The sequence below is a fragment of the Flavobacterium sp. N1736 genome, from assembly GCF_025947065.1.
Classification (GTDB): domain Bacteria; phylum Bacteroidota; class Bacteroidia; order Flavobacteriales; family Flavobacteriaceae; genus Flavobacterium.
In genome coordinates, this window is sequence record NZ_CP109994.1 from 3114257 (window position 1) to 3575629 (window position 461373).

A 461373-nucleotide genomic window follows, 5' to 3' on the forward strand; every position below is an offset into this window, starting at 1 on the left:
ACCACACATTTGTAGTTAAAATTTTATCTCTGCTTACCCAATTAGCATACACATCAACCAGAGAATTAATTGCAGCTTCTCCTTCAGGCGTTGTATCGCCACCAATTAAAATCCTGTCCGGGTTTAATAAATCGGAAACTGCAGTTCCTTCTGCTAAAAATTCAGGATTCGATAAAATCTGAAACTGAACTCCATTTCCGGTATTATCTAAAATACTTTTTATTGCTTCGGCTGTTCTAACTGGCAAAGTAGATTTCTCAACTACTATTTTATTTTGTTTGGCAACCTTCGCTATCTGTCTCGCACACAATTCAATATATTTAAGATCCGCAGCCATTCCTTTTCCTTTTCCGTAGGTTTTGGTTGGCGTATTTACAGAAATAAAAATGACTTCTGCTTCATCAATTGCTTTTTCAACTTCGGTCGAAAAGAAAAGATTTCTTCCTCTTGCTTCAGCTACAATTGCCGAAAGCCCTGGTTCGTAAATAGGAATATTTTCTGTATTGGGATCGTTCCAATCTTTGATTCTTTGTTCGTTTAAATCGACAACGGTCACCTGAATATCTGGACATTTTTGTGCAATCACTGCCATAGTCGGACCACCAACATAACCCGCGCCAATGCAACAAATTTTTGTAATTTTCATTTAATTTCTTATTATCTTAATCTTTGATTTTTATTTCAAATTATTCCAATACCAGCTTACCGCTTCTTTTAATCCTTCCTGTAAAGAATATTTCGGATTGTAGCCTAATACTTTTTTTGCCTTATCAATACTTGCCAATGAGTGTGGTATATCACCCGCTCTGTTTACTCCATAAACAATTTGAATATCTGCTATTTCTGAATCAAATTCAGTTAGATATTTTTTTAAATAACCAACTAAATCATTCAATGTGTTTTGATCACCAAATGCTGTATTATAGACTGTATTTATTGCTTCCGGATTTTGACTTAACATAGCTAACTCATTCATCTGAATTACATTATCAATATAAGTAAAATCACGCGAATAATTTCCATCGCCATTAATAACCGGACTTTCGTGATTCATTAATTGCATTACAAATTTTGGAATCACTGCTGCATAAGCACCATTTGGATCTTGTTTTCTTCCAAAAACATTAAAATAACGTAATCCAATCGTTTCTAAACCGTATGTTTTACTAAAAATTTCAGCATATAACTCGTTTACATATTTTGTAATAGCGTATGGCGACAAGGGTTTTCCGATCACATCTTCTACTTTTGGTAATCCTTGAGAATCTCCATAAGTTGAAGAACTGGCAGCATATATAAAACGTTTTACTTTTGCATCACGTGAAGCTACCAACATATTAAGAAATCCGGAAACATTCACATCATTCGTAGTTACAGGATCATTTATCGATCTGGGAACAGAACCCAAAGCGGCCTGATGCAAAACATAATCTACATCTTCAACAGCTAAAACACAATCTGCAATATTTCGAATATCTCCTTCAATTAATTTAAAATGAGGATGGTCTATAATATCTTTTAAATTATGACGATGACCTGTCGAAAAATTATCTAAACAAATTACTTTATGATTTAATTTTAGAAAATACTCACATAAATTTGAGCCAATAAAACCAGCTCCACCAGTAATTAAAATTTTATACTGAGTTGATATTTCCATATTCTTCAATTTATTTTTTATTGAATTTGTTAAAAACAGACTTTATAAATCCTGGTTTTACTTCTTCTTCATGATATCCGTTAGAGTATACGCCATACCCATATCCATAAGCACTTCCATATTTTGCCTTATTTTCATATCCATTTAAAACAATACTTGTATTGTTTAATTCACCCCTTTTAATTCTTGTATTCAGCAATGTGATCATGTCTTTTTTGGTATAATTTTGCCTAACAATATACAAAGTTACATCCGCATACTGAACTAATTCTAAAGCATCTGACACTAAACCAACCGGAGGTGTATCTAAGATAATATAATCATACTTGAGTTTAAGCTCTTCCATTAATTCTTTCATTGCCTCACTGATAATTAGCTCAGATGGATTTGGCGGAATTGGTCCGGAAAGTATTACATCAAGATTTGGTATTTGTGTTGAATTTGTAATCTCGCTAAGGCTTTTTTGCTTAATTAAATAATTTACAACCCCAACCTGATTGGTCAAATTAAACTCATCAGCCAATCTTGGTTTTCTCAAATCTAAACCAATAATAACTGTTTTCTTTTCGCTTAAAGCAAAAATAGTAGCAATATTTATTGAACAAAATGTTTTTCCTTCACCACTTATAGATGAAGTAATCATTAACGTTTTTGCGCCGCTAACCTGTTGCTTTTTATATAAAAATTGCAATGATGAACGAATAGCCCTAAACGACTCAGAAAGTGCAGATTTTGGCTTATCAAATACAGCCAAATTAACATTATCTTTATTTACACCAACTACTCCGATAAGTGGAATCTGAGTTAGTTTACTAATATCATCAGTATTTTGAATTGAATTATTAATGAAGAAAATTCCAAAAACAAACAATAAAGGAACCAGAATACCCAAAAACAAAGCTAATACGTAATTCACCGAAGTTTTTGGCCCAATTAAACCCCCGCCAATATCTTTGGCCGGATCAATAAAATGGATATCTGATAAATTAGATGCTTTTACAATTTCAGCTTCATTACGTTTTTGAAGAAATTCTGTATAAATATTATCATTTAAATCATATTTTCTTTTAATCTTCAACAATTCCTGTTGCTCTTCCGGAAGCTTTTTTACGGTACTTTCAGCTTCACCAATTTTTGCATTTATCATTGACAAATCATACAATAATGATGATTTTGCAGTTGCGATATTTTCTAATAAAACATCTTTAACAGCACGCATTTGGTTGTCAAAATCTTTAAAAATTTTATCGCTTTTTACGGCATAAGCCATCTCTGATCTTTGAGTAGAAAGTGCAATTATTCTTGATACATTAGTAACAACATTAGGATCTTCAATTCCTGCTACTGATGGCGCTGGAAGTCTTGAGTAATCAACACTATTATTCAGATAGGTTTTTAATGAATTATAATAAGCGATTTTTCTCGAAATCTCATCTTTCTCTACATCAAAATCCATTATCTTTTCAGAAATTCTGGCGCCTCCTGCTTCAATATTATATACATTTTTATCCTTTCTGAAAGTTTTTAATTCATTGCCGGTTTGTTTCAATTGAGATTCCATAGCAACAAGAGTACTGTCTATAAATCGTATGGTATTGTTTGCAAATTGATTTTTACCGTCAAGCTGAATTTTTATCAGCATTCTTACAGTGGCATTTAGATATTCCACCATTCTGGCTTTGTTTGTACCCTGCATTCCTAAAGTCAATATTGATCCTCCTTTATCGTCAGAATCAATATTTATACCTTTATATTTAGATACTGTACCGTTAAAATCATTGAACTTAACAAAATATTCATTGCCTTTATAAAAACCGGGATTATCATTTATTTGTAACTTCCAATTTAAAAAGGCAGTACAACTTGTTCGCCAACTTTGTATTTTTTTACAAATTCGACAGGCTGAACATTTGTATTTGAGTAAGTATTTGTAGTATAATCAACTACTGAAACCGAACTATTTTCAAAAGGAATTCGAATTTCATATTCATTCTCACTTAAAAATTTAATCTTTATTAAAGTATTTGCAATTTGTCCTTTTGATTTATCAATAGTAACATAAAAAGGAACTGCTCCATAGGCATCAATTAAATTGTATTTTCCCTGACGTAAATAATCAATATAAAACTGCAATTTACTAACAACTAGCTCGTTATGAGACCTTGATTGCAAAATAGTTGAAATTCCATTTACCTGATCTGATATTCCTCCCCAGTTAAAGACCAAACTTGTATTTGAAGTAAAAAAAGGATTACTTTCTTCTTTAATAGAGATCATTGTCTGCATTGCATAAATTTTCTCTTTTCGAATATTTATCTGATATGCAATTGTAAATGCAATTATTAAACTAGCAAGAAACCATTTCCAATAACTGGCAATTTTTAATAAAAATCCTTTAAAATCAAAATTTGAATGATTTTCAAAAATCGAAAAATCTTTTATATCTAGCATCTTTTGAATTTAGTTTAATTTTTTAGAAGTAAATAAACCGTAGTTGCTAATGACAACAAAGTTATAATTGTACCTATTGATTGAATTCCTGTTTGTCCGGTTCCCCATGTTTTTTGTCTTAATGGTTTTACATAGACATAATCATTAGGCTGTAAATAATAATATGGTGATTTCATCACATTAACATCTGTAAGATCAAGATCATTCATTTGAACTCCCGTTGGTGTCTGACGAATTACGGTTACAGCTTTTCTATCTCCTACTGTTGTAATATCACCGGCATTTGCAATTGCTTCCATGATATTCACATGTTCCTGAAATAATGTTTTTGTTCCGGTGCTTCCTACTTCGCCATTAATCGTATATCGAAAACCTGCTAATTTTACAGTCACAAAAATATTTGCTTCACTCTTAAAATATTCTTCAAGCAGCTTTTTTTCAATTTTAACTCTTGCTTCTTCCAGTGTATATCCGATAACATTTATCTCTCCTAAAATTGGCATTCGAATATTTCCATGATCATCAACTGTAAAACCATTGAAATATAATGAAGATTCTGATTTTGCGGCAGTACCGGAAGAACTTTCAGTAGTATTAAAAATACTAACAAGTTTAGGGTCTATTGCTTTTATATCTACACTTAGAACATCATTAACTTGCAATCTATAAGGTTTAGACTCAACTGCAGCAACTGTACTTTGTTCTTCTGAAGTTTTTTTATCCTGCAAATACACCAAGTCTTTTATTGGAATACAAGATGTAAAAAGTGAGCTAATTAATAGCAATATATAAAAGCTGTTTCTTGTCATTATTTAAAATTTATTCGCAAATATAACTTTTCCTTTAATCTTCAGAAAATCTAACTTTGCGTGGTTTTATTTAGTTGTTTTTAAATGTTTTTTCAAATGGAACACGATGCAAAATACTTCTTCCAAGTGTAATTTCATCAGCATATTCTAATTCGTCACCAACGGATATCCCTCTTGCAATTGTAGAAATAATAATTTCTGATTCTGCAATTTGTTTATAGATATAAAAATTTGTTGTATCTCCTTCCATTGTAGAGCTTAACGCAAAAATAATCTCAATTACTTTTCCGGCTTTCACTTTTTCGACTAAACTTGTGATATTTAACTGTCCGGGACCAACACCTTCAATTGGAGAAATCTTTCCGCCCAGTACGTGATATATTCCTTTATATTGTCCTGTATTTTCAATTGCCATTACATCTCTTATATCTTCAACTACACAAATTGTTTGATGGTTTCTGGCTGAATTTGCGCAGATTTCACAAACTTTTGTATCAGAAATATTATGGCAGCTTGTACAAAATTTAATATCTTCCCGCATGTTTAATAATGCTTGAGATAAAAAACCGGTCTGTTCTTTGGGTTGTTTTAGTAAATGCAAAACCAATCGCAATGCCGTACGCTTACCAATTCCTGGTAATTGTGACATTTCGTTAACTGCTTTTTCTATTAACTTTGATGAAAATTCCATAACGACAAAAGTAATACTTTTAATGGTTTAGTAGACTTGGGGACGACTAAATTCAAGATGTTTTAAAAGCGCAAATATACTATAAGAGTAATTTAAGTGTGAAGGAAAGTATCTTTATTTACTTGTATGGACAAATAAAATAAAGACACAACTTTAAACTAATTACTTCTAAAATTAATATTGATTTGTGGCTAATAGAACCAAAGTACAGGCGACTTCTGCCTTAATATTATTTAATTCAAGTAATTGATATAATTCCGGATTTTCAGTTCCCGGATTAAAAACCACTCTTTTTGGCTGAGCTTCGATAATATAATTATAATAATCGCGCTGGCGTGTAGGGTTTAAATATAAAGTTACTGTATCAATGTTTTTAACGGGAATGGCTTTTGTTTGAATTTTTACACCGGCTACTTCACCTGTATTTTGACCAATTGCTAAAACAGTATGCCCTTTTTCAACCAGCATGTTTATAGCTCTGTAAGCATATCGATCTTGTTTTGTAGTAGCTCCCAGAACTAACGTTTTCTTGTTTTTCATCGTTTTTAAAATATTGTACAAAAGTAGTTAAAAAGAATGAGCTTGATTCAGCAATTTTTATTGGCTACAATATTTAAGAAAAAAGAAATATTATTGATAAAAAAAGCCAAACATGGAGTTTGGCTTTTAATTTATTGAACTAATCTATCTTATTTTATTAGTTTGACATAGGGTTCTTTAACAAAATCTGCATTTTGCCAAACTACCACACCATTAAGCCAAATCTTTTTATTTCTAATTGAATATTTATTTTTATAAAAAGTGGACTCAATAGTATCTCTATCTGTTTCATTCCATTGAATATAAGTTATCGTTTTCTCTGACTTATCATGATCATTTAAAGATACTCCTATTCGATATTCACTTTCGCCTTCATTTTCATATTTAAAAATTCTAAAATTTCCAGGGTTATCCAATAAATGTGAGTCAAAAAATTCCTGAGTCACTCCGTCAATTACATATAATATTTTTATTTTGGAAACATCTAAGTGCTTAGGATTTTCAGGATTTAACAAATCTTCATTATCAGCATTAAATACAGAGAATTCCATACTTGCCCCCCAATGAACATTATCATCTTTATTATCATCAGCATGACAGGCAAATAAAGTAATTGTAGTTAAAAAAATCAATATCTTTTTCATAGTATTATAGTTTAATGTTATAGTTGTTTTAGACTTTTTAGTTTTGCACTAGTAATAATTATTTTATCACTTTAAAGTAGGCTTGATCTATACCAAAAGTAAACTCCCAAACTAGTTTTTTATTAAACCAAATTTTACCAGGCTTATACAAATTATAAGCTCTTTTAAAACTTGATTCAATCATATCTCGATCTGTTTCACTCCATTGAATATACATTACTGTCTTCTCTGACTTGTCAAAGTCATTTAAAAGTATTCTTATTCGGTATTCATTCTCATGTTTAACAATTCTTAGAACACTTGAATCATCTACGTTTAAATTTTGAAATTCATGACTCACTCCATCAATAACATAAAATAATCTTATTTTCGAAATATCTAAATGATTTGGATTTTCAGGATTCAGTAAATCTTCATTCTGATCATTAAATACTGAAAATTCTGCGCCTGTATCATCGGTAAGACCTAAAATATCTTTCTCACCTGCATTATCACAGGAGAAAAAAGTAATCATTGTTAAAAAAACTAGTATCTTTTTCATAGTGTTATGGTTTAATGTTATGAATCATCTTTAAATCTGTGGTGAAATTATGAACACCAGGGTTAAAATTATTATATGCATAATAGCCATTATTATTTCTAGATGGATCCCATCCCCAATTCATATGGAGATAAAGTGTACTCAGTCCTGTGCAGTCGTCGAAATAATAATTGGTTAATTGATATCCATCACAAACCCACATATGTCCACCAGTACCAAATCCTTCTAACAATACCGGTCTTCCGGATGCTAAATTATTTTTTACAACTTGATAATTATAGTTGGAATAATCAGCAGAAGAGTACTTAAACTGCTTCTTTAAAACTTGTCCTATATCCGTATATCTTGATACACCTGTAGCATTACAGGCATAGGAGAGTACATCCGGATAAACGGAACGAATAGCATTATGAATATCTAATATAAAATTTGCGGTTGTAACACTAGGATTATTCATTGGCATTGCTGACCAATTATAATTAGTAGGATATTGATAATACCGCATAACTTACGCCATCGCTATAGGCACACAGCCAGCATAAACATGCTCAGTTAGACCATCACAAGTCTTATCTGGCAGAGCATCATTATAACCTCCTAACTGCCACCACGTTGATTTTAAATAAGGTCCTTTTGTTTCTGTGGTAGTGCGCTCAACACATTGATCCAGTGGTACTTTTGCAAACATTCCTTGATTCGCAAGTGTATTCTTAACTTGTCTCCAGGCTAACTTTTCTTTTTCAGTTTGTTTAATTGTAGATTTTTGAATAGCGGTAATTTGCGTTTCAGCATCTTTCATCCAGGATTTCAAGCCTTCAGAATAATCTTTTTCATCAACTATAAATTTGCCCTCATCAGAAAAAGCAATTATGGGCTGCATTCTATTATCCGCAGATAAAATGATATAGCCGCCATGAATATAGTTTATTACATAAAAAACAGTAATCCCTTTTTCATTTTTGATTTCATTAATGTCTTCTATATTCTTTTTTATAATTCCGGCAGCAGTTTTACCAGTTACGGAATTGTTTTTAAAAGACATTCCTGATCCAATTTCTTTTGCCAAAGAAAGCTGGACAAAATTTTCTTGAGATACTGTGTTTGAATCTCCTAACTCACTATCTTTTGAACAGGAAAACATGGCAAGTAAAGCCAAAATAAAAAACCAGTGGTAAATTTTTAATTGCTTCATAATTATCGGTTTAATTAGTTATATACCAAAATTGGCTTATACAACTAACTAATCTAACCCCGATAAGCTATAAAAATATCATTAAAAGCTTTACTTTATTTAAGGTTTTTATCGCTTAAAACACTAATTGCTAAAATAAATTAAAACCAGTATTGAATTTATAATAAAAATCTTTCACTTTCTGAAAAATAGAATCAGACAAAAACTTTCAAATCTTAAAAATTAACTACTTTTACTTCATTAACTAAACACTATGGATTTATTCATTTACTTATTTGCTGCTCTTTTTTCGGTTTTAAACCCAATTGGCACTGTCCCAATTTTTGTTGGACTTACACAGGACGATTCTCAAAAAGAACGCTCAAGAATTTCACTCTGGACAGCGATAAACGTTTTTATAATTTTAATGGTTTCTTATTTTATTGGACAATACGTTTTAACCTTTTTTGGAATTAGTATTGATGCTCTTAGAATTGCAGGTGGAATTGTGATTGTAAATTCAGGTTTTTCTTTACTCTCCGGAAAATTCAATAAAAAACGAGGAATCAACAAAAAAATAGAACATGACGCACAGCATCGAAATGACATTGCCTTAACACCATTAGCAATACCAATGCTTGCAGGTCCGGGTTCAATGTCTCTATTAATTGCTTTTTATCAGGAACATCACCAAATGAACGAAATAATTATTTCGAGTTTGGCAATTCTGGCTATTGCAATTGCCATTTTTGCTATTCTTAAAAGTGCACATTATTTAGCCCGAATACTTGGTGCTTCGGGAATTGTTGCTATTTCAAGAATTGTTGGGTTTATTGTAATTTCTATCGGAATTCAATATATCGTAAGTTCAATAGTTAACATTATAAAAGGAAACCTGATGTAGATGTCTTTTTATTTCATTATCTGACAAAAGAATATTTACAGGAACTTTTTTTATCTTTGAAAGCATAATTTTTAATCCAAATGGCGTTATCTTTAAGCCTCAAGGAAATTTATATTAAATAATGGAACAGAAAATACATCAGGGAAGAAACGTAAAGCGTTTCAGAGAAATGCTCGGTATCAAACAAGAGTCATTGGCTTTTGATTTGGGAAACGAATGGAATCAAAAGAAAATCTCTATGCTGGAGCAAAAAGATGTAATTGAAGATGACATACTTGATCAAATCTCACATATTTTAAAAATTCCTGTGGAAGCTTTTCAGAACTTTGATGAGGAACAAGCAATAAATATTATTTCTAATACATTTAATATTGAAAAAGAGGCTTATATAGGAAACTCTAAACCTGTATTCAACATCAATCCATTCGACGAATTAAAAAAACTTCACGAAGAAAAGATAGCTTTGTATGAAAGAATGTTGAAAGAAAAAGATGAAATGATGGCAAAGTTTGAAAAATTAATTAATAAATAATTTAGCAATTCTCATTCATAAAAAAGGCTCAACCAAATAGTTGAGCCTTTTTTATATCAAATTTTATTATTCTGTTTTCAATTGTATATCTCAAAATCAAAAACGAACCTTAACTTCTTGGCAAAAATACTTCTGCCATCATACATCTGGCACTTCCGCCGCCGCAAGCTTCAATTGTATCAAGACTAGAACTTAAAATTTCAGCATGATTTTCTAATTGTGCAATTTGCTTCGGAGTTAAACTCTGATGTGCTGATGCACTCATTACAATATATTTTTTATCATTTGTGCCTAGAACTTCTAACATATTACCGGCAAAATTATTTACCTGAGCTTCTGTTATCAGAATAACTTCTTTTTTATCAGCTTTTAGATTTTCGAGAACCATTTTACGCTCTTTTTTGTCATCAATACAATCTGCACAGATAACTGCAAAAGTTTCACCCAAACACATCATTACGTTGGTGTGATAGATTAATTTGCGTTCTCCATCTACGGTTTGAAAAGCTTCAAAAATAACAGGCGCATAATCAAAATCTTCACAGAATTCAATAAATAGTTCTTCATCAGCACGAGGAGATAAAGCGCAATATGCTTTTCCATTAGTTCTGTCTAAAAGTAAACTCCCAGTTCCTTCAAGAAAAAAACCATCTTCTTCTGCCGATGTATAATCCATTATATTAGAAATCTCAAAACCTTTGTTTTCAAGTGTATCTAAAATATCTTCGCGACGCTCGTGACGACGGTTTTCAGCAAACATTGGATATAATGCCACATCTCCATTTTCGTGAAATGAAACCCAATTGTTTGGAAAAATACTATCCGGAGTATCGGTTTCTAAATTATCTTCTATAACTGTAACATCAACTCCAACGGCTCGCAATTTTTCTACAAAAGCATCAAATTCTTGCTGTGCTTTGGCATTTACTGTACTTGGTAAAAGTCCGTCTAATACTTTTTGATAATAATTATTTACAGCTGTTTGCTCATTCATTCTAAAAGCAACTGGCCGAATCATTACGATTGCATTTGTTGTTTGTTTCATTTTAATATTTTTTTTGTTTCAAGTTTCATGTTTCAAGTTTTTCAAAGCTGAAACATAAAACTTGAAACTATTTTTTAATCTCTAATTAAAGGAAGTGTCGAACATCTCAACAATCCTTCTTGTTTTGCAATTTCGGCATAAGGAATTTCTTCAACAGTAAAGCCATTTGCACGTAACCAATTGTTTAATCTGGTAAAATTCTTTTCTGAAACAACCACATTCTCATCAATAGAAAATACGTTCGAAAACATATGATACATTTCATTTCTTTCGATATGAAACAAATTTTCTTTCCCAAAAAGATTCACTAAATACATATAATCAGCTTCTTCGCGAAAGCCTCTTTTATAAATAATCCCTTTGTTTTTTCCAACGGGTTGAAAACAACAATCAAGATGTAAGGCATTATCTCTGGCTTCAATTTTAGACTTAACCAAATCGAATTCTTTCACAATTTTATTTGGGAATAATTCTTTGATGAAGTTTACACCATGCATATTTGTTCTTGCTGTGATATAATCTTTATAGTCACTTCCTTTATATGTACCAATAAAAATATAATCATTCCAAAGCATAACATCGCCACCTTCAATATGAACTTCTTCTGGCGGGCGAACCACTTTTAAAGGATCCATTTGATCGATAACATATTGAATTGCGTCTAATTCACGTTCTCTATCCGGTAAAATATTTGATTTTACAAAAGCATTATCAATAACAAAACCAATATCCCTTGCAAAGATCTGATTGTAGTTCTCAATCATTTCAGGGCGATAAACTTTTACATCATATTTTTGAAAAATAGCATTAAAAGCATCCATTTCAGCAACCATATCTTTTTCGATAGGATATGTTCCTGCTTTAATATGTTCCAATGATTTAGGATCGTAGGCTTCATCTAAAGATGGAGTTGGCCCATTATGAACGGCTGAACCCAAAACTACAGCACGCAATCTTGACGTTTCGTTCTTTACATTTAATTGCAACATAATAGTATTATATTTTGAGCAAATATAAAAAAAGCTTCACAGTTAAGTGAAGCTTTAAAGTTTTTTATTTGTTAGACTTAAACTCTCTCAGTGGATGTCCTGTGTAAATCTGTCTTGGTCTTCCAATTGGTTCTTTGTTTTCACGCATTTCTTTCCATTGTGCGATCCAGCCTGGTAATCTACCAATAGCAAACATTACTGTAAACATATCTGTTGGAATTCCTAATGCTCTGTAAATAATTCCAGAATAAAAATCAACATTAGGATATAAGTTTCTTGATTTGAAATAATCATCTTCAAGAGCTGCTGCTTCTAATTTTTTAGCGATTTCCAAAATAGGATCTTCAACTCCTAAAGTTTCTAATACTTCTTTAGCCGCTTTTTTAATAATTTTTGCTCTTGGATCAAAGTTTTTATAAACTCTGTGTCCAAATCCCATTAAACGGAAAGGATCATTTTTGTCTTTTGCTTTCGCCAAAAATTTATCGGTATCACCGCCATCTTTATTAATTTCTTCAAGCATTTCAAGAACTGCCTGGTTTGCACCACCATGAAGTGGCCCCCAAAGTGCAGAAACTCCCGCAGAGATTGAAGCGAATAAACCAGCATGAGATGAACCAACCATTCTTACGGTTGAAGTAGAACAGTTTTGTTCGTGATCTGCATGAAGAATAAATAATTTATCTAATGCATCTACAATAACTGGGTTTGCTGAATAAGGTCCTGTAGGCAATTTAAACATCAATTGCATAAAATTATCTACATAACCTGTTGTGTTATCATAATAATTCAATGGATAACCCATAGATTTTCTATATGTCCATGTAGCAATTACTAGAAATTTACCCATTGTTTTACAAATGGCCTCATACATTTCTTTTTCATTCTCAACATTTACTGCTTTTGGATTAAATGCTGTTAAAGCACTTGTTAAAGCAGATAGCACCCCCATTGGGTGAGCTGTTTTGGGAAAACCATCAATGATATTTTTCATCTCTTCGTTTACCAAAGTATGTTTTTTAATACCATTTTCAAACTGCTCTAATTCCTGAGCTGTTGGCAATTCACCAAAAATTAAAAGATATGAAACTTCTAGAAAATTAGCTTTTTCAGCTAAATCTTCAATTGAATATCCTCTGTAACGCAAAATTCCTAATTCTCCGTCTAAGAATGTGATTTCACTTTTACAAGATCCTGAATTTTTATATCCCGGGTCAATTGTAATAATACCAGTTAAATCACGTAATTTGTTAATATCGATAGCTGATTCATTTTCGCTTCCTGTGATTACCGGAAGTTCAATTTTTTGACCATCTACTTCTAATGTAGCTATTTTTGACATAATATATCGGAAATAAATCTTTAAAATAATAATTTATCAAATCTAAGGAATTTAAGACTAATTAAAAAAAGAATACTGCTATGAATTTGTTAAAACTCCAAAAAAAAACCACCCATTAAGAAATGGATGGTTTAAATCTATATATAACCTTACAATTATTTAATCTTAAAAGCATTTAATCCAGGAAAATAAGCAGTACTTCCTAACTCTTCCTCAATTCTTAATAATTGATTGTATTTTGCCATACGATCAGAACGAGAAGCAGAACCTGTTTTAATTTGACCACAGTTTAAAGCTACAGCTAAATCAGCAATAGTATTATCTTCTGTTTCTCCGGAACGGTGGGACATTACTGATGTATAACCTGCGTTTTTTGCCATATTTACAGCTGCAATAGTTTCAGTTAAAGTACCGATTTGGTTTACTTTTACTAAAATTGAATTTGCAATTCCTTTTTCAATTCCAGTTGACAAACGCTCAACATTAGTAACAAATAAATCATCACCTACTAATTGTACTTTATGTCCAATTTTTTCAGTTAAATATTTCCATCCATCCCAATCATCTTCGTACATACCATCTTCTATAGAAATAATTGGATATTTAGCAGCAAGTTCAGCTAAATAATCAGCTTGCTCTTCAGAAGTTCTGATTTTTCCTGTTTCTCCTTCAAATTTAGTATAATCGTATTTACCGTTTACATAAAACTCAGAAGCAGCACAGTCAAGAGCAATCATAATTTCGTCACCGAAAGTATATCCAGCTTTTTCAACTGCAAGTTTAATTGTATCCAAAGCATCTTCAGTACCTCCGGCTAAGTTTGGTGCAAAACCACCTTCGTCACCTACAGCAGTACTTAAACCTCTGTCATGTAATACTTTTTTCAAGCTATGGAAAATTTCAGTTCCCATTTGCATAGCATGTGTAAATGAAGTTGCTTTTACTGGGAAAATCATGAATTCCTGAAATGCGATAGGCGCATCAGAGTGAGAACCACCGTTGATGATATTCATCATTGGAACAGGTAAAGTATTAGCAGAAACTCCACCAACGTATCTGTATAATGGCAAACCTAATTCATTAGCAGCAGCTTTTGCAGCAGCCAAAGAAACTCCTAAAATAGCGTTAGCTCCTAATTTAGATTTATTTGGAGTCCCGTCTAAATCAATCATTAACTGATCAATTGTATTTTGTTCGAAAACAGAAGTTCCAACTAATTCTTCAGCAATAACAGTATTTACATTATTCACTGCATTTAAAACACCTTTTCCTAAGAAAGCTTTTCCTCCGTCACGTAATTCAACAGCCTCATGCTCTCCAGTTGAAGCTCCAGATGGAACTGCTGCTCTTCCTAATACTCCATTTTCAGTTACTACATCAACTTCAATAGTAGGATTACCTCTGGAATCAAAAATTTGTCTTGCGTGAACTTTAATTATAATACTCATTATTTCTATTTTTTATTAATAAATTATATTTTTTTTTCGAAATTATAAAAATATTTAATAGTAAAAACGTATTCTTATTATTAAACATCTTTATTTATTAACTACATCGTTTTAGCGGTAGCTTGTTTTATATTCTCAACAAATTGATCAAATAAATAGGACGAATCGTGTGGTCCGGGACTAGCTTCCGGATGGTATTGAACTGAAAAACAATTTTTATTTTTCATCCTCATACCGGCAACTGTATCATCATTTAAATGAACATGTGTAATTTCTAATTCAGGATGACCATCTAAAGCTTCTCTTTTTACTGCAAAGCCATGATTTTGGGAAGTAATTTCGCCTTTACCAGTGATAATGTTTTTTACCGGATGATTAATTCCACGATGACCTCCAAACATTTTATAAGTCTTAACTCCATTTGCCAAAGCTATAATCTGATGACCTAAACAAATTCCGAATAGTGGTTTATCATCTGCTATAATTTCTTTAGCAACCTGAATAGCGCCAAACAAAGGATCTGGATCCCCAGGCCCATTTGACAAGAAATAACCATCTGGATTAAAGTCCGTTAAATCTTTATACGTTGAATTATAAGGAAAAACTTTAATGTAACAATCTCTTTTTGCAAGGTTTCTCAAGATATTCTTTTTAATCCCAAGATCTAAAGCAGATATTTTATAAGTAGCATTTTCGTCACCAAAAAAATAAGGCTCAGTAGTTGAAACTTTTGACGCCAACTCTAAACCTTCCATGTTTGGCACGTTAGCCAATTCTTTTTTCAATTCTTCTACTGAAGTTCCATCTGTACAAATAACGGCATTCATTGCACCATTATCACGAATATAACTTACAAGAGCTCTTGTATCAACATCAGAAATACAAATTAAATTTTGTTTAGTAAAATAATCTTCTAAACTTCCAGATGCATCTTCTCTCGAATAATTAAAGCTAAAGTTTTTACAAACTAAACCGGCAATTTTAACACTATCAGATTCGATTTCCTGATTATTAACACCGTAGTTTCCAATGTGAGCATTTGTAGCCACCAATATTTGACCAAAGTAAGAAGGATCAGTAAAAATCTCCTGATATCCCGTCATTCCAGTATTAAAACAAACTTCACCAAAAGTTTTACCGCTAATACCGATAGATTTTCCATGAAAAATAGTTCCGTCGCTTAGTAATAAAATGGCGCTTTGTCGTGTAGTGTATTTCATTCTATAATTTGTGTTGTTGTTTTTTAATTGTCATATGAAACTCGCCATGCTCATTTCACTTGTAATTATAAGTTTTGCAAATTTACTTCTTTAAAAGAGTGTGTCCAAGATTTTTTAAAAAATTCATTCAGAAAAATAAAACCTAAGAATTGAAATAAGTTAAATTCCTCACTTAATTTTAAAAAAAATCAAAAAAAAAAAGGATAAACTAAAAATTAGCTTATCCTTGATTTCTATAGAATCATTACTTTCATAATTATTCAGAAGCTTCAGTAGTCGATTCTGACTCAGCAGCTGGAGCTTCAGTAGTTTCCTCAGCTTTTTTTGCTTTACCACCACGACGGCTTTTTGCTTTTTTAACTTCTTTTTTACCTCCATTGTAAAGTTCATTGAAATCTACAAGCTCGATCATTGCCATATCAGCATTATCTCCCAAACGATTTCCAACTTTAATGATACGAGTGTATCCACCTGGACGGTCACCAACTTTAGCAGCTACGTCTCTGAACAAGTCAGTTACAGCATATTTACTACGTAAGTAAGCAAAAACGATACGACGATTATGAGTAGTATCTTCTTTTGATTTTGTGATTAAAGGCTCAACGAATTGTTTAAGCGCTTTAGCCTTAGCAACAGTAGTGTTAATACGTTTGTGCTCAATAAGAGAACAAGCCATATTAGCTAACATAGCTTTTCTATGTCCAGTCTGTCTGCTTAAGTGATTGAATTTTTTTCCGTGTCTCATTGCTATTTTAAATTTAATCCGCCATGGCGGATTGAATTATTCTTTATCTAATTTGTATTTAGCTAAGTCCATTCCGAAAGTTAAATTTTTAACAGCTACAAGTTCATCTAGCTCAGTTAAAGATTTTTTACCAAAATTACGGAATTTCATTAGGTCATTTTTATTGAACGATACTAAATCACCAAGTGTATCAACTTCAGCCGCTTTCAAGCAATTTAATGCTCTCACAGATAAATCCATATCAACAAGCTTAGTTTTAAGCAATTGTCTCATATGCAATGACTCTTCATCATACGATTCTGTTTGTGCAATTTCGTCAGCCTCGAGTGTAATTCTTTCGTCAGAAAATAACATGAAGTGGTGAATTAAAACTTTAGCAGCTTCTGTAAGAGCATCTTTTGGATTAATAGATCCATCAGTTTTAATTTCAAAAACTAATTTTTCATAATCTGTTTTTTGTTCTACACGGAAGTTTTCAATTGCATATTTTACATTTTTTACCGGAGTAAAAATAGAATCTGTAAAAATGGTTCCAATTGCAGCGTTCTGTTTTTTGTTCTCCTCAGCAGGAACATATCCTCTACCTTTTTCGATTGTTAAATCGAAGTTCAATTTGATTTTAGAATCTAAATTACAGATAACAAGGTCTGGATTCAGAACTTGAAAACCTGATATAAATTTTTGAAAATCACCTGCTGTTAATTGATCTTTACCAGAAACAGAAATTGTAACTGCTTCATTATCGATATCTTCGATTTGACGTTTGAAACGTACTTGTTTTAGATTAAGGATAATTTCGGTAACATCTTCAACAACACCTGAAATAGTAGAAAACTCATGATCTACACCTTCGATACGAACAGATGTAATTGCATAACCTTCTAATGCTGAAAGCAAAACTCTTCTAAGTGCATTACCAACTGTCAATCCATAACCAGGTTCTAAAGGTCTAAATTCGAATTTACCTTCAAAATCGGTTGAATCGATCATGATAACTTTATCGGGCTTTTGAAAATTAAATATTGCCATAAATTTCGACTAAGTCAATTATTATTTGTTGTACAACTCTACGATTAATTGTTCTTTAATGTTTTCTGGAATTTGAAGTCTTGCAGGTACAGAAACAAAAGTTCCTTCTTTAAGATCATTGTTCCAAGTAATCCATTCATAAACATGACTTGAATTTGATAAAGAACGTTCGATAGCTTCTAAAGATTTAGATTTTTCACGAACTGCAACTTTATCACCAGGCTTAAGGTGGTAAGAAGGAATATTTACAACTTCTCCGTTTACAGTAATGTGTCTGTGAGATACTATTTGACGAGCACCTCTTCTAGATGGAGCAATTCCCATTCTAAAAACAACATTATCTAATCTTGCTTCACATAATTGTAATAAAACTTCACCAGTTACTCCTTTAGTTGCTGATGCTTTTTCGAATAAATTTCTGAATTGTTTTTCTAAAATTCCATAAGAATATTTAGCTTTTTGCTTTTCCATTAACTGAACAGCATACTCAGATTTTTTTCCTCTTTTTTTAGCCATCCCGTGTTGTCCAGGTGGGTAATTTCTTTTTTCGAAAGATTTATCATCTCCGAAGATTGCTTCGCCAAACTTACGAGCGATTCTTGTACTAGGACCAGTATATCTTGCCATTTTAAATTGTTTAAGATTGAGATTATGAATTCAGGTCTTATCCTTCGATAATCTATGTTCAATCTAGGTTATACTATAAATTTTGAGTATTAAACTCTACGTCTTTTAGGAGGACGACATCCGTTGTGAGGCATTGGAGTAACATCGATAATCTCTGTAACTTCAATTCCACCGTTATGAATAGAACGGATAGCAGACTCACGCCCGTTACCTGGTCCTTTTACATAAACTTTAACTTTTTTAAGTCCTGCCTCAAGAGCTACTTTACTACAATCTTCTGCTGCCATTTGAGCTGCATACGGAGTGTTCTTTTTAGAACCTCTGAAACCCATTTTACCAGCTGAAGACCAAGAAATAACTTCACCTTTCTTATTTGTCAAAGAAATAATGATGTTGTTGAAAGTGGCAGAAATATGAGCTTCACCCGTTGATTCAACGATAACTTTACGTTTTTTTGCAGTTGCTTTAGCCATATTACTTATTATTTAGTTGCTTTTTTCTTGTTAGCAACAGTTTTTCTTTTACCTTTTCTTGTTCTAGAGTTGTTTTTAGTTCTTTGTCCTCTTAAAGGAAGACCAGATCTATGACGGATACCTCTGTAACAACCAATATCCATTAAACGTTTGATGTTCAAAGAAACTTCTGAACGTAATTCTCCTTCAATTTTGTAAAATGAAACAGCATCACGAATCGCTCCGATCTCATCATCATTCCAATCTTGAACTTTTTTGTCTTGGCTAACTTGAGCTTTTTCTAAAATCTCAATAGCTCTACTTCTTCCTAATCCAAAGATATAGGTAAGTGCTATAACACCTCTTTTATTTTTTGGGATATCTACCCCTGCTATTCTTGCCATAATTATCCTTGTCTTTGTTTAAATCTAGGATTCTTTTTGTTTATTACGTACAATCTCCCTTTTCTACGCACAATGATGCACTCGGGACTTCTCTTTTTTACTGATGCTCTAACTTTCATAGTGAATATCCTTTAATATCGATAAGTAATTCTTGCTTTTGACAAATCATAAGGACTCATTTCTAGTTTCACTTTATCACCAGGTAATAACTTGATATAATGCATACGCATTTTTCCAGAAATATGAGCAATTACAATATGTCCATTTTCTAACTCTACACGGAACATCGCATTTGACAATGCTTCGATGATTGATCCGTCTTGTTCTATTGCTGATTGTTTTGCCATAAATATATTAAGCTACCGCTTTTCTATTTTTACCAGTCTTCATTAAACCATCATAATGTTTGTTTAACAAGTATGAATTGATTTGCTGAATAGTATCTATCGCAACTCCAACCATAATTATTAATGAGGTACCTCCAAAAAACATTGCCCAAGATTGTTGTACATCCATAATACTTACAACAATAGCTGGGAACACAGCAATCAAAGCAAGGAATAAAGATCCTGGGAAAGTTATTAAAGACATCACTTTATCAAGGAAGTCTGAAGTTTCAGCTCCAGGACGAACGCCCGGAATAAAACCACCACTTCTTTTTAAATCATCAGCCATTTTATTAGTAGGAACTGTGATCGCAGTATAGAAAAATGTAAATACAATAATTAAAGTTGCAAAAACAAAATTATACCAAAATCCGAAGATATTACTAAATGCACCAACAATAGATTGTGATGTGTCTGACTTAGACAATCCAGCTACAGCAGCAGGAATAAACATAATTGCCTGCGCAAAAATGATTGGCATAACCCCAGAAGCATTAAGCTTTAAAGGAATCCATTGTCTATTACCACCTGCTAAATCTTGCTCATAATCTCCAGTTGTTGTACGACGAGCGTATTGAACCGGAATTCTACGTACTGCCATTGTAAGCAATACACAAGCAATGATTACTAATAACCACACAATAATTTCAATAACTAACAACATTGGACCTCCATTGTTATTGGTAACTCTGGTTGTAAATTCTTGTATAAAAGCTTGCGGTAAGCGCGCTAAGATACCAACCATAATCAATAATGAAATTCCATTTCCAATACCTTTATCAGTAATTTTTTCTCCAAGCCACATAGCAAAAATAGTACCAGTAACTAAGATAATAACAGAAGAGAACAAAAATTCAGGAGAATTAAAGCCTAATAAGAATGCCTTACCAGGCAATGTTCTGTATAAATTATAGATATAAGTTGGACCTTGAACCAGTGTAATAGCTATAGTCAACCAACGAGTGATTTGATTAATCTTTTTTCTACCACTCTCTCCATCGTTTTGAAGTTTTTGTAAATAAGGAATCGCAATTCCCATTAACTGAACAACAATAGATGCAGAAATATAAGGCATAATACCTAAAGCAAAAACTGAAGCTTTAGAGAAAGCACCCCCTGTAAACATGTCTAGGATAGATCCTAAACCATTTTTAGTTTGTCCCGCTAAACCTGTTAACTCATTTGCATCAATTCCAGGAAGCGTTACGTGTGCACCAAAACGATATACTAAAAGCAATCCTAATGTAATTAAGATTCTATTTTTCAGTTCTTCGATTTTCCAAACATTACTTATTGATTCAATAAATTTCTTCATCTTAATAGATAAGTTATATAGTTACAGCTTCTCCTCCAGCAGCTTCAATAGCAGCTTTTGCAGTAGCAGTAAATTTGTGGGCAGTTACTTTTAATTTTGCTTTCAATTCTCCTCTACCTAAAATCTTAACGATTTCATTTTTGGTAGCTAGACGATTTGCTACGAAATCTGTCATAGAAACAGAATCAGTAATCACACCATTGTCTACTAATAATTGAAGCGTATCTAAATTAACACCTTCGTATTCTTTACGATTGATGTTTGTGAAACCAAACTTAGGCACACGTCTTTGAAGTGGCATTTGCCCTCCCTCAAAACCAATCTTTTTAGAATAACCAGAACGAGATTTTGCTCCTTTGTGACCTCTTGCAGAAGTACCACCTTTTCCTGAACCTTCTCCTCTACCTAATCTTTTATTTTGATTGTGTGTTGACCCTTCAGCTGGTTGTAAGTTACTTAAATTCATAACAGTATTTGTTATTTAGCTTCTTCGACAGAAACTAAGTGTTTAACTTTGTTTATCATCCCAAGGATTGCAGGATTTGAATCATGCTCTACAACTTGTCCCATTTTACGTAGACCTAAAGCTTCCAAACCTCTTTTTTGAGAAAGAGGGCAGTTGATTTTGCTTCTTACTTGTTTTACTAATAATTTAGCCATAATTTCCTTGAATTAACCTTTAAAAACTTTTTCTAAAGAAACACCTCTTTGTTTTGCAACAGTGTAAGCGCTTCTCATTTGTAATAAAGCATCAAAAGTTGCTTTCACTACGTTATGAGGATTTGATGATCCTTGAGATTTAGATAATACATCATGAATACCTACTGATTCAAGAACTGAACGAACAGCTCCACCAGCAATAACTCCTGTACCATGAGAGGCAGGAATTAAGTATACGCGTGCACCACCAAATTTACCTTTTTGTTCGTGAGGAACAGATTGTCCGTTCAAAGGAATTTTTACTAAATTTTTCTTAGCATCTTCTACTGCTTTCGCAATTGCTTCAGAAACATCTTTAGATTTTCCTAGTCCATGACCAACTACTCCGTTTTCATCACCTACAACTACAATAGCAGAAAAACCGAAAGCTCTACCACCTTTTGTAACTTTAGTAACACGATTAACACTTACCAGACGATCTTTAAGTTCAAGACCACTTGGTTTTACCAATTCTACATTTTTGTATTTAGACATAATATATTAGAATTTAAGTCCAGCCGCTCTTGCGCCTTCTGCTAATGATTTAATACGACCGTGATATAAATATCCACCTCTGTCAAAAGTGATGGTTTCGATCCCAGCTTTTAACGCTTTCTCTGCAACTAATTTTCCAACAGCAGCAGCGATTTCAACGTTAGTACCTTTTCCTATTTCTTTTTCTCTTGAAGATGCAGCTAAAATAGTAACCCCATTTACGTCATCAATAAGTTGAGCATAAATTTCTTTGTTACTTCTAAATACAGATAGTCTTGGGTTAGTAGCAGTACCACTAATCGATTTTCTAATTCTGAATCTAATTCTCTGTCTTCTATCAGATTTTGTTAATGACATAATCTTATTTTTTAAGCTGATTTACCTGCTTTTCTTCTTAATACTTCACCCACAAATTTAACACCTTTTCCTTTGTATGGCTCTGGCTTACGGAAACCTCTGATTTTCGCAGCAACTTGACCTAAAAGTTGTTTATCAAATGATGTTAATTTTACGATAGGGTTTTTACCTTTTTCAGATATTGTTTCTAGAGCTACTTCAGGAGCAATTTCTAAAACAATATTGTGAGAATATCCAAGAGCTAAATCTAACTTTTGACCTTGGTTTGAAGCTCTATAACCAACTCCAACTAATTCAAGTTCTTTTGTAAAACCTTCAGATACACCAATTATCATGTTGTTGATTAATGATCTGTATAATCCGTGTTTTGCTCTTTGGTCTTTATGATCAGACGATCTTTCTAATAGAACCTGATCGCCTTCAACTTTTACAGTAATGTCCGAAAACTCCTGAGTTAGTTGACCTTTTTTTCCTTTTACCGTAACGATACCGTCTTTAACTTCTACAGTTACTCCAGCAGCGATTACAATTGGGCTTTTACCTATTCTTGACATCTTATTTAGTCTTTAAAATTAGTATACGTAACAAATTACTTCACCACCTACATTTAATTGTTTCGCTTGTTTTCCAGTCATAAGACCTTTTGAAGTTGAAACAATAGCAATTCCTAATCCGTTAAGGATTCTTGGTAATTTGGCAGCACCTGCATATTTACGTAAACCAGGTTTACTAATTCTTTGGATATCTTTAATTACAGGCTCTTTAGTATCTTTATCATACTTCAAAGCGATTTTGATTGAACCCTGTACAGAGTTGTCTTCAAATTTGTAACTCAAGATATAACCTTGATCAAATAAGATCTTAGTTATTTCTTTTTTTAGATTAGATGCCGGAATTTCAACAACTTTGTGGTTTGCAGCCACAGCGTTACGAACTCTAGTCAAATAATCTGCAATAGGATCTGTATACATATGTATTTGATTGCGACTATGGTTTTCGGGAGGCACTCGCCTCCCGAACCTTTAATCAATTAAAATTATTTTTTGGTTTGCAAAAGTAGTAACTTATTGCGAGATTACCAAGATGCTTTTTTAACTCCAGGAATTAATCCATTATTAGCCATCTCACGGAAAGTTACACGTGAAATACCAAATTGACGAATATAACCTCTTGGTCTACCTGTTAATTTACAACGATTATGCAAACGAACTGGTGAAGCATTTTTAGGTAATTTTTGTAAACCTTCAAAATCTCCAGCTTCTTTCAAAGCTTTTCTTTTCTCAGCATACTTAGCTACCGTTTTCTCTCTTTTCACCTCACGGGCTTTCATTGATTCTTTAGCCATGTCTTAATTCTTTTTAAAAGGTAATCCTAATTCAGCCAATAATGACTTTGCTTCCTTGTCTGTTTTTGCAGTAGTAACAAATGTAATATCCATTCCTGAAATTTTGTTTACTTTGTCAATATCAATTTCCGGGAAAATGATTTGCTCTAAAACTCCAAGGTTGTAATTACCTCTTCCGTCGAAACCAGTAGCTTTGATACCACTAAAATCTCTAACGCGTGGTAAAGCAGAAGTTACAAGTCTATCTAAAAACTCATACATTCTTTCACCACGTAAAGTAACTTTTGCTCCAATAGGCATCCCTTTTCTCAATTTGAATGACGCAACGTCTTTCTTTGAAATTGTAGATACTGCTTTTTGTCCAGTGATCTTTGTTAACTCATCAACCGCATAGTCAATAAGTTTTTTATCAGATACAGCTGCACCAACTCCACGGCTCAAAACGATTTTTTCAAGTTTTGGAACTTGCATCACGTTTGTATATCCGAATTCCTCTTTAAGAGCAGAGATTACTCTACTCTTATATTCTTCTTTTAGTCTAGGTGTATATGCCATTACTATAGTACTTGATTAGATTTTTTTGAAAATCTTACTTTCTTATCTCCTTCTACTCTAATACCAACTCTAGTTGTTTCCTTAGTTTTAGGATCAATTAGTGAAATGTTAGATATTTGTATAGAAGCTTCTTTCTTAACGATACCACCTTGAGGGTTTTTAGCACTTGGTTTTGTATGTTTCGAAACCATGTTTACACCTTCAACTATCGCTTTATTTTTCTCACGGTAAACACGTAAAACTTTACCTTCAGCACCTTTATGGTCTCCAGCAATAACTCTTACGATATCTCCTGATTTTATTTTTAGCTTTATCATCTTAAAACGAATTAAAGCACTTCTGGTGCTAATGATACAATTTTCATGAATTGTTTTTCACGAAGTTCTCTTGCTACCGGACCAAAAACACGTGTTCCTCTCATTTCCCCTGCAGCGTTCAAAAGAACACATGCATTATCATCGAAACGAATATAAGAACCATCAGCTCTTCTCACTTCTTTTTTGGTACGTACAACAACTGCAGTTGAAACAGCTCCTTTTTTAACGTTACCGTTAGGAGTTGCATCTTTAATAGATACTACAATCTTGTCACCAACAGAGGCATACCTTCTTTTGGTACCTCCTAAAACACGGATAGTTAAAACTTCTTTTGCTCCCGTGTTATCTGCTACTTTTAGTCTTGATTCCTGTTGTACCATAATTATTTAGCTCTTTCTAAGATTTCAACTAATCTCCAACATTTTGTTTTACTTAAAGGACGCGTTTCGCTAATTCTTACAGTATCTCCAATGTTACAGTCGTTTGTTTCGTCGTGTGCAACGTATTTCTTTGTTTTCAACACGAACTTACCGTATAATGGGTGTTTTACTTTTCTTACTTCAGCAATAACAATAGATTTATCCATTTTATTTGAAGTAACAACACCTATTCTTTCTTTTCTTAAATTTCTTTTTTCTTCCATCTTTCAGCAGAATACAATTATTGTAACTCTCTTTTAGTTAACTCTGTAGCCAATCTTGCAACTGTTCTTCTTACACTTCTAATTTGAAGTGGGTTCTCAATTGGAGAAATAGCGTGAGCCATTTTTAGGTCAGCATATATTTTCTTAGTTTGACTAAGTTTTTCTTGCAACTCCGCTGCAGAAAGATCTTTTATTTCTGATTGTTTCATAATATAAATTTAATTATGCTTCGAAATCTCTAGCAACGACGAATTTAGTTTTTACTGGAAGCTTTTGAGCTGCAAGACGTAAAGCCTCTTTTGCAACTGATAAAGGAACTCCTCCAACTTCAAACATAATTCTTCCGGGTTTAACAACGGCAGCCCAATATTCAACGGCACCTTTACCTTTACCCATACGTACCTCAAGAGGCTTCTTAGTAATTGGTTTGTCTGGAAATATTTTGATCCATAATTGTCCTTCTCTCTTCATGAAACGAGTTGCAGCAATACGTGCAGCTTCGATTTGACGAGAAGTTAAGAACATTCCATCTTCATGTACAGATTTAATACCAAACATTCCATTAGAAAGTTCATGCCCTCTTTGAGAGTTACCTTTCATTTTACCCTTTTGTACCTTACGGTATTTTGTTCTTTTAGGCTGTAACATTTTTCTTTAGTTTAAAAATTTACTTTCTTTTACGAGCGTCTGGTTTTCCACCTTTATTAAAGTTAGATTTACCTCTAGGGGCATCTCCACCTTTACCACCACCAGTTCCAGATTGTTTTTTATCCATTCCTGCAAGCGGAGAAAGATCTCTCTTTCCATAAACTTCACCTTTCATGATCCATACTTTGATACCCATTCTACCATAAGTAGTGTGAGCTTCAGCCAAAGCATAATCAATATCAGCTCTGAAAGTTGATAGAGGAATTCTACCTTCTTTGAAACCTTCTGAACGTGCCATCTCAGCACCATTTAAACGACCAGAAATCAAAACTTTGATACCTTCAGCGTTCATACGCATAGAAGCAGCAATAGCCATTTTGATTGCACGTCTGTAAGAAATACGGCTTTCGATTTGACGAGCGATGCTTGTCGCCACAAGATAAGCATCTAATTCAGGTCTTTTAATTTCAAAGATGTTGATTTGAACCTCTTTGTCAGTAACTTTCTTAAGTTCCTCTTTCAACTTGTCTACCTCTTGTCCACCTTTTCCGATAATGATACCAGGTCTGGCAGTAGTGATAGTAACGGTTACAAGTTTCAAAGTTCTCTCGATGATTACTTTAGATACACTAGCTTTTGATAAACGAGCGTGGATATACTTTCTGATTTTGTGATCTTCGGCAAGTTTATCACCGTAATCATTTCCACCATACCAGTTTGAGTCCCACCCTCTGATGATACCAAGTCTATTTCCAATTGGATTTGTCTTTTGTCCCATGCTGCTTAAGAATTGCTTTGTGTGTTATTGATAGCTCCAAGCACGATTGTTACGTGATTAGAACGTTTTCTTATTCTGTGTGCACGACCTTGTGGAGCTGGACGAAGTCTTTTCAACATCATTCCACCATCTACTCTGATCTCTTTAACAAATAATCCAGCTTCTTCTAAATTACCTTCACTATTTTTTTGCTCCCAGTTGTTGATTGCAGATAATAATAGTTTTTCTAATTTTCTTGAAGCTTCTTTAGAACTGAATCTTAAGATGTTAAGTGCTCTTTCTACCTTCTGACCTCTTACCAAGTCCGCTACTAAGCGCATTTTTCTAGGTGAAGTAGGGCAGTTATTCAATTTTGCGAAAGCAATAGACTTATTAGCCTCTTTTCTCGCATCTGCTGTTTCTCTTTTACGAACTCCCATTGCTTCTTATTTTTTACCTTTATTTTTTGCTCCAGCATGACCTCTAAAAGATCTAGTTGGTGAAAATTCTCCTAATTTGTGACCTACCATGTTTTCTGTTACGTAAACTGGTACAAATTGACGACCGTTATGAACTGCGATAGTTTGTCCAACGAAATCTGGAGTAATCATAGAAGCTCTAGACCAAGTCTTTACTACACTATTTTTACCACTTTCTACGTTTTCCTGAACTTTCTTGTCTAACTTATAATGAACGAAAGGTCCTTTTTTTAATGAACGTGCCATATCTTATTATTTCTTTCTACGTTCTACGATATACTTGTTACTCGGGTTTTTCTTAGAACGAGTTCTATAACCTTTTGCTGGTATTCCATTTCTTGAACGTGGATGTCCACCAGAAGAACGTCCTTCTCCACCACCCATTGGGTGATCAACAGGGTTCATTGCAACAGGTCTTGTTCTAGGTCTTCTTCCTAACCATCTTGTTCTACCAGCTTTTCCTGATACAACTAATTGGTGGTCTGAATTAGAAACAGCTCCAATTGTAGCCGAACAAGTTAACAAGATTAATCTTGTTTCACCAGATGGCATTTTAATTGTAGCATATTTTCCATCTCTTGCCATTAATTGAGCAAATGTTCCAGCTGAACGAGCGATTACCGCTCCTTGACCTGGACGTAACTCAATACAAGAGATTACAGTTCCTAAAGGAATTCTGCTTAAAGGCAATGTATTACCAATTTCAGGTTGAGATTCTGGACCAGAAACTAGTTTCTGACCAACTTTCAATCCGTTTTGAGCAATAACGTATGTTTTCTCTCCATCAGCATAAGCTAATAAAGCGATAAATGCAGTACGATTTGGATCATACTCAATTGATTTCACTGTAGCTGGAATTCCTTCTTTTGTACGTTTGAAATCAATAATACGATATCTCTGCTTGTGACCACCACCCGTATAACGCATGGTCATCTTTCCTTGACTATTTCTACCTCCAGAGTTTTTTATCGGCGCTATCAAAGAGCGTTCCGGCTTATCAGTTGTAATGGCGTCATAACCATTCACAACTCTAAATCGCTGACCTGGGGTAATAGGTTTTAATTTTCTTACTGACATTTTTCTATCTTAGATATTGTTGTAAAAATCAATTGTTTCTCCTTCTTGTACTTGAACAATCGCTTTCTTAATTGCATTTGTCTTTCCACTGATCAAACCACTTTTAGTGTATTTTGTAGTTCTATCCGGTCTTACGTTCATCGTGTTAACTGAAACGATAGTTACTCCATAAGCAGCTTCAACAGCTTTCTTAATTTGAACTTTGTTTGCTTTTTTGTCAACAACGAATCCGAAGCGGTTTAAAACTTCACTTTCTTTGGTTACTTTTTCTGTTACTATAGGTCTAATTATGATACTCATACTCCTATTATTTGCTTAAATTTTCTTCAATTAACTCCAAAGAACCTTCTAAAAGCACTAAATTATTAGTGTTTAAAATAGCGTAAGTGCTTAATTCTGAGCTAGTTACGACATTAGAAGCCTTTAAATTGCGTGAGGACAAATATACATTTTTATTCGACTCTCCCAACACAAATAGAGATTTTTTATTATCTAACCCTAAAGCTTTCAAAACGTTAATGAAATTTTTAGTGTTTGGAGTTTCAAAATTAAAGTCCTCAAGAACGATAATATTCGACTCTTTTGCTTTGATTGAGAAAGCTGATTTTCTTGCCAATCTTTTCAAGCTTTTATTCAATTTAAATGAATAACTTCTTGGTCTTGGCCCGAAAATTGTTCCACCACCTTTAAACAATGGATTTTTGATACTTCCCGCACGAGCTGTACCTGTTCCTTTTTGTTTTTTAATCTTACGTGTACTTCCCGTCACTTCAGCTCTTTCTTTAGCTTTGTGAGTCCCTTGTCTTTGATTAGCAAGATATTGCTTAACATCAAGGTATACAGCGTGATTGTTTGGTTCAATTGCGAATACTGAATCAGAAAGTTGAACTTTTCTCCCAGTATCTTTTCCGTTGAAATCTAATACTTTTACTTCCATTACTTCTGAATGATTACATAAGAGTTTTTATGTCCAGGAACACATCCTTTAATAACAAGTAGATTCTTTTCAGCAACTACTTTTAAAACTCTAAGGTTTTGAACTTTTACATTGTCTCCTCCCATTCTTCCAGCCATACGCATTCCTTTGAATACTCTAGATGGATATGAAGAAGCTCCTACAGAACCTGGCGCTCTTAAACGGTTGTGTTGACCGTGAGTTGCTTGTCCAACACCACCAAATCCGTGACGTTTAACAACCCCTTGAAAACCTTTACCTTTAGATACACCTTGTACATCTACAAATTCTCCTTCAGCAAAAATAGAAACATCAATAAGATCTCCTAATTTTTGTTCAGTTGCAAAATCTTGAAATTCAACGACTTTTTTCTTAGCAACAGTTCCAGCTTTTTTAAAGTGACCTAAAGCCGCTTTAGTGGAATGTTTCTCGTTTTTGTCATCGAAACCAAGTTGCAACGCTTCGTACCCGTCAACACCTTTGGTTCTGACTTGGGTAACAACACACGGCCCAGCCTCGATTACTGTACAAGGAATGTTTTTCCCGTTTTCGTCGAAAATACTAGTCATGCCGATTTTTTTACCAATTAACCCAGACATAAATATTAATTATTAATTACTAAAATTCCCTTCAATTTGAAAATAACAGAAATTTCCAAACAGGGAGTGCAAAAGTATACATTAAAATTGAATATACCAAACAGTTAGAAAAATTAAATAGCTCATAATCAAAATCAAAGCTTCAGTCCAACCACTTCAAGCAATTTATTTATCACAAAAATTATTTTCTACTATTTTAACCTGCAACAACAACTACCTTAACAATTACTTAATCTTCCAAACAAAAAAATCTCGTAACTACCTAAATCAAAGACATCTCTGTTAAAAACAAGAAAAAATTAAACACAAAAGCATTTCCAAAAATAATTACTAAGTAAACTTTTAATCATAAAAAAAGCGAGACATTTCTGTCTCGCTTTTCTATATAAAATATAATAAAAAATTACACTTTTATTTCTACTTCAACTCCACTTGGCAATTCAAGTTTCATTAAAGCATCAATAGTTTTAGATGAAGATGAATAAATATCAATCAATCTCTTGTATGACATTACTTCAAATTGCTCTCTCGCTTTTTTGTTAACGTGCGGAGAACGTAGTACAGTGAAAAGTTTTTTGTGAGTTGGCAACGGAATTGGACCTGTTACAACTGCTCCAGTAGTTTTTACTGTTTTTACGATCTTTTCAGCAGACTTGTCTACCAACATGTGATCGTAAGATTTTAGTTTTATTCTGATTTTTTGACTCATTTTCTTAAGAATTAAGCGTTACCTTTTGCTTTTTTAATTACAGCTTCTGAAATATTAGAAGGTGTTTCTGCATAGTGAGAAAACTCCATTGTTGAAGTAGCTCTACCAGAAGACAATGTTCTTAATGTTGTTACATATCCAAACATTTCTGATAAAGGCACATCAGCTTTAATAGTTTTAGCACCGTTTCTATCACCCATGTCATTGACCTGACCTCTACGACGGTTGATATCACCTACGATATCCCCCATGTTTTCTTCAGGAGTAATAACTTCCATTTTCATGATTGGCTCAAGAATAATTGCTCCAGCAGCCTTAGCTACTTCTCTATAACCCATTCTCGCAGCTAATTCAAAAGAAAGAGCATCAGAATCGACAGGGTGGAAAGATCCGTCTGTCAAAGTTACTTTCAAACTATCCACTTGATAACCAGCCAAAGGACCAGTTTTCATAGCTTCACGGAAACCTTTTTCTACAGATGGAATATATTCTTTAGGAACGTTACCACCTTTTACTGCATTAATAAATTGCAATCCAACAGGAACTTTACCATCAACTTCGTCAGCTGGCTCAAGTGTAAATACGATATCACCGAATTTACCACGACCTCCTGATTGTTTCTTGTAAGTCTCTCTATGTGTTGCAGTTCTTGTAAACGCTTCTTTATATTCGACTTGAGGCTCACCTTGGTTCACTTCAACTTTAAATTCACGTTTCATACGATCTACCAAGATATCTAAGTGAAGCTCACCCATACCTGAGATAATAGTTTGCCCTGAAGCCTCATCTGTTCTAACAGTAAATGTTGGATCCTCTTCAGCTAATTTAGCCAAAGCCATACCCATTTTATCAACGTCGGCTTTAGTTTTAGGTTCAATTGCAATACCAATTACCGGTGCAGGGAATTTCATTGACTCAAGAATAATTGGGTGTTTTTCATCACACAATGTATCTCCAGTTTTAATATCTTTAAATCCAACAGCAGCTCCAATATCTCCAGCCTCAATATATTCGATTGGATTTTGTTTGTTAGCGTGCATTTGGTAGATACGAGAAATTCTTTCTTTGTTTCCTGAACGAGTGTTCAAAACATAAGAACCAGCATCTAAACGACCAGAGTAAGCACGGAAGAAAGCTAAACGACCTACGAATGGGTCAGTAGCAATTTTAAATGCCAAAGCAGCGAACGGCTCTTTTACATCTGGCTTACGCAAGATTTTAGTTTGATCTTCTTCTAATAATTCAGCATCATCAGGATGAATCCCTTCGATACCTTCTTTATCCATTGGAGAAGGTAAATATTTACATACTGCATCTAACATGAATTGAACTCCTTTGTTTTTAAAAGAAGAACCAGCGATCATAGGAATGATAGCCATATCCATAGTAGCAGCCCTTAAAGCATTGTTGATTTCTTCCTCTGTAATAGAGTTTTCATCTTCCATGAATTTCTCTAAAAGATTTTCATCGTAGTCAGCAACTGCTTCAATAAGGATAGATCTGTACTCTTTAACCTCTGCAACCATATCAGCAGGAATTTCAACAATATCAAAAGTCGCCCCTTGAGTTGCATCATGCCAAATAATAGCTTGGTTTTTTACTAAATCTACAACACCTTTGAAATCATTTTCTTCACCAATTGGCAAAGTGATCGCAACAGCATTTGATTTTAACATATCACGAACTTGTTGACAAACTGCCAAAAAGTTAGATCCTTGACGGTCCATTTTATTTACGAATCCCATACGTGGAACTCTGTACTGATCTGCAAGTCTCCAGTTAGTTTCTGATTGTGGTTCAACACCGTCAACAGCACTAAACAAGAAAACTAATCCATCAAGTACACGTAAAGAACGGTTTACCTCTACAGTAAAATCAACGTGTCCGGGAGTATCAATAATATTAAAGTGGTATGGCAAAGATTCAGGCAAAATTTTACCTTGTTCAGTTGGAAAATTCCACTCACAAGTTGTTGCAGCTGAAGTAATTGTAATACCTCTTTCTTGCTCTTGAGCCATCCAGTCCATTGTTGCAGCACCATCATGTACTTCACCAATTTTATGTGACTTTCCAGTATAAAAAAGGATACGCTCCGTTGTTGTTGTTTTACCAGCATCAATGTGAGCAGCAATTCCGATATTTCTTGTATATTTTAAATCTCTAGCCATTTCTTACGAATTAAAATCTAAAGTGAGAGAAAGCTTTGTTAGCTTCTGCCATCTTGTGAGTATCCATTCTTTTCTTAACCGCAGCACCTTCTTCTTTAGCAGCAGCTAAACATTCTGACGCTAGACGTTGTGCCATAGATTTTTCATTTCTTCTTCTAGAATAAAGTATTAACCACTTCATTGCCATAGAAATTTTTCTGTCTGGTCTAATTTGCATTGGAATTTGAAATGTAGCTCCACCTACTCTACGACTACGTACTTCTACGTGAGGCATAACGTTTGTTAAAGCATCTTTCCAAATTTCTAATGAAGATTTTTCTGAATCCTGCTTTTTAGACTCAATGATGTCAATTGCATCATAAAATACTTTGAAAGCTGTAGATTTCTTACCGTCCCACATTAAGTTGTTCACAAAACGCGTTACCAATTGGTCGTTAAACCTCGGATCTGGTAAAAGTGGTCTTTTCTTTGCCGCTCTTTTTCTCATGTCTTTTTCTTAAAAGTTTTAAATTACTTTTTTGCTTCTTTTGGGCGTTTAGCACCGTACTTAGATCTTCTTTGCGTTCTTCCTGCAACTCCTGACGTGTCAAGCGCTCCACGAACGATATGATATCTAACACCTGGTAAATCTTTTACCCTTCCGCCTCTAACTAATACTATCGAGTGCTCTTGTAAATTGTGTCCTTCTCCAGGGATGTAAGCATTCACTTCATTACCATTTGTCAAACGTACACGCGCAACTTTACGCATTGCAGAGTTTGGTTTTTTTGGTGTAGTAGTGTAAACACGCGTACAAACCCCTCTTCTTTGAGGACAAGAATCTAAAGCAACCGATTTACTCTTCTTAGTTATCTGAGTTCTTCCTGTTCTTACTAATTGTTGAATTGTTGGCATAATTAATACTAAAAATTTATTATGTATATTAAATTCCCGCTTTTTACGGGGTTGCAAATGTATAAAATATTTTTCACTATACAAACGTTAATCTATTAATTTTCAAGAACATTATTTAAGCTTATGATTTTACAAACAAACAATAGATATTTGCAATACTTTTAATAAATGAAACAATTGCACTTGAAACAGTTATCCTTTATATTCCTTTTTTTCTTTATAAGCATTTCTTTCTATGCGCAAAATTTTAATTTAAAGATATATGGCACGAATAAAGATGAAAACAAAATCATAGATTCTTTAAATTATTCTACCAAACATTCAAATATAAAATCACTTTTTAATGAACTAAAAATCACTTCAGAAAAACTTTCAAAAAAGGGTTTTTTAGACAATAAAGTGCTGGAAACAAAAAGAATAAATGACAGTTCATATGCATCAATAATTAAGCTGAAACAAAGAATAAAAAAAATACATATATATATAGGTATAAATAATCTTTTTTCTGATTCTGAAAAAACAGAAAACGACACTATAATTCTACCTTATGAAGAAGTAGAAAACTACCTTAACCAGAAAATAAACGACGCTGAAAAAACCGGTTACGCACTAACAAAAATTAATCTTAAAAATATTCAAAGAAGGAATTCAATAATTTATGCCGACTTAAATTTTAAATCCGAAAAAAAACGAACACTAAATTCCATTATTCTAAATTACTCCGACAACAATACCAAAAAAGAAATTTTCCCAAAAGGCCATTTAAAACAGCTTAATAAAAAATACATCAACAGAACTTTTAACCGCGAAGCCATCAAAGAGCTTTACAACGATATTAACAACTATGAATTTGTGAGTCAAACAAAATATCCGGAAATATTATTTACCAGAGACTCAACCAAAATTTATGCTTACATACAAAAAAGAAAAACAAATACGTTTGATGGGTATATTGGATTTTCAAATGATGAGAACAAAAAACTAAACCTGAACGGATATTTGGACATAACTTTACAGAACATACTTCACTCAGGAGAAGAATTCTCCCTTTACTGGAAAAGCGATGGCAATGACCAAAAAACATTCAACACTAAAATAGAAATACCTTATATTTTTAATTCATCACTAGGAATAAAAGCACAATTAAACATATTTAAACAAGACAGTACTTTTCAAAATACAAAAACTGCAATTGACTTAGGTTATTACTTAAACTATAATTCAAGAATATATCTGGGATACCAGTCTACTGAATCAAGCGATATTCAAAATGCAAATAATGCAACAATTAGCGATTATAAAAATTCATACATTACCACGTCATTCGATTATAAAAAAATCGACGCTTTAAATAATCTATTCCCTAAAAAAGCATTTATTAATTTCATATTGGGTTACGGAAAAAGAAACACAAACAACAATCCGGAAACAGCAGAATCAAGCAAACAATTTTACACAAACATAAACTTGTCATTCAATTTTGAGCTAAACGAGAGGAATTATATTAACATAAATTCACAAAATTTTTATCTTAACAGTAAAAATTACATTTCGAACGAATTATTTCGTTTTGGCGGAATGAACTCAATTAGGGGATTTTTAGAAAATAGTCTGCAAGCCAATTTCAATTCTCTAATTCTTACAGAATACAGATATCTTGTCTCAAAAAACTTATATATCAATTCAATTCTCGATTATGGGTTATATCAAGACTTAACAAGCAATATGAATCAAAATAAAATAAAAAAATTAATAGGAATTGGCGCGGGAACAGGAATACAAACCACAAACGGTTTATTGAAAATTACTCTTACAAATGGTGCCGAAAAAACAAAGGAACTACAATTATATAACACTATCATAAACATATGTTATAATGTTAAATTTTAATGTTTAACAAAAAAAGATTTTTATTTATTAGGAAAGTTAACAAATTATTAAGAGTTTTGCGATACTAATTCAAAATATTTAAAAATGAAACTAAAGTTCAATGGATTCTTAGTGCTTTTATTAGTACTAGTGGCGCAACTAACTTTTGCGCAAGAAAGAGCTGTTTCAGGAATTGTAACTGACAATTCAGGTATGCCTTTGCCAGGTGTAAGTGTATTGTTAAAAGGGACAAAATCTGGAACGCAAACTGATTTTGATGGTAAATTCTCTATCAAAGCATCAACAAGCCAAATTTTGGTATTTAGCTACATTGGGATGAAAACTCAAGAAGTAGCTGCAACTTCATCAACAGTTAATGTAAAATTAGCAGGAGATGCACAAGAACTTGAAGGTGTTGTAGTAACAACAGCTTTAGGTATTAAAAGAGAGAAAAAATCTCTTGGTTATGCTACTCAAGAAGTTAAAGGAGGAGATTTAAGAAACGGTACATCTAGTGGAAACTTCTTAAATGAACTTTCTGGAAAAGTTGCAGGTGTTAACATTACAAGAAACTCTAACTTTGGAGGTTCTACAAGTGCAATTTCTCGTGGTATCAAATCTATTTCTCAAACTAATGAAATGCTTATTGTAATTGACGGTATGCCAATTAACAACGCAAACACTTCTACTGATGGTTTGACATCTCAATCTACAGGTAGACAAGGTTATGATTACGGTAACACTGGTATGGATATTAACCCAGAAGACATCGAAAGCATCAACGTATTAAAAGGTGCTGCTGCATCTGCTCTATACGGATACTTAGCTGGTAATGGGGTTTTAATGATTACTACTAAAAAAGGAAAAGCTAAAAAAGGGCTTGGAATCACTGTTTCTTCTGAAGTAGTAAGCGGCTCTCCTGACAAAAGCACTTTCGTAAAATACCAAAAAAATTACGGTGCTGGTTACGGTGGTTCATTTGACACATCTGCTGACATTGATGGCGATGGTATAAAGGACAGAGTTGTGTATATGGGAGATGATGCTTCTGCTGGAAACAGATTTGATCCAAATCTTAACGTATACCAATGGGATGCTTTTTCTGCATATCCTGGTAATGCAAACTATGGTAAAGCTACTCCTTGGACAGCTGCTAAAAATGATCCAAATTCATTCTTTAAAAACTCACTGTCATTAGTAAACAGTATTGCATTTGAAGATGGAAATGAAAAAACAAACGTAGTATTCAATTTCACGAATACAAATCAAACTGGTATTTTACCAAATAGTGAGATTAAGAAAAACAACTTCAGTTTAAAATTAAACCACCAATTTACTGACAGATTATCGCTTAGTGCTTTTGCTAATTTCGCTAATCAAAATGCAGTTGGTAGAAATATGACTGGATATAGCGATAACTTTATTTCTGGTTTCCGTCAATGGTGGCAAACTAACGTTGACATCAAACAACTAGAGCAAGCTTATAATGCTTCAGGTGGACAAAATATTACTTGGAACAGAAAAACTGCTGACGATGGAGCTCCAAACTTCTGGAATAACCCATATTTTGAGCGTTACCAAAACTATCAAAATGATTCAAGAAATCGTTTTGTAGGTTATGCAAACTTCACATACAAAATTGCTGACTGGGTTTCTGCAACTGCAAAAATATCTACAGATACTTACGATGAAATTCGTGAAGAAAGAGTAGCTGTTGGTTCAGTAGCTAAAACTTTTGGAATCAATGGATTTGACGAAACTTCTGGATACCAACGTTACAACGGAAACTTCTCAGAACAGAATTACGATTTACTTTTTACATTTAAAAAGAATTTTGGAGAGAATTTCAACTTAACCGGAGTAGCTGGGGGAACAATAAAAAGAAATGTTTTCAACACAATCACTGCTTCAACTCAAGGAGGTTTAATTGTTCCTGAATTATACAGTTTATCTAACTCAAGAGTAAACCCTCCAGCTCCTTATGAAAGAGCTACTAAATTAGGAGTAAACAGTTACTATGCTTCTGCGTCTCTTGGTTATTTAGATACTTTCTTTATCGATGCTACTGCACGTAGAGATGCTTTCTCTAGCTTACCTGCAGAAGATAACGTTCAAAACAGTTATTCAGCTTCTGGAAGCTGGGTTTTCTCTAAAAACGTAAACGCAAGCTGGTTAACTTTTGGTAAATTAAGAGGTGGATATTCTGAAAGCCCACTTGGAACTCCAGGACAAGCTTTAATTGATACTTACTCTAAAATTGATGCTTTTAACGGACAACAACAATACTCTGTTAACAGTACGAAAAACAACCCATTCTTAGAGCCAATTAAAACTGAAACAACTGAGATAGGTCTTGAGATGCAATTTTTAAACAGAAGAATAGGATTTGATGTGAGTGCTTACAAAAACATCAATAACGGAGAAGCAATTCTTGTTCCTTATTCAACTTCTACTGGTAACACAAACCGTTATATCAATGCTGCTAATATTCAAAATAAAGGTATTGAGGTTCAATTTAACGTTACACCAATTAAAACTACAAACTTTGCTTGGGACATTAACGTAAACTGGTCTAAAAACGAAAACGAAGTTACTAAGTTAGCTGATGGAATTGAAAACTTACAAATTAGTTCTTTCCCTGGTACAGTAACATTGAACGCTGTAGTTGGACAACCTTTTGGAGTATTAAAAGGTACTGATTACACTTATACTGCTGATGGCCAAAAAGTTGTAAACCCTACAACAGGTAGATATGTAATTAATTCTTCTACGAATAACATTATTGGTAATGTTAATCCAGACTGGATTGGTGGTATCCGTAACAAATTCTCATACAAAAGTTTATCATTCAGTTTCTTAATTGATGCTAAACATGGTGGAGATGTATTCTCAACTGACTTATGGTACGGTGTAGGATCTGGTTTATCAGACGAAACTGGAGCTAATAATGAATTAGGTAACCCAAAAAGAAGCGCAGTTACTACTGGAGCTGATAGTGGTGGTGTAATCCTTCCAGGTGTATATGCTGACGGAACACCAAACACTACAAGAACAGCTTATGTAGTAGGTGGAGTTGTTACTAACGCTTACACTACTGCACCAAGAAGTGAATATGTTTATGATGCTGGTTTCATCAAATTAAGAGAAGTAAACATCACTTATACATTACCAACTTCTTTAGTACAAAAATTAAAATTAGTTGACGCTAAAATCTCTCTTATTGGATCTAACTTATGGATAATTCAAAAAAACCTTCCAGATGCTGACCCAGAAAGTGGATTAGGATCAAATGCAGGTTCTCTAGGACTATCTATCGGATCTACACCAACAACCAGAAATATCGGTTGTAACTTAACAATAAAATTCTAAGCTATGAAAAGTAGACTTCTTATATTAATACCAATTTTATCCTTGTTTGCATCATGCAGTGATGACATTACAGGATTAAATGCAGACACTAAACGTCCAACAACCACTCAGCCTCAATATTTGTTTACAAATGCTGAACATGCGTTAATGGACCAAGTAACAAGTACATCGGTAAACGTTAACGTTTTTAGATTGTATGCACAACAATGGACAGAAACTTTATACCCACAAGAAAGTCAATACGATCTTACAGGGCGTAAAATTCCTGATACACACTGGGCTGTTTTATATCGTGATGTATTAAGAGACTTTAAAGAATCTAAAAACCTATTATTAACTGAAAAAGCAAATTTTGTAGGATCTCCTGCTGATGCAAAAGTTTTAGATAATAAAATTGCGGTAATAGATATTCTAAGTGCTTATGCTTACGGAATTTTGGTTGATACTTTTGGTGATGTACCTTATACTGAATCATTAGATATTATTGGACATCCACTACCAAAATACGATGACGCTCAAACTATTTACAAAGATCTTATTGGTAAATTAGCTGCAGCTTCTGCATCATTAGATCAAACTAATGATAGTTTTGGTGATGCTGACCTTGTTTACGGTGGAGATACTGCAAAATGGGCTAAATTTGCTAATTCACTTCGTTTTAGAATGGCAATAAACATGGCTGATGCAGATCCTGCATATGCAAGTACTCAAGCATTAGCTGCTGTAAGCGCTGGTATATTTACACAAAATTCTGATGGAGCGTATTTACAATATGCAGAGGTTCAACCAAATGCTAACCCATTATATGTTGACTTAGTTGCTTCTGGACGTGATGACTTTTTGCCAGCAGATACTTTTGTTAACAAATTAAATGCACTTGCTGACCCAAGAAGACCTAAGTTCTTCACAGATTTCCCTGACGGATCAGGATCAGGAGTTTATACTGGTGGTGTTTACGGAGCTCTTAATACCTATGGAAATTACTCTCACATTACTGAGACTATTCAAGATCCAGAATATCCAGGAGTATTGTTAACTTATTCTGAAATTGAATTCTTGTTAGCTGAAGCTGCAGAAAGAGGTATTGCTGTTAGTGGAACTGCTGCTACGCATTACAATGCTGCAATTACTGCATCTATGCAAGATTGGGGTGTAGCACCAGCTGCTATTACAACTTACTTGGCTAGAACAGATGTTGCATACGCAACTGCTACTGGAACATGGAAACAAAAAATTGGAGAACAATCTTGGATCGCTCTTTACAACAGAGGATTTGAAGCATGGACTTCTTACAGAAGATTAGATTTCCCGGTTCTTGCTGCTCCAACTATTACATTTAATGAGCTAAAAGAAGTTCCTAAGCGTTACACGTATCCAGGAATTGAGCAAACATTAAACAAAACTAGTTACCAGGCTGCTGCTACTAAAATTGGTGGTGATACAGCTATAACAAAATTATTCTGGGATAAATTCTAATTTATTCTCAAATAAATATATTAAACCACTCTGTTCATTCAGAGTGGTTTTTTTTTATATAAACATTATACCTATATTTGCTGCATGGAAAAAGAACATCAAATATTTGGAATTAGAGCAATTATAGAAGCAATTCAGGCAGGAAAAGAAGTAGACAAAGTATTCATCCAAAAAGAAATTTCTGGAGAATTAATGAAAGATTTAATGAAAGTGATGAAACGCGCTAATATTAATTTTTCATATGTACCTGTAGAAAAACTAAATCGCTTAACACCAAATAACCATCAAGGTGCCGTTGCAACAATCTCTCCTATTGGATTTATTGATTTAGAACATCTTGTTGAGTCAACGATACAATCTGGTTCAAAACCATTATTTTTAATACTAGATCAAATTTCTGATGCACGTAATTTTGGTGCAATTATCAGAACGGCGGAATGTACCGGTGTAAACGGAATTATTGTTCAAAAAGCAGGATCAGCGCCAGTTAATGGTGACACAGTTAAAACATCTGCCGGAGCAGTTTTTAACGTGCCAATTTGCAAAGTAGAACATATTAAAGATGCAATCTTCTATTTACAAGGATCAGGAATCAAAACTGTTGCTGCAACTGAAAAAACCGATTCAAATATTTACGATCTCTCATTAAACGAACCCGTAGCAATTATTATGGGATCTGAAGACAGAGGTATAAACCCTTCAGTTTTAAAAATTGTTGATGAAAAAGCCAAATTACCAATGTTTGGAACAATTGGATCACTAAACGTTTCTGTTGCTTGTGGTGCATTTTTATACGAAGCTGTACGTCAAAGAAGTTAAATACATACTGTTGAGAATTTAAGATGGCAAAATAAATATTTAAATTATTAATTGATGTCTTCCAAATTTGTTCAAAGCATATCAATAAAAAAACTTTGCTGCATATTTGCGACATTTTTTTTTATGCGAATTGGTTATTGTCAAACAAAAACGTATGGCCAGTCCTGGAATGAAATACAATTCAACAATACAATAAATGAAAAATGGTCGACTGAGCTGGATTTAGCAAATTCCTATAGCAGTACTGAATCTTCTTCAAATATTTTTCAAAACAACATTCAAAGATCATTTAGAGGTTGGGGACATTATTATTTGTCTCCTCGTTGGAAATTATCTACATTTCTGGCTTATTACGACAATAAAGATGTTCCTGAAATTGGACAATTTAAATCCCCCGAATGGAGGTTTGCACTACAAGGCATCTATTATTTTCATAAAACAGGATATACTTTAAGCACAAGAGCTCGAATAGAACTCAGACACATGCGAAATGGAGATGACGACTATGAAAATGTTCTTAGATACCGCCAACAAATTAAATATATAAAACCTCTTAACAGTAAGATTCTTCGGGAAGGTGTTTTTTATGCCATAGCTTCTGATGAAATATTTTTTAAATCGGGCACAAAAGTAACGGGATTAAGTTTCTTTGATCGCAACAGATTTAACTTAGGCGGCGGTTATTTATTTACTGATGACATTCAACTGGAACTAACTTATGCAAATGAATATTTGCCACGAGATAATGAAAATCAAATTGTAAATGCAGCAGCGCTCACATTAACATTCAATAATCTTCTTGAAAATTTAAACAAAAAAATACATCACAAGCCCGAATCAAACGCAAACGAAGACTAAAATTATTACCTATTGCTTTTCTTCTTCTTTTTTCAAAAAACAATTTAATTGCTGTATTATCGCATCTTTGTGTAGTTTGAAATTATAATCCCTCACAAATTCAGTTCCTTTCATATTAATTTCTGCAACCACAGCTTCAAACTTAGAAAAGGCTTCTACATCTTTATCTTCCATTAAATATAAAACCTGCATAATAGAATCATTATGTCTGTATTGAGTATCATAATGCGATAACTTATATTCTTTATTATCTGATAAATGAATAATTAAATCGTCTTTGATATTTTTTCCTTCTTTTTTAGACGGAAACGGAAAAGGCTGCAATGCTATAAAAAAATGTTCTTTATCTGTTACAATATTAATTTTTAAGGACTTTGATTTTGTAATATAAAAATCCGCAGGTTCAAAATAGTACATCATTGTTCCATCTCCCAAAACCCTGTTTTTTACCTCACACTGTGCTATCAATTTTGTACTTATCAAAACAAATAAAAATATGACTATTAAGTTTAGCTTTTTCATAATTTGGCAAATGAAATTAAAAACAACCTATACAAAAATAGTTATTTAATCTCAATCAAATCTTTCGCACTACAACTTATCGTCTAGTTCTGATTTAGTTATTGTATAATTCACAAAAACGTCTGAATTATAATAAGTAGAAAAAGTTTCAAATTCATCTTCAGGTTTCTCAGTATTAACAAAATTTCCATTCTCATCAAAATGTTTCATAAAGGCATCATCATCCGGATTAAAATCTGGTTTTTGCCATTCGTAAACAATTGGTTTTGTATATTCTGGTGCTTTATAAAGTAACGTTAATGCAAATCCTGTAATAAATCCTGCCAAATGGCCTTCCCACGAAATAGAAGCATCGACATCTGGAAAAACATACCAAATCATACCTCCATAAAGTAAAACTACTGCAAAAGAAAGGGCAACTAATCGATAATATTTTGTCTGGATGCCTTTAAAAAAAATAAAAGTTACCAAAACATAAATCAATCCACTGGCACCAATATGATAATTTGAACGACCAATAATCCAGGTAATCAAACCTGAAAACAAAATTCCATATCCAATTACTGCAAAAGATTGCTTTGGATAAAAAAATTGCAAAGCAGCAAGTAATACAAAAAGCGGAATTGAGTTATTATATAAATGACTTAAATTTTCATGAATAAAAGGACTAAACAAAATACCTTGTAAACCTGAAATATCACGCGGATAAATTCCATGTTGATAAAAATCGAAGTCAAACCGAATCTGAACCCAATAAATAATCCATAGAAAAAGCACAAAAAGAACAGGTAGACCAACAACAGCGGTAGAAAATTTAAAATGATTGTCTTTCATATATTCAACAATTGGATTCACATGGTAATATCAAAAAACTATCCAAATACAATTTACTGATAATTTGTCAGCTAAAACGTCAATATGCTTTGTTATGATTTGTAACCCTTTAAACTATAAAATTAAAATTGAAAATAGTAATTTTACAAAATGGAAGCACCTTTAGCCGAACGCATTCGCCCACAAAAACTGGAAGATTATATTAGTCAGAGTCATTTGGTTGGGCCAAACGGATCATTGACGCAACAAATTTCAAAAGGAATTATTCCGTCATTAATATTTTGGGGACCTCCCGGAACAGGGAAAACGACCTTAGCACAAATTATTGCGCAAGAGTCAAAACGTCCGTTTTACATTTTAAGTGCCATTAATTCCGGCGTAAAAGATATTCGCGATGTAATTGAAAAAGCAAAGCAAAGCGGCGGGTTATTTACTGCCAAAAATCCAATTTTATTTATTGATGAGATTCATCGATTTAGCAAATCTCAACAAGATTCTCTTTTGGCAGCAGTCGAAAAAGGCTGGATTACACTTATTGGTGCCACAACCGAAAACCCAAGTTTTGAGATAATTCCCGCATTATTATCACGTTGTCAGGTATATATTCTAAACGCTTTTACAAAACAGGATTTAGAAGCTTTATTGCATCGTGCGATGAAAACAGATGCCGAATTAGTTTCAAAAAATATCATTTTGAAAGAAACCGAAGCTTTACTCCGTCTTTCCGGTGGTGACGGAAGAAAACTGTTGAATATTTTTGAACTTGTGGTGAATGCTTCTGCAATTGATGAAATCATTATAACAAATGACCGTGTTTTAGAATTAGTGCAGCAAAATACTGTTTTGTATGACAAAACGGGAGAACAGCATTATGACATAGTTTCCGCCTTTATTAAATCTATTCGGGGAAGCGATCCTAATGGAGCCGTTTATTGGTTAGCACGAATGATTGAAGGCGGCGAAGATGTAAAATTTATTGCCAGAAGAATGCTTATTCTATCCAGTGAAGATATTGGAAATGCAAATCCAACTGCATTTATAATGGCAAATAATACTTTTCAGGCTGTTTCGACAATTGGTTATCCGGAAAGCCGAATCATTTTAAGCCAATGTGCTATTTATTTAGCAACTTCTCCTAAAAGCAACGCATCGTATATGGCTATTGGAAATGCGCAGCAATTGGTAAAACAAACCGGAGATTTACCCGTTCCAATTCATTTGCGTAATGCTCCAACAAAGCTAATGAAAGAATTAGGTTATGGAGAAGATTATAAATACTCACATGATTATGCCAATAATTTTGCTGAGCAGGAATTTTTGCCAGATGCTATAAAAGAAACGGTTCTTTACAATCCGGGAAGCAATTCAAGAGAGAATAGCAACCGCGAATTTTTAAAGAACCGTTGGAAAGATAAATATGGTTATTAAACCAAATTTTATATTTTAGAATTTAACTGAAACTTTTTCAGACACTAATTTATCATTTTGATAATATTCAAAATACCATTGATTGTCTTTGGCGTTTAAACTTCCTTGTATACCATCTTTTATTGCAATAAAAGAATCCGGTCTTGACGTTTTTAGCAGCTTCATTACCACTTTTGGCGTTTTATCAATTAATTGAAAACCATTTTCTGTTGGTTGAGCATACAGCAAATTCGGATCAGAAGTATCTGCAACAGGCGTTGTCGCTACTGCAACGGTTTCCATTGGAATTGCTGCAACATTTGGTGTAATTTTAGAAGAACTTGCAATTGCTTTACCGCTATATTTATAATGTAATTTTTGTACCGATACAAAAGCTAAATCAAGACTTTCCTTATAAGCTACATCATATTCTTTTTCTTTACTTTTTCCAATTTCTGATGTATAAATTACTTTTCCGTAGCAATCTTTAAACTCTAAAAAAAGTTTGGTTACCAAAAATCCGCTTTCTTTTTTTACATCAATGTATAAAAGCTGACAACGATCAGCGTATTCAGCAGGAATTTCTTCATTTGTATAAAACGCAGGAAAACCGGCTTTAATCAAATTAGACTTCGTTATTGTTGACAATCTGTATTGATTTTCTGTTTTAGTAAAATCATATTTCAACGGAATAATAACAGCTTTGTAATCATTTATCGATTGCGAAAATCCAACAACCGAAATTAATAAGGCAACCAGTAAAAATTTAATTTTCATAGTTATAAATATTTTTTTAGTTCTAGTAAGTGATTTATTTGTTTAATATTTTGTGGAGCTTCTATTTTTTTATCATTAAAAAAAATAGCGTCCAAGCCTGCATTTAATGCTCCGTTAACATCGGCATCAAGGCAATCTCCAATCATAATGCAATTTTCTTTTGAAGCCTGCGCTACATTAACTGCATAATCAAAGATAATACTATTTGGCTTTTTTACACCAGCCAGTTCTGAATTTGTAATTGTTGCAAAATAACCCGACAACAATGCATTATTTATTTTTTTATCCTGAACATTTGCAAAACCATTCGTAATAATGTGCAATTTATATTTCGGTTTCAAATATTCCAGAACTTCGATTGCACCGTCAAATAAGTGATTATTATCTGTAAGAGTTTCTATATAATCATTTGCAATCTGATCAATATCTTCATCTGAAATCTCAATATCTAAAGCATCAAACGAAAACTTTAATCTATTGTAACGAAGTTCCTGATGTGTAATTTTATCATGTTGATATAATTTCCAGCAAGCCTGATTTATGGGCATATATTTTTCAATAAAGTCCTCAATTTTCACACTTGGAAATCTTTCTTTAAAAATTCGATCAAAGGCAAGTTCAGAGTTTTTATCAAAATCCCAAAGTGTATGATCTAAATCAAAAAAAATGTCGGTTATATGCGTATTCATAATTTAAAAAATTCCTTCATCTACAAAACTATAATATTTTGTTTCAGTAATAATCAAATGATCTAAAACTTTAACATCTAAACTATCTCCTGCTAACTTTAGTTTCTTTGTAATTTCTTTGTCGGCTTCGCTTGGTTTTAAATTTCCCGAAGGATGATTATGACACAAAATCAAGCCTGTAGCACCATTTTCCATAGCTAATTTAAAAACAAGACGCGCATCAACAATTGTTCCTGTAATACCACCTTTGCTTAACTGCGATTTAGAAATTATTTTATTTGAATTATTCAGAAAAATTACCCAAAATTCTTCATGGGATAATTCTCCAATTAGAGGTTGCATAATTTCAAAAACTACTTTACTGGAAGTGATTTTCACCAAGTCGACAATTTCTTCAACTCTACGGCGTCGGCCCAATTCTAAAGCAGAAATAATCGTAATTGCTTTCACCTCTCCTATTCCTTTAAAATTCATTAATTGAGAAATAGATAATTTTGTTAAAGAATTTAGATTATGATCTACACTTGCCAGAATGCGCTTGCTTAAAGCAACTGCCGATTCGTTACGACTTCCGGAGCCAATTAGAATTGCCATTAATTCTGCATTAGTCAAAGCTTCTTTGCCTTTCTGCATTAATTTTTCGCGTGGACGATCTTCTTCTGACCAATCTGAAATTGGAATATAAGTAATTTCCATTTATTGCCCGGAATTAATCGATTTGCTCATGCAAATACTATTTGTTAATCCCACATAAGGTTCGTAGTTCTGCACAATTTTAAAACCTACTTTTTGATATAAACCAATAGCTTCAACTTGTTTATATAAAGTTTCTAAAATCATGTTTTCAAAGCCTTGATTTTTTGCCTCAAATTCCAGTTCTCTAATTATTAACTGCGCCAAACCCAAACCTCTGGCTTTTGGCGAAACGAACATCCGTTTTAATTCAACTGAATTTGCATTATACTTTTTAAAACAGCCGCAAGCAACAGGCTCATCTTCAAGATAAACAATGAAAACATTCGAATTAAATTCAATTAAATTATTTCCCCAATATTCTTTCTTCAACTCCGGATATCGCTCCCATAAAAAGGTATCGAATGTTTCAATCAAAAATAAAAAATCAGGATTTTCGCTGGTTGTTTTCACAACTCTTATACTTGGCTTCATCTATAAAAATCTTTAAAGGCTAATATATAAAAAATAAGAAAAATCACTCAATAAATTTTGAGAAAATAAAAAAGAGAAATCGCAGCTTTTCTATTTGCAGTGATTTCTCTTTAAAAATTAGATATATTTCGTTTATTCAATTAATGTTTTGACTTCATCAAAGTTCAATCCGCCGTAATTACCGGAACTCATCAATAGCAATGCAGAATTATCAAGATTTAAATGGAATAGATATTCTTTAAACTCAGTTGGATTCGTGTAAATAATTAAATCTTTTCTATTAAAAGAAGTCGCAATTTGCTCGTAAGTTACTTCTTCCAATTGTTTAATTTTTACAGCATCAGGAGAATAAAATACTACAGCAACATCAGCATATTCAAGTGCGCCTTCATATTCTTTCAAAAATTCAGCATTTAAACTGCTATACGTATGCAATTCTAAACAAGCCACTAATGTTCTGTTTGGATATTGTTCTTTAACGGCTTTAGTTGTTGCAGCAACTTTACTTGGCGAATGCGCAAAATCTTTATAGGCCACTTTTCCTTTTCCTTCAGCAATTTTTTCAAGTCGTTTTGAAGCACCTTTAAAACTCGCAATTGCTTCATAAAAATCGGATTCGTCAACGCCCATGTTTTGACAAATCCATTTTGCTCCGGCAAGATTATTTAAATTATGTGCGCCAAAAACTTCAATTGGCATATCTCCTTCTGGCGTTTTTAGCAAAGTTACACCGTCACTAACTGTATATTCAGGAGTATGATATGCTAATTTACGAATTGGATTTACAGCAGCCTCAGAAACACGTTTTACTTCCGGGTCATTTTCGTTATAAACCAATATTCCGCCATTTGTTATTTTACCAATAAAAATTTCAAATTGCTCCACATAGTTTTCATACGTTGGAAAAACATTAATATGATCCCACGCAATTCCAGAAATTAAAGCAATATTGGGCTGATATAAATGAAATTTTGGACGTCTGTCTATTGGAGAAGATAAATATTCATCACCTTCAAGAACCATAAAATCATTTTCTTCCGTAAGATGAACCATTGTATTGAAACCCTCTAATTGAGCTCCCACCATATAATCAACTTCAATATTATGATAATGCATAACGTGTAAAATCATCGAAGTAATGGTTGTTTTTCCGTGAGAACCACCAATTACAACACGCGTTTTATTTTTAGACTGCTCGTACAAAAATTCAGGATACGAATAAATCTTCAACCCCAATTCCTGCGCTTTTAGCAATTCCGGATTATCAGCTTTTGCATGCATTCCTAAAATAATAGCATCAATATCAGCCGTGATTTTTTCAGGAAACCAGCCCATTTCAGCAGGTAAAATTCCTTTTTTTTCCAATCTTGATTTTGACGGCTCAAAAATAGCATCATCGCTACCTGTTACCTGATATCCTTTGTTATGCAATGCTAATGCCAGATTGTGCATGGCACTTCCGCCAATGGCGATGAAATGTGTTCTCATTTAAAATTCCAATTTTTAAGTTCCAAATTCCAATTTGTTGAAATTTAGTCTTTGAGATTTAATTATTATGACTCAAACTTTTGTTTTAATTCCCTCGCCTTTTTAGGGTCTTTTAATTTATTCAAATATAAATTATATAATTTTTGAAATGTGATTTTTGATTTACCAATTTCATGCGCTTTAATATAATTTTTTTCTGCCAAAGTATATCGCTCAAAATAAACGTCAATTCTTCCTCGTGACAAATAACCATCAACCGAAGATAATTGTGCTAATTGATTTGAATATGAAATTGCTTTTGATTCGCTTCCGCCTAAAATTCCCGGCAATTGCAAATATATTTCGATCAGCGCCCATCTTGCCGGAATATGTTTGGGATCCAGAATAATGGCTTTTTCAAATGATTCTTTCATTTCACCAACCATTCCCAAGGCTTTCAATCTGTTTACTTCTACGGCTCTCATTGCTAAACAGCCGCCATATTTATAAAAATAATCAGCTGTTGTAGGTCTTAATTCTTTCAATTTTTTGAAATATTCAGCCGCTTTCACCCACGATTTTTGATGCGCTTCGATTTCGCCCAAATAATCCATCGTTTTTATATCTAAAGGTTTAGATTTTAAAACTTCTTCAAAAAGAGGCTGTGCTTCCTGATATTTTTTGGCCTGAAATAATTTTTCTGCCTTATCAAAATTCGATTGTGACCATATTAAAATGGGCATCAATAAAAAAAAGAATAGCAGTTTTTTCATGTCTCAAAAATAATGAAATATAAGAAGTATCATTTAGTTTTATGTAATAAAATAATGTGCATAAAAAACCCGACAAGTTTCAGAAACCTGTCGGGTATAATTTTAGAAATCAATAAAACTATTTTACAATAGTCAATTCATCAATAATATTTTTAGCTCCAGCATATTTGTCGATAATCCAAAGAACATAACGAATATCTACGTTAATAGTTCTTTGCAATTTAGGATCAAAAATAACATCACCCGCCATAGCTTCGATATTTCCGTCAAAAGCAATTCCAATTAATTCTCCTTTTCCATTAAGAACCGGAGAACCGGAATTTCCACCTGTAATATCATTATCTGTTAAAAAGTTTACTGGCATATAACCTGCTTTATCAGCATACTGACCAAAATCTTTTGCTTTGTTCAACTCTAATAAACGTGCCGGTAAATCAAATTCCTGATCTCCTGCTTTATACTTTTTCACCATACTTTCCATAGTAGTATAATTATTTATTTTAGCATCATTACGTGGATCTGCAGGCAAAGCGCGAACTTTTCCGTAAGTCAGTCTTAAAGTAGAGTTTGCGTCAGGATATTGAATCGCATTTAATTTAGACTCTCTTAAACCTTCAACCAATTCACGGTAAGCAATTGCAAAACCATCGTCAGCTTTTGCCTGATCATCCGTTTTAGTACGGTATTTTGTCAACAAATCATTAGAAATAATATACAAAGGATCGTGTACAATTGCCAAAGGTTTTGGATCAGCCATAAAAGCCAATACTTTCTCCTTAGTCGTAAAATAACTCACTTCGGTTGCTTTTGTTACATCTGCAGTAAAATCACCATTATTCTCTGTTTTCATTTTAGCGATTTGTGTTGCTAAACCATATTCACCAGCTTTAGAAGCATATAAGTTCAATTGCGCAGTTAACAAATCTTTTTCAAGCGGTGCATAAAACTCTCCGTAAATATTATCGATCATTGTATTAATCTTCGGTAACATTTCTGCTTTTTTAGCATCATTTTCAGCATAATAAGCAATCAAAGCATTTCCTAAATTTGCAGGTCCGGCTGCATAACCAGAAGTACGCAAAAGCTGCATTAAGTAATTATCGTGACGCGCTTTTAAATTCGTTTCTCTGTAATAATCATTAATAGTTGGAATTACATTCTCATATTTTTGACTATTTGCAGGTTTAGTTGCCCACTCATAAAATTTATCTTCCTGTGCCGTTTTAGCATCTACAGTTCCCGCTTTTGTTAAAGCGTCGATCATTCCCTGACGGTTTTTCCAGTAGTTTGCTGTCGAGGCATATTTAGATGCGTACTGCAAACGAACTGTTGCATCTTTATCCATATACTTTTTCATTTGGTCCATTCCGGTTTTTGCACCTTCAACCCATGCAGGATAAGCAAATTTTATGTTTTGCTCAATTCCGCCAGCAGGCATCCAACGATTTGTTCTTCCCGGATATCCAAGAATCATGGCAAAATCATTTTCTTTTACACCTTTAATACTTACAGGTAAATAATGTTTAGGTTTTAAAGCCACATTTTCTTTAGAATAAGCTGCAGGATTTCCGTCTTTATCAGCATAAACTCTGAACATAGAGAAATCTCCCGTTTGACGAGGCCACTCCCAGTTGTCAGTATCTCCACCAAATTTACCAACACTTTCAGGAGGCGTTCCTACTAAACGAACATCTGTATAATCCTGGTAAACAAAATAGTAATATTCATTTCCCTGAAAGAAAGGACGAACAGAAACGGTATATTTTCCGCCTTCATTATTCTCTTTTTCGATCAAAGCAATTTCTTGCTGAATGATTTTGTTTCTTTCCGTTTCAGACATTGTATCATTTACTTTTGATAAAATTCTTTTAGAAACATCGTCCATACGTACGAAGAAACGAACGTATAATGATTTAGGTTTCATTTCGGCACTTCTTTCCTTTGCCCAGAAACCATCTTTCAAATAGTTTTGTTCTGCCGAAGATAATTCTGCAATTGCATTATATCCACAATGATGATTTGTTAAAACCAATCCGTCTTTAGACACGATTTCAGCAGTACAACCACCATTAAACTGTACAATCGCATCTTTTAAACTATGGTGATTAATACTATAAATTTCTTCGGACGTTAATTGCAAGCCCATTTTTTCCATATCTCTATGGTTCAATCTTTCGATAAACATCAAAAACCACATTCCTTCATCAGCTCTTACCGGAAAAGCCATCAAACACATGGTCAAGAATAAAATTATTTTTTTCATATTATTTTGTTTAAGTCATGCGAATATAACTCATTTTCGCAACAATACATAATACTATCCATCAAATACAAAAGATAATAAAATTATATCGCCTCCATTTTACGAAATTCATAATTTATCAAAATCGGATATAAAATCCCTCTTCTGATTATTAATAATTACAAACCTTATTAAAATCTAATGAAAAGAATAATTAAATTTTTAAAATTCAAAATATATTATAAAAATTAACTTTCAAATTAAAATAAATAAAATAAATCATTTCTTACAATTTTCTTTGTATAAATTTGCTTCAACTAAAAAACAAACAAAATGAAAAAATTATTATTAGCAGTTGCATTACTAGTTGTTACAATAGCTAGCGCACAAAAAGGTTCAATGTTATTAGGAGGAAATGTTGGATTTACATCTGAAAAAATTGACGATTTAAAAACCGAAAATTTCGAATTTTCGCCAAAAGTAGGATATCAATTTGCTGACAAATGGACTGCAGGAGTTGAAGGTTCGATTATGACTTTGAAAACTACAGGATTTGAAAAATCAGAAAAATACACAATTGGAGGATTCTTACGTTATGCAACTCCGCTTTCTGAATTATTTTCTGTTTATGCAGATTTAGGAGCAGGTTATCAAAACACTTCTTTAAATAATGCAAAAGGAATGTACGCAAGTCTTACGCCGGCATTATTTATTAATATGAAAAGAGGATTTGGTTTAAACTTCTCTATTGGAGGTCTTAGATACGATAATCTTGATGGTAAAAATGATCCAAGACAAGAGCGTATAGGTTTTGATTTTGGAAAAACATTTAACATCGGAATATCTAAAAACTTCGGATTATAATCTTTTTTCTTTCCATAAAAAAGAATACCCGAATGCTTTTGTTTTTTTCGCTAAAAAACGAAAACCCGACAATAAATTGTCGGGTTTTTTATTTTATAAAGATGAAGATATTATTCGTTCAGCATTTTCCAAAGTTTATCTTTTAAATCTGTTAAACCTTGCTGTGCAACAGATGAAATAAACATATAAGGAATATCCTTAAAAGCAACATCTAATTCTGTTTTTAATTCAGCTTTAAGTTCGTCATCCAGCATATCGCATTTAGAAATTACCAAAAGACGTTCTTTGTCCAGCATTTCAGGATTATATTTCGTTAACTCATTAACCAAAATATCGTATTCACCTTTAATATCCGGCGTATCAACAGGAACCAAAAACAACAATGTTGAATTACGTTCAATATGACGCAGAAAATAATGTCCTAACCCTTTTCCTTCGGCAGCACCTTCAATAATTCCGGGAATATCAGCAATTACAAAAGACTGATAATCTCTGTAAGCAACAATTCCTAAATTTGGTTTTAAAGTTGTAAAAGGATAATCGGCAATTTTTGGTTTTGCAGAAGTTAATACAGACAATAAAGTTGATTTTCCAGCATTAGGAAATCCTACCAAACCAACATCAGCCAAAACTTTAAGTTCTAAAATCACATCCATTTCTACACCCGGTAAACCAGGCTGTGCATATCGTGGCGTTTGATTTGTTGAACTTCTAAAATGCCAGTTTCCTAAACCGCCTTTTCCGCCTTTTGAAAGAATTCTTTTTTCGCCATCTTCCGTAATTTCAAATAAAGTTTCTCCGGTTTCCTTGTCTTTTACAACAGTTCCTAAAGGCACTTCGATAAATTTATCTTCTCCATCTGCACCCGTACTACGATCTCCCCCTCCGTCTCCACCGTGTCCGGCTTTGATATGACGAGCAAATTTTAAGTGAAATAATGTCCACAAACCTTTATTACCAACCAAATATACGTGTCCACCGCGACCACCATCACCACCGTCCGGGCCTCCTTTTTCAATAAATTTCTCCCTATGTAAATGTGTAGATCCTTTTCCTCCCTTTCCGGAAGAAACATATATCTTAACATAATCTACAAAATTTCCTTCTGTCATTTTCTTTAATTTCAGATCTTAGATTTTAGATCTTAGATTGCTCTAAATCGTATTACTAACTTCTATTGTTTTTAGTATTCTCAGCTTCGTTTTCAGTGCAAACTGCGACTGAATACTGTGACTGAAAACTATTTTTATTATCTCTACTCTTTAAGTGCTTTTACCAACACCTTATCAATCTTTACGCCATCCATATCTAACACTTCAAGCACAAATTTTTGCCAATATAATTTTTCACCTTCTTTTGGAATATGTGAAAGCTCCGTCATAATCATTCCGCTTACCGTGTTTACTTCGTAATCGTTTGTCAATTCGTCTAACTCAAAATAAGTTAGAAAATCGTGCAGCGAATAATGTCCGTCAACCAGCCATGAACCATCTTCTCTTTCTATTAACTGAAATTCATCTTTATAAAATTCAGATGCATCGCCAACTAAAGCTTCCAGAATATCATTCAAAGTAATAATTCCCTGAAAAACACCATATTCATCAGAAACCAAAGCATAATGAACTCCGGTTCTTTTAAAATTCTCCAACGCTTTATAAGCCGTTGTCTGCTCCATTAAATAAGGAGGATCTGTCATTATTGCCGATAAATCGAAATGTTCTGTTTCGATGCTGGCAAATATATTTTTCAGCGTTACAATCCCTACAATATCATCGTAGTTGTCACTATAAATAGGATAAACAGTATGTAAATCCAATAAAACCAATTCCTTAATTTTGGCTTTATCAGCATTTAATGGCAGCATATCAACTGATTTGCGATGTGTCATTAACGAATTTACCTTTCTGTCGCCAATATGAAAAACACGTTCTACAATATCCTGTTCAATTTCCTGAACCTCTCCAACCTCAGTTCCTTCTTTTATTATGGCTTTAATTTCTTCTTCCGTAACTTTTCCGTCAGCAGTGGGTTTTATCTGAAAAACATTCAGTAAAAAATCTGTCGACGAAGTTAATAACCAAATAAACGGTGCCGTAATAATCGAAACTACTTTCATTGGCATCGCCACCATTTTAGCAATCGATTCGGGATAATTTAAACCAATACGTTTTGGAAGTAATTCTCCTAAAACCAATGAGAAAAAAGTTAAAACTACAACTACAATTCCTACCGCAACTGAATGTGCGTAGGGTTTTAAAGCTGCAAATCCGCTTACAAAAACCTCAACATCCATTGTGATTTTATCACCGCTGTAAATACCCGTCAAAATACCAATTAAAGTAATTCCTATTTGTACCGTTGATAAAAACTTGTTTGGCGAATTGGCCAGATCCAGGGCAGTTTTGGCACTTTTATTTCCTTTTTTAGCGGCTGTTTCCAGTCTGCTTTTTCTTGCTGAAATAAGTGCAATTTCAGACATGGAGAAAACTCCGTTTAATAGTATTAGAAAAAATATTATTAGTATTTCCATTTTTGAGTTTAAAGTTTAAAAGTTTAAAGTTAAATGTTTTCCGAAAACTTATCTAAAATTTCCTTCTAAACATTTAACTTTAAACTTCAAACAGATTTTATTACAAATTATCTATAACTGATGTTAATCGCTCTGTAATTTCTTCAATAGTTCCTATACCGTTTACGGCATGAAACTTATTTTGTGCTTTATAATAACCAATTAATGGCGCTGTTTTTTCGTTGTATTCCTGATATCTTACACGAATTTTTTCTTCGTCCTGATCATCCGGTCTTCCGCTTGTTTTTCCTCTTTCTAATAAACGCGCTACCAAAATTTCATCATCAGCTTCTAAAGCAATTGTTGCTGTAACACTTGAACCAATAGTTGGTAAAAATTTATCTAAAGCTTCTGCCTGTTCTAATGTTCTTGGATATCCGTCGAATAAAAAACCATCTGAATCTAAATGTTTATTTACTTCATCGATTAACATTGCTGTAGTAACTTCACAAGGAACCAATTCGCCACTGTCCATGAAAACTCTTGCTTTTTTTCCTAATTCGGTATCATTTTTTAAATTAAAACGAAATATATCTCCTGTAGAAAGATGTGTTAATTTGTATTTTTCTTTTAAAAATTCTGCCTGAGTCCCTTTTCCTGCTCCAGGCTTTCCAAATAAAACGATGTTAATCATAATGTTAGTTTTTCTTTACTTCCTGATGTTAATCGAAGAAGTTTAAAATGAATATATAGTTGTGTTTTGTTTAAAATTATTCGGCTAATTTGTATACCTCAGGTAGATTGCGCCCCAAACCATCATAATCCAAACCGTAGCCTACAATGAATTTATTTGGAATTCTGATTCCAACGTAATCAATCTTGATATCTTTTTTATACGCATCCGGTTTAAAAAACAGAGTAGCGATTTTAAAGTGCTTCACGTTTTGCGCTTTAAATAAATGTTTTAACTCCTCGATCGTATTTCCTGTATCGATAATATCCTCGATAATAACAACCGTTCTTCCGGACAAATCCTGATTAATACCAATTAATTGTTTTACATCATTGGTACTTTCTGTTCCTTCATAAGAAGCCATTTTAATAAATGAAACTTCACACGGACTTTTATATTTTTTCAGAAAATCAGAAACAACCATAAATGCGCCATTTAAAACACCAATAAAAATTGGGGTATCATCTGCAAAATCATCTTCAACCTGGGCAACTATTTTTGTTAAAGCAAAATCAATTTCTTTAGCCGAAATAAACGGAACAAATTGTTTATCGTGAAGTTGTATCATTATTTTGTATGTTTAAAACAAGGGACAAAGATACAGAATTAGAACTAAAATCTAAGTATCAAAATAGTAGCTTGATTTATTTTTTTATGAATGTTAAATATCAGTTAATAATTACAAAATGTACCCTCTGAGTATTTTTAATTTTATTAAATTGTTGCTATATAAATATTTAACCCCAAAACACAATGAAAACAACCATACAATTATTTTCGGTTTCATTATTGACGTTAATGACTGCCTGCAACGGACAAGTTAAGAAAGAAGAAAAAGAAGCCTTGGCAAAACAACCCGCCAACATTGTAAAAACTGCTATTGGTGATATTACTTTACCACCGCCATTTGCAACAGAATCTAAAACAAATAACAGCAAAGTTATAGGCTGGCCAGAAGGAAAAACGCCAGTTGCGCCGCAAGGTTTTACGGTTACGAAATTTGCTGATGGATTCGAAAATCCGCGTTGGACTTATATTGCACCAAACAATGATATTTTTGTTGTAGAAAGCGGTACAAGAACCAGTAAAAATCAGATTACGGTATTACGTGATAAAGATAAAGACGGCAAATTTGAAACGCGCGAAGTTTTTATATCCGATTTAAACAAACCTTTTGGAATGCTTGTTCTAAAAGATTTTTTCTACATCGCCAATACAGATGGTTTATATAAATATCCATACAAAAACAATCCTTTGAAACTTGAAACTAAAGGTGTTAAAATTCTTGAACTTCCGGCGGGAGGTTATAATAATCACTGGACAAGAAATTTACTTGCCAATACTGACGGAACAAAAATCTATGTTTCGGTTGGATCAGGAAGTAATGTTGGTGAAAACGGAATGGACAAAGAAGTGCGTCGAGCAGATATCTTAGAAATTAATCCTGACGGAACGGGCGAAAAAATCTACGCATCGGGACTTAGAAACCCGGTTGGTATGGACTGGAATCCTGTAAACAAGGAACTTTGGACGGCTGTTAATGAACGTGATGAATTGGGCGATGATTTGGTTCCGGATTATATTACAAGTGTAAAAAAAGATGGTTTTTATGGCTGGCCGTATTCTTATTATGGCAATATTTTAGATCCAAGAATGAAAGGCCAGCGCAAAGATTTAGCTGCAAAAGCAATTGTACCTGATGTTCCGGTTGGTGCTCACACAGCATCATTAGGATTGGCATTTTATAGTAAAGATGCTTTTCCTGCAAAATACAAAAACGGAGCTTTTGTTGGACAGCATGGTTCTTGGAATCGCGCAAAAATTTCTGGCTATAAAGTAATTTTTGTTCCTTTTGAAAACGGAAAACCTTCCGGAAAACCAGAGGATTTCTTAACCGGTTTTATTTCTGATGAGGCAAAAGCAGAAGTTTACGGTCGTCCCGTTGCGGTTACCCTTATGAATGACGGATCGCTTTTGGTAAATGATGATAGTGGAAATACAATTTGGAAAGTTACAGCAAATAAATAAATTCTAATATTATCAAAGAATCCTCAATTTAAGCCTTTTCTTGTCATTTCGACGGAGGAGAAATCACACTAGAAACTCCACAATCAAAATCGCCAATCTTTGTCGAATCCCGAGTGTGATTTCTCCTCCGTCGAAATGACACGATTGTGTTTAAAAGTTACGCCAACCAAATTAATTATAAACCTTCTTATGATCCCAAAAAAATATTGCTTTTTTGTTTTTACGCTTTTTGTTTCTCTAAACACTTTTGCGCAAGAACAAAAAAGCAAAACTATTGATTCTGTTAAAACAGAAAAACTCAAAGAAATTGTAATCAGCCCGCTTCATATCAACAATAGTTTATTAGATACGCCGGCTTCCATTGGAATTTTATCCAAAAGTGAACTTCTGCAAAATAATTCTACAGATATAACAACGGTAATCAATACAGTTCCGGGTGTATTTATGCAGTCCTCTAATTTTACAACAAGTCGAATTTCGATTCGCGGAATTGGAGCAAGAACTACTTACGGAACCAATAAAATCAGGGCTTTTTATGGCAGCATTCCGCTAACGTCAGGAAACAGCGAAACGGTAATTGATGATATTGATCTTGAAAACCTCAACCAAATTGAAATCATAAAAGGACCACTTTCCAGTATTTACGGAGCAGGTTTGGGCGGTGCAATTTTAATTTCACCTCAACTTTCAAAAACAAACGGACAAAGTGCCGGCATAAGTTCTGTTTTTGGCTCTTACGGTTTATTAAAAAATAGTTTAAATTATAGTTTGAACGAAAACGAAGGCAGTTTAAACATTAGTTATCATAATTTAAAAACCGATGGCTGGCGCGAAAACAGCGCGTATAATCGGGAAGGAATTACACTTGCCGGAGAATTGTTTCGAAAACAAAACAGCAAACTGAGCTATTTTACCAATTATACTTATTTAAAAGCCTTTATTCCGAGTTCTATCAATAAAGATGCTTTTGAAAATAATCCACAATCCGGAGCTGCAACATGGGTTGCTTCAAAAGGATACAAAGAATATAAATCGACTTTGAGCGGATTGGCTTATGATTTTAAAATCAGTGACAACGTAAACAATTCAACTTCGGTTTTTATCAATTATAAAGACAGTAACGAGCCCAGACCTTTTGACATTTTGCGTCAATATACTTTTGCAACGGGAGCGAGAACGCAATTTTCGGGCAATTTTAAAATTAAAGAAACCGGAATAGATTTCATTGCAGGTGTCGAATATTTTACAGACACTTACAGCGGAAATACTTTCGAAAATTTATACCAGCAAAATAACGGTCAGGGAAGTCTGCAGGGAAATCAACTTACAGAAACAGATCAGAAAAGACATTTCTACAATATATTCTCGCAGCTTAAAGCTTCACTTTCAAAATATTTTGAAGTTCAGGCAGGAATAAATTACAATAAAACAAGATTTGAACTTACCAATTATACCGAAAATTCAGATCAGGAATATAGTTATGACGGTATCTTTTCGCCACAATTATCGTTGCTTTTCAAACCAAATAAAGAACAGACCGTTTACTTTTCTGTAAGTCGCGGATTTTCATTGCCCGCTACAGAAGAAACCTTAACAAGCGAAGGCACAATTAATACAGATATAAAACCTGAAAACGGTTATAATTTTGAACTTGGCGGAAAATTTTATTTTTTCAACAAAAAACTTTACACTGAAATTTCTGTATACCGAATGGAAATCAAGGATTTATTGGTTGCAAAAAGAGTTGGAGACGATCAATATGTTGGTGCAAACGCCGGAAAAACATTTCACGAAGGAATTGAGATTACCTTAAATCACAATTGGCAAATAAACAGATTTTTTGTTTTGAATTCTTATTTAGGAGCTTCTTTAGGGAAATATGAATTTAAAGAATTTGTTGACAGTGGAAATGATTATTCAGGAAATAAATTAACGGGCGTTCCTGCTAATAAAGTCAATGTGGGTTTGAGTTTGAATACCCGTTTAGGAATTTACTTTAATGCCGATTATCAGTTTGTCGATGCAGTTCCGATGAACGATGCAAATACTGCTTTTTCAGACTCCTATAATATTATCAATCTAAAAACAGGTTATCGATTTGAAATTCTGCCCAATTTAACTTCTCATTTAGCGGCAGGAATAAACAATGTAACCAATGAAAAATATGCTTCGCTAATTTTACCAAATGCCGTTGCTGTCGGAAATGCAAGTCCGCGATATTACTATCCCGGTTTACCCGTAAATTATTACGGTACTATTTCATTAAATTACTTATTTTAGATGCATTATACCAAACCAACCCCAACCAAAATGCTATCTGAATTGCACAAAAAACTTGATTATGTTAATGCCTACAGAGAAAACCGACTAAAAGTTGCGAATGAAATTTTAGAAAATCAGTATTTATTTAATGATTTGGTTTCGATTTGTTTTTCTCCATCAGACAAAAACAACCATAAAGCCTGCTGGATTCTGGAATTTGTATCGTATGAAGAATTGATCTGGCTGCAGCCGCATCTTGATTTTTTCTGTTCTAATTTAAAGCATCTTAAAGATGAAAGTGCCATTCGCCCAATTGCAAAAGTGGTTCAGCTTTTAATAAAATCGCATTATAAAAAAAACGAAAACAGCATTTTACTATCCGAAGAAAATCTTCAAAACTGCATTGAAATTTCTTTTGACTGGCTGATAAACGATGTAAAAGTCGCCACAAAAGCCTATTCTATAAGAACATTATATGTTTTAGGAAATTATTACGACTGGATTCATCCTGAACTTCAAATTATTTTAAACAAAGATTTTGGAGATCATTCGGCGGCATATAAAGCTGTTGCAAAGGAAGTTTTGAAGAAAATAGAATAAAAAAAAATAATCTCATTGCATACATCATGAAATTCATGAAATTCGTGGCAAAAAAAAGATTAAAAAGTATCTTTGCAAAAACACAACTACAATGAATTATTTTTCTTCTGATTTTAAATTAGGAATATTAGGTGGCGGACAATTAGGCAAAATGCTGTTGTCTGACACTCGAAAATTTGACATACAAACTTATGTTTTAGATCCAAGCGACGAAGCGCCAAGTAAAATTGCCTGCAACAAATTCTTTAAAGGCGATTTGATGGATTATGAAACGGTTTACAATTTTGGAAAACAAGTCGACGTTTTAACTTTTGAAATTGAACTTGTAAATCTTGATGCTTTAACGCAATTAGAAAACGAAGGCGTAAAAGTATATCCGTCTCCAAAAACATTAAAAGGAATTCAGAATAAAGGAATTCAAAAAGCTTTTTATACCGAAAGTAATATTCCAACCGCAGCTTATTTGCGATTTGATTCTCCGGAACATTTGCAGAAATCAGTTGGAAATAACGAAATAACAATTCCGTTTGTATGGAAATGTACCGAGTTTGGTTACGATGGAAATGGCGTAAAGGTAATTCGTCAGATTTCTGATATGGATGATTTACCAAATGTAGAATGTATTGCTGAAACTATGGTTCCATTCAAAAATGAATTGGCTGTTATTGTAGTAAGAAATCCATCGGGAGAAATTAAAACATATCCCGTTGTCGAAATGGAATTTCATCCCGAAGCAAATCAGGTAGAATACGTAATTTGTCCGGCAAGAATCGACGAAAAAGTTGCCGAAAAAGCCAGAGCAATTGCTTTGAATGTTTCCGAAAAATTCAATCACGTCGGGCTTTTAGCAGTTGAAATGTTTCAAACCAACGAAGATGAAATCCTGGTAAACGAAGTTGCTCCCCGCCCGCACAATTCGGGTCATTATTCTATCGAAGCAAGTTATACATCACAATTCGAAAATCATTTACGCGCTATTTTAGATCTTCCGTTAGGAAATACAGACAGTAAAGTTGCCGGAGTTATGGTAAATTTAGTGGGTGCCGAAGGTTTCTCCGGAGATGTAGTTTACGAAAATATCGAAACTATTTTAGGCTGGGATGGCGTTACGCCGCATATTTACGGTAAAAAACAAACAAGACCTTTCAGAAAAATGGGTCACGTTACAATCGTAAATGAAGATATGAACGAAGCAAGACGAATTGCAGAACAAGTTAAGAATACAATTAAGGTAATTTCGGAATAATTAAAAAATTTAAAGATTGAATGATTTAAAGATCATCATAGTCATCTTTAAATCATTCAATCATTTAATCTTTAAATAATAATAAAAAATGAGCAAAGTAGCCATTATAATGGGAAGCATCTCCGACATGCCAGTCATGCAGGATGCTATCGATATATTAAAACAATTTAATATTGAAGTTGAAGTAGATATTGTTTCGGCACACAGAACGCCGGAAAAATTATTCGATTTCAGTAAAAATGCACACACTCGCGGAATTTTGGTAATTATTGCCGGAGCCGGAGGTGCAGCACATTTACCTGGAATGGTCGCTTCAATGTCGCCGCTTCCTGTAATTGGAGTTCCTGTAAAATCAAGCAATTCTATCGATGGCTGGGATTCGGTTTTATCGATTCTGCAAATGCCGGGCGGAGTTCCTGTTGCAACTGTAGCTTTAAACGGAGCAAAAAATGCCGGTATTTTAGCAGCCCAAATCATTGGAAGTCATGATAAAAAAGTCCTTGATACAATTATTGCATACAAAGAAGAACTAAAAGCAGCAGTTAATAAAGCAGCCGAAGGCTTGAAATAGTTTTCAGTTTTTCAGTCGCAGTTTATACTGAAAACTGCGACTGAAAAACTGAAAACTAAAATTACACTTCCTCTTCAATATCCTCAAGAACAGACTCAAATTCATATTCTGTTATATCTTCTTTATTTATCCAGTTTTCTGAAGTTACCAAGATATAATTTACATCATCTTCTGTTTTCAACTCCCAAATAATGTCTTTGGCTTCCGGAAACGGAATATTTTGAGACATCTGATTTTCAAACAATCTTTTAATAAGATTTCTGTCTGACAAACCATTATTCAATAATTTCAGCACATTTTCGGCAGTTAACTTTTGAACTCCACCATCGGCTGGTTCCATTGAAAAATAAACAACAGAAGCTTTTGCATTTGGAAATTTTCCGTTGTAGGCTTTAAAAAGCAATTGATTGGTATGAAACAAAGTACCTTGCATATCTATTTCCGGATATTCCTCGCAAACCTTATCAATTAACATATTGTGCGATATTTGCTCAATTTGTCCGTCGCTTAATCTATCAGGAAATTTGTATTTCAAGACGATTTCAGCAGCTTCATTAGGTTCGTAATCAGAAATTGCCATTTCTAATAATTCCGGCAAACTCGCTTTCTCTGCTGTTGCACCATCGGGATAATTGAATTTTTCTAATAATTGAATTAAATCTCCATCTGACCAATATCCTTCTACTTCATTAACCGTATCGATATTCTTTATTGCAATTTGATAATTCATGTTTTTTATTTTAATTATGATTAGCATTTTATACCTCTAATCCTATTTTTTACAATTTAAGCTTTTAAAACCACCTTCAGCAATAAATAACATATCTATAACACAATATACTTTATGCTTTTATAACGAGAATCAATCTTGTTTAAGTCGCTGGATTTTTATAAATTGCTATCTTTGGAATTCAAAAATTTCGACTTCAATTAATAAAACAATTACATACATAATGAACGTTTTACTTTCAAAATTTATTACAAAACATAATACTGCTCCTTTTTCACAAATTAAAATAGAAGACTATTTCCCGGCTTTTCAGGAAGGAATTACTTTGGCTAAAGCCGAAATTGATGCTATCGTAAACAATCCTGAAACTCCAACTTTTGAAAATACTGTTGTGGCAATGGATTATGCAGGAGATATTTTAGACCGTCTTTCAAGTGTTTTCTTCAATTTGAATTCGGCAGAAACAAATGACGAAATGCAAAAAATCGCTCAGGAAGTTTCGCCTTTATTATCTGAATTTGGAAATGACATTACACTAAACGCTGCATTATTTGCTAAAATAAAAACGGTTTATGAGCAAAAAGAAAATCTGAATTTAACTCCGGAGCAAACAACGCTTTTAGATAAAAAGTATAAAAGCTTTTCGAGAAACGGAGCGAATCTACCCGAAGATAAAAAAGATAAACTTAGAGAGATCGACAAAGAATTATCGAAACTGAGTTTACAATTTGGCGAAAATGTTTTGGCAGAAACCAATGCTTTTGAATTGCATTTAACAGATTACAACCATTTAGCCGGATTACCGGAAGGAACTATTGAAGCTGCAAGATTATTGGCAAAAAGTCAGGAAAAAGAAGGCTGGATTTTCACTTTAGATCATCCAAGTTATGTTCCGTTTTTAACTTATGCGGATAATCGTGAATTGCGCAAAAAAATGGCGATTGCTTTTGGAGCAAGATCTTTTCAGAATAACGAATTTGACAATCAGGAAAATGTTTTGAAAATTGCCAAATTACGTTTTGAAAGAGCGAATTTGTTAGGATATAAAACACACGCACATTTTGTTCTGGAAGAAAGAATGGCGCAAAGTCCGGAGAAAGTTTTTACATTTCTGAATGATTTATTAGCAAAAGCAAAACCTGCGGCTCAAAAAGAATTTGCTGAATTAACAGCTTTCGCCAAAGAACTGGACGGAATCGAACAATTAGAAAAATGGGACGGCGCTTATTATTCTGAAAAATTAAAACAACAGCTTTTTAATTTAGATGATGAAAAACTGAAACCTTATTTTCAATTAGAAAAAGTATTAAACGGTGCTTTTACGGTTGCCAAAAAGTTATACGGATTAACGTTTACCGAAGTTTTTGACATCGATAAATACCACCAAGAAGTAACTACATACGAAGTAACAGATACTGATGGTAATTTAGTTTCGATTTTCTATGCGGATTTCTTCCCAAGAAAAGGAAAACGAAATGGTGCCTGGATGACTTCATTTAAATCGCAATATAGAAAAGACGGCTTAAACGAAAGACCTCATATTTCGAATGTATGTAATTTTACAAAACCAACAGAAACGAAACCTTCTTTATTGACTTTTAATGAGGTTACGACTTTATTCCACGAATTTGGTCACGGTCTACACGGAATGTTGGCAAACACAACATATCCAAGTTTATCAGGAACTTCTGTTTATTGGGATTTTGTAGAATTACCAAGTCAGATTATGGAAAACTGGTGTTACGAACCGGAAGCTTTGGCTTTGTTTGCGAATCATTACGAAACGGGAGAAATTATCCCGATTGAATATGTGCAAAAAATCAAAGAAAGTGCAAGTTTTCAGGAAGGTCTGGCAACTTTACGACAATTAAGTTTTGGACTTTTAGATATGGCGTGGCATGGACAAGATCCAACTTCTATTACTGATCTGAAAACTTTCGAAACAGAACAATTTGCCAACACACAATTATATCCTGATGTAAAAGAAAATGCAATGAGTACGGCTTTTTCGCATATTTTTCAAGGTGGGTATTCTTCCGGATATTACAGTTACAAATGGGCTGAAGTTCTGGACGCTGATGCTTTTGAATATTTTCAGGAAAACGGTATTTTCAATCATGAAGTTGCAACAAAATTTAAAGATAATGTACTTTCAAAAGGAGGAACAGAACATCCGATGATTCTATACAAGCGTTTTAGAGGTCAGGAACCAAAACCGGAAGCTTTATTGAAAAGAGCGGGACTTTTATAGATCTTTAGATTAATTAGACTTCTTAGATTGTTAGATTAAAAACCGAAGTAGAAATGCTTCGGTTTTTTAATTTGATTTTGACTGTAAACAAATGTTATTTATCTTCACCGTTTTTTAAATATTAATCTTACAAAAATCATTTTGAAAAAATATTCAAAACCATTCATTTGCCTTATAATTTTTGGATTAATCGCCATAATTTCAGTGAACTTATACGTGAAATCTTCAACCAAAAAGCATATTTCTTATTCATTGAAAAGATTTCCAAAAAATGATATTGGAATTATTTTTGGTGCCGGAATTAACGGAAATCAGCCAAGTAAATATTTAAAAGACAGACTTGATGCGGGTATTTTATTATACAAAGCAAAACGAATAAACAAAATTTTACTTTCGGGAGATAATGGTCGTGAAGGTTATGATGAACTGACGGTAATGAAAAACTACTGTTTCAATCACGGAGTTGATACAACAAAAATATTTATTGATTATGCCGGATTTGATACTTATTCTACCATGTATCGTGCCAAGCATATTTTTAAAATCAAAAAGGCAACTTTAATTTCTCAGGAATATCATTTAAACCGCGCCATTTATATTGGACAAAAACTTGGGATAAAATCAGTTGGTTATTCTGCCAATTCAGGAGAATATCACGGGTATAACTATGTTTGTTTTAGAGAATACTTTTCTGTTTTTAAATCTTTTTTAGATGTATTACGAAATCGGGAACCTCGTTTTTTAGGAAATGAAATCAATATCAATGGTGTTTCAAATTATTCGAAAGAAGATAAACGATAAAAAATCAAAAAGCCGTCACTTAAAAAAATAAGTTCCGGCTTTTTTCAATTAACAATGATCTAATTATTATTATTTTAGTATTCTCTTATTGTTTGCCGGCAACGATATAATGTCTTCAAAAACGTGGCTCAAATCAGTTGGTTTTACGCCATTATTATCACTATGACACGAAAAGCACGAAATCGCATTACTTTCTGTCGATGCAGATGATGGTGGCTGAACATAAGTTTCCATCGTACTATTTGATAATTGTGCTGTACCAATTGCATCTCCGGCAGGAATCGAGTCATTAACTGCGCCATAAGGATACACATTTCCGTTTGGTCCCGCACCGCCAAAAGTCCAGGTTGCTCCTATCAGCAAATAATTCTTTCTAATATCCTTACCAACCAGCATTTTTCGTATTGCATTGTTTATCGAAATAATTTCGCTGTTTGAAGCTGCAGGCGTTGTATCTTCTCCGTTAGGAACTGTATTTGACGCAACTCCCCAAGCCATAATTCGTCTTGCTGTAGGACTTGCAAGTGAAGTATCTTTAATTAGAATACTATCTCCGCTTACAGTCATATTCTGAATATTTTGAGATCCTATTGTATCATTCGCATTTGCATTAAAAAGCCAGCCTTTTCCTGTATCTGCTTTAACTTGTTTGATTTTATCATCTTTATCAAGATATGAATAAGCGCTGTTTGGAGAATTTTTTTCATGCTCAAAAGTTGCCCAGATCATTTCAGGATGTCCTGCTACACTTCCAACAATATGCATTCCTACCAAAGCCAATTTTGTAGTTGTCTGACCATTTTCGACCCATTTATTTGGATTTGATTTGTCATAAGTAGGTATTATTGCTTTAATAGTAACATAACTATCCGCATTTGGTAAATCTTTTGCTTCAACCCATGATGTTTTTAACTCAATTGCCAAAGCATCAGCATCAGGCGGAGTTACCCATCCTTTTGTTTTCGCGTAAGCAACGATACTATCGCGTGCGCCGGCAGTAGTTGGAAATTGATTTCCGTTTAGTTTACCTTCATTTACGCCGGTTAAAAAATAAGCATACACATCGTTTACCATTGTTATATAATATACGAGTGATTTATTTTCTCCCATTAAAGCGCCATGAGAACCTGCTTGCCCTTGTTCTGACTCCACTTCATTTCCTTTTGAATCCAGATATATTGATTTGTTTCCTACTTTAAATTCCTGTACAACATCTGACGGATTAATTTCGCTTTCAATAACAGGTTTCGGGTTTTTGATTTCTTTTCCTTTAGCATCAAAAAAAGAATGTAAACCATTGGCATTTGCCACAACTCGTTTTACCTGCACTAATTTATTTGCATCATCTTTAACTTTCTCGTCGCTTTTTTGAGCTTCAATTTCAAACATTTTTCCAGATTCGTCTATTAAAACAGGCAGTCTGTTTGGTCCGCTTTGATTAATGTTGCTCACTGCGCTTAACAAAGCGTTTGGTTTATGCGCTTCCAAAGTTCGTTTTCCTGTAACCGGATCTTGTGGCGAAACGTTATAAAAAACAGGCGATTCCATTACCGTTTTACCCGATGTTGGAGAAGTAATCCATAAAAACATTTGTTCTGACCATTTATAAAAGTCACAATTGTTATTGTGTGGAAATGCGACACTATTTGCCGGTTCAACCAATCCGTTTTCAGTAGCTTTTCCTGTTTTAAACCAGGAATTAAAATCAGATTCTGATACCGTACAGGATTCTTTTACATCTTGTGGAAGATATTCGTATTCAGAATCGGCTTTAGCCAGAATATCATTCTTTTTGCATCCCAGAAAAAGGATTATTAAAACCGCTGCAAACATAGCTGTTGTTTTTATATTTGTTTTCTTCATGATTTTGGGTTTTAGTGGGTTTGTTTATTTTATTTCTTTTGATTTGGATTAACTACTTCTGCATGAAAATTCACTGAAACAAAAAGATCGCCCACCCGGCGATCTTTTAAGTAAAAAATTATAATCGAGTCAGGAATATTCATGCAGATTTTCAATATTCCCGTATTAATTGTTTTCAGAGAATTTTATCTCTATGCCAATTCCTCTTTCAATTTTTTTGCTGCCGCTACCGGTACATCTTCAATATTATGTTGGTAATATGAGAAACCTCCAGTTCCGTTCCATGCATTATCGATCGCTAAGTGAGCATCGAAATTTGCCAAAAAAGAACCAATTGCAGGAGGAGGAACAGAGTGAACATATTGTCCTTGTAAACTAACTACCTGAGTAACTTTACCAATTCCGGTTGCATATATTCTTCCGGTTACCGGAACAACAATGTGACTATCAGGACCACTAATTGCCTGAGTAATTACTACTGTACCTGAAACTGTATGTTGTGATGGTACAACTACTAAACTAAATGAAGCGATTGGAGCACCTGGTTTTCCAACATTTCCTATTGTGCCTTTTGCTAAATAAGCACCTGCTAATAAATCTGACATAACTTTTTTAATTTAAGTTTTCCTACTCATAAGGCTTTTCGGTACCGCCTCGTTTATTTTAGTGGTTTCTGCTCCACTTATTTGATTTGTTTTGTATTCTATATTTCGGGGCAACGGGGAACTATGTAATTGATTTTCTTTCTTTTATATCCCAAAACTATATCAGATAAAGGAGAAGATTTTAAAAAATGTCATGAGATGGGAATTCTTAGTCGCAAGTGAGATAAAAAATGACACAAGAGTGTTTTGGATTAATTTTCGAAAATTCTTAAATAAACTTTCATTTATTTTTGAAACTTTAAAAACTTTTACTTACATTTGATCTATGGAATTCAAAGAAGCAAAAAATAAGTTCGTACAAACCTGGGGAGCATTAGGTTCTCAATGGGGAATTAATAAAACTATGGCACAAATTCATGCTTTATTAATGGTCTCGAACGAACCTGTTTCTATGGAAGATATTATGGAAGAATTGCAAATTTCCCGCGGAAATACCAGCATGAATCTAAAAGCTTTGATGGATTGGGGAATTGTTTATAAAGAATATAAAGCCGGAGAAAGAAGAGAATTTTTTACTGCTGAAAAAGACTTAGACGAACTAGCCGTAAAAATTTCAAGAGAAAGAAGTAAAAGAGAAATCAAGCCCGCTCTTAAAATTTTAAAAGAAGTTTCGACAATTGAAGCAAACAATTCTGAAGAGGAAAAACACTTTATCGAGCAAACTTCTAAACTATATGATTTTGTTTTAAAAGCAGATAATATGTTAGACAAAATAACAGAATTCAACGAAAACTGGCTAGGACGTCTGGTTCTGAAAATTATGAAGTAAAACATCAAACTAAAAAAATTTAATTAAAACTTTCATTTTTTTCTGAAAGTTTAAAAATTTAAAAATAAATATTATGAACCTCAACATCATTGGGTATTTTATTTACCTCAGCATTACGATTTTCATCATTTTAAAAGTTGGAAAAATATGTTACAGAAACGGAAATATTTATGTCGCAGAACTAATCCCGAATCATGCAGATATTTGTCAAAAAATCAATCAGGTTTTGCTTTTGGGCTATTATCTTTTAAATATTGGTTATTGTGCGATGACACTTATTTCGTGGCAAAAAATCAGTTCATCCACTCAATTAATTGAAACTATCGGCATAAAAACTTCCATCATCATTTTTATTATTTCAATATTACATTATCTCAACATCATCATTTTAACCAAGTACATTCACAAATTAATTAAATAACATTTTAAATTAAATATCATGGAAACTACAAAAATCTTAATCGGTTACGGAATCTATTTACCAATCGCTTTATTGCTTACCTATTATGTTTCTAAAACACTCTTCAAAAACGGAAAAATCTTCATGCTGGATATTTTTAAAGGCCGCGAGGATATTGCACAAGCAACCAATAAACTTTTTGAAACCGGATTTTATCTTTTAAACATTGGTTTTGCTTTAATGATTCTCGAAATGCAATTAAGCAACAACAGTTATCAGGAATTAATTGAAAGACTGAGCTACAAAATTGGCGGATTTTCTATTTATCTTGGAGTAATGTTATTCTTCAATTTATATTTCTTTTTTAGAGGAAAAAGAAAAGCCAAAGAAGCACAACAAGAAGAAAGATTGGTTTTTAAAGCATAAATCTTATCACAAAACCCGACAGGTTTTAAAATCATGTCGGGTTTAACAATTTTAAACTAATGACAATAATAAACCTTACAACGAAAATAAAAGCACCTCAAAAAAAAGTTTTTGATGCTTCAAGAAATATCGATATTCATCAGCAATCTACAAGTAAAACAAACGAAAAAGCAATTGCCGGCGTAACATCAGGATTAATAAATTTGAATGAAACCGTAACTTTTCGCGGTAAACATTTCGGGTTTTACCTTACTCATAAAAGCCGAATTACTGCAATGAATTTTAATGATTATTTTGTTGATGAAATGGAAAGCGGTAAATTCAAATATTTTAAACACGAACATTTTTTTGAAGAACAAAATGGTGTTACAATCATGAAAGATAAATTACAATACGAAACTCCGTTTGGAATTTTAGGTGAACTTTTCGATATTTTATTTCTCGAAAAACACCTTATAAACTTTCTTTTAGAAAGAAATAAAACACTAAAAGAAGTGTCAGAAAAAAGAGATTTAAAATAAATTTCTTACTTTTAAGAAAAGTATAGAATTTAAAACTAATCTTATGACAATCAAAACTAAAATTTTATCGATAGCATTTTTCGCAATTTCTTTTATTGGATTCGCACAAAGTAATTGTACAACTTTAAAAGGCTGTGAAAGAAAATTATGCGAATTAAACGTGAAACTTACTGCAGCTAAAAAAGCAGGCAATCAAAATCAGATTAAAGGAGTTGAGGATGCAATTGCTAAAACCAAGAAAAACTGTACTACAAAAACAGTAAACAATGATCTTGACAAAAAAGTAAAAGAGAAACAACAAAAAGTTAACGAAAGAACAGCCGATTTAAACGAAGCTATTAAAGACAAAGAAAGCAAAGAAAAAATCGACAAGAAAAGAAAGAAACTTGATGAAGCAAAAGCCGATTTGAATAAAGCTTTGGCAGAGCAAAAAACAAAATAGATTATTTAGTTTTTTTCTCGCAGATTTTGCAGATTCAGCAGATTTATTAATCTCTTTTTGAAAAATAAATTTTCTCTTTTTACGGTTTGCGTGAGGATAAAAGCAGAAAACTAAAGAAAAATCATCATTAACCACCAAAATATCGGAACGCTTTCGACCCAGAAAGAAGTGTAATATTTAGATCTGTTTGTATTTGCAAATAGAATAAATAACATCAGCATAATCACCATAATAAGGTTTATGATGAGGTCATGAAGTGTAAAAGACAAAATTCCAACTATCCAAAAGGGAACCATAAGAGAGAATCCTAAAATTTTAGTTCGCTTTACGCCTATTGTTTGCGGAACGGTTTTTAAATGCGGATCATCATTCGCCAAATCTAAAATTTCGAAAACCAGAATCAGCACAAAAACCAATACAAAACGCTGAATACATTTTATAAAAAAATTAGGCGTAAACGGAACTTCGGCATTTATATAAGGCAAAACCAAACTCGCGCCAACCCAGCAAAGTGCCACAATATATATTTTTACGCCCGCCCAATTTCGGGCATTTTTTCTGTTTGGAAAAAACGGAAGTGTGTAAAGTGCCGTGATAGCAAAAATTCCAACAGATACAATCTGAGTTATTCGCTTTAAATGGAAAAAATAATAGCCAACCAAAATGAGCGAAACAAAACTTAAAACAGCAATAATTTTTAATTGGTTTCCTATTGGTTTTTGCTGTACCCGAACCAGAGCGTCATATTTAACAAAATTATACCCAACAATTGTCCCAAAAAAAACGAACAAAGCCATTGGTTCATTATACTGAATATGAAACACATGAAACGTAACGCGAACTAATGCATAACACGATAAAGCCACATGAATACTGCTATTGAGGTAAAAATCGAATATCTGTTTTAATATCTTCATTTCTTAAATCTAATCAATTATTAACAAATCAACTCTTTAGTTGTAAATTTCATAAAAATTGAAGTTAAAAATACCTATTAAATTATTAATAATACTTAATTTTGCGCCACAAAAAAACAACACATTTACTATAAAATGTAATAAACCTTGTGTAACACCTGATTAACTCAAAGATTACACCTTGCTAATTACATTGATTTTTAAAAACTAGATAGCTACAAATGAAAACAGATGCTTTTGCTTTAAGACACATTGGCCCAAGAGAAACAGATCTTCAACACATGTTACAAACTATTGGAGTTGAATCGATCGAACAACTTGTTTACGAAACCCTTCCGGATGACATTCGTTTAAAAGCACCTTTGAATTTGGATCCTGCCATGACAGAATACGAATTCGCAAATCATATTCAGGAATTAGGAAAGAAAAACAAAGTATTCAAATCGTATATTGGTTTAGGCTATCATCCAACTATCGTTCCGGCACCAATTCAAAGAAATATCTTCGAAAATCCGGGATGGTATACTGCTTATACACCTTATCAGGCAGAAATTGCTCAAGGTCGTCTTGAGGCAATTTTAAATTTCCAAACTACTGTTATCGAATTAACAGGAATGGAAATTGCAAACGCTTCTTTATTAGATGAAGGAACTGCTGCTGCCGAAGCAATGGCTTTATTATTTGATGTTCGCACACGTGACCAAAAGAAAAACAATACAAACAAATTCTTCGTTTCTGAAGAAATTTTACCACAAACTTTATCAATCCTGCAAACGCGTTCAACTCCTATTGGAATTGAATTAGTTGTTGGGAACCACGAAAACTTTGATTTTTCTAATGAGTTTTTTGGAGCCATTTTACAATATCCGGGAAAATACGGGCAGGTAAACGATTATAATGCTTTTGTTGCCAAAGCAAAAGAAAATGAAATAAAAGTAGCCTTTGCTGCTGATATTTTATCATTAGCTGCTTTAACTTCTCCGGGAGAAATGGGAGCTGCAGTTGTTGTTGGAACTACACAGCGATTTGGTATACCAATGGGTTATGGTGGTCCTCACGCTGCTTTTTTTGCCACTAAAGACGAATACAAGCGATCTATGCCAGGTCGTATTATTGGAGTTTCTATTGATGTAAACGGAAATCGCGCTTTACGTATGGCATTAGGAACTCGTGAGCAGCACATTAAACGTGAAAAAGCAACTTCAAATATTTGTACCGCTCAGGTTTTATTAGCGGTTATGGCAGGAATGTATGCGGTTTACCACGGACCAAAAGGATTACAATACATTGCAAATAAAGTTCACGCATCGGCAGTTACTACTGCTGAAGCTTTAAATAAACTAGGCGTTTTTCAAACCAATACAGCTTACTTTGATACTATTTTAGTAAAAGCAGATGCTCAAAAAGTAAAAGCAATTGCTGAGAAAAACGAAGTAAACTTTTACTATGTTGATGCCGATACGATTTCTATTTCGTTCAACGAAACAACTTCAATTAAAGACATCAACCAAATTATTGCCATTTTTGCTGAGGCTTTAGGAAAAGAAACTTTTACTGTTGCTGAATTAGCAACTGCAAGTCAATTACCTGCTTCATTAGAAAGAACGTCATCTTTCTTAACGCATGATGTATTCAACAACCATCATTCAGAAAGTCAGATAATGCGTTACATCAAAAAATTAGAACGTAAAGATTTATCGTTGAATCATTCCATGATTTCATTAGGTTCTTGTACGATGAAATTAAACGCAGCTTCGGAAATGTTGCCTTTATCAATGCCAAACTGGAACAGCATTCACCCTTTTGCACCAGTAGAACAAGCAGAAGGTTATATCACAATGCTTAAAAAATTAGAGCAGCAATTAAACGTAATTACAGGATTTGCCGGAACTACATTACAGCCTAATTCAGGAGCTCAGGGAGAATATGCAGGTTTAATGGCTATTCGTGCTTACCATTTATCGAGAAACGAAAGTCACCGTAATGTATGTTTAATTCCTTCATCGGCTCACGGAACAAATCCTGCTTCTGCAGCGATGGCCGGAATGAAAATTATTGTTACTAAAACGACTCCGGAAGGAAACATTGATGTAGAAGATTTGAGAGAAAAAGCGATTGAACACAAAGATGATTTATCTTGTTTAATGGTAACGTATCCTTCTACACACGGAGTTTTCGAATCTTCGATTATTGAAATCACTAAATTAATCCACGACAATGGCGGATTAGTATATATGGATGGTGCAAACATGAACGCGCAAGTTGGATTAACAAATCCTGCTACAATTGGTGCTGATGTTTGTCACTTAAACTTACACAAAACATTCGCTATTCCTCACGGTGGTGGCGGACCTGGTGTTGGACCTATTTGTGTGAACGAAAAACTGGTTCCGTTTTTACCAACAAACCCAATCTTAAAAGTTGGCGGCGAACAAGCTATTACAGCTATTTCATCTGCACCTTACGGATCAGCTTTAGTATGTTTAATTTCTTACGGTTACATCACAATGATGGGTGCCGAAGGATTAAAAAGTGCTACAGAGCATGCTATTTTGAACGCAAACTATATGAAATCCCGTTTCGAAGGACACTACCCAATTCTTTATACCGGAGAATGCGGAAGAGCGGCTCACGAAATGATTTTAGATTGTCGTTCGTTTAAAGAAAACGGAATTGAAGTTGGTGATATCGCAAAACGTTTAATGGATTACGGTTTTCACGCTCCTACAGTTTCTTTCCCTGTAGCAGGAACTTTAATGATTGAACCTACTGAATCTGAAGATTTAGCAGAGTTAGATCGTTTTTGTGATGCAATGATTTCTATCAGAAAAGAAATTGAAGCTGCAACAGCCGATGATAAAAATAATGTATTAAAAAATGCACCTCACACATTGGCAATGTTAACTACAGATACTTGGAATTTTCCTTATACCAGAGAAAAAGCGGCTTACCCATTAGAATACATCGCTGAAAATAAATTTTGGCCATCAGTTCGTCGTGTAGATGACGCTTACGGTGACAGAAACTTAGTTTGCAGCTGTGCTCCTATCGAAGCTTACATGGAAAACTAAGAAATAAATTTTCTTTTAAATACTATTCCAAACCCGACAGGTTTTAAAACCTGTCGGGTTTTTTATTTAATTGTTTTTTGTTTCAGGTTTCAAGTTTCATGTTCCAATATAACGTGAAACCTGAAACTTGAAACTTGAAACTTGAAACTTTTTTAAAACCTTCCACTTTTCATTTTCAACACTTTTCTAATCTTCCGTTTCATTTGTAACAAATCAAAAATGAATTTGAAAATTATGCAAAATAAAAATAAGTCCAAAAACAAATCGCAAACGTTTGAAATCTTGGTAAAATCATAAAATCATTAGAAAATAAACAATATATTCAGAAAAAAATTACTATTTGATAATTATATGCATGCATAGTATTTTTTATGATAGTTATCATAATTTTATTTATAATTTAGCCCTAAATTTATTGGATAATTAAGGAATAATGAAAATAAAAATTATAGGTATCGGGAGCTATATTCCTAATAAAGAAGTTAAGAATACTGACTTTGACAAGCATGTTTTTTTGAATGAAGACGGAACTCCTTTTGGTTATCCGAATGAAGTTGTCATTAATAAGTTCAAAGGTATAACCGGAATTGAAAATCGCCGTTATGCCGAAGATCACCATACATCATCGGATTTAGCCTATTTTGCAGCCGAAAAAGCACTTGAAAATGCTAATATCGACCGTGAAACTTTAGATTACATCATTTTTGCACACAATTTTGGTGATGTAAAAACTGGAACAAATCAATCAGATATTCTACCTAGTTTAGCAACACGTGTTAAAAATAAATTAGACATTAAAAATCCTAAATGTGTTGCTTACGATATTCTTTTTGGATGTCCGGGCTGGATTGAAGGTGTTTTGCAAGCCAATGCATTCATTAAATCCGGAATGGCAAAACGTGTTTTGGTAATTGGTGCCGAAACCTTATCAAGGGTTGTAGATGATCATGATCGTGATTCTATGATATATTCTGATGGAGCCGGAGCTTCAATTTTAGAAGCTTCTGATGATGAAGCCGGATTATTATCGTACGAAAGTGCTACTTTTGCCAATGATGAAGCCAACTTTTTATACTTCGGAAAATCATATAATCCAGATTTAGATCCGGATATTAAATACATTAAAATGTACGGCCGTAAAATCTACGAATTTGCTTTAAGCCAGGTTCCATGCGCCATGAAAAACTGTTTAGATAAAAGCGGAATCGGAATTGATGAGGTAAAAAAGATCTTAATTCATCAGGCAAACGAAAAAATGGACGAAGCAATTATCGCACGTTTCTACAAGCTTTACGACAAAACTGCACCGGAAAACATTATGCCAATGAGTATTCATGATTTAGGAAACTCAAGCGTTGCAACTGTACCAACTTTATACGATCTTTTGATACAGGGAAAACTGGAAAATCACGAAATTAACAAAGGCGATGTTGTTATTTTTGCCTCTGTAGGAGCAGGAATGAACGTTAACGCATTTGTATACAGATATTAGTTTTCAGTCGCAGTTCTCAGTTTAAAGTCGCAGTATTCAGTCGCAGTTCTATAGATTGTAAACTGATCACTGCGACTGAATACTGTAAACTAAAAAAAAAGTCCGCATTTTAAAATGCGGACTTTTTAGTATATTTGCGACCTAATTATAAAACCAAGAACGAGAGATTCTTTCGTTCCTCGCAACGACTATGTACGAAAAAACGTTTCCAAATAAAAGATTCAAACTTACATTAGAGTTTTTACAAAAACACGTTAATACATCAGAAACTATTTTTGATTTTGGTGTACCAAATCCATTTTCTAAAATAATGGAAGAAAACGGTTATACCGTAAAAAACACAAAAGGAGAAGATTTAGACAACGATCAAACGGCGCTACAAACCGAAGATTATACTGTTTTTACTGCGTTTGAAATTTTCGAACACTTGCTAAATCCGTACACAATTCTGGAAAACGTAAAATGTGATAAATTGCTAATTTCAATTCCGTTACGTTTATGGTTTTCGCCGGCATATCGTTCAAAAACAGATATGTGGGACAGACATTACCATGAATTTGAAGATTGGCAATTAGACTGGCTTTTAGAAAAAACAGGCTGGAAAATAACCGATCGTCAAAAATTTACACATCCGGTAAAAAAGTTTGGGTTCAGACCATTATTAAGATATTTCACTCCAAGATATTATATCGTTGTGGCAGAAAAAATTCATAATTAATAATTTACAATTAATAATTATTTTATGAAATATTACATCGTCATTCCCGCGCATAACGAACAGGATTTAATTGGTCTGACCTTACAGTCTTTAGTTTCACAAACAGTTTTACCTTCAAAAATTGTTGTTGTAAATGACAATTCAACAGATAAAACAGAAGAAATTGTGTTGGGTTTTGCAAAGGAAAATACGTTTATTTCAGTTGTAAATAAAACTTCAGACGCTATTCATATGCCTGGAAGCAAAGTGATTCAGGCTTTTCAGAAAGGTTTTGAAACTTTAGATGCTGAATATGATATTATTGTAAAAATAGACGGCGACTTAATTTTTCCACCAAATTATTTTGAAACAATCATATCTCATTTTCAATCTGATCCAAAAATTGGAATGGCAGGAGGATTTTGCTACATTGAAAAAAATGGCGATTGGGTTTTAGAAAACCTGACAGATAAAGATCATATTCGCGGTGCATTGAAAGCGTACAGAAAAGAAACTTTCCTGCAAATTGGAGGTTTAAAACCCGCAATGGGCTGGGATACTGTAGACGAATTGCTTTGTAAATATTACGACTGGAAAATAGTTACAGATGCTTCGTTACACGTAAAACATCTTAAACCAACTGGTGCAAATTATAACAAAACAGCGCGTTATAAACAAGGAGAAGCCTTTTATACTTTGGGCTACGGCTTTTTAATAACATCAATTGCATCGGCAAAGCTGGCGATGATGAAGAAAAAACCATTCTTATTTTTTGATTATATTAAAGGATTCTTGAAAGCTAAAAAAGCTAAAACTCCTTTATTGGTTACCCCCGAACAAGCTAAATTTATAAGAAATTATCGTTTACAAAAAATGAAAGAGAAGCTTTTCTAGTTTTTAAACTTAAAAAACTGCAAACTGAAACTGTAAACTGTAAACTAATCCTTAATTTAGCCAATATTTGTAAACTTATGATGCTAATACGTTACTTATCTCAAATAGGAAGATATTTTTTAATGCTGAAAGAAATTTTTAATAAACAGACCAAATGGCCTGTAATGAGAAATTTAATTTTCAAAGAAATCGATGATTTAATTATTGACTCACTTGGTATCGTTTGCTTTATCTCTTTCTTCGTAGGAGGAGTTGTTGCCATCCAGACGGCATTGAACTTAACTAATCCGTTAATTCCCAAATATTTAATTGGTTTTGCCACACGTCAATCTGTAATTTTGGAGTTTGCTCCTACTTTTATCTCGGTTATTATGGCGGGAAAAATGGGATCATTTATTACTTCAAGTATTGGTACAATGCGCGTTACAGAACAAATTGACGCCTTAGAAGTTATGGGTGTAAACTCACTTAACTACTTGGTTTTTCCTAAAATAATCGCATTACTTTTATATCCTTTTGTTATTGGAATCAGTATGTTTTTAGGGATTTTTGGAGGTTGGCTTGCCGGTGTTTACGGAGGTTTTACCACAAGTGTTGAATTCATAAATGGAGCACAAATGGAATTTATTCCGTTTCATATCGTATATGCTTTTATCAAAACTTTAATCTTCGCGATGTTATTGGCAACAATTCCGTCATTTCATGGTTATTATATGAAAGGCGGAGCTTTAGAAGTAGGAAAAGCAAGTACCGTATCGTTTGTTTGGACATCTGTTTCGATCATTCTTTTTAATTATATACTAACACAATTGTTACTGGGATCATGATAGAAGTAAAAAATTTAGAAAAATCATTTGGAGATAGTAAAGTTCTAAAAGGGATTTCGACAGTTTTTGAAACTGGAAAAACCAACTTAATTATTGGACAAAGTGGATCGGGAAAAACGGTTCTGTTAAAAAGTTTATTAGGTATTCATACGCCTGATGCAGGAACTATTGAATTTGACGGACGTGTATATTCTGACTTAAATCCGGATGAAAAAAGAGAATTAAGAACTGAAATTGGAATGGTTTTTCAAGGAAGTGCTTTATTTGATTCGATGACTGTTCAGGAAAATGTTGCTTTCCCTTTAAAGATGTTTACCAGCGACAATAAAGCTAAAATACAAGAACGTGTCGATTTTGTTCTAGAAAGGGTAAACTTGGTTGATGCGCATAAAAAATTACCATCAGAGATTTCAGGAGGTATGCAAAAACGTGTGGCAATTGCCCGCGCGATTGTAAATAATCCTAAATATTTATTTTGTGATGAACCTAACTCAGGTTTAGATCCAAATACCTCAACTTTGATTGATAACCTGATTAAGGAAATTACCGAAGAATACAATATTACAACTGTAATTAACACACACGATATGAACTCGGTAATGGAAATTGGTGAGAATATCGTATTCCTAAAAAAAGGACTAAAAGCGTGGCAGGGAACTAAAGAAGAAATTTTTAGAACCGACAATAAAGATATTGTAAAGTTTGTTTACTCTTCAAATCTGTTTAAAAAAGTAAGAGAAGCGTATTTGAGAGAAGGATAAAATTTTCTTGAAAATCTCATAAAAAAATCCAAATCCCAATACTTTTACAGTTGGAATTTGGATTTTTTATTTTTTGGCATTTTTATTTTTTATTCTAATATTCCTTAGAAAATCCAAACCCAATCGACAACCCTACTCCTATATAACTATTTTTAGAAATGTTGCCAAAAAGTTTTGCACCAATACTCGGTATCAAAGCATTGTAAATTAATTTAGATCGTTTTTTCTTGTAAAACCATTTATAATTAACCTCAAAAGGAACACCGTAAAAGGTTTCATAATTTTGGTTATAACCGTAAGTTTCTGCTTCCTCATCAACAAACCTTCTTCTTGAATCCAGATTATTACAACTTATTCCTGCAGAAATACTAACAGAACGTCGGTCAGACATCCATCTTCTGCCGTACAACAAAGCATATTCAGAATTATCTTCAGATATATAATAACTTGGAACTGGGAAAAAAGGATTAATGTCATTTGAGATATATCCCGTTGCATTAGCGTATCTTAAACTAAAAAGACTTTTTTTATATTGATAATTCAATTCGGCGCCACTCGAAAAACCAAAATGATTCATTTGCGAAAAACCTCCAAATAATTCGGCATAAATAATTGGATTTGGTTTTTTATGCAATTCTCCGTCCGTTTGTTGTCCGGAAATTGAATTTGAAAGTGCTAAAACAAAAATAATGTTAAGTAGTTTTTTTATCATAATGAATCTAATATCTATTAATGGAATACAAAGAAAAATCCAAATCCCAAATTGCTTAGCATTGGAATTTGGATTTTTGCTATTCAAATTTTTATTTTAATAATTCCCCGGTAAAAGTTCTACTTCGGCATTTGGATTAAAAAGATAGGTTCTTCCTGAACTTATTTCGATACATTCAAAACGCTTTGTTCTTACTGCAAGTTTCTTGAATATTTTACCGTTTTTAATTCTGAAAACACTTCCGTACGGAATCTCAAATATGTAGTTTTTATCGTTTTCCTTATCATATTGCTTTAAAGCCAAAGACAAAGTGGTATCGGTATCGCTGCTTGCGGTTGGGTTCTTAAAATGACGTGCTAGCAACGGCAATAATTGTCCCGGAAAAATCTCCGGACGAATAAAGGGAACCATCAAACGCTGGAACGTAAATTTCCATTCGTCACCGTGTGGTTTTATATTTCGACCAAACTTTTCAAAAGCGACCAAATGTGCAATTTCATGAATCAGCGTAATCAAAAAACGATATTTATTTAAACTCGAATTTACCGTGATTTCATGTTTACCGGTATGTCCCCTCCTGTAATCGCCATGACGCGTCTGGCGTTCATTAACAATTTTAAGATGAACCTGATTGGCAACAATCAATTCAAAAGCAGGCTTTACAGCATGTTCCGGTAAATATTTAGCTAACGTTTCGCTCAAGACTGTGTTCTTTAATTAATTCAAAAAAAATAAATTATTTACAAATTTAAATACTTCAGGTAATTGCTATTTACATCTTTTTTAACTTCTCCATTTGCATCAGCAAAAACATTTCTCTTTGCCTGTCTTTTTGTTACATCAGTCTCCATATACTTTAGTTTATTTTCCTGATAATCTAAAGCACGTGCTTTTTGAATATATTCTAAACTGCTTTTATAATTATTTAAAACCTCAAAACTTGAAGCAATATTTACATAACAAGCCCAGATAGCAGCTTTCTGCCCTTTATCATTCGCATCTAATTGTTTAGCATATCCATCCATTTTTAGAATAAAGTCGCATAGAATCTTTTTCTTGTTTTTAAAATTATTGTAGTTCTTTAAACCTGTTTCATCCTGAAAATCTTTTGAATTATCAGTAATTACCAAATTATTATTCTTTACAAATTCAGCATTGCTGTTTAAAAGTTCGTCATCCGTTACAGGACTAGATTTGCTTTTAGACCAACTTTCAATAGCATCTACATCTTGATTTAATTTTAGAAATAACGGATTTTTGTCCTCTTTGGAAATTCTTGAAAAATAATAACTATCCTCATAATAAGGAACACCAATCCAGGACATCACGCGGCTTTTCATGTTTTTCTGAATATTATCTATAAGTGCGTTATAAATTAAATTCTTATCAAGATTCGCAGTTAGATAAGTTATCGCTTCCGATTTTGTTTTAAAATTGGCCTGGTAACCTTCAAAACTTCCGGAACCAAGTAATCGCTCTTTAACTTTAAAAGTTTTCTCCATGATTACATTGTCGTTCAAACTATTTCTTAATTTATAAACAACATCAAACTTATAATAGGTTTCATACGAAAATGGTGTATCACTTTTACTCTCCGTTATCTCTCCCTCGTATGCTACATTATTAATGTAAACATCGACAATAAGATGATCTTCAGCTTTTAATTGCTGAGTTCTGTAATTTAAATCAGCAATACATGAAATATGAGTTCCCTGATAGTTTGACTCTGTTGATGTGCCCGCAAGAGGTCTGATTAAATATTCTTCTCTAAAAAATTCGTTGTAAGAAAGTCGCTCGCGAGTTCCTTTTTTTTCTCCATCGACCAATATTAGTATTGGATTCTCAGAAAGATTTATTTTAACGCCATACGTATTGTAACCCGCAGGAATATAATTTTCCGGAAAAACAAAATTGTAAAAACTTAACGTTTCTGATTTATAAGACTGAGCAGAAAGCTTTTGATTAGAAAAGACAGTAAAAAGTGCAACTACAAGAATTAAAATTCTTTTTTTCATAAATTCAGATTGATTAATTTGGGGTTAGTTTTTTAAGATAATTACGGATTTGTCGAAGAAACTTCCAATACTTTTCCGTTAAAGTATTTATTTCCGTTAAGCGTAAAATCATAAATATAAGTTGCCATTCCTTCTGCAGAAATTGGTGCCTGATATCCCGGAAAAGCTTCATTTAACATCTCTGTCTGAACAGAACCCAGAGCCAAAACATTAAACGAAATTCCCTGTTCTTTATATTCTTCTGCCAGTAATTCTGATAAAGTAATTACAGCGCCTTTACTAGAACTGTAAGCTGCTAATCCGGCAAATTTAAGACTTCCTCTTACACCGCCAATAGAACTTATTGTAACCACATGACTGCCTTTTTGAAGATACGGCAAACAAATTCTGGTAAGATTTGCCACTGCAAAAACATTGACTTTATAAATACTTTCAAAATCAGCCTGAGTAGTTTCTGCGAAAGGTTTTAATAACAAAGCGCCCGCATTATGAACTACGGCATCAACCTTTTTCCATGTTGAAGAAAGAAAATCATCTACAACTCCCAAAGCCGATTTATTTGCCAAATCAACTGAAAGACACGTTATATTTTGATGCTCTAAAAGTACTTTTGGTATATTTCTGGAAATGGCCAAAACCTGATGACCGGCATTTGCAAATTGCAACGCTAATTCGTAACCAATTCCTCTACTGGTTCCTGTAACAATAATATTTTTCATGAAGCAAAAATAAACAAATCCAACAAAAAGAACCGTTATTATTTCATCGTAATTTCTTGTGTTGGGGTATCTGTAATTTGAGTTACAGCCGGCAAAAATTCTTGTACAAAAGCAGTTATGTGCGGAATATCCATTACTTTAAATTCATCTGAAACGTGATGATAGAATTCAAAATTTTCAAAATCGAAAGTACTTATCGATTGACATGGTTTTTTGAAAGCTTCATAAAATGAATAATTATCAGATCTGTAAAACAATTTATATTCGGCTTCTTTTGGTAAAAACCCAATTGTATTTTTTCCTGTATACTGATTTATTTTCTCCGCCATGTTCGATTTATCAAAACCAGTTATATAAGCCAGATAATCACGTTTCATTGGCACACCAATCATTTCGATATTTAATTGCGCATATAAATTAAAGTCCTGCGCTTTAAGTTTCTGAACTAAACTTTTAGATCCTAATAATCCTTTTTCTTCTCCTGCAAAAAACACAATCAGAATACTTCTTTTATTCGATTTTGTTTCGCTAAAATATTTTGCCATTTGTGCAACCGCCGTCACGCCCGAAGCATCATCATTGGCACCATTATTAATAATATCGTCCTGCTTTTTTTTCTCTAAACCAATATGATCATAATGTGCACTTAAAACCACAAACTCTTTTTTAAGTACAGGATCTGTTCCTTCAATAACGCCAACGATATTAAAAGCCGGAGATTTAAAATTGGTTAATGTATCACGATATGTTTTAAAATAAGGTTTTACATTGTTCTTCTTTAAAAAGTCTTCTAAAAATTCAGCTGCTTTTTCAATTCCTTTAGTTCCGGTTTCACGGCCTTCCAGTTCATCTGAAGAAAGATATTTTAAGAAATCCGAAACTTCTGTTTCCTTCACTTTATAACTAATCTCTGCAGGTTTAAAATCTGATTTGGAAGATGTATTGCTTACTGTCGATGTATTCGATTTACATGCAAATAAAACAAATGGAAGAAAAAAGTATAGTTTTTTCATGGATGAAAGATATTTAGCTTTAGAGCCTAAATCCCTAAAGCAGATGATTTAAAATATTTTTTATACACTTTAAACACCTGAATACTTCCTAAAAAAACAAAAAATAACGGAATAAAAACAGGCATCAAATACTTTGAAAATGAATTTGTTTTCTCAAAAACGATTTGCAATGTTAGAATCAGGCTCAACATTCCTAAAAAAACACCTATCAAAGTTCCTGCAATATAATAATATTTTAGCTTTTTTTCGGTTGTAATATACTTTCCGTTAACTAAATATAGATTCCAACTCGTCCAGAATGGCAGCTGTAAAAAATTAAAACAATTTAAAATGACACCAATTACAAATGGCGAATACATTAAAAATTGATTGATATGACTATTTGAAGTCATTGAATGATTGGAGTTTGAATAAAATAAATACGCCAGAACGAACATAAAACCAACGGCAAAAAAATCAATAATCTTCATTAATTTTTTATTGTTTATAAGTCGTTGTGCAAAAAGTAACGTGAAATAAATAACGAAAGTTTCAACGGAAACAACACCAAACAAATAGAGAACTAAATTTTGCAGCCCTGATTTTGAATAAATTTCTAATCCTGCCAAATTTAAATATCCAAGCGGAATTGAACCAATGAAACTCACCAGAAAACCAACAGAGATATTTTTTATTCTCTTCATTTTCAAAAATTTATAATTTTATTATTCTGGGCGAGATGCAGTTTGTATTCCCGCATTCCAACTTTATAATCTAAGTACGGAACTCCCATTTTATGATTCACAACACTTATTTCATACATATATGTAATATGTCTGGCAAGTTCTTTCCAGGCAAACCAAACAGAATGTTTAGGGTCGTAGATATGTGTGGGTTCGCTGGCAGCGCCATTAAGTTCTACAATTAAAAAATTCTCGCCATTTTCTAATTCTTCAAAAGTATTATACATAATATCGAACCTTCCAAAATAGAATTCCGGAATCTGAACTGCAATTTCATTGATCATCGCCGTTAATTTTGGTGTAATTAAATCACTGCCATCCAGGAATTTTGCGCCACGGGCATGATTGCCAAACGGAACTAAATTTACACTTTCGTCTTTTTGCAAAATTCTGCCCAATTGATCTCCGTATTCCTCTTTTAATGTTTCAAATTGCAATTGAAATCTTGGCGTTTGATGAATCAGTTTTTCAATTGTTGAAATGCCATCGCCCTTTACAATCAAAAATTCTTTTGAGACAATTCCGGTAATTTTTCCGTTTTTTTGATGTGGATGACGTACATAAAAAACACCAACTTCGTTTTTAAACGGAATTAAATCCTGCAGTAAAAAATCAAAATTTGCTTTTTCTGCATATTCCTTTAATTCAGAAACTGTTTTGATTTTTTTTACACCGGAACCCCTTAAACCAATATCAGGTTTTGCTATTAATGGAAAATAAATTCCTTTTTCGACAACCGTTTCTACTATATTTTTCAGATCTGTATTTTCCCGAATCAAAATTGTTTTGGGATAATATTTTTTGGGAAGCAAATCGTAAATCTGTTTTTTGCTTTCCATCATAAAACCGCCGTTTTTAATTTTTGGATTTGATGCATTAAAGAAAAAAATAGATCGTGCTTTTATGGCATAATACGCCCACAAAAAATAGATAGGTATGTATAAAACCTGAAATGGCCAATACTCCCAATTTGTTATTTTATGAAAAAATAGTTTCATGATTCCCTTTCTTAAATACTAATAAATGCGGTTGAATACTCTTGTGTTTTTATCAAATCATAATAGCGCATAACACCTTTATTTTGTTCTATTGTAACTTGCGTAATACTCAATGTTTTTAAGGCATTTTCTCTGTTAATAATTAAACCGTTTTGAGTATCGTTTCCTTCTGTATTTCGATGAAAACCAAACATATCGGGAGCCGAAATTTTATCTTTATCCTTTAAAAAACAAGCAAACCAATCTGACCTTTTTTTCCTGATTTCATCGGAATACAATGTGACAGAAGACCAAATATGATTTTTTGTTTCATCTAATAGTATCGTTTTCTTTTCAGAACCATCCCAGACAAGTTCGTATAATTCTTTATTCTGATACAAAACCAACGTAAATGGTTCAATATTTTCAAGATTAATTTCAATCCAAAAATCCTTCGGAGAATCGGCATAAATAATTTCTAAAGCAATTAATCCGCGGCTTTTTCTATAAGACGGTTTTACTTCGTGTTTGACCAATCCTCCGTTTAAAAGCACCAAAACAGTTCCGTTTGCATCAACTGCAAACCACGTTCCTCCAGCTTTTGGATCTTTGGGATAAATAACATTTTTTCCGTTTTGATTGTAATTCTTTGGTGCAATCGCAGCCGGACGAATTACTTTTTCATCACGATTTGACGTCATAATTACAACCCCATTATTATTTATAAAACTTACTGTGCACATTGTTTTCTGTATTCGATTGTAGAGCGTGCAATACCAAAATTTTCATGAAGCAAAACATTTCCATATTGCAAAACTGCCACTTTTATTAACGCCTGATGATGAATGCAATGTTCCAGATTATAAAGCAATTCTCTATAATAGTTTGTTTGAATTCGCATTGTCAATCCGTCAATAAATTGTTCCAGATACATTATTTTATTCTCGCTTTTTAAATCTTCCTTTATTTCAAAAATGCATTGTTTTGCATAATGAGTTTCGGTTTGAATACGATTATTTCTCTCGCGATTGTCATAATTCAAAATTGCTGAATCATAACTTTTTTCAAGACATTGAAACATTTCAAGAATATGACGAGTATGTTCGCCTATAGTCGAACCGCTTAATGCGTCGCATGGTTTTGCATAATCCTGATCTGAAAGCTGACCTAATAAACTAATTAAGTCATCTAAACTGCGATGTATCGATTTTATCAACATAATTATTTTGCTTTTAAAAGGTTAAAAATCTTATTCCGATCCAGATTAATGAGTTCCAGACAGCATACTAATACAATTATTGCCAGAACAAAAAGTAATCCTCCGTCGCCTTGAACAGCTATTCCTAAAACAAACAAATGCGAAAAAACAGCACCAATCATTATTCCGCTTCCTAATACAGCGCCCATCCAGGTTGTTTTGGGCATTAAAATTAAAATAGCTGCAATCAACTCGGCAATTCCGGAACCAATTCTGCCGTAAGGTTCCATTCCTAATTTCGAAAAAATATAAATACTTTCTTCTGCTCCGCTAAATTTAAAAACCAGTGTCTGCAATAAAATAACGGCAGCAACTATTCGTAAAAGCCAAACTATTTTTTTCCTTTTCATACCAGTTTTCATTTATAGAATTTCTTCCAGTTCGTATTTGCTTTCGATTTTAAATTATTCTCGTCTTTATTCCAGCTTTTCAAAGTATTATTAAAATAAGCGTTGTAAAACAAATAGAGTTTTCCGTCAATAATTTTAAAAGTCTCTGGGTTTATCTCCACTTTTTCACCCGCGCTTCCCATTGCATAAGCACACCAGCCGCCATATTGAGGTTCGTATTTTGAAGGATTTTTTAAAAATGCCTCTTTATTTTCGTTCGATGAAAAATTATAAATCACGCCCTGATAAGACACCGATATTTCTTTTTTACCTTTTAAAGGTTTTCCCTGAATGAAATAAGCAACAGGATCGTAACCCAGAATGGCAATTTTATTTTCTAAATTATATTGAGCGATACGTTTTGAATCATTTTGAGCAAATGAAACTACTGAAACAAATAATAATACGAGTAATGTGAACTTTTTCATCTTAGTTTATTTTAAATTTTTTAATACAGCAATCAATAATTCAGATGAAATCCGATGTTTAAAATCAGGCGAAATATATTCGAACAAAATATCACTCTCAGCATTTACAACAAAAACAGAAGGAACAGGTAAAAAACTCCTATCCATTCCATTAGAATGTACGTTAATTACTGATTTATAGTTTTCCGGAGCTTCATAAGCAATTCCTGCTGCTTTTATCAAATCACCTTTTGAGTCAGAAAGCAATATGTATTTTACCTTATCTTTTTCTGCTGTAATTTTTAAATTTTCGGGAGTATCAGGACTTATGGCTATAATTTGATAACCCAAATCAAGAATTTGTTTTTCGGCTTCAGCCAAGGCTGCCAAATGCATATTGCAATACGGACACCAGCCGCCGCGATAAAAAACTAAAACAGTCTTTTTGTTTTTAAGTAAATCAGAGATTTTTGCATCTTTATTATCAGATGTCTTTAAAGTAATATCCGGAATTTTCTCTCCTATTAATAAAGGAGCAATGTCAGTCGCAGATTTAGGGAGTTCGGTTTGGGCATTTGCAGCAAAACTTAGTGTTGCAAAAAGCATAAAGAGTACTTTTTTCATAGTTTTAAATTTTATCATTTTGATAATGTAAAACTACTTCGCTATGAAAAAACAAAATGTCGGCTAATTTACACTTAGCCTAAAATAATTATAATTTGGTAATATCCTTAATAACAATCTCGCTTCTGCTGTAATGCAAAAGGTCATTATTTTCCATTTCATTTAGTAATTGAGTGGCGGTTTGTCTTGAAGTACAAATGATTTGGGCAATATCATTTTGAGTCAGATAATTTTCTATTGCCACCATATTTCCTTTTCTCACACCTTCATTTTCGGCCCAGTCTTTTAAAAATTGATACAATCTGGTTTTTGCATCTTTAGAAATTAAATTAGAATAACTGTTTTTAATACGCTTCATTTTCAAACCCACAAATTTGGTATAAGAAAGTGCTAATGATGGATTTCTTAACAATAAATCTTCAAAATCAGACATTAAAAAACTGCAGATTGCCACATCATCAGAAAGCACTTTAGCATATTCTTCGACTTTATCATCGGTTTCTAAAGTCAGTTCGCCAAACAAATCCCCTTTCTGAATAATATCTTTTATCGTTTCATTACCATCATCATCAATAGCAACGATTTTAATATTTCCTTTTTTAAGTAAAAATATACGGGGAACATCCGAAGAGGAGAAATAAATAATTTCGCCTTTTGATGCTTTTTTAAAACCGGTAATAATACACAATTGTTTAATTTGAGAAAAACTCAACGTTCTAAACAGTTTATGATCCCGCAAATACCAATATTTTAAATCTTCGTACATAAAAAAATGCTTTCTGTAAATGTAGCTAAATTTAAAAAACAAACAAAAAACCCTTTCGAAGCACTTGCCTGAAAGGGTTTTAATATTTTATTTTGAGAGAATTTATCCCGCAATTACGGATCTTGAAATTACGATTTTCTGAATTTCTGAAGTTCCTTCATAAATCTGAGTAATTTTTGCATCACGCATAAAACGCTCAACATGATATTCTTTTACGTAACCATTTCCACCGTGAATCTGAACCGCTTCAACAGCAGTATCCATAGCAACTTGCGAAGCAAATAATTTTGCCATTGCACCACTCACATCATAGTTTTTATTCTGGTCTTTATCCCATGCCGCTTTCATGCATAAATGACGTGCCGCTTCGATATTTACAGCCATATCTGCCAATTTAAACGCAATTGCCTGATGATTGCAGATTTCAGTTCCAAAAGCTTTTCTTTCTTTCGAATATTTCAAAGCTAATTCATAAGCTCCGGAAGCAATTCCTAAAGCCTGAGAAGCAATCCCAATACGACCGCCGGCAAGAGTTTTCATTGCAAACTTAAACCCGAAACCATCTTCTCCAATTCTGTTTTCTTTAGGAACCTTTACATCACTAAACATTAAAGAGTGTGTATCAGAACCACGAATTCCCATTTTTTGTTCTTTAGGACCAACAGAAAAACCAGGCATATCTTTCGTCATAATCAAAGCATTGATTCCTTTATGTTTCTTTTCAGGATGCGTTTGAGCGATTACCAAATAAACCGATGCTGTGTTTCCGTTCGTAATCCAGTTTTTTGTACCGTTTACCAAATAATGATCTCCCATATCAATAGCAGTCGTTTTTTGAGAAGTAGCATCACTTCCGGCTTCCGGCTCACTTAAACAAAATGCGCCGTGAATTTCACCGGATGCCAGACCCGGTAAATATTTTTGTTTTTGTTCCTCCGTTCCAAATTCCTGTAAACCCCAACAAACTAATGAGTTATTTACAGACATTACTACAGAAGCCGAAGCATCAACTTTAGAAATTTCCTCCATAGCAATCACGTACGAAATAGCATCTAAGCCGCTTCCGCCGTATTTAGGATCAACCATCATTCCCATGAAGCCTAGTTGTCCCATTTTTTTTACCTGTTCTGTTGGAAAAATTTGTTTTTCGTCGCGTTCGATAACACCCGGCAACAATTCGTTTTGGGCAAAATCTCTCGCAGCTTGTTGAATCATTAAATGTTCTTCGGTAAGATTGAAATCCATAGTTCTTTTATTTTTTGTTTTTGACAAACCAAATTTTCAAAATATTTGATTTAGGCAATGGTTTTTTGTGTTTTTTGAATTGCTTTTTGTGTACCCGAATAAAGGCTTCCAAAGATAATTTTTAAAGTCGAATTAACAATGCGTGCATATAATTTTAAGAAATTAGCAAGGATCACGATAACGTTTTCGTGATTATATTGAATAATACACTTGATAACATCAATTTTACAACATTTTCTTTAAAATTTAAGAATTAAGCTAGTGATAAAAAAACATTAATTCTAAAGCTTTACACAATAACAATTTCAAAAAAACCAAAAGCATCAAAACCACGTATATGTACGTAAAACAAGTCTTACTAATTTGATTATGAATACACTACAAAAGAAAAAATATTTTTAATGTGTTAAAAAATCAAAAAATTAACATTAATTTTGCCTAAAAAAAAATAAACAATCGATAGAGTATGAAAAAGATTTTACTATTATTTACATTCATTTTAAGCTTTCAATTTTCAACAGTTTCTGCACAAACTCACCTTGAGGTAAACGGCGTTACTGTACCAAGAAAAATTGAATTTCAAAACAAAACTTTACAACTTAACGGCGCCGGCGGAAGATCTAAAATGTGGTTAGAAGTTTATGTTCAGGCTTTATATTTATCTCAATTAAGCCAGGATCCGAAATTCATTATTGACAGCAATACTGAAATGGCGATTCGAATTGAAATCACATCATCTATGGTTTCTTCAAACAAATTAACGAAAGCAATGAATGCAGGTTTTGAAAAATCAGCGGGAAGTAATTTGGAAGAATTAAGACCGAGAATTGAAGATTTTAAAAAGTTATTAAGTGATCCTATCACAGAAAAAGATGTGTTTATTTTGGCATACAACCCTTTTGACCAAACGATCAACGTAATTAAAAATGATGTTCCAAAAGGAAAAATACCGGGATTTGATTTCAAAAAAGCATTATTCGGAATCTGGTTATCTGACAAACCGGTTGACGACACATTGAAAAAACATTTATTAGGACAATAAATTTCCTGATTTCCTTATACATTTTAAAGCCGAAAACTATTACGTTTTCGGCTTTATTTTTTTATTGAAGAAAATTGACGTAAAATACATTATTCGCATTATTCTATTTTATACTTTTACACAAAATAAACATATCTTAACAAAATGAAAGATTTATTACAGCAATTTGAAAATAAAGAACCTGAAATTGTTTTTAACTGGAAAGATTCTGAAACAGAAGCTGAAGGTTGGACAGTAATTAATTCACTTCGTGGAGGAGCCGCAGGAGGTGGAACAAGAATGAGAAAAGGCTTGGATATGAACGAAGTTTTATCATTGGCAAAAACAATGGAAGTAAAATTCTCCGTTTCAGGTCCTGCAATTGGCGGTGCTAAATCCGGAATTAATTTTGACCCGAATGATCCTCGTAAAAAAGGTGTTTTGCAACGTTGGTACAAAGCGGTTTCACCTTTATTAAAAAGTTATTACGGAACCGGTGGTGATTTAAATGTCGATGAAATTCACGAAGTTATCCCAATGACCGAAGAGTGTGGCGTTTGGCATCCGCAGGAAGGTGTTTTTAACGGACATTTTAAACCAACCGAAGCAGATAAAATCAATAGAATTGGACAATTACGTCAAGGTGTAATTAAGGTAATCGAAAATCCTAAATTTTCACCGGATGTAACCCGCAAATATACTGTTGCTGATATGATTACCGGTTACGGTGTTGCCGAAGCAGTTCGTCATTTCTATGCTACTTACGGCGGAGAAATTAAAGGCAAAAAAGCAATCGTTCAGGGATTTGGAAACGTAGGTTCTGCTGCTGCTTTTTATTTAGCAGAAATGGGTGCAAAAGTAATTGGAATTATTGATCGCGACGGAGGTTTGATTAAAGAAGAAGGTTTTTCATTTGAAGAAATCAGAACGTTGTTCTTAAATAAAGACGGAAATAAATTGGTTGCCGACAATATGATTCCGTTTGAGGAAATCAATTCAAAAATATGGACAATTGGTGCTGAAATTTTCACTCCTTGTGCCGCTTCAAGATTAGTACAACAAACTCAAATTGACAGTTTAATTTCAAACGGATTAGAAGTGATTTCATGCGGGGCGAATGTTCCTTTTGCAGACAAAGAAATTTTCTTCGGATCTATTATGGAAGAAGTAGATCATAAAGTAAGTTTGATTCCTGATTTTATTTCAAACTGCGGAATGGCGAGAGTTTTTGCTTATTTCATGGAGAAAAAAGTGCAAATGACAGATGAGGCAATCTTTAATGATACTTCAGAAACTATAAAAAATGCGATTGTAAAAGCCCACGCTTTAAATTCGTCAAAAACAAATATTAGTGCAACTGCTTTTGAGATTGCATTGAAACAATTAGTATAATTTTTTTATACTTTATTTCTAAGCGGGCTAAATTAATTTTTAGCTCGTTTTTTTTTGCCACAGATTATTGGATTAAGAGGATTTTAACTTTACCGTAAAAGTTTCCCGCAGATTTGGCAGATTGAGCAGATTTTTTTCTTTTTAATTTTTTAATTTAAATCTGCTCAATCTGCCAAATCTGCGAGCAAAAAACAATAGCTTACAAAATCAATACTAACCATTGTTTCTAAACAATTTTTACTACTTTTAAACGTTTTTATTAAATACATTTCAAAATTCAGAATCAAAATGAGTTCCACAGTTTCTTCAGATAAAAAGAAATCATTACTACTCACCACAGCGATATATGCGGTAATTATACTATTACTGTTTTTTATACGTTTTTGGCCGCCATATAATCCGGAAAATAACGTAGCTCTTGCAGAAGGCGGCGGTGGCGGTGGCGTGACCGTAAATTTTGGAGACAGCGATTTAGGATCCGGAGCGAATTATAAAAGTGAAGTTCTCGATGTTAAAAACGAAGCAAAGGCAACTCCTGCAAAAGCAACTCCCGACGAAGCGATAATTACTCAGGAAAATACAGCAGATGATGATAATGACGTCGTTATTCCTGTAAAGGAAAAACCTAAAAAACCGACTCCTGTCGAAAAACCGGAAACAAAACCAGTACCCCAAAAACCAAAAGTTTCGAATTCTACAAATGATGCTTTATCCAGCATTTTAAAAGGATCAAACAAAGGCGGAGACGGAGACGATAAAGCAGCAGGAAACAAAGGAAAGGCAAACGGAAGTCTGGGTTCTAACGGTTACTACGGAACCGGAGGTTCTGGTGGCGGAACTGGCGGAGGAAACGGAACAGGAAATGGTATTGGTACCGGAAGCGGTTACGGAGCCGGAAGCGGCGGAGGTTCCGGCGGCGGATCAGGATATTCGTTAGGAAACAGAAAAGCATTATCGAAACCTGCACCAAAATATACCTGTAACGAAGAAGGAAAAGTAGTTGTAGAAGTTACAGTCGATCAAAACGGAAAAACAATCAGCGCAACTCCAGGAATTAAAGGCACAACAAATACAGCAAGCTGTTTATTAGAACAAGCCAAAATTGCTGCCATGAATACAAAATGGTCTCCTGATGATAATGCAGCTGCAAAACAGGTTGGTAAAATTGTTTATAATTTCAGTTTGAATTAAACACGAATTTCACTGATTAACACAAATAAAAAAGGCTTTCTGAAATGTTTCAGAAAGCCTTTTTTATTTGTCCTTGTGAGGAACGAAGCAACCACATTCAGAGAGCGACGTACTTTATGGATTAAGCCCGCGAGATTCCTTCGTTCCTCGCAATGACATAAAATGCGGTTAATTACTTCGGGCTAGTAGCAATTACAAACTTTAGATTGTTCTTCACTCCTATTTGCAATACATCAACTAAATCCTGTACTTGCAAATTAAACGGAATTCTAACGACAACAGTTTGTTGTTTATCTGCTCCAATTTTTGCCATTAAACTTGTTTCCAGATTTTCGAAATCCACAGGTTCTTTGTCGATATAGAATTTTTTATCTTCTGTAACCGATAAACTGATTAATTGTTTATTGGTTTTTTCATTTGATTTCGCTTTTGGTAACGTCATTTTAATAACATTAGGATTTGCTAGCGTTGATATAATTAAGAAAAACAACAGCAAGAAAAACATAATATCACTTAGTGATGAAGTCGCCACTTCGGCATGAAATCTTCTTTTCCTTTTAATAGACATAACTTACGATCTTTGAATTATGTTTACAAATTCCAGTATTTGTTTTTGAATTTTCAAGGCAAAATCATCAATTTTTCCGTTCAGTAAATGGTAAGCACTATAGGCAATAATACCCACGATAAGTCCTGAACCAGAACTGATCATTTTTTCGTATAAACCTCCGGAGATATTACCAATACTAATATTCTCTGTAACCGAAATGCTATAGAAAATCTTAATAACTCCCGAAATTGTTCCAATAAAACCAAGAGTTGGTGCAATACCCGCAATAAGTCCAAGATGACCTAAACGTCTTTCCATTTCACCAATTTCAATATCGGCAGCGCGGTCCATATTTGATTCGATTTCAGCGATTGGTCTTCCAATAACTAAAACTCCTTCTTTCAAAATATTTCCTGCAGCTGTATTGCTTCTTTCTACAATCGTTCTCGCCAACTCAATATTTCCGGCATTTAGCTTATCACCAACATCCTGCATTAATCTTGCATCGATTCTCGAAGCTTTACTAATATATAAGTAACGTTCAAAAATCACATAAATCGTATAAAACAGTAAAATGGCAATTGGTATTAAGAAAAAACCTCCCTTTAAGATAAATCCTAAAACAGAGATTTCAGTATTTGGTGCAATTTTTTCGATAACTACGTTAGATGCGGCGTTTGCGATGGTATCTGTTTGTAATTGAATGAAGCTAAACATATTTTAATTCTTGTTTTTAATAATTAATTCTAAAAAATATTTCAATTTTGCATTAAAGATAATTTCACTGTAATATTAAACTAAAAAAACCGGAAATTATTTCAATTCACAACTATTTTATCCAAAAAATAATGAACTATCAGGAAACAACAAATTGGATGTTTAACCAATTGCCCATGTATCAGCTTCAGGGTGCTTCGGCTTACAAAGAAGATTTAACCAACATTAAGTTGCTTGCGGCGCATCTTGATAATCCACAAAATCAGTTAAAATGCATTCATGTTGCGGGAACTAATGGAAAAGGTTCTACATCGCATATGCTGGCTTCGGTTTTGCAGGAAGCGGGTTATAAAGTTGGCTTGTATACTTCGCCGCATTTAAAAGATTTCAGAGAAAGAATTAAAATCAATGGCGAAGATATTTCAGAAGATTTTGTTATTGAATTTGTAGCCAAACATAAAGACTTTTTTGAAGCAAATGACATGAGTTTTTTCGAAATGTCTGTTGGTTTGGCATTTGATTATTTTGCTGCAGAGAAAACAGATATTGCCATTATTGAAGTTGGTTTGGGCGGAAGATTAGACGCTACCAATATTATTACGCCCTTAATTTCGGTTATAACCAATATCGATCTGGATCATACACAGTTTTTAGGAAACACAACAACAGCAATTGCAGGTGAAAAAGCCGGAATTATTAAGCCAAATGTTCCCGTAGTAATTGGAGAATATACAGAAGAAACAGAAGCCGTATTTTTAGCTAAAGCCAAAGAAAATAATGCGCCAATTTATTTTGCTGCTGATTTAATCTCGGGTGTTTTCCCGTCTGATTTACTTGGTGATTATCAATTTCATAATAAAAAAACCGTTCAGCAAGTTGTTGTTGTTTTAAACTCACAAACTGATTTTAAAGTTTCTGTTGATAATCTAAAAAGCGGTTTGTTAAATACCATAAAAAATACCGGCTTACAAGGAAGATGGCAGCAGTTGGGTGAAAATCCGAAAATAATTTGTGACACGGCACACAACAAACACGGTTTAGCAGTGGTGATGAATCAAATTCAGAAAGAAAAATTTGAGAACTTACATATTGTTTTAGGAGTTGTAAATGACAAAGACCTGGATTCTATTTTACCGCTTTTTCCTAAAGAAGCAAAATATTATTTCTGCAGGCCCAATTCGTCACGTGGTTTAGCGACCGTAATATTAAAAGATGCAGCAAAAAAATACGATTTAATTGGCGAAAAATACAATTCTGTTGAAGATGCTTTCGCGGAAGCAAAGAAAAACGCATCCAAAAATGATTTTATTTATGTTGGCGGAAGCACTTTTGTTGTAGCCGAATTGCCTTTAAACTAAACCCGATTAAGATTATTTTAAAAAGTTTAAAAAATTCACTTTTATAATAAATTCAAAGCCAGCAAGATATAAGACTCAAGCAAAAAAGTTTGATTTTTTAATGAAATTTCTTTGCAGAACTCAAAAACTAGCGTATATTTGCACTCGCAATCACAAAATGATAGCAACCTAGTAAAATAGGGCGATTAGCTCAGCTGGTTCAGAGCACCTCGTTTACACCGAGGGGGTCGGGGGTTCGAACCCCTCATCGCCCACCAAAAAACTCCATTAGAAATAATGGAGTTTTTTTTATGTTTTATATTTTGCTTTAGTATCACATTCTTGTGGAATAAGTCAAATGGTGTAAAGTATAAAAAATTACCCGCAAACTTTGTCATTCCAAGGAATGACATACAGTAAAAAACACAATCTTGTCATTTCGACCGAAGGAGAAATCACATTCGAAATTCCACAATTAGAATCGTCAATCTTTGTAGAGTTACATGTGCGATTTCTCCTTTGTCGAAATGACAAAAACTCCTATTTCAAACCTCGCTCTTTTAAAAGATCTTCCAATTCCTTATTCTTGTATTTTGAATTATTGATCAATTTATAGGCAAAAAATAAAGGAATTAATGTCAAAAGTCCTAAGGCGCTTTTCAGGAAACTGTAAAATACAATTCCAATCAAAAACCCAATTAATAAAGCATTAATCACAGCAGCTGATTTCATTTTTTTGCTTCCTGCAACAATTCCTGATCTGTTAATTCTGATAGTTCTTTTTTTTCCATTGATTATCATTTTCAAAATTGTTTTGGTTCATCTTAATAGCAGTTTATTATCTGAAATCATATCTGTTTAAGGTTCCCAAAGTTCTATTTTATTACCTTCTTCATCCATAATATGGACAAATTTACCATAATCATAAGTCGAAATGTCGTCAAGAACCGTTACACCGTTTTCTTTAAGTTGTTTTACAAGACCTTCAATATTCTGAACACGGTAATTAATCATAAACTCTTTTTTTGATGGCAAAAAATATTCATCTCCATTTTTAAACGGACTCCATTGCAGCAATTCTACCTCTTCTGGATTCTGAATATTTCTGGATTCAAAAGTCGAACCCCATTCATTGACATCAAGTCCTAAATTTTTGGCATACCACTCTTTTGTATCTTTCGGATTGTCTGAAAAAAAGAAAATACCGCCAACTCCGGTTACTTTTGGTGTTTTTTCAGAACCTGAGTTGTCTGATTGATTTTTTGATTCTTCCATAATGTTTTGATTTTTTGGTTGTTTATATACAAATTTAAAAACTATTTCAATCGAAATTATGATTGCGTAAAACCTTTCCAAGATACAAATTTTCTTTGATTTGATCTGTAAAATTCACTTTGCGCAAAAAAACCAAAACCTCCAAAATCAGATGATTTGGAGGTTTTTTTATATATACGATTTAAGTTATTTACCCAACAACCCTTCTGTTTTAGTTAAAAATTCTACTGTAACATCTTCAATATCAATATTCATTCTTTGAGCCAAAACGGTAAGCCACCAAATAGATTCTCCTATTTTATGTTTTAGTTCTTCTTCTGTATTTGCTTTTGGCCATCTTCCTTGTTGCGACATTACGTTGCGGCCTACCAAACCTGCATCCGTTAAAAAAGCCAATGCATCTTCTTCAACAGTCCATTCGCAGCCGTGATGCGTTAACTCTAACTCGTGATACCGTTTTCTTATTTCTAAAGAACGTTCTTTTAGCTGTTCAAAATTTAGTGATGCCATAATTTAATTTTTATTGAATAATTCCTGAAACGCAATTGGACTAATATTCGTTTTTTTCTTAAAGAGTTTATTGAACGATTGCGGATGCTCAAAACCTAATTTATAAGCAATTTCAGAAACAGATAAAGTTCCTTTTGCAATATATTCTTTCGCCTTTTCGATCAATTTATCATGAATAAACTGTTGTGTGTTTTGTCCCGAAACACTACGCAGCAAATCGCTTAAATATCGTGATGATAATTGTAATTCATCTGCCACGAATTGTACGGTTGGCAAACCATTTTCCAGCGGCTTTTCGGTATTAAAGTAATCTTCGAGTAAGTTTTCCAATTTAGAAAGCACATCATTATTAACCGCTTTTCGGGTAATAAACTGGCGATTGTAAAAACGATTGCTGTAATTAAGCAAAAGTTCCAATTGCGAAATAATAACATCCTGACTAAAATGATCGATTCGCTGGTTTAATTCGTCCTGAATATTAGCAAAAACCGCCAAAATCGTTTCCTTTTCTTTATCTGATAAATACAAAGCTTCAGCAGCCGAATACGAAAAAAAACCATACTTTTTAATATTCGTACTTAAAGCATACGGACGAATAAAATCAGGATGAATATTTAGTGACATTCCGCTGTAATCCGCTTCCTCTTCCTGCATTTTTAAAATTTGTCCGGGCGCAACAAACGACATTCCGCCCTCTTCAAAATCATAAAAACCATGTCCGTAACGCAGTTTTCCGGAGAAATTAGTTTTAAAAGATATCTTGTAGAAATCTAAAATAATTCCCTGTTCAAAATCCTTCGGGTCAAAAATTGCTTCACCATAATCCAAAACACTTATAAGCGGATGCATTGGTTTTGCTTGTCCCATCGCTTTATGTAATTCTGATATAGACTGAAATATTCTAGGCTGATTTTTCATTTTTGAAGTACAATTGTTTCACAAATTTACGAAATGTTCCACTGACGCAATATTCCAGCTTACCGTACTTTGATCGATCATGTCGTGCACAACCGAATCACTAAGTTCTGACATTAGTTTATGCATGGCGTTTGTTCCGTCTTCTTCATTATCCCAAACGAGCATATCATAAACAACGTCTTTTTTTAATTCGAAAATAGTTCGGGAACAAAACCCTTTTTGACGCTTTAAAAAAGCATCAATTTCAGTATTAGCGTCAATAAATTGTTGCGTTGTAAAACCATTTAGCTTAAAAGTAGTCAATTCTATCGCTTTATTTTTCATCTGATTCTTAAATTAAAAAGTAAACATTGATTTGATATTTTGCACCTGTGTTTCGGCGCCTAAACTCAATCGTTCATTATATAAAGCATTAGCATCATTTCCGGCAATATATCGAAGCTGATTTTTATTATCAGTCGCAGCTTCATAAATAATTTGAGCTACATCTTCGGCTTTTGTATAACTCTCTAATTTTTCTGCGCTATATCCTTTGCTTACTTCCAGCGCTAATTTTTCGTAAGCTTCATGCTGACCAACTTCCATAGAGCGAATTGCAAAATCAGTTTGCATGCCGCCCGGTGCTACTACTTTTACCTGAATTCCAAATTGCGTTAATTCAGACGCCAGACTTTCAGAAAAACCGTCAACCGCAAATTTTGTAGCGCTGTAAATAGAACAAGTCGGAAAACCCATTAACCCAAAAGTCGAAGTAATATTGATAAAAGTACCGCTTTTTTTCTCTCGTAAATGAGCTATAAATGCCTTTGAAACCCTGATTACACCAAATAAATTCGTTATAATCTGGCGTTCGATTTGTTCATTTTCCAAAGATTCTAAAGCACCAATTAAACCATATCCGGCATTGTTTAACACCACATCAACCGAATATTTTTCAGTAACACTTTTAATCACAGAATCAATTTGTTCCTGATTTGTAACATCTAACGGAAGTACAATTACATTTTCTAATTGATTTAATTCTGTTTCTTTTTCAGGATTACGCATTGTCGCAATTACCTGCCATCCTTTGCTTTGAAATAATTTTGCTGTTGATTTTCCTAAACCTGTTGAAGCTCCTGTAATAAAAATTGTCTTTTGCATTTTTAATTGTTTTAAAATTATAATGCAAAGATCAGTCGAAGTATAAAGTTGTTTGTAGCCAGTTTGGCGTTTGCATTAGCCAAAATGACGCGCATAAAAAAACTCCAGTTTTATGGAGTTTATTTTACGTCAAATTTTGTAATGTAATCATAGCCCAATATTCCTTTTTGCAAAGTCAAAACTATTGCATTATCATCTTTAGTACCATCATACAATTCCTTATCAACATCTAATCGTTCGTTGCTGTCATATTTTGTTTTGATGAAAAAATTATAATCATAACCTCCTTTAGTCTTTTTTGTTGTGGTTTTGTAATTGATAATAAAGGCTTGTTTCCTTTCGGTTTCATTAGAAATATGTCTATTAATAAGTATTCCAATATTAGGAATAAACATAAACGAAAAAATGCAAATAGCTAATAAATTATAAAATCGAAATTCATTATTAAAATTAAAATACCTGCTTAGAATTACTGTAATTAAAACAGTAATAATCAAACTGAAAAAAACAAGTTTCCAAAACAAATTATAACCTCCAATCGTATCTTCAAAAGATCTTACAGCGAAAAAAAACGGAATGAAACAAATGAAAATAATAGTCTGGAATTTTTTGTGAAGTTCCCTATTTGGCTGGTGATTTTTACTTATAATTTTTAGAATCAGATCGCACAAATTATACGATAATATAATGAACGAAGGAATTGAAATAAACAAATATCCAAATTCATGAATTGTGCAAGAAAGGACAATACCGCATAAAGCAATTATGAAAATATTTTTTATCATTTGTTAGATATTTAAAATGAAATTCTCTTCTTATATTTTATTATTAATGCTAATATAAAAATAATTGCAGTACAAAAATCAGTTTGATAAATGCATAAAAAAACTCCTTAATTACGTAAGGAGTTTTCGTTTTTTAAACTAATCCACTTTTAAATCAAGAACAGAAACCGGAATTCCATTTCCTGTTGAAGCCTTCAACTGAATCTTCTCCCTCTTTCCATTCGACTGAATAATCGCTATACATTTTCCGTTAAATAATTTACAGGAATTCGCTTTAAAAGAATCCAGATTAGCCTGATATCCGTTATCAACACCAACTAATTTTCCGCCGCCAAGAACTTCAAAATTGATTAAATCAGTTGCGTTTGGCAATAAATTTCCATCCTTATCTACGATAGAAACCGTAACGTAAACCAAATCGTAAGTATCATTTTTGATTGTCGTTTTATCAGCTTTTAAATCTATTTTATAAGCTTCTCCGGCAGTATGAATTTCTTTTTCCAAAACTACTTTTCCGTTTTTTCTCGAAATTGCTTTTAATGTTCCCGGTTCAAATTTCACGCGCCACGAAATATGCAAATCGTCATTTTGTTTCGGTTTTTTGCCTAGAGATTTTCCGTTTAAGAATAGTTCAACTTCATCAGCATTATTGTAATAAGCCCAAACATCAACTTCCTGATCTTTTTTCCAATTCCAATGCGGAAAAATATGCAGTACAGGTTTCGTCGTCCATTCGCTTTGGTACATATAATAGACATCTTTTGGGAAACCCGCTAAATCTACAATTCCGAAATAAGAACTTCTAGCCGGATACGGATACGGATCCGGTTCACCAATATAATCGAATCCTGTCCAGATAAAAGTTCCTGCCATGAAATCCTGTTTCTTGATCGTTTTCCAATTTTCTTCGTGTGTCGCGCCCCAATACGATTTTACATTATCAAAAGCCGAAACCGTCCAATCTGCATTTCCGTCAAACGGCGCATTGTGTTTTGGAGGCCAGGCTTTAATTCCATCTGAAGGAAAATCATAATGTCCACGAGTTTCAAGAGCCGAAACACTTTCAGAAGCTATTATTTTTTGCCCTTTAAAACGCGTTGGAAAATCTTTATAATCTTCATGTTTATAATTGAAACCCAAAAGATCCAAAGCGCCGGATTGATAAATGAAATTTTTCTCAATAACATTTTCGGTCAAAGCCGAAGTTACGGGACGCGTTGTATCTAACGATTTTACAATTTGAGCCAATTCTCGCGTAATCGCAATTCCTGTACTGTCAAATTGTTCGCGAATTTCGTTACCAATACTCCACATCATAACCGATGGATGATTGCGGTCTCTTTTAATAAAATCTTCTAAATCTTTTTTGTGCCACGCGTCCCAATCTTTATTGTAATCGTTGGTTACTTTTTTCTTTTTCCAAACATCAAAAGCTTCATCCTGAACAATAAAACCCATTTCGTCGCACAATTGCATCATTTCTAACGAATGCGGATTATGAGACATTCTGATCGCATTTGTTCCCATTTCTTTTAAAATTGTCAATTTTCTTTTCAACGCATGAATATTTTCAACCGCGCCCAAAGCACCGTTATCATGATGTAAACAAACACCTAAAATTTTCATTGGTTTTCCGTTTAATGAAAATCCTTTTTCGGCATCAAAATTAAAATAACGAACTCCAAGCGGCGTTTCGTAATTATCAGCCAATTCACCTTTCTCATAAATTTTAGTGATAATTTTATAGAGATATGGATTTTCCGTATCCCAAAGTTTTGGCTTTTTTAAAGTAAAATCCTGACTCTTTTTTGAAGATGAATTTGCCGCAATTTCCCCTGTTGATTGTGCTTCGGCAACTTCATCATTATTTTTATCAAAAATGGTAGAAACCAATATAAATTCCTTTTCAGTATCAAAAGCATTCTTAACCTCAACTTCTAAATGAACCGAAGCTTTTTCTTTTGAAATTTCCGGCGTCGTTACAAAAGTTCCCCATTCGCCAACATGCAGTTGTTCGGTAACAATCAAACGCACATTTCTGTAAATTCCCGATCCCGTGTACCATCTTGAATTTGGCTGAGCATCATTATCGACCTTTACAGCAATGATATTTTGTCTGCCAAAATCTAAATATTGCGATACATCATACCCAAAAGAAATATAACCGTTTGGACGAATTCCTAAAGAATGTCCGTTAATAAAGACTTCACTATTTTTAAAAACCCCATCAAACTCAACAGAAACCACTTTGCTTTTCCAACTTGCAGGAACAGTAAAAACTTTACGATACCAGCCTTTTCCAGCCGGCAAAAAACCTTGCGCCTGTTTCGTTGTATTATCTTTATTAAAGTCTCCTTCAATACTCCAATCATGAGGTAATTGAAGCGATCTCCAATCTGTAACATTAAAATCAGACTGAATTGCGTTTGGATAATCACCTAATTTAAAATTCCAGTTTTTATTGAAATCTTCAATGATTCTTGCTTTTTTTCCTTGCGGAAAACAGGCGATAGAAAGCAATAATGCTAAGGTGATTGTTGTGTTTTGTAAAATCTTTTTATGTTTAATCATAAATATGTTTTTTAATCAATCCAATTTTATGTGTATTGTTTGTTATTGCTTATTGTTTTGTCATTCTGAGGAACGAAGAATCTCAGTAAGTGACTCCGTACATAAAAGCCGCCAATCTTTGTAGAGCTTTTGGTGGAGATTCTTCGTTCCTCAGAATGACAAAAATGGTGTTAATTACAAAACCGAGAAACCTTTGCTCCTTTGCTCCTTTCAACCTTTCAACCTTTGCACCTTTGCCCTTAGAAAAAAAACCTACTGAAACTCAAACGAATCCAACATCAACCCTTTCAAATCTTCTCCTTCCAATGTAATTTTATACGTTCCGGCATTAATATATCCGCCCGAAGTCGTATTCAAAATCTTCCATTTTTCTGGTGAAGGAAAAAATTCAATTGTATCGTTTCGCATTAAAATTCCGTATGCGTCTTCCATTTTAAATTTTACTTTTAATGGTGTTTCGTTTTGGTTCATGAATTTAAAACGCATTAGATAAATTCCGGCAACTCCGGGTTTTACTTCAAACTCAATGCTGTTATTTGTCTTTTTTGTAAACTCGATATAATCGGCTTTTTTGAAATTTCCCTTTACAATATCGGTTCCGGTTGTTTTGGCTTTTTCTGCTTCAAAAATAACGATTGGACGCGAATCATCTTTTTCGCCCATATCATAATTTGGAACTACGATAAAAGTATTTAGGATTTCTGAATTATCGAAAGATATTTTCTCTCCTTTTTTTACTTTTTTAGTAAAAATAGAAAACTCGACACCATCGCTGTTTTTGGCAATTTCTTCTATTTTTTTATAATCTGAATAATCCCCAAATGTTGCTTTTGATTGACTGTCGAACATTACATAAACATCTGAATCTTCTTTAACTGTAAAAGAACCGACAGCTTTTGATTTGGAAGAAAACTGCACATAATCTGCTCCAAAAACCTCAGAAAGCAATTGCGTAAAAACAACATCAGAATCTGAATATTGTTTTGAATTTATATCCAGCCATGAAGCTATTTTGTTCGCACTTTTATCATCAGCAGCCAAAACAAGATTTTGAATATTTTTAGAAGATTCATCTGCAGGTCTGGCATGTATATCTTTTGTACCAATCGCAATCGCCGAAATAATGGCTTGTCCTGATTTTACATTTGGAAATGAAATCGTAATTTTTCCTCCTTTACTTTTTACCACAAAAGTTTTTTTCAATGCTTTATCGTGTCCGGCTTCTGACCAAATATCAAAATCTTTTAAAACAATATTGTCATTTATGGCAACATCAAACAATCGCCAGCCTTTGCAATTTAAACCGCCGCCGGTTCCGTACCATGGTTCTGTAAAATACAATTCTACAAGATATTCTCCATCGGCAGCAGGAAATTCATAACTTAATTTATCCGTTCCGTATCTTGAACTTTGAAATAAAACGGGATCTTTTGTACCAGAAATTGGGTCGGAAGTACTGCGTTGACTCGCATAAAAATCAGGAAGTTTTTCGAATTTATCTGTCCAAGATAATGAGCCCCACGTATTTTGTCTGCTTTTATGTGTATCAGTAAGCCAGGAATTTCCATTAGAATCTGTTAGTTCTGAACCTCCGCAATTAACTCTGTAAATATAATTGTATCCTTTTTTTGCTTTTGTAATATCGGCCTGATCTGTATATAATGCGTTTAAATTTGGCGCTTTCGGAAGTGTGTTCAAAACAACATAATCTTTGGCAACAGCTTTTCCGTTTACATAACCAACCGCATATAAAACATTATACTGAATATTGACATTATTAAACTGAAAATGCTGACCCAATCCCGGATTTTTCAGTTTCCCTAATGATGATTTATTGACATCATTAAACAATTCTACTTCATCACAATTGGAATAAATATCGATTCCGTTTTTAATTCCTGCCGAATCCCAACGACTTGGCCATGAATGCGAAACAATATAAACCATCGGGTTTGTTTTGTTCGAAACATAATTGGCGCGATACATATAATACGCATCCAGAGGTTCGCCCCAAACGGTAAAAAGTCCTTTGTAATTTATGGGACCAACTTTATCAATATCTCTAAATCCTTCGCCGTTTTGAGAACGCCCCGGATTTTCGTGCGAAGCAAAAAGCCAGTTAAATTGTCCCGCTATTTTATCTTTTACCGATTCGGCTTCGCGGACTTTAATTTCCATTAATTGCGAAAATCGGTTTTCGCTCAAAATTCCTTTTTGGTCAAATTCGCCTTCGGTATGTAAATCTGCAGTTCGCCACGCGCCATATTCTCCGTTTAAGAGCTGCGTGCTCATTTCAAGATGATATTTTGAAGGATCACCGCCATAAGTTCCCGACCAGTTTTGTACTACATTCCAGTCAGTTCCTTCGCCGCCATTGCAAGTGGTTACAATTCTTTGAGAAGCGGATAACGGATCCATTTCGCGAATGATTTTGGTGCATTCTTCTGCAAATTCTTTCGGAATCGTACTTTCATTCTGCAATCCCCACATTACAACCGACGGACTGTTTCTGCGTTCCTTAATCCATTCTCGTAATAAGGTTTTAAAATTCTCCTTAAATTCCGGCGTATCGTACCAAATATGTGCCGAAAACTGACTCCAAAATAAGATTCCGTTTTGGTCTAATTCTTTTTGATATAATAAGTTATGAGGTTGATGCGCTTCTCGAAAAGCATTAAATCCAGCCGCTTTTATTTGCTCAATTCTGGCATGAATTTGTTCGTCTGAAAACGAATGACTGTTTCCAATCATATGTTCATATTCGCAAATTCCGTTTACAAATAGTGGTTCGTCATTAATATAAAAACGATTGTCTTTTCCGTCCCTGCTTATTGGCCAGCTTACCCAGCGAATTCCGTAAGGTGTTTTTAATTCGTCAATTTTTTTTCCGTTTTCATAAACCGAAGTTACCAATTGATACAAATACGGATTTGACGGCGACCATAATTTCGGATTTAAAATTTCAGGAAGTGTTAGAGCCACTTCTTTGCTTTCGCCAGAAATAGTTTTTAGTTCACTTTTTGCCGAAACAACTTCTTTTTTATCGGCATCAAAAAGTGTATTTATAATCGTTACATCACGATTTGATTTTCCGTAATTTTTAATTTCTGTTGTAGTATGAAGAATCGCTTTTTCTTTAGAAATAGATTTATCATTCCAGATATGAACGCCAAAAGGCTCAATGCGAACCTCATTTGTAACGATTAAAGAAACGGGTCTAAAAATACCAAGTGGCTGAGAACCTTCAGAAAATCCCCATTCGCCGGAACATCCGCCGCAAACCCACGGAAGATCTGCAATAAAAGAAGGATGATCGGCTTTGACCATTATCTTATTTTCGGTATCAAAAGAAACTGCGTTTGTAATATCGATTGTAAAAGTGGTTCTTCCGCCTTTATGCGCGCCAACTTTTTTTCCGTTAACCCAAACCTTCGCGTAAGAACCTACCCCTTCAAAATACAAAAAAAGGCGTTTGCCTTTGTCTTTTTTATCAACTTTAAATGTTTTATGATACCAGGCTGTTCCATGCAAATTGCCATGTTTCATTCTGCGGTAACCATAATATTGATCCCAGTTATGAGGCACATTTGTTTTTTGCCATTGCGAATCAATTTTAGGATTATTCACAAAGTTTTCATCCTGCTGCATGGGATTATTTAAGATAATAGTTTCCCAAGATGAATTCAGCGAAATTTCTTTACGTAATTTCGCTGATTCCTGTTTTATCTGGCTCTGAACAGAGCAAAAAACTAAAAAAAAATAAATAAAAAAAACTTTTTTCTTCATGCTTTCTACAGTCCTGCAAGGTTTTCAAAACCTTGTAGGTTTAATTTTTACGCCTTCTTATCTTACTTGAATACCTACAAGGTTTTGAAAACCTTGCAGGAAATCTTAAATAGACCTGACAGGTTAGGTCTTTCGTACAGCCCGATTCGCCGCGGCGAAACACGCCCAAATTATTAATAAAACAACCAGTCAATCGCGCCTTTTTCTCCGGCATCGATATAACCAACATCGCGTGGCGTTATGGTTTGGTTGGCGTCTATAAATCCTAAAATTAGCACTCTGCCTTTGCCTAAATCTAATTTATTGTCTCCCGGCTGAAACGTATACGTGTGAATATTTACACGCGGTAATTCTTTTAAATTCATGGCACTTGCCAAAATCACTTCGGCCTGACCGTAAGCATTTCCGGCAGCATCCGTTTCTAAACTTGGCGGAAATAAAAATCGCTTTTGGTCTGAATTAAAATAACCGACAACCAGTTTCACCGCTTTTGTATTTTTAAATTTCAAATGCGTTCCGTTCTCATTTTGCGACGTTTCATCGAATGCAATTCCTTTAAGGTTTTGCAATTCGGGAGCAATTTTTGTGAATTCAGAAATTGGCGTTCCGTATACTTTTGTTCCGTTTTTAACTTCATAAGTTCCTTTGCTTTCACTTAGCAAAGTTACCTCTGCAGGTTGCCATGGTTTTCCTTCTTTGATTACAATTTTACCGTCTTTTGATGCTTTTAATAATTCTAAATTTCTTTTAAAATTAACCAATTCGCGTTCGTAATGTGGCAATAATTCGATCCAGGTTTTATTGTTTCCGTCGTCACCGCCAATCGGAATTCGGCGTTGAGCGGTTTGCATACTATTGGCATACAAATAATTATCTTTTGTTAAATTTACTAATAACTGATAATATTCGATGCTTTTCTCTAAATGCGGAAGCGCTTTATCCAGATCTGAAATATCATTTGAATAACTGTATCTTAAAACTAATAATGCAGCTTCGACTTTTTCTGAAAAGAAATCGGCAAATGCTTTATAACAATGAACATCGTTTTTAAGGCGTAAAAATTCGTCTTTATTTTGTGTCACTTTAGGTTCTGCTTTATCAATCGCTTCAACGGCTAATTTACCGTGTTTTGTGATTTCGGCAATAATTTGAGTTGGAAGTTCGCCCGAATGCGGTTCGTGATTCCACTCTTTTTTTGCATATTCCAGAAGCAATTCTCCCGCTGGTCCGCACGATTCATGAAACCCCGGATAAACGCGCCATTTTGCGGGATTTACCAATTGGCTTTCGAACATTCCTAATAATAAAGTCTGACGATTTCCTTCGGTAATTCCGAAACGTCTTAATGTTTTTGGAGCGATTTCTCCTGTTTCTTCGTAAGCTTTTAGAATGTCATTTGCAGCTTCCTGATCAGTTCCGTATTTCGCAGCCAAATCTTTATCCCAAAATTTAACTTCTTCGTTTCTGTCTCTTTTACTGTCCCAGGCATATCTTGCCCAGGCTTTATACCAAATCCAGTCGCGATCCATTTCAAGAATTCGTTCGCCGGTTTTTGTTTTATCTGCCGAATATGGCCAGTCCCAATAGGATGCCTGCGGATATAAATGCAGTGCATTTGCACCGTGCGCGCTGTGCATTGCTTTAACGGTTTTCTGTATAAAATCTGGTGAACCGTATCTAAAAGGCTCTAAGTTTGCCAAAATATGGACATTTTCAATATGAATCGATTTTAAGGCACTAAGCTGTCTGTGGGTTTCTCCCCAAGGTCCGCCCGGCGTATAAGTCGTCAACGATTCTCCGGTATATTTGCTTTCTGTGTATAGATTTTTATACAACGGAAGCGATTTTTCCATTACCAAAGGTCCATCGGTATCATGCGAACGCAAAATAATTGGCGGTTCATCTGTTCTTCCCAACGCTTTTAAACCATCCTGAACTCCGGGAATAATCGTTTTGGTAAACCATTCTACGTCGTCGTCGATCGTATTTATGGCTTCTCCCAAACAAACTAACAAACCAACATTTGGATATTTTTCGATAAAAGCAGCGATAGATTTTCTCGTATAATCTGAAAGTAAAGGCGTAATTGGTCTTGAACGATCCTGCGTTTTTATGTTGTAATGTTCTGCAAAAGGTTTAGAAACTATAATATTATAAAACATCTGAATGACCCAAATTCCTCTTTTATTGGCTTCTTCGGTTAAGAATTTATAGATTTCTTCGTTCTTTTTAAAATCTTCATCGCTTACTTCTACAGCAAACGGATAATCTTTCAATTTTACCAAAGAGGCAAACGGATGTCCGTTCCATAAATACAACGAGTTCATTCTGTTATCGACCATCATATCGAGATACTTTATCCATAGTTTTTTATCGTAAAACCACGGAAAAGTTTCGGGCGTGTATGGATATTCATAAACATCTCTTCCGGGAAGATAAGTCGTTTTTTGCATTCCGATGCAAGCGCCTCTCAAAACCATTTCGGGACTGTCGTCGATATTAATTTCTAACGGAATTTCGCCTGAATTTTTAATACGATCTGTTAATTCCATTGCGCCGTATAAAGCGCCGGAAGCATCGGTTCCTTCAATATAAATAATATTTTTTTGAGTGCGAATTTGAAAGCCTTCTTTCTTGCTTAACTGACTATCGTCGATTTTAGCCGATTTCGAATTCTGTTTCCAGAAATCACTTCCTTTTTCGCCAATAACAATTACTTTATCTTTTGCGTTTTTAGCTATTTTATCCGAAGAAATTATTTTGAAACCTTTTCCTGATAAAGTTTTAGTTAATTTTTCGGCTCCAAACTGAACTCTCGGCGATTTTGAATCACTAACAATTGTGACGTTTTGCGCTGCCGCGAAAGTGGTATAAAAACCTAAAAAAAGTAAAGTAAAATATTTCATTGTATTGTAATTTTTTATTCTTTTTTGCCACAGATTAAAAGGATTAAAATGATTTTTTAAAAAATTTAATTAATAATCTGTGAAAATCTTTTTAATCTGTGGCAAAAAAATTTAATCCTGAAAAATCTTTTTCAAATAAGCGACATTTGCGCCGTAATTGACTTTTACATTATGAACCTGAGTTACATCTCTCGAACGTTCTACAATAAGCCAACCACTCCATTTCATTTCGTCGAGTGTTTTTTTGATTTCAGGCATATTGATCATCATGTCATTTTCAAGCCAGACTTTATCTGTGTTTGAAGCATGAATTTGTGCTAAATGTTTTTTGCCTAATATTTTTAATTCTGATGGAATATCTCTTCCGTTATCTGCGGCATTTGCAAAATTGAACGAACTTTTAATGTATTTAGAATCTATTTCTTCCAATAATTTTTTCTCTTCTGTTGCATTCAACGAAGTTTCGATTGCAATTACACCGCCTATTTTACCCACTTGTTTTCCCGCCCATTTTAATCTTTCGACAATTACAGGGCGTAATTCCGGATTTTTCACCAAATCGCTTTCAGTTCCTAACGGAAGATATGCCACTTTAACTTTCATGTCTTTCATTGTTTTTATACAATCTTCGATCATTGGTGCGATGTTTTCTCTTTTTGCAAAAGACTGCGCATAGAATCCGGACATGGCAATAGAACTGATTCCCACATGCAATTCTTTAGACTTATCAAGAAATTTTTGCCTTTCAACAGGATCACCTAATTTGCTATCAAAAGTTGGTCTATTTCCTAAACCACCCATGTCCAGTTCTATTCCGTCGGCTTTGATTTCGCTTGCCAAACCAAAAGCGCCTAATTTTTGTCTTTTTAAAATCATCCAGTCGCAAACTGCAACTTTATAACGCTCTTTATTTTTTGATGACTGAGCTGTTGCACAACTATTGAAAGTAGTCGCTAAAACAACAAGCATTGCAATAATTAAATTTTTCTGAATATAAGTTGACTTCATAATTATTTATTTTTTTGCCACAGATTAAAAAGATTTAATTGATTAAAAAAAAATCTGCTAAATCTGCTAAATCTGCGTGAAAAAATTTACTCTCGCAGATTTAGCAGATCTTGGAGATTAAATAAAATTAAAAATCATTCTAATCCTTTTAATCTGTGGCAAACTTTCTTTTTAAAATTACTCTTCTTCTGCCTTTACAGCAGTTACAGTTTTGTTTTCATCGCCAGGCCAGATTCCGTTTTTGATAGGAATTGCTTTTAGTTTACTTGGATCGATTTTTACGTATTTGATTTTTTCTCTTCTCCACGTATAAACAATATGCACCATTCCGTCAGAACTCTGAATCATTGATGGATATGAATATTGACTCACTTTAGAATCTTCTAAAACCAACGCCGCTTTCCAGTTAATTCCATCATCAGAAATAGAAACATTCAAAGGCGTTCTTGGTCCTTTTGCTTCTGTTCCCGGAGGTAAAACGTGATTGTAAACCAACAAATGTTTTCCGTTTTTAAGCGTTACGGCGTCCGTTCCTGAGTTGTTATTTGGCAAACCAATTAACTCAATATCCGACCATGTTTTTCCGTTATCTTTTGAGAAAGTGCTGAAAATTGCTCTGTTTCTGGTTCTTCCAATCGCCTGAATACTTCCATCTTTATGAAAAAGAATACTGGGCTGAATGGCGTTTATTTTATTTTTTCCTCTTGAAAGTGTATCGCCTAAAACCCATGTTTTGCCGAAATCAGGAGAAGTTTCCATACGAAGTCTCCAACCGTCGCCTTCAATACTTGACGGACATAATAAAGTGCCGTTGCTTAATAAAACAGGTTTGTTTTTGATTGGTCCAAGAAAATCTTTACTTGGCATATTTTTAGCCTCAGACCATGTTTTTCCGTTATCAGATGAAGTTCTGATTACGCCCCACCATTCAGATGGTTTTGGTCCTATTTTGTAAAAAAGCATCAAATCGCCACCCGGAATTTGATATAAAACCGGATTCCATGTTGGCAATCTGGGTCCTTCTTTCATCACGCCATCAGCAACCTGAACGCCTTGTGTCCATTTATCGCTGCCTTTTGGTTTAATACTTACATAAATACAAACGTCAGGATGTCTTTCGTGCGTTCCTCCAAACCATGAAGCGACCAAATCGCCGTTTGTAGCCTCGACAATTGTAGCGGCGTGACAAGACGGATAAGGTGCTTTATCGTATATAAATTCGTCGACTAAAATTCCTTCTTTCCACGTTTTTTTCTCTAATGCAGATTTACAGCTTCCTAAAAGGAAAAGTCCAAACAAGACAATTGCCAATTTTATGATCTTCATTCTTAATTTTATTTGAATTAAAATTTTGGATAATAAATACATTCCTAATATTTTTTTAGGCAAAAATATTTATTAAGTGTAAAAATAACACTAAAAATTTAACAATGTATCCTGTACTGTCCCGAATTGTCTAAAAAGTGTATTTACGTTAGAATAGTTGATTAAATAAAAACATTTCCAATGATTCAGCATCAGAATTTATTTCTTTAGAATATCTATGCATCAAAGAATTGTACATTTTGTAATGAGAAAATTTTGATGAAGGAGTAATTTCTACAATTTCAAAAATCTCTGGTAATGTTGTCAATTTTATTAATGATTTTGCTACGCGTATATCATAAATTAGGGCATATTCTTTATAGTCACAAGCCTTTGTAGCAAAGTATAAAACTTTGGAAATATAACTTATGTTGAGTCCTTTAATTAATTTTAAACTTTTATATGCTAATTCTAAATCATTGTTGTAAACTGCATCAAAAGATTTTTTAATATGCATTTGATTTATTTCTTCTGAAATGTAGTTATTAGTTCTAAAAGTTCCATATCCTGTATCAGCAAATCCCCAAATCATAGTTAATAAGAATGGTGTTTCCCAATTTAATTTTCCAGAATAAAAAAGCCGAAAGGAATCAATTATATCTTGTCTTGATATTTCTAAATTTTCATAATTAACAATAAAACTAGTGAATTGTGGATTTAATTTTCCCCATTTGGATGTGTTATATTTAAATTTAGAATTTACTAAAGGCTGTAAATTTTGTATTATTTCTTGGTATTTTGAAATGTCCATTTTTTTATAAATATAATTTTTATATTAGTCGAAATTACAAATATTCAAATAACTATTTCACACTCAAAAGATACGAACCCGATTTCAAAGTCAGGACAATATTTTTATTTTCAATTTTATACAAATCTGAAATTTTATCTAATTTATGTTTGTTGATTGAAACAGCCAAAACATTATTTGTTGGAAGATATACGATAGCAGACGTATTAGCTGGAATGGTAATATTCCAAACCAAAGCTTTTTTACTTTTTTTCCAATTACTTTTTATCAATCCATAAATAGATTCGTAAGATGCATTTACATAGGTTAATCCTACTTCAAAATCGGGTTTCATGATAATTTGTTTGAAACCAGGAGTTTCAGGATTACTCTTAATTCCGGCAATATTTTCGTAATACCAAATCAATAAATCACCCAAAAGCATGACATGATTTTGCGAATTCATTTTAGGATCGGCGGTATTTCCGTTCCATAATTCCCAAATAGTTGTGGCGCCATTTTTAGCCATATATCCCCAACTTGGGTAGGTATCGTTTGAGGCGAGTTTATAACTCAAATCCGGTCTTCCAAATTTAGATAAGGTTCGCATTAAAAACTGAGTTCCAATAACTCCCGTACTAATATGACCTTTGTACGTGACTTCGACTTCGTGAACAATGTTTTCAAATACCTTCTTTTCTAAGTTTTCAGGAACCATCCCAAATGTCAGCGGAAGCAAGTTTGCTGTTACAGTATTATTCGCGTAATTATTTTTTTCGGGATTAAAAAACTTGGCATTAAAGGCTGTTTTTACTCTTTCAGAAAGGGAATCGTAATATTTAATATCGTCTTGATTCGTTCCGTTAATTGTCGCAAACTTTTTCATTTTTTGTAATAAATGATAGTAAAAAGCGCTGGCAATTAATTCGCCATTTGTGGTTCGTGCTGAATCTTTCGAATGAATTAATTCTAAAGATTCCGGAGGAACGCACCAGTCTCCGTATTTGTCTTTGGTCATTAAATCCTTAACCAAATAATTCTGTTCCATATAAACCACCCATTTTTTCATGGACGGATAATGTTTTTCGATTACTTTTTTATCTCCAAATTGCTGGTATAACATATCGGCAACCGTAATATAAGTTCCCGGCCAGGTTACATTATCGCCGTAATAACGCCAAAATGCCGGCGCAACATCCGGAATTCCACCATCTGCCGTTTGTGCATTTTTAATATCGTCGAGCCATTTTGCATACAAAGTCTGATTATCGAATATAAAACTTTCGCCATACGCTCCGGTCGTTCTGTCGCCTAACCAAGGCTGGCGCTCATTTCGTTGCGGACAATCGATTGGCATTCCTTTATAATTTCCGCGAATTCCCCAATATGCATTTTTAAAAATTTGGTTCATTGTCGCGTCCGAAGATTCAAAAGTTCCCGTAGTTTTAATATTGTCGTAAACTACTTTTCCAACAAAATTATCTACAGTTGGTTTTGTTGGAAATCCTGAAACTTCTACAAAACGAAATCCGTGAAATATAAAACGTGGTTCCCAAATTTCTTCGCCTTCGCCTTTTAAAGTATAAACATCTGTTGTTCTCGCATCGCGCAAATTGTCAATATATAAAGATCCGTTTGCTTGCAAAGATTCGGCAAATTTCAAAGTGATTTTATCACCGCTTTTTCCTTTTACTTTCAATTGAAGCCAACCTACCATGTTTTGCCCCATATCGAGAATATAAGTTCCTTTTGGTGTTTGTTTAATGGAAACAGGTTTTACCTCGTCCATTATTTTCATGTTTGCCGACATTTGCGCTTCATAAAAACCGCCCGGTTCCTGAACATATTCTGCTGTAAACCACTTTTTATCATCAAAATTGGTCGTGTTCCAACTTTTCATTTCTTTACGTGCGTCGTATTCTTCGCCGTCATATTCATTGTTCGATAAAATGGGTCCGTTTGTGGTTACTTTCCAGGTATCATCGGTTCTGATAACTTCCTTAGTTCCATCGGTATATTCTACAAACAACTGCAAAGCCATTTTCGGGTAACCAAAAGTTTTAATTTTGTATGGTTTATAATCCTGACGCATCGTAAAAAAACGTCCGTTTCCTAAAATCGTTCCCAACATATTTTTGCCTTCTTTTAATTGAGAAGTCACATCAAAAACATTGTATTTTACATTCTTGGTATAATCCGTAGGAACGGGCGCCAAAACCTGATCGCCAATTTTATTTCCGTTAATATACAATTCATAAAGTCCCAAGCCCATAATGTAGACTTTGGCGCTTTTGACCTGCTTTTTTAAGTTGATTTCTTTTCGAAGATATCTCGCCGATAATTTCGAATATTGCGAAATACTATCACCCGGAGAAGCTTTTTCATAACCAATCCAGCGCGTTGATTTCCAGTCGGCATAATTTAAAATTCCCATGCTAAAATGGGCCGTTTCTTTCGACTGAATTTCTCCTTTATTTGTCCAGCTAATTACCTTCCAAAAAGCATTTTGTCTGTCGCCCAGTTTTTTACCGTTATAAATAATGTTGACAGAATCATCACTTTCAATTTTCCCGCTATCCCATAAATCAGCATTATTCACGTTTAGATTTTCTAAAGTCGAAGCCACAATAATTTGATAAGCCGTTTGTTTTACATCATTTATTTCTGCATTTATCTGCCAGCTCAATCTTGGCTGCACAACATCAATTCCTTCCGGATTGGTCAGCATTTCGCATTGCAAATTAGTAACACTGATTTTATTTTGGGCTTTCGCCGAAAGTGTAAAAAGTGAGATGATTATTATTAGATGTAAAAAAAACTTTTTCATGAGTTGTGTTTTTTAAGATGCTTTGCGGTGATTTTTGTTTCATGCAGATTTAAAAAGATTTGAGCAGATAAACGCAGATTTATTTTTTCTTTTGTGATTTCGATAGAATTCAAAGATTAAAAAAATCAAATTAAATCTGCCGAAATCTGTAAAATCTGCGTGAAATAATTTAAGCTTTATTCCGAAACCAATTTCTCCAATCTCTCAGAAACCGCAATTTCCTTACCGTTTTTAAAGATCCTGAAACCTTTTCCTTTATGATATTTCTCTCCGGTTTTATCCCAAAGAATCGTAATGATATTGCCGTGATACAAAACATTATCCAAACAAAACCAATCCCACTTTTCTTGCGGAATCAAGGGATTCACTTCTATTTTTTCATCAGCTCTTGGACGTAAACCAACCAAACCTGTAATCACCAAATCATTAAAAGTCGAATGATTGTAATAACGGCTGCGCTCTCTTTCGCCCATCAACCAATATCCTGTAGTTTCATCCAGATATTCTCCCAAATATGGTCTTCCGTGAAAATATTGCGATTCTACATACAAACTCATTTGTTTGAAATAATCCGTTTTAGCAACAAAATTCTGATTGTAATTATTCAAAACATTTGCCAAAGCGGTTAAGGTTTGCGAACTCGCAAATGGCCAAATCGCTCCGTCCCATTCACAAGTTCCCGTTCCGTGAGTTCTAAAACGCGGACTTCTTCGTTCTGCGGTTGTTAACCCAAACGGAGCCGAAAATCCTTTTTCATCCTTAATTTGTTCCCAGGCTTTTTCGAAACCTTTGTCTTTTTGCGGCAAATTAAAATACCATGGAATAAAACCAATCGCTTCTCTAACCTGCGCTAAAGTATCTTTTTCTGTAAACGTTTCAAAGAATTCACTTTTCGGATTCCACAGTTTTGTTTCTACCAATTTTTGAAGTGTATCAGCTTTAGCTTCAAAATAACTTTCCTGTTTTGCATCGCCTTTTAGCTTCGAAATTTTCGCCAAAGCTGTTGCGTTTCCAAACATATAACTATTAATGGTTGGGCGTGCATTTCTAAATTTTCTCGCACCGCTTAACGATTCTTCCATTCCGTCTTTCACGTCAAACTGCCAAAACAATCCGTCTTTGCGTTTTCTGTCGCCTTCCCAAGCCGAATATTCTGCAACCAAATCCGAATATATATCCAGTAAAAACTTATCATCTTTATTGACCAAATAACGATTGTACAAAGCATCTGCCGTCCAACTGCTAAACGTTCTGAGCTTTTTCATGGGCTTGCCGTCATTTCCTCTAAACCATAAATGCACATCCTGCTCCAAATATTCCGGATTATGAATCCATCTAAATTCATTAATATGATGTCCCAAAGCGCAACTAATCATATTGTATTTATCGGCATAAGAACGATCAACTAAAAATTCTGTAATGGCATAACCCTGAGGTGTTTTTTTGATATGTTTTCGCGCGCTCCACCATCTAAAATAATAAATCTCTTCAAAATTTTGCTGCGGACATTCAAATAACGGAATATTTTTTTCCATCCAGGTCCACGCAGAATCATTCGGAATCGCAAATTTTAAATTCTCGTCTTCCATCGTATTGAAATAATCAACATAATGTTTGAAGTTTTTTTCTTTTAAAACAGCCGCTTTTCCCTGATTTGATTGTCCTGCTCCGGATTTACAACTTGTATTTAAAGCCGAAATCAAGATTATGAATGCGATTATTTTGTATTTAAAATGATGTAACATATTCAAATTTATTATTTTAATTCTTATTATTTGGGCGTGTCCCTCCGGGTCGGGCTGTACGTTCCCGCTTTTTTTTGTTCGGCAGAAAAAGCCTCTCAAAAAAAGAGCTCCACTTCCATCCCTCACGCAAACACCAATTCGTGTTTTCATCTCCTAACAGGTTTTTAAAACCTGTTAGGTATTTTTACGGTCCATTTTATTCAACGTTTCATTTGTCAGAAATAACAAACTGGACTTAAAAACAATACCTAACAGTCCCGAAGCCTCGGGATTAAAAACCTGTTAGGAAATCCTAATTCCCATAAAAAGTATAAGTCTGCCCTGCTTTCATTGCAACATCATATTCATTATACTTTGGTAATACGACTTTCTTCAAATTCGCTTTTTCTGATATAATCGGTTTTTTAACTTCAACATCGTAAAATAACGGATTTGTATTTTTTCCTTTTACTTTTTTAATTGATGTTCCTTTGCCTGCGCTTAAACTATTTTCTAATTTCAATCGGCAGTTTCCTCCTAGTTTTGAATAAATTTTTAGTTCAGAAATTTTATTGTTTTTCCAGGTCATATCAATTACAAAACCGCCTCTGGCAACTAAACCTTTTATGCTTCCGTCTTTCCAAACCGTTGGCAAAGCCGGCAATAAATGAATCGCATCTTCCTGACTTTGCATCAGCATTTCGGCGATTCCGGCCGTGCATCCAAAGTTACCATCAATTTGAAATGGCTGATGCGCATCTAACATATTCGGATATGTTCCGCCGCCTTTTCTTTGTTCTGCCGTAACCAAATGCAATTGATCCTGTAATAATTTATAAGCGTGATTTCCGTCTAATAATCTTGCCCATAAATTTACTTTCCAACCCATTGACCAGCCTGTAGATTCGTCGCCTCTGTAATTTAAGGAGTTTTTAGCCGCTTCAAATAATTCAGGCGTTTTTATTGGCGAAATCTGATTACTCGGAAACAAGCCATACAAATGCGAAACGTGTCTGTGTTTATCTTCCGGATTATCCCAATCGGTTTGCCATTCCTGCAACTGACTGTATTTACCCACTTTCATTGGAGGCATTTTTGCCAAAGCTTCGCTTATTCTTTTAGTATAAACTTCATCTGGCGAAACAATTTTTGACGCTTTAATTACATTCGTAAAAAGATCAAAAACCAATTGATTATCCATCGTAGTTCCCGATGCAATTGTTGCTTTTCCGGTTCCGCCTGCGTGTGTATTTTCTGGAGAACTTGACGGTACAACAACCAAATAACCTGTATTTGGGTCGATAACCATAAAATCCAAAAAGAAATCGGCAGCGCCTTTTATCACCGGATAAATTTCTTTTAGGTAATTTTTATCGCCTGTATATAAATATCTTTCCCATAAATCCTGACTTACCCACGCGCCGCCTGTTGGCCACATTCCCGATGCTGCATAATCAACCGGAGCCGTTACGCGCCAAATATCGGTGTTGTGATGCAAAACCCAGCCATTTGCATTGTACATCATTTTTGCAGTTTCTGCACCCGTAACACTTAACTCTTTCGTCATTTGAATAAACGGCTCGTGCATTTCTGAAAGATTGGTTACTTCTGCCGGCCAGTAATTCATTTCGGCATTTATGTTTGTTGTGTATTTACTGTCCCAGGGCGGCGTTACCATATCGTTCCAAATTCCTTGTAAATTGGCAGGTTGTCCGCCCGGCTGAGAACTCGAAATTAAAAGATAACGTCCAAACTGAAAATATAAACTCGCCAATTGCGGATCAAATTGCTTCGAGAAATCCCTGATTCTTTCATTTGTTGGTTTCTTTCCAGCTTCGTTTGTTCCTAAATCAAAAGAAACTCTGTTGAAGAATTTTTGATAATAGGCAACATGATCTTTTTTGATGGTGGCGAAATCTTTTGTTTCGGCGTTAGCCAAATATCCTTTGCTTTTTGCTACTTCGTCTTCTGAAATATCCTGATAATTTTTAAAATTCGTTGCGATCGAAATATAAAGCGTTACTTCATCGGCCTTATTAATGCTGATAATTCCGTTGCTGGAAGAAACTTCACCACCTTTATTTTTAGCCGTTAATCTTCCCTGAAATTTGACTTTTCCTTTTACGCCTTCAAAATTACTTCCAATACCCGAAAGCAAAATTTGATCTCCATCTGAAGCTGAAACCGTTTTATCAATTGGGCTATTCATGAAAACATTGCACGTAATTTGTCCGGGCTGACTTGCCGAAAGCTTCACCACAATTACCTGATCTGAAAACGATGTCAATATTTCTCTGGTAAATTCTACACCGTTCACCGTGTATTTTACTTTTGCCGTAGCATTTTCAATATCTAAATCTCTGTAATAATTGATATATTTTTGATGTCCCGGAAACGAAATATACACGCTTCCAAAAGTTTGATACGGCATTCCGTCATTGGTTTGCGACATGATATCCTGCGTCGCTAATTCCTGGGCTTCATCAAATTTTCCATCAAAAATTAACTGACGTACAATTGGCAGAGCTTTTATCGATTTATTATGTGCATTGCTGTTTGGAGAACCTGCCCAAATGGTTTCTTCGTTCAATTGTAAACGCTCAACAGCCGGATCGCCAAAAACCATCGCACCCAAACGTCCGTTACCCAAAGGCAAAGCCTCGTTCCAGATTGCTGCTGGTTTATCGTACCAAAGTTTTAATTCAGCATTCTTTTGAGCGATTATATTTTGGGTTCCAAATAATATTAAACCAAAACAAATAAGTGATATTTTATTTCTTAACTTCATATACTTTGTCATTTTTAACACGAATTGCACGGATTAACACGAAATTAGAATGCTCTAATAATTTCACTGACATACTATACGTGCAGAATTTGTGTTAATTAGTGTAATCTGTGTTTATCTTTTCTTACTTCTTAACCTCATAAATCTTGTTATTCTTCTCTCCAAACATTTCATATAATTTGTTGATGTCTTTTAATGCATTTTTAGGCAGATTTTCAGCTTTATTCCCAAAAACATATAATTTATCATAAGGTTCAATTACACAAGTCGATTCGTCGATTTCTCCGTTTGCATTTTTGACTTTGTTTAAATCCAAACCTAAATATTTTGCCATAAAAGGATATAAAGCCATACGTTTTGAAATTCCAAAATCATGTCCTTCTTTTGCAAAATGAGCATTTTCTACCAAATCTTTTTTTCCGTATAATTCATACGTTCTTTGAATAAAAGGAAACTCTAATTCAGGAACTGCCAATGTCCAGTCTTTTCCATCAGAAACAATCAATTGTGGTTTTGGTGCCATCATTGCCGAGATTTCAGCATTATTTGTTCCGTTGCCGCAAAGGTGAATTCCGCGCCCGCTTTCGCACGGACAGCCTCCAGAAAAATGAGAAGAAACCATTACAACCGGAGCCGAAACTGTAATTCGGTCATCTAAAGCTGCCAAAAACATGGTGTGTGATCCTCCGCCAGAACCGCCTGTAACGCCAACGCGCGACATATCAACATTTTTTTGAGTCGATAAATAATCCAATAATCGTATTCCGCTTAAAACCTGAACGGTTGATGCAATACTATTTCTGTGTGTTTCTTCGGGAAATTGTAATAACGATTCTCCCCACGCAAACAAATCATAACTTACTACGATTGCACCCATTTTTGCCATAATTGCACAACGATATTGTTCGTCTTTTCTATATCTTCCGTCACCAAAATGTCCGTCCGGCGTTAAAATAACAGGCGCTTTTTTGTTTAACGGATAAGGTTTGTAAATCGAACCTGTTGCATAAACACCAGGCAAAATTTCCAATCCAATATTCTCAATACTGTAATCTTTATAAATTCTTTTTGGCGTTAAAATAGGTTTTGATTTTGGCATTAGCGGCGCTTTGTCCAAACCAAAAGACGTAATCATACACGCTTTTATTTCTTTTTTACGTGCTTCCCATTCGGTTACATTCGAATATAAAGTGGTTAAATAATCTAAACGCTCTTTTCCTTTATCAACAGAAACTTTATGGTTTTCATATTTTCTGATGATATAGGTTCCGTCCGGTTGTTTAAAATACATTAGTTCAAACGGAGCCAAAATATTGGTTAGCGAAATAGCCAGATTTCCTTGTTCGATTCTCCAATCGGCATAATCCAGTTCTTTTCCTTTTAATAAACCTCTGTCGTCATTAATAGTAACATGAAAAATAGTTTCAATTTTTTTTAATGTTTCCGAAACCGGTTTCCTGAAATTTTCATCAGAAGTTATTTGTGCATTTGAAATTGTCAATGCAAAAAGTGAGATTGCTATATATATGTGTTTTATTTTCATCATTTATTGTGTTTAAACTAGCTTAAAATTGAACGCGGATGACGCAGATTCGCTAAAGCGAAGACGCAGATAAAAACGGATTTTTTATTTTAATTATGGATAAAAACTATTAAAAAAATCCGTTTTTATCCGCGTTTTTACGAAGTAAATCCGTGTCATCCGCGTGCCATTAACTCGCATTCGATTGTATATTTTCCTGACCCTAATTTTAAATTTTTAGTTGCTTTTCCATTCACTTTTATTTCTGAATCTTTAGCAATTGGTAATTTTATTGTCGCCGATGTATTAGTCGGAATCTCCACTTTTAAAATTAATTTTCCGTCTTTTTTCTCCCAGCCCGAAGCAATATTTCCATAAATAGATTTATAAGTTGCTTTTACAAAAGTCATATCGCCAACAATTTCGGGCTGAATAAAGAAATGTTTGAATCCCGGATTTTCCGGATCACCAACAATTCCGGCTAAACTTTGGTAAAACCATTCTTCGATTTGTCCCATCATAAAATGATTCCACGAATTTCCTTTTCTTGGGTCCCATTGTTCGGTTAAAGTGGTTAAGCCAAATTTTATCTGAAATCCATAACCCGGCGCATCATAATGATTGTTCATTTTATACATCATTTCGTTTTCGCCATTTTGAGCCAAAGCCTGAAATAAATAACGATTTCCAACATCACCCGTTGTTAATCTGTCGCCTTTTGCCTTTATATCTGCCAATAAATTTTGCATTACAGCCGCTTTATATTGTGGTTCTACAAGATCCATATAAACCGGAACAGCGTTACTAAACTGGCTGCTTGTACCATATTGTTTGGTTTCGAGATTGAAAAATTCTTTATTAAAAGCACTTTTTATATCCGCCTTTAAGGTTTCGTATTTCGAAATATCTTCGGTTTTGTTCAATAATTTTGCTGCTTTTGCAACCAAACTTGCTCCATAAAAATAATGAGAAGTTGCCGAAAGCGCAATCGGACTATTTTTTGAATATCCTGCGGCATGCGTTCCGTAATCGTACCAATCTCCTAATCCATACGAAACAATATTATCTTTTGCTTTTGTACCTAAATAATCAACGTACTTTTTCATTACAGGATAATATTTCTCTAATAAAGAGGCATCGCCATAATATTCATAATACATCCAAGGCAGAATTACGCCGGTTACGCCCCATTCCGGTGAATCGGTAAAATCGCCTCCAAAAACTACATATTCAGGAACTATTGTCGGGATTAAACCATTTTCTCGTTGCGAATCTGAGATGTTTTGCATCATTGCTGGAATATAACTTTCGAGATTATAATTGAACATTAATCCAGGTCCGTTTAGGTGAACTTCTTCCAGCCAACCCAATTTTTCACGCTGCGGACAATCGGTAAAAACACTCTGAAAATTACTTTTTATCGAGTTATTTATCAGTTCGTGTGCTTTATTAAAAATTACGTTTGAAGATGTAAAAGTTCCTGCTTCGCCCGCCGAATTATAAATGAAATTTGATTTTAAATCTACCAATGTTGGCAAGTTTTTATCTTTGGTTTCTTTATAATTGATGTTCTCAATCTGAACATATTGAAATCCGTAATAACTAAATTTTGGCTGCCATTCTTCTACACCTTCACCTTTTAAAGTATAATCATAATAATAAGGTTTTCCGGATCTTCCCTGACCAACGGTTCCGTCGTCATTTAATCCTTCGCCAACCCAAACGCGAACTATTTGTCCTTTTTTTCCTTTGAGTTTTATGGTTGGAAATCCTGAAAGATTTTGTCCCATATTAAAAACAAAAAAGTTTGGTTTTAGCTCTTTTACTTCCTTAATATTATATTGTTTCTGAATCGTAATTGGCGGCGCTGTTTGTGCTCGTAAAATTCCTTTTGGTGCTTCCTGAACAATAACTTTTTTCCAATTCGAATCATTAAATCCTTTCAAATTCCAGCCTTTTTGTTCTAAATTGGCGTTGTAATCTTCGCCTCCAAAAATACTGTTATATATAATCGGACTTTTACTGTATTTCCAGCTTTCATCTGATTTTAAAATATCTTCGGAACCGTCTTTGTAAACCACTTTCATTTTAAAAAATAAAGTTGGCGGACCAAAACTCACAAAAAACTTGGTATATCTTTCGGCAAGTGTATTGTACATTCCGTTTCCTAAAAGTACGCCAATTACATTTTCGCCATTTTGCAATTCTTTACCCGATAATTCGTATGTATTATAATTAACGGTTTTATCGTAATCTGTCCATAAAGGTGCAAACTCGCTATTGCCAACTTTTTTTCCGTTAAGGGTTAATTCATAATGTCCTAATCCGGAAATATAAACTATGGCTTCTTTGATTTCTTTTGTAATTTGAAATGGTTTTCGAAGTATAATACTTCTGCGCGACAAAGAATCAGAAGCATTGATTATCGCATCTTTTTTCTCTCTTTTGTAAGTTGCCGAATGGTAATTTCTGCCTTCGGGTAAATGACTATCGGCTTTTGTAATCGCTCCAATCCACGTTGGGTTTAAGTCTGATTCATTTGGCGAAATTCTGAAAAAAGCGGTTTTACTCCATGAAGAAGATTTATCATTTTGATCCCAGATTTTTACTTTCCAGAAATATTTGGTTTCACTTTTTAGAGCGTTTCCGCTAAAGTTTATTTGAAGATTTTTATCTGAATTTACTTTTTTGCTATCCCAAATATCGGCTTCGTCTTTTTGAAGTTTTTGTTCTGATGAAGAAACTAAAATTTGATACGCTTTTTGAGAAACATTTGATTTATTAGAAACCAATTGCCATCCAAATCTTGGTCGATTTTGAATTACTGCCAATGGATTTTCTGTCATTTCGCAGGTTAAATGCACAGCAGAAATTTGTCCATTTGAAATGAAAGTTGCCAGAAGACAAAAGAGAAATAATATGTTTTTTAAATTCTTCATTTCTTTGTGTTGAGATTGGAACGCGGATGACGCGGGTTTACTTCGTAAAGACGCGGATTTTTTATTCTCATTTTTTGTCATCCTGACGGAGGAAGGATCACACTAGAAACTCCGCAAAGTTGATCGACAATCATTGTCGAGCTACTTGTGTGATCCTTCCTCCGTCAGGATGACAAGATTGTGGCTATTCTTTAATTCTTTTTCGTAATCAACGATTCAATATTAAAAACTGCTTCGGGAATTAATTTTCCTGTTTCGGGTAAATCAACAAAATCATCTACATCTGCCGGAGTATCTGTATTTGGTGTAAAACGCTGATCTCCGGTTCTGAACATAATTCGTTCAAAACCATCAACCGGTGCATAAAATATTTTTGTTGATTCTTTATCGTCGTTCACTTTTATAGTGTACGAACGGGTTTTAGTATTTAGTTTTACGGTGATTTTATAGTCTTTATTGGCTTCGTATTTTGCAATGTTATTGTAACGCGCTCCGGTTTTTGTTTTTAGATTTCCATCTGAATCAAAAATCAAACGAACGGCAGGCAATCCTTGTTTATTTTGGAATTCGATCTGCAATAAACCATGATTATTTTGTTCGGGTTTTACGGTAAAAGTCGCTTCCATTTTTTCTGCAAACGGAATTACGCGTTCGGCACGTGAATAATCGAAAAAGTCCTGATCTCTTAATGTCAGCCATTTTTTGCCATCTGTTTTCTTTTCTATTTTAGTTGAAGCCCACGATAAATCATACGTATTCCAAAGTTTCAATTCTTGTCCGTCAGGAAGTTCATTGAAAACATCTTTTACATCTTCATTTACAACAGAAGTTACAGGAACTGGAATCGACGCAACCCAAATATCTTCTTTGTTTACGCTGTAACTTACCCAAAGTTTTCCGTCAGGCGGAGTTCCATCGGTTTCGGGAATTCCGCGAACGTATTGTGGTCCGGCAGATTTGTAGTTTCCGCCATAGCGCATTGGAGAAATTTCGCCGTGAACCAGTAATAAATCTTTGTAATTCAGTCCGTCGTCACTTGTCGAAATCGCCAATGGCCAACGGTATTCTGACGGATTATAAACAGTTGCATATTTATTATCTGATGTTTTTTGTCCCCATATTTTGGCATTGCTATTTACAAAACCCGGCGCTCTTGTTGGATTGTATTCCCATGTTTTTCCTTCGTCTTTACTTATAGATGTTAAAGCAAATTTCCATAAACCAACTACGTTTCCGTTTGGTAAATGATAATAATTAAAAGCTTTAAATTGTTTTTTTAGCGGAATTAATTCGTCATCGCGATCAGCTTCTTCAACCCATTGCTGCATCAATAAAGGTTTAGAAAGCATTTCGTCACAAGCTTTTATAAATCCTTTGTCTTTGCTTTTTTTATAAAATGGAAATGAAGTCGATTTTTCATTCCATGCTTTATTATATCTGATAAAATAAATCGGACCTAAACTTCCGTTTTTATAAATTTCTCTTACGACGCGACCAATTCCTTTTCCGTCATTTGGATCGTCTTTTTCATCCATTGCAATTCCGTAGTAACCAACAGAAAGCAGTCTTTTATCTGAGGTAACATAAAATCCCATTCGCTGGTGCATTACGGCATCAAGATTTTTGGCAATTCCTTCTACACCTTCTTTTTTAAATCCGTCGGGAATACGATAAACAGGAAAAAGCACCGAAGGTTTTGTCCAAGTTACACCATCTTTTGAGGTCATCATGAAGGTTTGTCCCGGCGGAATATGTTCTCCGGTTGGATCGCTTAAATAATGCAGATAGAAAGTATTGTTCCAATAAGCAATCATCGGTTGATGATTGTATGTCCAGCCAAAACCATCTGCTTTTTCAGGATGTTCACGGCTTGCACGCATAATTTGTGTTGCATGAACTCCAACTGCTGGACTTAATTGTCCGTGATGATAATCGACGTTTGAAAGTGTTTTGCCAACATAACGCACGGTGTCGTTTTGTGCATTTACAGCTGCACAAAGCAATAGTATTGTGGCTGTAGTTATGATGTTGGTTTTTATATGTTGGAAAGTAATCATTGTTTATATTTTTTTATTTCACGCAGATTCTGCTGATTTTGGCTGATTCATGCAGATTAAAATTAAAAATCTTTTTGATCTGCCTAAATCTTTTTAAATCTGCGTGAAAAATTTACTCTCGCAGATTTAGCAGATTAGGCAGATTTTTTTATCTATTTCTTTTCAATTAATCCTTTTAAAACTTCTTCGGATATTGTTGTAATCGTTCCGTGTTTGTGTCCTTCTGGAAGACTTATTTTTGAAGAAACATCTTCAAAATGAACAAAATCTGAGGTGTTTAAAGCTTTATAGTTTTTTGATCCATAATTATCATAATACAGCAGCCAATTTTTGTCCACTTTTACAACTGTTGGTCCTTCTGATAAATATTCTGTCAATGGTTCTGAACTTTTACCGAATGGTCCTAAAGGCGATTTCCCAAATGCTACTTTTATATTTCGCATGGGTCTTGTGTTGTCTTTCAAAACCAAAACATAATCTTTTTTGCCTTTTTTCACAATCACACAATCGATCACGCTAAAACCCGGATCGTAATATAATTTTGTATCTGAAAATGTTTTAAAATCTTTGGTTGTTACATAATACATTCTGTGATTATTTTTCTCTTCTTCCACTCCTTTTTCAAATCGAAACGGAATTGTAGATGCCCAAATAATAATGTATTCTTTTTTGACATCATCATAAAAAATTTCCGGTGCCCAAACGTTTACTACTTCGGATTCGTTTTTCATCACGGGAATATATTGTTGTTGTGACCAATGAATTAAATCTTTAGAACTGGCGTATCCAAAACCATTTCCGCCTTTCCAATCGGTTGTCCAAACCAAGTGATATGTTCCGTCGGCTCCTTTTGTAATAGAGGGATCGCGCATGATTTTGCTGGCTCCTATTTCTGGTTTTAAAAATGATCCTTCAAGACCTTTCCAATTATAGCCATCTTCGCTGTAAGCCAGATACAAACCGTCGGTTGCGGGTTCCCGAAACGACGTGAAAAGATAAATTTCTTTCTTTTTCTGCGAATAGCTTATCGCAAAAAGGGAAAGAGTGATTATGATGAATATTTTTTTCATGTTGTGTTTTTCTTCTCCTGCAAGGTTTTGGAAACCTTGTAGGTATTTCGGTATGTCTATTCGTTGTAAATAATTAAACCTACAAGGTTTTGAAAACCTTGCAGGATCGTAACTTATTATTCTGTAATTGCTTTTTTATCTAAAGATGTTCCTCTTTTTATAATCGTTTTTACGTGATTGAAAACATTGTTTTTGAGGAAAATATCTTTTGTTGCTTTTCCGTCAGCTTCCAGAAAAACATCTGTTGCAAACATTGGAAAATTATTATTAATCATCATGTTCGAAACATTTGTCAGCTTAATAACCGGTGTGTTTGCTAATGGTTTTGCTGTTGAAACATTGTCTAATATCAGGTTTTGAGCATCTTCAATTTTGAAAGAAGCGCCAATTGTTGTGTTTATTTGTACATCGTGAAATTCGATATCTTTTGCCGTTTGAACCGAAAAACCTTCTTTAGCATCTATATTGATGTTTGAAAATGTAATGTTTTGAATTGGCATTTCAGAAATTCCGCGAATTACTCCTGCTTTATTTACATCGCCGGCGGTAACATTGCTAATATGTATGTTTCTAAAAATTGGCGTTTTCTCAGAAACAGGTTCTTCTTTACTCGATTTATCGTAGAATAAATCCATCACGATGGCTTCTTCTTTGATGTTTTTCATGACGATATTATCGATACGAATATCTTCGACAACGCCGCCTCTGCCACGAGCCGATTTTAATCGAATACCGCGATCTGTGCCTTCGAAAACACAGTTTGAAATGGTGATTTTCTTGATTCCGCCCGACATTTCACTTCCAATTACAACGCCGCCATGACCGCTTAACATGGTGCAATTTGTGATGGTAACATTTTCTGTTGGTCGGTTATATTTTCGACCGTCTTCGTCTCTGCCTGATTTTATCGTAATACAATCATCGCCAACACTAATATGGCAATTCGAAATATGAACATTTTTGCAGGAAGATGGATTTATTCCGTCTGTATTTGGCGAATGCGGATTAGAAATTGTGATTCCGGTAATGGTTACATTATCACAAAACTCAGGATTTACAGTCCAGAAAGGCGAATTTTGAAATGTAACGCCTTCGATTAAAATATTCTTGCAATTATAACTTTGAAAAAAAGAAGGTCTGAAAAATTTCTTGTCCATTGTTCTTTTATAATAATCTGAATATACAATACCTTGGTTCTGCTCGTCCCACATTTTTTGATATTTCGTAAGCGGAATTGGTTCTTTTGCTGTTTCAATTCGGTAAACTTCATTCCACCATGCTTTTCCTTGTCCGTCGATTACCCCTCTGCCTTTTATGGTAATATTCTCGGCATCTTTGGCATAGAATAATGGTGAGAAAGATTTCATTACCAAGCCTTCATAACGCATTTCTACAAAAGGCAAATAATCATCAAAATTGTCCGAAAATTTTAAAAGTGCTCCGGAATCTAAGTGAATCGTAATGTTACTTTTTAATTTTAAAGCGCCCGTTAAATATTCCCCGGAAGGGAAAAATATTGTTCCGCCACCATTTTTTGATGCTTTTTCAATAGCATTCTGAATGGCTTCGGTACATTTTATTCCTTTGTTGTTTCCTCCTTCGTTTAGGATATTCAACCAGCCGTCGTTTGCGAAAGCAGTGTTGAAGCCTAAAGTGAAGAAGAGTATGATTATGATGTTTTTCATTGTTGTTGTTTTTGGTTCACGCAGATCTGGCAGATTTTGCGGATTTTATTCTCTTTTTTTGTCATTGCGAGGGACGAACCAATCACATTTACAAGATCAAGCTTTGTGTCTTATTATTAGTGAGGTTGCTTCGTTCCTCGCAATGACGTACTTTTCGGTTACTTTGACCTTAAAATTAAAACCCAATCATTTCCATCTTTTTTATCTCCTGATGGCTGAAATTCTTTAGTTCCTTTATTCTCAATTATTCCAATTTTGGTTTCTTTTCCATTTTTGGGATTGTACCAACTTGCTGTAACTTTATCTCCGGCAATTTTGCCCATATTCAGCACCATTTTTCTTCCATTATAGGTATAAACTAAAGCGTACTTTTCGCCTTTTGTTGCTACAAGATAATCGTATTTTTCTCCTTGATTTGCGATTAATGACTGATCGGGAATTCTTTCTAAATATGGAAAACTCAGCATTAATTTTTTAATATAAATCATTTGTCCGGCTCCGGGCGCGTTGATGGCGTTTGTCCAAAGTTCTTTATTTCCGTAGGCTGGTTTGTCGCCTTTTCTAAACATTTGCATTACGGCATTATGTCCGTACGTATATCCTGCCGCGCCTGCAAAAACAGACCAATATCCGTATCTTCTCACGTCGTTGTCTGTCCATTTTGGCTGTAACGTATCGTGCAAACCATGCGGAATTCCTTCGTAAGATGGTTCTCCGTCAATTGTTGGTTTTGTTGGTTTTAAGGTTAAATCTCTTTGGACAAATTTGTAATTATCTTCTTTAAAGGAATCTTTCAATGTATCCTGATCGTATCGTCTGTGTCCGGATTGAAACATATTGAAATCCAACCAATTTGCATTATGATAATTCTCTGAGGAATCTGTTCTTCCAAATGGGTGAAATGTTACTAACTGGTTTGGATTGTTTGTTTTTAATGTGCTTCCAATCGCGTTCCAGATATCTGTAAATTCATTTCCGTGTGTATCGCCTCCGTTTAACCAGATAATATTGGTTCTGTTTTTATAGCGATTTGCTAAAAACTTAGCGTATTCTGTCGCTTGTTCTTTGCTTACTTTATTTCCTTTTGAAACGTTTGTTCCCCAAACTGGCACCATGGCAACGTAGATTCCATTTTTCTGAGCAACACCCAAAGTGTAATCTACGTGATCCCAATAATCGTATTCTTCCGGATTATTAAAATTATTCCCTGGTGTCGTTAAAGGTTTCGCGATATCTTCATTACTTAAAGCCATGTCGCCGTATATATTTTTCACATTCAAACTATGCAAAACCATTACTTGCACTACATTGAATCCTTTTTCTTTTCTGTCTTTAAAATATTTTTCTACTCCAGCTCGGTCCAGTTTTCCGAATGTTAACCAGCCTGTATCTCCTAACCAAAAGAATGGTTTTTGATCTTCGGTTACGAAATAATGTTGGTTTTTTGAAACTTTAATTTCCGGCAAAGAACCTTTTGTTTTTGTGGCAGATTGAGAATATCCGCTTTGCGCTATTAACAAAAAGCTTATACAAATGGTGTATAGATATTTTATTTTCAGATTCATTTTTGGTTTTATTTTGAATTGTGTGTGTTTTCTTTTGCCACAAATTGCACTAATTTTCTCGAATTTCCTCTCGTTGTGTTTTTTGTTTCACGCAGATTTCGCTGATTTTGGCTAATTTACGCAGATCAAAATTTTAAAAATCTGTTGAATCTGCTTTTATCTTTTTAAATCTGCGTGAAAATTTTTACTCTCGCAGATTTTGCTGATTAAGCAGATTTAAATTTAATTTGTGCTAATTAGTGCAATTAGTGGCGAACCTTTCTAATTATTTTTTAATTATAAAAAGTACTTTTTCTTTTATTTCAGATTGGGGAATTACTACTGTTTTTCCTCCTTTGATATTTGCTTTTTTAGTGAAATTTCCGGTTGCGGCGTTAATCGCGTACACTTCAAAATCTCCTTTGTAAGCAGAAAGATCGACTGAAACTTCTTTTTCATTTTTGATGTAGAAAAGGTAACTTTTTCCACTATTTTCTAATGTCCAGATATTGTCTGAAAACGTATTTCCGGCTACTAATTTCATTTCGCTTAAAGCGGAATAAAATTCCGGAAGCGCAATTTTTGGAATATTTGGCAACGAAGCTCCCGCCATTAAAGCCGGCCATCCAAATCTTGGAGACGCATCTGTAGAGTAAAGAATTACTTTTTCAGGATATTTTTCACGGTATTCACGAACGGCGCGATATACCTGATCGTCTGTTTCTTTTCCGGTTTTTAATTTTCTGGCGTGTTGTCTTGGCGCTAAATTTAAACCTCCTTGCGGTGCATAGGCAGATCCGTCTTCTTTATAATACCAATAACGAATGTCGATTGCGTCTACTGTTTTGGCTCTTTGCGCATCATTTAAAATAGCATCCTGAACATCTTTTGTAGCGCTTAAACCAATGATTCCGCTTTTATGGGTTTCGTCTTTCCATTTTTGAACTTCATCTATCCAAAATTCCATAAAATGAAGCGGTCCAGTATATTCCGCGCTTGTTAACTGAATTACGTTGCTGTTGTCCTGAAAGTTTTCTAACGATTTTCGGATGAAACCCTGATGTAATTTTCTTCTAACAGGATTCGTAATATCATAAAATTGTTCTGCCATAAAGATACGTTTGTCTCCTGCATACGGCGGTGGTTCCGGAAAACCTGTACTGTTTATATTGTTTGCCGAACGCCACGGTGAACTTGCCCAATGCGCTCCGGCTTCTATAATATTATGTTGAAAATATTGTTGATTGACTAACAATTGTCCTTTGGTTTCTGCCAAATCAGCAAAAAGTGCCAAACGATCCCAGTACCAATCGTTAAATTTTGTCAAATCGTATTTGCTTAATTGATCCCAGGCCAAATCCTGACCGCTTCTTGCAAATGGCTGTTCGTAAAATGGGGGCCAAACATCGGCATCAAAACGGCGAACGCGTTCGTGATCGTCCATTCTTCTTTCGTACCATAATCCGTAATTATGTTCTACAGCAACCATATTATTGGTACTTAAATAATCAACAACTTCGTTGATATTATCTGTAAATCCGGTTCCTGTTCTTCCCGGAACAAATCTCGTAATATCCGGCGATGATTTAGAAATATCACTATCTCTCAAACTTCCTCGCCACCACGGCACGTTTAATCTATTTCCTGCAATTACTTTATTGTCGTACGTAAGCCAACCATTTTTTGTAATTACTTTAGTATTGGAAGTTGTATTTTGTTCTGTATTTATTTTTAAATCATTCGCGTTTTTAAGACCTGAATTATTGGTGTCGATTGGATTCGATTTTGAAACTTCGCCAATCCATTCCAGTAAACTTTCTTTTGGGGCAACTGAATTTTTAGTTAATTCCTGTGCCACTTCAACTGCGGGACTTGATGAAGGTTCTGAACCCAAATCATAAATAAATGGTTTTACAGGAAGTTGCTGCAAACGATTTTCTAGTTGCGCATAAAACAAACTTCTCGGACTAATATGACCGTTTACATCTTTCCAATGACCATCGCCTGCCATGATTCCGCCCCAAACCCCAAAAGCCCAGTTTTGCGCCGTTGGCGGATTATAACATTCTATTTTAGATGCCGAAGTTTCCCAAATAACGCTATTTGCCGCTGTCCAGCCTGCGCCTCTTCCGTTTTGTTCTCTGTTGTTGTAACTTAGAGCGTGACCGTCGACATACGAAACATCAAATAAAACTCCTGTCGCCCAACTGCCAATGGCTCCGCTGTTATTGAAAGGCAAATACGATTGACATTGAATAAACACATTTGGACCTGTTGTTCCAAATCCGCCTACTGCAAAATCGTGATAGCCATATTCTGAGTAACAACGCTGAAATAGGGTCTGTTGCCCTTCTGTATAAAAAGTATGTCGTCTAAAACCTGCAATTTCAGAAATTGGTTCGGTTGCAATACAATCTTCAACTGTAATTTGTTGCGCTGATTTTAATAACGAAACTGCGCCTCCTGAAAAGTGTTTGAAATTAACTTGTTTTACCCAGGCATTTCTTGTGTTTTCGATGCTAATGCCTAACCATCTGTGTTCTTCGTCTTTTGGTTTCGACTGATCGTAAGTTGATTTCAACAGTATATTTTCAACTCCGATTTGCTCAATTCGTCCTGACCAGGAATAGGTTGTTACTTTTGCGGTTCCGTAAACATCATCCAAAGTCATTGTTAACGGAGCATTTAGTGTTACTTCGTTTCCGTTAATTTTGGTGATGATTCTGTTCCAGCTAATATCCCAATCGTCTTTTTTCCAGCCAATCCAACCGGTTTCTGCGCCAAAATCGTCCATCTTTAATTCTTTAATCCAGTTTACGGTTAAAGGTTTTGTGATGATTATTTCATCGGATGGTTTTAATTTTGAGGTATTTTTTAATTGAATTGTTTTTGTTCCGAGTGGTGTATAATTGGTGTTGAAATCAAAAGTTTCACCTGACTTTTTATCGTCAATTCCTAAAATTCTAATTACAGCTTCTCGCTTTAATCCGGTTCCTAAAAGAATGGTTCCGTTTTCACTGTTTCCGCTTCCGCGTAAAACAACACCTGATTTTCTGATGAATAATGTTCCGGCAATTTTAAATGTTCCTTTGTCTAAAAGTACAGCACCGCGAAAACCTGTTTTGTTTGGTTTTAGATTACTTACATAATCAATCGCTGCCTGAATTCTTTGTGTGGCATCTTCTTCTTGTTTTGGAACAAATATTTTATTCTCAACATTTGGAATTGCTTTTTCAGAAGCCATATATCCTGCATACGAAAAATCAGGAATTTGATTTCCTTTGTTATCGGCTGTAAAAGAAAGTTTTCCTTCTTTTGTTTTTATGATATCTGGGAAATTGGTTTGTGCAACGCTATTGTTTGTAATTAAAAACAAAGCGGAACAAAGCAAAAACAAATTGTTTTTATGAAGGGAGATTATATTTTTTAGTTGAGTAAAATTCATTTTTTGACTTTAGAATTTAAAACTTCTTAGATTATTATTTTAACCACAAACTTTGGGAGTATTCTTTATGTTTATTAAACCCGACAGGTTTTTAAAACCTGTCGGGTTTGTGTTGACGTTAAATTATATTCTTTTAATTGGAGACCTGACAGGTTTTAAAAACGTGTTAGGTCTGGCGAACTAATTTAAGACTTTATTGCAATAATACTTTCGATAATGTATCTGTATTATTTTCTGTTTTTGTCCAGTCTGTTTTAGATTTTGGATCTATACCGTTAAAATATTTTTCAATATTGGTATATCCGTCTCCGTTTGAATCTTTATTGGCATCTGATGCATCGTTTGGATTCAAGCCGTATTTCTTTTCCCAGGCATCAGAAATTCCGTCATTATCAGAATCTTTATAGGCTTTTCCTTTATAATCAGGATATCCGCCAACTTGATTTGGATTGGTAATAATTCCTCTTTTATAAGAGTCTGCCGGCAATCTTCTTTTAATGAATTCTTTTCCAATTGAATTTTCCAAACCATCTTTCGATTCAATTTTTCCTGTACGAACTTGTTTGATAATTCTTTCGTCAACTGCATCTCTTTTTGGCAAAGTTGCTCCAACATTATTCAATACAAATTCATAGGCTTCTTCTGCTTTCATAATTGTAATATGAGGCATCGAGAATGGTTTTGGCTGTTTGATTAATTCTAAATATTGTTTTGTTTCTTCAGCCGACTGATCTTCTAATTGTATACCGCCATTCCAGTTATCTGCTGTAACTTCCGGAGATCCAACGATATAATTTCCGTCAACATAAGCTCTTCCGTATGTTTTGGGTTTCATATAACCTGATTCCGGTTTTAGAATTCTGTAACGAATTGGCTGATCTGTTGGTGTTATTGGTCCCGGTTTGAAGTAATTATTGATGATGTTGAACATCGAACGATAATCTCCTCCGTCAAGGGAACGGTTCCACCAATTGAAAATCACATTATTCACAAAATTAAAATCGCCATACATTCCGATAGAAGCATTTCTTGAAATATTATCGGCCCATAAATTACGCATAAATGTACTGTTTAATCCGCCAATTGTACTTCCAAAAGCATGATTATAAGTATCTAAACCTTCTGAAGAAATGGTGTTTTGAATGGTGATATTACAAGCAGGTAATTTCTCCAGTTTCGATTTATCATTTGCTGCAAACTGATGTCTGTATAAGGAAATATTTTCGTCTAATCCCCAGCTTACTGAGCAGTGGTCTACAATTATATTTCCGATAGGATTTCCGCCAAGTGCGTCGTCTCTGCGTGTAACATCTGTTTCTCCTCTGCGGAAACGCATATGTCTGATAATTACGTCGTGTGTATCGATTTCTAAAGTTTCTCCTGCAATGCAAATTCCATCGCCCGGCGAAGTTTGTCCGGCAATTGTAACGTAAGGCGCACGCATACTGATACGTTTTTTTAAGTGGATTATTCCTGAAACGTTAAACACGATTATTCTGGCTCCAACGGCTTCGCATGCTTCTCTGAAAGTTCCTTTTCCACTGTCTTCTAAACTGGTTACTACAAATATTTTTCCGCCTCGACCTCCCGGTGTAAATGCTCCTCCGCCTTCAGCTCCCGGAAAAGCAGGAATATCGGCATGAACAAAATCTTTAGGATAGGAAGCCCAAGGTAAATATGGTCGTCCCAATTTTGCTTCGGCCTGAATTGTGCTGTAATTAGCGGTCCAGATTTCGGCTAATCTTTTTTCTTCATCGGCCAAAATCTGATCGGTTTTGTCCTGAAGTGGTTTTGGGATTTCGGGATATTGCGCGTACGCAGAAGAAAAGAAAGAACAAAATGAAATAATCATCATTGTTCTTTTCAGGGTGGTTTTTTGGAAATTGTTTTTCATGAGAGTTAGTCTGAAATTATAAGTTAGAGTAGTTTGACAGTATAATTCATAAAAGGTTTAATTTAAAAATGTTAAAATTACACTTATTAAAAATTATCTACTATTCCTTCTTTTTATTCTTTTCTCTTTCTTCAACACGTGCGTGCCAGTCAGCACTTTCTTTGTTTAAATCGTAACCTTGTTTTGATAAATAATTATTAATTCTTCCTTTGTATTTACCAAACCAGGCATGTTTTTCTTTAGATGAGCCACCGTCCATTGCATGTTCTCTGGCTTCTACTAAATTGGTGTAGATGTATTCTTTTTGTTCTTTGGTTAATGCCGGCAGCATATCCTGATATCCTGCGTATGTGATTTCGACAACTCCGTAAGTCATTCCGTCTTTAACGGCAATAATTTTATCTTCTGTTAATTGAGTTCCTAATTTTTTCAAATAGGCCTTGTGCAATTTTTCAATAGCTTTATCTGCTGTTGCTTTTAGCTTATCAATTTTTTCGTTTTGCTTTTCTTTTGCTAAACTTGCATCTTCTTTTACTTTTTTGATTTCAGCATCTCTCCCATCCTGAATTCCAGTCAGATCTCTAAATTGCTGTGCAACAATATCGGTTACTGTTTTTTCTTTTGCAGGGTTTGCCAACTCTAATTTTGCTACAATTTTTGAAGCTCTTTCGTTGGTTACTTTTATATATTCGGGATCTAAATTTTGTTGTGCTATTCCGTTAAAGAATGCGAAAAGCACCATCAAAACACTTATTTTTTTAATTGACTTCATTTTAATAACTTCTATGGGTTACTATGATTTTTTATAAATCTGCCTAATCTGTTAAATCTGTGAGCTAATTTTTTCTCGCAGATTTAGCAGATTTGGCAGATTATTTTTTTGTTATTCTTTAAGAATTACTCTTGTATAGACTTTGTTAGTGTTTCTTGATTATTGCTTAAATCTTTCCAGTCTACTTTTTTAGTTGGATCAATTCCGTTGATGTAATCTTCGATATTTGTATATCCGTCGTTGTTTGAATCTAATTTAGCATCTGAAGGATCATTTGGGTTTAAACCATGTTTTTTCTCCCATTTGTCCGGCATACCGTCCTTGTCTGTATCAACATAAGGTTTTCCTTTATATTCAGGATATCCGCCAACTTGTGAAACATCTGTAATAATTCCTTTTTTATAAGAATCCATTGGTAAACGTCTGTGTTCGAATTGGTAGAATTCTTTTTTCTCTAATCCTTTTGCATATTCAGGAACTCCTGTTTTTACTGTTCTTACGATTCTTTCGTCTACTTTATCTCTGATTGGCAATGTTGCGCCCGCATTTTTCAATACATATTCATACGCTTCATCAGCTTTCATAAATGGGTGAAACCAAGGCATTGGGTAAGGTTTGTCTGATTTCATTTTATCGAAATAACCTTTAGCTTCGTCATAAGACATTAGTTCTCCTTTTTTATTTTCGATCTGAACACCGCCATCCCAGTTGTCTTTTGAAACTTTATCGTTACCGGCAACTATATTTCCGCTTACGTATGCTCTGCCAAAAACCATATAAGGCAATTTACTTCTTCCTGATTCCGGTTTTAAGATTCTGTAGCTAATTGGCTCATTCAAATCAGTAACCGGTCCCGGTTTGTAGTAGTTGTTCATGATGTTGTAGATAGCGGTATAATCACCTCCGTCTGTTGATCTGTTGTACCAGTTGAAAATTACATTGTTTGCAAAGTTGAAAATACCATTCCATCCAATTGAAGGATTTCTACCGGCATTGTTTGCCCACATATTCCTGATAAAAGCGCAATTTTCTCCTCCTAAAGTACTTCCAAAAGCATGGTTGTAAGTATCCAATGCTTCTCCAAATAAACTGTTTTGGATTGTAATGTTTACTGTACCCACTTTTACATCCGGATAACCCGGACCCGGGCTATAAATATGTCTGTACATTGACATGTTTTCGTCTAATCCCCAAGTTGCAGAAACGTGATCGATCATAATATTTCCAACAGGATTTCCTCCAATTGCATCATCACGACGACCTACGAATGTTTCTCCTCTGCGAAAACGCATGTGTCTGATTACTACGTCGTGTGTGTTGATCCAAACTGATTCTCCTGCTACGCAAATACCATCTCCCGGAGCTGTTTGTCCTGCAATAGTAATATAAGGGGCACGAATAATTAACGGGCTTTTGATTTTGATAATTCCTGAAACATTGAAGACAATAATTCTGGCTCCTCCTTTTTCGCACGCTTCACGTAAAGTTCCTGGCCCGCTGTCTTCAAGACTTGTAACGGTGTAAACATTTCCGCCACGACCTCCAAAAGTGTACATTCCTCCACCTTCGGCACCAGGGAAAGAAGGGATATCTGCCTGTGGTAAATCGTTTGGTCTTGATGCCCACGGAATATAAGGTTTGCCATGTTTGGCTTCTTCCTCAATAATTACAAGTGCTTTTTCCCAAGCTTCGTCAGAACGTTTTTCTGCTTCATCCATAATGACTTTGGATTGTGCCTGAACTTCGGGACTGATTTTTGGATATTGGGCAAAACATTGGAAACTTCCTAAAAACAATAGGAAAAGAGCCGATAAAGTGAAATTTTTCATACTAATTTTTAATTATGGTAATTCTGTTTAAACAAATCACCTGTATTTTTTTAGAAATACAGGTGATCGGTTTTATAATTCTAAATAATCATTTTTGTGATTAAATTTTATTCTTGATAATTGTAAGTTCCGGCACCTCCGGTGGCATCGTTCCAACCTACTGTTTGCAATAACCAAGGATTAGAGGTTAAAGCAGTTGTATTAAGACCGCTTATATAATAATTTGGATTAAATTTAATTGAAACTGCAGCTCCACTAACATTATCCATAGGTGTAACTAAAGTTGCACGTACAAAATTAGTATTGTAAAATGTTGCCAAAGTTGCCAATTGTGTGTCGAAATTAGCCGCATCCGGATCTGCAACGATTCCTGCACGCAATGTTGCCAATGGATCAGCAGCTGTTGCAGTTGATTTGAATTGCAGGTAATTTCCTGTACGTTGTGTACCATTAATTGGTGCTAATCCTAATTTGCTAACTGTACCTCCACTAAGTCCAGGAAGTGCTGCATTATCATAAAGCATCCATCTTTGAACATCCCAAAAACGTTTTCCTTCGTAAGCTAATTCAACTCTGCGCTCATATAATACAGCTTCGATAGCAGCATATTTATCTACTAATGTTCCTATTCCGTAATTATTTGTTGAAGGAATACCAACACGTGCTCTAATTTTTCCTAAATAAGCTACAGCATTACCTGTTTGTCCTAATGCTGCATAACATTCTGCAATATTTAGTAATAACTCCGCATAACGGTATTCCATAATATCTGTTGGAGAATACTGATAATTAGTTGCATTAGTAGCTGTTGTATTTGTCATTTTACGAACAAATGCAGGACTTGTTGATGTTGTATTAAGGTCATTAAAATAAGCTTTATTGGCATTATCTACCCAACGGTAAGACCAAAGAACTGCGTTTGCATTTTCTTTATATGCCCATTTTTCTCCAGAGAAAGCAAATGTTCTGTAAAATCTTGGATCACGACCAACAAAGAAAGTAAAATCATTATATCCGTTTGCAGCAGTTGGTCTTGAACCATCTTTCATTGGAAATAAATCGATCATTTCTTTAGGAGCCGAAATACCGCCTGTTCCTCCCTGACTTGGTAAACGAATTCCTTTTTCCCAGTTATTGTTTACGTTTAACGTTACGTCAGCATTTGAATTTCCTAAAAGTTGAACAGTAATTGCTTCTCTACACTTCACATTATCAATTAAAAACATAGCATCCCAGTCTTTTATTGTACCTCCGTATAATCCAAAACCATCCGCTGTTAATTGTGTTTCTGCTGCCAGTCCGGCATCTAAAGCTGCTTGCCAGCGTTCATTAGAACCATCCCAATTTTTATTAAATAAAGGGCTTGCAAAGGTTAATAATACTCTTGATTTTTGAGCCAAAGCTGCACCTTTTGTAAAACGTCCGTAATTTGCAGCGTCCCAATTTCCAGGTAACAAACTGGCAGCCATATCTAAATCTGCTAATATTTGCGCTACTACTTCAGATACTTTTGCTCTTGGAAGTTTAATAGCCGGATCATCAACAGATGGGCTCATAACACTTGTAACAATAGGAACACCTCCATAAGTACGCATTAAATCAAAATATTGTATAGCACGCATATAGTACATTTGTCCTTTTGCCTGATCACGGAATGTTTTATCTAAACTTGCTCCTTTTACATCAATATCTGTAAGCAGGTTATTACATTCTCTAATTCTGGTGTAGGCATTATTAATAATACCAGTACCAATTTTAGCACCAAAATAATCTTTTGCTACATCCGGAGTATTAAGAAGTTTACCCGGATTAGTATAATCCTGAACTCCACCTTGTTCTTCTGTCAGTCTGGTATTTGCATCTGTATAAACTCCAATTACAGTTGATGTTGGCGATTTGTAAGCTGCAAAAAAATCAAAGTACTGATTATCAACATAAGCTTGTACGCGTTGCTGACTTTGATAGAATGAATCATCATACTGTCCGATAGGCTTAACCTCATCCAGGAAATTGTCACTGCATGACACACCTAAAACAAGTACAAGCGCTAAAGTTATATATATATTAAATTTTGTTTTCATAATTACAATCGAATTTAGATTAGAATGACATGTTGAAATTAAGTGACCATGATCTAAGTGTAGGATAACCTACAGATGAATTGTCGTACATGTTTCGATAATGATCAGGATAAGGATTATATAAATCCCAAAGGTTATTACCTGTTATACCTAATGATATGTTTTGCACTTTAGTATTAGCGAAAACTTTTTTAGGAATTTCATATGCCACAGTTAAATTTCTAATAAAACAACGGAAAGTGTTCAGCTGCCAAAAATCAGATGGGCTTAATACTCCTGTTTGAGCTAAATTAGGATATTTACCATTTGGATTATCAGCTCCGTACATATCATTCCAGAAAGTTTCACGTGCCCACATGTTATTAGCACTAGAAGTTCCCTGATTAACCAGGTCAACAAAATTTGCTCCTCCCCAAGAAGTTACTATTTGAGTTCTAAAAGAAAAACCGCTATACTTCATACCCAAGTTAGTATTAACAGTATATGTTCTGCTGCTATTTGCTAATTTAGCATAGTCATTTCCTGCAAGAACCTGACCGTTTGGTCCACCAAGAGTTCCATCTGCATTAAGTACACCTGCAAGATCCTGATAAGCTAATGAACCTTTCTGAATTTTAGTAGGGTCCGTTATTCCTAAATAACTTGGAGTACCACCAGCTGCCGTTGCATTTTGAGTTAAATAGTTCCAATAATTTGTAACGTCCTGATCAGTACGCAAGATACCATCTCCTGTCGAAGTTTCGTTCCATGTTTTGAATCCCCATACCGGTTGAAACCCATCTGAATATCCTTCTCTTTTTGTATTATTAGATGGAAGTAAATTTCCCTGATCCGGATATTTTACAATTTTGTTATCTCCATAACTAAAATTCACTCCTACATCATAACTTAATTTAGTATTTATTTTATCACTCCAGTTAACGCTAAGTTCAGATCCCCAAGCATCAACATGTGCATAATTTTGTTCTGCAAATGCTCCACCAACAGAAATTGGTACACCAGTTGCACTACCCATATCTGTTAACATATCTTTTGTTATGTCATAATAGAAATCTGTAGTAATTTGCAATCTGTTACGTAAAAAAGCCATATCTATACCAAAATTATGCTTTAACGTAGAATCCCATTTTGCATCTCTGTTCGGGCTTACTTTAGGAGTTAACCCTCCTACTAGCTGACCTCCATTTGGTCCAAATCCCCAACCTTTATTAACACTAACATCATAATATTGATACCATTTGAAAGGCTGAAGGTTATCTTTTCCTGTTTTACCAATAGAATATCTGAATTTAAGGAAATTTACTCCCGGAAGGGCTTTTTCAAACCATTCTTCTTTAGAAGCTACCCAACCCAATTGAAGTGAAGGAAAAGTTCCCCAATAATTTTCTGGCGCAAACTTAGTAGAAGCATCACTACGGATAAGAAATTGTACTAAATATTTCGATTGATAATTATAATTTAAAGTTCCAAAATACGAAAGTGTCGCATTGTTTCCTTTTAAAGCTGTTGAATTACCTGTATCTGGTTTTCCGGCAGTACGCCAATCTCCTAAGTAATCTTTTGGAGTGTCAAAAAAGGCAACACGGCTACTTTGCCACTCAGATTCAGCTCTTTCACCACCAACCATTGCACTAATTTGATGACTTCCAAAAGTTCTGTTATAATTGGCAAAGAAGTTTGCCTGAGTATTTTTAGAAAAGTTACTATTATAGTATACTCTTGAGTTTCTAACGTTAGTTTCGATAGCATAGTCAATAATACCACCTACTTCTGGATTTTTAATAGTACTACTTGGGTAAGCAGCGCTTGCAAGGTGATTATCCTGCAATTGATAATTTGTGATTCTTGCCAAATCATAAGGCAATTGAATTTGTTCTGAATAAGTAGAGTTTTTAGTTCTTGCAAAACTTGCTTTAAAAGACAAACCTTTAATTGCTTCTACTTTATAATTTAACGAAGCATTTACGTTAAAAGAACCATCATCTGTTGTTTGGTGTGAACCATTATCAAGGTTGGCAAAATAATTCCATCCTGCAATATTATTATTTGCATTTGCACTTCCGAAATTTTTATTTGTATTAGGAAATGGAGACATATAATATTGTTTACCATCAACAGTTGTTTCCCAAGGAATAAACTTTGGCATATGCACCAAGTATCCATAATCTGCCTGCTCACCACCAGCTGCAGATCCGTAACTACCGTCACTGATATTTGCTGATGCTTTTGTAAATGATTTATCAATAAATGCCGTTGTTCCGGAAATAGAAGCAGAAAAATCTAAATTTTTTGCAACTTTTGCATTAATTCCTGTACGATAATTCCACTTGTCATATTTTTGATAACCCATATTCGCATCTTGTGTTAAATAAGTAGCACCTGCAAAATAAGTAATATCTTCACTACCTCCGCTTACATTAAACGAATGTTTTTGTTGAATAGCCGGTTTCCAAGCCTCTTTTAGCCAGTCATAATTTAAACTTTTCATTTGTTCCAATTCTGAAGCAGAAAATAAACTTGCCGGAGCAATCGTTGGGTTTTGAGCCGTTAAATATCTGTTATTAAAAACCCCATATTCATAAGCGCTCATTGTTTTAGTATGACTAACAGCGTCATTAACCACAAATTGGCTGTTGTAACTAAACTTAGCTTTACCAACTTTTCCTCTTTTAGTTTTTACAACAATCGCACCTTGAGATGCACGAGAACCATAAATAGCTGCTGATGCATCTTTTAAAACTGTTATACTTTCAATCTCTGAAGGATCTAATCTGTTAAAAGCATCTAATGTAGCCAGACCAGATGCCGGATCAACCTGAACCATATCATCAATAATAACTAAAGGTATGGTGGAATTTCCATCTTTTGAATAACCAAAAGTCTGACGAATTTTGATAGAACCAGCATCTCCAGGACGCCCAGAACTTGGAGTAACCGTAACACCAGGAAGTAGTCCTTTTAAAGCGTCAGATAAATTAGTTACAGGCAAATCCATTAAATCATCCGGTTTAATAGTTGCAATAGCACCAGTAAGTTCTTTTTTCTTCTGAGTACCATAACCTACAACCACAATGTTGTCCAGCTGATTTGAATCTTCGGTCATTTTTGCATTAACAATTGTACGGCCATCTAAAGGCATCTCCACTTTTCTCATTCCAATGAAAGAAAAAACCAAGCTTCCTCCAGCTTTTACTTTAATAGAATACTTTCCGCTATAATCTGTTGTAACGGTATTTTTTGTAGATTTTTCTGTTACGTTTACACCCGGTATAAGACCTCCGAAGCTGTCAGTAACAGTTCCTGTTACAGTTACGTGGGTTGTAGTTTGAGCATAACTCACTATACTCATCAATGCAAACAAAAGAAAGCTACATCTTTTAATAAGTGCTTGTTTCATAAATGTTTTTGTTTTGGTTAGGTTATTAGATTTAGTCAGTTTTTAAATAAAAAAACATATCTGTATTATGATTGCTTTAACACTTCGTTTTTTAAATGTTAAAAATACATTTATTTATTTGAATCCAAAAATATAACGATTGCGTATTACAAGTGTCCTGCACTATCCTGTATCAATACCATTATCTAAAAAAAAAGTATTAAAAAAAACAATATTAATAAAAATACGAAAGAAAAAATGTAAGTAAAGAAAAAAATAAGGAAAAGGTTTGAACATTAGTAAATATTCAAACCTTTTTCTATAAAAAAATAAAAAATATTCAGAGAATTGATTTAGAAGCTATTTATTTTGTAAAATAGAGTATAGTTTACAATTGAATTTGAAGGAGTTAAACATGCAATTTTGAAATTAAATATTTAAATAAACATTATTAATCTGACTAAAAAACTTACAGGAATTAAAAATATTGTCAGAAGAACAAAATGTTAATTTTATTAAAAAAAAATTATCAAAATTCAGTTTTAAACGTAAATTCTTATTAATAGCATTTTGTAATCGTTTAGTTTTGCCTTTTAATGGGACATCCAAACTGTCATTTCCCCTTTTCCATGATTCCCCCAGGCAAAATATGGGATCAATTTCAGGTTATATACTGCACTTTTAACAGCAGATATTGGCTGATAAAGCTTTTTATCCCATCCAGTATCCTGATCAATGGATGAAGTTGCATTTATAGTCAGTAATTTTCGATTATTTAATTCCGTAAAACTCGTAGTAAATTGAGAATTAGCATTCAAAACAACATCATTAATACTTGTATTTGCAGGAAGCTGATCTGATTCTAAACAATAAACAATCGGGCCTCTTTTTACCGCTATCTGATTTTTAACTTCTTCTACTAATGGATTTGCCTGCATTAATTCGACCGGCATCGGAATATTCAATTCGATAACATCTCCTTTTTTCCATTTCTGGTTTATTTTAGAATAAGTGCCGGAAACAACAGCGTCATTTATTTTCTTATTATTGATTAAAATCTCCGCATTCTGGCTCCATCCCGGAATTCTTAAAAAGAATGCCTGCAGATCTTTTGGGGCTTTTACAATTTTTAGCAGAATCTTTCCATCCCACGGATAATTTGTCTGTTGTTCAATCTCAATTTTCTGACCGTCGGGCATGGTAGTTTTTAAAGAATTACTTCCGTATAAATTAACATATATACCTTCTTTTGAAAAACTGTAAGCATAATTACTAACCTCAGCAATGGTACGCGTAACATTTGGCGCACAACAGTTTGATAATGCAATATAACCTTCCCGCTCTTTACTCCATCTTTGTTTAAAAGGCAAATCTTTAGAAACATTTAAAGGATTATTATAGAAAAATTTTGTTCCTTCAAGACTAATTCCTGAAAGCACACTATTATATAATGCTAATTCAACAATATCGGCATATTTGGCTTCGCCGGTAATTTGCAGCATTCTCCAATTCCATAAAACGTTTCCAATATTGGCGCAGGTTTCTGTATGAGCCGTAGCATTTGGCAATTGAAAAGGGCGACCGTAAGCCTGATGAATTTTTTGAACTACAGTTGGATCATAAGAAGTTCCGTCTGGCGAAACGCCATCGTACAAAGATCCGCAAGCTCCGGTAATATACATTTTTCGATACGTAACATCATCCCAAATAGATTCAAGATTATCCAGTAATTTCTTTTCTCCCGTTTCTGCATATAAATCCGCAACTCCGGCATATAAATAATTCGCTCTTACGGCGTGACCCATTGCGGTGGTTTGCTGTCTAAACGGAATTCTGTCCTGATTATCATCGGTTCCGTCATTTGTGGTTCCTCTAATATCTATAAGATTATTGGCCAATTCTAAATATTTCGGATTTTTGGTGGTACGGTACATTTCGACAATTCCCATATAATGTGACGGACAAATTGCATTTCGAGCCAATTCCGGTGACGCTTTTTTATAGAAATCATACAAATAATCTGCTACGCCTTTTGCAATATCCAGAAAATTGGTTTTTCCGGTAACACGATAATGTATACAGGCAGCCGTCATTAAATGTCCCATATTATATTTCTCGAAACCCAATTGTTTTTTAACTTCTTCCGGACCTAAAGTTCCCCAGCGTTCATCAATTAAAACCGGTGTATGAATATAACCATCCTTACGCTGTACTTTTGCAAAAAGCGCAATCGCTTCGTCCATTTCGGCATCTAATTTCTTGTCTTTTGTTACGGCATAAGTGGCTGCCATTGCTTCAAAAATTTTATAAAAATCACCGTCATGAAAAGATGGTCCTTTAAAAGCTCCTTTTGAAAGACCTGCTGCAATTTCAAAATTTTTATAAGCATGTGAAATCGAATCATTATGATACAAATTCCACATATACGGTAAAGTGCTTTTGGTTTCAACATCAAATTGTTCTTTCCAGAAACCGTCTGTCCATTTTACATCTTCTAAATTCACGCTTTGTAATTTAGAATATGGGCTGTTTGAATTGGCAACCAAACCTTTATTCTGAGCAAAAAATGCTGTTGAAATTAAAAAGGCTGATATTATAATAATGCTCTTTTTCATTGTGCTAATTTTGTAATGATTTGTAACGCGGATGACGCGGATTGCTAAAGCAAAACGCGGATTAAAACGGATTTTTTTTATATGCTAAAATCTGCAAAATCTGCGTGATACTTATTTTTCACGCAGATTTTGCAGATTAGGCAGATTTTATTTTTTTTTTACTTCACAAAGAAATTTATTACTCTGCTCATCGAATCTCCATCTGCATCTTTAACCGTGATTACTACTGAAGCGAATCCTTTTTCTATTGCTGTGAATTGAATGTCTTTTCCTTTTAAAACAACTTGTCCATTTTTAAGATCAGAGAATGTGTAAACAGGCGTTTTCTCATATCCTTTAAAATAATCTGCTGCTGAAAGTTCTTTCTTTTCACCAGAATTGATAAAGAAATGTGGTTGTGCCATCCAGTCTAAATACTCGTCTAATTGTGTAAAACCATCTTTATCAGCATCTAAATTAGTGTCTGCAAAATCTCCGGCTTTCGAATTTTCATTTAATCCTCGTGCAGTTTCCCACCAATTTGGTAATCCGTCATGATCTGTATCCCAATTTTCAGGACGTTTTTCGCTTGCATAATCTCCTAAATCTCCTAAATCTTTTTCAGAATCGATCATTCCGCCTAAACCGCTTTTGTTTCCTTTATAAGTAAACGTTCCTTTTAAAGTTTCCTGAATAATTCTGTTATCATGTTTGTCAAAAAACGGTTCACTCGCTCCAACATCCGAAAGGACATTTTTATATGCAGCCGCTGCACTTTCTGTTTTTACATACGATTCAAAGAACGGTTTATCAACAAAAGTTTCATACTTAACAACTTCATTATGTGAAATTGTAGAAGTTCTTCCTTTCTCCTGGGTTTTCTCATCAAAATATCCCTGCATTATATTTCCATCAAAATAATAACGCTGCATTCCTTTTCCAACACCTTCATGCTGTGCGTTTAAAGCATAAAAATATTTAGTTGAAGCTCCCGGTTTGTAATAATTATTTACAAAATTAACTTCGTTTGCACCTCCGTCAGTTGTTCTTTGTCCCCAGTTATACACCACATTATTTCTAATATCCAATCTTCCTGTGTAATAACCGTCTCCGTTTAAACCACCGCCAATACTCCAGTTTCTTCCGTAATTGTGAGCCAGTAAATTATGGTGAAAACTACCAACATCGCCACCAATTGTAGCTGCGAAACCGTGCATTTTTCCAACTTCATATTTATCATGTCCGGCTACATTTAATGCTTCAGAAATTAAAGTACGCTGTAATGTAATATTATGTGCTCCGCGAGAACTGAAAGATTCATCAATTGTCCAGCTAATAGAACAGTGATCAATAATACTATGATTTGCACCTGTAAGACCCATTCCGTCATACGTTTTTCCGCCGCCAATTCTAACTTTCAAAAATCTTATAATCCCGTCATTTCCGGTTAAACCAACAGGCGCTCTGCTAATCGTAATTCCTTCACCCGGTGCCGTTTGTCCCGCAATCGTGATATATGGATTATTTACTACCAATCGGTCTGTTAATTTTATATTTCCCGAAACATTAAATACAATAGTTTTAGGACCGTTTCCTTCATTTACGGCAGCACGAAAACTACCCGGTCCGCTGTCATCTAAATTTGTAACCTCAACAACACTTCCGCCTCTTCCTCCTACGGCAAAACGTCCGTAACCTTCAGCTCCCCGAAAAGCCAATTGCGCAGGTTTAAATGACCAGACAGTTCCTAATGTTTTGTTTCCTTTTGCATCAACTTCATCAACACGCCAGTAATACGTCGTTAAACTATACAAATTAGAAACCGCATATTTCGTATCAGTCAGTTTTCCTTTAAATTCTGATGACTTTTCATTCGCCTCTGTAATAGTTTTTTTATCTGTTCCAAAGTAAAAATCATGTGCAACAGCATCTCCTGAACCTTTCCAATTCAACATAAATTTTTCTCCAAGAACAACATGTTCATCGCCATTTTCTGGTTTTGGAGAATTCGATTGTTTTTTAAGATTTGGCGTATCGATTTCAAATCCGTTGATGACCATTTGCTGAATTAAATCCGGAGCTTTCGAATCTAATTCAAAACGAATCACAACATTTTTACCTGCCTGAGCCTTAAATTCAATATAAGCTGTTGCTGCATCAATGGCAGAAGTTGCTCTATTACTTTGAACTACAGTTTCTACCAATTTATTGTCTACATAAATTTTTACCGGAGCAAATGTTTTTCCTTCAATTTTATCAAATGTATTATGAAAAGTAAGCAGCGAATGCTCACCTGCTTTTAATCCGCTAATTGCAAGTTCTAAAGTTTTATCAGTTGCCAGACCGTCACTTGTCAATCGACCGTAAAATGGTGCGTTCATCCCCACTTTAAACCATTTCGACGAAAAATTTCCCTTTAATTTGAATGTTACATTATTAAAAGATTTTTCAGCTTCCGTTTGTTCCGTTATTGGCCAGGAACTATAATGCGGGTCACTTACTTCTTCGGCTCTGCGTCCCGAAAAATCAAAATCGACTTTAACAATTTGCTTTTCAGTTGCTTTTCCAGCTGATTGTGCCTGTATGTTTGTTGCTAAAAGCATTGACAAAACTGCAGTACTTAATAATTTCTTGATCATTGTGATTGGTAATAATAGTTAGTTTAATTTTTTCTTTTCTTCTATTGAAATCCCTAACAGATTTATAATGTCTTTTTCTCTTTCCTGAGGAGTCACTTTAATAATTTTAGTCATTCCGTTTTCAAGCTCGGCTTCTATAGTGGTATTTTGAGATGCATGTAATTTAAAATGAACATTCCAGTCTTTTGGCCACGCCGGAAAAAGATAAATCTTGCCGTTTGCTTCCTGCAAAAGCATTTCCTGCATTCCAATCATTCCGGCTCCGCCCCAATTATGATCAGGAACCCAGTCGAAACCCGGACCCCAAAATGCCGAAAATCTTCTTTCAGAATTACTCATTTTTAAAAGATTATATTTTGCAGCTTCTTCGGTTAAACCTAATCTTGCGGCAAAAATATTATCTTGTTTCCAGCCAATATAACTTCTGAATTTTATTGCATCACTATCATATTTCCACGTATTCAAGGCCGTTTCTAAATCTGGTTTTCCAACTCCGTAAATTCCCCACGGAAAAACCGGATACAATTGCGGTACTTCAGAATTATTAATTCGTTCCCATGATTTTGCAGGAACTAATACTTTATGATTTTCAACTGTGCCAAAATTCAAAGGCGGAATTCTGGTTTGAAAACCTTTTAAATATTCCAATTCTTCTTTCGATAATTGTTCTGCTGAAAGGTTTAAAAGCTTTTCTGTAATAACCTGCAAAGCTGCAATCGTACTATTTGAATTATTGGTCATTTTATACGTTTCAGCACCTGAACCGGGAAATAAAATTAATTTTCCATTTCCATCCAATGCTTTTCTGCCTCTTTGTTTGGCGAGATATTGATAATGTTCATCAAAAAAGCGAAGACAGCTTATAATGAATGAATTGTATTTTTGAATATCTTCTTTCGCAAATTCGTTTTGCTGCAACATCATTTGGCAGAATTCAAAAACCGTATCCCATTCATATTCAAGCCAGGCATTATATTCCATTCCCGGATCGTAATCTGCGGGACGTTTCCATTCGTATTCTGCCGGATTTGGTAAACCAAAATTTTCCAGTTGTTCTGTAAAAGCAGCTCCGTTATGATTCCAATACACTTTGCTTCTTAATTCAGCATTTTTTTGTAGACTCAGATAATAATCCAATTGCGATTTCATCATATCAAAATCACCGCTTTTTACCATCGGAAAATAAACCAATCGCTGGTTTTGCGCCGTCATTGTTCCGCCGCCCCAATTTCTAAAATCAGGTGTGAAATTTAAATCGGGATTCGTAAAAACAGGGTCAACAGTAAAAAGTCCGCCGTTAAATTTTGTTGGATATTTTCCGTAAACGTTACATCCCAACATATATCGGAACAATTGATAATTTTGACCAATTTGATATACCGAATCTTTCTCAATCGATTGATTTTTTTGTGTGAAAATAAAACTGCGGTTCCAGAAATCATTCCACCATTTTACAGTGTTTTTTTCTGCTTGTTTTGAAGTATTTTTATTTGATGAAATTTGATTTTTTAAACCGTTTTCCCAAGTTTGAATATCAGATTGACTGGTAAATAAATGAATTTGAAGTTCCTGTTTTTTTGATGGTTTTATACTCGAAAGTGAATATCCCTTAAAATCAGTATTCTGATATTTTCCTTCATAAGTTCTGTCTGACTTCAAATTATTTCCGGACATAAAACCTCCAAAAGTTAAATTCGTCAAAGGATTCATCATTTGATCTTTTACCGATTCCATTTTTTGCTGTTTAACTGCAACATCAAAAACAGTATTCTGCCGATTTTTATGATAGAATTTTACGCCGTTATTTTCAAATGAAATGGAATCTTTATAGGTTATAATTTCGCCTTGCGGTGCCCATTTATGCGAATTGGCATTATTTGCTTTTCCTTTGGAAGGACGATTGATGTGACGCCAGCTTTCATAAGAAGCCGTCATTTTTAAAGCCGTTTTACTTTCTAAATCCAAATGAATTACCGGCTTAAAAACATCAACCCAAAGTTTGATTTGAGTATTATTTTGAGCAATCGAAATATAACCGTCTTTTAAAATCAATTCCTGATGAAAACCTTCATTATCCTTAAACGGATTTGGTGTTAAAGTAACTTTTACGCGGCCTAATTTTAGTAACGTATTATGTTCATCGAAAGTTCCGCTGCGGGAAAAATAGAAATATAAATCTCCTTTTTCGACCCAAACATTTAAACCAATATCTCCTCCGCCCAAAGGCATTGATTCTGACGCATTACTACTTTGCGTATTCCAAACCTGATTATAAGTTGAAAGCACAGGGATTTGCGCTCTTGTGAAAAGCGATATAAAGAGAGAAAATATAATTATTGTATTTTTCACACTTATTTGTTTGGACGTAAAATTACTTAAAAATGGAGAACCACTTTATATTAAAATTTTATAATCTTTTATGTTTAATTTTAATTTATCATTCACACGAAATAATAAACAATGCATTTTTTGTTTAGAAAAGACCTGACAGATATTATCCAAAGGCTTTGGCTGTCAGGTTTTATCCAACAAAATCTTATAACCAATATAAGTAATAACTTAAATGAACTGATTAGACTATATATTTTATAAAAGGTTTAATCGCCTACCATTCATCTGTTCTAAAAGATGAAACGGGCAAACCTCCTGCGCTAAATAATTCTGCTTTTACAAAATCTTTAAATAAATAACGTACCGCAACTGGCTTTGTCACTTTATCAGAGGTTAAAACTACTGATTTTCTGCGAACTACGGTTTTAGCCGGATAAAATATTTTATCTTCTCCCGCCAATTCAAAGCCTGTAACTTCCTTCTCATAAGATGTAATTCCGTTTGCAACATCATCAAAAGAAACCGTTACAGAACCATCTTTTATTTCCATCGATTTGTATTTCGGACTTTCAAATTCGAAACCTTCAATTCCGTATGTTCTTGCCAAAGCCTGAAACGCTAATCGGTTTCCGCCTTTTTCTTTATCCATTGGATGAATGTTATTTTCTTCTCCAATATCCATTAAAACTGCCATCGCCGAATTGGGAATTTCTTTTGTAGCTTTCAATTGCGCTTCTCTTAAATAAGCCGAATTGTATTTATCCAAATAATCTTTTGGATGAAATGAAGCATAATTAAACGGTGCAATCTGAGCATAATAAAAAGGGAAATCTCCCTGTTTCCATAAAGCTCTCCAACTGCTTACCATTTTTTTCATTAAATCTTTGTATTCCGAAGCTCTTTCGTAATTTGATTCGCCTTGATACCAAATACAGCCTTTTATTCCGTAACCAATTACAGGCGAAAGCATTCCGTTAAATAAAGTTGTCGGAACACGATTTGGATCTTTTGCCAATTCTTCTTTTGTCGTCGGGATTTTAGCGCTTGCAAAATCTTTTAGCATTTCCTGATTCATCCAGGCTTCCATGCTTGAACCTCCGTATGAAACGTGAATTAATCCCACCGGAACATCTAAAACTTCCTGTAAAATCGAGCCAAAATACCAAGCCGTCGCGCTAAAATTGGATGTCGATTTTGGCGAAGCAACTTCCCATTTTCCTTCAAAATCATCCAAAGGTTCTAAAACCGTTGCTCTTGGAATTGTAATTAATCGAATGTTTTTATTTGTTGATCTTACAATGATTTCGTTTCCGCTTTTTACGGGCTGACCCTGAAATCCTTTCAAAGGCATCTCCATATTTGATTGTCCGGAACAAAGCCAGACTTCGCCAATTAATACATTTTTTACGATTACTTTTTCTGTTCCCTCGGAAACTTCAATTGTAAAAGGTCCGCCAAAAGATGGTGTTTGCAATTCAACTTTCCATTTTCCTTGACTGTCTGCTTTTGCTTTATAGATTTTAGAATTCCATGACGTTTTTACAGTCAGATTTCCATTTTTCTCTGCCCAGCCCCACATTGGCGCGTTCGACTTTTGCTGCAGCATCATATTATCCGAAAACAACGCCGGTAATCTGATTTTTGCATTGATTTGGAAGCTTCCAAAAAGCAATGTCATTATTATGAAAGTGTGTTTAATATTCTTCATTTTCAATATTTTTTTCGCCACGAATTCATGAATTTTTCTTTAATCTTTTCCCACAATCATTCGTGAATTCGTGGCTATTTTTTCTATTTTTTTTTCTTTACTCTTTATTCTTTATTCTTAGCTCTTTTAAAACAGTAACCGGTCCCAATAATCCGGCTTTTAATAATATTCCTTCCTGCAATCTAAAAGGCGCAGTTGTCCAGGTTAATCGTTCTTCTTTTGGTAATTTCTCATCACCAATTAATCGGTTTGCCCATGTATTTGTGATTTTAATTTCTATCGTGTTTTTTCCTTTTTTCAAAGCTTCAGAAATATCTGTTTTGTATGGAAAAGTCCAAATTGTTCCGCAGTCTTTTCCGTTTATAGTTACCTCAGCAATATTGGCAATTGTACCTAAATCAAGCCAGAATTTTTCGTTGGTTTTTTCTTTCCAGATAAAATCCTTTTTATAAACTACAGTTCCTGAATAGTATTTAATTTGATCATTTGTAGAAGTGCTCCAATCAAAAAGTTTGTTAGTTTTTACGAGTTCTTTTGGTCCGTGAAATTCCGGATCAAATTGCAATTCCCAGTTTTCATCCAAAGTCTGAACTGTTTCTGTAGCTATATAATTTTGCTTTTTATTCGAAAGTACTTCTTTGGTATTTTCTCTAAAAATAATGAAACACGATTCGTTTTCTTCCAATACAATCGGAATACTAGTTCGTCCGTTTTCTATTTTCCATTCAGACAAAACAATGGTTTTATCTGTTACAGGATTATATAATTCCGGTATTTTTCCGCTTATGCGAAAGGAAGCTTCAAAACTTCTTTTTTGTTCTTTTTGATTCGAAAGAAAATAGATTTCCTCACTTTCAGATTTTCTGTGTGTCCAGGCAATAGTTTCAGAATCTGCTCTGTTTAATTTTGGAAAATATAAATCCTGTTCAATTCCAATTGAAGCAAAATCATTTCCTAAATACGGAAGTTTAATAATAGTTCCTTTTCCAATTTTCCATGAAGAAGTATTTGCGTTATTATTCCAAATTTCATCAATAACCTTTTTCCATTTTTCATGATTTGCTTCTGATTGCATTCCCGGTTGTAAATCCGGTTTTTCATCAACAAAAATAGTTGCTCCGTTTTTTACCAATTCCAATATTTTTTCGGCTGCAGCCAAAGAAATCATTTTGTTTGGTGCCATTTTATGACTTCCGGGAAACAATAAAGCTCCGTATTCAATGCCGCCGCCAAAAGATATTTTTCCGTTTTCTACTTTGGCATTATGAATTAAAACATCAGCATTAAACGAATCGTATTGATAACCATTTAACGGATTTATCCATTGCGATAAATCCGTAATATTTTTAGAATACGTAACTTCTTTGGGCATTTTTGTAGTGGGCTGATCTACATTTTCCAGACGTATTTTTTCACTTTCGAGTCTTTCCTTTCCAAAAACATTCGGAATAAAAGGCACTAAACGATCCGGAACAAAAGAACGCGAAGGAAAATCTTCGCCAATAAAAACCGCTAAATCAATAACAGGTTTTCCTTTTTGCAATTGAAACTGTACTTTTTGACAATAATCAAACCATGCTTTTCCGGGTTTCCACCAAGTTTGATCTCTTTGAAAAAAAGTTCCAATATCGTCTAAAGTCATTCCCGGTTTCCTGTCAGTCCACGGATTATGTACAAAAACGTGATAAAATAATCGGTTAATTCCTAAAGCGTAATTTCTGTCAGCCAGCGTTTTTAAATTTCCAGGATGTTCATCCCAATCCATTCGCAAAGCCGTAAACGATTCTGCCTGAATAATATCTTTTCCGTAAATATGTCCACCCGAAATGGCGTCAATCATATCAAAAGGTTTATCATGCGTTGGGCTTTTTAACCAAAATTCACCACTTGGATAATCTACATATTTAAAATGTAATAACGCATCGCTCGTTACGACAGGCGCAACGTTTTCTGCACTTAATTTTATGTTATTTTCTTTGGCAATTTGAGCCACCGTTCCAAAGAAATTATCTGCTGTTAATTCTGCAATTGTTTTACGAACATCATATAAAACTTTCTCTGAAACATCAGCACTTTCAATTGGAATTCCCGCCATTACAGGCAAATAATCTACCAGATTGTAACCGCGCCTTTTTTGAAATTCAGCCTGAAAAACCGAAGACCAGTTTTGGCTTCCACATTCCCAGCTATCAAAATGCAGGATTTCTAAAACCTTAGAGGTTAATTCTGTTCCATTTGTACGAACCATTTCACCAAACCAATGATCAAGTTGAAAACGAATTAATTCGGGATTAAATTTATCAACTTCCAAACCTTTTCCGGCACCGCCCGTAGCATTTTCATGTCCGGTAGACGTATGTCCCATTCGGATAATTTTCCAGTTTCCTTTTGGCGCTTTCCAATTCAAATTTCCGTTGGCATCAACTAAATTCGAAATATTGATAATTTCAGACTTTTTGAAAGCGTCATTATTCGGAATTTGTTTTGCAGAAGTTTCCGGACTCAATCGCCAAACTGCTCCTGATTTTCCTTCGTAATTATCAATCAATGACTGATTTGAAAGTGTTATTTTACTCACTTTCAGGTTTTGTTTCCATTTGGCAAAATCTAAATCTTCTGCGCCGGGTTCAGTTCCAACAGGATCATAAACAAATCTGAAATATTTTGCTGTTACGGGTGTAATTGTATGTGTGTGCAGAAAATCCATGTCTTGCCAGCCGTGACGCGGAGCAACCATTCTTTCATGAAATTTAAAATGAATTCCATCATCGCTAATCTCAACAATTAAACGCTGCGCCTGAAAATCTCTGCCTTTTGTTTCAATTACAATTGATTTACACGTAAATGGTTTTTCAAACCCATATTGAATCCAGCCTTTATCTGCAAACTTAAAATTATCATCTTTTTTAGGATCTGACAAAAACGAAGCATCCGTATTATTTGAAGTCGTAACTTTTGGTAATTGAATTTGCGAATTAGTTTGATATTCTTTTATCGGAATTGCAAAAGTCGCAATGTCTTTATAATAGTCTTTGTAATGTTCCGGAACCGGAAGTTTTGTAGTAATTAATTTTCCTCCTGCAATTTCAGTTGTAGACCAAACCACTTTTTGCATTGACATTTCGGGCATAATCCAGGGTCCGCCTGCAACGGCAAAACCATCAGCTCCGTGAAAAGCAATTTTCAGCTCCAATCTGTCGGCTTCCTTAAAAGCCCAATGAATCATATCCCAAAATTCAGGGCTCAACTGCAAAACCGGCGGATCAATTAACGGCGGATTTGCAGGACCTTTAATAGTCATTAAATATGCGCCTGCAATTCCGGCTTGTTTCATGGCTTCTAAATCGGCGGTGATTCCTGTTTTAGAATAAGCCGATTTCATCCAATACCAATATACCCAAGGTTTTGCGGAATTGATTGTGGGCTGAAATTCTGTTTTTTCTTTTTTATGGATTTCCTGCGCGGAAACGAATCCCGCGAAAAGTAACAATACAGTCGAAAGTTTGAAAGTCAAAAGTCGATAGTTAATTGTAAAAAGAAAAAATTGTTTTTTGTTAGGCATTATTATTATTTTTAGTTGTGTCATTTCGAGGGACGAGAAATCACATTACGTATTCACGTTCGTTGCTCTCTGGATGTGATCTCTCCTTCGTCGAGATGACAAAATCATAACTTTTTGTCAAACCGGACAGGTTTTAAAAACCTGTCCGGTTTAGTGGACATAACTAATATTTAAATTTCTTCAAGCTTTCTTCTAATCCATTTTTTGTTGCCGAAAAAGGAACTATATAAAAACTATATTGATAATCGCCAGACTTAATTTGATATTTTTCTAAAGGCTGAGCAACTGCTGTCCAACTATCATTTCCACCAACTCCCATCTGAATTAAATCAATATTTACGGTTAAAAATCCCGGATCTTTTAAATCGAAAGTATGTTTGGCGGCACTTAAATTTTCTTGTGTGTAAGGCCACGCGCTCATGCTTAACACTTTTGCATCATCAACAACCAATAAACCTTTATTTTTTTGCGGCGTTGTAAAAGCCATCCATCTTACTTCGGTTCTGTTTGCATTTTCCTGAGGTTTTACGTAATGTTCCAGAAAATCATTAATTGGTAATGAATATTTCCCTACGAAAGATCCAAAACTTCTGTCGATATAATTCTCTAATTCTCCTTTTCCATACCATGAAATTTGGTCAAACTTTCTCTGAACTCCCATTTGCATTCCGATTTTTGGAATGTTTGGTAATTTGTTTGTGGCTTTCAAACTATAGTCTACTTTAATAACGCCGTTTTCACTGATTTTATAAACGACTTGTACTTGCGCGCTGTCTTTTATAATTTCGTAATCGCTTGTAATTATCGCGCCATCAATAGACATTGCCATTTTGGTATTTATCAATTTTGGTTTTGCCAGATACCACGGTTTCAAAACTTTATTAGATTTCCATCCACGTTTGTCATTATCTGTAAGAGGTCGAACAAAATTAGGAAGTAATGGCGCAAAAACCTGTTCTTCGCCATTAAAAATATACGAATTCAACGCGCCGTTTGCTTTGCTGATGTTGATATCAAAATTTTTCCCTTTGATTTTAAAATCTGAATCTGTTTCTGTTGATTTATATGCTTTATCATCTTTTTTGAATTCAACAACAGCTTCTGATTTTTTCAATAAAAATTGATCTGTCGCAACAACATATCCTTTTGATGCCCAGGGTTTGTCTGCCGAAAGTTGAAAATCAATATTCAGAAAATATTCTGCATCTTTTTTCAATTTTGGTAAATACTGTTTTACATCTAAAATTATAGATTGTCCGGCTTCTAAATTAAAAGGTTTTAGAATTTGAGTTTTAATAATATTTCCGTTTTCTAATAGGGTTAAAACAGGAATATATTCTGCTAAAGATTTTACCGCCTGACGATTTTTAATTTCTAGTTGAAAGTTATCTTTTAATGTACTTGTTGCTGGCTGATAAATCCATTTATTTTCAAAAATCGATCCTTTTGGTTTTCCGTTTGAATCTACAATTCCTTTTGTATTAAAGTTTCCGTCGTGGTATTTTTCGCCAAAATCTCCGCCGTGAGCAAAAAATTCCTGACCCGTTGCATGATCTTTTTTCAATAATCCCTGATCTTTAAATTCCCAAATACAACCGCCAATAACTCTTGGAAGCGAACGGAATTCATCCCATAATTCTTTTAAATTTCCAACAGAATTACCCATGGCATGAGAATATTCGACAAAAATAATTGGTCGTGTATCTTTCTTTTGATCTACTAAAAATTTAGGGGTAAAAACTCCCGGATAAAAACGGCTAACCATATCAACATAAGGTTCATCCTGCGGATTTTCGAATCGATATGCATGATCGATTGTTTTAGGATATCTTGGATCAAGCGGATCGATATATCCGTCTAATCTTGGATTTCCCTGCGCCGGCTCATAATGTACGGGACGTGTAATATCAAAATCATGAACCCAACCGGACATAGCCGCGTGATTTGGTCCTTTTCCGCCTTCGTTTCCTAAACTCCAAAAAACAACTGATGGATGATTTTTATCTCGTTCGACCATTCTGGTCATACGCTCTAAATACGCATTTGTCCATTTTGGGTCGTTGCTTAATTTACCGCCAATTCCGTGTGTTTCCTGATCGGCTTCGTCCATAACCATGATTCCGTATTGATCGCATAAATCATAAAAATAAGGATCATTTGGATAATGGCTGGTTCTTATAAAATTGAAATTGAATTTTTTAATGGTCGTAATATCTTGTTTGATATCATCTCTATTTACGGCTTTTCCTTTTGTTGGATGCTGATCGTGACGGTTTACTCCATACACATATGTTTCTTTTCCGTTGATGAGCATTTTGCCATTTTCTTTTGAGAATTCGATCGATCTAAAACCAACTTTACAGCTTTTGGCTTCTGTAATATTTCCGTTTGCATCTTTTATCGACATTACCAAAGTATATAAATTTGGATCTTCTGAACTCCATTTTTTTGGATTGCTGATGTTTTCCTTAAACATTCCAAAACGCACATTATCCAAACGCGGATAACTTTCGTTGATCATATCGATAACGGGTTTTTGAAGCGGTTCTTTAAATAAAGCCACATTATTGGCATCGTATAATTGTGCCTGAAAAGTATAATCTTTTATTTTTTCGCCTGTCAGATTCTCTACTTTTGGTCGCAATTGAAAAGAAGCATCTTTGTATTCTTTGTCCAGTTTTGTTTGATAAAAGAAATCCTGAATGCGCAATTTTGGCTCAGCCATAATAAAAACCTCACGCTGGATTCCGCTTACGCGCCAATGATCCTGATCTTCCAGATATGAGCCATCTGTCCAGCGAATTACCTGTACCGAAACTACATTTTCTCCTTCTTTTAAATAAGGTGTAATATCAAATTCTGACGGTAAAAAACTGTCTTCTCCATAACCCAGAAATTCACCGTTTAACCAAACCTGAAAACCAGAGCTTACTGCACCAAAATGCAGTGTAATTGTCATGTTTTTCCAATTTTCAGGAACGGTAAAACTGCGTTGGTAAGAACCAACTCCATTATAATCTTTAGGAATAAAAGGTGGATTTATTGGTCTAAAAGGATAAACGGCACTTTTATAAATTGGAATATCATAACCTTTTAATTCCCAATTTGATGGCACTTCGATTTTATCCCAGCCTGAAACTTTTCCTTTATAGAAATCTTTAGAGGCTTCTTTTAAATTTGATGCGTATTTAAAATCCCAATCTCCGGTTAGCATTTGTAATCGGCTTTTGGTTCTGTCGCCTTTTAGTGCATCTTCAATATTAGTGTATGAATATGAAGTTGCTCTTGATGGCTGCCTGTTTATACTTGTTACCGTAGGATCTTCCCACGGAGCAAATTCATATTTTTTAGGTATTTCAGGAATTCCCGCAGGTTCGCCCGTAACGGACTGCCCTTGAATGTTAATTGTTAAAAGTAAGATGAAAAATGTAAATTGAAACTTGGAAAACAACTGAACTAAATTGATCATAATTCTTTATATAATTTTACTAAACTAAGACTGAAAACTGAGACTGAAAACTATTTCTTCTTCTCCGGCGGTGCAACAAAATTCATTTCACTTTTGCCTAAATCTTTAGAAGTTGCAATTGCAATTCCTCTTTGTTCTGCTTTATTTACGGCACAATAAAAGTGATACACTACGCCATTGTATTTTACAACAAATGATTTATGGGCAAACAAATCGTCGTAAGGTTCAGATGATTTGATAAGATCATCACCTTTCCAGTCGGTCCAGTTTACTAAATCATTCGAAACGGCAAAACGGTTAAATGCACCTTGATTCCAACCCGTCCAAAAAGCTCCAAAATAAAACATCACCCACGTATCATTAATACGTTGAATATAGGCATCTCCTGAGATTCCTTTATGATGATTGATTAACGGTTTATTTCCATAACGTTCCCAATGTTTCATATCATCCGATACTGCCATAGCAATACGCTCTGCGCCTTTAGCAGGATTTATACTATCTCCACGCGCATTGTAATACATTATAAAATTGTGTCCTGTCAATTTATCCTTATCACGAATCACACTATTTTTATACATCGTACTATTATCCCACCATCTGGCGTCTTTGTCTTTGGGAGTTAAAACCGGTTTTTCTAAACGCTCAAATTCGTGTGCTTTTGTTGGAGATTCTTTTGTATACGCCATTCCGATAGATAATATTCCGGCTTCGTAACCTTTGCTGTCTCCTCCAAAATAACTCATCCAATATTTATCATCGTATTTTTCCCATTCATAGCTTCCGCCCCAGGTTGGATCTTGTAACGAAATATATCCTGCTTTTTGATTAACATCCCAATGTTGCTCATTTTCAGAGAATGACATTACTTTTCCTAGATGTTTCCAATGTAATAAATCGTCGCTTTCGGCAAGCCAGGTTTCGTAACCTCTTCCGCCATAGATTAGATATGTCATGAACCATTTTCCGTCTTTCCTAAAAACACTTGGGCAATCCATTTTATAGGAGTTGTCTGTTGGCACCATTACCAAACCGTATTTATAAGGCGTTTTGATTTCGTTGTAAATCTCCTGCATTACGGTTTCGTTGATTTCTCTTTTCTTGTATTTTATTGTTGCGCAACTGCTTATGAAAAGTGCTGTAATTGCTAATACTAAATATTTGATTTTATTGTTCATTTTGTATTTTATAATTGTAACTAATTTGAACGCGGATTAAACGGATTTACTTCGTAAAAACGCGGATAAAAACTGATTTTTATTTTACTTTCTTTTTCTTTCTTTTTCTTCTCTTTAACTTTGAACATCTTTACCAAAGTTTAAAACTTTTACAAAGATTACGCGCGTTTAAAATAAAAAATCCGCGCAAATCTGCGTCTTTGCGAAGTAAATCCGTTTCATCCGCGTTCTATTTTTTACTTCATTTCCTTCAATCTGGATTCCATCACGTCTTTGTTTAATTTTACTTTTACCATTCCCATTGGGTGAAATCTCTTTTTCAAATCTATTGCGGCGTAAACAATTGTATAAACGTCATTTCCTTCGGGAATTAAACACAATGGCGTTCTCATAATATCCCACCATTTATCAACTTTTGTTTCTATTGGAAGATATCTCGCTTCGCTCCAATTTTTTCCATCTTTCGATAATGAATATGCCATCATATTAGGCAAATGATGTCCCCAACCGTCCGGACCTCCATCAAAAATAGCAATGTATAAACCGTTTGGCAACTGACTCACAATTGGGTTTTCTACAAAAAACGGATGCATTGTTTTAATCGGATTACTTCCGTCTTTTATTCTGCTCCACGGACCTTCTAAACTTTTTGATTCGGCTAAAGCCACAGACCAGCCTTTTCCAGTTTTCTTCGGATAATCTGCCCACGAATTAAATGGATATGCTCCGCTGTAAAAACCGAAGTATTTATCGCCGACTTTATACGGAAAAAAAGAAGCCACGCCTTGGCGTCCTTCCCACGGTTCAGAGTCTAAACCCGGTTCCATAATGATTCCCATATCTTTATACGGGCCTCCAATTCCGTCGATTCCGTCAACGGTTGATTCGCATCGCCAGATTCGACCAAAAGAATGATTCGGTTCTATAGTTTTACTAACTGTATAAGCCAAATAATAGCCGTACCATTTGTTTGCTTTTTCGTTAAAAACCGGCATATACGACCAAATTGCGGCACGGCGATCATTCATTGGGTTGTCGTCTTCGGTTACGGCATAAGTTCCGCTTGCCTGATATATTGTTGATTCTCTTTTCCAGTGAATCGCGTCTTTACTTGCCCAGTGTCCAATTCTCGTTTTTACACGATCATAATAATAATCAACTCCTTTTTCTCCCGCTCTTTCTGTTGGAAACATATGATAGGTATCGCCTACTTTTACCACACGTCCGCCTTCAAAACCTCCTTGAATTCCTTCTGTTCCGGGCATTCCTTCATCTACAACGGCTTTATTTTCTCCGCCAATAATTTCGAAAAGTGGTTTTTCATCTGAAAATCCTTCAACGATAAAAGTCGGATTCCAAAGTTTTCCGTCTGGAAGTGCCGCGTTTCTAAATGCTATTTTTTGACTACTTTTTACAACTCCTAAAACGGCAAATAATCCTTTTCCGAAATTTATAGTTTGAGTTCCTTTTGCATAAGAAACGGCATAAACATTTACCGGAGGCAAACCTGTGATTGTTAATCCATTTTCTAAAACTAATTTTGAATTTTGTAGTTTATTCGATTGAAGATATTCTGAATCATTGTCCTGAAAAACGCCAATTAAAACCTGAACATTTTCTTTAAATTTTAATTGTAATGGGGAATTTATTCCGTTTTTATAACTTTCTAAAGGAAGTTCAATTCCCGTTAATCCTTGTAATTCCGGAGCTAAACGAACCACATTATGTTTGCTTCCCGAAAATATATGTGCGTATTGTGTTGTTTTAAAGGTTTTGTAATTATTGACAATTTCAAAAGATGCAGGTTTCCATGCGGTGTTTTGTGCCATAACAGAAAACTGAAATAACAGTAAAAACAGTGTTAGAAAAACTGTGCTTGATTTAAAATTGTATTTTTTATTTTTTGAAAACATTGGTTTTTTATTTTTTTGAAAACTTACACTCAATCTGTCATTGCGAGGAACGAAGCAATCACATTTGCAAATTCAAGCTTTGTGTAATTGTTAGTGAGGTTGCTTCGTTCCTCGCAATGACATGCTGGATGAATAATTTAAATCGCTTTATAACTTACTTTATACTCTACATTAGGCTTAATAATCAACTGATATTTATTTTTAGCCAATTCCGTAATTGTTCCTGAATTTGTTTTTGGTTTGCTTGAACTTTCAAAAACCAATCTTCCTTCGCCTTCCGCGGCTTTTACTTTGATTTCTTTAGTGCTGCAGTATAATTCTACTTCACCGTTTGGTGTTGGCACTTTTCCTTGCATCCATTGTAAACCACCTAAATTTGGTTTGATTTCATATTCTGAATATCCCGGAGCAGTTGGTTTTACGCCTAAATAATATTTTCCTAGTAAATAAATTGGGCTGGAACCCCAAGCATGGCAAAGACTTTTTCCATAAGGGCGTCCATACATTGCTAAATGTTCTGTTCCTTTTTTGTTTGGATTGTACTCTTCCCAAAATGATGTTGCCCCTTCTTTTAGCATTCCGCCCCAATACTCTTTCATTTCTTTTAGAACGTAATCCTGTTCGCCAATAGCACACAATGCTTCTAACTCGTAAAAACGCATGTACGGTGTTGTGATTTTAAGAATATCATCATTAAGCAATACCTTCTTTTTTATACTTTGTTTTTGTTCTTCATTAAAATAATTAAAAAAAATACCGAACATATTAGCGTATCTGGTTACAATATTTTGCACTTTACCGTCTATACGCTGGTGCATCATAACGTTTTCCTTTTTATCCCAAAACACATCAAATAATTTTGTTTTTAAATCATCAGCTAATTTTTGATACTGTTTTTGGTCTTCATTTTCACCTGCAATTTTAGCACTAACTGCCATGGCTTCCAGACTTCTGGCTAAAAGCATTTGCTCAAAACTAACCTCTCCGGTTTTTGGTAATCCGTCTGCCCAATCAATAAAAACCCAATCGCCTTCTAATGGTTCCAGAAATCCGTTTGTGTTTCTTCTTTTTAAGCAGAATTCCATAAGTGATTTCATTCTTGGATAAAAAGTTTTTATAAATTTTGTATCGCCCGTATGTAAATAATAATCGTAAACACCTACAAACCAATACAGTGAATAATCCATTATGATATTAATATGAGCCGTTACAGGTTCTTTACCACGAAGCGCCAACAGCGTTCGTTCTACCGAAGCCGAATCAAAGAATAAATAATAATTCATTAAATAACTTTGATAAGCATCGCCAGACCAAACCCAACGGTCGCGTTTAATTCCGTCTATAAAAAATTCGCGGGTTGTTAAATGCATCGTGTAAGCCGAAACATCCCAGATTTGATTCAATTGTTCATCCGATGACTTGAATGCACCACGATAATCTAATGGCAAGTATTCATAAAGCATCGAAATAGAATCGTATTTTACCGTTGCATCTGCTTGTATCTGAACATAGCGGAATGCTTTGGATCCGTCATGTGTATAAGTTTCAGGCTGTTTTCCATCAAAAGATAAATGGTCTAAAGTTTCACATTTGGCAGAATCCAACGCTTCCTCACGAGATTCACCATAATAAAGGGCTATTTTACCTTTTCCTTTTAAACCGTGAATTTTAATATAACCAAAAGTTTCTTTACCAAAATCTACCAACTCACCAGCTCCTGTTTTTTCTGTTTTTTTTGCGCTCAAACGTTTGGTTGTTAGTTTAAATCCGGAAGGTTTATTCTCTGGTGAATAAAAATTCCAGGAACCAACAGGTACCCATGGTGTGCCTGATTGCTGTGCTTTTCCAGATTCATCAATCCAAAGTTTATCTTCATTAGTCACCTTCCATGATGCATCAGATTTAACATACTTACCATCAATATAAATAGCCGGCAATACTTCCTGATTATATACTTTAAAGGAAATTTTGTGTTTTCCAACAGGAATTTTTATTGATTTTGGCTGTCCGTAAACCTGAACACCATCTAAAAGTAATTGAAAAGATCCTTCTGAGTAGATTTTTGCCTCGTCTGGTTCCGGAATATCTACTTCTGTTTGAAAAGTTACTAAGGAATAAGGACTGTAATATTGCCAAAGTGGTGGAAATACTGCTTCGCGTTCTGTACGTCGTACTTGCATTTTATTGCTTAACCAAACCTCAAAATCACCTGGGTACCAGATCCATGTCGCTTCTTTTGGTTTTTCTTGTGCAAACAGAAAAACACAAGGATATAAAACAATACAAACAAACAGGAATCTTAAAATGGAAAATCGGCTTTGCATATATCTTTTTTTTGGAGCTAAAGATAAGTGTTATTTTTACATTTCACAACCTGTTCTGTCATGTTATTTAACCCTTTTTCTATACTGACGATAATTTAACTCTATTTTTTTTATTTAATTCATTAAATTTTGGTTGAATTTTGTTGAAATAGATAATGAGTTGTGAGATTTATCATTCATTGATTGAGGGAAATGTGACATAAAAAAAATGCTCCCAAAAATGGGAGTATTTTGAAATCAATATAAACATATTTTGTATTTATGTATTTAGCTTCTTTTTGCCGATTTTCTTTTTTGTTATTTTTTTCTTTTGAAAAAAATAACTCAAAGCTTTTTCTTCAGCTACTGTTAGAGAACTCAATCCACCAATAGTATCAATTTCTAATTCTATTTTTTTACTTTTCATAATTATTTATTTATTGAAATTCACACAACTTATATGCTCCTTTAATTGCCTTTATTTTTAAATAATAGTAGTTTCAACTCAGCTATGTATTCAGCTATATCACTTTCTAAAAGTTTATCATCATCAATTTTGTCAACGTTACTCCATTCAGCATTTTCATATTTTTCAATTATATCACGTAATTTAGTTCTTAAATTTTTAAAATAAAGATTTTCTTTTGCAAGAAGTCTTAGTCTTCTATCAGAAATAAGAGCTATTTCATAATCTAACTCATTTGTGATTATACCTTTTCTACTATTTTTTCTATGTCAAAATGTTTTCTCATTAACTACAATTCTTAGATACTAATAAGATAATAAACTCACTTTTTTATTACCTTTTCGATTTCTTTATTGGCGGTGATAATAATTTTATTTTTCTCATGCTGAACTGTTACAAATTTCCCATGAACAAAGCCAATATTCTGAAGCCATTTTCCACAAAGTCGGATTTCAGGAAATACAACATAACGCCTATATGACCTTGAAAAATACTTTCGATGGATTTTTAATTGTCGTTTTCCTGATTGCTTCATTTCATTTTTTTTGAAACAAAAATAGTAAATATTTTACTACAAATGATAAAAATTTCAAACTAAATTATAATTTTATAGCACTTTTAAGCAATTAAATTATACTTTTTATTATATTTAAAATACATCATATTTGCATAAAAAAGCAATAAATCAACATTATGTCGAAACTTAGGCTAAATAGAATAAAGGTTGTTTTAGTTGAAACTAATAGAAGTAATAAGGAATTAGCCAAACATTTAGGCAAAACTGTATCGACTGTTTCCCGTTGGTGTACTAATGAATATCAGCCTTCTATTGAAACACTTTATGAAATTTCTAAATATTTGAAGGTTGATATTAGAGAGTTGTTGGTTTCTACTGGGAAGTAAACCTACTTATTATATGATAACATCTATAATAGTTTCAAGCCTAATTACATAATGCAATTTTTAAATTCACTAAAGAAACTAGGTCTCTGGTTTTTCAAATCAACGAATACTGAATATGGATCTTTTGTCTTATAACTTTTTATTCCACGCTTTTTAAAATATTCAACAATTGCTATTGAAGAAGGTATAGCTATAGCGGGAAGAATAATTTTTGTAGGATCTATAATAGCTCCAATTGTTGCAGCACCTGTCAATGCCACTGCATTAGCTTTTTGTGCATCTGAAATAATTTTCATCCATTCTTCTTCTGATTTTTTTATTTCATAATTAAATTTATCACTAAAATTTAAAATTTTATCATCCGTAAGTTTATCTAATTCTGACTGTTCGAGGAATGAACTGAGTTCTCGGAATGATTTTCTAACACCTGAAATTCTGTCTTCTTCTCTTATATTTAGAGCAAAATTAGTATCTACATTATCTAAATATGTCATACTTAAACCAGAGTATAAAGTTCCAAATTTTGTCCAAAATGGATTTGTTCCCCGAGATTCCAATTGTTTTCGTATTATATTTTGCGTTGTATATGAATGCGCACCTGTTAATCGACACAAGGATTCTACCATTTCTATATTACCACCAGATCTATTTACGATTAATTCACCACTTGCATTATCATCAAACTCAACATATAAAGGTAGAGTTTTTCTATGTGCCTTCATTTCTATCGCAGTTTGTTTTATTTGATAAACACTGTAATGAGGAAAGGCACCTTTAATAGTTTTTTCAATAGCTTCAGATGGCAATCCAAGAATCGTAGTTCTTAACTTGTCATACATCATTTCTTCATGTTCTTTTTTAATTAAAGGATCATCATAGAAATCTTCTTCACTTTCATCAACTCTTTTACTCGCAACATTCCGAAACATTTCCGTTGTTTCAGGCTCAAAAGAATATGGATTCTCTATCAGATGTACCAAGCCCTTTTTTACCCATTTTTGAAGAACAATATAGAAATAGAGTGCGTTTACAAATTCACTTTTCCATAAATTAGGATTTGATATTGGACAATATTCTGGAGATATTGAATTTGGGTTTTGTAGTGGATGAAATACTATTATTTCATCTGAATACAATGAATAACGTGCAATATTATTTATTATACTTTTCCCATCCAATACTCCATGAAAAATTGAAGTTAATTTTTCTTTTGCATCATTTTTTGGAAGCAAAGAGTATCGATCCAAATTGTAAGGAAATATTTCTCCATATATTTTATATGTTTCAGAAATTTTTTCCAACGTTATTCGTTTTGCTAAGTCATCCCAAGTTTGATTCTTGTTAATGTTGAAAATTTGATTTAATGCATCATAAAATTGCAAATTAAGATCATTGAATGTCATTGTTTTTTTTATCATATTTTTTTTATTAATGATTCTACTTTTACTAAAATTTATTTATAAGCATGAAATATTCAAACTTATTCAATCTTGTGTAGGTAAGTGTAACAAACCTAGTATTTATTTTATTCAAATACATATAAATTTACTTACATTTTTAAAATCATTTGTCGTACGATTTAATACCAAACAAAAACGCTTCCTTAATAAAAGAAAGCGTTATTATTATAATATTAATTAAATATCTAATTCCCATTAAAAAACAAATACAAACTCAAAATCACCAATCCCAATAAAGCAAATAAAATCTTCACTTTCTTACTGGTTTTAGGAACATCAGTTTCACTAACAAAATTAGTTTCCGGAGATCTATCTACTAATGAAATAACAATAGCCGATACCAATAATGTAGCAAAAATGTAAAATGAAATCAATAAAAAATGAGGCCAAACGGGATATTTATCTGCAGGGAAAATCCACAAATATAAAACCCCAACAAATAAACTAAAAGCTGAACCCCAAGACAGTGTTGCATTTACAGCCTTTTTTGTAGTGCGTTTCCAGAAGATACTTAGCAAGAAAACTACAGATAATGAAGGCGCTAAAAAGCCTAAAACTGCCTGAAAAATATTAAATAGATTTTGTCCTTTTATATTATCGATTGCAATTGCGATAAGAATTGCAAATAAACAACCGGCAGCAATCGTGATTCTTCCAATTTTAATCTGATCTTTTATAGTAGCGGCTGGATTGATTTTCTTTACATAAATATCATTGGTAAAAACGGTACTCAAAGCATTTAAAGACGAACCAATTGTTCCGACTAAAACGGCAATCATAACGCAAATTACCAAACCGTTCATTCCGCTTGGGAATAAATTAGTCACCATTGTCATATATGCCAAGTCTGAATTTTTACCCAATTCAGGATATAAAGCGTAACAAAGAATTCCCGGTAAAATAAATAAAGGCAAAGCCATTACTTTTAACCAGCCAATGAAATTAACGCCGAGTTGCCCTTGTTCGAGATTCTTCGCTCCCAAAACACTCTGAACCATTGATTGATCTGTACAGAAAAAAGCAACTGCGGCAACCGGATATCCCAACAAAATAGCCGGCCACGGATAATGTGCGTCGTTTGCAGGCTGCACTAAATTCCAGAAATTAGAAGGTGTTTTTGCAATTAAAACATCGATTCCGCCCAATTTTTGTAAACCTAAATATGATAATGTAAGCGAAACAACAATCAATAAAATCATTTGAAAAACATTCACTTTTGCTATGGCTTTTAATCCTCCGGCGAAAGTAAAAATTCCTGAAAAAATTACTAAAACGGTAACACTTTGCCACATTGGGATTCCAAGAATCTGACGTACTAAAATGCCTCCGCTAAATAATCCTAACGATAACCAACTTACCAAAATTTTAACCAAAGCATACCAGGCCAAAATATTTTGAGTGCTATCGCCGTAACGTTTTCCCATATATTCCGGCATCGTGCTTACTTTACTCGCAATATATCTTGGTGCAAAAACCATCGCCAAAAGCAGTAGAAAAACAAATGCATACCATTCGAAATTTCCGGCTACAATTCCGGTTGCGTAACCAATACTCGCAAATGCCAATAATGACGACGGACCAACATTTGTTCCCCACATATTAAACCCAATGCTGTACCAATTAAGCGAATTTCCGGCGAGAAAAAGTGTTTCATTTTTCTTGCTTTGTTTTACGCTTACCACCCAACCAATAACTAATAATGCCACCAAATAAACGGCTACAATTACAAAATCAAGCGTTGTTAATTTATCGTAGATACTGTTCATAGTCCGTATTCGTTAAGAATATCAGCTATTTTTACTGGCATTCCGGTTTGTAATGATTTATCCATTGCCTGCAATAAAGCTACGGTTCCTATTCCTTCTTTCATGTCAGGATATGCGGTGAAATTTTGTTCGATACTATCTGTAAAATATTCAAGATAATTTTGATATTCTCCTGCGTGATGACTTTGTCCTTCAAAACGGAAATAATGTTTTAAGGTTGCATCGCCCCATGTTATTACTTTTTCTTCACCGGTTTTATCTGTAATAGCGTAACGCAATTCGTGATAATCGGCCTGACTTGCTCCTTCTGTCGCACGTAAAATCGTACTCATTCCGCTATCTCTTTGCGCAGGTTGTGTTGGCGAAGTATAAACGCCACTAACTCTTGCAATTCTTCCATCAGTCGCTTTGAAGATAAAATGCATCGTATCTTCGTTTTTTAATCCGGCTGCACTTCCGTTACTGCTGATCATTCCGTAACCCATTACTTCTTCGATATTGGGTAAATACCATCTGATGAAATCTACGGGATGACTTAAACCTCCGTAAAGCCATTTAAAAGATTGTAATAACGACCATTCTTTTTCCAGAAACCATCTGTGATCTGCGTGATATTGCGCTTCGATTGTAATTAAATCACCTATTAAACCTGCTTCAAAATCTGCTCTTTGTCTTTTTGCAGGTTCAAAAAATCGAGAACTCTGACCTATAAAAACTTTCTTTCCTGTTTTTTCGCTCAAAGCCAATAAATCTTTTGCATCTGCAAGATTATCGATAAAAGGTTTGGTGCAAACTACATGTTTTCCGTGAAGCAAAGCTTGCTTAACATGATCTGCATGTAAATGATCCGGTGTGTAAATTGCGATTATATCAATTTCAGTATCATTCAATAAATCTTCGTAATTGGTTGTATACGAGTGAAAATCAAATTCTCTTGCTCTTTGTTTACACAATTCTTCGTTTCTGTCACATACTTTTACGAGCTCTAATTTTGAGCTTTTTAAAGCTGCCGACATCGTGCTTCGACCTTCTCCGAGTCCTAAAATGGCGATTTTTAACATGAGGTTATTTATTTTAGATTGTTGATTTTAGATTTTGTCTGAAATCAATTTTACTTTGGGTTTATTTTTCTTGCCACAGATTAAAATGATTTTAAAGATTTTCTAATCTGTGTTAATCTTTTTAATCTGTGGCTAAATATTTTTCTCTCATCAGAAACCCGACAAGTTTTAAAAACCTGTCGGGTTTAACCGATACGTAATTATTTAGATTCTATTTTATTCAGGAATATCCAGGTTTCGTCTGGTTTTGCGCCTTCGATTCCGGTTTGGTATTTTTTCATTAAGGCGTTCCATTCGTCTACACGCGGATTATTTTCGGTTGTTTTTGGATTTAGTTTGTCCAGATTTTCTCCTTTCGGAATACTGATAATCAACATCAATTGTTTTTCATTTTTAAAAACCTGTAACTGCTGAAAATCGGCATTGCAGAATCCTTTTGCGATTTCGGGCCATTTTTCGAATTGTGTTGTGTGATAATCTACATATTCTTTTTGCATTTTTGAATCATCAACTAAATTGGCGGTTAAAACAATATTTTCCCATTCAAATACGGGTTTTGAGTCTTTGCATCTTTCAAAATTTTGGAAATCATAAATCGGGTTTTCGTAAATTTTTATTTGTGCCGATGGATAGGCTAAAGCCAACTTCTTTTTCGTTCTTTCCGGTTGATTCATTTTTCCGTAAATCACCAAATGATTTTTCCATTGGTATAAAGATTCACCAGCAATTCTGAAACCTTTTATCGTAGATTTTACTTTTTCTATATCAAAATCAGAACCTATCATTTCGATTACAACAGCTTTTGGTAATTCTTGTAAACCCCACTTTTCATCAATTACAACTTCTTTTGTCAAATCGATGTAAGGCGCTCTAATTCCGGCTGCCTCTTTTATTTTGGCACTTACGTATGGATTATTATTTTCCCAAATGTTTCCTTCCGGACCGTTATTATTTTTTAGAATTTTTTCTGTTGCAATCCAGTTATTTTTAATCGTAAATCCCTGACTTCCTTCATCTGTATACAAATACAACCACAAAAACGGATCGTGTGCATACGGACTATTGTATACTTTATCTATATAATTTTCTTCTATTCGGCTGTTTGGCTGAGACGAAAGTGTATAAATTCCGGAAACATCGTGCAGATGTTTGGCGTAATGATGAATTTTATTTCCGATTATTTTATTATTCTCCATCACATTTTTAGTGTGTGTCCAACCCCAACCCATCGAAATTCCGCTATAAGCAACATCCGAAATTTCGTTATGTTCTATCGTACCATTTTTTATAAAACCGGCTGCAATTCCTAAGCAACCCCAATCTTCATTGGCAACATTGGTAATTAAATTGTCGGCAATTACTTCATCAGAACAAATTTCTCTTTCGTCTTTGATGACTAATGGCAAATGCGCTTCGAAAGCTTCTTCAGAGAAAACACCAATATTGATAGCATTTCCGCCAATATCTTTAAATAAATTTCCTTTGATACTATTGTGATTTGTTCCTTTATTGAGATCTAATCCGGTTGATGATAAATGCTCAAAACGACACGATTCGAATTGATTGTTATGGGCATAATTTATTTCAACGGCTGCTCGTGGTCTTCCTACCCAGCCTTGATTTTCTAAATTTGCCTGATTTGGAGTTCCGGGATTTTTCAATTTATAAGCATCTAATAAATACATTCCCGCCTGCAACGGAACGTGACCTTGCTGCGAAGGACGAAGCCAATTGCTGTATTGAAATGAGATTCCTTTAAATCTGAAATGATGTACCGGAGAATCAATTGTTCCTTTAATTTCTATTAAATTTTCTAAAACCGGAACGGTTATTTTTGCAGCATTCAAATCTTCTCCTTCTCTCGGAATATAATAAATTTTAGCATTTTTTTTGTCCAAATACCATTCTCCGGGTTCGTTCAACATCGAGATTCCGTTGTTTAGAAAAAATGCAGAATTTCCGTTGTTTTTAGAAATCCACGGCGCTGGCCAGGGATGTTCACTTTGAATTCGGCTTTCCGGCTGTTCGAATGAAAGTCTGGCGCTGTCTTTTTGAACTTCAATATTTTTGATTCGAAGATTTGCAGTCGACCACCATTGAATAATAAACATTTCCATTCCCGGTTCGTACTTTATGGATTTATCTTTAAACGGAATCCAACAGGTTTCTGTTGCCGCATCCCACGAAAGAATTCTATCCATTTGGTTTCCAGATGTACTTTTTGCTCTAACGGCTTTTTTTCCATTAACCCACAATTGTCTGTAATTGATAATTTCACCCGCTTTTTGAGGCGCATCGGCTATCCAGACATTTGCTTTTTTTATTCCATTTATAACTGCACCTTTTTTCCAGTTTTTTATTTCAAATCCACCGCTAATTATTGGTCTTGCATTTGCATCGGCTTCAATTGTTGTTGGACTTTCCGGAGTTCCTGAATCTTCTGGTCTTATAAATAATGGTTCGTTTAAATAATAAGTTCCGTTTTGTACTATAATATGAATACCGTCTTTTATCGAAGGATCTTTTAAACGGCGCAATTCTCTTGCTTTTCTCACTGCCATTTGTACGGTTGCGAGCGGACTTGCTTTGGTGCCCTCATTTGTATCTTTTCCGGTTGTTGAAACCCAAATTTCAGCAGCCGAAACTGAAAATACAGAACAGATGATTAAAAAAACTGTAAATATTTTATGAAGAGTATTTAAACGCATTTTATGTTTTTAATTTTTATACTGCCTAAAAATAATTTAAACTATAAATTTTTACTACTAAAAACTTACACTCTCAACTATTTTAACATTTTTCCATTATCTGGCACCAATTTAAAGTAAGCCTAAAATATTAGCATCCTGTACCTCCCTGCAATTTACAAAAATAAGTGTAGTTTTTACACATTATATGTTTTTACCACAAATAATATCAAAATAAGGTATAAAAAATAACGTCCGACAATGCCGGACGCTAGATCACAAAAAACCACTTTTGCTTAAACAAACTTAAAAAAAACTATTTTTATCTATAAAAGCCCATTGCTACACCGCCGTCTACATTTAAGGCGTTTCCTGTTGATTTGCTCAACAATCCTCCTGTAAATGCAAAACATGCATTGGCAATATCATCAGGCAATATGATTTCATTTAATAAGGTGCGTTTGGCATAATATGCCGGTAATTCTTCTACCGTAACACCGTATGCTTTGGCTCTTCCTTCTGCCCAGCCTCCAGACCAAATATTTGAATCTGAGATCACGGCATCAGGATTTACCGTGTTTACACGAATTTTATCAGGTCCCAATTCTGCTGCCATAAGGCGTGTTAAATGTGCCTGAGCCGCTTTTGCTGATCCGTAACCCGGATTGTTTGGTCCTGCAACAACAGCGTTTTTTGATACGATGTTTACAATGTCTCCGCCAAATCCCTGTTTGCGCATTACTTCGATTCCCGCTTTTGACACTATGAATTGGCCTTTTACCAGAATATCGTATAATCTGTCCCATTCTTCGAGCGTATGTTCGGCGATTGATTTTGAGATGCTGATTCCGGCATTGTTGACCACGATATCAACTCCTCCAAAAGCAAGACAGGCTTCGTCTAATGCTTTTTCGGTGCTGTTTTCGTTTGTAACATTTAAAAGTGTGCTTGAAACGGCATCTTTTCCAAAGGTTTTTATGAAGTCTTTTGTGGCTTCTTCCAAACGTTCTTCGTTGATGTCGTTGATAATTACGCAAGCGCCTTCCTGTGCAAACTTTTTGGCAATTGCTTTTCCTATTCCTCCGGCTGATCCGGTAATTAAGGCAACTCTTCCTGAAAGTGCTTTTGGTTTTGGCATTCTTTGCAGTTTTGCTTCTTCCAATAACCAATACTCGATATCAAAAGCTTCCTGATGCGGAAGTGAGGTATATTCAGAAACGGCTTCTGCGCCTTTCATAACATTCACTGCATTCACATAATATTCTGATGCCAGTCTTGCCATGGTTTTATCTTTGGCAAAAGTGAACATTCCAACTCCGGGATATAAAATAACCACAGGATTTGGGTCACGCATTGCAGGCGAATTTGATTTTTTGCAGGTATTGTAATAATCCTTGTACATCGCTCTGTAGGCTTCAAAAGCAGGCTGTAGTTTTGCTTTGATGGCGTTTACATCTGATAAATCTTCGTTTGGGTCAAGTTCCAAAACAAGCGGACTGATTTTGGTTCTTAAAAAGTGGTCCGGACATGAAGTTCCAAGCGGAGCCAGTTTTTCAAGATCATTTGAATTGATGAATTCCAAAACTCTTTGATCATCGGTATAATGTCCAATCATCTGGCGTTCTGACGAGCAGAATCCTCTCAGGATTGGCGCTACTTTTGCTGCTTTTAGTTTTCTTGCTTCTTCCGGCAGACTTTGTATTTTTTGTCCTCCAAAAACAGGACGTTTTTTTCCGTAGTTATTCTCTAAATATGTCGCGCATTTCTCGATTACTTCAAGGGTGTTGATGTAACTTTCGTAGGCTGTGTCTCCCCAGGTAAAAAGTCCGTGGGAACCCAGCATGATGCCGCGTAGTTTTTTTCCTTTTTTCTCTGCTTCTTCCAGACAGCTTCTTAGCTGAAGTCCCAAGTCGAACCCCGGACGCTGCCAGCCTACCCAGCCAATTTCTCCGTCGAATAATTCTTCGGTAATTTTTGCCCCGTCTTTTGCCGCAGCGATTGCAATTGCCGCATCGGGATGCAAATGGTCGATATGTTTAAATGGCAAGAATCCGTGCAATGGCGTATCGATTGACGGTGCTTTTGAAGCAAGGTCAAAAATACAATGGTTGAAAAGTTCTACCATTTCATCTTCGAATTCAATACCTCTGTATACGTTTTCCAGATTACGAAGTCTTTCTAAATAAAGTGCCGCACAACCTGATTTTGTCAGCGTTCCAATATCCCCGCCTGATCCTTTGATCCACATTACTTCTGAGCTTTCTCCCGTTAAAGGGTCTTTGTCTGTAATTTTTACAGAAGTGTTTCCTCCTCCGTAATTGGTCAATCGTAAATCGGCGCCAAGTAAATTAGAACGATAAATGAAAAGCGCTACTTCATCTCCTGCCAGGGCTGCTGCTTTGGCTTCATCCCAAAGGTAGCTCACGTGCTTAAACTTCATATGTGTGGTATTTGTATTCGACATTGTATATTGTTTTTGGTTGTAATCTTGTTGTGTAAAATAAGAGAATGTAAAAAACATAACTATCCTGTACTATCCTTTATGAAAAAGAACGTATTTAACTGAATACTAAATATTAACAATTGAACCAAATACCAAAAGAGTGGAAAAATCCAAAAAAAGAATGTAACAAAAAACAGGCGTAATTACATGAAAATTAGACATAAACTGATAAATTTACAGGCAAGAAAGAAGGCAAATAGTATCGAAAAAAGTGCTTTTTAAAGTAATTTTTAAAATAGACTTAATCTATAGAAATTCTAAAAAATTAATAATATTGGCATTATTTTTTTTCAATTTGATTGAAAAATTAATTGGAATAATGAAGTCCGAAACTTCAAAATATCGATTCTTAAAACAAAAAAATGCTTCCAAATTTGATCAATTTGAAAGCACTTTTTCTCAAAAATTTATTGTTTTTGAACTAAAGTTTACCCAATGAGTCTAATTATTTTTAACACATAGAAACATAGAAATTTTTTTTGCATTACATCCAAGTGATTAAAGTTTGTAAAATGATATAGCATTTTCATACCAAATTTTATTTTGATCCTGAAGCGATAATTGTGACATATAATCTTCCAGCGTTTTTACAACTTCTGTATAATTTGAAGCTACATTCAAAACCGGCCAATCTGATCCGAACATGAGTTTATCTGTCGAAAAGTTTTCGAAAATAACATCTAAATATGGTTTTAAATCATCGGCTTTCCAGGTTTTCCAATTAGCTTCTGTAACCATTCCTGAAATTTTACACAACACATTTTTGGTTTTTGAAATTTCCTCAATTCCTTTTTTCCATGATGCAATATCTCCTGATTTTATATCGGGTTTAGCAATATGATCAATTACAAAAGGCTGATCCGGAAACTGATTTGCCAAATGTATTGCGGCTGATAACTGACGATGAAAAATAAGAATATCGTATGTATAATCGAATTGTTTTAGAGCTGAAATTCCGTTTTGAAAATCTTTTCTTAACATAAAATCATCTGGTTCACCCTGAACGACATGTCGAAATCCTTTAATTATTTTATTCGCAGAAAAATGATTTAATCGTTCTTCAATGTTTTTATCACGTAAATCTACCCAGCCAACAACTCCTTTTATAAAGCCATTTTTTGCTGCGAGTTCTGTTAAAAAATTAGTTTCTTCTTCTGATTGACTTGCCTGAACGGCTACACAACCTGAAAACTGATTTTCCTGAAGCAACGGCAAAAGATCTTCGGGCAAAAAATCTCTTTGAATTTCCTGCATCGTTTCATCAATCCAACTGTCTCTTACGGGATCGAATTTCCAAAAATGCTGATGTGCATCAATTCGGTTATTCATGTTGAATTAATTTACATCGTTGATTAAAGCGCGATCTAAGTGCACGTAACCGCCATCAACAAAAACAAATTGCCCGGTTGTGTGTGACGAACGATCTGAAATAATAAAAAGTGCGGTATCTGCAATTTCTTCTGTTTTGGTCATTCTGCCTTCAAACGGAATACTTTTGTTGATTTTTTTCAAAACGGTTTCGCCATCCGGTAATGTTTTAATCCAGTCTTCATATGCCGGAGTATAACTTTCAGCAATAATAATGGCGTTCGAACGAATTTCGAATTGAATTAAATCTACTGCCCATTCTCTGGTTAATCCTAAAACTCCACCTTTTGCAGCAGCGTAACCAGAAGTTCCGCCCTGACCTGTTAAAGCTACTTTTGAGCCAATATTCAAAATATTTCCTTTTGATTCTTTTAAATATGGAAGTGCATATTTTACCAATAAAAAATAGCTTACTACATTCAGTTTCAAAGAATTCATGAATTCTTCGTAACTTGAATCTAAACCTGCACCGTCATTTACACCAACGTTGTTAATTACGGCATCAATTCTTCCGTATTTTTCAACGATTTTTTTAACTGCGTTTTCAATTTCTATTGGATCAGTTACATCGGTCGGTACAAATAAAGAATCTATTCCTCTTTTTTGAAACGCTGCGGCATAATCTGCTCCTCTGCTGTTTCTGTCGACCAAAACCGGAATCGCACCCTCATCTGCAATTCGGTTAATGATAGTTTCTCCGATACTTCCCTGCTTTCCGGCAGAACCTGAAACAACAATAATTTTATTTCTTAAATTTAAATCCATTTTTTTATTATGTTAGAAGTAATTTTGTAAAATGTGAAATGTAGATTGCGATATGTGATTTTTAAGATGTAAAATGAATACTATATAACTTAGGTTTTACTTAAATTTTTCACAACAGAATTCACATTTTACATTTTACTAATAATTTTATTCTATTTCGATTAATGCTTTAATTACATTATTTTTCGGATCAATTAATTGTCCAAAATCAGTAATCATGTCTGAGAAACTGGTTCTGTGTGTAATGTATTTTTTCGGATCAATTTTACCTTCCTTCAAACATTTCATTACATATTCGAAATCTTCAATAGTTGCATTTCTGCTGCTCATTAAAGTTGATTCTCTTTTATGAAAATCGGGATGACTGAAACTCAATTCTCCTTTTTGAAGTCCGACTAAAACAAATCTTCCGCCATGCGAAATATAATTAAACGCACTATTCATCACATTTCTGTTTCCGGTTGCATCAATAACAACATTCGCCATATCGCCGTTTGTAAGTTCTGCCAGTTTTTGAGCAACGTCATCATGCAATGGATTTATGGTTTCATCAGCATTTAATTCGTCTTTACAAAAACCTAATCTGTATTCGTTAATATCCATTACGATCACTTTTGCTCCGGCTATTTTAGCAAACTGAATCAGTCCGATACCAATTGGTCCGGCGCCCATTACTAAAACAGTATCTGTCGATTTTACTGCAGCTCTCCTTACTCCGTGCGCCGCGATTGCAAGCGGTTCAACTAAAGCCAGTTCATCATAATCCAAACCTTGACCGTGTAATAAATATTGTTCTGGAATTGTTACATATTCTGCCATTCCGCCATCAATATGCACTCCGAAAACTTTAATATTTACACAGCAATTCGTTAAGCCGTTTCTGCAGGCAACACATTTTCCGCAATTGAAATACGGGATAAAAGTTACTTTATCGCCGGGTTCAAAACCTTTTGCATTTCCTTTTACATATTCTGCGGCAAGTTCATGTCCTAAAATTCTTGGATACTCAAAATACGGCTGGGTTCCTCCAAACGCATGAATATCGGTACCACAAATTCCTATTCTTTTTATTTTCAGTAAAACCTCTCCTTCTTTTGGTTCCGGAATTGGTTTTTCTTTCAAAAGAAATTCCTGTGGTTTTTCACATACTATAAATTTCATTTTTAGCTTTTTAAATTACTTTTTGTAAGCCACCGCAGTTTGTTTACTTGTACCCAAACCTTCAATTCCAAGCTCTACAACATCGCCCGGTTTTAGGTAAATTGGATCCGGTTTTATTCCTAGTCCAACTCCCGGAGGCGTTCCTGTACTAATGATATCGCCAGGAAGCAATGTCATAAACTGACTTAAATAATGCACTAAAAATGGAATTTTGAAAACTAAATTCAGTGTGTTACTGTCCTGATATTTTTTACCGTTTACAGTAAGCCACATTGATAAATTATCAACATCTTTTACTTCATCTTTTGTAGCCAAAAATGGTCCAAGTGGTGCAAATGTGTCGCATCCTTTACCTTTTGCCCATTGTCCGCCGCGTTCTATTTGAAATTCTCTTTCGCTGTAATCATTCAATAAAGCATAACCTGCAACATAATCTAAAGCTTCGGCTTCTTCAACATAACTTGCTTTTTTACCAACTACAAATGCCAGTTCTACTTCCCAATCTGTTTTTACACTGTTTTTAGGTATTACCACATCATCATCAGGACCACATAATGAAGTCGTTGATTTAAAAAAGATGATTGGCTCTGTTGGAATTGGTGCATTAGTTTCTAAACAATGGTCTACATAATTTAAACCAATACATATTATTTTTGAAGGTCTCGCAACCGGAGATCCTAAACGTACATTTGCGTCAACTTCTGGTAAAGTCGGATTACTTTCTAATGCTTTTTGCAATTTTTCCAAACCATTTTCTTCAAAAAAACTTTCATTAAAATCTGTTACAATTGCCGAAACATCAAATCTTTTTTCACCAATTAAAACTCCTGGTTTTTCTTTTCCGATTTCTCCAAAACGTATTAATTTCATTTCTCTTATTTTTTTAAGTTACTAAGTGGCTAAGGTTCTAAGTTGCTAAGTTTAGTTGGCTGAAAAACCTTAGTAACTCAGCAACTTAGAACCTTAGTATCTTTTTTTAATTATTTAATTTTATAAATCCTCCATCAATAGGGTAATCACAGCCTGTAATAAATCCGGCTTCGTCGCTGCATAAGTATAATGCCAAAGCTGCAATTTCATCCGGTTTTCCCATTCGCCCGATTGGTTGTGATTGTGATAATTTTTCGAACATTTCTGCCTCTTTACCAGCGTAGTTTTTCGAAATAAAACCATCAACAAATGGCGTATGAACTCTTGCCGGAGAAATAGAATTGCAACGAATATTTTCTCCTATATAATCTTTTGCTACAGATAATGTCATTGCCATAACTGCACCTTTTGCTGTAGAATAGGCAAATCGATCAGGTATACCAACCCATGCCGCAATTGATGCCATGTTGATAATTACACCGCCGTTTGAAAGTCTGAATTGTGGAATCGCAGCAAACAAACAGTTGTAAACTCCTTTTACATTTACATCCATAACGCGATCAAAATCAGATGCAGGCGTAGTATCTACTTTTCCAATATGAGCGATTCCGGCGTTATTTATTAGAATATTAATGTTACCTATTTTTTCGAATGTTGCTTTTACGTCTTCCTGATTTGCAACATTACAGGCATAAGAAAAAGCATTTCCTCCAGATTTTAAAATTTCGTCTAATGCATCCTGAGCGCTTTCGATTGTTAAATCTATAATATGAACTTCGGCACCTTGCTTGGCAAACAAGGTTGCAATCGCTCTTCCTATTCCGCTGCCTCCTCCGGTTATTACTGCTTTTTTATTTTTTAATGAAAACATGTTATTATTATTTAGTCATTTATGTATTTGATGTCGTTCAAACATTCATAATTCGTTTATAATTTAATAAATGTAAAAACCACAATTACAAAAGTATATTTTAATATTAATATTTGAGATATATTTTTATATGAATGTCTCAAAATGATTAAACTTTAATAAATTATAACATTTTTTACGCCGTTTGTAAAAAAAATACCCATAAGATCAACATACTTCAAAAAATGAGTGTTAATAAACTTATCAATCATTGCGCAATTCAATCTTATTTCTATTTTTGTAATTGTATTTTTTACATTTATTAATTTTCAAATAAAATCATCAATATAAATTTTACTAAAAATGACGATATTAAAAGGGATAACCTGGAATCATACAAGAGGTTTATTGCCAATGGTTGCTACAGCCCAGCGATTTACAGAACTAAATCCCGGAGTTGAAATTACCTGGGAGAAAAGAAGTTTACAAGAATTTGCAGATGCTTCTATCGAAGATTTAGCAAAAAGATTTGATTTGCTTGTAATCGATCACCCTTGGACAGGTTTTGGCGCACAAACAAAAGCCATCTTACCATTATCAGATTATTTATCATCAGAATATATAAAAGATCAGGAATTAAATACTGTTGGGCGTTCTTACGGAAGTTACGTTTTTAACGATAAATTATGGGCGCTGCCAATCGACGCGGCGACTCCGGTTGCTGCCGCTCGTTTGGATATTTTAGAAAAAGAAGGATTAAAAGTGCCACAAACATATGATGATTTATTGGTTTTGGCCAAAAGAGGACTGGTTGCTTTTGCAGGAATTCCAGTTGATGTTTTGATGAGCTTTTATATGTTTTGCTGTAGTTTGGGCGAAGCTCCTTTTCAATCTACAGAAAAAGTTATTTCTCCGGAAACAGGAAAAAAAGCGCTGCAAATGTTTCGGGAATTGGCACAATTAATTGATCCGGAAAACTTTAACAGAAACCCGATTCAGGTTTATGAAGCAATGGTAAATTCTGATGAAATTGCCTACTGCCCTTTTGCTTACGGATATTCTAATTATTCGAGAATGGGATATGGTAGAAAATTGCTTCATTTTTATGATTTAGTTCGTTTGAACGATCAACCGATGATTAGCTCATTGGGCGGAACGGGATTGGCTGTTTCTTCATTTAGCAAACATATTCCTGAAGCTATTAAATATGCTGAATTTACAGGTTCTTCTCATACACAACAAAATATTTTTGCTGACAATGGCGGACAACCCGGACATCTTCAGGCTTGGAAAAGTGATCGAATCAATTCGTTGACACACGATTATTTCAAAAATACTTTACCCGCTTTAGAAAGAGCTTTCCTGCGCCCAAGATATTCAGGACACATGTATTTTCAGGATCATGCGGGCGATGTAGTTCGTGATTATTTAATGAATGGTGGAAATGAAGATTTGGTTTTAGAAGTACTGAATTCGCTTTATACAAAGTCTTTAAATTTAATTACGGCATGAAACCATTAGAAGGATTAGTTGTATTAGAATTTTGCCAGTTTTTGGCAGGACCTTCTGCCGGATTAAAACTAGCAGATTTAGGCGCACGCGTAATTAAAATTGAACGCCCGATAAAAGGCGAAGCGTGCAGGCAGTTAAGTATTAAGGATCTTTTTGTTGATGACAGCAGTTTGCTATTTCATACGATTAACAGAAATAAAGAATCTTTTGCGGCCGATCTTAAAAATCCGGAAGATTTGATTCTGATCAAAAAATTAATTGCCAAAGCTGATATTATGACGCATAATTTCAGATCTGGCGTGATGGAAAAAATAGGATTGGATTTTAATGAAACCTTGAATATTAATCCAAAAATAATTTACGGAACAATTACGGGCTACGGAAATATTGGCCCGTGGGCAAAAAAACCCGGACAGGATTTGTTATTACAATCGCTTTCGGGATTAAGCTGGCTGAGCGGCAGAAAAAGTCAGGGTCCGGTTCCGTTTGGTTTGGCTGTAGCCGATTTAATGTGCGGAAATCATTTTGTTCAGGGAATTTTAGCGGCTTTATTGAAAAGAGCTAAAACCGGAAAAGGTGTTTTGGTTGAAGTAAGTTTACTGGAATCTGTTTTGGATGTTCAATTTGAAGCGATTACATCTTTCTTAAATGATGGCGGGCAATTGCCGGAAAGAGGCGATGTAAAAGGAAGTGCTCATGCTTTTTTAAGCGCTCCTTATGGCGTTTATCAAACACAAGACGGTTATATTTCGCTGGCAATGGGAGATTTACTTTTTATTGGAAATACTTTAGGTGTTGATTTAAATCATTATGCTGATAAACAAGACTGGTTTACTTTTAGAGATGAAATCAGAGAATTATTAGCTGAAAAAATAATAACTCAAACATCTGATTATTGGATGAATTTGCTTCAAAAAGAAGGAATTTGGTCTGGAAAAGTGCTAAATTATGAGGAATTAGATAAGCAGGCTTTTGTAAATGAATTGCAATTGAAACAAACAGTTCAAAATTCTGCCGGAGAAAATTTGGTGACAACAAGAAGTCCAATTCAGCTTGACGGAAAAATCTTAACAAGCACAAAAGCAGCTCCAAAAGTTGGAGAAGATAACTCAAGAATACACGAACAATTTTTAAGCGAATAGATGAAACCTTTAGAAGATTATTTAATAGTAGATTTTAGCCAGTTTCTTTCTGGTCCGTCAGCAAGTTTACGATTGGCTGATTTGGGCGCGCGCGTTATAAAAATTGAAAAACCGGGAACGGGAGATATTTGCAGAACTCTGTATACTTCTGATTTGATTATGAACGGAGAATCTTCCGTTTTTCATACGATCAACAGGAATAAAGAATCTTTTGCGATTGATTTTAAACAACCTGAGGAACTTGAAAAGTTAAAAAAATTATTGGCTAAAGCCGATGTTGTCATGCATAATTTCAGACCAGGCGTAATGGAACGCGTGGGATTGAGTTACGAAGAGGTTAAAGCTATAAATCCAAATGTAATTTATGGTTCGATTTCTGGTTTTGGTACTCATCCGGATTTAAAAGATTTACCGGGACAAGATTTATTATTACAGTCTTTAACGGCTTTAACCTGGTTGAGCGGAAATCAGGAAGATGGTCCTGTACCAATGGGATTGTCGATTGTAGATATGCTTGCCGGAGCGCATTTAGCTCAGGGAATTTTAGCGGCTTTGTATCGAAAAGCAACACATAATATTGGAGCTTCTGTTCAGGTAAGTATGTTAGAATCTGCTTTTGATTTTCAATTTGAAACGATTACTACTTTTTTTAATGATGGCGGCGAATTGCCTGTTCGTACCAAGACCAATAATGCGCACGCTTATTTAGGTGCTCCTTACGGAATTTATAAAACGAATAATGGCTTTTTAGCTTTGGCAATGGGCTCGATTCCTGTTTTGGCGTCACTTTTAAAATGTGATGGATTATTGCAATTTCCTGAAAATAAATTTCATTTAAGAGATGAAATAAAAAATATTCTGGCTGAACATTTACAAACTCAAAATACAGATTTTTGGCTGAATATTTTAGAACCGGCAGATATTTGGTGTGCCGGAGTTTTAAATTATCAACAGCTTTTCGAAGAAGAAGGTTTTAAAGTTTTAGATTTTACGCAGAAGGTTGAAATGTTAGATGGCTATTCGTACCAAACAACACGTTGTCCGATTAAAATTGATGGCGAATATTTAACTTCAGACAAAGGTTCTCCAAAATTGGGTCAGGATAACGAAAAGATTACTAAAGAATTTATAACTGTATAAATGAAAAAATTAAGAATTGCAGTTAGAAAATTTGATCCTTTTGAAAGTACGCTTCAAAAGTTATGGGATTTGTTTTGTCTTAAATATAATATTCAGATCGAAGCTGAAATGATTCCTCTTGAATTACATGATCTTTATGAAGAAACTATTACCAATAAAGGTTTAAAAAATGGCACTTGGGATATTGCTCACATTAATACTGATTGGATTTTTGATGCTGCAAATGAAAAAGTTGTTCTGGATTTAACCTCATTTATCAATCAAAATCCTCCGAAAGATTATCCGCAAGGATGGCATAAATCGTTGTTGAATTTACAGCAAATAAATAACGGAACTTACGGATTGCCTTTTCACGATGGTCCGGAATGTTTAATTTTTAGAAAAGATTTATTTGAAGATGAAATTGAAAAACAAAGCTTCAAAAATCAATTTGGTTATGAATTAAATCCTCCAAAAACTTGGCAAGAATTTGTTCAAATTGCTGAATTTTTTAATCGCCCGGAAGAAAATTTGTATGGTTGTGTTTTTGCCAATTATCCGGACGGGCATAATATGGTTTTTGATTTTTGCCTGCAATTATGGACACGTGGCGGATCGTTATTAGATCATCAGAATAAAATTAATATTAATCAGACTGTAGCAATAGAAGCGTTAGATTTTTATAGAGATATTGTAAATAATAAAAATGCGGTTCATCCAAAATCTAAAAATTTTGGTTCAGTTGAAGCTGGTTTGGCTTTCGCCGAAGGACAGGCAGCAATGGCAATTAACTGGTTTGGATTTGCCTCGATGTGTGAAGTAATTGAAGAATCGAAAGTAAAAGGCAAAGTTGACATTACAGAACTTCCCTTTGATCAAAATTACAAAACGGCTTCTTTGAATGTTTATTGGCTTTATACAATTGGCATTGGAAGTAAACATAAAGAACTTGCTTATGATTTTTTAAGATTTGCTACGTCTCCAAAAAGTGATAAATTATTGACAAATGAAGGAGGAATTGGCTGTAGAAAATCAACCTGGAATGATGAAGAAATCAATAAAATCATTCCGTTTTATCACAAACTCGAAATGCTGCACGAAAATGCTTTGACTTTACCGCAAACCCCGGTGTGGCCAAAAGTAGCAGAGTTAATCGATCAAATGGTTTTGAAGGCAATTGAAAGTGATATTTCATCAGAAAAATTATTAGAAGATACTCAGAACAATATTGAAAAAATAGCAAATTAATTGTGTTGCGACATCTTTGTCTAAGTTTAAAACTTTGACAAAGATTAAAAGTAACTCAAAAAACTTAGTAACTCAGTCCCGAGGCTTCGGGATAGATGCTTAGAACTTTAAACTAAAAATTATGAATATTCCATATAAACCTAAATTACCGGAAACCAACCAGCCTGTTATCATTATCGGCGCAAGCGGTATTGTAAAAGATGCACATTTACCTGCGTATGAAATGGCCGGTTTTACCGTTTTTGGCATTACAAACAGAACAATTTCTAAAGCGCATGATTTGGCAAAACAATTTAAAATAAATCATGTTTTTGAAACTGTTGCCGATGCTGTGCAGCATGCGCCTTCAAATGCGGTTTATGATATTACGGTTCTTCCTGATCAATACATTGAAATTTTAGAGCAGCTTCCGGATGGTGCAGCAGTACTGATTCAGAAACCAATGGGAAATGATCTGGCCCAAGCCCGGGAAATTGTTGCCGTTTGCGAAAGAAAAAAATTAGTTGCCGGAATTAATTTTCAACTTCGTTTTGCCTCTTTTGTAAGCGCAGCAAGGCATTTAATCAATGAAGGATTTATTGGTGATTTATATGATTTAGAATTTAAAGTTACCGTAAATACGCCTTGGGAATTGTTCCCACTGATTAAGGAACATCCCAGATTAGAAATTCTTTTTCATAGTGTTCACTATATCGATTGCATCCGATCTTTTTTAGGAAATCCGAAAAGTGTGATGGCAAAAACAGCGAAGCACCCATTAAAAAAATTATCATCGAGCCGATCGACTATTATTTTGGATTATGGGGAAGACAAACATGTGGTAATTAATACGAATCATGATCACCATTTTGGTCCAAAACACGAAGAAAGTTACATTAAATGGGAAGGAACAAAAGGCGCCATCAAAGCAAAAATGGGTTTACTAATGAATTATCCCGACGGTTTGCCTGATCAATTTGAATATGCTTTGGCAAACGAAAATGGAGAATATGAATGGAAAAAAATTGAATTGGAAGGTTCGTGGTTTCCGGAAGCTTTTATTGGAACCATGTCAAACTTAATGCGTTTTAAAGAAGGTTCTGATGCAAAACTATTAGCAAGTGTACAAGATGTTTTAGATACTATGAAAGTCGTTGAAGCCTGCTACATCAGTAACAAAAATGGAGGAATTTCATTAGCTGAATTATAAAATAAGTCCAAAGTTCAAAGTCATAAAGTCCAAAGTGATTGAGTTTATGACTTTTGACTTTATAACTTTCAAACTAAAAAAATATGTATTTCAAATCAACATTTTTTGACGATTATCAAATTGGCGACAAACGCGTCACTTTTGGAAGAACTATTACTGAAACTGATTTTGTGGTTCACGCAGGTCATACAGGAGATTTTTTTCCGCATCATATGGATGAAGAATGGTGTAAAACACAACCTTTCGGACAACGCATCGCACACGGAACTATGGTTTTCAGCATTGGCATCGGATTGACCGCATCAGAAATAAATCCTGAAGCCTTTTCTAAAGGATACGATCGTATGCGATTTGTAAAACCAGTTCATATTGGCGACACGATCCATTCTGAAATTACAATTTCTGAAAAAGGAGAAGCCAAAAAACCAGATATGGGAACTGTTACGGAACACGTAGAAATTATAAATCAAAGAGGTGAAGTCGTATTAGTTTGCGATCACCTTTTATTAGTAAAAAAGAAATAATTCTTTTGAGAGACAAAGGTTCAAAGACACAAAGGGACAGAGATCTGGACTTTTAGCCTTCTAAACCTCTGCCACTTTGAACCTCTGAAACTTTGAACCTTTAAAAAAACTAACTATGCAAATAACCAACCAAATTGGCGATCAACATGAAGTCGCTACAGAAAAAGGAACAGGAAATAAATATCTTTTGCCCTTTATTTTAATTACCAGCTTATTTTTCCTTTGGGGAATGGCACATAATCTGGATTCGATTTTAATTCCACATCTTAAAAAAGCGTGTGAATTAAACAATCGTCAGTCAACATTAATCGATACTTCTGTATTTTTCGCTTATTTTATAATGGCAATTCCGGCGGGAATGCTAATTAAAAGATTCGGATACAAAAACAGTATTATTACGGGGTTGCTAGTTTTCGCAACTGGAGCTTTTCTATTTGTTCCCGCTGCAAATACAAGAACTTATGAATTATTTTTATTTGCATTATTTGTAATTGGTTGCGGACTGACTATTTTAGAAACAAGTGCAAATCCGTACGCTGCGATCTTAGGACCTGCGGAATCATCTTCAAAAAGATTGAATTTAGCTGCTTCATTTAACGGTTTAGCAGCAATGGTTGCACCAATTGTTGGTTCATTATTTATTTTATCGGGAAAAACACATACACCAGCGCAAATGGCAGCAATGCCGGATGCGACAAAAGCAGCTTACTTATTAGAAGAAGCTTCTGCTGTCAAATTACCTTATATCATTTTAGGAAGTGTATTGGTTTTAGTAGCTGTATTATTTTACTTTATGCATTTGCCATCGATGAAACCACAACATACTGAAGTAGAAGTTAAGCCGGGTTTTTTCTCGGTTTTAAAATTCTCTCATTTAAGTTGGGCAGTTGTTGCACAGTTTTTTTATGTAGGTGCACAAGTTTGTATCACCAGTTTTTTTATCAGAATTGCACAACAAGGTGCAGGATTAGATGAAAAAACAGCAGGATATTATCTTGGTATTTATGGTTTCCTTTTTATGGCTGGCCGTTTTATTGGAACTTTCTTTTTGAAGTTTGTGAAAGATTATGTCTTACTTTCAATTTATTGTGTAATTAGTATCTTTCTTTGTTTGGTAGCAATTTACGGAACAGGAATTTATGTTATTTATGCGCTTGGCGGAATTGGATTTTTTATGTCAATTATGTTTCCAACTATTTTTTCATTAGGTCTCGTTGGATTAAAATCGAATACTGAAACCGGTTCATCATGGTTAGTAATGTCAATTGTAGGCGGAGCAATTTTACCATACGGAATGGGAACTTTGATTGATATGAATCACGATGATATTCAATCTGGGTACATTATTCCGCTATTATGTTTTATTATTATTCTTTCTTTTGGTGTATTTGGACACAAAGTAAAAAATAGAGTTTCTTAGTAATTAATTTTCATTTTATATAAATTCCCAAGTTAGATTAGCTTGGGAATTCTTTTTTTAATTATTAACTTTTACACAAAAATGAAAAAAGTAATTCAAGCTATTTATTTTCTTCTATTTGTTTTTAGCGGTACATTATTCGCTCAAAAAAATAGTTCTATTTATGATATTGTTGTCGCTAAAGATGGAAGCGGAAATTTCACAAAAGTACAAGATGCATTTAATGCTGTTCCTGATAATAGTTTAAAACATACCGTTATTTATATAAAATCCGGAATTTATAAAGAAAAATTAAAGCTTACATCCAACAAACAGAAAGTTACGTTGATCGGTGAATCCTATAAAAATACGATTCTTACTTATGACGATTATGCAGAAACTGCTGGTGGAACAAGCAAATCGTTTAGTACTCTTATTGAAGCCAATGACTTTTTTGCAGAAAATATCACTTTCGAAAATACCATCGACAGCAATTTACCTCAATATAAAAAAGGCGGTCAAGCAGTAGCATTAATGCTTAATGGTGACAGATCAATATTTCATAAATGCAAAATAAGCGGTTTTCAGGATACCTTTTATCTTAAAGCAAACAAAAGAACATACATTAAAGATTGCATCCTTGATGGCACTACAGATTTCATTTTCGGCTCTGGTATCGCTTTATTTGAAAATTGCTTTATTCAAAGTAAAAGAGATTCATATATCACAGCAAGCAATCAGGATGTTGGCAAAAATAAATATGGTTTTGTATTTAGAGATTGTATTATAATGGCATATCCAAAAAATGTTGCTACAAAAGTATCTTTAGGAAGACCATGGGGAGCTGGCGCAAATGTAGTTTTCATTCATTGTTTTGAAGAATCACATATTACCCCAGAAGGTTGGTCTGTATGGTCAAATGATCCAGAACATAAAGCATATAATAATTGGAAAACTGCCTTTTATGGCGAATATGATTGTTACGGACCAGGTTATAAATCAGATACTCGCATTTCATGGTCACATCAATTAAGCAAAACCGAAGCTTTAGAATATACCAAAGAAAAAATATTTGCTGTAAATAGCACAACTGCAAATAATCTTGAAGAGGATTGGAATCCAATAATAGAAAATGAAAATTGCCGTTCTATATTGCCTTCAAAAAAGGCTAAAAATGCAGATTCATTTTTCGAAAAAGGATTTTAAATAAATCTTTTAGTCACAAATAAAAGCAAAAAGCTTCTCACCTAAAGTTGAGAAGCTTTTTTGCTTAATTGATAAGAATATACATATAAAATTATAAATGCATTAGGACAACAGCTTGGTTCAAATAATAAGATTTGATTGTTATAAGAAACAGGAAAAGCGACTATTTTCAAAACCGATACAAAACAAAAAACCCCATTTCGTTAGAAACAGGGTTTTTCAAAAGAAAGGCGACGACATACTCTCCCACAAAACTGCAGTACCATCTGCGCAGGCGGGCTTAACTACTCTGTTCGGGATGGGAAGAGGTGAGCCCCGCCGCAATAACCACCTTAAGGTTGTTCGTCCAGAGTCCAAGGTCATAAAGTGGCAGGTCTTTCGACTTTCAACTTTAATCTTTCGACTTAAAGACTGCCCGCGACGGGCAAATATCTTAACATACTGAGATAAAGAAAGTATTTTAGTTTTAGAAAGTTTCTCCCTCCCGATTGCTCGGGAGGAAAAGGGTGTACATAAGCTTACGGATTATTAGTACTACTCGACTATGACATTACTGCCTTTACATCTATAGCCTATCAACGTGGTCATCTTCCACGATCCTTAAAAGAAATCTCATCTTGTGGTGGGTTTCGCGCTTATATGCTTTCAGCGCTTATCCCTTCCAAACGTAGCTACTCTGCGGTGCCCCTGGCGGGACAACAGATACACTAGAGGTTTGTCCAATTCGGTCCTCTCGTACTAGAATCAGATCCACTCAAATTTCTAACGCCCACAGTAGATAGAGACCGAACTGTCTCACGACGTTCTGAACCCAGCTCGCGTGCCACTTTAATGGGCGAACAGCCCAACCCTTGGGACCTTCTCCAGCCCCAGGATGTGACGAGCCGACATCGAGGTGCCAAACCCCCCCGTCGATATGAGCTCTTGGGGGAGATCAGCCTGTTATCCCCGGCGTACCTTTTATCCTTTGAGCGATGGCCCTTCCATGCGGAACCACCGGATCACTATGCTCTACTTTCGTACCTGATCGACCTGTATGTCTCTCAGTCAAGCTCCCTTATGCCATTGCACTCTACGCACGGTTACCAAGCGTACTGAGGGAACCTTTAGAAGCCTCCGTTACTCTTTTGGAGGCGACCACCCCAGTCAAACTACCCACCAAGCAATGTCCCCCACAATATGGGGTTAGGCCTCAGATAAACAAAGGGTTGTATTTCAACAATGACTCCACAACGCCTGGCGACGCCACTTCACAGTCTCCAACCTATCCTACACATCATTTATCCAAGGTCAATACTAAGCTATAGTAAAGGTGCACAGGGTCTTTTCGTCCCACTGCGGGTAAACGGCATCTTCACCGTTACTACAATTTCACCGAGCTCATGGCTGAGACAGTGTCCAGATCGTTACACCATTCGTGCAGGTCGGAACTTACCCGACAAGGAATTTCGCTACCTTAGGACCGTTATAGTTACGGCCGCCGTTTACTGGGGCTTCAATTCAATGCTTCTCCGAAGATAACATCTCCTCTTAACCTTCCAGCACCGGGCAGGTGTCAGGCCCTATACTTCATCTTACGATTTTGCAGAGCCCTGTGTTTTTGATAAACAGTCGCCTGGACCTCTTCACTGCGGCCCCCATTGCTGGGGGCGACCTTTCTCCCGAAGTTACAGGTCTATTTTGCCTAATTCCTTAGCCATGAATCTCTCGAGCACCTTAGGATTCTCTCCTCAACTACCTGTGTCGGTTTACGGTACTGGTACTAATTACCTGAAGTTTAGAGGTTTTTCTTGGAAGCCCTTAGGCGCACTATCTCTTTGTCCGAAGACTCCGAGTACTATCGTATTTCCCCAAGACGCGTGGATTTGCCTGCGCATCTTATAGGTAGGTACTTCAACGAACTATTCCGTCAGTTCGCGGCGCTTTCATCACTCCGTCACCCCATCACAGTAATTAGTAGTACGGGAATATTAACCCGTTAGCCATCGACTGTCCCTTTCGGGTTCGCCTTAGGACCAGACTAACCCACAGCTGATTAGCATAGCTGTGGAAACCTTAGTTTTTCGGTGTGCGGGTTTCTCGCCCGCATTATCGTTACTTATGCCTACATTTTCTTTTCTAACCAGTCCAGCATACCTGACGATACACCTTCAACCCTGTTAGAATGCTCCCCTACCACTTACAGTAAACTGTAAATCCATAGCTTCGGTAATACGCTTATGCCCGATTATTATCCATGCTCGTCCGCTCGACTAGTGAGCTGTTACGCACTCTTTAAATGAATGGCTGCTTCCAAGCCAACATCCTAGCTGTCTGGGCAGACAAACCTCGTTCTTTCAACTTAGCGTATATTTGGGGACCTTAGCTGATGGTCTGGGTTCTTTCCCTCTCGGACTTGGACCTTAGCACCCAAGCCCTCACTGCTGTGAAACATTATATAGCATTCGGAGTTTGTCAGGAATTGGTAGGCGGTGAAGCCCCCGCATCCAATCAGTAGCTCTACCTCTATATAACTTTATGCACAGCGCTGCACCTAAATGCATTTCGGGGAGTACGAGCTATTTCCGAGTTTGATTGGCCTTTCACCCCTACCCACAGGTCATCCGAAGACTTTTCAACGTCAACCGGTTCGGTCCTCCACTGTGTGTTACCACAGCTTCAACCTGCCCATGGGTAGATCACACGGTTTCGCGTCTAACACTACTGACTAAAGCGCCCTATTCAGACTCGCTTTCGCTACGGATCCGTGGCTTAACCACTTAACCTTGCCAGCAACGTTAACTCGTAGGCTCATTATGCAAAAGGCACGCCGTCACCCCACGAAAGGGCTCCGACCGCTTGTAAGCGTATGGTTTCAGGATCTATTTCACTCCGTTATTCACGGTTCTTTTCACCTTTCCCTCACGGTACTGGTTCACTATCGGTCTCTCAGGAGTATTTAGCCTTAGCGGATGGTCCCGCCAAATTCAGACAGGGTTTCACGTGCCCCGCCCTACTCAGGATACCACTATCTATTACACTTGTTACCCATACGGGACTATCACCCTCTATGGTGCCGCTTTCCAGCAACTTCCGGTTCCTTGTGCATAAAATGTCGTGGTCCTACAACCCCAGCATTGCCGTAACAACACTGGTTTGGGCTAATCCGCGTTCGCTCGCCACTACTTACGGAATCACTTTTGTTTTCTTCTCCTCCGCCTACTTAGATGTTTCAGTTCAGCGGGTTTGCCCACCTATCGGTGTACTATGTCTTCAACATAGTGGGTTGCCCCATTCAGGTATCTGCGGATCAATCGGTGTGTGCCCGTCCCCGCAGCTTTTCGCAGCTTATCACGCCTTTCATCGCCTCTGAGAGCCAAGGCATCCCCCATACGCCCTTATTTTGCTTATTGTACCAATCATAAAATCAATTATGACCGTTTTTTTTGTCTTTTACAATAAATTGTAAAAAACGCTTTCTACTTTTTATTATTTTCTTATCTCAATATGTCAATGAACTTTATTTAGTCGAAGCTCAAAAGTCAAAAGTCGTCAAGTGAATCACTTTGGACTTTATAACTTTAGACTTTATGACTAAAATCGTGGAGAATAACGGAGTCGAACCGTTGACCTCCTGCGTGCAAGGCAGGCGCTCTAGCCAGCTGAGCTAATCCCCCATTTTTCAATCTTAGATTGTAGAATTCAGATTTTAGATTTCTTGAGTTCTTCTCTAATTTCCTGTGGTGAATCCCAACTTCCAGAATTTCCTTTTTTAAGCTTAACTTTAAATCTAAAATCTATAATCTTAAATCTAAATTTTAGTAGTCCCGGGCAGACTCGAACTGCCGACCCCTACATTATCAGTGTAGTACTCTAACCAGCTGAGCTACGAGACTCTGTTTTACTTAAAATTTATTATTTGAACTAACAGCAAGAGTAAAATAGCCTTGAAATCAAAACCCATAAAGCTTCTTCTTTTTTCCCCAGCGTGTGTTTCCACTAACACTAAGGCTCTAGAAAGGAGGTGTTCCAGCCGCACCTTCCGGTACGGCTACCTTGTTACGACTTAGCCCTAGTTACCAGTTTTACCCTAGGCAGCTCCTTGCGGTCACCGACTTCAGGCACCCCCAGCTTCCATGGCTTGACGGGCGGTGTGTACAAGGCCCGGGAACGTATTCACCGGATCATGGCTGATATCCGATTACTAGCGATTCCAGCTTCACGGAGTCGAGTTGCAGACTCCGATCCGAACTGTGACCGGTTTTATAGATTCGCTCCTGGTCGCCCAGTGGCTGCTCTCTGTACCGGCCATTGTAGCACGTGTGTAGCCCAAGGCGTAAGGGCCGTGATGATTTGACGTCATCCCCACCTTCCTCACAGTTTGCACTGGCAGTCTTGTTAGAGTTCCCGACTTGACTCGCTGGCAACTAACAACAGGGGTTGCGCTCGTTATAGGACTTAACCTGACACCTCACGGCACGAGCTGACGACAACCATGCAGCACCTTGTAAATTGTCTTGCGAAAGTTCTGTTTCCAAAACGGTCAATCTACATTTAAGCCTTGGTAAGGTTCCTCGCGTATCATCGAATTAAACCACATGCTCCACCGCTTGTGCGGGCCCCCGTCAATTCCTTTGAGTTTCATTCTTGCGAACGTACTCCCCAGGTGGGATACTTATCACTTTCGCTTAGCCACTGAAATTGCTTCCAACAGCTAGTATCCATCGTTTACGGCGTGGACTACCAGGGTATCTAATCCTGTTCGCTACCCACGCTTTCGTCCATCAGCGTCAATCAATTAGTAGTAACCTGCCTTCGCAATTGGTATTCCATGTAATCTCTAAGCATTTCACCGCTACACTACATATTCTAGTTACTTCCTAATAATTCAAGTCTAACAGTATCAATGGCCGTTCCACCGTTGAGCGATGGGCTTTCACCACTGACTTATTAAACCGCCTACGGACCCTTTAAACCCAATGATTCCGGATAACGCTTGGATCCTCCGTATTACCGCGGCTGCTGGCACGGAGTTAGCCGATCCTTATTCTTACGATACCGTCAAGCTGCTTCACGAAGCAGTGTTTCTTCTCGTACAAAAGCAGTTTACAATCCATAGGACCGTCATCCTGCACGCGGCATGGCTGGATCAGGCTTGCGCCCATTGTCCAATATTCCTCACTGCTGCCTCCCGTAGGAGTCTGGTCCGTGTCTCAGTACCAGTGTGGGGGATCTCCCTCTCAGGACCCCTACCCATCGTTGCCTTGGTAAGCCGTTACCTTACCAACTAGCTAATGGGACGCATGCTCATCTTTTACCGTTGTGACTTTAATAGTTCAACCATGCGGCCGTACTATACTATGAGGTATTAATCCAAATTTCTCTGGGCTATCCCTCTGTAAAAGGTAGATTGCATACGCGTTACGCACCCGTGCGCCGGTCTCTAGTTCCGAAGAACTATACCCCTCGACTTGCATGTGTTAAGCCTGCCGCTAGCGTTCATCCTGAGCCAGGATCAAACTCTTCATCGTATATTGTTGATCTCAATTAATCAAGATCGTATTGTTATTCGAATCAGTCTCTATCGGTTCTTTTTAATCTCTCGATTATCTTACTCTTATTCTTTTGCTCTAACATCTCTGTTAAAGCGGCTGTCAATTCAATATGTCTACGAACGTGTATTTCTTTTTAGTCTCGCTTGTGTTTCAAAGCGGGTGCAAAAGTAGAAAACTTATTTCTTACTGGCAAATGTTTTTTGAAGTTTTTTTTGAGAAATTTTCATTCCCTTTTTCCTTCCCAAACCTTACCAATCTATCAATGAACTTTCCGTGTTTTGCGGGGTGCAAATGTAACATCTGTTTTCAAATCTCACAAGCTTTTTTTAATCTTTTTTGAAAATAAATTTTCCTTCCGATTGTATTTGCCTGCCAGTATTTCAGTGAACGCCCGTCGTTGTTGCGGGTGCAAAAGTAGCACCTTTATTTACATTTACAAGCCTTTTTTTTATATAATTTCAATCTTTTTTATAACTCGCTGGTATAACGTTTTTTACAACCCGAAGTTTTTTTATGGCTATCCTGCTTTTGACGGGGTTTGCCTGTTTTGGGTAGTTTGCTCGCAAAGGCGCTAAAACGCAAAGTTTGTTTTTTCCTGCTCTTTATACCGAATGTTTCTTCTCAAAACCGCTGCCCTGACCCCGATAGTCCCGAAGCTTCGGGATGAAAACCTGTCGGGTCGTGAAAATGATATTCAGTCTTGAAATGACTAATCGAATCGAATGGCTTTGACCGGAGAGATCTTGGTTATAATATAGGATGGAATTAATAGTACTACGAAACAAACTGTAATTGTCAATAAATTTAGCAATGCTACATAACCCCAATTTATATAAACCGGCGCCTGGTTAACGTAGTAGTTTTCGGGATTTAGCTGAACGACCCCAAACTGCTGCTGGATGAGCAATATCGAAATACCTATTATATTACCCCAAAAGAGTCCTCTTATAATAAGATAAAAAGCATTGTATAAAAATATTTTTCGAACCATCCAGTTATTAGCTCCTAATGCTTTTAGGATTCCGATCATTTGTGTGCGTTCTAAAATGAGTACTAATAAAGCAACTACCATATTAATGGTTGCTACTAAAATCATCACGGCCAAAATAACGATGATATTAAAATCGAAAAGTTGTAACCAATCAAAAATGTAACTGTATTTTTCAACTATAGTTTTGGTATCTAAACTTGATGACGTTTGTTCGTAGATTTGATCGCCCGTTTTTTTGATGTTATTAAAATCCTTTACAAAAACTTCAAAAGCTCCAATTTGATCCGGATTCCATTTATTGATTCGTTGAATGTGACGAATATCCCCTATTATATAAGTTGCATCGAAATCCTGAAAACCTGAATTAAAAATACCCGTGATTTTGAATCGGCGGCTATTTGGCATTTTTCCCTGTTCTTCCTTAATAAAAAAGGTATTGAAATTATCCCCTACTTTTAAATTTAGTCGATTGGCAAGGAATCTTGAAATTATAACATCTTCATTTAGTGATTTAGAAAAATCAGGTAATTTTCCTTCTACTAAGTATTCTTTTATATTATTCCAATCGTAATCTCCTCCAACTCCTTTGAAAATAATTCCTTCAAAAGCTTCTTCGGTTCTTATAATTCCGGCTTTGCTTGCGATTGCCTGAATATGACTTACTTCTGGAACTGATTTGAAATTGGGATAAAAATCTTGTTTTTTAGAAATTGGAACCAGGGTTACATCTGAATTATTATTGTCGTAATTCGAAATAATAATCTGACCATTGAATGCTGAAACTTTTTCACGTATTTTTTGCTGTAAGCCAATTCCCGTTGCTACTGAAACCAACATCATAATAATACCAATAGCGATAGCCGAAATGGCAATTTTAATAATAGGCGCCGAAATACTGCTTTTATAATCCTTGGCAGTAATAAGTTTTTTAGCTATAAAATATTCTAGATTCAATTTATGTGTGCTTATTGATTTATGAAGTGATTTTGTTTTGTTTAAGTCAAAAATACATTTAAAAAAGCAAAAATGAATTGTTCCTAAAAACAATTACAAAATATTTAAATTCTTAAAGCGGGAGTTTTTTCTTCATTTCTTCTACAATATTATATGCTGCCGGACAAATAGCAACATTTTTTAATGTGAGATCTGCAATTTGATGAAACTTTTTTCGATCTGTGTGCGGAAATTCTCTACATGCCTTTGGGCGAACATCATAAATCATGCAGTAATTTTCGTTATCAAGAAAAGTGCACGGAACACTTTTTAAAACATAATCTTTGTCTTCGTCAATTCGAAGATATTGGTCAATAAATTGCTGTGGTTTTTGTCTAAAAGATTTTGAAATTCTTTCAATATCGGCCAAAGTAAACAAAGGCCCGGTCGTTTTACAACAATTGGCACATTGTAAACAATCTGTTTTTTTAAATTCGGCATCATGCAAATCCTGCATAACGTAATCTAAATTTTTGGGTTGTTTCTTTTTCAGCTTATCAAAATACTTTTTGTTTTCGATATGCTTATCTTTGGCTAACTTATTTAAGTTATTTAAAATTTGTTTCAAGTTTACTATTTAAAGTTGATGTGCAAAATTAAACAACTTTAAACTTGAAACCTTAATCTTTGAACTAAATTACAATGAAAGATCTTTTTGGAAAAGCTATGTTTGATTTTCAGACTAATAATTCACCCGAAGATATTATTACTGAAACCTCCATTTCTGAAGAAGACGAAATGAGTGTAGATTATCTATTTCGTTCTTATAATGAAATGCCTAAAATCGAACAAAAAGCATTACAATTAGCAACCGGAAAAACATTAGATGTAGGCTGCGGAGCCGGAAGTCATAGTTTGTCATTACAAAATGATCGAAATTTAGACGTCACTTCTATAGATATTTCAGAAAAAGCAATAGAAACCTGTCAACTTCGAGGTGTGAAAAATGCCAAAGTTCAAAATATACTGGATTTTGAAGGCGAAAAATTTGATACGATAATTTTACTAATGAATGGCGTTGGCATTTTTGGCAAATTAGACCACTGCAATAAATATTTATCTAAATTGAAATCACTCTTAAATGAAGGCGGACAAATTTTATTAGATAGTTCCGATATTATTTATATGTTTGATGAAGATGAAGATGGCGGAAAATGGATTCCGTCGAATAATGATTATTATGGAGAACTTGTTTTTAATATTTCATACAAAGGTGAAAAAGAAGAACCATTTGATTGGTTGTATTTAGATTATAACACGCTTCAAAATGCTGCTATTGCAAATGGCTTAAAATGTGAACTAATTTTAGAAGGTGAACATTATGATTATTTAGCTAAACTTTCAATTTAGCATATAACTACTTTAAACAAATAAAAAAACTGGGAATAAATATTGTATACTTTTTACACACTGTATATTATTTACTATAAAACAAAAAACCTCTTCAGTTGAAGAGGTTTTTTGTTTATGGAATATTTAAATATTTATGTGTTTGCAATGAAACTCTCCATTTTGGATTGTTCATTACATAATCAACAATTAAAGGCGTCATTTCTTCTTTCTTACTCCATTCCGGCTGAAGAAATAAAATCGCATTATCATTTACGAGTTCTGCTTGCTCTTCAGCAAAAATAAAATCATGTTTGTTATAAATAATTACTTTTAACTCATGCGCATTGTCATATACTGTTTGAGTTGGTAATTTATTTTTTTTAGGAGAAAGACAAATCCAGTCCCAATATCCTGTAAGCGGATAAGCTCCGGAGGTTTCGATATGAACTTTTAGATTTTTATTTTTTAACTCCTGAGTTAATAAACTCATATCCCACGTTAATGGTTCTCCACCAGTTACTACAACAGTATCTGCGTAAGCTGCGGCATTTTTTACAATTAAATCAACACTTGTTGGCGGATGTAATTCTGCATTCCAGCTCTCTTTCACATCACACCAATGGCAACCTACATCGCAACCTCCAATTCGTATAAAGTAAGCAGCAGTTCCTGTATGAAAACCTTCTCCCTGAATGGTATAAAATTCTTCCATCAAAGGCAACATCGCTCCTTTATTTACTTCTAATTGTATTTCTTTTGATAACATTATTTTATTTTAAAGTGCAAAGATAGTCAATTAAATACGGAACAAAAAAAACCGATAGTTCAAAGAACTACCGGTTTATATTTTAATTAACAAAGCTTTTAATTATTTCAAAGCTTTAACTGACTGACTAGCATAGCTATTTGTTGGATCTAAAACTAAAGTTTTATTGAAGTATTCAATTGCTTTAGCTTTATCTGTATTAGCATAACTAGCACCAATGCTATTGTAAGCTTCTACGATTTTTTTAACTGTAGCAGGTTTCGCTAATTCCTCAGCTCCTTTTGCAGTTGTTTTAGTAACGTATTCTTCGTAGTTTTTGATAATCTGATCGTCTTTCTCTAACAAGTTATTGATTCTTCCTTTGTATAAGTAAGCTTCATCATAAGTAGGAGAAGCGACTAAAACTCTGTCAAAAGCAGCTTCTGCTTTCCCTAAAGCTTCTGCATTAGGAGCTCCGGCAGCTTTATTTGCATTTGCATAATAAAGTGAGATTCCATAATAAACGTTATCATCTAAATAATTTTTAGAATCTTTGTTAGCAGCTCCAAGTTCAAAAATAGTCGCAGCTTGTGCAAATTGTTTTTTACCGAATAAAGCTTTTCCAAAATCAGCAAGTTCTTCAACTACTAAAGGCTCTAGTTCAATTGCTTTTTTAATGTCAGCAACTCCTGCATCAAATGCAGCCTGGTCAACAATTCCTTCAGCGTTAGTTCCTTTTTTAATTTTAGCCTGGCCTAAGTATAAATAATCTCTGCCAATTACTTTGTTTGTTGGTACTTTAATATAATCTTCGATAGATTTAATTGCAACATCAACATTTCCATTCTCGTAAGCAGCATATCCTAAATATCTGTAAATTCTAGGATTAACTTTATCTTCAGCAATCATTTTGTTTGCTACTACCTCAAGGTTTTTATAATCTTTAACTAAGATCAAGAAATCTGCGTGACGCATTTTTGAGTCTAATGAATAATCTGTAAGACTTAAATATTTCTCGTAATTAGTAATTGCATTTTGCAAGTTAACTTTTGCTGTAGATGGTTTGTTTCTTCCCCATTTGTAATAAGTTTCAGCCAATTCTCTGTAAACAGGACCGTAATTAGCATTTAAAGCAATAACTTCATTGAAGGCTTTAATTGCTTCTTCATAAGATTTTGCTCCTTTCAACAAAACTCCTAATTGCATTTTAGCTCTTAAAAGTGTTGGATCTGCCGTAAATGCATCACGATATGCTTTGTATGCATCATTTTGGTTGTTTGCACCGTAATATGCATCTCCAATTGTTAAAAGTGCCTGAGCATTTTGTGGCTCAATTGCTAATGCCTTTTTTAAAGATGCAACAGCATTTGTATAATCAGGGTTTACAGAATTCATGTAAGCTTTTCCAATGTAAATATATTCATCTACATCTTTACGCTTCATATCTTTTGTTGCTAAACCAAAATTTGCAGTAGCCGAAGCAGTATTTTTGCTATCAAGATCTATTTGAGCTAATCCAATATAATTTAAGTTTTTTCTGTCTGATGCTTCTAATCCATTTAAGTAATAAATCTTAGCGGAATCAATAATTGATTGGTTTAGATAAACATTTCCTAAAACAAAGTTTGCTTCACCATCAGATGGTTTTGCTTTAATAATTGATTTTAGCAATGATTTTGCCTTTTGAAATTGCTCTGCGTCGATTGCTTTTTTAGCTTCTTTGATATCTTGCGCTTTTACTACAGAAGCTGAAGCAACTAAGGCAAGACTAAAAATTTTAAATTTATTCATCTTTATTGTAATTAATTTATTCTTTATCGTTATTAATTTGACTTCTAATTTGTAGTTTTCGTCCCGGAGTTCTCACAGGAAGCAATCCGGATTTTAAAACTATTCGTTGTCCAATGTCCCCGGCTATGAATGAAGCAAATCCCATTCCTAAACCAGAATACCCCTGACAATTTATAATAAACAAATCACGTGCCAAAGGATATTTTAATTCAGCCAGATCATTTTGTGTTGGACTATAGTATTTATCATCTTTTAGCCCTTTAACACTTAAAACATTAATTTTCTTTATTACTTCAAGCATATTTGGAGATGGCTGATACAACCAGTTTACACCAACTACACCAATCATTCCATCATTTTCTGCAACAAATTTAATCACTTCATCATTCGTTTTAAAGGAGAAAACACCAGTGGCAGGAATTTCGTTTACTTTAGCCAAATCCTTCATGTAACGTACTGTACTTGAATTTGGATTATCAAAAACCAATCCTTTAATTTTAGAATCTGATTTACCCTGCATAAAATCTATTACTGATTTTAACGCAATTAAAGTGTCATTATTACTCTTATTCGAAATTAAAGCAATTGCATCAGTTGCAAATGGAGTAACTCTTGGATTTATTTTATTTTTCTCAAATCGCTCTTTCTCTTCCTTAGTCAGGTTTCTGGTTGTAATTACAACTTTTGCTTTTTGATTTGTAAGATCATTTATCAGCTCCGCTTCCGATTTTGTTTTTATCGAAATCTTCGCATCATAAATACTTTCAAAAACAGCTACCTGATCTTCAACTATTGGTTTTATGGTTTCATCAACAGTAATATCTATAGTTCCTTTTAAAATTGATTCCTTATTAGATTCGCTTTTGCTTTTTTGGTTGCACATGGCAAACAAAAAGACAAAGGTTACTAAACCAAAAACTTTAGCATATTTAAACATAACTATTCTGTGTTTGAATTAATTAATCTCAAAAAACGTATACCTGAATATACTATTAACAGAATTCCAAAAGCATATCTGTACATTGGATCCATGTTTAATGGTAATTTTTTCCAAAACATAATCATTAAACCAAGCACAAGATATATTAAAAAAAAGAGTATTCCTAAAACAAGAAGAAATCGCTCTCTGAGCGATTTCTTCTGAATATTATTAAGCATATCTTTTAACATTATTCTGCAGATTGAATAGTAATAGGAAGAGAGTAAAGTACCCTAACTTTTTTACCATTTTGCTCGCCGGGAGTCCATTTTGGACATTTTTTAAGAACACGAATTGCTTCTGCTCCTGTACCGTAACCGATATCCCTTAAAACTTTAATGTCGGTTAATGAACCGTCTTTTTCAACTACAAAAGTAACGTAAACTTTACCTTTTAAACCTTCTTCTTCCGGAGTCTTGTAATTGTTTCCTACGAATTTGTAGAATTTTTCAATTCCTCCAGGGAAATCTGGTTTTACTTCGATACCAGCTGTGTTGTACACGTTGTTATCTTCTTCAACCACTTGAGATACTGGTCCGTTTCCTACTGGCTCATCCACAGTTAAAACTGCATCCGGATCTCCTTTGATAGTTTCTGAACCAATTTTTTTCTCTTTCAGATCCACAATTTTTGGTGGCTCTTCAGTGATTTCTTCTGTCTTAGCAACAACCGGTTTCACAAACTTCACCTGATCCACTTTTGGTGGCGGTGGCGGTGGTGGCGGCATGTTTGGCTTTACTTCCTGTTTTTTAGGAGGTAACTTTATCGTTGTAATCTTAATATCATTATTCTCTGCATCATCACCAGAATTTGGCAAAAAGCTAGCAATAAGTGGAGCAGCAACAGCAAGAGCAAAAATAACTGAACCAACAATAAGTGCTCTTACTGTAGTTTTCGTATTTGATTTTCTTAACTCATATGCACCATATATCTTATTACGTCCTTCGAATACGATATCAAGCCACTGATTTTTAATTATATCTAATTTCATTTTTCTTGATTATTAGGTTATTGTCAAAACAAGATTGCTCTTATTTTTTCTCTAACAATTCGGTTTCTTTAGGTGAGAAATCATTAACAATTGCATAAGTAGCAACTTCGGTGATAGCCATTTCATCTAAAATGTCTACCAGATTTTTGTACTTAGATTTCTTACCTGGCTTGATGATAACAATAATCCCTTTATCCTTAGATCCTGTATATTCAATTACTGATCTTTTACGAGACAATAATTCTTTACGGATACCATCTTTCCCATAAGCAATATCTTTAGGACCAGCAATAGGACTTTCTAATAATCCCATATAATAAATAAGCTTATTATTTTCTCCCATCATAACGGTCATAGTTCGTTTTTCATCAACTTTTATGTCCTTATTTTTGGTAATATCCTCATCTTTATCTGGCAAACCTAAACTCATCGATTGAGGTTTTGACAACGTAGTGGTTAACATAAAGAATGTGATCAATAAGAAAGCCAAATCCACCATCGCAGTTAAATCTACTTTAGAGTTTTGCTTTTTACTTCTTACTTTACCACCTTTTCCGCCACCACCGTCGCCGGTATTTAATTCAGCCATTTTAGTGTATATTTTTTAATTAAAAGTCTTTTCCTCTCATACCAGTAACTAAGTTAAAGGTATTGATTTTTTGATCTTGCAGGATATCCATAATCTTTTTGATTTGTGGGTATTCTTCTTTTGCATCTCCTTTTATAGCGATTTGCAATTCTTTATCATCAAGATCAATTGTAGCTCTTCTAGCAATCAAAAGCCAATCTTTTAATTGATTATCCAAAGAATCCATTGGAATTCCTCTTTGATCTGCTTTACTTCTGTCAGCCGCTTTCATGTTAATGATTTGTTTCAAACCTGCAACCGGAACACCGAAGTCATCCATTAATGCAAATTGATTTTTATCATCTTCAGAAAAAGTAACTCCGTATTTTTGACCCATTCCTTCAAGAGTTCTTTTACGAACTTCTCTACCTTTTATGTCAAAAAACACTTTACTTTTTCCATCTTTTCCTTTACCAACAATGATCGTAGCTAAATCCGTATCAGGTAATTTAGTTTGAACAGTAGATGAAGGCATATCTACAGGAAGTGCCTCAGGCACCTTAGCAGTAGCGGTCAAAATAAAGAACGTAAGCAAAAGGAACGCAACATCGCACATGGCAGTCATATCTGTCGATGTTGACTTTTTTTTCATTTTTATTTTAGCCATTCTCTTTTATTTTTATTTTGATATAATTAATTAAAATTATTAATATCAAAAATTAATTATTGTTTCAAACTTCCTCTGAATCTTCTGTAAGTATTCACGATTGTAGTACCTGCCTCATCGATAGAGTAAGTTAAATCATCAATTTTAGCAGTAAAGAAGTTGTAAGAAACGATAGCTAAGATAGAAGTAGAGATACCTGTTGCAGTGTTGATAAGTGCCTCAGAGATACCTGTTGCAAGAGCAGCCTGGTCTGGAGTTCCAGCAGAAGCTAACGCACCAAACGCTTTAATCATACCTGATACAGTTCCTAATAATCCTCCTAAAGTTCCTAATGATACTAAAGTAGAGATAATAGTCATATTTTTTTCTAACATTGGCATTTCTAATGAAGTTGCCTCTTCGATTTCTTTGTGAATTACTTCTGAAGCTTCTTCACTGTTGAAACCTTCTTTTTTAACATCTTGATATTTAATCAAAGCAGATTTAATTGCATTTGCAACTGAACCTTGTTGTTTGTCACATGAAGCGATAGCAGCCTCGATGTTTCCTTCTTTAATACTTCCTTGAACGCTTTTCATGAATTTATCTAAGTTAGCTTTTCCAGCCGCTTTTCCAATAACGATAAATCTTTCAATAGAAAACACAACAACCATTAAAAACATACCTAATAATACTGGTACGATAAATCCTCCTTTATATACTTGCCCTAATGTATTGATCGGGTGACCTGTTTCAGGATTACCACCTTCGAAGTTAGAAGCATCTCCCATGATTACTTTCCAAATAAACACCCCAACCAAAATACACGCTACAATAATGATTCCAGTGATCATTCCTCCCCCATTCGAAGTGCTTTCTTTTTTAACTTTAACGTTTGCCATTTTTTTAAATTTTAATAGTTTTAAATAATTTTTATTTTTTAGTTATATTTAACTTGTAGAGGAGCAAATTTATACGTTTAGTTTAAATAAAAAAACTTTTTTTAATTTTATTGAAGCAAATTTAACGTCAATTTAAAAAATATCTCATTAATTTGCCAACATTCTTTTTTCGATAAAACAAAAATAAGGACGATTTATGGGAAAATTACAACGTTTTAGTAAATATTCAAAGATTCCTTTGATATCTTCTTAAAAAGATGCGAAATTATTTTTTATTATATTTTTAACCCGAAAAAGCTTTTTCCTACTAAAAAAAAAGTAATCAAATTGTTAAAAAACAAAGCAATACTCTTATAATCATCTAAATTACAAACAAAAACATGAATAAAAAAGACAATTTCATTCAAGATATAAACAATGGATATTTATCTAAGGGAGACAGCATTATTCTAGGCGGAGCAATTCTTGACGGTGAACCTATTGCAGAGGTTCATGTAAAAATTCCATTAAAAACCTTAAACCGTCACGGCTTAATTGCCGGAGCAACCGGAACTGGAAAAACAAAAACCATTCAGGTATTTTCAGAGCAATTATCAAATGCCGGAATTCCTGTTTTAATGATGGATATAAAAGGTGATTTTAGCGGTATTGCAAAAGAAGGAAAAGAAGAAGGTTTTATTACCGAGCGTCACGCCAAAATAAACATACCTTATAATGTATCTTCATTTCCTGTTGAATTGATGTCTTTATCAAAACAAAACGGCGTTCGTCTGCGTGCAACCGTTTCTGAATTTGGCCCTGTATTGTTCTCACGAATTTTAGATTTAAATGATACTCAGGCCGGAGTTGTTTCCGTAATCTTTAAATATTGCGACGACAAGCAAATGCCTTTATTGGATTTGAAAGACATTAAAAAAGTCATTAATTATATTACCGAAGAAGGTAAAGACGAAATTACGGCCAGTTATGGTAAAATTTCGACCGCAACAACCGGAACGATTCTAAGAAAAATAATTGAATTGGAACAACAAGGCGGAGATATATTTTTTGGTGAATTATCTTTTGAAATTGATGATTTAATGCGAATCGACGAAAACGGAAAAGGTTACGTTAACATCATCCGCCTGACGGATATTCAGGATAAACCAAAGTTATTCTCAACTTTCATGCTGAGTTTATTAGCCGAAATCTACCAAAAAATGCCTGAAAAAGGAGATGCAGATCAACCTGAGTTAGTCATTTTTATTGATGAAGCGCATTTAATTTTTAACGAAGCCAGCAAAGCATTATTAGAACAAATTGAAACGATTGTAAAATTAATTCGTTCTAAAGGTATTGGTGTTTACTTTGTAACACAAAACCCAATGGATGTGCCAAGCGGCGTTTTAGCACAATTGGGTTTAAAAATTCAGCATGCGCTTAGGGCTTTTACAGCAAATGACAGACAAGCGATTAAAAAAACAGCCGATAATTATCCAACTTCTACCTATTATAAAACAGATGAATTGCTTACGAATTTAGGTATTGGAGAAGCGCTGGTAACTGCTCTAAACGAAAAAGGAGTTCCAACGCCACTTGTAGCCACAATGATGCGTGCGCCACAAAGCCGAATGGATGTTTTGACTGCTGATGAAATCGAAGCGATTAACAGCAAATCAAAATTAGTAAAGAAATACAGCGAAGAAATTGATCGCGAAAGCGCTTACGAAATACTAACCCAAAAAATTGAAGAGGCAACACAAGCTGCTGCAGAACAAGAAGAACAAGCACCAACCAGATCTTCAAAAGCAGAACCAAGCACGGCAAGTGTTGTGGGAAAATCTGTTTTGAAAGTTGTAACAAGCGCTACTTTTATCAGAGGTGTTTTTGGAGTTTTAACCAAAATCTTTAAAAAATAATCTAAACAACAAACCCGACAGATTTTAAAAACCTGTCGGGTTTACTATTGTCAAATTTTAAATTGAATTTTTTTGATATTGATTTTTGATATTACTTCTGCAGCAACTCCAAAATCTTATAATCTATTTCGGGAGTATTCCAGATATTTTCAATATTATCTATTTTTAGAATTTCTTCCATAATTCCGTTTTGAAAATCTCCAATTGCCAAAGCTTCGGCATAAGGACGATCGCTAAAAGTTACACGACTGTAAAGCGGAACCCATTTTTCAGGATATTTATCAGAGAATGCTTTTTCGATTTTCTTTTGTAATAAGAATTTCTCGTCGGCAGTTTTGGTACTCATTTCCATAAAATTACGATACGAAAGTTCAGCAATTGCATCGGCATTTGGTTTACGTGAAATTTGATATTCAGCAAAAATCTTTTTCCAGTCGTCTCCGTATTTCTCAATCATTTCGTTTAAAACCGTAATATCTTCAAAACCGGCATTCATTCCCTGTCCGTAAAACGGAACAATTGCATGACAGGCATCTCCAATTAATGCAATTTTATCTTCATATGTCCATGGAAAACATTTCATGGTTACCAAAGTACTTGTTGGGTTTTTAAAGAAATCTTCTGCTAATTTCGGAATCACTTCAATCGAATCCGGAAAGTTTTTCGTGAAGAAATCTTCTACCATTTTACGATCTGTAAGCGACGCAAACGAGTTTTCTCCCTCAAAAGGCATGAACAGCGTACATGTAAAACTTCCATCAAGATTAGGCAGTGCAATTAACATATATTCACCGCGAGGCCAAATATGAAACGAATTTCTATCCAGTTTGTGAGTAGCATCTGTATTGGCCGGAATATTCAATTCCTTGTAACCCATATTTAAAAATTCCTGCGAATAATTAAACATGCTTTGGCGCTGCATTCTGTGTCTGATTCTTGAAAAAGCACCATCGGCACCAAAAACCATATCGTATTTTTTCTCCTCCCACTCGCCTCTTTCCGTTTCTCCAATATGCAAAGTCGCATCGCTTAGCGTTACGTCCCAGATTTTTTGGTCAAATAGAAATTCAGCTCCGGCTTCTTCGGCAAGATCAATCATTTTCCTGTTCAGGGTTCCTCTCGAAATCGAATAAATCGACTCGCCTTCCTGTCCGTAATTTTGAAAATTGAGTTTATCAACCAAATGAATCGCACGTTTGTCCATCGGAATTGCGATTTCGCGTACCGAATCGCCAACACCAACGCCGTCAAGAGCTTTCCAGCCACGATTAGACATTGCCAGATTTATAGAACGACCCGAAAAATTAATTTTGCGAATATCAGGACTACGATCATAAACATGAACGGTGTGACCTGCTTTTTTGAGATAAATTGCCAATAATGATCCTACTAATCCAGAACCTACAACAGCAATTTTTAGTGAAGTTTGCATCAAGAAAAATCTAAATATAAGATCGTAAAAATAAGTAATAATTCTACAAGAGCTTAAAAATAAAGGAAATATTTATGATTTATACCGTTTCTATCTCTCAAACAACACTCATTTTCATAACAAAATCCTATTTTTAATGATTTATTAGAAATCCGAAAAAGATTACTTTGGCTAAAAAACAATGAAAAGCGAACTACTAAAATCAGACATCATATTAGAAAACGAACGAGTTTTACTACTTCCTTTTGAAGACAAAAGAAATATCGAACTCAAAGAAATTATTTTTGAAGATGAAATCTGGAAATACATGGGAATGTATGTGCGTACTGAAACCGATTTTGAAAACTATATCAAAAACACGCTACAACAAAAAGCCGACGGAATTTGTTATCCATTCCTTATTATAGACAAAGCCACCAACAAAATTGCAGGAAGCACGCGATACGGATATCTAAATCACGCAAGTCAAAAATGCGAAATTGGCTGGACTTGGTATGGAACGGAATTTCAGGGAACGGGTTTAAACAAAGCCTGCAAATTTGAATTATTGAAATTTGGTTTTGAAAACATTCAATTTAAAAGAATACAATTTAGCGCCGATCTCGAAAATATAAGATCACAAAAAGCTATTGAAAATTTAGGTGCTTTAAAAGAAGGAATCTTTAGAAATAATTATGTGGATTCTGCAGGAAAAAGCAAAGATGATGTTTATTATAGTGTGATTTTGGAGGAATGGGAGAATACTAAACGAGATTATTTTGGAGAATTTGTATAGAAACTGAAACAAAAAAAGAATTACGTCGTCTTATAATGATAGAAAATCATCAATCAAAAATCAAATGAAAAAGTCAATCATTCTGTTCGCAATATTCTTATTAAGTTTTGGGACGATTTCTGCGCAGACAGAAATCAAAATTCCGTACGGAAATAAGCCGGAAGCAGGACATTATAAAGAAATCAACGGTTTTAAAATGTATTATGAAGTTTACGGAACTGGCGAACCTCTGGTTTTACTTCATGGAAATGGCGGTTCTATTAAAGGTCACACGAGTTTCTTTACCGATCCATTTAAGAAAACATCAAGTGTAGAATTATTTACAGGAAAAAAATAAGCCGAAATTGATATTCAATAACATAATAATCCACAAATGAAATTATATTCAGAATATTATGTGAGTGAAAAATGCGAGCGGTTTGTTAATAAAATATGGTGTCTGGATAACAGTATCGGCGAAAGCCTGATCGAAAACAAACTCGTTTTACCAAACGGCTGTTTTAATCTTGCAATTGTAAGCGGAAACGCAATAGAAGTTCATACAAGCAAACAAAAATATGAAATGAACGAAAGTTTTTACTTTTGTTCGCAAATGACAAATAAAGTTTTGGTAAACATTCAGCCAAAAACTAAAGTCACGATTATACAATTGCATGCCTGGACGCTTTCGATGTTTCCCAATTATGATTTAAGCAATTTTACCGATTCTATTATCAAAATCAACCAAACTGAATTACCTTTTACAAATGAAATCGATTCGGGTTTAAACAGTAATATTTCGGCATTATTAAGCACAATTAATACTTATTTTGAAGATTTAAGCGCTTTACATTCCACTAAAAATACGATTGAAAAAATCTGCGAAATCATTAAAGTTCACAATGAAGAAATTACAGTTTCAGAAATTGGAAAAATTTTAAATGTTTCACAAAGATTATTGCAGATCAAGTTTAAAACCGCAACCGGACTTACGATTAAAAAGTACATTCAGATTTTGAAATTCAGAAAATCAGTAGATCAAATGGTAAACTCCGGTGTAGAAAAATTAAATCTCACCGATGTTGCGCTTTACAACAAATATTTTGACCAGTCGCATTTTATAAAACAGTTTAAAGATGTGACAAAAACAACTCCAAAAACCTTCAATTCAAGTTTGTATTTTCTTTCAAAAAAAAGATAAGATTTCGCATTTGTACAATTTTAAAAAGTATTATTGTACTAATATTGCAAATCATCAATCAATCAAATCAATTATAAAATGAAAATCAATCCATCTTTTTCCCGATTAAAAACAATTTTAATTGCGATATTACTTTTACAATTCCATTTTGGATTTTCTCAAGAGAAAAAAAACTCAGAACTATACAAAACTATAATGTCAAAAGACAGCCTTCTCTTTAACGTTGGCTTTAATACTTGCGACATTTCACAGTTTGAAAACCTGTTTAGTGACGATCTTGAATTTTACCACGACAAAGTCGGCGCTTCGGACAAGGCTTTATTTCTAAAAAATTTTAGAAAAGGTTTGTGTGGTTCAACAGGAACTTATCAATCCAGAAGATATTTAGTACCAAACACGACAGAAGTTTATCCATTATACGATAAAGGCGTTCTGTACGGTGCGATGCAAATGGGCATTCATCAATTTTATGAAAAATCAGCTGGTAAAAATGAATCTCTGGCAAACGCAAAAGAAAATTTTGCCAGCACGGCGAGATTTACACATGTCTGGATATTAACAAGTGGAGTTTGGAAATTGAGAAGATGTTTTAGCTATGATCATCAAACTGCAAAAAATTCTGAAACCGAAACAAAATAATAATATAAAAAGAAGCTATGATGCGTATGATAAACACATTAGCCTTTTTTATATTGTTTTTAAACAGAGAAGCAAAGGCTCAAACGAATACTGAAGTTTCAAAAATCGATCTTCTAAAAACCGAAATCAACAAAATGGACAGTTTGCTTTTTGATGTGGCATTTAATCAATGTGATGCCGGTCTTTTCAAAAAACTAATTGCTGATGACATTGAGTTTTACGACGATCGTTTCGGATTAAGTACTTCAAAAGGAAACGAAATAAAATCTTTAATAGAAAAATGTGCAAGTTCAGATAAACTTACACGCAAATTAACTTCCTGCACAATTGATAAACTGGGAGATTTTGGCGCTGTACAATTGGGAGAACATACCTTTCTCGTCAACGATATTCCCGTTGGAACAGGAAAATTTATTCATATTTGGGAGCAAAAAGATGAAAATTGGCAACTAAAAAGAATCGTTAGTTATGAACACAGACCTATTGAAAAATAGGTCTTTTTTTATAATTAAAATAAAAAAAAGGTCTGATCTTGAAACCTAATCAAAAATTAATCGTCTAAACCATATAGAACATTATAAAACTAAATTTCAATTATTTTTTATATAAAATTAACTAATGCTCTAAATATTAATATCATATTTAACTATATTAGCTCCATAAATAACAATATTATACTTATAAATTTATTTAAAAATAAGCTTAACAATTAACCTTTTATTTATGGCAGATGATAATTTAATCAATGAAGAATCAAGTAAAGAAACTAATAAAGACGTTATTACTGCAAAAATCAATTCAGTAAAAAAATCTATCGAATCTCAAATAAAATCACTGACAATAAAAGCAAGAATAAACAAATATGGTGCTGTGGCTGTGCAATCCTGCATTATTGTTTGTTCGGTTATCACTCCTATTTTAATTGGCTGGACACCAAAAGACGATATGCTAAATAATTATGCCTTAATATGCAGTGCCGTTACAGCAGGAGGAACTATGATTTATAACTTTTTTAGTTATAGAGATTTATGGGTTGAATATAAAATTTCAAGAAATGAGTTTATAACATTATTAGCAGAACTCGAATACCTGCAATCGTCAGGTCCTGAAAATATAGATGAAAAAAAAGTTGATGCGCTTTTTCAAAAATACATTCAAATTCGTAATGAAATAGGAAAAAATTATCGCAGAATTCGATCTGATAAAGATATTCCAAACCCTAATCCTAAATCTGATACTGCAATTGATTCATCAACAAAACAATCAATTGATCCATCAACAAAACAATCCAATTAAATCATTAATCATAATCAATCAAATACCATGAAAAAATCAATCAAACTCATCTCATTTTTTGTAATCCTTCATCTGTTTACATTAAGCACATTATTTGCACAGGACAAAGGCAAACAAATTGATCAATTACTGAGCAAATACAATGAATACGATCAATTTAACGGATCTGCGTTAGTGGCAGAAAACGGAAAAGTTATTCTGAAAAAAGGATATGGTTCTGCTAATATGGAATGGAATATTCCAAATCAGCCTGATACCAAATTCAGATTAGGTTCTATCACGAAACAATTTACGGCGCTTTTAATTGTGAAACTTGCCGAAGAAGGAAAAATAAAACTGGACGTTCCTATTACAACTTATTTGCCGGATTATCCGAAAGAAACAGGTGACAAAATCACGATTCATAATTTATTAACGCATACTTCAGGAATTCCGAATTATACAAGCGTACCTAATTTCCTAAAAGAAAAAGCCCGAAATCCATATTCTCCAGCAGATTTTGTAAAAACATTTTCGAATTTGCCTCTTGAATTTAAACCTGGTGAAAAATTCGTTTATAGCAATTCAGGTTATTTTTTATTAGGATATATTATTGAAAAAATTACCGGTAAAACGTATGAAGAGAATTTACAGGAAACTATTTTTACACCTTTAAAAATGGTTAATTCCGGTTATGATCACAGCGATGTCATTATAAAAAACAGAGCTGCAGGTTATGAAAGACAAGGCAAAAAGATCGTGAATGCTTCTTATCTTGACATGAGTATTCCGTATGCTGCAGGATCTTTATATTCAACTGCAGAAGATTTATATCTTTGGGATCAGGCACTTTACACGAGTAAATTACTTTCAGAAAAATCAATGGAATCTTTGTTCAAATCTTATATAACGCTTGGAGATGAAAGTTATGGATATGGATGGTTCCTTAGAGAAATAACTATCGGAACTAAAAAAGTAAAAATTGTTGAACATGGCGGCGGAATAAATGGTTTTAATACCAATATATCACGCATTCCATCAGACAAAATCCTGATCGTTTTATTGAATAATACCGGCAGAGCTGTTTTAGGTGAAATGACTGAAAATATTAGAAATATTTTATACAATCAGTCCATTAATGAGCCGAAAAGATCGATGGCGCTTGAATTGTTAGACGTATTCTCAGAGAAAGGTGTTAAAAGTGGAATAGAAACCTATGCTAAATTGAAGAAAGATCCAACTTATGGTATTAAAGAAGGCGACATGAATAATGCCGGATATCAATTATTGCAAACCGGAAAAAAGAAAGAAGCAATCGAAATGTTCAAAATTAATGTAGAGGCTTTTCCTAAAGTCGGAAATGTTTATGACAGTTTGGGAGAAGCTTATTTAGCCGATGGAGACAAAACTTTGGCAATTGCTAATTATAAAAAATCAATCGAACTGGATCCTTCAAATGAAAGCGGAAAAAAAGCTCTGGCAGAAATTTTGAAATAATATAATAATCAAAAACGGCGCATAAATTATCAACAAACAACAAAAAACGATATTCGTAACCGTAATCTTACTTAGTCCGATACTGCTTATTTCTAAAATTTGCAGTATCGGATTTTTTATTTAAAAGTCATTTTTTCAATTGAATATTTACAACAAAAAAGCTATTTTAGCCAAGCCCAAAAAATAATATTAAAATCCTAAATCAACCTGATTTACAGCTTAAAAAGCTGTATTAATTTAGAAATAAACCTATGAAAAAAAATTACTTTTTGTTTATCGTATTATTGATGTTTGTTCCTTTTGTATGTATTTCTCAAACTTCGGCTGTAAATGCGCCAATGCCAACGCAGCAAAATACTATTATTGTCAATAAAATTATCGACGTTACCAACTACAAAACGTACTTTGTTGATTATTGTTTGACTAAAATAAATGAAACGGCTTTTAAAGAGAATTGGAACGAGCAAAAAACAGTGAAAATTACAGAAACTATTAATTTTAAAAACTTTAGAGACGCTGTTTATAATATGTTTGCGTTTTATGACGAAGTTGAACTTGAAACGCTTTTAAAAACATATCAAAAAGATACCGTTTACCAAACCACAAACGTAATGACAACCAATAAGGTATTGCTTAACAATCTGGATATTTATGCTAAAGATGTTGTTACTGGGAAATATTTGATTTCGAAATAGGTTTTCTGGAGGTACAAAGGTTCTGAGGTGCAAAGGTACAAAGGTTTTGAAACCTGAAACCTGAAACTTGAAACCTGAAACCTGAAACCTGAAACTTGAAACTTGAAACTTGAAACTTGAAACTTGAAACTTGAAACTAATATTAAAAAAGACCTTTGTAAAACTTACGTTTTATAAAGGTCTTTTTTAATCTACATTTTTATTTTATTAATCTCACTTTAGGCGATTTTGGATTTTCTGTGCTGGAGATTTCATAAATAAACTTTTTATTTAAGCTGTCATTAATTGTAACTCTAAGCTTGTATCCTGAAATATCTTTTCCTTCGCCACGAAGAAAAACGGAGCCGTATTCAGCAAATCTCTTAGGAAGCATATTTAAATTCCAATTTATATTTTTATCATTTGATGCTACTGAAATTACCTCTGCCGGAATCCCTTTATTTTCCAGATATAATGACACTCCATTTGCATCAAAATTAGAATCTGAAATTTGCAGATTAGGCGAATGCAGCGCCAAAACATATTCAATATATTTACCTTTTAACTCCGGAATTGCAGCTATTCCTTCAAAGTTTATTTTATCACTTTCATTATAATCAGAAGATTGTTTAAAATCACTTAAAACCATTTTTTGCAAATCAGCCCTCTTGATTTTTACTTTCTTTAAAGTATCTTTTGATGTTTCGTAACCTTTCTCAACATTAAAACGCTGGTAACTTTCATTTTCCAAATTTAAAACTGAAAATTCAATAGTACTATTTGATACATTTTCTACTTTTAAAAATTTCGTTCTCGAACTGTAATCATCATTTTTTAATTGTAAAACTGTATTGGTATCAATTGTTTTTAAACCTTCTGTTATATTAGCGTTTTTTCCTTCAAAAGTTTTAATTGCACCTTCATAATACATGTCTTTTTCCTTTTTAACTTCCCACAAATGCATTCCATATAAAAAGACTGCTAATAATGGAATTATTAAAAAATAGTAACTTCCTTGAAGTCCGGTCTTTTTTTCTTTATAAACTTCTGTAAAAGAAAAAGAATCATGCCAGTCTGCTTTTAATAAAAACGAAACCGAATCAAAAGGAATACTTCTGGATAAAGTTCTTTTAAAAATAGTTCCCGCAGGGACTTTCAAACCTTCATCATTAACAACAAGGCTTTCTGTTAGAAATTTAGCCGGCGAAGCCTGAAAAAGAGTTTCGAAAGTAAAATAAAACAGCGTTCTAAAAACAACCACAAAAAGCGTAAAAATCAATTGAGGATTAAGCTGTGTTTGAAGTGTTTCAAAAAAACCATTAAACAATTCTGTTCGAATCAGGACATACAATATTTGAAATCCAAGTATTCCGAAAATGATCGTATCAAAAACAAAATGAAACAAACGCTGCCAGTTATTCGTTTTAAAATAAGCGATTTCTGTTGATTCTGTATAGACAAAAGTTTCATAATCTAAAGCTTTTGATTTATTCAGATATTCCATGCTTTTGTATAAAAAATAAGCGACAAAAAACATTAATGCCAATGATACAAAGCTTAAAGCGTAATCTTTTAAAGCGAACGACTTTATATGAGCAGAAATAAAATAAAGACGCAACGGCACAAAAACACAAATCTCTACAAATAAAGTGGAGAAAGCAAAACGTAAAATTCGGGTTTCTTTTTCTTTAGACTTATAAAAAGCAATGGCTCCAATAAATAATGTAACGCTAAAAATTACTCTTAGATAATTTCCGTTAATCCAAAAAATTTCCTGACCCGTAAATATATTATAACTAAAAAAGTCTAATACATTAAAAAGAATAGAGTTGTAATCTCTATAGAATCCTAATATGATTCCGATAATTGAAATAAATAATGCAAAAAGGGTAATTTTCTTATACATAAAAAAGGTTTAGATTTCAAAAATAGCAAAATTATTTTAACATTATTTTAAAAAAATAATTACTATTAAATCTTAGGTTTGAAAACCAATTTTTTCGAAGTTTTCACAATCTCTTCTTTATTCAATTTCATTTTTCTGAACTTTCCTGCAACAAACATTTCTGCCTGATCATCATAATGTTCGCTGAAAGGATTTCCGGATTGTCCGGTTGGTAAAATGCTCCAGCTGTTTTCAACATCCGAAAAATCAACAATCCTTCTGGTTGAAGGTCCGCCTTTTACATAATATTTCCCTTCTTCGTTAAATCCAAAAAACTGATTGTTTATCACTTCGTTCGATCCGGGATCTGCAAACGGACCAACATTAAATAATTTACGTAAAGCAGCAACTTTTCCCATTGGATGTTCGTGTTCAACCGTATGTACTTTTCCCCAATTCCAGTCAGGAACATTGTTTCCTAATTGTTTTTTAAGCGCTGTAATAGCTTCATGAAATGATTTTGAAACAATTTCATTTCGGGTTTCTTTTACATTTTTAGTTTTTACATTATCCCACCAAACCGAATTTTCATTTGCAATTTGTCTCGCAATAACTTGTTTTCCTAAACTAAGTCCCAGAAATAAATTAAAATTATCAGAACCCATTTCATCTTCAAACGTATTTTTCAAGTACAAATAAACCCACTTGTTGTAAATTGTTGGCGCAATATCTTCAAGATTATTAGTTCCTTTCCAGGATTTTAAAATTCCTATCGCCTGTTTTTCTTCTATCGAAAGAGAATTAGTATTTACATTAGAAATTAAATTTTGAGCAACTCCCGGCGAAACTTCAGATGTATTATCAAAAATCATTTTACTAATTTCTTCCTTATCCCAATTTGATTTTGCATCCATCAAACCGGAGATTCTTTTAGCACGATCTTCGGGCAAATAATAACCCGGATATAAGTAACCATCGATTGCTTCAGGCTGATTATTTGCAGAATAAACATAACCCCATTTCGGGTTTTCTGCCGACGGATTTTTAGAAAAATCCAGATATTCCTTAATATCATCTTTTCCGCTTGCGCCATCTAAAATAAAAAACGAATTCACTCCTTTATCATGTTTATAAAGCTTTCCGGTTGCCCACCAACCCACATTTCCTTTGGCATCGCCATACATTACATTTAATCCCGGCGCGGCAACTAACTGAACTGCTTTTTTAAAATCATCTTTACTTTTAGCGTGAGAAAGCCCGTAAACAGCATCCAGAATTTGTATCGGCTGCTGCGTATAAATCCACGACATTGCAATAGGATTTTTGCGATCCAATCGTTCCAGCAAATCATTCATGATTGGTCCGTGTCGGCTTGATTTTATCGTTAAAACAACATCCGAAGTATCTTTTACTTTTATTGTTTTTTTTCTCGATTCATATTTGACAAAACCTGTTGGCGTTTGATATTGACTTGAATCTCCTGCTTTATTTTTTTCCTGATAAAAATCGATGTCATCATTTTCAAACATTGTTAAACCATACGCATAATCGCGATTGTGCGCTAATAACGGAAACGGCGTTCCAGCAAGATAACAGCCATATAATTCATGTTCAGGCGTAACCAAATGCGCTTCATACCAAGTCGCAGGCTGCGAAAACCCAATATGCGGATCATTGGCAAAAATTACTTTTCCGCTTTTTGTTTTATCTGGTCCTGCAACCCAGCTATTACTGCCTACAAACGGCGGTATTGGAGATTTGTCCAGTAACGCTGCCACTGATTTTGCAATTGTTGTATATTCTTGAATATCTTCTTTGGAACTTTTGATTTTTGTGGTATTGAATTCTCCTTCAATTCCTAAATCTTTCAAATATTCGACACCATATTTATTTCGAATATCGGTTAATAAGGGATCTGTTTTTTGAGCCATTGCAAAACTGAAAGACATGTATCCGAAAATATTATAGACATCTTTTATCGTAAATTTTTCCTTTTTTACGCCAACCAAAGTAAACTCGATTGGGGTTACGCCTTCATCTAAATATTGATTAATTCCGTCTAAATACGCCATCGTTAATTGATAACTCTGACTGTTTTTATCTAATTTCGCAATGGCTTTCGCCGAAGCTTCTTCAATACCGATTCCGGAGAAAAACATATCATTTTTTAATGCTACAGAACCAAAAATTTCTGATAATTTTCCGGGTGCAATTCTGCGAAGCAATTCCATTTGCCACAATCTTTCCTGCGCGTGCACATATCCTAAAGCGGTCATGGCATCTTTTTCAGAACTTGCATAAATATGAGGAACACCAAAATCATCAAAATAAACAGTGGTTTCTTTCTGGAGATTTTTAAGCTGGACCTCGCCTTCGTATTTAGGTTTTAGATGAAAAATATAACCGCATAAACCAATTCCGAGAATCACAATCAACACTAATAAAACCAGCAGAATTTTTTTAATTTTTCTCATATTCAAAAAGATAAAAACAATAAATGATTTAGTAAAAATGTAACTTAAAGATTAAATCATATAAGAAACACGAATTTTAAAAGCCTAAATTTATGTATTTAAAACCAATACAATAAATGTCAATCTACAAAAAAATAGCAATCGGTGTAATTTCAGTCTTTCTTTTTGTCATTTTTATCAATATTGGTCTCAATTATTGGATAAAAAAACAATTGCCAAAAATTATTCACGAAAAAAACAAAACGGCTTATCATATAAATTATGAAAAAATCGAAGTGTCGCTTTTTTCCAGAAATATCTATGCTACAACTTTATTAGTGCATCCAAAAAGCCAGCCGAAAGATGGCAAAAACGGGCTTTATTCTAAAATAGAATCTATTACAATTACACATTTTAATATTTGGGATTTAGCTTTTCGCGATATTATTCAGGCTGAAAGTATTATCATTAATAAACCACGCGTTATTCTTTATAAAAAAAATGAAAAACTTTTGAATAGCAGTAAAAGTATTCAAACTGAAATTATTGATCCTTTCCGAAAAATAATTGCCGTTTCAAATATTTATCTCAATGACGGAAATGTAGACGTTGTTTCGTTAAAAACAGAAAAGCCAATTTTTAATGTTAAAAATATTATCCTGAAATTGGAAGGTATTTTAATTACCGACGCGACTTTAAAAGAAAAAATTCCGATGCATTATGAAAAATATGTATTGACTTGTGATAGTTTGTTTTACAGACCAAACGCTTTTTACCATATTAATATCGGAAAAATAAGTACTGAAAACAGCTTTTTAAGAATCAGGAATTTTTCATACTTACCACAATACAGCCGTCGTGAATTTGTTCGACAACTTGAAAAAGAGAAAGATATTTATTCGCTAAAATTAGATTCTGCAGACATTAACAAAATGGACTGGGGTTTTAAAAATGATCGTTTTTTCTTTAAGGCAAATTCAATTATAATGAATCATTTTGATGCCAATATTTATCGCGGAAAAATGCCAAAAGACGATTTAAGCAAAAAATATCTTTACAATCATTTATTACGAAATATTAAATTTCCACTTCAAATTGATACGCTGCAGGTTTTAAAATCAAAACTGGTTTACGAAGAAGAAATTGATTTCTCTAAAGGTCCGGGAGTTTTAAATTTTGATCATTTTAATTTGCAGGCAACTAATCTGCGAAGTGGTTTTGGGTTAAAAAAGAACGCTGACGTAAAAATTAAAATTAACTGCATTTTCATGAAAACATCGCCTTTAGATGTCAATTGGAATTTTAATGTTTTAGATAAAAACGATAGTTTTCATATTCAGGGCGTTATTTCAAATTTTGATGTTAGGGCGATGGGGCAATTTAGCAAACCTTATATGAACGCATCTTTTACAGGAGTTTTTAATAAATACCGTTTTAATTTCTACGGAAATGATAATATTTCAAAAGGAAACACTTCTTTAGATTATGACGATTTAAAAGTAAAATTATACAAAAAGAAACATCCTGAAAAAGAGGCCAAATTAAAATCAGCAATTGTCAATTTACTCGTCAAAAACGATTCAAAAGACAAAGCAAAAACCGCCGATGTTGAAATAGAAAGAATTCAGGAAAAATCATTCTACAACTTTTTATGGCGAAGCATTGCAGAATCTTTGAAGAAGATTTTGATTTGATTTTTTTTGCGCCATTTTTTTTGCCACGAATGGCACGAATCAGCACGAATTGAAAATTTTAAAATCCTCCATAAAAAATCTTTTTAATTCTTTTAATCTGTGGCAAAAACAACTCGCAAAAATTTGTGTAATTCGTGGCAAACCTAAACCTGATAATTATCAGCTTTATCCAGATTATTTTTCTTCACATTTGTTTTTATTTTAATTTGAAAACAAATGACAAAAAGGCCTTTACACACTTTTCATATTCCGGTAATGGGACTCGCTTATACGATCGACAGTCCAATTAAAGTGGCACAATATGGTATTTCATCTGTAATTTCAATAGCTGATGATGAATTAATTGAAAAGATGCGTAATTTTTACAGCACCAAATTCAATTTTCCATATGAAGAAATAACGCAGAAATTTTATGATTATCGTGCCGAAAGAATTACTTCTTACCTAAATTTAGTTGATAAAATCGTAAAACAAAAGTTTGAAAATTTTAAAACGGAACTCGCTGAAAGCAAAACTGCTTTAGAAAATTTCATCGCAACATTACCAAATACTTCTGACATTAAGAATGGTTTTCAAAACTTATTGGATGACGGAATTTCATTCAGGGAAAACATCAGAAATTATATCGAAGCCAATCTTTTTCCCGGAGAAATTGATGTTAATATTATGACAAAACTGGACAAAGATAATTTCATTAAAAATGAACAGCTTCCTATTGAGTTTAATGATGCACACGCAGCGCTAAGAGGTTTTGCCAAAAGTAATCTTGAATCTTCGGTCGTACTTTCGGCAGGAATGAATCCGAGACTTTACAGCTATTTTGAGAATTTTGCCGACTTTTTTCCAAATGAGAAAAACGAGCTTAAAAAGAAAATTACTCTAAAAGTAAGTGATTTTCGATCGGCAATGATTCAGGGAAATTTTTTAGCCAAAAAAGGAATATGGGTTTCTGAATATCGTATAGAATCTGGTTTAAATTGTGGCGGACATGCATTTGCCACTGACGGACTTTTATTGGGAACTATTCTGGAAGAATTTAAACAGAAAAAAGAACAATTAATTCAGTCTGCCCATGAATTGATGGTGAAAGCACTACAGCAAAAAAAACTGCATTTTCCGGAAAAACCTTTAGAATTAAAAATTACAGTTCAGGGCGGCGTAGGAACATCAGAAGAACATGAGTTTTTATTAGAGCAATATCAGGTAGATTCTGTTGGCTGGGGTTCTCCTTTTTTACTGGTTCCCGAGGCAACATCTGTAGATCAGACAACACGAAATTTATTGATAAATGCAAAAGAAAAAGATTTGTATTTAAGTCATATTTCGCCTTTAGGAGTTCCTTTTAATACTGTGAGAGGAACAACAAACGAAATTTTAAAACAAAAACGAATTCAGGAAAACAAAGCAGGAAGTTCGTGCCCGAAAAAATTCCTGGCGTTAAGCAAAGAATATGATCCACATGGAATTTGTACTGCTTCAAAAAAATATCAGGACATTAAACTGGACGAATTAGAAAACATGAAAAATGAGTTTACTTCTGACCTTTTTGAAAAAGCGAAAATTAAAATAACCGAAAAATCTTGTTTATGCGTTGGTTTGGCAAATGCCTCCTATTTAGAGAATAATATTAAAATACAAGGACAAGCGCAAGGTGTTGTTATTTGTCCCGGACCTAATATGGCGTATTTTGACCAAGAAGTTTCATTGAATGATATGATGCACCACATTTACGGAAATAAGTCTGTTTTAAGAGCTAATAATCGTCCAAACTTATTTGTAAAAGAATTAAAGATGTATATCGATTATTTCAGAAACGAGATCGAAGCTATTTCCGGTGAAGTAACCGCCAATCAACTTAAAAAATGGAATAGTTTTAAAACGAATCTTTTTGAAGGAATTGACTATTATCAGCATTTATTGGCATCTTCTTTCTATTTTAAAAAAGATGCAGAAAAAATCAAATATCAGTTTGATTTTTATAAACTGGAGTTAGAAGCAATAAAAATTCCAATTCCCCAATTGGTATAAACCAAAAACCCCGATTTAGAAATCTAAATCGGGGTTTTATTTTTATTACTGTTTTTAATCTATTCCTTTTTATTTTTGCTATCTATAACAGCACCTGTTCCAGTTCCTAAAGCGGCACCGGCCAAACCACCAATAATAGCACCTTCACCTTTTTTCTTACTCACAATTGCTCCTGTTGCAGCACCAACTCCGGCTCCAATTACGGCACCTTTAGCAGTAGCGCTCCAGCCTTTCTTTTTTGTTGTAGTTGTTGTAGTTGCAGTTCCATTAGCCTGCTGATGAACTACTACTACTTTTTGGGATTCTACTTTTTGCTGTTCTTTTATGTTAGCCATTTCAGTTTTCATTGAATCCATTACTTTTTGTTTTTCAATTTCAACTTTCATGGAATCTATACTTGCCTGTTTTGCTTTTTTCATATCCTGATTCGATTGATTCTGACAAGAAACAATGATTAAAGCTGCTAATACTATATATATAGTTTTCATGATTGTAGTTTTATGGTTTATACACTACAAAGTAAAGAAGATACTATTTGTTGATGTTACAAGATTTAAGTTAAAGGTTATAGAATTTGAAGAATCTTTATTGTGGCACCTATTGTTGCACGCTGATGAAGCGGATTGCTAAAGCAAAACGCGGATTAAAACGGATTTTTTTCTTTACTGAGTTATTTATTAAAAGCTTTCACGCAGATTTAAAAAGATTTAAGCAGATTATTTTAGGGATTTCACTGTAGAAAAAAAGAGACTTGTGAGTCTCTTTTTTGATATTTTTATAAAAGATATTGTTTATTTAGCCACCGATTAAAGGATTAAAACAATTAAATAATCTGCTTAAATCTTTTTAAATCTGCGTGAAACAAAAACTCTTCACCACTAATTTGCTTTAAACCCTAACCTAAAATTCCTTTTTTTAGAATTTGACCAAAATCATACATATCTTCATAAGAACAATATAACGGAACTGGTGCAAGACGAATTACGTTAGGTTCACGCCAATCTGTAATAACTCCGTTTTTCATTAAAAAGTCGAATAAACTTCTTCCTTCCCCATGTAAAAAAACAGATAATTGAGAAGCTCTTTCTTCAGGATTTGAAGGTGTGATAATTTCAAAATTACCTTTTACTTCTTTATCAATTTCATGTAAAATAAATTCTAAATACGATGTGATATGATCTCTTTTTGCGATCAAAGCATCCATTCCAACCTCAGCAAACATTTCTACAGAAGCTAAATAAGGCGCCAAAGAAAGAACCGGTAAATTACTAATTTGCCATCCTCCTGCTCCATGTACCGGATCAAAAGTTGGTTCCATTTTAAAACGACGTTCTTTATTATGTCCCCACCAACCGGCAAATCTTGGTAAATCAGGATCGTTATGATGTTTTTCGTGCACAAAACAGCCAGAAGCATTTCCCGGACCTGAGTTCATATACTTGTAACTGCACCATGCAGCAAAATCCACATTCCAATCATGCAATTCCAGTTTGATATTTCCGGCAGCGTGCGCCAAATCCCAACCTACTTTTGCACCTGCTTTATGTCCGGCAGCGGTGATTGTTTTAATATCAAAAACTTGTCCGGTATAATAGTTTACGCCGCCAATTAAAACCAAAGCCAATTCATCACCAACTTCTTCAATTTTAGCCAACACATCTTCAAGACGAATATTATGTTCGCCATCGCGACGTTTAATTTCTACAATAGCATCTTCTGGTTTATAGCCATGAAAATTAACCTGACTCTGAAACATATATTGATCTGAAGGAAAGGCTTTTTCTTCGCAGATAATTTTATAACGTTTGCCTTTTGGCTGATAAAAAGAAACCATCAACAAATGAAGATTCACCGTTAAAGTATTCATCACTGTAACTTCTGATGGCAAAGCGCCAACAATTTTACTTAGTGGTTCTGCAAATCTTTCCTGATAATCCCACCACGGTTTCCCAGCATAGAAATGACCTTCAACAGCTAATTCTGCCCAATCATTCATAACTTCATCAATGTATGCTTTGGTACGTTTTGGCTGTAATCCTAAAGAGTTTCCTGTAAAATAAATAACGCGTTTGTCATTTACTTTAGGAAATATAAATTGATCCTGATAATGGTTTAATGTGTCTTGCGAATCAAGCGCTCGCGCAAATTCGCGTGTATTTTGAAAAGTCATTGCGTTTTGTTTTGAGCCGTAAAAATAGGAAAATGTTCTGGAATGTTGTTTGTTTTGTTTCAGGTTTCAAGTTTCAGGTTTCAGGTTTTCTCAACATTGTGCAACTTGAAACCTGAAACAAAAAAAACTTGAAACCATTTTAAATAAAAAAACCCGTCATCACTGACAGGTTTTTATATTTATTTGTTTTGCGAATTATAGAATCAACATTGCATCTCCGTAAGAATAGAATTTATATCCTTCTTTGATTGCTTCTTCGTATGCTCTTTTCATTAAATCATGTCCACAGAAAGCAGAAATCATCATTAATAATGTTGATTTTGGCGTGTGGAAATTGGTAATCATACAGTTTGCAATACTAAAATCGTGTGGAGGAAAAATGAATTTATTTGTCCATCCTTCATAAGGATTTAAAGTATTTTGAGACGAAACTGAACTTTCAATAGCACGCATTGAAGTTGTTCCAACAGCGCAAATACGTTTTTTGTTTGCTTTTGCAGCATTTACAATATCGCAGGCTTCTTGTTTGATAATCAATTCTTCAGAATCCATTTTGTGTTTAGATAAATCTTCAACCTCAACCGGATTAAAAGTTCCTAAACCAACGTGAAGTGTTACTTCTGCAAAATTTACTCCTTTGATTTCTAATTTTTTCAAAAGGTGTTTTGAGAAGTGCAAACCAGCAGTTGGTGCCGCTACAGCTCCTTCTTCTTTTGCATAAATGGTTTGGTATCTTTCTGCATCTTCAGCAGTTACTTCTCTGTTGATGTATTTAGGAATTGGAGTTTCTCCAAGTTCTGTTAATTTATTTCTGAATTCTTCGTAAGAACCGTCATATAAAAAACGTAAAGTTCTACCACGAGAAGTAGTATTATCAATTACCTCAGCAACTAACGAATCGTCGTCGCCAAAATAAAGTTTGTTACCAATTCTGATTTTACGAGCCGGATCAACCAAAACGTCCCAAAGACGTTGCTCTGAATTTAATTCTCTTAATAAGAAAACTTCAATTCTTGCTCCTGTTTTTTCTTTGTTTCCGTACAAACGTGCCGGAAAAACTTTTGTATTGTTAAGAATCAAAACGTCTCCGTCATCAAAATAATTGATAACATCTTTGAACATTTTGTGCTCTATAGTTTGTTTTTGACGATCGATTACCATTAAACGAGATTCATCTCTGTTTTCTGCTGGAAATTCTGCTAAAAGTTCTTTTGGTAAATTAAATTGAAAATGTGATAATTTCATATTGACATTGCTGATTTTAGAGTGTAGATTTTAGATTTTTTATCTAAAATTATAAATCGTGTGCAAATATACGATTGTGAGATAGGCGTTGTCAAGTGTTTTGATGTTTATTTTCAAAAGTCGTTGATTTAGTGGTGTTTCCAGTTGGTGTTTTTAACCATTTAAGTGATATAAGTTCATTTAATTTTGGATTTCTTAATTTCAAAAACGAAAAAGGGCAATTATTTAAACCCGACAGGTTTTAAAAACCTGTCGGGTTTGTTGCGGGAATCTAACAAAAAAACCTCCAGTTAAAACTGGAGGCTATACATTTTTTACCAGGAATTCACGAATTTAAATTCTAAATAATAATTCGTGAATTTGTGGCGATTATTTTTTATTACAATTCTGAAACTTCAAAATTCAATGCTTTTAAATCATTCCAGAAATCAGGATATGATTTTGAAACTACTTCGGCATCTTCAATAATAATTGGAACTTTAAGAGCTAAGGGAGCAAATGCCATTGCCATTCGATGATCATTATAAGTCGCAATTTTTACGTTATGATTGATATTTTGCGAAGGCAGTAAAGTCAAGGAATCATTTGTAACAGAAATATTGGCTCCAAGTTTTGTAAGTTCAATTCGAAGCGCTTCAAGTCGGTCTGTTTCTTTAATTTTTAAAGTATGAAGTCCTGTTAAATGACATCCAATTCCAAGACCTAAACAAGTAACAACTATTGTTTGTGCAATATCCGGCGTATTGTTTAATTCAAAATTTACATCTTCAAACTTAAAATTTTCTTGTTTTACCAAAGTCATTTTGTTGTTTTCGAAAGTAGTCTGAACGCCTATTTTTTCATAAAGTGAAACCAGTTCTGAATCACCTTGCAAACTGTCTTTTTTATAACTGCTTAACGTCAGTGAAGCTGAATTTGCCAAAGCTACTAAACTAAAAAAGTAAGATGCCGAACTCCAATCAGATTCTACAACCATTTCTTTTGATGCAACTTCGGTTTTTGGATATACTTTGATTACGTTTCCTTCAAAACTGGTTTGAATATCTAAATCGTTCAGCAAAGCCAAAGTCATTTTAATGTACGGAATTGAAGTGATTTCTCCTTCTAAAGTTAATTCTAAACCATTATCTAATTTTGAAGCCACTAATAAAAGTGCCGAAATATACTGACTGCTCACATTTGCAGCCAAAGTTACTTTTGAAGCTGTAACTTTTTTTCCTTTGATTCGAATTGGCGGATAACCTTCTTCTTTTTCATAAGAGATTTCAACACCCAATTGCCCTAAAGCTTCTACTAAAATTTTTATCGGACGTTCCTGCATTCTGCCCGAACCTGTCATTACAACTTCTCGCCCTTCATTTACAGCAAAGTAAGCTGTTAAAAAACGCATTGCAGTTCCTGCATGATGAATATCTACAATTTCTTCATTTCCAATCAATGCTTTTTGCATTACTTCACTATCATCAGAATTTGAGGTATTAGCAAGTGTAATATTGGGAAATAATGCTTTAAGTAATAATAAACGATTGGTTTCGCTTTTTGATCCGGTTATATTTAACTGAGAATTATCAATGGTGAATGGTGAATTCGTGCTTAATTTTAAATTCATTTTGTTTATTGTAAGTGGTGAATTTGAATTATGATTGATTAGAAACGTAATTCAGGCATGCAATTTACCACTCCCCATTCATAATTCAAAATTCAAAACTCATAATTCAAAGTTTATAACTGATATTTCACAATTATTTCAATTTATCATTGTTTTTATGACGATCCTTGTCTCTTACCGATTTTAAATCCATTTTTTTATCGAAAGCAGCCTGTAAATCTATTCCGGTTTGATTTGCAAGACACAGCACTACAAAAACAACATCGGCAAGTTCTTCGCCTAAATCTTTATTTTTATCACTTTCTTTTTCTGATTGTTCGCCATAACGTCGCGCAATAATTCGGGCAACTTCACCTACTTCTTCAGTAAGTTGTGCCATATTGGTTAACTCGTTAAAATAGCGAACCCCATGTTCTTTTATCCAGGTATCAACGTCAAGTTGTGCATTTTTTAAATCCATGATTATATTTTTTTAAGAACAATTTTTTCATTTTGACTAACAATAATTTTCTGAAAAAATTCTTTCAGCATATCATAGTCTGATGCTGCAAAAATAGCTCTGTTTATTTCTTTTGTCACCTGAATTTGTATTTTATTTTCTTCTGCAGCCATATTCATCATATAAGCAGCATCTTTATTTTCTGTCATAATACGCAATGGTTTTGGCAAAGATTCAACTTCATAACCATCCGGAACTTCTAAAAAAATATTGTAAGTGTATTGATGCGGATATCCAAAATAAATTGGCATTTGCCTTTGTTCCTGAACAAATGGATTTCGGTTATCTGCAAAGAACAATAATGGTTTTAAAAATATTTTTCCATCTATAACATCATAAGGATTATTGAGCATAAAATTGAACTTTTCAACAACCGGCTGTGATAAATCGTCGCTTTTATTTTCAATTGTATAATCATTGATCTCGATTTTACTCAAATCATTTTCTAATTTTTCAAGATAGGAGTCTTCGCTTTTATCTGCATTTTCTTCTCTAAAACTAAATGCCGAATAATCTGCCCTTCTTATTCTTAATGATCCATCTATTTTTCTGAGATTTGGATTTATAGTTGCCATCAAAGTATAATTGTCTTTTGACGCAATTGCAGGAATCAGCTCAATTTCTTCTGAATCACCATCTTCTTTTATAAGTCTGCCTTTCCAGTTTAAAAGGTTTAATGGTAAAACATTTGGTGTTGTAAATTTATTTGTGGCGTCTAATAAAATTTTCTTTCCGTCAATTTCGGCAGCCGCAATAACACAATTAAAAACGGTTCTGTTTGGAAACACCGGAGTCCCATTTTCAATTGTACTTACTAAAATCGGGCTTACTTCAATTCCGGCACTTTTTAACATTGAAATCAGTATAAAATTTATCTCAGCAACATTTCCTGTTCTTGCCTCGTATGCTTTTTTAACTCCTTTATCTACATAATATCCTCTTTCCTTATTCCAGTTCATTTTATTTTGAACAAACTTAAAAATGGCATTCAATCGTTCTTTTGGATTACTTATATCTTGCAATAAAGCTTTTAAATCAACTGAAAAATAATCGTTAAGTTTAAGCTGATCTCCAAAATTTTCATTTTTATAGATCGTTTTGGTAACGCCTTCCCAGGTTTTTGTGAGATCTACAACGGGTTCATCAGGAAATCTCTTTCTCTCAAGTTCATTTTGTATTGCTCCTTTGTAATTATCTATATTGTCTACAAATTTCTCGTTCTTTAGTGCCGGAATATTTTGAGCAGTGTACAAACTATTTATTTGTTTGTAACCGCTTGCGTATAATTGCCCGCTTGCAACGACATCCAGTTTTGATTCAATTTTATGGTCACCAATCAGTAATGTTTTATAAATAAAGAATTCTGGTATTTCAGTTTTATATTCAAAGAAATTTACCGGAATATCATATTGAAAATCAAAATCCGGAAGCCGAACAAGATTTTCTGACTTTAAAATATACTTAAATTCTATAATCGAACCTACTTTTACATTTGGCAGCGTAATGGTTGCCTGATTCCAATATTTATTTATTTTGTTTTTGAAACTGCCTTCGCTATTTAATTTTGTTTTTACAATTGCGCCATTTTCAAGGTTGTACGTTACGGCATTTGAAAAATTGACAGTGTCATCTTTCAAATTTTCATATCCAACATAATAAGAAACAATATGATTTGCCCAGCTTAACCCTTCGGTTTTATAAATTTTTATTTTAAATTCATAAACATGCTGAGCTGTAAAACCGATACCGGAATTATAAGTAAAATAAGTTTTCCCTTTTTTAAACAAAATTGCGGCCGGAGCGCTGGTATCTTTTGCGTTTACTTTTTCCTGTAATTCCTCAATTGTTACTTTGTTTAATTCATAATTTTGAGCTTTAATCTTTGAAATGCCAAAAAGCAGAAAAATAACCAACACTACACTCTCAAACCTCATATTATATTCTTTTTAAAACTATTTTTTCGGTTTGTTTTGCAATCATTGCTTTATAATATTCTTTTAGCATTTCATATTTTTCAGAAGAAACAATTGCATCATTAATTTGATGTGCAACTACTAATTGTAAAACATTTCCGCTTACTGCAATATTATATTTAAAAGCCCCTAAATTATCTTCCATTGTCATTACTGCAGGTGCAGGCAATGTTTCAACGGCGAATCCTTCAGGAATTTGAATGGTAATATTATACTTGTCTGCAAAAGGAAAACCAAAATCTACCGGATATTCTCTAACTTCCTGTTTAAATGGATTTTTATCTTCGGTAAAAAACAGCATTGGATTTATATAAATTTTCCCCCCAATAAGCTCACATAAATTTGTTCCTGCAAAAGAGTATGTTTCTATGACAGGTAGTAAAAGATCTTTTTCATTTGTTTTAGAATACTCACTTATTTCGATTTTATTATTTCGATTTTCCAGTTTTTCAAGATATTCTTCTTCTTTTAGACCACTAATATTATCTCTGGTAATCATTGCATTATAGTCTGTATATTGCCTTCTTGTTTTTCCTGTAATCTTTCCTTCAGAATCTATGCTGTAATTCATAAAAATATTATCACCTGAAACTTTTTTCGGCATCAAATCAACTTCTTCAGATGTTCCGTCTTTTCTAATTAAACGTCCATTCCAGTTTAATGCTCGTAACGGTAAAGTATTTGGAGTTGAAAATTTATCAGTTGCATCAAGTAATATATTTCCGTTTGGAGTTTCTACTGCCGCAATTACATAATTAAAGGCAGTTCTATTAGGAAATAAAGGAATTCCGTTCGAACGTGTACTTACTAAAACCGGGTTTGCTGTTAATCCGGCATAACGCAACATTGCAGTAAGCATCAGGTTTATTTCGGCACAATTACCAACTTTTTCCTGATATGCTTTTTTCACACCTTTATCACAAGTATAACTTTGATATTCATCCCATTTTACTTTTGATTTAACATAATTCAAAATAGCAAAGATTTTTTCGTCAGAAGTATTTGCTCCGGCTAAAACAGCTTTTACATCCTCTTCAAAATAACCTGTTTTATTTAGTTCTGCCCCAAAATCATCATAGTTGTAAATTGTTTTTACAACAGAGCTCCAATCTGAAGAATACGCTTCTATTGGCTTGTTTGGCCACTTAATAACAGATAACTCATAAGATAAAGCTGATCTGTAATTATCAATATTATTTACAAAAGATTCTTCTTTTATCGCTGGTAAATTATCAATTACATACGTTGTTTTGTCTTCAAAATATTCTATTTTATCTTGAGAAAAAGAAGTTGCTCCACCAACACCTCTAGCGTCTGGTCTCTCCTTGCTCGTAAGAATAACCGCGGCTGTTTTTCTATCTGAAGTAACTTTTGGAAAAACATATCCTTTCTGCATTACATTATAAACATAATACTCTGGTATATAAGTTGTGAATTCTGAATGATTTACAGGAATATCATATTGAAATTTCCAATCACGCATCCATGAAACATAAGGGGCTTTAACCGTATATTTAAATTCAATTACCGAGCCTTCAGATATATTTGGCATTGTAATTTTTTTTCTTCCTAGAAACTTATTTACAAGCTCATCGAATATACCATCGCTTTTCAATTTTGTCTTTTCAATTTTTCCATTTACTAAATTAAAAGTATTTGCATCTGATATTTGAACATTTTCTTTTGAGCCACCTGAAATAGAATAACCTATTGTTTGGTTTGCATAATTGTAACCCTCTTTTTTATATATTTTTATACGGGTCTCAACTTCAGTCGTTAAAACAAATCCATCATTCTGATTATATTCCACTTTCGAATTGCCTTTTTTATACAGAATAGCCGCAACAGCTGATGTATCTTTTGAATGTCTTTTCTCTTTTAGTTCGTCGATAGACACTTTTCCTAATTTAAATTCCTGTGCTGTAATTTTCGAAACAAAAAATAAAAAAGCAAAAAGGGTAAAAAATTTAATAAATTTCATTGGTTTCCGGTTAGTTCTTGGTTAATATAATTTTAGCATTATCATTTCTTGATACTTGTTCTATAAAAAGGCGATATTCATCATATTCTTTATTCGAATATTTTCCTTTATTTAAAAACATTGAGCGTTTGTAAACGAGTTTGTTATTTTCTTTTTTAATGATTTCTGTTTTGTATTCTCCAAATTTCCCTTTCAATTCATAATTTGAAGGCAGAAATTCGATCGTAAAACCTGCCGGTAAATTGATTTCGATTTCATCAGAATCTAAATATCCACGCTGAATCTGAAATGGATTTTTTCTGTTTCTGATGCGTTTCACATTTCCTAAATTTTGATTGAAAGCATCAACCGGAAATATCAATTTGTTTGTTGAAATACTTCCATAATTTGAGGCACTCACCTGTATATTTTCGGTAAAACGAACATTTTCCTTATCGTTTAAAAAAGTAATCTTATCCAGTTTTAGATTATTGATACTTCCCCAATATTCTTTATAATGTTTTTCTTTCTCTGTAGGCTGAAAATGTTCTATTCTTGATTTTGAACTGTATTGTGAACCTTCTGAAACGATCGAAAGTGAACCCGAAAAATTTCCATTTTCGTCTATCGTATAACTTCCTTTATCGATTTGCGTATTACTTTTATCATCATAAATTTTAGTTCGTACAATTTCTCCGCCTTCCGGTTTAATCACCAAAACATCTCTGTCATCAGTAAAAGTTCCCTGATAACCAAAAGGATCATCCTGACTTGTGCATTCAAGCCATGTATAATGATTGCCGTTTGGAATTGATAAAATCATATGATTTCCCTGCATCGAAACAAAGTCAGATTCGATATTCGTTTTATAACTGTCTCCGTATAAAACCGTATTGTATGACGGAACATCAACCGCTTGCAAAAGTGCTTTTGTGTAATTTGTTAATGCTTTACAATCGCCATAACCCAATCGATCAACATCTGTTGCCAACATTGGTTTCCAGCCGCCAATTCCAACCTGAATACTCACATATCTTGATTTTTTCTGAACGAAGTCATAAACCAATTTTGCTTTCTTTATCGGATCCTTTTCATCGCCAACAACGGCTTTTATTTTTGCTTTTGTTTCTTCGGGCAAATCTGTTGTTCCGGATAATATTTTTTCAGAATACCACTTTCCAAAATCCACCCAATTGGTAGCAGTTCCATCAACACCTTCTAAGTGAAAATGCTCTAAACCCATCATTACTTTAGGAAATAAATCTCTGTATGACGGACTGTAATCTTCTTGTTTTTGAGCTAAAATATTGTTGGCCGTATACGAAAGCTGTGTATTAGTCTCCGTTACTTTTTTGACATTAAAATCTGAGAATTGAAATTCTTTCTTTTTAAAACCCAGATCTGCGGGATAAATAACGTTTAAAGAAGATTTCTCAATACTTGTATTAAAACTCCTTAAAGGCATCCATCTTGGAATAAAAGCTGTTGATGACGTTTGAACTTCACTATTAAATTCCACAGTAAAAGGATATGAAACAGGCGTGTAATCCAGAAAAAGATATCGGTTGTCAGAAAATAACGTTCCGCCACTAACAACACTTTGATCTTTAAAATCTTTTCTCTTTATTTTTTTGATTTCTTTTCCCGAAGCATCATAGATTATTGCTTCTATATTTTTAACCGAACTTGATTTATCGTAAAACTCATAAGCATCGATATCATCAAAACCTTTTTCATTAAAGACTGTTACAATACGATGACTTTTAGTATTCATCAGTCGCTGCGACAAAATAGTAATATCGGTTTGATCTAAACGAACTACCGTATTAGCATTTTGTTTAAGACTATCAGAAACTGTGAATACAGGATATTCGCTCTTTTGAGCAGAAGAAATAAGTGTAAAAAATAAAAAAAGTAACGTGAAAACGGGGTTTTTCATCAATCAGGAATTTCGCCAAATATATATTATTTTTAGAAATTCTTAACATTTGTTTATGAATTTTTACTCCTTGTTTTTACTGTCCATCACAATTGTAACGGGTCCGTCATTTAATAAGCTGACTTTCATATCAGCACCAAAAATTCCGGTTTGTATTTTCTTATTGAATTCCTTTTCTAAAGACTGAACAAAATTCTCGTACATCGGAATCGCAAATTCTGGTTTTGAAGCTTTTATATAAGATGGACGATTTCCTTTTTTTGTTGAAGCATGAAGTGTAAACTGACTTACAACAATTATTTCGCCATCAATATCCTGAACTGAGCAATTCATGACGTCATTTTCATCTCCAAAGATTCTCATTTTAATGATTTTCCCAACCAGCCAATCAATATCTTCCTTTGTATCTAAGTCTTCAATTCCAACTAAAACCAATAAACCTTTTTGAATATCGGCTGTTTTATTTCCATCAACAGTTACTGAAGCCGAAGAAACTCTTTGAAGAACAATTTTCATATTTAATGGTTGATTTATTATTTAGAGGAAATTACAATTGTTAAAAGCTTTGATTAGACCTTCACAATTAACCATTTACAATTCACAATTATTTCTGGTTTCTGGTTTCATCGCTAATTTTACGATCTTCATCGTATGTATCTGTACGATAATTTTCTTCATCTCCTTCAAGAATTTTCAAGTAACTATTGTAACGTGACCAGGCGATCTCGTCTTTTTCTAAAGCTGCTTTTATAGCACAATGCGGTTCTTCTTTATGTAAACAATTGTTAAACTTGCATTGGTCTTTTAGTCTGAAAAACTCAGGAAAATATCCGCTGATTTCTGACGGCTCCATATCTACAATTCCGAAACCTTTAATTCCCGGAGTATCAATAATTTTGGCATTAAAAGACAAATCATACATTTCTGCAAAAGTTGTTGTGTGCTGACCTTGTTTACTGGCTTCAGAAATTGTTTTGGTTTTAAGATGCAAAGAAGGTTCCATGGCGTTTACCAAAGTCGATTTTCCAACACCCGAATGTCCGGAGAACATACTTACTTTTCCAATCATCATTTCTTTTAATTCATCAATCCCTTTCATTTCAGTTGAAGAAACACGCAGGCATTTGTAACCAATTTGCTGATATACATATTGCATATACAATTGATCATCAAGTGTAGCTTCATCAAAAGTATCTATTTTATTAAAAACCAAAATTGTTTCGATATTGTAAGCTTCGGCAGTTACCAAAAAACGATCTATAAAGTTGAATGTAGTTGGTGGATTATTAATCGTAATCAACAAAAATACACGATCAATATTCGATGCAATGATATGCATTTGATGCGATAAATTAACCGATTTACGAACGATGTAATTCTTTCTTTCGTGAATATTAAAAATCGTTCCCGTTACAGCATCAGAAGTTTCTTCGAGTTCATAATCGACAATATCGCCTACAGCAATAGGATTTGTACTTTTTATACCTTTCATCCTAAACTTCCCTTTCATACGGCATTCAATAAAATCGCCTTTTTCCGATTTTACGGTGTACCAACTTCCTGTAGATTTATATACGAGTCCTGTCATTCAAATTTTAGATTTTAGATTTTAGATTTCTGAATAAGTCGAATCTTAAATCTTTGCAAAGATAAATGAATAATTTTAACCGTATAAGTTATATAAGGGAATATAAACAAGCTCGAATCTTTGATTCTGTTTAAAATAACAAAATCTCCAGGTTTCGCTTGAAACATGGAGATTTACTGGAAAATTATAATAAGTGATATAATAAAAATTAACTCATTATAAAAAAAAGACTTAAATTAACTTATATCACTTATAGTATTTAAAAAATATTATGCATTGAATATTTTTTCCTGGTGACCAATACTTTCCTGGTGAATTGCTTTGAACATTCTCAAAACAAACTCCTCAGTAAGACCTTTTTTCTCACCTTCCAAAATCATTTTTCCTAAAATTTCATTCCAACGATTGTTTTGAAGAATCGCTACGTTTGCATCTTTTTTCACCTGACCAATTTCGTCAGCTACTTTCATACGTTTTCCTAATAACTCTAATAAGTTAGCATCAAGAACGTCGATATTAGCTCTAAGTTTTTTCATTTTTTGGCTGTACTCATCTGTAGTATCATCAGTTTTTCTGATTGTCAAATCTTTAATGATTTGTTTCAAAGCGTCTGGAGTAACTTGTTGAGCAGCATCAGACCAAGCGTTGTCCGGATCGTAGTGCGTTTCGATAATCATACCATCGTAGTTCAAATCTAAAGCCTCTTGAGTTACTTCAAAAATCATTTTACGATCTCCTGTAATGTGAGATGGATCGATGATTAATGGTAAATCAGGGAATTTATTTTGCAATTCGATAGCAATTTGCCATTCCGGAATGTTTCTGTATTTTGTTTTTTCGTACGTAGAGAAACCTCTGTGAATAACTCCTAACTTCTCGATTCCAGCCATGTGTAAACGCTCAACACCACCTAACCATAAAGCTAAATCAGGGTTTACAGGGTTTTTAACCAAAACGATTTTATCAGTTCCTTTTAATGTATCAGCAATTTCCTGAACAGCAAAAGGGTTTGCAGTTGTACGAGCACCAACCCATAAAACGTCAATATCATGTTCTAAAGCCAGTTTACAGTGAGCTGCAGTCGCAACTTCAGTTCCCATTAATAAACCAGTTTCTTTCTTAGCTTTTTGCAACCATTTTAAACCAATTTCTCCAACACCTTCAAATCCTCCCGGACGCGTTCTTGGTTTCCATATTCCTGCTCTGAATACACTAACTTTTGAATCTTTCAATTCATGAGCAATTTTCAATACCTGATCTTCCGTTTCTGCACTACATGGTCCAGCTATCACAAGTGGGTGATTTAAATTGAAATCTTCTAACCACTTTCTCATTTCTTTCTTATTTTCCATCTTAATTTTAATTTATTTCTTAGTTGTTGTTAATCCGTTTAGTATCTCTTTTATTTTATTCGTGCTTTCCATTTCTTCAAAAATGGCGTTGTAATTTTCTTCTTTTAACAAATCCCTAAACCGACTGAGGTTTGAAATATATTCTTCTAATGTTTCAATAACATGTTCTTTGTTTTGTTTAAAAATCGGTGTCCACATTGCGGGAGAACTTTTTGCCAAACGAACCGTACTTTCAAATCCACTTCCCGCCATATCAAAAATATCCTGTTCGTCTTTTTCCTTGTTCATTACCGTTTTCCCGAGCATAAAAGAACTAATGTGCGACAAATGCGAAACGTAAGCAATGTGTTTGTCGTGCGAAGTCGGGTCCATATATCGAATTCTCATTCCAATTTCGCTGAAAAGTTTTAACGCCTTTTCCTGTAATTTAAAAGTGGTTTTTTCCACCTCGCAAATAATATTCGTTTTGCCTTGAAACAAACCTTTTATCGCTGCCGAAGGTCCTGAAAACTCCGTTCCTGCAATTGGATGCGTTGCAATAAAATTTCTTCTTTTTGCATGACCGGCAACCGCATCACAAATTGGTTTTTTAGTCGAACCTACTTCAAAAACAATCGTTTTATCACCAACCAAATCCAATACTTTAGGCAAAACTATCAGCGCCACATCAACCGGAACCGAAACAATTACAAAATCAGCTTCTGCCAAATCTTCAAAACTTCCTGCCTGATCGATAACGCCTAAATCAATTGCTTCCTGCAAATGCTTTTCGTTATTGTCAATTCCAAAAATAGTCGCGTCAGGATGTCTCTCTTTGATGTCTAACACCATCGAACCACCTATTAACCCTATTCCTATTACGTATACTTTCATATTTATTTTTATATTTTTGTCATTGTGAAAAATGAAGCAGTCGCGCTAACAATTGATTCAGCAATTGATATTGCTTCGTTCCTCGCAATGACATCTAAAATCGGTCTATCGCTTCTTGTACCTTTTCTTCTTTCACACACAACGAGAATCTAATATATCCTTCTCCATTACTTCCGAAGATAGTTCCCGGTGTGATAAAAATATGTTTCTCGTATAATATTTCGTCAATGAACTTCTCTGATGATGCTATTCCTTCCGGAAGTTTTGCCCAGACAAAAAGCCCAACTCCTGCTGCATAAACTTTGCAGCCTAGTTTTTCTGCTAGTTTTTCTGTTAATTCACGACGGCGTCTGTAAATTTTGTTTTGGTCTTCAAACCATGATTTATCACAATTCAAAGCGGCAACTGCGCCTTTTTGGATTCCGTAGAACATTCCGCTGTCCATGTTGCTTTTTACTTTTAGGACTGCATCGATAATTTCAGGCTTTCCCAAAACCATTCCCACTCTCCAGCCTGCCATGTTGAAGGTTTTACTTAATGAATTTAATTCTAAAGCCACCTCTTTTGCGCCTTCAACCTGCAATAAACTCATTGGGTTATCATTCAAAACAAAACTATACGGATTATCATTAACCAATAATATGTTGTGTTTTTTAGCAAAAGCAACCAATTTTTCAAATAACGCTAAACTTCCTCTTGCTCCTGTTGGCATGTGCGGATATCCCAGCCACATAATTTTCACTTTCGAAAGATCTAATTTTTCCAAAGCTTCAAAATCCGGTTCCCAGGCATTTGCTTCTTTCAGATCATAATAAACCGGAACCGCTCCAACTAAATTAGTTACCGAAGTATAAGTCGGATAACCCGGATTCGGAATTAAAACATGATCACCTTCATTTAAGAATGCTAACGAAATGTGCATAATTCCTTCTTTCGAACCCATCAAAGGCAAAATCTCATTATTCGGATTCAACTCAACACCAAACTGATTCTGATAAAAATCTGCCATCCCTTTTCTCAATTCCGGTAATCCCTGATAGCTCTGATAACCATGCCCGTTTTCATCCAGAATTGCTGCAGCGAATGCCTCAATTACTGCTTTCGACGGACTCAAATCAGGGCTTCCAATTCCCATATTGATGATAGATTTTCCTTCAGATTGTAGTTGACGAACTTCTCTCAATTTTGAGGAAAAGTAGTATTCTTCAACTGTATCTAATCTTTTTGCTGTTGTAATCATTTTTTTTTATTTTTTGCTTTAGACTTTGGGCGGTAAACTTTATGCTTTCTTCTAACTTTTTACAAATAACTTCTAACCGATATAAGGTTTCGTATTTTTATATTCTCCTAATACTTTAAAATATTCTGCCATTATATTTAATAACGTTTTGGCTTTTGCAAAATCTTCGTATTTCTCAAATGTTACATCTACGAAAAATGAATATTTCCAAGGTGTTTCAATTTTTGGAAGCGATTGAATCTTCGTTAAATTCAATTTGCAATCGCTCATTACATTCAAAACCGCTGCTAAACTTCCTCTTTTATGATCCAGTTCAAATTTGATAGAAGCTCTGTTGATTTCGTTTTCCGGTAAAAATGAATTTTGTTTTTTGATAATCACAAAACGAGTCATATTGTTTTTTATCGTTTGAATTTCTGGCGCGATAATATCAAGATCATACATTTCCGATGCCGTTTTGCTTGCAATTGCTGCGATTCCGGTTAATTGTTTTTCCTGAATTCTTCTGGCAGTTTCGGCCGTATCTTTATCTTCAACCAACTTAATATTTGGATATTGTTTTAAGAAATCCATACACTGCAATAATGCCATTGGATGCGAATGAACTTCTTTTATATCCCCAATTTTCTGCCCTTTTAAAGTCATTAAATTTTGGTGAATGCTTAAATAATGCTCTCCAATAATGTGTAAATTATTCTTATCAATCAAAGCATAATTCGGAATAATTGGTCCTGCAATCGAATTTTCAATTGCCATAACTGCCTGATCAGATTTTCCTGAAAGTAAGCTGTCGATCAATTCTTCAAAAGACAAACATTCATCAATTTCCACATTTTCAGAGAAATACTCCTTTACAACCTGATGATGAAAAGAACCTTTTATACCTTGTATTGCAATTTTAGTTGTCATATATTCAAAAAAAAATCCTGATTTTCATCAGGATTGTATATTAGTTTTATTTGTCTTTTAAATTTTCTCAAATAACCATAGCACAATCCTTACTTCTACTAAAGAAGAAATAAAAAGAGTTGCTAAAATAAAAACGGTTATTAGACATTTTGTTTGTGTTTTTCAATAAATTCTCTGCGAATGTATAAATTATTTTCACCGCACCAAAAAAAATATTGCATTTTATGAAACAAAAAAGGATTTCTTAACAAATTTATCAAGTTTTGTATGATAATATAAAAAAAGTGGCTTAAAATAGGTTTTAGACAATTGGTTTTTTAGAAAGCACTAAGATTTTGAGTGGCTAAGTTGCTAAGATTTTTGATAATTATAACCTGATAGATAGCTCTAAATGTCCACCTAATCCAATCTCAACAATTTTTTGAAGTGTAGAAAATCGGGCTTCTTTAACATTGTTTTCAATTTTCGAAATATAGGATTTCGTTGTCCCTGCTTTTTTTGCAAGCTGTTCCTGAGTCATTCCTTTTTGAAGCCTTGCTTCCTGTATCATTACTCCAATTTTAAAGTTTTCATAGCCTGCTTCTAATTCATCACGCTTCGGGGTTCCTATTTTGCCATAATGATTTTCTACGAATTCTTCCAAACTCATTAAGTTGCTATTTTTCGTTTTCATATTCTTTTTTAATTTTTAAAGCTTTTTCAATTTCTTTTTTTGGTGTTTTTTGAGTTTTCTTTTGAAATCCATTAGCCAAAACAACTAATTTTCGTTCATCAAAAAAGCAAAAAACTCTAAAAATATTGGTTCCCTGCTGAATTCTAATTTCAAAAAGTCCATCGGTATTTTCAATATGTTTCAAATATATTGATGGTATTTTGTCAACATATTCAATTACCCGTATAGTCCAAATTATTTTCGCCTTAACTTTCTCTTCTTGTTCGGCAAAAAACTTTTTAAAATAATCTTTAAAGAAAAAAAACAGATCTGAATTTTGGATCGTTACTCATTAGCAAATATATAAAAGTTGTTCTAAAGTGAAACTTTTTATAATTAAAAAAATCACTTATGAATTACAATTATACAAAAAAAGCTACAATTTTACTGTTTGGTTTCAATTTATTTTTAAAACAACCCAGAAACCGGCGAATTCCTAATCCCAATTTTAGAATAATCAAAATTCATTTTTTCCTGTAATAAAGAAGCATACACACTTCTAAAATCAATTTCATATTTTATATCACCATTATCCAAATCAGTTAAATTTGGATTATTTCCTAGAATTGTTCCCTTATTATTTCCTCCAATAATAAACATTGGCGCTGCAGTTCCGTGATCTGTACCGTTGCCGTTGTCTTTTACGCGTCTTCCAAATTCAGAAAAAACGACAACAGTAACATTTTGAAGTAACTGTGCTTGCTTTAAATCCTGATAAAAACTAAACAATGCATCATTCAAATCAGTCAGCTTTCTTTCATGAATTGCGAGTTGATTATCGTGCGTGTCAAATCCGCCGAGTGAAGTATAATATACTTTTGAATTTAAATTTCCTTTTATAAGTCGGCCAATCCATTCCAGATTTTTAGACAATCCGGTTTTTGGATAACTAATTTCTGTTTTGGATTTTGCCAATGCTTTCTGAATTTCATCTGAACCTTCTGTAACTGAATTAGCAATTTTTCGAACAAAATCTAATTGCGGATTATCAGATAATTTCATGTTTTCTTCCTTATCAGATTTTATCTTAAAGCGATTTGGATCTTTTACCGTAATAGAATTCGGCTCCATTCCTTTCAAAGCCAAATTATCAATAGAATCCAGATTAATTCCGGCTGTTGCCTGATGTCCGTTACATTGCAAATCTAAATATCTGCCTAACCAGCCTTCGTTTATATATTTATTAGAATCGGTTGCGGTTTGCCAAATTTCCTGACTGCGAAAATGGGAACGAATTGGTTCCGGATATCCCACATTTTGAATTACTGTTAAATCTCCGTTTTGCTGCATTAGAGCGAAATCTTTTAATGAAGGATGAAATGCCATTCCTTTATTTTTACCAACCACAGCATCTTTATTCAATGCTATTTTTGTTCTTAAATCATAATACAATGGATTATCGTACGGAATAAAAGTATTCAATCCGTCATTTCCACCGTTCAATTGTACAAACACAATACATTGCTCGCCTGTAACTAAACTGTTTTGTGAACCAAAAGCATGCAAAAAATCAGGAAGCACAAGTAATCCGCCTGTAAAAGTCCCTGTCAATGTTAGAAAATTTCTTCTGTTCATGATCTTACGTTTTTAAACAATTTGATATTCCGGCAATTTTGTGATGTAATTAAAAAGTCTTGTTACTGCAAAATTGGCGTGCGCGTCTTTTGGGTCAAAGTCGTATTTCAGTAAATTTTCCATGTCTTTTTGTATTGAATCGTTTACTTTAAATAATAACCTGTTCGATAATTCAGTGATAATAGTTTTGTTGTTTCCCCCAGTATCAAAATCAATTTTTATATCAATTTTTTCAAATTCAACTTTTGATTTATCATCGGCATTTGCCATAGAATTGAGGGCTTTTCTTGTAATACTTCTTCCGCTGCAAAGCAAATCGGAAGTATTATTACGCTGCAGATAAATTTGAGAAGTCAGCCAGGAATTTCCGCCGTCCCAGCCTTTTACATTAATCTGATTGTATAAATCCATTCCCTGCTGTTTCAGAAAAAACATGACGATGGCATTATCAAAATCTTTAATTTCTAATTCATCAATTAATTGTAAAATATAAACTAACGGATTTTTAATTTTAGTTCCTGAATCTTCTTTCTTGTATTCTTCGGTGAAAATCTTAGTCAATAGAGGCTGTATTTCAAACTTCACTTTTCTGAAATAATCGCCATAATACGTTACCAATTCTTCTGAGGGGTTATCATAAATAAACCATTTAAGAATTTTTCGGGTAATCAAATAAGGAATGTTTTTTTGTTCGAAAATAATATCAACCAAATCATCTGCTTTCCAGTTTCCGGTTTTCCCGAAGTATGTTTTATCACTATTATCTTCTGCAAATTTTCTGTACACCGCATTATTATCGCCGTAATTTAATCCTGCCAAAGCTCTTGCGCCTTCTTTGATATCGCTTTCAGAATAATTTCCAATTCCGATTGTGAATAATTCGAGTAATTCACGACTTAGATTTTCATTGTATTTGCCTTTTTTATTATCGACATTATCTAAATATTTCACCATTGCATTCGATTTTACAATTTGCTTTGTGAGTTCTTTAAAATTACCAAAAGCATGTTCGCGTAAAATCATATTGTGCTGATAAATCCAATAGTTGACTTTTACTTTTTGGGAAGTCGAAACGAAATGATTGTGCCAGAAACAAACCATATTTTCCCGAAGTGGAAATTCGTCGTTTCGCATTTTGTCAATCCACCATTTTTTTAATTCAACAGCCGAATAAATTTCTTTTTTGAGAATCTTCTTCTTTTCTTCAGAATCTGCTGTTTTTATCGCTTCTTTTAACTCTTTGAGTTCGATTAATGTTTTGGGATCATCGTTTAAAAAAGCAGGAAGCTGTGTGTCGAATTTTGAATCGTAAGAATGTTTTAGAAACTTTTCTAATCCTAGTTTTTCAATTTTATCGGATTCTTTTCCGGAAAAACCCAATCGTAACGACCAAAGATTGCTTTTTTTCATAACACAGAAATTTGTTTAGAATTAAGACTTTGTTTTTTATGAAAGGTTTAATTTGAGGAAGACTCTAAGTGCAAAGGTTCTAAGGTTTCCTTGTGCCTCTGAATACAAAGCTGTTCTATTCTAACTGCGTAGAATGGATTAAAATCCATGATTTATTTTGTAGCAACGGATTTTAATCCGTTAAGCGGAAAATAGCTCCTAAAACAAAAGCAGCTATCATTACAATAACTGCTTTTATAAATATCTTTTAAAAATCTGAAATCTCAGATCTGAAATTTAAAATAATTAAGACCCACACATTTCACAATCTTCAGGATCTGCGGCTTGTGCTTTTAGCAACATCGCTTTATAATCTTCAACGCTGATTGCTTCAGTTTCTGCAACTAATGTTGGAACTTCTTCTTTTTTATCGTTGTTTAAGGTAAATTTAATCGCATCAACTGCTGATTTTGTTCTCAAGTAATACATTCCTGTTTTTAAACCTGATTGCCAAGCGTAAAAGTGCATTGACGTTAGTTTAGAATAGTTTGCATCTTGCATAAACAAGTTCAACGATTGCGATTGGTCAATAAAATAACCTCTTTGACGTGACATATCGATAATGTCTTTCATAGACATTTCCCAAACTGTCTTGTATAGTTCTTTCAGGTCTTGCGGAATCACATCAATGTTTTGAACTGATCCGTTATGACGCATAATTTCTTGTTTCAATGTTTCGTTCCACAAACCTAGTTTTACTAAATCTTCCAGTAAATGTTTGTTTACTACAATAAATTCTCCAGACAATACACGACGTGTGTAAATGTTTGATGTATAGGGTTCGAAAGCTTCGTTGTTTCCTAAAATCTGAGAAGTTGAAGCTGTTGGCATTGGCGCAACTAACAATGAGTTACGAACTCCGTGTTCCATTACTTCTTTTCTTAATGAAGCCCAGTCCCAACGTCCTGATAATTCTTCATCTTTCATTCCCCACATATTGTATTGGAATTCTCCTTTAGACATTGGAGATCCCTCAAATGTAGAATATGGTCCTTCTTCTTTTGCCATTTCCATAGAAGCGGTTACGGCTGCAAAGTATAAAGTTTCGAAAATTTCCTGATTCAACGTTTTGGCTTCGTCACTTGTAAACGGCAGACGCAACATGATAAAAGCATCTGCCAAACCTTGTACTCCTAATCCTACCGGACGGTGACGCATGTTTGAGTTTTCAGCTTCTTTTACCGGATAATAGTTTCTGTCGATTACTTTGTTCAGGTTACGCGTTACACGTTTTGTAACATTGTAAAGTGCCTGGTGATCGAATTTTCCGTTTTCAATAAACATTGGCAACGAAATAGAAGCTAAGTTACATACCGCAATTTCATCTTTAGATGTGTATTCCATAATCTCAGTACACAAGTTAGATGAACGAATTGTTCCTAAATTCTTGTGGTTTGATTTACGGTTTGCCGCATCTTTGTACAACATATAAGGTGTTCCTGTTTCGATTTGCGATTCAAGGATTTTCTCCCATAATTCACGCGCACGAATGGTTTTTCTACCTTTTCCTCTAAATTCATAATCCGTATACATTGCTTCGAATTCTTCTCCGTAAACATCGTATAATCCCGGACATTCGTTAGGACACATTAAAGTCCATGTTGAATCTTCCTGAACACGTTTCATAAATAAATCAGATGTCCACATCGCGAAGAATAAATCTCTTGCACGCATTTCTTCTTTTCCTGTATTTTTCTTTAAATCCAAAAATTCGAAGATATCCGCATGCCATGTTTCGATATAAATCGCAAAACTTCCTTTACGCTTTCCTCCACCCTGATCTACGTAACGTGCTGTATCGTTGAAAACTCTCAACATTGGCACAATTCCGTTTGAGGTTCCGTTTGTACCACGAATGTAAGATCCTGTCGCACGAACGTTATGAATAGAAAGACCAATTCCTCCCGCTGATTGCGAGATTTTAGCCGTTTGTTTTAAGGTGTCATAAATACCATCAATACTATCATCCTGCATTGCCAAAAGGAAACAAGAAGACATTTGTGGTTTTGGAGTTCCGGCATTAAACAACGTTGGCGTTGCATGCGTGAAGAACTTTTTAGACATTAAATCGTACGTTTCGATTACTGATTTTAAATCATCTAAGTGAATACCAACCGAAACACGCATCAACATATGTTGCGGTCTTTCGACGATTTTTCCGTTGATTTTTAGCAAATACGAACGCTCTAAAGTTTTAAATCCGAAATAATCGTAATTAAAATCTCTAGTATAAATGATATGAGAATCTAAGAAAGCTGAGTTTTCCTGAATTACTTTAAATACTTCATCCGAAAGTAATGGCGCATCTTGTCCGTTTCTTGGATTTACATAGTTGTACATATCTTTCATCGTTTCTGAGAACGACTTTTTCGTATTTGAATGTAGGTTTGAAATTGCCACACGCGCTGCCAATTGTGCATAATCAGGATGCGCAATTGTCATAGAAGCCGCCGTTTCTGCTGCAAGATTATCAAGTTCAGAAGTAGAAACCCCATCATACAATCCTTCGATAACTCTCATCGCTACCTTCACAGGATCTACAAGCTCATTCAAGCCGTAACACAATTTTTTGATTCTTTCTGTAATCTTATCAAACATTACGGGCTCTTTGTGGCCATCTCTTTTTACTACATACATAAGCTTACTTTTTATTAGTTATTGAAAAAATGAAAGACACTAGAAAAACGAATTCCAGCACTTAAACATTGTGTGTTTTTAAATTATTTTTAGAGAATTATTAGATTCTCAATAGTTACCCGTTTCAAATTCGAAAATCAAATTTAAATACGTCGAAAATTGCTATTGAATCTACGATTTGGGAAAAGAGATTCAACCTAAAATGTTTTTGTAATCTTTTTTAACGCCTCTTGAAGAGCGGATCGCTAAAATTATTTTTGTTGTCTAAAAATCTGCATCAAATGAAATTTTCTGAGCATCACTATCTGTGTTCATCACACCGGATTTTTGATACTCTGCAACACGTTTTTCAAAGAAATTAGTTTTTCCCTGAAGAGAAATCATGTCCATGAAGTCAAACGGATTTGCTGATCCATAAACACGTTCGCAGCCTAATTCTACTAATAATCTGTCAGCAACAAATTCTAAGTATTGTGTCATTAATGCTGCATTCATACCAATTAAACTTACCGGCAGAGATTCTGTAACAAATTCTCTTTCGATATCTAAAGCATCAACAATGATTTCTTTAATTCTGTCTTTTGGCACTTTGTTAATCAAATGGTGATTGTGCAAGTGTACTGCAAAATCACAATGTACACCTTCGTCACGAGAAATTAACTCGTTAGAAAAAGTTAAACCTGGCATTAAACCACGTTTTTTCAACCAGTAAATTGAACAGAAAGCACCTGAAAAGAAAATTCCTTCAACAGCTGCAAAAGCAATTAGTCTTTCAGCAAATGAATCAGATTCGATCCACTTTAAAGCCCAGTCTGCTTTTTTCTTAATTGCAGGAAAAACTTCCAAAGCATTAAACAATTCCGCTTTCTCTGCTTCATCTTTCACATAAGTGTCAATTAATAAAGAGTATGTTTCGCTGTGAATGTTTTCCATCATGATTTGAAAACCGTAGAAAAACTTTGCTTCGGCATATTGAACTTCATTTACAAAGTTCTCAGCAAGGTTTTCATTCACGATTCCGTCAGAAGCTGCAAAAAACGCAAGAATGTGTTTAATGAAATATCTTTCATCATCACTCAGCTTATTATTCCAGTCTGTTAAGTCCTGGTGCAAATCGATTTCCTCTGCAGTCCAAAAACTAGCTTCCATCTTCTTATACCATTCCCAAATATCATGATGTTTGATAGGAAAAATAACGAAACGGTTCTTGTTTTCTTGTAAAATTGGTTCGACTTGCGACATGGCTTTTATGTTTAATTTTTTTACTGATTTTTTACTGATTCAGAGTAGTACAAAGATTGTCATTTGTTGCCAAAAATGAAAGCCAAACTTATTCACAATTTGACGTAGTTTTTAACAACGGACAAAAAGTAGCTTATTTTTCAGACAATAATTAAATTATTGTAAATGAGCAATTTAAAATCGTTATTTAGACCTTAGGTGCTGTAAAATATAGACTTTTTATAATAAAAAGCAAGAAAATTTTAATTGTTTTTAAAAGTTTTTTTTAGAGTTAAAACTTTAATTTATTGAGTTAAAAAACACCGTTTCAAAAACGTATTTTTTACAGTTATTTTTTAAGAATTTTTAAGTTCCTGAGCTACTTTTTCAAGCTCCATATACCAATCTTCGCCAAAGCGACGAATTAAAGCTTCTTTTACAAATTTATAGACCGGAACTTCTAACTCTTTACCTAAAGAACAGGCGTCGTCACAAATATCCCATTTGTCATAATTAACTGCGGCAAATTCTGTGAAGTCTTTTACACGAATTGGATATAAATGACAGGAAACAGGTTTTTTCCAATCAACAATTCCCTGATTGTATGCTTGCTCGATTCCGCAAAGTGCCGTTTTTCCGTCAAAAATAACGTAAGCACAATCCTTATTATCTATTAGCGGCGTTTCAAGATCGCCATCAGTTCCTTTTACCCAGGTTCCCTGCGCTTCTATAGCAGCAATTCCTTCTTTACGTAAAAAGGGTTTTACTTTAGGATAAATTTCCTCCATTATTTTTGTCTCAGCTTCGCTTAAAGGTGCACCGGCATCTCCGTCAACGCAGCAAGCTCCTTTACAAGCTGACAAGTTGCATACAAATTCTTTTTCAAGAATATCCTCTGAAATAATGGTTTTACCTAATTGAAACATGATACTAAAATACTGAAATTTATAAAGTGCAAAGATAGACAAAGAAAGCAGATGAAATGAGATTAAATTTACTGTGAAAATTCTACCACAGAGATGCACAAAGTTTTCCACAGAGACACACAAAGATCTATTAAACTTTGAGAAAGTTTAAAACCCAAAGATTTATAAACCTTAAAAACTAAAACTTTGCGAAACTCTGTGAAAAACTTTGTGCAGCTCTGTGGTAAAAAACAAACAAAACTTTGCGAATCTCTGCGGTAGAAACAATATTTTGTTACAAAAATCATTTTTTTAATCACCAATACGTGTTTTTATAACAAAAATATACCGGAATACATTCTATTAAAAAAACAACTACCTTTATTATCTACCTTTGCAAAAATTTTAAACGCTAAAAATCAAAGTAATATGTTAGAAATTGACCTTAAAGAAATTATTACTGTTGGAATGGTGCTTTTTGCCGTAATTGATATTGTGGGATCTATTCCGATTATTGTGAATTTAAGAGCAAAAGTTGGTCATATCGAATCTGAGAAAGCTTCGATTGTTGCCGGAATGATTATGATTGTTTTTCTTTTTGTTGGTGAAGGTTTACTTAATCTTATCGGTATCGATGTGCATTCGTTTGCTGTTGCGGGTTCGTTTGTATTATTTTTTCTTGCTTTAGAAATGATTTTAGGAATCAGGATTTATCGTGACGAAGAACCGGGATCTGCTTCTATCGTTCCATTAGCGTTTCCGTTAATTGCGGGAGCAGGAACAATGACTACTTTGCTTTCGCTTCGATCTCAATTTCACACTATAAATATTATAATTGCTATTTTACTAAATATCATCTTAGTCTATATTGTTTTGAAATCTTCAAAAAAAATCGAAAATTTATTAGGAGAAAACGGACTTGGCGTGGTTCGCAAGACTTTTGGAGTAATACTTTTGGCAATTGCTGTTAAATTATTCGCTGCTAATGTTAAAGGTTTGTTTGTCTAACATTTATTTTTATAAATTTACCCCCAATAAAATTTCTAAATATGACTTTAAGACAATTTAATGTCAACGGGTTTTACTTTAATTATTTTAGACAAACAAACGCCATATGAAAATTTTCACTTCCATCTTAGTACTTTTAGCATTAGCTTTAATCGTTTTTAATATTACGTTGCTAGATTTTAAGAATCCTTTTCAGGGTGATAGTGCTGTAGCTTTTATTGGAATCGCAGCTTCTTTTTGCGCCGTTTTAATTCTTTTGATTTTTAGAATTTCAAAAAGAATTGAAGAAAAAATGAACGGCAGATAATATGTTTGACGTTTTAATTATTGGCGGAGGAGTTTCGGGCATGTCTTGTGCACTCGTTTTAGGATCTGCCAAAAACAAAGCTTTTGTTACCGATAAAAAAATCGGAATTTTTACACATCAAAAAAATTCTTCGTTACAAGAAGCAATTTTCTACAACGCTTATGGCATAACGCCAGGAAAATTAGGTTCTGATTTGCTTATAGAAAGCACACAGGATTTGGCAATGACTTACCCTCATATTACTCAGATTGCAAATGAAAAAGTAATTAGAGTTAAAGGTTCTTATCCTGAATTTACTGTAGTTACCAATAAAAATGAATACAAAACCAAAAGTATCGTAATAGGAATTGGTTCTGCCAATACTTTTGATATTGAAGGTTTAATGCAATATATTGAACCGCACAAAAAAGCACTTCCCGAAAAACAACGTATTCAGCTTAAAAACGACGATCATAAAGTTGCTGATGGCATTTATGTTATTGGAACTCTTGCAGGCTGGAGAAGTCAACTGGCAATTGCAGCCGGAAGCGGCGCCGCTGTTGCAACAGATATTCTGACTTTATGGAATAACGGTGTGCAAACGCATTCTCACGATAGTATTCGATAAAACAAAAAATAAACCATTAAGACATTAAGTTATTAAGCGTTTGACTTAATTTTTCTTAATCTCTTAATGGTTTAAAAATTTGTATGTTTTGTTATTTATTTTACTGATACAATCTCTTGTACTTTCATGTGTTTTTCGTCGTCGGTTTTCCAGATTTCTCCTTTTAACGAAACCTGATCTCCAATTTTAACTTGCTTGTAATTTTGAGGCCCGCCAACATTTACAATGCTTATGGTAGCGAAATAAACTTCTTTTGTATCTGTGGTAATTTTAGCTGTATAACCGTCTTTTCCTGATTCTATCGAATCTACTTTTCCTGTAATTGTGTTATTACTGTTGTTTTTCATAGAGTTACAAGAAATTACAAAAGCCATTAAAATCAATAATGCGCTTATTCTTTTTAGATTTTTCATATTTTTATTTGTGTGTATTTAACTGCTAAGTTCGCTAAGTTTAAAGCGGAAAGTGTTACATTTTGCTTTAAAAAATTATTATTATTTATTGCAAAACAACGCAGCTTCCGGCAATTACTTTTAGGTTTTCGTCGAATTGTTTCCAAACCCTGATATAACGAAACGCTCCAACTAAAGGATTATTATCATACGTCCCTTTTAATGAAACTGTTACAGCGACAATCGCAGTATCATCTATTATATTAATAATTTGATCTGAAGCTTCCAGCATTTCAATTTGCATTTTCCCTAAACGATACGATTCTAAATCAAGTTCTTTCGTAATCGTATTTCCATCAGGCAAATTGAACAGCAAATCGTCATGCAGCATTTTTTCTAAAGCAGAAACATCTGCTTTTTTAATTGCTGTCAAAAGTTCGATTTCCGCATTTACTATCGCTTCTATTTTCATTTCAAAAAAATTAAATTATTTCTTCGGATTTAAAACTACTTTAATCATGGCGTCATCTTTTAGAATTACATCATAATAATACAACTCTCCATATAATTGTCTGGCAAATTCTGCAGTAATATAACGATTTACCAAGGCTTTTGTTTTGTCTAATTTTAAATCCAAACCTGTTAGCAGAATGTATTTTTTGAATTTATTAAAGTAAGCATCATTGCTTTTCATCTTCGCTAAAAACTGATTAAAGTGAAGTCCTGCAAAAGCATTTCGGTCTTTATCCAATTCTTCAAAAACAAAATGACCCACGATTCCGGTTTGCAATAAATAAGCGACATTTTCATTTCCGTGTTCTGCTTCCATTGGCACAAAAACATCCGGAACGATTCCGCCGCCACCGTAAACAATTCTTCCTTTTGGTGTTTTAAATTTTAAAGAATCTGCTACTTTTATACTGTCTTTGGCATAAAGTTCACCCGTTTTAATACGATCTTCCGACTCTTTATAATATTCTTCGTTTCCTTTTTTATAGGGTTTCTGAATCGATCTTCCGGTTGGCGTATAATATCTGGCTACGGTTAATCGCACTGCCGATCCGTCATTGAAATCCATTTCGCGCTGTACCAAACCTTTCCCAAAAGAACGGCGTCCAACAATAGTTCCGCGATCATTATCCTGTAGAGCTCCGGCTAAAATTTCACTTGCCGATGCACTATTTTCATTAATCAAAATGTATATTTTTCCGGTTTCAAAACTTCCGCTTTTGGTGGCAAATGTTTTCTCGGTTGTTCCGTTTTTATTTTTGGTAAAAACGATAAGCTGTTTGTCTTTTAAAAACTCATCGGCAATAGCCACAGCTTCTTCCATATAACCGCCTCCATTATCGCGAAGGTCAATTATAAGCGATTCAATACCATTTTGTTTTAACCTTGTCAAACCCGATTTAAACTCTTTATAAGTTGTTTCGGCAAATCGATTGATTTTGATGTAACCGGTTTTATTGTCTAATAATAAAGATGCGTCAACACTTTTTATCGGAATGACATCTCTTTTTATCTTGAATTTTAATTTCTTTTGTTCTGATTTTCTAAAAACGGTCAATTCGATTTCAGAACCTTTTATTCCTTTTAGTTTAGAGAATAAACTATCTGAAGGTAATTTTCGTCCAAATAATTTCGTTTTTCCTGCAAATAAAATTCGATCGCCTGATTTTAATCCGGCTTTTGCCGAAGGACCATTTTCAACCGGTCTTATAATTGCTACAGAATCGCGATACATATAAAAGTTAATACCGATTCCTACGAAATCGCCTTTCATACTTTCTGCCACTTCTGCCTGTTCGCTTGGCGGAATATAAACGGAATGCGGATCTAGTTTGGATAAAATATTGTCTACTGTAAGATTTACAATAGAATCTGTATTGACGCTATCAACATATTCATTATTGATAAAATCGATCAGCTTGTTTAGTTTGGTTTTAGAACTGTTTTTAGCCAAAAGCTGATCATCAGCAGGAGCATTCATCATGCTTCCGAGAACGGTGCCAAGAGCAAAAGCTGCTCCTATAACTATGGGTAAATATGTTGAATTAAATTTCATTTATTCTTCTAAAACAGGAATATGTTCGACTTCGATACCTGCTTTTATTAAAAATTGAATTCCTGAATCGTCGCGATAACCATCCTTATAAACGACTCTTTTTATCCCTGACTGATGTATTAATTTACTGCATTCTTTGCAGGGCGAAAGTGTAATATACAATGTCGCACCTTCGCAGGATTGTGTAGATCGTGCTACTTTTAAGATGGCATTTGCCTCGGCATGCAAAACATCCCAACGGGTTAATCCGTCTTCATCTTCGCAGCAATTTTCAAATCCGGATGGTGTACCATTGTAACCATCAGAAATAATCATTCGGTCTTTTACGATAATCGCGCCTACTTGTTTACGCTTGCAATACGAGAGCAAACTCCATTCTTTGGCAATTCGAAGATACGCTTTATCGTATTTATTTAATTTTACTTCCATTTAATTTATCTGTTCCAAATTGGGCTTTCTAAAATCATCGGAATCACAACTCCGATAATAAAAGCCGACATTACAAGTGCCCAATCGCGTTTTGAAAAACGAAATACGGTTTGTACAATATATGATAGTAACAAAACCACAAAAACTACAACAAGCTGTGCGGTTTCGATACCTAACGCAAATTCCCCTAAAGGTAATAATTTTGACGTTGCGGTACCTCCTAAAATTGTTTTAAAATAATTTGAAAATCCTAATCCGTGAATAATTCCGAAAAACAAGGTCACAAAAAAGATCAAATTCAATCCATCATTTTTAGTTGCTTTTCCTGCTGTAAACAAATGATAAAATGCTGTTACCAAGATTGTAATTGGAATTAAAAACTCGACAATGTTTACTTTTACAGCAATGATTCCAAAAACAGAAAGCACTAAAGCTAATGTGTGACCAACTGTAAAAACAGTTACTAAGAGCAAAATTCTTTTCCAGTCTTTAAAGGTGTAAGGAACTGTTAATGCGATTAAAAAAAGAACGTGATCATAAGCGTGAATATCTAAAACATGCTTTAATCCTATCTGAAAATAAATCCAAAATTCTGACATAGAGGTAATGATATTAATTGATTAAGGGGTTGTAAACTTACGATTTATTTTGAAAAATACGGAAACCCCGATATTAATTCAACGCAGAAAATAAAGTTAAATTTTATGAGAAAATTAAAATTATTAATTTAAAATAAGATTTATATTTGCGTGATAAAAAACTCTATAATTATGTCATTTTCAGATTTATTCGATAGCGAATTCAAACAAAGAAACAAAGGTCACTTTTCAGCAATTGTTCGTGTAGCTTTAGCAGACGGGATTGTGCATCCGGAAGAAAAGAGTTTCTTGGATAAATTAGCTTCACGTTTAGAAATTTCAGAGACTGAATACGAAGAAATTCTAAACGATCCTTTAAAATATCCAATCAACCCGCCTTATTTACACGTTCAGCGTTTAGAGCGTTTATACGATTTAACTAGAATGGTGCACGTAGATCATCATTTAGAAGATCAACAAGAAGTAATGTTAAGAAAATTAGGAATTGCTTTAGGTTTTACGCCAAGCAACGTAAATTATATCATAGCAAAAGCATTATCATTAGTAGATAAAAAAGTAGATGCAGACACTTTTGTTTACGAAATGCAGCATATGCATAAATAGTAATCAGTTTTCAGTCGCAGTTTTCAGTTTTCAGTCACAGTATTCAGACTTGAAAATAGTAATCAGTTGCAGTCGCAGTTTTCAGACTAAATGTATATAAAATAAACCCGACAGATTTTTAAAATCTGTCGGGTTTTCTATTTTTATTCAAACCAAGACTGTCACTGTAAACTGTAAACTGAGACTGAAAACTTAAAGCTCCTCCGCCATAAACTGCTCCGCTTTTTCTACCATATTATAGCTTCCGCAGAAAAACGGAACTCTTTGGTGCAATTCGGTTGGCTGGATTTCCATGATTCTTCCAAAACCATCTGTTGCTTTTCCTCCTGCCTGTTCTGCAATAAACGCCATCGGATTACATTCATATAATAAACGTAATTTTCCTTTAGGTGCTTTTGAACTTGTTGGATAAAGATAAATTCCGCCTTTGATCATATTTCTATGAAAATCAGAAACCAGACTTCCTATATATCTTGATGTATAAGGTCTGTCGTCTTCTTCGCGCTGACAATATTTAATATAGTTTTTTACTCCTTGCGGAAAATGCACATAATTGCCTTCGTTTACCGAATAAATATGCCCGTCTTGCGGAAATTTCATATTTGGGTGTGACAAATAAAATGTTCCAATAGCCGGATTCAGTGTAAAACCATTTACGCCAAAACCTGTCGTGTAAACTAACATTGTTGAAGTTCCGTAAATAACATATCCTGCCGCTACCTGATTTACTCCCGGTTGTAAAAAATCCTCACTTTTAACCGGAGTACCAATTGGTGTCACTCTTCTAAAAACCGAAAAAATGGTTCCCAGAGAAACGTTGACATCAATGTTTGAAGATCCGTCAAGCGGATCCATTAAGATCACGTACTTATTATTATGACTGTTGTCGCTCCCCTGAACAGTAATAAAATCGTCGTTTTCTTCTGAAGCAATTCCACAGACAATCTCGCGGTTAATTAACGTCTGGATAAATACTTCGTTTGCATACACATCTAATTTTTGCTGATCTTCTCCCTGAATATTTTGTTCGCCTGCTGCGCCAATAATATCCACTAATCCTGCTTTGTTTACTTTATAGTTGACAACCTTGGCTGCCAAACGTATTGAATTGATAATTCGGGAAAGCTCGCCCGACGAATATTGAAATGCTTTTTGGTTCTCAATAATAAACTCTCCCAGTGTTTTATTGCGTTCTTCCATTACTAAATCGTTGTAGTTTTAATTTTAAGTCACAAATATCGTTTTTTTTGTGAGAATGATTTAAAAATTATTTTGTTAGTTTGCTACTATTATATATTTGCTAATTAAAGGCAAGAAGCAACGAATAAAAAAACGCATATTTAGCTAATAAACAATTAATAATAAGAATAATGAATATTAGAAAAGGAAATCCTGAAGACATGAAAGCGGTTCTGGAACTGATTCAGGAATTGGCAATATTCGAAAAAGAACCTGAAGCTGTTGTTATAACAGAAGAAGATTTGATACGTGACGGTTTTGGCGAAAAACCACTATTTCACGTTTTTGTAGCGGAGATTGAAAATGACGAATTAAAGAAAGAAATTGTTGGAATCGCATTGTATTATTATCGTTACTCGACCTGGAAAGGAAAAACGATTCACCTTGAAGATTTAATTGTGAAAGAAAAAATGCGCGGTACCGGTTTGGGTTCTGCTCTTTATTCTGAAATTATGAAACAGGGAAAAAGAGATAATGTGAGAAGAATTGAATGGAATGTTCTCGACTGGAATACTCCGGCGGTAAATTTCTATAAGAATTCAGGCGCAAGAATTCTTGAAGACTGGCAGGTTGTTCAAATGGATCAGGCGGGAATTAATTCTTTTTTAGAAAAATTGTAAAAAATAGTTTGCCACAGATTATTAAGATTAAAATGATTTTAAAATCTGTCTTAGTTTGCCAAAAATTTCACTAATTCACACGAATAATGAGAGGAGTTCATTATAAATCACACAAGCTAATTAGTGAAAATTTGTGAAATTCGTGGCGAAAAAATCAGTGAAAATCATTTAATCTGTGGCAGAAAAAAACATAAAGAATAGCAGGTTTCATTAATCTGAAATCTAAAATTAAAAATCTAAAATCAGTAATGAGAGTATTTAAATTTGGAGGAGCATCTGTAAAAGATGCAGATGGAATTAAAAACGTATATGACGTTTTACAAAAAGTGGGTTATGAAGATGTGATTTTGGTAGTTTCGGCTATGGGAAAAACCACAAATGCTCTTGAAGTTGTTATCAAGAATTATTTTGATCAATCAGAAGCGTTGAATTCATCTGTACAGGAAATTAAAAATTACCACAATCAAATCGTATTAGATTTATTTGAAGATGAAAAACACGAAGTTTTCGCTGCGGTAAACGATCAATTTTCTGAATTGGAATATTTTCTGGCACATAATAAATCACCAAATTACAATTTTGTTTACGACCAGATTGTGAGTTTTGGAGAGTTGATTTCGACTACGATTTTAAGTCATTATATGAATTTCAGAGGTATTCAGACGCAATGGCTTGATGTTCGTAATTTCATTAAAACCAATGCAAACTACAGAGATGCAGAAGTGGATTGGGAAACTACACAACAGCTTATCAGCCAAAATGTACCAAGAAAAATATTGAACATTACGCAAGGGTTTTTAGGTGCCGATGAAAATAACTTCACTACAACTTTAGGGCGTGAAGGTTCTGATTATACTGCAGGGATTTTTGCTTATTGTCTTGGTGCAGAAAGCGTAACAATCTGGAAAGACGTTCCGGGAGTTATGAATGCGGATCCGCGTTATTTTGAAAATGCAAGTTTGTTAAACCAAATTTCGTATCGTGAAGCAATCGAATTGGCTTTTTACGGAGCAACGGTTATTCACCCAAAAACATTACAGCCTTTACAGAAAAAAGAAATTCCGTTATACGTAAAATCGTTTATCAACCCATTATTAAAAGGAACTTGTGTTTCTAAAGGTGTTGATTTAGAACCGCAATATCCTTGTTTTATTGTAAAAAGAGAACAGCTTTTAATTTCGCTTTCATCTATAGATTTCTCTTTTATTATGGAAGAAAACATCAGTGAAATTTTTGGTTTATTCCACGAATTCAAAATCAAAGTAAACTTAATTCAGAACTCTGCGATTAGTTTTTCTGTTTGTGTAGAGGATAAATTCGGAAACTTCAATGAATTGAACGCGATTTTGTCGAAAAAATTCAAAGTAGATTATAGCGAGAATGTAACTTTATATACCATTCGTCACTTTACAGAACAAGCGGCACAAACTGTTGAAGAAAACAAAGCTGTTTTATTGAAACAAGTAAGTAGAGAAACGATGCAAATTGTAACTAAAGAACTTAATTAATTTTACTCTATAAAAGATAATATTAATTCAATATATTAAAAAGGTTTCACTTAATGTGAAACCTTTTTTTGTTTAGCTTTTATCTTTATTTAAATTCCTGATTATAGTTTTTAAGTCTTCAATTTGTAACTCGTATTGTTTAATAATTCTTCTGTAAACGCTCAACGTCAAAATTTCTGTTAATTGTTCCCTATCTGTCAAGTTTTCCTCAGTAAAAAATCCTGATTCTTTCTTGACCAAATCCTGGGGAGCTATTTCAAAAACTTCACAAATTCTAGTAAAATGACTTGCCCAAGAAGTACTTTCTCCGCGTTCCATTCTTGCATATGCAGATTGTGATATATGTAAAAAACCAGCAACTTCTTCCTGCGACATATTTTTTGCTTTACGCAATTGTTTTAGTTTATTTCCTACAGTAATATTCATAATTTAACCCTTTTATTGTCGTAAACATAAGAAATAATTTACAACAACATGAATAGAAGATATAAGAAAAACTAATTATGCGAATTCAGACTTGAAATAACCGTTTTTCGCATAAGGATAAGTTTGAATCCTTTATAATTTTGAATAATGAATAAGGGATCAATAATAACGATGCTACTTATAATAATTGTAGCATTAGGACATCGATATAAAATTTATAAAGACAAAAAAAGTAATTGATAATAACCTGTCGTTAAATTATCATATACAAGCTTTTTTATATTAAAAATCTAGTCGTTTAAATTATGAAAATTAAAAAACAGATACTATTTGTGCTACTTGTTATTGCTCTATTTTACCTAGGGCTAACATTGAGCTGGTTATTCAAAAAGGAAAACTTAAACAATATTACTTTTTCTGATTTTAAATACTCAATCGCTCCGTTCTTATCATCAATAGCAATCTTTATTGGATATATTACTGAGATGAGAAAAACAAATAATAGTTAAAGAGAATTTTTAAAGACAACAAAAGCAATTGATAATATGCGAATTCAGACTAAAAACAACCGTTTTTCGCATAAGGATAAGTTTGAATCCTTTATAATTTTGTTCATATTAACTTAAATTATAATACTATGAAAAAATTACAATTAAATCAAATGGAGAATTTAGAAGCTGGCGGACCACAAAGAGTTACTCATGATGCTGCTTATCAAGAAAGTGATGCTGGTGGAGGAGGTTGTTCTGGCTCTAATGTCGTTGGTTGTATGACAGATGTATATACAAATCATGGATGGGGATCAGTTGTAGCAACTCTTTCAACTGCATTTCTTCCACAAACTGCCGTTGCATTTGCGCTTGCTTGTGCTGCAAAAAATGGGTGTTAATATATCTTGTTCTAATCTTCAACAAATCCAACATGAAAAACTTAGTCATCTATTATTTTCAAATTTTATTGCCTTTGCCTTTGCTGTATTTTAGTGCAAAAGGTGGCGATTCTATCTTATTTTGTACATTATTAGCATTTTACTACATCTATAGACTTTTCACTGATTATTATAGGCTATCAAAAAAAAATGTCCTTAAAAAGAATGATTTTTTATTATTCATTATACCATTATGGAATATAAAATATTTTAAAGAATTATATTTTGAGAAATAGGCTTTCTTAACATCATTAGAGTTGATTAAGATTAATAAAATTTTGAAAGCATTATTCATAATTGAATAGTGCTTTTTTATTAACAGAACATTACAACCATTAAAATGAATAATACTTTTTTAAAGTGTCTTTTACTTTCTATAACATTTACGGTAGTAACTGAATTTTCAAACACGGTACTTAATCTTAAAGGTTTACTTCGTCATTTCCTTTCAGATTATTTAACCTTAGATCAATTAAATAGTTATTTTGAGTTTCAGGATAATTGGCATTGGTTGGCTTATTTTTATATTTATGCAATCATTTTAATTAAAACTTTAATAATTGCAACAATACTCTACATTGGCCTATTTCTCTCTAACAAAGATGTAAAATATAAAAATGCATGGAATATTATTATAAAAGCAGAATCTATTTTTTTATTAGTTCCCATTTTTAAAACTATATGGTTTTATTATTTTCAAATCGATTATACATTACAAGATGTTCAAAATTTTTATCCGTTATCAGCATTAAATATTACAGGATATAAAGGATTTGAAACTTGGTTTATTTATCCCTTTCAGGTACTTAACTTATTTGAACTTTTCTATGTTATTTATTTAGGATTTCAAATTGGCAAGTTAACCAATACAAATACTGATTATGGATTAAAAATTGTTGTTTCCAGTTATGTTCCCAGTTTATTATTATGGGTAGCAACAATAATGTTTTTCACACTTAATTATAGTTAAAATGTCAAAGTTTAAAAAGATTCTTTTCGCTCTATATTGCATTATGATTTTGATTTTTGCAATAAGATATTTCGTTTATGATGCCGATTTAATTCAAGTTTCATTAGGAGTTATCTCAATGATATTAATGATTATATTATTGAAACTAAATAAGGAAAAATGAGGAAATATTTTAAAACAATTCTAATATTATTTTTTATTGGCATTCTTTGTTTTTTAGGTTATAAAATAACTTCAAAAATTAATCATAAAAATAAGATTGCTCGAAATATAAAAACGATTCCTGTTTTCAATTATCAAAATATAAATGGTGGTGTTTTTAGTAATCAAAACTTAAAAAAACAAACCGCAACTATTTTTATCTACTTCAATACCGAATGCGAATACTGCGATCATGAAGCCCAAATGATCAAAGAGAACATAACACAATTTAAAAACATGCAACTGGTTTTTGTATCGTTTGAAAAACCGAAACGAATCAAAAAATTTGCTCAACAACATCAACTAACACTCTATGATAACGTTTATTTTTTATGTGATAACAAAGCTGCTTTCGCAACTACTTTTGATGTGAATTCATTGCCTTGTTTAGTTCTTTATGACAAAAACCATAATCTAATTGAAAAAATTAAGGGACAAACCAGAATAGAAGTTTTGGTAAAGAAAATGAATGCAAAATGAACTTAAAACATATTAAAAAAACGCATACACTGCAATTAGACCAATCAGATTGCGGGGTGGCATGTTTATTATCTATTATAAAATTATATAACGGTAATCAATCCATTGAAAAACTGAGGGAACTAAGCGGAACAACCAAACAAGGAACTACAATGCTGGGTTTATACCAAGCTGCAAGTCAATTAGGGTTTAAAGCTGAGGGTTGCGAAGCCGACATAAAAACTTTAACAGATCACAAACAGCCTGTTATTCTTCATACTTTATTAGAAAATAATCTACAGCATTATTTGGTTTGTTATGAATATAATGAGAGAAATGGTTTTTTAATTGGTGATCCCGGAAAAGGCATTTATAATTTATCACTTGCAGAATTAGAAAAAATATGGGTTTCAAAAACATGTTTAACTCTTATACCAAATGAAAAGTTTGTAACCAAAAAAACAGACAAAAACGCACAAAAGAAATGGTTTTTAGATATTCTTAAAGAAGACTACAAACTAATCTGGATTTCTATTTTACTTGGTATTTTTATTGCCGGTTTAGGAATGTCGATGGCTTTATTTTCTCAAAAATTAATCGATGATATTTTACCTTCGCACAATGTTAAAAAATTAATATCCGGAATTTCACTGTTGGCGATTTTACTTTTAGCAAGAATTGGAATAACCGTATTAAGACAATTCTTTTTATTACAACAATCGAAAGATTTCAACAAAAGAATTAATAATACATTTTTCTATTCACTTCTACATCTTCCGAAATCCTTTTTTGATACAAGAAAAACAGGGGATCTGATTGCGAGGCTAAATGATGCCCAACGTGTACAAAGTGTAATTAAAATGCTTTCAAGTACATTAGTAATTGATGTTTTAGTATCAATTATATCTCTAGTCTTCTTGTTTGGTTATTCCTGGCAATTAGGATTAATTTCTTTGCTGAGTTTACCCGTTTATTTTTTTATAATATATAGAAACAATAAAAAAATCATCCAATCACAGACAGAAATAATGCAAAGTAATGCTATCAACGAAAGCAATTACATTAATACTATTCAGGGAATTTCTACAATAAAAAACGATAACAAACAGCCAGCTTTTCAGATATTAAATGAACATCTTTTTTCAAATTATCAGGAAAAGATATTCAACCTTGGAAAAATCAATATTTCATTATCCTGGCAAGCAGGATTTGCAAGTGTTATTTTTTTAATTGGAATCTTAATCTATACTTCTGTTCAGGTATTTAACAAGGAAATTAAAATTGGTGAGTTAATGGCTATTTTAGGAATTGTTGGTTCCTTATTACCCTCAATTGCAAATCTGGCTTTAATTTCGATTCCGATAAATGAAGCTAAAATTGCTTTTAACAGAATGTATGAATTTGCATCGATAGAAAAAGAACATGAAGAAGGAGTAGAAATTTCTGAAATAAATAATATTTCTATTCAAAATCTTTCATTTCGATTTGCCGGCAGAAGTGAACTTCTTCACAATATAAATATTGAAATTCAAAAAGGAAAATTCATTGCTATAGTTGGAGAAAGTGGAAGCGGAAAAAGTACAATCAGTCAAATACTACAACGCTTTTATACTTACGAAAACGGAACAATTGTACTAAATAACAAATATAAACTTCAGGAAATTGAACTTAAAAATTATAGAAATTTATTAGCTGTAATTCCACAGGAAATAACAATATTTAACGGAAATATAATTGATAATATTCTCTTGGGAACGGCTGACTCTCTGGAAAATGTTATAAATTTTATTCAAGAATATCATTTCGAATCATTTTTTAATTTATTGCCTCAAGGATTAGTTACTATTGTTGGTGAAGAAGGAATTAATCTAAGTGGCGGGCAAAAACAAATTATTGCTTTAGCAAGGGCTTTATATAAAAAACCACAATTTTTAATTCTTGACGAAGCGACATCGGCAATGGATAGAAATACAGAAAATTTCACAATGAAATTATTTGAAAAAATAAAACCAACCTGTGCTATTTTATTTATTTCTCATCGCTTAAATATCTTAAAAAATACCGCGGATTCTATCTATATTTTAGAAAATAAAACGATTTCTCATTTTGGAAATCATCAGAAATTAATGAACACAGATAATTTTTACAGTGATTATTGGAAAGAAAAATAGTTGTTTTTCTTTCCAATAAATCTATCTCGCTCTATTATTCTCCGTCTGCTCCACTTCTGATTTCTTATAATTTGTTTTTTTCGAATTCCCAAAACTATAGGTTGCTATCAGTTTAAAGTAATTTGTGGTGTAGGTTCTGTGATAATATATTTCGGTTTGACCAACTTCATAATTGCCGGAAACCATAAAATCATGGAAAATATCATTTGCGGTAAAGTTTAATTTTAAGGCATCTTCAAAAAAGTTTCTTTCAATACCTACTGTTACTGTCGATCGACTATTGTCGCTTCTTAAACCATAACTTTTATCGCCCAAATACCAGGCAAGCAATTGAATTTTAAACCAATCCGGAATCGTAAATGTATTATTCGAATATAAATATATTTGAGGTTTTACCGGTCCCAAAGCGTATGAATACGCATTATCAACAGCTTTGGTCAAATTCATGCTTACCGTATTGGTAGAAGTCCACCATTTTGCGCTAAACGATCTTGAAACAGAAGCAAAATAAGAATGTTCTTTCTCCAGATTTAGCGATCTCAAAATATAACTGTTTGGTGTATCACCTCGTAAAGCTGCGGCAGAAATTGGATCTGTTTTAAAAGTATATCCAATTTTAAAATCGAATTTTTTGTACATTGCCCCAATTTCAAAAGCGTGAACTTTTTCGGGCAATAAATTAGGATTTCCTTCAATAGTCGTAAACGGATCCTGATATACCACATACGGATTTAACGCCTGATATCTTGGTCTTGTAATTCTGGACACATAAGAAGCGTGCGCTTTTAAATCATCTGAAAAATCGAAATTTAAAAGTAAGTTGGGGAAAATATTGCCGTAACTTTTACTGAATTTTTGGGTTCCGTTTGCGTTTGTAAACAAATCATAATTCGTCCATTCGCCTCGAGCGCCAACAGAAAAATTAAACTTTTCACCCAGCGATTTTCCATAATTAAAATACGCAGCGCCAATTTTTTCTTTATACGAAAAATCACTTGACAGCTCGTCATCTAACTCAAAAATCATATCGTTGGCATTTGCAATTAAAAAATCTGTTCCCGATTTTATCGTCGCATAACTGTACTTTGCTCCTGCTTCGAGTTTTGCATTTTCATTACTTTTTTTAGAATAATCGGCTTGTGCCATTATTATATTTATACCATTGACTACATTATTCTTTAAATATTTCTCGGTATTTTGATCCTCAACCAAACTATTTTCATCAATAAAATCCTGAACAGTTCCGTTATAATTAGAATATTGCGTTCCTATAAATAACGATGAACCTTTACTATCTGTTATCACATTGTAATTTAAATTAATGAACTGATTGAGCAGTACATCATTTTTAGCAATATCTGTTGCATAAAAACTATTTCCGGTATTATTGTCAATTGAATTTCGGCTTTCTACAACTCCGCCTAAATCTTCTATGTTTCCGCTGTAAGCTAAAGAAATATAATCCTTTTCGGAGAAAGAATATTGCAAACCAAAACCAAAATTAGAGTAATTATTAAACTGACGTTTCCAGTCTGTGGTAAGTTGAGAGCGCATAAATTCATCCGGATTTGGTCGCGTTCTTGTTGTATATAAAAGTTCTCTGCCTTTGCCTAATTGCAATCCGTAATTTGTTATAAAAGAAAACTTTCCTTTTGTATAATTAAAATCAAGAAGTGTATTTGTACTTGTTCCTGCAAATTCTGAAACTGTAACTTGCTGACTCGCCGTTCCCATTATTCCGTTTTCGATATTCCTTTTCGTTATAATATTGATTACTGCTTTTCCTTCGGCATCGTATTTTGAAGACGGATTTGAAATTACTTCCACTTTTAAAATTTGCGAAACCGGAATCGCCGCAAAACGTTCGTAATTAATCAAAATTCCGTTAAGGTAAATAATCGTTTCGCCTTTTCCCAGAACACTTATTTGTCCTTCGGCAACGACAACATTGGGAACTCTGCCCAGCAATTCATTGACAGAACTGCTCGTCGCCAGCAAAGTATTGGCGACATTAACGTCAATGGTTCCGTTTGCGCCATATTTTAACAATGAAGTCTGGCTTTTTATCACCACTTCGTTTAACTGATTGTTGTTTTCAAAAACGATAACTGAACCTAAATTTATATTCTCTTTGTCTTTAAAAATCACATTCAAAAAACGATCAGCAAATTCTGCCGAAGTCAATTTTAGAATAATTTCTTTTTGATTAATATCTGATAATTGGAAAATCCCGTCCAGAAAATCCTGCTGTTTGATTATCACAGAATCCCGAACAGATAATAAGGAGACTGTTCCCATCATTGGTTCGTTGTTTTGATTGACGACTTTACCGGAAACATTTTTTATAGTTTGCGCTTTTACATTTGTTGACGCAAGAAAAAAACAATAAATAAAAATGAAAACTGAAATTAAAAACTTCATAAAATTTAGCGATTAGGGTTTGACTTTTTGTAGTGACAAAAGTCAGCTCAAAACCGCGAAATGAGGTAATAGAAAGAGAATTCAGGAGTACGAATTTATAAATTAATACTCTGCTTTAAGACTGAAATCCCTGAATTTGATAGTTTAAAGGTGTAGTTCCGGTATGTTTTTTAAAGGCTGCAAAAAATGTCGATTTCGAATTGAAACCAACATCATAACCTATAGATTCTAATGTAATTTTATCATTTGAAACTATGGTTTTACAAGCTTCACTTATTCTGAATTCATTTACAAAGCTCGTAAAGTTTTTGCCCAGATTATGATTTAAAAACTGCGATAGTTGATGCGTTGAAATATTGAGTTCCTGTGATAAATCCTGTAAACTCAGATTTGGGTTTTTGTATAAACTTTTTTCGAACATGATTTTTTCTAATTTATCAGATAAAACCGCTGCTTCTTCTTTGTCTAATTTTTTCCCTTTTTGGATATTCAGCAGAAACAAATCGTCTGTTTTTTTTCGATGCAAAAGAATCAGGATTATTAAATAAAGAATAAACGTAAAAGACAAACAACCTGTAACGCATGAAATAAATGGAACTCTGGCAAAGCCAAGAAAATAAAAAAGAAAAATGATCGCGTTGCCGAAGAAAATCGCTGTGAACCACTTTTCAGCCGGACTCATTTTTTCATTATTAGTTACTTTTTGAAGTAGTTTTCGGATTTCAAAACCTGATAAAAGAAGACATATAAACCATTGCAGAAAAATAAAAGCTACAAAATAGACGTTCCATAAAACAGGATAATTTTTATAAGGAAATAAAAACCCGACAGTACATATAATCATGAACCAAATCGCCAAATGATATTTCCATATTTTAGGAATACTAACAATGGAATGAATTCCGGATTTTAAAAAATAATATAAAAACGGACCAATTAATAAACACGACGAAAGTCCAATTTGAAGATAACTTTTTGGCAAAGCATTATTAAAATAAACAAAAACAGTAACTGAAATGCGAATACTTAAAGCCAAAAGTAGTGCTCCCAAAAAAAGGTTTGTGAGATATTTTTTTCTGGTGAAAAAGAAAAAGTAAATACTCAGAATAATTCCGTTGAACGACCCCAAAGCACCAAAAAAGAATAAAATTTCTTTACCAATATTCATAGCTTAATTTTGTAAACCTTGCAGTTGATAATTTAAAGGCGTTGTTCCGGTATGTTTTTTAAAAGCTGCAAAAAATGTCGATTTCGAATTAAAACCAACATCATAACCTATAGATTCTAGAGTTAGTTTGTCGTTTGAAGTGATGATTTTGCAAGCTTCCTTTATTCTGAATTCATTGATAAAACTCGTAAAATTCCTGCCCAAATTGTTATTCAAAAACTGAGACAATTGATGACTCGAAATATTAAGTTCCTGCGATAAATCCTGTAGACTCAAATTCGGGTTTTTATACAAACTTTTTTCGATCATTATTTTTTCTAATTTTTCAGATAAAAGTACGGCTTCGGCTGCATCTATTTTCTTTCCTGAATATTTTTGATTGTTCAGCAAAAACAAATCATCTGTTTTTTTTCTGTATAAAAGAATTGAAATAATAAGATATAAAATAAAAGAAAAAACCACAGCGCCACTAATATATGTTGCTCCCGAAGCGCCCATAATCGAAAGGAAATAGAAAAGAAACAAAAGAAAATTACCCAAAAAAAGCATTCCGAACCACAGTTCTGAAGGCGTTGTTTTTTGTTTTGGATTTATTATTTTTTTCAAAATTGCACGAATTGTAAAACCTGAAAAAACAATATAAACGAACCATTCAAAATAAATAATCTTTATAAAATAACCTGTCCAAAGTTTTGGATAATCTTCATACGGATATACAACTCCAACAGTCACAATGATGATTCCTAAAAGCAGTAATGTAAACTTCCATGATTTTGGCATTACGTTTACTTCTTCAACCGCCGATCTTAAAAAATAATACAGACACGGACCAATAAAAAAACAGGCTGTAAGTCCAAATTGCAGATACATTTTAGGTAAAGTAGAATCAAAATAGACAAATACAGATTTACCAATTCTAATACTTAATGCAAATAAAAGCGCTCCAAGAAAATAATTGGTAAGGTATTTTTTCTTCGTAAAAAAGAAAAAATAAACGCCCAGAATAATTCCGTTGAAAGCTCCCAAAGCACTAAAAAAGAATAAAAGTTCTTTGCCAGTATCCATAATTAAATTTGGTTAATGCAGACAAAGCTAAAAAAAAGATTGGTTTAATGTTTTTATTCTTTTTCAAAAAAACAGAATAATGCTCTAACTCACAATATTATCAACCTTTAAATGTCTCAGAATTTCCCAATTATAAATACTACTTTTGGCTTTTTAGAGTTAAAGTCTTTATGTTGAAAAAATTACTGTTTTTAACGGTGCTGTTTTGGTTTTCTGGTCTTCGGGCGCAAGAAACGGAATCATCGTATCAAACGAAAAAAGTAATTGTTACCAAAGACACGATTCACCTGGAAAAATTTAGTATTAATTCCAGTTTTTTCGAACTTTTAAATGCTAAAAATGAACCAATCGATTCTGCCTTTTACAAAATCGATTTTCAAAAAGGAACTTTACTTTTTAAAGAAAATTTCAATTCGGCTTCTGATACTTTAATTGTCAATTATTTAAAATATCCTGATTTTTTAACCAAAGAATATTCAATTTACAAAGATAGTCAGGTGGTTAGCAACGATGTTGGAACAGAGAAATTATACAAACTTGAAAATGCTAACGCAAAAAAAGTCACGCCGTTTGATGGATTAAATACTTCCGGAAGTATTACGCGTGGTGTTACGATTGGTAATAATCAAAACACGGTTTTAAATTCGAATCTGGATCTGCAGATAACGGGAAAAATATCTGATAAAGTGAGTTTGCGGGCTTCACTTCAGGACAATAATATTCCGCTTCAAGATGGCGGATATTCGCAAAAACTGGATCAGTTTGATAATATTTTCATGGAACTTTTTAGCGATGACTGGAACATTCGTGCGGGCGATGTTTTTCTGGAAAATAGAAAAACGCAATTTCTAAGTTTCAACAAAAAGGTTCAGGGGCTTGCAACGAGTTTTGATTTTGGAGGCGAGGAAAACAAAACAAATGTTTTTGCATCTGTCGCTTTTGTAAAGGGGCAATATGCAAAAAGTACTTTTACAGGACAGGAGGGCAATCAGGGACCGTACAAATTAAAAGGGCAAAATGGCGAATTGTACGTTTTGGTAATTTCCGGTTCTGAACGTGTTTATGTAAATGGTGTTTTACTCAAACGTGGTGAAAACAACGATTATGTAATTGATTATAATGCGGGTGAAATTGTGTTTACATCGCTTTTTACGATTACATCAGAAATGCGTATTAATGTTGAATATCAATATTCTGAACGAAATTACAATCGATTGGTTACATATGCGGGTGCGACTCATGAAAATAAAAACTGGAGTTTTGGCGGTTATATCTATTCTGAAAATGATATGAAAAATCAGCCTTTGCAACAAAATCTTTCTACAGAACAAGTTCAGATTTTGAGTCAGGCGGGAGACAATCAAAACTTAATGATCGCGCCATCTGCTTATGAAGATGTGTATGCTGATAATAAAATTTTGTATAAAAAAGTACTCGTAAATAATGTCGACGTTTATCAATATTCAAACAATTCGAGCGATGTTTTATATAATGTAAAATTTAGTCTTGTTGGCAATAATCTGGGAAATTACATCATTCAAAACAATAATTCTGTGGAGCGTATTTACGAATATACTGCACCGGTAAATGGCGTTTTGCAGGGAAATTATGAACCAATTGTAAAACTTGTTGCGCCAATGAAAATTCAGGTCGCGACTTTTTTAGGAAAGTACAATCCCGATGAAAAAACGTTGGTTGATTTTGAAATTGCAATGAGCAACAATGATCAAAACTTATTTTCGAATATTGACGATGCTAATAATCAGGGAATTGCTTTTAAAACCAATATCAAAAAACGTCTTTTTACGAAAGACTGGACTCTGGATGGTTTTGCAAATTATCAATTTGTACAAAAAGATTTCAGATCGGTAGAACGTTTGTATAATATTGAATTTAATCGGGATTGGAATTTAAATACGACGCTTTCAGGCAACCAGAGTCTTTTGGTTACGGGTTTAAATTTTGATTTGTTCGCCAAAAAAGAAACTTCAAATATTGGTTTGTTTACTTATAAATTTGAAAAATTAGACTTTACGGAAAGCTATTCGGGAGCACGACATACAACAACTGCTTTTTTTAAACTGAATAAATGGACGATTGAAAATTTAGGCAGTTTCCTAAATTCTGATGCAACGGCTTCGACTTCAAAATTCATTCGAAATCTGGCTAAAACGAAATATCATTTTGGCAAAAATTGGGTTGGCGGAAGTGTACAAATCGAAGATAATCAGGAAAAAGATAAGATCACAAATCAGTTTTCGGCCTTGAGCCAAAGATTTTCTGAATATGGTGTTTTTGTTGGTCGTGGCGACAGTACGAAGGTTTTTGTCGAATTAGGATATTTACAACGTCGAAACGATAGTTTGCAAAATGGTTTATTGCAACATGTAAACGATTCCCGAATGTACGTTTTAAAATCAAAATTGATTCAGAATAAAAAAACAGATTTGGCGGTTTATGCGAGTTACAGAACTTTGAATTTTACGGATGCACTACGAAAAAACGAACCTTCATTAAACTCCAGAATTCTATACAACGACCGATTTTTTAATCAGTTTATGCAAATAGGTACGGCTTATGAAACGAGTTCAGGAACTATTGCGCAACAGGAATTTACGTATATCGAAGTTCCGGCGGGGCAAGGTGTTTATACCTGGAATGATTATAATGGTAACGGAATTCAGGAATTGGAAGAGTTTGAGGTCGCTCCTTTTCCGGATCAGGCGAAGTTTATTCGTATCTTTTTACCCAATCAGGTTTATATTAAAACGAATCAAAATAAGTTTTCACAATCGGTTACTTTAAATCCGCTGCAATGGCAAAACGAAACCGGTTTTAAAAAATTGGCTTCTTATTTTTACAATCAGACGTCTTTTATTATGGATCGAAAAGTAAAAAGTAACGGCGATCGTTTAGAATTGAATCCGTTTAGTTCATCTGAAGAAAATATTTTGGGATTAAACTCAAGTTTCAGGAACAGTTTATATTATAATCGAGGCAAACAAAAGCATTCTGTAACGTATTCTTACCTTATTAATAAAGGGAAAAATTTGCTTTCGATTGGTTCTCAAAATGTCACTAACAATTCACACCAATTGCAATACACGCATTTGTATCAAAAAAGCTGGTTGTTTAATTTCTTTACCAAAACCATAAAAAACAATTTAGTTTCGGAAGATTTTACTGAAAAGAATTATGATTTGAAAGGCTATCAAATTGCACCAAAAATCAGTTATTTATTTTCGAAAAATACCAGTCTGGATTTCTTTTATGAGTTGCAGAACAAAGAAAACAAAATAGGAAATTTTGAAACATTGCGTCAAAACAGGCTGGGAACTTCTTTTTCTTATGCCGGCGAAAAAAAGATAACTGTAAATGGTGAGTTTTCTTTTTATGAAAATAAATTTGAAGGAAACGAATTTTCATCTGTAGGTTTTCAAATGCTTGAAGGGCTGCAGGCTGGGCAAAATCTGGTTTGGAAGCTGCTTTTACAGAAAAACATAACGCAGTTTTTAGATATAAATTTAAATTATCAGGGTCGAAAAAGTGAAACCGGAAATACGGTTCACACCGGAAATGTACAGCTTCGTGCTTATTTTTAACACTTTGCGAACAACATTACTATAAATTGATTATTTTTAATTGAAATTTTAACTTCTCAACTTATGAAAAAATTATTATTGATCTGTTTCGTATTTGTGCTTTCCGGTAATTTCTATGCGCAGGAAACAACAAAAACTACTAAAACTAAAACAGAAACTAAGGCAAAAAAAGCAAAATCTGATGCTGATAAAGCTGCTGCAGATGCAAAAAAGGAATCGGCAAAAGCTAAAAAAGCAAAATCTGATGCTGACAAAGCGACTACAGATGCCAAAAAAGAATCTGCTAAAGCTAAAAAAGCTTCTGATAAAGCAAAATCTGCTGCAGATGGAGCAACTGCTGATTCTAAAAAAGCAACTGCTGATGCAAAAAAAGCAAAATCTGACGCTGCTAAAGCAAAAAAAGACGCTAAGGCTGAAAGCACAAAAGCTGATGTAAAAAAGACAGAAGCTGATGCAAAAGCAAAATCGGTTAAAAAAGATGCAACTGCAACTAAAAAAGCAACGACTAAAACTTTAAAGGAAACGAACGAAAAAGCACCAAAAGTTGCTGATAAAGTGACGGGAGAATACAATGGTAAAAAAGTATATACAGGTCCCAGAGGCGGTAAATACTACATTAATTCTAACGGAAACAAAACGTATATACAGGATTAAAAATAATTTCATTACTATAATAAAGGAGACTAATTGATATTGGTCTCTTTTTTTTATAGAAAAAAATCAGTGAATGCCTCTTATTTTTTCTCCATTTTCAGATTTTGTGTTAATTTACCAATAAAGCTTTACAATAGAGTTAATAATTTAGTAATATCTCCGAAATAGCAGAAAAGACTTATTTATATATCTTCGTCAAAAAGCAACATAATATGAGTATTGAATATTCTGCAAACAAAACTATTTTAATCGCACCGTTAAACTGGGGACTAGGCCACGCCACAAGATGCATCCCGATCATAAAAGCGCTTCAGGAAAATAACTTTATTCCGGTCATAGCTTCAGACGGTATTGCGCTTGCTTTGTTAAGAAAAGAATTCCCTTATATTCAAACTCTTGAATTGCCATCGTATCATATTGAATATGCTAAAAATGGTAAAAATTTTAAATGGAAACTGATCAAAAACCTTCCTAAAATGATTACTGCTATTTTAGATGAGAAAAAAATGGTGAAATCGTGGGTTAAAAAACACGGTATTGACGGTATTATTTCAGATAACAGATTAGGTGTTTTTAGTAAAAAAATCCCATCTGTATTTATAACGCATCAATTGAATGTGATGACCGGAAACACGACGTGGTTTACGAGTAAATGTCATCAGCATATTATTAAAAAATACAACCAATGCTGGGTTCCTGATACTAATGAAGAGGTAAATCTTACCGGTGAATTAGGGCATCTTAAAACAGATGAACTTAACTTAAAATATATTGGTCCTTTGAGCAGAATGCGTAAAAAAGAGACTCCAAAAGTATATGATTTAATGATTATTCTATCGGGACCGGAACCTCAACGTACTTTCCTTGAAGAAAAATTACTGAAAGAAATCGTTAATTATAAAGGAAAAGTAGTTTTTGTAAAAGGTGTAGTCGAAAAAGACCAAACTAAACTGGAATCAGAAAATGTTACGCATTACAATTTCATGAATTCGAAGCAATTGGAACAAACTTTTAACGAAAGTGAATTGGTTTTATGCCGTTCCGGTTATACTACTGTTATGGATTTGGCAAAATTGGGTAAAAAAGCTTTTTTTATTCCAACGCCGGGACAATATGAGCAGGAATATCTTGCGATAAAACTTCAGGATGAAAATTTGGTGCCGTACGCATTGCAAGACGACTTTACCATTGAAGATTTATCAAGAGTAAAGTCGTTTACAGGTTTTTCTCAGTTTCAGGATAATATCGACTGGGATGAACTATTTTCTATATTTGAAGATAAAGTTTAGAAGTTAAACTGCGCTTGCAATCGCAATAAATTTCCTTGTTGCCTGTTGATTGGAAGCGCGCTGTCTTCAAAAGTTCTGTCGGCAATAACATATTCTGCCGTAAGTTCGAATGCTTTAATTGGCTGCCATTCTATACCTAATTCATAATCTCTTACGACATAACTTCTGGCATCTTTTTCGTATTTTTTTCCTCCGTCATAATATTGAAATTTGGCAAAAGGATAAATATGCTGCTTTTTCAAATCTAATTTGTAATTCAATAATACGTAACCACCATTTAAATCTGTTTCATCAACAGTATTGGTTAACGTATTGTAGCGAGGTCCTCTACCAATATTATATTCCGTCTGGATTCCGAATGGTTTTGGATATAAAACAAAAGTCGCTCCTACTCTTTGGTCTTTTACATATTGTGGATCATTTACGATAACTCCAGGGGAAATTTCACCTGTAAAAGCCCATTTTCCGGTATATGCCTGAATTCCCGGTTCGATAATCTGATTGCCAATAACAAACGGATATGTTACTCTGGCAACAACATTCAAATCTCTGTTTCCATCTAATTTATTGGCGATTTGTCCATTGTAAACTCCAAAAGCAAAAACTCCATAATCGCCTGAACCTTTATAACCGTCTTTTACAAGCATAGCAAAACGCTCTCTGATTTCAGCCGGGGCCCAATAAAAGAATATTCCTAAATCACGTTCATTCAAGATGGCACTGTTCATCGCATCGTTTCTGTCTAAAGCCAATCGTTGTGAACTTGATTGCATGTTTTCAAAACCGTATGGAATTTTACTTTGTCCAACACGCACACGATATTCTTTTTTCTTATCAAAAGAAAGATCAAAATATAAGTCACGAATCTGAACGAAATTTTGAATTCCCGTACTTGGTGAACTGGCAAAATCCGGCTGAAAGTAGAAAAATACATTTGGATGAACCTGACCTGAAAACACTAAACGTGCACGTCTGATAAAAAGTCCGTTGTTTGCTCTTGCGTTGGGATCTGTAGAAGTTGTTCCCCATGATTTATCGCATTGTTCGCAGGAAACTTTATCGTTTGTAGATAACAAACCGTTGTATCTTATTTGTGCATAACCTCTTAAAGAGATTCGATCGTACCAATGTTCGTCGTTACTAACACCTGATTTGGTATCTGGAAGTTTTGCTTTGTTGATAGAATCAAGAAGTCGAACTACTTCTTTTTTCACATCTTCTTTAGTCAATTCCTGTGCATTTGCCACACAACTAATTAGCAACAAAATCGCAATTATTTTTCTTTTTATCATTTTTTCTCTAATGCACTAAAATTCAAGGTGCAAAGATGTATCACCTATGTTAAGAAATCATTAACAAGATGTTACCAAAATAAGAAGATTTGTTTCGAAATTGTTACGCAAATATTATTCGTCGTGACAAACTATGTATTTACGGCACTTCGCATTTATTTAAGCTTACAATTTTTTAACTTCGATTTTTTGTGCTTTATATGCTTTTTCGAGTGTAAAAGAAAATTCAGAACCAATTCCGAACTCACTTTCTACGTATACTTTTTCTTTATGTGCTTCGATAATATGTTTTACGATGGCTAATCCTAAACCTGAACCGCCTTCAGATCGGGTTCCGCTTTTATCAACTCTGTAAAAACGTTCAAAAAGTCTTGGAATATTTTGTTTTTCAACTCCTTCTCCGTTATCGCTAATTCTGATTAAGACTTTTTTCTTGGTTAGATTTACTACGCCAACTTCGGTTAAGCCGCCTTCTTTTCCGTACTTAATTGAGTTTACAATTAAATTTTCAAGTACTTGTTGAATTCTGTCTTCGTCTCCACGAACTATAACCGATTTTACATTTCTGCTTTCAAAAGCCAATTTTATTTTTTTCTTCTCGGCTTTCATTTCCAATAAGTCAAAAACATTCTGAATCAATACAACAATATCAAAATCAGTCATATTCAAATCTAAATCACCAGATTCAAGTTTGGTAATCATATCGAGATCTTCGACTATATAAATTAATCGCTCTACTCCTTTTTCGGCACGTTTTAAATATTTTTTTCTGATATTTTTGTCGTCCATTGCACCGTCAAGCAAAGTCGAAACATAACCCTGAACAGTAAACAGGGGGGTTTTAAGTTCATGAGAAACGTTGCCTAAAAACTCTCTTCGGTATTGTTCACGAATTTCGAGCATTTCGATTTCGAGTTTTTTATCGGTAGCAAACTTTTTCACTTCTCGCGAAAGCGTTTCCATGTCGGTCGTAATAGGCTGATTGATCAATGTTGTGGATTCTAACAATGAAACCTCATCATATATTTTTTTTACTCTTCGGTATATAAAACGTTCTACTCGATATTGCAAAACCAAAAAAGCAAATATATAAATGGATACGATGAAAATTAATCCAAATGCGATTTGATGTTTTAATTGTCCTCTATAAAATAATGACATCAAAATCATAACAAATCCTGTTGCAAAAAGACTTATATATAATGCCGACTTTACAGCGAATTTGTATGTTTTTTTAAAATTAATTTTCATTGAAATATTTGATAAACTATTGAGAGACTATTTTTTCACCGTATAAGTGATATAAGTTCATTTAACTTTTGACTATAAATGACTTAGCACATATAAACTAGGTTTATATGTGCTAATATATAATAATTTTTAAAAATTAAGTGCTACAAATTATATGAACTTATATCACTTATATGTTTAAATTTATTGAATTTGTTTAAATTCTTAGCAACTTAGAGTCTTTGAAACTTAGTCCCTTAAAAAAATCTAAACTTCAAATTTATAACCAACTCCTTTTATTGTTTTAAAAAGATCTTCTCCAATTTTTTCACGTAATTTTCTGATGTGAACATCGATTGTTCTTCCTCCAACTACAACTTCATTACCCCAAACTTTATCAAGGATTTCGTCTCTTTTAAAAACTTTTCCTGGTTTTGAAGCTAATAAATAAAATAATTCGAATTCTTTTCTTGGTAAAGCAATTTCTACATTACCTTTTATGATCTTGTATTCTTCACGGTTAATTTCGATTCCGCCAACATTTAAAGTATCGCTAACAACTTCTTGTTCTTTTAACCTTCTTAGCAAAGCTTTTACTTTGCTAACCAATAATTTTGGTTTTATTGGTTTTGTAATATAATCATCTGCACCTGCATCAAAACCAGCTACTTGAGAATAATCTTCGCTTCTTGCTGTTAAAAAAGTTATGATAACATTATTTAATTCCGGTATTTTTCTGATGTTTTCACAAGCTTCCATACCGTCCATCTCTGCCATCATCACATCCATAATAATAAGGTCCGGTAATTCCTTCTGAGCTTTTGCAATTGCATCTTTTCCATTTGAAGCTGTTACAATCTGATAGCCTTCCTGAGCAAGGTTATAGCCTACGATTTCTAAGATATCCGGTTCATCGTCGACCAATAAAATCTTGGTTTGAGTTTTTTTCATAAAATAGCAAAAATTGAGTTTTCTCATCAAATTTCATCCTAAAAAATCTGATGGTTTTTAATTGCGATGGTAAATATAATAATAAATCAACGGTTAAAAATCCGTGTTAACGGTAATTTAATCTCGTAACAATTTGATAATCTATAGAACACAGAAACATAACAAGTGCGTAACATGAACTTTACAGGGCGGCTCTTACTTTGCAAAAAAATAAATTAAACACAACTAAAAATGAAATTCAATCTAAAATTTCTATTACTCACATTATTTATCTGCACGATTTCGGTCGCTCAAAACAAAGGTACAATTTCTGGTGTACTAACCGACAAAGAAATGAACAATCAATCGCTTCCTTTTGCGAATGTTTTAATAAAAGGAACAAACATTAGCACAAATACTGACGTTGACGGGAAATATTCGTTAAGCGTAGCTCCCGGAAAATACGTTGTAATTCTAAGTTTTTTAGGTTACGAATCTGTAGAAGTTCCTGCAACAGTGGTTGCAAATGAAACTGTAACTATTAATAGAGCGCTTTCTTCAGGAAGTGGCTATACTTTGAAAGATGTTGTAGTAAAATCATCTTCTGTAAACAGAGAAAAAGAGTCTGCACTCTTATTAGAGCAAAAAAATGCTATTGAAATGAAACAAGTTATTGGTGCTCAAGAGCTATCAAGAAAAGGAGTTTCTGATGCAGCTGCGGCAGTTGTAAAAACTTCCGGAGTTTCTAAACAAGAAGGTGTAAACAATGTTTTCGTACGCGGACTTGGTGACCGATATAATTCGACTACATTAAATGGCTTGCCTCTTCCTTCTGAAGATCCGGTTTACAAGAATGTTTCGCTTGAATTTTTTAGTTCTAACATTATTAAAAACATAAACGTAAACAAAACATTTGCTGCTGATTTATACGGTGATAATGCTGGAGCGAATATCGATATTACATCAAAAGAACTGGACAAAAATATAATGCTTAGTATATCTGCCCGTAATGGTATCAACACAAATGCTAATTCTGTTAAGTTTGCTGTAGCAAATGGAACTTATAGTTATTTCGGTTTTTTACAAAATGGAAGAAACAGCCCTATTACAAATTTGAACAGCTACGATTTTCAGACAACTTTTAAAACTGACAATGTATCAAATACAGTAAATCAAAATTTCAACATTTTAGGTGGAGGAAAAATTAATATTGGTAAAAACAAACTTTCTCTTTTTGGTGTAGCTTCAAGCAACAGCGAATTCTTTTATCGTAAAGGTTTTATAGGTCAATCAACATTCTCAGGAGACTATACTCGTCGCGACGATTTAAGTCGTACGGACTATAAAGCAACACAATCCTTTTTAGGAAATGCAAAATACAAATTTGATAAAGGAAGTATATCGCTTAATTCTCTTTATATTCACAACAACTCTCAATATGTAAACCGTTTAATTGGTTTTGATGATGATATAAACGGAGACATTGGTACACCAGGAGCTGAAAAATCGTTGGTAATACGTCAACAAAATGACGATAACAATCTTTTTTCAAACCAACTTTTAGCTGATTATAAATTTAACGATAAAATTACTGTCAACATTGGAGGAGTTTACAGCAAACTAAAAGGTACAGAACCAGATCGTAAAACCAATACGTATGCTTACAATGATCAAACGAACACATACAATGCAGCTTCTGACTCAGCTGGACAAACTAATCGTTATTTCTCTACATTGGATGAAAATGATGCTGCTGCAAAAGGAGAAATAAACTACACCTTTAATCCAGAATCAAATGCCTCTGCTGTATTGACTTTGGGAGGAAATTACCGTACCACTGACAGAACATTTAATTTTACAGAACTATTGTATGATTTCGGTTCAGGACCAACTATAGACCCGGAAAATCCAGACTTGGTTCTTAATCAACATGGTATTGATACAGGTGTTTTTCACCTCGTTACCGGACGTGGAGCAGCAGACAATCCAAATGCACTTTCTCCTTTTTATTATCTTGCAGACCGTGATATTATGGCAGGTTATCTGCAATTATTATATCCGTTTAACGAAAAACTTACTGTCCAAATAGGGGTACGAACTGAACAGATTAAACAAACTATAAACTGGGATACAAACCTTACCAGTAGTGTTAATGACTTAACGACAAAGCCTTCTAACATTGACAAAAACTTTATTTTGCCAAGTTTAAATTTAAAGTACGCTATCAACGAGAAAAATGCAATACGTTTTGCAGCCAGCCAAACTTACACAATGCCTCAGTTTAAAGAAATGGCACAATTTTTATATTCTGATGTAAATAGTAACGAATACGGTAATCCATACCTTGTTCCATCATCTGATTACAATGCTGATCTTAAATATGATCATTATTTATCAAAAAAAGAGATTATTTCATTTGGTGGTTTCTACAAATACATTCAGGACCCAATAAGCCGTACGCAAATGAACTCACCTGCATTAGAATACTCGTATGTGAATACAGCCAAAGCATTTGTAGTTGGTGCTGAACTGGAAGTACGTAAAACTCTTTATAGCTTTGATAGCGAGACACGCACAAAAGATTTCTCTTTTGGCTTTAACGCATCTTATTTGTATAGTGAGCAAACACAAGATAATCAAACAAAGGGTGTTATTTCTACCTATTTCACACACGAAAAAGGTAAAATGCAAGGAGCATCGCCTTTGTTAATTAATTCTGACTTGAGTTATAGTACCGGTAATGACGAAACATCTCTATTATCAACCTTGGTTTTTAACTATTTCTACGACAAAGTATATACTGTAGGTACCTCTGAACGTGAAAATATTGTAGAAAAAGCCGTTCCAACACTGGATTTTATAAACACTTTTGAATTTAAAAAATACAAACTCGCGCTTAATTTTGGAGCGAGAAACATACTAAACTCAAGATTTTGGCTTACACAAAAAACCACTTCGACTGTTACAAATGAAACTACAGACACGCTTATCAGCAGTTATAGAAAAGGCGCGACTATTGTTTTAGGTCTTAGCTGGCAATTATAAAAATTCTTAACACAAATAATTTTAAATCAACACAAATACTAATATTAAAATGAAAAAAATGAAAAAAATGCTTATGCTTGCTATTGCAGCAACAATGGTAGTAGGTTGTAGTAGTGACAACGACAATGGTAATGATCCTGTTCAAGAAGGAACTAAAGACGGATTAATCTCTTCATTGACTGATCCGGATTACAACGCAAGTTCTTTGAAAGGTTTTGTTGCAGCTAACATTACTTTACCAGCTGGTAACTACGTTTTAGATGGTGCTTTAGTTGTATTAGACGGTTTTACTTTAACGCTTGAGCCTGGTGTTAAATTTACTGCAAACACTTCTGGTGCACAAGGTGGTACAAATGTACGTGTACAAGTAAACATGGGTGCTAAAATTAAAGCTGTAGGTACTGCTGCTAAACCAATTGTTTTTACTTCTGACAGAAAATTACCTGGTGACTGGGCTGGTGTATTTTTATGTGGTAAAGCAACTCTTGTTTCTCCAAATGGTTCAAGAGATGGTAACTACACTCAAGCAACTGAAATTGGAGATGCTTCATACGGTGCTAATAAAGATGATGATTCATCAGGTGAATTACAATATGTAGAGATTGCTTACGCAGGTGCTCGTATCAACGGTACAAAAGAAGGAAACAACCTTTCATTATATGCACAAGGTACTGGTACAATTCTTAAAAACCTTTGGTTACATGATGGTGCTGATGATAACATCGAATTCTTTGGTGGTACTGTAAATGTTGAAAACCTTTTAGTAGTAAACTCTGCTGATGATACTTTTGACTGGTGTTTAGGTTGGAAAGGTACAGCAAAAAACGTAATCGAAATTCGTGAGGCTGGCTTTAATGACATCACTAATGGTTCTGGTATGATGGAAGGTGACGGTTTCTTCTCTGACCTTGGTTCAACTCCTGCTAATACAGCAAACTTGTCTAACCCAACTATGACAAACTTTTCAATTGGTGTTTACAACGGAGCTGGTAAAGACTCTGGTGACGCAAACAGCACTGCTTATAAACTTCGTGCTGTTGCAACTTACAGAACAGGTTGTAAAATTAATTTAACAAATACAAAAATAGTTTGGGGTGATGCAGTAAACTTGCCTACAAATGGTTTGTTTAAATTTAACGATGCAACAGGTCCTGCTCTTGCTGCTAGTGTTAATATCGATATTAACTATACAGGTGTAACTTTCATAGGTCAAGCAGGTGTAACTACATCTCTTGATAGTCCAATTCCTGGTGCAAACTATAATGCAGCAGGTGCTTATCCAGCTTATGCTTTTGCTGATTTTACAAAACTTGTTTTCAACAACACTGCTGCTACTGGTGCTGATAAATCTGTTTTTGCTTGGACAAGTTATGACTTCGCTACTAAAGCTCCTGGTCTTTTCTAAAAAGTTCCTAAAACAAAATTTAATATTAAATCCTTCGGAATATTCCGAAGGATTTTTTTTTTATTTTAGTGGAATGTAAAAACATATCTAAATTGTTAAAAACATCCTAAAGTTTTAAGATGTTTTTTTTTGGCGTAGTTTTTGTAATTTTTTTTGTATATTTACAATAACCAAAACATAGCGATGGCAAAAAACTACTTTTATATTACATTTTTATTGGCTTTTTTCTTTACTATTACAACAGCGTCTGCGCAGGATAATAGTAAGCAATTACCAAAACCTCAAGACGGAACTACCATTGAGGGGCTTAGCTTGTACCCTAATCCAGTTACAAACGGAAAGGTTTATATCACATCTAAAAACGATTTAGAAAAAGAAATTCTTGTTTTTGATGTTTTAGGAAAAAAAGTAATCCAGACACATTTAGCTTCAAGAGAATTAAATGTTGCCGATTTAGCGCCTGGTGTCTACATCATTAAAATAAGCGAAGAAAATGCTTCCGCAACCCGAAAGCTCATTATTCGGTAACACATAAAATACAATAAAAAAGCTCCAATGATATTGGAGCTTTTTTTATTTGGTTTACAGTCTCAGTTTTCAGGTCACAGTTGTAGCTGGCACTGAAAACTGAGACTGAGACTGAAAACCAAGACTGAAAACTAAAAACTATTTACAATTATACTTATCTTTGCACAAAAAAAGTTTTGATCACAGCCAACGATATATTTACCATTTCGAGTCAGAAACAATTTGAAAAAATAGCTTTAAAAGTCTTTCGTTTTCAGCATGAGAATAATCCCGTATATCGTGACTTTTGTGATTTTTTAAAAGTAAATCCACAACAGATAAAATCACTGGAACAAATTCCGTTTTTACCTATTCAGTTTTTCAAAAGCCGTAACGTAGTCTCAAACACCAATCCTGCACAAGTTACTTTTACCAGCAGCGGAACAACAGGAATGATTACCAGCAAACATTTAGTGACCAATGTTTCCCTATATGAGGAAAGTTACCGCAATGGGTTTTCTCAATTCTATGGCAATATTGAAGATTATGTTGTTTTGGCTCTTTTGCCGTCATATCTCGAACGTGATGGATCTTCACTTATTTATATGGTCGAAGATTTAATAAAACTATCCAATCAGCCTGAAAGCGGGTTTTATTTACGTAATCACGACGACTTAATTAAAAAACTGACTGCTTTAGATGAATCCGGGCAAAATGTGATTTTAATTGGTGTTACGTATGCCTTATTAGATTTAATCGAAAAACATCAGTTCAACCTTCAAAATACCATTATTATGGAAACCGGAGGAATGAAAGGCAAACGCAAAGAAATGATTCGCGAAGAATTACACGAACAACTTTGCAAAGGTTTTGGAGTTTCTGCAATTCACTCAGAATACGGAATGACAGAACTTTTAGCACAAGCGTATTCTCTTGGCGAAGGTGTTTTTGAATGTCCAAGTTGGATGCATATTTTAGTACGTGATCCCGAAGATGCCCTTACTTACGTAAAAGATGGAAAAACAGGCGGAATCAATGTTATTGATTTAGCCAACATCAATTCATGTTCTTTTATTGCAACACAGGATTTAGGCAAAAAAAATCCCAACAACTCTTTCGAGGTATTGGGACGTTTTGATAATTCTGATATCCGTGGATGTAACCTAATGGTTCTTTAGTTTAATCGTTGATTTGTTTAATTGGTAAATCGTTTCTGGAATTTCGATTAAACAATTAACCGTTTAAACAGTTAAACTATTTAAACTACTCTAATCACAAAATAATTCTTCTTACCACTTTGCAACAACACAAACTGATTGTTGATTAAATCATTAGCTGTTAATACAAAATCTTCCTTAATTTTTTCTCTGTTTACAGAAATCGAATTTGCTGTTAAAGCACGTCTAGCTTCTCCATTTGATTTAAAGAAACCAGTTTTTTCGTTTAAAACCGAGATAATATCCAATCCGTTTTCAAGATCTGTTTTTGCGATTTCTGCTTGCGGAACTCCATCAAAAACTTCTAAAAAAGTTGCTTCATCCAATTGTTTCAAATCTTCGGCGGTTGAATTTCCAAACAAAATATTCGAAGCCTGAATCGCTTTTTCCAACTCTTCTTTACTGTGAACAAAAATGGTAATTTCTTCTGCCAGTTTCTTTTGTAAAACTCTTAAATGCGGAGCTTCTTTGTGCTCTTCAATTAAAGCATCAATAGTTTCCTTATCTAAAAAAGTAAAGATTTTGATATATTTTTCAGCATCAACATCTGTAGCATTTACCCAAAACTGGTAAAATTTATATACCGAAGTTTTATCGGCGTCAAGCCAAACATTTCCACCTTCAGATTTTCCAAATTTAGACCCGTCTGCTTTTGTAATTAATGGCGTTGTCAAAGCAAAAGCTTTTGCACTTTCTCCTCCCATTCTGCGAACTAATTCTGTACCAGTGGTAATATTTCCCCATTGGTCAGAACCTCCCATTTGCAAAAGGCAGCCATTATTTTTATATAAATGATAAAAGTCGTAACCCTGAATTAATTGATATGTAAATTCTGTAAAAGACATCCCTTCTCCTTCTCCGCTCAATCTCTTTTTTACAGAATCCTTCGCCATCATATAATTTACCGTGATGCGTTTTCCAACTTCACGTGCAAAATCAATAAACGAGAATTCTTTCATCCAGTCGTAGTTATTTACCATAACCGGAGCATTTGAATCTGTAGAATTAAAATCTAAGAAACGAGATAATACGCTTTTTATTCCCGCAACGTTTTTAGCCAGAGTTTCTTCGTTCAGTAAATTTCTCTCGTCAGATTTTCCGGATGGATCACCAATCATTCCGGTTGCACCACCAACCAAAGCGATAGGCTGATGACCAAAATTCTTTAAATGAACCAATAAAATAATCTGAACCATACTACCAATATGTAGTGAATCTGCCGTTGGATCAAAACCTATATAAGCCGTCGTTACTTCTTTCAGCAGTTGTTCTTCCGTTCCTGGCATGCTGTCATGATATAACCCGCGCCACTTTAATTCTTCAACTAGATTCTTCATTTTTTAAGTAATTTGTGCAAATGTAATCAAAGGCAATGGCAATGACAAAAAACAATTTCAATGAAAACAGCAATATTAGCTTTAAAAAACAATTCCGACAGCTATGCAAACAAAAAAACTTTGCGCCTCTATGCCTCTGCAACTTTGAACCTTTATAGAAACCTTTGCAACTTTGTCCCTTTGCCTCTTTGTCCCTTAAAAGCAAAAACTTATCTTTACAAAATGGTATTAGTAACTGGAGGAACAGGTTTAGTAGGCGCACATTTATTACTTCATTTAATTGAAAATGGAGAAACCGTTCGGGCTATTTACCGAAACTCAAACAACATTCAAAAAACAAAAACGGTTTTTGAGTTGTATAAAAAAGGCGATTTATTCGAAAAAATTAATTGGCTTGAAGCCGATATTTTAGACGTTCCTTCTCTTGAAATTGCTTTTATCGATATTGAATATGTTTACCATTGCGCCGCTTTAATTTCATTTGATCCAAAAGACGAAGATGCGCTTCGAAAAACAAATATTGAAGGAACTGCCAATATGGTTAATTTTTCGTTAGCCAAAGGAATAAAGAAATTCTGCTTTGTAAGTTCGATTGCTGCTTTGGGCGATTTAGCCGCACATGAAACTTATATTACCGAAGAAACAGATTGGAATCCTGAAAAACCGCATAGCGATTATGCTATTTCTAAATATGGCGCCGAAATGGAAGTATGGCGCAGTGTTCAGGAAGGTTTAGACATTATCATTATTAATCCGGGGGTAATTTTAGGACCAATCCCGAAGACAAAAAGCGCTGAACAAGGAAGCGCTGAACTTTATACAAGAGTTGCAAATGGACTTTCATTTTACACTTTGGGTAGCACCGGATTTGTCGCCATAAATGATGTTGTAAAAATTGCTTTTGAATTGATGAAAAGCAACATTAAAAACGAACGTTTTACATTAATTGCTGATAATGTTGTTTTCAGAAATATTTTAAACACAATTGCGGAAGTTTTAAAAGTAAAAAAACCAAGTATTCATGCTAATCCTTTATTAATGAATACACTTTGGATTGCAGACGGAATATTCTCAACTTTATTTTTTCAAAAAAGAACTTTAACAAAGGCAACTGCAAAAGCATCTTATTCTAAAAATCTGTATTCGAACGAAAAAATAAAAACCGCTCTGGGAACGGTTTTTTTAGACGTACATCAATACATAAAAGAAGTTTCGAAATTGTAAAAAACTATTTCCTTAAATTTCTTTTCGCTTTTTTTATCGAATCAGTATTAACAGGTTTCATATCATCCAATTTTGGAGCTGGCCCTGCTGCTTTTTTATTTTTATTAGCTTTATCTGCTTTTTTCTTTTCAATTTTAAGTAATGAATCTACCTTTTTCTGATTCTTTTCCAGACGCTTTGCAATTTGATCAAACATATCTTTGTAGTTTTCATAATCTGCTGCGTAATACATATTACTTTGTGCAAATTGCAAACTGTCTACTTTATATTTTTGCAAAATAAACTTTTTCGGACTCGCATCTACTGAATCTAAAGACAATGGATTATTATATTTTATCGCATCCAAAACAGATAAATCATACATAATATCAATCATCTTTCCTTTCTCAATAAGTCGTTTTGGTTCTTTTACCAACTCTTTTTTACAACTTACAGCAAGAAACAAAACCAATATTACAAATACCAAATTCTTCATTTCAGTTTTTTTATCTATCAAACAATAATCTTTTTCCGTTACGAATATCTTTAATTTTAAAGTTGTTATAAACCAATTCGCCATTTACAAAAGTATGCGTAATTCTCGATTTAAAAGTATAATTTTCAAAAGGAGACCAGCCGCATTTTGATAAAATATTTTCAGGTTTCACACTCCACGGCAAACTCGGATTTACAATAACTAAATCGGCAAAATAACCTTCTTTTACAAAACCTCTTTTTTCGATTTTAAAAATCTTAGCCGGATTATGGCACATTTTCTCCACGATTTTTTCAACCGTAATCTTTCCTTGATGATGCGCTTCAAACATTGCTACAACAGCATGCTGAACTAATGGTCCGCCAGAAGGAGCATTTAAATAAGATTGGCTTTTTTCTTCTTTTGTATGAGGCGCATGATCTGTTGCAATAACATCAATACGACCATCATTCAAAGCTTTCCAAAGTTCTTTTCTGTCTTCGGCCGTTTTTACAGCAGGGTTCCATTTAATAAAATTACCTTTTGTTTTATAATCTTCATCGGTAAACCAAAGATGATGCACACAAACCTCAGCCGTTATTTTTTTATCTTCTAATGGAATTTTATTCGAAAATAATTCCATTTCCTTTGCTGTCGAAAGGTGAAATATATGCAAACGCGCTCCGGTTTTTTTAGCCAAAGCCACCGCTTTTGAAGACGAAATATAACAAGCCTCTGCACTACGAATTAAATGGTGCGCCGTTACCGGAACATCATCACCGTATTGCTCTTTAAAAAGGGCAAGATTATTTTTAATTGTTGCTTCATCTTCACAGTGAACTGCAATTAACATGGGCGTACTTGAAAATATTCTCTCTAAAGTTGCTTCGTTATCTACCAGCATATTTCCGGTTGAAGAACCTAAAAATATTTTGATTCCGGCAACATTTCTTGGATTGGTTTTTAAAACTTCTTCCAGATTATCATTGGTTGCACCCATCATAAACGAATAATTCGCAAATGATTTTACAGCCGCAATCTGATATTTATCTTCTAAAATTTCCTGAGTAACTGCGTTTGGAACCGTGTTTGGCTGTTCGATAAAAGAAGTGATTCCGCCTGCAACAGCAGCTCTCGATTCAGATTCAATATCGCCTTTATGCGTTAATCCCGGTTCTCTAAAATGTACCTGATCATCAATTGCGCCCGGCATTAAATAACTTCCTTCGGCATCTATAACAATACAATCTGACGTTTTTAGGCTAATGCTATCTGCAACTTCAACAATTAAGTCGTTTTCGATCAAGACATCACCTTCAAAAATAGATCCTTCGTTTACAATTTTAGCATTCTTTATTAAAATCCTATTCATCGTCGTGGTATTATGTGGTATTATAATCTATTGATTAATTTTTTTAATCGAAGTGAAATCACACCAAGAATAGCTTCCTTAATAATGGCATTACTCATTTTTGAAACTCCTTTTGTTCTGTCAGTGAAAATAATCGGAACTTCGGTAATTTCAAATTTAGCGCAATAAGTTCTGTATTTCATTTCGATTTGAAACGCATAACCTACAAACTTTATTTTGTTGAGATTTATTTTCTCTAAAACTTCTCTTTTATAACAAACAAAACCTGCTGTGGCATCGTGAATTTTCATTCCCGTAATGAATTTTACATATACCGATGCAAAATACGACATCAACACACGGCTTAAAGGCCAGTTTACAACATTTACACCTGTAACATAACGAGAACCAATTGCTAAATCGGCGCCACCAAAATGACAAGCGTCAAATAATTTTTCAAGATCATTTGGGTTATGCGAAAAATCGGCATCCATTTCAAAAATAAAATCATAATTACGTGCTAAAGCCCATTTAAAACCATGAACATAAGCTGTTCCTAAACCTGATTTTTTGGCCCTTTGCTCTAAAAATAATCTGCCGGGAAATTCTTCCTGCAATGCAATCACTTTATTTGCAGTAAAATCCGGAGAATTATCATCAATAATTAACAGATGAAAAGGTTTATGTTGCGAAAGTACGGCTCTTACTATACTTTCTATGTTTTCAATTTCGTTATAAGTGGGAATTATGACAATACAATCATTCATTTTTCTTGGCAATTTCATCGCAAAAGTAAACTTTTTATGCCATTTCATTCATAATAAATTTATAATAAAAGTATTGATACAAAAAATTACTAATTTTGTAACGCTATGATTGAACACCTTCAACCCCGAATTATCGAGAACAAAGATTGGGCAACCCTTTTATTTGTGGTAGCCTTTGCACTTGTTGCTATTACTAAATCGACTTATGAAACGAGATTTAGCGAGTTTAGCAAACTTATTATTTCAGATAAATATGCTAAGATTTATCGTGATACCAGCCACTTAAAAGGCAGCTTTATTGTTGGGCTGTTTTTTGTGCAAATTTTGTCGTTTTCATTTTTCATTTTGCTTACGCTTCATATCTTTGGATATGCATCAAAAACCGACTGGATTTTATACATTCAGATCGCTACTTTTTTACTTTATTTTATTCTAGGAAAATTCTTAATTGAAAAAATTGTTGCAACTTCTTTTAACATTGATGAATTTGTAAACCTTTTCAATCTGCAAAAAGCCACGTACAGGACTTATATTGGTGTTTTAGTACTGCCTTTTAATGCCATTTTGTTCTATTATGACAATATTCCAAAAATTGTCCCGCTAGTAATAATAGGCATTGCGCTGTGTATAAGTCTATTCTCATATTTTATTTCAATTAAAACGTATCAAAATATAATAATCGGTAAGTTATTTTATTTTATTTTATATCTTTGCGCTCTTGAAATAGCCCCTTATTATTTTATGTATTATTGGATAACAAAAGAGGTGGCTTAGTAAATGTTTATAATATGAAAGTGAAAACAATTTTGGTGTCACAGCCTGAACCTAAAGTGGAAAATTCTCCTTACTTTGAGCTCCAACAAAAACACAAAATAAAAATTGATTTCAGACCATTTATTCATGTGGAAGGGGTTAACGCGAAAGAGATTCGATTACAAAAAATCGACCTTAATCATTATACGGCGATTATTTTGACAAGCAGAAATGCTGTAGATCATTTTTTCAGAGTAGCGGATGAAATGCGCTACAAAGTTCCTGAAGGATTGAAATATTTTTGTCAATCTGAAGCAGTTGCGTTTTACCTGCAGAAATATGTAGTGTACAGAAAGCGAAAAATTTATGTAGGTGCAAAAGATTTTGCTGATTTATCTCCACTGATTAAAAAATACAAAGACGAAAAATTCCTGCTTCCTGCATCAGATCAATTAAATGCTGACGCACCTATTACTTTAAATAGTTTAAAAGTAGACTGGACGCAAGCAGTTTTTTACAAAACTGTAATGAGCGATTTATCTGATTTGGCAGATGTTTATTATGATATTTTAGCATTTTTTAGCCCAACCGGAATTAAATCATTGTTTAAAAACTTCCCTGATTTTAAACAAAACAATACCAGAATTGCAGTTTTTGGAAGCACAACTCAAAAAGAAGCTCTTGATTATGGTTTAAGAATCGATATTCTTGCTCCAACTCCTGAAACGCCTTCTATGACAATGGCTTTAGAAAAATACATTAGCGAAGCAAACAAAGGAAAATAATCCTTTTTTAAATAAAATTTATAAATTCCAAATTCCAACTTTATGTGTTGGAATTTGGAATTTTATTTTTAAAACCAACCTTAATTTCATTTAATCCCTTCATGGTGAAAAAAAAAAAATCAAATCTTCCTTTTTCAAATATTTTAAAGTTTTATTCCTAAATTTGATTTCTAACTAAAACCAAATAACTAAAATTAGTTTCAAATTACAAGTTATGAAAATCAACTCCCTATTAATCGAAATTGACGGTATCGACAAAGAAATTCTTCGTTATTTAATGGACGATGCCCGGAAACCTATTTTACAAATTGCAAATAAAATAGGAATTTCAGGAGCAGCGATTCATCAGCGTTTAAAAAAACTGGAACAATCCGGTGTTATTTCAGGATCGAAATTCACTGTAAATCCAAAAGTTTTGGGTTATAATACAATGGCTTTTGTTGGAGTTTATCTGGATAAAGCCTCCCGAAATTCTGAAGCGGTAAAAGACCTGAAAAAAATTCCCGAAGTTTTAGAATGTCATTATACAACCGGAAACTGGTCTGTATTAATAAAAATTATTTGTCGTGACAACGAACATTTAATGCAGCTTTTAAACACAAAAATTCAGGCTATAGAAGGTGTTTCAAGAACCGAAACATTCATTTCATTAGACCAGCAGATTGACAGGCAAATTCAGCTGTAAATTAGAAAATGTGCCAATTAGAAAATTAGATAATTAAAAAAAGCCGATAAGTTTAAAAACTTATCGGCTTTTATTTTATAGATTTAGAAAATTTTCTAATTGACTAATTTTCTAATTGGCACATTATCTTATTATCTCATTTAGTTTCTCCTGCTTCCGGAATAAATTGAAATATAATATAGCAACGTTGCGATAGATCCAATTGCAGCTACAACATAAGTTCTTGCTGCCCATTTTAAAGCATCTTTTGCTCCTGCCTGTTCTTCCTGAGTTAGCATATGTTTATTTTCTAACCAGGCGAGCGCTCTGTTACTGGCATCGTATTCTACAGGCAAAGTAATAATCGAAAATAAAGTTGTTGCAGCAAAAATGATTATTCCGATTAATAATAATTGCGGAAAAGTACGAATCATCAGGATTCCGGCGATCAAAATCCATTGTACATAATTAGATGCAACACTTACAATAGGCACTAATTTAGAACGCATTGTTAGCCATTCGTAACCTATAGAATGCTGTACTGCGTGTCCGCATTCGTGAGCCGCAACAGCCGCAGCGGCAGCATTTCGGTGATTGTAAACGGCTTCACTTAAATTTACTGTTTTATCACTCGGATTATAATGATCTGTCAATTGACCCGGAGTCGAAATAACACGAACGTCTGTAATACCGTTATCGGCTAACATTTTTTCGGCAATTTCGGCACCGCTCATTCCGTTTCGTAATTGTAATTTAGAATATAATTCGAATTTACTTTTTAATTTTGAACTAACCAGCCAGCTGAATAACATAATTGCGCCGGCAATAATTAAATATCCACTTCCCATTTTTTTTGATTTTTTGATTGAAATTTAAACTTACAAAACAAACAGCAATTTACGAACCAATTTCAAGAAATGTCATTTTGGCATTCAGAAGATTTTGTTAATTTAAAAAATTGTTCGTCAAAAGAAACGATATTAATTCGGAGATTTTTCTATTCATTGTCTAATTGCTTATTCACTTCTTCAAACTTCTCAATTAGGTTATTTATTTTGATTTCATGTTTTTTAATTTCTTTTGGTCTAAGATAAAACCATGTAAATCCAATCCAGAGAAACAACAGTACATAGGTTAAAATACCGTAAAAAGAACTCATTCTTGATGTGTATTCATACATGTACAGCGATATTCCGGTTCCTAATAAAACAAAATACAAACTCAAAATCTTTGACTGCAAAAATTGCTGTTTTCTTTTAATCAAAATGAGCTTTTGTAAATATTGCTGATTGGTTTGTGCTTCATCTATATTTTTATAAGTACCCAATAATCGGTTATAAACAACCATATAAATTACCATTGCAGAAATTGTTAAAACTATTCCAATTTTAGTCGAAATAAATTCCGGCTGATAATAATACCAGATAAAAACAATAAAAGTACATGTTGCAAAAAGTATGACATTGGTAATCCACAAAATACGTAACGCTGTTCTTTTAAACTGTTTTAATCTCGCCAATAAATCTTCTATATTGGGCTGATTTACGGTTTGCTTTTTCCATAAATCTTTGAAATCTATATTATTGTTGTCCATTTTCTTTGAATTTTTGAGTCAGTTTTTCTTTTATCCTGTGAATTTTTACTCTGGTATTTGCTTCGGAAAGTCCTACGATTTTTGCTATTTCTGCTTGTTTTACATCTTCAAGTTCCAGCGAAATAATAATACGGTCTGTTTCCGGCAATTCTGCAATACATTGGTATAAAAACTGAATTTGTGGTTCTAATGAATGTAGTTTTTCTTCGGTAAGATGAACGGGCAAATCTGATTTAGGAAAGCGCTTTTGCTTTTCAATCTGTCTCAAACAATTATTAGAAGCAATTCTGAAAATCCAGGTTCCTACACTCGACTCGTTTCTAAAAGTGTCCAATTTTTGCCAGACAATAATAAAAGTTTCCTGAGCCAGATCCTGCGCAATATCATAATCGTTAACAAAACCCATACAAAGCCTGAATATCCTGTCCCAATATGTTTTGTAGATAACTTCAAATTCCATTGTTACGATTTTATAAAATTGTTCAATTGGGCAAAATACCACGTTGTATCATCGTACATAATAAAGTGCAAACCTTTATTGGCATATTGCAAATTAGCCGTTTTTAGGTTTTTGTACTGCGCTTCGATTGTTGGTTTGAAATTTACAAAATAAGACTCAAGCAATATTAAAGAAGGACATTTTATAGTCGAAATTTTCTCCCTTAAATCAGTATTTGCAAAATCGCAAAATACTCCTGCAAACGTTTTTCGATCAGATTTTATTCCCCAGCTGATAATCAAATCTTGCTTAGAAACATCTGCAACAAGTCTGGGAATATTTGTTTTTTGCATTTCTAAAAACTGCGCGTCAGACATTGCCGTCATTTGATCTATTATTGGCGAACAATCGTTATTTTCTTTTGATTTAAAGGAAGGATTCATCATAGCGCTTAAACACGGAAGCGAATCGACAACAACAATTTTGCTGATAAGTTCCGGATAATCTGCCGCCAAAGCCATCGCCAATGCACCGCCCATACTGTGTCCGATTATAATTAGTTTTTCGATTTTGTTTTCTTTAATGTAATTTGCAATTTCATTTTCCCAATTTGCAAAAGAAGCGTTTGGCTGTGGTTTTACTCCTGCAAAACCAGCCATTGTAAGTGTATAACAAGTAAAATCTTTTTCGAAATTGGCTTTTGTTTCGTTCCAGACATCTGCTGAACTGGCAAATCCCGGAATAAAAAGTATGGCTTGTTTTCCTTTTCCGGTTTTAACAACCTCAAAAGGATATGATTTTGTTTGTGCAAACACATTTAAACATAATGCTGAAAATAAAAGGGCGATAATTAAAATATACTTTTTCATTTTTAATAGATTTAAGTTGATAAATAATCGGATCCGCCCTTTGGATACGAGCACTATTAAAATGTTACAACTCAAATGAAATTTTTAATAAAAAAAATCCCAAACCTCAACAAAAGTTGGAATTTGGGATTTATAAAATATTGGAATTTATTTGATTATCCAACCAAATTGATGATCTTTCCGGGAACAATAATAACTTTATTTGGTGTTCTACCGTCAAGTTGTTTTAATGTTCTTTCGTCTTTCATGATGATTTCTTCAATTTGCGCTGCGGTTAAATCCAAAGGCAATTCGATTGTGAAACGCATTTTTCCGTTGAAAGAAACCGGATATTCTTTAGAGCTTTCTACTAAATGTTTTGCATCAAAAGCAGGAAAAGCAACTGTTGAAATTGAAGTTGAATGTCCTAACTGCGACCATAATTCTTCTGCAATGTGTGGTGCATAAGGCGAAACCAAAATTGCCAAAGGTTCTAAGATTGCTCTCGAATGACAATTTTGAGTTGACAATTCATTCACACAAATCATAAATTGAGAAACCGATGTATTGAAAGAGAAACTCTCAATATCTTCTGCTACTTTTTTGATCGTTTTGTGCAATGATTTTAAGTTGTCTTTTGTTGGTTCGTCGTTGTTAACGATTAAACCGCTATTTTCATCAAAATACAAACGCCATAATTTTTTAAGGAAACCAAAAACTCCAGAAATTCCAGCAGTATTCCAAGGTTTTGCCTGCTCTAACGGCCCTAAAAACATTTCATACAAACGCAATGTATCAGCTCCATATTCATTACAAACATCATCTGGAGTAACGACATTGTAGTAAGTTTTCGACATCTTCTCAACTTCTCTTTCAACTTCAAAATTACCAGCAGCATCTTTTATAGCATTTTTCTCAAATTTAACTAAACGTAAATCCGTTTTTTGTCTTAGAGTTTCAAAATTTATATTATTTGACACATCTAAATAATCAATATTGATACGCAAGTTTAAAACTTCAAACTTAAACAAAGTGTTTGACTCGTTTATTGTTGTACAGTTTTCGAAATTAAATCTCTCTAAAATTAATTCTTTTAAGTCCGCACTTAACTCATTAGAGTTTAAAAACCTATTTTTCTCATTCTTGGTTATTAAACTTTTACTAATAAAAACATTTCCATTTTCGTTATTAATAACAAAAGTATTTTTATCTTCTACTGAAACAGTTTCGTCAAAATTAAGAAGAACAATATATGGCTTTGCACTCATTCCCAAAATCATTCCCTGATTGATCAGTTTTTTGAATGGTTCTTCGGTTGGAGCGTAACCTTTGTCTTTTAAGAATTTATTCCAAAAACGAGAATACAATAAATGTCCGGTTGCGTGTTCGTTTCCTCCAATATATAAATCGACATTTTCCCAATAGGCTAAAGCTTCTTTGCTTGCAAATTCATTCTCATTGTGCGCATCCATATAACGCATCCAGTACCATGAACTTCCCGCCCAACCCGGCATTGTGTTCAGTTCAAGAGGAAATATTTCGAAATTATCAACTAAATCAGTATTTACAACTTCATTGTTTTTAGTATCCCACGCCCAGATTGTCGCATTTCCTAACGGAGGCAAACCATCTTCTGTTGGTAAATATTTTTCTACTTCCGGCAAAATAATTGGCAAATGATGTGCATCGATCATTTTTGGCAAACCATTTACATAATAAACCGGGAAAGGTTCTCCCCAATAACGCTGACGAGAGAAAACCGCATCACGCATACGGTAATTTGTTTTTCCGCTTCCCTGCCCTATTTCTTCCAGTTTAGCAATCGCTTTTTGAGTTGCTTCTTTATAATTTAATCCGTTTAAGAAATCAGAATTTGCGATTTCAACATTGTCTTTCGATCCGTAAGCGGTTTCAGAAATATCAACATTGGCAAAAATATTCTTGATTTCCGGCATTCCGTTTTGACCTTTAAAGAAATTGGCAAAAGCGTAATCTCTTTCGTCTCCGCAAGGAACCGCCATTACAGCACCCGTTCCATAACCTGCCAAAACATAATCACCAATCCAAACCGGAATTGGCTCTTTTGTAAAAGGATGTACAGCATAAGCTCCGGTAAATACGCCTGAAATGGTTTTTACATCGGCCATACGCTCACGCTCTGAACGTTTTGCTGTTTTTTCGATATATGCTTCAATTGTTGCTTTTTGTTCCGGAGTTGTAATTTCAGCAACCAAAGGATGCTCCGGTGCCAAAGTCATAAAAGTTACTCCAAAAATAGTATCAGGACGAGTGGTAAAAACCTCTATAAAACTTGTTTCAGGTTTCACGTTTAAAGTTTCATCACTTTGCGCGTCATACTGAGACTGATTACTGGAAACTTGAAATTTAACCAGCGCTCCAACCGATTTTCCAATCCAGTTTCTTTGTGATTCTTTTATAGATTCGCTCCAGTCAATATCATTTAAACCTTGCAGCAAACGTTCTGCATAAGCAGAAATTCGCATGCTCCATTGGGTCATTTTTTTACGTATTACAGGAAACCCTCCACGCTCTGAAACTCCGTTTACAATTTCGTCATTTGCCAAAACAGTTCCTAAACCGGGACACCAGTTTACTTCGGTTTCTGCCAAATACGTCATTCTGTATTGCAAAAGAATTTTTTCTTTTTGATCTTCAGAGTAGGAATTCCATTCTGCTGCTGTAAAAATGGCAACATTATCATCGCAAACGGCTTCGACCAAAACATTTCCTTCGCCTTCAAAAACTTTAACAAGCTCAGCAATATCAAAAGCCTGATTTTGTTTTTTGCAATACCACGAATTAAACAATTGAATAAAAATCCATTGCGTATGTTTATAATAATCAGGATTTGAGGTACGCACTTCACGCGCCCAGTCAAATGAAAATCCAATTTTATCTAATTGTTTTCTATAACCTGCTATTTGTTTTCCTTCTTTATCAACTCCGCCGTCAATATTTACGCGCGTTGTATCTTCGGGACGCTGTCCTGTCTGAATCGCATATTGTTCAGCCGGCAATCCAAAACTGTCGTATCCCATTGGGTGCAAAACATTGAAACCCTGATGTCTTTTGAAACGAGAATATACATCTGAAGCAATATATCCCAGCGGATGCCCAACGTGTAATCCCGCTCCTGACGGATAAGGAAACATGTCTAAAACATAATGCTTAGGTTTTTCAGCCCCGAGACTTCGGGGATTTGATGCAGCAAAAGTTTGGTTTTTAGCCCAATATTTTTGCCATTTTTCTTCGATTTCGTTTGGATTGTATTTCATTATACTTTAAGATTCAAAGGTTCAGAGTGACAAAGGTTCAAAGGTTTGTCACCGAATTAAGTCCGCAAATTTACATTTATTGATGATTGTACCAAAGCTATTTCGTTGACAAACAAATAAAATAACAAAATACTTATTTTTAATTACGTACAAATACTTATATTTGTGTTTTTATACTTAGGAAATTATTATTAATTAAATACGCTAAAGCAATAATCAACGCAATATATCTTTATCCAAAGTTCCGGAGGAACGAATTATATTGTAAAGCTGGATTTCAATCCGGCAAAAGAAAGAATCCATGAAAGAATATTATTACAGCATAATAACTATTTTTGTAAGATCATAAAAGGATCAAATGAATAATACCAAAAAATATTCTGTTGAAGTACGCCTTTGGATTGAAGAAACTGAAGGTCCGTTTTTGGGAATTGGAAAAATCTGGCTTTTAGAAAATATTCGAAAAACAGGTTCTATAACGAATGCCGCAAAAGAAATGAAAATGTCATATCGACAAGCCTGGCAACTGGTTGAAGAAATGAATCAGCGTGCAGAAAATCCTTTGGTTGAAAAACTTCTTGGAGGAAAAGGCGGCGGCGGCGCAAAACTAACCGAAGCGGGAGAAAAAGCAATTGTCATTTTCTACGAAATCGAAAAACGCATTAAAGATTTTGCTTTAAAAGAAACCCAAAATCTAAAGTTTTAAAAAAACATTTAAACACATAGAAACATAGCTTTAGTTAATTTAAAAAAAAGGCGCTTTACTCATTTCAATACATAGCAAATCTATGTTTTACAAACTAGTTTCTTTTCATCCTCTTTTTAAGACCAAAAACTATGTTTCTATCTGTAAAAAAAATTAAACGTTCAAACCAAAAACCATTTTTTTTAACCGTCAGTATTCATTTAAAAACATACTGAATTTGTATTCTAATTATGAAACTAAAACTTTACACCTTTCTTGTTCTGATAAGTTTAAAAAGCTTCTCTCAAACAGAAAATTCAAAAAAAGATCAGGACAGCATTAAAAAGGAGGATTTAAATGAAGTTGTAATTACCGCTTCACGACGATCTGAAAATATTATGCGTTCGCCAATAAGTATTGAACAGTTAAAATCGGCAGAAGCAAAAAAAATGGGTTCGCCAAGTATTTATGAAGCACTTGAAAATGTAAAAGGCGTTCAGATTATTACGCCAAGTTTAGGTTTTAAAGTCATTAATACAAGAGGTTTTGCGAATTCCACAAATGTAAGATTTGCTCAATTGGTTGACGGTATCGATAATCAGGCGCCACATTTGGGCGCTCCAATTGCCAATGCACTCAGCGCAAATGATCTTGATATTGATAAAATCGAAATTATTCCGGGAACGGCAGCGGCTTTGTACGGAATGAACGCTATAAATGGTTTGGCAAATATCCAGACTAAAAATCCATTTGAATACCAAGGCGTGAGTGTTCAGCAATTAACTGGCGTAAATCATGTTGGCAATATTGATCGGTTTTCACCGAAAGTGTATTCGCAATTTAATTTACGTTTTGCAAAAGCATTCCATGAAAAATTTGCTTTCAAAATAAATGCCTCGACAACAGGCGGAACAGATTGGGTTGCGGATGACCGAACAGATTTGGCTCCAAATGCCAATGCTTCGACCAATTTATTCGGCGCAGATAATCCGGCTTATGATGAAGTAAACGGTTACGGAAATGAATCGGCAAACAGAAAAACATTGAGTTTAAATGGAAAAAATTATGTCGTTGCCAGAACGGGTTATCGCGAAACGGATATTACGGATTATGATATTAAAAATTACAAAGCTGATATTGGTTTTTATTTTCGCCCAAAACAAGGAAACGAACTTTCTGTAACCTATAAAACGGCATTGATTAATACCATTTACCAGCGTTCAAACCGATTTAGATTAGATGATTATACTTTAAATCAATTTGCAATAGATTATCACACGCCAATTTTTCAGGTAAAAGCATACGCTACAACCGAAAATACCGGAAACTCATATAATCTTCGTTCATTGGCAGAAAACATGGATCGCGCCTATAAATCAGATGATAAATGGTTTGCAGATTATACAACCGCGTATAAAAACGCCGTAACTAACGGAGCAACTGTTGCCGATGCGCACAAAATAGCCAGAACACAATCTGATCAAGGGCGTTTTGAACCGGGAAGTGAGGCTTATGAAGCAAAGAAAAATGAATTAATCGACATCAATAATTGGGATATTGGCGCGGCTTTGCGCGTAAAATCGACTTTGGTTCATGGCGAAGGTTTGATTAATTGGGATAAAGCTTTTGTCTCTTTCTTCGAAAAAATTGACGCTAAATTATTAAGTGGTTTCGATTACAGAACTTATATTATTGTTCCTGACGGAAATTATTTCATCAATCCGAAAAGTGCCACTGAAAATTTGACTTATCAAAAAACAGGTGCATTTACGCAAATAACAAAAGATTTTTTCAACAGTAAATTACGATTTGGCGCAACAATACGAATGGACAAAGCAGATTATTTTGATGTTAAATTTACGCCTCAATTTACCGCCGTTTATTCGCCAAAGCAAACAATCAACTTTAGAGCATCATATCAAAATGGATATCGTTTTCCGAGCATTTTTGAAGGTTTTTCGAATGTAAATTCAGGCGGTGTAAAACGTGTTGGCGGTTTGCGAATTATGTCTGATGGTATTTTTGAGAATTCGTATACCAAAGCTTCCATAGATAAATTTCAGGCACAGGTAAATAATGATATAAATACACTTGGTATTACGCAGGCGGCGGCAATTGAAAAGAATAAAAATACGATTCAGAAAAATCCATATACGTATTTAGAACCTGAATTTGTAAAATCTTTTGAGTTTGGTTTTAAGGGAATGGCTTTAGACAGAAACCTTTTTATTGATGCTGATTTTTATTACAACTCCTATAAAAACTTTATTGCGCAGGTAGAAGCCAGTATTCCAAACACAACAGATCCAAATGGTATTCCGACAGCTTTATATTCAAAAAATACGCAAAACAGATATCGTTTATGGACAAATTCTAAAAGTAAAATTTACAATTACGGAGGAAGTTTAGGTTTAAAATACCGAATTGATGAAACTTTTACGGCGTTAACAAATCTTACTTACACAAAACTTGACAGAACTGATGATAAAGATGGGCTTGAAGATGGTTTTAATACGCCTGAATTTAATGTAAACGGAACTTTAATAGCAAATAATATCTGGCGAAATCTGGGTGCGAGCGCAACGGCAAGATATCAAAACAATTTTGATTATGTCTCTTTTTTAGTTTCAGGAACCGTTCCCGCTTATTGGTCGATGGACGCTCAGATAAATTACAATTTTAAGAAAACAGGATTAACAACTAAATTAGGCGGAACCAATATTTTAAACAAACCTTATACTTCTATTCTTGGCGGACCATCAATTGGCGGATTATATTATTTATCTTTAACTTGGGAAAGCAGTAAAATTTAAAACAATCATAAAATGAAACCACAAAATTATATTCTCGTTCTTTTTATTGCCATAACATGTAGTATGTGTAATTCTTCGAAAAAAGAAGACAAAATTGTTATCGAAAAAAACGCATCAACAGAGAAAGAACACCATCATGCGTTAACTGAAGCAGACAGTTTGAAATTAGTAAATCATCAAATTGAAGTAAAAGGCGAAATTGAATTTCCACTGCAATTAAGTATCGATTCTTTACAAAAAATGAAAGTAGCAACGATTTCAAATTTTAAAATAATTGGTCAGAATGGCGATGTTAAAAAAGACAATAAAATTAGTAAAGGTGTTTTATTGAAAGACATTTTAGAAAAAGCTAAAATAAAACAAAAAGATCATAAAGACCGTAACTTCTATATTGTTGCCAGAGCTTCAGATGATTATAAAGCAACTTTCTCGTGGGCAGAAATATTTAATAATCCAACAGGAGAAAACACTTATGTTCTTTTTGAAGAAAACGGAAAACCGATCAAAAATGGAGAAATGGTTTTGATTTGCAAAAACGATGTTAAAACCGGACCAAGACATGTTTACTGGCTAAAAAGTATTGAGGTTTATAGAGTGAAGTAAGGTTCTGAGGCACTAAGGTTCTGAGGTTTTTTAAACGCAAAGAACGCTAAGATTTTTATCTCGTAATTACGCTGATAAAACGCAAAGTTCACAAAGCTTTTTATTTATTAAGCTTTGCGAACTTTGCGTTTTTATAACAGCATGCATTAAAAAAAACTTAGCGTTCTTTGTGGTTAAGAAACATAAAGCTTGGCATACTTTCTGGTTAAACCAAACTACAAAGGTTTTTAATGTTGATTCTTTTGATCTTTAATTGTACATTTATAGTATAAAAGTTCGTTAATAACTTTAAATAAAGAAATACTTTATTATTTTTACCACATAATTTAAGCATACTATGAGTTCTAACTTTGATAAATTTCAAAAGCGCAGGTTAATTTCCTCTTATTTTTCGGTTGTATTAAGTGTTTTTCTGGTTCTATTCCTTTTAGGAGTACTGGGATTATTCATTATCAATTCTAAAAAACTGGCTGATGATTTTAAGGAAAAAATCGCAATGACAGTTTTCTTTAAAAATGAAGCCAATGATAGTGTAATAAAAGCTTTTAATACGCAATTAAAAAGAGCTCCTTTTGCAAGATCATTTGTTTATGTAACCAAAGAAAAAGCTGCAAAAGAACATACTGATATTATTGGAGAAGATTTCCTTACTTTCTTAGGAGAAAACCCATTATTAAATTCTTTTGATATTCACTTAAAAGCAGATTATGTTGAGAGAGACAGCATTCTGCAAATTGAAAGCAAACTACGCCAAAATACCATGATTGAAGATATTGTTTATGACAAGCAATTGGTAAATCTGGTTAACGATAACATCAAAAAAGTAAGTATGTGGATTTTGATTATCAGCGGTTTCCTTACCGTAATTGCTGTTTTATTAATCAACAGTTCATTACGTTTATCCATTCACTCAAACCGATTCATTATTAAAACGATGCAAATGGTTGGCGCAACAAAATCGTTTATTCGTAAACCATTTGTTATGCGTAGTGTAAAACTAGGAATATTGGGCGCAGGATTGGCAATTATTGCCTTGATTGCACTTTTACTTTATGTAGAAACCAATTTCCCGGGATTAGGAATTTTAGAAGACAAAGTCTTAATTGCACTTGTATTGTTAGCCGTTTTCGGATTGGGTATTTTAATTACCTGGGTAAGTACGCACTTTGCAACACAACGTTTCCTGAATTTAAGAACAGACGATCTTTACTAGAAAGTATTCAGTCGCAGTTTTTACTTTTCAGTAATTTCAAAATAAAGAATAAACTCATATAAAAGAGGGTGAAATTGCTTCGTTCCTCGCAAAGACAAGATGAAAAATAATAACAACAATACAGAACAACCGCAAAAACAGGAATTTCTTTTTGATGGTATCAACTACAAAATTCTATTAATTGGAATTGGTGTTATCGCATTAGGATTTGTTTTAATGTCTGGCGGAGGAAGTGATAATCCTAATGTTTTTAATGAGGATGTTTTTAGTTTCAGACGTATTCGTTTGGCTCCAACAACTGTTTTAATTGGTTTTGGAATCACGATTTATTCTATTTTCAAAAAATCTAAGTAGACTTTCTTAGACTGCTTAGACAACTTAGATCTTTAGATTATAAGATTAATCTTTTCTGAAAAAATCTAAGAAGTCTAATATTCTAAAAATCTAACAATCTAATTAAATGAATACATTACAAGCTATCGTTCTTGCCATTATTGAAGGAATTACAGAATTCTTACCTATTTCTTCAACTGGCCACATGATTATTGCTTCTTCTTTTTTCGGAATTGCACATGAGGATTTCACCAAACTTTTTACGATTGTTATTCAGCTTGGCGCTATACTTTCGGTAGTTGTTTTATATTTCAAACGCTTTTTTCAAACACTTGATTTCTATTTTAAACTATTGGTTGCGTTTATTCCTGCCGTTGTTTTAGGTTTATTATTAAGTGATTTTATTGATGGTTTATTAGAAAATCCGGTTACGGTTGCCATTTCTCTTTTAATAGGCGGTTTGATTTTATTAAAAGTAGACGAATGGTTTAATAATCCGAATACAGCCGAAACATCTCAGGAAATCACTTATCTGCAAGCTTTTAAAATTGGTTTATTTCAATGTTTGGCTATGATTCCCGGAGTTTCAAGAAGCGGCGCAAGTATTGTGGGCGGAATGTCGCAAAAATTATCAAGAACCACAGCGGCAGAATTCTCATTTTTTTTAGCAGTTCCAACCATGTTGGGTGCAACAGTAAAAAAATGCTACGATTATTATAAAGCAGGATTCGAATTATCTCATGATCAGGTTAATTTGTTGATTATAGGAAATGTTGTTGCTTTTATAGTAGCACTTTTAGCCATCAAATCTTTCATTGGTTTTTTAACTAAAAATGGTTTTAAAGTTTTTGGTTATTACCGAATTATTGCCGGAATCATTTTATTATTGATTCACTTTTTCATTCATCCCCTTACGATTATATAATGACACCTGAAGAATATTTAAACGGACAAGTTTTATTGATTGACAAACCTTTAAAATGGAGTTCGTTTCAAGCTGTCAATAAATTAAAATACCTTTTAATCAATAAAGTCGGACTTCCAAAAAAGTTTAAAATTGGTCACGCCGGAACTCTTGATCCATTAGCGACCGGATTATTATTAATTTGCACAGGAAAATTCACCAAAAGAATATCTGAACTTCAGGGTCAGGCTAAAGAATATACGGGAACTTTTTATATTGGAGCCACTACTCCATCGTATGATTTAGAAACAGAAATCGATCAGACTTTTCCAACTTCGCATATCGACGAAGCTTTGATTCATGAAACCGTAAAACAGTTTTTAGGCGAAATTGATCAAAAACCACCAATTTTCTCCGCTATTAAAAAAGACGGCGTTCGTTTATATGAACATGCACGCGCCGGAGAAACTATAGAAATCGAAAGCAGAAAAACGACTATTCATGAATTTGAAATAACCCGAATTGCACTTCCTGAAATCGATTTTAGGGTTGTTTGCAGTAAAGGAACTTATATTCGTTCATTAGCTTTTGATTTTGGAAAAGCCATGAATTCAGGATCACATTTAACTGTTTTACGCCGAACTAAAATTGGCGATTACGACGTTAAAAATGCGATCGATATTACTTTGTTTGAAGAAAGTCTACTACAAAATTAAAATCCTATGAAGAAATTTTTATTTGCGTTTATCATTGTTCTGCTTACAAAATCATTTGTTCAGGCGCAAAATAAAAAATTTACCTACATACAATTTGACGTTGCTGTATCTATAGCCGGTAATCCGGAAAGAAATGAATCAGAAGATTATCCCGGGCAAAAAAACAATGCTTTCTTTGTTCCGGACGGTTTGGGTTCAAAAATTGGATACGGAGTACAGTACAAAAAATCGATTACATTGGGAATTCACAGTGGAATTGACTGGAAATGGGATGAAAAATTTGTTGCAGTTCCTGTTTATCTCAATCTTGGATTAAGTCCCAAAATAGGTGAAGAATCAAGAATTATTTTACAGGCCGGATATGGAAAAGGTTTTGCATTGGGCCGCGGAAATTTAAGCGGTGAATATAAGAAAATCAGACTCGGAATAGGCTCTGATGATTTTACTCTTTTTGCAGAAATTGCTCAATATGAAATTCCGCTACATAAAGAAAAAAACATTGGTAATATTAGTTTTGGAGTATCTTTAATAAGTTTTGATTATTAAAAATGTCTTTTGAAGATGTCTTTAATGAAATAGCACACTACAAAATAATGTGATTGTAATGTGCCAACTCCTGAATTAATGTTTTATTGGAATTAATAATGTGGTACATTTTTTCCGTCAAACAATAATCTTGAAAAAAAATCATAAAATTTTTCGAATAACTTTTTCATAATAGTGCATTTTTTAATTGTTAAAGATTAAATAGACACCAATAAAGAGTAAATCAAAAAATAGATAATAGAAGTGGGTTATATTACAGAGCCAATATACAAATTTTTCAATTCAAAAAAATATTTTAATGATTTTTTGCAAGTAAAATATTTACGCTCAATACATTAAACAAATTAAAGGCGATTGTATTTAATGTTTTCCATTATCTGAACTAATTCCTGCTGAACCGAAATTCCTTTATCTGCAAGATACCATAACTGCAAATCGGTTTTGATTTTCTCATCAATTACACCAAATTCTTTTTTATAATTGATCATCAATTCTGCAGCTTCTTTTGGTCTTGGTCCCCAATCGGCACGAACAATTCCGGCTTCTTTACAAATCACAATTACTTTTGGAATTGCTCTGCCGCCGTTTGTTAAATACTGATTCATTAAATCGTCGTTTTGATCACGCAGCACGATTCTTACATCGATCTTTTTATTAGATTCGATCGCCATTTTATTAATTACAGGAAGTATTTGCGCTGCATCTCCACACCAGCCTTCAGAAATAACAAGCCAGATATAATGGTTGTTTAAGTTTTGTAGTTTTGAAATTACATCTTCAGAAATTTTGATGGTTTTTTCCAGACGATTCATTCTCGCTTCATTCAATTTGGTGTAATGAGTAAGACTTTCTGATTGTTCGTTACCGGTTGATTTTTCTTCTGATAATAAATCTGTAACAAGTTTTCGATATTCAGGATAAGAATAACTATTGAATAATGCTTTAGCTACAATACTTTTCATATATGTTTCGTTTTGATACGATAAAAATACAAATTTTAGAAAGATGCAGTGATGACTTTTATCATATTGAAGAAAAATTAATCTTAAAAACAGCTATTAAGTTTAAACTTAAAGAATCAATTAATTTTTTTAAAACATTATTTTTAAAAATCAGAATATGTCTATATTTGCACAAATTAACGCAACAACACATGAAATATAAAAGAATTCTTCTAAAACTAAGTGGCGAAGCCTTAATGGGTGATTTACAATACGGAATTGACCCAAAAAGATTAGCCGAATATGCTGAAGAAATTAAGCAAATTCACAGTAAAGGAGTAGAAATTGCTATTGTTATAGGAGGAGGAAATATTTTTAGAGGCGTTGCAGGTGCAAGTGCCGGTATGGATAGAGTACAAGGCGATTATATGGGAATGCTTGCTACTGTTATTAATGGAATGGCTTTGCAGGGTGCTCTTGAAGACAAGGGAATGAAAACACGTTTGCAGACTGCTCTTAAAATGGAATCTATTGCAGAACCTTATATTAAAAGAAGAGCAGATCGTCATCTTGAAAAAGGAAGAATCGTAATTTTTGGAGCCGGAACCGGAAATCCATATTTTACAACCGATACTGCAGCTGTTTTAAGAGGAATTGAAATTAATGCTGATGTTATCTTAAAAGGTACGCGTGTTGATGGTGTTTATGACTCTGATCCTGAAAAAAATGCTTCGGCAGTAAAATTTGATATGATTTCGTTTGATGATGTCCTTAAAAAAGGATTAAACGTAATGGATACAACTGCTTTTACTTTAAGCCAGGAAAACAAATTGCCAATCGTTGTTTTTGACATGAACAAAATTGGAAATCTATTAAAAATCTGCGAAGGCGAAAATATTGGAACTGTAGTTAATGTATAGTCTACTTAGATTGTTAGATCGTTAGATTTCTCTAAATTTCAATAATCACGGAATATTAAAAATAAAAAAAACTATATTAGTTAGTAAATTAGATGGTGGTATTTTTAAAAATCTAAAAATCAAATTGTCTAAAAATCTAAAAATCTAAAAAAATGAGTGAAGAAATAGATTTTATTTTAGAAAGTACTGAAGAATCAATGAATGGTTCGATAGCGCATTTAGAAAAAGAATTCTTAAACATTCGTGCAGGAAAAGCTTCTCCTGCGATGTTAGGAAGTGTTTTCGTAGATTATTACGGATCTGCAACACCACTTTCGCAAGTATCAAAAATTAGCGTTCCTGATGCAAGAACAATTACATTACAGCCTTTTGAAAAAAACATGCTGCAAACAATTGAAAAAGCGATTATGATTGCTAATATTGGTTTCAACCCAATGAATAACGGAGACGTTATCATTATCAGCGTTCCGCCTTTAACAGAAGAGCGCCGTAGAGATTTGGCCAAACAAGCAAAATCTGAAGCAGAAGATGCAAAAATTGGTATTCGTAACTCTCGTAAAGATGCTAATACTGATATTAAAAAATTAGAAAAAGAAGGAACTTCAGAAGATGTTTGTAAATCTGCAGAAGAAGAAGTTCAGAATTTAACAAATGCATACATCAAAAAAATTGACGAATTATTGGCTGCTAAAGAAGCAGAAATCATGAAAGTTTAATTTTATTTGATACAAATTAAAAATCCGTTTAGTAAAATTGTACTAGACGGATTTTTTTATTACTATTTTTGCATACCAAAATCAAATTGTTTTCGTTTTGAAACTATAATCCTCTGTATGAAGCTATTTTGTTTATTGACTTTGTTTTTCACGCTTACTATTCAGGCGCAATTTCAAATAAACGGAATTGTGAACGACTCCAAAAACAAACCGCTTCCATTTGCCACGATTACAACTTCAGACAATAATAATACGATTACGGATGTCGACGGAAAATTTATCCTCAAATCGATAACAAACATCTCCTCTTTTACGGTTTCATATATTGGTTTTACGACCAAAAATATTGTTATTGTAAATAATAAAAAATTCTATTCGGTTTCACTTTCTGAAAAAACAGATGATTTAAAAGAAGTTGTCATTTCGAATGAAAATCCGGCTTTAGCCATTTTAAGAAAAGTTATAGCGAATAAAAACAATAACAATCCGCAGAAAAAACTAAATAGTTTTGAATACAAAACGTATAATAAACTTATTGTAACGGCGAATCCTGACTCTATTGATGGCAGAATTGATTCATCTGCAGCCTATAGAGATTTCAATAAAAAAGAAATAAACATCGATTCTTCTGATTATAAGTTTAAAGAAATAATCAGCAAACAGCATTTATTTCAAACCGAAAAAGTATCACAATATCAGTTTGCCAATAATAAGCTTAAAGAAACTATTCTGGGCAGTAAAATGGCAGGTTTTAAACAGCCTGTTTACGAAATAATTGCTTTCAATCTGCAGTCTATTTCTATTTATGATACTAAATATGAATTGTTTGAAACGAAACATCAAAGCCCAATTGCAGACAACGCTCTTGCCGATTATAATTATAAACTTCTTGATACTGTAGCTATCAAAGGGAGAAATACCTATATGATTTACTTTAAAAACAAAAAAAGAAAATCAAACAGACTTGAAGGTGTTTTATATATTGATCAGGAAAATTTTGCTGTTGCCAAAGCTGTAATGCGAATAAAAGGCGTTCTTGATATTAGCGGCATTCATGAATTTGATTATGTGCCGGGTGAAAAATTATGGTTTCAGAGCAATACAACGTTCAAAATTGTAAAAGGAAAAAACAATGAAGATATTAAAATCTTAGGCGGAACAATTCTGTTTGATGCAGATGCCGAAGAAGATGTTGAACCGAGGAAAAAAGTAGCTTCAGATTTCACTTATTTACTTTCTGAAAGTAACAATTTTGATGTTCATTACAATAACAATTCGCCCATAAAAAACCCGTCGCTTTATATTGAAATTAAAGATGATGCGAGCAAACAGCCTGAAACATTCTGGAATAAATACCGAAAAGACAGCCTCGATTTAAAAGGTCAAAAAACATATCAGTTATTAGACAGCCTTTCGATCAATAAAAGAATTGAAAAACGATTAGGATTGGGCAGAAAAATCATCAACGGTTATTTTCCTCTTGGTCCAATCGATCTTGATTTAAAGAAAATAATAAGTTACAACAACTACGAAGGTTTTCGATTGGGTCTTGGCGGTGTTACGAATGACCGATTTTCTAAAAACTTCAGAATTGAAGGATATTCGGCTTACGGAACAAAAGATGGTGTAATTAAATATAGTTTAGGCGCAGGAGTTTTGCTGGACAAAAACACAAATACATGGCTAAACGGATCTTATACTGATGATATTCGGGAAATTGCGAGTACCGTTTTTGCAGTCGATAAACGTGTTTTTAAGATTTATGATCCACGACCAATCAACATTAGTACATTCTACAGTTACACGAGCTGGAAAACCAATCTTCAAACTAAAATAATTCCAAAAACAGAAGCCGTTTTAGAATTATCAACAAGCTATATCGAGCCAAAATTTGATTATCTCTTTAATTTAAACGGAAAATTATATTCGAATTACACAATGACAACCGCAATGTTATCGATTGTATGGGCGCCATTTAGTGAATTTATGCAAACTCCAACCGGAAGAAACGAATCTGATAAAAGGTTTCCGAGATTTACTTTTCAGTACACACAATCATTGCCGAATGTATTGGGAAATGATTTTACTTTTGGAAAAATAGATTTTAAAACTGAATACGAGAAAAAATACCTCAACGGTCAAAAAACAAGTTTATTATTGCAAGGAGGTTATGCAATAGGCGACGTACCTATTACGCACTTATACAATACTGCGCCTAACAATTTAACCAAAGAAACGGTTGTGCAGCGTATTACTTTTGCCGGAAGAAACAGTTTTGAAACCATGTATTTTAATGAGTTTTTCTCCAGTCAATATATTATGTTTCAGATAAAACATGGCTTTGACCGAATTCGATTGCTACGAAAAGTTCGTCCATCAATGGTATTAGTAACCAGAATGGCTTGGGGAAACATGGAAAATCCGGAACAGCATGTTGGACCAACATACAAAACACTTGACAGAGGTTTCTTTGAATCCGGAATCGAGTTAAACAAAATCTACAAAGGTTTCGGCTTAGGCGGATTCTATCGCTACGGACCAAATCAGCTATTGAAATTTGAAGATAATGTTGCCGTTAAGATTTCTTATGTTTTGGATTTGGGGCTTTAGGTTTTAAAATTCCAAGCCTCGTTTGTCATTGCGAGGAACGAAGCAACCACACTTGCAAAATCAAACTATATGCAATTCATAGTAAGGTTGCTTCGTTCCTCGCAATAACGCAGCAACCGCATAAAACAAAAAAAATCCCAAACTCCAATCTTTAAATTGGAGTTTGGGATTTTAAATATTCAAATTTTAAAAACTTTATGGTTTCAAAATCAAAACCGAAGGTGTATTATTCAACCATGTACTTTGAGATTCAATTAGTTTTTTCCAGCTGTCTAAACTAATGATCATTAAATTCTGGCTTTCTAAAAATTCTTTTTTAATGGTTCTGTCGTGCATAATCATAATATGATTTGGTGCAATTTGTTCGATTGAACGAATACTTTCCTGAATATCGCGTGTGCTTTTTACTTCGCCGCTGGCATCAAGAACCGTAATTTGCGAACCATTATTATTGATTAATTTTTTAGCATAATCAATCAGGAAAGAATCTTCTTTACTAAAGATTGGCATAAAAATCTGATTTACTTCTTCGAGATCTTTATCAATAAAAATTCCGACCGGCATTTTACTTTTTGCAATAATATGGCGCGTTCTTTCATCAAAAGGAGAATTCTCAAACAAACCTTCTTTCCCGGTAAATTTATCAATCAAGCGATCCGGATTTACTATTCTGGTCGTAAAACCAAGGATTTTTCCAAGCAAGGTTCCATCAAAAATCGATTGTCCCAAACCAACAAGCAATAAATCATATTCTCCCTGATTTGCGGTATCTATAATATCAGTATCAATATCGTTTGTTACTTTAAAAACGCTAACCATATTCTGATTCAGCTTTTCTGCTTCCTGAACAACAGGCACGAGCATTTTACGTTCATGATCTTTGATGTCAAATGAATGTATTTCAGTACTTAAAGACAAATGCATTGCTGTTACAATAGAATTATCTCCTTGTTTTTTAACCAGGCTGTTCGCAATTTTTAATAGTTTTTTTCCTCTTTCAGGTGTTGCAAACGAAAGCAGAATCTTATATTTGCTTTTATTGCCTATTTCCTGAGGAATCGCTGTTACTTTATCTTTAAAAATAAAAGCAATAAAATCTAAAGCCGGACCTGTCATAAAAGTTGTTACCAAAGCCATAATAACCATCATGGTAAAAATTTCTGTAGAAAGAACACCTAAATCGTACCCAATATTTAAAACCACCAACTCCATTAAACCACGCGTGTTCATCAAAGCACCAATTGCTAAGCTGTCTTTCCAGTTTTGCCCAACAAATTTCGCCGCCAAAGCACTTCCAAAGAATTTACCTGCTACTGCCACTGCAATAATTACTGCTGTAACTTTCCATAAATAAGGATCGTTTAATAACCCAATTTGTGTACGTAAACCTGTAAACACAAAGAATAATGGCAATAAAACGATGATGGCAACGTCTTCAACTTTTTCTATAAATATATTTCTGAATTTATTATTTTCAGGCATAATTGCTCCGGCTAAAAATGCTCCGAACAAAGCATGAATTCCGATTAATTCAGATGCGTAAGCAGAAAACAAAAGGGTTAAAAAGAAAATAGCAACGACAGGCTTATTCAAACTTTCGCGGGTCGAATTTAAGTCTCCGACACGCTTCAGGAAAGGACGAACTATTTTTAACATCACAATTACATACAAAATTGCTAAACCAATTACATATAAAGAACTGGTAAACGAACCTGCTTTTACTATTGCAATTACAACGGCAAGAATACACCAGGCTGTAATATCATCTGCAGCAGCACAAGTTATAGCGATTGTTCCAAGTTTTGTTTTTTGCAAACCTCGCTCCTGCACGATTCTGGCTAATACCGGAAATGCAGTAATACTCATGGCGATTCCCATAAATAACCCGAAAGAAGCAAATTCAACTCCAACCGGTGCAAAAGTATGGTAGATAAAATAAGCCAGTGATAAACCCAGAGCAAAAGGAATAACAATACTTGCGTGACTAATAACAACGGCATCATGTGCCTTGTTTTTAAGCACTTTTAAATCCAGTTCCATCCCGATAACGAACATGAAAAGTATTAAACCAATCTGACTTAAAAATTGCAAGTTGCCTAAAGATTCTTTTGGAAATAAAGCTGCTGAGAATTCAGGAAAATACATTCCAACTAAAGATGGCCCTAAAACAATACCCGCAATCATTTCACCAATTACAGATGGCTGTCCGATTTTTCTAAAAACCCAGCCAAATAAACGTGCTACTAAAATAATCGTAACAATTTGTGCTAATAAAATAGCGAGAGGATGTTGTAAGTTTTCAACCATTGAATGAAGAAAATCATTCCAATGATTGCTTTGAATTTTTTTCTTTATAATTCCACGTCCTACTTCAAGCGCAGCACCTTTGGAAATTACCCAATATATCAGAGCTGTAAAACCACCAATAACAGTAACGTAAAATATGGAGTTTTTTATATTATTCATAACTCGTTTTTTTGATTTTAATGGTGCAAATATCAGAACTGAGAATTAAGTGATAAAGCAATTTTAAACCTAATTTTCAATGTATGTAACAAGTCCGAAAAACTTTGTAATAAGTTATAATTTCACCTTTTTCAAAAAGTCAGAACGATAGGTTTCACTTAAAATTAAAGTACTGTTTTTATTGTTTTTTTCTAAATGATGCAAAACAATTTCGTTATGATTAAAGAATTTAATGGCTTTTACGGCTACAATTTCTTTTTTGTTTACCCGACAAAAATCAGCATCCGGCAATTCGTTCAGGAGTGTATCAAATTTTACATTCTTCAAATTCAGAAAACTTCCATCAAGCAATAAAACTGTTTTATCGCGGCTGTCGCTAACCGCCGTTTTGATGTATTGAATTTGATTGAAATACAATAAAGTTTTCCCTTTGTCTGTATTAAGCTGAATGAATTTTTTGGAACTATCCGGTTTATTAAAACGTTCAAAAGCTTTTGAGATTGCTTTTTGCAAACGCTCCAGTTTTACGGGTTTTGTAATGTAATCGACTGCATCAATATTAAAAGCATCGGCAGCATATTCTTTATAAGCCGTACAAAAAATTACTAATTTATTATCCAGCATTTCTGCCAAATGCAAACCATCAATTCCGGGCATTTCAATATCTGAAATTAATAAATCAAAATCGAGTTCCGGAATTTCGGACAATAGTTTTTCAGGATTATTAAACGTTTTTACAATTTCTACTTCGGGAATTTGTTCGCAAAGCATTTTTAGGTACGTTAATCCGGGTAACTCATCGTCCAGCAGCAAGCATTTCAGTTTTGTATTCAAGGAGATCTATTTTTAGATGGGCAATATAAATATCGTTTTCTACAAACTTATCCAGTTTGAAGTTATTTTTATAAATAATTCGCAAACGGTGTTCTAATGTCGCGTGACCAAAACCGCTGCGTTCTTTCTTTAAAACTTTTTTATCCGAAATTTTATTCGAAACCGTCATCGCAAAAGCATTATCCCTAAACTCAAAAACAACCGAAATAAACGCATCGGCACTTTGCAAATCAGCATGTTTAAAAGCATTTTCGATTAAATCAATCGAAATTAACGGCGCTAACAAAGGTTGTTCATATAATTTATCGTCGTAATTAATGTTGGTTTTTATCTTCAACTCAAAAAGCGGACTGATTTTGATTTTATTGATTTCGATTAAATTCAAAGCAAAGTCAATTTCTTCTTTTGCTGTGACAAATTTCTTTTTGCTTTCGTATAAAATATAATCCAAAACATTCGCCAATTTATCTAAAGCAAAATAAGTTTGGTACGCGTGCGATTGAATCGAGTTTAGAATATTCTTAAACAAATGCGGATTCAGTTTTGATTCTAAAGTTTCTAATTGCAAATCGTTCACTTTCATTTCGAGTGCATAAAAACTTTTTTCAGCATCATCTTTTGCTTTTTTAGACTGCATTAACTGATACACCATAAAACAAATGATGGTGATTAGCAATAATATAATCGCTAAAAAAATAAAAGTGATCGTGTTGTTTTCTTGCATATATAATGTTTTATCTAAAAGTTTTTTTCGCCACGAATTTCACGAATAAGCACGAATTATAATATCTGCAAAATCTGCGTGAAAGTTTTTTTTTGCCACAGATTAAAAAGATTTTAATGATTTCTTTTAAGTTTAATCTGTGAAAATCTGCTTAAATCTGCAAAATCTGCGTGAAACAATTTTAATGACTTGAAACAAACTTCAACCCAATAATTGAAGCAATTAATGTTGAAAGAAAAAATATTCTCCAGAAAGTTGCCGGTTCTTTAAAAATAAAAATTCCAACCAAAACAGTTCCAACAGCGCCAATTCCTGTCCAAACGGCATAAGCGGTTCCAATTGGTAAAACCTGAGTTGCTTTGTATAATAAAATCATACTTATCGAAAGACATACAAAAAAACCTATCATCCAATACGTTGAAATAATTCCCGACGTTTCTTTGGCTTTGCCCAGACAAGATGCAAATCCAACTTCAAAAAGTCCGGCGATTATTAATAAAATCCAATTCATTTTCGTTTCATTTTTAAATTAAGTACAAATATGAGAAAAGCTAGCGACTAAACAGCAAAAAGAAAGAAATATACCCCGAATTTTAAATTTACAATTTGTGTTAACATTAAGTAAAATACAAGCGAATATTTATGATTTAGAGCGCTTTTCACTACATTTGCAACCATTTTTAAAGATTTTATGAAAAACGCTATTCAAGTTGGGTTTTGGGAAAAATTAGCCCGAATCATACTTAAAAACAGAATTACGATATTGGTTGTCGTTGCCGCCATAACAATTTTCCTTGGTTACCAATGGAAAAACCTTGCTATGACGTATACGGAAGCCAACTTACTTCCTAAAAACCATATTGCAAATAAGGATTATCAAAAATTTCTTGACAAATTTGGCGAAGAAGGAAATCTTGTCGTGATTGGTTTTAAAGACCCTAAGTTTTTCACGCCAAAAAATTACGCTGCCTGGAATGAGTTAATGACAGGTTTGAAAAATTCTAAAGAAGTTGATTTAGTAGTTTCTTTGAATGATTTAAAGAAACTGGAAAAAGACACCGTTAACGAAAAATTTGTTTTAAGTCCGTTCATAGATCAAAGTAAAGCAACTGATCCTGAATATCTAAAAAAGATACAATACGATTTATTTCATAATCTACCTTTTTATGAAGGTTTATTGTTCAATAAACAAAGCGGAAGTATTCGTTCTGCAGTTTATATCAACAAAAAGCTGGTAAATACTGCCGGAAGAAAGACTTTTATTCTTGAAAATCTGGTTCCAAAAATCGATAAATTCGAAAAAACAACCGGAATCGACCTGAAAGTTTCCGGAATGCCATATATCAGAACGATCAATGCAGACAATATGAAAGGTGAAATTGCACTTTTTATTGGCGCGGCTTTGCTTACTGTTTCTTTGATTTTCTTTTTCTTTTTCCGTTCGTTCAGAGCAACATTTATCTCAATCTGTATTTTAATTGTTGGGGTAATCTGGTCGTTTGGTACACTTGGATTATTTCATTATAAAATCACGATTTTAACGGCTATTATTCCGCCATTAATTATTGTAATTGGTATTACGAATTGCATTTTCCTGATTAATAAATACCAGCAGGAAATTAAACTTCATAACAATCAGGCAAAAGCTTTGCAGCGTATTATTTCAAAAATTGGAGTTTCGACTTTAATGACGAATTTAACAACGGCAATGGGTTTTGCAACGTTTATGATTACAGGCAATGATTTGCTTTTTGAGTTTGGTTTGGTAACCTCAATCAACGTGATTTCGGTTTATTTACTGACGCTTTTAATTGTACCAATTGTATACAGTTTCATGTCGGTTCCAGGCGAAAAACATTTATATCACTTAACAAAAACATACATTTCGACTTTATTGGATTTTGTTGAAAATGTGGTAAGAAACAAACGAAAAGTAATTTATACCATTTACGGTTTGCTTTTATTATTCAGCGTTATTGGGGTTTCGCAAATGAAAGTTTCGGGAAGTTTGATTGGTGAAATGCCAAAAAGTGCTTCTTTCTTTAAAGATATTTTATTTTACGAAAAAGAATTTAACGGAGTTATGCCATTGGAAATTATGATTGACACCAAACATAAAAAAGGTGTTATGAAATTATCGACAATGCGCAAAATGGATGAATTGCAAAGTACAATTGCAAGTATGCCGGAATTATCAAAACCGGTTTCTGTGGTGAATCTGGTTAAATATTCGAAACAGGCTTTTTATAACGGAAATCCTGAATATTATCAATTGCCAACATCGCAGGAGCAGACTTTTATTTTAAGTTATGCTAAAAATGCAACAAAAAACAGCAAAGATAATTTGATGAAAAGTTATGTTGATTCGACGGGACAATATGCCCGAATCACAACTTTTATGAGAGATATTGGTACGGATGAAATGGCGAAAGTAGAGAAAAAACTTCATGCTAAAATTGATGAAATTTTCCCTTCTGATCGTTATGAAGTTACCGTTACCGGAAAAGCATTGGTTTTTCAGAAAGGAACATCGTATTTGGTAGACAATTTAATTGAATCATTGATTTTTGCTATTTTGGTTATTGCCGGATTAATGCTGTATTTATTCCGTTCGTTTAAAATGGTTTTTGCATCAATAATCACAAATGTTTTACCGCTTTGCATTACCTCTGGATTAATGGGTTATTTCGGAATTCCGTTGAAGCCTTCGACAATTTTAGTATTCAGTATCGCGTTTGGAATTTCGGTTGATAATGCAATTCAGTTTATGGCGAAATACAAACATGACTTAATACAAAGCAATGGAAAAGTCAAAAAATCTGTTTTCAGCGCTTTGAGAGAAACGGGAATTAGTACTTTCTATACTTCTATCGTTTTGATTTTAGGATTTGCGACTTTCACACTTTCAAGCTTTAGCGGCACAATTGCGCTTGGTGGATTAATTTCATGTACATTGGCGTTTGCAATGTTTGCGAATTTATTGGTTTTACCTGCTTTGGTTTTGACTTTTGAAAAGAAAAAAGCTAAGAAAGAGGATTTGGAAGGATTGGAAGGAAACACGAATTTCACTAATTAGAACGAATTGATAGCTGGAACATTTGTCAAAGTTCAAAACATAACTTGTCATTCCGAAACTTCGGGAGTATTCTTTTTCTTACGTATTTAGTAAGAAAAAGATATAGCGGATTGCTTCGCCAATTCGCACTTTCAGGCTCGGGTGCAGAAAAACAGCTTCTAATTTCAATTATTATCGTTTATATTTGCAGTTATTACACAACAAATAATTTAATTTCAATATTATATATAAAATGAAACACACAAAAGTTAAAGACTTATTAAACAGTACGACGACGCTTCAGGAGATTAATGCAAAAGGATGGGTGAGAACTTTTAGAAATAATCAGTTCATTGCTCTTAACGACGGTTCTACCATTAATAATATACAATGTGTTGTTGATTTTGAAAATACACCGGAAGAAACTTTAAAAAGAATTACTACGGGAGCTGCGGTTTCTGTATTTGGAACTTTGGTTGAAAGTAAAGGTGCTGGTCAGAAATATGAGATTCAGGTTAAGAAACTGGAGATTCTTGGAGATTCTGATGCAGAGAAATTCCCAATGCAGCCTAAAAAACATTCACTTGAATTTTTACGTGAAAATGCACATTTACGTGTTCGTACAAATGCTTTTGGAGCCATTATGCGTGTGCGTTCGGTATTATCGTTTGCGGTTCATAAATATTTTCAAGAGAAAGGTTTTGTTTACGTAAATACGCCAATTATTACAGGTTCTGATGCTGAAGGTGCGGGAGAAATGTTTAAAGTTACGGCTTTGCCATTTGACAATACACCAAGAACCGATGACGGAAAAGTAAATTATAAAGAAGATTTCTTTGGAAAAGAAACGAACTTAACGGTTTCGGGACAATTAGAAGGGGAGACTTTTGCAATGGCTTTGGGTCAGATTTATACTTTTGGACCAACTTTTAGAGCAGAGAATTCAAATACTTCCCGTCACCTTGCCGAGTTTTGGATGATCGAGCCGGAAGTTGCTTTCAACGATTTGGATGACAACATGGATTTGGCTGAAGATTTTATTCAATATGTAATTAAATATGCATTAGACAATTGTCAGGATGATTTGAAATTTTTGGAGGGTAGACTTTTAGAAGAAGAAAAATCAAAACCTCAGGCTGACAGAAGCGAAATGGCTTTGTTAGAGAAATTGAATTTCGTTTTGGAGAACAACTTCAAACGTGTTTCCTATACAGAAGCAATTGATATTTTAAGAGATTCAACTCCAAATAAAAAGAAAAAATTTAGCTACATCATTGAAGAATGGGGAGCTGATTTACAATCAGAACACGAACGTTATTTAGTAGAAAAACACTTTAAATGTCCGGTAATTTTATACGATTACCCGGCAAACATAAAAGCGTTTTACATGCGTTTGAACGATAACACAGAGCCTGGCAGAGAAACTGTTCGTGCCATGGATATTCTTTTCCCTGGAATTGGAGAAATCGTTGGCGGATCTGAAAGAGAAGAGCGTTACGATGTTTTGGTTGAAAAAATGAAAGCCTTAAACATCGATGAAGAAGAATTATACTGGTATTTAGACACCAGAAGATTTGGTTCTGCAACGCACGCAGGTTTTGGTTTAGGATTTGAGCGTTTGGTATTGTTTGTAACCGGAATGACAAACATTAGAGACGTAATTCCTTTCCCGAGAACTCCTGGAAATGCAGAATTCTAAAAAATAGTTATAAAATTTGTTTCAGGTTTCAAGTTTCAGTTGTTGAACGTTCAGCAACCTGAAACTTGAAACTTGAAACTTTTAACAAAGATAAATGCTAAAGCAATTTTTAAATTTAAAATTATCCCAAAAATTATCTCCACAGCAAATTCAGCTGATGAAGTTAATTCAATTGCCTACGCAAGCTTTTGAGCAACGTTTATTAGAAGAAATGAACGAAAATCCGGCGTTAGAAGCCGGTAAAGAAGACGAATACGAAGCTGATGAATTTGCTAATGAAGATTACGACGATTATGATGATGCAGAATCTGACAGAATTGAAGCAGATGACATTAATATCGACGAATATTTAAGCGACGATGATACTCCGGATTATAAAACTCAGGTGAATAATTATAGTGAAGACGAAGAACGCGAAACACCTTTTGCTTCGCCAATTAGTTTTCATCAGGATTTAATCAATCAGTTAAATACTTTTATTTTGAATGATGAAGAACGCGAAATCGCGGAATTCCTTGTTGGAAGTATTGATGATATGGGTTACATCCGCAGAAGCGTTGCCGATATGGTCGACGATATGGCTTTTACTCAGGGTATTTATACGGATGAGAAAATGGTCGAAAAAATGCTGCATGTTATTCACGAACTTGAACCTTCGGGAGTTGGAGCGCGTGATTTGCAGGAATGTTTATTATTACAATTAAAACACAAAACGCCAACGGAATATGTTGATTTGGCAATTGATATTATCGAAAATCAGTTCGATGCTTTTACCAAAAAACATTATGATAAGCTGCTTCAAAAATACGCCGTTTCGAACGAACAGCTAAAAAAAGCAATTCACGAAATCGAAAGACTAAACCCAAAACCGGGAGGATCTTATACCGGAAATAATAAAGTTACTGAAAATGTAGTTCCTGATTTTGCCATCAGAATTGTTGACGGTGAACTTGAACTGACTTTAAACGGAAGAAATGCTCCTTCTCTGCACGTTTCTAAGGATTATCAGGAAATGATGCAGACGTATAAAGATTCCCGTGATAAATCATCGGCTCAAAAAGACGCAGTTCAGTTTATCAAACAAAAACTTGATTCTGCAAAATGGTTTATTGACGCGATTAGACAGCGTCAGGAAACACTTTTTGTAACCATGAATGCGATTATGCATTATCAGGAAGAATACTTTCTTGATGGCGATGAAACGAAACTAAAACCAATGATCTTAAAAGACATTGCCGATATGGTTGGTTTGGATATTTCGACTATTTCGCGTGTTGCTAACAGTAAATATGTTGAAACACCATACGGAACGAAACTAATCAAGGAATTTTTCTCTGAAGCAATGAAAAACGATCAGGGAGAAGATGTTTCAACTTTAGAAATCAAAAAGATTCTTAAAAATACAATTGAAGAAGAAGATAAAAAGAAACCTTTACCAGACGATCAGTTAGCAGATATCTTAAAAGAAAAAGGTTATCCCATTGCACGCAGAACCATTGCAAAATACCGCGAACAGCTTGATATACCAGTGGCAAGAATGAGAAAGAAAATCTAAAAGCAAACCCGACAGGTTTTAAAAACTGTCGGGTTTATTTTATTATAAGCGAACCTTTTAATTATTTATACTGATCCGGCAATATCTTTACTTTAAATAAAAAAACTTTCTTTTTGTCGTAGTAATTATAAATCAATGAAAAATCATTGTCCCTAAAAACCTGAAGTCCCTGATTTGCTTTGGCTGTACTTAATAAACTTTTTTCAATTTCATTGTGTATTACATTAATCTCCGCAGTTTCTTTTTCTACATTAATCAAGGTCAAATTATACTGAACAACATCTTCGTCCGGCAAATTAGGCAAAGTGACACTATCTAAACGAATGCCTTCCTGAATTGTCAACGGACAATTTTTATTATATTTTGTCACTAATTCGGTGATTTCAGTTTTTATTTCATGTTTACTTTTTGAAAGATAAACCTGAAAATAAACAGCTAAAGTCACCGCAATTCCAATTCCAATGAATAGTAATATATTCTGTTTTCTTTTACTTTGGTTTTTCTGCATCATTTATTATGGCATAAATAAAATTTAAAATCTACTTTTCCTGGCTTTTTTTCATTGCATTATAATAGGCAGCACGACTTAGCGGCTCATATTCTTCGGTTTCACCAAGCATAACTAATTTATCATTATCCGTTTTACGGAAACTATAATTGGCAAGATTTCCCGTTCTGGTGCAAACAGCGTGAACTTTCGTTACATATTCGGCAGTAGCCATAAGCGCCGGCATTGGTCCGAAAGGATTTCCTTTAAAGTCCATATCAAGTCCGGCAACTATCACACGAATTCCCTGATTTGCGAGATCATTACAAACGGTAACAATTTCATCATCAAAGAACTGCGCTTCATCAATGCCGATAACATCGCAGCCCTGAGCTAAAATAGCAATATTGGCTGCAGCAGGAACCGGAGTTGAACGAATTTCGTTGGAATCATGCGATACTACCATTTCGTCATGATAGCGGGTATCAATAGCGGGTTTGAAAATTTCGACTTTTTGTTTGGCAAATTGAGCACGTTTTAATCTGCGGATTAACTCCTCGGTTTTACCCGAAAACATTGATCCACAAATAACTTCAATCCAACCAAATTGTTCTTTGTGATTTACTGTATTTTCGAGAAACATTTTGTATTTTTCTACCTTTAAAGATGAATAGTTTTTATTACTTTGTACTGGTAATAAATTGACGCAAAATTTTGATGCTTTACGTTTTTTCAAAAATAGAAAATTTTTATCAAATCGAAGATTCGCAAATGCTTATTAACAGAAATAAAAATAGTTCTGCGTATTTTCCTTCACAAATAAAGACATTCAAAATACAGAATATATTAAAAATATCCTATTCACTATAATTTCAACAGTTATGAAAAAAAAATTGGAAGCCGATTTAATCAGCATTGCACATCGAATTTTAAAGCTTAAAAATAAATCCGATATCAATCAATTATATCTTGAAACACAGAAATTATATGAGAAGTTAGCTGTTTTAAAATTCGTAGACGAAAATTTCGACGATGTAAAACCAACTATTGGATATAGCGAAATAGAATCTAAACTAGAAACTATTTTTGATAAAGAAGAAAATCTTCCTGCAGAAATTAAAGCTGACGAAATTCTTCTGCCTGTCATTGAGGAAACTGTAATTGAAGCAGAAGTTACGCCTGAACCTCAAATTGTAGAAGAAACTCCGCAAGAAATAGTTGCTGAAATTCCCGAAGAAACAATTCAGGAAACTGTGGTGGAAGATATTCCTGAACCAATTGCAGAAAAAATTGAGGAACCTATAGTTGAAAAAATTGAGGAGCCTATTGCTGAGGAGAAAAAAGAAACGGCTACAGAGCTTTATTTCAGAACCATTAGCGAATCAAAACCAATTCCTGATTTTAAACCTGCTTTTGAATTAGATAAGGAAGAAATAAAAGAGGAAATAAAAGAAGACAAAAAAGCTGAAACTTCGACAAAATCAAATCCGGTTCACATTTCATTTGAGGATATTTTGGGTGTGAATTATGCTGATGCTCAATTTGTAAAAGTAGATAGTTTTGACAATGTCCCTTCTACTCCAACGCCGTCAATAAACGAATTTAAAGAAACAAAAACGGTTGGCGAAACAGCAACTATAGAATCTTCAAAACCAAAAGCCGTTCCGTTAAACGAGAAACTGGCAAAAGGTTTTCATATCGATTTAAATGACAGAATCGCTTTTACCAAAAATCTTTTCGGAAATAGCACAGAAGATTACAGCCGTGTTTTAAACCAATTACTAACTTTTGATTCTTATAGTGAAGCATTGGATTTTATCGAAAATATGGTAAAACCGGATTATAATAATTGGGAAGGCAAGGACGATTACGCAGAACGTTTTCTGGGAATTGTAGAGAAAAAATTCGCTTAACTTTTCACATCTCTCATTTTACATTCACATAAAAAAATATGTCTAAATTATATATCGTTCCAACGCCAATTGGCAATCTTGAAGATATGACTTTTCGTGCCATTCGGATTCTGAAAGAAGTCGATTTAATCCTTGCCGAAGATACCAGAACGAGTGGTAAATTGTTGAAGCATTTTGAAATTGGTACGCACATGCACAGCCACCATATGCACAACGAGCATAAAACAACCGAAAATTTAATTGCACGTTTGAAAGCCGGCGAAACTATCGCCTTAATTTCAGATGCAGGAACTCCGGCAATTTCTGATCCCGGATTTTTATTAACGCGCGCTTGTGTCGAAAATAAAATCGAAGTTGAATGTTTACCCGGCGCAACTGCTTTTGTTCCCGCTTTGGTCAACAGCGGATTACCAAATGATAAGTTTATTTTTGAAGGTTTTCTGCCTGATAAAAAAGGACGCCAGACTCGGTTTTTGGCTTTAGCCGAAGAAACCCGAACGATGATTTTATACGTTTCGCCACATAAACTCGTTAAAACTTTAGTCGAATTTATACAGTATTTTGGAGAAGACAGACAAGTTTGTGTTTCGCGTGAATTATCAAAATTACACGAAGAAAATGTTCGCGGAACCGCAAGAGAAGTATTAACACATTTTGAAAAAACTGCACCACGCGGCGAAATCGTCGTTGTAGTTGCCGGAAAAACAATAACAAAAGAACCTAAGAAAAGTAAGTTTTCGAAGGATGAACCAGAAGAAGAAGAAGAAGATTAAAATATTTATGCCACAGATTAAAAAGATTCTCGCAGATTATTAAAAAAGTCCGCCACGAATGGCACAAATTATCACAAATTTAATTAGTGGAAATTCGTGAAATTCGTGGCGAAAAAAAATCATTTTAATCATGTAATCTGTGGCAAAAAAACTAATATCCAACAATATGAGCATTCAAGCCTTTTTAGAAAAAGTAAAACAAATTCCAAACGAAATAACATTTCCTGAAACTATTGCAGTAATTGAAGAAAATTACAACTTCACGCCAACTGCTTTTCAAAACGGAACACAATATAATACAGCCGGAGAAAACTCGGGTTCTTGTAAATTATTTTCTTTCGCAAAACTGCAAAACTTAACTAAAGAAGAAACTTTGGCGTGTTTTGGAGCTTTTTATTTCGAAGAAGTTTTAAAAGATCCAAACGGAACAAATCACCAAAACATTAGAAATTTCATCAACTTAGGCTGGGACGGAATTCAGTTTGAAGGAAATGCTTTAGAAGCAAAATAATTTCAGATTTTAGTCCCGAGGCTTCAGGATTGATTTTAGATTTCCTGAATTCTGCCTGATCCTAAATCTGAATCCTAGAAACCTTGTCAAGGTTTTAAACTTTGACAAAGGTAATGCCGAATACTTTTGAAGATTAAAACAGATAAAAAATCTTTTAAAATCCTTTAATCTGTGGCAATAAAAAATATACATCAGATTAAACGATTTCAGATTTTTTCAGTCTAAAATCTAAGATCAAAAATCTACAATAAAAAATGCGTTGGACATTAAAAACAAAACCTTCTGAAGATAAAATCAAACATTTGGCACAAGCCTTAAATGTAGAAGATTTTGTAGCCACACTTTTGATTCAGCGTGGCATTGAAACTTTTGACGATGCTAAAAATTTCTTTCGTCCTTCATTAGAACATCTTCACGATCCGTTCTTGATGAAAGATATGGATAAAGCGGTTTCGCGAATTGAATTGGCGATTGAAAATCAAGAAAACATTTTGGTTTTTGGCGATTATGATGTCGACGGAACAACGGCTGTTTCTTTGGTTTCTGCGTATTTAAAATCTCATTATCCAAATATTGCCACTTATATTCCCGATCGTTATGACGAAGGTTACGGAATATCCTACAAAGGAATTGACTTTGCCGATGATAACGGTTTTTCGCTAATTATTGCGCTCGATTGCGGTATTAAATCTATTGATCATATCGCCTACGCTAAAGAAAAAAACATCGATTTTATTATTTGCGATCACCACAGACCCGGAGAATTTCTTCCGGATGCAGTTGCGATTTTAGACCCGAAAAGAGAAGATTGCAATTATCCTTATGACGAATTATGCGGCTGCGGAGTTGGTTTTAAATTAATTCAGGGATTGGGGAAAAATCGAAATGAAACTATTGAAGATTTTATTCCGTATCTGGATTTGGTCGCTACGGCAATCGCTGCAGATATTGTTCCGATTACGGGTGAAAATCGGGTTTTGGCTTATTTTGGATTACAGGTTATTAACTCAGATCCAAGACCTGGAATTAAAGCTTTGGTACATCAGATAAAAAAGAAAACTTTAGATATTACAGATGTCGTTTTTATCATTTCGCCAAGAATAAATGCAGCGGGAAGAATTAAACATGGCAATCATGCGGTTGAATTACTGACGGAATTTAACTTTGAACAAGCGCAGCAATTTGCGTCAGAAATTGAACAATACAATTCAGATCGAAAAGATTTAGACAAGAGAATTACGAAAGAAGCTTTTCAGCAAATAATAGAAAATCAGGAAGAAGATCGTTTTTCTACTGTTGTTTTTCAGGAAGACTGGCACAAAGGTGTTATTGGAATTGTGGCTTCGAGATTAATTGAAACCTATTATCGACCGACTTTGGTTTTTACTAAAAGCGGTGATAAATATGCGGCTTCGGCAAGATCTGTAAAAGGTTTTGATGTTTACAATGCTTTGGATGCATGCGCTGAGCATTTGGAACAATTTGGAGGTCATATGTATGCAGCAGGAATGACTTTAAAAGCAGAGAATTATAAAACTTTTAAAGAGGCTTTCGAAAAACAGGTTTCAGCGACTATTTTACCGGAAATGCGAACTCCGGAAATCGAAATTGATGCTGAGATCAACTTTACGGATATTACACCAAAACTCATCAGGATTTTAAAACAATTCGAGCCTTTTGGTCCACAAAATATGACGCCTGTTTTTATGACTTCCGATGTAAAAGATACTGGTTATGCTAAAACTTTGGGCGCAGACGAAGAACATTTGAGGCTTTTTGTCAAGCAATCCCGAAGCCTCGGGACAGATGGAATTGCGGCAATTGGTTTTGGATTAGGTAAAAAAATAGACATTACAAAAAATCAAAATGCTTTTCAGCTGGCTTATTCTCTGGCTGAAAACGAATGGAACGGAAACGTTTCGACTCAACTAATGCTTAAAGATATTAGAACAAATGAAAAATAAAGAAAAGAAAAACGACCCATATCAGGCACTTCGTTATAGAGAATTTAATGTTTTTTTACTATTGCGTTTTGCCATGGTTTTTGCCTGGTCGATGCAGTTTATTGTTATCGAATGGGAAGTTTACAGCTTAACAAAAAATCCGCTTTCTCTTGGAATTATTGGTTTGATGGAAGTAATTCCGGCTGTATCAATGGCTTTGTTTGCGGGACATATTGTTGACCAAAGAGAGAAAAAAGGATTGTTGGTAAAATGTATTTTAGGTTTTTCTGTCATTAGTTTTGGACTGTTTTTATTGACATGGCCAAAAGTAGTAGGCGATTTATCAGCAAATGTAATTTTATATTCGATTTACTTTTTGGTATTTTTAGGCGGATTGGTTCGTGCTTTTTTAGGTCCGACTATTTTCTCTCTTTTATCTTTAATTGTTCCTAAAAAAGTATATCCAAATGCGGCAACCTGGAGTAGTTCGGTTTGGCAAATTGGAGCCGTAATGGGTCCGGCGGTGGCTGGATTCTCAATTAACTGGATTGGTGTTCACTGGTCAATGTGTCTTGTTGTCGGGTTTTCTGTTTTCTCTTTAATTGCATTATCGCAAATCGAAAAAAAACCAATTCTAAATCCAAAAATTGGCGAGCCGGTTATGGAAAGTTTAAAAGAAGGAATCAAGTTTGTATTCAACAATAAAACCATTTTAGGCGTTCTTTCGCTTGATATGGTTGCGGTTCTTTTTGGTGGCGCCGTTGCTTTATTACCGGTTTTTGCTCAGGATATTTTAAAAGTTGGTCCCGAAGGTTTTGGTGTTTTAAGAGCCGCTCCGGCAATTGGTGCTTTTATTACGATGCTGATTTCTGCTTATGTTCCATTGTATAAAAAAGCGGGAATGAAACTTTTAATTGCCATTTTCATTTTTGGATTGTGTATTATTTTATTCGGAGTTTCAACTATTTTCTGGTTATCGGTTGTGGCTTTATTTTTAAGCGGTGTTGCGGACGGAATTTCAGTTGTAATTCGCCAAACGATTTTACAGCTTAAAACTCCTGATCATATGCGCGGACGTGTTGCAGCGGTAAATTCTATGTTTGTTGGATCTTCTAATGAATTAGGTGCTTTTGAAAGTGGTTTAACGGCAAAATTAATGGGAACTGTAACTTCAGTAGTTTTTGGCGGAAGCATGACTTTATTAACCGTTTTAGGTTTCGGAATAAAATCGCCTACTTTTAGAAATCTGGATCTTCAAAAAGATATGGAAGATCATCAAAATATGGAATAATTTTTATCATTTGTATGATTCAAAAAATATCTTTTTTATGATTTTTTATTTAGAACTAATATAAATAATATTTATATTTGTTGAAACAAAAGGATTTGTAATGAGAGAAATTGAACAATTATACCACAACAATTTTGGAATTGCTTTTTACTGGAAAAAGGAAAATGAAACGATAACTGACAAAGTTCAATTGGTATTTAAAGAAACCGGTTTTTATTTTACGGTTCAGGAACTGAATCATTTTTGCGATTTAATCGAAGATAGTTTAATCGAAAATGCTTGTTGTGATGCTTGCGAATTAAAATATTCCTGCCATAAATTTTTATTAAAAACGCCTTGTTCTGCTATAGATCTTGCTGTTTCGATGACAGAATTAAAATCCATAAAAGATTTAGTTGAAGGTTCTTTGTTTAGAATTGACCTTGACGAATATGTTTATGGCGCGGGAATGAATTAAGAATTAATCTAAATAATTTAACATCATTTTTTCATTATCTAAATATATTTTGAATTTATTCAGAAAAAAGTATATTTACAATAATGAAAAAATTTAGAGTACTTTTTGCCTTTTTAGTTATAGCAGTTGTTTTATCAAGCTGCAAAAATGAATCTGACAATTATATTGATCCGCGCGGAACTGATTATGCCGGATCTGAAAGTTGTATTGAATGTCACAAAGTACAATATGAAACGGCTTTTCACAGTTCGCATTTTAAGGCAACTGCTCCCGCTACTTTAGAAAATGTTTTGGGTAATTTTAAACAAAACAATACTTTTATCTATGACAAAAACACCAAATTAGTCATGGAGCAACGTGACGATAGTTTGTATCAGGTTTTATATAAAAACGGAAAGGAAGTCGAAGCGCATCCTTATGATATTGTTTTTGGAACCAAACATGCGCAAACGAGCGTTTACTGGAAAAATCATTATACTTACGAACTTCCTGTTTCTTACTACAAATCATTAAACAGCTGGGCAACCAGTCCGGGATTTCCCGCAAACGAACCTAACTTTACCAGAGAAATAGCTAAGGAATGTTACGCTTGCCACAGTTCGAATATTGCGAGTCAATTTGTAAATACAAGCTCAGATAAAATTACATCAATGACTATGGATGCGGAGACTTTTACAGATAAAAGAACTTTGGTTTATGGTATTGATTGCGAACGCTGCCACGGACCGGCGAAAGAACATGTAAAGACACATTTGAAATTTCCTGATTTAAAAATAGCCCAAAATATTGTCTCTTTTAAAAAGTTTACAAGACAGCAAAAAATAGATGCTTGTGCATTATGCCATTCCGGAAATGATAAAATGAAGTTGAAATCTCGTTTTCAATTTAAACCGGGAGACAATCTTAATGATTATTTTAGGGCAACTCCTTCATCGAGCGACAGCACTCATTATGATGTACACGGAAATCAATTAGGATTATTGTCTCAGAGTAAATGTTTTAAGAAAAGTGAAACGATGGATTGCATGACTTGTCATAATCCGCATGAAAATGCTTCTGAGAAACTTGTTTCTTATTCTAAAATTTGCATGAGCTGCCATCAGGAAACGAAGCATAGCGAAATGACTTTAAAAACTACAGCGGGAAAAGCGCTGGCAAACAATTGTGTCGAATGTCATATGCCGAAACAAATGTCGAATGCGATTGCTTTTCAGGTATCAAACACAAAAAAGAAGTCGAATTATATTCTTAGAACGCATAAAATTGCTGTATATCCAAATAATAAAAAGTAATTATTGTTCAAATTTTTGAAGTTCGAAGGTTTCGCCATCAAAAACACCATAGGTAAAATAACCAATCCAGTCGCCCAGATTTACATATTTTGATTCTTCGCCAACGGAAATTATCATTGGCAAATGACGATGTCCGAAAATGAAATAGTTGTAGTGTTTAGTTTCAAGTTTGCGTTTGGCGTATAAAACCAGCCATTCGTTTTCTTCGCCTAAAAATTTTACATCTTCATCACCAGAAATCAGTTTGTTTTTTACTGATAAATATTGCGCTAAACTTACGCCAACATCTGGATGTAACCAACGAAAAAGCCATTTTGAAAACGGGTTTGTAAATACCTTTTTCATCCTTTTATAGCCTTTATCTCCAGGACCTTTTCCGTCACCATGACCAATTAAAAAGGTTTTTCCGTTAAAAGTAAATTCTTTATTATCATGATAAACCGGAATATTCAATTCGGTTTGAAAATAATCATTCATCCATAAATCATGATTTCCAACGAAAAAATAAATCGGGATTCCGCTATCGCGAATTTCTGCCAGTTTACCTAAAACACGAACAAAACCTTTTGGAACGACGGTTTTATACTCGAACCAAAAATCGAATAAATCACCTAATAAAAAAATAGCTTCTGCATCTTGTTTAATAACATCCAGCCAGGCAACAAATTTTTGTTCGCGCGGCAAACTCGATTCCGGAGTGGGAGCACCAAAATGCTGATCAGAAGCAAAATATACTTTTTTCATGTATTGTGAGATGTGGGTTGTGAAAATGTGAGTTGTGAGTTGTGAGTTGTGAAATGTGGTTTGTGAAATGTGAGTTGTCAATTAAGGAATATAAACAGAATTCCAGAAACTTTTACTTTTCACTTTTTACATATAACTTTTACTTTTCACTTTTTACATATGACTTTTTACATATAACTTTTTTCTATTTACAAATTATCAGATGCATACCATTCTGCAAATGAAGATTCTGTTTCCTGAAGTTTAAGTGAATGAAGTGAGATTCTTTCAGGCAAGCGTCCAATAATTCTTTTCGAAAAATCGACTACCATATTTTCGCTTGTTGGCTGATAATCGACTAAGATTACGTGATGTCCACGATTTTTTAATTCATTTGCCAATTCGATATGCGGTGTTGTTTCGTTAAAAACGGTTGCATGATCAAACTGATCGACGATTTCTTCTTTTACAATTTTCTTTAGATCCGAAAAATCGATTACCATTCCGAATTTCACATTCGATCGATCTGTAATTGGCGAACCAATAACCGTTACCGATAATTTATAACTGTGCCCGTGAACGTTTTTGCATTTTCCGTCGTAACCGTACAAAGCATGTCCGGTTTCGAAATTAAATTGCTTTGTAATTCTGATATTACTCATCGATTTGAATTTTAGGTTGCAAATTTACAAATTAATAACCGTTTTCATCTCTTTTTTTGGCTCTGTTATACATCCAATACGCAATTCCTATTAAAATAATGAAAGGAATAAACGATCCGATCAAAACTCCAATCTGATAACTGCCATCAGGAGCGGTTTTAATTTTCTCTGCAACATCTACTTTTTGGAATAAGGAAATAATAGTCATCGTTAATTTGTATTTAATTTAAGATCTGCTTTTTTTGTTGTTTTTCTTGCCACAGATTTCATAGATTACATCGATTAATCTGTCATTTCGACCAAAGAGAGAAATCACACAAGAAACTCCGTGCCAAGAATCGCCAATCTTTGTCGATTTACAAGTGCGATTTCTCTCTTTGGTCGAAATGACAAAACTAAGTTATCGCGCTGAAAACTGAGGCTGAAAACTCAAAACTAAGACTAAAAACTTTACTTCTTAAATTGCATCAACGCTTTTCTTGAAAAATCAGACAAAACCAATTTTCCTGTAATTGCTGCACGTTCTAAAAGTAATGATTCCCAATATTCGGTTCCTTCCCAAATAATTTTCTTCATTTCTTGCAAAGCTTCGGAATTGTAGGAACTCAACTTTTGAGCGAAACTTGCAACTGCATTATCAAGATTTTCTGCATGGTGAATTTCAGAGAATAATTTATTTTGCAAAGCCCATTCTGCCGATTTCCATTCGTGCGCTGCCAAAGTCATTTCAGCCATTGCGGCTTTTCCTATTTTACGAGAAACAGCGGGTTCAATCACAAAAGGACCAATTCCGATTGCTAATTCTGAAAGTTTTATGGCACATTCGGGTGTTGCCAAAGCATAATCGCAAGCCGCTATAATTCCGACTCCGCCGCCAACAGCTTTTCCCTGAACGCGGCCAATAATAAGTTTAGAGCAATTTCGCATTGCGTTTAACAAATGCGCAAAACCTGAGAAAAACTCTGTTCCCTGTTCTTCATTTTCTACTTCCAAAAGTTCATCAAACGAAGCGCCGGAACAAAAAACTTTCGAACCTTCGCTTTGCAAAACAATAACCGAAACAGTTTCATTAAGGCTTAAAGAATTAATCTCGGCAGTTAATCGATCCAACAATTGACGTGGAAAAGAATTACTCGCCGGATGACCAAATTGCAACGTTGCAACAGTATTTTGAAAGGTAGTTTGTAAAGAACCGTTTTGATTTTCTGAACTCATAAAAATAGTTTTGATCGTAAAGTTACGGTTTTCCAACTATTTTCGTCTGAACGCGATTTGAAATTTGTTTTTTGAAAATTAATTGACTTTATTTGCTATCGCTTTGGGGGATTAGCTCATTTGGCTAGAGCGTCCCGATCTGATCGGGAGGGTGATAGTTCGAGTCCTCAAAGAATAAAAACAAAACGGGGGATTAGCTCATTTGGCTAGAGCGCTTGCCTGGCAGGCAAGAGGTGATCGGTTCGAATCCGATATTCTCCACAAATATTTTAAAAACAAATACCCAAACATAACTTTATGTTTGGGTATTTTCATTTCTGCAAACTATGTTTTACACTTATTCTTATTCTCAAGTATACTAAATCCAGTATTATATTGGTCGAAACAAAAGTCTAGAGCATCTCAATCCATCGGGAAGGTGATCGGTATAAAAAGTTAAACTTTTGGTTAACAAAGGTTCAAATATATTTTTTCATATTTATTTTCTTACATTTGTTCGTTTTTAATCAAATAATTAAGAAAATGAAAAAATTAATTTTAATATTAAGCTTATATATTATTGCTTCCTGTTCTTCAAACGAAGAAGATTTTGATGTTTTTAATCCTCCAAATTGGATTCAGGGAACTTGGAAAAATGATGCCGGAGAAACATTAACTTTTACTGAACACGACATTAAGTATAATAAAAAAAGTGAAAAGCAGATTTCTTTTAGCCTGGAAACAACAAAATTTTCAAGCAATCCATATCCACAACAAATATCTTCTACTTCTACTTTGTATGTGGTCGATTTTAGTCAAAGTATGCAAGGTTCAACAATTCGATTTAACTTTGTAAAATCCTCAGAGAAAAAAATGGAATCAAAAGGCTATTTACCGGGATTCTATACAAAACAATAAACCCGATAGCGCGGATTTTGATTCATAAAATAACCATTTACTAAACTGTATTACTTTATTGTGATACGGTTTTTTATTTTATTGTATTTTTATAATTCAAATAAAACTATAAAATATGACTGTATTATTACGCTGGTTATTAATTCCGATATTAGCTCTCATTGCATTATTGTTTTGGAAAGGCAGTCCGCTTGTTATAAAATCAACATTACTAATCGTTCCTTTGGCTGCAATTGTTGGCTGGTTTGCTCATGAAGGAGCATTTAGCGGAAGCGGCGGATTGGCCAAAATATATGGTTTGCTGGCATTAATTGGTTTTTTGTTTTTATACGAAATCGGAATGTTATTTCACCGTTATCAATTAGCCAAAAAAAACATTAGTACAACAGAAGATACTATATTCCTTCTTATTGGATTGGTTCTTTTAATTGTATTTGTTGTAAATTTTTTAATCGCAATTTCAAAATAGAAATAATTTTTAAAATTGTTTCTACATATAAGGAGTGGCTTTTTTAATTTACGTTGTGATCACTTTGCGGGCGCGGATTACAAATCCGCACTATCGAAGCAACTCCACTATTATCTAATCATCGATTTAGCAAGCGAGATTGCTTCGTTCCGAGCAATGACCGAGCATGTCGAAGCAGAAATCTTAGCAACTTAGAACCTTAAAAAAAACCTACTTCAACAAATACCCCAAGCGAATACTGCCATAAAAAGATCCTATCATTTCAAAGCTTTTTAATTCTTTGCCATGATAAATAAACGAATACGACATATTGAAGTTATTATGTCGGTATTTTAAACCAAATTCAGCATTGAAGCGCCACGGAATCAAATCGAAAGTTACAGGACTTGTATTACTAAACATGCTTCCTTGAATTGTAGCATCATAAAATTGGTAATTGACGCTTGGAATGGCGTAAAAGTAAAACTCACGAATATTGTATTGCGCCTGAGAACTTACAGAAGCATCATGTAAATTAGAATCGTAAATTGGAAGTAATTTCTTGAACCCAATTCGGGTTAAAAACCCTGCGGAAACTCCGGTAAAAATAGTTCCCAGATTTGCTTCTGACTGAAAATTAAAATCTATAAAATCATTGGGATGACTTTTAAATAATTTCTTCGAATACAAAGCATGCGCCTGAATACCCAATGCATTATGAACCTGATGTTCCCAGCCAAAAACCTCTTTATAACCAATAGTATGATGAAATGCTTCCTGCGTTTCTCGTCCAAAAGCATTTGGTCCCATATAACCCAACTGAAAATCTGTTTTTAAAACCGATTCACTGTTATAAAAAAAGCTTCGTCCCGCTTCTGCAAAAAGATAACCCGCAAAAGGACGATTATTATGATCACGGGCTTCGTAATTGATATATCTTGGATTGTAGATATATTGTCCAACTCGAAACTCAGTGATTTTTTTATTGATTTTTTCGTTTTCGTTCTTTGATAAAAATCGGTAAAAAAGCTCTAAACCATTCGTATAAAACATGTCATTTTTAGACGATGTATATAAATCATTATCTGTAATAAACCCTATTTCTTTCGTTCTTCCTTGTCCAAAAGTCAATATTGACGATAAAATCAGGAATGCAAAAATGCTCTTTTTACTTCCCATCATAATTTATTTTTCCAACGGCGCGCATTTCACGAACAATTCTTTCCTTACGTCTGTTTATATAACTTGAAGATCCTGTTGCTTTAAATTTTCTTGGGTTTGGCAAAATAGCTGCAATTCCCGCAGCCTGCATTGGTGTTAAACTCGAAGCGTCGCGACGATACCAATGTTCTGTTGCGGCATAAGCACCATAAACTCCGTCACCCATTTCGATACTATTCAGATAAACTTCCATGATACGCTCTTTACCCCAGATAATTTCTATCAAAACGGTAAAATAAGCTTCTAAACCTTTACGGAAATAACTTTTTCCCTGCCATAAAAATACATTTTTGGCGGTTTGCTGCGAGATCGTACTTCCACCGCGAATTCGGCGTCCGCGTTCGTTGCTTTTGTATGCTTTTTGAAGTGCTTTGAAATCAAAACCATTGTGTGATAAAAAAGTTCCGTCTTCACTGGCGATAACGGCTTTTTGCAAATTCATCGAAATTTTATCAATCGGTTCCCAATCGTGATCAAAGTAAACTTCTTTTCCATCCAGTTTATTTTCTATCGCTCTAATTAACATTAAAGGCGTAAAAGGCACGGGAATAAATTTAAAAAAGATAACAGATCCAATCGAGAGTCCGAAGAACCATAAAAATAATTTAATAAAAAACCATTTTACTTTTTCGCCAAAAGAACGATTTGTCTTTTTCTTCGAAGCCGGTTTTGATTTGCTTGCGGTTGTTGTTTTTTTTGGTGCTGGTTTTTTGACTGCCATTATATTAAATCTGCTAATTCTGTTCCTATTAAACTTCCTATTGCAACGCCCATTCCGCCTAAACGTACTCCACAAAACACGTTTTCAGACAGTTGCGAAACAACCGGTTTTTTACTGTTTCCAATTCCCATAATACCGCTCCAACGATGCGCTATCTGAAATTCCTGATTTGGTAAAATTACATTTTTAAGTAAATCTTCCAACTTATTTTGTACAATTTTGGTTTGACCGAATTCAGTTGTATTTTCTGCTTCAAAGTCGAGATTTCTTCCACCTCCAAGTAAAATTCTGTCGTTAATATTTCTGAAATAATAATAACCGCGATCTAAATGAAAAGTTCCTTTTATATCCAGATTTTTAATGGGTTCTGTAATTAAAATCTGCGCTCTTGCCGGCTGTACTTCGCCTTTTGTTAAAGCATTTGAAAAACCATTTGTTGCAAAAAGTATTTTTTTAGACTTAAAGCTAAAATCGCCCAACGCAATTTCAACATGATTTCCTAAATCTGAATATCCTGTTACGGTTTGCTGGTTTAAAATTAAAACATCTGCAGCAACGGCTTGTTTCAGCAATTCCTGCATCATATTTCCGGTATCGATTTGTGCTTCAAAAGGATTAAAAATCAAATATTCGTGAATGTTTTCAAAACCAAAACGGTCTACTTCTTTGGCAAAAACATCACTTTTAAAAATTGGTTTTAAAATCTCATTGATAAATGGCAAACGCATTATCGTTTCGTTAAAACCTCTTTCATCATCTTTCAAAAATAATTCATATCCGCCGTGAGGTTTAAAATCAATTGCTGCATCTCCAAGTCTTTTTCGGAGTAATTGCAAACCTTGCCAACGCTTTTCGATGAGCTGCACAACATCTTCTTCTGAATGAGTATTTAAATCTTCTAAAATTTCTGAGAGACTTCCAAAACAGGCAAAACCTGCATTTTTGGTACTTGCTCCTTGCGGCAACGCTCCTTTTTCTAAAACGAGAATTTTTGCAGTCGGAAATCTTTCGCGCAAGCGTAATGCGGCATGTAAACCAACAATTCCACTGCCAACAATTGTGTAATCAATGTTGGTAAACCAGTTTTTCAGTTCCCAGTAACTTAAATCCATTTGGCAATTTTTTATAAAAATAATGATTTTTTTTCACCATATAAGGTATGTAAGTTCATTTAAAAATATTTTTTTAGTGACAGGTTAAAATGATTAATGCTGATTTATTTTTCTAATATTTAGATATTTTTTCACATTAAGATATTACATATATAACTTATATGGTTTAAATCTTTTAACATTTACTCCTAAAATATAGTCGTACTTTTAGCTCCACAAAAATTACAAGTTTATTATGAAAAAAGTTTTATTTACAACCTTAATAATGATGAGTTTAAACGCTATCGGACAAAATGTGATGTCACCGGAATTGTTATGGAAATTAGGAAGAGTGTCTGCACTTGGACTTTCGAAAGATGAAAAAAATGTTGTTTTTAAGGTTTCAACTCCTTCTGTAGAAGAAAATAAGTCAAATTCTAAATTTTACACAATACCTGTAAACGGAGGAAATGCAACTGAAATTAAAGACACGAAAGAAATTTTGAAAGACAAAAATATTTCGCCTGACGGAAAGTTTTTAGTGTATAATGAAGAGGTAAAACTGGACAAGGTTTTAGGTAAAGATTATTATCCGAACCTTCAAAAATCAGATGTGCAAATTTATAACGGTTTAGATTATCGCCATTGGGATACGTGGAATGAAGGGAAATTTAATCACGTTTTTTATAAAGAAAATAAAGATGGTGCAAAGGGAATTGACATTTTAAAAGGAGAAACTTTTGATAGTCCGCAAAAACCTTTTGGCGGCGATGAAGATTATATCTGGTCTCCTGACGGAAAAAGCATTTTATATGTATGCAAGAAAAAAGCGGGAACTGAATATGCAATTTCGACCAATACCAATATTTATGAGTACAATTTAGAGACTCAAAAAACGACTAACAGAACCGAAGATAATTTAGGTTACGATACGGCGCCGCAATTTTCGCCAATAGGAAATTTAACCTGGCTGCAAATGAAACGTGATGGTTATGAGGCTGATAAAAACGACATTATTGTTGAGTTTAAAGGTATCAAAACAAACTTAACGGCAAATTGGGACGGAACTGTAGATAATTTTATCTGGAGTAAAGATGGCAAAAACGTTTATTTTGTTGCTCCTGTTGATGGAACTAAACAATTGTTTACGGTAAACTTTCCGGGATTAACAAGAATTGCAATTCAGGTTCGTCAATTGACAAATGGAGATTTTGATGTAAATGATTTAGTTGGTTTTACGGGTGACGATATTATTGTTACGAGAAATGATATGAATCACGCGCCGGAGATTTTTTCTTTTAATTTGAAGAAAAATACCTGGAAACAACTTTCTAATGTAAATACAGAAACGTACAAAACATTGGCATTAAGCAAAACAGAAAGACGTTATGTTACGACTACTGATGGCAAAAAAATGTTGGTTTGGGTAATTTTACCTCCTAATTTTGATGCTTCTAAAAAATATCCAACTTTGTTATTTTGCCAGGGCGGACCGCAATCTGCGTTGACTCAATCGTATTCTTTCCGTTGGAATTTTCAATTAATGGCTGCTAAAGGTTATGTTGTTGTGGCGCCAAATCGTCGCGGAATGCCCGGACACGGTGTTGAATGGAACGAACAAATTAGTAAGGATTGGGGCGGACAGGTTATGGACGATTACCTTTCGGCAATTGACGATGTTTCTAAAGAAAACTACGTCGACAAAGCTCGTTTAGGCTGTGTTGGTGCAAGTTATGGCGGATATTCGGTATTTTATTTAGCCGGAATTCATAAAGACCGTTTCAAAACTTTTATTGCTCACGATGGTGTTTTCAATACGGTAAGTATGTTGGGAACTACAGAGGAAGTTTTCTTTAACAACTGGGATTTTGGAGGCGCTTATTGGGAAAAAGATAATGCAATTGCTCAAAAAGCGTATACTACTTTTAACCCGGCAACTTTGGTGCAAAACTGGAATAAACCAATTTTAATTATCCAGGGCGGAAAAGATTTTCGTGTGCCAATTGGACAAGGACAAGAGGCTTTTCAGGCGGCACAATTAAGAGGAATCAAAAGCCGTCTATTGTATTTCCCTGAGGAAAATCACTGGGTTTTAAAACCACAAAATGCGCAGGTTTGGCAAGGAGAATTTTTTAAATGGCTGAGCGAAACGCTATAATCCATTAAACAAATAAAATTAGCCGTCTATTTTTGCAGATTGATTTTTTGATCTGTAAAAATAGATGGCTTTTTTGTAAACTCATTACAATTATATAACATATTGATTGCCTTTTATATTTAAAAATCAGAAAATTTTAAATAAATTGCAATACTTAGAATTTTAAAATACCAGCAATCATAGTCTATGGAGAGTAAAAAAAGTTATATGCCGATAAAAGTGCTCTTCAGTTATATTGCCTTGCTGGGATTGGTTGTTACTGTTGGGTGGTTTTTGTATTCTGAAAATGTGGTTTATAATAAACTCGAAGATAAAATTGCTTTCGAAAAAACAAAAATTCTAAGAGTCAGCAAGCTTTTTTCTAATGTTTATAAAACAGAAAGTTTAGCCAGAAAAACAATCCAGACCAATTCTGAAAGTGATTTTAAAAGTTATCTTATTGAAACAGATTCGTTAAAATCAAGAATTGACACTTTAAAACAAATTGTTACTACAGATTATCAAAAAGTTTTATTGGATAGTGTAACATATCTTTTATCTGAAAAAACAGATAATATCAAGCAATTAAAAACCATAAAAAATAAAGCCGATGACGAAGTTTCTGTAAATACGGCTATTGACGAAATTACCAAAATGGAGTTTAAACTTCGTAAACTTGAACTTCAGGATTTTACCAAAAACCCAAACCAGTTAGGAAGTTATCAAAAAAATGTGCTTCAGAAATATGTTGATTATCTCAATCAGAATATTCCGGATGACAGCACGAATACGTTAAGCAAACAAGCATCTGATTCGATTCTTGCCAATTCAAAAAAACTGCTTAGCAACGTAAAACTAAAGGCCGAAAAGAAAAAAGAATCTTTAAATTTTGAGGAGAATAAACTCTTGAAAAATGAAATTGCAATCTCTGAACAACTTCGAAAAGTACTTCGAATTATCGAAAGAGAGATCATCATTAATTCTATTAAAAACAATTCATTAAAAGAAAAATCATTAAAAAAAGTTAACGAAATTGTTACGGCTTCGGCAATTATTGGTTTGGTTTTAACCTTGTTTTTTTCAATTTTAATTGTAAGCGATTATTCAAAATCCCAGCTTTATAAAAAGCAGCTTGAAATTGCCAATTTCAAAACCAAAAATCTGCTAAAAAGCCGCGAACAGCTTATTTCTACAGTAAGTCATGATTTAAAAACGCCATTGAGCACAATTGTTGGTTATACGGAACTTTTGGGCAATTCTGATGTAAACACAAAACAGTCTTATTTTGTAAAAAACATTAAAAATTCATCCGAATATATTTCGCAATTGGTACAGGATTTATTGGATTTCTCTCAAATTGAGGCGGGGAAAATTACAATAGAAAAAGTACCGTTTTATTTGCCGGAAATTATTGAAGATGTTGCCAAAAATATTCAGACAGTTTATAAACAAAAAGATATCGATCTGATTATTAATGTTGATGAAAAACTGAACACCAAAATTGTTGGAGATCCTTTTCGTTTAAAACAAATTCTGAGCAATATTATTGGAAACGCTTATAAATTTACCGAAGAAGGTTTTATAAAAATCAGTGCTTTTGCAGATGTTGAGGAACCATTTTTTATCATAACAATCGAAGATTCAGGAATAGGAATTGAGAAAGGAAATCAGCAATTGGTTTTTGAAGAATTTGCCCAAGCCAATGAAAGTATTGAAAAGAAATATGGCGGAACCGGTTTAGGATTAGCAATCTGTCAAAAAATAATTTCAATTTTAGGCGGTAATTTAAATCTTGAAAGCACTTTTGGAAAGGGAAGTACATTTGAAATTCAACTTCCGTTATTGTTTGATACGAGCGAAAATGCAATTCCTGAAATTAAAAAGCCCGTTTTTACCGACGATAAAAAATACACTTTTGTTGTAATTGATGATGATATTAATTTGCTGAATTTAACAAGCGGCGTTTTAAAACAGGAAAAACATACTGTTTTGTCTTTTGACAGGGCAACAAAAGCGTTGGAAGCAATTTCGAGCACTGCTTTTGACTTTATTATTACTGATATTCAAATGCCTGAAATGGACGGTTTTGTGTTCGTTAAAAAATTGAAAAGTTATAATTTCTCCACTTATAAAAATCAACCGATAATTGCACTTACGGGAAGAACTGATTTAGATTCTTCAGTTTACACGGACGCCGGATTTACAACTGTGATTAAAAAACCGTATTCGCCAAAGGTATTATTAGAAACGATTCAGCATATTATAGAAAATAACACTTTGCCAATTGTAGCTCTTAATGAACCTGACAAAGTATCTTCTGATTTCTATTCTTTAGAAACTTTGAAAGAATTTTTAGGAAATGACAATGAAGCTTTAAATGATGTTATCGTGTCATTTATTGAAAGCACAAATGAAAATTTGTTGCTTTTAGATAAAGCAATATCAAATCAAAATGTTACTGAAATTAATACGATTGCGCATAGAATTGCTCCAATGTTCAGACAAATTCAGGCAAATGAAATTGGAAATATGCTGAAAAATATGGAAAGAAAAGATTTGGAAAATGAAGATTTAGAAAGCATTTTTGAAGATTTAAAAACCAAAACCCAAACTCTTTTTACATCTTTACAACAAGAAATCGTTTAATCGATGTTGTATTGTTTTAATTTATTGTAAAGTGTTTTTCTGGTAATTTTAAGCAATTTTGCCGCTTCCGATTTATTATTCTGCGCTTTTGACAAGGCATGAATAATGGCTTCTTTTTCATTTTCTGACAAGGAAAAATTTCCATTATTAGAAGTTTGTTTTTGAATTTGAAAAAACTCAGCAGGCAAAACATCGCTTTCTATATAATCTCCGCGGGATAATAATGTAGCACGCTTTACGCAGTTTTGTAGTTCACGCAAATTTCCCGGCCAGCTGTATTTTTGAAAGATATCAACAACTTCCGGCGAGAAACCGATAATTTCCTTATTTAATTGCTGATTGGCTTTTTCCAGAAAATAATCGGCAAAAACCATCAAATCTTCTCCCCTGTCTGTTAACGATGGCGACTGAATCGAAAATTCATTGATTCTATGGTATAAATCTTCACGAAAATCACCGTTTTTAACGGCTTCACGCAAATCTTCATTTGTTGCTGTAATAATTCGAATATCGACGTTTATTTCTTTATTGCTTCCAACAGGTTTAATTTTACGTTCCTGAAGCGCTCTTAACAGCTGTATTTGATTTTCGTAAGACAGGTTCCCTATTTCATCTAAAAAAAGAGTTCCTCCGTTAGCGGCCTCAAAATAACCCATTTTATCGCTAATAGCTCCCGTAAAAGATCCTTTCAAATGTCCGAAGAATTCACTTGCCGCCAATTCCTTCGGAATCGCTCCGCAATCGACAGCAATAAAATTATTATTTTTTCTGTTGCTTTGCTGGTGAATACTTTTTGCAATGATTTCTTTTCCGGTTCCGCTTTCGCCGATAATCAAAACGGACATATCGGTTGGACTTACCAAATGAATATGGTCTAAAAGTTTTTTTGATGCAACAGAAATTCCTCTTACGAATTCATTTTCAAAAGACGTAATTGGTTTCTTTGGTACTTTTTTTTCTTTTATTGGAGTTTCTTCGGCTGTTGCATCACTTTGCAAGGCATTTGTGATTACAAGTAAAACCTCATCTGGGTTGAAGGGTTTTGAAATATAATCCGCAGCACCGTTTTTTATTGCTTTTACCGCTGTATTTACATCTGAATATCCGGTCATTAAAATTACAGGGATTTCAGGGTTCGAATTTTTAAATTCGGTCATAAGTCCAATGCCGTCAGAATCAGGCAAACGAAGATCTGTCAAAATTAAATCAAAAGATTCTTTTTTGATAGCTGTTCGCGCTTCTTCAGCTGAGAATGCAATAGTTACTTCATATGCTTTTTTTATTAGGAATCGTTCTAATAATTTGCAAAATGAAATGTCATCTTCTATTAATAAAATCTTTGGCATTTGTTTTTAGGGACTTTTTTGCTAAAATAACACTATTAAACTTGTATTTTCATAAAATTTTGCAAAAAAAAAGAGATTGTTCTATAACAATCTCTTTTTCACCAAAAACATAAATCTAATTCACCTAATTATATTTTTAACCAGTTACCATTGACATCTGAAAAAACAGTAGCCTTTTGGTCTTTTACCGATATTTCTAGTTTGTATTCTTTTTTGTCGTTTATGTAAGCTTTTACCAATTTTGCTCCCGGATAAGCAGTTTCCAAGGCTGTTTTTACAGCCGCAGGAACTGCATCGGCACTTATTTCGGTATATTCGGCTTGTATAGTAACTTCACTTTTCATTATTTCAGATTGCAAAGTGGTGGTTGCATATATGGATAAACTTGCTAAAACGACCGCTACTGAAAGGACTATCTTTTTCATAATAATTATTTTTTAATGATATTTCCTTCAGCATCTGTAAATACAGTATACTTTTTATCTCCTTTTGAGATTTCAAGTTTATATACTTTCTTTTCGTTTACGTAAGCTTTTTCAAGTTTAGTTCCCGGAAAAGATTTTTCAACCGTAGATTTTACTGCGGCAGGCACAGCATCAGCACTAACCTCAGTATATTCATCCTGAGTAGTTACTGATTGATTCATTGAATTTGTTATTAACGGAACAGTAGCTGCATTTACAGTTAAACTTCCTAAAACGATTGCTGTGGATAATAGTAACTTTTTCATAGTGATTGTTTTATTGGGTTGATGTTATTTGTATTATTTTTTAAGAATATTACCTTGAGCATCAGTGTAAACAACAGATTTTACATCTCTTACAGAGATCTCAATTTTATACTCTTTCTTTTCGTTTATATAGGCTTTTTCAAGTTTTACACCTGGATAAGCATTATCTAAAGCTGTTTTAATTGCTGCCGGAACGGCATCTATTTCTTTATATTCGTCCTGAATATTGATTGAAGAAATAATTGAATTTGTGACTACAGTATTTCCTGCTTGCATAGACAATCCTCCTAGAACGATTGCCGCTGATAAGATTAACTTTTTCATAATAATATAGTTTTTTAGTTGTAATAATATTTAGTGAAGTCGTTGGTTATGCGACTTATTTTTTAATCCATGATCCATCTGCGTTAGCAAAAAGAGATCCCACTTTGTCTCCAACAGTAACGTCTAATTTATACTCAGATTTTGCATTTTTGTATGCTTTAGAAAGTACTGCATCCGGATACGCTTTTTTCAAAGCATCTGTAATTGCTGCCGGAACTTCTTCTAATTTAATTTCTGTGTATTCGTCCTGAATTGAAACTGTTTTTACGATTGTATTTGAAATTGGTGAAGTTGAAGCAAATGATGTTAAACCTCCCAAAATGATTGCGGCTGATAAAAATAAATTTTTCATAATAGTATATTTTAAGTAATAACGTTAATTTTAGTAATCTGTTGTAAATGAGGATTATTTTTTAATCCAGGTTCCGTCTGCGTTAGCAAAAAGAGAACCTACTTTGTCACCCACGGCAACTTCTAATTTATATTCAGATTTTGTGTTTTTGTATGCTTTTGTAAGCACTGCATCCGGGTAAGCTTTTTTAAGCGCGTCTGTAACTGCAACAGGAACTTCTACGACTTTAATTTCAGTATATTCATCCTGAATAGTTACTGCTTTTACGATTGTATTTGAAATTGGCGAAGTTGAAGCAAATGATGTTAAACCTCCCAAAACGATTGCGGCTGATAAAAATAGATTTTTCATAATAGTTGTATTTTAGTATTCTTAATTTTATTTTAGTATTCTTAATTTGAATAAACATAAAAGCCTATTTAAATTATTTTTTAATCCATGATCCGTCTGCATTAGCAAAAAGAGAACCTACTTTATCTCCTACGGTAACTTCGATTTTATATTCTGATTTTTCGTTTTTGTATGCTTTGTTAATTACTGCATCCGGATATGCTTTTTTTAAAGCTTCGTTAATTGCAGCCGGTACTTCTTCTAATTTAATTTCTGTATATTCTTCTTCAATAGAAATTGTTTTCACGATTGTATTTGAAATTGGCGAAGTTGAAGCAAATGATGTTAAACTTCCCAAAACGATTGCGGCTGATAGAAATAAATTTTTCATAATGTGTATATATTTAAAATAGTTAATAGTTGTTTTACGCTTTAGATAATGAAATTATTATGCCGTAACAAAATCATAACCATTTAATATAGTTAAAAGCCTGTTTTTAAAGGCATTTAGAAGAATGTGACAAAATTCGATAAATTAAAAAAGTGTGTAATTACCTGATAATGTGTGTAAAAAGTATACACAAAATGTGTTTACTTTAAATTTTAAACAACAAAACCCGACAGGTTTTAAAAACCTGTCGGGTTTATATATGATGTAACTAAAAAAGGCTGTCGATATTGACAGCCTTCATATTATTCTTCTATAGGTTTCATTTTAAATGTATCCATAAATGCAGTTGTATAATCTCCTGCAATATATCTTGGATCATCCATTAATTGTCTATGGAAAGGTATTGTTGTTTTAACTCCTTCGATAACAAATTCGTCCAAAGCTCTGCGCATTTTGCTGATAGCTTCTTCACGGGATTGTGCCGTAGTAATTAATTTAGCGATCATCGAATCGTAATTTGGCGGAATACTATATCCTGAATAAACGTGAGTATCTAAACGAACTCCGTGTCCTCCTGGCATATGAAGTGTAGTAATTTTTCCTGGTGAAGGGCGAAAATCATTATAAGGATCTTCAGCATTAATACGACATTCTATAGCGTGTAATTCCGGTAAGTAGTTTTTTCCGGAAATTGGAATTCCGGCAGCTACCATAATTTGCTCACGAATCAAGTCATAATCGATAACTTGTTCTGTAATTGGGTGCTCTACCTGAATACGTGTATTCATTTCCATGAAATAGAAGTTTCTGTGTTTATCTACCAAAAATTCTACAGTTCCTGCTCCTTCGTATTTAATGAATTCAGCAGCTTTTACAGCAGCTTCACCCATTGCAGTACGCAATTCATCCGTCATGAATGGTGAAGGAGTTTCTTCTGTTAATTTTTGGTGACGACGCTGAACAGAACAATCTCTTTCAGAAAGGTGACATGCTTTTCCGTATGAATCTCCAACAATCTGAATTTCGATATGACGTGGTTCTTCAATAAGTTTCTCCATGTACATACCGTCATTTCCAAATGCAGCAGCAGCTTCCTGACGTGCACTTTCCCATGCTTTCAATAATTCTTCTTCTTTCCAAACGGCACGCATCCCTTTTCCGCCACCGCCGGCAGTTGCTTTAAGCATAACCGGGTAACCAAATTCTTTAGCTAATTTTTGTGTTTGTTCGAAAGATTCTAATAATCCTTCTGAACCTGGTACACATGGAACTCCTGCAGCTTTCATTGTCGCTTTTGCAGAAGCTTTATCTCCCATTTTGTCAATCATTTCAGGAGCGGCACCAATAAATTTGATTCCGTGTTCCTGACAAATTTTTGAGAATTTAGCATTCTCAGAAAGAAATCCATATCCCGGATGTATTGCATCTGCGTTTGTAATTTCGGCAGCGGCAATTATATTTGACATTTTCAAATACGATAAGTTACTTGGAGGAGGACCAATACAAACCGCTTCATCTGCAAATTTAACATGTAGACTTTCTGCATCGGCTGTAGAGTAAACTGCTACAGTTTTGATTCCCATTTCTTTACATGTACGAATTACACGAAGTGCAATTTCCCCTCTATTCGCAATTAATATTTTTTTAAACATCTTACTTTAATTAGATAATTAGACAATTTGATAATTAGATAATTTTAGATGATTAACAACTTCATTGCGAACCATTCTAAAATCTAAAATCTAAAATCTAAATTTATTTATGATGGATCAACTAAGAATAAAGGTTGGTCAAATTCTACTGGAGACATATCATCAACAAGAATTTTCACAATTTTACCTGAAACTTCTGATTCGATTTCGTTGAATAATTTCATTGCTTCAATTACACAAAGAACATCACCTTTTGCAATAGTGCTTCCTACTTCAGTAAACACCGGTTTGTCCGGAGATGGTTTTCTATAAAAAGTACCAATAATTGGCGATTTTATAGTAATGTATTTCGAATCTTCTGCCGGAACAGATGCCTCGCTCGTTACATTTACAACAGCCGGAGCAACTTGTTGTGGAGCAACTGCTTGTGGCAATTGCGCCTGTGCAGGCAATTGTTGTACATAAGTAGTTTCAGTAACGTTTCCTTCTAAAGTTGTTCTGATAGTGATTTTTACATCATCCATTTCCAACTTTACTTCTGCAACTCCCGAATTTGCTACAAATTTGATTAGGTTTTGAATTTCTTTTAAATCCATAATGATTCGTTTTTAGTTTTAATTTATTTTTTATCGTAAGCCCATTTCAAATAGATAGATCCCCAAGTGAATCCTCCACCAAAAGCGGCAAAAATAATATTATCTCCTTTTTTCAATAAGTGTTCAAAATCGTATAGTACTAATGGCAAAGTAGCCGAAGTTGTATTACCATATCTTTCGATATTCATTAATACTTTAGAATCATCAAGATTCATTCTGCCTGCAGTTGCATCAATAATACGTTTGTTTGCCTGATGTGGCACTAACCAACTTACATCTTCATTAGTCAAATTGTTTCTTTTTACGATCAATTCGCTTGCATCAGCCATATTGGTAACAGCAAATTTAAAAACGGTTTTTCCATCCTGAATAATATTGTGCTGTCTGTTTTTTACGGTCTCTTCAGTAGTTGGTATTAGAGAACCTCCGGCAGGAATTTTAAGATAATCGCGTCCTTGACCATCGCTTCGTAAGTATTCATCCTGTAAGCCTAAGCCTTCATAATTTGGTTCGAATAAAACAGCACCTGCTCCATCTCCAAAAATAATACAAGTTGATCTGTCTGTATAATCTACAATTGACGACATTTTATCGGCACCAATTAACAGTACTTTTTTGTATCGACCTGACTGCACGTAAGCCGCAGCAGTTGACATTCCGTATAAAAAACTTGAGCATGCTGCCTGCAAATCATATGCAAATGCATTTGTAGCTCCAATTTGTGTTGCAACATAAACTCCTGTAGAGGCTACCGGCATATCTGCAGTAGCTGTTGCCATGATTACCATATCTATCTCTAAGGGATCAATATTGGCTTTTGCTATTAAATCTTGTGCTGCTTTTATTGCAAGAAACGAAGTTCCTTTATCAGCATCTTTAAGAATTCTTCTTTCTTTAATTCCGGTACGAGTGGTTATCCATTCGTCATTGGTATCTACCATAGTTTCCAATACTTTGTTTGAAAGCACAAAGTCTGGAACATAGCCTCCAACAGCGGTAATTGCGGCTGTGATTGTATTCATTATATTCTATTATTTCCTTCCAAATATTGTTATTTGAAAAATTTTTAAAAGACTTGAAAAGTACAAAAAAAAACGAAGCGAATTTGTATCTATTTTCTTAAAAAAAGAAAATTATAACCAACAAAAAAAACTCTCACTATGTGAGAGTTCCAGTATAATTTACAAAAACGTATTAAGCAACCGCTTCAGATTTATCGATAACAACTTGTCCTCTGTAATACATTTTACCTTCATGCCAGTAAGCTCTGTGGTATAAATGTGCTTCTCCAGTAATAGGACATGTAGCGATTTGAGCTACAGTAGCTTTATAATGTGTTCTTCTCTTATCTCTTCTTGTTTTCGAGATTTTTCTCTTAGGATGTGCCATTTTACTATATTATTTATCCGTTAATAGTTTCTTTAGTTTGTCCCAACGCGGGTCAATATCTTCTTCTTGTTTACTCTCTTCTTTTTGTTCTTTTACTGTTAATTCATTCAGTTTTGTTAAAGCTTCACTTTGCAAAGTTCCGTCTTTTACTCCTGGATGAACTCGTTTTAGCGGTACCGAAAGTGCAATCATTTCATAAATGTATTGTGTAACATCCAGTTCATGTTCGCCATGCGGTAAGATTAACAGCTCTTCATTATCATTATTGAATTCATCTCCAAAACGAACAATCAATTTCATTTTCCCTTTTATAGGAAGATCAAATTCTTCGCCTGTCAGATCACAAGGTACATTTACAGTTCCTTTGTGTTTGAATTCCAACTCTAACATGTTGCTTTTCTTATCTAAAACCAAATTTACTTTGATATCCGAACTTTGAAATTCGTCGTAATCAAAGTTCTCAAAGAACGCATTACTTATTTGATACTCAAAATGGTGTTTTCCCAGCTTTAATCCAATAAATGGAATTAAAAATTCTTTTGTTTTGCTCATTTCAACATCAATTTGTCCTCTTCATACCTAAACTAGATATCCGAATTGGGGTGCAAAGATATAAAATTATTGTAAAACTAATAATCTTATTCACCTTTTTTTGTTTATAACTGTTTTTCTTTTATTTTAAGAGGTTTTTGGCTAATCTCCTCATACTGATTACGCGAGCGAAAAATATCAATCGCAAGATAAACTGCTTCTTTAAATGAATTGTAATCTGCCATATCTTTTCCGGCAATATCATAAGCTGTGCCGTGATCCGGCGACGTTCTTACCTTATTTAATCCGGCCGTATAATTAACTCCTTTTCCAAATGACAAGGTCTTAAACGGGATTAATCCCTGATCGTGATATGTTGCCACAATAGCATCATATTTTTCATATTGACCGCTTCCAAAAAATCCATCTGCAGGAAATGGTCCAAAAACCATCGTTCCTGAATCAAATATTTTCTTTAAAGCCGGTTTTAAAACCAGATCATCTTCTTTTCCAATAACACCTCCATCGCCAGCATGTGGATTTAATCCTAAAACAGCAATTTTTGGCTTTACGATACTAAAATCCTGAATTAAAGATTTTCTGACTGTTTCAATTTTTCTTATAATTAATTCTTCTGTCAAATGAGATGAAACTTCATTTAAAGGAACGTGATCTGTTAACAAACCAACTCTCAAATTATCCTGAACCATCATCATCAAAGCATTTCCTTCTAATTCCTGATTTAAATAATCTGTATGTCCCGGAAATTTAAATTCTTCTGACTGAATGTTATATTTATTTATTGGTGCCGTAACCAAAACATCGATCAAATCTTCTTTCAAAGCCTTTGTCGCAGCCACAAATGATTTTATAGCATAGGTTCCTATTTTCTCATCATTTGATCCTAAATTAATATCAACTCCTTCTTTCCATAAATTATACACATTTACTTTTCCCGGTATGACCTGATCTAATTTATCTACACCATGAAACTGAACCGAAGATGTAAAACTCTTTTTTACGAAAGAAAGAATTTTGGCATTTGCAAAAATAACTGGCGTACACAGTTCTAACATACGTGAATCTTCGAATGTTTTTAGTATAACTTCGCTTCCAATACCGTTTAAATCTCCAATTGAAATTCCAACAATTATATTTTCTGCTTTTTTATTCATGAGCTCAGGTTATTTATTACTAATTTTGATGTGCAAATTTAGTAAAATAAAACAACAATGTTTACAGGAATTATAGAAACCCTTGGAAGGATTCAAGAAATACGAAAAGACCAAAACAATCTTCACATAACTGTTGATTCATCAATTACTCCCGAATTAAAAATTGATCAAAGCGTTTCGCATAACGGAATTTGCTTAACTGTTGTCCATATAAAAGATTCATTTTATACTGTGACTGCGATAGAAGAAACCATTTTAAAAACCAATATTGGCGAATGGCAGGTAAACGATATTGTTAATCTTGAAAGAGGAATGAAACTGGGCGACCGACTTGACGGACATATTGTACAAGGCCACGTAGACCAAACCGGAACTTGTATTAAAATTGAAGAAGCAAACGGAAGCTGGAATTATACTTTTGAATATGATAAAACCCTTAGCAATATTACTATAGAAAAAGGATCAATTACTGTAAACGGAGTAAGTTTAACAGTGGTGAACTCTAAAACAAATGAATTTAGCGTTTCGATTATACCTTATACTTTTGAAAACACAAATTTCAAAAACTTTAAAGTGGGAACTAAAATAAATTTAGAGTTTGATGTTGTTGGAAAATACATTTCGAGACTTTACTCGATAAACAAATAAACTCAAAAAAGTTAATTCATAAAAAAAGCTTCAATTTACATTGAAGCTTTTTTCATATTATTATATTTCACTATCGTGTATGTTCCAAAAATTAACGCACCCAGAAATAAAAAAATCAAATTTTGATCTATTGCACCTCCTGGTGGCGGTGGCGGTGGCGCAAGTGGCGTTGGTGGTGCCGGAGTGTCAGCTAAAATACTTGATATATTTATCAAGCTTACTAAAAATACCAATAAAACAGTCTTCGTTATTTTCATAAAACTCAACCTATTGAAGAACAACAGGATATATTATTAAATTCAACTTTTTTTATTATAATTCGCACAAAAACAATCTCTTACGCTTTATTACTAGGCAAATGTATAAGATTTTGTCATAAATCCAACCTTTTCAGCAAAAAAAACTTTGTGATTTATTTGTGTGTTTATATCCTTTTTTAAAATCATGCGCTACAGCATATTGTATTGCATGTTTTAACTATTTACGAATAAATTTTGCTTTTGGTTTTAAATTATCAAAAACAATTTTTATCATAATAACTTCTATTAATATCAATCTATTACATCTAACTTAAAATAAAACTTAATATATTGATTTGCAATTAATTAATGTAATAATTAGAAATATTTTCTTACTTTTATTGCCTGATTCTTCAGATTAACTTAATCAAAAAAATCAATATGAAAAAAGCAGGTATTAATCACAAATCGCATCCTATAGAAAGCAAAGCCACTTGTCCTTTCTATTCCAACACCAATGTTTCCGTAAACTTTAATGATCTTTCTTTTATTGCAAATCCTCAAATCGTTTTTCAGGAATTACGAAACAAATCCCCTATTCAACAAATTACACTTGATGACGGATTTCCAATGTGGCTTATTTCCAGATTTGATGATGTTATCATGGTATTACGCGATCCCAGATTTATCAAATCGCCTGATAATTTAAGAAAAAATAATACCGACCCCACAAAAGGAAAAACCACGCGAACAACTCCGGCACATATACTTCGAAGATGGCATATGCTTGCAAGTGATCCGCCCGAACATACCAAACTAAGAGATTTTGCTCAAAAAGCGTTTACGCCAAAAATTATTGCAAATCTACGCCCCAGAATTCAGGATATTGCAAATGAGTTAATAACTTTAATACTTAAAAAAGAGACTGCAATAGATTTCATTGATGATTTTGCTTATCAATTACCAATTATTGTAATTGCAGAGCTGCTTGGACTTCCTGATAAAGATCGCGAAAAACTCAGGAAGTGGTCAGAAATATTAATTGAAGTTCAGGTTACCGAAAAGAATAAACTATCTATTGATGAAAACGCACAAGAGTTTATTGATTATTTAAAAAACGTTTTTTCTTTACGTCGAAAAAATCCCGGAAACGACCTTATTAGTGCTTTTTTAAAACTGGAAGAAGCGGAAGAACATATGACAGAAGACGAACTTTATGCTACTATTTTTCTCCTTATAGTTGCCGGACATGAAACAACTGTCAATCTTATTAGTAACGGAATGCATGCTTTATTGTCGCATCCTGACCAATTAAAACTTTTAAAAAACAATCCTGAATTAATTCATTCTGCTGTTGAAGAAATATTACGTTATAATGGACCAATATTCACTTCAACAATGAGATTGGCTGGTGAAGATATTATCATAAATGAACTTACGATTAAAAAGGGCGAAGGAGTTTTGGTTTTGCTTTCTTCTGCAAATCAAGACGAAACCAAATTTGATAATCCCATGCAATTTGATATAATACGAAAAACAAATAAACACCTAGGCTTTGGGTACGGAATACATTTTTGTATTGGTGCTCCTTTAGCCCGATTAGAATGTGAAATAGCAATAAATACTATTCTGAACCGATTACCAAATTTAAAACTTGATCCAAAATCCAATTCTTATGAATGGCGTACAAGCACAATAATACGCGGATTAAAAAAATTTCCTGTACATATTTAGTTTAAAACAAGCTTATAGATGGTGTTTTTAATAAAGATTACACTGTTTTACTCCATAAAAAAAGCCTCTACATTTCTGTAAAGGCTTAATCTAAAACTGTGGTCCCACCTGGGCTCGAACCAGGGACCACCTGATTATGAGTCAGGTGCTCTAACCAGCTGAGCTATAGGACCGGTTTGAGGATGCAATATTACTACTATTTTTCGTTCACTCCAAATATTTTAAGACCTGATTTGTATTTAATTTAAAATCTCATCAACTCATTATAAAAACACAATTGATTTTCAATACCTTATTTAAAAACTAAAATCACGTTTTTTTATTTAATTTCCTGACAAAGCTCTACCAAAACGCCATTTGTGTTCTTGGGATGCAAAAAAACAACCAATTTATTATCGGCTCCTTTCTTGGGAACTTCATTAATCAATACAAAACCTTCACTTTTTAAACGTTCTGTTTCTGCAACAATATCATCAACATCAAAAGCAATATGATGAATTCCCTCCCCTTTCTTTTCTAAAAATTTTGCAATTGGACTTTCTGGATTTGTTGCCATTAAAAGCTCAATTTTATTTGTTCCCGTTTGAAAAAAAGACGTCAAAACTCCTTCACTTGCTACTTCTTCCGATTTATAGGACGGAACGCCCAATAGTTTTTCGAACAAAATATTCGATTCCTCGATATTTTTTACAGCAATTCCAATATGTTCGATCTTATTTACCATTTGCTTAATTATTATTGATTAACATAAGTATTAAAATAACCGCATTCTGCAATTACGTCCTGATAATATTTAGTATCTGAATATTCTTTTTTCAGGGTTTTAAAACCATTCCAGGCAATAAAATTAACCTTATCATCCTGAATTTCCCACCAGTTATTTACATTATTATACTTCGTGTTATAATATTCGTTACGCTCACATTTTGCCAGCATAAAAATACATTTTGCTTTTTGTTCTTTTGTCGTTGCAGCTTCAAGTGCTTTTTGATAATACATTTTTGGCACATCGCAATTCGTAATCATTTTTTTCATCGAATCTCTAAAAGAGTACGGACTTGAACCATAACCTACGATATTTATTTCGTAAAAAGTTCTTCCGTTTCCAAAATGACTAATATTATAAAATGCATTTCCCAACAATAAACTATTCGTATAAACATCTTCTTTTTGAGCCAGTTTATCCTGCATTCCCTTAATTGTATTTAAAAAATCGAGTTGCGAATATTTCTTTTTTTGATAAGCAGCATGATCACAATCGTGACAATCCTTTATACTTCCATTAAATGGATTTCCTAAAAATTGATAATATTGAACAGAATCTGTTTGCTGAATAAAACCAATTGCTTCGGGTATTTTATTTTTAAAAGTTGCCTGAACCGCCTGAAAATTATTAATATCTTTTAATTTCAAACTATAAATTCCCGCTGCAATTTTTTCAATTTCGGTTTTATCGGTTTTAGCAAGGAAAGCTTTCATGTCCAGCAAATTCTTTTCATTATCATAAAATGAATTTCCACGTCCCCAATAATTCTCCGGAGTATCACCAAATAATTCCGCCATAACCGGATTCGATTTTCCTCTGTATAATGTCGCCAAGTAATTCTTGCTCCATTGTGCCGCATTTTGATAACGAAATTCCTGTCCTTTATACGTTTTTGGAAGTTCCTGATACAGCCAATTTAAATCGGTAAGAATTGTTTTTTCATTTTTATCCGTTAGCTTATCAATCTTACTCATGTTATTTACAAAACGAAGCAGTCTTAACTGAAGTTTAGCCAATTCTGTTTTAGGCATTGATTTTTCGGCTTTGTCAAAATTACCTTCTGCCGTTGCATAATCGCCTTTTAACGTTTGCAGATATCCAAGTGAAATATCCCATAAATACGGTTTATTGGTGTTTCCTGCCAAAGCAATTTTAGCAACTAAATCGAATGCACTTTTATCGATTTTGCTTTTGTTAAGTTCTCTGTTTTCGACAACAGTTTGCTTTTTTGCCGGAATATTTTCTTTGGCACTTACTTCAAACGAATTATTAATTCCCTGTTCCTGTTTGTTCACCAATCTGGTTAACAAATAATTCAAATGTTCGCTTTTAGGATCTAATTCGTAAATTTTAGCGATTGCCTGTTTCTCATCTTTATAAAAACCGTGAATCGCCCAAAGTGCTGCTTTTTCCGAATTATTTTTAGCCAAAAACAACGATTTATTCCAATCGGCATCATTTTGAGGGTGAAAACTGTAAGCCGTAACAATTCTTAATTCAGGACATTTATCAAAAACCTGCGCATATAAACAATTAGACTCCGCATATTTTTTTTGTTTGTGTTTTATTCCCGCCACATAAGCAAGTGCACGATAATACAATACATTTTTAGCAACCGATTTCTCTGTTTTATTAAAAAAATCAATTGCTTTTTGTTTATTGCTGCTATAGAAATAAGCCTTCATCGTCAAAAACCAATATCTGTTTTCTAAAAACGTATCTTTAGTAGTATTGTAAACATTTTCGATAGACTGAATCATCTTAAAATCATTGAAAGTTTTAGCCACAACCGGATCGTAACTCCAATAATCTTCGCCAATAGAAACCGTTTCTATTTTTTGTGCCAGATATAAAAACTCAATAAAGCTTTTGACTTTATCGTCTTTCAAATTGATTTTCTTTCCCCATTTTAAAGAAGTCGGATTTTCTTTTTTTGCTTTAAAAAACACATGAAGCTGTGTAATATCTGTTTTATTCTGAGCTTCTTTTTTCTCTGATAAATACATTGGCGTTTCTTCTCCAATTAAAAAATAACTCACCGTCGCGGCATCCATTTTTCCTTTTAAATAAGCACTCCAATCTGATTTTATATTCTCGTTGAATCTGGAATTATGCTGCGTATCAAAACCAATTCCGTAGAAAATGTCTCCTGATAAAAAAAGCGGCGTATAGGATTTATCCGTGAAAGTTTCGGGCGTAAAATTTGAGTTGTAACTAAAAAAATCCCAGTCGTCTCCGCCTGCGCACGCATAAATTATTCCGTAAATAAAAAGGAAAGAAGCGCTAGAAATAAGAAACAACTTGTTTAAAAATATTCTTTTCATAGTTTTTTATATTGAATTCGTCTAAATCGTAAAATATAATTTCGTTTGGGTTTTGAGCTAAATTTTTATCCAACTCTTGTGCCATTTCTTTTAAATCTTCTGCAGAAATTGCCTCTATTTTCAGCACATCGTTTTCTTCATAAAAAACACCATTTTTATAATTGGAATTTTTTACTTTAAAAAATATCGCATTAATCTGCTCGAAGTTTTCATCTTTTTTGAGTTCGGCAACATTCAGTTTAGAACGTAAACCTATTACTTTTCCCTCTTTAATATGAATTCCCCACGAATATATTGGCAGAGCAAAATCAAGATGTAGCGGATATTTTTTTAAACTTTCAAGATATCTTTCGGCAATCTTGTGGCTATATATCGAATTTAAGGAATCTGGTGCAATTAAACCCATATTATAAAACATTAAAACACCGGAATCCACATTTGGAATTTTGGTTTTCTTAAAATATTTTACCTGATGCAATCGTATTGTTGCAGAGAGTTTTTTATGCGAAAGTTTTTTAAATCGTTCAATAAACTTCAAATAATTGTCTTTGCTGGCAAGTGTCCAGTCGCAATCAATTTGAATTTCCTGAGATATAATTTTGTTTTTCGTGTTTATTTCTTCAACCAGTCGAAACGTTTTTTGAGCCAGATCTTCAATATCAAGATTGGTTTCGAGCATGACTTTGTTTTTGATAAAAACAACCGGGACAACATTAAAATTATCCATGTTTTCCTGAAAATGTATGGGACTTATCGGAATTGGTTCTTTAGATTCGGGATGAAAACCAATATCAAAATAACGTATATAAAGTTTTGTAACGTTATTTTCTTTCAAAATCTCTTTCTCCGTTTGAGATAATTTGAAAACAGTTTTCCAATAATAAAAAGATACAATTGGTTCTTTGGTTTTATTACAGGAAAGAAACAGTAAAAATATAAAACCAATTAAAATATTATTTTTCAAACCAATTAAATTAAATCCGAACTCAAAAGTAAGAAATTATAATCCGTTTCTTAATCTATCTTTAAAAAAAACGGCAAAAAACAAAAGCTGTAAATCCTAATAAATAGATAAAAAATTTCGATTAAAGCAAATATAATCGTTATTTTGTGCAATCAAATTTAAAACGGTTATGTTGAAAAACAACTTCAAATATATTTCACTTCTACTTGTATTGTTCATGATGAGCTGCGCCAAAAGAGGCAGCATTACCGGCGGGTTAAAAGATACTTTAGCGCCTGTATTGACTTCGAGTTCGCCAAAAAACTATAACACTAATTTTAAAGGAGATCGAATCGTATTAAATTTTGATGAATACGTAAAGCTTAAAAACCTCAACAAACAGCTTATTATTTCACCTCCAATGAAACATGAGCCTATTATCACACCAACAAATGTGAGTAAGGTTCTGACTATTCGAATTCTGGATACTTTACAGCCAAATACGACGTACAGTTTTAATTTCGGACAAAGTATTACGGATAATAATGAGGCAAATCCGATGAATCAGTTTAAATATATTTTCTCAACCGGACCATATATTGACTCGCTTTCAATTGGCGGAATTATAAAAGATTCTTATGAAAAAAATGTCGATAATTTTGTTTCTGTTATGTTGTATGAAGCAAATGACAAATACAAAGATTCTGTTGTTTACAAAGAATATCCAAGATATATCACGAACACGTTAGATAGTTTGAGAACATTTAAACTTGAAAATCTAAAAGCAGGAAAATATCTTTTGGTAGCCCTGAAAGATAAAGGTGCCAATAATAAATTTAATCCTAAAGACGATAAAATTGGATTTATCAAGCACTTTATTACCGTACCAAACGACACTCTTTTTGAGTTGGAATTGTTTAAAGAAACATTGCCTTTAAAAACGCTAAAACCAATACAAGCTTCAGGAAACAGATTGCTTCTTCCGTATGAAGGAAAACAGAATTTTAAACTTTCAAAACCTACAATTGTTCTTAAACACAATAACGAAATTGTAGAAACTGTTGTAACGCAATTTCCTAAAAAAGATTCTTTGCAAGTTTGGTATAAACCTTTAAAAGCAGATTCATTATCAATTGAAGTTACGAAAGATAAGTATGATAAAAAATTTACTTTTAGAGTTAAGGATCAAAAGAAAGACACTTTAAACATTACGGCTGCGCAAAACGGCGTACTTAATTTTAGAGACAGATTTACGTTAGAATCTGCAACGCCTTTGGTAAAATTCGATAAGTCGAAAATGAAATTAATCAACAAGGATTCTCTTGCCGTAGATTTCACGACAGAATACAATGAATTGGAACAAAAACTATATTTTGACTTTAAGAAAGAGCCTTTAGAAAAATATCATTTTACTTTTCTACCGGGCGCTCTGACTGATTTTTTCGATAAAACAAACGATACTTTAGCCTATAAATTAACGACGAGGGAATATGCTGATTATGGGAATTTAATTTTGAATTTAAAGAATGTAAAACGATTCCCGATTATTGTTGAAATAACGAATAAAAAAGGAGATATTGTACTTGCCAGCGACTATTCTGAAGGCAATACAAAAATTCAGTTTGATTTATTACAGCCCGATTCATTTACTTTGCGGGTAATCTATGATGACAATAAAAACAAGATCTACGATTCAGGAAATTTCCTGTCGAAAACGTATGCCGAGGAAGTTTTTTATTATCAAAAAGAAATTGACGTTCGAACGAATTGGGATGTTGACGAAACTATTGATTTAAGCATTCCGTATAATCCCGAAATCGAGAAAAAAGAAACGGACAAGAAAAGAAAAGAAGATCAGAAAAAGAAAAAAGCTTTCTAGATTTTAATTTCGAAATTGTCTTTATCGCTTAAAAAATCAAGTTTTTTTCGGGTTTCCAACATTACATTTTTATCTAATTCGACCACAAAAACATCTTCTGTTTCTTGTGGTTCAACGATATAATGTCCTAAAAAATCAACCGCTTGCGAATGCCCGATATATTCATAATCATTCGCATCAAAACCTATTCTGTTTACACCAACAACATAACTCAGGTTTTCGACAGCGCGTGCTTTTAGTAAAATATCCCACGCATTTGTGCGCACTTTTGGCCAGCTGGCAATATATAGGAGCAAATCATAATGTCCTACATTTCTGGCAAAAACCGGAAATCTTAAATCGTAGCAAACCTGCAGGCAAATTTTCCAGCCTAAATAATCTACTATCACTTTTTCTGTTCCGGCAGTATAGGTTTTGTCTTCGCCCGCAAGCGTAAACAAATGTCTTTTGTTATAATATTGAATTTCTCCGGAAGGAAAAACAAACAGCATTCGGTTATAAAACGCATTGTTTTCGGCAATAATCAAACTTCCTGTAATGGCACAATTTTTCTCTTTTGCCATTTTTTGCATCCACAAAACTGTTTCCTCTTTCATGGTTTCGGCTACAGCCAAAGCATTCATAGTGAATCCTGTAGAAAACATTTCGGGCAGCACGATCAAATTAACTTCAGAATCGATTTGATTTATTTTCGATTCAAAAGCAATTCTGTTTTTAGAAGCTTCTTCCCAATATAGATCTGATTGTATAAGTGCGATTTTCATACTTCAAAAATACGAATTTTAATATGAAAATTATTTTTTGCAAAAAAAGCATATTCTGCAAAATTTTCTCAAAACGCCTTTAATAATCATACTTCTTTTAGAAATTAAAAACGAGTCGATAAATTATATTGCAAAAAATATGCATTTTGTGCAAAAAATATGCAACTGTGAAAAATAAATATATATATTTGATCGCCAATAAAAACCAAAAAAACAACTAACCAAGAAAAATTATGAAAGCAAAGCTAATTTCATTAGTGTTTATCGGAGGAATCATCTTCTCTATAAACGCCAAAGAGATTGCAATAAAAAAGCATCTTTTTGAACAAACAAGCAATCAGGTTGAAATTTCAGGTCAAATCCTCGGTCAGGATGACGGAATGCCAATTGCCGGAGCTACAATTTATGCCGAAAGCAATACTAAAAATGCCACCATATCTGATGAGAACGGAAAATTTAAATTAAACGTTCCTGAAAACGAAGCTCATATTATTATTTCCTACATGGGTTACGAAACTTTATCATTTGCCTTAATTAAAACTACAAGTTTAACCATCAGATTAAAACCTGCAGAAAATGTTTTAGAACAGGTTTTGGTAACGGCACTTGGGGTTAAAAAAAGCAGTAAAGCAATTGCATACGCCGTAACAGAACTTAAAGGAACAGAATTTACAAAAGCAAAAGAAACCAATATCGCCAATGCATTAGTTGGAAAAATTGCCGGTGTAAATGTAAGCAGCACCGCAACGGGACCAAACGGTTCAAGCAGGGTTGTTATTCGTGGAAATGGTTCGTTAAACGGAAATAACCAGCCTATGTATGTGGTAAATGATTTGCCCATTGATAATACGCAATTGAATTTACCGGGAATTGGAAACGGCGCGGGAGCAACAAGAATAAATGTCGATCGGGGCGATGGAACTTCAGTCATAAATCCTGACGATATTAAAACTATTACGGTTTTGAAAGGCGGAACTGCTGCCGCTCTTTATGGCGCAAATGCTGCAAATGGAGTAATTTTGATTCAGACGAAAAGAGGTTCAGCGCAACCAGGAATAGGCGTTGAATACAATACTTCGTTTACTTTTGAAACGCCGTCGATTATTCCGGATTGGCAATATGAATACGGTTCCGGAGCGGGAGGAAAAAAGCCAACAACACAAGCCGAAGCTATTGCTGACGGACGCTGGTCGTGGGGTGCAAAAATGGACGGAACTGATGTTATTCAGTTTGACGGAGTTGCAAGACCTTATGTAGCGCAAAAAGATAATATCAAGAATTTCTACAAAACGGGAACTACTTTTATCAATTCGATCGCTTTATCAGGCGGAAATGAAAAAGCAACCGGACGTCTTTCGTTTTCGAATATGGATAATGAAAGCATTTTGCCAAACTCCGGTTTTAACCGCAAAACTTTAAATATTGCCGGAAATGTGAATTTAACGGACTGGCTAAAATTTGATGTCGTTACCCAATATAATTTAGAAAAATCAGAAAACAGACCTACCGTTTCTGATGCGGAAGCAAATGCCAACTGGGGAACTTACATGATTGCAAACACTGTCGACATTAGAAACCTTGCCCCGGGTTATGATGCAAATGGTGTTGAGGAAGCATGGAACCCGGTTGCCGTTGCTACAAACCCGTATTTTGTGGTGAATAAAATTAAAAACCACGATACTAAAAATCGGTTTATCGGAATGGTTAATGTAAAATTGAATTTTACCCGCGACTTATTCCTTCAGGGAAGAATTGGTCAGGATTATACGGATTATGATTTCTTCGGATACATTCCAAAAACAACTTTAAATAATCCGGTTGGATATGCGCAGGCTTCAAAAATGAAATTATCAAACCTAAATTCTGAAGCGATTCTTAATTATACCAAGAAAAATATTTACAAAGAATTCTCTTTAAATGCTTTGGTTGGCGTTAATTCAAGAACGACGCTTAGAGACGAAACTAAAGTCGAAGGATCAAATTTTGTATTGGATAATTTTTATGCTTTAACCAACTTATCGACGTTGACATATAGTTATCCGTACGGAAAAACAAAAACAAACTCTGTTTACGGAGCTGTAGATTTAGATTATAAAAATATTGTTTTCTTAAACTTTACAGGTCGTCAGGATTGGTTTTCGACTTTATCCGCAGAAAATAATACTGTGTTTTATCCGTCTATCGGGACAAGTTTGATTGTTTCGGATATGATAACAATGCCTCAATTTATTTCATTTGCAAAACTTAGAACTTCCTGGGCTCAGGTTGGTGGCGCAACTCCGGATCCGTACGCATTAAATCAATCTTATTCTATGATTCAGGGCGGACATAATGGTCAGCAATTGCAAGGTCCAACAAGTACAAGAGTTCCAAATTCGACTTTAAGCCCGTTAACATCAACAACATTTGAGATTGGAACTGATTTAGGATTTTTCAATAATCGTTTAAATGTTGATTTTGCATGGTACAATCGTGCCACTACAAATGATATTGTTGAAACGACAATTTCTACCGCTTCAGGAGCAAACACTGCTTTACTGAATCTTGGAAAAATGAGAAATAAAGGTGTCGAACTTTTACTTACCGGAAAAATCATCAACAATAAAAACTTTTCATGGGATGCTACTTTCAACGGATCCTACAATAAAAATACCGTTGAAGCACTTACAGATCAGCTAAACTCGATTACAATGGCAACTTCTGTAAACGGATATGTAACCATTACCAGCGATGTTGGGCGCCCATACAGTATTATAAAAGGATACAAACCGCGTGTTGACGCAAACGGAAACACTGTTTATAATGTAAGTGGCGGTTCTGCAACCGTAGCGCAAGGTCCGCTTGAAGAATTAGGACAGGGGGTTCATCCTTGGGGAGCCGGAATTAGCAATGAATTCAAATACAAAAATATCTCATTCAGCTTTTTAATCGACGGGAAATTCGGCGGAAGCTTATACTCCGGAACTGATTTATACGGAACTCGTATGGGTTTAACCAAACTTACGCTTGATGGTCGTGAAACAGGATTACCAATTTCTGGTGTTGACACAAACGGAAATCCGGTAAATATGGTTATTGCTCCGGAAAACCTTAGAACGTATTATGATGGTTTAAGAAACATTTCATCAACTTTTGTTTACGATGCAAGTTTTATAAAACTAAGACAAATCATTTTGGGGTATCAATTGCCAATAGAAAAACTAAAATCATTGTCTAAACTTCAGGGTGTTTCGGTTTCATTCGTAGCCAGAAACTTATTCATTCTTTACAAGAAAACACCAAACGTAGATCCTGAATCTGTATTTAGCGCAGGAAATGCTCAGGGAGTAGAACAATTTGGATTACCTAAAACAAGAAGTTTCGGTTTAAGTTTAAACGTTAAATTCTAAAATTAAAAGACATGAAAAAGATAACCATTCTATATATAACAGGCGTACTTTTAGCAAGTATGACAAGCTGTACCAAAGACTTTGAAGAAATAAATACAAACCCGAATGTTGTTGAAAATCCAAACGCAAATTTCATTTTCAGTAAATCAATTTTAGACGGTTTAAACAATAATTATTTTTTTACCAATATTCTGGAATGCGGCGGAATGCTGCAGCATTATGCCACTTACAAAGAAGCATCGGGAGTTGGAGATAAATATTTAAGCAACGAAGTTTATTTTTCGGCTTACTTTAATCAGGCTTATCCAACGGCATTAAGTGAAACCGAAATTGTAATCGATGCGGTAAAAGACAACGCAAACGACAGCAACAAATTAAATATTACCAGAATCTGGAAAGTGTATTTGTATCACAGAATTACAGATTTATACGGAGATATTCCGTACTCTGAAGCTGCAAAAGCAAACAGCACACAAATTTTTCTTCCAAAATATGATACTCAGGAATTCATCTACAAAGATTTATTGAAAGAACTGGATGAAGCTGCTTTGGCATTAGACGCAACGAAACCAAGTTTTGGCGGTGCCGATTTTATCTATAATGGCGATGTCGCAAAATGGAAAAAATTCTCATATTCGTTAATGCTTCGTTTAGGAATGAGGCTGTCTAAAGTTGATCCGACATTGGCACAAACCTGGGTTAACAAAGCAATTGCCGGAGGCGTAATTCTGAATACGGCAGATAATGCAATTATGAAATATACGGATGGACCGAATGACTTTAACAGAAATCCTTCAGGCTTTGATTCGAGAAAACAAGATTTTTCCGCAGGATCTTATGGCCAGAGAAATGTGGAAGGCGGAAAATTATCCAAAACATTTATTGATCTCTTACAAGCAACAGCCGATCCAAGAATTAGCGTTTACGCCGGAGTTTGGGAAGGAACAGTTCAAAACACAAGTCTTGCGGCACAAAAAGGTTTTCCTAACGGAATAAAAATAGCGCCAACACCAATAGAACAAGCCACTTATTCTGAACCAAATCAAAGTACCGTTTTTAAATACGATGCGCCGCTTATGATTTTAAGCAATGCCGAAACCAATTTATTATTGGCAGAAGCCGCTGCAAGAGGCTGGTACGCTGGCGAAACTGATCAGGCTCTATATGAAAAAGGAGTAAAAGCTTCTTTTTTAAACATGGGAATTTACGGAACAGCGTATACCATTGCAGATGCAACGCCATATTTAACCCTGAATCCATTTAATGCAGCCGGATCTTTTGAAGATAAAATGAATCAGATTCATACTCAAATGTGGATTGCCCTTTTTGTAGACGAGCAGGAAGTTTATGCTAATTGGAGAAGAACAGGATATCCGGTTTTAGTTCCTGTAAACTTTCCGGGCAATGTTACAAACGGCACAATTCCAAGACGTTTCAAATATCCAACCAGCGAATATTCAGTCAATTCCGCTAACTTAGCAGAAGCAGTTAAACGTCAGGGCGAAGATAATTTCACAACAAGAATCTGGTGGGATAAATAATAATAAACAATTGGTGTAATTAATTTAAACACATAGAAACATAGCTTAAAAATGTTAAAAAAAAACGTTTCACTTGCATTAACAAACATAGTTACTATGTGTTAAAAGCCAGCTTTTTTTTAACTCCTAATTGAAGTAAAAAAATCTATGTTTCTATGGTGTTTAAAATTTTAGCTATAAGTTAATAATACAAAAATAAATGAGCATATTAATTCTTACGGCATGCATTGCATTTTTAATCATTCAAATCGCCTGGTTTAAACTCAATCCGTTTATTGCCTTTATCATAACAGCTTTACTGGCAGGTCTTTTTTTAGGTCTGCCAATAAACACCTTATCGCAAACGGTGCAAAAAGGTTTAGGCGAAATGTTAGGTTCAATTACGCTGATTATCGTTTTTGGAACCTGCATTGGTAAACTTACGGTTTCATCCGGCGCAGCCAATATTATTGCCAAAACAGTTATGGGATGGACGGGCGAAAAATATGTCCGCTTAGGCTTAATGATTACCGGATTTATTGTTGGGATACCGCTATTTTATAGTGTTGGATTTGTTTTGTTAGTACCTTTAATCTTTTCAGTAGCCCATCAATTTAAACTTTCAAAAGTATATTTGGGAATCCCTATGCTTGCGTCACTTTCAGTTGCGCACGGTTTTTTGCCTCCACATCCGTCTCCAATGGCGTTAAGCAGTATTTTAAATGCTGATATTGGTCTTGTTTTAGTGTACGGAATCATCATTGCCATACCAACCATTTTTATTGCAGGTTTGTTATTTTCGAATTTGCTCAAAAACATCAAAACCGAATCTGATCATGAAATTTTAAATGTTGAAGAAGTAGCAAACGAAGGAAAATTGCCGAGTTTCTCCGTTAGTTTATTTTCAGCCTTGTTTCCGGTTTTCGGTTTAACCATAACTTCAATATTGCCGTTACTTTCAGACAATGAAACACTAATAAATATTTGCAAAACCGTTGGTGAACCAAGCATGATTATGCTGATTTCACTTCTTATTTGCACGTACACTTTAGGAATCAGAATGAACCGAAGCCTGACTTCTGTAATGGATGATTATGCCATTGCCATAAAAGATGTCGCACTGATTGTTTTAATTGTTGGCGGTGCCGGAAGTTTAAAAGAAGTGATGATCGTAAGCGGCGTAAACGAAACCATCGTGGCAGCTTTAACCCAAATCAACATTCATCCGTATTTACTGGCGTGGATTATGGCGGCAATTATCAGAGTTTGTGTAGGTTCTGCAACTGCGGCAGGATTAATGACTGCCAGCGTTTTATTACCTTTGTTGCAAGCTAATAGTCTTGACCCCAATCTGTTAGTTTTATCTGTTGGAGCAGGAAGTTTGATGTGCTCGCATGTAAACGATCCAAGTTTTTGGATGTTCAAAGAATATTTTAATATCAGCCTGAAAGATACTTTTAAATCATGGACCGTAATGGAATCCCTGGTATCTGTTTTAGGAATTGTTTTCGTTTTTATTTTAAACTCAATTATACATTAAAAATCATGAATTTATTACCACAAGAAAAATTTGAAACACTCGGCTTATCATTACCGCCAGCGCCTCAACCTCTTGGTATATATAAACCTTATTTAGTCGACGGAAAGTATTTGTACCTTTCTGGTCACGGTCCTGTTCGCGACGACAAATCTTTAATTATCGGAAGAATTGGCGACGATATGGATATTGAAGAAGGAAAACTCGCCGCAAGACAAGTTGGTTTAACCATGCTTTCGACAATTGTAACCAATTTTGGAAGTCTGAACAAAGTAAAACGTGTTATAAAAGTATTGGGAATGGTAAATTGCAATGGCGATTTCCTCAGACATCCGTACGTAATAAACGGCTGCAGTGAATTATTCGCTGAAGTTTGGGGACAAGAAAACGGAATTGGCGTAAGAAGCGCCGTAGGAATGGGATCTTTACCAGACAATATTCCTGTTGAAGTTGAAGCCGTTTTTGAATTATATTAAAAAGTTATGCCACAGATTAATATGATTAAAAAGGATTAAACGCATAGAAACATAGGTTTCTTGCCTGAATACCAGAAGGAAGTAGAAAAAACTAGCTTTCACACATAGCTATGTTTGTTAATGCAAGTGAAACGCCTTTTTTCAGCACTTTAAAACTATGTTTCTATGTGTTTAAAAATTAACCGCTAAGTTTATAAAATCATTTTAATCTATATAATCTGTGGCAAAAAAAACAAAACACATGAATACAAATACGCCACAAACTAGAATTGCAACTTTCGGAGAATTATTACTTCGGATGAATGTTGCCAATGGAGATCGGTTTACGCAGGCCAATGAAATAAAAGTACACGTTGGCGGTGCCGAAGCAAATGTTTGTGTTTTACTTTCTCAACTTGGCATTCAAACCGATTATATAACGAGATTACCCCAAAATGATTTGGCGCAACTGGCTTTAAACGAACTTCAGAAATACAAAGTAAATACTTCAAAATGTGTGTATGGCGGAGAACGTTTGGGTTTGTATTTTGTCGAAGTCGGAAATCAAATCAGGCAATCGCAGGTTATTTACGATCGAAGCAATTCATCCTTTGCCACTATTCAAAAAGATCAAATTAACTGGGATATGGCTTTCGCCGATGTAACCCATTTTCATTGGTCGGGAATAAGTCCGGGAGTTTCTAACGAAGCCGGTTTGGTTTGTAAAGAAGCCATTCTTTCGGCACATAAAAAAGGATTGCCTATTTCTTCTGATTTTAATTACCGATCAAAATTATGGCAATACGGAAAACATCCGTCTGAAATTATGCCCGATTTGCTTCAATACAGCACCATTACGGTTGCAGATTTAGATGCGATTGAAATTTATTTCGGAATAAAAACCGACAAAAAGGAATCGGATGCAAATCGTTTTCAAAAGACTTTTGAATTATTAAAAGAGAAAATGCCTTATCTAAAAACCCTCGCAATGAGTTTTAGAAAATCAGACGGGCTGGCGCATTTATATAAAGGAATGTTACTTCATGAAGGTCATTTTTATGAAACAAAAGAATACAAAATACATTTGGTAACCGATCAAATTGGTTCCGGAGATGCCTTTAACGCTGGATTATTATACGGATTATCGAATAAATTATCAGCACAGGAATGTATCGACTGGGCAACCGCCTGCGGTGTAATCAAACAGAGTATTCACGGAGATTTTGCCATGAGCAATCCAACAGAAATAAGTCATTTTATTGCAAATGGCGCGAGTAACAGAATCAATAGATAAATTAGAATCAAGAATATGTACAGCATTTTAAAAGCACAAGGCGTACTTCCGTTAGTAACACAAATCAATATCGAAACAGCCAGAATTGTGCTGCAGTCTGCCAGTGATGCCGGCATAAAAATTATCGAGTTTGCCGCTCGTGCAACTGATGCTAAAGAAGTTTTTACGCAAATGGTTGCATTTAAAAAAGCAAACAATTTAGATATTAAACTGGCGGTTGGTTCTATTTTAAGTGTTGATGATGCTAAAATATACCATCAATTGGGCGCAGATTGTATCGTTTGCCCGCATACAGATTTTGAAATTGGTAATTATTGTATTAAAAATAATATTTACTGGATTCCCGGCGCAGCAACTTTAAACGAGGTGCTTCACGCCAATAAATTAGGTGCCGATATTGTAAAACTTTTTCCTGCTGATAAAATTGGCGGACCCGGATATGTAAAAGCGATTAGAGCGCCGTTTCCAAATTTAAAAATAATGCCAACCGGAGGCGTAACTTTAGAAGAAAGCAATCTGAAATCATGGTTCAAATCCGGCGTTGTTTGTGTTGGAATTGGTTCTAATTTATTTTCGAAAGAAATGCTTTTGGATTTAAATTATGAGCAATCATTTCAGGCTTTTCAAAATTTAATTGAAGTGGTAGAAAAAACAAGAAACTAGATTATGCAAAACAATTGGTGGAAAATTAATTCCGAAATTCACGTTGATACACCGTTTTTAGCCGTTTACGAAGATCGTATCCGGTTTAATCTCGAACGCCTTATTGGCACAGTAAACGGTGACACTCAAAAATTAAGGCCTCACATAAAAACACATAAAATAGGTGAAATTCTGGAGTTGTTTAAAATTTACAATATCAAAAAAGTAAAATGTGCTACGATTGCCGAAGCTGAACTTGCGGCAATACATGAGATTCCTGACATTCTCCTCGCCTATCAGCCTGTGGGAGTTAAAAAAGAAAGATGGATTTCGTTGATTCAAAAATATCCAAATATCAATTTCTCGACTATTGTCGACAATCTGGAATCGGCGAAAGCCTTACATGAAATTGCCAAAAAAAACAATCTGATTCTAACTATTTATTTGGATTTAAATTCGGGAATGAACAGAACCGGAATTTCAATTCATAAAGACTGGAGCATTTTAATAGATGAAATTGCTGCATTAAAAAACATGCATTTTGCAGGAATTCATATTTACGATGGTCATTTAAAAGGCGATGCAGAAGAGAGAACCACCATAACTTCAAATATATTTTTTAGCATAAATGAACATCTTCAAACTATTCAGAAAAAGCTGGGTTACGATTTAAAAATTGTTGCCGGCGGATCTAATACATTTCCGTTTTATGCCACACAAAAAAATGTAGAATGCAGTCCGGGAACTTTTGTTTTTTGGGATTCTAATTACCAGATTCATTTACCGGAACAGGAATTTAAACCTGCTTTGGTTATTGTGGGAACCATAATTTCAAAACCCACAAATACAACAATTTGTATTGATATTGGATACAAAGCCGTTTCATCAGAAAATCCGATTGACAAAAGATTAGTGATTTTAAATGATGAAAATCTAATCCCGATTTCGCATTCAGAAGAACATTTGATTGTAGAAAATCAGGGCAAAAACCAATATCAAATTGGCGATACCATTTATGCACTGCCGTATCATGTTTGCCCAACCTGCGCACTTTACGATTCTGTTCAGGTAATCAATAAAGAGCAGCAAATTTGCGATCAATGGCTGGTTGCAGCGCGCGGCAGAAAAATTAATATCTAGCAGCAGAAAAAGGAGAATAAAGAAAAAGAATAGACCTCATAATAACACTTGTAGAGAACCTCTGAGCCTTTGGACTTTTGTCCATTAAAAAAAATACTATGTTTATAATAGACGCCCATTTAGACCTGAGCATGAATGCGATGGAATGGAATCGAGATTTAAGAAATGACGTACCAACTTTGCGCCATTTAGAAAAAGGAATGACGGATAAACCGGATCGTGAACGTGCTACGGTTTCGTTTCCGGATTTGCGACGCGGCAATATCGGGATTGTAGTCGCTACGCAAATTGCAAGATTTGTAAAACCAGACAGTATTATTCCGGGTTGGAATTCTCCTGAGCAAGCCTGGGCGCAAACACAAGGACAGCTTGCGTGGTATAAAGCGATGGAAGAAGCCGGAGAAATTACAGCAATTACCGATAAAAAATCGCTCCAAAAACAAATTGATTTATGGAATGACGGAACACCAAACGATAAAAAACCAATTGGATATATTTTGAGTTTAGAAGGTGCTGATTCTATTATTGATATTTCGTATTTAGAAAAAGCATACAATTACGGATTACGCGCCATTGGTCCTGCACATTATGGACCCGGACGTTACGCAAACGGAACTGATGCAACAGGAAAAATGAATCAGAACGGTCTGGATTTGTTGAAAGAAATGGAACGATTGAATATTATTCTCGATGCCACACATTTGTGCGACGATGCTTTTTGGCAGGCTTTAGACCATTATAACGGACCCGTTTGGGCAAGTCATAATAATTGCAGAAGCCTGGTTGATCACAATCGTCAATATAGCGACGAAATGATCAAAGCTTTGATTTCGAGAGGCGCAGTTATTGGCGGTGCTTTAGATGCGTGGATGTTAGTTCCGGATTGGGAACGAGGCGTTTCGACTCCGAAAGGTACAAATTGCGATCTTGAAACGGTTTTTAAACACATGGATCATATTTGCCAATTGGCAGGAAATGCAAATCATATTGGCGTAGGCTCAGATCTTGACGGCGCTTTTGGCACAGAGCAATCTCCGTATGATTTAAATACGATTGCTGATTTACAAAAACTCGTTCTTATCTTTAAAAGCAAAGGTTATTCTGATGAAGATTTAAACAAAATCTTTCACCAGAACTGGATTAATTTTTTAATGAAAAATTGGGATTAAATAAAGACTAAACTTGGAACTGCCTTCTTATACGATTGTAATTTTTCGTCGTTTGGATCAACTTCCGTGACAACGTAATCAACCTCAGATAAGTTGGCAATTTTCATTTTTAAAACCGTATCGAGTTTTTCAGAAATAGTAAGAATCGCGGTTTTTTCAGAAGCCTGAATCATTGCTTTTTTAACCTGAACGGTTTCCCAGTCAGAATCTGAAAATCCGCCTTCGATATCTAAAGCATTTGTTCCTAAAATTAATAAATCGACTTTAATATTTGCCAACTGATTATAGACATCGCCGCTCACACACATTTGGCTGTAGGATGAAATACTGCCGCCAATCATGATAATTTTAACGTTGGGTTTATCCAAAAGTTCAACCGCAGATAAAACGGTAACCGTAAAAATAGTAAGATTTAAATCATTAGGAATTAAGCGAATGAATTCGCGAATTGTAGTTCCGCCGCCAATTAATAAAACCATTCCGTCGTGAAGTAAACCTAAAGTTTTTTGTGCAATGATTTGTTTTGATTCGCCTGCATAAGTTTGATTTGATGAAGAATGATGGTACGCTTTTGTCATCGCACCGCCTTTTACTTTAATCAATAACGATTCTGATTCAAGTTCATTAATATCACGTCTCACCGTATCTTCTGAAACAAATAATTTAGCCGAAAGTGTTTCAAAACTGACGCGGGTATGCAAGTTAATCTCTTTTAAAATAAGATTTTTACGCTCTTCCTTGCTATAGTTTACCACTTCATTATCGTTGTTCATGCAAATTCAATTTTATTGAAAGCAAATGTAAACAATAAATGCAATATTATTGCGAAGTGAATTATAACTCAAAGTAATAAAAAAGTTAACGAGCCTATTTTAAAGACATTTATATACAATTTAGTGCTGCAAAAAAAATGCAGCTTCATTTACAAAACCTACATTTGTTTAACAAACCAAAAAATAACCATGCAAAAAAGTATATTTCTCTTTTTGATATTCTGTTATTCGTTCGGAAATGCACAAACTTCTCTAACTAATAATTCCATCATTCCTGCTCCAAATTCATACAAAGCAACCGGAGACAGTATTACTATAAATGGACAAGTAAAAGTTATTTTTGAAAATAATAAGTTCAGCATGAAAGAACTTAAAACAGCGCAAATTTTTGAGTCGGCTATTAACAAAAATGTGTCTTCAAAAAAGAGCAATATTGCCATTTTGTTTATTACCAAAAATCCATCAGCTTCATTAAAAAAAGAAGCATATACAATTAATATTACTGCAAAAAAGATCACCGTTACCGGAAGTGAAGAAGGATTATTTTATGCGGTTCAGAGTTTAATGCAGCTTTTTCCGAACAAACCTAAAAATCAGGAAATAAAATTGCCTTTTGTAACCATCGAAGACGAGCCCAGATACGGTTACCGCGGGCTTCACCTCGATGTTTGTCGTCATTTCTTTTCTGTTGCTGTTATAAAAGATTTTATTACACAAATGTCCAGTTATAAATTAAACAACTTTCACTGGCATTTAACAGACGATCAGGGCTGGAGAATTGAGATAAAAAAGTATCCAAAATTAACCGAAATCGGATCTAAAAGAGCACAGACTTTAGTGGGAAATAAATTCGAAAGATCACCGTATTTTTTTGACGGAAATCCGTACGGAGGTTTTTATACGCAGGAAGAAATTAAAGACGTTGTAAAATTTGCCGAGGAACATTATGTCAATATAATTCCCGAAATCGAAATGCCCGGACATGCAACGGCAGCGGTTACGGCATATCCAAATTTAGCTTGTTTTCCGGATCGCCAATATAAAGTTGTAGAATATTGGGGTGTTTTTGAAGATATTTTTTGTGCGGGAAAGGAAGAAACCTTTACTTTTCTTGAAGATGTTTTAACTGAAGTTATGGCTTTGTTTCCGAGTAAATATATTCATATTGGCGGAGACGAATGTCCGAAAACAAGATGGAAAGAATGCCCGAATTGTCAAAAACGAATCAAAGAATTAGGTTTAAAAAACGAACATGAATTACAAAGTTATTTAACTACAAGAATCGAGAAATTCCTGAATGCAAACGGAAGACAAATTTTAGGTTGGGATGAAATGCTCGAAGGCGGACTTGCACCAAATGCCGCTGTAATGTCATGGCGAGGTGAAGCCGGCGGAATTAGTGCCGCAAGACAAAAACATAACGTAATCATGAATCCGGAACAGGTTCTTTATTTAGATTACAACCAAGGATATTCTCCACAAGAACCTTTAACAATTGGAAGATTGACGACGGTTGAAAAAATATACAATTACAACCCAACTCCTGTCGATAGTTTAACTGTTGACGAGCAAAAATACATTATGGGCGTGCAGTCGAATCTTTGGTCAGAATATTTGACAAGTCCCGCAAAATTAAATTACATGATTTATCCGCGAGTATTTGCTTTAGCAGAAATTGCCTGGACAGAACCTAAAAACAAAGATTACGATCATTTTATTTTAAATCAAATTCCGTATCATTTAGAAAAACTAGAAGCACAAAAAAGATTGTACAAAGTTCCAACTCCTTTTGGCGCTAATGAAACGGCACTAATAGCATCACAATATGTTTTAGATTTAAAACCAACGATCAAAAATAGTCAAATTTTCTACACAATTGACGGTTATAATCCTGATGAAACGGCAGAACTTTACACAAAACCTGTAACGATAAATATCCCAAAAGGAGAATTTAGAATCATAAAAACGGTTCAGATTAGTGCAAGCGGAAGAAGAAGTTCTATCAGTAAAATATTGGTTCGGAATCCCGATTTAAAATCGGCTTTAACCATAAAACCAACTAAGAAAGGTTTAAAGTTTGATTATTTTACAGGAACATTATTTCAGCAAGCGCAAGATTTAGAATTATCAAAACCTGTTAATTCCGGCATTTTTGAAGGTGCAATAAGCAGCGAAAAATGGAAAACGAAAACAGAGCGCTATATCGGCTTAAAATTCGACGGATACATCTATATTCCTGAAACTGCAAATTATACAATTTCGACGCTTTCAGATGACGGATCGAAGCTTTTTATCGACAATGAATTAGTAGTTAATAATGATGGCATTCATTGGCTCAACGAAGCGTATGGAGCGGTGAAACTCGAAAAAGGTTTTCACAAAATCAATATCAGTTATTTTGACCAGATTGGCGGAACTACTTTAACTTGTTTTATTCAGCAGGAAGGAAAAGAAAAACAAGAAATTAGCGCTTCGCAATTGTATTATGAATAAGGTATAAAAAAGGATCAGCATAAACTGATCCTTTTTTTATTTAAAATTAAAAGTCTTTTAAATTATCCTTTTAAGCTTGCTGATAAATACTCACGGTTCATACGTGCGATATTTTCAAGAGAAATTCCTTTAGGACATTCTACCTCACAAGCTCCGGTGTTGGTACAGTTACCAAAACCTTCGTGATCCATTTGGTGTACCATGTTTAATACACGATCAACCGCTTCAATTTTACCTTGAGGCAATAAAGCATATTGAGAAACTTTTGCAGCAACGAACAACATTGCCGATGAGTTTTTACAAGTTGCAACACAAGCTCCACAACCAATACAAGCAGCAGCATCAAATGATTTATCTGCGTCGTGTTTGTTTATCGGAATTGTATTTGCATCAATTGTATTTCCTGAAGTATTTACCGAGATAAATCCTCCTGCATGTTGAATTCTGTCAAAAGAACTTCTGTCAACAACTAAATCTTTAATTACAGGGAAAGCTTTTGCTCTAAATGGCTCGATAAAAATCGTGTCACCATCTTTAAACATACGCATGTGTAATTGACAAGTTGTAACTCCTCTGTCTGGTCCGTGTGCTTCTCCGTTGATGAATAAAGAACACATTCCGCAGATTCCTTCACGACAATCGTGGTCAAATGCTACCGGCTCTTCTCCTTTGTTGATTAATTGTTCGTTAAGAACATCAAGCATTTCAAGGAAAGACATATCTGGTTCGATTCCGTCAATTGGGTAATCAACGATTCCTCCTTTATCCTGGGCGTTTTTCTGACGCCATATTTTTAATGTAAGTTTCATACTGTTTTAGTTTGAAGGTCATAAAGTCGAAAGTCGAAAGTCACTTAGCATTTAGCCATTAAACTTTAAGACTTTTGTCTTTTGACTAATTGCTATTTGTAGCTTCTTTGTACTAATTTAATGTTTTCGTAAACCAGAGGTTCTTTGTGTAATACTGCATCACTTGGTTTTCCTTTGTATTCCCAAGCTGCAACATATGCAAAGTTTTCGTCATCACGAAGTGCTTCTCCTTCTTCTGTTTGGTATTCTTCACGGAAGTGACCTCCACAAGACTCATTACGGTGCAATGCATCTTTCGCGAACAATTCTCCTAACTCTAAGAAATCGGCAACACGTGTCGCTTTCTCTAATTCCTGATTAAATTCGTTAGCGCTTCCAGGAACTTTTACATCTTTATAAAACTCTTCACGTAAAGCGGCAATTTCTTCGATAGCTTCAGTTAAACCTTTAGCGTTACGAGCCATACCAACTTTATCCCACATGATTTTTCCTAATTTCTTATGGAAATAATCTACAGAATGAGTTCCTTTATTATTGATAAATCTGTCGATTTGATCTTTTACTTCTTTTTCTGCTGCTGCGAATTCTGGTAAATCTGTAGAAATTTCTCCCATTTTAATATCCGGAGCTAAATAATCTCCAATAGTATAAGGTAACACGAAATATCCATCAGCTAAACCTTGCATCAAAGCAGAAGCTCCAAGTCTGTTTGCTCCGTGATCAGAGAAGTTAGATTCTCCAATTGAGAAACAACCCGGAATTGTAGTCATTAAGTTATAATCAACCCAGGTTCCACCCATTGTGTAGTGAACCGCAGGGTAAATCATCATTGGTGTAGTATAAGGATCTTCGTCAACGATTTTGTAATACATCTGGAATAAGTTTCCGTATTTACTTTTCACGATTTCAGCTCCTAGTTTAGTTACCAAAGCCGCATCGTTAGCATCTAAACCTTTTACGAAAGCTTCTTCAGTTCCGTAACGTTTAATTGCTGCTGCGAAATCCAAGTAAACCGCTTCTCCTGTTTTGTTAACTCCAAAACCGGCATCACATCTTTCTTTTGCAGCACGAGACGCTACGTCACGAGGTACTAAGTTACCAAAAGCAGGATATCTTCTTTCTAAGAAATAATCTCTCTCAGCTTCAGATAAATCTGTTGCTTTTTTCTTTCCTTCACGAATTGCCTGTGCATCTTCTTGTTTTGCAGGAACCCAAATACGACCGTCATTACGTAACGACTCAGACATCAAAGTCAGTTTTGACTGGTGATCTCCAGAAACCGGAATACAAGTTGGGTGAATTTGTGTGTAACAAGGATTTGCGAAAAACGCTCCTTTTTTATGAATTTTCCAAGCTGCTGTTGCGTTACTTCCCATAGCATTTGTTGACAGGAAAAATACGTTACCATATCCTCCCGAACCAACTACTACAGCGTGAGCAGAATGTCTTTCTATTTCTCCTGTAACTAAATTACGAGCGATAATACCTCTTGCTTTTCCGTTCACGATAACAATGTCAAGCATTTCGTGACGGTTGTACATTTTTATTTTTCCACGACCAATCTGGCGGTTCATTGCAGAATAAGCTCCTAACAATAATTGTTGTCCAGTTTGTCCTTGTGCATAAAAAGTACGGGAAACTAAAGTTCCTCCAAAAGAACGGTTATCTAATAATCCGCCATATTCACGAGCCAATGGTACACCTTGCGCCACACACTGGTCAATAATATTAGCAGAAACTTCGGCCAAACGGTGAACATTTGCCTCACGTGCACGGTAATCTCCTCCTTTTACAGTATCGTAAAATAATCTGTAAACCGAGTCACCGTCACCTTTATAATTTTTTGCCGCATTGATACCACCTTGTGCAGCAATAGAGTGCGCACGACGAGGTGAATCCTGAAAACAAAATGCTTTTACGTTATATCCCTGCTCAGCCAAAGTAGCCGCAGCTGAACCTCCAGCCAAACCTGTACCAACAATAATAATATCTAAATTACGTTTGTTTGCAGGGTTTACTAAATTAATATGATCTTTATAATCTGTCCATTTGTCCGATATTGGGCCGTGTGGAATTTTTGAATCTAATGCCATTATAATTTATATTAATTATTGAAATGATGAAATAATGCGATAATTACGAAAAGTGCCGGTACTACAACTGCAAAACCGTAACCCACTTTACTTAAAAATCTAGAATATTTATTGTGCATTCCCATTGATTGTAGAGAAGACCCGAATCCATGCCAAAGGTGAAATCCTAATAACACAAAAGCTACACAATATAATCCCGTACGAATTGGATCGTGAAATTTATGAACTAACTCTCCATAATATCTTGTAGCGTCAGGCGTGTTACCTTCTACATATTTATACGCAATTTCAGGAACCCAAAAATCATAAAAGTGCAATACAAAGAAAGCCAATACAACAGCTCCCGAAATAATCATATTTCTTGAAGTCCATGAAGCGTTAGCAGCTCCGTTGTATTTTGCATAAGCAATAGGTCGTGCATTTCTATTTTGTATTGTCAGAACAAATCCAAATACAAAATGGAAAATTACACCAAATGCTAAAACAGGTTGCATTACATATTGAATTAGCGGATTGTATCCCATAAAATGAGAAACTTCGTTAAAAACGTTTTCACTAAAAATAGAAACTAGATTTAAGGAAACATGCAGCGCTAAAAACGAGATTAAGAACAGTCCTGAAAGAGCCATTGCAACTTTCTTTAAGATGGACGCGTTCAATAGTGCAGATTGTGCCATAAGAGTTTAAGTAGTTTGTTTTAAAAAATTATACAAAAATAAAGCAAATACAAATGAACTACAACCATTTCGCTGTTATTTATAATGATTTTAAAGAGCTTTTAAGACTATTATACAAAATATTAGAAAACAACTAAATAAGCTAATTTCATGAAGCATTTTAACGAAATCCTGACATTTATACAATTACCAAATTATTATTTTTTTTAGGTTTTTGACTTATTTTCCTCAAAAATAAAGCCTCACCGAATTTTAATGAGGGAAAACGAATGAATTTTAATAGCATAATTTTACCTTTATCGGCTTCAAAAAAAATCAGAATGAAAACAGGAATTGACGCTATTTCTTTTGACGTAGCCAACATACATTTACCCATCAAAACTTTGGCTGTTGCCAGAAATATAGAACCAGAAAAACTAGAAAAAGGTCTCGGATTAATTAAAATGACTTTGCCGGATGTTCATCAGGATGCGGTTGTTTTTGGAGCAAACGCTTTAACAAAACTTATTCTTGAAAACAAAATAAACCTAAACGAAATAAGCCGGATTTATGTTGGAACCGAAAGCGGAATCGACAGTTCGAAACCAATTAGTTCTTTCTTAATCAGTTTAATGGAGCAAAAATTTGGCGAAGATTCTCTTTCCGAATGTGATGTTGTCGATTTTACTTTTGCCTGTATTGGCGGTGTCGATGCTTTGCAAAACTGTATTGATTTTGTAAAACTAAACCCAACCAAAAAAGCAATTGTCGTTACGACAGATTTTGCAAAATATGATTTAAATTCAACCGGAGAATACACACAAGGCGCCGGAGCTCTGGCAATGCTTGTCACTTCAAACCCAAGAATTATTGCTTTTGATGAAAATTGGGCAACATCTACAAAAGGTGTTTTTGATTTTTTCAAACCTTACAGAACTATCTCAAAAGAAACGATTACGCAAAACGAAAACAACGATCCTTGGTTTGACAATTTAGAAGCCGAAATCGAGATCCACAAAGATCAACCGGTTTTTGACGGTCAATATTCGAATCAATGTTATATGGATCGTACGCGAAATGCTTACTTTTCGTTCAAGAAATTAAAAAATACAACCGAAACTTTATATAATTCATGGAACAGTATTATTATGCACCTTCCCTACTCTTTTCAGGGACGCAGAATGTTGTCTGAAATTTATGCTTTAGATCATGCTGATAAAATTATTGCAGAAAATATAGAATCGGCAGATTATCAAAACAAAATTAAAGAAGTCGGAAAATCTGACGAATACAAAAAGTTTGTAACCGAGAAATTACAACCCGCAGAATTGGCTTCATCTTTAATAGGAAACTTATATACCGGTTCCATTTTCATGGGATTATTATCGACTTTGGCTCATTATTATGATACTAAAACTGAAGTTGCAGGAACTAAATTCGGTTTTCTGGCGTATGGAAGCGGATCTAAATCGAAAGTTTTTGAAGGAACAATTCAAACAAACTGGCAATTGGCTTTAGCCAAAACCAAACTTTTTGAAAATCTGGAAGAAAGTGTAGAAATTGGTTTTGAAACTTACGAAAGTCTTCACAAAAAAGAACAAAAACAAAGCATTCGAACTCCTAAAAACGAATGGATTTTAGATCGAATCGAAAAAGAAATCCCTGTTTTAATTGGAGCGAGATATTATAAATGGGTTGAATAAATTCTAATAGAAAAATTCCAATTAAATACGATTAACCTTTGTCAAAGTTTTGAACTTTGACAAAGGTTTTTTTATTAAGCCCAATCGTCATTGCGAGGAACGAAGCAACCACACTAACAAAATCAACCAATGTTATATACAAGATGAGATTGCTTCGTTCCTCGCAAAGACTTTGCAGTCGTACCAAAATAAGTTCAAATTATTCTTTTTTAAATTTTCTCTTTTCGATCAAATATTCTTTATTTTCGATAATCCAGTATTTCTTTATCCATAAATTATCTTTATTATAAACATACCGGTATTTCTCCTCTTTATATTTAGATCTTCCTCCTGCAATTATTATTGGATAAGTTTCTTCTGGAATTGATTTTCGTTTTACTTCGATTACATTTTTAAAAACATCATAAACATAGTTATTGATTTCAATATTGCTTTTACCTTCATATTTTGAAAATACTTTTTGTTCCAAAACAGCACCAAAAGAATTGTATAGTAATTCTACTTTATAAGAAGTTAAAGAGTCCATTTTTGTTTTTGGAAATTCTATAGTTTGTGGTAAATTTTGAGAATTAAAATTAGAGTAATATTCTCTGGACAAACATTTTTTTTCAATTAACTGATTACTTGAATTGTAAACATATGAGTATTTTATAGTGTCATTAATCTGACCTTTATTGATATTGAATTTTATAATTTCAGAAACAACATTCTTTTTTAAATCGTAATTGTATTCAGATTTATAAACTAAGCTAGATTTGTTAAAAGTCTCTACTTCTTTTATTTTTCCATCTTCTAAAATATATCTGCTTGAAAAGGCACTTTTTTTATTATTAAAATATTTTTTATTTTCAACACTTCTGTATTTCTTTAGGTTATCATTATTTTCAAGTCGATAAAAAGATTGACTTAATAAAGATATTGGAAATAAAAAAAGATATAGATAAACAATTTTCATACTTATATTTTCACTTGTTGATATGATAATCTCCTAGAGTTTAATTTTTTCACCAATATACAAAATTTAATATATGGTAATTTCTTCGACAAACCCAACAGGTTTTAAAAACCTGTCGGGTTTAATTGTTACGCGTACCAAACAAATAAGAAAACTTTAATAAATCAATTATATCATCTTCTCTAAAAAATAGTAATTTTGAAAATTCGAAGTTCAAAAATTAGTTATTATGAAATATCATCAAATAAACAGCGCTCTTTTTGTAAAAAATCGCAGAAAATTTACGGCAGAAATGAAACCTAATAGTGTTGCCGTTTTCAACTCAAATGACATTTACCCAATTAGTGCCGATAGTACTTTGCCATTTGCTCAACACCGGGATATTTTTTATCTGAGTGGTGTTGATCAGGAAGAAAGTATTTTGCTTTTGTTTCCGGATGCACCTTTTGAGAATCAAAAAGAGATTCTTTTCTTAAAAGAAACCAACGATCATATTGCCGTTTGGGAAGGTGAAAAACTAAGCAAAGAACGCGCTTTTCAGGTTTCGGGAATCAGAACTGTTTATTGGCTGCAGGATTTTCATAAAATTTTGAACGAAATGATGACGTACGCTGATACGATGTACATTAATACAAACGAACATTATCGCGCAACTGTAGAAACAGAAACTCGTGAAGCTCGTTTTGTAAAATGGTGGAAAGAGCGTTATCCTGCGCATAATGTTGCGAAAAGTAACCCAATTTTACAGCGCATTCGTTCTGTAAAAGAAAGTGAAGAAATCGATTTGATCCAGCAAGCTTGTGATATTACAGAAAAAGGTTTCCGCAGATTATTGTCGTTTGTAAAACCAAATGTTACGGAATATGAAATCGAAGCTGAATTGGCACACGAATTCATCAGAAACCGTTCTAAAGGTTTTGCTTATACACCAATTATTGCTTCAGGAAACAATGCGAATGTTTTGCATTACATCGAAAACAATCAGCAATGTAAAGCCGGAGATTTAATTTTATTGGATGTTGCGGCAGAATATGCGAACTATTCAAGTGATATGACAAGAACAATTCCGGTTTCGGGAAAATTCTCTGAAAGACAAAAAGCGGTTTACAATGCAGTTTTGAGAGTGAAAAATGAGGCTACAAAAATGTTGGCTCCGGGAACGCTTTGGAAGCAATATCATGTTGAAGTGGGTAAAATTATGACGTCTGAATTACTTGGTTTAGGTTTAATTGATAAAGCCGATGTTCAAAACGAAAATCCGGATTGGCCAGCTTATAAAAAATATTTTATGCACGGAACTTCTCATCACATGGGACTTGACACGCACGATTATGGTTTGCTTCACGAACCTATGAAAGCGAATATGGTTTTTACGGTTGAACCGGGAATTTATATTCCGGCTGAAGGTTTTGGAATTCGTCTGGAAGATAACGTTGTGGTTCAGGAAAAAGGAGAACCTTTTAACTTAATGCGCAATATTCCGGTTGAAGTTGATGAAATCGAGAGTTTAATGAATTCATAATTTCAAGATGAAAAATATTTTTCTATTTGTTTTTTTGATGATTTTAGGAAACTCTTTCGCTCAAACCGAAGGCTATTCTAAAAACAATGATTCCAGTAAAACCTATTACAAAATATTCGGAAAAGGAGAACCGCTTTTAATTATTAACGGCGGACCCGGAATGAACAGTAATGGTTTTGAAGGCATGGCGAAAACTTTGGCAGAAAATCAGGAGACTATTATTTACGATCAAAGGGGTACGGGAAAATCGAAATTGAAGGAATTAAATTCTAAGACAATTTCGATGCAATTAATGGCCGATGATATCGAAGCGCTGAGAAAACATCTTAAAATAGAAAAATGGAGTATTCTTGGACATTCTTTTGGCGGAATGCTGGCTTCGTATTATGCAACTGTTTATCCTGATCGCATTAAAAAGTTGGTTTTATCTTCTTCCGGCGGAGTTGATTTGACTTTATTAAGCAGTCCGAATTTGATTGAAGCCGGTTTAACAAAAATCGAAAAAGATTCTTTAAATTATTGGAATGATAAAATAGAAAAAGGCGACACGACTTACGCAGCAAGACTTGGAAGAGGAAGAGCGATGGCGCCGGCTTATGTTTATAATTCAAAATTTATTCCCATTATTGCAGAACGATTAACGCAGGGGAATTCGGAAATAAACGGATTATTATGGGATGATATGCAAAAAATTCATTTTGACTGCAAGAACAAACTCAAAAACTTTAAAAATCCTGTTTTGATTATTCAGGGAAAACAAGATATTATCAGTAACGAAATTGGCGAACTTGCTCGCAAAACGCTACCAAATTCAAAATTGATTTTGCTTGAAAACTCAAAACATTACGGATGGCTGGATGCAAAGGAAAAATATTTTACAGAAATAAATTCTTTTTTAAAATCATAAAAAACAAAAACGGCTTTCAAAATGAGAGCCGTTTTTGTTTATAACCCATATTTCTAATTTAAAATTGACCCTAATAAATACTATTTTTAACTTGAATGAAGTTATGTTTCTTATATGATATCTCAATTACTATTTTTGTACTTACCACTTTAAAAACATCATTTTGAAAAACATTCTATATAAAAACACTAAAATATCTTTTACTGATTCTGGCGAAGGAAATGCAATTGTACTGCTTCATGGATTTCTGGAAAATAAAAAAATGTGGAAGGAATATGTTACCCTGTTTTCAGAAAAAAATCGCATTATTACAATTGATTTATTAGGACATGGCGAAACAGAATGTTTGGGTTACGTACATTCGATGGAAGAAAATGCAAATGCTGTTCACGAAGTTTTAGAACATTTACATATTGAAAAAGCTATTATCGTTGGCCATTCTATGGGAGGCTATGTTGGTTTGGCTTTCGCCGAATTATTTCCGAAAAGTATTCAGAAATTAGTTTTATTAAATTCGACTTCAAAAGAAGACAGCTCTGAAAAAAAACTAAACAGAACCCGTGCTATAAAAGCAGTAAAACAAAATTATGTAGGGTTTGTTAGTCTTGCAATTGCAAATTTATTTAGCGAAAACAACAGAACCCGTCTTGAAAAAGAGATTGAAGAAGTAAAAGAACAGGCTTTACAAACACCTTTACAGGGAATTATTGCTTCGCTTGAAGGCATGAAAATCAGAAAAGACAGGGAAAGTCTTCTGAAAAAAAACCTATTTCCGGTTTTATTGATTTTAGGAAAAAAAGATCCTGTTTTAAACTATGAAGAAGGTATTGAACAAATCGAAGACACAACAGCAGAACTTGTTTCTTTTAATGACGGACATATGAGTGCAATTGAAAACAAGGAAGAACTTAAAGTTGTATTAACAGATTTTTTTCAATAATTGCCATATTATAGAATCAAAAAAGGCTGTTCAAAAAAATTTGAAACAGCCTTTTTCTCATTGTTGGGGGCAAAACTATAGTTTTGAGATGATGTCTTTTTTAAATTTAGCCAAAGTCGCTCTTGTCAAACCTAAATTTGCTTTACTAGAGTCAACTGCTAAATAAATAAAGTATTTTCCATCTTCAGAAACATCTAAAATATGTATTTGATCAGTTAATGTAATTAAGATATCATTGATTTTTTGATCTAATCCTAAAGCTTTAATAGCGCTTAATTTTGCTTTTACAACTTCTAAATTATAAGCAGATGCTAATTCCGGGTCAAAATTTGGATTTAAAGAAAGTGAACAATAAGACATTCCTGTCTCAACCTCAGTAACAGATACCGCAATAAATCCGTTGATATTCTCTTTTAAATCGTTTTGAAAATCTTGTAAAAAATCTGACATGTTTTAATTGAATTTTAAATTAATTGTTGAAAACGGTATCCATTTTGCGTAGCAAAAGTCCCATTTTACTTATATCTTTAGAAAGCAGCGCCACACAATTATCATCCTGATCTTTATTTGCAACCACAATTCCATCATTATTCTTGATCATGATTTGTTTAAGATCTCCGTTGTTCAAATCTTCAGACATTTCTAAACTCATCTTCAATATCATCCCAATCATTGCTGCTACATTTCCATCATATTCTAAATTAACAGATTTAAGCAGAATTCCATCTATGTTAAAAACCAATCCAGATTCAGCGCCAGTCTCCTCAACTAATGTATTTATATCAATCATGTTGTCTATTATATTGTTTATCAATAATCAAAGATATTTGAACTAAACAGAACTGTTTGATAAACACTTGTTAAAAAAACAGCGCTTTATAACCATCTGACTTACTTTTGTTTATCCCGTAGTTTTTGCCAATCTTTAAAGAAAGATTAGCAAAAAAAAATAACTGAAAAAAAGAATTTATTCAAAAAAGCAACATTTCCTTCCGTATAATTCATTTATAAATTTATACTGCAATGCAAAGTTTGTTTACGAGAAGTTTTTCATAAATTTGCAAAAAATTTAGAAAGATGAAAACTGTAGAAGAATTAAGATTTGATCTGAATGTAAAGCTAATGAAGTTCAGAAGATTTCGCTTTGAAAACGGAAGCATAAACAATATTGCCCCAGAGGAAACTGCGAAAAAAGGATTCTTCAAAAAAATATTCAGTTAAAAACTACTTACAAAAAGGCTAAAAATTTTAGATGTAAATTTCAAAAAATTTTAGCCTTTTTCTTTTAAATGAAGAAATTTACATTTTAATCAGAACTAAATCCTGCAAAAATGAGGATTACATTTTGAAAGTTCATCAATAATTATTTCTTCAACTTTTATAACTATTTCTTCTTTTCAAATTCAATTATTGAATTATAAATTTTACGAAAATAGATTTTAATACAAATCCTTATAAACTATTTTTACTAAAAACTAAACAGCTTTTATTACATTATAAGAATAATAAAATTCTTACCGGGTTATTTTATATTTCTTCTTTTAAAAAACTTTAAATACACCGAAAATTTTAAAAACTGTTTATTCTTTCATTTTCAGCTATTAATAAAATCGTCTGATTTTAAAAAAATGTTAAACAATTTTTTCCTCGAAAGGGATATTAACATCAAAAATCTCTTTTAAAAGTATAGCAATTTCTTCCAGATAATTATTCAGTATTTCAGAAGACACCGTAATAGTAAGCTCTTTGTCTTCTTTGAAGCCAAATGGCAGAAATCCGGATTTTAAATTTTTGAATGAAATAATTCCAACTTCAATCGGAACACCTTTTGCTTCATTCTCAAACATAAATGCATAAGCCAAAACCTGAATTATTTTATCATTTTTAAGCTCCTGCGTTAATCCGTTCCAGGATTTCAGTATAACATTTGTCTTTTCGACTTTTCCGGTCTTATAATCAATGATTCTTATTTTTCCGTTGCGTAGTTCAATTCTGTCCACATTTCCTTTAATTAAAACCGGAAAAGGCAAACCCGGATGATTAAATTCCCGACCGTACGTTTGCTCCAAAGCAATAATCTGAACCGCATCTCCATTTTCTATAAGATCCAATTCTATTTTCAGAAAATTAGAAACATTACGTTTTGCAACTTCGAAAGCCAAAAGGTTACGGCCTTTTTTAATTTCACCTTCTTTATAAACCAGCTTAAATTGTTTTAAAACTTCATCATCCAGCAATTTAAAGCAGTTTGAAATATCAGTTTTCGAAATAAACTTACCAATAAAAGGTTCGTATAATGCTTTTAAGGTTTCGTGAATTATAGTTCCAAGCGTATTCAGCGCTATATTTTCCTCAACTTCTTCAACCTCGCGAATACGCAGGATTTTTTGAAAATAAAAATCAATCGGATTTCTAATATAACTAGTCAAAGCCGAAGGAGAAAAACCTGTTAAAGCAATCTCTTTTAAACGCTCCATAACTGCTTCTGATTTTGGAATCACCATTGGCTGATAAGCAGTTGCAGGCAAAGCAGGATTATAAATATCAAAACTAAGATTGTGTTTTGGCTGTTTTTCAACCTCCAATTGCGTGATAAAACGACTGCGCTCACCGGCATCGAGACCATCATTTTCTGTATTATATATCAGATAGATATTTTTTGCTCTTTGCAGCAAATGATAAAAATGATAGGTATAAATAGCATCTTTTTCTTTAAATGTTGGCAAACCTAACTCTTTCTTTACATCATACGGAATAAATGAATTTTGAGATTTTCCGGCAGGAAATTTACCCTCATTCATAGATGTTACAATTACGGTATCAAAATCTAAAACACGACTTTCTAGAACTCCCATAATTTGTAATCCACGCAAAGGTTCTCCTTCAAAGGAAACCTCTGCAACATCTATAACCTGTTTATAGATGGCATACAAAGTATCAATATTATCAATATGCTTGTGCTTAGAATAATAATTGATCAATTTATTAATTACCTTAAAGATGGCGTAAACAAAAGCTTTTGCTATTTTTTCTTCTTCATTATCATTGCTGAAATTTTCTTTTATCAAAAGCAAAAGTGCCGAAATATTCTCTAAAACCGCAACTGCGCCGCTTTCCCATTTCTGAAATAATAATTGAAATAGATCTGAAGAATTAGACCCCAATTCAATAAGTCTGTTATGCGTAATAAAAGTATAATTATTCTCTTTGATAATTTTTACCAGGTTATTTGCTTTCGCATAAGGCTCTATCAATGGATGCGTTAAGACATCGAGTACATCTTTATAATAAAACACATAACTCTCGCCTTTTCTTGAAAGCGCATTTGTATGCATTTTAAACAATTTTGCAATCAATATTTGCGAAGGATTATTTTTACCTGAATAACCCATTGTTATATTTAATGCTCCTACCGAAGATGGCAATGCATACAAAACTGGCATTAATAAATTTTCTTCACCCAGAACAATTGCCACTTTATCGAGAGATGTGGTTGGATTTTCTTTTATTATTTGATCTATAATATTACCTGCTAATTTAGCCTGCCCAATAGTTTTGGGAGTTCCTATTACCTGAATATTTTTAGATTGTGAAAAATCATCAACAATCCACTCAAAATGATTTGATTTATAATGTTTCCAATTCTCTTTAAAACGTCTCACAAATAAACCTGCATCATGATAGGGATCATTCAAAAAGGTTTGATCTGCATCCCAATAAATTTTAGCCTGATCAAGAGCCAAAAGATGCTGCACAATTTTTTCTTCTGCAGCATTTAAAGCATTAAAACCTGCAAAAACAAAAGTTTGATTTGAAATGGTATTCGAAAAATGATTTAAATTATTTACGGCTTCGCGATAAATTAATCCTTGATAACCAATTGCTTTATTTAGCAAATGATCGTATAATGAATTATAATACATTGGAAGAAGTTTCCAAAAATCAATATAATTCTCTAAAAGTTTTGTTTTGTTTTCTACCTCTATTCCCCATTTTTTTATGTCTTCAATATCTTTCAAGTAAGATAAAACGTGGGAAGGTTCTAATAAATAGCGATCAATTTCATTAAAATCCTGCAAAAGAGTTTTCGCCCAATTAGCAAACAATTCAAAAGATTGCTGGTTTTGTTTTTCTGTAACAGAAAGATAGACTTCATAAAATTCAAATAGAAGTTCAATAGAATCAACGGATCTGATTGACGCAACATCTTGCACAAATTCTTCAATACTTATAATTACCGGAGAAAGAATAGTATGTTTTATTTCTTTTTTCAGGGCTTCTATTAAAAAAACTTTCGCTCTTTTATTAGGGAGAATAATAGTTGTTTCAGCAAGTTTTGCTGAGTAATCCTGAATTATAACATGGGCTATTTTTTCGAGAAAAGAAGAATTTATCATTGTATAAAAATAAAAAAAGCCATTCAATTAAGAATGGCTTTTCAGTATTATTTACAAAGTAAATTATAGTTTACCTTGGTATTTAGAACCAACATGTTTGATTTCAGTTCTTCTGTTTTGTGCTTTACCTGCAGCAGTTTTGTTACTTGCAACTGGTTGAGAAGATCCAAATCCTTTAGACTCTAAGTTTTCTGGATTAACACCTCTTTCGATTAATGCATTTTTCACAGCGTCAGCTCTATCTTGAGATAGTTTGTCGTTGATTTTTGCAGAACCTGTACTATCTGTGTGTCCTTCAATAGAGAATTTCGCGTTTGGATAGTTTTTAAGGATTTCTTTAATTGCATCTAATCTAGCTGGAGTTTCTTTGTCTCCTGTTTTGAAAGTAGCTTTTCCTGAGTTGAAGTAGATTGCTCTAGCTTGAACTTTAAGATCTTCTAATGCCTCAGAAGTTACTTCTGGACATCCTCTGTTTGAAGCAGGACCAGCAACTGTAGGACAATCATCATCTTTATCTAAAACACCATCTTTATCAGCGTCTAAGAAAGGACAACCACCATTTTCTTTAGGACCAGCAACTGTAGGACATTTGTCATCTTTATCAGCGATTCCGTCTCCGTCAGCATCTGGACAACCTTTTAAAGCAGCTAAACCAGCAACATCTGGACAAGCATCATCTTTATCAGCAATTCCGTCTCCGTCAGTATCAGGACATCCGTTTAATGCAGCTAAACCAAATACATCTGGACAAGCATCACTAGCGTCAACGATTCCGTCTCCGTCAGTATCAGGACATCCGTTGAATTGTTTTAAACCAGCAACATCTGGACAAGCATCGTCTTTATCGTAGATTCCGTCTCCGTCAGTATCTTTACCTCCGAATTTGAAAACTAGACCTGCAGTGTGTTGGAAAACTGAACGATCTCCAGTACCATCAGCAACAGCCCATTTGTATTTTGTAGCAAGTTCAAGACCAATAGCATCTGTAAACCAGAAAGTAACTCCAGCACCTGGATTAACAGTTCCGAAGCTTTCGTCTCCGAAGAAAGTGTAACCTCCACCAACAGTTAACGAAGGATCGATTACTTTAGATTTGATTAATTCCTGGAAGCTATATTTAATAGTAGCATCAATTCCATAATACATCAAATCACCAGGATTACTAACAACGTTACCTCTTGAATCATGCCCTGGAGCAGTTGGAGCAAAAGTAACCAATTTATCAATTTTGTTTACAGAACCTTGTAAACCTACAGAGAAACCAGCTCCTACATATTTAGACACACCAATGTAAGATAGAGATGGAAGAATATTCCAGTTGTCTTTAACAGCGAAAGGCTGAGAAAAATGTTGATCAAAGAATCCATGTCCAGCACCAGAACTGGTTCTAGTGTCAACGGCATTAACTCCAAAAGAGATAGCCCATGGATTGTTACTGTCTTGCGCGTGAGAAGTTAAACCCATCACCATCATCACAGCAACTAAAAGTTTGTTAAGATGTTTCATACTTAATTTTTTTAATTACAATTTAGTTAATTACAGACAAAAGTAACACCAAATTTTTTAAATACAAAATGAAATGTTAAAAAAAACCTACAAAAATTATTTAAAATGGGAATTATATAACTTTTAACATTTTTCCCACTGATATAAAAGCATTTATTGCTTTATCCAAATGTTCTTTACTATGCGCTGCTGATAACTGCACTCTTATTCTTGCCTTATCCTTTGGAACAACCGGAAAGAAAAATCCAATTACATAAACACCTTCTTTTAAAAGTTCGTTCGCCATTGTTTGAGATAACTTCGCATCATATAACATAACAGGTACAATAGCCGAATCTCCATCTATAATATCAAAACCTGCTTTTTTCATTCCGGCTTTAAAATAATTAGTGTTCCATTCTAATTTATCTCTTAGAGAAGTATCTTTTTCAAGCAATTCAAACACCTTTATTGACGCGCCTACAATTGCCGGAGCAAGTGAATTTGAAAACAAATAAGGACGTGAACGCTGACGCAATAATTCGATGATTTCTTTTTTAGCTGTTGTATAACCTCCCATTGCGCCGCCAAGTGCTTTACCAAGTGTTCCGGTTATAATATCAACTCTGCCCATAACCCCTTTTGCTTCAAGTGTTCCTTTGCCTGTGGCGCCAATAAATCCTGCGGCATGACATTCATCAACCATTACCATTGCATCATATTTATCTGCCAGATCACAAATTTTATCCAAAGGCGCAACAAGGCCATCCATAGAGAAAACCCCATCAGTAACAATTAATTTAAAACGCGCACCAGCTTCATTAGCTTTGATTAATTGCTGTTCTAAATCTTCCATGTTACTATTTTCATAACGATAACGGGCAGCTTTACACAAACGAACACCGTCAATAATCGAAGCGTGGTTTAAACTATCAGAAATAATAGCATCATTTTCTCCTAATAAAGGTTCGAAAACGCCGCCATTAGCATCAAATGCAGCAGCGTAAAGAATTGTATCTTCTGTATCATAAAATTCTGCAATCTTTTTTTCTAATGTTTTATGAATATCTTGTGTACCACATATAAAACGTACCGAAGACATTCCGAAACCATGCGTATCCATTGCATCTTTTGCAGCCTGAACGACTTCAGGATGTGAAGAAAGACCTAAATAATTGTTGGCACAAAAATTCAAAACCTTCTCTCCTGTCGAAATGGTGATTTCAGCATCCTGAGCCGAAGTTATAATTCTTTCTTTTTTGAAAATCCCGTTTTCTTCAATTGTCTGCAGCTCACTTTGCAGATACTCTTTAATTTTACCGTACATTTTTATATATTTAATATGTTAAAAATTAACAAGTTAACCTTATTAATCCTTTAACATCTGATTAATTTTATCACAAATTTACCACATCGATTTCGGTTCCAATATACACCAAAGCCCTTTTTAACACTTTGTATCCTAAATCCTCAATTGCATCCTGATATTCTTGAATTTGCCTTGTATATTTTGAATTTATTGCGCCAGTTTTATAATCTAACAAATACGCTTCTTTATTTTGAGTCAGAACAATTCGATCCGGTTTTAAAATTCTACCTTCTTTTTGTACAATAGTCTGCTCATTGAAAATACTGTTTTTTCCATCAAAACAAATATTTAATTCAGGATGATTCACTATTTCAAGAAGTGTCTGCAGTACTTTTTCGCTCTGATCAAAAGTTATCAAGCCATTTTCCAGAGCTTTTGTCACCGCCAGATCAACATCTGATTTATCTTTTATAAAAGCTAAAATCTCATGAACAATATTTCCATAAGAGATTGCTTCCTGCTGATGCGTTCCCCACATTAAAGCTTCTCTTTGAGCAATTTTGATGTTTTTAGGATTTAAAACTTCTGAAACAACAGGAATTGTTTTTACCAAATTCAATGTTTCGCCGGGAACAGAAAGTCTCTTTTTATTTCCAAATTCATAGTCTAATTTCTCCGAATCATAAACTCCTTTATGCATTAGATATTTAATAAAAAAAGAAGCCATATTATTCGGAAATTCTCCGTCTTTTTTCTCAAGTAATGACTGAGAAATAACATACAATTGTTCTTCGGCGCGTGTTAACGCAACATACAAAACATTAATATTATCGAGTAATTCTTCTTGTTTTTTTAAATTAAAAACCGCCGAAGCACTTTCTCCAAAACCTTCCACAGCGCTGCTATTATCTATCAATGCTTTTGGAACACCTAAATCAGCATCTTCTGCATCGAGCCATAATTTATCTTTTGGTTTTCTGCTGTAATCTTCTTCGGCAAACGGCATAATCACAACAGGAAATTCCAAACCTTTCGATTTATGAATGGTCATAATTCGAACTGCATTATTTCCTTCCGGAGACGGAATACTGAACTTGTGTGCATTTTTATCCCAATAACTCAAAAAATCAGCGATTCCGGCCTGATTACGAATGTCACGTTCCAAAACGATATCCAGAAAATATTGTACATAAGCATTTCCTTCTGAAGGAAGAACAAATTTAGAAATGATGATTTCTACAGCTTCATACAACGATTTTTTTCGAATATCTTCAAAAGAAAGCGAAACATCAAACGATAAAAGCCATTTTTCGAAATCATTCTCAAATTTCTGCGCCATTCCCTGCGCAATAAAATCATGAATTGGTATTTCGATTTCTTTGGTATTTCCTAAAAAATGGAGGAAATTAGCTTTTGCTTCCAGATCGATACTATTGTTGAGATATTTAAGCAAATGAACAATCAAACGAACTTCGGTCGCGTTTTGAATCATCAAAGTTTCTGACGATAAAAGCGGAATGTTTTGCTCTGTCAAATAATTTGCAATTGCAATTCCCTGATCTCTTTTACGGGTTAAGATGGCAATATCTCTATATTCGAAACCTTCACGAACAACATTTTGAATTGTATTTAAAGTAGCCAAAACATATAAATCTGATTTTTCGACTACATCTTCTTCATCTGCAAAATCATTTTTTTCGATTATTGGAAGAAACGAAATATTTACATAACCTCCTTTTTTAGCATTTGAATTTTGATGGCTGTGATTTTCATACAAATCTTTATAATCTTCATTAGAAAATTCAGTCGAAATCAATTTAAAAAAAGCATTATTAAAATCAATTACTTCGCTATAACTTCGGTAGTTAGTATCTAAATGCCTGATTAATTTATCCGGGTTATTGAACGGATTTATGTCTTTACTCAATTCAATAAATTGTTCTGCTTTTCCTCCGCGCCAGCGATAAATAGATTGTTTAGGATCGCCGACAATCATTAATGTTCCTTTATTTCCTAAATCATCCTGTCCGGAAAGCGCATTATCGATTAGCGGAATTAAATTTTGCCATTGCATCTCAGAAGTATCCTGAAATTCGTCTATAAAAAAATGACGGTATCTTTCGCCCAAACGCTCATAAATAAAAGGCGCAGGCTGGTTTTGAATTTCACGGTGAATAATGGCATTAAATTCTGAAATCGACAAAATATTTTGTTCGGACTGTATTTTAGCCAATTCATTACTTACGGTATTTAGCAAAGAAAGCGGGGTAATATTTTTTAAGAATGCTTTATAAAAATCTCGTTTTTCAAAATTTTTATAGACTTTGCCTAAACTTTGAAGCAACTCCGGAATTAAATTTTCGATTAACGCTCTGTCTTTAGCCGTTTTATTAATGGCGATATCATGAAATTCATGAAAAGTTTTATTTCTCGGATTGAATTTACCATCACGAATGCTTTCTAAATGATTTGGAAAAGTTCCTCTTGAAAATGATTTCAAGTCAATTCCGTTTTTTTCAATTAACAAAAGAAGCTTTAAAGCATATTCTGCATTTTCTTTTTCTATATCGGCACATAAAAGCGTCATTTTCTTTTTTATGACAACAAATTCTTCAATTGTTTTATCATGAAAATGCGAGATTTCATTTCGGTTGTTTTCGTTCAAAACTAATCTTCCGGTTTCAAGAATTTCACGCGAAACATCCCAACTTTTATCGTCGTCGGTTTTTTCCATCGTAAAATCGATGAGCAGTTTAGTCAGCGTTTCATCCTGTCCGGCTTGTGCAATAATGGCATCAACTGCTTCGACCAATAAATTTTCGGTATCTAAAGTAACCTCAAAAGTCATGGGTAAATTAAGATCATGCGCAAAAGCACGAATCACTTTGTGTGTGAATTTATCTATGGTAGAAATATCAAAAGCAGCATAATTATGAATAAGATGCTTTATGATGTTTTGAGATTTTGTCTTGATTTTAATTAATGAAAGTCCTGTTTCACGCGACAAATCCTCCATTAAATCCATGGCTTTCGCCGAAGGTTCGTCTTTTGTAAATTCAGATAAACTGCCAACAATACGGCTTTTCATTTCATGAACCGCTTTATTGGTAAAAGTTATAGCCAGAATATTACGATATGCATCGTTTTTAGGCGACGAAAGAATGATTTTAAGATATTCTCTGACCAAAGTATAGGTCTTTCCCGAACCGGCAGATGCATCATAAATAGAGAAAGACGGACTTTGCATAAGTTTGGTTTTAGTATTGTAAAAATAGTACAATAAAATATTAAATCACAATAAACAAAAAATCCAAATTCCAATATCTGCATGCAATGCACGCTCAAATATTGGAATTTGGAATTTTATTTTTGAATTTAAAAAAATCTTAGTGTTTTGGAAATGCTCGTTTATTGAAAACAAGCAAAATACCAACTCCTGTAGAAATCGCCATATCAGCTACGTTAAAAATAGCATTGAAAAACATAAAGTGTTTCCCTCCAAAAATTGGAAGCCAGGCTGGAAGATTACCTTCCCAAATAGGGAAATAAAACATATCAACCACTAAACCATGAAACCATGTTCCGTAAGGATGTGGCGAAAAAAGTGTTGCTAAGTTGTGTGTACTGTCGTCAAAAATTACTCCGTAAAAAACAGAATCTAAAATATTTCCGGCTGCTCCGGCAAAAATCAATGCAATTGCAACGATCAAATAAGTTGAATGACGTTTTTTAATAGCATCAGATAACCAATATCCAATTCCGAAGACAGCAAAAATTCTAAAAACAGTCAGAATAAGTTTTCCGTATTCCCCGGGAATTTTTGTTCCCCAAGCCATTCCTTCATTTTCTATAAAATGGATTTTGAACCAGTTAAAAACAGGCACTTCTTCTCCAAGAATAAAGTTGGTTTTTACATAGATTTTTGAAATCTGATCGACAAGTAGAACTAAAAATATAAGGAAATACGCTTTTCGTAATGACATTTTATGAATTTTTGTTGCGCAAAAGTAACAATTTAATCAAAAAAAACGCTCCTTATGGAACGTTAATTCTTTTGCAATAAAATGAACTATTGCAGCTTAATTGTTAAACAAAATATAATATCTATTTTTTGGCTGCAGGTTTGGTAGCTGTTTTCGGGCTGTCAGCAAAAAAACCGGAGATAGATTTAAGCAATCCTTTGCCCTCTTTTCCTGCATTGCCTTTTTTTGTTGCGTCTTTATCAATTTGAGATTTTAGTTTAAGTCTCATCTTTTCAAACTCTTTCATTCTATTTTCAACATCAGAGTTCACATCTTTGAATTTCAGCACTTTAGCCATAATGTAAGTTTTTTATAGTAAAAAAATAAAATTATTATTGGTTTTGTCATACAATGATACATAAAAAAATTTATATTTGTTAATAAAATTAACACTTGTTTAAGCGGAATAAGCATGTTTCTTTTAAATAGATTGTTGATATGAGCAATTTTTAACAACTTCTCAATTTTACCAAAATGAATGAAATCACATCTACTCTCAACGATTATTTGGTTACAACAAAATCTACAGCTGCCTTGATTTTAAACGGAAAAGGAAAACTTATCACATCTCTGCATATTGATTATGGTGATAGTATTGCCGCAATGAGTGCTGCAATTTTATCTATGAGTGAAAAATTCTTACTGGATTTAGAAAAAGGTTCTTTAAAACAATTGTTTTTAAAGACAAATGAAGGAGTTGTGATCGGCAATAAAATAAACAGCACAAATTTTATAGTTGCCTTTTCAAAAGACGGAAGTAATCTCGGATTATTAATGCGAACGACGGATGAGCTTTCAGCAGAACTCAGTAAAAATTCCCTATTAAAATAAACATACATCTATTAACAACAAACCCCACAAACTATGAGTAACGACTTTTTAAATGTGTTTTTAAATGAAATGAAAACCAACGTAAATGGTTTTATAGCTGTAGCTGTAACAGAAATTGAAACCGGATTAAGTTTTGGTAACTTAACAGTTGATCCTGCATTTGATCCTGAACTGGCAGCAGCTTACAACCTGGAAGTAGTAAAAGCTAAATTAAATGCTGTAAAAGCCTTAAATTTAAATCAGGATATCGAAGATATTTTGATTACTCTTTCAAATCAAATACACATTATCGACATTTCTCCAAACAAGAAATTCATGATTTATCTTGCAGCAGATGCTTCTAAAGCTAATTTAGGAATGACAAGAGCTGTTTTAAGAAAACATAAATTAGATCTGGAAAAAAACCTTGCCTAAGCAAGCAAGATAATTTAGAACTATCCATAAAATTAAGATAGTTCTAAATTGTTTTTGCATTTACTTCAAATTACTTCAGTCTGAAAATTTCCTTTTAAAGCAGACTTTTCCTCAAAAGCAATTCTTTCTTTTTAATACAATAAAAAAACGCCCCTAAAAAGGAGCGTTCTTATATGTTATCGTTGTAGATTTTTTGCTTCGATACTCATAGTTGCGTGAGGTACAATTTTCAATCTTTCTTTACTGATTAATTTACCTGTTACTTTACAAATACCGTATGTTTTATTTTCTACACGGAATAATGCATTTTTAAGATCACGAATGAATTTTTCCTGTCTGATAGCCAACTGTGAGTTTGCTTCTTTAGACATAGTTTCACTTCCTTCTTCAAAAGCTTTGAATGTTGGTGAAGTATCATCTGTTCCGTTATTTAAATCATTCATGTAAGCACTTTTTATTAAATCCAGATCGGCTTGTGCTTTTTGTATTTTATTTTGAATTATTTCTTTGAACTCCGCTAAATCAGCGTCAGAGTATCTTGTAATTTCATCTATCATGGTATTTATATTATTTTGAAATTAATATCACTGTTTTAATGTCATCAAACTCAATTTCTGTGCCGTTTTCTAAAGCGTCTACAAAAACCAAATTGTCTGTTAATGTCTCAGACTTTATATAGTCTTCATTTTTAAGAATCGCCTCTTCTAAAAGACCGCTTCTTTGTATTTGAACCTTAATTTTATCGGTAACCTCAAATCCTGAATCTTTACGGATATTCTGAATTCTGTTTACCAATTCCCTTGCGATTCCTTCGTTTTTTAATTCTTCAGAGATTGTAATATCAAGCGCAACTGTAATTCCGTTTGAATTTGCAACCAGCCATCCTTCAATATCCTGAGATGTTATTTCGACATCTTCTAATGATAAAGTTACATTATTTCCAGCAATAACAATATCTAGCGTTCCTTGCTTGTCTAACTCATTGATCTGATCTGCCGAAAAAGCTTGTATTTCCTTAGAAATCAATCCCATATCTTTTCCAAAGCGTGGTCCTAAAGTTTTAAAATTAGGTTTGATCTGTTTTACCAAGATTCCTGAATCATCATCCAAAAGCAAGATTTCTTTTACATTTACTTCTGCTTTTACTAAGTCGGAAATAGCTAAAATTTCAGCTCTCTGATTCTCGTCAAGTACCGGAATCATTACCTTTTGCAATGGTTGACGTACTTTAATCATTTCCTTTTTACGAAGCGAAAGAACCAAAGATGAGATCGTTTGCGCTTTCTGCATTTTGCTTTCTAACGTTTTATTAACAAAGTTTTCGACAAATTTTGGAAACTCAGCCAAGTGAACACTGGCATATTGCTCAGATTGCGTTGAACTTGTTAAATCGCGGTACAATTTATCCATGAAAAAAGGAGCTATTGGAGCGCTTAACTTGCTTATCGTTAATAGACAAGTATAAAGCGTTTGATAAGCTGCAATTTTATCGTGTGCATATTCGCCTTTCCAGAAACGACGACGGCATAAACGAACGTACCAGTTACTCAGGTTTTCCTGAACGAAATCAGAAATAGCTCTTGCTGCTTTTGTAGGCTCATAATCTTCATAACATTCATCAACAAATTTTATTAATGTATGTAATTCAGATATAATCCACTGATCGATTTCCGGTCTTTCGTTTAACGGAATTTCCGCTTCAGCATATTTAAACCCATCGATATTGGCATATAACGAAAAGAATGAATAAGTGTTGTATAAAGTTCCGAAGAATTTACGGCGAACCTCAGCAATTCCTTCAAGATCAAATTTTAAGTTATCCCACGGATTTGCATTTGAAATCATGTACCAACGTGTGGCATCAGGACCGTATTCTGCAATTGTTTCAAAAGGATCTGTTGCATTTCCTAAACGTTTCGACATTTTTTGTCCGTTTTTATCCAAAACCAAACCATTCGAAACTACATTTTTATACGCTACTTTATCAAAAACCAAAGTTCCGATTGCGTGTAAGGTATAAAACCATCCACGAGTCTGATCAACACCTTCGGCGATAAAGTTCGCAGGAAAATCTTTATTCTCGTCAATTTTATCTTTGTTTTCAAAAGGGTAATGCCATTGCGCATACGGCATTGCTCCAGAATCAAACCAAACGTCAATTAAATCACTTTCGCGTTTCATTGGTTTTCCTGAAGCCGAAACTAAAGTAATTTGATCCACTACATTTTTATGTAAATCGATTAAATCATAGTTTGACTCAGACATATTTCCGATTTCAAAACCTTTAAATGGATTTTCTTTTTGAAAACCGGCTTCTATAGATTTCTCGATCGCATTGTATAATTCTTCAACAGAACCAATAAGAACTTCTTCTTTTTTATCTTCAGTTCTCCAAATTGGCAACGGAATACCCCAATATCTAGAACGAGATAAGTTCCAGTCGTTGGCATTTTTCAACCAATTTCCAAAACGTCCCTCACCAGTAGACTTAGGCTTCCAATTGATAGTTTCGTTCAGGTCGAACATTCTATCTTTTACATCGGTTACTTTAATAAACCATGAATCTAGTGGATAATATAACAACGGTTCATCAGTTCTCCAACTGTGTGGATAACTATGTACGTATTTTTCAACCTTAAAGGCTTTATTTTCTTCTTTTAATCGAATAGCGATTTCAACATCAACAGAACGTTCCGGTGCTTGTCCTTCGTCGTAATATTCGTTTTTAACATATTTACCGGCAAGTTCTCCTAAATGCGAAGTAAATTTTCCTTGTAAATCTACTAATGGAACTGCGGTTCCGTTTTCGTCTAAAACCAACATTGGCGGAATTTCCGGCGTTGCTTCTTTGGCAACTTTAGCATCATCTGCACCAAAAGTTGGCGCGGTATGCACAATTCCTGTTCCGTCTTCTGTAGTTACAAAATCTCCTGCGATTACTCTAAATGCATTTTCAGCATTTTGATAAGGCAATACATATGGTAATAATTGTTCGTAACGAATTTCAACTAAATCAATTCCTTTTGCTTCTGCTAAAATTTTATACGGAAGTTGTTTGTCTCCGTTTTTTACTTTTTCGAAATCAGCATCGTCTTCGCTTGCAAAAAATCCTTTCCCGAATTGTTTTCCAACTAAATTTTTAGCTAAAACAACATTTACAGGTTCAAAAGTATATTGATTGAATGTTTTCACTAAAACATAATCGATTTTTGGACCAACTGTCAAAGCTGTATTCGATGGCAATGTCCAAGGCGTTGTCGTCCATGCTAAAATGTGAATATCTCCAAAACCTTGCAAAAATGAAGGCAATGTTTCCGGCAATGTTTTAAACTGTGCTACAATCGTAGTATCAGTAACATCACGATACGCTCCAGGCTGATTTACTTCGTGTGAAGACAATCCTGTTCCTGCTTTTGGAGAATACGGCTGAATTGTGTATCCTTTGTACAACAAACCTTTATCGTAGATTTGTTTTAAAAGCCACCAAACCGATTCCATATATTTTGGTTTATAAGTAACATACGGATCTTCCATATCTACCCAATACCCCATTTTTTCGGTCAAATCATTCCATACGTCCGTATAACGCATTACGGTTTTTTTACACGCTTCGTTATATTCTTCGATAGAAATTGTTTTACCAATATCTTCTTTTGTAATTCCTAATTCTTTCTCGGTACCCAATTCTACAGGTAAACCGTGTGTATCCCAACCTGCTTTTCTTTTTACCTGAAAACCTTTTTGAGTTTTATATCTGCAAAAAATATCCTTAATCGCACGTGCCATCACGTGGTGAATTCCCGGTAATCCGTTTGCCGAAGGCGGACCTTCAAAAAACACATAAGGCTCAGCACCTTCACGGGTTGTTACACTTTTTTCAAATATATTTTCTTTCTTCCAAAAATCAAGAACTTCTGACGCTACTGTTGGCAAGTCAAGTCCTTTGTATTCAGTAAATTTTGTACTCATTTTATCCTTTTCTTAAACGAGGTGCGAAAGTAAGAAATTTTGAATTATTGACCATCTATTTCTTGAAATTTCACAAACTTTTGTTGAGATAATAAGTACAAAAACAAAAGAATCGATTAGTTTCTGATATTATTCTCAAAATTCTGAGCAAATAAACCAAAACCAATCGATTCTAAATATTGTTTAATACAATGGTAACAATTACTTAAATCCGCCGAAATATACTTCTTTCATGAAAATTCGATTTCCAAACACAGGATTTACTTCGATTTTTTCTCTTTGTTCCTGAAAAATAGTTTCACCATTAAAATCTTCAATTTCATAATTTATCTTATATGGAATTTTTCCTGAATTTAATGCTGCAACCGGACGATAATCGCCAAAAAGTTTTCTTTCGAAGAAACTCTTGTTTCCGTTATCAAATTCTGTTTTCTCGGTAGAAACGATGTTAAAATTTTCTTTGTCAATAAAAACATGATAATCTGTTTTAGGAATTGTTCTGTTTCCGGTACTTAATGTTTTTTCAAAATAATTCAAATGATAACACATTCTTCCTTCGTACATTTCATCTGGTAAAACTTCAAAATTATTCCACAAATCAAGTCTTAAATCAGTAAGAAAGTTTATTAAATCCACATTTTTAGACAAATTACTAAAATCATAAGCTGTTAATTTTGTCCATTTTGCATTTAAACCGCTTTCACGATCGTCATGACTCCATGCTTCGGCTCCATTTACAATCTCATAATAACTTTCCGGTAGTTTTTTTCTAAGAAGATAATTAGAGTTCGTTGCCCATTTTTCTTCTGTTTGAGGCACATTATTTCCTTCAATTTTAAGTTTAGAAAACAAATGTGCTTTTTCGACTTTCTTTAATGCATCGCTTCCGCCTAAATTAGCAACTACCTGTGCCAATAAATGAGCATTTAACTGATAAGGAATCGAATCGAGCATATTAAATCTTTGTATTCTCGCTTTCTCTACACTTGCTTCTCTATTCGATTTTTCAATTTCCCATTCTGCATCCTGTTGTTGGATTTTTTCAAAGAAAGCCAATCTTTTCTCCTCTTTTTCTTCGGCAATTTTAAGACCTAACTTTTTAAGATCGGCAAAACGGGTCGTGTGGCTTCTTATTTTTTTATCAGCAAAAAAACCTTTATTTACTTTTTTAATAATTGTAGATCCTCTCGAATCCTGCTTATCGTTTTCGACTAATAAATTGGCATACATTAATGCTTTTTCTGTGTTTTCAAGTAAAAAATAAGTCTCTGCCAAATTGTTGGTTACAATAAACCGAATGTTCTCGTTTAAGGGCGAAGGAGGATATTTTACCAATAAACTTTCCAGATATTGCAAATGTGGCGTTAGCAGCTTTTCATCTAAACCTTTTTCAAGAGTTACTTTTCCCATCTGAGCTGTAATTTCATTCTCAAAGGCGAGCATCTGATTGTATTCAGAATGTCCTTTAGAAGTTACAAATTCAAACTTTATTTTAGATTCATCGATGTAATAACCTAATTTATAATTTAGAAAACTCTCAATTCGATCTACAGAATGGTAAATGACATTGTCAATCCCTAACTCTTGTGCAGAATAATCATTATCCTTTTCGGCTTGTGCGCTTCTTTTATTACTTAACTCAACAGCAACTTTTACATTGCCTTTTTCGTATGTACCTCCAACGATATGTGATTCTATGCTATTAAAATCCTGAGTAAATAACATTTTATCTCCACATCTGGCATCAACTTTTATTCTTACATCATAATTAGAATAAACCTGAAATTGCCAGTTATTCTTTTTCTTATCAAACGTACTATCTACTTTTGTTGCATTAAACTTAGGCAATGCAATGGTTAAGTAAATTTTTAGTTTTCCATTTGCAGGATCTTTTATAAAGCCCTCTATGTTAAAATACTTTTTCTTTAAAATAATTTCCTCTTGTATCAACTCTTTATCCATTTGATAAAAAGTAGTTTGCGTTAAGGCATTATCAAGAGCAGGAAATTCTGAATATTTAACTACGGGGATATAAAATTTCTTCTTTTTTGAGCTTATTTTTTCTTGCGCCTGAATTGAGGTAATTGCAAGCAAAACAATAAGGAGTAAAGTTTTTTTCATAGGCAAAAAAAAAGCCATCAGAAGTAAATCCTGATGGCTTTCTGTGTTTTAGTATTATTTCTTATTGAAAATTTGAATAGACTTGTCAGACACATAAAAAATGTTTTGTGTTGCAGGATCTATTTCATAAAGTGGTTTGTTGTTGTTGAAAATAATTTTATCAACTTCAACTCCATCAGATTTACTTACTTTAACAAGGATTTTTTCTCCGGTATCTGCTTTTGCAAAAATATAAGAGTAATCTCTGTTTTGTTTCATTGCGTTGAAACGAGAGTTAAATTTAGCTGCTACCAATCCTAAAGCTGCAGAACCTGCTGCCATATTATCAGATTGTTTCATTTTAGATTTATTCTCTTCTTTAAGAACTGTAGATCTCATGTTTCCTTCAGAATCGCGGTATGTCATTGTTAATTCAGAACCTTGTACAGCACTTGCTGCAGAACCAATTCCTAACCCAATGCTACCTACAATTGCAGCACTTTTAATTAAACGTCTTGTTCCTTCACCTGGTTGTGTATATACGTGGTGGTATTTTACAGTTCCGTCTAAGTTAACTCCCATAACCTCAACCGGTCCAGAAAGTACAACTCCCCAAGGAAATAATTCGATGCTGTTTAATTCTTTTTCTTTTTTGATGTTTACTTTAGCGAAAGGCTCTGGTTTATCATTGATGCTTGGATCAAATTTGTATAACTTCTCGTCATTGTAAACTAAGTAAGCATTTGCTGCTTCATCATAAGCTGGCAAAACCGGACGGCTTTTATCAAAATTGATGTTACGTTTCCAAAGTTTAACTCCGGTTTTATAATCAACCATGTTTCCGTAAGTACCCGTTAAGTACATTACTTTTTCACCTACTTTTCCTAAATAATAAATTGGATCTTCTTTGTCATCAGAAATTTCGATGAATTTTTTCCAAAGTTTTTCTCCATCTTTATTAATCAACATCATTTCATTTTCTGCAACATACAAGAAATCCTGATCGATAGGAATTACTCTTTTCAATCCATCTCCACGTGCATCTTTTTTCCAGATTTTTTCTCCTGTTTTTAAATCAAAAAAGTTGAAACCACTATTGTGAGCCACTAATAATTTTGTTCCCCAATCTTCTAAATAAACAACTTGTTTAGTTTTGATAGATTCTTTCCAGATACTTTTTCCGTCATCTGTACTTAAAACATTTAAATATTGTTTATTCGAAAATAAACCTGCAGCGTTAACTACAACAATATTTTTATCGTTTTGTGTTTCATAGAATTTTGTGTATTCCTCAGCAGCTTTCCAGTTTAATTTTCCGGTCGTTTTATCAAAAGAATATAAATTACCGTAAAGTAAATAATAAACAGTGTTTCCGTTAATTTTTGCTTTATTTGTATTAGCAGATAATTTCAAAGAAAAACTAATCATTGCTTTTGCTTTGTCAACAGTTGTAGTCCATTTTAATTCTCCTGTTGCCATATCTAATAAAGCGATTGCCATATCTCCGTCTTTTTTCAAAGTAAGAAGGTATTCATTTGTTTCAGGAATAAAATCTGATTGAAATACCCAAAAAGATTCTTTAGAAGAATTGTATACAACTTTACCTGTATCAGTATTGATAATTAGATATTTTGAATTGATGTAAGCTTCAACATAAGGACTTCCTGAAACGGTTGTTAAGTCTCTTTTGTCTTTGAACATATTTCCAAAATCAGGATCAGTTAATATGTCTTTAGAAGTAATTGTACCGAAATCTTCTTTAGTCAAAGTCCAGACAATTTTTTTTGTTTCCGGATCTAAACCTTTTACAGTTCCACCTTCTTTAAAAACAACAATTCCTGTTATTTCGTTTTGAACAATATCCTGAACATTGTTCTCTGTGGTGATTATTTCGTCATATTTCCTTTGAGCAGTTACCGAAAAGGCAACCAGGAAAAGCAGAATAATCGAAAATGTAATTTTCTTCATAGTTGTTTGTTTATAAAATTAATAAATTAAGTATGGGCAAATTTTTGATCTCACTAATCGTTTGCGAATATATATAATTTATCATTTAATTAAGAAAAAATTTCCCTCAAAACATCTAGTGATTTTGGTCGCTTAAATCCCTCTAAATGAAAACTATAGTAGTCAATTAGTATCTTTAGTAAGATTTGTCTTTCAATGACATGAAATACCTTTTGATCATTGTCAAATTTTAGGTCAATTAATTTTTTAAACAGGTTTGTTTCATGTTCTGTCAGAGCGCTTATACCATGAAACAAGGTAAAAACGCCTTCGTTCATTTCAAAATAAGGCGAATCAATCTCAGAACTATCCGGATAAAAACCCAAATATTTTGTCGCTTCTAAAAGTAATATTAAGTGAAAATTTGAAACTTCATCATGATGATCAAACCATATTAATGCACTTTCTAAAAAATTAAATAAAGATTCGTTTTTTTCTTCTTCCTGAATAGAATAATGCAGCATTTCTGACAGAAACATTACGATGGTACTTTTTACAATATCGGTATGAATGGTTTGAAAAGGAACTGCCGTTTTAATCTCTTTGAAACTTTCTAAAGTTCCTTTATTTTTATGAACGGCTTCGATTTCTAATATTGAAAATGGTTGAAAATAAGCAATCTTCTGACTGGTTTTCCGACTCGAAAAAGCGTCACGCACAAAATAAGATTTCAGTCCGTTTGAAAGTGTAAAACATTTTACAATCAAGCTTTTTTCCTGAAATTTTAGTGCCGAAATAACGATTGCTTTGGTTTTGACTAACAAAATAGAATTTTAGATTTTAGACTTGAGATTTTAGATTTTAGATTTTTTGAAAACTTATGACACTTGTCATTGCGAGGACCGAAGCTACCACACTAACAATTGATTCAGCAACTGAGATTGCTTCGTTTCTCGCAATGACAAACACTGAAAACTGTGACTGAGACTGAAAACTGCGACTAAAATACTAACGAATAATCATCACTTTTTTAACTTTAGTTTCCCCTCCGTCCTGCGCCGAAATAAAAATCATATACACGCCGGTTGCCACTTTATATCTTCCAAAAGCTGTAGTGTCCCATTCGATTGTTCCGCCTGCCGAAGTAGCTTCATAAACTAAACTACCGGTAATATCTGTAATTTTTACATTTGCTTTATCTAATAAACCTGCAATTTTCACCGTTCCGGTAAACTCAGGACGAACGGGATTTGGGTATACGTAAACGCTGTTTAAATCTTCATTGGCTCCGGTTGCAATTCCTTTAAAAGAAATTAAGCCTTTATTGGTTGCAATAAAAACTTCGCCGGTTGCGCTGTCAATTTTAATATCGTTAATGTTATTACTTGGCAAAGGAGAATTATTTATTGTAAAATGATATTTAGTTTCCTGACCGTTTGGCGAAACCATAAAAACTCCTGAATCTGACGTTCCAATCCATTTATTATTGGCACCGTCCACTACAATCGAAGTGATAAACTGCTCATACAATAATTCCTGAGCCAGATTATCGTCTATAATAATAATTGGATTTGCTTTTAACTGGCTTTCGTTTTGAAAATTATTCACACTTGACAGCACTCTTAATCCTTTTGTAGTACCAATCCAAAGCTGGTTTTTAGTATCAATTGCTAATGCGCGAACATCTATACTGGGCAAATTTCCGGCATCTTCGCCAAAAGTCATTTTTTTAAATGTATTTGTACTTTCATTATAGCCAATTACTCCGTCTCTGTTGGTGCCCATCCATTTGATATTGTTTTTGTCAATAACAATACTCCCAAAATCGCTGTCTTCATCATTATCAAGAATTACTGTAGTGGAATAACTTCCCCATTGCCCATTGCTTTTTAAAACTTTCAATCCGTTTTTAACACGACTGTTGGTAATCCAGAGATTTCCTGATTTATCAAAAGCAGTAGCATTTATACGAATATCTATCAGATTGTAGTTGTCGGCTTTTAAACTTTCCAGGCTGCTATTTTTTTCAGTATATAAAATGGACGGCGTATCGTTTTCTAATTTTAATAAACCGGAAAAGTAAGAACTTGCATAAACCTGATTTTCATTGTTTGGATTAACAATAATACGAGCGATTGATTTTGCATCAAAAACATTTTCGTAAGGAATATTTAACCAGCCTGTGGCTGTGTATTTGCTAATACCATAACTATCTAAAGGATATGGATTGTAAGTCAAATCATAATCTCCATAAACTGCCCAAACACTATTTGGAGTTACACCTAATGAAAAAATATTATTTCGGGTTGGACCTGTTGGCGTGATGTTATCAAAAGAGGATCCACCAGAAAGAGATGACGTAAACAAACCATTTTCTTTTGTTCCGATGTAAATTAAATTTCCAACAGCTGTTGCACAAGTAAGAGTTAAAGTATTATCAAAAACCTCTGTATTCGTAATTTGGCGAGTTAGCATCATTTTATTATTGTATACATAAACTGCGCTTGCTGTTGTAATAAACAAATTATGGTTTTTTGCCTTCATATCTGTTGAAAGCTGCGGAAGTTGTGAAAACCCCACAAAAGTATTCGAATTAAATCGGTGAATATATCCAACAGAATTAATGGCAATAAGTTCTGTATCGAGCGTTTCAACACTTGACCAATTGCCTGAATTTACAATTGACCATTGATTAAAATCAATTAAATTAGTACTTGTACTATTGGCTCGTCTAATACCGCTTGAAGTGGCCGCATAAATAAATCCGTTAAAAAAGGCAGTTTGTTTTACGCTAATTTCAGCTCCGTTATCGCCAATAAAATAAGTATCGCCAAATTGCAAAGTGGTTAAATTAAATTGTACAATACCAAAATCACAAGAAACATAAACCAAACCGTTTTGCTCCATAAAATGATTGACTTTTTTAATACTGGGAGATAATTGTTTGTTAATGATATCTACCTTTTTTAACATGCTGCCGTCGGTTTCATTGATGACAATGATCATCCCGTTTTCGTAACCAACAATGGTTTTTTTAAAGGCTTCACTATGATATACTGCCGAAACTGTTTGTCCTGAAAGTCCATCAACCGTAGTGTACGTTTTAGTGCTGTTTGTTGCACTATTTCTAGAAAACAAAGCGTTCTCTGAAGCAGCGAAAACAGTGGTAGAACTTTCTGAAATATCTTTTATTTCGTTAAACGAAAAATAGCCTTGCCAGGATAAATTATTCTGTGCAAAACTGAACTGCATTAAAAGAAAAAACAAAATATACAGAAACCTTCTCATCATATTAAACGTATTCGGATAGACAAATATACTACAAACGAAAGTATTTGATTTTTGTTCTGCTTTAAATAAAGTTCTTTTTTAAACCATTAAACAATTAAGAAAAAAATCTCTTAATTACGATTAACCACAAATTTGCGGCAAAAAAAAGCCTCCATTTTTCTTTACGAAAAATGAAGGCTTTTAAATTTTTTTATTGAAATTATACTACACCTTGTGCAAGCATAGCATCGGCAACTTTAACAAATCCGGCAATGTTTGCTCCTTTTACGTAGTTTACATAACCATCTTCGCCCATACCGTATTTTTTACATTGGTTGTGAATTCCAACCATGATATCTTTTAATCTCAAATCTACCTCTTCACTTGTCCAGTTTAAACGAATTGAGTTTTGTGTCATTTCAAGACCAGATGCAGCAACACCACCGGCATTTGCCGCTTTTCCTGGTGCGAATAAAACTTTATTATCTAAAAATAATTTAATAGCATCTAATGTCGAAGGCATATTTGCAGCTTCAGTTACACATAAAACACCGTTGTCAATTAATTTTTTAGCATCTTCTCCGGTCAATTCATTTTGTGTTGCACACGGAATAGCGATATCTACTTTTACTTCCCAAGGGCTTTTTCCTTTATGAAAAACAGCATTTGGATATTTCTTAGTATAAACTTCGGCTCTGTTATCACCTGTAGCTCTCATTTCGACCATGTGCTCGATTTTTTCTCCAGAGATTCCTTCTTCATCATAAATATAACCATCAGGACCAGAAATAGTAACTAATTTTCCGCCTAATTCATTTATTTTTAAAGCTACTCCCCAAGCCACATTTCCAAATCCTGAAATTGCTACTCTTTTACCTTTAATTTCATGCCCGATTGTACGCAACATTTGATCTGTAAAATAAACAACTCCGTATCCTGTAGCTTCAGGACGTATTAGTGAACCACCATAAGCAAGTCCTTTACCGGTTAAAACACCTGTAAATTCATTTCTGATTCTTTTATATTGACCAAATAAGAATCCAATTTCTCTTGCACCAACACCAATATCTCCGGCAGGTACATCTAAATCAGGACCAATATGGCGGCATAATTCAGTCATAAACGATTGACAGAAACGCATGATTTCACCATCAGACTTACCTTCCGGATCAAAATCAGAACCTCCTTTTCCACCACCCATTGGAAGTGTTGTCAAACTATTTTTAAAAACTTGTTCAAAAGCAAGAAATTTTAAAACAGACAGATTTACAGTATGATGAAATCTAATTCCACCTTTGTAAGGACCAATTGCAGAGTTCATTTGAATTCTAAAACCTCTGTTTACAATTATTTCTCCTCGATCATCTACCCATGGAACTCTAAAAATTATAGAGCGTTCTGGCTCAGCAATTCTAAGAAGTAAGTTTTTTCCATCATATTTTTTTCGTTCTGCAATAAATGGAATTACCGTTTCTGCAAATTCTCTAACGGCTTGAAGAAATTCTGGCTCGTTTGGATTTTTTGACTCAACAAGAGCCATAAACTCATTAATTTTTTGTTCCATTTTGAAATAAATTATTCAAGTAAATATTTAAATTTTAGCACTATAAATAAGGAAATACGTTTAAGAAAACGTTTTCGTTTTAACAGACAAAGATATAACAAAATGCTTACTGAATGTTATTTTTTTTCATTCTAAAGAATGAATTGTATTTTTTGCAAACATTCCTAAATATAGCATTTACCACCAGTCTATTTAGTTCAAAACATTATAATTAAAGTTAACAAATTAAGTATTTTGTTACTAATTTTTTAATACGTTAATTTAATATTTTGAATCGTGCATGTTTTTTATATATTTGCCAAGATTTGAAAGCCCAAATACCATGCTTAAACCTATAATACTCACATTATTCGCCTTTTTTGCGATCACTTCTACCGTATCTGCCCAATCAGACTTAGCACAAGAAGTAGGAATAATATTCGGACCCGTATCTTTTCAATCTGATTATGGAGAACGACACGATATGGACACCAATGTTGGAAACACTGGTTTCGGTATAGGAATAGTTCACTTTATTAATTTTTCTGCCAATAATAACAGAGAAAGTTTCTTTACGGAACATTTTAAAGTTAGATCAGAATTATCCTTCAACAAAACAAATTTGCATCATTTTGGTGAATGGGTTAAAAGAGAAGAACAAAAAGGAGTTGTCCAACATCTTAGAGCGATGACCGGAAGCTCAACTTTAGTAAATCTTGGATCTCAATTAGAATTTTCTTTTATAAAAATTCATGATTACGAAAACTCGGTTGGCAGCTTTAGCCCGTACCTAAGTTTAGGATTTCAGGTAAGTTACTATTCAACGAAAGTAGGCTCAAAATTAGGTCCGTTAGGACTTCCTGCAACCACTTTTGGAAAATACCTTACTCCTTCTGATGGACGTGCCCATGGTTTTTCAAGTGAAAACGGAGTTGTATTATCTGTAGTTACAGGAGTTGGGGTTCATTATAAACTATCTGAAATGAGTGATTTAATGTTTGATATCCGTTATCAGGGATTCAACTCTGACTGGGTTGACGGATTAAATCCAAACAAAGATCTTTACAAAGAAAATAAATCGAACGATTCGCAAGTTTGGTTCAACGTAGGATATATTTACTACTTAGAATTTTAAAGAAATTACAACATAAAAGAAATCCCAAATTCCAATATAAAGATTGAAATTTGGGATTTTTTATTTGAGAACTATTTTTTATGCCAAAGCCTGTTCTAAATCGGCTATTAAATCTTCTGCATCTTCAATACCTACACTCAATCGAACTAAATCATCGGTAATACCAACCTCAGCTCTTTTATCTGCCGGAATAGAAGCATGTGTCATTAAAGCCGGGTGATTGGCCAAAGATTCCACTCCGCCCAAAGATTCTGCCAGAGTAAAAACTTTTAATTTTTCTAAAAATGAAATCGAATCTTCTTTTTTGCCTGAAACAAAAGTAAAAGAAACCATTCCGCCAAAAGCCTTCATTTGTTTCTTGGCAATTTCATGAAACGGATGATTTGGCAATCCGGGATAATAAACCGTTTTTATCTTTGGATGTTTTGTTAAAAACTCAACCACTTTTTCTCCGTTTTCACAATGTCTCTGTACACGTAACGAAAGTGTTTTAATTCCTCTTAAAACCAAAAAACTATCCATTGGTCCAAGTGTTGCGCCTGTAGCAAATTGCTGAAAATGCAATTGCTCTCCTAAAGCTTCATCTTTTACAATTAAAGCTCCGGCAATAACATCAGAATGTCCTCCTAAATATTTTGTTGCAGAGTGCATTACAATATCAGCTCCTAAATCAAGAGGTTTTTGCAAATAAGGCGTCGCAAAAGTATTATCTACAGCAAACCAAATTTTATGTTCCTTGGTAATTTTTGCAATTTCGGCAATATCAGCTAATTTCATTAACGGATTTGTTGGCGTTTCAACCCAAATCAGTTTTGTGTTTTCGTTAATTAATGATTTCAGTTTTGCAATATCGGTCATATCAACAAAATGAAATTTAATTCCTGAATCTTTATAAATTCTCGAAAACATTCTATATGTTCCGCCATATAAATCATCCATCGCAATAACTTCGTCTCCGGCTTTAAACGATCTTAAAATACAATCTGTCGCTGCTAATCCAGATGAAAAAGCCAATCCGCGAGTACCGTTTTCAATACTCGCCAAAGCATTTTCTAATGCCGTACGCGTTGGATTCGATGCCCGGCTATATTCATAATCACCCAAAGGCTGCCCCGGACTTGTCTGAATATAAGTTGAAGTTTGATAAACCGGAGGCATAACAGCTCCCGTACTTGGATCATGATGCTGACCACCATGTATTACTTTAGTATTGAATTTCATATAGTTACGATTTTTAAACTCTGTTTTAGATTACAAATTTACCGTTTAATTTATTTTAATCCTGATACAACTTCTTACCTTTGTATATAATTAACACTTTTAGATATGAAACAGTATACTTTTCTAGTCTTTTTGTTTGTAATATTCATTAGCTGTAACAAAGAGCTTTCGTTTGATAATGAAACATTTGAAAAAAAATCTACCATTCCATGCAAAATTGATTGCCCGCAAATTACGATCGAAATTCCTGTGGCAAAAAATATTCCTGTAGTTGCCGACAGCATTAATAAAAAACTTTTTTTAGTCATCAAAGAAATTGCTTATTTTGGAGAAGAACCTTTAAAACTCAGTGATTATAATACATTAGCAACATCTTTTATTGCTTCATACGAAGAAATGCATAAAAAATTTCCGAGCGAGACATTTGGCTGGGAAGGAAAAATTAAAGGAGATGTCGAATTCGAATCAGAGCAAATTATAAATATAAAATTAGATCATTATACGTTTACCGGCGGCGCTCACGGTTATCAGGGTTATCGTTCTTTATTATTTAATCCCAAAACAGGAAAAACCATTTTTACCGATCAGATTTTTAAAAACGAGAAAGAATTTATGGCTTTCGCCGAAAAAGAATTCCGCAAAAAATATAAAATCCCACCAAAAGCAAATATTAATGCAACAGGCTTAATGTTTGAAAACGACAAATTTCACTTACCACAAAATATTTTTTATACCGAAGAAGGTTTGCTTCTTTATTACAACTCTTACGAAGCCGCATCATACGCTGATGGTCCAAAAGAAATTTTATTTCCTTATGAGCAAGTTAGTAAATATTTGAAATATCAATAAATCTCAAGAACATTTACACATCAAAACACAAAACCTTTTCTTACATTTGGTGCTATTTTAATTTTCCCATATGTTAACCTTTAATCATTCAGGGTTGTTAGTGCCCGATAATAAAATTACCTCAACAATTCAAGAATTGGAAAATGAATTTGTTCTAAAAATTCCTTCCACTAAAAGAAGAGAAATTTTTGAAGCTTATGTTAAATATAACGAGGATTTCAAAAAAGTATGTAATTTAGACGAGTTGCATCAATGGATTAACGGATCTTATGTAACACAAAAGAACAATCCGGGAGATATTGATTTAGTAACATTTTTAGATTATTCAATTGTTTCAAAATTAGGTTCGAAGTTAGATAATTTCAAATATCCTAACTCAGAAATTATTTATGGTGTCGATGCTTATATAATTGAGATTTATCCCCAAAATCATATTAATAATTTTAGATATGTAAGTGACAAAGCATATTGGCTGGATAGATTTACAAAAACAAGAAGAATTAGAGGAAATAGGTTATCAAAAGGCTTTTTGGAAATAAAATTTTAATTTACATCAAATGAAAGATAACAAATTATATCATATTTTAGACTTAATAGAAGAAATAGACAAGGTTGATAAAATGCTTATTTTACACAAAGATTCTGACTCTGCTTTGATGTTAAATCAATATAGAAATCAAAAGCTAAAACTAAGCAATTATTTAGTCAAAGAACTTTTGAGTAATAGTGATAACAGATCTGAAGTTATGTACATTATTAAGCTTTTTATAGAGAAATTTTATAATAATGAAATGAGTCATTTGCAATTTGAAGAAAATGATAACTTAAAAAAAATTGAAAACGTATTTATTGAAAATTATGCTTAATAAATCTCCAGCTAAAGCTGGAGGGCAATTCAAAAAACCTTAGGGCTTCTAAACCTTTGCCTCTTTGAACCTCCCTTTCACTGAACATCATATTTCATTTTCCTCAAAATCCTAAGTGCTTCTTTAAAAGACAAATAAACTTGTGGAAAAGGTTTTAAAAGCAATTTTGAATCAATTAGTTTTTGTTTGGCATCATCGAAACCATTTAAATGGCAAATCATAAAAGTTGAAGGAAGATTTTCCAGATCTTTTTGTTCCCGTTCCGATAAAACAGAACCTTTTTGCAGTTTTTGAAGCAATGCCATATTCGAATTATAAATATGGTATAACATTGGCCTGTTAAATTCCGGCGGTTCAAAAAGTATTTTACGGTCAATTTTATAGTAGCCGTTATCAAAAAAACGAATTGTTTGTTCTTCTAGAGGATAATAACTCGTTTTGTCATTTAACCCCAACGGAACATATTCCGTTATCGTAAAACTATCATCATCAAAAAGAATCGTAACAACATCCAGAGCCGAATAAAAAAGTTTAATTTGTTCGTTTATTAATTCAATATCAACACGGGAAAGAAAAGTTTTATCACGGGATTTTTTGGGAACTCCAGCCCAGCAAATCACAAATAATTCTTTAAAAACATGATATTTAGGCGACATATCTTTATGCCTGAAATTCATAAAATCGATAACGCCGTCTAATGTATACTGAATACTATTTCGGGAACTATTCTCAATTCCAATTACGGTTTCTGTATTCTGATAATTTTTCTCGACGTTACCTTCAACAGGAATCGAATTACTGCCGCGCCTCACAAAAACGCTATTGGCAACAATTGTATGAATTCCTTTTTTAAAATACGAGACTTTGTTTTTTGGTTTAATCGTCACCAATCCAATTACTTTATCTTTGGGAAGATTCGGAAATGGCACATTCTCGTATTGAATTTTAGGCGGATTTTCTAAAAAAGCATTAACCAGATTCTGAATTCGGCTATCATCAAAAAAATCATCGCCTACAATTTCATTATCCTGATCTTCAACACCAACTACAATATAAGAATTATTGGTTGGATTTGAATTTGAAAGTGCACAAATGTGTTTCAGGAATTTTCCTTTTCCTTCACGCGTGTGAAGATTCAACTGTCTTTTTTTATCATAAAAACTGCTCTCGTCATTATGAGCGAGTAAGTTTTTGATTAAAAGACGTTTGTTGATCATTTAATTAGACTTCTTAGATTATTGGATTTTTAGACTTCTTAGAATTTAGCTGTTTAGATTTTTATATCTTCAAATGTCTTAGATTAAATGTTCAAATCTAAGAAGTCTAAGTTAGTCTAAAAATCTAAGAAATCTAAAATCAAGTTAATCTCTTTTAACAATAGTTGATGACGCTTGCGCTGTACTCATAACCATTAAATCGGCAATATTAACGTGATATGGTCTTGAAACCACAAAATGAATAATATCTGCAATATCTTCTGCCTGCAGCGGATCAAATCCTTTGTATACATTCGAAGCTCTTTCTGCATCGCCTTTAAAACGTACTTCGCTAAATTCAGTTTCCACCATTCCGGGATGAATTGCGCCTACGCGAATTCCAAACGGATTCAAATCTATTCGCATTCCAGCAGTAATCGCGTCAACAGCATGTTTTGTTCCGCAATATACATTCCCGTTCGGATACACTTCTTTTGCAGCAGTTGAACCAATATTAATTATATGTCCTGATTTTCTCGCTGTCATTTGCGGAATCACGGCTTTTGAAATATACAAAAGTCCTTTTACATTAATGTCAATCATCGCATCCCAATCGTCTAAATCCCCCGTTTGAATTGGATCTAAACCATGCGCATTTCCGGCATTATTAATTAAAACGTCAATTTCTGAAAATGCTGCCGGTAATGAACTGATACTTTCAAAAACAGCTTCTTTATCACGAACATCAAAAGACAAAGAATGTACTTCTGTAAAAGCTGAAAGATCTTTTTCAAGTTCCTCTAAACGTTCTTTACGTCTTCCGCAAAGGATAATTTTATAGTTGCTTTTTGCCATTATTTGTGCGGTTGCTTTTCCAATTCCGCTTGTGGCACCAGTAATTAAAACTGTTTTTTTCATTATGATATTTTTATTTTTTTTTATTTTGCCACAGATTAAAGGATTTTCACTGATAAAAATCTGCTAAATCTGCGTGAAAAAATTACTCTCGCAGATTTAGCAGATTACGGAGATAAAAAAAATCATTTTAATCATTTAATCATTTTAATCTGTGGCAAATATTTTTAACTGAATACTTAAAAAAACTGCGGCTGCATTAAGGCACGTCATCTCCCATACTTTCTGTCCAGATTGCAAACCAGTCTTCTTTATCCATTTTTAATTCAACAGCTTTCATCAATGATTGAATTCTGGCAACATTAACTGTTCCGGCAATTGGAATAACTCCTGCAGGATGTTTTAAAATCCAGGCTAATAAAAGTGTATCCGAACCAAAGCTATATTTCTGAACCAAATCGGCCAATAATTTTTTCAAACGGCGTGTTTTTTTGGTATCTTCTCTAAAAACAGTTCCAAGTGGATTCCATGACAACGGACGAATTCCGTGTGTTTGCATATAATCCAAACTTCCATCAACCATTGCTTCATAATGTGTTGCTGAAAATTGCACCTGATTGTAACTTACTTCTGTTTTCTGACGAATTAATTCGGTCTGTGAACTGGTAAAATTCGAAAGTCCGAAATCGATAATTTTTCCTTCTGATTTTAATTTTTCAACCGCTTCAGCAATTTCATCGGCCTGCATTAACGGACTTGGTCTGTGTAATAAAAAAACATCAACGTAATCTGTTTTCAATTTCTTTAAAGATTCTTCAACAGACCAAATGATATAATCTTTAGAATAATCGTAGTGTTTGATTTTGTTTTCGGGACGTTTTTCAGCTATCATCTGAATGCCGCATTTGGTAATTAACTGTAATTTTTCTCTCGAAATTTTACTTGCGTGAAATGCTTTTCCAAAATCTGCTTCTGTGGTATAAGATCCGTAAATATCGGCGTGATCAAAAGTGGTAATTTTGTTTTCGATACTAATTTGTATCATGTTTTCCATTTCTTTAGTTGTAAGGTTTTTATCCCATACTCCCCAATTCATAGTGCCCGAAATTATAGGCGATAATGTTGTTTTGCTCATGGTTTTATTGCGTTATTTTTGGTAATAAATATGCTTTTCTAAAACATATTGACCAAAGTTCTTAAAAATATAAAAATAGATTCACAATTCGTCCTTAAAATTAGGTCTTTGGTCGAAGTTTTAACCATTCTTTAACATCTTACTTCTCAAAAAATATTCAATTTGCACTCTCAAAAGTTAGACATAAAAATCAGCGTTTTAAAAAAGGTTTTAAAAATATTTATATGGAAGAAAATACAACGACTTTAGACATTAGAGCGATAAATGAAAAAATTGAAAGAGAAAGTGCTTTTATAGACCTTCTTACAATGGAAATGAACAAAGTTATTGTGGGCCAGAAACACATGGTCGAGCGTTTATTAATCGGGCTTTTAGGACAAGGGCACATTTTGTTAGAGGGTGTTCCGGGATTGGCTAAAACTTTAGCGATAAATACGTTGTCTCAGGCAGTGCAAGGTTCTTTCAGCCGTATCCAGTTTACTCCTGATTTATTACCAGCCGACGTTGTTGGAACGATGATTTACAACATTAAAGCAAACGAATTCTCTATTAAAAAAGGACCAATCTTTGCTAACTTCGTCCTTGCCGATGAAATTAACCGTGCTCCTGCCAAAGTACAATCAGCACTTTTAGAGGCGATGCAGGAAAAACAAGTTACTATTGGCGATACCACTTTCAAGCTAGATCGTCCGTTTTTAGTACTTGCAACTCAAAACCCTGTTGAGCAAGAAGGAACATACCAACTTCCGGAAGCGCAGGTTGACCGTTTCATGTTAAAAACCGTAATCGACTACCCAAAAATTGATGAAGAGCGTTTTGTAATTCGTCAAAACTTAAAAGGAAGTTACGAAAAAGTAAATCCTGTAGTTTCTGTAGAACAAATTTTGCGTGCGCAAGAAGCTGTTCGTGAAGTTTATATGGATGAAAAAATCGAAAAATATATCTTAGATATCATCTTTGCTACTCGTTATCCGGAGAAGTACAAACTTGCCGACTTAAAACCTCTTATTAGTTTTGGAGCATCGCCACGTGGAAGTATCAATTTAGCCAATGCGGCAAAATGTTACGCTTTTATCAAACGTCGTGGTTATGTAATTCCGGAAGATGTTCGTGCCGTTGTACATGATGTTTTACGTCACAGAGTTGGGATAACGTATGAGGCTGAAGCCGAAAACATAACTTCTGTAGACATTATCAACAAAATCGTAAACGAGATTGAAGTACCTTAAAAAATTTTAGATTTTAGATTGCTGATTTTAGATTTAAAATTAGCAATCTGAAAAATAATCTAAAATCTAAAAATCTAAAATCTGCAATCCGAAAAATGGATACAAAAGAGCTTTTAAAAAAAGTACGGAAAATAGAAATCAAAACCAAAAGACTGAGCAATCATATCTTTTCGGGAGAGTACCATTCTTCATTTAAAGGACGCGGGATGACTTTTAGCGAAGTGCGTCAATACCAATATGGCGATGATATTCGTAACATCGATTGGAATGTAACCGCACGTTATAACGAAGCCCACGTAAAAGTTTTTGAAGAAGAACGCGAATTAACCATGATGTTAATGGTGGATATTTCGGGCTCTGAAGGTTTTGGTTCAAAAAGTCAGTTTAAAAAAGACATCGTCACCGAAATTGCGGCAACGATGGCTTTTTCAGCTACACAAAATAATGATAAGATTGGTTTGATATTATTTTCTGATAATGTTGAATTGTATATTCCACCAAAAAAAGGGCGTTCGCATGTTTTAAGAATCATTCGTGAATTGATCGAATTTGAACCAAAAAGCAATAAAACAGATCTTGCAGCTGCCTTAAAATTTCTATCAGGAACTCAAAAAAAGAAAGCGATCGTTTTTGTTATTTCCGATTTCATGTCTGAAAATTACGAGCAGACTTTAAAAATTGCTTCTAAAAAACACGACATTACAGGTGTTCGGGTTTATGACATTCGTGAAGAAAAAATCCCAAATTTAGGAATGGTCAATATGCTGGATGCCGAAACAGGAAAAATTCAGCTGGTAAATACGGGTTCAAAAACAGTGCGAATGAATTACGAAAAACATTATCAGGAAAGAGTCAATTATTTCAAAGATATTTTTAGTAAATCTGGCGCCGGAGTTGTAAACACAAGAGTCGACGAAAATTACGTAACTAAGTTATTGGGATATTTCAAGTCAAGATAAAGTACAATTTTAGATTGCAGATTTTAGATTTTAGATTTTTTGAAATTGAATAATTTATATTTCTGCATTACACACAAATAAAAATCTGCTTAAATCTGCGTCATCCGCGTTTCAATTTAAGCATTCGTTTTAGAATAAAATCTGAAATCAAAAAAATCATAATGAAATTAAAGTTTTACATATTTTTATTTTTACTTTCCTCCGCTATTTTTGCCCAGCAAAAACAAGTAGAGACGAGCATTGATACTACAAGAAATAAAATTGGAACCGAATTTAAGTTAACACTTAAAACGGTAGTAAGTTCAAAATCGAAAGTTGTTTTTCCTAAACTAAAAAATATTGGTCCGCTTGAAGTTATCGAGTCATATCCAATAGACACAGTAAAGAAAAATGATACGTATGAACTTATTAAAAAATATGGTTTAACACAATTTGATTCAGGAAAATATACAATTCCGAGCATTAAGATTCTAATTGACAAAAAACCTTTCTTATCAGATTCTATTCGTGTTGAAGTTGCCAATATAAAAGTAGACACTTTACAGCAAAAAATGTACGATATTAAAGATATTACAACTGTTGACAGTGGTATTGGCGATTGGTGGATTTATGTTTTAATTGTACTTGTTATTATTGCAATTGGCGCTTTTGTATATTGGTTTGTAAAAAAACGTCAGCAGAAAAAAATTGAAGAAGAAGTTTATAAAACACCTATTGAAAAAGCAACAAGCTTATTAAACAACTTAGAGCAAAAAGAACTTGTTCAAAAAGGTGAAATAAAGGAATATTATAGTGAATTAACGGATATTGCCCGAAATTATATTGAAGAAGCAATTCATATTCCGGCAATGGAAAGCACAACTTCTGAATTGATTCAGGCAATACGATTGGCTTCTACAAAAAAGAAGATGACTTTAACTCCAGAAACCGTTGAGAATTTAGAACGCGTTTTACGTCAGGCCGATTTAGTGAAATTCGCAAAATCTAAACCGCTTGATTTTGAAATTACCGATGATAGAAATAAAATTCAGAAAGTAATTTTAACGCTGGATAATGCAATTCCAACAGAAGTTCCTGCCGAAGAAGAAGATCAGTTATTGAATGAAGCACAAAGACAAAAACAAATTAAACAGCAATTACTGAAAAAACGCAACAAACGTATTGCAATTGCTGTTGGAACCGTTGTTTTTTTACTGGCTGCAACCACAACTTTTTTTATTGTTACCAAAGGTTTCAACTACGTAAAAGATAATGTTATCGGACATCCAACCAAAGAATTATTGGAAGGTGAATGGGTAAAAAGTGAATACGGAAATCCGGGTGTTTTAATTGAAACTCCAAAGGTCTTAAAACGTATGGATGCTCAAAAAGTACTTCCGAAAGAAGCAATGGCGCTAATTAAAGAAATGCAGATTTTTACCTACGGAAGCATAATTGACAATTTTTACATTACCGTTTCGACAAGCAAATTCAAAAATCCGGTAGATCTTGATTTAGCGAAAACTTTAGAAGGAAACTTAAAAATTATTGAAGCTCAGGGCGGACAAAATATCATTGTAAAACAAGAAGATTTTCAAACCAATGAAGGGGTTCAGGGATTAAAAGGATACGGAACAATGTCTATTTTAAATCCGGTTGATAAAACCAGCACTAAAGCATATTATGAAATTTTATTATTCAAACAAGATCAGGGATTACAACAAATTATGATTTTGCATGAAGAAGGCGACACATACGGAAATGATATTGCAACCCGAATTTTAAATTCTGTTGAACTTAGAAAAGCAAGTAACTAATGAGCAAAATAACTTTTTTAAATCCGGAATTTTTTTGGTTGTTTCTTTTAATTCCAATTGCAATTGCCTGGTTTTTCTGGAAACGCAACCAGCAATCGGCTACGTTAAAAATGAGTTCAACACAGGGTTTTAAAAACAGCGAGTCGTTTTGGACAAAACTAAAACCTTGTTTGTATGTTTTTAGGGTTATTGCTTTATGTTCGCTGATTATTGCTTTGGCAAGACCAAGAACTGTAGATATCAGCAATCAGACTAAAACAACTAAAGGAATTGATATTGTTATGGCAATTGACGTTTCGGGAAGTATGCTTGCCAAAGATTTAAAGCCAAACCGTATGGAAGCTTTAAAAAGAGTTGCTGCCGATTTTGTTGAAGAAAGACCAAATGACAGAATTGGGTTGGTTTTATACGCATCTGAAGCCTATACAAAAACGCCGGTTACCAGCGATAAACCAATTATTCTGGAAGCAATAAAGGAAATTAAATACGATAATCTTTTACAGGACGGAACGGGAATTGGAATGGGACTGGCAACGGCTGTGAACAGACTTAAAAATAGCAAAGCAAAAAGCAGGGTTATTATTTTGTTAACCGATGGTGTCAATAATGCAGGTTTTATCGAACCGGAAACGGCTGCTGATATCGCAAAACAATACGGAATAAAAGTGTATACAATTGGGCTTGGAAGTAACGGAATGGCTTCTTCTCCTTATGCATACGCACCAAATGGCGGATTTTTATTCAAAATGCAAAAAGTAGAAATCGACGAGCAATTAATGAAAAGTATTGCCCGTAAAACAGACGGAACGTATTTTAGAGCAACAAGTAACGACAGATTAGCTGAGATTTATAAATCAATAAATAAATTAGAAACAACTGAAATTCAGGAATTAAAATTTTACGATTACGACGAAAAATACAGAGCTTTTGTTTTACTCGCAGCATTTTTGTTATTGTTAGAAGTTGGTTTAAGAAATACGGTTTACAGAAGCTTTATATAAATTTTAGTCGCAGTCACGGTTTACAGTTTACAGCTGAAAACTACGACTGAAAACTGCGACTGAAACCTAGAATTAAAAAATGGAATTAGACGAAAAAAAATATTTATACCTTTTATTCTTACTGCCAATTGTGGTGTGCATTTTCCTTTTCAATTTATATTGGAAAAGAAAAAAACAACGTGAATTTGGTGATTTGGAAATGGTGAAAAAACTAAGCCCTGAAAGCTCTGTTTTTAAACCTATCTTAAAATTATCCGTTTTGCTTTTGGCACTTGCGTGTTTAATTATCGGTTTGGTAAATCCGAAGATTGGAACAAAAATGGAAACGGTAAAACGTGAAGGTATTGATATCGTTTTTGCTGTCGACGTTTCGAAAAGTATGCTTGCCGAAGATGTGGCGCCAAGTCGTTTAGAGAAAAGTAAACAATTGGTTTCGCAAATCATCAATAATCTTGGAAGCGACAGAATAGGTATTGTGGCTTATGCCGGAAGTGCGTTTCCGGTTTTACCAATTACATCCGATTACAGTGTTGCCAAAATGTTCCTGCAAAGTATGACGCCAGATATGGTTTCGTCTCAGGGAACTTCGCTTGATGAAGCAATCCGATTATCATCGACTTATTTTGATGAAAAAAGCAAAACGAGTAAGTTATTGATTTTGATTTCTGACGGAGAAGATCATTCTGAAGGAGCTTCGGCTGCGGCAGAAGAAGCCAATAAATTGGGAATGAAAATCATTACAATTGGTATTGGAACTGAAAAAGGAGGAACAATTCCGTTAAAAGAAAATGGAATCGTAAAAGCATATCAAAAGGATCAAAACGGAGAAACGGTTATTACAAAACTGAATCAGGAAGGATTAAAAACGATTGCAAAAGCAACAAAAGGCGGTTATGTTTATGGCGGAAATACCAAAGAGGTTTTAGAATACATAAAAAATGCCTTGAATAATATTCAGAAAACAGAGTTTGAAGCGACTCAAATGGCCGATTTTCAATCGCAATTTCAGTGGTTTCTTGGTTTTGCTTTCTTATTATTATTTATAGATATTTTCCTTTTGGAAAGAAAAACAAACTGGATAAAAGAGTTGAATTTATTTAACGAAAAGAAATAATAAAGTTAGCCGCTAATTACACTAAAAAGAAATTATATAATTCGTGGCAAACAAAAAAAACAAAAAAATTAGAATGAAAAATTTACTTCTTTATATTTTACTAACTTTTTCTCTGGCGGTTTCGGCTCAGGAGAAAGATAAAACGTTGCCTGAAGGGAATGAAGAATATAAGCAGAATAAATTTGTTGATGCTGAGGCAAATTATAGAATTTCGGAATCAAAATTTGCAAAACGCGGTGTTGCTTCTTATAATTTAGGAAATACGATTTACAGACAAAATCAGGCTTCGGAAGCTAAATTGGCTTATGCCAAAGCAATTAAAAACGCAAAAAACAGACCTGATAAACATAAAGCCTATCACAATTTAGGAAATGTTTTCATGAAAGAGAAAGATTATACGCAAGCGGTTGAAGCTTACAAACAAGCTTTGCGTAACGACCCAACAGATGATGAAACGCGTTATAATTATGCTTACGCCAAACAAAAGCTAAAAGAAAATCCTCCGAAAAACGATAAAAATAAGGACAAGAATAAAGACAAAGACAAGGATAAAAATAAAGATAAGGACAAGGATAAAGACAAAAACAAGGATAAGGATAAGGATAAAGACAAGAAAGACGATAAAGGCGATAAGGACAAGGATAAAAAAGATGGTAAAAATGATCCGAAGAAAGATGATAAATCAGACAACAACGGAGAACCAAAACCACAGCCGGGCGGAATTTCAAAAGATCGTGTTCAGAATTTGTTAGATGCCGTGAATAATGAAGAAAAGAAAATTCAGGACAAAGTAAACGCTCAAAAAGTAAAAGGAAATCCTAGAAAAACAGAAAAAGACTGGTAAAATAAGGTTGAATCGTTTAATCGTTGATTTGTTTAACTGTTAATTACGATTAAACAATAAATCGGTAAAAAAAACGATTAAACGTATTAACAATTAAACGATTAAACTCAAAAAAAACGATTAAACAATTAATGAAAAGATATTTAATTCTATTACTATTCACTTTTCAGGGGCTTATGGCTCAAGTTCAATTTGAAGCCAAAGTAAGCAAAAACACGCTTGGACTTAACGAAAGACTTCGTATTGACTTTATCATGAATGTTGATGGCGATAACTTTGAGAAACCTGCGTTTGACGGCTTTAGAATTGTTGCCGGTCCAAGCCAGCAAGTAAGTCAGTCGTGGATAAACGGCAGAAGTTCTTTTCAAAAAATTTACTCTTATATTCTACAGCCTGCTCAAAAAGGTACGGTGACGATTAAACAGGCATCGATTGAATTTAATGGTCAGATCTACAAAACATCGCCTATAAAAATCGTTATTACAAATGCTGTTGCCGAAGAAAGAGACCCGAACGACAGACCACAGGGTTCAGGAAGCGAAACTTTAAATCTTGTTGCCGAAATTTCTAAAACAAGCCCGTATTTAAATGAACCAATTACCGTTGTTTATAAATTATATTTCAACAATATCGGGGTTACCGGTTTTAAAGAACTGGCAAAACCAAAATACAATGATTTCTGGAATCAGAATATAGACATTAAACAATTGGCTATTGAAGAAGGAAGTTATCAGGGACAGAGATGTTATTTTGTAGTCTTGAAAAAAACTATTTTATATCCTCAAAAATCAGGTCGATTAACGATTGAACCACTTTCGTTGGATATTGGAGTTCAATTACCAACAAATCGCCGCGATATGTTTGGGCAAATGATTTTATCTGATGATAACAAAATTGTTTCGGCAGGAGCGAAAACTATTAATGTAAGACCTTTACCGGAAGCAAGCAAACCGGAAGGTTTTAGCGGTGCCGTTGGTAAATTTAATTTTACGGTAACGCCATCAAAAACTAGCTTAAAAAGTGGCGAAAGCCTTGATTTAATTGTGAGTGCTGCCGGAGCAGGAAACATGAAATTGTTTACTTTGCCAAAACCGGTTGTACCAAATGCGCTTGAAATGTACGATCCTGTTCATGACGAAAAAGTAACCACTTCATTGTCTGGAATGTCAGGGAAAATCTCAGATAAATACACGATTATTCCGCAGTACAAAGGAAAATATGCGATTAAACCAATGCAGTTTTCGTATTTCGATTTGAGTACAGGTTCTTATAAAACCATAACTTCTCAGGAAATTATGATCGATGTTCTTGACGGGCCAATGCAGGCAGAAGCAAATGCAACAGCAAGTGCGTCTAAAAATGTTATTTCGAAAACAGAACAATTTAAATATATAAAACCAAAAACAACTTTAGTTTCTATTGCTAAAGATGACTTTTACGGCTCCAATTTATATTATACTTTATTGTTCCTTCCTTTCGTGATTTTGCCGATTATCATCTTGGCTAAGAAGAAAAAAGAAGCAATTGACAGCGATGTGACCGGAAACAGAATTAAGATGAACAATAAACTGGCTAAGAAGTATTTATCTGAAGCCAAGAAACAGCTTAATAACAAAGAGCCATTTTATATTGCGCTTGAAAAAGCCATGCATAATTTCCTGAAAGCCAAATTGCATATTGAAACTTCAGAAATGAGCAAAGACAATATTCGCGAATTATTATTGTCAAGAAATGCAAATCCGGAATCGGTTCAGAGTTTTATTGCTTTGACAGAAAACTGCGAATTTGCACGTTATGCTCCGGCTTCGAGCGCTTCGATTCAGCAGGATTATGATAAAGCTGTTTTGATTATTTCAGAATTAGAAAAACAGATCGTTTAAAGAAAATAAAATGAAAAATATATTATATCTCTTTTTATTAATCTCTCAGGTTTTCTTTGCTCAAAGCGGCTTTGAAAAAGGGAATGCTTTATATCAAAAAGGGCAATATCAGGAAGCGGTTCAGGAATATGAAAACGTTATCAAAGAAGATAAACAGCAATCGGCTGAATTGTATTTTAATTTGGCAAATTCTTATTATAAACTAAATAAAGTTGCTCCTTCAATTTATAATTATGAAAAAGCATTGGTTTTAAAACCCCACGATGCCGAGACTTTAAACAATTTAAAATTTGCCAAAAAACTAACGATAGACGAAATCAAAGAAGTTCCGAAAGTAGGTTTTGCAAAACTGATTCAGAATTTTACCGGTATTTTTAATTACAATACCTGGGCAATGATTTCTGTTGGAATTGCTTTTGCGTTTTTATTGAGTTTTATAGGTTATTATTTTTCACAGCTTACTCTTGTAAAAAGAATTTATTTCATTGGAATGTTCGTTCTTCTTCTGGCTTTACTTTTAAGCGTTGGAGCCGGAATGGCTGAAAAAGATCATTATGATAATGATCGTCCGGCAATTGTTTTTGCAGAAGTTAGCGAAGTTCGAAGTGAACCGCAAAAAGCAGGAACAGCCATTTTCTTATTGCATGAAGGAGCAAAAGTTTACGTTACTGAAACTTTAGGGCAATGGAAAAAAATCGAATTAACTGACGGAACTGAAGGCTGGATTGATGCTTTGACTATTAAAGAAGTGAAGTAATTTTAAAAACTGTAGATTTTTAAAGGCGTCACGCAATAATCGAGTTTTATATCTGATTCGAAGACATCATCGATTTGATTTACGGCTTCGAAGAAAGAAAGTCCAATTTTGATGGTTTCCGGTTTGCATTCTGCCAGAAATTTATCGTAAAAACCTTTTCCGTAACCAATACGATTTCCGAAAATATCAAACGCCAAAAGCGGTACAAAAACCACCTCAATAGTTTCTGACGGAACGGGCAAACCATTTATTGGTTCGGGAATATTATATTCGTTTTTTTTGATTTTGGTATTATCCGTCAATAAAAAATGTGACATTTTTCTGGTTTCAAAATCACTTTTTGAGATCACGATTTCCTTATCTTTTCCGGAAAGTAAATGCAAAACATATTCGGTATTTACCTCTTTTTGTTCTTCTATTGGCAAAAAAACATGATAATAGGTTTTATCCCAAATAGGCAATTGCAGTACTTCATTGGCTACAGCCAGACTTTTTTCTTCAATTTCGTCAGACGAAAGTTCTTTTCGAAGATTTTTATAATGTAATCGTAATTCTTTTTTATTCGTCGGCATCTTCTTCGTCTGGGTTATTTTTAGAAATATGATAAATCGCGTCGCCTTCATACACAATTGGCGAATGATTGGCATTAATTACATATCCTTCGTGCGGTGCTTTTACTTTTTGCTCGAATTTACCAAACGGATCTGTAATGATCGCCAAAATTGTTCCTTTGGTTACAAACTTGCCAATCAAATTATAATCGTGCAATAAACCGGAACATTTGGCGCGCAGCCAAACTGAATTTTTAATAAAAATAGAAGGACTTTCGGGTTCTTCCACAATTTGATTTGGATCAAGCATTCCAAGATAATTCAGCAAACGCTTCACTCCCATCACGCCTTCATTTGCAATAACATTATTAATGTCTAATGATTTTCCTCCTTCAAAAAGCAGCATTTTTACATTTGCTTTTTCAGATGTGTTTCTAAAAGAACCGCTTATATTTTTAGAATAAAGCGTAAATGGCGCATTAAAAATATCGGCAAGAAGTTTCAATTCTTTATTATTTTCTGTGATTCTGATTTGCGGCGCATTAAATCTACTTGCACCGCCGGCATGAAAATCAACTGCGTAATCAATTATTGGCAAAATTTCGGCTACGATATGAAACGCAAAACGACTTGCGAGAGATCCTTTTTTACTTCCCGGAAAAACGCGGTTTAAATCACGTCCGTCAGGAAATTCGCGGGATTTATTTACAAAACCATAAATATTAATAATCGGAATACAAATAATAGTACCGTTTATTGGCCGGTTTATTTTTTTACTGATAATCTGGCGCACAATTTCGACACCGTTTATTTCGTCGCCGTGAATTCCTGCCGAAAATAAAACTACAGGACCATCAAGCTTTGAGCGACGAACAATAATAGGAATATTAAGTTTTGTAGTCGTGTGTAATCGGGCAATTTCAACGTTGATTGTTTTATGTTCTCCTGGCAAAACCGGTTCGCCAAAAATAATCATGGGCTTGTTATTTTTCATATGAATTATAAAATCTAAATATAGAAATTATTCTTTTGATTTCGTAAATTTGGAACTAAATCAATGCAAAGCTTCAAATGAAAATCGGAATGGTTTTTGGAACGCTTTTCAGACATCTCCAGAAACAAAAAACAGAATGCAAAAACCGTCTTTAGAACTTCAAATACAAACCTTGCCGGACAATCCCGGCGTGTACCAATATTATGATAAAGACGATAAAATATTGTATGTTGGCAAAGCCAAAAATCTAAAAAAAAGAGTTTCTTCTTATTTCAATAAAATTCACGATACAAGAAAAACGAATGTTTTGGTTCGAAAAATCGTAACCATCAAACATATCGTCGTTCCTACTGAAACCGATGCTCTTTTATTAGAAAACAATTTAATCAAAACGCTTCAGCCGCGTTATAACGTATTGTTGCGCGATGACAAAAGTTATCCGTGGATTTGTATTAAAAAAGAACCTTTTTCGAGAATATTTTTAACCCGAAGAATGGTTAAAGACGGCTCAGAATATTTTGGTCCGTATACCAATTTCAAAATGGTACATACAATTTTAGATTTAATCAAAGAATTGTATCCGTTACGAACCTGCAATTACGATTTAAGTCAGTCGAATATTAATTCGGGCAAATTTAAAGTTTGCCTCGAATATCATATTGGCAATTGCAAAGGTCCGTGCGAAGGTCATGAATCGTTTGAAAATTACCAAAGACAAATCGATGCTATTCGCGAAATCCTGAAAGGAAATTTCAAGGAAAGCATGAAAGATTTTAAGCGTTTAATGAATGATTATGCGCAGAATCTACATTTTGAAGAAGCGCAAAAAATCAAGGAAAAAATAGAAATACTTGAGAATTACCAATCAAGGTCTACGATTGTAAATCCGAAAATTACCAATATTGATGTTTTCTCGATTGTATCCGATGAAAGTGCGGCTTATGTGAACTTTTTACAAATTTCGCACGGATCGATTATTCGTTCCCACACGATGGAAATCAAGAAAAAACTGGATGAAACTGATGAAGAATTATTGGAACTTGCGATTGTAGAACTTCGCGAACGTTTTAATTTATTATCAAAAGAAGTTATAGTTCCGTTTGAAATTGATTTGGGAGAAAAAATCAAAACAACCGTTCCGCAGTTGGGAGATAAAAAGCAAATTCTGGATTTATCGATTCGAAATGCTAAGTTTTACAGAATTGAGCAACTGAAACAATTGCAAATTGTAGATCCTGACCGACATGTAAATCGCATTATGGCGCAAATGCAAAAAGATTTGCGTTTGCCTGTTGAACCGCGTCATATTGAATGTTTTGATAACTCGAATATTCAGGGAACAAATCCCGTTGCTGCCTGCGTGGTTTTTAAAGACGGAAAAGCGAGCAAAAAAGATTATCGCCATTTTAATGTAAAAACCGTTGAAGGTCCTGATGATTTTGCTTCGATGACAGAAATTGTGTATCGCCGTTACAAAAGATTACTGGATGAAAATGAACCGCTTCCGCAATTAATTATTATTGATGGTGGAAAAGGACAATTATCTGCAGCCTTAAAAAGTATTGATGATTTAGGTTTAAGAGGTAAAATTGCGATTATTGGAATTGCAAAACGTCTCGAAGAATTATTTTATCCCGGAGATTCGATTCCGTTATATCTTGATAAAAAATCTGAAACCTTAAAAGTAATTCAGCAATTACGAAACGAAGCGCACCGATTCGGTATTACATTTCATCGTGATAAACGTAGCAAAGCAGCACTTAATTCGTCTGTAGAAAGTATTCCCGGAATTGGCGAAAAAACCATGCTTACGTTAATACAACATTTCAAGAGTGTTAAAAGATTAAAATTGGCTACCGAAAAAGAAATATCTGATGTTGTAGGAGTATCAAAAGCCAAAAAAATTGTCGACTTTTACAAAACCAACTAGTTATTTCTTATGTGCCTAATCCAGCTGTCCATTTCAAATACTCGATCAAAACGATTTTTTTCTACTTCAGGAAAAGGAGCTTCTAAAGTCGCTCTTTTTTTGCAGGAAAAAATATCATTTTGCTACTCGCAGTTTTCCATTTCCATCTGGGGCATACAGTTGGCATTTTTGGCGATCCTGTTTTTCAATTCGCAGCAAACATTTTCTCAGGCACAAAAACAAGACAGCGTAAAAAGACCCAAAATTGGTTTGGTTTTAAGCGGCGGCGGTGCCAAAGGTTTTGCACATATTGGGGTTTTAAAAGTGCTTGAAGAAGCCGGAATAAAAATCGATTATATTGGCGGAACCAGTATGGGATCTATCATTGGCGGACTTTATGCTTCTGGTTATAATGCATCTCAAATTGATTCTATTTTTAAGAAAACTAATTTTGACGAATTGATAAACGATTATATTCCACGTTCATCAAAAAACTTTTACGGTAAAAAAAATGATGAATTATATGCCATCGTTTTACCGTTTAGCAAATTCAGAGTCGGAATTCCTGAGGCACTTTCAAAAGGAATGTACAATTATAATTTATTGAGCAGTCTGACTAGAAATGTACGACATGTTCGTGATTTTAATAAATTACCAATTCCGTTTTTGTGTATCGGAACAAATATCGAAACCGGCGAGGAAGTTTTATTAAATAAAGGAAATCTTGTTCAGGCAATGATGGCGAGTGCAGCATTTCCTTCCCTGTTTACTCCGGTTGAAATTGACGGAAAATTATTGGTTGATGGCGGCGTTGTCAATAATTATCCAATAAAAGAAGTTCGTGATCTTGGCGCAGATATTATCATTGGCGTTGATGTGCAGGATGATTTACTGAATCGTAAAAGCCTCAAAAATGCTACGCGAATATTGGTTCAAATCACCAATCTACAGTCGATCGACAAAATGAAAAACAAAATAAAAGATACGGATGTTTACATAAAACCGGACATTCGTGATTATGGCGTAATTTCATTTGATAAAGGAGAAGAAATTATCAGAAAAGGGGAAGAAGCAGCTTTTGCGGTTTATGAAAAAATTAAAACGTTGACAGACGAAACTACTTTTTATAAAAAACCAAAGCTAAAAGTAAGTTCTGATACTATTGAAATCAATAAAATAAACAGCGATAAATTAGATAATTACACCAAAGAATATATTCGCGGAAAACTTCGTTTTAAACCGGGAAGCACGATAACATACGATGATTTAAAAGCCGGAATGAACAATCTTGATGCAACGCAAAACTTTAGCGCGATTTCTTATTGTTTACAGCCAGCAGGAGAACAAGACGATCTGGATTTGGTATTAAAAGAAAATCCAACCCAAACGTATTTAAAACTGGGCTTGCATTATGACGGTCTTTATAAAAGTGCGATTTTATTAAATCTAACCCATAAAAAAACATTCTTAAAAAATGATGTTACTTCATTAGATATTATTTTAGGAGATAATTTTAGATATGATTTGAATTATTATGTTGAAAATGGTTTTAATATCAGCTTTGGATTTCGTTCAAGATTAAATCAGTTTAATCGAAATGTAACCAATAGTTTCAGCAGTTTAATTACCGAAAGTCCGGGAAGTCTAATTAATGTTGACTTTATGGATGTTACGAATCAGGCGTATTTTCAAACTATTTTTGTACAGAAGTTTTTAATGGGCGGCGGACTTGAATACAAATATTTAAAAATAAATTCTCCAACACTTTCAAATGCAGATAATATCATTGAAAAAAGCAATTACTTTAGTGTTTTTGGATATTTAAAATACGATTCTTTAGACAGCAAAAGCTTTCCGCATTCAGGAGTTTATTTTTCTGCAGATGTTCAAACGTATTTAGCTTCGTCAGATTACACTCAAAAATTTAAACCTTTTTCTACAGCAAAAGCTGAAATTGCATTTGTTGACAGACTTTTCAAAAAAGCTACTTTTAAAATCGAAGCCGATGCCGGATTTAATATTGGCAGCGACAGCGTTCCGTTTTTCGATTATATATTGGGTGGATACGGCTATAACAAAATAAATAATTTTAATTATTTCTATGGATACGATTTTTTAAGTATCGCAGGAAACAGTTACATCAAAACTGCTTTGACGCTTGATTATGAAATATTCAAAAAAAATCACGTGAATGTTTCTGCTAATTATGCCAATTTGGGCGATGATATTTTTTCTACCGTAGATTGGTTATCGATGCCTAAATACTCCGGTTATGCAATAGGTTACGGATTAGAAACTATTATTGGACCAATCGAAGTTAAACATTCATGGTCGCCGGAAATGTCAAAAAGTTTTACCTGGTTTAGTATCGGATTTTTGTTTTAATACAAATCCTGCTTTTTTATTTTAGTTCATAAAAAATTGAATTATTTTGTTACTATATCGTTGTAATGTCATTTTTTTTAGATTAATTTGCGGTTATAAATGATATGATTTATAATTTAAATCAATAAAAATTACGACATTTGTTATAATGAAAACAAAATGGACAGGTTTATTAGAATATCTTCAATTCCTCATCAAGAGAAATCCTGAGTGAAACCATCGAATTGAGATGATTAGTCAATAATAAATTGATCTGATTATCTGTTCAAACAATTCACCTTTTTCGAATTATCTAATTTACAAATTATCTAATTGAAAAGCCATGCCATTATATCATAAACTTGGAGAATTTCCTCAAAAAAGACACACACAATTCGAAAAACCGAACGGAGGTTTTTATTACGAACAATTGTTTGGAACAGAAGGTTTTCACGGACATTCGTCATTATCGTATCATGTTCACAGACCAACTCAGGTTAAGGAAATTTTAAATTCCTATTCCGTTGAACCAAAAATTGCAATCGGAAAAAACATAAAATCATTACTTTTTAAAGGTTTTGAATTAAAGCCTGAAAACGATTTTCTAGACAGCCGCAAAGCTTTGTTGGTCAATAAAGACTGCATCATTGGATTGGCTGCTCCAAAAGAATCACTTAGAAATTATTTCTACAAAAATGCCGATGCCGATGAAATGCTTTTCATCCATAAAGGAAAAGGAAAATTAAGAACCATGCTTGGAAATATTCCATTTGAATATGGCGATTACCTAATTATTCCACGAGGCATTATTTACCAAATAGAATTTGAGACTACAGAAAACCGACTTTTTTATGTTGAATCTCATTCTCCTTTTTATACTCCAAAACGTTATAAAAACCAATCAGGTCAGCATTTAGAACATTCGCCATTTTGCGAACGCGATTTTATTTTGCCAAATGAATTGGAAACGCATGACGAAAAAGGTGATTTTTTAATTAAAATCAAAAAAGAAGGCATGATTCACGAAGTGGTTTATGCAACTCATCCTTTTGATGTTGTGGGTTGGGACGGATATAATTTCCCATACGGATTTTCAATTCATAATTTCGAACCTATAACGGGGCGTGTTCACCAACCGCCACCGGTACATCAAACATTTGAAACGGCTACTTTTGTCGTTTGTTCATTCTGCCCGAGACTTTACGATTATCATCCAAAAGCAATTCCGGCGCCATACAATCACAGCAATATAGATTCTGACGAAGTTTTGTATTATGTTGATGGCGATTTTATGAGCCGTAATAATATCGAGCAGGGTCACATTACTTTACATCCAAAAGGAATTCCGCATGGTCCCGCACCAGGCGCCATGGAACGCAGTATTGGTCATAAAGAAACCCAGGAATTAGCTGTTATGGTTGATACTTTTCATCCATTAATGGTTACAGAAGAAGCAATGGGATTAGATGATGGGCAATACTATAAGTCCTGGACGGAATAATAATTAGATAATGTGTCAATTAGAAAATTAGATAATGTTCCGAAAACGCATAGAATTAGATAATGTGCCAATTTGATAATTAGAGAATTTTCTTGAAACCGCATAAATTAGTTAATGCGACATTTATAATCAGATTTCATTTATTAATTTGTAAATTTAAACCTACAACATAATAATTATCTCATTATCAAATTTTCTAATTCTCTAATTAAAAAAATGACTTTTAACGAAAAATATAAGGACAACGCTCTTTTAATAAAAACATTCAATTTCGCATTAAACATAATTGATTACACTAATGAACTTCAAAATCAAAAGAAATTCGTAATTGCAAATCAGTTATTAAAAAGTGGAACATCAATTGGAGCAAATTCAAAAGAATCACAAAACGCAGAAAGCAAAGCAGATTTTATTCATAAATTAAAAATTGCAATTAAAGAAGCAGACGAAACAGAATATTGGTTGTTTTTATGCGATGCACATAGCGAATATCCAAAGTGTAGTCGTTTATTAAATGATCTCTCAGAAATTTTAAAAATTTTAAACAAAATAATATCAACATCAAAAATGAAATAATTAGATAATTAGAAAATGTGTCAATGAGATAATTTTTTATCGCAACGCACATTATCTAATTTTCTAATTGACACATTTTCTAATTAAAACATTATGTCAAAAGAAGTAAAATCAGTAGAATACGGTCTAGAAAAAATCTTTGAAGGAGCACAGGATTTCCTTCCTTTATTAGGAACCGATTATGTAGAATTCTACGTAGGAAACGCAAAACAATCTGCACATTATTATAAAACCGCTTTTGGATATCAGTCATTAGCTTATGCAGGATTAGAAACCGGAGTTAGAGACAAAGCTTCTTATGTTTTGAAACAAGACAAAATCAGAATTGTTTTAACAACGCCATTAACGCAGGATTCACCAATTCACGCCCATCTTCAAAAACATGGCGACGGTGTAAAAGTTGCAGCGCTTTGGGTTGAAGATGCAAGAAGCGCTTATGAAGAAACTATGAAACGCGGTGCACGTTCTTTTATGGAACCAACGGTTGAAAGTGACGAATTTGGCGAAGTAGTTCGTTCGGGAATTTATACTTACGGAGAAACAGTTCACATTTTTGTAGAAAGAAAAAATTACAACGGAGTTTTCCTTCCAGGTTATAAAGAATGGAAATCAGATTATAATCCCGAACCAACAGGATTAAAATATATCGATCACATGGTTGGAAATGTGGGTTGGAACGAAATGAATACCTGGGTAAAATTCTATGAAGAAGTTATGGGATTTGTAAATTTCCTTTCTTTTGATGACAAACAAATTACCACAGAATATTCGGCTTTGATGAGTAAAGTAATGTCTAACGGAAACGGAAGAATTAAATTTCCAATTAATGAACCGGCAGAAGGAAAGAAAAAATCTCAAATTGAAGAATATTTGGATTTCTACGGCGGTCCCGGAATTCAGCATATTGCAATTGCAACAGATGATATTATCAAAACAGTTTCGCAACTGAAAGCACGTGGTGTTGAATTTTTATCTGCTCCACCACATACTTATTACCAGGCAATTCCTGAAAGATTAGGTGTTCATATGGGCATGATGAAAGAAGATATCAACGAAATTGAGAAACTAGCTATTATGGTCGATGCCGATGAAGATGGTTATTTATTACAAATATTTACAAAGCCTGTTCAGGACAGACCAACATTATTTTTCGAAATTATTCAAAGAATGGGTGCAAAAGGATTCGGCGCAGGAAACTTTAAAGCACTTTTTGAGTCGATTGAGAGAGAACAAGAATTGAGAGGAACTTTGTAAAATCGCATTATTTTTACATTAAATCGAAAAATTCGCTATAAAACGATGCTTTTAATGCAAATGTTATGTTAAACTTACTTTTTGCTATTTGTTTTTTGAACTTTGTATCTATCTTTGCACTCGCAAATCAGAAAGGGGTGGTTTCCTTTCGAATTGATATAAATTTCATAATTTATAGTTTTTTGGTTAGTTAATAGCATAAAAACTCAGTCATTTTTGACTGAGTTTTTTTGTTTTGGTACATTTGGAATAGAATTTGCATTTATTTATCTTTATATAAAAATGTAAATATTGTACTATGAAAAAATTAGTCCTCATCATATTCGCCCTTACCGTTCTCAGTTTCGACAGCCAGAAAGAAGACGCCTTCGACACAGGAGAATATTTTAAATTTAGAATTCACTACGGAATCGTAAATGCCGGTTATGCAACACTTGAAGTTAAAGATGCTACAATAAATAATAAAAAAGTGTTTCATGCTGTAGGTAAAGGATATACAACCGGAATGTCTAAATTTTTCTTTAAAGTTGAAGATTTATACGAAAGCTATTTTGACAAACAATCCGGAGAACCCTATCGTTATGTTCGAAAAATTGATGAAGGCGGTTATACCAAAAATCAGGAAGGTATTTTTAATCAGGATGAAAACAGAATATTAGTAAAAGATTACAAACGAAAAACAGAAAAAACAATTCTACTTACTGATAATGTACAAGATATTGTTTCGTCTTTTTATTATTTGCGAAATCATCCCAACATCGATAAATTAAAATCGGGAGAATCTATTTCTATCGACATGTTTTTTGATGAAGAAATCACAAAATTTAAGTTAAAATATATAGGTCGTCAGGATATTACAACTAAATTTGGAACCGTTTCTACGATGGTCTTTAAACCATTGGTACAAACAGGAAGAGTTTTTAAGGAAAAAGAAAGCTTAACACTCTGGATTACAGACGACAATAACAAAGTTCCGGTTAGAATAAAAGCAGATCTTGCAGTAGGATCGCTCAAAGCGGATCTTGACGAATACAAAGGATTAAAAAATCCATTTAAAGTAAAAAAATAATGAATACCACAGATACTTCTGAATCACTTTTAAAAGAAATTGATCTTAAATTTCAAGCTATAAATCAAAAAACAGATGTTCAGCTTGAAGGTTTACTTTGGTCAAAACCAATTACTTATTGGGATTATATTCAGACTGATGCACTTTTAAATCTACAAATTCAACGCACAACGCTTCCTGATGAAATGGTTTTTATCATGTATCATCAGGTAAACGAATTAATTTTTAAAATGATTTTATGGGAAATCGATCAAATTGCCGAAACGCAAAATATTCAGGTTGATTTTTTCGGCGAAAGATTATCAAGAATTACCCGTTATTTTGATATGCTTACGAATTCATTCAGTATCATGGAAAACGGAATGGAGATTGATCAGTACATGAAATTCAGAAATACTTTAACTCCTGCAAGTGGTTTTCAAAGTGCACAATATCGATTAATTGAATTTGCATCGACAGATGTTATCAATTTAACAGACCGCAGATACAAAGCAGACTTTGATGAAAACACAGATCTTGAAACCAGCTTTGAACATTTGTATTGGCAGGCTGCCGGAAAAGATTATCAAACAGGAAAAAAATCATATTTGCTTCAGGAATTTGAAAACAAATATAAAGACCAGTTTTTACGTCAAATGTCATCTTTTAAGACAAAAAATATCTGGCAAAAATTCACTCAATTACCAGAAACAGACCAGCAAAATCCTGAATTAATTAAGGCAATGCGCCATTACGATGAAACGGTAAATATTACCTGGGTAATGCAGCACCTTAATACTGCAAGAAAATACATACTGGAAAGCGGAAAAGGCAATGGCGAAGCTACAGGTGGAAGTGACTGGCAAAAATATATGCATCCAAAATTTCAAAGACGCATCTTTTTTCCTAAATTGTGGACCGAAGAAGAATTGTCCAATTGGGGAAATGAAGCTACTGTTTAATTTCTCAAAAAATTTAAAAGTTTGAAAAAAGCATTCGTAATTATTATAGTATTATTTTCAATATTTTCATGTAATAAAACCGCTGAAAAGGTAGAAACTAAAATTAGCAAACCAAAAACTAAAAAAGTAGAATTTGGTTTTAATTACGCTGACTTTAATGTTCTTCACGATACTATTAAAAAAGGCGATTCATTTGGATCTATTTTTCAAAGTCAGAATATTGGAGACAAAAAAGTGTATGATATTGTCGAGCAGGTAAAAGATTCTTTTGATGTTAGAACAATTCGATACAACAAACCGTATACAATTCTTCGATCTAAAAATAAAACCAACAACTTAGAAGTTTTTATTTATCAGCCTGATGCTTTAACGTATTATGTTATTGATGTTAGAGATAGTATCGCAAAGGCTTACAAAAAAGTAAAACCGGTTACTTTTAAACGTAAAATAATTGGCGGTGTTTTAAAAAGTTCGTTATCTGAAACTTTAGGAAACGAAAGTGTTGAAACAGCTCTTGCCAACAGAATTACAAAAGTATTTTCATGGTCTATTGACTTTTTTAAACTAAAAAAAGGAGATCGTTACGGATTAATTTTCACGGAACGTTTTATAAACGGAAAAGATTATGACGGCGTTGAAGATCTTGAAGCTGCATTTTTTGAATATAAAGGAAAAATTATTTATGCTTTTCCTTTTGAAAAAGATACACTTTCAGGAAAAATAGAATATTATGATGACGAAGGAAAAACGCTGAAAAACTTCTTCTTAAAAACTCCAATCAAATTTAGCAGAATCACTTCACGATTTACGATGAACAGATTTCATCCGGTGCAACATACCTGGAAAGCACACAAAGGAACAGATTATGCTGCTCCAACCGGAACGCCAATTTCTACAACTGCATCAGGAGTTGTTGAAGCCACTGGTTATACGGCAGGAAACGGAAACTTTGTAAAAGTAAAACACAACGCCACCTACTCTACTCAATATTTACACATGTCGCGAATTTTAGTAAAACGCGGACAACGTGTTACACAAGGACAAAAAATAGGATTGGTTGGAAGTACAGGTTTAGCTTCCGGTCCACACGTTTGTTATCGTTTCTGGAAAAACGGAGTTCAGGTTGATGCGCTTCGACTGAATCTTCCAACGGGAGAATCTTTAACAGGAAATGACAAAACTCGTTTCTTAAAACAAATGGAACCTTTAAAAAGAGAATTGGATAGTATTGGGAATTTATAAAAAAACAAGAGATAAAAATGCATATATTTGTAGCTGAATTTGTACATTTTTTTTTAAAACTTAAAAACTCATGGCAACTACAATTAAAATTACTCCCGTAGTAAAAGGTAAAGAATCAGAAAGATTCAATGCTGCTATATCTACAAGTAAAACAAACAAAATTTCAGAAGAAAAAAAAGCTAAGATGTTTTCTTTAGTGGACAAAGTTTTGTCTAAAAAAGAATCATAAATGAATCTCTTCGATGGTTTAAATTTGGCAAAACAAAAAAAAGAAATAATCGCACTTAAAAAAGCAATTAATGAAGGTTTTAAACGTGGAATTGCTAAAAATTTCAATTCAAAAGAACATCTTGCATCTTTAAAAGCAAAAAGAATAAAATAATCATTTACAAAACTTCTTCCTAAACTCAGAAGGATTCATTCCTTTATGTTTTCTGAAAACTTTATTTAAATGACTTTCGTCAGAAAAATGGAGTTCATCTGCAATTTCATTTATTCGCATATCACTGTTTAAAAGTCGGGCTTCGATTAATCTTAATTTATAGTTTGCAATATAATCGTGTAATGTTTCTCCGGTTTGTTTCTTAAAATACTTGCCGAGATAATTTAGTGAAATATTAAAATGTTCACTAATGAGATTTGCTTTTAATTGCTTTGGATTATAAATATTTTCCTGAATATAATGCAGTATTTCCAGCACTGTTTCGCCAGTACTTTCTTTAATATTCTTTGGCAATTTTAAAGCAATATTTCTCGCCACAATTGTAATAATAGCATTTACAATTTGTTCCGTTATCTTTTGATGATAAATTTGCTGATTCGTTTGTTCATTTATTATACTTTCAATAAGTGAAGCGATCAATGGTTTGTCAACTTGATTTTTCAAAATACATCCGGGACGATGACTTGCATTTTGAAGAATATATTCCATACGCTGCACGGTTTCCTGCATTCCGTTTTGAGGATTTGTTTTAATGTAATATTCATTAAAACGAAGAAAAAAGAATTTGGTTGGCGTTAAAACTTCAAACGAATGTATGTCTTGCGGCGTAACAAGAAATAAATTTCCTGCCTGATAATGAAACTGATTATTGTTGATAATCTGAATTCCTGTTCCGCTGACAACATATATTAATTCAAAAAAATTATTCTTCCGCGTTGTTTTCGGAAACTGTTCAAGTTCTCTAACATCAACTTCAAAAGGAAGATATAAGTTTTTGTTTGTCATTGTGCTAAAATACAATTTTAGTACCAATTAGTACAATTTTCCACGAAAGGTAACCCGCTAATTTTGTCTTAGATAACAAATTAAAAACTACAAAAATGAAAATACTTTTAATTGGAGCAAATGGCGAAATTGGGAAAATACTAAAACCTGAATTTGCCAAAAATCATGAAATTATTTCCGCCGGAAGAACGAGCGGAGATTACAATGTAAATATTGCCGACAGAAATTCTATTGAGAAATTGTTTGAGCAAATTGGAAACATTGACGCCTGTATTTGTGTTGCTGGAGATTGTTACACGGGAGATTTACTTTCGCTTGACGAAGAAAAATTAAACATTGGAATTCAAAACAAATTATTGGCGCAGATAAATCTCGTTTTAATCGGACAAAAATTTCTAAATGAAAATGGGTCTTTCACTTTAACATCGGGAAAAATGGGAGACAAACCGGTAAAAAACAATTCGGCGAAAGCAATCGTAAATGGCGGAATCAACAGTTTTGTTCTTGCAGCATCTCTGGAACTGGAAAGAGGAATTCGAATTAACGCCATAAGTCCGGCGAAAGTTGCAGACATTCCAATTCAAGAATTAACCAATGCTTATTTAAAAAGTGTTGAAAGTTCAATAAACGGAGAAATTATCAAAGTAAACTATTAAATATTCTACCATGAAAAAACTAAAGATAATCGCAATACTGCTATTAATTACTCATTTTGCTTTTGCACAAAAAGTCGAAAAAACACTATTAGGTTCCTGGAAATTGATTTCTGTTGAAAACACAAATGCTGATGGTGAAAAAACATTTCCGTACGGAATGAATCCGAAAGGCACATTGTTTTTTGATAATAAAGGAAATTATGCCATTCAGATTTATAAGAATGAAAGAGCCAAAATGGTTTCGGGCGATAAGAACAAATGCACGCCCGAAGAAAATGCTGCTATTGTACAAGGAAGCAATTCACATTTTGGGAAATATGAAATTGATAGTCTTTCGAAAACCATTCTTTTTAAGATAGAAACAGCTTCATTTCCAAATTGGGAAGAGACGGAACAAAAACGATCTTATGATTACAAAAACAATGAACTGGAATATATTGTGGTGAACACGACACAGGGCGGAAAATCTGTTACGGCAAAAGTCATTTGGAGAAAGCTTTGACGCCAATTATAATTCACAAAAACGTTTTCGCAACTAATTGTTATATAATTATGAAGCTTAAAGCTATTAAAAGTAATTTCAGTATTTTTGTGTTTCAATAAACAAACTTCAATACAAACAAAAAAATGGCTTTAAACACTACAAACCCAACCGGGACTGAAGCGTGGAAAAATCTGCAAAACCACTATAACGCAATTCACGAAACTACGATACAAGAATTATTTCAGCAGGATAATGCCCGCGTTGAGAAATTCAATTTACAATGGAATGATTTTTTAGTTGATTATTCTAAAAACAATATTAGTCAGGAAACTATTTCGCTTTTATTAGAATTGGCGAATTCAATTGGCTTAAAAAATGCAATCGCTGACTATTTTGGCGGAGCAATTATCAACCAAACAGAGAACAGAGCGGTTTTACATACGGCTTTGCGCGCACCGGAATCGGCAGTTATTAAAGTTGATGGCGAAAATGTAATTCCGGAAGTTTATGAGGTAAAAAATAAAATCAAGAAATTTACAAGCGAAGTTATTTCGGGAGAAAGAAAAGGTTTTACCGGAAAAACATTTACTGATATTGTCAATATTGGTATTGGAGGTTCAGATCTTGGTCCGGTTATGGCGGTTGAAGCTTTACAATTTTACAAAAATCATTTAAATGTTCACTTTGTTTCCAATGTTGATGGCGATCACGTAAATGAAGTAATCAAAAAACTGAATCCTGAAACGACTTTATTTTTAATTGTTTCTAAAACTTTTACAACTCAGGAAACACTATCAAATTCTGAAACTATAAAAGAGTGGTTTTTAAAATCGGCTTCGAAAGAAGATATTGCGAAACATTTTGTGGCTGTTTCGACAAACATTCAAAAAGTAACTGAATTTGGAATTAATCCTGACAATGTTTTCCCAATGTGGGATTGGGTTGGAGGAAGATTTTCTTTATGGAGCGCTGTTGGTTTAAGCATTGCTTTGGCAATTGGTTTTGATAATTATAATGATTTATTGAAAGGTGCCAATGAAATGGACGAGCATTTTAAAACGTCAGAATTTGATGAAAACATTCCTGTAATTTTAGCTTTGTTAAGCGTTTGGTACAACAATTTCTTTGGTGCCGAAAGTGAAGCTTTGATTCCGTACACACAATATTTACAAAAATTAGCTCCGTATTTGCAACAGGCGACGATGGAAAGCAACGGTAAAAGTGTTGGCCGTGACGGAAAACCGGTTAACTATCAAACGGGAACTATTATTTGGGGTGAACCGGGAACAAATTCGCAACATGCTTTTTTCCAATTGATTCATCAGGGAACAAAATTGATTCCGACTGATTTTATTGGATTCGTAAAACCTTTATATGGAAACGAAGATCATCATGACAAATTGATGTCGAACTTTTTTGCTCAAACCGAAGCTTTAATGAACGGAAAAACAGGAGCACAAGTTCAGGCAGAATTTGACAAACAAGGACTTTCTGCAGAAAAAGCTTCTTACTTATTGCCTTTTAAGGTTTTCACCGGAAACAAACCAACGAATACAATCCTAATCCAAAAGTTAACGCCTAAATCTCTAGGTTCATTAATTGCTTTATACGAACATAAGATTTTTGTTCAGGGAATTATCTGGAATATATTTAGTTATGATCAATGGGGAGTAGAATTAGGAAAACAATTGGCAAATTCTATTTTAGAGGAGATAAATACTAAAACAGTAAAAACTCACGATAGCTCAACATCCTTTTTATTGACTCATTTTTTGAGAAATAAATAATTTAAAAATTAGCTAACAATTTGAAACGCCTTGATTTAACATAAATTAAGGCGTTTTTTCGTATAAACTTCTTTTTTTAACAAATAAAACAGCTTTTTTTGAAAGTTAAACACTACAACACCATTTGAATTATTATCATTTTAACAAAAATGCAGGCATTAAATTCAAGAAAACATGATTTAATGTAATGCAAAAAGAAAAAAACATTTTAATACGCAAGAGATTAAACAAAACTTTCTTTTCTTAACATTTTGATAACATTATCCGATTTTATTGTTATAATTTTGCCAAAAACAATAAACTAAATAAACAAATGAAGACAATGAAAAATTGGTTACTCACGGGACTATTGTTCATGATAGTTTCAACCGCATTTTCTCAAGGCAAAATTACCGGTACTATTACCGATGGTGCCCTTTCTTTACCTGGCGCTAACGCTGTAGTAAAAGGATCAACAAGCGCTGGCACGAGCGATTTTGATGGTAAATTTACTATTACAACTTCAGCTACTTCAGGAGAAATTGTTGTTTCTTATCTTGGATATGAAACAAAAACAATTTCATTTACTGTTGCAAATGGAGCAACAACAAATTTAGGCGAAATCGTTTTGAAATCTAATTCAAACGAATTGAGCGAAATTGTTGTTAAAAGTAGCACTGTAGATATTGCAAAAGACAGAAAAACTCCTGTTGCTGTTTCTACTATTAGAGCTGCCGAAATTCAAGAAAAATTAGGTTCTCAGGAATTCCCTGAAATCCTTAAAAATACACCTTCAGTATACGCTACTAAGTCTGGTGGTGGATTTGGAGACTCAAGAATCAACATTCGTGGTTTTGACCAAAAAAACATTGCCGTTATGATCAACGGTATGCCGGTTAATGATATGGAAGGTGGAACTGTTTACTGGAGTAACTGGGCTGGTCTTTCAGATGTAACTTCTGCTATGCAGGTACAAAGAGGTTTAGGATCTTCAAAATTAGCAATTGCTTCTGTTGGGGGTACAATCAACATCTTAACTAAAGCTTCTGATTTAAAACAAGGTGGATCTGTTGCTACTTCATTTGGTAATGACAACTATATTAAATCACAAGTTTCTTACAACACAGGAAGATTAAGCAATGGTTTATCTGCATCTATTTTATACAGCCACACTCAAGGTGATGGTTATATTGATGGAACTGCGTTTAACGGAGACAATTACTATATTGGTCTTGGTTATTCTACTAAAGATGACAAACACCAATTTCAATTTACATTTACAGGTGCGCCACAATGGCACGATCAAAGATCTACTTTCATCACACTTGCTACGTACCAAAAATACGGATCTCTTACTGACCCAAATACAAAATACAACTCTGATTGGGGTCATTTAAATGGAGAAGATTTCAACATGAAAAGAAACTACTACCACAAACCTGTAGCTTCTCTTAACTGGGATTATAAAATCAACGAAACTTCAAAATTATCTACTATTCTTTACGCTTCTTTCGGACGTGGAGGTGGAGCAACAGGAGCTGGTGCGATTCAAGGAAACAACTATGTTAGTGCAGGTTTAAGAACAGCTGACGGATTAGTTGATTATGACAAAATCGTTGCTTACAACTCTGGACAACCTATACAATTAGCTGGTTCTGCTACGACATTAACACGTACACCAATTGCAAATGGCGAATACCAAAATAGTTCTGCAACAACTGGAACTGGTGCTGGTATCTCTCAAATCTCATCAATCAACTCTCATAACTGGTATGGTGGTATTGTGAATTTTGACAAAAAATTCGGTGAGCACTTTACTTTAGATCTTGGTATCGATGTTAGAGGATACAAAGGTATTCACTACCAAAACATCAACAATCTTTTAGGTGGAGACAGCTATAATGCAAATTATATCGCAACTGGTTCTACAAGTAATGATATCAACAATCAAACCAGAACCTTATACCAAACTTATTCTACATACCCTTCTTGGAATCCTTTCAAAAGTGTAGATGGTGAGCAAAAAATTAACTTCTACAATGATGGTGTTGTAAACTGGTATGGTGGATTTACTCAATTAGAGTACACTAACGACAGATTAACTGTATTTGTTCAGGGAGCAGTTTCTAATCAAGGTTTCAAAAGAGTAGATTATTTTAAATATTTATCTACAGACGCTTTATCTAAAACAGGTTTTGAAAACATTCTTGGAGGAAACGTAAAAGGTGGAGCTAACTTTAACATTAATGAACACCACAACGTATTCTTTAATACAGGATATTATTCAAAACAACCATTCTTTAATGCAGTTTATCCAAACAACGCTTCTTTAGTAAATGGTAACTTAACAAATGAGAAAATCTTTGGTTTAGAAGCTGGTTACGGTTTCCGTTCTGGAATTTTCAATGCAAATGTGAACTTATACCGTACTTCTTGGAAAGACAGATACCAAAGATCTACTGACGGTGATGCAACAAACCCTGGAGGTTACTATGATTTCTCTGGAATTACTGAAATTCACTCAGGAATTGAATTTGAAGGAACTGCAAGAATTATGCAAAAACTTAAAATTAATGCAATGTTCTCTATTGGAGACTGGAAATATAGCGGAACAAGTACAAGTAACCGTTATGATGCATCAAACAACCCTATTGGAGGTGGTAAACCATCAACTCTTTATTTAGATGGAGTAAAAGTAGGTGATGCTGCTCAAACAACTGCTTCATTAGGTGCAACATACGAAATATTAACTCGTTTTAATATTGACGCAAATTACAACTATAATGACAAATTATACTCGTCTATTACTCCAGGAAACTTTACTGATCCAAACAATAAAGGTTCATTAGAATTACCTTCTTACGGTTTATTTGACGCAGGTCTTTCATACAAATTATTAGTTGGTAAAACTAAAAGCAATTCTGTAAACTTCAGATTAAATGTAAATAACGTTTTTGATAAAACTTATATCGCTGAAGGTAAAACAAACATCTTTGCTGATGACGTTAAAACAGCTGCAATTCCAGCAACTCCAACAACTCCAGCAGTTCCAGCTGTAACTTATGCACAAGCAGGAGCGCTTTACCAAGGTATTGCAACTAATAACCAGGTATACTTCGGATTTGGAAGAACTTGGAACTTTAGCTTACGTTATGATTTCTAATATTTAGAATCTAAATAAATATCATAAACGGCATTGACTTTTAAGTTCAATGCCGTTTTTTTATACCCTTTTTTGTTATATTTGTTTCAAACAAAAAATCAATTTATGTATTATTTTTTACAAAAACTTCATTCAGGCTGGGCTTATTTAGCTTTGCTGCTTTTATTAATTGCGGTTGTAAATGCTATAATCGGATTAACTTCAAAAAAAGATTTTACTGGTAAAGATCGTAAAATTGCCTTATTTGCATTAATCGGAACACACACTCAATTATTAATTGGTTTGATTCTTTATTTTGTATCTCCGTTAGGAAAAGCTGCCTTCGGACAAATGTCTAATGCTGAACTTAGATTAACTTCATTAGAACACCCTTTAATTAATATTATAGCAATCATCCTAATCACTATTGGATGGTCTAAACATAAAAAACTTATAAACAGCGAAGCAAAATTCAAGACATTCGCTATTTTTTACGGTTTAGGATTATTACTTATTTTAAGTAGAATCCCGTGGAATCTTTGGTTCTAAAAACCACCAAATAAAGCCCTGAACAGGGCTTTTTTTATCTCGGCATATTATTTGTACAAACTCCCCAAGTCTGAAAAACAATAACCCATGAGAATTAAAAAAAACATTAAAACCTCACTATTCGCAGTTACATTTTTAAGTTGTTTTACTTATATAATCAGTCAAAGCAAACAAGCGATAGAACAGCCTAAAATCGTTCAGGACACATTAAAAACCAAGTCAGTTTTGCAACCTACACAAATTGACTCTATTTTTATTGATAAAGGCTTAAAATTAAGACCCTACAAGAAAAATGCACACGCATCGTACTATGCTGATAAATTTACCGGAAGAAAAACAGCAGACGGAAGCAGGTTCGATAATAACAAATATACCGCAGCACACAAAAAACTTCCCTTTGGAACAAAAATAAAAGTGACCAATGAAGCAAACGGAAAATTTGTAATCGTAAGAATCACAGATCGTGGCCCATTTGTAAAAACACGTGAATTAGATCTTTCAAAAAGAGCTTTTATGGAAATTACCAAAAGCAAAGGCGCAGGCGCAATGAAAGTGACAATAGAAACTATAATAGAATAAAAAAAAATCCCGTTCGCCGAGCGGGATTTTTTTTATTTAAACAAACTTTCTAATACTCATAATAACTCCCGTATGAATTCCTTCATGGTAATTATTATAGTTTAAAGCTCCGTCAACGTTTTTAAGCGTATAACCTAAACTTGTTGCATATTCAGTATAATGAACAAAAACATTAGCAGCAAAATCTTTTTGTACCTGATCTACAGTCGTAGAAAGTAAAACCCGAATTTCATCGACTTCTGCTTGCGAAACATCTCCTTCCGGCTTTGTTCCTTTTCTGTATTTTGCAATAAATTCTTCTGAAACTATTGGCGTCAAACCAGATAATTTATAAATTAAAACTTGTTGCGAGGATATACAATGCGCAATATTCCAAATTAAATTATTGCTAAATCCATCCGGAATTTTATTTAGCTGCTCTAATGAATGATTGTCTAAAACTTTTAACAGAATTTCTCTAATCGTTTTTTGTACTTCAAAAACTGGATTCATATTTTTATTTTTTTTCTAAAATTAGGCATTTTTCAGTTTTAAATGAATTTTCTTTGTAGTCATATAAATTAGAAATTATGAACAAAATATATTACTTAGCTTCTTGCGATACTTGTCGAAAAATTATCAAAAGCTTACCAAAAGATAATGATTTGGTTTTTCACGACATCAAACAAAATCCAATTACAGAAGCTGAACTTGACGAAATGTATCAGCTTGCGGGCAGTTATGAAGCGTTATTCAGCAAAAAAGCGCAGTTGTATAAATCAATGGATTTAAAAAACAAAAACTTAACCGAAGCAGATTTTAAAAAATACATCTTAGAACATTATACCTTTATAAGCCGTCCGGTTTTTATTATTGATGAAAAAATTTATATTGGCAATACGCAGCCTGTCACTTTGCAGGTCATGAAAGCTTTATCTTAAAAAGTTAGTCACAGATTAAAAGATTCTCACAGATTGATAAAATCCATAAAATCATTTTAATCTGTGGCAAAAAAACCCAACACAACACTGACTTTAACAGTTTAGTGATTTAAACCCCAAGACTGCAAACTTTTATTTATCTTTGCGCCTTTATACTCAATTATATGATACAATCTATGACAGGGTTTGGCAAAGCTTCTTTGCAATTGCCTACAAAAAAAATTACCGTCGAAGTAAAATCCTTAAATAGTAAAGGTTTAGATTTAAACGTAAGAATGCCGTCGCTTTATCGCGAAATGGAATTAGGTTTGCGAACTTTTATTTCTACAAAACTTGAAAGAGGAAAAATTGATTTTGCGATTTACATCGAAAGTACTGCCGAACAAACTTCGACTAAAGTAAATGTTCCTGTTGTAAAAAACTATATTGCTCAATTAAGAGAAGTATATCAGGATGCTGATGAAACTGAATTAATGAAAATGGCCGTTCGTATGCCGGATACATTAAAAACAGAACGTGAGGAAATCGATGAAAATGACTGGGAACAAATTCAGGTTATTATCGAAGAAGCCATTCAAAACATCTTAAACTTCAGAAAAGATGAAGGAGAATCTCTTGAAAAAGAATTCAACCTGAGAATTGGAAATATCCGTCAATATATGAATGATGCTTTGGCACTTGATCCGGAACGTGTTCAGGCTATCAAAGACCGTTTGCAAACTGCAATATCTGAATTGAAAGTTAATGTTGATGAAAATCGTTTCGAACAGGAATTGATTTATTATTTAGAAAAACTGGATATTACAGAAGAAAAAGTTCGCTTGACGAATCATTTAGATTATTTTTTAGAAACCATAAAAGGTACAGAAGCTAATGGTAGAAAATTAGGTTTTATTACTCAGGAAATGGGAAGAGAAATCAATACAATGGGTTCAAAATCAAATCATGCCCAAATGCAAAAATTGGTTGTGATGATGAAAGATGAATTGGAGAAGATTAAGGAACAGGTTTTGAATGTACTTTAAAAGCCATAAGCTTTAAGCAATAGGCTTTAAGCAAAAAACATAAAGTAAAAGAGCTTAAAGCGTACAGCCGAAAGCCTAAAGCATAAATAATGAACAAAGGAAAGTTAATTGTTTTCTCAGCACCTTCGGGATCAGGAAAAACAACTATAGTAAGGCATTTACTTGGGAAAGAAGATTTAAACTTAGAATTTTCGATCTCAGCGGCTTCACGCGACCCGCGCGGAGAAGAAGAACACGGAAAAGATTATTATTTTATTTCGTTAGAAGAATTCAAAAAACACATTAAAGCCGAAGATTTCCTGGAATGGGAAGAAGTATATCGCGATAACTTTTACGGTACTTTAAAAGCTGAAATTGAAAGAATCTGGGCTTTAGGAAAAAACGTGATTTTTGATATTGATGTTGCCGGCGGATTGCGTATCAAACACAAATTTCCGGAACAAACGTTGGCCGTTTTCGTAAAACCACCAAGTGTCGACGAACTAAAACGCCGATTAAAAGAGCGTTCTACAGAAACTGACGACAAAATCAATATGCGTATTGCAAAAGCTTCTGTCGAATTAGCAACTGCTCCGCAATTTGATACCATCATAAAAAATTACGATTTAGATACCGCAAAAGAAGAAGCATATCAATTGGTAAAGGATTTTGTAAACAAGTAGAAATTGAAAAATTGAAAAATTTAATGATTGAAAAATTATTGTTTCCTTCTTTAAATTATTTAATCTTTTAATCTTTTAATAAAAATAAATGAAAATAGGTCTTTATTTCGGAACGTATAATCCCATTCATGTTGGACATTTAATTATTGCCAATCATATGGCTGAATTTGCCGATTTAGATCAGATTTGGATGGTTGTTACGCCTCATAATCCGTTAAAAAAGAAAGCGACATTATTAGACGATCATCAGCGGTTGCAAATGGTTTTTCTGGCTACAGAAGATTATCCAAAAATTAAACCTTCGGATATTGAGTTTAAATTACCTCAACCCAATTATACAGTAAATACTTTGGTTCATTTGCAGGAGAAATATCCAACTCATGAATTCTCCTTAATTATGGGCGAAGACAATTTGAAAACACTTCATAAATGGAAAAATTACGAAGTTATTCTCGATCATTATGATATTTACGTTTATCCCAGAATTTCTGAAGAAGAAGAAAATGTCGAACTAAAATCACATCCAAAAGTTCATATTATTGATGCGCCTATTGTAGAAATTTCATCAACATTTATCCGAAACAGTATTAAAGAAGGTAAAAATATTCAGCCTTTATTACCACCAAAAGTTTGGGAATATATTGATCATAATAATTTTTATAAGAAATAAAAAAATAACCGCAAAGCATGTCATTGCGAGGAACGAACTTTACATCGGAACAAATAAAAAAAGCCTGAATTAAAATTCAGGCTTTTAATTTTTATAGCGTAACGCCTATCTGAGCTTTAACTCTCGCTCTAACATCACTCAAAGACAGATCATCCAAAAGTTTCCCATCTCTGAAAACTTCTTTCAATTCGCCTTGTTTTTCTTCTTCCCATGAAACATTATCGGTTAAATGATATACACCGTCAACTAAATCAATTTTCATTAACCCTTTTGCCGATTTTTTAGTTCCGTCATCTGTAATCGGATCTTTGAAGATTGCCCTTCCTTCCCCATCAACTTCTCCGTAAGTGGCTTTCATCGCAAAACCAAAAGTATCTCTGGTATTGTATTGATACGTAAAAGAACCAATTCCTAAAACGACGTTTGTAGATGCAAAACCTTTTTCTTTTAATCTTTCGCAAATTTGCGTTGCTCTTGCCACCGTAATACTATCGCCGTAAATGGCGCCAATTTGAGGAATAAGCTCCTTATATCCTTTTGCATTCGTTGTGCCTCCAAAAACATCCCAAAGCAGCTCAATAACCCCTTTCTTTTCTTGTTCTGTTTTTCCGTTTGGATTTCCGCAGATAATATCAACCGGATCACCACTATCGGGACGAATCACGACTTTACCTTCTCTCGCAACAATATCATCTTTTAGTCGTGGTAAATAATCCGTTAAAACCTTCCATAAATCCCAGGTATCAGAAACGATCGAAACAATTCCTTTTGGATAAACCTCAGTAACTAATCTTTTAAAAGTTTCACATTCGCCTTCGGTAGTTCCCATACACATTACAGAATGCTCTGTTGCGGCAACTGAACCTGCGATTAATTCCGTATCAGAATTAGCGTTGTAATAATCTTCAAAGAAATCAATTACCGGAATCGTATCTGAACCTGTAAAACTCAATAAATGTCCTGCTGCAGAAGTTATTGCCGCTTCAATTCCGCCCATTCCTCTCATGGAGAAATCATGCGCCTGCCAATCTACAAATTCAGGTACAGAAGAAGTTTCATCCGCATATTTGTCTAATACTTTTCTGTATTCTTTCGCAATTGTTGCAGAGTTACAAGGCAGCCAAATTACGGCAGAAAGCAATGTTTCGAAATAATTTGTCAGCCAGAAAAATTCCGGAATCGTATTGTACATCGTAAACATTGGCACTCTTAAAGGCACGCTCGCTCCTTCCGGCAAGGCTTTAAAAACCATCGGAATATATCCTAAATCATGTAAATCTTCGATATGTTGAGTTCCAACCTGATTTTCACCTAAATAATTATTGATTCGGCGGGCATATTTTTTAACCACTTCTTCTTTTGGCTTTTTAAAGAAATCAGCATCAAAATCGTGAATAATATATTTTTTGATAAAATATTGTAATCCAAAAAACACGACCTCATCAAGACCTTCAATTCTTGATTTTCTTGGTGTCCAGTTCGAATATACTAATGTAGTTTTGTCTGGGTATTGTCGTCTGTGGTCAACTTTGTAACCGTCTGTTAATAATAGTGGGTTCATAGGCTTTTATTCGTTAATTTATAAATTATTTATTTCTATTGAGATTACTATTCTTCAATATAGTATTTATTTCCTCTATTGAAACAAAGAAGTTAGCAGTTTAAAATCTTTAGAATCCGGCGAAAACGATCCGTAGATTTCTGTAAATTCTGTTGTTAGCTTTTCGAATTCGTAATCAATTTCAATCTGATCCATACAGGTTACAACCAGATTTCTTTTTGCGTTTGGACTATAAGCTGCATCTAACTTTAAACTATAATTTAAAAGATCGTAATCTAAATCTCCCGTTCGCAATTCTTTTTGAAAGTCGTTGTAAATACAGGTTTCTTCTTCGTTATTTTTTAATTTTAATTCCCTTTCATTACTCATCCAGCCGCTTCCGTGTCTGGTTGAATAACTTCTGGTGACATAATACATTTCGATAGCTGTAATTTGTAATTTTTGACAGATTTCAAATGCATTTTTTGAAGTTGTATTCGCATACGTAACATTCGGAAAAACGCCGTGATCCATGTCGAGCAAAATTCCCTGACTCCCTTCGAAAATAAGATTCGAATAGTTTTCTAAAAAGCTGTAATCGCTGATAATCCATTTTATTTCATCAACAACTTCAAGAAAATGATTTACTTCTTCGTCGATTTCACTTTCATTTAGAAAACCATAATAATAAGCGATCTTCTCTAACTTTGCTAAAAGCATTTGGCGAGGGGCAATCAAATCTATCGCATATAATTTGTATTGTCCTTCATTACGTTTCATCGTAGCTCCAACACCTTTTCCGCAAGTTCCGTGATCCAGATTTTTAACATTATTTCGGTTTTGCCAAACGTCAAATGGAGTCGTGATTTTTGCTAAAGGATGAATATGAAGTTCAATATTTCCTCCCAATTCTTCAAGTTCTTTTCTTTCGTTGTATAAAAAAACCGGATGAATTGTGCAATGTTCACTAAAATAAGAAGGCAAACCACGAAGCGCACCACTCGCAAAACTCGAATGAACGTGTTTTTTATCGCCAATCATAACCGTATGTGCCGCTTGCTGACCTCCTGAAAACCGAATAACTATAGATTCAGGATTTTGCTTCGCCAGAAAATCTGTTGTAATTCCTTTTCCTTCATCGCCAAATCCTAGGCCTATAACTATTTGGGCTGTTTTCATTTATTTTTAAAATTATTTAAACACATAGAATCATAGACTTTCGAAGCTTAAAAAAGGCGTTTCATTTGTTTAAACAAACATAGTTTCTATGTGTGAGAAACTGGTTTCTTTTTATTTTCTTTTAGTCACTAACAAAAAACTATGTTTCTATGTGTTAAACATTTATGTCATTTAAAGCATTTCAATATTATCTAATCCGTCAAGCGGAATTGTTCCCAAACCTAAACCAGAACTTTTATGTTTGTCGCAAATCACTTTTTTAATAATATTCGGAATTTCTCTGTGATCTTCGATAGACAAACAATTTTCACCCAGTAATTCTTTCCAGGCTACATTTGCTCTTACTGCTTGATCAGAATGCAATACACTAATATGATATACTTCGTAACGTTTTTGCGCTTCTTTTAATAATTCAGCAGCCGTATAAGTCTGTTGTCCCGAACCCATAATTTCTTTTATGGCAGATGCCGGAAGCGTTTGTAAATTAGGTTCATCACCAACCGTAAACAACAATCCTTTTTGTCCTCTTTTTTCGAAAGCATCGGTTTTGGTATGAAAAGCGGCAAAATACCACGCCAGAAGATAACTTTCTCCCGCATTTCCTCCGCCTCCGGCTTCAATATACGTTCTGGTTAACCACATATCCAGTTCTTCATCGCCAGATTCAAATTGTCCAACCTGCAACGGAAATCTGTCACATTCGTGATCTCCAATTCCTAAAAACAAAAGTGCCGGATCCGGAACTCCGCCCTGAATAATTCCGCCCATTAATTTCGGAAGTCCTTCCTTAATCAATTCATGCGGAATATGTCCCATACTTCCCGTAACATCCAATCCTAAAATAATGGGAACTGAATTTGGGTGAACTGCCGAATCTCTGGCTTCTCTAAACGTAATTCCGTTTGGATTCATAGATTCATGCGCCACTCCTATTTGGTTTTGCACGAAAATTTCGCTTGCAGATTTAAATCCGTAACCTGCTTTTTTTGCTCTGCTATCGCGAGCGCCTAAATCATATCTTGTACCTCCCATAACTAAAATGTTTTACCAAATAAATATTCGAATCTCTTTTTTGTCACTTCAAACTGAATATTTAAATTTCTGATTGTTAATGATAATTCCATATCTCTTTGCACAAATGCTTCCGGTTGAAAGTCAGCAAATGTTAAACTGTTTTTGTCAAGCGGACTAATATCGATAAGACCTTCCTGTTCTCTTTCCAATCTTTTTATTTTCAGCTCAATATCTTCAACGCGGCGTCTGTAAATTAACTCAGAATCTTCACCAATTGTTTTGGCTCTGTCTTCTCTAATCTGATCATTGTTTCTTCTTAAAGACTCAATAAATCTTGGTTTTAAATCATCACTCATAATTTTGGCTTTTAATGGTTAATAGTTTTTTTTTGTTTCAGGTTTCAAGTTTCAGGTTTCAGGTTTCACGTTCTCTACAGCAACTTGAAACCTGAAACTTGAAACTATTTTTTAAACTAATTGATCTAACTTTATTACTTGTACACTTTCGCCTTCGAAATCTTTTACTGAATTCGTAGTAAATATTTTGTCAAAACAATCCAGAACTTCAAAACCTTTATTGAAAATTCCGTGGCTTACGGCTAAGTATAATTTTCCGGCATTTTTATTTTTTAATTCTTCGGCTAAGCCAACAAAAGTTCCGCCGCCGTCGCAAATATCATCAACAATTAAACAGTCGATTCCGTTTAAATCGTCTTCGTATACTTTGAAACCAGATAATTTTCCGGTTTTTACATCACGGCTTTTGCTGCATTCTACAACATCAACTCCGCCTAAAAATTCAGAAACTTTGTAGATTTTTTTAAGAGCGCCGCCATCAGGAGAAATCAATTTTACATTTTCGCCAATTACTTTTAAAACCTGCTGAATAAAAGTATGATTCGGAATCACTTCGCAATTGTTTACCAACGCCGGAGTAACTTCAGAATGCGCATCAAAAACAGAAACTTTATTCAATTGAAGTCCGTTAATAATATCAGCATAGACTTTTACAGATAAAGATTCACCCTTAATCATCACACGATCTTGTCTTGCAGCCGGAAAATACGGAATAAACAAATCGATTACTTTAACATCCATTCTGCGTAAAGCATCTACCGTGATACACAACAAACCCAAATCGTTGAACGAATTTAAGCGTTGTGTAATGGTTACTTTTTGATTGTGATCAAAATCGGGATTGATTTTAATGTGAGGTTCTCCGCCAGAAAATGTAAAACTTTGAAATTTGATTTCTTCTTCGTTAAGAAATGGAGCGAATTTTGGGTCTAGGTTAAGTATCATAGTTTTTTTAGTTTGCGTTAATTATACGCAAATATAGATTAATATTTTTATTGAGCTATTTATTTTGTGTAAAATTTACGCAAATATCTGTTTTTTATTATTTAAAGCTTCTTAAACACATAGAAACATAGATTTTATTGCTCGAAAAAAGAGCAAAAAAGAAACAAGTTTCCAAACATAGGTATGTGAATTAGTACAAGTGAAACGCCTTTTGAAGACAAACGAAGCTATGTTTCTATGTGTTAAAATTAATTATTATCGGATTCCTTATAATAATCTTTGGCAACCTTTTGAGCGATTAGTTTTCGTTTTTCTTTTAAGGCTTGTTCTTCGCTATCAAAGGCTTTTACCATTTTTTGTCCTTTGGTTCCTACTCTGCCGTATTGAACGGTTATATTTTTTCCTTCTGAACTAATTTCCCAGAATTTATTACTTCCGTTTGACGTATTCAGGTATCTTTCAAAATTAATATTGCTGTTAGATTCTCCTTCAACAGTATTATTTAGCGTATCATTTTCGATTTCAATAGTAGTTTCTTCAATTTCAACTTCATCAAAAAACGTTTCGTTATTGAGAGAAGCTGCAATCATTTTTAAAACTCTTGGTTTGTTTTCAATCCAGTCTTTCGAATAAATTTGGCAAACCGTCCAGCCATTTGCTTTTAAAATTTCAGGTCTTAAAAGATATTGTTCGAGAATATCGTCATTCGCATAATGAAGATCATCATCGATCATAATTCCTAAAACAAACTCTTCGTCTTCAACCGCTTTTTTAATTCCTAAATGACATTTAAATTTACTCTGACCAATATTTTTAGTGACAAAATAACCCATTTTCTCCACTTCTGCCTGAACCTGATTTGCAATTAAACTGGATGTTTCAACTTTGTTTTTACTGTTTATCGAATTCAAAACATTATTTGCCGCTTCCAATTGTCCCAAACTAATCAGTTCTGCATATTGAAGGTATTTTCTAAAATAATTCGCGCCTTCGTTGTATTCGTTTTTAATGTCAGTATATTTTATAGAACTCACAACACACATACTTTTCTTGGCTCTTGAAAAAATTACATTCAAACGTTTTTCACCGCCGCGTTTGTTAATTGGTCCAAAATTCATCAGCATTTTTCCCTGCGGATTATAACCGTAACAGGTACTCATAATGATAATATCGCGTTCGTCACCTTGTACATTCTCGAGGTTTTTTACAAAAAGTCCAACAAACTGATTGTTTTCGATACGTTTGTATTCTTCCTCAATCAGGTTTTCAAAAACTTTATCTTCAATACAAATGTTTTCGATTGCCGTTTCGATTTCGTTTTGCTGTTCCATCGAAAAAGCGACGATTCCAATGCTTTGTTCTTTGTTCTGAATTAAAAGTTCACGAACCATATTCGCAATATATGCGGCTTCTTTTGCATTAGAACGTGCGTTGTAAACTCCTTTTGAGATATAATGATAGGATATTGGTTTAGAAAATAAATGATCCAGATTGTTTTTCGCCTCTTTTACATCATCAACAATTATGGCTTCACCCACTTTGCTGTGATCTTTTAAATCCGGAATCGTCAATAATTTGCTGTCATAAAAAGAAGCGTTTGAGAAACCAATTAAAGCTTCGTGTTTACTTCTATAATGCCAGCCTAACATAATCGACGGGAATTTTCGTGCGCCTTGCGTCAGGAAACTATCGGCGTCAAGCGAAAAATAATCATCATCATCTTCCGTTGCATCGGTCCATAAATCGTCTTGGTTTCCGGATGAACTTCCAAAGAAATTACTTGGCGGCATTTGCATTTCGTCGCCCACAATTATCGTTTGTTTGGCACGATATATTGGCACAAGTCCTTCTTCGAGCGTAATCTGACTCGCTTCGTCAAAAATCACGACATCAAAATAGTTTTCATCCACCGGCAAAGTATCCGAAACACTTAACGGACTCATCAACCAAACGGGTTTTATCTCACGAATAATTTGTCCCGAATCTGAAGAAGCCAATTCACGAATCGATTTAAATCGGATGCTTTTGCTGAATTCATTTTCCAGAATTTTTCTTCCTTCGGTAATCGATCTTTTGCTTTCTTTTTGTTCTGCTGTCATTCCGGAAACGGACATTTCCGACGTTAAAATCAATTCTTTTAAATTACTGACTTGTTTCGCAATGATATATTTTCCGTTTAATTCTAATAAATCGGCAACCATTCTTTTTACTTTTTCAATAGAAGTATGCAGCAAATCCATATTGAATTTTTTATGCGTATAATTAATCGCATAATATTTCTCTAAAGATCTTTCGGCCAAAGTAATTTTTAAATGATCAAGCGGGATTTTCTTTGACTTTAATAATTGAATTATCGACGGATTTATATCTTGTATTTCATCAAAAAAGGAAGCATACAAATCAAAATAAACTTTCTTGGTATTGATCGCAATAATCTCATTTTCAATAACGGATAAACTTAGATTCTCGTAATTTTCGATGCTGTCACATAAAGAAGAATTTACCTTTAAAAACAAATTCTTAATTTCTGCAACTTCCTTTCGTTCTTCTGCATTCAGGTTTTTGGCAAAATTCAAAATCGTCGAATCCAATTCTTTTTTAAGCGTTTCAGTATGGTATTTTAATTCGAATAAATCGCCAAGATTATACTTGCTTTCAAAATCACTTTTTAAGGTATTGAATTTTTCTTCCTGTTCAAATTGCGCCATATAATTTTCTAAAACAAGAGATAAACCTGGTTTTACGGCATGTTTATTAAGATCATAAACAGCCAGAATTTCGTTTTTCGCCTTTTTATAATCGGAACTTATAAAATTAAAAAAGCTGTTTTCGTTTTTTCTGATAATTTCCAAAGCCGTTCTCGCATCAGTTTCAGAAATCGTGTTTGTCCAATACGGATATTGTTTGGCTAGCTTTTCAATATCATTTCGCAGTTTCAATAAAGTCTGAACATCTTTTTCAAGCGATCTGAACAGCGTACTATTTGGCTCTAATAACTCAGATACATTATTATCAAAATAAATAAAAGTACCGATTGCTTTTCGCAGAAATTTATGAATCTCAAAAAACGTATCAACTTCTCTTGGAATCGAAACAAAATCCAATCGTTCTGAAATATTTTCGAGTATTTCCTGACTGTTTTCTAAGTCCTTTTTTAAATCTGATATATGCTGATATTTGCGAAACGCGTCCATTTTTAAAAATCGAAACGGATGCATCGAGAAAAATTCAGATTGGTTGGTTTCCTGATTTATCGCAAATAATTTCTCAAATAATTCGTGATTTTTATTCCAGTCTTCCAATCCTGCTCTGTCGTCCAGCATATTTAAACTGTCTAATAATGCTTTGTGCGAATTAGAAATTAAAACATCAAAAATCGATTTGATCGTAAGATTGCTTTCAGAATCGATTCTGGCATTCATAAAATCATGAAAAACCGTAAGCTTATTAATTTCGTCATCAATTTTCTGAACCAGATTATTTCGGGTTTTTGCTATTGTTTGAAAATTATTTTTTGATGCTGTAAAATCATAAAACGTTTGCTTCAAATCTAAAATAAACTCTTTTTTATCGGCTTGCGAATCGTGAATTAAACAGCATAAATCATCTAAACCCTGATTTTTAAGTCGGTAAAAAACGACATCTAACGCGGCTCGTTTTTCGCAAACAAACAAAACCTTTTTCCCGTTTCCCACATAATTGGCAATTAAATTCGCAATGGTTTGCGATTTTCCCGTTCCCGGCGGACCTTGTATAATGTAGCTTTCGCCGGATTCAGAATATTTTACAGCATTGTTTTGTGTAGGATCGCTCGCCACAACATTAAACGTTTTGGTAAAACTGCTGCCGGATTCCAGTTCATTTTTAAACTCTTTTTGTGCCAGTGAATTGAACAAACTTTTAAAAACATTGCTCTCCACATCATTGTCGATTACCTGATTGTAATCACGAACCAAAGACATTTTTTTATAATTAAAATTGCCTAAGATTAAATTGCAAGTGTCAAATTCCCAGCGGAAAGGATTTACGTCGCCTTCATCAAGTTTATAAAACTCCCGTTCGATGGTTTTGTTCGGAAAAAAGAACTGAGGATTTTGTTTTATATCGCTGTTTATCAGATATTCTAAAGACGAAGCCTGCGCAAAAACATAATTCCTGAACAGTTCTAAACCATACGGCTGATAATTTTCGGGTTTATAAGAATACCCTAAATTTCGCTGATCCTGAATAGCTTCTCGTTTTTTAGAACGTTTATTAAACTGCGTCAGGATTTGTTTTGCCTGCGAATGAATCAGTTTTATTTTGGGTTTATCGATATAATCCAGCACAATTCCTGAACTGTTTTTCTCGACCTGAATGCGTAACAATTCATAAATTGCTTCAATTTTAGTTTCAGAAAGCTGAATGGTTTCCGGCAATCGAATATCATATAAATCTTTTAGCATATTTGCCAAAACAGGATTTATCTCGACTTCAGAATCCAGAAATTCTAATGAATAATCGTCTTTAACGCCTTTTTTCTTAGTCAAAGTTACGGATGCCAAAAGCAAAGGCGAAACTATTTTTTCGGTACTGTCTTCTTTCGTATTAAACCAGTTCAGGTTGCACAAAACGAGTTTTAACTGACTAAAACCATATTCGTTAATGTCTTTATTGGCTTCTAAACGAATTTTATCGAGCGTAGGAACGATGTAGGTATTGTCCTGAAATTCTAAATATTTGTTGAGCGAAATCGTGCTTGTATTGCTGATTTTTTTCGAGATTTCGGCATTCCAGTAAAAAATAGAATTTGGATCTATATTCTCATAATTCAATGCTTGCGGAACGGATGAAACCGTAAGATTCAGGAATTTTAAATTCGGCTGAAAATATAAAAGTCTGTT

Annotated in this window: 398 protein-coding genes, 5 tRNA genes, 3 rRNA genes and 2 pseudogenes (2 of these 408 only partly in view); 151 read left to right on the forward strand and 257 right to left on the reverse strand. The window is 33.8% G+C overall.

The genetic code is table 11. The features are described from left to right. The 10 genes and pseudogenes from OLM54_RS13260 to OLM54_RS13305 form a co-directional block, all read right to left on the reverse strand. Window positions 1-646, reverse strand: the beginning of a protein-coding gene (locus tag OLM54_RS13260; RefSeq protein ID WP_264535091.1) for a UDP-glucose 6-dehydrogenase. It extends 746 nt beyond the left edge of the window; 646 of the gene's 1392 nt are visible here — the first part of the coding sequence; the start codon lies at window positions 644-646; its stop codon lies off the left edge, out of view. Between the two features lie 30 nt (window positions 647-676). After that, entirely contained in the window at window positions 677-1660 is a 984-nt protein-coding gene (locus OLM54_RS13265) for an SDR family oxidoreductase (RefSeq protein WP_264535092.1), read from the reverse strand. Between the two features lie 10 nt (window positions 1661-1670). Continuing rightward, window positions 1671-4111 (reverse strand): annotated as a pseudogene (locus OLM54_RS13270) (polysaccharide biosynthesis tyrosine autokinase). A gap of 14 nt (window positions 4112-4125) precedes the next feature. Further along, on the reverse strand, window positions 4126-4920 hold the full coding sequence (locus OLM54_RS13275; RefSeq protein ID WP_264535093.1) for a polysaccharide biosynthesis/export family protein: 795 nt from the start codon (window positions 4918-4920) through the stop codon (window positions 4126-4128). A gap of 70 nt (window positions 4921-4990) precedes the next feature. Beyond that, entirely contained in the window at window positions 4991-5611 is a 621-nt protein-coding gene (gene recR / locus OLM54_RS13280; protein ID WP_264535094.1) for a recombination mediator RecR, read from the reverse strand. Between the two features lie 174 nt (window positions 5612-5785). Beyond that, on the reverse strand, window positions 5786-6151 hold the full coding sequence (locus OLM54_RS13285) for a CoA-binding protein (protein ID WP_264535095.1): 366 nt from the start codon (window positions 6149-6151) through the stop codon (window positions 5786-5788). A gap of 149 nt (window positions 6152-6300) precedes the next feature. After that, the gene (locus OLM54_RS13290; protein WP_264535096.1) at window positions 6301-6795 is read right to left on the reverse strand and encodes a hypothetical protein; all 495 of its coding nucleotides are present in this window, start codon (window positions 6793-6795) and stop codon (window positions 6301-6303) included. Between the two features lie 58 nt (window positions 6796-6853). Continuing rightward, window positions 6854-7336, reverse strand: a complete 483-nt coding sequence (locus tag OLM54_RS13295; protein WP_264535097.1) for a hypothetical protein — start codon at window positions 7334-7336, stop codon at window positions 6854-6856. A 4-nt stretch (window positions 7337-7340) separates the two neighbouring features. After that, a complete protein-coding gene (locus tag OLM54_RS13300) occupies window positions 7341-7841 on the reverse strand; it encodes a C10 family peptidase (protein ID WP_264535098.1) in 501 nt (166 codons plus the stop codon). Between the two features lie 3 nt (window positions 7842-7844). Beyond that, window positions 7845-8528, reverse strand: coding sequence for a Spi family protease inhibitor (locus OLM54_RS13305; protein ID WP_264535099.1), 684 nt, complete (start codon window positions 8526-8528; stop codon window positions 7845-7847). A 253-nt stretch (window positions 8529-8781) separates the two neighbouring features. On the opposite strand from OLM54_RS13305, the gene OLM54_RS13310 reads away from it, so the two are divergent. Together OLM54_RS13310 and OLM54_RS13315 are read left to right on the forward strand one after the other, a co-directional pair. Continuing rightward, window positions 8782-9411: a MarC family NAAT transporter gene (locus OLM54_RS13310; protein ID WP_264535100.1), complete on the forward strand. Its 630-nt coding sequence runs from the start codon at window positions 8782-8784 to the stop codon at window positions 9409-9411. 121 nt (window positions 9412-9532) lie between these two features. Beyond that, entirely contained in the window at window positions 9533-9943 is a 411-nt protein-coding gene (locus tag OLM54_RS13315) for an XRE family transcriptional regulator (RefSeq protein ID WP_264535101.1), read from the forward strand. 109 nt (window positions 9944-10052) lie between these two features. On the opposite strand, the gene ctlX is transcribed toward OLM54_RS13315, so the two are convergent. From ctlX to rpsL, 37 genes are all read right to left on the reverse strand, one after another. Then, window positions 10053-10988, reverse strand: coding sequence for a citrulline utilization hydrolase CtlX (gene ctlX, locus OLM54_RS13320; RefSeq protein ID WP_264535102.1), 936 nt, complete (start codon window positions 10986-10988; stop codon window positions 10053-10055). A gap of 74 nt (window positions 10989-11062) precedes the next feature. Beyond that, the gene (locus OLM54_RS13325; RefSeq protein ID WP_264535103.1) at window positions 11063-11977 is read right to left on the reverse strand and encodes a dimethylarginine dimethylaminohydrolase family protein; all 915 of its coding nucleotides are present in this window, start codon (window positions 11975-11977) and stop codon (window positions 11063-11065) included. 64 nt (window positions 11978-12041) lie between these two features. Continuing rightward, window positions 12042-13319, reverse strand: a complete 1278-nt coding sequence (locus OLM54_RS13330; RefSeq protein WP_264535104.1) for a citrate synthase — start codon at window positions 13317-13319, stop codon at window positions 12042-12044. Between the two features lie 155 nt (window positions 13320-13474). Then, window positions 13475-14767: a phosphopyruvate hydratase gene (gene eno / locus OLM54_RS13335; RefSeq protein ID WP_264535105.1), complete on the reverse strand. Its 1293-nt coding sequence runs from the start codon at window positions 14765-14767 to the stop codon at window positions 13475-13477. A 101-nt stretch (window positions 14768-14868) separates the two neighbouring features. Beyond that, window positions 14869-15987, reverse strand: a complete 1119-nt coding sequence (gene carA / locus OLM54_RS13340) for a glutamine-hydrolyzing carbamoyl-phosphate synthase small subunit (protein ID WP_264535106.1) — start codon at window positions 15985-15987, stop codon at window positions 14869-14871. 256 nt (window positions 15988-16243) lie between these two features. After that, entirely contained in the window at window positions 16244-16732 is a 489-nt protein-coding gene (gene rplQ / locus OLM54_RS13345; protein ID WP_264535107.1) for a 50S ribosomal protein L17, read from the reverse strand. Between the two features lie 36 nt (window positions 16733-16768). Next, window positions 16769-17761, reverse strand: a complete 993-nt coding sequence (locus OLM54_RS13350; RefSeq protein WP_026109818.1) for a DNA-directed RNA polymerase subunit alpha — start codon at window positions 17759-17761, stop codon at window positions 16769-16771. 21 nt (window positions 17762-17782) lie between these two features. Continuing rightward, the gene (gene rpsD / locus OLM54_RS13355; protein WP_029272055.1) at window positions 17783-18388 is read right to left on the reverse strand and encodes a 30S ribosomal protein S4; all 606 of its coding nucleotides are present in this window, start codon (window positions 18386-18388) and stop codon (window positions 17783-17785) included. 89 nt (window positions 18389-18477) lie between these two features. Then, window positions 18478-18861, reverse strand: coding sequence for a 30S ribosomal protein S11 (rpsK, locus tag OLM54_RS13360; protein WP_007803677.1), 384 nt, complete (start codon window positions 18859-18861; stop codon window positions 18478-18480). Between the two features lie 8 nt (window positions 18862-18869). Further along, complete coding sequence (rpsM, locus tag OLM54_RS13365) at window positions 18870-19244, reverse strand: 30S ribosomal protein S13 (protein WP_007803675.1); 375 nt, start codon at window positions 19242-19244, stop codon at window positions 18870-18872. 2 nt (window positions 19245-19246) lie between these two features. Next, window positions 19247-19363 (reverse strand): type B 50S ribosomal protein L36, encoded by a 117-nt coding sequence (ykgO, locus tag OLM54_RS13370; protein WP_072945378.1) that lies wholly within the window; start codon window positions 19361-19363, stop codon window positions 19247-19249. 12 nt (window positions 19364-19375) lie between these two features. Beyond that, window positions 19376-19591, reverse strand: coding sequence for a translation initiation factor IF-1 (gene infA / locus OLM54_RS13375; protein WP_007136545.1), 216 nt, complete (start codon window positions 19589-19591; stop codon window positions 19376-19378). 7 nt (window positions 19592-19598) lie between these two features. Beyond that, a complete protein-coding gene (gene secY, locus OLM54_RS13380; RefSeq protein WP_264535108.1) occupies window positions 19599-20945 on the reverse strand; it encodes a preprotein translocase subunit SecY in 1347 nt (448 codons plus the stop codon). 13 nt (window positions 20946-20958) lie between these two features. After that, the gene (rplO, locus tag OLM54_RS13385; protein ID WP_017495009.1) at window positions 20959-21411 is read right to left on the reverse strand and encodes a 50S ribosomal protein L15; all 453 of its coding nucleotides are present in this window, start codon (window positions 21409-21411) and stop codon (window positions 20959-20961) included. Between the two features lie 11 nt (window positions 21412-21422). Beyond that, a complete protein-coding gene (rpmD, locus tag OLM54_RS13390) occupies window positions 21423-21605 on the reverse strand; it encodes a 50S ribosomal protein L30 (RefSeq protein WP_017495010.1) in 183 nt (60 codons plus the stop codon). A gap of 12 nt (window positions 21606-21617) precedes the next feature. Next, entirely contained in the window at window positions 21618-22142 is a 525-nt protein-coding gene (gene rpsE, locus OLM54_RS13395) for a 30S ribosomal protein S5 (RefSeq protein ID WP_140507259.1), read from the reverse strand. A gap of 3 nt (window positions 22143-22145) precedes the next feature. Then, window positions 22146-22496 (reverse strand): 50S ribosomal protein L18, encoded by a 351-nt coding sequence (rplR, locus tag OLM54_RS13400; RefSeq protein ID WP_089055324.1) that lies wholly within the window; start codon window positions 22494-22496, stop codon window positions 22146-22148. A gap of 11 nt (window positions 22497-22507) precedes the next feature. Then, complete coding sequence (gene rplF / locus OLM54_RS13405) at window positions 22508-23050, reverse strand: 50S ribosomal protein L6 (RefSeq protein WP_042565877.1); 543 nt, start codon at window positions 23048-23050, stop codon at window positions 22508-22510. Between the two features lie 18 nt (window positions 23051-23068). Then, a complete protein-coding gene (gene rpsH, locus OLM54_RS13410; RefSeq protein WP_017495014.1) occupies window positions 23069-23467 on the reverse strand; it encodes a 30S ribosomal protein S8 in 399 nt (132 codons plus the stop codon). Window positions 23468-23571: 104 nt separating this feature from the next. Further along, a complete protein-coding gene (rpsN, locus tag OLM54_RS13415; protein ID WP_007803655.1) occupies window positions 23572-23841 on the reverse strand; it encodes a 30S ribosomal protein S14 in 270 nt (89 codons plus the stop codon). Window positions 23842-23844: 3 nt separating this feature from the next. Continuing rightward, a complete protein-coding gene (gene rplE, locus OLM54_RS13420) occupies window positions 23845-24396 on the reverse strand; it encodes a 50S ribosomal protein L5 (RefSeq protein ID WP_007803652.1) in 552 nt (183 codons plus the stop codon). 2 nt (window positions 24397-24398) lie between these two features. Then, the gene (gene rplX, locus OLM54_RS13425) at window positions 24399-24713 is read right to left on the reverse strand and encodes a 50S ribosomal protein L24 (RefSeq protein ID WP_007803650.1); all 315 of its coding nucleotides are present in this window, start codon (window positions 24711-24713) and stop codon (window positions 24399-24401) included. Window positions 24714-24724: 11 nt separating this feature from the next. Further along, window positions 24725-25093 carry a 50S ribosomal protein L14 gene (gene rplN / locus OLM54_RS13430; RefSeq protein WP_007803649.1) on the reverse strand — a complete coding sequence of 123 codons (369 nt, stop codon included), beginning with the start codon at window positions 25091-25093 and terminating at the stop codon, window positions 24725-24727. 2 nt (window positions 25094-25095) lie between these two features. Then, window positions 25096-25356, reverse strand: coding sequence for a 30S ribosomal protein S17 (rpsQ, locus tag OLM54_RS13435; RefSeq protein ID WP_007803646.1), 261 nt, complete (start codon window positions 25354-25356; stop codon window positions 25096-25098). A gap of 17 nt (window positions 25357-25373) precedes the next feature. Further along, window positions 25374-25565, reverse strand: a complete 192-nt coding sequence (gene rpmC, locus OLM54_RS13440) for a 50S ribosomal protein L29 (protein WP_007803639.1) — start codon at window positions 25563-25565, stop codon at window positions 25374-25376. Window positions 25566-25578: 13 nt separating this feature from the next. Continuing rightward, window positions 25579-26004, reverse strand: a complete 426-nt coding sequence (rplP, locus tag OLM54_RS13445; RefSeq protein ID WP_007803637.1) for a 50S ribosomal protein L16 — start codon at window positions 26002-26004, stop codon at window positions 25579-25581. 19 nt (window positions 26005-26023) lie between these two features. Further along, on the reverse strand, window positions 26024-26782 hold the full coding sequence (rpsC, locus tag OLM54_RS13450) for a 30S ribosomal protein S3 (protein WP_012022487.1): 759 nt from the start codon (window positions 26780-26782) through the stop codon (window positions 26024-26026). Between the two features lie 5 nt (window positions 26783-26787). After that, entirely contained in the window at window positions 26788-27201 is a 414-nt protein-coding gene (gene rplV / locus OLM54_RS13455; protein ID WP_007803631.1) for a 50S ribosomal protein L22, read from the reverse strand. Between the two features lie 6 nt (window positions 27202-27207). Then, window positions 27208-27486 carry a 30S ribosomal protein S19 gene (rpsS, locus tag OLM54_RS13460; RefSeq protein ID WP_012022488.1) on the reverse strand — a complete coding sequence of 93 codons (279 nt, stop codon included), beginning with the start codon at window positions 27484-27486 and terminating at the stop codon, window positions 27208-27210. A 6-nt stretch (window positions 27487-27492) separates the two neighbouring features. Then, on the reverse strand, window positions 27493-28317 hold the full coding sequence (rplB, locus tag OLM54_RS13465; protein WP_059114053.1) for a 50S ribosomal protein L2: 825 nt from the start codon (window positions 28315-28317) through the stop codon (window positions 27493-27495). A gap of 9 nt (window positions 28318-28326) precedes the next feature. Continuing rightward, window positions 28327-28617, reverse strand: a complete 291-nt coding sequence (gene rplW, locus OLM54_RS13470) for a 50S ribosomal protein L23 (protein ID WP_017495018.1) — start codon at window positions 28615-28617, stop codon at window positions 28327-28329. A gap of 7 nt (window positions 28618-28624) precedes the next feature. Further along, complete coding sequence (gene rplD, locus OLM54_RS13475; RefSeq protein WP_041516263.1) at window positions 28625-29254, reverse strand: 50S ribosomal protein L4; 630 nt, start codon at window positions 29252-29254, stop codon at window positions 28625-28627. After that, the gene (rplC, locus tag OLM54_RS13480) at window positions 29254-29871 is read right to left on the reverse strand and encodes a 50S ribosomal protein L3 (RefSeq protein ID WP_007803612.1); all 618 of its coding nucleotides are present in this window, start codon (window positions 29869-29871) and stop codon (window positions 29254-29256) included. The genes rplD and rplC overlap by 1 nt, the downstream gene beginning before the upstream one ends. 403 nt (window positions 29872-30274) lie before the next feature. Continuing rightward, complete coding sequence (gene rpsJ / locus OLM54_RS13485; protein WP_007803605.1) at window positions 30275-30580, reverse strand: 30S ribosomal protein S10; 306 nt, start codon at window positions 30578-30580, stop codon at window positions 30275-30277. 11 nt (window positions 30581-30591) lie between these two features. Continuing rightward, window positions 30592-32748, reverse strand: a complete 2157-nt coding sequence (gene fusA / locus OLM54_RS13490; protein ID WP_264535109.1) for an elongation factor G — start codon at window positions 32746-32748, stop codon at window positions 30592-30594. A 10-nt stretch (window positions 32749-32758) separates the two neighbouring features. Then, the gene (rpsG, locus tag OLM54_RS13495; protein WP_007803600.1) at window positions 32759-33235 is read right to left on the reverse strand and encodes a 30S ribosomal protein S7; all 477 of its coding nucleotides are present in this window, start codon (window positions 33233-33235) and stop codon (window positions 32759-32761) included. 23 nt (window positions 33236-33258) lie between these two features. After that, entirely contained in the window at window positions 33259-33642 is a 384-nt protein-coding gene (gene rpsL / locus OLM54_RS13500; protein ID WP_007136570.1) for a 30S ribosomal protein S12, read from the reverse strand. Window positions 33643-33825: 183 nt separating this feature from the next. Between rpsL and OLM54_RS13505 the strand changes: the two genes are divergently transcribed. The 5 genes from OLM54_RS13505 (at window position 33826) to OLM54_RS13525 (ending at window position 42033) form a co-directional block, all read left to right on the forward strand. Then, a complete protein-coding gene (locus OLM54_RS13505) occupies window positions 33826-35532 on the forward strand; it encodes a hypothetical protein (RefSeq protein ID WP_319802285.1) in 1707 nt (568 codons plus the stop codon). An 84-nt stretch (window positions 35533-35616) separates the two neighbouring features. Then, complete coding sequence (locus OLM54_RS13510; protein ID WP_264535111.1) at window positions 35617-38880, forward strand: SusC/RagA family TonB-linked outer membrane protein; 3264 nt, start codon at window positions 35617-35619, stop codon at window positions 38878-38880. A gap of 3 nt (window positions 38881-38883) precedes the next feature. After that, on the forward strand, window positions 38884-40356 hold the full coding sequence (locus OLM54_RS13515) for a SusD/RagB family nutrient-binding outer membrane lipoprotein (protein ID WP_264535112.1): 1473 nt from the start codon (window positions 38884-38886) through the stop codon (window positions 40354-40356). Between the two features lie 84 nt (window positions 40357-40440). Next, window positions 40441-41175: a 23S rRNA (guanosine(2251)-2'-O)-methyltransferase RlmB gene (gene rlmB, locus OLM54_RS13520; RefSeq protein ID WP_264535113.1), complete on the forward strand. Its 735-nt coding sequence runs from the start codon at window positions 40441-40443 to the stop codon at window positions 41173-41175. A 123-nt stretch (window positions 41176-41298) separates the two neighbouring features. Then, a complete protein-coding gene (locus OLM54_RS13525; protein ID WP_264535114.1) occupies window positions 41299-42033 on the forward strand; it encodes a DUF2490 domain-containing protein in 735 nt (244 codons plus the stop codon). A gap of 9 nt (window positions 42034-42042) precedes the next feature. Here OLM54_RS13525 and OLM54_RS13530 read toward each other — a convergent pair whose 3' ends face one another. Continuing rightward, complete coding sequence (locus tag OLM54_RS13530; protein ID WP_264535115.1) at window positions 42043-42555, reverse strand: hypothetical protein; 513 nt, start codon at window positions 42553-42555, stop codon at window positions 42043-42045. 69 nt (window positions 42556-42624) lie between these two features. Continuing rightward, window positions 42625-43389 (reverse strand): rhomboid family intramembrane serine protease, encoded by a 765-nt coding sequence (locus tag OLM54_RS13535; RefSeq protein WP_264535116.1) that lies wholly within the window; start codon window positions 43387-43389, stop codon window positions 42625-42627. Window positions 43390-43539: 150 nt separating this feature from the next. Here OLM54_RS13535 and OLM54_RS13540 point away from each other — a divergent pair, with 150 nt between their 5' ends. Continuing rightward, complete coding sequence (locus OLM54_RS13540) at window positions 43540-44817, forward strand: replication-associated recombination protein A (RefSeq protein WP_264535117.1); 1278 nt, start codon at window positions 43540-43542, stop codon at window positions 44815-44817. A gap of 15 nt (window positions 44818-44832) precedes the next feature. Here the strand turns inward: OLM54_RS13540 and OLM54_RS13545 are convergent, their stop codons facing one another. From OLM54_RS13545 to OLM54_RS13575, 7 genes are all read right to left on the reverse strand, one after another. After that, the gene (locus tag OLM54_RS13545; RefSeq protein WP_264535118.1) at window positions 44833-45573 is read right to left on the reverse strand and encodes a hypothetical protein; all 741 of its coding nucleotides are present in this window, start codon (window positions 45571-45573) and stop codon (window positions 44833-44835) included. Window positions 45574-45575: 2 nt separating this feature from the next. Further along, window positions 45576-46262: a YjjG family noncanonical pyrimidine nucleotidase gene (locus OLM54_RS13550; protein WP_264535119.1), complete on the reverse strand. Its 687-nt coding sequence runs from the start codon at window positions 46260-46262 to the stop codon at window positions 45576-45578. Between the two features lie 3 nt (window positions 46263-46265). After that, complete coding sequence (gene radC / locus OLM54_RS13555; protein WP_264535120.1) at window positions 46266-46958, reverse strand: RadC family protein; 693 nt, start codon at window positions 46956-46958, stop codon at window positions 46266-46268. Further along, window positions 46959-47429, reverse strand: a complete 471-nt coding sequence (locus OLM54_RS13560; RefSeq protein WP_264535121.1) for a GNAT family N-acetyltransferase — start codon at window positions 47427-47429, stop codon at window positions 46959-46961. A gap of 132 nt (window positions 47430-47561) precedes the next feature. Continuing rightward, window positions 47562-48917, reverse strand: a complete 1356-nt coding sequence (locus OLM54_RS13565) for a UDP-N-acetylmuramate--L-alanine ligase (protein WP_264535122.1) — start codon at window positions 48915-48917, stop codon at window positions 47562-47564. Window positions 48918-48982: 65 nt separating this feature from the next. After that, window positions 48983-49669, reverse strand: a complete 687-nt coding sequence (locus OLM54_RS13570) for a tetratricopeptide repeat protein (protein WP_264535123.1) — start codon at window positions 49667-49669, stop codon at window positions 48983-48985. A 118-nt stretch (window positions 49670-49787) separates the two neighbouring features. Further along, window positions 49788-51932: a S46 family peptidase gene (locus OLM54_RS13575; protein ID WP_264535124.1), complete on the reverse strand. Its 2145-nt coding sequence runs from the start codon at window positions 51930-51932 to the stop codon at window positions 49788-49790. A gap of 312 nt (window positions 51933-52244) precedes the next feature. Here OLM54_RS13575 and OLM54_RS13580 point away from each other — a divergent pair, with 312 nt between their 5' ends. Further along, window positions 52245-52775 (forward strand): porin family protein, encoded by a 531-nt coding sequence (locus OLM54_RS13580; RefSeq protein ID WP_264535125.1) that lies wholly within the window; start codon window positions 52245-52247, stop codon window positions 52773-52775. Window positions 52776-52885: 110 nt separating this feature from the next. On the opposite strand, the gene obgE is transcribed toward OLM54_RS13580, so the two are convergent. From obgE to hpt, 4 genes are all read right to left on the reverse strand, one after another. Beyond that, window positions 52886-53887, reverse strand: a complete 1002-nt coding sequence (gene obgE, locus OLM54_RS13585) for a GTPase ObgE (protein WP_264535126.1) — start codon at window positions 53885-53887, stop codon at window positions 52886-52888. Between the two features lie 143 nt (window positions 53888-54030). Beyond that, window positions 54031-55305 carry a hemolysin family protein gene (locus OLM54_RS13590; protein WP_264535127.1) on the reverse strand — a complete coding sequence of 425 codons (1275 nt, stop codon included), beginning with the start codon at window positions 55303-55305 and terminating at the stop codon, window positions 54031-54033. 100 nt (window positions 55306-55405) lie between these two features. Next, window positions 55406-55978: an adenylate kinase gene (locus tag OLM54_RS13595; RefSeq protein ID WP_264535128.1), complete on the reverse strand. Its 573-nt coding sequence runs from the start codon at window positions 55976-55978 to the stop codon at window positions 55406-55408. Between the two features lie 76 nt (window positions 55979-56054). Continuing rightward, window positions 56055-56585, reverse strand: coding sequence for a hypoxanthine phosphoribosyltransferase (gene hpt / locus OLM54_RS13600; protein ID WP_264535129.1), 531 nt, complete (start codon window positions 56583-56585; stop codon window positions 56055-56057). 185 nt (window positions 56586-56770) lie between these two features. Between hpt and OLM54_RS13605 the strand changes: the two genes are divergently transcribed. The 5 genes from OLM54_RS13605 (at window position 56771) to purE (ending at window position 62724) form a co-directional block, all read left to right on the forward strand. Beyond that, a complete protein-coding gene (locus OLM54_RS13605) occupies window positions 56771-58045 on the forward strand; it encodes a PQQ-dependent sugar dehydrogenase (protein ID WP_264535130.1) in 1275 nt (424 codons plus the stop codon). A 189-nt stretch (window positions 58046-58234) separates the two neighbouring features. Next, window positions 58235-60325, forward strand: coding sequence for a TonB-dependent receptor (locus OLM54_RS13610; protein WP_264535131.1), 2091 nt, complete (start codon window positions 58235-58237; stop codon window positions 60323-60325). Further along, window positions 60326-60907, forward strand: coding sequence for a hypothetical protein (locus OLM54_RS13615; RefSeq protein WP_264535132.1), 582 nt, complete (start codon window positions 60326-60328; stop codon window positions 60905-60907). A 91-nt stretch (window positions 60908-60998) separates the two neighbouring features. Then, window positions 60999-62153 (forward strand): 5-(carboxyamino)imidazole ribonucleotide synthase, encoded by a 1155-nt coding sequence (locus tag OLM54_RS13620; protein ID WP_264535133.1) that lies wholly within the window; start codon window positions 60999-61001, stop codon window positions 62151-62153. Between the two features lie 88 nt (window positions 62154-62241). Continuing rightward, on the forward strand, window positions 62242-62724 hold the full coding sequence (gene purE, locus OLM54_RS13625; RefSeq protein ID WP_264535134.1) for a 5-(carboxyamino)imidazole ribonucleotide mutase: 483 nt from the start codon (window positions 62242-62244) through the stop codon (window positions 62722-62724). A gap of 61 nt (window positions 62725-62785) precedes the next feature. On the opposite strand, the gene OLM54_RS13630 is transcribed toward purE, so the two are convergent. Next, on the reverse strand, window positions 62786-63454 hold the full coding sequence (locus OLM54_RS13630) for a hypothetical protein (protein WP_264535135.1): 669 nt from the start codon (window positions 63452-63454) through the stop codon (window positions 62786-62788). A 223-nt stretch (window positions 63455-63677) separates the two neighbouring features. Here OLM54_RS13630 and OLM54_RS13635 point away from each other — a divergent pair, with 223 nt between their 5' ends. Further along, window positions 63678-65705: a M3 family metallopeptidase gene (locus OLM54_RS13635; protein ID WP_264535136.1), complete on the forward strand. Its 2028-nt coding sequence runs from the start codon at window positions 63678-63680 to the stop codon at window positions 65703-65705. Between the two features lie 252 nt (window positions 65706-65957). Beyond that, the gene (locus OLM54_RS13640; protein ID WP_264535137.1) at window positions 65958-66506 is read left to right on the forward strand and encodes a vancomycin high temperature exclusion protein; all 549 of its coding nucleotides are present in this window, start codon (window positions 65958-65960) and stop codon (window positions 66504-66506) included. A gap of 69 nt (window positions 66507-66575) precedes the next feature. Here the strand turns inward: OLM54_RS13640 and OLM54_RS13645 are convergent, their stop codons facing one another. Both OLM54_RS13645 and OLM54_RS13650 read right to left on the reverse strand, forming a co-directional pair. Then, complete coding sequence (locus OLM54_RS13645) at window positions 66576-68369, reverse strand: hypothetical protein (protein ID WP_264535138.1); 1794 nt, start codon at window positions 68367-68369, stop codon at window positions 66576-66578. A 191-nt stretch (window positions 68370-68560) separates the two neighbouring features. Beyond that, entirely contained in the window at window positions 68561-68974 is a 414-nt protein-coding gene (locus OLM54_RS13650; RefSeq protein WP_264535139.1) for a DUF1842 domain-containing protein, read from the reverse strand. A gap of 325 nt (window positions 68975-69299) precedes the next feature. Here OLM54_RS13650 and OLM54_RS13655 point away from each other — a divergent pair, with 325 nt between their 5' ends. The 5 genes from OLM54_RS13655 (at window position 69300) to OLM54_RS13675 (ending at window position 71592) form a co-directional block, all read left to right on the forward strand. Then, complete coding sequence (locus OLM54_RS13655) at window positions 69300-69803, forward strand: GbsR/MarR family transcriptional regulator (RefSeq protein WP_264535140.1); 504 nt, start codon at window positions 69300-69302, stop codon at window positions 69801-69803. Window positions 69804-69876: 73 nt separating this feature from the next. Next, window positions 69877-70224 (forward strand): hypothetical protein, encoded by a 348-nt coding sequence (locus tag OLM54_RS13660; protein WP_264535141.1) that lies wholly within the window; start codon window positions 69877-69879, stop codon window positions 70222-70224. A gap of 18 nt (window positions 70225-70242) precedes the next feature. After that, window positions 70243-70629: a hypothetical protein gene (locus OLM54_RS13665; protein WP_264535142.1), complete on the forward strand. Its 387-nt coding sequence runs from the start codon at window positions 70243-70245 to the stop codon at window positions 70627-70629. A 59-nt stretch (window positions 70630-70688) separates the two neighbouring features. Beyond that, window positions 70689-71150: an SRPBCC family protein gene (locus tag OLM54_RS13670; protein WP_264535143.1), complete on the forward strand. Its 462-nt coding sequence runs from the start codon at window positions 70689-70691 to the stop codon at window positions 71148-71150. Window positions 71151-71193: 43 nt separating this feature from the next. Next, window positions 71194-71592 (forward strand): DUF1090 domain-containing protein, encoded by a 399-nt coding sequence (locus OLM54_RS13675; RefSeq protein WP_264535144.1) that lies wholly within the window; start codon window positions 71194-71196, stop codon window positions 71590-71592. Window positions 71593-71702: 110 nt separating this feature from the next. Here OLM54_RS13675 and OLM54_RS13680 read toward each other — a convergent pair whose 3' ends face one another. Then, window positions 71703-72509 (reverse strand): hypothetical protein, encoded by an 807-nt coding sequence (locus tag OLM54_RS13680; protein ID WP_264535145.1) that lies wholly within the window; start codon window positions 72507-72509, stop codon window positions 71703-71705. 221 nt (window positions 72510-72730) lie between these two features. On the opposite strand from OLM54_RS13680, the gene gcvP reads away from it, so the two are divergent. The 6 genes from gcvP to OLM54_RS13710 all read left to right on the forward strand — a co-directional run bounded on the left by gcvP (window position 72731) and on the right by OLM54_RS13710 (window position 80251). Next, complete coding sequence (gene gcvP / locus OLM54_RS13685; protein ID WP_264535146.1) at window positions 72731-75580, forward strand: aminomethyl-transferring glycine dehydrogenase; 2850 nt, start codon at window positions 72731-72733, stop codon at window positions 75578-75580. Window positions 75581-76013: 433 nt separating this feature from the next. After that, the gene (locus OLM54_RS13690; protein ID WP_264535147.1) at window positions 76014-77072 is read left to right on the forward strand and encodes a 3-oxoacyl-ACP synthase III family protein; all 1059 of its coding nucleotides are present in this window, start codon (window positions 76014-76016) and stop codon (window positions 77070-77072) included. Window positions 77073-77262: 190 nt separating this feature from the next. After that, on the forward strand, window positions 77263-77790 hold the full coding sequence (locus tag OLM54_RS13695; protein WP_264535148.1) for a methyltransferase: 528 nt from the start codon (window positions 77263-77265) through the stop codon (window positions 77788-77790). A gap of 24 nt (window positions 77791-77814) precedes the next feature. Then, window positions 77815-78663, forward strand: coding sequence for a glycosyltransferase (locus tag OLM54_RS13700; protein ID WP_264535149.1), 849 nt, complete (start codon window positions 77815-77817; stop codon window positions 78661-78663). A gap of 77 nt (window positions 78664-78740) precedes the next feature. After that, window positions 78741-79490, forward strand: a complete 750-nt coding sequence (locus tag OLM54_RS13705; RefSeq protein WP_264535150.1) for an MlaE family ABC transporter permease — start codon at window positions 78741-78743, stop codon at window positions 79488-79490. Further along, window positions 79487-80251, forward strand: a complete 765-nt coding sequence (locus tag OLM54_RS13710) for an ABC transporter ATP-binding protein (RefSeq protein ID WP_264535151.1) — start codon at window positions 79487-79489, stop codon at window positions 80249-80251. The genes OLM54_RS13705 and OLM54_RS13710 overlap by 4 nt, the downstream gene beginning before the upstream one ends. Window positions 80252-80345: 94 nt before the next feature. On the opposite strand, the gene OLM54_RS13715 is transcribed toward OLM54_RS13710, so the two are convergent. From OLM54_RS13715 to OLM54_RS13780, 14 genes are all read right to left on the reverse strand, one after another. Then, the gene (locus tag OLM54_RS13715) at window positions 80346-80963 is read right to left on the reverse strand and encodes a hypothetical protein (RefSeq protein WP_264535152.1); all 618 of its coding nucleotides are present in this window, start codon (window positions 80961-80963) and stop codon (window positions 80346-80348) included. A 96-nt stretch (window positions 80964-81059) separates the two neighbouring features. Further along, complete coding sequence (locus OLM54_RS13720; RefSeq protein WP_264535153.1) at window positions 81060-81665, reverse strand: SprT-like domain-containing protein; 606 nt, start codon at window positions 81663-81665, stop codon at window positions 81060-81062. A 38-nt stretch (window positions 81666-81703) separates the two neighbouring features. Next, window positions 81704-82978: a hypothetical protein gene (locus tag OLM54_RS13725; protein WP_264535154.1), complete on the reverse strand. Its 1275-nt coding sequence runs from the start codon at window positions 82976-82978 to the stop codon at window positions 81704-81706. A 41-nt stretch (window positions 82979-83019) separates the two neighbouring features. Then, on the reverse strand, window positions 83020-83697 hold the full coding sequence (locus OLM54_RS13730) for an SDR family NAD(P)-dependent oxidoreductase (protein ID WP_264535155.1): 678 nt from the start codon (window positions 83695-83697) through the stop codon (window positions 83020-83022). A gap of 38 nt (window positions 83698-83735) precedes the next feature. After that, entirely contained in the window at window positions 83736-84710 is a 975-nt protein-coding gene (locus OLM54_RS13735) for a M20/M25/M40 family metallo-hydrolase (protein ID WP_264535156.1), read from the reverse strand. A gap of 26 nt (window positions 84711-84736) precedes the next feature. Next, window positions 84737-85393, reverse strand: a complete 657-nt coding sequence (locus OLM54_RS13740; RefSeq protein WP_264535157.1) for a hypothetical protein — start codon at window positions 85391-85393, stop codon at window positions 84737-84739. 2 nt (window positions 85394-85395) lie between these two features. After that, the gene (locus OLM54_RS13745; RefSeq protein WP_264535158.1) at window positions 85396-86430 is read right to left on the reverse strand and encodes a D-alanine--D-alanine ligase; all 1035 of its coding nucleotides are present in this window, start codon (window positions 86428-86430) and stop codon (window positions 85396-85398) included. A gap of 11 nt (window positions 86431-86441) precedes the next feature. Continuing rightward, entirely contained in the window at window positions 86442-87152 is a 711-nt protein-coding gene (locus OLM54_RS13750) for an NRDE family protein (protein ID WP_264535159.1), read from the reverse strand. After that, on the reverse strand, window positions 87140-87628 hold the full coding sequence (locus tag OLM54_RS13755; protein WP_264535160.1) for a DinB family protein: 489 nt from the start codon (window positions 87626-87628) through the stop codon (window positions 87140-87142). Before OLM54_RS13755 ends, OLM54_RS13750 begins: the two co-directional genes overlap by 13 nt. A gap of 2 nt (window positions 87629-87630) precedes the next feature. After that, a complete protein-coding gene (locus tag OLM54_RS13760; RefSeq protein ID WP_264535161.1) occupies window positions 87631-88017 on the reverse strand; it encodes a DoxX family membrane protein in 387 nt (128 codons plus the stop codon). A gap of 8 nt (window positions 88018-88025) precedes the next feature. Then, window positions 88026-88484: a YHS domain-containing (seleno)protein gene (locus OLM54_RS13765; protein ID WP_264535162.1), complete on the reverse strand. Its 459-nt coding sequence runs from the start codon at window positions 88482-88484 to the stop codon at window positions 88026-88028. Between the two features lie 6 nt (window positions 88485-88490). Continuing rightward, complete coding sequence (locus OLM54_RS13770; RefSeq protein ID WP_264535163.1) at window positions 88491-89087, reverse strand: peroxiredoxin-like family protein; 597 nt, start codon at window positions 89085-89087, stop codon at window positions 88491-88493. Window positions 89088-89175: 88 nt separating this feature from the next. Continuing rightward, window positions 89176-89853 carry a Crp/Fnr family transcriptional regulator gene (locus OLM54_RS13775; RefSeq protein WP_264535164.1) on the reverse strand — a complete coding sequence of 226 codons (678 nt, stop codon included), beginning with the start codon at window positions 89851-89853 and terminating at the stop codon, window positions 89176-89178. 102 nt (window positions 89854-89955) lie between these two features. After that, window positions 89956-91098 (reverse strand): acyl-CoA dehydrogenase, encoded by a 1143-nt coding sequence (locus tag OLM54_RS13780; protein WP_264535165.1) that lies wholly within the window; start codon window positions 91096-91098, stop codon window positions 89956-89958. A 466-nt stretch (window positions 91099-91564) separates the two neighbouring features. Here OLM54_RS13780 and OLM54_RS13785 point away from each other — a divergent pair, with 466 nt between their 5' ends. From OLM54_RS13785 to OLM54_RS13795, 3 genes are all read left to right on the forward strand, one after another. Continuing rightward, window positions 91565-92140 carry a chalcone isomerase family protein gene (locus OLM54_RS13785; RefSeq protein WP_264535166.1) on the forward strand — a complete coding sequence of 192 codons (576 nt, stop codon included), beginning with the start codon at window positions 91565-91567 and terminating at the stop codon, window positions 92138-92140. Window positions 92141-92284: 144 nt separating this feature from the next. After that, window positions 92285-93511 carry a Glu/Leu/Phe/Val dehydrogenase dimerization domain-containing protein gene (locus OLM54_RS13790; RefSeq protein WP_264535167.1) on the forward strand — a complete coding sequence of 409 codons (1227 nt, stop codon included), beginning with the start codon at window positions 92285-92287 and terminating at the stop codon, window positions 93509-93511. A gap of 288 nt (window positions 93512-93799) precedes the next feature. After that, entirely contained in the window at window positions 93800-94702 is a 903-nt protein-coding gene (locus OLM54_RS13795) for an energy transducer TonB (protein WP_264535168.1), read from the forward strand. A 172-nt stretch (window positions 94703-94874) separates the two neighbouring features. Here the strand turns inward: OLM54_RS13795 and OLM54_RS13800 are convergent, their stop codons facing one another. Beyond that, complete coding sequence (locus OLM54_RS13800) at window positions 94875-95270, reverse strand: ExbD/TolR family protein (protein WP_264535169.1); 396 nt, start codon at window positions 95268-95270, stop codon at window positions 94875-94877. 3 nt (window positions 95271-95273) lie between these two features. After that, window positions 95274-95969: a MotA/TolQ/ExbB proton channel family protein gene (locus tag OLM54_RS13805; protein WP_264535170.1), complete on the reverse strand. Its 696-nt coding sequence runs from the start codon at window positions 95967-95969 to the stop codon at window positions 95274-95276. Between the two features lie 131 nt (window positions 95970-96100). Here OLM54_RS13805 and OLM54_RS13810 point away from each other — a divergent pair, with 131 nt between their 5' ends. Then, a complete protein-coding gene (locus OLM54_RS13810) occupies window positions 96101-97327 on the forward strand; it encodes a bifunctional folylpolyglutamate synthase/dihydrofolate synthase (protein WP_264535171.1) in 1227 nt (408 codons plus the stop codon). Window positions 97328-97506: 179 nt separating this feature from the next. After that, a tRNA-Val gene (locus OLM54_RS13815) sits at window positions 97507-97584 on the forward strand. A gap of 262 nt (window positions 97585-97846) precedes the next feature. On the opposite strand, the gene OLM54_RS13820 is transcribed toward OLM54_RS13815, so the two are convergent. From OLM54_RS13820 to OLM54_RS14010, 39 genes are all read right to left on the reverse strand, one after another. Beyond that, on the reverse strand, window positions 97847-98107 hold the full coding sequence (locus OLM54_RS13820) for an FUSC family protein (protein WP_264535172.1): 261 nt from the start codon (window positions 98105-98107) through the stop codon (window positions 97847-97849). A 57-nt stretch (window positions 98108-98164) separates the two neighbouring features. Next, window positions 98165-98581, reverse strand: a complete 417-nt coding sequence (locus OLM54_RS13825) for a VOC family protein (RefSeq protein WP_264535173.1) — start codon at window positions 98579-98581, stop codon at window positions 98165-98167. Between the two features lie 186 nt (window positions 98582-98767). Then, window positions 98768-99091: a MazG-like protein gene (locus OLM54_RS13830; protein ID WP_264535174.1), complete on the reverse strand. Its 324-nt coding sequence runs from the start codon at window positions 99089-99091 to the stop codon at window positions 98768-98770. A 3-nt stretch (window positions 99092-99094) separates the two neighbouring features. Further along, window positions 99095-100009, reverse strand: a complete 915-nt coding sequence (locus OLM54_RS13835; protein WP_264535175.1) for a helix-turn-helix domain-containing protein — start codon at window positions 100007-100009, stop codon at window positions 99095-99097. 18 nt (window positions 100010-100027) lie between these two features. Beyond that, the gene (locus OLM54_RS13840; RefSeq protein ID WP_264535176.1) at window positions 100028-100333 is read right to left on the reverse strand and encodes a hypothetical protein; all 306 of its coding nucleotides are present in this window, start codon (window positions 100331-100333) and stop codon (window positions 100028-100030) included. A 12-nt stretch (window positions 100334-100345) separates the two neighbouring features. Then, window positions 100346-101152, reverse strand: coding sequence for an SDR family oxidoreductase (locus OLM54_RS13845; RefSeq protein ID WP_264535177.1), 807 nt, complete (start codon window positions 101150-101152; stop codon window positions 100346-100348). Window positions 101153-101271: 119 nt separating this feature from the next. Then, window positions 101272-101937, reverse strand: coding sequence for a hypothetical protein (locus OLM54_RS13850; RefSeq protein ID WP_264535178.1), 666 nt, complete (start codon window positions 101935-101937; stop codon window positions 101272-101274). Between the two features lie 138 nt (window positions 101938-102075). Further along, on the reverse strand, window positions 102076-104508 hold the full coding sequence (locus OLM54_RS13855) for a sugar-binding domain-containing protein (RefSeq protein WP_264535179.1): 2433 nt from the start codon (window positions 104506-104508) through the stop codon (window positions 102076-102078). A gap of 252 nt (window positions 104509-104760) precedes the next feature. Then, the gene (locus OLM54_RS13860; protein ID WP_264535180.1) at window positions 104761-108294 is read right to left on the reverse strand and encodes a malectin domain-containing carbohydrate-binding protein; all 3534 of its coding nucleotides are present in this window, start codon (window positions 108292-108294) and stop codon (window positions 104761-104763) included. Window positions 108295-108467: 173 nt separating this feature from the next. Continuing rightward, entirely contained in the window at window positions 108468-111200 is a 2733-nt protein-coding gene (locus OLM54_RS13865) for a glycoside hydrolase family 20 zincin-like fold domain-containing protein (RefSeq protein WP_264535181.1), read from the reverse strand. Window positions 111201-111311: 111 nt separating this feature from the next. Then, window positions 111312-112208 (reverse strand): sugar phosphate isomerase/epimerase family protein, encoded by an 897-nt coding sequence (locus OLM54_RS13870; RefSeq protein WP_264535182.1) that lies wholly within the window; start codon window positions 112206-112208, stop codon window positions 111312-111314. Between the two features lie 177 nt (window positions 112209-112385). Beyond that, window positions 112386-113534, reverse strand: a complete 1149-nt coding sequence (locus tag OLM54_RS13875) for a sialidase family protein (protein ID WP_264535183.1) — start codon at window positions 113532-113534, stop codon at window positions 112386-112388. Window positions 113535-113682: 148 nt separating this feature from the next. Next, window positions 113683-114324 carry a hypothetical protein gene (locus OLM54_RS13880; protein WP_264535184.1) on the reverse strand — a complete coding sequence of 214 codons (642 nt, stop codon included), beginning with the start codon at window positions 114322-114324 and terminating at the stop codon, window positions 113683-113685. A 52-nt stretch (window positions 114325-114376) separates the two neighbouring features. Beyond that, window positions 114377-117130 carry a glycoside hydrolase family 78 protein gene (locus OLM54_RS13885; RefSeq protein ID WP_264535185.1) on the reverse strand — a complete coding sequence of 918 codons (2754 nt, stop codon included), beginning with the start codon at window positions 117128-117130 and terminating at the stop codon, window positions 114377-114379. A gap of 176 nt (window positions 117131-117306) precedes the next feature. Continuing rightward, window positions 117307-118875, reverse strand: coding sequence for an MGH1-like glycoside hydrolase domain-containing protein (locus OLM54_RS13890; RefSeq protein ID WP_264535186.1), 1569 nt, complete (start codon window positions 118873-118875; stop codon window positions 117307-117309). 292 nt (window positions 118876-119167) lie between these two features. Beyond that, a complete protein-coding gene (locus tag OLM54_RS13895; protein ID WP_264535187.1) occupies window positions 119168-121642 on the reverse strand; it encodes a glycoside hydrolase family 95 protein in 2475 nt (824 codons plus the stop codon). Between the two features lie 124 nt (window positions 121643-121766). Further along, window positions 121767-123188, reverse strand: coding sequence for an alpha/beta hydrolase family protein (locus tag OLM54_RS13900; protein ID WP_264535188.1), 1422 nt, complete (start codon window positions 123186-123188; stop codon window positions 121767-121769). A gap of 152 nt (window positions 123189-123340) precedes the next feature. Beyond that, window positions 123341-126103: a glycoside hydrolase family 78 protein gene (locus OLM54_RS13905; protein WP_264535189.1), complete on the reverse strand. Its 2763-nt coding sequence runs from the start codon at window positions 126101-126103 to the stop codon at window positions 123341-123343. 191 nt (window positions 126104-126294) lie between these two features. Further along, window positions 126295-128160: a six-hairpin glycosidase gene (locus OLM54_RS13910; protein ID WP_264535190.1), complete on the reverse strand. Its 1866-nt coding sequence runs from the start codon at window positions 128158-128160 to the stop codon at window positions 126295-126297. Between the two features lie 152 nt (window positions 128161-128312). Beyond that, the gene (locus tag OLM54_RS13915) at window positions 128313-129230 is read right to left on the reverse strand and encodes a glycoside hydrolase family 43 protein (protein WP_264535191.1); all 918 of its coding nucleotides are present in this window, start codon (window positions 129228-129230) and stop codon (window positions 128313-128315) included. A gap of 116 nt (window positions 129231-129346) precedes the next feature. Then, on the reverse strand, window positions 129347-130915 hold the full coding sequence (locus OLM54_RS13920; RefSeq protein ID WP_264535192.1) for a glycoside hydrolase family 28 protein: 1569 nt from the start codon (window positions 130913-130915) through the stop codon (window positions 129347-129349). A 158-nt stretch (window positions 130916-131073) separates the two neighbouring features. After that, window positions 131074-132480, reverse strand: coding sequence for a glycoside hydrolase family 140 protein (locus OLM54_RS13925; protein ID WP_264535193.1), 1407 nt, complete (start codon window positions 132478-132480; stop codon window positions 131074-131076). A gap of 265 nt (window positions 132481-132745) precedes the next feature. Next, window positions 132746-135904, reverse strand: coding sequence for a DUF6298 domain-containing protein (locus OLM54_RS13930; protein ID WP_264535194.1), 3159 nt, complete (start codon window positions 135902-135904; stop codon window positions 132746-132748). 193 nt (window positions 135905-136097) lie between these two features. Then, window positions 136098-137798: a polysaccharide lyase gene (locus tag OLM54_RS13935; protein ID WP_264535195.1), complete on the reverse strand. Its 1701-nt coding sequence runs from the start codon at window positions 137796-137798 to the stop codon at window positions 136098-136100. Window positions 137799-137898: 100 nt separating this feature from the next. Further along, window positions 137899-138570, reverse strand: coding sequence for a DUF3826 domain-containing protein (locus OLM54_RS13940; protein WP_264535196.1), 672 nt, complete (start codon window positions 138568-138570; stop codon window positions 137899-137901). Between the two features lie 125 nt (window positions 138571-138695). Continuing rightward, the gene (locus OLM54_RS13945) at window positions 138696-140399 is read right to left on the reverse strand and encodes a polysaccharide lyase (RefSeq protein WP_264535197.1); all 1704 of its coding nucleotides are present in this window, start codon (window positions 140397-140399) and stop codon (window positions 138696-138698) included. 107 nt (window positions 140400-140506) lie between these two features. Further along, on the reverse strand, window positions 140507-142480 hold the full coding sequence (locus OLM54_RS13950; RefSeq protein WP_264535198.1) for a RagB/SusD family nutrient uptake outer membrane protein: 1974 nt from the start codon (window positions 142478-142480) through the stop codon (window positions 140507-140509). Window positions 142481-142499: 19 nt separating this feature from the next. Beyond that, on the reverse strand, window positions 142500-145877 hold the full coding sequence (locus OLM54_RS13955) for a SusC/RagA family TonB-linked outer membrane protein (RefSeq protein WP_264535199.1): 3378 nt from the start codon (window positions 145875-145877) through the stop codon (window positions 142500-142502). A 572-nt stretch (window positions 145878-146449) separates the two neighbouring features. After that, a complete protein-coding gene (locus OLM54_RS13960) occupies window positions 146450-148471 on the reverse strand; it encodes a glycoside hydrolase family 127 protein (protein WP_264535200.1) in 2022 nt (673 codons plus the stop codon). Between the two features lie 158 nt (window positions 148472-148629). Beyond that, window positions 148630-151089: a polysaccharide lyase family 1 protein gene (locus OLM54_RS13965; protein WP_264535201.1), complete on the reverse strand. Its 2460-nt coding sequence runs from the start codon at window positions 151087-151089 to the stop codon at window positions 148630-148632. Window positions 151090-151107: 18 nt separating this feature from the next. Then, on the reverse strand, window positions 151108-153438 hold the full coding sequence (locus tag OLM54_RS13970; protein WP_264535202.1) for a DUF5703 domain-containing protein: 2331 nt from the start codon (window positions 153436-153438) through the stop codon (window positions 151108-151110). 256 nt (window positions 153439-153694) lie between these two features. Further along, window positions 153695-155128, reverse strand: coding sequence for a sialate O-acetylesterase (locus OLM54_RS13975; protein ID WP_264535203.1), 1434 nt, complete (start codon window positions 155126-155128; stop codon window positions 153695-153697). A gap of 97 nt (window positions 155129-155225) precedes the next feature. Further along, the gene (locus tag OLM54_RS13980) at window positions 155226-158690 is read right to left on the reverse strand and encodes a glycosyl hydrolase (RefSeq protein ID WP_264535204.1); all 3465 of its coding nucleotides are present in this window, start codon (window positions 158688-158690) and stop codon (window positions 155226-155228) included. Window positions 158691-158853: 163 nt separating this feature from the next. After that, complete coding sequence (locus OLM54_RS13985; protein ID WP_264535205.1) at window positions 158854-162159, reverse strand: glycoside hydrolase family 2 TIM barrel-domain containing protein; 3306 nt, start codon at window positions 162157-162159, stop codon at window positions 158854-158856. Window positions 162160-162209: 50 nt separating this feature from the next. Beyond that, window positions 162210-163337, reverse strand: a complete 1128-nt coding sequence (locus OLM54_RS13990) for a glycosylase (protein ID WP_264535206.1) — start codon at window positions 163335-163337, stop codon at window positions 162210-162212. Window positions 163338-163573: 236 nt separating this feature from the next. Beyond that, complete coding sequence (locus OLM54_RS13995; protein WP_264535207.1) at window positions 163574-165166, reverse strand: hypothetical protein; 1593 nt, start codon at window positions 165164-165166, stop codon at window positions 163574-163576. Between the two features lie 221 nt (window positions 165167-165387). Then, window positions 165388-167574: an alpha-rhamnosidase gene (locus OLM54_RS14000; RefSeq protein ID WP_264535208.1), complete on the reverse strand. Its 2187-nt coding sequence runs from the start codon at window positions 167572-167574 to the stop codon at window positions 165388-165390. Window positions 167575-167833: 259 nt separating this feature from the next. Beyond that, complete coding sequence (locus OLM54_RS14005) at window positions 167834-167980, reverse strand: hypothetical protein (protein ID WP_264535209.1); 147 nt, start codon at window positions 167978-167980, stop codon at window positions 167834-167836. A gap of 361 nt (window positions 167981-168341) precedes the next feature. Next, a complete protein-coding gene (locus tag OLM54_RS14010) occupies window positions 168342-168554 on the reverse strand; it encodes a SymE family type I addiction module toxin (protein WP_264535210.1) in 213 nt (70 codons plus the stop codon). Between the two features lie 158 nt (window positions 168555-168712). On the opposite strand from OLM54_RS14010, the gene OLM54_RS14015 reads away from it, so the two are divergent. Further along, window positions 168713-168922, forward strand: coding sequence for a helix-turn-helix transcriptional regulator (locus OLM54_RS14015; RefSeq protein ID WP_264535211.1), 210 nt, complete (start codon window positions 168713-168715; stop codon window positions 168920-168922). A gap of 44 nt (window positions 168923-168966) precedes the next feature. On the opposite strand, the gene OLM54_RS14020 is transcribed toward OLM54_RS14015, so the two are convergent. The 10 genes from OLM54_RS14020 to OLM54_RS14065 all read right to left on the reverse strand — a co-directional run bounded on the left by OLM54_RS14020 (window position 168967) and on the right by OLM54_RS14065 (window position 183434). Continuing rightward, on the reverse strand, window positions 168967-170340 hold the full coding sequence (locus tag OLM54_RS14020) for a hypothetical protein (RefSeq protein WP_264535212.1): 1374 nt from the start codon (window positions 170338-170340) through the stop codon (window positions 168967-168969). Between the two features lie 227 nt (window positions 170341-170567). Beyond that, a complete protein-coding gene (locus tag OLM54_RS14025; RefSeq protein WP_264535213.1) occupies window positions 170568-172148 on the reverse strand; it encodes a sodium:solute symporter in 1581 nt (526 codons plus the stop codon). Continuing rightward, on the reverse strand, window positions 172145-173209 hold the full coding sequence (locus OLM54_RS14030) for a Gfo/Idh/MocA family protein (protein WP_264535214.1): 1065 nt from the start codon (window positions 173207-173209) through the stop codon (window positions 172145-172147). The genes OLM54_RS14025 and OLM54_RS14030 overlap by 4 nt, the downstream gene beginning before the upstream one ends. A gap of 200 nt (window positions 173210-173409) precedes the next feature. Then, window positions 173410-175917, reverse strand: a complete 2508-nt coding sequence (locus OLM54_RS14035; RefSeq protein ID WP_264535215.1) for an L-rhamnose mutarotase — start codon at window positions 175915-175917, stop codon at window positions 173410-173412. 301 nt (window positions 175918-176218) lie between these two features. After that, complete coding sequence (locus tag OLM54_RS14040; RefSeq protein WP_264535216.1) at window positions 176219-178360, reverse strand: bifunctional aldolase/short-chain dehydrogenase; 2142 nt, start codon at window positions 178358-178360, stop codon at window positions 176219-176221. A 537-nt stretch (window positions 178361-178897) separates the two neighbouring features. Next, window positions 178898-179728 (reverse strand): amidohydrolase family protein, encoded by an 831-nt coding sequence (locus tag OLM54_RS14045; RefSeq protein WP_264535217.1) that lies wholly within the window; start codon window positions 179726-179728, stop codon window positions 178898-178900. Between the two features lie 6 nt (window positions 179729-179734). Further along, on the reverse strand, window positions 179735-180532 hold the full coding sequence (locus OLM54_RS14050) for an SDR family oxidoreductase (RefSeq protein ID WP_264535218.1): 798 nt from the start codon (window positions 180530-180532) through the stop codon (window positions 179735-179737). A 147-nt stretch (window positions 180533-180679) separates the two neighbouring features. Continuing rightward, complete coding sequence (locus OLM54_RS14055) at window positions 180680-181693, reverse strand: zinc-binding alcohol dehydrogenase family protein (protein ID WP_264535219.1); 1014 nt, start codon at window positions 181691-181693, stop codon at window positions 180680-180682. Between the two features lie 15 nt (window positions 181694-181708). Then, complete coding sequence (locus tag OLM54_RS14060; protein WP_264535220.1) at window positions 181709-182563, reverse strand: fumarylacetoacetate hydrolase family protein; 855 nt, start codon at window positions 182561-182563, stop codon at window positions 181709-181711. 106 nt (window positions 182564-182669) lie between these two features. Next, window positions 182670-183434, reverse strand: a complete 765-nt coding sequence (locus tag OLM54_RS14065) for an SDR family NAD(P)-dependent oxidoreductase (protein WP_264535221.1) — start codon at window positions 183432-183434, stop codon at window positions 182670-182672. A 342-nt stretch (window positions 183435-183776) separates the two neighbouring features. Here OLM54_RS14065 and OLM54_RS14070 point away from each other — a divergent pair, with 342 nt between their 5' ends. The 8 genes from OLM54_RS14070 (at window position 183777) to OLM54_RS14105 (ending at window position 192752) form a co-directional block, all read left to right on the forward strand. Further along, window positions 183777-184925 carry an ABC transporter substrate-binding protein gene (locus OLM54_RS14070; RefSeq protein WP_264535222.1) on the forward strand — a complete coding sequence of 383 codons (1149 nt, stop codon included), beginning with the start codon at window positions 183777-183779 and terminating at the stop codon, window positions 184923-184925. Next, window positions 184922-186067: a CaiB/BaiF CoA transferase family protein gene (locus tag OLM54_RS14075; RefSeq protein WP_264535223.1), complete on the forward strand. Its 1146-nt coding sequence runs from the start codon at window positions 184922-184924 to the stop codon at window positions 186065-186067. Before OLM54_RS14070 ends, OLM54_RS14075 begins: the two co-directional genes overlap by 4 nt. Continuing rightward, window positions 186068-187207 (forward strand): CaiB/BaiF CoA transferase family protein, encoded by a 1140-nt coding sequence (locus OLM54_RS14080; protein WP_264535224.1) that lies wholly within the window; start codon window positions 186068-186070, stop codon window positions 187205-187207. It abuts the gene before it with no gap. Continuing rightward, complete coding sequence (locus OLM54_RS14085; RefSeq protein WP_264535225.1) at window positions 187208-188434, forward strand: ABC transporter substrate-binding protein; 1227 nt, start codon at window positions 187208-187210, stop codon at window positions 188432-188434. A 121-nt stretch (window positions 188435-188555) separates the two neighbouring features. Further along, entirely contained in the window at window positions 188556-189623 is a 1068-nt protein-coding gene (locus tag OLM54_RS14090) for a Gfo/Idh/MocA family oxidoreductase (RefSeq protein ID WP_264535226.1), read from the forward strand. 83 nt (window positions 189624-189706) lie between these two features. After that, window positions 189707-190147 (forward strand): MaoC/PaaZ C-terminal domain-containing protein, encoded by a 441-nt coding sequence (locus tag OLM54_RS14095; protein WP_264535227.1) that lies wholly within the window; start codon window positions 189707-189709, stop codon window positions 190145-190147. 115 nt (window positions 190148-190262) lie between these two features. After that, window positions 190263-191567, forward strand: a complete 1305-nt coding sequence (gene fucP / locus OLM54_RS14100) for an L-fucose:H+ symporter permease (RefSeq protein WP_264535228.1) — start codon at window positions 190263-190265, stop codon at window positions 191565-191567. An 81-nt stretch (window positions 191568-191648) separates the two neighbouring features. Continuing rightward, entirely contained in the window at window positions 191649-192752 is a 1104-nt protein-coding gene (locus OLM54_RS14105) for a pectinesterase family protein (RefSeq protein WP_264535229.1), read from the forward strand. A 225-nt stretch (window positions 192753-192977) separates the two neighbouring features. Here OLM54_RS14105 and rrf read toward each other — a convergent pair. From rrf to OLM54_RS14140, 7 genes are all read right to left on the reverse strand, one after another. Then, a 5S ribosomal RNA gene (rrf, locus tag OLM54_RS14110) occupies window positions 192978-193087 on the reverse strand. Window positions 193088-193260: 173 nt separating this feature from the next. Continuing rightward, window positions 193261-196144 (reverse strand): 23S ribosomal RNA (locus tag OLM54_RS14115). A 190-nt stretch (window positions 196145-196334) separates the two neighbouring features. Next, a tRNA-Ala gene (locus OLM54_RS14120) sits at window positions 196335-196408 on the reverse strand. A 145-nt stretch (window positions 196409-196553) separates the two neighbouring features. After that, window positions 196554-196627, reverse strand: a tRNA-Ile gene (locus tag OLM54_RS14125). A 121-nt stretch (window positions 196628-196748) separates the two neighbouring features. After that, window positions 196749-198262: ribosomal RNA gene (locus tag OLM54_RS14130) — 16S ribosomal RNA — on the reverse strand. Together the 16S, 23S and 5S rRNA genes with 2 tRNA genes alongside form the textbook arrangement of a ribosomal RNA operon. A 733-nt stretch (window positions 198263-198995) precedes the next feature. Continuing rightward, complete coding sequence (locus OLM54_RS14135) at window positions 198996-200231, reverse strand: ABC transporter permease (RefSeq protein ID WP_264535230.1); 1236 nt, start codon at window positions 200229-200231, stop codon at window positions 198996-198998. A 112-nt stretch (window positions 200232-200343) separates the two neighbouring features. Continuing rightward, window positions 200344-200838, reverse strand: coding sequence for a YkgJ family cysteine cluster protein (locus OLM54_RS14140; RefSeq protein ID WP_031455300.1), 495 nt, complete (start codon window positions 200836-200838; stop codon window positions 200344-200346). A 74-nt stretch (window positions 200839-200912) separates the two neighbouring features. Here OLM54_RS14140 and OLM54_RS14145 point away from each other — a divergent pair, with 74 nt between their 5' ends. After that, window positions 200913-201620 (forward strand): class I SAM-dependent methyltransferase, encoded by a 708-nt coding sequence (locus tag OLM54_RS14145; protein ID WP_264535231.1) that lies wholly within the window; start codon window positions 200913-200915, stop codon window positions 201618-201620. A 115-nt stretch (window positions 201621-201735) separates the two neighbouring features. On the opposite strand, the gene OLM54_RS14150 is transcribed toward OLM54_RS14145, so the two are convergent. The 8 genes from OLM54_RS14150 to OLM54_RS14185 all read right to left on the reverse strand — a co-directional run bounded on the left by OLM54_RS14150 (window position 201736) and on the right by OLM54_RS14185 (window position 208224). Then, window positions 201736-202368: a 7-carboxy-7-deazaguanine synthase QueE gene (locus OLM54_RS14150; RefSeq protein WP_264535232.1), complete on the reverse strand. Its 633-nt coding sequence runs from the start codon at window positions 202366-202368 to the stop codon at window positions 201736-201738. Window positions 202369-202470: 102 nt separating this feature from the next. Beyond that, window positions 202471-204138: a tetratricopeptide repeat protein gene (locus OLM54_RS14155; RefSeq protein WP_264535233.1), complete on the reverse strand. Its 1668-nt coding sequence runs from the start codon at window positions 204136-204138 to the stop codon at window positions 202471-202473. Window positions 204139-204154: 16 nt separating this feature from the next. After that, on the reverse strand, window positions 204155-205075 hold the full coding sequence (locus OLM54_RS14160; RefSeq protein ID WP_264535234.1) for a PstS family phosphate ABC transporter substrate-binding protein: 921 nt from the start codon (window positions 205073-205075) through the stop codon (window positions 204155-204157). 2 nt (window positions 205076-205077) lie between these two features. After that, window positions 205078-205308 carry a hypothetical protein gene (locus tag OLM54_RS14165; protein ID WP_264535235.1) on the reverse strand — a complete coding sequence of 77 codons (231 nt, stop codon included), beginning with the start codon at window positions 205306-205308 and terminating at the stop codon, window positions 205078-205080. Further along, on the reverse strand, window positions 205308-206108 hold the full coding sequence (locus tag OLM54_RS14170) for an energy transducer TonB (RefSeq protein WP_264535236.1): 801 nt from the start codon (window positions 206106-206108) through the stop codon (window positions 205308-205310). Before OLM54_RS14170 ends, OLM54_RS14165 begins: the two co-directional genes overlap by 1 nt. 40 nt (window positions 206109-206148) lie before the next feature. Beyond that, complete coding sequence (locus OLM54_RS14175; RefSeq protein ID WP_264535237.1) at window positions 206149-206697, reverse strand: ExbD/TolR family protein; 549 nt, start codon at window positions 206695-206697, stop codon at window positions 206149-206151. 19 nt (window positions 206698-206716) lie between these two features. Beyond that, a complete protein-coding gene (locus OLM54_RS14180; protein WP_264535238.1) occupies window positions 206717-207343 on the reverse strand; it encodes an ExbD/TolR family protein in 627 nt (208 codons plus the stop codon). A gap of 56 nt (window positions 207344-207399) precedes the next feature. Further along, window positions 207400-208224: a MotA/TolQ/ExbB proton channel family protein gene (locus OLM54_RS14185; RefSeq protein ID WP_154341446.1), complete on the reverse strand. Its 825-nt coding sequence runs from the start codon at window positions 208222-208224 to the stop codon at window positions 207400-207402. Between the two features lie 380 nt (window positions 208225-208604). Here OLM54_RS14185 and OLM54_RS14190 point away from each other — a divergent pair, with 380 nt between their 5' ends. Next, window positions 208605-210122 carry a DUF853 domain-containing protein gene (locus OLM54_RS14190; RefSeq protein ID WP_264535239.1) on the forward strand — a complete coding sequence of 506 codons (1518 nt, stop codon included), beginning with the start codon at window positions 208605-208607 and terminating at the stop codon, window positions 210120-210122. A 91-nt stretch (window positions 210123-210213) separates the two neighbouring features. Here OLM54_RS14190 and OLM54_RS14195 read toward each other — a convergent pair whose 3' ends face one another. Beyond that, window positions 210214-211554 carry an FAD-dependent oxidoreductase gene (locus tag OLM54_RS14195; protein WP_264535240.1) on the reverse strand — a complete coding sequence of 447 codons (1341 nt, stop codon included), beginning with the start codon at window positions 211552-211554 and terminating at the stop codon, window positions 210214-210216. 181 nt (window positions 211555-211735) lie between these two features. Between OLM54_RS14195 and OLM54_RS14200 the strand changes: the two genes are divergently transcribed. From OLM54_RS14200 to OLM54_RS14235, 8 genes are all read left to right on the forward strand, one after another. Next, entirely contained in the window at window positions 211736-212329 is a 594-nt protein-coding gene (locus OLM54_RS14200; RefSeq protein ID WP_264535241.1) for a GNAT family N-acetyltransferase, read from the forward strand. Between the two features lie 64 nt (window positions 212330-212393). Continuing rightward, on the forward strand, window positions 212394-212666 hold the full coding sequence (locus tag OLM54_RS14205; RefSeq protein WP_264535242.1) for an alpha/beta fold hydrolase: 273 nt from the start codon (window positions 212394-212396) through the stop codon (window positions 212664-212666). A gap of 36 nt (window positions 212667-212702) precedes the next feature. Then, the gene (locus OLM54_RS14210) at window positions 212703-213509 is read left to right on the forward strand and encodes a helix-turn-helix domain-containing protein (RefSeq protein ID WP_264535243.1); all 807 of its coding nucleotides are present in this window, start codon (window positions 212703-212705) and stop codon (window positions 213507-213509) included. A 78-nt stretch (window positions 213510-213587) separates the two neighbouring features. Then, a complete protein-coding gene (locus OLM54_RS14215) occupies window positions 213588-214148 on the forward strand; it encodes a nuclear transport factor 2 family protein (RefSeq protein WP_264535244.1) in 561 nt (186 codons plus the stop codon). A gap of 17 nt (window positions 214149-214165) precedes the next feature. Then, window positions 214166-214642 carry a nuclear transport factor 2 family protein gene (locus OLM54_RS14220; protein ID WP_264535245.1) on the forward strand — a complete coding sequence of 159 codons (477 nt, stop codon included), beginning with the start codon at window positions 214166-214168 and terminating at the stop codon, window positions 214640-214642. A gap of 229 nt (window positions 214643-214871) precedes the next feature. After that, the gene (locus OLM54_RS14225) at window positions 214872-215444 is read left to right on the forward strand and encodes an SLATT domain-containing protein (RefSeq protein ID WP_264535246.1); all 573 of its coding nucleotides are present in this window, start codon (window positions 214872-214874) and stop codon (window positions 215442-215444) included. Window positions 215445-215471: 27 nt separating this feature from the next. Continuing rightward, window positions 215472-216920 (forward strand): serine hydrolase, encoded by a 1449-nt coding sequence (locus OLM54_RS14230; protein WP_264535247.1) that lies wholly within the window; start codon window positions 215472-215474, stop codon window positions 216918-216920. Window positions 216921-217171: 251 nt separating this feature from the next. Next, window positions 217172-217615, forward strand: coding sequence for a hypothetical protein (locus tag OLM54_RS14235; protein WP_264535248.1), 444 nt, complete (start codon window positions 217172-217174; stop codon window positions 217613-217615). Between the two features lie 199 nt (window positions 217616-217814). Here the strand turns inward: OLM54_RS14235 and OLM54_RS14240 are convergent, their stop codons facing one another. After that, a complete protein-coding gene (locus tag OLM54_RS14240; protein ID WP_264535249.1) occupies window positions 217815-219500 on the reverse strand; it encodes an RDD family protein in 1686 nt (561 codons plus the stop codon). Between the two features lie 65 nt (window positions 219501-219565). Beyond that, on the reverse strand, window positions 219566-221953 hold the full coding sequence (locus OLM54_RS14245; RefSeq protein WP_264535250.1) for a penicillin acylase family protein: 2388 nt from the start codon (window positions 221951-221953) through the stop codon (window positions 219566-219568). A gap of 116 nt (window positions 221954-222069) precedes the next feature. Between OLM54_RS14245 and OLM54_RS14250 the strand changes: the two genes are divergently transcribed. Both OLM54_RS14250 and OLM54_RS14255 read left to right on the forward strand, forming a co-directional pair. Further along, entirely contained in the window at window positions 222070-223626 is a 1557-nt protein-coding gene (locus tag OLM54_RS14250; protein ID WP_264535251.1) for a hypothetical protein, read from the forward strand. Window positions 223627-223842: 216 nt separating this feature from the next. Continuing rightward, window positions 223843-225654 (forward strand): hypothetical protein, encoded by a 1812-nt coding sequence (locus OLM54_RS14255; RefSeq protein ID WP_264535252.1) that lies wholly within the window; start codon window positions 223843-223845, stop codon window positions 225652-225654. 59 nt (window positions 225655-225713) lie between these two features. Here OLM54_RS14255 and OLM54_RS14260 read toward each other — a convergent pair whose 3' ends face one another. The 21 genes from OLM54_RS14260 to OLM54_RS14360 form a co-directional block, all read right to left on the reverse strand. Then, window positions 225714-226142, reverse strand: coding sequence for a YMGG-like glycine zipper-containing protein (locus tag OLM54_RS14260; RefSeq protein WP_264535253.1), 429 nt, complete (start codon window positions 226140-226142; stop codon window positions 225714-225716). Between the two features lie 407 nt (window positions 226143-226549). Continuing rightward, entirely contained in the window at window positions 226550-227824 is a 1275-nt protein-coding gene (gene kynU / locus OLM54_RS14265) for a kynureninase (RefSeq protein ID WP_264535254.1), read from the reverse strand. A 195-nt stretch (window positions 227825-228019) separates the two neighbouring features. Next, window positions 228020-229069 carry a tRNA preQ1(34) S-adenosylmethionine ribosyltransferase-isomerase QueA gene (gene queA / locus OLM54_RS14270; protein WP_115847990.1) on the reverse strand — a complete coding sequence of 350 codons (1050 nt, stop codon included), beginning with the start codon at window positions 229067-229069 and terminating at the stop codon, window positions 228020-228022. 379 nt (window positions 229070-229448) lie between these two features. After that, entirely contained in the window at window positions 229449-230678 is a 1230-nt protein-coding gene (locus OLM54_RS14275) for a 3-phosphoshikimate 1-carboxyvinyltransferase (RefSeq protein ID WP_264535255.1), read from the reverse strand. A gap of 133 nt (window positions 230679-230811) precedes the next feature. Then, window positions 230812-231138 carry a nucleotide pyrophosphohydrolase gene (locus OLM54_RS14280; protein WP_012022600.1) on the reverse strand — a complete coding sequence of 109 codons (327 nt, stop codon included), beginning with the start codon at window positions 231136-231138 and terminating at the stop codon, window positions 230812-230814. A 2-nt stretch (window positions 231139-231140) separates the two neighbouring features. Next, window positions 231141-233111 (reverse strand): DUF3857 domain-containing protein, encoded by a 1971-nt coding sequence (locus tag OLM54_RS14285; RefSeq protein ID WP_264535256.1) that lies wholly within the window; start codon window positions 233109-233111, stop codon window positions 231141-231143. Between the two features lies 1 nt (window position 233112). Continuing rightward, window positions 233113-235131, reverse strand: a complete 2019-nt coding sequence (locus tag OLM54_RS14290; RefSeq protein WP_264535257.1) for a DUF3857 domain-containing protein — start codon at window positions 235129-235131, stop codon at window positions 233113-233115. A 10-nt stretch (window positions 235132-235141) separates the two neighbouring features. Next, a complete protein-coding gene (locus OLM54_RS14295) occupies window positions 235142-237049 on the reverse strand; it encodes a DUF3857 domain-containing protein (RefSeq protein ID WP_264535258.1) in 1908 nt (635 codons plus the stop codon). 63 nt (window positions 237050-237112) lie between these two features. After that, window positions 237113-237565, reverse strand: a complete 453-nt coding sequence (gene dtd / locus OLM54_RS14300) for a D-aminoacyl-tRNA deacylase (RefSeq protein WP_264535259.1) — start codon at window positions 237563-237565, stop codon at window positions 237113-237115. An 88-nt stretch (window positions 237566-237653) separates the two neighbouring features. Further along, complete coding sequence (gene rsgA, locus OLM54_RS14305; protein WP_264535260.1) at window positions 237654-238637, reverse strand: ribosome small subunit-dependent GTPase A; 984 nt, start codon at window positions 238635-238637, stop codon at window positions 237654-237656. A gap of 269 nt (window positions 238638-238906) precedes the next feature. After that, a complete protein-coding gene (locus OLM54_RS14310; protein WP_264535261.1) occupies window positions 238907-239989 on the reverse strand; it encodes a bifunctional 3-deoxy-7-phosphoheptulonate synthase/chorismate mutase type II in 1083 nt (360 codons plus the stop codon). Window positions 239990-240001: 12 nt separating this feature from the next. Next, window positions 240002-240862, reverse strand: coding sequence for a prephenate dehydrogenase (locus OLM54_RS14315; RefSeq protein WP_264535262.1), 861 nt, complete (start codon window positions 240860-240862; stop codon window positions 240002-240004). 94 nt (window positions 240863-240956) lie between these two features. Then, complete coding sequence (locus OLM54_RS14320; protein ID WP_264535263.1) at window positions 240957-242102, reverse strand: pyridoxal phosphate-dependent aminotransferase; 1146 nt, start codon at window positions 242100-242102, stop codon at window positions 240957-240959. Between the two features lie 72 nt (window positions 242103-242174). Then, entirely contained in the window at window positions 242175-243011 is an 837-nt protein-coding gene (locus tag OLM54_RS14325; protein ID WP_264535264.1) for a prephenate dehydratase, read from the reverse strand. 367 nt (window positions 243012-243378) lie between these two features. Beyond that, window positions 243379-243684 (reverse strand): helix-turn-helix domain-containing protein, encoded by a 306-nt coding sequence (locus tag OLM54_RS14330; protein WP_264535265.1) that lies wholly within the window; start codon window positions 243682-243684, stop codon window positions 243379-243381. After that, window positions 243668-244006 carry a type II toxin-antitoxin system RelE/ParE family toxin gene (locus tag OLM54_RS14335; RefSeq protein WP_264538568.1) on the reverse strand — a complete coding sequence of 113 codons (339 nt, stop codon included), beginning with the start codon at window positions 244004-244006 and terminating at the stop codon, window positions 243668-243670. Before OLM54_RS14335 ends, OLM54_RS14330 begins: the two co-directional genes overlap by 17 nt. A gap of 125 nt (window positions 244007-244131) precedes the next feature. After that, window positions 244132-245298: a DUF1501 domain-containing protein gene (locus OLM54_RS14340; protein ID WP_264535266.1), complete on the reverse strand. Its 1167-nt coding sequence runs from the start codon at window positions 245296-245298 to the stop codon at window positions 244132-244134. A gap of 12 nt (window positions 245299-245310) precedes the next feature. Then, a complete protein-coding gene (locus OLM54_RS14345) occupies window positions 245311-246708 on the reverse strand; it encodes a DUF1800 domain-containing protein (RefSeq protein ID WP_264535267.1) in 1398 nt (465 codons plus the stop codon). A 285-nt stretch (window positions 246709-246993) separates the two neighbouring features. Then, window positions 246994-249384: a ribonucleoside-diphosphate reductase subunit alpha gene (locus OLM54_RS14350; RefSeq protein ID WP_264535268.1), complete on the reverse strand. Its 2391-nt coding sequence runs from the start codon at window positions 249382-249384 to the stop codon at window positions 246994-246996. Between the two features lie 264 nt (window positions 249385-249648). Continuing rightward, window positions 249649-250626: a ribonucleotide-diphosphate reductase subunit beta gene (locus OLM54_RS14355; RefSeq protein ID WP_029270611.1), complete on the reverse strand. Its 978-nt coding sequence runs from the start codon at window positions 250624-250626 to the stop codon at window positions 249649-249651. Window positions 250627-250961: 335 nt separating this feature from the next. Next, window positions 250962-251531 (reverse strand): DUF3109 family protein, encoded by a 570-nt coding sequence (locus tag OLM54_RS14360; RefSeq protein ID WP_264535269.1) that lies wholly within the window; start codon window positions 251529-251531, stop codon window positions 250962-250964. Window positions 251532-251939: 408 nt separating this feature from the next. Here OLM54_RS14360 and OLM54_RS14365 point away from each other — a divergent pair, with 408 nt between their 5' ends. The 3 genes from OLM54_RS14365 (at window position 251940) to OLM54_RS14375 (ending at window position 253432) form a co-directional block, all read left to right on the forward strand. Beyond that, on the forward strand, window positions 251940-252518 hold the full coding sequence (locus OLM54_RS14365; protein WP_264535270.1) for a MarC family protein: 579 nt from the start codon (window positions 251940-251942) through the stop codon (window positions 252516-252518). Window positions 252519-252624: 106 nt separating this feature from the next. Next, window positions 252625-252825, forward strand: coding sequence for a hypothetical protein (locus OLM54_RS14370; protein WP_042563701.1), 201 nt, complete (start codon window positions 252625-252627; stop codon window positions 252823-252825). A 1-nt stretch (window position 252826) separates the two neighbouring features. Beyond that, entirely contained in the window at window positions 252827-253432 is a 606-nt protein-coding gene (locus OLM54_RS14375; protein WP_264535271.1) for an FAD-dependent oxidoreductase, read from the forward strand. 95 nt (window positions 253433-253527) lie between these two features. On the opposite strand, the gene OLM54_RS14380 is transcribed toward OLM54_RS14375, so the two are convergent. The 5 genes from OLM54_RS14380 to OLM54_RS14400 all read right to left on the reverse strand — a co-directional run bounded on the left by OLM54_RS14380 (window position 253528) and on the right by OLM54_RS14400 (window position 256917). Further along, on the reverse strand, window positions 253528-253845 hold the full coding sequence (locus OLM54_RS14380) for a hypothetical protein (RefSeq protein ID WP_264535272.1): 318 nt from the start codon (window positions 253843-253845) through the stop codon (window positions 253528-253530). 85 nt (window positions 253846-253930) lie between these two features. After that, a complete protein-coding gene (locus OLM54_RS14385; protein ID WP_264535273.1) occupies window positions 253931-254296 on the reverse strand; it encodes a nuclear transport factor 2 family protein in 366 nt (121 codons plus the stop codon). A 15-nt stretch (window positions 254297-254311) separates the two neighbouring features. Beyond that, window positions 254312-255889 carry a S41 family peptidase gene (locus OLM54_RS14390; RefSeq protein WP_264535274.1) on the reverse strand — a complete coding sequence of 526 codons (1578 nt, stop codon included), beginning with the start codon at window positions 255887-255889 and terminating at the stop codon, window positions 254312-254314. After that, on the reverse strand, window positions 255890-256318 hold the full coding sequence (locus OLM54_RS14395; RefSeq protein WP_264535275.1) for a deoxycytidylate deaminase: 429 nt from the start codon (window positions 256316-256318) through the stop codon (window positions 255890-255892). 5 nt (window positions 256319-256323) lie between these two features. Next, complete coding sequence (locus OLM54_RS14400; RefSeq protein ID WP_264535276.1) at window positions 256324-256917, reverse strand: HupE/UreJ family protein; 594 nt, start codon at window positions 256915-256917, stop codon at window positions 256324-256326. A 171-nt stretch (window positions 256918-257088) separates the two neighbouring features. On the opposite strand from OLM54_RS14400, the gene OLM54_RS14405 reads away from it, so the two are divergent. Then, window positions 257089-257520: a TerB family tellurite resistance protein gene (locus OLM54_RS14405; RefSeq protein ID WP_264535277.1), complete on the forward strand. Its 432-nt coding sequence runs from the start codon at window positions 257089-257091 to the stop codon at window positions 257518-257520. 192 nt (window positions 257521-257712) lie between these two features. Here the strand turns inward: OLM54_RS14405 and fbp are convergent, their stop codons facing one another. Continuing rightward, window positions 257713-258720: a class 1 fructose-bisphosphatase gene (gene fbp / locus OLM54_RS14410; RefSeq protein WP_264535278.1), complete on the reverse strand. Its 1008-nt coding sequence runs from the start codon at window positions 258718-258720 to the stop codon at window positions 257713-257715. Between the two features lie 170 nt (window positions 258721-258890). Here fbp and OLM54_RS14415 point away from each other — a divergent pair, with 170 nt between their 5' ends. Both OLM54_RS14415 and OLM54_RS14420 read left to right on the forward strand, forming a co-directional pair. After that, the gene (locus OLM54_RS14415) at window positions 258891-259379 is read left to right on the forward strand and encodes a GNAT family N-acetyltransferase (RefSeq protein WP_264535279.1); all 489 of its coding nucleotides are present in this window, start codon (window positions 258891-258893) and stop codon (window positions 259377-259379) included. Window positions 259380-259627: 248 nt separating this feature from the next. After that, window positions 259628-260887 carry an aspartate kinase gene (locus tag OLM54_RS14420; protein ID WP_264535280.1) on the forward strand — a complete coding sequence of 420 codons (1260 nt, stop codon included), beginning with the start codon at window positions 259628-259630 and terminating at the stop codon, window positions 260885-260887. A gap of 72 nt (window positions 260888-260959) precedes the next feature. On the opposite strand, the gene OLM54_RS14425 is transcribed toward OLM54_RS14420, so the two are convergent. Further along, window positions 260960-261313, reverse strand: coding sequence for a helix-turn-helix domain-containing protein (locus OLM54_RS14425; RefSeq protein WP_264535281.1), 354 nt, complete (start codon window positions 261311-261313; stop codon window positions 260960-260962). A gap of 637 nt (window positions 261314-261950) precedes the next feature. On the opposite strand from OLM54_RS14425, the gene OLM54_RS14430 reads away from it, so the two are divergent. The 4 genes from OLM54_RS14430 (at window position 261951) to OLM54_RS14445 (ending at window position 266042) form a co-directional block, all read left to right on the forward strand. Next, window positions 261951-262202 carry a hypothetical protein gene (locus tag OLM54_RS14430; protein ID WP_264535282.1) on the forward strand — a complete coding sequence of 84 codons (252 nt, stop codon included), beginning with the start codon at window positions 261951-261953 and terminating at the stop codon, window positions 262200-262202. A 379-nt stretch (window positions 262203-262581) separates the two neighbouring features. Then, a complete protein-coding gene (locus tag OLM54_RS14435; RefSeq protein ID WP_264535283.1) occupies window positions 262582-263211 on the forward strand; it encodes a hypothetical protein in 630 nt (209 codons plus the stop codon). Between the two features lie 159 nt (window positions 263212-263370). Beyond that, window positions 263371-263892, forward strand: a complete 522-nt coding sequence (locus OLM54_RS14440) for a TlpA family protein disulfide reductase (protein WP_264535284.1) — start codon at window positions 263371-263373, stop codon at window positions 263890-263892. Beyond that, the gene (locus tag OLM54_RS14445) at window positions 263889-266042 is read left to right on the forward strand and encodes a peptidase domain-containing ABC transporter (protein WP_264535285.1); all 2154 of its coding nucleotides are present in this window, start codon (window positions 263889-263891) and stop codon (window positions 266040-266042) included. The genes OLM54_RS14440 and OLM54_RS14445 overlap by 4 nt, the downstream gene beginning before the upstream one ends. Before the next feature lie 21 nt (window positions 266043-266063). Here the strand turns inward: OLM54_RS14445 and OLM54_RS14450 are convergent, their stop codons facing one another. The 3 genes from OLM54_RS14450 to OLM54_RS14460 all read right to left on the reverse strand — a co-directional run bounded on the left by OLM54_RS14450 (window position 266064) and on the right by OLM54_RS14460 (window position 270696). After that, window positions 266064-268463, reverse strand: coding sequence for a TonB-dependent receptor domain-containing protein (locus OLM54_RS14450; RefSeq protein ID WP_264535286.1), 2400 nt, complete (start codon window positions 268461-268463; stop codon window positions 266064-266066). Window positions 268464-268578: 115 nt separating this feature from the next. Beyond that, the gene (locus OLM54_RS14455; RefSeq protein WP_264535287.1) at window positions 268579-269631 is read right to left on the reverse strand and encodes a helix-turn-helix domain-containing protein; all 1053 of its coding nucleotides are present in this window, start codon (window positions 269629-269631) and stop codon (window positions 268579-268581) included. A 3-nt stretch (window positions 269632-269634) separates the two neighbouring features. Further along, entirely contained in the window at window positions 269635-270696 is a 1062-nt protein-coding gene (locus OLM54_RS14460; protein ID WP_264535288.1) for a helix-turn-helix domain-containing protein, read from the reverse strand. Between the two features lie 170 nt (window positions 270697-270866). On the opposite strand from OLM54_RS14460, the gene OLM54_RS14465 reads away from it, so the two are divergent. From OLM54_RS14465 to OLM54_RS14475, 3 genes are all read left to right on the forward strand, one after another. After that, the gene (locus OLM54_RS14465; protein ID WP_264535289.1) at window positions 270867-274298 is read left to right on the forward strand and encodes a hypothetical protein; all 3432 of its coding nucleotides are present in this window, start codon (window positions 270867-270869) and stop codon (window positions 274296-274298) included. A gap of 63 nt (window positions 274299-274361) precedes the next feature. Then, entirely contained in the window at window positions 274362-274952 is a 591-nt protein-coding gene (locus OLM54_RS14470) for a hypothetical protein (protein WP_264535290.1), read from the forward strand. A gap of 212 nt (window positions 274953-275164) precedes the next feature. After that, window positions 275165-276241 (forward strand): glycosyltransferase, encoded by a 1077-nt coding sequence (locus tag OLM54_RS14475; protein ID WP_264535291.1) that lies wholly within the window; start codon window positions 275165-275167, stop codon window positions 276239-276241. Here OLM54_RS14475 and OLM54_RS14480 read toward each other — a convergent pair. The 3 genes from OLM54_RS14480 to OLM54_RS14490 all read right to left on the reverse strand — a co-directional run bounded on the left by OLM54_RS14480 (window position 276238) and on the right by OLM54_RS14490 (window position 279714). Then, on the reverse strand, window positions 276238-277533 hold the full coding sequence (locus OLM54_RS14480) for an OprO/OprP family phosphate-selective porin (protein WP_264535292.1): 1296 nt from the start codon (window positions 277531-277533) through the stop codon (window positions 276238-276240). The genes OLM54_RS14475 and OLM54_RS14480 overlap by 4 nt on opposite strands. A 165-nt stretch (window positions 277534-277698) precedes the next feature. Beyond that, on the reverse strand, window positions 277699-278784 hold the full coding sequence (locus OLM54_RS14485; protein WP_264535293.1) for a sensor histidine kinase: 1086 nt from the start codon (window positions 278782-278784) through the stop codon (window positions 277699-277701). Between the two features lie 246 nt (window positions 278785-279030). Beyond that, window positions 279031-279714, reverse strand: coding sequence for a response regulator transcription factor (locus OLM54_RS14490; RefSeq protein ID WP_042564703.1), 684 nt, complete (start codon window positions 279712-279714; stop codon window positions 279031-279033). A gap of 231 nt (window positions 279715-279945) precedes the next feature. Between OLM54_RS14490 and OLM54_RS14495 the strand changes: the two genes are divergently transcribed. The 4 genes from OLM54_RS14495 (at window position 279946) to OLM54_RS14510 (ending at window position 285828) form a co-directional block, all read left to right on the forward strand. After that, window positions 279946-282738, forward strand: a complete 2793-nt coding sequence (locus OLM54_RS14495) for a TonB-dependent receptor (protein ID WP_264535294.1) — start codon at window positions 279946-279948, stop codon at window positions 282736-282738. A 67-nt stretch (window positions 282739-282805) separates the two neighbouring features. After that, entirely contained in the window at window positions 282806-284143 is a 1338-nt protein-coding gene (locus tag OLM54_RS14500; protein WP_264535295.1) for a hypothetical protein, read from the forward strand. Between the two features lie 183 nt (window positions 284144-284326). Then, window positions 284327-284671, forward strand: coding sequence for a T9SS type A sorting domain-containing protein (locus OLM54_RS14505; protein WP_264535296.1), 345 nt, complete (start codon window positions 284327-284329; stop codon window positions 284669-284671). 176 nt (window positions 284672-284847) lie between these two features. Continuing rightward, window positions 284848-285828 carry an acyl transferase gene (locus OLM54_RS14510; protein ID WP_264535297.1) on the forward strand — a complete coding sequence of 327 codons (981 nt, stop codon included), beginning with the start codon at window positions 284848-284850 and terminating at the stop codon, window positions 285826-285828. A gap of 80 nt (window positions 285829-285908) precedes the next feature. On the opposite strand, the gene tyrS is transcribed toward OLM54_RS14510, so the two are convergent. Further along, window positions 285909-287204 (reverse strand): tyrosine--tRNA ligase, encoded by a 1296-nt coding sequence (gene tyrS, locus OLM54_RS14515; protein ID WP_264535298.1) that lies wholly within the window; start codon window positions 287202-287204, stop codon window positions 285909-285911. Window positions 287205-287426: 222 nt separating this feature from the next. Between tyrS and OLM54_RS14520 the strand changes: the two genes are divergently transcribed. Continuing rightward, a complete protein-coding gene (locus tag OLM54_RS14520) occupies window positions 287427-288428 on the forward strand; it encodes an NAD-dependent epimerase/dehydratase family protein (RefSeq protein WP_264535299.1) in 1002 nt (333 codons plus the stop codon). A gap of 4 nt (window positions 288429-288432) precedes the next feature. Here the strand turns inward: OLM54_RS14520 and OLM54_RS14525 are convergent, their stop codons facing one another. From OLM54_RS14525 to OLM54_RS14535, 3 genes are read right to left on the reverse strand one after another with little or no spacing between them, the layout of a single operon-like run. Further along, on the reverse strand, window positions 288433-288924 hold the full coding sequence (locus OLM54_RS14525; protein WP_264535300.1) for a DUF4296 domain-containing protein: 492 nt from the start codon (window positions 288922-288924) through the stop codon (window positions 288433-288435). Then, window positions 288914-290254, reverse strand: coding sequence for a dihydroorotase (locus OLM54_RS14530; protein ID WP_264535301.1), 1341 nt, complete (start codon window positions 290252-290254; stop codon window positions 288914-288916). The genes OLM54_RS14525 and OLM54_RS14530 overlap by 11 nt, the downstream gene beginning before the upstream one ends. 20 nt (window positions 290255-290274) lie before the next feature. Beyond that, on the reverse strand, window positions 290275-291000 hold the full coding sequence (locus OLM54_RS14535; RefSeq protein ID WP_264538569.1) for a polyprenol monophosphomannose synthase: 726 nt from the start codon (window positions 290998-291000) through the stop codon (window positions 290275-290277). A 105-nt stretch (window positions 291001-291105) separates the two neighbouring features. Between OLM54_RS14535 and OLM54_RS14540 the strand changes: the two genes are divergently transcribed. The 3 genes from OLM54_RS14540 (at window position 291106) to OLM54_RS14550 (ending at window position 293223) form a co-directional block, all read left to right on the forward strand. Further along, entirely contained in the window at window positions 291106-291774 is a 669-nt protein-coding gene (locus OLM54_RS14540) for a DUF4271 domain-containing protein (protein ID WP_264535302.1), read from the forward strand. A gap of 14 nt (window positions 291775-291788) precedes the next feature. Then, the gene (locus tag OLM54_RS14545; protein ID WP_264535303.1) at window positions 291789-292538 is read left to right on the forward strand and encodes a uroporphyrinogen-III synthase; all 750 of its coding nucleotides are present in this window, start codon (window positions 291789-291791) and stop codon (window positions 292536-292538) included. Between the two features lie 214 nt (window positions 292539-292752). Further along, window positions 292753-293223, forward strand: coding sequence for an Lrp/AsnC family transcriptional regulator (locus tag OLM54_RS14550; protein WP_035681816.1), 471 nt, complete (start codon window positions 292753-292755; stop codon window positions 293221-293223). Between the two features lie 140 nt (window positions 293224-293363). Here OLM54_RS14550 and OLM54_RS14555 read toward each other — a convergent pair whose 3' ends face one another. From OLM54_RS14555 to OLM54_RS14575, 5 genes are all read right to left on the reverse strand, one after another. Next, window positions 293364-294050 carry a zinc metallopeptidase gene (locus OLM54_RS14555; protein WP_264535304.1) on the reverse strand — a complete coding sequence of 229 codons (687 nt, stop codon included), beginning with the start codon at window positions 294048-294050 and terminating at the stop codon, window positions 293364-293366. A gap of 149 nt (window positions 294051-294199) precedes the next feature. Beyond that, the gene (locus OLM54_RS14560) at window positions 294200-294796 is read right to left on the reverse strand and encodes a hypothetical protein (protein WP_264535305.1); all 597 of its coding nucleotides are present in this window, start codon (window positions 294794-294796) and stop codon (window positions 294200-294202) included. After that, window positions 294783-295256, reverse strand: a complete 474-nt coding sequence (locus tag OLM54_RS14565) for an RNA polymerase sigma factor (protein ID WP_264535306.1) — start codon at window positions 295254-295256, stop codon at window positions 294783-294785. The genes OLM54_RS14560 and OLM54_RS14565 overlap by 14 nt, the downstream gene beginning before the upstream one ends. Window positions 295257-295258: 2 nt before the next feature. Then, window positions 295259-296104 carry an alpha/beta fold hydrolase gene (locus tag OLM54_RS14570; RefSeq protein ID WP_264535307.1) on the reverse strand — a complete coding sequence of 282 codons (846 nt, stop codon included), beginning with the start codon at window positions 296102-296104 and terminating at the stop codon, window positions 295259-295261. A 155-nt stretch (window positions 296105-296259) separates the two neighbouring features. After that, a complete protein-coding gene (locus tag OLM54_RS14575; protein WP_264535308.1) occupies window positions 296260-299379 on the reverse strand; it encodes a leucine--tRNA ligase in 3120 nt (1039 codons plus the stop codon). A gap of 358 nt (window positions 299380-299737) precedes the next feature. Here OLM54_RS14575 and OLM54_RS14580 point away from each other — a divergent pair, with 358 nt between their 5' ends. The 8 genes from OLM54_RS14580 to OLM54_RS14615 all read left to right on the forward strand — a co-directional run bounded on the left by OLM54_RS14580 (window position 299738) and on the right by OLM54_RS14615 (window position 307192). Next, window positions 299738-300085 (forward strand): winged helix-turn-helix domain-containing protein, encoded by a 348-nt coding sequence (locus tag OLM54_RS14580; RefSeq protein WP_264535309.1) that lies wholly within the window; start codon window positions 299738-299740, stop codon window positions 300083-300085. Between the two features lie 230 nt (window positions 300086-300315). Further along, on the forward strand, window positions 300316-302877 hold the full coding sequence (locus tag OLM54_RS14585) for a TonB-dependent receptor (RefSeq protein ID WP_264535310.1): 2562 nt from the start codon (window positions 300316-300318) through the stop codon (window positions 302875-302877). Window positions 302878-302889: 12 nt separating this feature from the next. Beyond that, entirely contained in the window at window positions 302890-303480 is a 591-nt protein-coding gene (locus tag OLM54_RS14590; RefSeq protein WP_264535311.1) for a molybdopterin-dependent oxidoreductase, read from the forward strand. Window positions 303481-303817: 337 nt separating this feature from the next. After that, window positions 303818-304693, forward strand: a complete 876-nt coding sequence (locus OLM54_RS14595) for a cell division protein FtsX (protein WP_264535312.1) — start codon at window positions 303818-303820, stop codon at window positions 304691-304693. Window positions 304694-304792: 99 nt separating this feature from the next. Next, window positions 304793-305047, forward strand: a complete 255-nt coding sequence (locus OLM54_RS14600) for a DUF3098 domain-containing protein (protein ID WP_264535313.1) — start codon at window positions 304793-304795, stop codon at window positions 305045-305047. 106 nt (window positions 305048-305153) lie between these two features. Continuing rightward, window positions 305154-305951, forward strand: a complete 798-nt coding sequence (locus OLM54_RS14605) for an undecaprenyl-diphosphate phosphatase (protein WP_264535314.1) — start codon at window positions 305154-305156, stop codon at window positions 305949-305951. Next, on the forward strand, window positions 305951-306646 hold the full coding sequence (gene truB / locus OLM54_RS14610; protein ID WP_264535315.1) for a tRNA pseudouridine(55) synthase TruB: 696 nt from the start codon (window positions 305951-305953) through the stop codon (window positions 306644-306646). The genes OLM54_RS14605 and truB overlap by 1 nt, the downstream gene beginning before the upstream one ends. 6 nt (window positions 306647-306652) lie before the next feature. Beyond that, window positions 306653-307192, forward strand: a complete 540-nt coding sequence (locus OLM54_RS14615) for a hypothetical protein (protein ID WP_264535316.1) — start codon at window positions 306653-306655, stop codon at window positions 307190-307192. Between the two features lie 344 nt (window positions 307193-307536). Here the strand turns inward: OLM54_RS14615 and OLM54_RS14620 are convergent, their stop codons facing one another. Then, complete coding sequence (locus OLM54_RS14620) at window positions 307537-308154, reverse strand: thioredoxin family protein (protein ID WP_264535317.1); 618 nt, start codon at window positions 308152-308154, stop codon at window positions 307537-307539. A 191-nt stretch (window positions 308155-308345) separates the two neighbouring features. Between OLM54_RS14620 and pyrH the strand changes: the two genes are divergently transcribed. From pyrH to OLM54_RS14635, 3 genes are all read left to right on the forward strand, one after another. Then, window positions 308346-309053 (forward strand): UMP kinase, encoded by a 708-nt coding sequence (gene pyrH, locus OLM54_RS14625; protein WP_194617724.1) that lies wholly within the window; start codon window positions 308346-308348, stop codon window positions 309051-309053. Between the two features lie 152 nt (window positions 309054-309205). Further along, window positions 309206-309769, forward strand: a complete 564-nt coding sequence (frr, locus tag OLM54_RS14630) for a ribosome recycling factor (RefSeq protein WP_264535318.1) — start codon at window positions 309206-309208, stop codon at window positions 309767-309769. Window positions 309770-309886: 117 nt separating this feature from the next. Then, window positions 309887-312379 carry a DUF5686 and carboxypeptidase regulatory-like domain-containing protein gene (locus OLM54_RS14635; RefSeq protein WP_264535319.1) on the forward strand — a complete coding sequence of 831 codons (2493 nt, stop codon included), beginning with the start codon at window positions 309887-309889 and terminating at the stop codon, window positions 312377-312379. Between the two features lie 195 nt (window positions 312380-312574). Here OLM54_RS14635 and OLM54_RS14640 read toward each other — a convergent pair whose 3' ends face one another. The 4 genes from OLM54_RS14640 to OLM54_RS14655 all read right to left on the reverse strand — a co-directional run bounded on the left by OLM54_RS14640 (window position 312575) and on the right by OLM54_RS14655 (window position 316914). Next, window positions 312575-314845: a cation:proton antiporter gene (locus OLM54_RS14640; protein WP_264535320.1), complete on the reverse strand. Its 2271-nt coding sequence runs from the start codon at window positions 314843-314845 to the stop codon at window positions 312575-312577. A 114-nt stretch (window positions 314846-314959) separates the two neighbouring features. Continuing rightward, the gene (locus tag OLM54_RS14645; RefSeq protein WP_264535321.1) at window positions 314960-315679 is read right to left on the reverse strand and encodes a LytR/AlgR family response regulator transcription factor; all 720 of its coding nucleotides are present in this window, start codon (window positions 315677-315679) and stop codon (window positions 314960-314962) included. Further along, a complete protein-coding gene (locus OLM54_RS14650; RefSeq protein WP_264535322.1) occupies window positions 315642-316403 on the reverse strand; it encodes a sensor histidine kinase in 762 nt (253 codons plus the stop codon). Before OLM54_RS14650 ends, OLM54_RS14645 begins: the two co-directional genes overlap by 38 nt. Window positions 316404-316584: 181 nt before the next feature. Further along, window positions 316585-316914 (reverse strand): DMT family transporter, encoded by a 330-nt coding sequence (locus tag OLM54_RS14655; RefSeq protein ID WP_264535323.1) that lies wholly within the window; start codon window positions 316912-316914, stop codon window positions 316585-316587. Between the two features lie 180 nt (window positions 316915-317094). Between OLM54_RS14655 and OLM54_RS14660 the strand changes: the two genes are divergently transcribed. From OLM54_RS14660 to rpoN, 3 genes are all read left to right on the forward strand, one after another. After that, complete coding sequence (locus OLM54_RS14660; protein WP_264535324.1) at window positions 317095-319479, forward strand: efflux RND transporter permease subunit; 2385 nt, start codon at window positions 317095-317097, stop codon at window positions 319477-319479. A 232-nt stretch (window positions 319480-319711) separates the two neighbouring features. Next, on the forward strand, window positions 319712-321157 hold the full coding sequence (gene asnS, locus OLM54_RS14665) for an asparagine--tRNA ligase (protein ID WP_264535325.1): 1446 nt from the start codon (window positions 319712-319714) through the stop codon (window positions 321155-321157). A gap of 94 nt (window positions 321158-321251) precedes the next feature. Continuing rightward, window positions 321252-322712, forward strand: a complete 1461-nt coding sequence (gene rpoN, locus OLM54_RS14670; RefSeq protein ID WP_264535326.1) for an RNA polymerase factor sigma-54 — start codon at window positions 321252-321254, stop codon at window positions 322710-322712. Window positions 322713-322773: 61 nt separating this feature from the next. Here rpoN and OLM54_RS14675 read toward each other — a convergent pair whose 3' ends face one another. Then, window positions 322774-323223, reverse strand: coding sequence for a hypothetical protein (locus OLM54_RS14675; RefSeq protein WP_264535327.1), 450 nt, complete (start codon window positions 323221-323223; stop codon window positions 322774-322776). Window positions 323224-323251: 28 nt separating this feature from the next. After that, complete coding sequence (locus OLM54_RS14680) at window positions 323252-323842, reverse strand: thymidine kinase (RefSeq protein ID WP_026983557.1); 591 nt, start codon at window positions 323840-323842, stop codon at window positions 323252-323254. Between the two features lie 238 nt (window positions 323843-324080). Here OLM54_RS14680 and OLM54_RS14685 point away from each other — a divergent pair, with 238 nt between their 5' ends. The 7 genes from OLM54_RS14685 to OLM54_RS14715 all read left to right on the forward strand — a co-directional run bounded on the left by OLM54_RS14685 (window position 324081) and on the right by OLM54_RS14715 (window position 331379). Then, entirely contained in the window at window positions 324081-325112 is a 1032-nt protein-coding gene (locus OLM54_RS14685; RefSeq protein WP_264535328.1) for a hypothetical protein, read from the forward strand. A 38-nt stretch (window positions 325113-325150) separates the two neighbouring features. Continuing rightward, the gene (gene rsmI / locus OLM54_RS14690) at window positions 325151-325885 is read left to right on the forward strand and encodes a 16S rRNA (cytidine(1402)-2'-O)-methyltransferase (protein ID WP_264535329.1); all 735 of its coding nucleotides are present in this window, start codon (window positions 325151-325153) and stop codon (window positions 325883-325885) included. Window positions 325886-326051: 166 nt separating this feature from the next. Beyond that, entirely contained in the window at window positions 326052-326396 is a 345-nt protein-coding gene (locus tag OLM54_RS14695) for a HopJ type III effector protein (RefSeq protein WP_264535330.1), read from the forward strand. 254 nt (window positions 326397-326650) lie between these two features. Then, window positions 326651-328360 (forward strand): single-stranded-DNA-specific exonuclease RecJ, encoded by a 1710-nt coding sequence (recJ, locus tag OLM54_RS14700; RefSeq protein WP_264535331.1) that lies wholly within the window; start codon window positions 326651-326653, stop codon window positions 328358-328360. Further along, window positions 328350-329630, forward strand: a complete 1281-nt coding sequence (locus OLM54_RS14705; RefSeq protein WP_264535332.1) for an MFS transporter — start codon at window positions 328350-328352, stop codon at window positions 329628-329630. Before recJ ends, OLM54_RS14705 begins: the two co-directional genes overlap by 11 nt. A gap of 100 nt (window positions 329631-329730) precedes the next feature. After that, the gene (locus OLM54_RS14710) at window positions 329731-330087 is read left to right on the forward strand and encodes a hypothetical protein (protein WP_264535333.1); all 357 of its coding nucleotides are present in this window, start codon (window positions 329731-329733) and stop codon (window positions 330085-330087) included. A gap of 83 nt (window positions 330088-330170) precedes the next feature. After that, window positions 330171-331379: a cytochrome c3 family protein gene (locus OLM54_RS14715; RefSeq protein ID WP_264535334.1), complete on the forward strand. Its 1209-nt coding sequence runs from the start codon at window positions 330171-330173 to the stop codon at window positions 331377-331379. On the opposite strand, the gene OLM54_RS14720 is transcribed toward OLM54_RS14715, so the two are convergent. The 4 genes from OLM54_RS14720 to OLM54_RS14735 form a co-directional block, all read right to left on the reverse strand. After that, window positions 331380-332123 carry a UDP-2,3-diacylglucosamine diphosphatase gene (locus tag OLM54_RS14720; RefSeq protein WP_264535335.1) on the reverse strand — a complete coding sequence of 248 codons (744 nt, stop codon included), beginning with the start codon at window positions 332121-332123 and terminating at the stop codon, window positions 331380-331382. It lies immediately after the preceding gene. Between the two features lie 188 nt (window positions 332124-332311). After that, window positions 332312-332764: a 6-pyruvoyl trahydropterin synthase family protein gene (locus OLM54_RS14725; RefSeq protein ID WP_264535336.1), complete on the reverse strand. Its 453-nt coding sequence runs from the start codon at window positions 332762-332764 to the stop codon at window positions 332312-332314. 31 nt (window positions 332765-332795) lie between these two features. Continuing rightward, complete coding sequence (locus OLM54_RS14730; RefSeq protein WP_264535337.1) at window positions 332796-332972, reverse strand: hypothetical protein; 177 nt, start codon at window positions 332970-332972, stop codon at window positions 332796-332798. 242 nt (window positions 332973-333214) lie between these two features. Beyond that, window positions 333215-333979, reverse strand: a complete 765-nt coding sequence (locus tag OLM54_RS14735; RefSeq protein ID WP_264535338.1) for an enoyl-CoA hydratase/isomerase family protein — start codon at window positions 333977-333979, stop codon at window positions 333215-333217. 187 nt (window positions 333980-334166) lie between these two features. Here OLM54_RS14735 and OLM54_RS14740 point away from each other — a divergent pair. From OLM54_RS14740 to OLM54_RS14750, 3 genes are all read left to right on the forward strand, one after another. Then, a tRNA-Ala gene (locus tag OLM54_RS14740) sits at window positions 334167-334240 on the forward strand. Between the two features lie 261 nt (window positions 334241-334501). Then, window positions 334502-334876 carry a hypothetical protein gene (locus tag OLM54_RS14745; RefSeq protein WP_264535339.1) on the forward strand — a complete coding sequence of 125 codons (375 nt, stop codon included), beginning with the start codon at window positions 334502-334504 and terminating at the stop codon, window positions 334874-334876. Between the two features lie 115 nt (window positions 334877-334991). Next, entirely contained in the window at window positions 334992-335345 is a 354-nt protein-coding gene (locus tag OLM54_RS14750) for a hypothetical protein (RefSeq protein WP_264535340.1), read from the forward strand. A 210-nt stretch (window positions 335346-335555) separates the two neighbouring features. On the opposite strand, the gene OLM54_RS14755 is transcribed toward OLM54_RS14750, so the two are convergent. From OLM54_RS14755 to OLM54_RS14765, 3 genes are read right to left on the reverse strand one after another with little or no spacing between them, the layout of a single operon-like run. After that, the gene (locus OLM54_RS14755) at window positions 335556-336506 is read right to left on the reverse strand and encodes a lipid A deacylase LpxR family protein (protein WP_319802286.1); all 951 of its coding nucleotides are present in this window, start codon (window positions 336504-336506) and stop codon (window positions 335556-335558) included. Continuing rightward, window positions 336493-337266, reverse strand: a complete 774-nt coding sequence (gene mtgA, locus OLM54_RS14760; protein ID WP_264535341.1) for a monofunctional biosynthetic peptidoglycan transglycosylase — start codon at window positions 337264-337266, stop codon at window positions 336493-336495. Before mtgA ends, OLM54_RS14755 begins: the two co-directional genes overlap by 14 nt. Next, window positions 337266-338378: an NAD(P)/FAD-dependent oxidoreductase gene (locus tag OLM54_RS14765; protein WP_264535342.1), complete on the reverse strand. Its 1113-nt coding sequence runs from the start codon at window positions 338376-338378 to the stop codon at window positions 337266-337268. Before OLM54_RS14765 ends, mtgA begins: the two co-directional genes overlap by 1 nt. Window positions 338379-338613: 235 nt before the next feature. On the opposite strand from OLM54_RS14765, the gene OLM54_RS14770 reads away from it, so the two are divergent. Continuing rightward, window positions 338614-340515: a S9 family peptidase gene (locus OLM54_RS14770; protein ID WP_264535343.1), complete on the forward strand. Its 1902-nt coding sequence runs from the start codon at window positions 338614-338616 to the stop codon at window positions 340513-340515. A gap of 186 nt (window positions 340516-340701) precedes the next feature. Then, window positions 340702-343140, forward strand: coding sequence for a hybrid sensor histidine kinase/response regulator (locus OLM54_RS14775; RefSeq protein WP_264535344.1), 2439 nt, complete (start codon window positions 340702-340704; stop codon window positions 343138-343140). Here OLM54_RS14775 and OLM54_RS14780 read toward each other — a convergent pair. The 13 genes from OLM54_RS14780 to pdxA all read right to left on the reverse strand — a co-directional run bounded on the left by OLM54_RS14780 (window position 343137) and on the right by pdxA (window position 351956). Continuing rightward, window positions 343137-344486 carry a sigma-54-dependent transcriptional regulator gene (locus OLM54_RS14780; protein WP_264535345.1) on the reverse strand — a complete coding sequence of 450 codons (1350 nt, stop codon included), beginning with the start codon at window positions 344484-344486 and terminating at the stop codon, window positions 343137-343139. The two genes, OLM54_RS14775 and OLM54_RS14780, sit on opposite strands and share 4 nt — an antisense overlap. Before the next feature lie 128 nt (window positions 344487-344614). After that, on the reverse strand, window positions 344615-344911 hold the full coding sequence (locus OLM54_RS14785; RefSeq protein WP_264535346.1) for a PepSY-like domain-containing protein: 297 nt from the start codon (window positions 344909-344911) through the stop codon (window positions 344615-344617). 5 nt (window positions 344912-344916) lie between these two features. Continuing rightward, window positions 344917-345216, reverse strand: a complete 300-nt coding sequence (locus OLM54_RS14790) for a PepSY-like domain-containing protein (protein ID WP_264535347.1) — start codon at window positions 345214-345216, stop codon at window positions 344917-344919. Window positions 345217-345249: 33 nt separating this feature from the next. After that, window positions 345250-345540 carry a hypothetical protein gene (locus tag OLM54_RS14795; RefSeq protein ID WP_264535348.1) on the reverse strand — a complete coding sequence of 97 codons (291 nt, stop codon included), beginning with the start codon at window positions 345538-345540 and terminating at the stop codon, window positions 345250-345252. A gap of 55 nt (window positions 345541-345595) precedes the next feature. Further along, window positions 345596-345892 (reverse strand): hypothetical protein, encoded by a 297-nt coding sequence (locus OLM54_RS14800; protein WP_264535349.1) that lies wholly within the window; start codon window positions 345890-345892, stop codon window positions 345596-345598. Window positions 345893-345946: 54 nt separating this feature from the next. Next, entirely contained in the window at window positions 345947-346243 is a 297-nt protein-coding gene (locus tag OLM54_RS14805) for a hypothetical protein (protein ID WP_264535350.1), read from the reverse strand. Between the two features lie 73 nt (window positions 346244-346316). Next, on the reverse strand, window positions 346317-346613 hold the full coding sequence (locus tag OLM54_RS14810; RefSeq protein ID WP_264535351.1) for a hypothetical protein: 297 nt from the start codon (window positions 346611-346613) through the stop codon (window positions 346317-346319). A gap of 302 nt (window positions 346614-346915) precedes the next feature. After that, window positions 346916-348265 carry an acetyl-CoA carboxylase biotin carboxylase subunit gene (gene accC, locus OLM54_RS14815; protein ID WP_264535352.1) on the reverse strand — a complete coding sequence of 450 codons (1350 nt, stop codon included), beginning with the start codon at window positions 348263-348265 and terminating at the stop codon, window positions 346916-346918. 107 nt (window positions 348266-348372) lie between these two features. After that, on the reverse strand, window positions 348373-348861 hold the full coding sequence (gene accB, locus OLM54_RS14820; RefSeq protein ID WP_264535353.1) for an acetyl-CoA carboxylase biotin carboxyl carrier protein: 489 nt from the start codon (window positions 348859-348861) through the stop codon (window positions 348373-348375). A 23-nt stretch (window positions 348862-348884) separates the two neighbouring features. Next, the gene (locus OLM54_RS14825; RefSeq protein WP_264535354.1) at window positions 348885-349883 is read right to left on the reverse strand and encodes a beta-ketoacyl-ACP synthase III; all 999 of its coding nucleotides are present in this window, start codon (window positions 349881-349883) and stop codon (window positions 348885-348887) included. A gap of 172 nt (window positions 349884-350055) precedes the next feature. After that, complete coding sequence (gene rpmF / locus OLM54_RS14830; RefSeq protein ID WP_031455170.1) at window positions 350056-350250, reverse strand: 50S ribosomal protein L32; 195 nt, start codon at window positions 350248-350250, stop codon at window positions 350056-350058. A 9-nt stretch (window positions 350251-350259) separates the two neighbouring features. Further along, complete coding sequence (locus OLM54_RS14835) at window positions 350260-350802, reverse strand: YceD family protein (protein ID WP_264535355.1); 543 nt, start codon at window positions 350800-350802, stop codon at window positions 350260-350262. A 104-nt stretch (window positions 350803-350906) separates the two neighbouring features. Next, window positions 350907-351956 (reverse strand): 4-hydroxythreonine-4-phosphate dehydrogenase PdxA, encoded by a 1050-nt coding sequence (pdxA, locus tag OLM54_RS14840; protein WP_264535356.1) that lies wholly within the window; start codon window positions 351954-351956, stop codon window positions 350907-350909. A 57-nt stretch (window positions 351957-352013) separates the two neighbouring features. On the opposite strand from pdxA, the gene OLM54_RS14845 reads away from it, so the two are divergent. Next, window positions 352014-352604 carry a riboflavin synthase gene (locus OLM54_RS14845; protein ID WP_264535357.1) on the forward strand — a complete coding sequence of 197 codons (591 nt, stop codon included), beginning with the start codon at window positions 352014-352016 and terminating at the stop codon, window positions 352602-352604. A 35-nt stretch (window positions 352605-352639) separates the two neighbouring features. Here the strand turns inward: OLM54_RS14845 and OLM54_RS14850 are convergent, their stop codons facing one another. Continuing rightward, window positions 352640-352861, reverse strand: coding sequence for a hypothetical protein (locus OLM54_RS14850; RefSeq protein ID WP_264535358.1), 222 nt, complete (start codon window positions 352859-352861; stop codon window positions 352640-352642). A gap of 423 nt (window positions 352862-353284) precedes the next feature. Between OLM54_RS14850 and OLM54_RS14855 the strand changes: the two genes are divergently transcribed. After that, window positions 353285-354577: a cytochrome P450 family protein gene (locus OLM54_RS14855; protein ID WP_264535359.1), complete on the forward strand. Its 1293-nt coding sequence runs from the start codon at window positions 353285-353287 to the stop codon at window positions 354575-354577. Between the two features lie 99 nt (window positions 354578-354676). Here OLM54_RS14855 and OLM54_RS14860 read toward each other — a convergent pair. The 4 genes from OLM54_RS14860 to OLM54_RS14875 all read right to left on the reverse strand — a co-directional run bounded on the left by OLM54_RS14860 (window position 354677) and on the right by OLM54_RS14875 (window position 358631). Continuing rightward, window positions 354677-354750: transfer RNA gene (locus tag OLM54_RS14860), tRNA-Ile, on the reverse strand. Window positions 354751-354896: 146 nt separating this feature from the next. Then, the gene (gene mce / locus OLM54_RS14865) at window positions 354897-355301 is read right to left on the reverse strand and encodes a methylmalonyl-CoA epimerase (protein WP_264535360.1); all 405 of its coding nucleotides are present in this window, start codon (window positions 355299-355301) and stop codon (window positions 354897-354899) included. 11 nt (window positions 355302-355312) lie between these two features. After that, window positions 355313-357667, reverse strand: a complete 2355-nt coding sequence (locus tag OLM54_RS14870; protein WP_264535361.1) for a hypothetical protein — start codon at window positions 357665-357667, stop codon at window positions 355313-355315. Further along, on the reverse strand, window positions 357627-358631 hold the full coding sequence (locus OLM54_RS14875) for a hypothetical protein (RefSeq protein WP_264535362.1): 1005 nt from the start codon (window positions 358629-358631) through the stop codon (window positions 357627-357629). The genes OLM54_RS14870 and OLM54_RS14875 overlap by 41 nt, the downstream gene beginning before the upstream one ends. Before the next feature lie 169 nt (window positions 358632-358800). On the opposite strand from OLM54_RS14875, the gene OLM54_RS14880 reads away from it, so the two are divergent. Then, a complete protein-coding gene (locus tag OLM54_RS14880; RefSeq protein WP_264535363.1) occupies window positions 358801-360489 on the forward strand; it encodes an Ig-like domain-containing protein in 1689 nt (562 codons plus the stop codon). Here the strand turns inward: OLM54_RS14880 and OLM54_RS14885 are convergent. After that, complete coding sequence (locus tag OLM54_RS14885) at window positions 360486-361253, reverse strand: nitrilase family protein (RefSeq protein ID WP_264535364.1); 768 nt, start codon at window positions 361251-361253, stop codon at window positions 360486-360488. The two genes, OLM54_RS14880 and OLM54_RS14885, sit on opposite strands and share 4 nt — an antisense overlap. 233 nt (window positions 361254-361486) lie before the next feature. Between OLM54_RS14885 and OLM54_RS14890 the strand changes: the two genes are divergently transcribed. From OLM54_RS14890 to OLM54_RS14925, 8 genes are all read left to right on the forward strand, one after another. Then, complete coding sequence (locus OLM54_RS14890; RefSeq protein ID WP_264535365.1) at window positions 361487-364642, forward strand: SusC/RagA family TonB-linked outer membrane protein; 3156 nt, start codon at window positions 361487-361489, stop codon at window positions 364640-364642. A gap of 11 nt (window positions 364643-364653) precedes the next feature. Further along, window positions 364654-366183, forward strand: a complete 1530-nt coding sequence (locus tag OLM54_RS14895; RefSeq protein WP_264535366.1) for a SusD/RagB family nutrient-binding outer membrane lipoprotein — start codon at window positions 364654-364656, stop codon at window positions 366181-366183. Window positions 366184-366382: 199 nt separating this feature from the next. Next, window positions 366383-367702: a GntP family permease gene (locus tag OLM54_RS14900; RefSeq protein ID WP_264535367.1), complete on the forward strand. Its 1320-nt coding sequence runs from the start codon at window positions 366383-366385 to the stop codon at window positions 367700-367702. Between the two features lie 5 nt (window positions 367703-367707). After that, a complete protein-coding gene (locus OLM54_RS14905; protein ID WP_042565550.1) occupies window positions 367708-368175 on the forward strand; it encodes a RidA family protein in 468 nt (155 codons plus the stop codon). Window positions 368176-368416: 241 nt separating this feature from the next. Continuing rightward, the gene (locus tag OLM54_RS14910; RefSeq protein ID WP_264535368.1) at window positions 368417-369448 is read left to right on the forward strand and encodes a sugar kinase; all 1032 of its coding nucleotides are present in this window, start codon (window positions 368417-368419) and stop codon (window positions 369446-369448) included. Window positions 369449-369463: 15 nt separating this feature from the next. Then, entirely contained in the window at window positions 369464-370111 is a 648-nt protein-coding gene (locus tag OLM54_RS14915; protein ID WP_264535369.1) for an aldolase, read from the forward strand. A gap of 3 nt (window positions 370112-370114) precedes the next feature. Continuing rightward, window positions 370115-371230 (forward strand): D-TA family PLP-dependent enzyme, encoded by a 1116-nt coding sequence (locus OLM54_RS14920; protein WP_264535370.1) that lies wholly within the window; start codon window positions 370115-370117, stop codon window positions 371228-371230. A gap of 98 nt (window positions 371231-371328) precedes the next feature. After that, entirely contained in the window at window positions 371329-372399 is a 1071-nt protein-coding gene (locus tag OLM54_RS14925) for a dipeptidase (protein ID WP_264535371.1), read from the forward strand. Here the strand turns inward: OLM54_RS14925 and OLM54_RS14930 are convergent. Next, window positions 372396-373172, reverse strand: coding sequence for a DeoR/GlpR family DNA-binding transcription regulator (locus OLM54_RS14930; protein WP_264535372.1), 777 nt, complete (start codon window positions 373170-373172; stop codon window positions 372396-372398). The genes OLM54_RS14925 and OLM54_RS14930 overlap by 4 nt on opposite strands. A gap of 189 nt (window positions 373173-373361) precedes the next feature. Here OLM54_RS14930 and OLM54_RS14935 point away from each other — a divergent pair, with 189 nt between their 5' ends. After that, window positions 373362-375665, forward strand: a complete 2304-nt coding sequence (locus OLM54_RS14935) for a family 20 glycosylhydrolase (RefSeq protein ID WP_264535373.1) — start codon at window positions 373362-373364, stop codon at window positions 375663-375665. A gap of 62 nt (window positions 375666-375727) precedes the next feature. On the opposite strand, the gene OLM54_RS14940 is transcribed toward OLM54_RS14935, so the two are convergent. From OLM54_RS14940 to OLM54_RS14950, 3 genes are all read right to left on the reverse strand, one after another. Then, a complete protein-coding gene (locus OLM54_RS14940; RefSeq protein ID WP_035617551.1) occupies window positions 375728-376474 on the reverse strand; it encodes a succinate dehydrogenase/fumarate reductase iron-sulfur subunit in 747 nt (248 codons plus the stop codon). A gap of 92 nt (window positions 376475-376566) precedes the next feature. Further along, window positions 376567-378567, reverse strand: a complete 2001-nt coding sequence (locus OLM54_RS14945; RefSeq protein WP_264535374.1) for a fumarate reductase/succinate dehydrogenase flavoprotein subunit — start codon at window positions 378565-378567, stop codon at window positions 376567-376569. Window positions 378568-378578: 11 nt separating this feature from the next. Next, window positions 378579-379244: a succinate dehydrogenase cytochrome b subunit gene (locus OLM54_RS14950; RefSeq protein WP_264535375.1), complete on the reverse strand. Its 666-nt coding sequence runs from the start codon at window positions 379242-379244 to the stop codon at window positions 378579-378581. A gap of 320 nt (window positions 379245-379564) precedes the next feature. Between OLM54_RS14950 and OLM54_RS14955 the strand changes: the two genes are divergently transcribed. Further along, a complete protein-coding gene (locus OLM54_RS14955; RefSeq protein ID WP_264535376.1) occupies window positions 379565-380926 on the forward strand; it encodes a hydroxymethylglutaryl-CoA synthase family protein in 1362 nt (453 codons plus the stop codon). A gap of 199 nt (window positions 380927-381125) precedes the next feature. On the opposite strand, the gene OLM54_RS14960 is transcribed toward OLM54_RS14955, so the two are convergent. After that, window positions 381126-381881 carry a hypothetical protein gene (locus OLM54_RS14960; protein ID WP_264535377.1) on the reverse strand — a complete coding sequence of 252 codons (756 nt, stop codon included), beginning with the start codon at window positions 381879-381881 and terminating at the stop codon, window positions 381126-381128. A 229-nt stretch (window positions 381882-382110) separates the two neighbouring features. Here OLM54_RS14960 and OLM54_RS14965 point away from each other — a divergent pair, with 229 nt between their 5' ends. The 3 genes from OLM54_RS14965 to OLM54_RS14975 all read left to right on the forward strand — a co-directional run bounded on the left by OLM54_RS14965 (window position 382111) and on the right by OLM54_RS14975 (window position 385250). Beyond that, complete coding sequence (locus OLM54_RS14965) at window positions 382111-383403, forward strand: aminopeptidase P family protein (RefSeq protein WP_264535378.1); 1293 nt, start codon at window positions 382111-382113, stop codon at window positions 383401-383403. Window positions 383404-383410: 7 nt separating this feature from the next. Beyond that, the gene (locus OLM54_RS14970) at window positions 383411-384310 is read left to right on the forward strand and encodes an alpha/beta fold hydrolase (protein WP_264535379.1); all 900 of its coding nucleotides are present in this window, start codon (window positions 383411-383413) and stop codon (window positions 384308-384310) included. 163 nt (window positions 384311-384473) lie between these two features. Beyond that, window positions 384474-385250: an alpha/beta fold hydrolase gene (locus OLM54_RS14975; RefSeq protein WP_264535380.1), complete on the forward strand. Its 777-nt coding sequence runs from the start codon at window positions 384474-384476 to the stop codon at window positions 385248-385250. Between the two features lie 75 nt (window positions 385251-385325). Here OLM54_RS14975 and OLM54_RS14980 read toward each other — a convergent pair whose 3' ends face one another. Both OLM54_RS14980 and OLM54_RS14985 read right to left on the reverse strand, forming a co-directional pair. Beyond that, a complete protein-coding gene (locus OLM54_RS14980; RefSeq protein ID WP_264535381.1) occupies window positions 385326-385700 on the reverse strand; it encodes a hypothetical protein in 375 nt (124 codons plus the stop codon). Between the two features lie 19 nt (window positions 385701-385719). Continuing rightward, complete coding sequence (locus OLM54_RS14985) at window positions 385720-386040, reverse strand: roadblock/LC7 domain-containing protein (protein WP_264535382.1); 321 nt, start codon at window positions 386038-386040, stop codon at window positions 385720-385722. Between the two features lie 287 nt (window positions 386041-386327). Here OLM54_RS14985 and OLM54_RS14990 point away from each other — a divergent pair, with 287 nt between their 5' ends. After that, a complete protein-coding gene (locus OLM54_RS14990; RefSeq protein ID WP_264535383.1) occupies window positions 386328-386471 on the forward strand; it encodes a hypothetical protein in 144 nt (47 codons plus the stop codon). 410 nt (window positions 386472-386881) lie between these two features. On the opposite strand, the gene OLM54_RS14995 is transcribed toward OLM54_RS14990, so the two are convergent. The 6 genes from OLM54_RS14995 to OLM54_RS15020 form a co-directional block, all read right to left on the reverse strand. Then, window positions 386882-389647: a PD-(D/E)XK nuclease family protein gene (locus OLM54_RS14995; RefSeq protein WP_264535384.1), complete on the reverse strand. Its 2766-nt coding sequence runs from the start codon at window positions 389645-389647 to the stop codon at window positions 386882-386884. Window positions 389648-389710: 63 nt separating this feature from the next. Further along, window positions 389711-391153 (reverse strand): OmpA family protein, encoded by a 1443-nt coding sequence (locus OLM54_RS15000; protein ID WP_264535385.1) that lies wholly within the window; start codon window positions 391151-391153, stop codon window positions 389711-389713. Window positions 391154-391265: 112 nt separating this feature from the next. Further along, complete coding sequence (gene kbl / locus OLM54_RS15005; protein WP_264535386.1) at window positions 391266-392459, reverse strand: glycine C-acetyltransferase; 1194 nt, start codon at window positions 392457-392459, stop codon at window positions 391266-391268. 70 nt (window positions 392460-392529) lie between these two features. Next, complete coding sequence (locus OLM54_RS15010; protein WP_264535387.1) at window positions 392530-395688, reverse strand: UvrD-helicase domain-containing protein; 3159 nt, start codon at window positions 395686-395688, stop codon at window positions 392530-392532. A 139-nt stretch (window positions 395689-395827) separates the two neighbouring features. Then, window positions 395828-396424, reverse strand: a complete 597-nt coding sequence (locus OLM54_RS15015) for a lipoprotein signal peptidase (protein WP_264535388.1) — start codon at window positions 396422-396424, stop codon at window positions 395828-395830. A gap of 121 nt (window positions 396425-396545) precedes the next feature. Beyond that, complete coding sequence (locus OLM54_RS15020) at window positions 396546-396761, reverse strand: hypothetical protein (RefSeq protein ID WP_264535389.1); 216 nt, start codon at window positions 396759-396761, stop codon at window positions 396546-396548. A gap of 176 nt (window positions 396762-396937) precedes the next feature. Here OLM54_RS15020 and OLM54_RS15025 point away from each other — a divergent pair, with 176 nt between their 5' ends. Beyond that, complete coding sequence (locus tag OLM54_RS15025; protein ID WP_264535390.1) at window positions 396938-397294, forward strand: roadblock/LC7 domain-containing protein; 357 nt, start codon at window positions 396938-396940, stop codon at window positions 397292-397294. A 33-nt stretch (window positions 397295-397327) separates the two neighbouring features. After that, window positions 397328-397708 (forward strand): hypothetical protein, encoded by a 381-nt coding sequence (locus OLM54_RS15030; protein ID WP_264535391.1) that lies wholly within the window; start codon window positions 397328-397330, stop codon window positions 397706-397708. Window positions 397709-397884: 176 nt separating this feature from the next. Here the strand turns inward: OLM54_RS15030 and OLM54_RS15035 are convergent, their stop codons facing one another. From OLM54_RS15035 to gdhA, 7 genes are all read right to left on the reverse strand, one after another. Beyond that, window positions 397885-398265, reverse strand: a complete 381-nt coding sequence (locus OLM54_RS15035) for a TraR/DksA family transcriptional regulator (protein WP_026983623.1) — start codon at window positions 398263-398265, stop codon at window positions 397885-397887. 10 nt (window positions 398266-398275) lie between these two features. Then, complete coding sequence (gene ileS / locus OLM54_RS15040) at window positions 398276-401677, reverse strand: isoleucine--tRNA ligase (RefSeq protein ID WP_264535392.1); 3402 nt, start codon at window positions 401675-401677, stop codon at window positions 398276-398278. A gap of 201 nt (window positions 401678-401878) precedes the next feature. Then, entirely contained in the window at window positions 401879-403798 is a 1920-nt protein-coding gene (locus tag OLM54_RS15045) for a hypothetical protein (RefSeq protein WP_264535393.1), read from the reverse strand. A 54-nt stretch (window positions 403799-403852) separates the two neighbouring features. After that, window positions 403853-405745 carry a PQQ-binding-like beta-propeller repeat protein gene (locus tag OLM54_RS15050; protein WP_264535394.1) on the reverse strand — a complete coding sequence of 631 codons (1893 nt, stop codon included), beginning with the start codon at window positions 405743-405745 and terminating at the stop codon, window positions 403853-403855. A gap of 89 nt (window positions 405746-405834) precedes the next feature. Then, complete coding sequence (recO, locus tag OLM54_RS15055) at window positions 405835-406548, reverse strand: DNA repair protein RecO (RefSeq protein ID WP_264535395.1); 714 nt, start codon at window positions 406546-406548, stop codon at window positions 405835-405837. Between the two features lie 184 nt (window positions 406549-406732). Next, window positions 406733-409015 carry a T9SS type A sorting domain-containing protein gene (locus OLM54_RS15060; RefSeq protein WP_264535396.1) on the reverse strand — a complete coding sequence of 761 codons (2283 nt, stop codon included), beginning with the start codon at window positions 409013-409015 and terminating at the stop codon, window positions 406733-406735. A gap of 199 nt (window positions 409016-409214) precedes the next feature. Next, on the reverse strand, window positions 409215-410558 hold the full coding sequence (gene gdhA, locus OLM54_RS15065) for an NADP-specific glutamate dehydrogenase (RefSeq protein ID WP_264535397.1): 1344 nt from the start codon (window positions 410556-410558) through the stop codon (window positions 409215-409217). Window positions 410559-410880: 322 nt separating this feature from the next. Here gdhA and OLM54_RS15070 point away from each other — a divergent pair, with 322 nt between their 5' ends. Next, a complete protein-coding gene (locus OLM54_RS15070; RefSeq protein ID WP_264538571.1) occupies window positions 410881-411672 on the forward strand; it encodes a THC0290_0291 family protein in 792 nt (263 codons plus the stop codon). A gap of 78 nt (window positions 411673-411750) precedes the next feature. Here the strand turns inward: OLM54_RS15070 and OLM54_RS15075 are convergent. Then, window positions 411751-412896: pseudogene (locus OLM54_RS15075) on the reverse strand (cystathionine gamma-synthase); the annotation flags it as partial. A 102-nt stretch (window positions 412897-412998) separates the two neighbouring features. Here OLM54_RS15075 and OLM54_RS15080 point away from each other — a divergent pair. The 3 genes from OLM54_RS15080 (at window position 412999) to OLM54_RS15090 (ending at window position 414608) form a co-directional block, all read left to right on the forward strand. Next, window positions 412999-413742, forward strand: coding sequence for a DUF3298 and DUF4163 domain-containing protein (locus tag OLM54_RS15080; protein ID WP_264535398.1), 744 nt, complete (start codon window positions 412999-413001; stop codon window positions 413740-413742). A 70-nt stretch (window positions 413743-413812) separates the two neighbouring features. Beyond that, window positions 413813-414289, forward strand: coding sequence for a DUF6932 family protein (locus tag OLM54_RS15085; protein WP_264535399.1), 477 nt, complete (start codon window positions 413813-413815; stop codon window positions 414287-414289). Window positions 414290-414299: 10 nt separating this feature from the next. After that, entirely contained in the window at window positions 414300-414608 is a 309-nt protein-coding gene (locus tag OLM54_RS15090) for a hypothetical protein (RefSeq protein ID WP_264535400.1), read from the forward strand. A 77-nt stretch (window positions 414609-414685) separates the two neighbouring features. On the opposite strand, the gene OLM54_RS15095 is transcribed toward OLM54_RS15090, so the two are convergent. From OLM54_RS15095 to OLM54_RS15105, 3 genes are all read right to left on the reverse strand, one after another. Continuing rightward, window positions 414686-415825, reverse strand: a complete 1140-nt coding sequence (locus OLM54_RS15095; RefSeq protein ID WP_264535401.1) for an ATP-binding protein — start codon at window positions 415823-415825, stop codon at window positions 414686-414688. 144 nt (window positions 415826-415969) lie between these two features. Next, a complete protein-coding gene (locus OLM54_RS15100) occupies window positions 415970-416722 on the reverse strand; it encodes an SDR family NAD(P)-dependent oxidoreductase (protein ID WP_264535402.1) in 753 nt (250 codons plus the stop codon). Window positions 416723-416918: 196 nt separating this feature from the next. Continuing rightward, window positions 416919-417794 carry an aldo/keto reductase gene (locus OLM54_RS15105; RefSeq protein WP_264535403.1) on the reverse strand — a complete coding sequence of 292 codons (876 nt, stop codon included), beginning with the start codon at window positions 417792-417794 and terminating at the stop codon, window positions 416919-416921. 224 nt (window positions 417795-418018) lie between these two features. Here OLM54_RS15105 and OLM54_RS15110 point away from each other — a divergent pair, with 224 nt between their 5' ends. From OLM54_RS15110 to OLM54_RS15145, 8 genes are all read left to right on the forward strand, one after another. Then, window positions 418019-419023, forward strand: coding sequence for an AAA family ATPase (locus OLM54_RS15110; RefSeq protein WP_007807095.1), 1005 nt, complete (start codon window positions 418019-418021; stop codon window positions 419021-419023). A gap of 95 nt (window positions 419024-419118) precedes the next feature. After that, the gene (locus tag OLM54_RS15115) at window positions 419119-419982 is read left to right on the forward strand and encodes a DUF58 domain-containing protein (protein WP_264535404.1); all 864 of its coding nucleotides are present in this window, start codon (window positions 419119-419121) and stop codon (window positions 419980-419982) included. A 161-nt stretch (window positions 419983-420143) separates the two neighbouring features. Further along, window positions 420144-421778 (forward strand): hypothetical protein, encoded by a 1635-nt coding sequence (locus OLM54_RS15120; RefSeq protein ID WP_264535405.1) that lies wholly within the window; start codon window positions 420144-420146, stop codon window positions 421776-421778. Next, the gene (locus OLM54_RS15125; protein ID WP_264535406.1) at window positions 421778-422779 is read left to right on the forward strand and encodes a vWA domain-containing protein; all 1002 of its coding nucleotides are present in this window, start codon (window positions 421778-421780) and stop codon (window positions 422777-422779) included. Before OLM54_RS15120 ends, OLM54_RS15125 begins: the two co-directional genes overlap by 1 nt. A gap of 79 nt (window positions 422780-422858) precedes the next feature. After that, complete coding sequence (locus OLM54_RS15130; protein ID WP_264535407.1) at window positions 422859-423893, forward strand: VWA domain-containing protein; 1035 nt, start codon at window positions 422859-422861, stop codon at window positions 423891-423893. 73 nt (window positions 423894-423966) lie between these two features. Next, window positions 423967-424737, forward strand: a complete 771-nt coding sequence (locus OLM54_RS15135; protein ID WP_264535408.1) for a tetratricopeptide repeat protein — start codon at window positions 423967-423969, stop codon at window positions 424735-424737. A gap of 131 nt (window positions 424738-424868) precedes the next feature. Next, on the forward strand, window positions 424869-426617 hold the full coding sequence (locus tag OLM54_RS15140) for a BatD family protein (RefSeq protein WP_264535409.1): 1749 nt from the start codon (window positions 424869-424871) through the stop codon (window positions 426615-426617). A 10-nt stretch (window positions 426618-426627) separates the two neighbouring features. Beyond that, on the forward strand, window positions 426628-427374 hold the full coding sequence (locus tag OLM54_RS15145) for a tetratricopeptide repeat protein (RefSeq protein ID WP_264535410.1): 747 nt from the start codon (window positions 426628-426630) through the stop codon (window positions 427372-427374). A 2-nt stretch (window positions 427375-427376) separates the two neighbouring features. On the opposite strand, the gene OLM54_RS15150 is transcribed toward OLM54_RS15145, so the two are convergent. Then, window positions 427377-427946, reverse strand: a complete 570-nt coding sequence (locus OLM54_RS15150) for a 5-formyltetrahydrofolate cyclo-ligase (protein ID WP_264535411.1) — start codon at window positions 427944-427946, stop codon at window positions 427377-427379. Beyond that, the gene (locus OLM54_RS15155) at window positions 427933-428919 is read right to left on the reverse strand and encodes a succinylglutamate desuccinylase/aspartoacylase family protein (RefSeq protein WP_264535412.1); all 987 of its coding nucleotides are present in this window, start codon (window positions 428917-428919) and stop codon (window positions 427933-427935) included. Before OLM54_RS15155 ends, OLM54_RS15150 begins: the two co-directional genes overlap by 14 nt. 136 nt (window positions 428920-429055) lie before the next feature. On the opposite strand from OLM54_RS15155, the gene uvrC reads away from it, so the two are divergent. The 10 genes from uvrC (at window position 429056) to OLM54_RS15205 (ending at window position 440157) form a co-directional block, all read left to right on the forward strand. After that, entirely contained in the window at window positions 429056-430849 is a 1794-nt protein-coding gene (gene uvrC / locus OLM54_RS15160) for an excinuclease ABC subunit UvrC (RefSeq protein WP_264535413.1), read from the forward strand. 9 nt (window positions 430850-430858) lie between these two features. After that, window positions 430859-433213, forward strand: coding sequence for a patatin-like phospholipase family protein (locus tag OLM54_RS15165; RefSeq protein ID WP_413614454.1), 2355 nt, complete (start codon window positions 430859-430861; stop codon window positions 433211-433213). Window positions 433214-433535: 322 nt separating this feature from the next. After that, window positions 433536-434693 carry a homogentisate 1,2-dioxygenase gene (locus OLM54_RS15170; protein ID WP_264535414.1) on the forward strand — a complete coding sequence of 386 codons (1158 nt, stop codon included), beginning with the start codon at window positions 433536-433538 and terminating at the stop codon, window positions 434691-434693. A 216-nt stretch (window positions 434694-434909) separates the two neighbouring features. Further along, a complete protein-coding gene (locus tag OLM54_RS15175; RefSeq protein ID WP_264535415.1) occupies window positions 434910-435269 on the forward strand; it encodes a four helix bundle protein in 360 nt (119 codons plus the stop codon). A gap of 93 nt (window positions 435270-435362) precedes the next feature. After that, a complete protein-coding gene (hppD, locus tag OLM54_RS15180; RefSeq protein ID WP_264535416.1) occupies window positions 435363-436523 on the forward strand; it encodes a 4-hydroxyphenylpyruvate dioxygenase in 1161 nt (386 codons plus the stop codon). 298 nt (window positions 436524-436821) lie between these two features. Further along, window positions 436822-437592 carry a DUF3108 domain-containing protein gene (locus tag OLM54_RS15185; RefSeq protein ID WP_264535417.1) on the forward strand — a complete coding sequence of 257 codons (771 nt, stop codon included), beginning with the start codon at window positions 436822-436824 and terminating at the stop codon, window positions 437590-437592. Further along, the gene (locus OLM54_RS15190) at window positions 437592-438533 is read left to right on the forward strand and encodes a tryptophan 2,3-dioxygenase family protein (RefSeq protein WP_264535418.1); all 942 of its coding nucleotides are present in this window, start codon (window positions 437592-437594) and stop codon (window positions 438531-438533) included. Before OLM54_RS15185 ends, OLM54_RS15190 begins: the two co-directional genes overlap by 1 nt. Before the next feature lie 21 nt (window positions 438534-438554). Further along, window positions 438555-439775, forward strand: coding sequence for a M23 family metallopeptidase (locus OLM54_RS15195; protein ID WP_264535419.1), 1221 nt, complete (start codon window positions 438555-438557; stop codon window positions 439773-439775). A gap of 70 nt (window positions 439776-439845) precedes the next feature. Continuing rightward, window positions 439846-440004 (forward strand): hypothetical protein, encoded by a 159-nt coding sequence (locus tag OLM54_RS15200; protein ID WP_264535420.1) that lies wholly within the window; start codon window positions 439846-439848, stop codon window positions 440002-440004. Beyond that, window positions 440005-440157: a hypothetical protein gene (locus OLM54_RS15205; RefSeq protein WP_264535421.1), complete on the forward strand. Its 153-nt coding sequence runs from the start codon at window positions 440005-440007 to the stop codon at window positions 440155-440157. It begins immediately after the preceding gene. Here OLM54_RS15205 and OLM54_RS15210 read toward each other — a convergent pair whose 3' ends face one another. Beyond that, entirely contained in the window at window positions 440158-441003 is an 846-nt protein-coding gene (locus OLM54_RS15210) for an AraC family transcriptional regulator (protein ID WP_264535422.1), read from the reverse strand. A 95-nt stretch (window positions 441004-441098) separates the two neighbouring features. Between OLM54_RS15210 and OLM54_RS15215 the strand changes: the two genes are divergently transcribed. The 6 genes from OLM54_RS15215 (at window position 441099) to OLM54_RS15240 (ending at window position 448179) form a co-directional block, all read left to right on the forward strand. After that, on the forward strand, window positions 441099-441659 hold the full coding sequence (locus tag OLM54_RS15215) for a short chain dehydrogenase (protein ID WP_264535423.1): 561 nt from the start codon (window positions 441099-441101) through the stop codon (window positions 441657-441659). A gap of 10 nt (window positions 441660-441669) precedes the next feature. Then, window positions 441670-442161 (forward strand): lipocalin-like domain-containing protein, encoded by a 492-nt coding sequence (locus tag OLM54_RS15220; RefSeq protein WP_264535424.1) that lies wholly within the window; start codon window positions 441670-441672, stop codon window positions 442159-442161. A 125-nt stretch (window positions 442162-442286) separates the two neighbouring features. Then, window positions 442287-443930: a glucose-6-phosphate isomerase gene (gene pgi / locus OLM54_RS15225; RefSeq protein ID WP_264535425.1), complete on the forward strand. Its 1644-nt coding sequence runs from the start codon at window positions 442287-442289 to the stop codon at window positions 443928-443930. 313 nt (window positions 443931-444243) lie between these two features. Continuing rightward, window positions 444244-447072: a TonB-dependent receptor gene (locus OLM54_RS15230; protein ID WP_264535426.1), complete on the forward strand. Its 2829-nt coding sequence runs from the start codon at window positions 444244-444246 to the stop codon at window positions 447070-447072. 105 nt (window positions 447073-447177) lie between these two features. After that, on the forward strand, window positions 447178-447600 hold the full coding sequence (locus OLM54_RS15235; protein ID WP_115847824.1) for a hypothetical protein: 423 nt from the start codon (window positions 447178-447180) through the stop codon (window positions 447598-447600). 87 nt (window positions 447601-447687) lie between these two features. Beyond that, window positions 447688-448179 (forward strand): septal ring lytic transglycosylase RlpA family protein, encoded by a 492-nt coding sequence (locus OLM54_RS15240; protein ID WP_264535427.1) that lies wholly within the window; start codon window positions 447688-447690, stop codon window positions 448177-448179. A gap of 36 nt (window positions 448180-448215) precedes the next feature. On the opposite strand, the gene OLM54_RS15245 is transcribed toward OLM54_RS15240, so the two are convergent. Continuing rightward, window positions 448216-448671 (reverse strand): DinB family protein, encoded by a 456-nt coding sequence (locus OLM54_RS15245; RefSeq protein WP_264535428.1) that lies wholly within the window; start codon window positions 448669-448671, stop codon window positions 448216-448218. Between the two features lie 77 nt (window positions 448672-448748). Here OLM54_RS15245 and OLM54_RS15250 point away from each other — a divergent pair, with 77 nt between their 5' ends. From OLM54_RS15250 to nadD, 4 genes are all read left to right on the forward strand, one after another. After that, complete coding sequence (locus tag OLM54_RS15250) at window positions 448749-449099, forward strand: arsenate reductase family protein (protein ID WP_264535429.1); 351 nt, start codon at window positions 448749-448751, stop codon at window positions 449097-449099. A gap of 164 nt (window positions 449100-449263) precedes the next feature. Beyond that, a complete protein-coding gene (locus OLM54_RS15255) occupies window positions 449264-450124 on the forward strand; it encodes a YicC/YloC family endoribonuclease (protein ID WP_264535430.1) in 861 nt (286 codons plus the stop codon). Between the two features lie 89 nt (window positions 450125-450213). Continuing rightward, complete coding sequence (gmk, locus tag OLM54_RS15260; RefSeq protein ID WP_264535431.1) at window positions 450214-450786, forward strand: guanylate kinase; 573 nt, start codon at window positions 450214-450216, stop codon at window positions 450784-450786. A gap of 88 nt (window positions 450787-450874) precedes the next feature. Continuing rightward, window positions 450875-451456, forward strand: coding sequence for a nicotinate (nicotinamide) nucleotide adenylyltransferase (gene nadD / locus OLM54_RS15265; protein ID WP_264535432.1), 582 nt, complete (start codon window positions 450875-450877; stop codon window positions 451454-451456). A 91-nt stretch (window positions 451457-451547) separates the two neighbouring features. On the opposite strand, the gene OLM54_RS15270 is transcribed toward nadD, so the two are convergent. The 6 genes from OLM54_RS15270 to OLM54_RS15295 all read right to left on the reverse strand — a co-directional run. Next, window positions 451548-453017 carry a nicotinate phosphoribosyltransferase gene (locus OLM54_RS15270; RefSeq protein ID WP_264535433.1) on the reverse strand — a complete coding sequence of 490 codons (1470 nt, stop codon included), beginning with the start codon at window positions 453015-453017 and terminating at the stop codon, window positions 451548-451550. Window positions 453018-453092: 75 nt separating this feature from the next. Further along, window positions 453093-454175, reverse strand: coding sequence for an adenylosuccinate synthetase (locus tag OLM54_RS15275; RefSeq protein ID WP_264535434.1), 1083 nt, complete (start codon window positions 454173-454175; stop codon window positions 453093-453095). A gap of 171 nt (window positions 454176-454346) precedes the next feature. Then, entirely contained in the window at window positions 454347-455207 is an 861-nt protein-coding gene (locus OLM54_RS15280) for a hypothetical protein (protein WP_264535435.1), read from the reverse strand. Between the two features lie 2 nt (window positions 455208-455209). Then, window positions 455210-455545 (reverse strand): hypothetical protein, encoded by a 336-nt coding sequence (locus OLM54_RS15285; protein WP_078006797.1) that lies wholly within the window; start codon window positions 455543-455545, stop codon window positions 455210-455212. A gap of 111 nt (window positions 455546-455656) precedes the next feature. Further along, the gene (gene prs / locus OLM54_RS15290; RefSeq protein ID WP_264535436.1) at window positions 455657-456490 is read right to left on the reverse strand and encodes a ribose-phosphate diphosphokinase; all 834 of its coding nucleotides are present in this window, start codon (window positions 456488-456490) and stop codon (window positions 455657-455659) included. Window positions 456491-456738: 248 nt separating this feature from the next. Continuing rightward, a protein-coding gene (locus OLM54_RS15295; RefSeq protein ID WP_264535437.1) for an AAA domain-containing protein crosses the window boundary here: on the reverse strand, window positions 456739-461373 show its 3' portion. The gene runs 783 nt beyond the window's last position; the window shows 4635 of its 5418 coding nt (coding positions 784-5418); its start codon lies off the right edge, out of view — the gene reads right to left on this strand; the stop codon is at window positions 456739-456741.

What these genes read in the sequence shown, in the direction of transcription:
- OLM54_RS13265 (WP_264535092.1), bottom strand. Translation starts at nt 1,660, where the DNA reads ATGGAAATATCAACTCAGTATAAAATTTTAATTACTGGTGGAGCTGGT.
- OLM54_RS13275 (WP_264535093.1), bottom strand. Translation starts at nt 4,920, where the DNA reads ATGACAAGAAACAGCTTTTATATATTGCTATTAATTAGCTCACTTTTT.
- recR (WP_264535094.1), bottom strand. Translation starts at nt 5,611, where the DNA reads ATGGAATTTTCATCAAAGTTAATAGAAAAAGCAGTTAACGAAATGTCA.
- OLM54_RS13285 (WP_264535095.1), bottom strand. Translation starts at nt 6,151, where the DNA reads ATGAAAAACAAGAAAACGTTAGTTCTGGGAGCTACTACAAAACAAGAT.
- OLM54_RS13290 (WP_264535096.1), bottom strand. Translation starts at nt 6,795, where the DNA reads ATGAAAAAGATATTGATTTTTTTAACTACAATTACTTTATTTGCCTGT.
- OLM54_RS13295 (WP_264535097.1), bottom strand. Translation starts at nt 7,336, where the DNA reads ATGAAAAAGATACTAGTTTTTTTAACAATGATTACTTTTTTCTCCTGT.
- OLM54_RS13300 (WP_264535098.1), bottom strand. Translation starts at nt 7,841, where the DNA reads ATGCGGTATTATCAATATCCTACTAATTATAATTGGTCAGCAATGCCA.
- OLM54_RS13305 (WP_264535099.1), bottom strand. Translation starts at nt 8,528, where the DNA reads ATGAAGCAATTAAAAATTTACCACTGGTTTTTTATTTTGGCTTTACTT.
- OLM54_RS13310 (WP_264535100.1), top strand. Translation starts at nt 8,782, where the DNA reads ATGGATTTATTCATTTACTTATTTGCTGCTCTTTTTTCGGTTTTAAAC.
- OLM54_RS13315 (WP_264535101.1), top strand. Translation starts at nt 9,533, where the DNA reads ATGGAACAGAAAATACATCAGGGAAGAAACGTAAAGCGTTTCAGAGAA.
- ctlX (WP_264535102.1), bottom strand. Translation starts at nt 10,988, where the DNA reads ATGAAACAAACAACAAATGCAATCGTAATGATTCGGCCAGTTGCTTTT.
- OLM54_RS13325 (WP_264535103.1), bottom strand. Translation starts at nt 11,977, where the DNA reads ATGTTGCAATTAAATGTAAAGAACGAAACGTCAAGATTGCGTGCTGTA.
- OLM54_RS13330 (WP_264535104.1), bottom strand. Translation starts at nt 13,319, where the DNA reads ATGTCAAAAATAGCTACATTAGAAGTAGATGGTCAAAAAATTGAACTT.
- eno (WP_264535105.1), bottom strand. Translation starts at nt 14,767, where the DNA reads ATGAGTATTATAATTAAAGTTCACGCAAGACAAATTTTTGATTCCAGA.
- carA (WP_264535106.1), bottom strand. Translation starts at nt 15,987, where the DNA reads ATGAAATACACTACACGACAAAGCGCCATTTTATTACTAAGCGACGGA.
- rplQ (WP_264535107.1), bottom strand. Translation starts at nt 16,732, where the DNA reads ATGAGACACGGAAAAAAATTCAATCACTTAAGCAGACAGACTGGACAT.
- OLM54_RS13350 (WP_026109818.1), bottom strand. Translation starts at nt 17,761, where the DNA reads ATGGCAATATTTAATTTTCAAAAGCCCGATAAAGTTATCATGATCGAT.
- rpsD (WP_029272055.1), bottom strand. Translation starts at nt 18,388, where the DNA reads ATGGCAAGATATACTGGTCCTAGTACAAGAATCGCTCGTAAGTTTGGC.
- rpsK (WP_007803677.1), bottom strand. Translation starts at nt 18,861, where the DNA reads ATGGCTAAAGCAACTGCAAAAAAACGTAAAGTTATCGTTGAATCAACG.
- rpsM (WP_007803675.1), bottom strand. Translation starts at nt 19,244, where the DNA reads ATGGCAAGAATAGCAGGGGTAGATATCCCAAAAAATAAAAGAGGTGTT.
- ykgO (WP_072945378.1), bottom strand. Translation starts at nt 19,363, where the DNA reads ATGAAAGTTAGAGCATCAGTAAAAAAGAGAAGTCCCGAGTGCATCATT.
- infA (WP_007136545.1), bottom strand. Translation starts at nt 19,591, where the DNA reads ATGGCAAAACAATCAGCAATAGAACAAGACGGATCAATCATCGAAGCA.
- secY (WP_264535108.1), bottom strand. Translation starts at nt 20,945, where the DNA reads ATGAAGAAATTTATTGAATCAATAAGTAATGTTTGGAAAATCGAAGAA.
- rplO (WP_017495009.1), bottom strand. Translation starts at nt 21,411, where the DNA reads ATGAATTTAAGTAACTTACAACCAGCTGAAGGGTCAACACACAATCAA.
- rpmD (WP_017495010.1), bottom strand. Translation starts at nt 21,605, where the DNA reads ATGGCTAAATTATTAGTAAAACAAGTAAGAAGCAAAATCAACTGCCCT.
- rplR (WP_089055324.1), bottom strand. Translation starts at nt 22,496, where the DNA reads ATGTCATTAACAAAATCTGATAGAAGACAGAGAATTAGATTCAGAATT.
- rplF (WP_042565877.1), bottom strand. Translation starts at nt 23,050, where the DNA reads ATGTCAAGAATAGGTAAAAGCCCAATTGTAATCGCTGCTGGAGTAACT.
- rpsH (WP_017495014.1), bottom strand. Translation starts at nt 23,467, where the DNA reads ATGTATACAGATCCTATTGCAGATTATTTGACTAGAGTTCGTAACGCT.
- rpsN (WP_007803655.1), bottom strand. Translation starts at nt 23,841, where the DNA reads ATGGCTAAAGAATCAATGAAAGCCCGTGAGGTGAAAAGAGAGAAAACG.
- rplE (WP_007803652.1), bottom strand. Translation starts at nt 24,396, where the DNA reads ATGGCATATACACCTAGACTAAAAGAAGAATATAAGAGTAGAGTAATC.
- rplX (WP_007803650.1), bottom strand. Translation starts at nt 24,713, where the DNA reads ATGATAAAGCTAAAAATAAAATCAGGAGATATCGTAAGAGTTATTGCT.
- rplN (WP_007803649.1), bottom strand. Translation starts at nt 25,093, where the DNA reads ATGGTACAACAGGAATCAAGACTAAAAGTAGCAGATAACACGGGAGCA.
- rpsQ (WP_007803646.1), bottom strand. Translation starts at nt 25,356, where the DNA reads ATGGAAGAAAAAAGAAATTTAAGAAAAGAAAGAATAGGTGTTGTTACT.
- rpmC (WP_007803639.1), bottom strand. Translation starts at nt 25,565, where the DNA reads ATGAAACAATCAGAAATAAAAGATCTTTCTGCAGCGGAGTTGCAAGAA.
- rplP (WP_007803637.1), bottom strand. Translation starts at nt 26,004, where the DNA reads ATGTTACAGCCTAAAAGAACAAAATACCGTAAGGTACAAAAGGGTAAA.
- rpsC (WP_012022487.1), bottom strand. Translation starts at nt 26,782, where the DNA reads ATGGGACAAAAGACAAATCCAATTGGAAATAGACTTGGTATCATCAGA.
- rplV (WP_007803631.1), bottom strand. Translation starts at nt 27,201, where the DNA reads ATGGGAGTTCGTAAAAGAGAAACAGCAGATGCGAGAAAAGAGGCTAAT.
- rpsS (WP_012022488.1), bottom strand. Translation starts at nt 27,486, where the DNA reads ATGGCACGTTCATTAAAAAAAGGACCTTTCGTTCATTATAAGTTAGAC.
- rplB (WP_059114053.1), bottom strand. Translation starts at nt 28,317, where the DNA reads ATGTCAGTAAGAAAATTAAAACCTATTACCCCAGGTCAGCGATTTAGA.
- rplW (WP_017495018.1), bottom strand. Translation starts at nt 28,617, where the DNA reads ATGAGTATCATAATTAGACCTATAGTAACAGAAAAAGTAACCAAAGAA.
- rplD (WP_041516263.1), bottom strand. Translation starts at nt 29,254, where the DNA reads ATGGAAGTAAAAGTATTAGATTTCAACGGAAAAGATACTGGGAGAAAA.
- rplC (WP_007803612.1), bottom strand. Translation starts at nt 29,871, where the DNA reads ATGTCTGGGTTAATTGGTAAAAAAATCGGCATGACTAGTATTTTCGAC.
- rpsJ (WP_007803605.1), bottom strand. Translation starts at nt 30,580, where the DNA reads ATGAGTCAAAAAATCAGAATAAAACTAAAATCTTACGATCACATGTTG.
- fusA (WP_264535109.1), bottom strand. Translation starts at nt 32,748, where the DNA reads ATGGCTAGAGATTTAAAATATACAAGAAATATCGGAATTGCTGCTCAC.
- rpsG (WP_007803600.1), bottom strand. Translation starts at nt 33,235, where the DNA reads ATGAGAAAAAGAGCGGCAAAGAAAAGACCACTTTTACCAGATCCGAGG.
- rpsL (WP_007136570.1), bottom strand. Translation starts at nt 33,642, where the DNA reads ATGCCAACAATTCAACAATTAGTAAGAACAGGAAGAACTCAGATAACT.
- OLM54_RS13510 (WP_264535111.1), top strand. Translation starts at nt 35,617, where the DNA reads ATGAAACTAAAGTTCAATGGATTCTTAGTGCTTTTATTAGTACTAGTG.
- OLM54_RS13515 (WP_264535112.1), top strand. Translation starts at nt 38,884, where the DNA reads ATGAAAAGTAGACTTCTTATATTAATACCAATTTTATCCTTGTTTGCA.
- rlmB (WP_264535113.1), top strand. Translation starts at nt 40,441, where the DNA reads ATGGAAAAAGAACATCAAATATTTGGAATTAGAGCAATTATAGAAGCA.
- OLM54_RS13525 (WP_264535114.1), top strand. Translation starts at nt 41,299, where the DNA reads ATGCGAATTGGTTATTGTCAAACAAAAACGTATGGCCAGTCCTGGAAT.
- OLM54_RS13530 (WP_264535115.1), bottom strand. Translation starts at nt 42,555, where the DNA reads ATGAAAAAGCTAAACTTAATAGTCATATTTTTATTTGTTTTGATAAGT.
- OLM54_RS13535 (WP_264535116.1), bottom strand. Translation starts at nt 43,389, where the DNA reads ATGAAAGACAATCATTTTAAATTTTCTACCGCTGTTGTTGGTCTACCT.
- OLM54_RS13540 (WP_264535117.1), top strand. Translation starts at nt 43,540, where the DNA reads ATGGAAGCACCTTTAGCCGAACGCATTCGCCCACAAAAACTGGAAGAT.
- OLM54_RS13545 (WP_264535118.1), bottom strand. Translation starts at nt 45,573, where the DNA reads ATGAAAATTAAATTTTTACTGGTTGCCTTATTAATTTCGGTTGTTGGA.
- OLM54_RS13550 (WP_264535119.1), bottom strand. Translation starts at nt 46,262, where the DNA reads ATGAATACGCATATAACCGACATTTTTTTTGATTTAGATCATACACTT.
- radC (WP_264535120.1), bottom strand. Translation starts at nt 46,958, where the DNA reads ATGGAAATTACTTATATTCCAATTTCAGATTGGTCAGAAGAAGATCGT.
- OLM54_RS13560 (WP_264535121.1), bottom strand. Translation starts at nt 47,429, where the DNA reads ATGAAGCCAAGTATAAGAGTTGTGAAAACAACCAGCGAAAATCCTGAT.
- OLM54_RS13565 (WP_264535122.1), bottom strand. Translation starts at nt 48,917, where the DNA reads ATGAGAACACATTTCATCGCCATTGGCGGAAGTGCCATGCACAATCTG.
- OLM54_RS13570 (WP_264535123.1), bottom strand. Translation starts at nt 49,669, where the DNA reads ATGAAAAAACTGCTATTCTTTTTTTTATTGATGCCCATTTTAATATGG.
- OLM54_RS13575 (WP_264535124.1), bottom strand. Translation starts at nt 51,932, where the DNA reads ATGAAAAAAATAATTTTATTCTTGACCATGTGTTTGATGGCTTTTCCG.
- OLM54_RS13580 (WP_264535125.1), top strand. Translation starts at nt 52,245, where the DNA reads ATGAAAAAATTATTATTAGCAGTTGCATTACTAGTTGTTACAATAGCT.
- obgE (WP_264535126.1), bottom strand. Translation starts at nt 53,887, where the DNA reads ATGACAGAAGGAAATTTTGTAGATTATGTTAAGATATATGTTTCTTCC.
- OLM54_RS13590 (WP_264535127.1), bottom strand. Translation starts at nt 55,305, where the DNA reads ATGGAAATACTAATAATATTTTTTCTAATACTATTAAACGGAGTTTTC.
- OLM54_RS13595 (WP_264535128.1), bottom strand. Translation starts at nt 55,978, where the DNA reads ATGATTAACATCGTTTTATTTGGAAAGCCTGGAGCAGGAAAAGGGACT.
- hpt (WP_264535129.1), bottom strand. Translation starts at nt 56,585, where the DNA reads ATGATACAACTTCACGATAAACAATTTGTTCCGTTTATTTCGGCTAAA.
- OLM54_RS13605 (WP_264535130.1), top strand. Translation starts at nt 56,771, where the DNA reads ATGAAAACAACCATACAATTATTTTCGGTTTCATTATTGACGTTAATG.
- OLM54_RS13610 (WP_264535131.1), top strand. Translation starts at nt 58,235, where the DNA reads ATGATCCCAAAAAAATATTGCTTTTTTGTTTTTACGCTTTTTGTTTCT.
- OLM54_RS13615 (WP_264535132.1), top strand. Translation starts at nt 60,326, where the DNA reads ATGCATTATACCAAACCAACCCCAACCAAAATGCTATCTGAATTGCAC.
- OLM54_RS13620 (WP_264535133.1), top strand. Translation starts at nt 60,999, where the DNA reads ATGAATTATTTTTCTTCTGATTTTAAATTAGGAATATTAGGTGGCGGA.
- purE (WP_264535134.1), top strand. Translation starts at nt 62,242, where the DNA reads ATGAGCAAAGTAGCCATTATAATGGGAAGCATCTCCGACATGCCAGTC.
- OLM54_RS13630 (WP_264535135.1), bottom strand. Translation starts at nt 63,454, where the DNA reads ATGAATTATCAAATTGCAATAAAGAATATCGATACGGTTAATGAAGTA.
- OLM54_RS13635 (WP_264535136.1), top strand. Translation starts at nt 63,678, where the DNA reads ATGAACGTTTTACTTTCAAAATTTATTACAAAACATAATACTGCTCCT.
- OLM54_RS13645 (WP_264535138.1), bottom strand. Translation starts at nt 68,369, where the DNA reads ATGAAGAAAACAAATATAAAAACAACAGCTATGTTTGCAGCGGTTTTA.
- OLM54_RS13650 (WP_264535139.1), bottom strand. Translation starts at nt 68,974, where the DNA reads ATGTCAGATTTATTAGCAGGTGCTTATTTAGCAAAAGGCACAATAGGA.
- OLM54_RS13655 (WP_264535140.1), top strand. Translation starts at nt 69,300, where the DNA reads ATGGAATTCAAAGAAGCAAAAAATAAGTTCGTACAAACCTGGGGAGCA.
- OLM54_RS13660 (WP_264535141.1), top strand. Translation starts at nt 69,877, where the DNA reads ATGAACCTCAACATCATTGGGTATTTTATTTACCTCAGCATTACGATT.
- OLM54_RS13665 (WP_264535142.1), top strand. Translation starts at nt 70,243, where the DNA reads ATGGAAACTACAAAAATCTTAATCGGTTACGGAATCTATTTACCAATC.
- OLM54_RS13670 (WP_264535143.1), top strand. Translation starts at nt 70,689, where the DNA reads ATGACAATAATAAACCTTACAACGAAAATAAAAGCACCTCAAAAAAAA.
- OLM54_RS13675 (WP_264535144.1), top strand. Translation starts at nt 71,194, where the DNA reads ATGACAATCAAAACTAAAATTTTATCGATAGCATTTTTCGCAATTTCT.
- OLM54_RS13680 (WP_264535145.1), bottom strand. Translation starts at nt 72,509, where the DNA reads ATGAAGATATTAAAACAGATATTCGATTTTTACCTCAATAGCAGTATT.
- gcvP (WP_264535146.1), top strand. Translation starts at nt 72,731, where the DNA reads ATGAAAACAGATGCTTTTGCTTTAAGACACATTGGCCCAAGAGAAACA.
- OLM54_RS13690 (WP_264535147.1), top strand. Translation starts at nt 76,014, where the DNA reads ATGAAAATAAAAATTATAGGTATCGGGAGCTATATTCCTAATAAAGAA.
- OLM54_RS13695 (WP_264535148.1), top strand. Translation starts at nt 77,263, where the DNA reads ATGTACGAAAAAACGTTTCCAAATAAAAGATTCAAACTTACATTAGAG.
- OLM54_RS13700 (WP_264535149.1), top strand. Translation starts at nt 77,815, where the DNA reads ATGAAATATTACATCGTCATTCCCGCGCATAACGAACAGGATTTAATT.
- OLM54_RS13705 (WP_264535150.1), top strand. Translation starts at nt 78,741, where the DNA reads ATGATGCTAATACGTTACTTATCTCAAATAGGAAGATATTTTTTAATG.
- OLM54_RS13710 (WP_264535151.1), top strand. Translation starts at nt 79,487, where the DNA reads ATGATAGAAGTAAAAAATTTAGAAAAATCATTTGGAGATAGTAAAGTT.
- OLM54_RS13715 (WP_264535152.1), bottom strand. Translation starts at nt 80,963, where the DNA reads ATGATAAAAAAACTACTTAACATTATTTTTGTTTTAGCACTTTCAAAT.
- OLM54_RS13725 (WP_264535154.1), bottom strand. Translation starts at nt 82,978, where the DNA reads ATGAAAAAAAGAATTTTAATTCTTGTAGTTGCACTTTTTACTGTCTTT.
- OLM54_RS13730 (WP_264535155.1), bottom strand. Translation starts at nt 83,697, where the DNA reads ATGAAAAATATTATTGTTACAGGAACCAGTAGAGGAATTGGTTACGAA.
- OLM54_RS13735 (WP_264535156.1), bottom strand. Translation starts at nt 84,710, where the DNA reads ATGAAAAAACTATACTTTTTTCTTCCATTTGTTTTATTTGCATGTAAA.
- OLM54_RS13740 (WP_264535157.1), bottom strand. Translation starts at nt 85,393, where the DNA reads ATGAAGAGAATAAAAAATATCTCTGTTGGTTTTCTGGTGAGTTTCATT.
- OLM54_RS13745 (WP_264535158.1), bottom strand. Translation starts at nt 86,430, where the DNA reads ATGAAACTATTTTTTCATAAAATAACAAATTGGGAGTATTGGCCATTT.
- OLM54_RS13750 (WP_264535159.1), bottom strand. Translation starts at nt 87,152, where the DNA reads ATGTGCACAGTAAGTTTTATAAATAATAATGGGGTTGTAATTATGACG.
- OLM54_RS13755 (WP_264535160.1), bottom strand. Translation starts at nt 87,628, where the DNA reads ATGTTGATAAAATCGATACATCGCAGTTTAGATGACTTAATTAGTTTA.
- OLM54_RS13760 (WP_264535161.1), bottom strand. Translation starts at nt 88,017, where the DNA reads ATGAAAAGGAAAAAAATAGTTTGGCTTTTACGAATAGTTGCTGCCGTT.
- OLM54_RS13765 (WP_264535162.1), bottom strand. Translation starts at nt 88,484, where the DNA reads ATGAAAAAGTTCACATTACTCGTATTATTATTTGTTTCAGTAGTTTCA.
- OLM54_RS13770 (WP_264535163.1), bottom strand. Translation starts at nt 89,087, where the DNA reads ATGAAAAAAGTACTCTTTATGCTTTTTGCAACACTAAGTTTTGCTGCA.
- OLM54_RS13775 (WP_264535164.1), bottom strand. Translation starts at nt 89,853, where the DNA reads ATGTACGAAGATTTAAAATATTGGTATTTGCGGGATCATAAACTGTTT.
- OLM54_RS13780 (WP_264535165.1), bottom strand. Translation starts at nt 91,098, where the DNA reads ATGGATTTCAATCTTACCGAAGAACATTTAATGATTCAACAAGCTGCG.
- OLM54_RS13785 (WP_264535166.1), top strand. Translation starts at nt 91,565, where the DNA reads ATGAAAAAGATTTTACTATTATTTACATTCATTTTAAGCTTTCAATTT.
- OLM54_RS13790 (WP_264535167.1), top strand. Translation starts at nt 92,285, where the DNA reads ATGAAAGATTTATTACAGCAATTTGAAAATAAAGAACCTGAAATTGTT.
- OLM54_RS13795 (WP_264535168.1), top strand. Translation starts at nt 93,800, where the DNA reads ATGAGTTCCACAGTTTCTTCAGATAAAAAGAAATCATTACTACTCACC.
- OLM54_RS13800 (WP_264535169.1), bottom strand. Translation starts at nt 95,270, where the DNA reads ATGTCTATTAAAAGGAAAAGAAGATTTCATGCCGAAGTGGCGACTTCA.
- OLM54_RS13805 (WP_264535170.1), bottom strand. Translation starts at nt 95,969, where the DNA reads ATGTTTAGCTTCATTCAATTACAAACAGATACCATCGCAAACGCCGCA.
- OLM54_RS13810 (WP_264535171.1), top strand. Translation starts at nt 96,101, where the DNA reads ATGAACTATCAGGAAACAACAAATTGGATGTTTAACCAATTGCCCATG.
- OLM54_RS13820 (WP_264535172.1), bottom strand. Translation starts at nt 98,107, where the DNA reads ATGATAATCAATGGAAAAAAAAGAACTATCAGAATTAACAGATCAGGA.
- OLM54_RS13825 (WP_264535173.1), bottom strand. Translation starts at nt 98,581, where the DNA reads ATGGAAGAATCAAAAAATCAATCAGACAACTCAGGTTCTGAAAAAACA.
- OLM54_RS13830 (WP_264535174.1), bottom strand. Translation starts at nt 99,091, where the DNA reads ATGGCATCACTAAATTTTGAACAGCTAAAAGAACGTTCTTTAGAAATA.
- OLM54_RS13835 (WP_264535175.1), bottom strand. Translation starts at nt 100,009, where the DNA reads ATGAAAAATCAGCCTAGAATATTTCAGTCTATATCAGAATTACATAAA.
- OLM54_RS13840 (WP_264535176.1), bottom strand. Translation starts at nt 100,333, where the DNA reads ATGAAAAATAAAGCGATAGAATTGACTACTTTTAAGCTAAATGGTTTT.
- OLM54_RS13845 (WP_264535177.1), bottom strand. Translation starts at nt 101,152, where the DNA reads ATGCAAAAGACAATTTTTATTACAGGAGCTTCAACAGGTTTAGGAAAA.
- OLM54_RS13850 (WP_264535178.1), bottom strand. Translation starts at nt 101,937, where the DNA reads ATGATAAAAAATATTTTCATAATTGCTTTATGCGGTATTGTCCTTTCT.
- OLM54_RS13855 (WP_264535179.1), bottom strand. Translation starts at nt 104,508, where the DNA reads ATGATTAAACATAAAAAGATTTTACAAAACACAACAATCACCTTAGCA.
- OLM54_RS13860 (WP_264535180.1), bottom strand. Translation starts at nt 108,294, where the DNA reads ATGAAGAAAAAAGTTTTTTTTATTTATTTTTTTTTAGTTTTTTGCTCT.
- OLM54_RS13865 (WP_264535181.1), bottom strand. Translation starts at nt 111,200, where the DNA reads ATGAAATATTTTACTTTACTTTTTTTAGGTTTTTATACCACTTTCGCG.
- OLM54_RS13870 (WP_264535182.1), bottom strand. Translation starts at nt 112,208, where the DNA reads ATGAAGTCAACTTATATTCAGAAAAATTTAATTATTGCAATGCTTGTT.
- OLM54_RS13875 (WP_264535183.1), bottom strand. Translation starts at nt 113,534, where the DNA reads ATGAAGATCATAAAATTGGCAATTGTCTTGTTTGGACTTTTCCTTTTA.
- OLM54_RS13880 (WP_264535184.1), bottom strand. Translation starts at nt 114,324, where the DNA reads ATGGACATTTCAAAATACCAAGAAATAATACAAAATTTACAGCCTTTA.
- OLM54_RS13885 (WP_264535185.1), bottom strand. Translation starts at nt 117,130, where the DNA reads ATGAAAAAGTTTTTTTTACATCTAATAATAATCATCTCACTTTTTACA.
- OLM54_RS13890 (WP_264535186.1), bottom strand. Translation starts at nt 118,875, where the DNA reads ATGTTACATCATTTTAAATACAAAATAATCGCATTCATAATCTTGATT.
- OLM54_RS13895 (WP_264535187.1), bottom strand. Translation starts at nt 121,642, where the DNA reads ATGAAGTTAAGAAATAAAATATCACTTATTTGTTTTGGTTTAATATTA.
- OLM54_RS13900 (WP_264535188.1), bottom strand. Translation starts at nt 123,188, where the DNA reads ATGATGAAAATAAAACACATATATATAGCAATCTCACTTTTTGCATTG.
- OLM54_RS13905 (WP_264535189.1), bottom strand. Translation starts at nt 126,103, where the DNA reads ATGAAGAATTTAAAAAACATATTATTTCTCTTTTGTCTTCTGGCAACT.
- OLM54_RS13910 (WP_264535190.1), bottom strand. Translation starts at nt 128,160, where the DNA reads ATGATTACTTTCCAACATATAAAAACCAACATCATAACTACAGCCACA.
- OLM54_RS13915 (WP_264535191.1), bottom strand. Translation starts at nt 129,230, where the DNA reads ATGAAAAAAATATTCATCATAATCACTCTTTCCCTTTTTGCGATAAGC.
- OLM54_RS13920 (WP_264535192.1), bottom strand. Translation starts at nt 130,915, where the DNA reads ATGAAAAACATCATAATCATACTCTTCTTCACTTTAGGCTTCAACACT.
- OLM54_RS13925 (WP_264535193.1), bottom strand. Translation starts at nt 132,480, where the DNA reads ATGAATCTGAAAATAAAATATCTATACACCATTTGTATAAGCTTTTTG.
- OLM54_RS13930 (WP_264535194.1), bottom strand. Translation starts at nt 135,904, where the DNA reads ATGAATTTTACTCAACTAAAAAATATAATCTCCCTTCATAAAAACAAT.
- OLM54_RS13935 (WP_264535195.1), bottom strand. Translation starts at nt 137,798, where the DNA reads ATGAAAAACAATTTCCAAAAAACCACCCTGAAAAGAACAATGATGATT.
- OLM54_RS13940 (WP_264535196.1), bottom strand. Translation starts at nt 138,570, where the DNA reads ATGAAGTCAATTAAAAAAATAAGTGTTTTGATGGTGCTTTTCGCATTC.
- OLM54_RS13945 (WP_264535197.1), bottom strand. Translation starts at nt 140,399, where the DNA reads ATGAAAAATTTCACTTTATCGGCTCTTTTCCTATTGTTTTTAGGAAGT.
- OLM54_RS13950 (WP_264535198.1), bottom strand. Translation starts at nt 142,480, where the DNA reads ATGAAAACAAAATTTAATATATATATAACTTTAGCGCTTGTACTTGTT.
- OLM54_RS13955 (WP_264535199.1), bottom strand. Translation starts at nt 145,877, where the DNA reads ATGAAACAAGCACTTATTAAAAGATGTAGCTTTCTTTTGTTTGCATTG.
- OLM54_RS13960 (WP_264535200.1), bottom strand. Translation starts at nt 148,471, where the DNA reads ATGAAAAAGAGCATTATTATAATATCAGCCTTTTTAATTTCAACAGCA.
- OLM54_RS13965 (WP_264535201.1), bottom strand. Translation starts at nt 151,089, where the DNA reads ATGATCAAGAAATTATTAAGTACTGCAGTTTTGTCAATGCTTTTAGCA.
- OLM54_RS13975 (WP_264535203.1), bottom strand. Translation starts at nt 155,128, where the DNA reads ATGAAGAATATTAAACACACTTTCATAATAATGACATTGCTTTTTGGA.
- OLM54_RS13980 (WP_264535204.1), bottom strand. Translation starts at nt 158,690, where the DNA reads ATGCCTAACAAAAAACAATTTTTTCTTTTTACAATTAACTATCGACTT.
- OLM54_RS13985 (WP_264535205.1), bottom strand. Translation starts at nt 162,159, where the DNA reads ATGATCAATTTAGTTCAGTTGTTTTCCAAGTTTCAATTTACATTTTTC.
- OLM54_RS13990 (WP_264535206.1), bottom strand. Translation starts at nt 163,337, where the DNA reads ATGAACAATAAAATCAAATATTTAGTATTAGCAATTACAGCACTTTTC.
- OLM54_RS13995 (WP_264535207.1), bottom strand. Translation starts at nt 165,166, where the DNA reads ATGGCACAAAACACCGCATGGAAACCTGCATCTTTTGAAATTGTCAAT.
- OLM54_RS14000 (WP_264535208.1), bottom strand. Translation starts at nt 167,574, where the DNA reads ATGCAAAGCCGATTTTCCATTTTAAGATTCCTGTTTGTTTGTATTGTT.
- OLM54_RS14005 (WP_264535209.1), bottom strand. Translation starts at nt 167,980, where the DNA reads ATGAAAAGTAAAAAAATAGAATTAGAAATTGATACTATTGGTGGATTG.
- OLM54_RS14010 (WP_264535210.1), bottom strand. Translation starts at nt 168,554, where the DNA reads ATGAAGCAATCAGGAAAACGACAATTAAAAATCCATCGAAAGTATTTT.
- OLM54_RS14015 (WP_264535211.1), top strand. Translation starts at nt 168,713, where the DNA reads ATGTCGAAACTTAGGCTAAATAGAATAAAGGTTGTTTTAGTTGAAACT.
- OLM54_RS14020 (WP_264535212.1), bottom strand. Translation starts at nt 170,340, where the DNA reads ATGATAAAAAAAACAATGACATTCAATGATCTTAATTTGCAATTTTAT.
- OLM54_RS14025 (WP_264535213.1), bottom strand. Translation starts at nt 172,148, where the DNA reads ATGAACAGTATCTACGATAAATTAACAACGCTTGATTTTGTAATTGTA.
- OLM54_RS14030 (WP_264535214.1), bottom strand. Translation starts at nt 173,209, where the DNA reads ATGTTAAAAATCGCCATTTTAGGACTCGGAGAAGGTCGAAGCACGATG.
- OLM54_RS14035 (WP_264535215.1), bottom strand. Translation starts at nt 175,917, where the DNA reads ATGCGTTTAAATACTCTTCATAAAATATTTACAGTTTTTTTAATCATC.
- OLM54_RS14040 (WP_264535216.1), bottom strand. Translation starts at nt 178,360, where the DNA reads ATGTCGAATACAAATACCACACATATGAAGTTTAAGCACGTGAGCTAC.
- OLM54_RS14045 (WP_264535217.1), bottom strand. Translation starts at nt 179,728, where the DNA reads ATGAATAACCGAATTGATGCACATCAGCATTTTTGGAAATTCGATCCC.
- OLM54_RS14050 (WP_264535218.1), bottom strand. Translation starts at nt 180,532, where the DNA reads ATGGATTTAAATTTAAGAAATAAAATTATTGTTGTTTCAGGTTCTGCC.
- OLM54_RS14055 (WP_264535219.1), bottom strand. Translation starts at nt 181,693, where the DNA reads ATGAAATTTATAGTATGTGAAAAACCACAGGAATTTCTTTTGAAAGAA.
- OLM54_RS14060 (WP_264535220.1), bottom strand. Translation starts at nt 182,563, where the DNA reads ATGAAATTAATACGTTTTGGAGAAATCGGAAAAGAAAAACCAGGAGTT.
- OLM54_RS14065 (WP_264535221.1), bottom strand. Translation starts at nt 183,434, where the DNA reads ATGTTTTCATTAAAAAATAAAAAAGCAGTAATAACCGGAGGAGGCAGC.
- OLM54_RS14070 (WP_264535222.1), top strand. Translation starts at nt 183,777, where the DNA reads ATGACGATATTAAAAGGGATAACCTGGAATCATACAAGAGGTTTATTG.
- OLM54_RS14075 (WP_264535223.1), top strand. Translation starts at nt 184,922, where the DNA reads ATGAAACCATTAGAAGGATTAGTTGTATTAGAATTTTGCCAGTTTTTG.
- OLM54_RS14080 (WP_264535224.1), top strand. Translation starts at nt 186,068, where the DNA reads ATGAAACCTTTAGAAGATTATTTAATAGTAGATTTTAGCCAGTTTCTT.
- OLM54_RS14085 (WP_264535225.1), top strand. Translation starts at nt 187,208, where the DNA reads ATGAAAAAATTAAGAATTGCAGTTAGAAAATTTGATCCTTTTGAAAGT.
- OLM54_RS14090 (WP_264535226.1), top strand. Translation starts at nt 188,556, where the DNA reads ATGAATATTCCATATAAACCTAAATTACCGGAAACCAACCAGCCTGTT.
- OLM54_RS14095 (WP_264535227.1), top strand. Translation starts at nt 189,707, where the DNA reads ATGTATTTCAAATCAACATTTTTTGACGATTATCAAATTGGCGACAAA.
- fucP (WP_264535228.1), top strand. Translation starts at nt 190,263, where the DNA reads ATGCAAATAACCAACCAAATTGGCGATCAACATGAAGTCGCTACAGAA.
- OLM54_RS14105 (WP_264535229.1), top strand. Translation starts at nt 191,649, where the DNA reads ATGAAAAAAGTAATTCAAGCTATTTATTTTCTTCTATTTGTTTTTAGC.
- OLM54_RS14145 (WP_264535231.1), top strand. Translation starts at nt 200,913, where the DNA reads ATGAAAGATCTTTTTGGAAAAGCTATGTTTGATTTTCAGACTAATAAT.
- OLM54_RS14150 (WP_264535232.1), bottom strand. Translation starts at nt 202,368, where the DNA reads ATGTTATCAAAAGAAATACAATTAGAAGTAAATAAAGGAGCGATGTTG.
- OLM54_RS14155 (WP_264535233.1), bottom strand. Translation starts at nt 204,138, where the DNA reads ATGAATAAATTTAAAATTTTTAGTCTTGCCTTAGTTGCTTCAGCTTCT.
- OLM54_RS14160 (WP_264535234.1), bottom strand. Translation starts at nt 205,075, where the DNA reads ATGTTTAAATATGCTAAAGTTTTTGGTTTAGTAACCTTTGTCTTTTTG.
- OLM54_RS14165 (WP_264535235.1), bottom strand. Translation starts at nt 205,308, where the DNA reads ATGTTAAAAGATATGCTTAATAATATTCAGAAGAAATCGCTCAGAGAG.
- OLM54_RS14170 (WP_264535236.1), bottom strand. Translation starts at nt 206,108, where the DNA reads ATGAAATTAGATATAATTAAAAATCAGTGGCTTGATATCGTATTCGAA.
- OLM54_RS14175 (WP_264535237.1), bottom strand. Translation starts at nt 206,697, where the DNA reads ATGGCTGAATTAAATACCGGCGACGGTGGTGGCGGAAAAGGTGGTAAA.
- OLM54_RS14180 (WP_264535238.1), bottom strand. Translation starts at nt 207,343, where the DNA reads ATGGCTAAAATAAAAATGAAAAAAAAGTCAACATCGACAGATATGACT.
- OLM54_RS14185 (WP_154341446.1), bottom strand. Translation starts at nt 208,224, where the DNA reads ATGGCAAACGTTAAAGTTAAAAAAGAAAGCACTTCGAATGGGGGAGGA.
- OLM54_RS14190 (WP_264535239.1), top strand. Translation starts at nt 208,605, where the DNA reads ATGAATAAAAAAGACAATTTCATTCAAGATATAAACAATGGATATTTA.
- OLM54_RS14195 (WP_264535240.1), bottom strand. Translation starts at nt 211,554, where the DNA reads ATGCAAACTTCACTAAAAATTGCTGTTGTAGGTTCTGGATTAGTAGGA.
- OLM54_RS14200 (WP_264535241.1), top strand. Translation starts at nt 211,736, where the DNA reads ATGAAAAGCGAACTACTAAAATCAGACATCATATTAGAAAACGAACGA.
- OLM54_RS14205 (WP_264535242.1), top strand. Translation starts at nt 212,394, where the DNA reads ATGAAAAAGTCAATCATTCTGTTCGCAATATTCTTATTAAGTTTTGGG.
- OLM54_RS14210 (WP_264535243.1), top strand. Translation starts at nt 212,703, where the DNA reads ATGAAATTATATTCAGAATATTATGTGAGTGAAAAATGCGAGCGGTTT.
- OLM54_RS14215 (WP_264535244.1), top strand. Translation starts at nt 213,588, where the DNA reads ATGAAAATCAATCCATCTTTTTCCCGATTAAAAACAATTTTAATTGCG.
- OLM54_RS14220 (WP_264535245.1), top strand. Translation starts at nt 214,166, where the DNA reads ATGATGCGTATGATAAACACATTAGCCTTTTTTATATTGTTTTTAAAC.
- OLM54_RS14225 (WP_264535246.1), top strand. Translation starts at nt 214,872, where the DNA reads ATGGCAGATGATAATTTAATCAATGAAGAATCAAGTAAAGAAACTAAT.
- OLM54_RS14230 (WP_264535247.1), top strand. Translation starts at nt 215,472, where the DNA reads ATGAAAAAATCAATCAAACTCATCTCATTTTTTGTAATCCTTCATCTG.
- OLM54_RS14235 (WP_264535248.1), top strand. Translation starts at nt 217,172, where the DNA reads ATGAAAAAAAATTACTTTTTGTTTATCGTATTATTGATGTTTGTTCCT.
- OLM54_RS14240 (WP_264535249.1), bottom strand. Translation starts at nt 219,500, where the DNA reads ATGTATAAGAAAATTACCCTTTTTGCATTATTTATTTCAATTATCGGA.
- OLM54_RS14245 (WP_264535250.1), bottom strand. Translation starts at nt 221,953, where the DNA reads ATGAGAAAAATTAAAAAAATTCTGCTGGTTTTATTAGTGTTGATTGTG.
- OLM54_RS14250 (WP_264535251.1), top strand. Translation starts at nt 222,070, where the DNA reads ATGTCAATCTACAAAAAAATAGCAATCGGTGTAATTTCAGTCTTTCTT.
- OLM54_RS14255 (WP_264535252.1), top strand. Translation starts at nt 223,843, where the DNA reads ATGACAAAAAGGCCTTTACACACTTTTCATATTCCGGTAATGGGACTC.
- OLM54_RS14260 (WP_264535253.1), bottom strand. Translation starts at nt 226,142, where the DNA reads ATGAAAACTATATATATAGTATTAGCAGCTTTAATCATTGTTTCTTGT.
- kynU (WP_264535254.1), bottom strand. Translation starts at nt 227,824, where the DNA reads ATGACTTTTCAAAATACACGCGAATTTGCGCGAGCGCTTGATTCGCAA.
- queA (WP_115847990.1), bottom strand. Translation starts at nt 229,069, where the DNA reads ATGAAATTATCACATTTTCAATTTAATTTACCAAAAGAACTTTTAGCA.
- OLM54_RS14275 (WP_264535255.1), bottom strand. Translation starts at nt 230,678, where the DNA reads ATGAATTTAAAATTAAGCACGAATTCACCATTCACCATTGATAATTCT.
- OLM54_RS14280 (WP_012022600.1), bottom strand. Translation starts at nt 231,138, where the DNA reads ATGGATTTAAAAAATGCACAACTTGACGTTGATACCTGGATAAAAGAA.
- OLM54_RS14285 (WP_264535256.1), bottom strand. Translation starts at nt 233,111, where the DNA reads ATGAGGTTTGAGAGTGTAGTGTTGGTTATTTTTCTGCTTTTTGGCATT.
- OLM54_RS14290 (WP_264535257.1), bottom strand. Translation starts at nt 235,131, where the DNA reads ATGAAATTTATTAAATTTTTTACCCTTTTTGCTTTTTTATTTTTTGTT.
- OLM54_RS14295 (WP_264535258.1), bottom strand. Translation starts at nt 237,049, where the DNA reads ATGAAAAACCCCGTTTTCACGTTACTTTTTTTATTTTTTACACTTATT.
- dtd (WP_264535259.1), bottom strand. Translation starts at nt 237,565, where the DNA reads ATGAAAATTGTTCTTCAAAGAGTTTCTTCGGCTTCAGTAACTGTTGAT.
- rsgA (WP_264535260.1), bottom strand. Translation starts at nt 238,637, where the DNA reads ATGACAGGACTCGTATATAAATCTACAGGAAGTTGGTACACCGTAAAA.
- OLM54_RS14310 (WP_264535261.1), bottom strand. Translation starts at nt 239,989, where the DNA reads ATGGAAAATAAGAAAGAAATGAGAAAGTGGTTAGAAGATTTCAATTTA.
- OLM54_RS14315 (WP_264535262.1), bottom strand. Translation starts at nt 240,862, where the DNA reads ATGAAAGTATACGTAATAGGAATAGGGTTAATAGGTGGTTCGATGGTG.
- OLM54_RS14320 (WP_264535263.1), bottom strand. Translation starts at nt 242,102, where the DNA reads ATGATTACAACAGCAAAAAGATTAGATACAGTTGAAGAATACTACTTT.
- OLM54_RS14325 (WP_264535264.1), bottom strand. Translation starts at nt 243,011, where the DNA reads ATGACAACTAAAATTGCAATACAAGGTATAAAAGGTTCTTTTCATCAT.
- OLM54_RS14330 (WP_264535265.1), bottom strand. Translation starts at nt 243,684, where the DNA reads ATGAAAACGAAAAATAGCAACTTAATGAGTTTGGAAGAATTCGTAGAA.
- OLM54_RS14340 (WP_264535266.1), bottom strand. Translation starts at nt 245,298, where the DNA reads ATGAACAGAAGAAATTTTCTAACATTGACAGGGACTTTTACAGGCGGA.
- OLM54_RS14345 (WP_264535267.1), bottom strand. Translation starts at nt 246,708, where the DNA reads ATGAAAAAAAGCAATCTTTGGTCGTTACGATTGGGTTTTTCCGGAAAA.
- OLM54_RS14350 (WP_264535268.1), bottom strand. Translation starts at nt 249,384, where the DNA reads ATGTATGTAGTAAAAAGAGATGGCCACAAAGAGCCCGTAATGTTTGAT.
- OLM54_RS14355 (WP_029270611.1), bottom strand. Translation starts at nt 250,626, where the DNA reads ATGTCGCAAGTCGAACCAATTTTACAAGAAAACAAGAACCGTTTCGTT.
- OLM54_RS14360 (WP_264535269.1), bottom strand. Translation starts at nt 251,531, where the DNA reads ATGTTTCAATTAGGTAAAACCATTATTTCAGAGGATATTCTTGAAAAA.
- OLM54_RS14365 (WP_264535270.1), top strand. Translation starts at nt 251,940, where the DNA reads ATGTTAGAAATTGACCTTAAAGAAATTATTACTGTTGGAATGGTGCTT.
- OLM54_RS14370 (WP_042563701.1), top strand. Translation starts at nt 252,625, where the DNA reads ATGAAAATTTTCACTTCCATCTTAGTACTTTTAGCATTAGCTTTAATC.
- OLM54_RS14375 (WP_264535271.1), top strand. Translation starts at nt 252,827, where the DNA reads ATGTTTGACGTTTTAATTATTGGCGGAGGAGTTTCGGGCATGTCTTGT.
- OLM54_RS14380 (WP_264535272.1), bottom strand. Translation starts at nt 253,845, where the DNA reads ATGAAAAATCTAAAAAGAATAAGCGCATTATTGATTTTAATGGCTTTT.
- OLM54_RS14385 (WP_264535273.1), bottom strand. Translation starts at nt 254,296, where the DNA reads ATGAAAATAGAAGCGATAGTAAATGCGGAAATCGAACTTTTGACAGCA.
- OLM54_RS14390 (WP_264535274.1), bottom strand. Translation starts at nt 255,889, where the DNA reads ATGAAATTTAATTCAACATATTTACCCATAGTTATAGGAGCAGCTTTT.
- OLM54_RS14395 (WP_264535275.1), bottom strand. Translation starts at nt 256,318, where the DNA reads ATGGAAGTAAAATTAAATAAATACGATAAAGCGTATCTTCGAATTGCC.
- OLM54_RS14400 (WP_264535276.1), bottom strand. Translation starts at nt 256,917, where the DNA reads ATGTCAGAATTTTGGATTTATTTTCAGATAGGATTAAAGCATGTTTTA.
- OLM54_RS14405 (WP_264535277.1), top strand. Translation starts at nt 257,089, where the DNA reads ATGTCATTTTCAGATTTATTCGATAGCGAATTCAAACAAAGAAACAAA.
- fbp (WP_264535278.1), bottom strand. Translation starts at nt 258,720, where the DNA reads ATGGAAGAACGCAATAAAACACTGGGAGAGTTTATTATTGAGAACCAA.
- OLM54_RS14415 (WP_264535279.1), top strand. Translation starts at nt 258,891, where the DNA reads ATGAATATTAGAAAAGGAAATCCTGAAGACATGAAAGCGGTTCTGGAA.
- OLM54_RS14420 (WP_264535280.1), top strand. Translation starts at nt 259,628, where the DNA reads ATGAGAGTATTTAAATTTGGAGGAGCATCTGTAAAAGATGCAGATGGA.
- OLM54_RS14425 (WP_264535281.1), bottom strand. Translation starts at nt 261,313, where the DNA reads ATGAATATTACTGTAGGAAATAAACTAAAACAATTGCGTAAAGCAAAA.
- OLM54_RS14430 (WP_264535282.1), top strand. Translation starts at nt 261,951, where the DNA reads ATGAAAAAATTACAATTAAATCAAATGGAGAATTTAGAAGCTGGCGGA.
- OLM54_RS14435 (WP_264535283.1), top strand. Translation starts at nt 262,582, where the DNA reads ATGAATAATACTTTTTTAAAGTGTCTTTTACTTTCTATAACATTTACG.
- OLM54_RS14440 (WP_264535284.1), top strand. Translation starts at nt 263,371, where the DNA reads ATGAGGAAATATTTTAAAACAATTCTAATATTATTTTTTATTGGCATT.
- OLM54_RS14445 (WP_264535285.1), top strand. Translation starts at nt 263,889, where the DNA reads ATGAACTTAAAACATATTAAAAAAACGCATACACTGCAATTAGACCAA.
- OLM54_RS14450 (WP_264535286.1), bottom strand. Translation starts at nt 268,463, where the DNA reads ATGAAGTTTTTAATTTCAGTTTTCATTTTTATTTATTGTTTTTTTCTT.
- OLM54_RS14455 (WP_264535287.1), bottom strand. Translation starts at nt 269,631, where the DNA reads ATGAATATTGGTAAAGAAATTTTATTCTTTTTTGGTGCTTTGGGGTCG.
- OLM54_RS14460 (WP_264535288.1), bottom strand. Translation starts at nt 270,696, where the DNA reads ATGGATACTGGCAAAGAACTTTTATTCTTTTTTAGTGCTTTGGGAGCT.
- OLM54_RS14465 (WP_264535289.1), top strand. Translation starts at nt 270,867, where the DNA reads ATGTTGAAAAAATTACTGTTTTTAACGGTGCTGTTTTGGTTTTCTGGT.
- OLM54_RS14470 (WP_264535290.1), top strand. Translation starts at nt 274,362, where the DNA reads ATGAAAAAATTATTATTGATCTGTTTCGTATTTGTGCTTTCCGGTAAT.
- OLM54_RS14475 (WP_264535291.1), top strand. Translation starts at nt 275,165, where the DNA reads ATGAGTATTGAATATTCTGCAAACAAAACTATTTTAATCGCACCGTTA.
- OLM54_RS14480 (WP_264535292.1), bottom strand. Translation starts at nt 277,533, where the DNA reads ATGATAAAAAGAAAAATAATTGCGATTTTGTTGCTAATTAGTTGTGTG.
- OLM54_RS14485 (WP_264535293.1), bottom strand. Translation starts at nt 278,784, where the DNA reads ATGAAAATTAATTTTAAAAAAACATACAAATTCGCTGTAAAGTCGGCA.
- OLM54_RS14490 (WP_042564703.1), bottom strand. Translation starts at nt 279,714, where the DNA reads ATGAAAAAAACTCAAACCAAGATTTTATTGGTCGACGATGAACCGGAT.
- OLM54_RS14495 (WP_264535294.1), top strand. Translation starts at nt 279,946, where the DNA reads ATGAAATTCAATCTAAAATTTCTATTACTCACATTATTTATCTGCACG.
- OLM54_RS14500 (WP_264535295.1), top strand. Translation starts at nt 282,806, where the DNA reads ATGCTTATGCTTGCTATTGCAGCAACAATGGTAGTAGGTTGTAGTAGT.
- OLM54_RS14505 (WP_264535296.1), top strand. Translation starts at nt 284,327, where the DNA reads ATGGCAAAAAACTACTTTTATATTACATTTTTATTGGCTTTTTTCTTT.
- tyrS (WP_264535298.1), bottom strand. Translation starts at nt 287,204, where the DNA reads ATGAAGAATCTAGTTGAAGAATTAAAGTGGCGCGGGTTATATCATGAC.
- OLM54_RS14520 (WP_264535299.1), top strand. Translation starts at nt 287,427, where the DNA reads ATGGTATTAGTAACTGGAGGAACAGGTTTAGTAGGCGCACATTTATTA.
- OLM54_RS14530 (WP_264535301.1), bottom strand. Translation starts at nt 290,254, where the DNA reads ATGAATAGGATTTTAATAAAGAATGCTAAAATTGTAAACGAAGGATCT.
- OLM54_RS14535 (WP_264538569.1), bottom strand. Translation starts at nt 291,000, where the DNA reads ATGAATGATTGTATTGTCATAATTCCCACTTATAACGAAATTGAAAAC.
- OLM54_RS14540 (WP_264535302.1), top strand. Translation starts at nt 291,106, where the DNA reads ATGATTGAACACCTTCAACCCCGAATTATCGAGAACAAAGATTGGGCA.
- OLM54_RS14545 (WP_264535303.1), top strand. Translation starts at nt 291,789, where the DNA reads ATGAAAGTGAAAACAATTTTGGTGTCACAGCCTGAACCTAAAGTGGAA.
- OLM54_RS14550 (WP_035681816.1), top strand. Translation starts at nt 292,753, where the DNA reads ATGAAAATCAACTCCCTATTAATCGAAATTGACGGTATCGACAAAGAA.
- OLM54_RS14555 (WP_264535304.1), bottom strand. Translation starts at nt 294,050, where the DNA reads ATGGGAAGTGGATATTTAATTATTGCCGGCGCAATTATGTTATTCAGC.
- OLM54_RS14560 (WP_264535305.1), bottom strand. Translation starts at nt 294,796, where the DNA reads ATGGACAACAATAATATAGATTTCAAAGATTTATGGAAAAAGCAAACC.
- OLM54_RS14565 (WP_264535306.1), bottom strand. Translation starts at nt 295,256, where the DNA reads ATGGAATTTGAAGTTATCTACAAAACATATTGGGACAGGATATTCAGG.
- OLM54_RS14570 (WP_264535307.1), bottom strand. Translation starts at nt 296,104, where the DNA reads ATGAAAAAGTATATTTTAATTATCGCCCTTTTATTTTCAGCATTATGT.
- OLM54_RS14575 (WP_264535308.1), bottom strand. Translation starts at nt 299,379, where the DNA reads ATGAAATACAATCCAAACGAAATCGAAGAAAAATGGCAAAAATATTGG.
- OLM54_RS14580 (WP_264535309.1), top strand. Translation starts at nt 299,738, where the DNA reads ATGAATAATACCAAAAAATATTCTGTTGAAGTACGCCTTTGGATTGAA.
- OLM54_RS14585 (WP_264535310.1), top strand. Translation starts at nt 300,316, where the DNA reads ATGAAACTAAAACTTTACACCTTTCTTGTTCTGATAAGTTTAAAAAGC.
- OLM54_RS14590 (WP_264535311.1), top strand. Translation starts at nt 302,890, where the DNA reads ATGAAACCACAAAATTATATTCTCGTTCTTTTTATTGCCATAACATGT.
- OLM54_RS14595 (WP_264535312.1), top strand. Translation starts at nt 303,818, where the DNA reads ATGAGTTCTAACTTTGATAAATTTCAAAAGCGCAGGTTAATTTCCTCT.
- OLM54_RS14600 (WP_264535313.1), top strand. Translation starts at nt 304,793, where the DNA reads ATGAAAAATAATAACAACAATACAGAACAACCGCAAAAACAGGAATTT.
- OLM54_RS14605 (WP_264535314.1), top strand. Translation starts at nt 305,154, where the DNA reads ATGAATACATTACAAGCTATCGTTCTTGCCATTATTGAAGGAATTACA.
- truB (WP_264535315.1), top strand. Translation starts at nt 305,951, where the DNA reads ATGACACCTGAAGAATATTTAAACGGACAAGTTTTATTGATTGACAAA.
- OLM54_RS14615 (WP_264535316.1), top strand. Translation starts at nt 306,653, where the DNA reads ATGAAGAAATTTTTATTTGCGTTTATCATTGTTCTGCTTACAAAATCA.
- OLM54_RS14620 (WP_264535317.1), bottom strand. Translation starts at nt 308,154, where the DNA reads ATGAAAAGTATTGTAGCTAAAGCATTATTCAATAGTTATTCTTATCCT.
- pyrH (WP_194617724.1), top strand. Translation starts at nt 308,346, where the DNA reads ATGAAATATAAAAGAATTCTTCTAAAACTAAGTGGCGAAGCCTTAATG.
- frr (WP_264535318.1), top strand. Translation starts at nt 309,206, where the DNA reads ATGAGTGAAGAAATAGATTTTATTTTAGAAAGTACTGAAGAATCAATG.
- OLM54_RS14635 (WP_264535319.1), top strand. Translation starts at nt 309,887, where the DNA reads ATGAAGCTATTTTGTTTATTGACTTTGTTTTTCACGCTTACTATTCAG.
- OLM54_RS14640 (WP_264535320.1), bottom strand. Translation starts at nt 314,845, where the DNA reads ATGAATAATATAAAAAACTCCATATTTTACGTTACTGTTATTGGTGGT.
- OLM54_RS14650 (WP_264535322.1), bottom strand. Translation starts at nt 316,403, where the DNA reads ATGCAAGAAAACAACACGATCACTTTTATTTTTTTAGCGATTATATTA.
- OLM54_RS14655 (WP_264535323.1), bottom strand. Translation starts at nt 316,914, where the DNA reads ATGAATTGGATTTTATTAATAATCGCCGGACTTTTTGAAGTTGGATTT.
- OLM54_RS14660 (WP_264535324.1), top strand. Translation starts at nt 317,095, where the DNA reads ATGAAAAACGCTATTCAAGTTGGGTTTTGGGAAAAATTAGCCCGAATC.
- asnS (WP_264535325.1), top strand. Translation starts at nt 319,712, where the DNA reads ATGAAACACACAAAAGTTAAAGACTTATTAAACAGTACGACGACGCTT.
- rpoN (WP_264535326.1), top strand. Translation starts at nt 321,252, where the DNA reads ATGCTAAAGCAATTTTTAAATTTAAAATTATCCCAAAAATTATCTCCA.
- OLM54_RS14675 (WP_264535327.1), bottom strand. Translation starts at nt 323,223, where the DNA reads ATGATGCAGAAAAACCAAAGTAAAAGAAAACAGAATATATTACTATTC.
- OLM54_RS14680 (WP_026983557.1), bottom strand. Translation starts at nt 323,842, where the DNA reads ATGTTTCTCGAAAATACAGTAAATCACAAAGAACAATTTGGTTGGATT.
- OLM54_RS14685 (WP_264535328.1), top strand. Translation starts at nt 324,081, where the DNA reads ATGAAAAAAAAATTGGAAGCCGATTTAATCAGCATTGCACATCGAATT.
- rsmI (WP_264535329.1), top strand. Translation starts at nt 325,151, where the DNA reads ATGTCTAAATTATATATCGTTCCAACGCCAATTGGCAATCTTGAAGAT.
- OLM54_RS14695 (WP_264535330.1), top strand. Translation starts at nt 326,052, where the DNA reads ATGAGCATTCAAGCCTTTTTAGAAAAAGTAAAACAAATTCCAAACGAA.
- recJ (WP_264535331.1), top strand. Translation starts at nt 326,651, where the DNA reads ATGCGTTGGACATTAAAAACAAAACCTTCTGAAGATAAAATCAAACAT.
- OLM54_RS14705 (WP_264535332.1), top strand. Translation starts at nt 328,350, where the DNA reads ATGAAAAATAAAGAAAAGAAAAACGACCCATATCAGGCACTTCGTTAT.
- OLM54_RS14710 (WP_264535333.1), top strand. Translation starts at nt 329,731, where the DNA reads ATGAGAGAAATTGAACAATTATACCACAACAATTTTGGAATTGCTTTT.
- OLM54_RS14715 (WP_264535334.1), top strand. Translation starts at nt 330,171, where the DNA reads ATGAAAAAATTTAGAGTACTTTTTGCCTTTTTAGTTATAGCAGTTGTT.
- OLM54_RS14720 (WP_264535335.1), bottom strand. Translation starts at nt 332,123, where the DNA reads ATGAAAAAAGTATATTTTGCTTCTGATCAGCATTTTGGTGCTCCCACT.
- OLM54_RS14725 (WP_264535336.1), bottom strand. Translation starts at nt 332,764, where the DNA reads ATGAGTAATATCAGAATTACAAAGCAATTTAATTTCGAAACCGGACAT.
- OLM54_RS14730 (WP_264535337.1), bottom strand. Translation starts at nt 332,972, where the DNA reads ATGACTATTATTTCCTTATTCCAAAAAGTAGATGTTGCAGAGAAAATT.
- OLM54_RS14735 (WP_264535338.1), bottom strand. Translation starts at nt 333,979, where the DNA reads ATGAGTTCAGAAAATCAAAACGGTTCTTTACAAACTACCTTTCAAAAT.
- OLM54_RS14745 (WP_264535339.1), top strand. Translation starts at nt 334,502, where the DNA reads ATGAAAAAATTAATTTTAATATTAAGCTTATATATTATTGCTTCCTGT.
- OLM54_RS14750 (WP_264535340.1), top strand. Translation starts at nt 334,992, where the DNA reads ATGACTGTATTATTACGCTGGTTATTAATTCCGATATTAGCTCTCATT.
- OLM54_RS14755 (WP_319802286.1), bottom strand. Translation starts at nt 336,506, where the DNA reads ATGATGGGAAGTAAAAAGAGCATTTTTGCATTCCTGATTTTATCGTCA.
- mtgA (WP_264535341.1), bottom strand. Translation starts at nt 337,266, where the DNA reads ATGGCAGTCAAAAAACCAGCACCAAAAAAAACAACAACCGCAAGCAAA.
- OLM54_RS14765 (WP_264535342.1), bottom strand. Translation starts at nt 338,378, where the DNA reads ATGGATTTAAGTTACTGGGAACTGAAAAACTGGTTTACCAACATTGAT.
- OLM54_RS14770 (WP_264535343.1), top strand. Translation starts at nt 338,614, where the DNA reads ATGAAAAAAGTTTTATTTACAACCTTAATAATGATGAGTTTAAACGCT.
- OLM54_RS14775 (WP_264535344.1), top strand. Translation starts at nt 340,702, where the DNA reads ATGGAGAGTAAAAAAAGTTATATGCCGATAAAAGTGCTCTTCAGTTAT.
- OLM54_RS14780 (WP_264535345.1), bottom strand. Translation starts at nt 344,486, where the DNA reads ATGCCAAAGATTTTATTAATAGAAGATGACATTTCATTTTGCAAATTA.
- OLM54_RS14785 (WP_264535346.1), bottom strand. Translation starts at nt 344,911, where the DNA reads ATGAAAAAGATAGTCCTTTCAGTAGCGGTCGTTTTAGCAAGTTTATCC.
- OLM54_RS14790 (WP_264535347.1), bottom strand. Translation starts at nt 345,216, where the DNA reads ATGAAAAAGTTACTATTATCCACAGCAATCGTTTTAGGAAGTTTAACT.
- OLM54_RS14795 (WP_264535348.1), bottom strand. Translation starts at nt 345,540, where the DNA reads ATGAAAAAGTTAATCTTATCAGCGGCAATCGTTCTAGGAGGATTGTCT.
- OLM54_RS14800 (WP_264535349.1), bottom strand. Translation starts at nt 345,892, where the DNA reads ATGAAAAATTTATTTTTATCAGCCGCAATCATTTTGGGAGGTTTAACA.
- OLM54_RS14805 (WP_264535350.1), bottom strand. Translation starts at nt 346,243, where the DNA reads ATGAAAAATCTATTTTTATCAGCCGCAATCGTTTTGGGAGGTTTAACA.
- OLM54_RS14810 (WP_264535351.1), bottom strand. Translation starts at nt 346,613, where the DNA reads ATGAAAAATTTATTTCTATCAGCCGCAATCGTTTTGGGAAGTTTAACA.
- accC (WP_264535352.1), bottom strand. Translation starts at nt 348,265, where the DNA reads ATGTTTAAAAAAATATTAATTGCGAATAGAGGGGAAATTGCACTTCGT.
- accB (WP_264535353.1), bottom strand. Translation starts at nt 348,861, where the DNA reads ATGGATTTAAAAGAAATTCAAAACCTAATCAAATTTGTAGCAAATTCG.
- OLM54_RS14825 (WP_264535354.1), bottom strand. Translation starts at nt 349,883, where the DNA reads ATGAATACAATCACAGCCGCAATTACCGCTGTTGGAGGCTATGTTCCA.
- rpmF (WP_031455170.1), bottom strand. Translation starts at nt 350,250, where the DNA reads ATGGCACATCCTAAGAGAAAAATCTCGAAAACAAGAAGAGATAAGAGA.
- OLM54_RS14835 (WP_264535355.1), bottom strand. Translation starts at nt 350,802, where the DNA reads ATGAGCAAAACAAAAGAATTTTTAATTCCATTTATTGGATTAAAGCTG.
- pdxA (WP_264535356.1), bottom strand. Translation starts at nt 351,956, where the DNA reads ATGAATAAAAAAGCAGAAAATATAATTGTTGGAATTTCAATTGGAGAT.
- OLM54_RS14845 (WP_264535357.1), top strand. Translation starts at nt 352,014, where the DNA reads ATGTTTACAGGAATTATAGAAACCCTTGGAAGGATTCAAGAAATACGA.
- OLM54_RS14850 (WP_264535358.1), bottom strand. Translation starts at nt 352,861, where the DNA reads ATGAAAATAACGAAGACTGTTTTATTGGTATTTTTAGTAAGCTTGATA.
- OLM54_RS14855 (WP_264535359.1), top strand. Translation starts at nt 353,285, where the DNA reads ATGAAAAAAGCAGGTATTAATCACAAATCGCATCCTATAGAAAGCAAA.
- mce (WP_264535360.1), bottom strand. Translation starts at nt 355,301, where the DNA reads ATGGTAAATAAGATCGAACATATTGGAATTGCTGTAAAAAATATCGAG.
- OLM54_RS14870 (WP_264535361.1), bottom strand. Translation starts at nt 357,667, where the DNA reads ATGAAAAGAATATTTTTAAACAAGTTGTTTCTTATTTCTAGCGCTTCT.
- OLM54_RS14880 (WP_264535363.1), top strand. Translation starts at nt 358,801, where the DNA reads ATGTTGAAAAACAACTTCAAATATATTTCACTTCTACTTGTATTGTTC.
- OLM54_RS14885 (WP_264535364.1), bottom strand. Translation starts at nt 361,253, where the DNA reads ATGAAAATCGCACTTATACAATCAGATCTATATTGGGAAGAAGCTTCT.
- OLM54_RS14890 (WP_264535365.1), top strand. Translation starts at nt 361,487, where the DNA reads ATGAAAGCAAAGCTAATTTCATTAGTGTTTATCGGAGGAATCATCTTC.
- OLM54_RS14895 (WP_264535366.1), top strand. Translation starts at nt 364,654, where the DNA reads ATGAAAAAGATAACCATTCTATATATAACAGGCGTACTTTTAGCAAGT.
- OLM54_RS14900 (WP_264535367.1), top strand. Translation starts at nt 366,383, where the DNA reads ATGAGCATATTAATTCTTACGGCATGCATTGCATTTTTAATCATTCAA.
- OLM54_RS14905 (WP_042565550.1), top strand. Translation starts at nt 367,708, where the DNA reads ATGAATTTATTACCACAAGAAAAATTTGAAACACTCGGCTTATCATTA.
- OLM54_RS14910 (WP_264535368.1), top strand. Translation starts at nt 368,417, where the DNA reads ATGAATACAAATACGCCACAAACTAGAATTGCAACTTTCGGAGAATTA.
- OLM54_RS14915 (WP_264535369.1), top strand. Translation starts at nt 369,464, where the DNA reads ATGTACAGCATTTTAAAAGCACAAGGCGTACTTCCGTTAGTAACACAA.
- OLM54_RS14920 (WP_264535370.1), top strand. Translation starts at nt 370,115, where the DNA reads ATGCAAAACAATTGGTGGAAAATTAATTCCGAAATTCACGTTGATACA.
- OLM54_RS14925 (WP_264535371.1), top strand. Translation starts at nt 371,329, where the DNA reads ATGTTTATAATAGACGCCCATTTAGACCTGAGCATGAATGCGATGGAA.
- OLM54_RS14930 (WP_264535372.1), bottom strand. Translation starts at nt 373,172, where the DNA reads ATGAACAACGATAATGAAGTGGTAAACTATAGCAAGGAAGAGCGTAAA.
- OLM54_RS14935 (WP_264535373.1), top strand. Translation starts at nt 373,362, where the DNA reads ATGCAAAAAAGTATATTTCTCTTTTTGATATTCTGTTATTCGTTCGGA.
- OLM54_RS14940 (WP_035617551.1), bottom strand. Translation starts at nt 376,474, where the DNA reads ATGAAACTTACATTAAAAATATGGCGTCAGAAAAACGCCCAGGATAAA.
- OLM54_RS14945 (WP_264535374.1), bottom strand. Translation starts at nt 378,567, where the DNA reads ATGGCATTAGATTCAAAAATTCCACACGGCCCAATATCGGACAAATGG.
- OLM54_RS14950 (WP_264535375.1), bottom strand. Translation starts at nt 379,244, where the DNA reads ATGGCACAATCTGCACTATTGAACGCGTCCATCTTAAAGAAAGTTGCA.
- OLM54_RS14955 (WP_264535376.1), top strand. Translation starts at nt 379,565, where the DNA reads ATGAAAACAGGAATTGACGCTATTTCTTTTGACGTAGCCAACATACAT.
- OLM54_RS14960 (WP_264535377.1), bottom strand. Translation starts at nt 381,881, where the DNA reads ATGAAAATTGTTTATCTATATCTTTTTTTATTTCCAATATCTTTATTA.
- OLM54_RS14965 (WP_264535378.1), top strand. Translation starts at nt 382,111, where the DNA reads ATGAAATATCATCAAATAAACAGCGCTCTTTTTGTAAAAAATCGCAGA.
- OLM54_RS14970 (WP_264535379.1), top strand. Translation starts at nt 383,411, where the DNA reads ATGAAAAATATTTTTCTATTTGTTTTTTTGATGATTTTAGGAAACTCT.
- OLM54_RS14980 (WP_264535381.1), bottom strand. Translation starts at nt 385,700, where the DNA reads ATGTCAGATTTTTTACAAGATTTTCAAAACGATTTAAAAGAGAATATC.
- OLM54_RS14985 (WP_264535382.1), bottom strand. Translation starts at nt 386,040, where the DNA reads ATGATTGATATAAATACATTAGTTGAGGAGACTGGCGCTGAATCTGGA.
- OLM54_RS14990 (WP_264535383.1), top strand. Translation starts at nt 386,328, where the DNA reads ATGAAAACTGTAGAAGAATTAAGATTTGATCTGAATGTAAAGCTAATG.
- OLM54_RS14995 (WP_264535384.1), bottom strand. Translation starts at nt 389,647, where the DNA reads ATGATAAATTCTTCTTTTCTCGAAAAAATAGCCCATGTTATAATTCAG.
- OLM54_RS15000 (WP_264535385.1), bottom strand. Translation starts at nt 391,153, where the DNA reads ATGAAACATCTTAACAAACTTTTAGTTGCTGTGATGATGGTGATGGGT.
- kbl (WP_264535386.1), bottom strand. Translation starts at nt 392,459, where the DNA reads ATGTACGGTAAAATTAAAGAGTATCTGCAAAGTGAGCTGCAGACAATT.
- OLM54_RS15010 (WP_264535387.1), bottom strand. Translation starts at nt 395,688, where the DNA reads ATGCAAAGTCCGTCTTTCTCTATTTATGATGCATCTGCCGGTTCGGGA.
- OLM54_RS15015 (WP_264535388.1), bottom strand. Translation starts at nt 396,424, where the DNA reads ATGTCATTACGAAAAGCGTATTTCCTTATATTTTTAGTTCTACTTGTC.
- OLM54_RS15020 (WP_264535389.1), bottom strand. Translation starts at nt 396,761, where the DNA reads ATGGCTAAAGTGCTGAAATTCAAAGATGTGAACTCTGATGTTGAAAAT.
- OLM54_RS15025 (WP_264535390.1), top strand. Translation starts at nt 396,938, where the DNA reads ATGAATGAAATCACATCTACTCTCAACGATTATTTGGTTACAACAAAA.
- OLM54_RS15030 (WP_264535391.1), top strand. Translation starts at nt 397,328, where the DNA reads ATGAGTAACGACTTTTTAAATGTGTTTTTAAATGAAATGAAAACCAAC.
- OLM54_RS15035 (WP_026983623.1), bottom strand. Translation starts at nt 398,265, where the DNA reads ATGATAGATGAAATTACAAGATACTCTGACGCTGATTTAGCGGAGTTC.
- ileS (WP_264535392.1), bottom strand. Translation starts at nt 401,677, where the DNA reads ATGAGTACAAAATTTACTGAATACAAAGGACTTGACTTGCCAACAGTA.
- OLM54_RS15045 (WP_264535393.1), bottom strand. Translation starts at nt 403,798, where the DNA reads ATGAAAAAAACTTTACTCCTTATTGTTTTGCTTGCAATTACCTCAATT.
- OLM54_RS15050 (WP_264535394.1), bottom strand. Translation starts at nt 405,745, where the DNA reads ATGAAGAAAATTACATTTTCGATTATTCTGCTTTTCCTGGTTGCCTTT.
- OLM54_RS15060 (WP_264535396.1), bottom strand. Translation starts at nt 409,015, where the DNA reads ATGATGAGAAGGTTTCTGTATATTTTGTTTTTTCTTTTAATGCAGTTC.
- gdhA (WP_264535397.1), bottom strand. Translation starts at nt 410,558, where the DNA reads ATGGAACAAAAAATTAATGAGTTTATGGCTCTTGTTGAGTCAAAAAAT.
- OLM54_RS15070 (WP_264538571.1), top strand. Translation starts at nt 410,881, where the DNA reads ATGCTTAAACCTATAATACTCACATTATTCGCCTTTTTTGCGATCACT.
- OLM54_RS15080 (WP_264535398.1), top strand. Translation starts at nt 412,999, where the DNA reads ATGAAACAGTATACTTTTCTAGTCTTTTTGTTTGTAATATTCATTAGC.
- OLM54_RS15085 (WP_264535399.1), top strand. Translation starts at nt 413,813, where the DNA reads ATGTTAACCTTTAATCATTCAGGGTTGTTAGTGCCCGATAATAAAATT.
- OLM54_RS15090 (WP_264535400.1), top strand. Translation starts at nt 414,300, where the DNA reads ATGAAAGATAACAAATTATATCATATTTTAGACTTAATAGAAGAAATA.
- OLM54_RS15095 (WP_264535401.1), bottom strand. Translation starts at nt 415,825, where the DNA reads ATGATCAACAAACGTCTTTTAATCAAAAACTTACTCGCTCATAATGAC.
- OLM54_RS15100 (WP_264535402.1), bottom strand. Translation starts at nt 416,722, where the DNA reads ATGAAAAAAACAGTTTTAATTACTGGTGCCACAAGCGGAATTGGAAAA.
- OLM54_RS15105 (WP_264535403.1), bottom strand. Translation starts at nt 417,794, where the DNA reads ATGAGCAAAACAACATTATCGCCTATAATTTCGGGCACTATGAATTGG.
- OLM54_RS15110 (WP_007807095.1), top strand. Translation starts at nt 418,019, where the DNA reads ATGGAAGAAAATACAACGACTTTAGACATTAGAGCGATAAATGAAAAA.
- OLM54_RS15115 (WP_264535404.1), top strand. Translation starts at nt 419,119, where the DNA reads ATGGATACAAAAGAGCTTTTAAAAAAAGTACGGAAAATAGAAATCAAA.
- OLM54_RS15120 (WP_264535405.1), top strand. Translation starts at nt 420,144, where the DNA reads ATGAAATTAAAGTTTTACATATTTTTATTTTTACTTTCCTCCGCTATT.
- OLM54_RS15125 (WP_264535406.1), top strand. Translation starts at nt 421,778, where the DNA reads ATGAGCAAAATAACTTTTTTAAATCCGGAATTTTTTTGGTTGTTTCTT.
- OLM54_RS15130 (WP_264535407.1), top strand. Translation starts at nt 422,859, where the DNA reads ATGGAATTAGACGAAAAAAAATATTTATACCTTTTATTCTTACTGCCA.
- OLM54_RS15135 (WP_264535408.1), top strand. Translation starts at nt 423,967, where the DNA reads ATGAAAAATTTACTTCTTTATATTTTACTAACTTTTTCTCTGGCGGTT.
- OLM54_RS15140 (WP_264535409.1), top strand. Translation starts at nt 424,869, where the DNA reads ATGAAAAGATATTTAATTCTATTACTATTCACTTTTCAGGGGCTTATG.
- OLM54_RS15145 (WP_264535410.1), top strand. Translation starts at nt 426,628, where the DNA reads ATGAAAAATATATTATATCTCTTTTTATTAATCTCTCAGGTTTTCTTT.
- OLM54_RS15150 (WP_264535411.1), bottom strand. Translation starts at nt 427,946, where the DNA reads ATGCCGACGAATAAAAAAGAATTACGATTACATTATAAAAATCTTCGA.
- OLM54_RS15155 (WP_264535412.1), bottom strand. Translation starts at nt 428,919, where the DNA reads ATGAAAAATAACAAGCCCATGATTATTTTTGGCGAACCGGTTTTGCCA.
- uvrC (WP_264535413.1), top strand. Translation starts at nt 429,056, where the DNA reads ATGCAAAAACCGTCTTTAGAACTTCAAATACAAACCTTGCCGGACAAT.
- OLM54_RS15165 (WP_413614454.1), top strand. Translation starts at nt 430,859, where the DNA reads ATGTGCCTAATCCAGCTGTCCATTTCAAATACTCGATCAAAACGATTT.
- OLM54_RS15170 (WP_264535414.1), top strand. Translation starts at nt 433,536, where the DNA reads ATGCCATTATATCATAAACTTGGAGAATTTCCTCAAAAAAGACACACA.
- OLM54_RS15175 (WP_264535415.1), top strand. Translation starts at nt 434,910, where the DNA reads ATGACTTTTAACGAAAAATATAAGGACAACGCTCTTTTAATAAAAACA.
- hppD (WP_264535416.1), top strand. Translation starts at nt 435,363, where the DNA reads ATGTCAAAAGAAGTAAAATCAGTAGAATACGGTCTAGAAAAAATCTTT.
- OLM54_RS15185 (WP_264535417.1), top strand. Translation starts at nt 436,822, where the DNA reads ATGAAAAAATTAGTCCTCATCATATTCGCCCTTACCGTTCTCAGTTTC.
- OLM54_RS15190 (WP_264535418.1), top strand. Translation starts at nt 437,592, where the DNA reads ATGAATACCACAGATACTTCTGAATCACTTTTAAAAGAAATTGATCTT.
- OLM54_RS15200 (WP_264535420.1), top strand. Translation starts at nt 439,846, where the DNA reads ATGGCAACTACAATTAAAATTACTCCCGTAGTAAAAGGTAAAGAATCA.
- OLM54_RS15205 (WP_264535421.1), top strand. Translation starts at nt 440,005, where the DNA reads ATGAATCTCTTCGATGGTTTAAATTTGGCAAAACAAAAAAAAGAAATA.
- OLM54_RS15210 (WP_264535422.1), bottom strand. Translation starts at nt 441,003, where the DNA reads ATGACAAACAAAAACTTATATCTTCCTTTTGAAGTTGATGTTAGAGAA.
- OLM54_RS15215 (WP_264535423.1), top strand. Translation starts at nt 441,099, where the DNA reads ATGAAAATACTTTTAATTGGAGCAAATGGCGAAATTGGGAAAATACTA.
- OLM54_RS15220 (WP_264535424.1), top strand. Translation starts at nt 441,670, where the DNA reads ATGAAAAAACTAAAGATAATCGCAATACTGCTATTAATTACTCATTTT.
- pgi (WP_264535425.1), top strand. Translation starts at nt 442,287, where the DNA reads ATGGCTTTAAACACTACAAACCCAACCGGGACTGAAGCGTGGAAAAAT.
- OLM54_RS15230 (WP_264535426.1), top strand. Translation starts at nt 444,244, where the DNA reads ATGAAGACAATGAAAAATTGGTTACTCACGGGACTATTGTTCATGATA.
- OLM54_RS15235 (WP_115847824.1), top strand. Translation starts at nt 447,178, where the DNA reads ATGTATTATTTTTTACAAAAACTTCATTCAGGCTGGGCTTATTTAGCT.
- OLM54_RS15240 (WP_264535427.1), top strand. Translation starts at nt 447,688, where the DNA reads ATGAGAATTAAAAAAAACATTAAAACCTCACTATTCGCAGTTACATTT.
- OLM54_RS15245 (WP_264535428.1), bottom strand. Translation starts at nt 448,671, where the DNA reads ATGAATCCAGTTTTTGAAGTACAAAAAACGATTAGAGAAATTCTGTTA.
- OLM54_RS15250 (WP_264535429.1), top strand. Translation starts at nt 448,749, where the DNA reads ATGAACAAAATATATTACTTAGCTTCTTGCGATACTTGTCGAAAAATT.
- OLM54_RS15255 (WP_264535430.1), top strand. Translation starts at nt 449,264, where the DNA reads ATGATACAATCTATGACAGGGTTTGGCAAAGCTTCTTTGCAATTGCCT.
- gmk (WP_264535431.1), top strand. Translation starts at nt 450,214, where the DNA reads ATGAACAAAGGAAAGTTAATTGTTTTCTCAGCACCTTCGGGATCAGGA.
- nadD (WP_264535432.1), top strand. Translation starts at nt 450,875, where the DNA reads ATGAAAATAGGTCTTTATTTCGGAACGTATAATCCCATTCATGTTGGA.
- OLM54_RS15270 (WP_264535433.1), bottom strand. Translation starts at nt 453,017, where the DNA reads ATGAACCCACTATTATTAACAGACGGTTACAAAGTTGACCACAGACGA.
- OLM54_RS15275 (WP_264535434.1), bottom strand. Translation starts at nt 454,175, where the DNA reads ATGAAAACAGCCCAAATAGTTATAGGCCTAGGATTTGGCGATGAAGGA.
- OLM54_RS15280 (WP_264535435.1), bottom strand. Translation starts at nt 455,207, where the DNA reads ATGGGAGGTACAAGATATGATTTAGGCGCTCGCGATAGCAGAGCAAAA.
- OLM54_RS15285 (WP_078006797.1), bottom strand. Translation starts at nt 455,545, where the DNA reads ATGAGTGATGATTTAAAACCAAGATTTATTGAGTCTTTAAGAAGAAAC.
- prs (WP_264535436.1), bottom strand. Translation starts at nt 456,490, where the DNA reads ATGATACTTAACCTAGACCCAAAATTCGCTCCATTTCTTAACGAAGAA.